The following is a 332,881-nucleotide window of genomic DNA, read 5'->3' as shown; positions in this document are numbered from 1 at the left end:
CTGCGGATGCGGTATGGGATGGACGGGGAGGAGCCGATGAGCCTCACCGGCATCGCCAAGTCATTGCGGATGAGCCGTGATCGAACCCGCCGTCTTGAGCGGGAGGGCTTGGAAATGCTGCGAGGGCTGGATGGCCAACTCGAGGCTTACGTGGCGGCTTAGAAGAATTCGTCGAAGTTGTCGAAGTCGACCGCTTTGAAATTGCCGCTTTCCACCTGCCGCATCAGCCCCTCCAGCTGAACCCAGAGGGCTCCGCCGGTCAACAGCGATAGAAGCAAGGCAATCAGGTAGGCAGCACCGGATGCAAAGCCGAACACCTGCAGTGAACCTCCGATGAAGAGGGTGATCCCGATCAGGGTTCCGGCATAGCTCATGGTGGTCTCCGCCGTGCCGAGTGGAAGCAGGGCCAGGCGATCCTGTTTCCACCCGTTCAACCGGTCCTGCACCAGTTGGGCGAAGGTGAGGCCGCAGAGCACGCCGATGGCCAGGCCCAGACCTGCCACGAGGTAGGGGGGCTGGCTGAGGGGCGCATACTCCAGCAGGATTTCGTCGGCGTTCAGGTCGCCGAAAGCCCCCGTAAGCAGATCCAGGCTCGCCTGCTGGGCATCAAGAGGCGCGATGTCCGGTTGAAGTGCCATGGCGGGCCTATCTCCCTGAGCAGGGTTGCTGGAAGCGCTGACCTTAGGGGACTCAGGCGACAGCGAGTGGATTCAAGCTCTGCAGCACACCACCTGCCACGCGCCGAGGGCTGAAGGTGCGACGGATGAGGCCCAGCAGTGCACGCAAATCGCTTGTGCTGAGCCGGTCATCACGAATCAGCGTTAGCAGCAGGCGACGCCGAAGGTCGGATCCGTCTTGGCTGAGCAGGAGGCGCAGCCCCGCCCCTGCCACCGGCAGCAGCTCCAGGCCGGCTCCACCCCCTTCGTCCCCGACAACGTTGAGGAGGCTTTCGAGGCGTTCGATACGGAGTCGGCCTTCGGCATCGAAGATCACCTCCAGAAGTTTTTCGCGCATCTCGCGGGTGTCACCGGCCAGAAGGCGTTTGGCCACGTAGGGGTAGGCGACAGCAATGATCCGGAATTCAGGATCGAGCCGCAGCGCTAATCCCTCCTGGCTCACAACCGCGCGGATAATCAGGGCAAAGCGAGCGGGCACCCGGAAGGGGTAATCAAACATCAGCTCTGAGAAGCGATCCGTGATCGCTTTGAAGTTGAAGGAGCCGACCTCCTCTCCAAGACTGCCCCCCAGCACTTCTTCAAGGGCAGGAATGATCGGGGTTAGATCAGCGGTCGGGGCCAAGAAACCAAGGGTTTGAAAATCCTTGGCCAGGGCTGAAAAGTCACGATTGATCAGGTGAACCACCGCTCCGGTGAGCGTGAGCCGATCGGCATCGCTGATCGAATCCATCATTCCGAAGTCCACATAGGCCACATGGCCCAGATCGCCACTGCGACCACTGAGGGCAAAGAGATTGCCTGGATGGGGGTCGGCATGGAAATAGCCGAACTCCAGGAGTTGCTGCAGGCCGCTGATCACGCCCGTGCGAATCAGCGCCGTGGGGTCGAGTCTTTGGGCTTTCAGTTCCTGGCGGTCCCGCAGTTTCGTCCCATGAATCCAGCTGGTGGTGAGCACGCGTCGACTGGAGAGCAGGCGTTCCACCTTGGGAATCGTGACGGCAGGGTTATCAGCGAACAGAGCCGCAAAGCGTTCGGCGTTGTTCGCCTCAAGGCCGTAATCGATCTCCTCGAACAGACTGCGGCCGAATTCATCGATGATTTCTCCCAGACCGAACCCGAGATTGAGCGGCAGGAACGGTGCGCTCAGGACCCCGAGGGTGCGAATCAGGACCATGTCCCGGCGCAGGATGAAGGGCAGATTTGGGCGCTGCACCTTGACCGCCACCCAGTGCTGGCCGTGAAGCCTGGCTCTGTACACCTGCCCGAGGCTGGCTGCCGCCACCGGGGCTTCGGGGAAATCGGCAAAGAGCTGTTCAACAGGGGAGCCAAGATCCGCTTCGATCGTGGCTAGAGCAATGGCATGGGGGAAGGCGGGAAGATCGTCTTGCAGTCGTGTTAGCTCGTCCAGCCAGTCGCGCCGGATCAGGTCCGGTCGCGTCGAGAGCGCTTGCCCCACCTTGATGAAGCAGGGCCCGAGGTCCGCGAGGGTGCGCAACAGGCTTCGGGCGAGGTTGCGCTGCACCTCGGGGTCGTTGCTGCTGCCTCGAATCAGGAGCTTGAGTCCAAGACTCAACAGGGCCCAGAGGATTTGGATCAACCGCGGAATCGAAAGCCAGGGGCGCAACAGCAGCCAGCGAGCATCGCGGCTCGGGTCATAGCGGAGTGTGTCTTCCTCACTCCTTGATGCACTGGTTGCGGCCATCACGAGCTCTCCCTGGCGCAAATCTAGAGAGATGGTCCTGGCGGATGATGAAGGGTGGGGAGACCCGGGTGTTTTGGAAGCTCGATGGCCACGCTGTTGTCCCAACTGCTGCCAGCCCGTTTCCCTCAACAAGGGCGGTTGGATGCCTTGCATCTCCCGGCCCACGGTCGCGGATCTGCTCTGCCAGGGGATCTACGACGGTTGCTGGGCGGACGACCGGGGAGTTGGGATCTTCCTGAACTGCCAATGATTGGTGGACCGCTTGAAGCGGAGGGGGCGGTCGCTGAGAGCCAGAGGGAAGCAGCAGCAGCCGTGGGGGCTGATCATTGCTGGTATGGCGTGAATGGGGCGACGGGGCTGCTTCAGGCAGCCCTTCTGGCGATCGCAACGCCTGGTAGCTCCGTGCTGATGCCCCGCAATGTGCACCGCAGCTTGATTCAGGCCTGCGCGTTGGGGGGAATCACCCCGCTGCTTTTTGATCTGCCTTTCCTCCCCGACCGCGGTCATGTCGCAGCCCTTGAGGGGCCCTGGCTTGCCAGGGTTCTGCAAGAGCTGGATCGTCAGAAGCAGCGACCGGTGGCGGCCGTACTCGTGCAGCCGACGTATCACGGTTACGCCGCAGATCCTCTGGCCCTGGTGGCACCGCTTCAGGCTCGAGGACTCCCCGTTTTGGTGGATGAAGCCCACGGTGCCCATCTGCTTCCGGGGGTGGACCCCGATCAGCCCCGATCGGCCCTGGCAGCAGGGGCCGATCTGGTGGTGCATTCTCTGCATAAATCCGCCGCTGGTTTGGGCCAGACCGCTGTGCTTTGGGCGCAAGGCACGGCCGTGGATTCGGACGCCATTGCTCGTTCGCTGGGGTGGTTGCAAACCACAAGCCCCAGTGCGCTGCTTCTGGCCTCCTGTGAAGCAACCCTGGGCGAATGGCGCAGCGTGCGGGGCCGTCGCTGGCTTAACCGCAGGTTTGACCAAGCCAGAGCCCTGGCCGTTCAGCTCCGCGACAGTGGTCTGCCTTTGCTCGAGACTCAGGACCCCTTGCGTTTGATCTGGCATACGGCTGCCGCTGGCATCAATGGTCTGGACGCTGATCCCTGGTTGATGGAGCGCGGTCTGATCGCTGAGCTTCCGGAACCTGGATGTCTGACCTTCTGCCTGGGGCTGGCCCGCCACCCCGGACTTGCACGCCGCATGCAGCGCCTCTGGCGAGAGCTCTGCCGGCACCAAGGTGGGACAAGTCCCGCTGAGGTGTTCTCCGCGCCACCGCTGCCCTTGCTCGGAGCTCCTGATCTGGATGTTCGGGCTGCATGGTGTGGTCCCAAGCGATCTGTTCCGTTGGCGCAGGCTGCGGGGGCGATCGCCGCCCAGTTGATCTGCCCCTACCCCCCGGGCATTCCCCTGGTGATTCCAGGGGAGCGACTCGACTCCTTGCGGGTGCAGTGGCTGCTCGAGCAGGCTGCCCTCTGGCCCGATCAGATCGACGGTATGGTGAAGATTGTGGCTTGAGTGCCGCTGATGCAGCGACGTCATGGTTGAGGCCATCCGGGGCAGGATGGCAAGCGCGTCCGGCCTTGTCTCCCGGCAGCGCTTCAGCAGTGGTTGTCTTGCGGGGGTCTTCGGTCTTCTAGTCGTCGGCTTAGGTGGCTGGTGGTTCACCCTGGCGCTTGGGGTGATCGTGCATCTGGGGTTGCTGGAGTTCTTCCGCATGGCCCAGTTCACCGGGATTCGTCCAGCCACCAAAACCACATTGGTGGCCTGCCAGCTCATGCTGATCAGCACCCAGTGGGGCGTTGAAGGCGGATTGCCTTCGCACCTTGCCGCGGCTGTTCTTCCCCTCTCTGGTGCAGCGATCTGCGGCTGGTTGTTGCTTCAACCCGTGACCGGATCGATCGCCGATATCGCGGCTTCGATTTTCGGCCTGTTTTATCTGGGCTTTCTGCCCAGCCATTGGATCAGGCTGCGCAACCTCTCCGATGTTTCCCTTGCGCCGGGCCTTTCGGATCTTCCCGCCTGGTGTGGTGGTTGGATCAGCAGCGGCCTGGTGATCACGTTGATGGCCTGTCTGATGATCGTGGCGAGTGACATCGGCTCGCTCTTGATCGGGCGCCGCTTCGGTCGCATGCCCCTGTCGCCGATTTCACCGCGCAAGACCGTGGAGGGTGCCATCGGTGGGCTCGTGGCCGCTGTTCTGATGGGGATTGCCTTCGCACTGCTGTTGCGATGGCCCCTGGCTCCCTGGCTAGGCGGGGGGCTGGGTGCCTTGGTGGCCTTGTTCGCCCTGGTAGGGGATCTGACCGAATCGATGATGAAGCGGGATGCGGGCCTTAAAGACTCCGGTGATGCCCTGCCTGGCCATGGCGGCATCCTTGATCGCATCGACAGCTATCTGTTCACCCCCGCGGTGGTCTTCTATGCCGTCACGTTGGTCTTGCCGGTGCTGCAGTAATCTTCAGGACATCACTACCCTCTCAAGGCTGCACTGTGGCTTCACCAAGGAGGTGGAGTTGGCCTGCCTGGAGTCGGGCTTCCTTAATCCGGATGCCTGGGTCCATGGGCAGATGGACAGCCTCATCGGCATCCAGATGTTCAATGCGTAGGGTGCCGGCATCCGCCTGGAGTCGGAACTGACGACGAATCGAGTCGCCGGCATTGATGACTGGTGCCTCCAGCAAAAGAATGTCGTTGTTCACAGTCAGGCTCCCCAGGGTGGGCAGTCCGAGGAGTTGTTCGGCCAGCCAGTCACCGAGCCATCGCCAGCGATCGCTGAGCAGGGCTCGGTTGAGATCCGTGCCCTGCAGGGTGACGCCACCAGTGAGTGAAAAGGCTTGCTGAAGCTGGAGGACCTGTTGCGGGAATCCAGGCCGCAGGTTGACCTTCAACGCTCCGCTACGCAATTCAGCGTGCTGAATCGGCAGTCCCTGAAAACTTACCCGCCTGGCCTTCAGGTCAACCGCATCCAGCCGGCCGCGTAGTAGCTGTAAGGCTGATCCGTGCAGATTGAGCTTCAGCTCGCCGACCTCGTCACATTGACTGCGGATCCAGAGCCCCAGGCCATTGGCCAGCAGCTGAAGGATCGGACCGGAGCTGGCACTGCTCTCACTCATCGATGGACCTCCATGGATCTCCATCGCTCGGCCACGAGTTCAGCTTGATCGAGATGGGGCAGATGTCCACAAGCGTCAACCTCCTCAAGCCGTGAACCCAACAGCGTCAGAGCAGCTCGTTTTTGCGGCGCTCTCAGGATCCGATCCTGGCGTCCCCAGAGCACGTGGAGGGGTTGAGGGGGAAGGGGCTCACCGCAGCCCGCGAACCCTCCACTACGGGCAAAGGCTGCGAGGGTCTTGGCCCAGCCGGGCACCTGAAGGTGGAGGGAGGCGATTTGCACCTCCGGATTCCCCACGCTGGTGTCGGGCTCTGCAAAAGCCTGCCGGCATAACCCTTTGCGGACACCGGGGCGCCCGAGAAACCACACCCCTAGTTGATCCAAGACCGGAGGAAGGGGCATCGGTCGGCCATCGAGACCTGCTGGGGCAAGCAACAGCAAGTTGTTGATCCGCTGCTGATGACGACGGGCCAGTTCCAGGGCGACGGACCCACCCATGGAGGCGCCAATCACCCCAATCGGCTCGTTGGCCGGAAGTTGGTCCAGCAGATGGCTCAGATGCTCCATGACGGCATGGGGGCCGACGCTGGCTTCGGGATGGCGTGGGCAGAACCCGAAGCCATAAAGATCCGGGATCAGCAGAGTGTGATCTCTGCTCAGCAACGGGGCCAGTCGACGGAATTCCAGGTGTGAGCTGTCAAAGCCATGCAGCATCAGCACCAGTGGTCCCTGGCCTTGGCGCACCACTGGGTAGCGATCCGCTACTGGGCCATCAAGAGGCAGCCATTGCACCGATGCGATGAGCTCGCGGGCCTGAGGATCGAGCAGGGTGGGTGCGGTCTTCTCCAGCAGCTGCTGGTTGTTCAAGCCTTTTGCTCCTTCGGTTGTTTCTGGCCACTGCTGATCCCACTGTCGGTGCTGATCAGGGCTTCAAGCAGATCGGTTTCAGTGACTGCGAAGGGCAGGTGATGGAGATCCGATCCGGGGCGGCAGGCGAAACGGCTGGCGCTCCGAAGCTCGTGAAGACCGGCCTTGGCCAGGCCGAGGTCCGTCAGGGTGACTGGCACCCCCATGGACTGGAGAATGGGGAAGAGCTGACGGCGAGCCTGGGCTGCTAACTTGCTGCCTCCCAAGCGTTCCTCAAGGCGCAGCTGCACCAGAATCCCAAATCCCACCTTCTCGCCGTGAAGGGCGTCATGGCAGGCCGGCAGCTGGGTGAGTCCGTTATGGACGGCGTGGGCAGCCACGGTTCGGCATTGAGCTCCACCCAAACCACCAATCACCCCTGCCGTCAGTCCGCAAGCTTCAGCCACCCTGACCCAGGCTTCACTCTGAGGATCGGTCAGAGCGGTTCCGGCATCGATCAGGAGCTGGTCGCGCAGCACTCGAGCCATTTGCACGGCCTGCTGAATCACTCCGTCGTTGCTGGCGCCGCTACTCACCGAAGCCTCATACCACTTGGCGAGAGCATCGGCGATTCCGCTAGCCAGGGTGCGGGCTGGTGCTTGGCGCACCAGGTTGTGATCGAAGATCAATAGATCCGGACAGTGCTTGAGGGCGACGTCTCCTTCAAAGGCACCGCTGGGTGAGTAAAGGTTGGAGAGTGCAGTCCAACCGGCGCAGGTGGCAGCGCTTAGGGGCACGGTGATGCAGGCGAGGCCTAGGCGATTAGCCAGCAGTTTTCCGGCATCGAGCACCTTGCCGCCGCCGGCAGCGATCAATCCATCGCAGGCGTGATCACGAAGCTCCTGCTCGAGACGCTGCAGGTCGCGTTCACAGCAATCGAATTCCAGGCTGAGCTCGTGAGGGGAGAGCCCCGAGCGGTTCAGATCATCGTTGAGTTGCGCACGAAGCGAGCTCGTGGCGGAGCTTCGTCCAAGCAGGGCCGGTCGGTGACAGAGGGATGCAATGTGTGGAAGGGCCTGCAACCAGGCCCCCTCACCCCTCATCACCCTTGCTGGGGCGATCGCATGGCTGGCGTAAGCCGCCGATGCAGCGGGTTCAACCATGTCCGTTGTCAGAGTCCAGCGCTGGCGAGCTCAGGCGTGACTGGGGCACTGCTGTTGACGTGCCTCACCACCACCTGTTTCTTCTCGTCCACATCCACCTCAACGGCATCACCGTCCTTGATCCGACCTGAGAGCACTTCTTCGGCAAGGCTGTCTTCGAGCAGTCGCATCACGGCACGACGCAGGGGACGAGCTCCATAAGCGGGGTTGTAACCCTCTTCCACGAGACGTTCCTTGAAGGCGTCGGAGACCGTGAGGGTGATGCCTTTCTCGCCGATGCGTGAGAAGACCTCTCGCAGCATGATCTCGGCGATCTCCGTCACCTCATCGCGGTTGAGCTGACGGAACACGATGATTTCGTCGAGGCGGTTGAGAAATTCAGGACGGAAATACTGCTTCAGCTCTTCGTTGACGAGGGAGCGGATGCGGTTGTACTGGTTCTCTTCGGCGTTCTCTCCAGAGAATTCAAAGCCGAGGCCACCGCCGCCCTTCTCGATCACTTTCGAACCGATGTTCGAGGTCATGATCACCAGGGTGTTCTTGAAGTCGACGGTGCGACCTTTGGAGTCGGTCAGTCGGCCGTCTTCAAGAAGCTGCAACAGCAGGTTGAACACATCGGGATGCGCTTTCTCGATTTCGTCAAAGAGAACGACGGTGTAGGGACGGCGACGCACGGCCTCAGTGAGTTGCCCACCCTCGTTGAAGCCCACGTAGCCCGGGGGAGAACCGATCAGCTTGCTGACCGTGTGCCGCTCCATAAATTCGGACATGTCGAGCCGGATCATGGCTTCTTCGCTGCCGAAGAAGTAGGTGGCCAGAGCTTTGGTCAGCTCGGTTTTACCCACCCCTGTCGGGCCGGAGAAGATGAAGCTTGCAATGGGGCGATTGGGGTTTTTGAGACCAACGCGAGCCCGTCGGATCGCTTTGGATACGGCCTTGACGGCTTCGTCTTGACCGATCAAGCGCTGGTGGAGGGTGTCCTCCATGTTCAACAGTTTCACCGATTCGCTCTCGGTGAGTTTCTGCACCGGAACGCCTGTCCAAGAGGCAACGATCTGGGCGATGTCCTCCTCGTTCACCACCGGGGTGGTCAGTTCACCACCTTCAGATTTTGTCTCGCTGGTGACCTCTCCCGATGCACCCTCGGCCACAGCTGTTGCGGCTGGAGATCCAGCCTCGGCTGTTTGGCCTTCAGCGTCAGGCGAGTCGATGCTGTCGGTGTTGCTGTCGGAGCGGCTGCTCTGAAGCAGGGTGCGGATCTGTTCGCGCAGCTCCACTTCCTTGTCGCGCAGCTCACCGGCGCGCGTGAAATCCTGATCGCGAACAGCATCTTCCTTTTCTTTCTGAACCTGGCGCAGCTCCTTGTCCACCTCCTTGGCAGCGGGTGGCAGCTTGGAATTGAGGAGGCGCACCCGGCTGCCGGCCTCGTCGATCAGATCGATGGCCTTGTCAGGAAGGAAGCGATCCGAGATGTAGCGATCGCCGAGGGTTGCGGCCGCTTCAAGGGCTTCATCCGTGATCTTGAGGCGGTGGTGTTGCTCGTAGCGCTCTCGCAGACCGCGCAGGATTTCGATCGTTTCGGCAATCGACGGCTCACCCACCGTGACGGGCTGGAAGCGCCGTTCCAGAGCGGCATCGCGTTCGATGTGCTTTCGGTACTCGTCGAGGGTTGTAGCACCGATGCATTGCAGCTCACCACGGGCGAGGGCCGGCTTGAGGATGTTGGCAGCGTCGATCGCGCCCTCGGCTGCACCTGCACCAATCAAGGTGTGCACCTCGTCGATCACCAGGATCACGTTCCCGGCCGCCTTGATCTCCTCCATGATTTTTTTCAGCCGTTCCTCGAACTCACCGCGATATTTGGTGCCGGCGACGAGCAGGCCAATATCGAGAGTCAGAACACGCTTCTCTTCGAGGATGTCAGGAATGTCACCCTGATGAATGCGTTGGGCGAGACCTTCGGCAATCGCGGTTTTGCCCACACCAGGTTCACCAATGAGCACCGGATTGTTTTTGGTGCGCCGGCCGAGGATCTGGATCACCCGTTCGATTTCGTTCTGACGACCGACGACGGGATCCAGCTTGGCTTCACTGGCGAGCTGGGTGAGGTTGCTACCGAATTCATCGAGGGTCGGTGTCTTGGTCGACCCCTTGCTGCCCCCACTTCCGCTGCCGGCCCCTACTTCAGCGGTCTCGCCGAGCATGCGGATCACCTGGGTGCGGACCTTGGCCAGATCAACACCGAGGTTTTCGAGCACGCGCGCAGCGACACCTTCACCTTCTCGGATCAGGCCGAGCAGGAGGTGTTCGGTGCCGATGTAGTTGTGTCCCAGTTGTCTGGCTTCCTCGAGCGAAAGCTCCAGGACGCGCTTGGCTCGGGGGGTGAAGGGAATCTCGACGGCAACGAAGCCAGAGCCTCGTCCGATGATTTTTTCGACTTCAACCCGGGCGTCCTTGAGGTTGACGCCCATCGACTTCAAAACCTTGGCGGCCACGCCTGTTCCCTCGCCGATCAGGCCGAGAAGAATTTGCTCAGTGCCCACGAAGTTGTGACCCAGGCGGCGAGCCTCTTCCTGGGCCAGCATGATCACCTTGATGGCCTTCTCGGTAAACCGCTCAAACATCGTCCAGGCCGGATGCAGATACAGCTAACTTATCAGGGCCGGAGCATTGCTGTGAGCGGATTGCCGTACCGGCAACTTCCCAGCGCCAGTGGGGTGTGAGCCTGGATGAAGTTGTTAACCAAATCCGTAAAATTGCGATCGTTTTTGATGCAAATGCCCGTTATCTCACTGCGATGCTTCTGCCTGCACCCCTGAATTGCCAGGCACGGTCAAGTCAATTTTCGCCACTGAATCAGAGCATCACGTCCGTCGCTGTAGTAGTTGCGACGACAGCCGGCAGTCTCGAAGCCGCAGTTGGAATACAGGGCCAGTGCCGCAGCATTGCAACTGGCGACCTCCAGAGTGGCGTGACGTGCGCCGTCATCGGCGGCGCGCCGCAGTAGCGCTTCAAGGAGCACCCGGCCGAAACCGCAACGCCGTCGCTCTGGAGCGACGGCCACTGCCGTGATGTGCAACTCATCCACCACCATCCAGCCACAGGCGAGGGCCACCAAGCGCGGTCCGTCAAAAAGACCGAGGCAGATCCGTTGCGCTTCCGAGAGCTCGTGGGTCCATTGCTGCAGGGTCCAGAGTCCGCCCAGGGCAGCTTCGTCTAAATCCCGACAAGCTTTGGCATCCCCCGCGCCGAGGGTGGTCACGGTCGTTTGGCTCTCCATCGTGACGTCAGCACCGGGCGCCCCGCTTCCTACATTGCCCGCTTCAGGCACTGCTGACCTGCTTTATGCCATACCCCTTCGAGTCGGGCTGTGATCCCCAGAGTCCTAACCGGAACCTCGCGCCTCTCAGTGCGGGTCTTGATCAGCAGGGTCGCCTTGAGGTCGGTGGCTGCCGGCTCAGCGACCTGGCAGAGCGTTATGGCACTCCTCTTTATGTCTTGGATGAAGCCACAGTGCGTGCCGCCTGTCGGGCCTATCGAGAGGCCCTGAGCGAGCACTATCCAGGTGACTCCCTCGCTGTTTACGCCTCGAAGGCCAACAGTTCCCTTGCGATGACGGCTCTGGTGGCCTCAGAGGGCCTTGGGCTTGATGCGGTCTCAGCCGGTGAGCTGCTGACTGCCCTGCAAGGTGGGATGCCCGCGGAGCGCATCGTTCTGCATGGCAACAACAAATCCGATGAGGAGCTGCTGTTGGCCTACCGCAGCGGTGTCACCATCGTGGCTGACAACCAGCATGACCTTGACCGCTTGGCTGAGCTGGTCCCCTCCGGCGGAGAACCGGCGCGGCTGATGCTTCGGTTTACGCCAGGCATTGAATGCCACACCCACGAATACATCCGCACGGGCCACCTCGACAGCAAATTCGGTTTTGATCCCGATCAGCTCGAGCCGGTTCTTCAAGGCCTTCGTCACTGTCCATGGGCTCGGGTGACCGGACTGCATGCCCACATCGGATCGCAGATCTTTGAGCTCAATCCCCATCGCGACCTGGCGTCCGTCATGGCGGATGCCCTCAAGCTGGCAAGAGATTTAGGCCATCCGGTGGAGGACCTCAACGTCGGAGGTGGCCTCGGGATCCGTTACGTCGCCTCCGATGATCCCCCGTCGATTGCCGCCTGGGTTGAAGTGGTGGCGACGGCCGTTGCCGCCGCATGTCACGACCGAGGGCTTGCCCTTCCGCGTCTTCTTTGTGAACCCGGTCGATCGCTGGTGGCATCCGCAGGGGTGACGCTCTATCGCCTGGGTTCCCGCAAGGAGGTGCCTGGTCTGCGGACCTACCTCTCGGTGGACGGAGGCATGAGCGACAACCCGAGGCCGATCACTTACCAGTCGCTCTACACGGCCTGTCTGGCGGACAAGCCTCTGGCGGCAGGGGAGGAAACGGTCACCCTGGCGGGCAAGCACTGCGAGTCGGGTGATGTTCTTCTCAAAGACCTGTCGCTTCCCCTGAGCGTCAGTGGTGATGTTCTCGTTGTCCTGGCCACCGGGGCCTACAACGCGTCGATGAGTTCCAACTACAACCGCATTCCCAGACCAGCAGCCGTGTTGGTTCATGACGGGGATGCCGACTTGATTCAGCGACGGGAGCGGCCTGAGGATCTGCTCCGCTACGACGATTTACCCGCTCGACTGGCCCGGTAGGCTGAGGTCTGATCGGGAGGCTGATGTGAACGTGTCGGGGGTGTTTCATCCACGCCTTCTTCTCGACGTTCTCTTCGCCTCATCCATCGGTTTTCTGCTCTTTTCCAGGGTCAATGAGCAGCGAACGCTTTGGTTGCTGAGGGGCTATCTCTTCTTGGTGGCTCTGGCCTGGTTTGTCCAGCGTTTCGCCAACCTTCCCCTCACGTCCAAGCTGGTCGACGCCCTTGTTCTGGCCTGTTCACTCTCGCTCGCCATCCTCTGGCAGGGCGAACTCAGGCGCTTGATGGAGCTTCTCGGTACGGGTCGCCTGGCCGTCCTGGTCGGTAATCCCCAGGCCAAGCAGCGAGCCACTGCCAGCACGGTGGCTCAGCTCACCGATGCCTCTGGACGGCTGTCCCAGAGCCGTCGAGGTGCCCTGATCGTGGTGGACCTTGGCAGTGATCTGAGGCCGGAGGATTTTCTCAATCCTGGTGTGCCGATCGATGCACAGCTCAGTAGCGAGCTGTTGCTCAATCTGTTCGCTTCGGATACGCCATTGCACGATGGTGCCGTGCTGGTGAAGGGCAGCCGCATCCTCGCGGCTGGAGTGATCCTCCCCCTCTCCCGCCAGGGGATCAGCCGCTATGGAACACGCCACCTGGCTGCCCTGGGGATCACGGAACGCTTTGACCGCTGCATTTGTGTCGTTGTTTCCGAGGAGACCGGCACCCTGTCCTTGGCCAATCAGGGACGTCTGGAGCGTCCGATCACCAGCAGCCGCCTCCAGGACCTCTTAACCGAATTGATGGGGGTGCCATCGGGGCCATCATCAGCCAAGTCGGCGAGCCTTGGCTCAGGGCGTAGCGTGTCAATCGGCACTCAGGATCCGCTTTCGTGAGCCAACGCTTGGCCGCCAGCTCTGACGATTCGAAGCTCAGGTCCCTTCCTGCTGACCTCGATCCTGCGCGTCTGCCCGCCCATATTGCCGTGATCATGGATGGCAACGGCCGTTGGGCTCAGGCCCGAGGTCTGCCGCGCGTGATGGGACATCGCGCCGGTGTCGAGGCCCTCAAAACCACCTTGCGCCTCTGCAGCGATTGGGGCGTCAGGGCGTTGACCGCCTACGCCTTCTCCACTGAGAACTGGTCGAGGCCCGGGGATGAGGTGAATTTTCTGATGGCCTTGTTTGAGCGGGTGCTCCAGAGGGAACTTCAGGCCCTCGAGGCCGAGCAAGTGCGGATTCGTTTTCTTGGCGATCTTCAGGCGCTTCCTGATCGGCTGCAGACTCTCATTCAGGAGGCCACGTCCCGCACCGCGGAGAACAGTGGCATTCACTTCAATGTCTGCACCAATTACGGAGGACGCCGGGAGCTGGTTCAGGCCGCCCGCAAGTTGGCTGCCCAGGCGCTACGCGGTGAGATCAGTCCGGATGAGATCGACGAAAACCGCTTGGCTTCCGAACTGTTCACCGCTGGGGAGCAGGATCCCGATTTGCTGATTCGCACTAGTGGTGAACGGCGCATCAGCAACTTTCTGCTTTGGCAGCTGGCCTATGCCGAGATTCACGTGACCGATGTGTTCTGGCCTGATTTCGACCAGCTGGCCCTGTTGGAAGCCCTTCGTGATTTTCAGAGCCGAAGCCGTCGTTTCGGTGGACTGGATGGCCTGACGGATCCCGGCACTCTGGGATCCTGAAGATCAGATCAGAGATGGCGTTGATGAATGAGCCCACAACTCCTCGCCATGACTGGAGCGTCGAGGAGATTCAGGCACTTCTGGATCAGCCACTGATGGATCTGCTCTGGCAGGCCCAGGCTGTCCATCGCTCCGCCAATCCCGGTTATCAGGTCCAGCTGGCTTCCCTTCTGAGTGTGAAAACCGGGGGCTGCGAAGAGGACTGTGCCTACTGTCCTCAGTCCATGCATCACAGCAGTGATGTCACGGGCCAGCCTGAGCTGGATGTGGAGCCTGTGCTGGAGAGGGCGCGTGCTGCCAAGGCGGCAGGGGCCGATCGCTTTTGTATGGGCTGGGCCTGGCGGGAAATCCGCGAGGGTGCCCCCTTCGAAGCGATGCTTTCGATGGTGCGCGGCGTGCGTGAACTGGGCCTTGAAGCCTGCGTCACCGCCGGCATGCTCACAGATCATCAGGCTGAACGCCTCGCCGAGGCGGGGTTGACGGCCTACAACCACAACTTGGACACCAGTCCCGAGCATTACGACCAGATCATCACCACGCGCAGCTACCAGGAACGGCTTGAGACCCTCCAGCGGGTGCGCAGGGCTGGGGTGACCCTGTGCTGTGGAGGCATCATCGGCATGGGTGAAAGCCAGCGCGATCGCGCCTCCATGCTTCAGGTGCTGGCTGGGATGAATCCACATCCCGAGAGTGTTCCAATCAACGCGCTGGTGGCGGTGGAAGGCACGCCGCTGGAAGAGCGGGAGCCGGTCGATCCGCTTGAGCTTGTGCGGATGGTGGCGACAGCACGCATCCTGATGCCCCAGAGCCGTGTCCGCCTCAGTGCTGGACGGGAGCAGATGAATCGTGAAGCTCAGATTCTTTGTCTCCTGGCAGGGGCTGATTCGATCTTCTATGGCGAGACTCTGCTCACCACCTCCAATCCTCAGGTGGAGGCAGACCGTTCATTGCTGGCCGCGGCTGGAGTCCAGGTCAGCTGGCAGGAGCTGGCGGCCTGATGGCGCCGTCGCTTCTGGTGGCCGCCTTCTATTCCTTCACGCCTCTGCCTGAGGCAGAGCGTGAGTGTCTGCTCGAGGAGCTTCCCCGGTTGGCCGCGAAGGGGGACGTGCTCGGCTCGGTGCTGATCGCCACGGAAGGGGTGAATGGCACCATCAGTGGTCCTGAGCAGGGAGTGGAGAGCCTGCTGCAGGTCCTGCGTCAGACGTTGACGCTTGAAGATCAACCCTATGCGCGTTTGGATGTGAAGCGCAGCTGGAGTGATAGCCAGGTCTTCCGTCGTTTTCGTGCCCGTCGCAAAAAGGAAATCGTCACGCTGGGATGTCCTGAAGTGGACCCCCGCCGCAGTGTGGGTGTCTATGTGGAGCCTGAGGATTGGAATGCTCTGATTGATGATCCCGAAACACTGGTGATCGACACCCGTAATCACTACGAAGTGGCCATCGGCAGCTTCGAGGGGGCGATCGATCCGGGTACAGAGAGCTTTCGGGACTTCCCCGACTGGGTGGAACGGGAACTACGACCCCGCACTGAGGCGCAGGTTCCCAAGCGCATTGCCATGTTTTGTACCGGTGGAATTCGTTGCGAGAAAGCGAGTGGATACCTGCAGCAACAGGGGTTCGGAACTGTGCATCATCTGCGCGGCGGCATTCTCAATTACCTCGAAAAGGTTCCGGAGGCCCAGAGTCGTTGGCGTGGTGAATGCTTTGTGTTCGATCAGAGGGTGGCCCTGAACCATCGGCTCGAGCCGGGTGTGCATCGTCTCTGCCATGCCTGTGGGCTGCCGCTGACCCCTGCCCAGCGGGCGTTGGAGACCTATGTGCCGGGAGTGCAGTGCCTGCATTGTGTTGATCGCTTCAGCGATGCCGATCGGGCTCGCTTCTCCGAACGCCAGCGCCAGATTCGTCAGCGCCAAGAGCGTGACCAACAGCAAACAGCGCGATGAGCGATCTCCCGATCCTCTACAGCTTCCGACGTTGTCCTTATGCGATGCGGGCTCGCTGGGCCTTGCTGGAGGCGGGGTTGCTGGTCTCCTGGCGTGAGGTTGAACTCAAGGCCAAGCCCTCAGCAATGCTCGTGGCCTCTGCCAAGGGCACGGTTCCCGTGCTGGTGCTTGCCGATGGCACTGTGCTCGAACAGAGCCTGGATCTGATGCGTTGGGCTCTGGAACAGTCGGATCCGCGCAATCTGCTGCGGGTTGGTGATCGAAGTGCCCAAGAGCAGATTGCGGCCCTCCTCGCCTGCAACGACGGTCCCTTCAAGCACCATCTCGATCGATACAAGTACGCCGACCGGTATCCCGGTGAGCGGCAGCAGGATCATCACCAGGCCGGCCTCACCATCCTGTGCCGTTGGAGTGATCAGGTTGCGCAGGGTGGCTGGTTGCTCGATCACCGACCGTCCCTTGCCGATGGGGCGCTTTGGCCCTTCGTGCGGCAGTGGCGCATTGCCGATCCTGATCGCTTCGATGCCGAGCCCGCCCTGGCGCCATTACGGGACTGGCTGAAGCGATTGGTGCAGGCCCCTGCGTTCGAACGGCTGATGCAACGGGCCGATCCCTGGAGCCCAGGAGGCTTGCAGCCCCGATTCCCTGCTGATGCCATCCCTGTGCCGGGCGATCAACCTCTGTTTCATCTCGCCTTGTTGGAGGACTGGACCGCAGCCCAGGCCTGCGGCGCTTACCGCATCTCCACCCGGGGACTCACGTTGGAGGAGGTTGGGTTCATCCATTGTTCCTGGCGTGAACAGCTGGCCAGCACCTATCGGCGTTATTACGCGGACGCGGAGGCTGTGCTGCTGCTGGAAATCGATCCGGCTCTCGTGAAGGCTCCCCTGCGGGCTGATGCGATCGTGACCGGTGAGCTGTTTCCTCATCTCTATGGCCCCCTGCCCTGTTCAGCCGTGAAGCGGGTGAAACCGGTGGAGCAGGGGACTGATCTCTGACCCCGTCGCTGTTGTGATGAACCGATGCTGAATCAGTTGGAGCTTGAGTCCCGTCAAAGGGACCTGCTGCTGCGTTTGCAGGTGCGACGTCCCCTGGGCTTGTGGAGTCTGCGGCTGGTGGTGGCCAGGCCCTTAGGGGAGCAGCGACTTCAGCTGTTCGGTGAACTGAAGGGGTGGGCCTATGGGGCGTCTTCGGGTCTTCAGCTCGACACGATGCGGGTGAGTCCTGATGCCCCTGTGGGCACCGGGGATCTGATCTGGGCTGCCGTCATGGCCTGGGCCCTTGAGACCACCCCCTGTCGTCGGGCACGTCTGCTGGCGATCCGAGATGACGAGCGACAACATCGACGCTTGGTGCGTTATTTCCAGAGCCGCGGATTTCGTACGGCCCGAGAGTTGAATGCAGCGGCCTGGGATCTGCCGTTGCGCATGGTCTGGGGTGGTGCCGGCGCTCTGATGGTGGGTGACTGCGAGGAGGTGCAGAGGCGAGCGATCCGTCGTTGGCGTCAGTCGGCGGCGTGATAACTGCTGCGCACGAGTGGGCCACTGCGAACCTGGCGAAACCCCATCGCCTTGGCGATCACGGCCAGCTCTTCGAACTCTGATGGTTGCCAATAACGCTCCACTGGCATGTGGGCCAGGGATGGTCGCAAATACTGCCCGAGGGTCAGTCGCTGACAGTCGACGCTGCGCAGATCCTCCAGAGTTGCGATGACTTCCGCGCGGCGTTCCCCCAGGCCGAGCATCAGACCGCTTTTGGTTGGAATCTCAGGTGCTTGCTCGCGGGCCGCGGCAAGGAGACCCAGCGAGCGGGTGTACGTGGCTCCCCGCCGAACCTCGCCTTGAAGTCGCTCCACCGTTTCCAGGTTGTGGTTGAAACAGACCGGTGATGCAGCCAGAACGGTGTGCAGTCGCTCACGCTGGGCTCTCAGCCCCTCCTCTTCGTTCCGGTGGCCTCCCCAGAAATCGGGAGTGAGGACCTCGATGGCGATCAGAGGGTTGCGCTGACGGATCGCAGCCATGGTTGCCGTGAACAGGCTGGCACCGTGATCGTTGAGATCGTCGCGGGCGACGGCTGTGAGCACCACGTAGCGCAGCCCCATCTGATCGACCGCATCCGCGACCCGTTCGGCTTCGCCGGCATCGACCGGCATGGGGGCACGCCCCTTCTCCACCTGACAGAAGGCACAGCTGCGGGTGCAGATCGCCCCACCCAGCAGAAAGGTGGCCGTACCAGCTGCGTAGCACTCGGCACGGTTCGGGCAACGCCCCTCCTCGCAGATCGTGTGCAGTGCTCCCTGCTTCACTACACCCTGTACCGCTTCCAGGGCGCTGGCATTGCCCACTGGCCGTCGCAGCCATTGGGGGAGCCGCTGCTGGGGCCGAATGCTGCTGTAACGGCTGGTTTTGCTCACACCACTTCTCGACGGCCTTCCAGAGCCCGGCTGAGGGTCACATCATCGGCGTATTCCAGTTCGCTCCCAACCGGCAGGCCGTAGGCGATGCGGCTGACCAGGGTGAAGGGTCGTAGTAAGCGGGCCAGATAGAGGCTTGTGGTGTCCCCCTCCACGCTTGGTGTGAGGGCGAGGATGACCTCGCGAATCGCTTCGTTTTCCACCCGCTGCACCAGGCTGCTCACCTGAAGCATCTCCGGCCCGATCCCGTCCATGGGTGAGATCAAGCCGCCCAACACGTGATAGCGACCCGCGTATTCCCGGGTGCGCTCCAGGGCGAGCAGGTCTCGAGAGTCGGCGACGACGCAGAGGAGACCTGTGCTGCGTTCTGGGTTGCGGCAGATTTCGCAGCTTGTGTCGGCGCTGAGATGAAAGCAGGTCTGGCACTGGCCGACCTGGCTCCGGGCCGCCAGCAGGGCTTCGGCAAAGCTTTGAATCTGCTCCTCCGGTTGGCGGAGCAGATGCAGGGCCAGGCGCTGGGCGGTGCGGGGACCGATCCCGGGCAGCCGCTCGAACTGATCGATCAACCGGGCCAGCGGTCGGGTAAAGCCGCTCAGGGGTCTGCCGCGAGTGCCAGGAATCTAGGCACGCTGCCCAGAGGCAGAATGTCTCTAGCTGAGCTGTTCCCGTTGTGCGCTTGAACTTGTCCATGCCCTGGCGTGCCCTCCTGGCGGTTCTCTGTGCACTGACGCTGACCGCTTGTTCTGGATCCACCGCTGGTCTGAATTCCTTTCAGAGCCCAGATGGTCGTTATGCCTTTCTCTATCCCACGGGCTGGACGCGGGTCTCAGTGAGCAACGGACCCCAGGTGGTCTTTCACGACCTCATTAACAGCGATGAGACTGTCAGCCTGGTGGTGTCGGAAGTGGATGGAGACGACAATCTCTCGCAGTTGGGCAGCGCCGTGGCCGTCGGAGAGCGTCTGCGTCGGGATGTGATTGCACCAGAGGGAAGTGGCCGTGAAGCTGATCTGGTGGAGGCTCGGGAACGGGACGCCTCCGGCCGCACCTTTTACGACCTCGAGTTCGCGGTTCACCTCGCTGATCGGGATCGTCACGAACTCGCCACCGTTGTGGTGGATCGTGGCCGGCTTTACACCCTGGCTACCAGTACCAACGAAGAACGCTGGCCCAAGGTTCAGAACCTGTTTGAACGGGTGATCAGCTCCTTCACGTTGCTGATCTGAATCCACTCGAGGCCCTTGTCAGTAACTGTCCTCTGAAGCACGGTCCCACCCTTTGAATGCCGCCAAGCTGGAAGGCATGACAAGCACTTCACGGGTCGAGCGTTTAAGGGGCCGTTGGAACGGCCTGACAGACCACGAGCAGGTGGGAGCTTCCTTGCTGGCTGTCGGTGGTCTCTTCTCTGCCTGGCTGGTCTTCTGGCCTGTCCCCACGCAAGTCAAGGGACAGGGAGTTCTGATCTATCCAGATAACGCCGGTGTGCTGAATGCCCGTGCGAGCGGCCAAGTGTTGAATGTCAATGTTCAAGTTGGTGACAAGGTGCGTCAGGGTCAGGTGTTGATGACCCTTTACCTGCCGGTTCTGGAGCGTCAGCTCGAGCAGCAGCGAGGCAACCTCGCTCAGCTGATGCGACAGAACAGGGAGCTCAATCAGCGCGATGCCTTGAGGATCGGAACGGCTCGCACTGCTCTCGACACCACCCTGGCCAAACTCGCTGATGATCAGATTCGACTGCGTCAGTTGCAGACCACCTATGGCAGCAAGGTGGAGAACCTCAATTGGCTTGCTAAGCGCGCCGTTGTCGCTCCGCTCTCCTCTGCGGTGGTGTCTGCCGAACAGGGGCTCACCAGCACCAGCGTGCAGCTCGATGACATCAAGATCCAGCGCAAAGAGGCGGTCACCGGTTTCCAGCAGATCAAGCTGACGATCGAAACCGAACAGTTGAATCGCAATTACCAGATCGACGATCTCAAGCGTCAGATCAAGGTGACTGAGGCTCAGATCGCCTACGACGGCACGATTACGGCAGAGCGCACCGGAACTGTGCTCGATCTTCAAGTGATTCCCGGACAGACCATCAAGGCCAAAGATCGTCTGGGCACGATCGGTCGCTCCTCAACCCCTGCCCAAGCTCAGAAAAAAGATGGTGGCGGTCTGATCGCTGTCGCCTACTTTCCCCCCGCCGATGCCCGCAGGTTGCCACTCGGTCTGCCGGTGGAGGTGGTTCCCCTCTGGAACCAGCGCGGTCGCTTTGGTGGCATTGAGGGCAAGGTGCGCAGCGTGCTCACCCTGCCAGCGACTCCTGAAGACATCACCACCACGGTGGGCAACTCCCAACTGGCCGAAGCGCTGGTGAAAGAGGGGCCGGTGATGCGCGCTGAGATCAGTCTCGATCGTGACCCCCGCGCTGATGACGGCTATCGCTGGACGCTCTCCCAGGGCAGTGGTGTGTTTCCAATCCGTGATGGCTTGACCGTCGAAACCTTTGCCTACGTGGAATGGCGCTCACCGATCACCTACATCCTGCCCGGCGTGCGCTCTCTCACCGGTGGCTATCGCTCACTGCGCATTGACAGACTCTGGGATCTGCCCTTCCTCCGGCAACCCGGCACCCCTCGCTGATCATCTGATGTCCCTTCGCCCGCTGCTTCGCCAGGAACTGCCCTGGTTGATTGCTGAAATCGTTCTTCTGATCGTGTTGATGAATGCCAATCCGCCGGAGCTTTGGTTCTGGCTTGTGGTGTTTCTTGTGGTGTTCGGCTACCGGATCGAGCGCTGGTGGTCTTCAAGGACGCTGTGAGGTGTCGAGGGTCAGTTGCGTCGGCACCGCCAGGTTGGGATCGCTCGGCATTGGCAGCAGCTCGCGCAGGAGGCGGGCGTAGGTGGTGTTCACGTCCACGGTGGCGAACAGACGCCGCACCAGAGCGTTCACCAATCGCTCCTGGGTGACGGAAAGGTCCACTTCGTTGGCCAGGCCGGTCTGGTAGCGAAGCTTGGTGTCGCGGAAGGCCTCCTTGCTGGCCCCCACTCCCCGGCGAGTGGACACAAGTTTGGCCAGGCTGGCTTCGTGGTTCAGGAAGGCCTGCTCCAAGCGCAGACGAATGGTGTTGCGGGTGTTCGCATACCGTTGGGCCTCCGCTTGTTCTCGAAGGGCGAGAGCCCTCATGCTGTTGCTGGTCGTGCCTGCATCGAAGATCAACCAGTTGAAGGCGAGTCCAACGGACCACTCATAGCCGCTGACTTGTTCGAGGGGCAGGAAGGTGGCACCACAGCAGCCTCCGCCGATGACTGTGAAATTGAACAGTCGTTCCACGGATCCGAGACCGCCGGCGGCGGCGAATAGGCTCAGCTTCGGTAGCAGCTGTGCGGCTGCGGCGTCCTGGCGGAGGGCGAGGGCCCGCCGGGTCGCGAGAATCGCCTCCAGTTCTGGGTTGTTGTCGTAAGCCGCCAGCAGGGTTTGCTCCAGATTCATGGGCCAGGCAGGTTGAAGGCTGATCGGATCAGCAGCGCTGGGGGTCACTGATGCGGGCAGGTTCAGCACACTCCAGAGACGACGGCGGGCGACGGCCCGGTCTGCCATGGCCTGAATCAGATCCTCCTGATCAGCGGATAACACGGCACTGCGGCGGAGAAGATCCACGCGGGGCACCAGGCCTGCCCGTTTGAGATCGAGAACGTCTTCAAGCACCACCAGATCGGTGCGCACCACGGCATCGCGGATCCGCACCAGCTGCTCACTGCGTTGGAGGTCGTAGTAGGCCTCACTCACCGCCAGTTGCAGGGCCCGCAGGTCATTGGCGTAGGTCTTCTCCTGCTGCTCGAGCACGGCCTGGGCTGCCCGCACTCTTGGGGTGCGGGCGAAGTCGATCACCGCGTAGTCGAGTTGCAGCCCTGCGTCGGCGGAGACGCCGTTGGCAACAGCACCGAGTCCGCCACCGGCCGGTACGTAAAAGGGGCCTGGGGAATCGCCGCTCACCGTTGAGCCGTTTTCGGTGAGGGCGACATTTGGTAATTGGCCCTGGGCGTTGAACGACGGTCCGAACCCGTAGCTGTTGTTGCCGTAGGGCGAGTAGGTGGTGGTGCCGCTCTGGAAACCCTCGACGTTGGCGAAGACGCTGATCGTTGGCCAGTAACTGCCGGCCGCGGCAGCCACGGTGGCGGCCTGGGCCGCGATCTGATCCCGTTGCAGCTGAAGGTTGGGGTTGTTGCGAAAGGCGATCGCAATCGCCTCCTTCAGGCTCACCGCCTTGATTGGATTGCTTTTGGCTTCGCCCTTGGGAAGGCCCAAAGGCGGATCGGGCAAAGCATCGCCTGGAGTGAGCGGGCCAGAGGCCGGCGCATTGGCATCGAGCAGATTTGCGGGAAGCTTCGGCGCCTCAAGGTCATCACTGCTCTGCAGGGAAGGGGCGGGACCCAGCATGGAATCCAGGTCCTCCATCTGGCGGTTGAGCTGATTCCAGCTCCGCTCCAGTTGGCGCGTGCTGCCGCCGGTGTTCAGAGCTGGCACCGCATCTGCCCGTGGCTGCACCGGTTGGGCAACGGCCGGGGTCGCAGCCGAGATCAGAGCCAGGCATGGCAGCAGCCCGAAGGGACGGAAGGAAGACTGCAGCACAGGTCCTGTGCGGGTCGGCGCGGGGGGCTCGACTCTGGCGATCTTGGACCTGCTCATCGCTTCTCAAGGACAGGTTTCAATCCGGCCAGCCCAGGGATGGCGTCTTTCGTGACCATGGCCATATGTCCGAGCAAGGACGCGCGCAGGACGATCTGACGCAGGCGTTGCTCACTCACCAACCCCTCGCTGCTAGCTGTGGCGTGCTCCAGGACGGTCCGCAGTTGATGGACATCGCCAAGTTGGGTGTTCATTGCGTTCTGCAGAGCTCTGATCGGTAGCTCAAGGCGGTCGATCAGCGACGGGCGCCGCAGCTCCTCCGAAAGCTGGCTCAACATTGCGATCTGATTGTCGAGAACTCGTGCCTCCTGTTCGTGCAGCTCTCGCACGGCGCGGGGGGACTGCACAGGGGCTGGAAGTCCACGGAAGCCATCGTGAACGCTGACGAGTTGTGAGGCGAACAGGTCCAGCTGGCTCCAGAGCTGATGAAGCGGATGATTATCCGGGTTGCCGCCCAACTCCACTTGTGCTGCCTGGAGTTGCTGACGCAGGCCATTCAGTTGATTGAGCATCAGGGTGCGGCGCGAACGTCGCTCCTCGATGGGTAAGCGCCGCGGGTGGTCTTGCCTGAGCACATCGGCATCGAGGCACAATTCACTTGAGAAGGTGTCGAACAGGTCGGCGAATTGCCGATGCAACGCTGGGATGGCGCGACTGGGCCAGACCCAGCGTGCGGCCCAGAGCGACACCACGATCCCCAAAGCCGTCCAGCCGAGTCGGAGTGCCCCCCAGCTGCTCTCCACATCGTTGTGAACCAGCCAACCCATCACGATGATGTTGCCGCCGACCTTGTAGCCCACCTTGAGTCCAAGAGCTCCGCCCAGGAGTCGTGTGGTGCCTAAGGCCAGTCCTAGGCCAAGGGCGAGTGGGAGCTCGAGGCAGCGGGAGAAGATCAGAAGCAGCAAGACCCCCATGAGGGAGCCCATCAGGCGTTGAATGCCCAGCTTCATGGAGCTGCCATAGCTGCCGCTGAGCACGGCGGCCGTGGTCATCGGCAGGTAGTAACCAAATGGGATCGGGCTGAGTAGGCCAAATCCGGCGCTCAAGCCTGTGACCAGGGCGAGTCGTAGATCGGATCGCAGCAGCCAGGGTTGTTGCTTCACTGGTCGAGCGGCGTTGCTCATGACGTCACCACCGCATTGAGCGTTTGTTGGCTCTTGATTAGACGACGGAAGCGTGTGACCTCTTCCTCTAGGGCAATGCGTTGTGGAAGTGATGGCAGTGCGCTGCTATCGGCGATGGTCAGGCGCTGCCAGCGGATCGGGCTGCTCAGGTCGAGGTGGCTTCCCAGTTCTCGCAGCACCACCGTGCCTTCCTCGAGGTGTAGGCGTTCCAGCAGCCTTTCCACCAGGAGCCAACGCACCTGCTGGCAGCGCCAGAGGCTCATGCGCTGGCGCCAGCGTTGGCGACGTAGGCGCAGAACCTGGCGTGCACCAAGGCTTTCTTCAACATTGATCAGCCGCTGCAGTTCCAGCAGCATGGTTGTGATGGAGTCCGGCTTGATTGCGTCTGGTTTCGGTCCATGTCCCTGCAGGGCTGCGCTGTGCAGCTGGAGACGCCGCAGCAGGATGGCTCTGAGCTGGTCATCCAGCTCCTGCATGCGGGCGATGCGGTTCTTAGGCCAGAACAGTCGGCCCATCAGTAGGGCCACCGCGATGCCAACCACAGTGTCAACGCTGCGGTTGAACACGTACTGCCAGTTCAGGAGCGAGTAGCCGGGAATCGCCAGAAACATCAGGGTGATGGTGCAGGCGGTGCCCAGGCCGCTGGTCCAGCCCAGTCGCCTCAGCAGGGGAATGGTGATCAACAGACTCACCAGGATGCCGATCCAGCCCGACAGGATTGTGTGAACAACAAACGTCACCAGTCCACCGGCCATCGTGCCGAGGATGCGACCTCTTGCGGCCCGCAGGCTGTTGTCGTCCTGGTCGTCGACCACAAAGATCACGGCGATCAGGGGATACCAGAGAAAGGTGATCCGCTGAAAATGCTGGGCGATCGCGCAGGTGATCAGCACACTCAGTCCAAGTCGCAGGCTCTGTCGCAGCAGATTGCCGTTCACGCCAAGGAAGCTGATCGCTGCCATTGTGCGGGGAACCCGTCGCTCCGGCCCGTGTTTCCGTCTGATTTGCTAACGACCACAGAGCTGGATCTCGATGTGCTCTGGCGGATGGGTCTGTCGGTGGTGTGCGGAGTTGCCGTTGGTTTCAACCGTTCCCATTCTGGGCAGCACCACCCCCACCGCATGCGTGTGCATGTGCTGGTGGGGTTAAGTGCCTGTCTACTGGTGCTGGCCGCCGGTGCTGGAGCTGACAGCCGCAGTCGAGCCATTCAGGGGGTCGCCACCGGAGTCGGTTTCCTCGGGGCTGGTGAAATTCTCCAAGAGCCAAGCTCGCGCAAACGCGGAGAACCTGCCCAGGTGAGAGGTCTAACCAGCGCCGCTTCGATCTGGTTTACCGCCGCCCTTGGAGTGACCGTGGCCACCTCGCGTCCTTCAGTTGCTGCAATCGCCTTGATTCTCGCGTTGGTCGTGCTCACCTTTGCAGGCCGCAACGGACGTGATCAGAACAACACGCGATAGCGCCAGCTGCTGGCTTCGCTGGCTTCTGCTCCCCCCTTCTTTTTGCTGGGCCATTCGGTGTTGAGATAGCTGATGCCATCGCGATCGAAGGGGGTGGCTTTCAACCGTTCGGTTTCGAGGTTGGTGGTGCCCATGGCGGTGATCAGGCCACCAAGTTCCATGGGACCGAGATCGGTCTTCAGATTGCGACCGGCCGCGGTGATCAGTGCGGGTAAACGCACCAGATTCTCAGGTCGCTTCAGAGAGGCAAACAGACTTCTGAGCACCATCTGCTGCCGCTTCAGTCGACCAAAATCACCTTCCCCGTCCTGGCGCCAGCGCAGGAAGCCCTCGAGATCCCTGCCCTTGAGCAGCTGAGGCCCTGGTTGGAGATCAATGAACAGACCTTGAGAGCGGTCTTGGTAGTAGAGACGTTTGGGCACATCCACCATCACGCCCCCTACAAGGTCGCCCATGGTGCGGATGCCTTCCAGGTTCACAAGGATGTGATGTTGGATCGGGCGGCTCATCAGCCTGCTGAGTTCCTGCTGCACAGCTTCCGGCCCTCCTCGTGCATACAGGGCGTTCACTTTCATCGGCCCGAAGCTTCTCGAGTCGATATAGCTATCGCGGGGAATCTGGGTGATCTTGGTTTCGCCATTCTCGACTCGAATGGTGAAGATCGCATCGGTGTTGCCGCCACCGGCATCCATGCCGAGCACCACAACTTCCCGGTCTCCGAATCCTGTCCAAGCGGAGAAGGGATTGCTAAGGGGGAGGATCGAGCCCCCTTTCTCGATGTCATGAGGGGTGAGTGATCGGCTCAGTGGCACCGAAATCAAGAGACCTCCCCCAAGCCCAATCGCCATGGCGATCAATAACGATCGTGGCTGGCTGGGATGAGGGAGAGGGCTGGTCATTGGCAGATCTTAGGGCGCTCTTTGCGTTCTCTTAAGGATTGCCGCTGCCCTCGTGGGGTGAAGCAATCAGAGCAGCGGCTCGCTGATGACCAGCGTGGAACACTTGAGTTGGCGGATCAGGCTGCTGGTGCGGTCGCTCGCGGGGATCGGCAGTCCGGCGACGCGACGACGCTGGGAGCGCAGGATCACAAGGTCGTGGTGCCGACTTGAACGCTGGATGGTCTGTTCAATTCCTGGGCCAGGGACAAGATCAATGCGAATCCGCTCTCCCGACTCACCTGGAGGCTGCCAGCGACGGAGCTCGCGCTCAATCCATTGGCGATCGTGGCGGCTAAAGCGAGGGTCAACGATGTGCAGGAGTGTGATCACTCCAGAGCTCCCTTCGGCGCTCGCCAGCAGGCGTTGAGCGAGTTCGAACTGCTCCCGTGCGCTGGCGGAGAGGTCTTTGATCGGCACCAGGATCCGTTGAAGATCATCGACGCCTTGCCCGGCCAGATTCACAACCACCACAGGGCAGTGAGCGGTGCGGCAGACGCCATCGACCAGATCGCCGAATAACCAGTTGCGGAGCTTGTCGGGTTGGCCTGTGCCGATCAGAAGGAGATCCGCTCCCTGTTCCAAGGCACTTCTGCTCATGCCACCGGCGATGTCTTCGTCAAGCCTCAGCAGGCAGCGAGTGGGCACCTTCAGGTCCTCTCCGATCGAGGCGGCCTCGTTCAGGCGATCTCTGGCGGCAGCAACAGCCCGATTGAGGCTTCCGCGTGCCTCCTCCAGGCTCGGGCAAACCAGAGCCATCGGCAGAAGCTGGCCCGGAGCGCTTGAGCCCCCATTCAGAAGACGGGACGCCATGCTCAGGAGCCCATATTCGGTGGCGGGATTCGCCACGGGAACCACGATTTTCAAGGGGCGGCTGACCACTGGCAGCGCGAAATCGGCCGCTTCTGGATTCGATCGGTTCCGCTCGTCTGACCTGTTGGTTGATGATGTTTTGACGCTGTCTTCGGGTTCAACCAGCTGGGTGACCGAGCGGGCTGTCAAGGCCGGCCCAAGAGATGCCGTGACGACCATCATGGCGAGAACGCCATTGAGAACTGACGCATTCAGAAGGCCTGCCTCATAGCCAACGAAAGCCGCAGCAAGAGTGGCGGCGACCTGTGGCATGGCTAAAGACCACATCATGACCATCTGGTTGCCGTTGTAGCCAAAGCCTCGACCGGCAATGACGCTGACGAGGCCCTTGCAGACAATCACCCCAACCACCATGAGAGCCGTTAATTCAATGCTGCTAAAACTGCTTCGCAGGCTGTTGAAATCAATTAGTAATCCAAGGTGAATGAAGAAGATCGGGATGAATAAAGCCCCGCCAACAAAAATGACTTGTTGTTTTGCCTTTCCTTCTGGAAGGACAGAGTTGATGGCAAGGCCGGCAAGGAATGCGCCTGCAATCTTTTCGACTCCAGCGAGCTCGGCGCCAAGGGAAGCAATGAAAAGGGTGAGCAGGACGGCGAGAAATATTCTGTTTTCGTCGTTGATGCTCTGTTTGAAAATTTTGCCTCCGATCGTTCGGATGCTGAAGACGACGATGACCGCAAAGAGGCTGACGCTGGCAATCAGTGAGGCGAGGTTTGTTGCTGAGAATGAACCCTTGCCAAGTCCCATCGCGATTGCCAGGACTAATAGAGATGCGATGTCAGTGAGGATTGTACTTCCAATGCTGACAATGACTGACTCATCGCGCTGTGCGCCATAGCTGCGGATGATTGGGTAGCCTAGGGGGGTATGAGTGGCAATTAAGGTTCCTATTAAAATGGAAGGAACCATCGGAAAGTTGAATAGAAGGCCAATGGAAATCCCTGTGGCCATGCCAAATAGGAAGTGGAGAACTCCCAATGTTAATGAGCGACTTTTAACTCGATTGAACTCGTCAAGGTCAATCTCTAGCCCGACAATGAAGAGGAGGTAGATGGCGCCAATGTCGGAAAAGAGGGTGACCGTTTCGCCATTGGGCTGCAGCCAATTCAGGGCATTGGGCCCCACAAGCATCCCGGCAATCAGGAGGCCGACCAGATCAGGCAGGCCTGTTTTCCGGAAGATCGGTGGCACAAGCATGGCGATCGCCACCAGCAGGGCAAAGATGCCGAGGGGGTGATGCGTCAGATGGGCGATTGATGCGCCCGATGGCGCTGCTGCAGCGAGCAAGGCGTTCATCAGAGACGGAGAGCTTCCTCGGGTCGCAGGCCTGCCTGGACGCGCCAGAGATCGGCATAGGCACCGCCTCTCTGCAGCAGGTCCTCATGGTTTCCCTGCTGAGCGATGCGTCCATGGTCCATCACCACGATCCGATCCGCATGCCGCACGGTGCTGAGGCGGTGAGCAATCACCAGTGTGGTGCGGTTGGCGGTGATCTGCATCAGTGACCGCTGGATCGCCGCTTCCGTTTCGTTATCGACAGCAGCGGTGGCTTCATCGAGCACAAGGATTGGAGCGTCCTTCAAAATCGCCCGCGCGAGTGCGATGCGTTGGCGTTGGCCTCCGGAGAGGCGTTGACCTCGCTCCCCGACCACTGTGTCGTATCCCTGGGGTAGGGCTTGGATGAAGTGATGCGCTTCTGCTAGTTCGGCAGCCTGTTGCACCTGGGCTTGGCTCGCTCCTTCGGCGCCGTAGGCGATGTTCGCGGCCACGCTGCCGTGAAAGAGATACACGTCTTGGCTGACGAGAGCGATGCATCGTCGTAGGTCGCCAAGATTCAGTCTGTCGATCGGTTCGCCGTCAAGAAGAATGTGGCCGCTGTTCAGTGGGTAGAGGCGAAGTAGCAGTTTCACCAGGGTGCTTTTGCCCGAACCGGTGGCACCCACGATGCCGATCGTCTGCCCTGCAGCGATGGAGAGGGAAAAGTCATCCAGCAGGGTGGGGCGATCCTGGTAGTGAAACCCCACGCGCTCGAAGTCCACGCGCCCTTCAATCGTTCGCTTGTCGAGTCGCTGTTGACCTCCAGTGATGCGAACCGGTGTATCGATCAGATCCAGCACCCGTTGCGTTGAGGCCATGGAGCGCTGATAGTCGTCCAAGGTGCGGCCGAGGGTGGTCAGAGGCCAGAGCAATCGCTGTGTGATGAACACCAGGAAGCTGTAGGTGCCGACGGCGATCTCCCCTTTCCAGGCCTGTAGGCCTCCGATCAGCAGGATGGCCAGGAAGGCAAAGAGAATTGCAAATCGAATCAGGGGGATGAAGGCGGCGGACAGACGGATGGCGCGGCCGTTGCTGCGGCGGTAGGCGTCACTGTCTTCTCGGAGCTGCTCGAGCTCCCAGGATTCGGTGGTGAAACTCTTGATCGTAAGCATGCCACCGAGGTTGTTGGCGAGACGAGAGGCCATGGCACCGGCCCTTTCGCGCACATCGCGGTAGCGGGGGGCGAGACGGTTTTGAAAACGCAGCGAGCCCCAGAGGATGACTGGGATGGGGAGGTACGCGAACAGGGCGACTCCTGGGGCCATCCAGGCCATGGCTCCACCGACCAACACCACGGTGGTGATCAGTTGAAGGATCTCATTGGCCCCATGATCGAGGAAGCGCTCCAGTTGGTTGATGTCATCGCCAAGAACGGTGAGCAGGCGGCCACTGCTATCTCCTTCAAAGAAGGCCATCTCCAACCTCTGGAGATGGTCGTAGGCCTCCAGGCGCAGGGTGTGTTGTGTGCTCTGCGCGAGATTCCGCCAGAGAACGCCGTAGAGATACTCAAACAGGGATTCGGCACTCCACACCAGGAAGGAGAGGCCGGCCAGCACCCAGAGTTGGCTGGGCACCGTGACCGCACCCAGGCGTGCCAGCCAAGACGTCTGCTGCTGCACGACCACATCCACCGCGAGGCCGATCAGCACCGGTGGGGCCAGATCAAAGAACTTGTTCAGAAGGGAACAGGCTGTGGCCGCCAGCACAAGCCGGCGATGGGGGGCCAGGTGAGCCAGCAGTCGCTGGAGTGGCGCAGCGGTTGAGAGCATGGATCTATTCAAGGCCAGCGACCTCGGCGGCTTGTGCAAGCCTGATGGGATTGCGTGGTGAGTCCAGGCGTGCGTGAAATCTCGACACCCGCTGATTGCTTGCGCTCCTTGATAGAGGAACGTGCCTGTTTGTTGATGCCCTGTTGTTTCGACGCACTCTCTGCGCGTTTAGTGGAGCGGGCAGGGTTCCCGCTCACGTTCATGAGTGGGTTTTCTGTTTCGGCAGCACGGGCCGGATTGGCAGATGCGGGTTTGCTGTCCGTGGCGGAGATGTTGGATCAGGGCCGCTCGATCTGCGATGCGGTTCGTATCCCTGTGATCGGTGATGGGGACACCGGCCACGGCAATGCAGCGAATGTGCAGCGGACCATGCACCAGTTCGCCAGGGCCGGTTTTGCAGGGATCATGCTCGAGGACCAGCTGGCGCCAAAGCGCTGTGGGCACACCGGTGTCAAGGAGGTCGTGGGGCGTGAGGAAGCCCTCATGCGCATTCGCTCGGCGGTGGCGGCTCGCGCTGATGGTGCTGACCTGGTGATTGTGGCGCGCACGGATGCCCGCTCAGCCTTAGCGGCAGGCCACGGCGATCGCGCGGCGCTGGATGAGGCTCTCTGGCGTTTAAAGGCCTTTGCCGAACTCGGTGCTGATGTGCTGTTTCTTGAGGCCCCCCGCTCAGAAGCGGAGCTGCGACGGTTCTGTGAAGAGGTGCCGGGGTGGCGTATGGCCAACATGCTGGAGGGAGGCCTCACCCCTTTGCTTCCGCCAGCTGTTCTGGGAGAGATTGGCATTCATCTCGCCGCCTATCCCCTCACCTTGTTGGCCTGTGCGGCAGCTGCCATGAAGGAGGCTCTGGAGGACTTGGCGGTGGGACGCACACCCGAACGGATGATGGATTTTTCGGCCCTGCGCGAGCTGGTGGGCTTCGATGACTACGACGCCCTGCTAGGCGAGTCGACCAATCTCTGACAGGGCGATGCCGGTCAATGTGCTTAATCTGAACAGTGCAAGTTGTTCTGGCTGGGTTAGACCAAAAGAGTCACCACCAGGAGGTGTTCATGACAAGAACCCGAGACTTTCACCGCTTCCAACGCTGGACGGCGAAGCTGCGCCGTCGCAGCTTGAGGAATGTGTTACCTGAACCTCGCGAGGGCGAGCTTCATCTACTCCATTCTGTGAACGACCTGCGTTGTCGGGAATGGCAGCTCGATCAGCTGCACGACTTGATTGAGCTCGATCAACGCGAAGAAGCGGCCTGCTAAGGCATTGGCTTCAAAAGCGAAAGCCCTGGAGCCTGCCGTTTGAGCAGGGCTCCAGGGCATTTTTGTTGAACTCAGCCGCTTGTGTGCGGAGGAGCTTGGCTGATCACCAACGGTTGCCGCCGCCGTAACCACCTTCGCCGCCGCCGCCGCCGCCGCCGTAACCGCCACGACCGCCGCCGCCGCCGCCGCCGCGGTTGCCGCCGCCGTAACCGCCGCGACCGCCGCCGCCGCCTTCACGGGGGGTGGCTTTGTTGACGCGGATCATGCGACCCATCCACTCCACGTTCTGGAGATCGTCGATCGCTTTCTGTTCGTCGCTGTCGTTGTTCATCTCAACGAAGGCGAAACCGCGCTTGCGGCCGGTTTCGCGGTCGAGAGGAAGGCTGGCGCTCTTCACTTCGCCGTATTGGCCGAAGAGGTCTAGCAGATCCTCCTGTTCCGCTTGGAAGGAGAGATTGCCGATGTAGATGGTCATTCCTGTGGGGACCGATGGACGTTTTGATCAGTGAAGCCGTGGTCCGAAAAGGAAAGTCCTTGATGCTGAAGCCGTGGAGCTGAAGCCTGGGGGAGCGAGCCGATCAGAGCCGAACGCTGAAGCTGATGCCTCTCCAAGCTACAGGGGCGCCTGCAGCTTCTTCACAGGATCGTGAAGGGAAGTGGAAAAGTGGAGCGATTCCACGCCCAATGCCCCATTGTCAGAAGACCCTGACAGGAGGGAGTGGTGGGAGTGTCTTCGATTCGTGCCCTTGACTGGACCCCTGAGGGGGAATTGTCGACGGTGGACCGACTTGATCTCCTCGTGACTCTCCTGGAGACCAGCATCCCGGAGGTCAGTTATGAGCTCGTTTGTGCGGTCGAGGCTTTGGCTTTGCGCGAGCGTGAGGTGTCCGTTCAGGTCACGGTTTCCTGATCAGAGGGCGTCCTGGGCGACGCCCTGATGCCGATCAGAACTTGTAGCGCTCGGCGGCCTTCTGCTTGCAAATGTCCTGGGCGCTTTGGATAGAAGCCCCTGCGTTCACTTGCTCAAGGAAGCAATTGCAAGTGAAGGTGCCCATGCCGGCAGGAGGTGTCTTTCCGGCATGGCTCATGGCGGCATTGAATCCCGCCAGACAAAGGCGGTTGATCGTGCTCTCATCTCCAGCCGCATGCCCGTTGGAGGGCATCAGGGCTGAGCAGCCAAGGCCCATGGCCGTGGTGAGCAGAAGGGTACGAACCAAAACCATGGCCAGTGTTCAGGCGTTCGGGCGAATCTGAAGCTCCCTGTTCATCACTTTGAGGCGCTTCAGGGAATTAAACACATCCTGAGGCATTCCTTTCGGCAGGTCCACCAAGCTGTGGGATTCGAAAATCTGAATCCGTCCGATCATGCGGCCCTGCAGACCGGACTCATTCGCGATTGCACCCACAAGGTTGCCGGGTTTCACGCGATCGCGGTGACCCACTTCAACCCGATAGCGCTCCATGTTGTCTTCAGGGGGACGCGCAGGACGATCCTGGCGACGGCGATCTCCGTAACGGTCACCACCATGGCGTTCACCGCCGCGCTCATCGCGTGAACGTTGGCGGTTGGCAGTTTGCAGCCAGCCCTCATCCCCCTGCACCAGAAGGGGTTGATCGCCGAGGGCCATGGTGAGCGCTGCCAGTGCCAACTGGGAGGGTTCAAGATTGAGTTCTTGCCCCACCCGCTGCAGCAGTTCCTGGAGCAGAGGACCTTCGTCAGCTTGGCGCTCGCTTCCCTCTCCAGTGGCTGCATGGCTCAGCCGTTGCCGGAGCTTGTCGAGTCGCGCCTGGTTGATTTCGGCGTTGCTGGGAATCTGCATCGGCTCGATCGGCTGACCTGTGGCCCGCTCGAGGTTGTTCACGAAGCGCCGCTCCCTCGGCGTCACGAACAAGATGGCCTCACCACTGCGTCCCGCACGACCGGTGCGCCCGATCCGGTGCACGTAGGCCTCGCTGTCGAAGGGCATGTCGTAGTTAATGACCAGTCCGATCCGATCCACATCCAGGCCTCGGGCTGCCACGTCGGTGGCCACCAGGATGTTCACGGTTCCCTTGCGCAGCCGTTCGACTGTGCGCTCCCTTTGGTTCTGGGGGACATCACCGTTGAGGACGGCAACGTCGTGGCCGGCAGCCTCAAGCGCCTCCGACACCGTCAGAGTGATCGCTTTGGTTCGAGCGAAGATGATGACACCTTCCCCGGTCACGGCTTCGAGCACCCGATTGAGCGCTTCGAGCTTGTGGTTGTTCTGGAGCGTGATCCCTCGCTGACGGATCCGACGCGCTTCCTGATCTTTGGTTTTGATCGTGATCTCGGCTGGTTCACGCAGATAGCGCTTCGAGAGCCTGCGGATCTCGGCTGGCATCGTGGCGGAAAAGAGCACCACCTGACGCTCTTCTGGCAATTGGTCGAGGATCCACTCGACGTCGTCAATGAATCCCATCCGCAGCATTTCGTCGGCTTCATCGAGCACCAAGCTGCGCAAGTTGCTGGTGTCGAGGGTGCCCTGGCGCATGTGATCCATCACCCGACCAGGGGTTCCAACCACGACATCCACACCCCGTTTGAGGGCATTGATCTGAGAACGGAAATCGGAGCCTCCGTAGATCGCCAGCACGTGGAGTCGGGGATGGCCGGCGGCGTAGGCCTTGAAGGAGTCGGCCACCTGCATCGCCAGCTCACGGGTCGGAGCGAGGACCAGTGCCTGGGGTCTGGGCCCTTCGGCCTGCAGGCGCTCGAGGATGGGAAGGGCGAAGGCGGCGGTTTTGCCCGTACCGGTTTGGGCCTGCCCCACGAGGTCGCGTCCGAGCATCAGCTCGGGGAAGGCGGCTCGCTGGATGGGAGAGGGCTCCTTGTACCCCTTCGATTCCAGGGTCTGGAGTAGCGCCTCGCTGAAGCCAAAGCCTGCGAACCCTGAGGCAGGGCTCTGCTCTGGAACGGTGTCAATCACCCCTGCGTCAATCACCGTGGTGAAGATCGCGTCCTCCTGGCCCTCAGCTTTCTGAACCCCATCGGCGGGCGACATCGTGGTGGCACTGAGATCCACCGAGCACGACGAATCAACGTCGTGCGAAACAGTATTGGTCATGTCTGGAAGGCGTTGGCCTGATTGATCCTTCAAATCAGGCTTGCAACGTCCAATCGGTCGAAACCGTGCTGTATTGCTTGCCCTTTCTTCAAAGGCTTGATCTTCAACTTATCACCCTGCCGAAATCATCTTCCAGGCGCTCAATATCGGTTTCCTCAAGGTGGGTTCCGTGCTGAACCTCGATGATCAGCAGATCTCCTTCACCGCCTCGGGCTCGGTGGATGGCTCCGCAGGGGATGTGCAGGGTGGATCCAGGGGTTGCCTGATGCCAGTGTCCATCGCAGAAGAGCTCGCCCTCACCACTCACGACCGTCCAGTTTTCGCTTCGGTGTTGATGCCGCTGAAGGCTCAGCCGCTGGCCGTTGCGGATCAGTAGACGCTTGAGCTTGTAACCGGGGCCTTCGAGCAGATCCTCGTACCAACCCCAGGGGCGCTCCACCCGTTGTTTTGCAAGGGATTCAGGGGGTAACCCCATCAAAGCGCTGCCTCCGATGACGACTCCAGCTTGGCTGGATCTGTCGCCGTCAGCAGGAGTAGCTGTTGACGGGCTCTGGTGATGGCGGTGTAAAGCAGGGCGCACTCCTGCTGGGGGCGTTCCTGATCCCGAAGTGCTCCTGGCCAGAGCAGCAGGACGTGATCCGCCTCGCTGCCCTGGGCCTTGTGCACGGTCAGGGCCAGGGCCGGTTCCAGTGCTTTCAGTCGTGCGGGGTGCAGCAGCCGTGGACTTGCGGTCCCCGTGGCATCGATGCATCGGAAGAGCACGCGCCGCTGAGGCCCTGCCCCGATCGTGAGCCCCCGATCACCATTGGCAAGCCCAAGCTCTGGTTGGTTGGCGGCACAGAGCACCGGAACCCCTGGGGGCCAGGCCTCGACACCTCCTTCGGGGAGCAGGGTCCGATGCACCATGTCGACCCCCCAGGCGCCCACCCTGCGCGGGCAGAGCACCTGCAGTCGGTCCAGCTCAGCGAGGGCCTGATCGGCGGCGGCTGCATCCAGGATGTCGTCCATGGGCTCTGTCGGTCCGGGGGGGAGAGCAGCCACGGCGTTTTGAAGCGTGTTCAGGTGGTCTCGCAGGGCCTTGGTCACCGCAGGGGGGATGGCGCGTCGATCCCCCTGTTGCCAATGCAGATTCTCGCTAGACCCTGAGGCCGCAGTGCTGGGTCGGCAAGCGCGCCAGAAGGCTTCGATCCCCTGATCCCGCAACACGCCGCTGAGTCGGGCCAGAGCGCCTCGATTGCGATACACCCGATGCAGCTCGATTGCTGCAGATCCAAATCGTTGCCGTTGCGCTTCCTCCTGGAGGTGCTGCCAGACGGCACCGGCGCCAATCGGTGGCAGTTGGGCCGCATCGCCCACCAGCACCAGTTGCGCCGTTTCGGGCAAGGCCTCAAGCAGCGCAGTGGCCAGGTTGAGATCCACCATCGACATCTCATCGACAACCAGCAGGTCGAGGGGGAGTGGTCGGCGTTGATGACGCCCGAAGCCCCGGGACCCTGCCTCCAGCCAGCGATGCAGGGTGGCGCAGGGAAGGGCCGCCAGGGCCGGTTGCAGGGACTGCGGCAGACACTCTCGGCCGTTGCGGATGGCGTCTTGGAGCCGACCGGCTGCTTTGCCTGTGGGTGCAGCAAGCCCGATGCGCAGCTCGGGCCGGTCGCTGACGACCTGAGCCAGCATCCGGACCACAGTGCTGGTTTTTCCGGTGCCTGGGCCACCGCTGAGCAGCACCAGCCGGTGCTGTCGGATCGCCGCGACCGCCGCCAGCTGCTCTGGGTTCAGCCCTTGGATCCAGGGAGACTGCTCCAGCGTCGGCTGCTTCAGCGTCGGCTGTGTCGCTGGATCGGTCTCGTGGATGTCGGGCGAGGCAGCAACCCGCTCGAGAAGACGCAGCACGAGAGTCTCCATCCCCTCATGCCAGCGCCGAAAGGCCAGCTTGGATTCATGGAGCACCAGAGGGCTTCGGGGTCCGTTGAGCCATCCGCTCTGGTGCAAAGGCCGATGCTGCTCCGGCTGCAGAGGTAGCCAGGTGATCCCTTGGGCCAGCGCCGCGGTCAGATCCACCAGGATTCGATCCAGCATCGGGTCGTCTTGATCGGGGGGGAGGGAGCGGCGCAGGAGTTCGATCAAGCCGCGACTCACCGGGGCGGACCAGTCCCTTGGAAGGGAGTTGGCGTCTCTCATGGGATCACTCCCTCCAGTTGTTGATTGAGGTGCAGGATCCTCTCGACTGGTGCCTGTTCCACCAGAACCCCAGGAGTGAACTCGGGTGCTGTTGGAGCACTCAGCTGTTCTTGCTCCGGCACACCGCGCAAAAAGACATAGACGTAGCCACCCAGATTGCGCTGCGGGTCGTAGCCCGGCAATCGCCATTCCAGAAAACGATGGAGGGCCACCATGTAGAGATGGGCCTGAAGTGGGTAGTGGTGCTTGACCATCTCCTCCAGGAGTGCCTCTCGCTGGTAGTGGCATGGGCCACAGGCGAGCACCTGGCCATCGCTGTCCCGTTCTCCCAACCAGTTGCTTTTCCAGTCGGCGACCCACCAGCGGGAGGTCTGGGGATTGTTCGTGTCGGAGAACATCAAGTCGATGGATCCCGTGAGGAAGCCTCGGCTGTGGATGGACAGGCTCGCGACGCGGTCGGCATAGCTCCCCGAGAAGCTGTGCTCGGGTTGGATCCGAAAGCTGGCCGCCAGGGCGTTGGCTTGGATGGCGCGACCCCGATGGGCAATGGGCAGATCGAAGCTGAGCTCGTGGCGCCGGCGATCGGCAGCGATCTGTTCGAGGCGCAGGGCACCGAGCGGGCCGCCGAGGGGCACCTTCAGCAGTCGGGCCAGGCCCTGCTGCACGCTCGCTTGCAGATCAGCCTCCAGGCCGGCCCGGCGCAGTTCCTGGGCAATCACCTCGGCGCTGCCGGGATCTGCCGCCGCCGTTGCAAAGTTCACCCTTTCGAGAATGCGATGCAGGCAGTCGCCGGCCGCCGGACCGCGTGGAAATCCACTCAGGGGACCCATGCGACTGGCCGGATCCTCAGGCACTCTCTCGTTCTGAATTGTGTCGTGATCAACCGTGTCGCTTGAGGGGCTTCCAGGGGGGGCATCGGCGGGGCTGATGGGATCACGATCGCGTCCCTCCTCCAGGGTGCGGGGATCATCGGTTCTGGCAGCGGCATGGTCACCTCCCCCGCTGCTGCTCCAGGCTGAATAACTGCTCCGGCCCCAGATCCTGTCCAGCGATCGCTCGGGAATTGGACCCAGTTGCAGAGCAACCGGTTCAACGGAGCGTCGCCAGACCTTGACGGGAGCCTCGGGGTCAAGGAGCTGGCGGCTGATTCCGCCTGGCTCGGTCGCCAGCCAGCGCTTCAGAGGGTTGTGTTCATGGCCGACGGCCTGGGCGTCGATGAGGATCAGCTGACGAACGGCGCGAGTCATTGCCACATAGGCAAGACGTTCGGTTTCGGCGCCGATCTCAGCGTCTTCTTCCTCAGCGGCTCTTCGGCCGCAGCCCCAGTGGCGGTTGATGGCCACGATCCAGCCATCGCTCCGGCGCCAGAGCGGCCCCTCGGCTTCCTGGGGCATCTGCCAGAGGTAAGGGCAGATCACCACTGGATATTCCAGGCCCTTGCTGCGGTGCACCGTGACAACGGCGACAGCGTCTTCGGCGTGGTCGCTGTGGGGTTGCCGTTCGTCGGATGGGCTTGGTTCCGGTTGGAGACGCTGTCGTCGCAACCAGTCGGCGGCACTGGAGGCATCCAATCCCAGGCGGTGAATCGTGTCTTGGACAAGGCGTGCGCATTGCTGGAGGTCTCCGAGAAATCGGCCCCGCTCCGTCAGTGCTGCCATGGTTTCCCCCGCCAAGATCTGGGACAGGCAGCCCAGCAAACCAAGGGTGGGCAAGGCATCGGCGAGATTTCGCACCTGCTGGGCGAGTTGATCGAGACCCCCGTCTGCTTCTGCGCTGGCAAGCTTGTGGGCAGACCACTGGAGAAGGGCTGAGCAGGCCAGCAGTCGCAGCGTGCCGTCATTGGCAGGACTGGCCAGGCTGTCGAGCAATCGCTGCAGCGCTTCTGCTGCTGCACTGTTGAACACGTCGCCGCGGCTGACCAGCCGACTCGGCAGGCCTATGGCTGCTAGCTGGGCGCGGATCGCTTCGGCCTGTCGGTGCCGACTGACGAGAACGCAGAGATCGGCAGGACTGAGCTCCGCGTGGCGATGCATGAGCTCACTGCTCACACCAGCCACCAGCCTGGGCAATAGATCCTCCAGGGCGGTTTTGCTGGCGATGGAGGTTTCCCCTGATTCCGGCAGGTTCAACACCTGGAGCGGTTCAGGGCCGTCGGGACCCGCGAGCGGCTGGGCAGAACTCTTGGCATCCAGGGCTGGAACCTCCAACCGCGATTGCTCCAGACCGGTTGCCATGAGCTGGTTGAGTCCCAGCATCAGAGGAGGTGTTGTCCGGTAGTTGTCGAGCAGGGCATCGATCCGGTCAGCCTGTTGGCGGGCCTCCCGATAGGTGTTCAGGTCACCGCCGCGAAATCGATAGATCGCCTGCTTTGGATCGCCGACCATCAGAAGCAGATGCGACGCACCGGTTGCGAAAGCAGTGCGCAGTAATCGCCATTGCAGAGGATCGGTGTCTTGAAATTCGTCGATCAGGGCCACCCGGTAGCGGCGACGAAGTTCGCTGATCCACCGCTGCTGTTGTTCTTCGCTCTGGCTTGCTGGATCGAGGGCGTCGAGCAGTCCGGAGAAGCCAATCACTCCCCGGCGGTTGCGCCGCTCTTTCAGGGCGGCCGCACCACTGATCAACGCATGGCGCCAAACCTGTTCGCTGGGGCCATCCCAGAGGGCGGCGATCGCCTCCATGGTCTGCGGACAGGGCAAGCGGGGCTGCGCCTCTCCGCAGGCTCGGGCCACGCGAGAGAAGGTGCCGGGATGGAAGTAGCCCCCGAGTAAGGGCTGTTTTCGCACGTAGCCGTAGCGTATTCGTGTTGTTTGCGTGTCATCAGGTTGTCCTGCCGGTGTTGCAAGTCCGGCTTGTCTTATCCAGTCGCTCAGAGTGCTTGCTCGTTGCGTTCGCGGTTTGGGGCTGTAGGGGGTGGTGCGATTGCTGCTGCAGCCTCGGCTGCGCCAATCGGCAGCTGCTGCGCAAAGCGCCGTTTCCAGCTCGTCGCCGTTCTCCTGCCACTGCTTCTGGGCGCTCAGCCAGCGCTGCGCGATCCATGCTTCGAACTGCTCCTTGAGGGGGGCGTTGGGATCGGGTGGATCGTTGCCCGGATCAATGCGCACCCCGCTATCTCCATCGAGGCGCCGCAGGGCTTCGCTGAGGGTCTCCGGGGAGAGCTGCGCCATCTGCAACCCCTTCACATCCTCTGGATCCAGCGACAGCACCTGTTGCTGCCAGTAGTCATGGGCCACCTCATGGCAGAGGTCGGCGTTGTCGCTCTCCAGATCGGGATCCATAACGGCACCGCTCTGCAGGGACAAACGCCGGAGCGTGCGGTGACAGAAGCCATGGATGGTGGTGATGTCAGCTTTCTCCAGGCCGTCGAGGGCGGTGAGAAGGCAACTGGCGATCTCCCGCCGCCGGTTGCCATCGGCTCCGTGGCGTTCCAGCCAGGCGCGCAGCACCGGATCAGCGTCGCTCGGGACCTGGTCATTTTCGATCTGAGTGAGCCCCTGTAGGGCAAGATCCAGTCGCCGCCCGATGCGATCCTGCAGCTCTGCAGCTGCCGCATCGGTGAAGGTCACCACCAGCAACTGCTCGATGCGCAGATTCCGCTCCGTGATCAGGCGCAACACCAGATGCGCCAGAGCGAAAGTCTTGCCCGTGCCAGCGCTGGCCTCAAGGAGTCGAACGCCTCCATCCAGGGGGTAGTCGTTGTGCTCAAAACGTCTCACGCTTTCAGGGCCTCCCCCATCGGCAAGTAGAGGCAGGAGAAGGCCCGCTCGAATCCGGGAGCATTAAGGAGCTCGCGGCTCTCACAGCCATCGCCGAAGCAGGCACGCATCTCCGCCCGCTCCCGTTCGGGCCAACCCTGGAAGTCACCCTGCCAGCTCTTGTGGAAGGCCTGGTCAGCGGCCTCCTGGCCTTTCTGCCATTGACGCAGGCGTGCCAGGCCGCTCGCTGGAGGCACTGGCCAGCACTGTTTCAAGCCTCTGTGGGCTGCAGCGTGCAAGGCAGCGAGATGATGCTCAGCCAGCTCTGGCTCGATCGGTTGCCAGTGCAGAAGCACCTCAAACTGATCGCCCTTGCCCTGGCGATCTGAACGACCGATCACAGCGGTTTCGCATTCGTACCCTTCCAGCTGGGCTTCAAGGTGGCGAAGCCAGCCCAGCAGCGCTGAGCGGGCTTGCAGCTTGCCGGCCTGTGGCAGCAGCTGACAGCACCCTGTCAGAAGTCGACCGCTGCGCAGCTGTGGCGTCCCGAAGCTCAGCAGACAGCGCTGAAGACCTTGCCAGCGCTGTTCCAGTCGTTCCTGCTCCAACGAAGCCGCTGCCGCAGGCGGCAGGATTCCTCTGCCAGCACAACGACTGAGCCAGTCCCCCTGCGTTGCCTCCTGCCAAGGCAGAGCGTTTGGTTGCTTCAGGGTTTGGAGCGCTTCCTCCAGCTGTTGTTGAAGCAGCCCCTGACGCTGGCGTTCCCCCAGGTCGAGGGCTTCAAGATCCTCGATGGGCTCCAGCCATTCCCCTGGCCTGAGCCCTTGTTGCTCCAGCCAGCAGCGCTGCGGGGCCAGAAGCCAGCGTTCCAGTTGCTCGGTCTCTAGTCGAGTCCCCTCGGAGCTGTCCTGTTCATGGCTGTGGGCCGGACCGCTGTCTGCAAGGCCGCCCGGCCACTGCAGCGGCATGGCCAGGGCATGGCCTCTCCTGCCGGCTTCTCTCTCTCCTCCACGGTCAAGCTCCCTTCGGGCAGCGAGCAGTCGTTGGTCGCAGCTAGGCAGAGCGCCCGTTGACTGCGTTTGGAAATTACCAGGGTCTAGCGGATTGGCCGGAGGCTGCAGCAGCACCTGGGCCATCGCGTTCTCGCCGAGTTGTTCCCTCAGGAGGGTGAGCCACTGCTGGACCGGGGCTGCTGGTGGAAGCGGTTCTCCGCTGCGCTCATCACGGGCATTCCAGCTGAGCATCAGATGCTGGCGCGACGACAGCAGGGCCTCCAGCAGCACATAGCGATCCTGATCGCTGCTGGAGGGATCACCCAGCCGCCGGATCTGCTCCAGCAAATGGAATCCTGGGCGCTCGTTCTGGCGGGGGAAGCTGCCCGCATCCAGTCCCATCAGCACCACGACCCGGTGGGGGATCGCGCGCATCGGTTCCAGCGCACTGATGGTGAGGGCTCCGCTGCGATGGCCGAAACGACCGCTGTCGTTGGAGAGGGCTTCCTGTAAAACGGCTCGCACCACTGCGGCATCCAGCAGCAGGGGACAGTCGAGGCTGCGCTCTCGCCAGAGCTCAAGAGCATCCAGAATCGCCTGGCGCTCCCAACCCCATCGGCCACCGTCAGCGAATAGCTCCTCCAGCAGAGACGTCAGGGTGGTGATCCAGCTGCTGCAGTGTCGTGGGGAACGCAAGCGGTCGATCCAGCGGGCCAGCTTGTCCAGAAGCGTCCACCAGCGGCCGACCTCATCCGCGGTCAGTTCATCGCTAAAGGGAGCGGCGTCGGCGAGGACCCAGCCCTCCTGGTCGGGCAGCATCAGACCCAGTAACCAGCGATCGAGGCACCAGCGCAGGCTGTGGCTTGGGTCGCCGTGACGCTCCCGTTCATCCAGCCCCCAGCGGAATCCAGTGCGTTGCAGACAGCGGTGCATGGCATCCAGCTCGTCTGCCGTCAGTCCCTGCAGCTCCTGCAGGGCAGGGTTGGCGAGCAACTGTTCCAGTCCTGTGGCTGTGAACCGATCGGCTGCCAGGGCCAGGAGGCTTAGAAACCCCTGCATCAGGCCTGGTGCTTCCTGTTGGCTGCGGTCGGTTAGCCGCCAAGGCACCAGCACGCCCGTGGCATCAGCATCGTTGAAGGCTGATGCCAGAAGGGGAGCGAAACGGTCGATCTGGGGCGTCATCACCAGCACGTCCCTGGGTTGAAGGGTCGGGTCAGCAGCCAGCCATTGCAGGATCTGATCCCGCACCAACTGCACCTCCCGCCAGCGACCGGGACTGGCGAGGAAACGTAGGGAGTGGTCGTTCGTCTCGAGAGTGAGCGACGGTGTGCTGCCTTCCACCAGCTGCTGCTGCACCTGGGCGAGCAGGCTCGGGGTTTGTTGTTGGTCCCTGGCCATGCTGACCGGTGCCGCGAACAGGTCCCTCTGTTCCCATGCTCCGAGCTGGCACTCTCCGCTGCCTTCGAGAAGCAGCTGGAATTCAGCGCCCATCCGCCCAAGCATGGCTTCAAGTCGAGGTGACTCCAACAGCCAGGAGCCATCCAGTGGGGTCTGCCAGCGTTCGCCCAGACGACGTCGTCGCTGTTCGGAGCGCTCCCATAGGTCTGGACAGGGGGTGAGCAGAAACATCTGCACATCGATGCAGCCCGAGAGGGCCTGGAGCAGCTCCACTTGGATCGGGGCCATGCTGCTTAGTCCGAACAGCCGCAGACAGCGGGGAAGGGGCAGCACGGGGGACTCGCCGGCGCGCAGCCGCTTCACGGCCTCCATGACCTGCAGCCCAAAGGGCGCCGTCGGCAGCTTGTCGGCGAGCAAGCGGGCCAGTTCGGGTTGCCAGCGCAGCGACTCAGCGAGTGCACTGCTGGCATCGGAGTCGTGGGCGAGCCAGCGTCCGAGCTCATCGGCGCGGTACAGCGCGTAATCATCGATGGCATCGGCGAGGCTGCGGGCCAACAGCCAGTGATCGCGGTTGAGTTGACCTCGCTCGCAGGGATGGAGCTCCATCCATTGGCGCAGGGGAGCAGCGGCTGGTTGCTGGAGCAGGTCGGGGAGCACCTCCAGCACTGGCCAGACGAGCCGCTCGGCCCGCCAGGGATCCTCGCCGACCTTGGGGTCACCATCTGTGCCATCGCAGCCCGCGCCCTCACCGAGAACGGCTCGCACCAGTTCACGAAGCCTGGCGCCTGGGAACGGAAAGCGCACCAGGGCACTGATCCCGTTGACAACGGCCAACTGTTCCCCCAGCCAACGGCTGGTGGGCCAGGTGTTGACGACCACTTCGACTTCTTCGAAGGGCGAGGGGGGATCAAGGCGCAGCTGTTCCGCCAGCAGCTGCGCCAGCCATTCCGCTCTGTTGCTTCTGAAGATGGTCAGCAAGAGGTGGACTCAATGAGTTCCTGCTGGTGCTGGGGTGCAGGTATCGGGAGTGCTGTTTGACCCATCACCTGCACCACGGCATCGGTTTCAGGGCAGAAGGCCGAGAGTCGTCCCCCATAGACGGCGCCGGTGTCGATCATCACGATGTGTTGGCGACGCTCCACGCTGGGCCTAGGGGTGTGACCCACCACCACACGGCCGAAGCGGCCGTCGTAGGTCTCCCAGAAGGGTTCGCGGATGCGTAGATCAGGGCGTCCTTGAGGGTCAAAGCCTGCATGGGTCGCGATCCAGCCTTTGCCTCGATAGTGGTCTGGCAGGGTCTGGAGACGCTGCAGCCACTGGCGGGTGAGGCCATCGCCGAGCTGGCGGTAGGTGTCGATCCTCAGCAGGCTCTGGTGTGCGTCTGATGACCGTTGCTGAAGGGCTTCGATCAGGTTCTGCTCGTGGTTGCCCCGCAACCAGGTGGCTCGACCGTTGCAGACCAGCTCCCAGACGAGATGGAGAGTGTCTGCGATTCCAGGGCCGCGGTTAATCACGTCGCCGCAGAGCACCAGATGGTCCCGGGTTGGGAGCACGGCCAGCAGCTGGATCAGCGAGGCATGACAGCCGTGCACATCACCGATCACCCAGTGACGCTCCGCTGATGCCACCTCGTTTGCGCTCCATCACATCGCTCTGCATCGGATTCTGACGGAGCCCCCCTCCCCTGTCATCGACCCTGTCTACGGTGTTGCATCGCTCAAAGGGGGGTGGTCTGTGGACCCACGTTCATTGCCGGTGCCTCGGAGGGTTGCGTTGCTGGTTCAGGCTCTCAACGGTGCCCCTCGCACCAATGAGGCCCTGGCCAAGGCTGCCGATGGGGAGGAGATGCTCGATGTGCTGGTGGGTGCGTCCGACAAGCTGGGCCTGGGGCTCACCCGCGAGCATCTGCGCAATACACCGCCGATTAGGGATTGGGTGTGGTGGCACAAGAAGCAGGCACCCTTCACGATCGGTAGCTGAGGGTGCGCTGCTGCCTGTGCTCTGCTGAGGTGGCGATCAACAGGCTTTGGATCGAGCCTGCTTCGATGAAGGAATCACCAGGGAAATTCCTTGGCGGTCGCCCCCTCCGGACAGGGATCAGAGGCCCGACCTCCCGGCAGATCCTCGTCGCCAATGATGTCGTTCAGATACGCCGCGCAGAGTTGTTCTGGGGTGAGGGACTCCACCCAGTTCTCCCAGCCGCCCCCCGTGTCAGCACGGACGGTGAAGACCGTCGACGCGCTCAGCACAGCGAGCAAGGTGCCGCTGCCAAAACGAAACCGGTGGGACCTTGTCATCGCTCCAGACCGATGGCTGTCTTCAGCATGATCACGGTTGTGGGCAGATGCTGGAGCTGCCCACAGATGCTGCAGCCGTGGCTTTAGACCGCTGTTCCGGCGCAGCTGGCGAGGGCATCGGGAATCGACGCGCTCGGAGCTTCGAAGCGGCCCTCGGCCACAAACTCCAGACGCAGCTTCATGAAGGTGATGAAGCTGGCATCGGTGGAGACCACGGCAGCCGATGGGCTGGGTACCTGTGCTGCGAGTTCCGCCAGCTCGGGAGCGCTGAGGAATGCCGGTTGACGGATCAGCCAGAAGTCGATCTCTCGGCCCTGCTCGGCGTAATGACGGCGTCGCTCACTCAGCACTTCCTCCAGAGGTTCCTCCTCGGTCAGGAAGCGTTCACTGGCGGCGACGAAGTGATAGGTGGTCATGGCTGAAGGCTTCCAAAGAGCGGCTCACGGCGGGGATTCTGGACCAGCCGCTTCATCTCCCTGACGGCGGCCTCGAGGCCAACCACAAGAGATCGCGCCACGATCGTATGGCCGATGTTCAACTCTTCCATGCCCTCGATGGCTGCCACGGGCTCCACGTTTTGATAGGTGAGTCCGTGGCCTGCATTCACCCTGAGTCCAAGGTTGCGGGCATGGGCTGTTGCTTCCGTCAGTCGAGCTAATTCAGCCGGCTGTGCGCTCCAGCTCGCTTCCGCGTAGGTGCCGGTGTGGAGCTCAACCCAGCGTGCCCCGCAGCCGATGCTCGCCTCCAGTTGCTCAGGATCAGGGTCCACGAACAGGCTCACGGGGATTCCGACGGTCTGCAGCCTCTCCACCACGCCTTTGAGGCTGATGAGCTGTGCCCTCACATCCAGGCCTCCCTCCGTGGTGACTTCCTCCCTGCGTTCGGGCACGAGGGTGACCATGTCAGGGCGGATCCTTCTTGCGATCTGTTCCATCTCGGCCGTGGCGGCCATTTCCAGATTCAGACGGCTGCGAACGGTTTGGCGGAGCAGCTCCAGGTCTCGGTCTTGGATATGACGACGATCTTCGCGGAGATGCACGGTGATTCCATCGGCACCGCCGAGTTCCGCAAGCATCGCCATCGGCACCGGATCGGGTTCGACCGTGCGTCGTGCCTGGCGCACGTTGGCGATGTGATCGATGTTGACGCCGAGGCTGGCCACGTCCGTTGCTTCCTGGGCTTAAAACCCTAACGAGGTGTCAGGGCGTCACTGGCCGCAGAACCAACTGCCCAGCCTTCTTTGGAAATACAGGGGCCGGACCCTAAGTTCCCAGACAGTCCAAGACCACCGGGGCGCGGTGACCTCAAGCCTGGCGACACGCGAAAGTGCCCTTGGTTCGGGAGTTAATCCCTTTTGGGCTCCCCTGGCGATGGTGCTCACCCAGGATCTCGCTCTGCGCAGTTATTTCCGCGAGCGACTCGTGCTTGGGGAACACAATTTGCCCCTGGAGGGTCCGGTCCTGCTGGCGCCGACCCATCGGGCCCGCTGGGATGCCCTGATGCTGCCGATGGCAGCCGGTCGACGGATTACAAGCCGCGACTGTCGCTTCATGGTGACCCGCACGGAAATGGACGGCGTGCAGGGGTGGTTTCTCCATCGCCTCGGTTGCTTTGCTGTGGACCAGGGACGCCCGTCGCTGACCACCCTGCGCTTTGCGATCGATCTGCTGGCTGCTGGGCAGCAAGTGGTGGTGTTCCCAGAAGGTCGTATTAATCGCAGTGATGAGCCGATCCGCCTTCAGCAGGGGCTGGCCCGCTTGGCCCTGCTCGCGCGCCGACAGGGAGTTCCGGTGCGCGTGCTGCCTGTTGGCCTCGCCTACAGCGAAGCGAGGCCGCGCTTCTGCGGACGTGCAGCAATCTGTTTCGGCGAAGCGATGGCCGTGGAGGGAAGTGGCCGTGAGGCGGTGCGCTCCTTCAATGCCGATCTGGCCTTGCGGATGCAATCAGCTGAACAAGCGGCCAGGGAGGCAGTGGGTCGCCCCCTCCACTCCCCCTAAAGTCCGGCCACTGTTCCGGTCTGATCATGCGTTCCCGCCTCTCGCTGACCGCCCTGGCTCTGGTGGCTGGTCTGTCTCTTTCTCCCGCGGCCAGCCTCGCGCAGACCAGCGAGGACAGCCAGGCCTCAAAGGTGCTGGCGTCCGGTGGTGCCGGTTTCAACGTGGCCGCTGTTCAGTCTTTGATCAACCGTGGTGATGCGGCGGTCGCCGCCGGCAATCTGGCCGAGGCTCGCAAGGACTATGACAATGCCCGTGCAGCAGCCAAGCAACTCCTGGCGTTCTACCGGGATCTGAGTGGTGCGTTCCGAGGTCTGGATGCTCGGATTCCCCGCGAAATGGACGCCAAGGGTCGTGCAGCACTGGGTCTGCTGGCTGAGGCCAATCTCAGGTTGGCGGCCCTCTTCCGTCGTCAGAATCAACCCGAGGTTGCCGTTCCTGTGCTCGTGGAGGTGGTGCGGTTGATGACCCCCTCCCAGGCCCAAGGTCAAAAGGCCTATCAGAGCCTGGTGGAATTGGGGTTTGTCGAGACGCCCTTCGCCGCTGCCAAAACCGCTCCCGGCAGCTGAGCCTGACCGCTCGTCTCCCTGATCTGTCAGCATCAGTCTCCAGCTGAAGCACCCGGTGATGGTTCAACCCGATGCGGTGGCCGCGGCAATACGCCGTGCCCTTCCTGACGCCCATGTGGATGTGGAAGACCTCACCGGCGGTGGCGACCACCTTCAGGTGCGGGTGATCTCCTCTGGTTTCGCTGGTCTCAACCGGATCCGTCAGCATCAGCTCGTCTATAAAGCGCTGCGAGACGAGCTCGCCAGTGAGGCGATCCATGCCCTGGCACTCACCACGTCAACACCCGACTGAGTCCTCTTTCGCTCCCTTCGCTTTCTTTCGCCGCTCTCTTTTGCCATGGATGCTCAGACCCAGGCCCGAATCGAGGCCTTGATTCAATCCAGCCCGATCTTCGTGTTCATGAAGGGCACCAAGCTGATGCCCCAGTGCGGCTTCTCCAACAACGTGGTGCAGATCCTGCATGCTCTGGGCATGCCCTTCGAAACCTTCGATGTGCTCTCTGACATGGAGATCCGCCAGGGCATCAAGGAATTTTCCGAATGGCCCACCATCCCGCAGGTGTATGTGAAGGGGGAATTCATGGGCGGATCCGACATCCTGATCGAGATGTACAACTCCGGCGAGCTCAAGGAGAAACTGGAGGTGGCTCTCGCCTCCTAGTGCTGAGGCTGTCGGTAGAGGGCACTCACGTCCCCATCGGGGCCGATGAAGCTGGATGGGTCCAAGATCCAGCGATCCACTAAGGCCTCTAATCGGGCTTGATCCCTCGGTTCGAGAGCACCTGTGCGCCGTAGGGCATGCAGATACCCATCGGCATAGAGCCTGAGTTCCGAGGGGCTGTGGTAGCGAAGTGTCAGTTCCTGGCAGGCGTCACACAGCGACTGGAAGTGTCGAATCGCCTCCGGATGCTGCAGGGATGTCATGACCTGTGAGGACGGCAGCCTCTGTTACCAGCGTGCCTTGGAATTGGCCTTAGCGTAAGCAGGCAATCAAGAGCCATGTGACCTCCTCTTCCCGCGACCTTCTGCAGAACGGTAGTCCTCAGGTGACCACTGTTGCAGTGCCCCATCAAAGCGGCGGGGGTCCGAAGGAGCCGTCCAGGGTTCTGGTGGTCGAACCACACCCCACCCTGCGCACCGTGCTGGTGCAGCGCCTGCGTCAGGACGGCCACCTCACGGCTGCCGTGTCCAACGCTGCTGAGGCTCTGGAGGTCTGCCAGGACCAGTCCCCTGATCTCTTGATCAGTGCTGAAATCCTGGATCACAGCTCCGCCCTGCGCCTAGGCCAGCAGTTGCGTTGCCCCGTGATTGTGCTTACGGCCCGCAGCGGAGCCGAGCCAGTGGTGGGTCTCCTTGATGAAGGGGCTGACGATGTGCTGCGCAAGCCCTTTGGCCTGGAGGAACTGGCGGCTCGCTGTCGCACCCTGCTGCGACGGGGAGGCACCGGCCTGCAGGAGCGCGTCACCGTCGGTCCCCTTGAGGTGCATCTGCTGCTAAGGCAGGTGACTCTGAGGGAACAGCCCGTTGAGCTCAGTCCAAGGGAGTTCGCTCTGCTCTGCGCTCTGCTCATGCCGCCTGGCATGGTGCGTAGCCGTCAGGATCTGTTGCGGATGGCTTGGCCACCCTTCAGCGGCGGGCCCCGCTCCGTTGATACACAGGTGCTAACGCTGCGCCGCAAGCTCGAGCAGGCTGGCCTCGGCGAAGGGGGTGGGATTACCACCGTTCGGCAGCAGGGCTATCGCTTCAGCCTGGAACACCTGCCGGCAGCGTGATCCATCCCTGTTGCAAGCCAAGGCCCAGGGCCACCTCACCCGCAAGCATCAGCGACGCCAGGACGGCTAGCAACTGATAGGTCCAAGGCGGGGTCAGCCGGCCGATTCCTTGCGTGTTGAGTCCACTGCACGCTTGAAAGACGGCAAGAAAGCGATCGAAATCAGCAATGCGCTGGGGAAGCAGATAGTGGCTCTGCTGTTTTGTGCTGACGTAAAACACCGTTCCTCCCTGACTGGTGCCCATCGGCACGAGGGCACGAATCTCAGGCCAGCTGAGCTGCCAACCGCGGCGAATCAACCAGCGACACCAGAGGGGGTGGCCCACCTGGATCCCCTGGGGGCTCAAGCGAACCTCTTCGCTGAGCATGGCCAAGATCAGCCCGAGGCCCATGGGGGCAGCGAACAGCAGCACGACACGAAGCCCCGGTGGTGCGAGCAGGGGCAGCGGTAGGACCAAGGCCAGATAGACACTGATCAGGGTGCCCCGGATCAGGGGGGAGATCCGGAAACACTGCTCAGCACCGCTCCATCCAGTGGCAACCACCTCAGCGATCCTCTGGCGATCCGGGCAGGGGTTCAATCAGTTCGCTGGGCTGATAGCGGCCCTGGAAGACCTCGGCCTCGCGCCCTTTCCAGAACTCACCGAGTCGCATCAGGTCGGCATGGGCCTCTTGGATGCTGCGCATGTAAGCCTCAGGACTCATGCCCTCGCGAGCTTCTTTGAGCTTCGCTAGTCGCAGCATCTGCAGCATCCATGGCTTGCTCAGCTCGCCGCGGGACTCCATATAGCGGGCGAGCTCAGCGGCCGAGGGCTGGGGGGTAGTTGCCATCTCACAGGTCAAGCAATCGAGAGACCCTAAGCAGCGGATGCAGGGAATTGCGCGGGAAGGCTCCAGCTGTTGAGCCCGAGATCAGCACCGATTCGATGGCTGCAGGCAAAGCCGCTGAAAGCAACGGCGTTCAGCCCCTGACCAGGGAAACAGGAATCGCCAACGCAATAGAGACCGGGGAGGCCGGTGCGGTTGAAGGGCATGGGCAGCAGACCAGGCAAGCGCATGGCCGGGATTGGTCCGTAGCTGCCACCCATCCGACCAAGAAAGCGTCGATGGGTGCGGGGGGTGCCCACGTCCTTCTGTTCGATCGCTGCGCTCAGTCCTGGCAGCAACGCTTCGAGTCGTTCGATCAGCCGATCGGCGTCTGCCTGCTTTTTGCTGGCGTATTGCGTCGGATTTAGTCCTCGCCAATGACGGATATCGCTCATCGTGAAGGTGTGCACGATGTGACGTCCCTGAGGGGCGAGAGAGGGATCCAGCAGCGTGGGGATCGACACGAAGATCACGCCCTGTTCGGCCTCCATCGCGCACCAGTCCTCCAGCAGCAGATGGTGGCAGTGCAGGCCCTGGGGGATGACATCGGCCCTGACGCCGAGATGCAGCGACAGGAAGGAGCTGGAGGGCTGGTAGCGGCGGCGCCAAGTGGATTCCGCGGCCGGGGTATGAGCGTCATCGACCAGTGTGTTGGCGGGTGATCCCTCTCCAGCGAAGGTGTCCCAGCGGGTGGCATTGCTGACGATGCGGCGGGCGCGCAGCTCCTCCCCATCAGCGAGCCTTACACCGACGGCACGGCCGTTTTCGATCAGCACCTTGGTGACCCTGGCCCGGTAGCGGATCTCTCCACCGTGCGCTTTCAGGCCCTCCACGAGCTTCTCGGCGATGACACCCACCCCCCCTTTGGGATAGTTGATGCCGCCGGCATGTCGATCGGAGAAGACCATGCCGGCATTGATCATTGGCGTGCGATCCGCCGGCATCACCGACCAGCAGAAGCACTCCATATCGATCAGGCGCAGCAGATCCTGATCCTTGATGTGGCGCCTGGCCACATCACCCACGTTGAAGGGCAGCCATCGGGCCAGGCCGAGGCAGGCCAGGGGGGCCTTGAAGAACACCTTCGTGAGGTAGGACGGATCCTCAAGCGAGAGCAGAGGCATCGCATCAAGGCAGTTGAAGACCTGCCAGCAGGTGTCATAGAAGGCCTTGATTCCCTTTGCTTCATGGGGGAAGCGGGCACTCATGCGTTCGATGAAGCCGCTGTAGTCGCGGTCGACCTCCATGCTGAGGCCGCCGGGAAGGTGGTACTGGAGTTGCACCGGGTCGGGAATCGTCTCGCAGGTCTGGCCAACGTCAGCCAAGGCCCGAGTGAGCAGGTTGGTGTAGCCCTTCTGCCCAAAGCCGAAAATCATCGAGGCGCCCACATCGAAGGTGTAGCCGCCGCGTTGGAAGCTGCCTCCGGAACCTCCAGGGATCAGGTAGCGCTCCAATACCAGCGTCTTCGCACCCTTGACCGCCAACTGGGAGGCGGTGACAAGACCGCCGATGCCGGACCCGATCACAATCACATCCCAGGCGGGCACATCCCAGGCGGGGTTGGTCACGCTCATCCCTTCATCAGCCTGGAACCCTAGGCGGCCCCTGGGGACGGGAAAGGGGATGTGGCTGTCAGGATCACCTCCGAACGCACCGGTCTGCCCATCAGCTGATGGCAGCGTTCTTCGATGCGATGGCGAATCACGTCGATGGCCGCCCCATCCATGGGTTGGCTGGGATTGAGATACACGAGCACGAAGGCGGTGCGACCCACTTGCATCACGGTGAGATCGAGAAGCCAGCAGGAGAGTCCAGCCAGCAGGTCTTCGATGGCCGCTCGTGTTGTTCGGATCGTGTCACTCTCCGCAGAAGCACCAGCGGCTTGACCAAGGGCGGTGAGAAAGGCCCGCACCGGTTCCCCCAGCACCACAGCGCTCACCACCAGCACCAACAGGGAATCGGTGATCGGCATTAGCCCGGCTAGAGCAGTGCCCTGAAGCAGTGGGGCGATCAGCAGGGCCAGGCCCGTCAGACCACTCATCAGCCCATCGATCCGGGCCGCCTTGGCTTCGGTGAGCAGAAGCTGTGACTGCTGCCCCGTGCGCTGCCAATCGTGCTGATGGCGCCAGGCGAGTCCCCAGCAGATCACCACCATGGTGATGGCATAGAAGGCCACGGGGCCAAGGCTGACAGGAGCAATGCTGCGGCCCTTGGCGTAGTCGATCACCGTGCCGAGGCCAGCGGCAGCGGCGAAGCTGAGGACACCAATCAGCACCAGCGAACGAAACAGCACATACAGGGCTTCCTGGCCGTCATAGCCGTAGGGGTAGGCCCGGTCGGGAGGGCGCACAACGTTGCGGCTGATGCGGGCCGCGACAAGACCCGAACCCACCATCACGGCGGAGTAGAGGCCATCGAGCAGTAGGGCATAGGAGCCAGACAGCACGTGAACCCAGAGCCCGGCAATAGCCATGACGGCGCTCGCTCCCACCCCGATCTGGAGGGATCGCTGCTCGATCAGGCGATGCTGGCGGGTGGCGTGGTCAGCAGCCATTCGTTCGAACCCTCTGCTGAGTTGGTAGCAGTGGGTTTCAGATGGCGGGCGAGATCATCAAGGGCCCGATCCCGGTAGGCGCCGTAGCGGGCACGCTTGTCGCGAATACGGGTGGGCAGCTCCGGTAGCAGGCCGAAGTTGGGCGGCATGGGCTGAAACTTGCCGGAGGGGGCCTCGCTAATGAAATGGGTCAGGGCGCCGATCATGCAGGTGGGTGGTAGGTCAAGGGGAGCGTGGCCCTTGGCCAGTCGGGCTGCATTGGTGCCGGCCAACCAACCTCCGGCCACTGCTGCGGCATAGCCCTCGGTGCCAGTGATCTGGCCAGCGGCGAGCAGGCTGGGCCGCCGACGGAACTGGAGGGTGGGATCCAGCAGTTTCGGTGCTTCAAGGAAGGTGTTGCGGTGCATCACCCCAAAGCGCACGAATTCAGCGTTCTCCAGCCCCGGAATCAGGCGCAGCACTCGCTTTTGTTCGCCCCATTTGAGGTTGGTCTGAAAGCCCACCAGATTCCAGAGGCGCCCGTCCTTGTCTTCCTGGCGCAGCTGCACCACGGCATAGGCGCGCTTGGCACGCCGTACGTCGCGGTCGTTCACATCTCCCCAGCGCGGGTCCCAGAGCCCGATCGGCTTGAGCGGGCCGTAACGCATCGTGTCTTCACCCCGGCGGGCGAGCTCCTCGATCGGCAAGCAGCCTTCGAAGAATGTGGCACTGTCTTTTTCGAAGTCTTTGAGCTCGGCCTGTTCGGCCTGCAGCAGCGCCTCCCGGAAGGCGTGATACTGCTCCTGATCCATCGGGCAGTTGATGTAATCCGCATCGCCCTTGTCGTAACGACTGGCGCGGAAGGCCCGGTTCATGTCGATGCTGTCGCCATCCACGATCGGACTAGCGGCATCAAAAAAGTGGCAGTCCTCCAGGCCTGTGAAGGCCCGTAACTCCTCCGCCAGTGCTTCGCTGGTGAGTGGTCCGGTGGCCAGCACCGTGATTTGCTCAGGATCGGGAAGGCGGGTCTGCTCCTGGCGGCGGATCGTGACCAGAGGATGTTGATCCAGGCATTCGGTGAGGGCCGCGCTGTAGCGCCCACGATCCACCGCCAGAGCCCCTCCGGCTGGGACGGCATGGGCATCGGCCGTTTGGATGACGAGGGAGCCCAGCCGTCTGAGTTCTTCCTGGAGCAGACCTGCTGCGCGGTCGCTGCTGAGCGCTCCGAAACTGTTGCTGCAAACGAGTTCAGCAAATTCGGCGCTGTGGTGGGCGGGCGACCGGCGCACCGGTCTCATTTCGATCAGGGTGACGGGAACACCTGCCTGGGCGACCTGCCAGGCCGCTTCGGTGCCCGCCAACCCGGCACCAATCACAACAACGGAGGGTTCCGTGCTCAAGATGGTTGGGATCGAAGACGATCTCCAACCCTATCGATCCTTCGGGTGGCTCAGGCGCGGCTGCGCTTGATCATCAGCTGGAGCTGGCCTACGGCTGCACGGCCGATATTGAACCCAGCCCAGCCAAGAGCCAGAAGGATGGGGGAGGCCACGAGGACGAGCCGGAGGTCCATGGTTCCAGTCGGATTGTGCTGCCGATCTTAAGGACCGCAGGGGTGCAGCTTCGTGAACTCTGCTCAGTCCGTTTGGTTTTGCAGCAATTGAGACCAGCGCTCGGCCAGGTTGGCGTAGTGCAGCGCATGCTCTCGTTGCTCTCGCACGCTGCTCTCGCTCTGCTCTCGTTTGGCCTGGGCTGGAACTCCTGCCACCAGGGTGCGGGCCGGCACATCTTTGGTGACCACAGCACCAGCGGCAACGAGGGCGCCCTCTCCGACGGTGACGCCGTTGAGAACAATGGCTCCGATGCCGATCAGGCAGCCGTCCTCAAGGGTGGCGCCATGCACAACAGCGCGATGGCCGACGGTGACATCTGCGCCGATGTGCACCGGAGCACCTGGATCGCCATGAAGCACGGCACCGTCCTGCACATTGCTGCGCGGTCCGATCCGGATCGCGGCCATGTCACCCCTGGCCACAGCCGTAGGCCACAGGCTTGCACCGGCGGCCATCTCCACATCGCCCATCAGCACGGCGCTCGCTGCCACCCAGGCCTGCGGATCGATGCGAGGTGTACCCCAGTCGGGAATGGTCTCGGTCGCTGTCATGGCATGCCAGTCGTTGCCACCAGTCTCCTGGCAGACCAAGTGATAATGTCCATGGGTGCCAGATCGGCATGCCCAAGCGGGCGGGTCGCTAGCTCAGCGGTAGAGCACTCGGCTTTTAACCGATTGGTCCTGAGTTCGAATCTCAGGCGACCCATCACGACTCCATCATTCCTTTCGGAGCCAGTTGCCCGATTGGGTCTTGGTGGTCAGAGTTTTCCTGTTCCATCAGGATGAGGTCGGCAGCCACAGTTAATTGCCTGCAAACGCATCAGATCCCACTCGGCCTCAGGTCGCTGTCGTCGATGACGATCCTCGCCTGCGCGATCTTTTGGTTGAGGAGCTGGAGGATCTAGGGGTTCACTCCATCACCTGTGTTGATGGAGTTGAGCTGCTGAGGTCTCTGCCGCAGGAGCGGATTGATCTTATCCTGCTTGATTTGATGATGCCCGGCATGGACGGACTCGCCTGCTTGGCCGCACTGCGGGACTTGCAGTATGGAGCGCCTGTCGTCGTTGTCACGGCCCTTAGTGATCCTCAGAAGCGAGAGCAAGCCATGAACGCAGGTGCAGACGACTATGTGCTTAAGCCGGATCTCTTCGCTGTTCTCCCGGAACTGCTGAAGCGCCATCTCCCTGCGATGGTTTAGGCAAGCGCAGCACCACAACCATGCCGGACTGCTGCAGGCCATCGAGGTTGTGGTTGGGCCTGCAGACCACGTCTCCTCCCATCCCCTCCATCAGGCTGCGCACCAGGGATAGTCCGAGGCCGGCCCCCTCGCCGCGCCTGGCATCACGATGCTCTTCGAGGCGCGTGAAACGTTCGAATATGGAGCTGTGATCCGTGGCCTTGCGCATCCCTGGCCCCCAGTCGGTGAATTGAATCTCGATGTGCTCGGGCCCTGCTGATGCCGTGATCTGAACGGGTGATTCGCTGTTGCTGAACCTCAGACTGTTTTGCAACAGATGGCTGAGCACTTGCCCGAGGGCATTGGGATCGAAGACCAGTTCGGGGACATCGCTGTTGAAATTGAGACTGATGCGCGCACGGTCGGCTGCGGGCAATCCCTGCATCCAGCTCTCTAGGGCATTGCGCAGGGAGATGGCTTTAAAGCGCCAGGGGAACTGATCGGTGTCGAGTTCGGAGAGCACCAGCAGCTTGTCGAGTAAGTCGCCCATGCGCTGCGCTTCTTCGCGGGCCTGCTGAAGCCGTTGCTCTTGTTTGCCTGGCAGCCTCGCTTTGCGGGCGATCTGGTGGAGTGATCCCGACAGGATGGCCAGTGGGGTGCGTAGTTCATGGGCCAGCCGGTTGACGAAGCGACGTTGCTCCAACAGAGCGGTTTCGAGCGGCCCCAGATCGCGAATGATGAGCAGCACGAAGGAACCACGTAGGCCCTGGATTGCAGTCCAGCGAAGCAGCTGGGGTGCTGATGAAGGCCCGCCACAGCTGAGTCTGTAACGGCGTTCGCCGTCCCCAAGACCCATCAGCTGCAGGGGGTGGGTGGGAGCCTCTGGCAGGACGATCTGACCATCCAACTGCTCGAGCACCACCAGCTCAGCGAAGGGCTTCCCCGTGAGCAATGGGGTGAACCCTCTTCCCCAGAGGTCAGCGGCTTTCTGATTGGCCCAGCGGATCCTGCGCTCACCATCGAGAATCAACATTGCTTCGGCGGCGGCATCAAAGGCCACTTGAAGCAGACCGAGAGACTCCCTTAGTTGCTCGATCAGAGCGTTGGCAGCTGGTTGCTCAGCAGGCATGCGGCCCCTCCAGGGGCCGGAGGGTGGCAGCGAAGCTCCAGCCGCTTGCCGCGTCCTTTTCGGCCACGATGTAGTGCTCGCTGCGGATGGTTTGGCCATCGCTACAGATGGTGGCCAGTTCCAGGGGGTGATTCACCAGCTTGGATTGCTCCGTGAGTTTGAAGCGAGCAAAGCCGCTGTGGTGCTGTTCGCGGAACGAGACGGGCAGGATCGCGCCAATGGACTGACCGATCAGGGACTGATCCCAGCCGTAGACCTCGATGAAGCGTGTGTTGAACTCAACCACCAATCCTTCGGCATCTGTGCGCACAAACGGGAGGTCGTGCTTCGTTCTGAGGGCTTCCACGGCACCGGGAGTCCAGGTTTCGCCCATCGCTGCAGCAGCTTTGTTTCAGGCTAGGCAGCTCTGCGCTCTTGAACATGGGCGCCTGACTTGTGCTCCCAGGCCCGAGGCCGCCCGCTAAGCTCCCAGCACCGGGGTATAGCGCAGTTTGGTAGCGCGCCTGCTTTGGGAGCAGGATGCCGGGGGTTCAAATCCCTCTACCCCGATCCATTCACGAGCCAGCGACCGGTGGCGGCCAGCAGCAGCATCAGACCTGTGGCTGCAATCCAGGCCGTTCGATTGTTGCTCAGCATCCTGCGCAGGATGACGGCACTCCAGACGGCGCCGATCGTCACAGACATGCTCTGACAGAAGGCGATGACATGGGGGTCTGCTTGCCAATGGGGCAAGCTCCACGCCCCTTCCCCCAGCAGTGGGGATGCACTCACTGGCAACACGAGGCCTGCCTCCTCCATCCCTAGGGGAAGGTGGTTGGCGAGGAGAAGGCTCCAGAACAAAGGGAGCATGCCGTAGATGGTGCGCTCCAGGCGGGCCTGACTGAAGAACGGGCGTGCGCAGAGAACGAATAGAGAAGGGATCGCTAGGGCGAGGGTCGCGATCGAAAGCCGAGGCAGCAGTGGTCCGCTGCTCAGACTTGCTGGCGCCAGGGTGGACCAGCCCAGCAGCAGCTGCCAATGGGTCAGGCAAACGCTCCCGGCCAGAACCAGCAGCAGAGACGGTTCTCCGTTCGGGATCGTCATGGTGCGCTGCAGGTCGGCCGCCGGTGGCCGGATCGCAAGGCGTACGGAGCGGTGCGGGCAGGCCTGGGCACAGGTGAGGCAGAGCACACAGTTGCGGTTGTCGCGCAGGTGCGCTGGATGGGTCCCCAGCGGGCAACCGTCTGTGATCAGTCCTTCCCCATCGGCGGGGCCGCCTTTGAAGCAGGCGTAACTGCTGCAGTTCCCGCTGCAGATGCCTGCCTGGGCCCGCAGCTCCAGGATCGATAGCTTGGCGAAGAGACCATTCATGCCACCGATCGGGCAGAGGTAGCGGCACCAGAACCGCTTCTCGAAACGCAGTGAGTAGACCACGGCTCCCGCGGTGATCAGCAGCAGTAAACAACTGCTGAGCCAGGCTGTATTCGGCAGGTTGCCCACCGCTTCCCAGATGAGGATCAGGGCAAAGCCAGCACTTAACCAGCGGGATGCCCAACCGTCATGCTCCCCTCGGGGCCATGGGGCTGGCCGCCAGCCGATCCATCGGCTCAGCCGCTGACTGATCTCTCCCCAGACCATGAAGGGGCAGAAGGAACACCAGAGCCGCCCCACCAAGGGGAAGCCGATCAGGATGAGAGGCCACCACCAGGCCCAGAACAGATTCAGGGCTCCGTTGTGGGCCCGATCCTGAGGGCCTAGCCAAAGCCAGAGGTTCACCAGCGCAAACAACCAGCTCACCAGCCCGAACAGCAAGGCGTTCCAAAGCCTTGGCGAGCGCATCCACTCCCTCAGTCGTGGCTTCCAGCGCCAGACATCGAAGCGGGCGTATTGCTGGCGCGGTGACGTCCAGAACACATCCTCCGGCAACAATTTCGCAGCTTGTCCCGGGCTCTGGTCATTGTGATGCGTCTCCTGATGGCGCACCTGCTGGATGGCCCGGTCGATCAAGGCATTCAGTTCGCGCAGGTTGTTGGGGAACTCATGGGTCTGCAGCTGCTTCACCACTCCTTCTGGCACTTCCGGAACTTGCTGCCAGCCGAGGCTGCGGCTCTTTTGCCGCACCTCATAACGCAACCATTCCCCGAGGTCCTGGCGCCTGACCCGCAAGGGTGGAACGCGAATCAGCGTGCAGCAGCCTTCGAACTCAGCGAGGCTCGTTTCGGCGGTCAAGAACAGGCGACCTTCAAATCGATGCTTGGGGGCCGTGGCACCTAGAGGAGGCCATTCACCGGTGCGGGCCAGGTTGAGCAAGGCCTGCCTGGCCGGTTCCGGCACCTGATCGAGATTGTCGACCAGCAGAGAGCCATCAGCCAACAGCTGCAACAGGGGCGGCTCTTCAGCGTGGGAAGCGGAACCGAAGAGGTCCGCCCCATCCGAGCGCATTCGTGAGCCGTCGATCCGCAGCATCAGGCTATGGCGATTAACAGAGCCGAAATGAATCAAGGCCGCCAGATTGTCTTTCTCCAGCCCTGGTTCGCCGTACAGAAGCACCGCATGACGGTCCCGATCTGAGGCTGCCGAGCGCACGGCATCCCGTAGTTGCTTGGCCTGTCGACTGCTGCCCACGACTCCTCGTCGGGGCCGCGCCACCAGATGGGGGGCGAGACGCTGCAGGGTGGCGTTCTCAACCCGATCAGGAGACATCGCTGCGGGGAGCTCTGACTCCATTCTGATGTGGGCTCATACCAAGAATCTTGGTCTCTTCAGATCAGCCGCGAGCCGCTGGCCTGACGCCGTTGATTCGGATCCAACACTGCGGCGATCGTGCGGATCAGCCACCGTCCATCCGTGGTCACGCGCACGGTGACAAGGCCATCGGCACCCTGGCTCAGGCAGACCAATCCATCGCACTCCAAACGCTTGAAATCAGCCAGTTCCTGCTCAAAATCGGTCGGCGGCAGCTGCACTTCAAACCGACACATCACCTCGCGGATCAATTCCCGGCGTTGCAGCACCCGCGGATCGGTCACCACCAGACCCCGTTCTACGGGCAACTGGCCATGGGCCAGAGCGGCGCCATAGGCCTTGAGATCCCGTTCGTTCTGGCTGAACAGATGGCGGAACTGGCTGATCGCGCTCGGCCCGATCCCGATCAGATCAAGCTCACCGCCTGTGGTGTAGCCCTGAAAATTGCGATGCAGCCGGCCCTCCCGGGTGGCCTCCGCCAGACCATCGTCATGCAGCGCGTAATGGTCCATGCCGATCGCGTCGTAGCCGTTGGCGCAGAGAAGCTGATTGGCGTCCTCCAGCATGCTCAGCCGTTGCCGCTGACTGGGGAGATCCTCTGCTTGAATCTTGAGCTGCATCGGCAACTGCTCGGGCAGGTAGGCAAAGGAAAAGAGAGAGATCCGATCAGGACGCAGCTCCTGCACCAGCTCCAGCGTGCGTCGGAAGCGTTCCGGGGTCTGGAGGGGCAGACCACAGATCAGATCCACATTCACACTCTCGAAGCCGGCTTCCCGTAGCCAGTGCATCGCGTGGCGCAACTGGGTGTCCGGCACCACCCGGTTGACGGCCTTCTGCACATCGGGATCGGCATCCTGGATGCCAAAACTGATGCGGTTGAACCCCAGCTCCCGCAGCTGGCAGGCTGCATCGCGGCTGAGACCTTCCGGGTTGACCTCAATCGAGGCTTCCAGGTCGTCGTCAAAATCGAAATGGCGACGGATCAGCTCCCAGAGCTGGGCCGTTTCCTCGCGATTCAGATAGTTCGGGGTGCCGCCGCCCCAATGCATCTGCACCAGTCGCCGGCGTTGGGGCATGGCCTCGGCGATCAGCTCCAGTTCCTGTGCCAACGCGGTGAGATAGGGCTCCACCACCTTGGAGCCGAGCTGGGTGGTGATTCGGTTGCAGCCGCAGTACCAGCAGGCATGGCGACAGAAGGGCACATGCACGTACAGCGACAGGGGCGCGTCGGTGACTTCCGCCAGCTGTTGCCGCAACTGGAGGTCGCCCACATCGGTACGAAACGCTGCGGCGGTGGGGTAGCTGGTGTAACGGGGCACCGGCCGATCGTGTTTGAGCAGCAACTCGAGGGCTCGGCTTGTCTGGGGCGTTGCTGTCATGGCGATGGCTGGGTGTTGGATGTGGAGGTGCTTTGGGGTGATCAGTCGAGCTGGGCCAGTTCCGCCAGCGCATGGCCCTCTGCCCGGTGTCGCGCAACCTGCCTGGCACCGTGCAGAAGCTCACCAGCCTCTGCTTGAGCGAGGGGAGGGTGCCCGCCTGAGCCTCTGTGGTCGGGGCCGCCGATCCGTGGCTATGGATCAGGGTGGTCGCCTCCACCGGCATGCCCCGCTCGTCCATCCTGGTGATGCTGCTAGCCCTGGGCATGGCGCCCGTGGTCGCCCAGCCGGGCCGCGGTCTGCCGCTCAGCGCAGGCCAGTCGATCCTGGAAGCGGATGCGGTGCTGGTGTCCTCAGGATGGCGTCCGCATCCGATCGGTCCAACCTTGCCCCTGGATCAGGAGCGGGCCGGGGTGCCTCTCACCAGCCTGTCAGCCTGCTCCGGAACCGGGGTGGGATTCTGCCGGTTTGATTACCGCCGCAACGGCCGCCAACTGTCGGTGGTCACGATCCCTGCCCCTGCCCCTGCCCCTGCTCGTGTCGAGCGTGGTCGGGCCATCGGTGGTGTTGTGGAGCGCTGGTGGGTCGAGACGGTCGGGCCTTAATTCGTTCAGAGCTCCCGAGCTCAGCTGATTGTTCCGGTGAGCCGGATGGTCCCCCAAAGGTCAAACACGCAGAACACGATGCCGATCACGATGAGATCCCAGGCACGGTGACGGACCGCCCAAGGGGCTAGAAACAGTTCGGCAATGCCATGCAGAGCGGTTCCAATCGCCACGTGCTCCAAAACCAGCAGGCCATGGGCCAGCAGGAATAGAGCACTGGCCAGGCAGCGCATCACCACTTGCCAGGATCCGGCCAAAGCCTTCAGCAAACCATTCAGGAGGATGGGGCACCCTACCCCCAGCGCAACAGGGTTGTCCCCACGCTTCCGTCTTCCCTGATGTCCAGCAAGCGCCCCCCGGGGTGTTCCGGTCGATTTAGGGGGCAGGGTTGTACGGCCTGGAATGACGCCAGGGTTGATGGACAGCCCAGCAGCATCACATCCTGACGCCCTGGCAAAACACCTTGCCAGTGTTGATGGATGTGGCCGAACACCACAGCGCGCAGGTCCGTCGCCGTCTGAAGCATGGCGATCAGCGAGGCGGCATCTTTCAGGCCGATGGCATCCATCCCTGGATCTCCGATCGCCACGGGGGGATGGTGTAGGGCCACCAGCAGCGGTCGTCCCGCCTGGCTGGGGTCAGTCAGCCGTTTCTGAATCCAGGTGAGCTGCGCGGTTCCCAAGGCACCGGCGCAGGCTCCGGCCTGATGGCTGGAGAGAAGCAGCACCCTTGCGTTGCCAACCAGCAGCTCGGCGGGCGCCACCGCCGCAGTTCGGCCAAGAGCGGCTCGCAACAGAGCTGGATGATCATGGTTACCTGGCAGCAGCGCTACCGCCACGGTGTCTGGTCGCCGTTCCAGGGAGTCGCGCAGTTTCTGGTATCCGCCCCAGCTTTCGTCCTGGCAGAGGTCACCGCTCACCAGCAGCAGATCAGGGTGACGGGTCAGGCCCTCCTCCAGCGCTTGATGCCAAAGCCGCAGAGCTGGCTTGCCGCGCACCAGCGCAGAAGCCCGGTTCACCAGATGGGGATCACTCAGCTGCAGCAGGCGCACGATGAAAGCCTGATCGGCACCACCATTGTCGCCTCCTCTCATTAGTGGTTACTGTTGAGAAGGACGACGGAAACCGATGTCAGCAGGACCGCCGTCGACGCGGGTTAAGGAGCCGTTGGAGCGTGGGCTTCACGAGGACGGTCGGCGTCTCACCCCCCAGCGTCGGCGAGTGCTCAATCTGTTTGAGCGGATCGGTTCCGGCTCCCATCTCAGTGCGGAGGATGTGCATCAGCACTTGCTGGAAGCGGAAGCCAGGGTGTCCCTCGCCACGATTTACCGCACCCTCAGGCTTCTGGTGGAGATGGGATTTCTGCAGGAGCTGGAGCTCACGGAAGGTGGACGTCGCTTTGAGCTTTGCTCTGGTGACCATCGCGATCACCATCATCTGGTCTGTATCCGCTGCGGACGCACCGAGGAGTTTGAAAGCACTCCTGTGATCGAAGCTGGCCGCGAGGCAGCTCAAAGCCATGGCTTCGAGTTGATCGAATCGAGCCTCAATGTGCGTGCGATTTGCCCGGATTGTCGCTGACGGCCTCTCCATGGTTTAGGCAGGGCATCCAGTAGTCACCCATCCGATGGCTCCCTGAACAGCCGAGTTTCAGGGCTTGCTGTTCGGCCTCTTCGCGGGTCGGATAGGCGAGCAGGGTGTCTGGTTCGCTGGCGGTGGCGGCTCCAGAAGGGCTGTGTTGATGCGAGGCGCCCTGATGGGCGTGATGGCTTCCTGTGCCGCCGCCCAGATGCATGAGGCCCATGCCCTGGGGACCTGCGGTCCAGACCCCCATGGTGTTAACGCCCACCGCCAGAAGACCCATGCCCACCACCGCACAGTTGATGACCCCCATGGCCACGACACCGATGGACACCACGCCCATGGGCACGACGCCAATGCAGATCACACCCATCGGCACGATGCCGATGGAGATGGTGCCGAGGGGGGCGACGCCGAAGGCAATCCGCTTCGGTTTGCTGCCGCAATGGGCCGGAGCCTGATCTTGCATGCTCAAGTCTGGTGGTCGGTTCATGCTCTCAGCTCAGGGACCCGCCGCAACTGGAACCATGACCAGCGGTGCAGCCGAAGCAGTGATCCGCGACGTGAATCTCCATGCCGATCAGCTGATTGGTCTGATCCAATAAATCCTCCAGATGGCGGATCGGTCCCTTGATCGAAAGCCCAAGCTGCTGGTTGAAATCACAGTCAAAGAGTTCACCCGTCCAGTTGACGCTGATCAGTCCTCGGCACATCACGGCCTCCAGGTTCTCGTGGCGATGGGCGAGCTGAAGCGTCTTTTGGTAAGTCTCCAGCTCGCCGCGATGGGCGAGGTCGCGGGCGAATCGCTCGATCGGCATGTTGGTGATGGTGAGCAAGCGGTTGAAACGCAGGCCGTACCTGTCTGCAAGGGCCCGCTGATAGTGCTCTTGCAGCTGCCCCTGGGGTGGTGGCAGCGACGCTCCTGCCGGGTTGTAAACCAAATCCAAGGGCAAGGAGCCGTCAGGGTTGCCATAGCCGAGGGCATTCAGGCGCCGTAGAGCTTGGATGCTGCGCTCGAACACTCCGTCACCCCTCTGGCTGTCGACTCGCTCCGCCTCCGTACAAGGCAGCGAGGCCACAACATGCACGTTTTGAGCTGCCAGGAACTCCGCGAGATCCTCCTGACCTTCCTCCTGAAGGATGGTCAGATTGCAGCGATCGATCACCGCAATTCCCAAGGATCGTGTCCGCTCCACCAGAGAGCGAAAGCGTGGATGGAGTTCGGGTGCCCCACCCGTGAGATCAAGGGTTTTGATTGGCAGCCGTTCCAGCAAGTTGGGGATGATCTCGATCAGATGATCCGCCATCATTTCGGTCCTCCAAGGACCGGCATTCACATGACAGTGGCTGCAGCTTTGGTTGCAGCGGTAGCCCATGTTCACCTGCAACGTGTGCAGTTGGTTCCGATGCAGCGCGGGGAAGCTCGTGGTTCGGGTCGTTGAGGCCAGGGCGTGCAATCCAGTGGGGACCATTCTGGATTGTGAACACTCCAGGGTGTGAATGACAGACAGACAGAGAGGCCCGACCATTGGGCCGGGCCTCAGGTTCAATGGCTGCTTTGGCAGTGGATCTTTGTGATCGCGAACCGAATGGATTGAACGTGCAGGCTCGATCGACTCTGCACAAAATGATTCAATTGTTGTGCGGAGTCGCTGGCGCAGGGCCCTGGGGCCATGACGTTTCAGCAATGAAATCTTTGCGACCCTGGGGCACCTGGCACGGTGCATAGGGAGGTCACTAAGCCCTGTTTTACGAGGGGCTTCACTGACTTAAAGACTTCTGAAATTCGAACGAGACTGTTGGAGCAGGGTCCGAAAACGTCAACCAACTCCTTGTTGCTGGCGGGGTGGAGTGTCTTCCGACATGGAGCCTCCGAATCAGTGATCTAACTGTTGTTCAGGTTTTTAGGGGTTGCAAGCGCAAGTGAGCCAATGTGATCAATTCTTGATGTTGCTTCAAGTCTCTTCATTGCCGTTACAGCGTGTGCTTGGAGCTTTGAAGCGCAGCCCCAGGCAGCTATGCCCCAGTTCATGGCGATGCCACAGCACCTGAACGGCGCGGGAGTCTCCGAAATGCCCCTGGGCATCCTCCAGGCTCAGGTGTCCCTGCTGGCTGGGCAGCGTGCCGATGTCTCCATCCAGGATCACGCAGGCGCCGTCCTCGCTCAGGGCGCTGAGTTCTCCCTGGATGCAATCCCAACTGTGGGCCTGGGTACCGATCTCCAGGCAGAGACAGGCATGCCTGGGAGTCAACAGGCGTTGAAGTGTGTCGGCCATGGCCCCACCTCTCGGCTGTCATCAGTCTCTGATCCATCACAGCCACCGGAGCGTTCGTTTCGGTGAGGGTTTGGTGAAAGTTGGCTGTCCATCCCTGCGATCCGGTGAGGATGTTTGTCGAGATGTGGGCCATGTCGTGAGGGCCTTGCCACTGGTTGTGCTCGGTGCAATCTCCGGGTTGCTTGGCAGTGGATTCGCCCTGATCCACCCTGATCTCCTGCTCCAGCCTCCTCAGGGTGAGATCGATCCGATTGCCTGGCTGGTTCCAGAGCAGCCCCCGCAGCCACCGCCCCTCGATCAGATCGCGAGCTATCAGCCCGATCAGGCGCTGCTGCTCGATCGAGCTGACGGCAGTGCTGTCACCGTGGGCTACAGCAGCATGATCCTTGATCCACGCTGGGTGGATCTTGAATTTTTCGGCGGCTGGCAGCGGGAGCTGGAGGCCAATGACGACTCTGCAGCCTTGCTGTTCTTCACGGGCCCAACCTTTGAGAAGGGGCACCAGAATGAGCCGCTTGGGATCGCCTTGCACGGTGATCTCAAGCTTCGCAATGGCCTCTGGCGCGCCGGAAACCGTGCCGCCGCCGCAGGTCGGGCCTACGTGGCGGTTTCCGAATCAGGGGAGCTGGTGTTTGGCTACGGCGATCTCACCTCGGAACGCCAGGCGCGTTACCGCTGGTTCATCGGTGGCCTGCATGCCTTCGATCACACCGTCAGTCATCCACCAGAGAGCTATCGCGGCGTGTACGGCGCCATGAAGCTCGCCGATGTGCGCATCGTCTACGGCTTGCGGGCCGATGGTCGGCTGGAGGTAATCGAAACCGCTGACGGCGTTCATTTCGATGATCTACGCCTACTGGTTAAGGCCCTGGGCTTCCAGGCGGCCTATCTGCCGGATCATGCCTCCAAGTCGCGCCTGATCGTTCCGGGTCGACGTCTCTGGAGCGAGGAGCAGGCGGTATGGGTGAGCGGAGGGAAACCTTCGATCACCGCTCTGCCCTTCATGTTGCGTGTCCTGCCCCGCTCCGGGCCTGTGTGAGTGCCTTGAACCAGGCCACATAGGCCTGCGGTCCATCGGGAATGCAGACATCCATGTGAAGAGGATCTTCAGGGTCACTGATGCCCTTCAGCGACCCATCAGCGAGGGATGGCCGGTCGACCTCGCCGCCGCTGCTGTCCACCAGGACCACCCGGTTGGCTTTGTCGTAGCGGTCGCCGATCTCCTGGAGCAAGGTCAGAAAGCCCCTGTCGCTGCCGCCCCTCAGCCAACCAGTCCCGGAAGGACAGGGGGTTGAGGTGACCGTGTCCCCGACTCCCACCAGATGGGGCATTTGATCCGGGCTGATGCGCTCATGGCAGAGGCTCAACAGGGCTTCATGGTCGTGGGGGGCGGTGCGCACGTTGAAGTCATCGCCCAGGGGAGCGCTGCCGGTGCGGGCGGCGATGTGACGGTTAATCAGCACCAGCAGCCCCGCCTCTTTGATGGCGCCGCGCAGCATGAACTGGATGTCTGTGCTGCCCACATCGTTGGGTTCCGCCGGTTTCAGTCGCTCTTGCCCCTGGGGATCTCGCCCCAGATTGGGGGCCACATGCAGGAAGAAGGAGTCAGCGAGTCCCTGAGCGTCGGCTGCGGCCATCAGTGCATCCATCAGGGACGCGAGCATCGTCTGCAGCTCTCGCTGCCGGGTCACATCACCGGGAACTCTCGCGAACAGGCTGTTGAGGTTGATGGTCGGTGACACCTGAGTGTCGAGAATCGCCCGTTGGATCTCCTGCTGGAGCTCCCCAGCCGCCAGCTCCGGCATCAGTGCCGGCAGCCGCTCGGTTAGGAGCCTCTCCATGCGCTGCGGAACCTCCGCCAGAAACGCCATCTCTTCATCGCTGACCCCAGGGTGGCTGAGGCGGCCATAGCGGTCCTGGAGCTGCACTCCTCCAGCTGCGAGGCCAGGGAGGTAGAGACCATCGCGTCCTGGCCGAACACGATCGCCGAGGGCCTGCTCCACCAATCGGTTCACGCCACGACGTCCTTCATGTTCTCCATTGGTGAGCACAGCGAAACAGCCGTGCATCTGCGCCACACACTCCACGTAACCGCGATCCATCCTCCGGGTGAGTGGATCTTTCACGAGATCCATGCAGACGCCATCGAGGTCTTGCACGATCAGGAGGTCAGAGCTGGCGGCCAGCTCAGCGCTCAAGCAGTCAAGGCTGATTGGTGTCATCGATTCAGCGCGCTCCGATGGCGATCTGATAGGCGGGGCGTTCGCGAACCCGCTCGATCATCGTCTGAATCACGGGGTATGGGCTCAGGTCAATGTCCGGGAAGAAGATCGGCAGATAAGCCAGGTAGGCCTGCACAGCACAGTCCGCTGCTCCCCAGCTTTGGCCCACGAGTGGATGGCCTGGATCGAGTTGGCGGTTCAGCTCACCCATGAGGCGTGGGAACTCCCGCTCCCGGTTGCTGGGCACGAACAGGGCGATGGCCAGGGTTGCGTTGGCGAACAGCAGCCATTGGCTGGTGAGAGCCCGTTCCGCCGCGGAGTGAATGTCGCTGCTGTGCTGTTCTGCAAGATGCAGCAGGATCGCGCCGCTCTCAAACAGTTTCAGGGGCTGTCCATCCGGACCCTGGAGGCTGTCATCTTCCAGAGCAGGAAGCTTTCCGAACGGGTTGATCGTCAGAAAATCCGCCTGGCGGTGTTCCTGGGCCTGGAGATCGAGCTCCACCAGGTTGTAGGGGATGCCCTTCTCCTCCATGTACCAGCGCGGCATCGAGGCGCGGGTGCGTTGACCGCCGTAAAGGGTGAGCGCCATGGAAACGCGTGTTTAGGGTGTCGGGGGATCATGGCCCCGAGGCCTCGCGCGCTGCCAGCAGCATGGATACGGCCCTGAAGAGCAACACCTTCTTTCCCCGCAACCTCGATGCTGAGCCGATCAGGCGGCGCATCCTGGAGCTCGAGTCCGGCCGCGTCGGTTTCTACAGCGTGGGGCTGTATCCAGCCTCTCTCGCCTACAACTGCGCGATGCAGCAGGACGAGACCCCCAATCTCCTGCTGGCACCAAGGCCTGGCCGTGATCTGTTCGGTGCCTTCCCCCCAGCGGCCCTTGAGGGCATGGATCCCGCGCATGTCGACGCCGTCGAGCGCATGGCGAGCCATTTCAGCGAAGGTCAACGCCTGACCAACACCCTGGCCGACCTCCTTCAGCGCTGTGAACTGGTGGTGCTCAGCGCCAACAGCAACCATGTGGAGGAGGATCTGGCTGAAGCCTGTCGTCTGCGAGAAGAGCTGGGTCGGGAGCAGGTGGTGCTGGCCTGCCTGGCCGGCTCCTTCAGCCATGACCACATCGCCAATGAGTCCTATGTGCTTTGTGAGAAGGTTCCGAATCTCGCGTTCTTCTCTGGCTTTCATCGCCATGGGGCCCTGCGCAATCCCCTCGACAGCTTCACGGCGAACTTCTGCCATCCCAATGCACTCACGGCCCTGCTCGGTGCCCGCATGCTTGACCGGCTTTCACCCAATATTCAGGTCTCTCCAGGCGTCCACAACATCGAAGGCCAATACATCAAGGCGGCCAAGAACATGTCGTCGGTCTTCGCCGGGTTCGGTTACAGCTTTCACCAGGACAACCCCGGTGTCTTGCCGACGTTGCTGACCTTATTGCTCGATCAGTGCCTTGATCAGGCCGCCACCGTGTCGATGGCGCGCCGGGATCGCCAGCGGCTTTACAACCGTCAGCCCTTTCCGCTCACGGAACTCGGCTACGGCGTGCAGAGGATCGAAGCTGCTTTGGTGCGAGGTGGTGATATGGAAAAGGTGCGCGATCACACCTTCGCCCAGCTCACGGCCATGGTGGCAGATGTGCGCGGCAGCATGATGCTTCCGGTCTCAGGAAAACCCACACGCAACTTTCAGGCCGGTCAGGTTCTGGCGGAAAGGATGCGCAGTGAACAGCGCTGTCCCGCCTCGATGGAAGAGCTGGAGGGATGGTGCGAGCAGGCCGGTTTACGCAAGGGAGGGCTTGAGGGGCTCAAGGCTTTGCGTTTCTGGCCTCAGATCGCCCGCAAGTACGCCATTCCCGTGCATGACGCCTCGATGTTGAATTTGCTCTACATGGCGATCTACGGCAACAGCTCGACCAAGGAAGTGGCCTTCTCGGTGATGACCGACAGCCGCGAACTGTCGAACTACTGCCAGGAGTCCGTGCGTCCAACCCACAGTCGTCGCTATGCGGAGGCCCTTCAGAACCTCGCGCAACCTGAGGCCATGGATTTGATGGTGAACGCGGTGATTGCCGACAACGCCCGTCGCCTGATCCGCGACGACGCAGTTCTGGACGATCTGGAAGCCACTGGTGAACCCCCCGCCTACCTGAAGGCGATGAACGTGATCGAAAACGCTCTCTGATTGTTCAGCTGCTGGGCAGGAGCCGTTCAGTTGTCAGTCAGTTCCACCACCGCATCGGCGATGGGGCGATAGGCATCGGGGTCACAGCTCATCACGATCACTTGCAAGCCCCGCTCGACGGCCTCCCGCAGCATGGTGAGCACAGCCTGCAAGCGATCGGGGTCGCTGTTGGTGAAGGCGTCATCGAACAGCACCGGAAGGCAGCCGTCGTGGCCATGACGCAACACATCGGCAATCGCCAGCCGCATGGCGGCATTCAGCTGTTCTTTCATGCCTCCGCTGAGATCCTCAAAGGCAAAGGCAAGGCCGTCTCGCTCCAGCCCAAGGGCTTCGAGCCCCTGTTTCGGGTCGTAGCCAAGTTGAACACCATCGGCTCCCCGCCTGCCCTCTGGAGGCTGCGTCTGGCTGAGCAGCGGGGTGAGGAAGTGGTTAATGCTCAGGCGTAAGGGTTCCGTGTAGCGGCTCGAGAGATCGCTTCGGGCCTGTTGGAACAAGCTCAGCAGGTGGCGGTGGGCCTCCACGCGCTGGCGTTCCTGTTGCTCCCTAGCTGTGCACTGGTCGAGCCGGGTGCGTGCTTCTTCCTCGGCGCCATAGGGATCCGCAAGGCTGAGGGCTTCGCAGCGCTCCTGAAGAGCACCTCGATGGGCGCTCAGCTCCTGCAGGCGCTTGCGCAGCAGGCTGTCCTCGTCCTCCAGTTCCTTTCCGTCCAAGCCTTGCTCCTGCTCGAGGGGGATGAGGCGCTGCCGCAGGGCCTGTTCCTGCGCACGCAGGGCTTCCAAGGCTTGATCCAGAGTCGCGAGTTCGCCACTCTGTTCCACCACTGCGGCGCGCTGCCGACGGCGTGCGTCGGATGCTGCCTCCAGGCGCTCCCGGCGCAGCCGATGCTGTTGCAACTCCTGATCGCTTCTGCGCAGTTCATGTTCTTGCTGTCGGCTTTGCTCCCTTGCCAGACGCAAACTGTCTTGCATCTTCCGGTAGGTAATTCGACATTGCTCCAATGCCTCGCGCAGTGCCGCTTGTGCATGTGTTGGAGAGGTGGTGGTCGCTGACGGCTTCTCCTCCTGCGATGCCATTAGCTCCTCGAGGGCTTCCAGACGGTCTTGCAGGGTGGCGATCGCCTGAGCTGGATCCTGCTGATCCTTCGCTCCTTGGCGTTGAAGCTGTTCCCCAAGGAACCGACACTCAGCCTCGAGTTTGGTGCGTCGACGCCATTGCTGCTCAGCCTCAGCCAGGCTGCTCACCCCCAGGGCTTCAAGCCTTTGTGCCTGTCGCCGTTCTAAGGCGGTCCGCTCCTCCACCAGGACCTTGAGATCGCTCCCTCCCCCGGGGATGACTTCCAGTTCCACCGCCTCGCCGACTTGGAGCCTGAAGGCTTCGCTCAACAGCCGTTCCTCTCCGGTTTCAAGGGGACTGCCATCGATCCGAATGCTCTCCTGCGCCCGCAGCAGTTTCACCCGGGTGGCCATCGTCTCCTGACGGATGCGGAGGTGTTCAAGTTGCTTCTCTTGCGCCTGAAGGGCTTTGAGTTGCTCTTCGCTCAGGCTGATGGTCTGCTTCAACTGCTCCTGCAGGGCCTGGAGCTGGTTTTGGAGGGATGATCGCGTGCGTTGCTTGCTCTCCAACTCCTCCAATTGCGCCGTCAGGTCCTGCCGCTCCTCCTGGCGACGCAACGACTGGCCCCGTTGTTCAAGGGTCTGGCGTTGCAGCTCGAGCTGCTCGAGCTCCACTTGCTTCTGTTCGTGCTCGTGGTGTTTCTGCTTCAACGCGCTTTCCATAGGCTCCAGGCCTGCGTCGAGCTGCTGGCGTTCCAGGGCTTGCTGTTGTTCCTCCGCATCGCATTGCACCAAGGCGGCGCGATTGCGTTCCAGCCGTTCCCGTTTCAAGGTCAGCGGTTCAATGGCCTGCTGCAGGGAGCGTCGCTGCTCGAGGCGCTCGCGGCTTCGCTGCAGAGCTGGAAGCTGTTCTCGTTCAAGCGTCTTCATGTCCCCGACGATTCGATCCAGCTCCTCGCTGCTGTCTTCGAAGTTCTGTCGTTGACGCCGCGCCTCCTCCAGGGTGGTTCGCGCTGCGCTCAGGTCCTGCTGGCATTGCCAGAGCAGGCTGTTTTGGCGCACGCCTCGGGTGCTGAGGCTGCTTTGAACAAGAAGCTCCAGTTCGTCATGGATGCGTTGATCCAGCGGAGATTGCAGCGCTCCTTCCGCCCGTGCCTCCAGCTGTTCAATCAGGGCATCGAGGGCATAGTGCTCCGGGCCGCGGCCGAGCAGGTCTTGACCGGCGTCTCCCTGCATCACCCAGAGGTGGGCCCAGCGGCTCGGCAGGATCCGGTTGGCCTGGCGACTGCCGAGGATCTCGTCAACGCCGAGCAGCGTTGCCAGGGTCTCCTCTGCTTCGCTGCCCAACAGGGCTGGCTGACCATCGGCCCGCAGTCGCACGCTGCCACTGCTGCCACTGAAGCGTTTCTGAACAGTCCAGCTCTGACCTCTTGCCTCAAAGCCGATCTCCACTAAGGGATGGCCGGCGTGGAGACGCGAGCACAGGGTTTGTACCGCCGCTCCCGTCGCGCTAGCCCGCAGGAACAGACCCCGGTGCATGGCGGTGACCAGGGAGCTCTTCCCACTCTCGTTGGCGCCGCTGATCAAGGTGAGACCTGGGGCAAAGCTGAGTTCCAGATGGCGATGACGGCGCACGCATTCCAGGCGGCAATGGGTCACGCGCATGGGGCCTCCTTCTGAGCCCTTGGCTTCTCACCGCTCTCCCGTTCGCAGAGACGATGCAGTTCACACAGGGCTGTCTCCAGCAGCGTGACCTGCTCGGGATCGTTGCTTCTCTCCAGCTCTCCCAGTAACTGCAGCGCCACAGCACTGAGCAAGGGACCGTCTCGGCGATCCGTCAGCTCACTCAACTCCCCTGCTTGCGGCCTTCGATGGATGCCTTCCCCGCGGAGACGAAGGTGCAGCAACGATGGCTCCAACTGCTCGAGGCGCTGCGTGAAGGCCTGATGGTCAGCGAGGCTCAGCTGACCATCAAGTTCGAGCCGGATCAGATCCTTGCCCACCCGGCGGCCCACTTGCTGATCCAACCAGTGCTCCAGTTGCTCCAGGTCGGTGTTGGAGTTGATCTGCATCTTGAGGCCATGCCATTGGATGCCGGCGGTTCCCAGAGTCGTGACCTGGGGTGGCCTCTGCCGCTTCAGGTCCACTTGCAAGATCTGTCCGCGTTGCTCAGCGCTCGAGCGTGAAAAGCGATCGGGTTCGGGGGTGCCGCTGTACCAGCAGCGCTCGCTCACCTGATGGAGAGCATGCCAATCGCCCAGGGCGATGTAGTCGATCTCCCGCTCAATCCCGGGGCCGAGCCGGAGACGGTTGCTCTCTGCCCTGCCGCCACCTCCGGCTTCAAGGTCGTCATCGCCACCGTTGAAGCCTTGCACTGAGCCATGGGCTAGAACCACACGACTGGAGTCCGCAGGAAGGCTGCTCCAGTCGAGGGCATCGAGCCATGCGGTGGGGCTTTCGCCTTCGTGCTGACGCAGCAGTGGGCAGGGCAGGACCACCAGCTCCGGAAGCTTGATAGGGCGGCGCTCCAGCAGAAGCTGTAGCCCGGGGCAGCGTTGCTGCATCTCCCGTTGCACGTCGGTTCGGCGCCAAATGCCACCAGCTCCCCCATGGTCATGGTTGCCGGGAATCACCAGCACCGGGCAGGGGATGGAGGCCATCACCTCCAGCACCTCCATCACCGTGGCTGTGGGGACGGCAGGGGAATCGAAGAGATCTCCTGCTACCAGCAGCGCATCAGCGTTCTGCCTCTGGGCGTGCTCCGCGATCCGGCTGATCGATTCGATCCGCGCCTGTTGCAATCGAACCCGCTTCTGTTGGTCTTCCACCCAGCGGAACGGCTTGCCGATCTGCCAGTCGGCCGTATGCAACAGACGGGGCAAGGCAAGCGGTGAGCGGACGTGGCCCCATGCTGCCTGAGGTTCTGACCACTCGCCCCTGGTGTGGCGATCGAATCGCGCCATTCTCCGGATTGAGACGCATGCGATCACCCATGGCTGAAGGGGCTCTTCATCACGAATCGTCCCTGCAGCAAATCGCCGGGCAGTTTCACCCACCTGAGCGGATCGCTGGGATTCAGTCGCTTGGCAGCGGCAATGTCAATGACACGTTTCTGGTTCGGCTGGATGGAGAGGGTGATCCTCCGGCTTTCGTGATGCAGCGCTTGAACACGACTGTGTTTGCCAGGCCGGAACTGGTGATGGGCAACTTGCTCACCCTGGGTCGTCATGTGCAGCGCCGTTTGGCCTCCCCACCACCGGAGCTCGCAGGTCGGCGCTGGGAGGTGCCCCGCGTGCTCGCTGCCCGCGGGGAGGCGGGCCATTGGGTGGAACACGAAGGCCAGTTCTGGCGATCGATCAGCTACATCGGAGCTGCGACCACCACGGATGTGATTCGTGATGCCAGCCATGCCCGTGAGATTGGCTACGGCCTGGGGATGTTCCACCACCTGATCAGTGATCTACCGGCGGGGGAGCTGGCCGACACCCTCGAAGGGTTCCATGTCACGCCGGCGTATCTTTCTCGTTACGATGCCGTGCTGTCTGGCCGCTCGGTCGATGGGGCGTCCGAGCCCAGGCTGCAGCAGGCTCTCGAGCATGTGGAGCGCCGGCGTGTTGGGGTGGATGTGTTGGAGGCCGCCTGTGCTCGAGGCGAGCTTCAGCGTCGTCCCATCCACGGTGACCCGAAGATCAACAACGTCATGATCGATGAGAGCAATGGCCAGGCCGTTGGCTTGATCGACCTCGATACGGTCAAGCCTGGCCTGATCCATTACGACATCGGTGATTGTCTGCGCTCCTGTTGCAATGCCGCCGGAGAGGAAACCCTCGACCTCGCCTCCGTGCGCTTTGATCTCTCGCTGTGTCGTTCCATCCTCGATGGCTATCTCGCCATCGGGCGCTCTTTTTTGACGGATGCCGATCTGCGTTATCTCCCCGATTGCATCCGCTTGATTCCCTTCGAGCTGGGTCTCCGCTTCCTGACGGATCATCTCGAGGGCGACATTTATTTCCGTACGGAGCGGCCTGAGCACAACCTCGACCGTGCGCTTGTGCAGTTCGCCCTCACTGAGTCGATCGAAAGCCAGTGGGACGCGATTTCAGATCTGGTCCAGACATCGATCAGCGCCTGTTCTGTCCGCTCCTGACATGGCCCGCCATTCCGTGATGGTGCGTCAGGTGTGCTCCTTGCATCCCTTTGCATCAGAGCTGAGTCCGACCCTCTCCATCCGTGTCGAGTTTGTCTGGAGAGAGTCCGGCCAGCTGGAGCTCAGCTTTGGTCTTCGCCCGTTGCTGCCCAGTGGAGATCTGGAAGAGCTCTTGTTACCCCCGCTCCAACCGACCCCTCAACGTCTGGATGATCTCTGGCAGCACACTTGTTTTGAGGCTTTTCTCGGTTTACCCGGAAGCCCTTGCTACTGGGAGCTCAATGTCTCCCCCTCCGGCGACTGGAACCTTTACGCCTTTGATGGCTACCGGGTGCGACGGGAGCCTGTTGATGTGCCGTTGGCTGTCGAACACCCCCCCTTGCTCACCCTCCAGCGCGGCCTCCGCGATCTTCGCGGCGATATCCAGCTTCCGCTGCACCCCTGGTGGCCTCCAGGAGTGCAGCCCGAGCTCGGTCTTGCCATGGTGGTGGAGGAACGGGATGGTCGCTTGAGCACCTGGGCCCTTCGCCATCCAGCGGAGCAGGCCGATTTCCACGACCGTCGCGCCTTTCTGTCGTTCTGATCGCTGCCCTCAACCGGATGGCCCGTGCCCGTTCACGTCGTTGGTGCTGGCCCCTGCTGGCGGCGCTGCTGATACCGGCGGTCATCGTCAGTCAGCGCAGCGGAGGTGGGGAATCCCAGGCCTCAAGGGTTGCGCCTGCCTCCCTGCCGGTGCTGCCCACCCACCCCGCTCTTCCCCGCAGTGCGGACGGTCGCCACTATCCCTTGATCCCGCAGGATCCCAGCGCGCTGGCGTCGTTGCTGGAGGCTCTTGAGGCTGCGATCCGGGCGCCGGCGACACCGGATTCAGCCCTGCCGCGACTCGCCCATCAGCAGCAGGTGATCTATCGGGTGCTCTCCCGCGATCCCGCAAGGGCTCGACAGGTCCGGCAAGCCCTGTCACCCTCCTGGCAATGGTTGTTTGATCAGCACGTCGCGGCCCGCCGGGAATTTCTGGCCATGCATCGGGGGCCGGCTGGTTCGACGCTGCCCGCATGGCGCATTCAGGCACCGGCCCCGGCTGAGCGCCTGCTCGAGGCGTACCGCAGTGCCTCGGCCAAGACCGGGATTCCCTGGGAGGTTCTAGCGGCGGTGAATCTGGTCGAAACCGGTATGGGTCGGATCGATGGGGTTTCGGTCGCCAATGCCCAGGGACCTATGCAGTTTTTGCCCAGCACGTGGGCGGAGCCAGGCATCGGTCGTGGCGGCAACATTCGTGATCCCTGGGATGCGATCCATGCCGCTGCTCGCTACCTCGTGCGTCGGGGGGGACTCAGCGATATCCGCCGCGGGCTCTGGGGGTACAACAACAGCCATCACTACGGAGAGGCTGTTCAGCGCTACGCCGCGGTTTTGAAGGCTGATCCGGCTGCCTACCGGGGCCTCTACCACTGGGAGATTCACTACGCATCGGCTGGAGGGGATCTCTGGTTGCCCGTGGGCTATGCCCAGGCAAAACCGATTCATGTACGGGACTATTTGCGTCGCCAGCCCTTCAGCAGCCCACCAACTACGCTGCGACCAACTGAGAACAATCCTGCGCGTGGCCAAGGAACTGACGCATCGGGGCGATGAGCTCAAGTCGCTTGGCTGGTCAGCCGAGGACGTGGCCCGTTATGCCGAACTGTGGGAGTACCGCCAGCGCTGGGGGGCGATGAACCTCGAACGGGAGGACCGACTCTTCCTTCGCAAGGCAGAAGCTGCTCTCCCGGCCATCCTCAGCGGCAAGGCAGCAGCCCGCAAAGGGCTTCGTGACAAGGCCTATGTGCGTTGGCTTCAATTTCATCTCGATGCCATGCAGGCAGCAGAGGCAGAGTTCGGTTTGCCTGATGGTGCCCAGGGTGCCTGGCCGATGTTGCTCGAGGAGGAGCTGCGCCTACTCGACTACTACCAACCCGTTCTCGGCCTTCCCGACACCCTGAAAGCCAAGGGTTTCGATCCCGTTCGCGAGGAGCTGGCTGACATGGCCACCGCTCTTGCCGCCTCATCGGGTGAGATGCGCCAGTACGACTTCATGGCCGCCCTTGAGGCCCTGAAGGCCAAGGAGTCGACTCGCTTCCGACCTCTGCGTGACCTGGCAGGAGCTCAGCCTTATCCCGTGCTCCACGCCGATGCGCTGGTCAGCTTCCGGGATCAGGTCCGGGCTCGACTCACGCCGCTCCTTCGGGAGACCTTGCCGTCTTTGGCTAACAGCGAGAAACCTGAACCGCCTGCCGATTGGAGTCGGGACCCTGGTGCCGGAAGCTAGAACAGGGATTCATTGCTCGACTGGCCGTGGCTTCGCATCGCTTCGAGACCCTGCAGCTGCATGCCGGACAGGCTCCTGATCCGGCGACCAATGCCCGGGCGGTGCCGATTTACCAGACCAGTTCCTACGTGTTCAATGACGCTGAGCACGGTGCCAACCTGTTTGGCCTCAAGGAGTTCGGAAACATTTACACCCGTCTGATGAATCCGACGACGGATGTGTTTGAGAAGCGTGTGGCTGCCCTCGAAGGAGGTGTGGCCGCCCTTGCCACAGCGTCTGGTCAGTCCGCTCAGTTCCTGGCGATCACCAACTGCATGCAGGCTGGTGACAATTTTGTCTCCACCTCGTTCCTCTACGGCGGCACCTACAACCAGTTCAAGGTGCAGTTCCCTCGCCTCGGCATTCAGGTCAAATTCGCTGAGGGTGACGACGTCGCCAGTTTTGCCGCCCAGATCGATGCCAACACCAAGGCGATCTATGTGGAGGCGATGGGGAATCCCCGCTTCAACATTCCTGATTTCGCCGGCTTGTCTGCCCTGGCTAAGGAGCGTGGCATTCCTCTGATTGTTGACAACACCCTGGGTGCCTGTGGGGCGTTGCTACGACCGATTGAACACGGTGCCGATGTGGTCGTGGAAAGCGCCACCAAGTGGATCGGTGGCCATGGCACCAGCCTCGGTGGTGTGATCGTGGATGCCGGCAGCTTTGACTGGGGCAACGGCCGTTTCCCGCTCATGAGTGAGCCCAGTGCCGCTTATCACGGACTGGTCCACTGGGATGCCTTCGGCTTCGGTAGCGAGATCTGCAAAATGCTGGGTGTTCCCGCTGACCGCAACATCGCCTTTGCCCTGCGGGCAAGGCTTGAAGGGCTGCGTGACTGGGGCCCGGCGGTGAGCCCCTTCAACAGCTTCTTGCTGTTACAGGGCCTCGAGACCTTGAGCCTGCGTGTCGAGCGTCATGCGGAGAATGCGATGGCCCTGGCGTCCTGGTTGCAGGACCATCCCCGGGTGGCATCCGTCAGCTATCCCGGACTGGTCGGCGATCCCTATCACGCCAGAGCGAAGCAGTACCTCACCGGCCGGGGGATGGGCTGCATGCTGATGTTCTCCCTGAAGGGTGGGTTTGATGATGCGGTTCGCTTCATCAATGGTCTTCAGCTCGCTAGCCATCTCGCCAATGTCGGTGATGCCAAAACCCTTGTCATTCATCCAGCTTCCACCACCCACCAGCAGCTTTCGGAGGAGGAGCAGGCCTCCGCAGGCGTGACCCCCACGATGGTTCGCGTTTCGGTGGGATTGGAGCACATCGATGACATCAAGGCCGATTTCGATCAGGCCCTGGCATTGCTTTCCTGAACTGCGACCTCAAGGCGTGACCCCATGGCACTGATTCTTCCGCGCAGCTATCACAAGATCGCCGCGGTCGAACGCAACGGCATTTCCTGGATCGAGCCCGAGCTTGCCGAGCGTCAGGACATCCGGCCCCTGAGGATCGGCATTCTCAACATCATGCCCCTGGGAAAGCAGTACGAATTCAACCTGCTCCATCCCCTCGGGCTATCCCCTCTGCAGATCGAACCGATCTGGATCCGACTCACCAGTCATTCCTATAAAACCTGGGACCATCACCACCTCGATCAGCTCTACGTGAGCTGGGAGGAGGCCACCGCTCAGGCGCCCCTCGATGGCCTGATCATCACCGGTGCTCCGGTGGAGCATCTTCCTTTCGAGCAGGTCACCTATTGGCCAGAACTTGTGGATCTGATCGAGGAAGCCCGTCGCAGTTGCGCCAGCACCCTTGGGCTTTGTTGGGCCGGATTTGCCTTGGCGTATCTGGCTGGAGTTGACAAGATTCCGTTTGAAAAGAAGCTGTTTGGGGTGTATCCCATGCGCAGCTTGGTGCCGGGCCATGCCCTGATGGGAACCCAGGATGATCGCTTCTTCTGCCCCCAGAGTCGCCATGCTGGACTGGCGGATTCGACGATGGAGGCCGCTCAGCGTCAGGGCAGGCTGCGCTTGCTCGCCCATGGCGAAGACGTCGGCTACACCATCTTCGAGACGACCGATCAGCGTCAGCTGATGCACTTGGGGCATCCCGAATACAACACGTCCAGGATCCTGGGGGAGATGGAGAGAGACCGGGCTCGCGGTGATGTGCCGCCTCCCGAGAACTTTGATGCTGATCACCCCCAGACCCTCTGGCGCTCCCATCGCAATCTGCTGTTTCAGCAGTGGGTCTGGTTCTGTTATCAGCGCGTCAGTCTGGCGGGCTGATGGGCTGCGCTTTTTCGCTGTAAAACACCGTGCAGCGATAGCGATCGCTTTCGCGCACCTGGATGGTGGTGCATTGGGTGTCGGTCACAGTGCTGCCTTGCGGCACCTGTTGCTGGGCCCGTTCGGTGGCATCCTGGGCATCCCAGACCGACTCGGCGGTGATGCTTCCCGCCACGAGGGCTGAAGGGGCAAGAAGGAGAAGGAGCAGAACACCAGCGCTCTTGCCAATCACCTGGTTCATCACGGATGCGCTGGTCTCGATCGCACGCTCGCTGGAAGGGCCCCGATTGAGCTCCCGTTCGAGTGCTTCCACACGCTTTTCCCTGACGCAGTGGCGACATCCGCCTGTGGTCTGGAGATGTTTTTCAGGTGTGATGCAGATCTGCTGCACAGGGTGTTTGCGGCAGAGAATCTTGATCGGGCTTTTGTAGCTGCGGTAGTGAATACCTGAATAATCGAACCGGTCTCCGAAGCGCTGAAGCGCCCGTTCAAGGAATTCCTCTTCGGAGATTCGTGCCGCCATTTTCGAAATTTATCGGCCATCGCAGGCTTTTTCTTGGCCAGCTTTATTGCTTGTTACTCAGATGCATCGCCTGCAACAGGCTCCCCAAGGAGCTTGGATCTGAGCACCGGCAGCAGATTGGATGGCCGATCCCCCTCTCGGAAGACAACACTCTGCGCCTGTTCCTGTGAATCCAGAGGCTCGATCCACTGTTTCTGTCGCTCACGGACAGAGCAATCGGCCTCGGATGGGTCGCGACCAAGGGCCTGGCGCTGTTGGATCCGGGTCGACGCCGTGGCATCACTGCATTGGCAGTGCAGGATCACCATGGCGCGGTCCATCCGTTTCGCCAAAAGGCGCATCCACTCCCTCTCCCTGCGTCGCAGGAAGGTGGCATCCACGATCACATCAAAACCACTGCTCAGCAGCGACTCCACCAGCTCTGGGAGCCGTTGCTCGAACAGCCATGCTGTGACCTCAGCGCTGTAGGGGTCAGGATCCGTGCGCCAGCCGACCTGCAACGGCAGTCGCCCGAAGGCCCTGGCGCGTTCGAGATCCGAGCGAACCCGCAGGGCCGGCAGCGCTCCCACCAGGAAGCGGCTGAGGGTGGATTTGCCACTGCCGCTCAGCCCATGCATCAACACCAGCCCTCCCTTCGCTGGTTGTTCCATCTGGGCAGCCCGCTCGATGTAGTCGCTCACTCTTCCCATCAACGTTGCATTGGGTTGTTGGCCCTGGCGCACGGCCGTGACCTTCGCCCGCACCATGGCCCGGTAGGCGAAATACCAGCGCCAGAGGTCCATGGCTCTGTAGTCACCACTGCACTCCAGCCAGCGGTTGAGGAGGATGGCGCCGGCTCCCGATTGCTGCTGCACCTGGAGATCCATCACCAGAAAAGCGATCTCACTGATTGGGTCGATCCATCGCAGCCCTGGGTTGAAGTCAATGGCGTCAAAGACCTCGAGCTTGCCGTCGGCTCGGCGGTGGATATTGCCGCAATGCAGATCGCCGTGGCACTCACGGATGGCTCCCGCTTCGAGCCGTTGTTGGAACCGTGGGGAGAGTCGTTTGCTTTCCTGCTCAGTCCAGGTGCGGTGCCTGGCGAGGGCGGCGTGGATCGGCCCCTTGGGTGTTCGTTGATCCAGCACCAGCAGATTGGCCTGGACTGGTTCGATCACTGCTGACGCTGTGCCGAGAGGGCCTGTCGAGGCCGCACGGGCTGCCTGATGGTGGAACTGGGCGAGGCTGTCGGCCAGTTCCTCGAAGCAGCTGTCCGGTAATGGTTCGTCGAGGCAGTTGCTCAGCAGAGATCTGGAGGGGAATTGGTGCATGCGCACCGTCGCTTCCAGCAGATCTTGTTGGTTCCGTCGTGCTTGGTCGGGGTCGCAGGCAAGGATCCGGGCCGACTCCGCTGGGCCGACCACGGAGTCCACGGCGGCGTAAAGATCTGGGGCCAGCCGCTGATTCAGGCGTAGCTCCTCTCGGCAGTAATGCAGGCGTTGCTCAAAGGTGGCGGCCTGCACAAAGCCGAGATCGATCGGCTTTTTGATTTTGTAGGCCCACATGCCAGTCAGCAGCACCCAGGAGATATGAGTCTCCACCAGCTGCACTGATTCCACCGGATGGGGGTAGGCCTCTGGACGCAATAGGGCCTTGATCAGAGGCGGCTGCCCATCTGGGGTTTGCGCATCGGGGGAGTCAGCCAGCATGGGGGGCGTCCAGCGCCGATTCCATGATGCTCGAGCCTTGGCATCTGCACCGCCGTTGGATGGAGGCAGAGGCCTGCAGGCACTGGATGGGTCGATTACAAGAGCAGTTGCTCTGGGAGCAGCCTGTGGTTCAGGTGTATGGGCGTCGCCATCCCGTGCCCAGGCTGACGGTGTTCCTGGCAGACCAGCAGGTCTCCTATCGGTACAGCGGAGTTCTCCATCGCGGTGGGGGCTGGCCCGATTGGTTTCAACCTTTGCTGGAGAAGGTCAATGCTGCCGGCGGCACTGCCTTCAACGGCTGTCTGCTCAATCTGTATCGCCACGGTGATGACCGCATGGGCTGGCACGCCGATGATGAGCCTGAGATCGATGGCGCCCATCCGATCGCATCGCTCTCCTTCGGGGCATCCCGTACGTTTCAGTTTCGCCATCGCCTCTCCAAGGAGCGCCGTGACCTCGAACTTGCTGATGGCGATCTGCTGGTGATGGCCCCTGGCTGTCAGCAGCAGTGGTTGCATGCTGTGCCGGTGCGGCGGCGGGTGCAGGAGGTTCGGATCAATCTCACCTTCAGGGTGTTCCGAACCACTGCAGCAGCCACCACCAGAGAGGGACGCTGATCAGCGCCAGCAGAGTGCTGCGCAGCACCAACAAGGCTGCGGTGTCGTGTTCACGCTGCACGGTCTCCGCCATCAGCAGCACGGAGATTGCCGTGGGGGCAGCTGCCTGCAACACCAGCGCATCCCGACTGCTGCTGGCCAAGGGCAACAGGCGTGTGACCAGCAGCATCAGCAGGGGATAGAACGCCAATTTGGCGATTAGCGAGACGCCCAGACCTGCTCTGGAGGCTGTGGCCTCGCCCCTCGGCTCGATCGCTCCGAGGCGCATGCCCACGACGGTAAGGGCCAGCACAATCACCACCCTGGATGGAAACCACAGCAGCGCAGCGATGTCCGCTCGCCAGGGGGTTAGCTGAACCATCAGAGCACCCAGCAGCCCACGACTGGCAGGGCTTTCACTGATGTGGCGAAGCAATGAGACCAGGGTTTCAGTCCGTCCCTGCCCCTGCCCCTGCGTCCTCGCAAGCCAGAGGGGGCCCAGTCCCCACGCCAGCAAGGTGGCACCGAAGTCGTAGCCGATGCTCACTGGAAGGGCTTCCTCCGGTAGCAGGGCTAGGGCAACGGGAATCCCGAAATAGGCGGTGTTGCCGACGCAGCTGCCCAGTTGCAGGGTCGGTGTGCTGAGCCCCAGGGCCTGGCAGCGATGCTGCTGCGTGATGGTGAGCATCAGCAGGATGCCGAAGACGGCGATCGCGGCGTAGCCGAGCACAGCCCAGTTCAGTCCGCTGCGAAGCAGGAGTCCCATCAGACTGATCGGCACTCCGAAACGCACCAGTGGCAAGGCAAGGGGCCTTGTCCAGCTCGGCCGCCGACGGCCGATCAGATAGCCGAGTCCCAGCGTGGGTAATAGTTCGGCGAAGAGGCGAAGCATCCGCGATCAGCCGAACAGTGGGTGATTCGATCTTGACCCACGGCCCCTGTGACAGACTTCAGATTGTCTACAGGTTGACCGATGCGTGCTGCTGGCCCCGTCTGCTCGATCCCTCGCCACTGGGAGCGGTTGGCGCTCAGTCTCAGTGACCGACGGGATCAGCTGCTCGAGCGCTTGGCTCAGCAAGTGGAGGCCCTTCCTGCTGACAATGAGAGTTGGCTGAGCACCGAACGGGAGCTGATGGCTGCTGAGAGCGCCCTGAGGCGTTTGCAGGCCATTTAGTTCTGCATTTGGCTGAGGAAGCGGCGACTGCGTTCCTCGCGGGCATGGTTGAAAAAGGAGGACGCATCATTGAGTTCCACCACCCGCCCGCGGTCCATGAAGAGAACGCGGTCGGCCACGTCCCTGGCGAATCCGAGTTCGTGGGTGACCACCACCATGGTCATGCCCTCAGATGCCAGGGCTCGCATGGCATCCAGTACTTCCTTGACTCGCTCGGGATCCAGGGCGCTAGTGGGTTCATCGAAGAGCATCACCTCCGGTTTCAGCGCCAGGGCACGGGCGATCGCCGCCCGCTGCTGCTGACCGCCACTGAGCTGGGCAGGGAATTTGTCTGCCTGCTCCGCAATCCCCATCTGCGACAGCAGGCTTCTGGCCTGTTGTTCTGCTTCCGGCCTGGCCATCCCCTGAACCCGGATCGGCGCCAGGGTGATGTTGTTGAGGATCGAGAGATGGGGGAAGAGGTTGAATTGCTGAAACACCATGCCCACCCGCTTGCGGATCCTGCGGATCTGCCGCTCATCACCCTCAGCATCCAGGGGGATTCCGAGCACATTCAGAGTCCCCGAATCGATCGACTCGAGACCGTTGAAGGTGCGAATCAGGCTGCTCTTGCCGGATCCTGAAGGCCCCATCACCACCAGCACCTCGCCCAGCTTCACCTCCAAGGAGACGTGATCAAGAGCCAGGGGCCCGTTCCCATAGCGTTTGCAGAGGTCTCTGGCCTGGATGGCTGTGGTCATGGCTCTATCGACTGGTCTCAAGGCGGCTGGCGAGTAGGGCCATGGCGGTTCCGACCAGCCAGTACACCACGCCAAGCCAGAGGTAGACCTCGAGGTGGCGACCAATGAAGTCGGGATTCGCGAGCAAACTGCGGCTGATCCCAAGCAGTTCCACCAATCCGAGTAAGGCCATGAGGCTGGTGTTCTGCAGCAGGCCGATGGCTTGGTTGGTCAGAGCCGGCAGCGAGATCCTCAGCGCCTGAGGGAGCACGACCCAGCGCAGGCTTTGGATCGTGCTGAGTCCAAGAGCGGCGGCGGCTTCACGCTGGGTGCGGGGGATGGCTTGCAGGCCCCCGCGAATGTCTTCCGCTACGTAAGCGGCAGCAAAGAGACCAAAAGCGACCACGGCCCGGAGCACGCGGTTGATCTCCAGATTCATCGGCAGAAACAGTGGGATCAGCAGTTGCCCAAAGAAGAGCACGGCGATCAGGGGGACGGCACGCATCAGGTCGACGTAGAGGCGACTGCTGTGATGCAGCACGGGCCAGGGGCTATTGCGTCCGAGCGCGAGCAGGATGCCTAGGGGCAGTGCCAGAAAGCCACTGGCTCCCGTCAGCAGCAGGGTCAGGGCCAGCCCTCCCCAAGCACGGGAGGGAACGGCGGGTAGGCCCATCCCCCCTCCGAGCAGGGTGATGCCGAAGGGAAGCATGGCCAGCCATAGCCAAGGGAGGAGCAGCCTGAATACACCCCTGCACTGTGGGCTGCGTTTCACGGGCAGCAAAAGCGTGCAGAGGGTCAGGAGCAGCAACAGCAGCAGCCACAGGATCGGTCTCCAGCGTTGGTCCGCTGGATAGGTGCCGCTGGCGAACAGAGGCAGGTTGCTGCTGACGACAGACCAATCCGCTGCTGTTAACACCCATGCACCGGTGCTCCAGAGGATCCAGGCGATCAAGATCAGGATCGCCAGGGTGAGGAGCGCATCGAACGGATGGCGGCGCAGGTAGCGGATCAGGCGACCCGATCGCCCCATCAGGCTTGCTCGCTCGGTGGTATGGGGGCTTGGAAGTGGTTCAGGGCCGAGAGGAACAGGCCAACACCAAACAGGGTGCCGAGGGCCCAGAGGCTGTCGGAGGGCCACTCGAGCACAAGCAGCAGGCCAAGAATGGCTGTCACGACCCCGTCGAGCACAGTCAGCCCTGCCGCTGGGCCCGCTGTCGTGGCTCCGGCCGCCAATTCCATCACCCCTTCGACAAGAAGCAGCACGCCCACGAACAGCGTCAGGCTGATTTCACTATCGATCGGATCGATCAGGACCCAAAGGGCGGCGCCGCAGTACAGCAGCCCGGTGAGCACTCGGAACAGCCGAGCTTGGCCACCAGCTTCGCTCCCAAGCCGGAGGAATTGTCCAATCCCGGCGGCGAAAGCAATTCCGCCGAGCCCGATGGTGAGCAGCGTGCCGGAGGCGAAGGGCAGAAGCACGGCAGCGACCGCAGCGACGACCAGCAACACACCAGCGATGCGACGTTGGGACCCCATGACCGTCGAGGGAAGAACGCCGGAAGCTTAACGGTGGCGAAGCGGTTGCATCACAAGGCGATTGAGAAGTTGCATGCCGCCATTGATCAGAAGGTTGAGAAGGAGAAAGCTGAGCAAAAGGAGCAGGAACCCCTCGATTGCCCGCCCTGTCTGGGTGATGGACGTGTCACTCACGGCATAAAGATCGGCATAGCCAACGGCGATCGCCAGGGTGCTGTTCTTGGCCAAATTCAGATACTGGCTGCTTAGTCCTGGAAGGATGGCGGGCAGGGCCTGTGGCAGCACAATCCGTCTCAGGCCAATGCCTTCAGGCACGCCCAGACTGCGAAAAGCCTCCCATTGCCCACGGGGAACGGCATCGAGACCACCGCGCACCACTTCGGCGATAGATGCGCCGCTGAAGACGGCCAGCCCGACCAGAACCGCACAGAACTCCACACTGAGGGGGACTCCCAGCAGGCTGATTCCCTGGTTGGAGAGTCGAAACAGGAGCGGCAGAGGACTCATGGAGTCCGGATTGGAGGGGAGGGCAAGAAAAGCGACGAAATACCAGAACAGCAGCTGAAGGAGTAAGGGGATCTGCCGAATCAAGCCCACATACAGCGCTGCCAGGCCCCTGAGCAGGTGGTTGGAGCTGCGCCTTGCCGCTCCAGCGCTCACGCCGATCAGGGTGGCAGCCACCAGGCCTGCGCCAATCACCTTCAGGCTGTTCAGCCAGCCCATCAGTAGGGCCCAGGCATAACTGTCGGATGGGCTGAAGGGCAGAGGATGTTCGGCCAGAGCGAAGCCGGCTGGACGGGTGAGCCAGCTGAAGCTGAGCCCCAGGCCAGTGCGAATCAGGTTGACGGTGAGGTTGTTCACCAAAACGCCCAGCAGCGTGAGAGCTGCAAGCAGCACCACAGCCTGTAACCACCAGTGGAGAGGCCGTTTCATTGGAAAGGGGGAGCGATCATCACGCCACCGTCTGCGGCAAGCCGATTGGGACCGCGGGGGATCGGCACCTGGCTGTTGTCTCCGAGATGGCGGCTGTAGATCTCGCCATAGTTGCCTGTGCGTTCGATCACCTTCACAACGAAATCATCGGGTAGTCCAAGTTTTTCGCCCAGGCCTCCGTCCACTCCGAGAAACCGCCGTAGTCCGGTGAGCTCAGGTCTGCGTTTGGCCTCCTCGAGACGATTCAGCACATTCGCCTGGGTGATGCCTAGCTCCTCAGCTGTGATCAGCGCGTACACAACCCAGCGCATCGCATCGGCGAGCCGCTGGTCTCCGCCAACAGACGCTGGGGCCAGAGGCTCCTTGCTGAGCACATCGTCGAGGATGCGATGGCTTTGGGGATCGGCAAAGCCGGAGCGAGCAGCAGCGAGTTGGGATCGATCAGAGGTCATGGCGCTGCAGCGGTCCTGCAGGTATCCCGCCACGACTTGGTTCAGATCCTGGTATTTGATTGGCTTGTAGCTGATTCCTCGTGCTTCGAAGGCGTCATTGAGGTTCTGTTCGGTTGTCGTACCCGAACCAACACAGATCGCTTGGTTAGCGAGATCGTCGAGCCGATTGATGCCACTGCTGGCTTTCACCATCAGTCCTTGTCCATCGTGGAAAACCACCGGTGCAAAGCTCAGGCCATTACCTCCGGCAGCATCGCGGCTCAAGTTGAAGGTCGTATTGCGTGAGAGCAGGTCGATTTCTCCGGTGCGCAGGGCCGTAAAGCGTTCGGGGGCGGTCAGAGGGCGAAACTCAACGCGTTGAACACCTGGTTCATTCGCTTCGCTTGGGATGAAGGCAGCGGCAAACGCGCGACACAGATCCACATCCAGACCGGAATAGCTGCCATCGGCCTTCAGAAAGCTGAAGCCGGGGATCTTGCCGCTCACGCCGCAGCGCAGGGAGCCTCGCTGTCGGATCAGATCGAGTCGGGAGGCGCCCCCTTCGCCGAGGGTGGCGCAGGCACTCACCGACATCAACAAGGCGAGCAGGCCGATGCGCTTGCGAGTGGGCATGGCGCGGCAGGCTCAAGATCCGAAAAGTGTCTCAGATCGATTGGACTCGTGGTCAGCTCAGGCCAGTCTCCCTAGCGTCAACACTTGATCGCGACAACCGCGGATGGGGAATTGCCGTTGGTTGCTTGGTTTGTTCACAGCCGTACAGGTGGGTTCCTTCTCATTGCCCGTGCTGGCCTGGGACGAGGGTGCACGCGGCCTTTACAACAACAAGATGGCCCTCCTTCAGGTGCTGAAGGACGGAGCCGCGCAGCGTGCCGCCGACAGTGGTGACGTGGAAACCCTCTGTCTGTTGCTGAGCATCGGCAATGACGTGACCGAACGTTATCTCGCGCGCCAGCCCAAGGACGCCCAGATTCGTGATCGATTGAAGACGATGCGCAGAGACTTGGGACGCTGCCTCAGCTTGATGCAGCGATCCCGTTGAACGGATCCGGGCGCCACGATGGGTGCAGTTGAGAGACCGCCATGGATTCTGATCTCACCCTTCCGCTGTTGGGCGGTGGATTACTGATTTTGATGATCGTGGCGGGCACGGTGGCCGTTTTGTTGAAGCCCTCCGATACCCCCGAACCGCCTCAGAAGCGCTGATGCGTGAGCTGAGGTCAGCCTCACAACCCTGGCAAGAGTTGGTGGCGATCATGCTGCTCCTTGAGGCGACGCAAGCCGGGTAGCCAGTCGCCGAAAGCAGCCTCTAACTCCCAGCCATGCCAGGGCAGATGGTCATGGAGCTGGGCGAGGTGAACTCCAGGGCAATGGGGCTGGAGCTGATTACGCAGTTGCATCAGCCAGGCCAGGCTGCGTTGCCGCGCCGCTGGATCCCCGACGGGCCAGGCGGCGGTGATCCACGGTTTCCAGAGCGCCTGTCGATGAACGAAGGATGTTGCGGCTGAGGGCACCCGGGCGGTCGCCCCCCCCAGCTGCTGGCTCGCCAGGGCACAGCCTGGATCGGGTCGTTGCGCCATCACCTCCCGCGCCGCGTTGATCAGGGCCGGGGTGGCCATCCCCCAGGCTGGCGCTAGCAGGCCGAGCACCTCCGTAGACACTGGGCCTCCCCGGTGTGGAGAGCGGATCAACGATCCAAATCGCGGCAAGACATCGATCCCATCAATTTGCTCGACCAGGGCGCCAGGGAGGCGAGCGAGATGGGGCAGGCACGCAGCCCAGGCCTGAACCGACGCCTCATCAGCCTCGATTGCCACCAGCAGAATTTCGATCTGTTCCGCCCAGAACCACTGCAAACTGAGGCCATCCGGCCAGTCCTCCGCCCGCTGAATCCACTCGGCCAACGTCTCGGGCGACACCAGAGCACGGGCGATGTGAAGGGGCTGGCGCGGCGTTGTGCTCAGTTCGATCGCGCTCACCACCGCCAGAAATGGTGCCGCTCCGAGCAGACCACGCCAGGCGTCTGAGGCATGGCCATCAGCACTAGTGCTCTGTTCTGCCGTGAGCGATAACGGCGTGCCGTCACCCCACACCCCCTCCAGAGCCAGGATCCGATCAATCGCTAGACCCTGATTGCGGCTGAGTGGACTGATGCCTCCAGTGAGCAGGTAGCCGGCTCCGGGCAGACCCGAAAGACCGGTGGGGAGACTGCGTCCCGCTGGTGACAGATGCCCTTGCAGCTCGGCCATCGTCACTCCGGCGCCGACGCGCACCCTGCAGCCGTCGTCGCTGAGCTGCAACTCTCGGCAATGGGTCCTGAGATCGAGGCTCCACAGGGTTGGATCACTGGAACGGCTCGAGGTGCCGCCGCTGCGCACCAGCACGGGGGTCGGTCCGCTCCAGTCGCGCAGGCAACTGGAGAGATCACCGGGACGGGGCTGAATGTCTGGCAATGGCGTTGTGGCGGCAGGGAAAACGAGTCAGAGCGGTGTTAGCGGCGGTTTCGAGGCGTTTGATCAAGCTGACGCTGCTAAATTAAATCGATAGCGATCAGTCCTCTTTAACGCTGCACGAGCAGTCCAGTTCTGATCGTTTCGAGCCTGTGGATCGGTCTTCACGATGCAGTTGTTGCTTGATTGATCAACCACTGCTGTTGCGTACTGCTCATACGTTCCTCCCAATCGTCATTGAGTAAACGTGCCAAAAAGTTTGTCGTTGATTCCAAACAGCCAAGCCATTCCTAAGGAATGCCTCGCGGGCCTCGTGGTGGCCCTTGGCATCATTCCCGAGGCGATCGCTTTCTCGATCGTGGCCGGCGTGGATCCCCAGGTTGGCTTGTTCGGCTCGATCTGCATCCTCATCGTTGTTGCTCTGCTCGGCGGCAGACCAGCCATGGTGTCAGCCTGCACCGCCGGTGTGGCTCTATTGATGGGCGGCCTGATGCAGTCCCATGGGCTCCCCTATCTGCTGGCCGCCACGATCTTGGCTGGTGTGTTTCAGATTCTCTGGGGGTACCTGCGTCTGGCCCAGCAGATGCGTTTCGTCCCCCGGGCCGTCACCGTGGGCTTTGTGAATGCCATCGGCGTGCTGATCTTTTTGGCACAGTTGCCCCAACTCGGCATCGGCCGCGATGGCGGCGAAACCATTCCCAGCCTGGCAGCCACAGGACAGAGCATTAGTTGGCCATGGGTCTGGGGATTGGTGGCTCTGGGCTTGCTGATCATCTATGGGCTGCCCCGGTTCACCAAACTGGTGCCCTCCACGCTGGTGGCCATCTTGGTGATCAGCGGCCTGGCGGAATGGCTGCAGTTGCCCATTCCCCGCGTGGGTGACCTGGGCCAGCTTCCGAGCAGCCTTCCACTCTTCCAGATCCCAGAGGTGTTCAGCTCCTGGGCTACCTGGGGGATCATCCTGCCGACCGCCTTGGCCATTTCATTTGTTGGTCTTCTGCAGTCGTTCCTCACGGCCAATGTGGTGGAAGACATGCTGGATCAAGAGGCCGACTACGAAGCCGAAGCAAGGGCCCAGGGCTTCGCGAATATCACCGCTGGTCTGTTCGGGGGCATGGCCGGCGCTGGCATGATCGGCCAGTCGGTGATCAACCTGAACTCCGGTGGCCGTTACCGCCTCTCAACCCTCACGGCTGGTGTGGGGCTCTTGATCTTGGTGATCTCACTGAGCAGCTGGCTGGCCCGCATTCCGATGGCGGCGCTAGTGAGCGTGATGATCATGGTGTCGATCAGCACGGTGAATTGGGATTCGTTTCTCAAGGTCAAAGTCGTGCCCAAGAGCGACACCTCCGTGATGCTTCTCACCCTGGTGTTGGCATTGATGACTCGCAATTTGGCCATCGCAGTGGTGGTTGGGGTTGCACTCGCTGGCATTCTCTTCAGCCGCAAAGTGGCCAAGGTGATCTCCGTTTCCGCCACCCAACTTACCGACGATCATCTCTATGTCACGGTGCAGGGGCAGCTCTTCTTTGTGAGCACGGTTTATTTCCTGGCAGGCTTCAAGAAGCACGTCCATCCAGCCCGCGTCACGATTGACATGGCCCAGGCTCATGTGTGGGATCAGACTGGCATGCGCGCCCTTGACCAAGTGATCCGCAAGCTGCAACAAGGCGGCTCCAATGTCGAGTTGATCAATCTCAATCAAGAGAGTCTTGATTTGTTTGATCGCATCAGCGAAACCCCTGCTTTTGTTATCGGCGCTCGATGCGATTTACCGGAGGCTGTCAGCTCGACTGCGCCCTAGGCCAGCTCGAATCAGGCATTGGCTTTCTCGGCCCTCCGAGAACCCAGGTGATAGGCAGGAGCCAGGCCGGTGGGGCCGCGACGTCCTGGGGAGGGCTTCAACTCTAGCGATGGCGTTATGGCGATAGGGTCAGATCAGGCACTTTCCCGCTGTGATCCCATCTTTATCGGAACTGAAGGCCAAGGGCTATGGGGTCTTGATCTGCGGCCATGGCAGCCGCAACAAACTGGCCGTTGAGGAATTTGCCCAGCTGGCCGAGGGCTTGCGCTCGAAGCTCTCGGGGATTCCGGTGGAGCATGGCTATCTCGAATTCGCTAAACCGATCCTGCGCGATTCCCTCGATCGCTTGCGGGAGCAGGGTGTGCAACGGGTGCTCGCCGTGCCGGCGATGCTCTTCGCTGCGGGTCATGCCAAGAACGATATTCCGTCGGTGCTGAACACCTACAGCGCTGAAACCGGCCTCCCGATCGATTACGGGCGAGAACTTGGGGTGGATCGGCTCATGATTGCAGCGGCTGGGGCCAGGATCCGTGAAGCCCTAGATCAGGCCAGCCCCTTTCCACTCTCCGACACCCTCTTGGTGGTGGTTGGTCGTGGCTCCTCCGATCCTGATGCCAACTCCAATGTGGCCAAGGTGACGCGCATGTTGGTGGAGGGTTTTGGCTTCGGCTGGGGTGAAACGGTCTACTCCGGCGTCACATTCCCCTTGGTGGAACCTGGTCTCCGACATGGGGTGCGACTCGGTTTCCGGCGGATCGTCGTCTTTCCTTATTTTCTGTTTTCAGGGGTGTTGGTGAGTCGCATTCGCCAGCACACGGATCTCGTGGCTGCGGACCATCCGGAAACGGAGTTCCTCACCGCCTCTTATCTGGGGGACCATCCACTCGTGCTGGACACCTTCCTGGAGCGGGTCGCCGAGGTGCTCGGTGGCGAGGCTGTAATGAACTGCTCCCTGTGCAAATACCGCGCCCAGGTGCTTGGTTTTGAGGATGAGGTGGGGCTTGCTCAAGCGAGTCACCATCACCACGTGGAGGGGCTAACCGATGGCTGCGACCTCTGTGAGCGTGAGTGCACCGGTGCCTGTCAGCCCGACGGTGTGCCGCTTCCGCTGGGCAGCTCAGCCAGCTCCCACGACCACAGCCATGGGTATGACCACAGCCATGGGCATGACCACAGCCACGACCATGGTCATCACCCCTACCCCCACGCGGAGCACCCTCTTGGCCCCAAAACCCTGCGCTCCGGGCCGTCCAAGTATGAAGCGAATGATGCGGAAACCTGAAGCAAACACCATCAAATGTGTCGGCTCAACCTTCTCAGTCTCGAGTGGGTCCCCTGAGACTCTCGGCGATAAGAAGGGCTTATCTTTCCTCCTCAGGACTCTTTTTGGGGTCGTTTTCCACAGCGTTGATTCCGTTTTCCACTGGCCCTCCTGCTTGTTTCCAGTCACAACCTCTCCGTTGTGGGTTCTGGGTTTTGTGGCAACTGTCGCTTGACATTGCGTCTCCTGCGCCTAGGGCGGGGGCTTTTCGTTGGCAGGGCTCTAGGCGAACCCTGTTGCCGCAATGAGACTCGCTTGAGATTCGCGTGGGTTGTTAGGGAGTGTGACCTTTTGACTGGGTCCTCTGTTTTGTGGCTTCCTAGGTGGGAAATCAAACCGACGCCAGAGGCGCTGCATGGATAGGAATCATCTGGAACGCTGCGTAGAGGCAGGCGTTTCCGGAGAGGGCTCGGCCCCAGCGAGCTACGTCAGCATGGAGGCGGAAATTCCTGAAGTTCTCTACCGGGGGATGAAGGAGTTCATCGGAGCCCACCCCAATTGGGACCAATACAGAGTGATGAGCTCTGCTCTGGCTCATTTCCTGTTCCAGAACGGATGTGAGGACCGTGCTGTCGCAGAGCGATACCTCGACGATCTGTTCAGTCGTTCCCAGCCCTGACGGCTGCGAGGCAGGCCCGTCTGGTAATCGCCAACATGGTCAGCGTTGGGCTCTGCCAGGCGGAGCTCGTCCAGCAGGCGCCATCCACCACCAGCACATTCGGGCAGCGCCAGAGGCGGTTCCAGCGATCCACTACACCCTCCTCTTCTGTGGCGGCCATCGCTGCGCCTCCGACTTCGTGGATGTAGTACCCGGGTGGTGCAGCTCCGGCTCCAAGAGCCGCTGACCGGCGCAGCAGAGGCTCAATCAGTGGAGCCTTCACCAGGTCGGTGAGGGGCAGCATGCGTCCACCGGCAGCGCTGATCGCTTCTTCCATGCTTTGGTGCATGTGTTCAACCATGGCTTGTTCGTTCGCTCGCCAGTGGCAGTCGATCGTCACGGTGGGGGAACCCCAGCGGTCCGGGGGACCAGTGAGTGTGACTTGATTTCTTGGATCCGGTAGGACCTCTCCGTGGCCGATCAGGAAGCCCAGCCGATGCCCTGGAATCCGCTTCAGCAGCGCTGGAGGATCGAATCGATTGATGGCACCCCAGAGTCCATAGCCTCTGAGCACCCTTTGGCGACCTCTCTGGGCTAACTCCTGTCCGAAGGGAATGAAAAAGCTGCCCGCGCCTGAAAGGGCCTCTGTGCTTCCCGACTTGCCCGGTCCACAGCTCGGCATGGCGAAGAATCGACAGGTGGAGACGTGGTCCATGAGGCGCTGGCCCAGCCGGCCAGATGGATCCACAAATCCATCGCTGCTCTGTTGCTCTTCCGACTGCAGCAGAAGACGAACGGTTTGAATCGTTGAGGCGCAGAGCACGATCAGCTTGGCTTCCAGCCTGCGGCGGCTGCCATCGCTCCGATTCACGCAGATCACTGCTTCGGCTCGGTCGCGACTGCGGTTGAGTTCGAGCCGTTCCACTCGCTCCCCGCAGAGCAGTTCGACCCGTCCGCTGGCTAGTGCCTCCTTGAGGCTGCTGCCAGGGCTACTGGATCGAGGCCAGGCCCCATCCCGTTGGCGGTGATGGGGGCCGAAGCCGCGCGATGGCATCCACGGATAGCCAAGCTCTTTCTGCACGCAGGAGGCGAACTGCTGCTCCTCAGCGGTGGAGGGCAGGGGTTCGGTTGCCCAGCCATCGGGGACTTGGCTCAGGCCATTGCGGGCCCCGTGAACGCCCAGTCGTCGCTCGAGCTCGGTGTAGTGCTCCTCGAGATCCTCGTGCTGGATCGGCCAGTCGATCCCCGCGCCATCCCGTTGGCTGGCCTTGAAATCAGCATTGGAGAGCCTCAGCGTGATCCCCCCCCACGTCAGGCTCCGCCCTCCCATCTGGTCACCTCGGGTCCAAAGAAATGGTCGATCGGGTGGATGGCTGTAAGGGTTGTCCTGTTCGTCGATGAACAGATCAGGGTTGTGTTTCCAGTAGCCCGGATGCTGGCTCTGGCGACGATGTCGACCGCTGCTAAGCCCGGTCAATCGGCGCAGCATGTTCTGAGGTTCTGATCCCAGCGCCTGATTGGCATCCAGTGAAGGCCCCGCCTCGATCACGAGAACTCTTAGGCCTGCTTCCGCAAGGGTGAGGGCCGCAACGCCGCCGGTGGCTCCAGAGCCAACCACGATTGCCTCCCAAGGGCGAAGCTCCACCTCAGATCTGGTTAGTCCTTGTCTAGTTCTACTCTCCTGCCAAGGAATGCTCCTTTTGGCTGTCAATCCTTACAAGCGGAGTGTTGCGCTTCAGCAAGAGCGAAACCGTTGCTGACCAATAAAAAAGGGGCCTTGTTGGCCCCAGTGACCATCAATGTTCTTGATGGTTTTAATAATGTGGTGGCGGGGGGGAGATTTGAACTCCCGACCTTCGGGTTATGAGCCCGACGAGCTACCAGACTGCTCTACCCCGCGTCGACTTGTTCATCATACAACTTGGTGTTGAAGGACACTGGTACAGCAGGATCTCTTCAGCCTTCTTGAAAGCGCAGGGAACCCTCTACCTCGAGCTGAACCCCTGGGCTAATGATCAGGACCTGCTCCTCGAGCTCTTCAAGCCCCGTTGGTGTCAGCCAGTCCAGCTGCCTGAGCAAATGCAGTGCCACAGCCTGTTTGGCGCGACGGCTGCCGTCTTCAACCTTGATCGCCACTCCAAGCCCCTCACCCATCCGGCTCAGGCATTGAACGCCTTCTGCCCCTCCCTTGCTCAGCACCTGGCTGTGGGACCGGCGCATCAATTCGGTATCAAATCGACCTTCGCCTGCCACGAGGTCAGGATGGGCCAACATCGCCCTGGAAATCTGTTCGAGCTCCGTTCGGGTGGAGGCGCCGAGGTGGGCGTAGAGCAAGGCCATCTGGGCGAGTTGCAGGCGCAGTGTTGGCGCTCCACAGTCGTCCCGTGCTGCCACCATCTCCGCTGAGGGTAGGCCCAGCAGTTCAGCCACCCGCCGATGGATCTCCACCTGGATTGGGTGGTCACCCTGGAGATAGCTCTCCGTTGGCCAGCCCATCTTCCGGCAGGTGGCGAGGAAGGCAGCGTGTTTACCGGAACAGTTGTGCTCTAGAGGGCTGCTTGCGCCCTCCGGCACTGGACATTGCAGCTGGTTTGCATCCAGTTCCGCATTCCAAAGCAGTCGGAAGGCCTCACGGGCATGGTTGGGAGTGCCGGCATGGGACGCGCAGCTGATCGCCAGACCCCGCTCCCCGCAGTTGAATTGTTCGGCTGCACCGCTGCTGAGCAGTGGCATGGCCTGAAAGGGTTTGAGCGCTGAACGAATAAAGGTCTCGTAATCAGCGCGACCTGCCCGCATCAGAATGCGGCCGCGATGGTCGCAGACCACAGCATGAACCCGATGGATCGACTCGAGGCTGCCGCCCCGCTTGAGGTGCGCCTCAAGCGGGGATGGGCCACTGCTGGAGAGGCCGCCACTGCCAAATGCTGCTGGTAAGGCCATGGCCGACGGCACGGAATGCTTCAGAGAGCCTGGCAGAGACTGGCTCCAAAGAGCAGAAGCCCTGTGATCCAGGCCATGGAGCGGGCCAGGCGTCCGAGGATCGGTCGGACTTCGTGTCTGGCCATCAAGAGGTCTCGTTCTCTCCAGGCCAGCGGCTTCTCCCAGACCTGACCGTCATACCAACCAGACTCCTCATATTCGACCTGCTCAGCGAGCAAGCGTTTGTGCACGTAGCTCCAGCCAAGCCACTGGCGCATTAGCAGCAGCATTGGAAGCACGAGGGCAGCCACGCTTCCGGCGGCAATCAACCGTGGCAGATCATTCCTGAGCGTCCAGCTCCCACTGGCGACAAGGAGGGTGAAAGGAACGCAGAGGAACCAGCTGATCAGCAGAGCACGGCCAAGTCCACGAGCTTCTTCGGTTGGCCAGGTGAAGAACCAAGACCTGGTGAGTTGCTGAAACTCCTCTTGGGGACGTTGTTCTGGAGGAACGGGACAGGCGCTGGTGCTGGCCATCGGTGGATTTCGGTAGGCCTGGATCGAAGGTCGAGGATCAGCTGTCCTGATCCGAACCAGACGCTACGAAGCTTCGCCGTTCGCCGTGACCCCAGAAGGCTTCGAGGTCGTAATAGCCCCGCTCTCCGGGTTGGAGGATGTGCACGATCAGCTCGCCGTAGTCGAGCAAGGCCCAGCGCCCCTCATTGATCCCCTCCTTGCGGAGAGGGAGGCGACCGGCCTCAAGCTCAAGGCGGTCTTCGACGGAACGAGCGATTGCTCGCACTTGCACATCGCTCTGCCCACCAGCGATCACCAGCCAGTCGGCCAAGCTCGAGACTTCATCCACCCGAATCATCTCGATGTCGGTGGCTTTGCGGTCATCACAGGCATCCGCCGCAAGTTCCGCCAGCTGGTGACTGTCTAGAGCCGCCACTGCGGAATTGGCTTCATCCATAAACGTTCTCGCTGCTAACGGATTGACGTGAACCCTGTTGCTGGGCCATTTCAGCCCTTGCCTTCCCTGCACTCTTGCGCAGAGCCTCAAGCCGATCTTCGTAGAAACTGCGCTTCTTCTTCTTGCGGGTCTGCTCGATCAGATCTTTCAGGGCTCCTCCCAGGCTTTTGTAAGCATTGGGAACGCTGTATCCAAAACGGCAAGCAAGGTCGATCGCCCGCTCGTCAGCGGCGATGGCATCGCGCAAACGCTTCTCAGCATTGTTCTTGAGGTACAGGCGGTAGCCGGCGAAGCCGGAGAGACCAAGGGCCATCAGCAAGAGAAGCCCGTCCTGAACCCACAACTCTCCAATGGCGCCCCCAAGGCCAATGGCGAGGGCCGCCATCTCCCAGCCATCCCTGGGAATCGTGTCGTTCTGTACACGCCCCACCTCGTGCCAGAAGAGCAGGTTGCGGTGATCGAGAGCCAAGTTGTCCCAGGCTTCGAGATCCACCTGGATCTCCACTTCATCCCGGCCAATCTCTTCCAGCGTGATCAGTGGAGGTTCTACGGCTGCTGCCGCCTCCACGAACACCCAGCTCTGCATCTCCGGGGGCAGCAGCCCCTTCAGGCGCTGGAGCTCGCTCATGATCTCAATTCTGCTTCCAGATCCATTCACGCTAGCGACTTGACCCCTTAGTCAGTCCCCGCTGTGACGAGGATCCCTCCGAAGAGGGGCGACAGCATGGGAGGCTTAACAGGTTTGCCTATCTCTAGAGGCCCATGCCCCGGCGGTCTGATCTGCGTCGCATTCTGCTGCTGGGTTCAGGTCCGATCGTGATCGGTCAGGCCTGCGAGTTTGATTACTCCGGCACCCAGGCCTGCAAGGCCCTGCGGGCCGATGGATTTGAGGTTGTTCTGGTCAATTCCAACCCCGCCTCGATCATGACCGATCCGGACATGGCGGATCGGACCTATGTCGAACCTCTGACGCCTGAGGTGGTGACGCGGGTGATCGAACGAGAGCGACCAGATGCCCTCTTGCCAACGATGGGCGGTCAGACCGCCCTCAACTTGGCTGTGGCCTTGGCTGAGAACGGAACCCTGGAGCGTTTTGGGGTTGAACTGATCGGTGCAGATCTGCAGGCGATTCGCAAGGCCGAGGATCGTCAGCTCTTCAAGCAGGCCATGGAGCGGATCGGCGTCAAGGTCTGCCCCTCAGGCATCGCTTCAAGCCTCGAGGAAGCGGATGCTGTGGGCGCAGCAATCGGCAGTTATCCACGGATTATTCGACCAGCCTTCACTCTGGGGGGCAGTGGTGGCGGCATTGCCTACAACCCAGAGGAATACGCGGCGATTTGCAAAAGCGGCCTTGAGGCTAGCCCTGTGTCGCAAATTCTGATTGAGCAGTCTCTTCTCGGCTGGAAGGAATTTGAGCTCGAGGTCATGCGGGATCTGGCAGACAACGTTGTGATTGTCTGCAGCATCGAAAATCTGGATCCGATGGGTGTGCATACCGGTGACTCGATCACCGTGGCGCCGGCTCAAACCCTGACCGATCGGGAGTATCAGCGGCTGAGGGATCAGTCGATCGCGATTATTCGAGAGATCGGTGTTGCCACCGGCGGTAGCAACATCCAATTCGCCATCAACCCCGCCGATGGCGACGTTGTGGTGATTGAAATGAATCCTCGCGTGAGCCGTTCTTCGGCTCTCGCCAGTAAAGCCACCGGGTTCCCGATCGCCAAGATCGCTGCTCGTTTGGCGGTGGGATACACCCTCGACGAAATCCTCAACGACATCACCGGTAAGACGCCGGCTTGTTTTGAGCCGACGATCGATTACGTCGTGACCAAAATTCCACGGTTTGCTTTTGAGAAATTCCGTGGTTCCCCTGCGGTGCTCACCACGGCGATGAAATCCGTGGGTGAAGCCATGGCCATCGGTCGCTGTTTCGAGGAATCGTTCCAGAAGGCGTTGCGGTCTCTTGAAACGGGGCTTGCAGGTTGGGGCTGTGATCGTTCAGAGCCGTCCTTCACGTCCGCTGAACTGGAACGCAGCCTGCGCACCCCTTCCCCAGATCGGATCTTGGCTGTGAGGTCAGCGATGGTTGCCGGTCGCTCGGATGAGGAGATCCATCAGCTCAGCAAAATCGATCCCTGGTTCTTGGCCAAGCTGCGCAGGTTGATCGAAGCCGAACAACGACTTCTTCAGGGCCGCAGCCTCGATCAGATCAGTGCAGAGTCGCTCCTGGAGCTCAAGCAGCTTGGCTATTCCGATCGTCAGATTGGTTTCGCTACCAGCAGCAAAGAACTCGAGGTGCGAAGTCGGCGGGAATCCCTCGGGGTGGTTCCTGTGTTCAAAACGGTGGACACCTGCGCGGCCGAATTTGCTTCCACGACTCCGTATCACTATTCGACCTACGAGCGGCCGGTCCAGAGGCTCTCAGCCGATGGCGCCCTTGAGCTTTTATCTCCGGCATCTGAGGTGCTGCCCGAGCAACGACGCAAGGTGATGATTCTTGGCGGTGGGCCCAATCGGATTGGGCAGGGAATTGAATTCGATTACTGCTGTTGCCACGCCTCCTTTGCTGCCCAGGAGCGTGGCTTTGCCACGGTGATGGTGAACAGCAATCCAGAGACGGTCTCCACCGATTACGACAGCAGTGATCGTCTCTATTTCGAACCGCTCACCCTCGAAGATGTGCTCAATGTCATTGAGGCAGAGCGGCCAGAAGGCGTGATTGTTCAGTTTGGTGGGCAGACCCCTCTCAAGCTGGCCCTGCCGTTGCTCGATTGGCTGGATAGTCCTCGGGGCAGAACGATCGGTACCCGGATTCTCGGCACCTCACCAGCCTCGATCGATCGAGCTGAAGACCGGGAACAGTTCGAGGCGATTTTGCGTCAGCTGGAGATTCGTCAACCTCGCAATGGCCTCGCCCGCAGTGAGGAAGAGGCACGCCGTGTCGCAGCATCCGTTGGTTACCCCGTTGTGGTCCGCCCTTCTTATGTGCTGGGTGGGCGCGCGATGGAGGTGGTCTTTGATGAGTCGGAGCTCGATCGCTACATGGTTGAGGCCGTGCAGGTGGAGCCCGAGCACCCTGTACTCATCGATCAATACCTTGAAAACGCGATCGAGGTGGATGTTGATGCCCTCTGTGATTCCAGCGGACATGTTGTGATTGGAGGACTGATGGAGCACATCGAGCCGGCGGGAATTCACTCCGGTGATTCCGCCTGCTGCTTGCCCTCTGTCTCGCTCGGGGCTGAGGCTCTCACTGTCATTCGTCAATGGACCGAGGCGCTTGCTCTCGCCCTTCAAGTGCAGGGACTGATCAATCTGCAGTTCGCCGTCCAGCGTGATGGCAACGGTGAGGAGGTGGTTTACATCATTGAGGCCAATCCAAGGGCATCGCGCACGGTGCCTTTTGTGGCCAAGGCCACTGGTCAGCCTCTGGCCAGGATCGCCACCCGCCTGATGACTGGAGAAACCCTCGCGGATGTTGGCTTAGTGGAGGAGCCCAAGCCGCCTCTCCAAGCGGTGAAGGAGGCTGTACTGCCTTTCCGTCGTTTCCCTGGCGCCGATTCCCTTCTGGGTCCTGAGATGCGCTCCACCGGCGAGGTGATGGGCTCCGCTGGCGGCTTTGGGATGGCCTATGCCAAGGCGGAACTGGCTGCCGGTGATGGGCTCCCAACGGCAGGCACCGTGTTCCTCTCGACCCATGACCGGGATAAACAGGCCCTGGTTCCCGTCGCTGCACGATTAATTGAACTGGGCTTTCAGCTCACTGCAACGGCCGGCACCGCCAAGGTGCTGAACGCCGCAGGCTTGCAGGTCACCCCTGTGCTGAAAGTGCATGAAGGTCGTCCCAACATCGAAGACCGGATTCGCTCCGCCGGCGTTCAGCTGGTGATTAACACCCCCATTGGTCGGCAGGCGGCCCATGACGACCGCTACATCCGTCGAGCAGCGCTCGATTACAGCGTGCCAACCGTCACCACCCTGGCCGGAGCGCGGGCAGCGGTGGAGGGGATCGCCGCCCTTCAGCAGCAACAGCTGGAGATCCATGCCCTTCAGGACGTGCATGCTGGCGCGACTGGCCGTTAGGGTCAACTTCAGCGAAGACGTTCACCGTGACAATGGCCACCACCTCCTTTCCGGCCCAGGGTTCTGACTGCCGCGACGCCTTCCGTGCTGCCTACGAGAATCGCTACACATGGGATCCAGGTTTCCCCGGTTACGAGGGGCGCTGTGTCTGGATCCAGGCAGAGCGCACAGTAGAGGGCTCCTTCAAGGTTGGTGCTGACTTAAAGGCCGCTGTTGAAGGGGTGGATGATCCTGAGGTGGCGAAGGCAATCAACTCCCAGCTTTGGGAGGTGGCGATTCATCGGGTGCGGCGCAGTTTTGATCAGGTGCATGGAGAGAACACCTTCACCGCGGGCGACAACAGTTCCGAAGGGCTGGAAGTGATCGTCGGTGGCAAGAACAGTGGAGATCGCTATCGCATTCGTGATCGCGTCGTGACCATGGTCCATCGCCACATTCACGGAACCGTGGTGACGATTCACACTGGTTCTATCACCGAAACCGGTTCTGGTTATCTCAGTCACACCTACACCAGTGCCTATGCCGATCCCGCCACCGGTGCAGCGAGGGGAGGCCTGAGCCGTTTCACCGACACCTTTGCCACCCTTCCGGGTTCTGGACTCTGGGTTCTCCATGAGCGGGTCGTGGCTGTGGAGGCCCATGGCGAGACTCCCGCCTCCGAGCAGACCTTCCGCTTCCTGGATTGCCAGGCTCTTCAGGCTGCTTGATTGCTCTTCGGGATTTCTTCGCTTGAATCGACAGATCGTCCGATCACAGCAGGACCAGTCGCAGCATGGAGTTTCTGAACACGCTGAACGGATGGGTCTGGGGGCCAATCACCCTGGGACTCATCGGGTTCACCGGCCTCTATCTGATGGTGGGGTTGCGTTTCATGCCCCTGCGCCGCATTGGGTTTGCTGTGCGGGCGATGGTCGATTCGATCCGAAACACCGAGGGTGAAGGGGATGTGAGTGCGTTTCAGGGCCTGATGACGGCTCTAGCAGCCACAATTGGCACCGGAAATGTGGCTGGTGTTGCCACAGCCATTGGTGTGGGTGGTCCGGGTGCTGTGTTTTGGATGTGGCTTGTGGCCCTCCTGGGTACGGCCACGAAATACGGCGAGTCACTTTTGGCTGTGCATTTCAGGGAAACCGATGCGCTCGGAGAGCATGTCGGTGGGCCGATGTATGCGATCCGTCACGGGCTGGGGCGCCACTGGGGCTGGCTGGCCACCGCCTTCGCTGTCTTCGGAACCCTCGCCGGCTTCGGGATCGGTAATGGGGTTCAGGCCCATGAGCTGGCCAATGCTCTGGATGACTACGGCATCCCTGCCCTGGCTACCGGGGTGGTGATGGCCGTGATCACCTTCGCCGTGATCATTGGCGGTATTGAGCGTATTGGCCGGGTGGCGGCTGTGGTGGTGCCGTTCATGGCTGTGCTCTATGTGCTCGGTTCCCTGGTGATCTTGCTCGGCCATCTGGCCGAGATTCCCGCTGCCCTGGGGCTGATTCTTCGTGATGCCTTCACCGGCGAGGCTGCGGCTGGAGGTGTGGTCGGGGTGGTGATTCAAAAGGGCATCGCCCGAGGTGTTTTCTCCAACGAGGCGGGGTTGGGTACAGCTCCGATCGCCCAGGCCGCTGCTCGGCCAGGTGATCCGGTTCTTCAGGGAGCGGTGGCGATGCTTGGCACGGTGATTGACACCTTGATCATCTGCACGATGACGGCCTTGGTCATCGTGATCAGTGGTGCCTATGGCGAAGGGTTGGCTGGTGTTGATATGACCAAGGCCGCCTTTGCCTGGGGGATCCCCGCTGGAGATCATCTCGTGGCGATCGCCACCATGCTGTTCACGGCCACGACGATCCTGGGTTGGGGGTATTACAGCGAACGTTGCTTGGAATTCTTAGTTGGAGTGGGTGCTCCCCTGCGGATCTTCCGCTTCGTTTGGGTTGCCGTTGTGGTGATTGGTGCCGTGGCCAGCTTTGAGACCGTGTGGACCGTCGCCGACATCCTCAACGGTTTGATGGCCCTTCCCAATTTGGTGGCGTTGTTGCTGCTGTCGCCGGTGGTCTTCCGACTCACCGGCGAGTATCGATTCAGTTCTCGTCAGGAAGCGGAGTGACGCTCTTGAGGCGTTCATTCAGTTGCATGGCCATCGACTGACGACCCACGGCCAAGACCTTCAGTGTGTCTTCGTGCATGCGCAGCTGGGCATCGGCCACCTGCATGCCACGGACGAGTTCCTTGAGCTCATCGGGAAGGGCATTGAGGTCGTAGCGCTTGCCCTCAAAGGTGAGCACGGGGTTTTGGTTGTCTCCAGTGGAGCTAGTCATTGTGAGGTTCTCGTCAGTCCTGAGGTTGATCCTTGGATCGCGCAGACTTTAAGGGCTCTGGCCCAGTCAGGCGTTCTGCAGATCGCGGATGAACTGGCGTTCACAGAGCTCCCTGTAACGGCCACCCCTCTGCATCAGGGAGTCATGGCTTCCCTGTTCAGTGATCCGACCCCGTTCCAGCACGACGATCGAATCGGCCTCTTGCACGGTGGCCAGTCGGTGGGCGATCACCAGAACGGTGCGTCCGTTCATCGCCTGTTTCAGGCCGACCTGCACGGCAGCCTCGGCCTCGGCATCCAGGGCGCTAGTGGCTTCGTCCAACAGGAGGACGGCCGGATTGCCAAGAACGGCTCGAGCGATGGCCACCCGCTGCAGCTGGCCGCCGGAGATGTTGGTGCCTCGCTCCTCGAGTCGGGTGTTGTAACCGTCAGGTAGCCGGATGATGAACTCGTGGGCGTTGGCCAGGGTGGCGGCTTCGATCAGTTGCTCCTGGCTCGCCTCCCGGCCGAATCGGATCGCTTCGGCAATCGTTCCAGAGAAGACGCTGCTGCGCTGAGGAACCAAGGCCACCTGTTGACGCAGCTCCCTCGCCCGCACTTTGGATAAGTCCTTGCCATCAAGAAGCAGTTGCCCTTGTTGAGCTGTGTTGAAACGCAGCAGCAGCGAAAACAGCGTGCTCTTGCCAGCTCCGGAAGGGCCCACGAGTGCAACGATCTGCCCGGCCTCGATCCTGAGGCTCAGATCATCAAGAACTGGTTGACCGGGCGTGTAGGCAAAAGAGATCCGATCCAGGGTTAGCTGGCCGCTGGGGCGTCCGAGCTCAAGCGCGGGAGTTGGATCCGGCGCTTCGGATGGCTCTCGCTCGATCGCACGTAAGCGACGCAACGACGCTTGACCCTGCTGAAATTCGTTGTAGTTCGTGGTCAGGTGGGCAATCGGATCGATCAGCACGATCAGGCCTGTGAGATAGCTGCTCAAGCCCTCACTGTTGAGATCTCCCTTGCTGATCCTTGCTGCAGCAAGCACGAGCACTGTGGCGATGCCGAGGACTTCGATGATCCCGACAACGGGATGCTGAAGGGCCACCAAGCGGTAAGTGGTGTAGCGGGCCCGGCGGTGCTGATCGATCTCCTGCTCGAACCGTGCCTGGAGCCAGGGTTCGGCTGCAAAGGCACGCACCAGTGGGAGTCCTTCGATCGCTTCTCCGAGCAGGCCTGCGAGCTCGCTGACTTTCTTCTGGCTTCGTTCAGTTGCAGCCATCACTCGCGCACCAAACAGGCTGATCAGCCAGGCGATCAATGGGGCAAGCAGGACGATGGCCATCGTGAGCTTCCAGTCAAGCCAGAGCATGTAGCCGAGCACGGCGACGAGCTGCAGGGCGCTGGGGATGGTGTCGTGGAGAGTCTTGTAGATGACCTCACTGACCCGATCGGCATCTTCGGTGAGTCGGTAGGTGAGATCCCCAGCAGAGAGTTTTTCGAGGGCACCCAGTTCCACCCGTTGCAGCCTCTGAAACAGGTCGCTGCGTAGAGACTGGCTCACCTGGAGAGCCGGTCCGGCCAGAAGAGAGTCCTGCAGGAACTGGGCCAGTTTTTGGACGAGGAAGACCACCAGCACCACGCCCAGCACGGGAAGCACCACGTCAAGCTGGCCCGAGCCAAGAGCGGGGATCAATCGGCCTACCAGGTTCATCAGCAGGGGCCAGCTGCCGACGAACACCGCCATGCTCAGGAGCCCCAGGATCAGCCGGCGCAGGTGGGGACGCAGCAGGGGGAGCAACCTGCGGAATCCGGCTTCAGAGGGTGTCAGCATCGCGCCACACTATCAATGGTGATCCGTTGCGTTCGATGCTGATGAGGCTGGATCAATTCCTCAAATGGCAGGGCTGGGTTGGGACTGGAGGTGAGGCCAAGCTGCGGATTCAGGCTGGTGATGTGTCGGTGAATGGCGCCATTGAGACCCGGCGCGGCCGTCAGCTGCAGCCTGGTGATCGCATCAGAATGGGCGCCGATGAGGCCACGATGGAACCACAGCAGCAGGTCGGGCCGTAAGTTGTCTGCTGCTGAGCTGCAGAGGACGCAAGCGTGCGCAAACCGGTGATCGCTGGCAACTGGAAGATGCACATGACCTGTGCCCAGGCCAGGGACTGGCTGGCAGCGTTTTTGCCCTTGATCAGTGACACCCCGGATGACCGCCATTTGGTGGTGGCGCCACCGTTCACAGCGATCTCCACGCTCTCAGACCTCAGCAGGGACTCGAAGCTAGAACTCTCCAGTCAGAACGTTCACTGGGAGGGCGAAGGGGCTTTTACAGGTGAGATCTCACCCAGCATGCTTCAGGAGCATGGGGTGACCTATGCCATCGTCGGCCACAGCGAGCCACGCAAATACTTCAGTGAGAGCGATGAACAGATCAACCATCGCGCCCGCTCGGCGCAGTCCCATGGCCTGATCCCCATTGTTTGTGTGGGTGAAAGTGACGAGCAACGCACTCGGGGCGAAGCCGAGCGCGTGATTCGCAGGCAGGTGGAGCAGGGGTTGGAGGGGTTGGATCCCGCGAAGCTGGTTGTTGCTTACGAGCCGATCTGGGCCATCGGTACCGGCAAGACTTGTGAAGCCAGTGAGGCGAACCGAATCTGTGGCCTCATCAGAAGCTGGGTGGGATCCCCCGATCTGATCATTCAGTACGGCGGCTCTGTGAAGCCGTCGAACATCGATCAGCTGATGGCGATGAGCGATATCGACGGTGTGTTGGTGGGTGGTGCCTCCCTTGATCCTGAGAGCTTCGGCCGCATCGCCAATTACCAGAGCACCTGAGCTGATCATGCGCTGGCCTGATGGCTGGGGGCGGCGGCCGGCTGTGATGGGCGTGTTAAACATCACGCCAGATTCTTTTAGTGATGGAGGCCGTTATTTCGACCCCTCAGCGGCTCTCTCCCAGGGGCAAGCGATGGTCAAGGCAGGGGCTGATCTTTTGGATCTTGGTGCTCAGAGCACCCGTCCCGGAGCTGAAGAGGTTGGAGCCAGTGTCGAGATCGCAAGGCTGATCCCCGTGCTCAAAGCCCTGCGTGACCGCTGCCCCGAGCTGATCCTTTCGGTGGACACGTTCTTAGCACCTGTAGCTGAGGCGGCCCTTGCCGCCGGTGCCGACTGGATCAATGACATCAGCGGTGGGCGTCGTGATCCCGGGATGTTGCCTCTGATCGCTTCCACCGGCTGCCCTTTTGTGTTGATGCATTCCCGCGGCGACAGCCAGACCATGGATGCGTTGACGGACTACGGAGTTGAGGGTGTGGTGCAGGGTGTGATCAGAGAGCTTCAGATTGATACGGAGCGGGCGCTTGCAGCAGGGGTGACACAGGGTCAATTGCTCTGGGATCCGGGCCTTGGCTTCGCGAAGACCACGGAGCAAAACCTTGAGCTCATCAGGCACCTTGAGCGACTCACTGACCAGGGGATCCCCGTCTTGCTCGGACCATCTCGCAAGCGCTTCATCGGGGCTGTCCTTGACGAACCCAGGCCTAGAGCTCGCCTATGGGGTACGGCTGCAGTGTGTTCTCGGGCTGTGTCGGCCGGTGTGGCGGTGCTGAGGGTCCATGATGTTGGCCCGATCCGCCAGATTGCGGACATGTCCGCTGCCATCAGGCCGGTCAAAGAACACCATGTCACCACTCCTAACCCTTCTCTTTGATGGCGGCTGCCCGCTCTGCGTGCGTGAGGTCAATTTTCTGCGACGACGCGATCGCAAAGAATTGATCCGTTTCGTGGATATCGACAGTCCTGATTACGAGCCATCGCTGTGGGGTGGAATCACCTACCGCCAGGCGATGAGCAGGATTCATGCGATCGAAGCCGATGGAACGGTTCTGAAGGACGTGGCGGTGTTTCGCAGCGCCTACCGTTTGATCGGCCTTGGCTGGTTGTATGCCCCAACCAATTGGCCCGTGTTAGGCCCAATCGTGGATGGAGTGTATGGGCTGTGGGCATCCCAGCGACTGAAACTCACAGGCAGACCCGATCTCGATAACCTGTGTGGTTGCCGAGACCGGGATCAGCGCCAGACCCATTAAAGGGGTGACTTTTCACCTCCAGGAGGATCCGAGCAAGAGTTGATCAATCGCCGACGTTGACGCCTTCGATACGATCTTCCACTTCCTGATAAAGCTCCTGAAGTTGCTGGATATTTTCATCGGATGTTTCCCAATAACCACGCCCGTTCACTTCCAGCAGTGTGCCGACAATCCGACGGAAGCTGTGAGGATTCAGTTCCATCAGCCGCTTGCGCATCTCCGGATCGTTGATGAAGGTCTCGTTGGCTTCCTCATACACGAAATTATCCACCTGGCCTGACGTGGCACTCCAACCCAGGGTGAAGTTAAGGCGTTTGGCCACCTCACGCACACCCTCGTAACCTGAATTAAGCATGCCCTCGTACCATTTGGGATTCAGAAGCTTCGTGCGTGAGTCCAAGCGGATGGTTTCACTGAGTGAGCGAACCTGGGCATTGGCTGTGGTGGTGTCAGCGATGTAGCTCGTGGGAGCCTTGCCGTCGTCCCGGAGACCCTTGATGAGATTGGTGGGGTCGCTATCGAAATAGTGGCTGACATCCGTAAGGGAGATTTCAGCGGAATCAAGGTTCTGGAATGTCACATCAGCGGTCTTCATGACCGATTCAAAAACCTCGCGTTTTTGATTCATCTCACCGGGATTGTCGGCATTGAATGCGAAGGTCTTACGGGAGAGGTACATTTCTTGTAATTCTCCTTCTTCCTCCCAGGTGCTGTTCTCAACAGCCAGGTTCACGTTAGAGCTGTAGCTGCCGCTGGCATTGGAGAACACCCGGCAGGCCGCATCACGAAGGCTTGTGCCTTCCTTCTCAGCCTGCTCGAGAGCGTGTTTCCGAACAAAGTTGTGTTCGAGAGGCTCCTCGGCTTCTGCCGCCATCTTCACGCCCTGATCAATCAGTGCCATTTGGTTGATGAACAGGTCGCGGAAAACACCCGAGCAATTCACCACGACGTCAATACGAGGTCGGCCCAACTCTTCAAGGGGAATCAGTTCGAGCTTGTTCACCCGTCCAAGGGAATCGGGCACAGGACGCACACCAATAAACCAGAGGATTTGGGCCAGGGATTCGCCGTAAGTCTTGATGTTGTCAGTTCCCCAGAGCACGCAGGCAATCGTTTCAGGCCAGGCACCCTGTTCCTGTTTTTGACGTTCAATCAGCTTGTCGACAACGCCCTTGGCGGCTGCCACGGCAGCTCTGGTGGGGATCGCCTGGGGATCAAGGGCATGGATGTTTTTGCCGCTGGGCAACACACCGGGGTTGCGAATCGGATCGCCGCCAGGTCCTGGCAGGACGTATTCCCCATCCAGAGCTCGAAGCAAGCTCTGCATTTCCATGTCAGCGCAGACCTGCTCGAGACAGAACCGCAGGTAGGCAAACAGTTTGTCTAGTGCGACTGAATCAACGCTTGTGAAACCAGCACTGCAGCAGGCTCGGAGCCAAGGCGTTGGCAGTTTGAAGCCGAAACGGGTCAGAAGATCCAGAAGCCAACCAAAATTGCCGCGCAGGTTCACGCGTCCATCCAGGCCGGTCAGGGACCGCACCATCGCACCAACCGCCGCTCGGGATGTTTCGGTAATGGTGCGGTTCAGCTCAACGTCAGCAAGGACGCCATCGTCGTTGCCTTTGTAGATATCTTCAATTTTGCGACCGAGTGCTTCGGCGAGTAGGCCGGGAAGTGAGCGGATCTCTTCCTCTTCACGTTCAAGTGCAGCGATATTCACAAGTGTTGCTATCGCTTCTTCGGCCGTCGGTGGCTTGCCGATCGTGTGCAGTCCGCAGGGGAGCAGACGGCTTTCGATCTCCATCAGTTGGCGGTAGACCGCGCCGACTACGGCATCCCTGGCCTCCAGGTCAAGACCTGCCGCATCCTCTCCAGGAAGCTGAACGTCTTTGTCAAGGTTGCACTGACGGGCGGTTTCAACGATTGCGTTGACGATCTGAACGCCACGGCCGCCTTCACGGAGCTGTTGGTAGGAGCCAACGAGTTCACCGAGCTCCTTGAGTCCCTTGTAGAGCCCAGCATTTTCTGCCGGTGGGGTGAGGTAGCTGATTGTGGAGGCGTACCCCCTACGCTTGGCAATCGTTGCCTCCGAAGGATTGTTTGCGGCGTAGTAATAGAGATTGGGAAGTGCGCCGATCAGGGAATCCGGGTAGCAGCTTTCGCTCATACCCATCTGCTTTCCTGGCATGAACTCAAGGGAGCCATGGGTGCCGAAGTGGAGCACAGCATCGGCTTTCCACACCTTCTCCAGATAGGTGTAATAGGCGGCAAAGCCGTGATGAGGGCTTGCACTGCGTGAGTAAAGAAGCCGCATTGGATCGCCTTCGTAGCCAAAGGTGGGCTGAACGCCGACGAACACGTTGCCGAAATGGCGGCCATAGATCAGAAGGTTCTGACCATCGCTGTTCAGGTTGCCGGGTGGCTTTCCCCAGTTCTCTTCCAGTCGCTCGGAGTAAGGGGTTAGACGCTCGTACTCCTCAACGCTCATCCTGTGGGCAATAGAGAGTTCGGGTGCACCCTGCAGGGCCTCGGGATCATTAATGACAGCCTCCATCAAGCTCTTCGAGTCACGGGGCAGGTTCTGCACGTCGTAACCCTTTGCCTTCATCTCCTCGAGAACCCGGTGGATCGAGCTGAAAACATCGAGATAGGCCGCTGTTCCGACATTGCCTTTGTCGGGGGGGAAACTGAAGACCGTGATGGCAAGTTTTTTGTCCTTGCGTGGCTTGATCCGCAGGGATGACCAGCGGATCGCTCGCTCGGCGATGGCATCAACGCGATCCTGAAGGGTGTGCGCTTTACCGGTGGCATCGTCACGACCGGAGAGCACGATGGGTTCAATCGCTCCGTCGAGCTCGGGAATCGCGATCTGCAAGGCCACCTGCACGGGGTGCAAGCCGAGGTCGCTGTCTTCCCATTCCTGTGTTGTCTGGAACACGAGGGGGAGCGCCACCATGTAGGGGCGATTCAGCCGCTTGAGGGAATCAATGGCTTTCGGGTGATCCTGACGGGCAGGACCGCCGACGAGAGCAAAACCGGTGAGTGATACGACGCCGTCAACCAAAGGCTGATCGGGATTCAATGGGTCGTAAAAGAAGGAGTTGACCGGCCTGGAAAAGTCGAGACCACCGCAGAAGATGGGAATCACCCTGGCTCCACGGAACTCCAACTCCTGAACGACAGCCACGTAGTGGGCATCGTCGCCGGTCACGATGTGACTCCGCTGGAGCACCAGGCCAATCACAGGTCCCTGACGGGCCGCGTCGCTGAGATCGCTGCGGCTGCTGTTCCAGTTCAGGTATTCCTTGAGGTCCTCGAACATCGAAGGAGCGAGGGGATGCCAGATGCCCAGGTCGGGGAACACCTCCGGGTCAGCGAACTCCAACTCCGGACGTTGCTCACCTGTTGCCGGGGGGAAGACATATTTGTCAGCCAGCATCAACAGGAAGTTGCGCAGATTGTCAGGTGTGCCACCCAACCAATACTGAAAGCTGAGCATGAAGCTGCGGGCGTCCTGCGCTTTCTCCACAGGCAGGTACTTGAGCACCGTCGGCAGGGTGTTCAGCAGCTTGAGCATGGCGTCTTGGAAGCCAGCTCCGCCTGACTCCTTCCGCTTCTTCATGAAGCCGGCGATCGCACTCTTGCTTTGGCCGAGCTGGGCCATGGAGAAGCTGCCGAGCTTGTTGAGACGCATCACCTCCGGCATGGAAGGGAAGACAACAGCGGCCTTGAGACGGTCTCGATGGGGAGCCACGGCGTCCACCACCTTTTGAGCTAAGTCTTCGATAAAGATCAAAGAGGCGATGAAGACATCGGCCTCGGCCACATCGGCCTGGAAATCGGCGTAGTTCTGCGGATCGCGCAGCTCTTCAATCAGGTACCCGCTCAGCTGGAGGCCCAGTGGACCGTTCTGGGCATTAAGGCTTTGGGCCGCCTGGGTTAGGGCGTTTTGGTACTGGGGCTCGAGCACCACGTACACCGCTTTCATCACCGCCTGGTGATTGTTGTTGTCAGCAGGAGCAATCCGGCGATCGCTGGAGCGGACCTGCGTGAACATCGGCGTGGTTTGAGCAATGTGAAGAAGCCTACGGGCGTTGGTGTCCCTGCTGCGAGGGTTGAAGCTCGGGTGTTACACAGACGCGCCGCCCCATAGGCTCTGGCCAGAGAACCCCCACGCCATGGCAACCCCGACAGCAAGCCCGATTCCTGTGGTGGTGGTGGGCGCCCTTGGGCGCATGGGTGCCGAGGTTGTGAAAGCGGTTCTGGCTTCAGACGATTGCAGGGTTGCTGGGGCCGTGGACACCACGCCCGGCAAGGAGGGGGTCGATCTCGGCAGCGAACTCGGGCTCGGTGCTCTGGATGTGGCCGTCACCTCAGATTTCGAAGGCTGTTTATGCGCCGTTAGCCAGGAGGTGCGTCAGCTAGGCCAAGGCCAGGGCGCTGTGATGGTGGATTTCACCCACCCTTCGGTGGTTTACGAGCACACCAGGGCTGCGATCGCCTATGGAGTGCATCCTGTGATCGGAACAACCGGTCTCTCACCTGAGCAGTTGCAAGACCTCCAGATTTTTTCGGAGAAAGCCTCTGTAGGCGGAGCGGTGATCCCCAATTTCTCGGTGGGCATGGTGCTGTTGCAACAGGCAGCTGCTGCAGCGGCGCGCTTCTATAACCATGCGGAACTCACGGAACTCCATCACAACCGCAAGGCGGATGCCCCTAGCGGGACGTGCATCAAAACCGCTGAGTTGATGGAGGAGCTAGGCAAGAGTTTCAACCCTGAGGAGGTTGAGGAACACGAATCGCTTGCAGGAAGCAGGGGGGGGCGGCGTCCTAGTGGTCTGCGCCTTCATTCCCTGCGTCTTCCTGGGCTCGTTGCCCATCAGGAAGTCATGTTCGGAGCTCCTGGGGAGACCTACACGCTCCGCCACGACACCATGGATCGGTCTGCCTACATGCCAGGTGTTCTGCTCACTGTTCGCCGGGTGCGTCAGCTCAACGCCCTGGTCTATGGCCTCGAGCGCATTCTCTGATCAAGCCTCCGACAAGCAGCGAAGCGCACCATGCTGATCCCCCTTCGACCTGGCGAACTGCAACGGCTGATCCCGGCTATTGCCACCGGCAATCAGTTTTCTGCCGCTCTCGGGAATCCACGCAAGATCCTGCAACGGGTGCTGATTTCCACCATCGGTGGCGTGATCACCCTGCTGATCAGCCAAAGTCTCTCGTTCAATCGCTGGGGATCCATTTGGCTGATCCTTGGCGTTGCACTTCTGCTCTACGTCCTCTGGGGACCAATACTTGAGGCTGGTCAACGCAACGCCACACTGCGCCGTTATCCCGCGGCAGCCATTTTTGAGGGGCAAGTGGCGGAGGCTTACACCCGCGAAAGAGTGGAGAGTCAGCGGGAGCAAGCGGATCAGAACGGCCGCTTGGAGCTTGTCGAGCAACGACGAACCTGGATGGTTCTGGAGCTTGCCGATGAGGACGGGTATCTGGGCCGGTTGAGCTTCCCAATGGAGAAAAAACACGGGGTGATTCGTGCCGGGCTGCCGCTGCGTTGCCTCGTGCTCAGCGATCGCAAAGACTTCTCCCGGGTTGCCGCCTTCAGTGATGCCTGGTTGCCCGGCCTGAAGCTCTGGGTCGGCGAGTACCCCTACCTTTTGCGACCGGCTTTCGAGGAGCTTTGCCAGCGCCGTTTGGCGCGCGGGCGCAAAATTTCTTAATAAGGGGTTACAGTGCGTAAAGAAACAGGAGAAAACATGGTTCAGTCCAATCCTTCTACGGCCCCTGCGATCCGTGGTGCCACCGTCACCACCGAAGACGGCGGTCGTCTGAATGCCTTTGCGACAGAGCCCCGCATGGAAGTTGTTGCTCCTGAGAGCGGTTGGGGCTTCCACGACCGTGCAGAAAAGCTGAACGGGCGGATGGCAATGCTTGGATTCATCGCTCTTCTGGCCACTGAGTTCGCCCTTGGCGGCGAAGCATTCACCCACGGTCTGCTTGGTCTCGGCTGATCCCCGCCGCGTTTCAATCGCTGGAGCCGGTCCGACCGGCTCTCTGCTTGCCCTTGGCTTGGCTCAGCTTGGCTTTCAGGTCATCCTTCAAGATCCTCAGCGCGTCGAGGAACTGATTGCTCGAAGTCGGGCCTACGCCCTGACCCACTCATCGCGTCGTTTGCTCAACGAGCTTGGTCTTTGGGACGCCTTTGGCATCAATCTCATCCCCTTCCGTTCGCTTGACCTTCAAGATCGTGAACTGAAAGCACGGGTTGTCTTCACCCCGGAAGACCTCGCCGGTGGGAATCGCTTGGTTCCGGCGATTGGCTGGATCCTTGATCACCGGCCTCTGATGGAGCTGCTCCTGGATCGATTGGCCTCCCATCCCTCCGTGCAGTTGCAGCTTGGCGCTGCGCCGGCTCCACACACCCCACAGGGACGCTTCGATCTGGCGATTGCTTGTGACGGTCCAGCGTCACCCCATCGGGGATTTTGGAAGCTGCCTTTTTGGTCTTGGACTTATCAACAGGGTTGTCTCACGTTCAAGGTGCGGCTGCGCAACCATCAAGCCCAAACCGCATACGAGCTGTTCCGTTGTGAGGGTCCTTTTGCTGTTCTTCCCCTCGGTCACAATGCGTTTCAAATCGTTTGGAGCGCTCCCCTCGAGTGTTGCCGTGAGCGTGCCGCTCTCTCCCCTGACCAGTTGCTCGAGGAGCTATTCGGAGTGCTTCCGGAGGGGCTGGAGCTGGAGGCTTTCCTCGACCAGCCCAGGGCTTTCCCCCTGCAGCTGAGCCTCGCCCCCCGCCTTGCACGGGGAGGATTGCTGTTGGTCGGGGAGTCGGGGCATCGCTGTCATCCCGTCGGAGGCCAGGGTCTCAATGTGTGTTGGCGTGATGTGGCGGAGTTGCTTCGACTCCTGAAGCATCCCGCTTCCAGCCGACTCAGTGGATCTGCCATCGGTCGCCGCTATGCCCGCAGACGCCTTCCTGATCTGATCCTCGTCGGCCTGGCAACGGATTTGCTGGTGCGTCTGTTTTCCAACCGCAACCCTCTGCTGTTGCTTCTGCGCCGTCTGGGTCTGTCCTCCATGGAGCGCTTCGGCGTGCTGCGACAGCTTTCGCTTGCTGCGATGACCGACGGACCGTTGGCATGGCGTCGCTGACATCCAGCCGTTGACGGTCAGACTGGATCCATGGTGTTCAGCAGCTCACCCCAGCCCAGGCCCCCAGTGACGCTCCTGAAGTTTCTCCAGGAGAAGCTGGGTCTTAGCGACAATGCTCTCCAGCTTGGCCTTCGTCAGGCTGAGCTAGAGCAAGCTCCCCTGCCGATCGTTCTTTGGAGCTTCGGGCTTCTCAGCCTTGCTCAGTATCAGGATGTTCTTGATTGGCAGCAGAACGAGCAGAACGAGCAGAACTGATCAGCTGTAAACAACCAGCGATTCCACCGGGGTCTGTTCCGGAAGCCGCCGCCGACCCTCCAGGGCTGCCAGCTCAACAACAAACCCGCAACCAACCAATTGCCCGCCCGCTTGGGACACGAGCGAGGCGGTGGCGCTCGCGGTTCCACCGGTTGCCAGGAGGTCGTCAACAATCAGTACGCGAGCGCCATCGCGCAAGGCCTCGGCGTGCATTTCCAGTCGATCACTCCCGTATTCCAGGGAATAATCGATCGCGATCACCTCGCCCGGCAGCTTTCCAGGCTTACGCACGGGGACGAAGCCGATGCGTTGGTCGGTGGCCAGAGCAGTGCCAACAATGAATCCCCGGGATTCAATCCCCACGATGAGATCAGGCTGCACTTGTTCGCAGACCGTCCCGAGTCGACGCATGACCTCAGCCCATCCCTCGGGATCTCGAAGCAAGGGGCTGATGTCGCGGAACAGGATTCCCGGTTTGGGGAAATCGGGAATGTCCCGGATGTACTGGCGAAGATCCAAGGAAGGGTGACGCAGAGGCCTCAGCCCTGTCATCATCGCAGCCATGACCGACGCCACTGCTGAACTGGGCCGACGCGGATTCGAGCGTCTCGACCTGTTGCTCCTCACTGTTGAAGCTCTCGATCTCAATGGAGGGGAGGCCATGGTCTGGGCGACCCAGCAACTTGGCTTCTCTGCTCTGTTCCCCAATCGGGTGGAGCTGTGGAAGCGGCGCTGCCATAACCCCCTGAGGCGTTCCACCCGTCGAGGCTCCGTGACGTCGAAGGAAACGGATGCACTGATCCAGTTGCTCTGTGCCATGGCGGATCGCCTCTATCCCCTGCTGCATCAACTGCTCTCCCGTCAGGAGCCCGAAGAGCTCACGTCCCAGCGATGGGCGCTGCTCGATCAGCGACTGCGTGCTCTGGTCGCCGAACGCATGAACCCTCGGCGTGGAGCGGTGCAACGGCTTCTGGATCTCGAGCAATCCGCGCCACTGCAGCGTCAGCTGGTGCGTTCCCTGGCTCTTTGCTCTGGAGCCGGCGGTGTGGACCGAATGCGGGCCAGCCTTCTCGACCCCACCCCCTGAAGCCATGATCAAGCTCTCCTACCGCTACGACCAAACCGCGGCCCGTCTCGAGGTCGAGGGGCTTCCTGACTTCTCTGCTGATCAGGGCAACGGAGTGATCGGCATCCTCTCGGCCTGGCGATTGCAGGTCGTTGGAGCCCCTGAACTCGAAGGCAAGCGGGATCACCTTGAAGCCCTTCTTGCCGTGGTGCTTCCTTATGCACGCCATCAGCTCTCTGGAGTGGCGCGTCGTTTTGGTGCCGATGACGCCCCTGTGAGCATCGCTCCAGTGGAAGCAGGCCACCTGCTGGAGCTTCGAAGCAGTCAGCCTGGGGTCGAACCGCTCAGCATCCGATTGGATGACGCCGAGCTTGCTGATCTCGTGCGTTGTCTTGATGCCATGCGCCTGGATCCCCGCGTACAGCTGGCCTGGCCACCGCTTCCGCAGCGGCCGTTGCAGCGCCGTGAACTTGCCGAACGGATCCCCCTGCATCGGCGTCTCGGTGCTCCTGTTCTTGGTGGCTCCGCCCTTGTCGTGGCCGCTGTTCTGGCGATGTGGGTGCCAACTCAACCGCCATCCCAACCACCGAGCGCTGAGGAAGCGGTCCGAGGAGCGTTGACGAACTCTCCTTGAGCAAGAGAATTGAGTGTGAATGGCCTTGGAGCATGGGAGCCAGCTGGTCGGATCTGAGGCGTCGTGTGGCTCGCATCGGTGCAGCCCTTGATGTGGTTGTACGCAGCGATCCCGAGGTCTGCGGGTTGAGTGGTTCCGGTTATCACCTGACGCTTCACCACAGCGGCTATGGCGACTGCACAGTCGGTGATCTCACCTTGATCGATTGTCCTAACGAACTCGTGCTGTTGGAATTCGAGCGTTGGATGCGCGGTGCCGGGCACCCGCTGGTGTTATGAATCGGCCCAGGTTGCGTTCAATCGCTGGAAAGCCAAAGCCGCGCAGGGTGTTCTCTTCGCGGCGGTCCAGGCCCAGCATTCCTGCCTGGCGCCAAGCCCTTGAAGGGGTTCTGCTTGTGATGCTCGGTGTGGGGTTGCTGGCCTTCCTCAGTTGGTTGCCCCAGAAGATTGATGCGCTGGTGGTGGTGAGTGAAGCCATTGCCGACCTGATTCGTGGACTGGCGCAATTGCTTGAGGCCCTGTTGGGGATTGCTGCTGTGATTCTTTTGGCCTTGCTCCTCGTCGCTGCGCTGGTGGCTCTGCTGGGTGGAGTCGTACGCCTGACTCGTGCCTGTTGGCGATCGTTTTCAAGTTCATCTGGCTCCGGTCGTGTCATGGCCCGCCCTGGCTCGGAACCCAGTCCCCGATCTCGCTCCGCTCAGCGATAAGGCCTTGGTGCCAGAGCTTTCTGAAGTGTCCAGAGCTCAGCCAGGGTCAAAGCTCCATCCTGGTTGAGATCAACGCTCTCGAAATTGCGCGCCAACCAGGGGAGTTGGCGTACTTCCCCTCGATCCAACCGGCCATCGCCATTGCGGTCTGCTTGCTGGAATCGTTTTTGCAGGCGAAAACCGCTTGGCTGGTTGGATGGAACGCGCAGGTCCTCGAGCAGCAGGAAGCCTCTGGAGTCCTGACGGAGCACCCGCTGCTCCAGATAGGGCTGTCCCTGGACTTCCGATCGATCCAGGCGACCGTCGCGATTGAGGTCCATCCGGACGAAGAGTGCTTCCATGCGCCGGCCATAGGCATTCACCTCATCGGGATTCGCTAGGGCTGCTCCGGCATGAATCACCAGCGCTGTCGTTGCTGCAGAGGCCAGAACCCTGACGATCGCGGTCGCTGACGGTTGCTTCATGAGCGCAGGCTATGAAGGAATGCAGTGTCGTTCATGTCTGTTCTGCAACCGTTGACGTCTGAGCTGTGACAGGGTCCGATTGTTGCGGACAGATGGCGGCCCGATCCATACGATCAGATCCGACCTGCACGGCGCTTTTCATGACACGTACCTCGATGATCTGGGTCGTGGATGATGATCCGGAACTCCGTCAGATGGTGGGCACCTACCTGATTGATCAGGGTTACGACGTGCGCTGTCTCAGCGATGTGAAGCAGTTCGAGGCCCGGCTTGAATTTCAGCGTCCGGACCTGGTGGTTCTCGACCTGATGATGCCTGGTGATGATGGCCTGACGGCACTCCGGCGCTTGCGCGACGCTGATGATGATCTGCCGGTGGTGATGCTCACGGCCCGAGGGGAGGGGGTGGATCGGATCATCGGTCTGGAGCAGGGTGCCGATGACTACCTGGCCAAGCCTTTCCTTCCTAGGGAGCTGTCGGCCAGGATCGAAGCCGTGTTGCGTCGCCGGATGGCCATGCCCGCGGGAACCCCCTTGGCCGAGGGTGGGGCCGTGCGTTTTGGCGATAACGAACTCGACTTAGCTGCCCGTACCCTCGTGCGTGAGGGAACCCCCACTGTGATCACCAGCGGTGAATTCAGCCTGCTGGCGGCATTCGTGCAACATCCCCATCGCCCGCTCTCCCGCGACCGTCTGATCGAGCTGGCTCGTGGTCCTGGGTGTGAAACCGATACCCGCAGCATGGACGTGCAGGTCTCCAGGGTTCGCAAGTTGGTGGAACCGGATCCCAGCCGTCCGCGCTACATCCAAACGGTTTGGGGGTACGGCTACGTTTTTGTGCCGGATGGAACACCCAGATCACGATGAGGATTGGTGGTGGCTGGAGTCAGTCCGTCCGTTCGTTGCTCGGCTGGTCGGGTGTGGCCATCGGCTGCTGGGGGCTTTGCCTGTTGGCCTTGCAGGCACTCTTTGGTCGCCAGATCGAGGGTCTGCAAAGCGTGCAGCTGGGTCGGGAACTGGCCCTGAATGTGCGGCTCACCGAGCTGGCCCTTGAGCGCTACCCCCCTCATCTGGTTAGCGAACTGACCGGTTTGGATCTGGCCGTGCGCTTTCGCCCTCCTGTGGAGGGTTCAGCGTCTCCTTTTCTGCAGCGCCAGGCCAAGGTCTTGCAGCATCAGCTCTGTCAGCGCCTTGCCCATTGCCCGATGGTGGAAGCATCGGGCCGCAGCCGGGTGGTGTGGATTGAGTTGATCTCTCCGTTGGAGCCTGTGTGGCTACGCGTCCCGTTGCGTTCGCCGATGGCCTGGCCGCCGGAGCCGACGTTGCTCGGTTCTTCACTTGTGGCGGCAGCGGTGATCACCGGGGCTCTGTTTTTGCTTTTGGAGGTGGAGCAACCGCTCCGTAGGCTTGAGAAGGTACTCAGCCGCGTTGGTGAGGGAGAAGATCCTGAAGCGGTTCCAGCCCGAGGAGCCCCCGAGGTGAAGCGTCTGACCCATCGCTTTAACGCCATGGTGCAGCGCCTTGCGGCCACCCGTCAGGAGAGGGCAACGATGCTTGCAGGCATCGCCCACGATCTACGTGCGCCAATCACCCGACTGCAGTTCCGGCTCTCGCTTCCCTCCCTCTCGGTGGCTGAGCGCGATCGCTGTGCCAACGACCTTGAAGCGCTTGAGCGGATTACTGAACAGTTTCTGCTGTTTGCTGGGGGAGGCGATGGAGAGGAGGCGATCGAGCTGCCTCTGGATCAGCTCCTGGCAGAGGTGTCCAGCAGTCATTCTTCAGACCAATTGCATCTGGATCTGGAACCGATGCAAATCCTCGTTCGTCCAGTCGCGATCTCCCGCGCGGTGGCCAACCTCATTGACAATGCGTTCAGCTATGGCTCTCCACCGGTGCTGTTGCGGTTGCGTCGTCGACCGGATGGATGCTCCATTGAGGTCTGGGATCAAGGCAATGGCATGCCAGCTGACCAGTGGGACCGAGCGTTGCAACCCTTTCAACGTTTGGATGAATCCAGAGGTCGGCAGGGCCATTGCGGCCTTGGTCTGGCGATCGTGGCCCATGTGGTCCAGCTCCATGGCGGCACCCTTTCAAGGCTTCCAGCTGACATGAATGGGGAAGACTGCGACTCTGTGGGCGGTCGATTCGGGCTTCGGCTTTTGCTGCCCTTTCCACTGAAAGGTTGAGAAAAGCTTGACCCTGCACTTGCTGTCGACGCTCACAGTGCACCAATGGAGCAGGAGCTCTCCGCACCATGGGTCACAAGGACAAACACGACAAATATCACAAACAAGGCGATCACAAGGGGAAGAAGTCGAAACAACACCCCTCCGAAGCGAAGCTGCCGGACCCAGTGATTGCGGCCCTCGATGGCAGTGAACGCGACATCGACCATCCTTCCGAACTGCTGGATGACCTGCTTGAGGGACGAAACCACAACGGTGATCGCCTGAACAAGAAGCTTTACGAGGCCGAGCTGATCAGGTTGCAGACCGATTTGGTGCGCATGCAGTACTGGATCAAAGCCACCGGTTACCGCATGATCGTGCTCTTCGAGGGGCGTGATGCAGCCGGGAAAGGCGGCACGATCAAACGGCTGACAGAACCGATGAACCCCAGGGGTTGTCGTGTGGTGGCCCTCGGCACTCCTTCGGATCAGCAGAAAACCCAGTGGTATTTCCAGCGCTATGTGGAGCACTTTCCCAGCGCCGGCGAGATCGTGGTGTTCGACCGCAGCTGGTACAACCGCGCCGGGGTGGAGCGGGTGATGGGCTTCTGCAGCGAGGAGCAGGTCGATCAGTTCATGGAGGCCTGTCCGCAGTTCGAGCGAATGTTGGTACGCAGCGGCATTCTTCTACTGAAATATTGGTTTTCTGTCAGTGATAAAGAACAGGAAGCCCGCTTTCAGTCGCGTATCGATGATCCCACGCGTCGTTGGAAGCTGAGCCCGATGGATCTTGAGGCGCGCAACCGTTGGGTGGATTTCTCCCGGGCCAAGGACGCGATGTTTGCCCACACCAACATCCCGGAGGCCCCTTGGTTCACCGTGGAAGCCGATGACAAACGGCGGGCACGGCTGAATTGTCTCCGACATGTGCTCAGCAAGGTTCCTTGGGAGGACATGACTCCACCTGGCATCGATCTACCGCCACGGCCTGAGCAGGGCGACTACATCCGGCCGCCCATCAACGAACAGTTTTTCGTGCCGAATGCCTACCCCTACGCATGATCATGTTGTGTTGAGCTGATCAGCCGTGCAGCTGGGCGAACCAGAACCCGGCCAGCTGCCAGGAACTCCAAAGAAAGATCGCCAAAAACAGCCAGTTCAGCCAGGCAGGGCGTTGGTCGTTACTGAACACCAATCAGCATCGCGAAGGGAAACGCCGGCACCGCCGGCACGCTTCAGATCATGCATCCCCTCAAGCTGTCTGTACACCGCCTTCAGTTGACGCTGGATGTGGTCGGTGTGGGGCATGGCGCTGAGGGTGCCGAGGGCTTCCTCGAGATGCTGTTTCGCATCGATGAGCAGGCGGCAGTCTGGGCTTCCTGGTTCGTAGGGCATGGCGGTTCTCTTGATCCAACCATTCACTCAGCCAGCGATGGCCGATGCTGTGCGATTGCACACCGTTGGCGGTAACGATTGGATCAGGGCGCCAGGCGATCGGGCGCAGCGATCTGCTCCCGTTGGTCCCAAGGCCGCATGATCCCCCCGGGAACATTCCATACCCCTAGCCGTTGCGCCTCCGCCTCCCTCTGCCAGCGGGTGTAAGGCAGATCATCGCAGCGGCCCAGAAAGCCGTCATAGGCAAAAACTTGCCCTTCGCGCAGCAAAGGTTCGACCAGATCCCTGTCCCCGCGTTTCAGGGTTCCCACCAAGCGTCCATCAACGTCGCGTGCCCTCAGCTGAAATTGCCACTGGCTGCCAATGGTGGCCTCTTTGGCCAACGCCTCTTTGGCGGCCTTCGCCCAAGGCTGTTGTTGGAGACGTGGTGCCTGAATGCAGCTCAATCGCAGGGTGCGTCCCTGGCCATTGATCTCCACAAGCAGTTCCTGGCCGTTGTTCACGGCCAGGATTGCAATTGTTGTGCTCGGAGTGGAGACGGGAGCCCGAGGATCAGCCCAAACAGCCTGAGCAGTTTCCACCACGAGGACGGACAGCAGTAGCGCTAGGGGTTGACCTCGATTCACCTGTCTCTTGATCAACGCATAAACAGCATCTCTCGGTAGGAGGGCAGAGGCCAGCGATCGTCATCACTAAGGCTTTCAAGGCTGTCGACTGCTTCGCGCAGTTGCAGCAAGCGGGGAAGGATGACAGCGGCGCAATGGTTCATCGATGCAGCTGTGTCGCTGTGATGCAGCTGTTGCAATTCACCTTCGAGGGCGTCGGTCTGTTCGTCCATGCGCTTCTGCAGAGCCGCCATCCTTTGGAGGTTGCCTCGATCCGGTTGAAGGTCGAGGGAGAGCTGCTGCTGAAGGCTGCGCGCCATGCAGCTGATCTGCTTCTGGACCGCAGGACTGATCTGGGTTCGCACCATCGATAACGCCACCCGCGCTTCCACCTCAATCGCCAGCACATACTGTTCGCCGTAGACCTCGTAACGACTCTCCAGTTCCACAGGATTGATCACCCCTTGGCGTTGGAAGAGATCACGCACGTCGTCGCGACGCAGCACGGGAAGGGCCTCAGCGGTGTTCTTCAGGTTCTCTAGTCCGCGCTGTTCAGTTGCTTCCCGATGCCAGGCATCGGAGTAGCCGTCACCTCCGAAGATGGCGACCCCATGAAGATCTACCACTTGCTTCAGAACGCCGGCTGAGGCCTGCTCCAGGGTCTGGCCTGCTGCCATTTCGGACTCGAGTCGATCGCTGATCCACTCCAGGGAATCGGCTAGCACAGTGTTCATCGCCACAAGAGGCCCTGCCACCGATTGGCCGGAGCCCACGGCCCTGAATTCAAAGCGGTTTCCTGTAAAGGCAAAGGGGGAGGTGCGGTTGCGGTCACCAGCGTCCTTGGGAAATTCCGGGAGGGTATCGACGCCCAGCTGCATGAGGCCGCCGCTGCTGCTGGCGGTCACCTCTCCACGCTGAATCTGCTGAAACACCTGCTCCAGCTGTTGGCCGAGATACACCGAGATGATGGCTGGAGGGGCTTCGTTCGCTCCAAGACGATGGTCATTACCGGCGGTAGCGACCACGGCTCTCAATAAGGCTCCATAGCGGTGGACGCCACGGATCACTGCGGCGCAGAAGAGCAGGAACTGAAGATTGTCGTGGGGGGTATGGCCGGGATCGAGCAGGTTGCCCTGGGTGCTGTTGCCCACGGACCAGTTCACGTGCTTCCCAGAGCCGTTGATGCCGGCAAAGGGTTTTTCGTGCAGCAGGCAGGTGAAGCCATGCCGTTTTGCTGTGCTTTTCAGCACGGTCATGATCAACTGCTGGTGATCTGTGGCCACGTTCGCGGCCTCATGCACCGGTGCGATCTCGAATTGGCCTGGTGCCACTTCGTTGTGCCTGGTCTTGGCAGGGATCCCGAGTCGGTAGAGCTGGTGTTCAACGTCCTGCATGAACACCTGAACCCGTTCAGGGATGGCCCCGAAGTAGTGATCATCGAACTGCTGACCTTTCGGTGACGCTGCACCGAACAGGGTGCGCCCCGCCAGCTGCAGATCAGGACGCAGGGTGGCGAACTGGCTGTCCACCAGGAAATACTCCTGTTCAGCCCCGCAGGAGCTGTTTACTGCTGCCACGTCTTGATTGCCAAGCAGTCGGAGCAGGCGTTGGGCCTGCCGATTCATGGCGGCGTTCGAGCGTAGGAGTGGTGTCTTCTTGTCGAGCGCTTCCCCTGTCCAGCTCACGAACACTGTGGGGATGCAGAGGGTCACACCGTTGGGTGTTCGCATCAAGTACGCCGGGCTGGTGATGTCCCAGGCCGTGTAGCCACGAGCTTCGAAAGTGGAACGGATCCCTCCGTTGGGGAAGGAGCTTCCGTCGGGCTCCCCCTGCACCAGAAGCTTGCCGGAAAACTCATGAATGGCTTCTCCGTCGCCCTGCGGACTGATGAAGCCGTCGTGCTTCTCGGCTGTGGAGTTGGTGAGGGGATAGAAAACGTGGGCGTAGTAGTGGGCACCTCGGGCTAAAGCCCAGTCCTTCATGGCCTGAGCTACAACATCGGCCACATCCAGATCGAGCTTCCCTCCATCGCGGATCACGCGGCGTACGGCCTTGTAAGCCTCCTTTGGAAGGGCATTCTTCATGCGTTGCAGCGTGAAGACATCGCTTGCCCAGATCGATTCCAGCGGCGGTGTCGGCTCGCAGGTCATCGGTTCACGCTGCTGAATGGCCTGAAGGGCGGCCAGCCGGGCGGGATGGGGCATAGGGGCCAACGACCCGCCGAGGCGGGGACGACGATCAATCCTTCAAATTAAGCGGCCGCTTTCTCCACGGCAGCCGGAGCCGGTAATCGCAAGCTGCTCAGCCAAGAGAGGAGCACCAGCAACGAGGAGCACCAAAGGCAGGCCTGCATCCCTGAGGATGGCGTCCCGCCAATCAGAAACACAGCACCTGAAAGCAGGGTTCCCACGAGGCGGCCCGCTGCATTGGCCATGTAATAGAAGCCCACATTGAGGCTCACACTCTCGGTATCGGTGTAGGCGAGCACCATGTAGGAGTGGATGGAGGAGTTCATCGCGAACACCACTCCGAAGGCTGCAAGTCCGCCAATGATGGCAGTGCTGACATCCACTTCTCTCCAGAGAGCCACAGCGATCAGGGCGGGAATGGCTGTGAGCACGCCACTCCAGAACTGGACGGCGCCGACCCCTGGGCTGCGGGTCTGACCCCAGAGACGCCGGAGGCCAGGCGCCGTGCCCTGCACGATTCCATAGCCGATCACCCAAAGACCAAGGAAGCCACCGATTTCCCAGAATCCCCAGCCAAGGGACGCTTCGAGAAAGACTGGCAGGGCGACGACGAACCAGACATCGCGGGCTCCGAATAAGAAGAACCGAGCCAGCGAGAGGATGTTGATTCCCTCAGATTTTGAGAAAAGAGAGGAGAAGGCTGGTTTGGCCTTCATCTTGCCAATCTCTCCTGGTAACACCAAGGTCAGCAGGAACGCCAAGGCGAGGCCCGCTGCCATCAGGCCAACCGCGTTGTTGAACCCGAAGACAGTCAGCAGAACGCCGCCGAGAAAAAATCCCACCCCCTTGAGGGCATTTTTGGATCCCGTGAGGATGGCCACCCATTGGAAGAGTTGGTTCTCCCCTCGCTGCGCGTCATCAGGGGTTTCAGGTACCACGGTCTTGATGGCACTTTTGGCACTCATCTTGTTGAGGTCCTTGGCGATACCGCTGATCGCCTGCGCCACCATCACGTAGCCCACGCTGAGTAGTTTGGGCCAGCTGGCAGACACAGGAACCAGCATCAACAGCGCAAGGATTTGTAGGAGTGTTCCTCCCCAGAGGGTGAGCCTCAGGCCGTAGCGCGCACCGATCCAGCCTCCATAGAGATTGGTGAGCACTCCGAAGAATTCATAGAAGAGGAAGAGAAAGGCAATCTCCAGCGTGGAGTAACCGAGGCCGTGGAAGTGGAACACCACAAGCATGCGTAGGGCGCCATCGGTGAGTGTGAAGGCCCAGTAGTTGGCCGTCACAATCCCGTATTGCTGCAGGGCAGAGAGCTTCATGGTTGATCAGTGCTGCTGCTCCATGGCCACCACATGGCAGACGAGGTCAGCCATACGGCTGCTATAGCCCCATTCGTTGTCATACCAGGCGAACACCTTGAGTTGGTTGCCGTCGACCACCATCGTTGAAGGTGCATCGATGATCGAACTGCGGCTGTCGTTCGTGTAATCGCACGAGACGAGAGGGCGCTCCTCGTAGCCGAGAATTCCCCGAAGTGTTCCTTCCGCAGCATCCTTGAAGGCTGCATTGACTTCGTCAACGCTGACATCGCGTTTCAGTTCGAAGACGGCGTCGGTCAGGGAGCCATTGAGCAGAGGCACGCGAACCGCATGGCCATTGAGCTTGCCTTGCAGCTCAGGAAAGATCATGGCTATCGCCTTTGCCGATCCAGTGGTGGTTGGGATCAGCGATGTCAATCCGGAGCGGGCTCGACGCCAATCGCTTTTGAAGGCATCAATTGGCACCTGCGTGTTGGTGATGTCGTGGATCGTGGTGATCATTCCGTGCTCGATCCCGAACTGTTCGTGCACCACTTTCACGACCGGGGCAAGGCAGTTGGTGGTGCATGAGGCGGCGGTCACCAGTTTGTGGCGGGCCGGTTCGTAGAGCTGATGGTTGATCCCATAGACAACGTTCAGGGCCTCAGCTCCGGCGATGACTCCCTTGACGGGACAGGCGACCACAACGCGTTTGAGACCAAGAGTCTCGAAGTAGGGATTCAGGGTTTCGGGTGTTTTGATCTTGCCGCTGGCCTCCAGGACCATCTCCACCCCACGTTCCTGCCAGGGCACGGCTGTGATCTCTTTCTGCTGTGACCAGGTCAGTGTCTGGCCCTCAACGCTGAAACCGTCAGGTTCTGCCTTGATCCCCCGATCCCAGCGCCCATGGACCGAATCGAATTCAAGCAGATGCGCTGCGGTTGGTGCGTCACCGGCAGGGTCATTGATATGCACCAGTTCAATGCCCGGGCGACCCCACAGGGCACGGAAGACCAGACGTCCGATCCGTCCGAAGCCGTTGATTCCGATCCGCATGCTGGTGGAGGCGAGGGCAGCGCCGTTAGCTTAAATCAAAAAGAGTTGATGAATCAACCTTGGTTGATTGGTCGTTGATGGCCCCTCCTCCTGTTCGGGGCTCGATAGGTTTGGACCACGATTGGTTCTCGGATATTGGCTGTGATGTCGCCTGCGCTGGAGCATCCTTCATCTTTGGGCTCCGATCAGGCCCGTGGTCTCCTCAAGGCCCTGGCTGATCCCCTGCGCTTGAAAATCATCGAGGCGCTTTCCGGCGGAGAGCGATGTGTGTGTGATCTCACCGCAGAACTTGCCCTCTCTCAGTCACGCCTCTCCTTCCATCTGAAGGTGCTCCGGGAGTGCGGTCTGCTTGAGGACCGCCAGGAGGGTCGCTGGGTGTACTACAGCCTCAGGCCAGACCGGATCAACGCCCTACGGGCCTGGCTCGCATTGCTGGAGCAGAACTGCCAGACACCTGCTCGCCAGTGCTGCGACTGAAAACGGCTGATGCAGGATTCGAGGCTGTATTTCCCGGCTACTGAGCGCAACCGCGAGCCGATTGCCAGCACCCTGGATGCATGGTTGCCGATCGAGGGGGCTGTCCTCGAGCTGGCCAGCGGAAGTGGGGAGCATGCGGTCTGTTTTCAGACCCGCTTTCCTGGCCTTCGTTGGCAGGCGAGTGATCCCGACCCCCTGCATCTCGAGAGCATCAGGGCCTGGAGGGCCCATGCCGATCTCCAATCCTCGATGCCGGAGCCGCTTCGACTCGATGTGCGCCAGTGGCCCTGGCCGCTTCCAGCGGACGTCGCACTGGATCTCCAGGCGGTGGTGGTGATCAACCTTTTGCACATTGCTCCCTGGGACTGTGCGATGGCGCTCCTGACGGGCGCGTCTCGCTTGCTGCCGGTGGGAGGGGCGTTGATTGTTTATGGCCCCTTCCGCCGTCATGGCGCGCACACCAGCGACAGCAACGCAGCTTTTGATCGGTCCCTGCGGGAGAGGAATCCACTCTGGGGAGTTCGTGATCTAGAGGCTGTGGAGCAACTCGCGGGCGACTCTGGTTTCGCCCTGGAGGAGGTGCGCTCCCTTCCTGCCAACAATCTTTGCCTGTTGCTGAGACTCTGAAGCTCGCTGTCGCAACAGCCTGTTTCGTTGGATCGCTTGCGTTGAGGCAGGCGTGCCAGCTCACGCTTTCTTGCGCCGTTGTTAGATCATCATTTCGTGCTTGAGTCACCCAGGAGTAGCTGTGGAGTAACTCAGCAGTTGCTCATAGGTTGCTTTCGGGTTACTTTTGTGTCGTTGGCTCTCCTCGCATGAAGGCTGTCCTTCGGGAAAACCAGGTGAAGCTCACGGTCTCCGTGCCTCCCAGCCTCCATGTCTTGTTGCGCAGTTGGGCGCAATGCGAGGGCAGGGAACTCACCAGTGTCGTGCTGCAGTGCGTCGAGCTCTCGATCCGCCAGCTCAAAAGCAACGGAGCCATTCCCACTGGGGCGATTCGTAGTTACGAGTTGGCCTGCGAGGAGCGGCTTGCCGCAGGTGGGGGGATCAGCGCATGAACGCGAGTGCCCTGTCAGTGATGGAAGAGGCCCTGCGCGCTCCTGTGATGGATGCGGTGATCGCTGTCACCGAGCGCTACCAATATCTCGAGGAGAACCGTGGTGCAAGGGTCTACACCGCCTATCGCGAAGTCGATCACGTGCTTCAGGTCGGTTTTTCGCTTGATTTCAATAGCCAGTTGCGGGCTGATCTCGAGGGTCGTGGATTTACGGTTCTCTCTGAGCGGGAGGGAACGCAGCGGGAGCATCGACTGCTGTTGCTCACCCTCGGTGAAATCGGATTCTGCGCCACATACAGCAAGGATTACTTCACCGCGTCCCGTGGGCTCATTCGCCATCTCCGCAATTTGGGCTGGCCCCTGGGGTCTTTGTCGTCATTGCTCAGAACCCCTCGGTGTGACAAGGATTCGCCCGCGATCTGAACCCCTCTAGCCTTGGAGCGGTTGTACTCCTGTGCTGTGCGTCATCGCTTCTTGCTTTTGCTGATGCTCTGCTTCAGCGCCCTTTCGGGTATCGCCAGAGCTCAGGACAATGCCTTGAACTGCGAGGCGTTCAGCTCAGGCTTCACCACTCCTGAAGGGTGTCTGGATGGCAGTCAACCGAGCTCAGGACCCACGTCTGGAGACCAGTGGCAGGTGGATGATGATGCGGGGCTTTGGCCCGATGAGGGGTTTGGCCCAGGTTTCCTTCTCTATTGATCCGGTGATCCCAATCTTCTGCTTAGGTGATCCCATGCTTCATGCTGCTGGGATGAAACGGAGAGGGTGGGATTCGAACCCACGGAGGCTCGCACCTCGCTGGTTTTCAAGACCAGAGCCATAAACCACTCGACCACCTCTCCAGGTGCCTGCTCGCGCTCGCAAGCAGGCCGTTATTTTAAGCGTCGGCCCCGAGGAGCTCAGTCCTTGGGCTTCGCCAGCGGCAGCAGGCATTTGTCGGAATCGCAGCCAGCCGGGCCAGCTTCACTGAGCTCGCCACTGTCATAGCGCTGCAGAGCTTCAAAGAAGTCGCTGGAAACTCGACGCTCGATCACCTCGGCCTGCATCCGTTCGTAGGTCGCCGCATCGATCGGCTCGAAGGGCAGTCGAGGGAAGGTGGCATTGGCATCGAAGCGGGCGAGCAGTGCCGCAGAGATGTAGCCATCTCCTGCTTGGATCGTTTGGTGGAGGGCGTCAGTGAGAGGTTCGATCTCATGCTCACGGAATTCGATCGTCGCCGAAGTGTTGTGGGCGGTGTAGTGGGTTTGCACCTGCATGTAGAAGTCAAACTGGGCCATGGCCGAGAAGGCGTTGATGTCAACGGCATCGGCTCCAGGCAGATTGGCCCAGCTCACTTCCGTAGGGATCTCCACCAGCCATTCGGTGCAACGTGGATCAAAGGGATCATCGAGAAGTCGACCTTGCTCGTCCTTGTCGGATTGAGATGGCACGACGGTGTAGCCGTAATCCATGCAGGCCATCGCCACAGGGTCGTTTTTCCGGAAGGTAATCCGGCGAATGAAACGTTGGGCTTTGGGTGGATGCCAGCCAGGTGCTGCCCCGGTGAGCAGGCTCTTGGTGCCTGCGGGTTGCACGGTGGTGCAACGGTTCGGCCGGCGTAGGCCATGACGGTCGCAGTAGTCCCACACCGTTTCGTTGACGATGGCTTTCCAACGACTCAGGAATGACGCCTCCTGTTGCTTGAAGGCTTGGCCTTCTTCGGTGTCCGGGCGACCAGCTTCCCACCAGGTCAGCCAGGGGGTGCCGAAGGCGTGAACGAAGAAATCAAACAGGCCGGTGAAGCTCACGCCGACAATTGGATCCCAGGCACGGCTCTGGCGATACCGCTCAACCTCGAAGCGATGATTGAGCAGGCAGGCCACCGACAGTGCTGCGGCGCGGAACGCATCACGCTGACCTTCATCGTCGCTTGGATCGATCTGATTCAGATGGATTTCGGCGAGATTGCAGTGGAAGTCGGCGCCAAGAATTTCACCACAAGGGTTGAGGCCGTAGCGACCCAGTCGATGCTCCAGTTCATCGGCAGCGATCGGACCATGGTTGTGGCTTAACCAGCGACCGGCTTCTTCGCGCCCTTGGTCGCAGTACACCTCGATGAATTCCTTGCGCAGTTCTGGAGTGCTCAGCAGATCTGCATTGGATCGGGCAATCGCTTCAGGCGCGAATTGAATGGCTCCCTCACCACTGTGGAATTGCTTGGTCACAGCCTCCAGCAGCACCTCACGACTGGGACGGGTGTGATAGACGCGGGTGTGGTTGGCCATGCGCAGGGCATCACGCTCGGGGTCGATGCGCCAGTTGCCGTCAGCGTCCTGTTGCCAAAGATTGTCTTTAGCGCCCGCCGCAGCAAGGTCGTTAGCCGCGAACTGACGCATGCCCGCGCTGCGACGGATGTTGCCAGCCACGATGGTCACCGCTGCCTCATCAATCAGCAGGCAACATTCCACTGACGTGAGTCTGCGACCGACGGCTTTGCCAAGCAGCCTGGCCACCCGTGCATAAAGGTCTTTGAGTTTGACGGGATTGGCCATCCCTCCAAACCCTTTCAGCGTTTCACCGACAGGACGAACATCGGAGAGATCAACGTCGACCTGAACTGTGCGACCAGCAAAGCGTTCATCACTGCTCAGTTCGAGCAAAAGCTGATAGCTATCCACCCAGCCTCGGCGGGTGTCACCGACCTTGATGGTGACGTGGTCGCCATTGATGGTGTGACTGGTGTGCTCCTGGCGCTCACCTGCGGGGGTCAGACCGATATCGCTGACCGAGAGCACCTCGATCGGATTGCGCACCACCGGCAGGCGATCAATCAGATGAGGTTCGATGATGGCGCCGGTTCCGCAGCCCATCATCGCCAGGTCCATCATCAGACCGAAGGCTTCCCAATCCACCAAATTGGTGGACGTGCAGTTGTAGGCACCCGAGAAGTTGTCCGGTTGTTCGATCCAGGGGGTCCCCCCGATCCATAGCCAGCGACCGGAGGGCAACGCCTTCTTCTCGGCTTGCATGCGCGCCAGGAGCTCGACTTCCTCCTGGGTGAGATGACCAAGTTTTGCGAGCCCGCCGAGGTTGCGTACCCCCACTTCACTCCAGCTCTCGCGACCAGCAGGCGTACGACGGCTGTAGGTCCGATAAAAGACAGGGTTGGCCGCCGGCGCTGTGGATGGGAAACCACCGCTGAGTTTGGTCACGACTTCGCCAATGGCATCAGTGCTGTTGGAGCTTGTGGGATCCAGTCGACTGGGGGTGAGGGTCACAGGTATGGAGCGGGCGTCCACGCACACTAACGCCACTGATGGGGGCAGCAAGTGGTGAAAGGCACCACAGGCGGTGCTGCTGCTCCGGTCGCTGTTGCTGCCTTCGCTGTTGCCGTTGTCGCTGTCAGCATGAGGTCATCCGTGTTCGGAAGCTACTGCTGCTGCGTATGCGTCTCAGGTTTTCTCGGCTCATGGCTGGAGCTCTCATCGGAGTTCTGCTTGTGAGCCTCCAGGCGCTCCTGCCTGTTCAGGCTGTGACCTCCCCACGGTCTGCTTTTCCTGCTGCGCAGGCAGCCAACTCTCGAGGCGTGATCTCCATCCAGGACCAACCCTTCTATGGGGATCTGGAGCAGGCGGCCAGTTCCTGGTCGGATGTCGTGCTGGATCAGGTGGTGGGTGATAGCCCAAGGGCCACGTTGCTCAATTTTTATGCGGTGATGGCTGAAGTGGGGCATCGGGCTGACCGGCTCGGGCGGATTGAGGCCCTGCGGGATGCGTCGGTGTCCCCTGCGCAACGTCAAGAGCAGATCGCAGATACCGAATTGCTGTTTCAGCTGGCGGTGAAGTCGCTTGATGCCAGCGCATTCCCTGAGAGTGTGCGAACGGATATGGCTGATGAGGCGGCGATTCAGTTAAAGCATGTTCTCGATTACGTCTTTACTCACAGTCAGAGATTGATTGATATCCCTGATGTTGAGGGTATGAGGCGGTTGAATGACAAACGCACCAATCCTGTTGAGTCTTGGCGCATCCCCGGAACAGCGATCTCTTTGACATCTGAGCTAGATAATGATCCTGATCAACAGGACTTTTTCTTTTCCGAGGAGACGGTCGCTTCGATATCAGAAATGTATCAGGAGGTGAAGGGGTTTTCTGTTGTTGATCAACCCTTTGCGACTCCGTATTTTTATCAAGACTTTATCTACACGCCTGGTTACCTGGTGCCGCCGGCCTGGTATCTCTCCTTGCCAAGAAGCATTAGAGATCTGATTGAAGTTCCGATCAGTGATCAAACTTTGTTTCAGATCGTGTGCGCGTTGCTCGCCATTGTTTTCTACCTGGCAGTGCTGGGTTGGCTTGCCCGTTTCATGCTCTTGACGTACCGGGATTCACTTGCTGATGAGACTCCGACGCATCTCTGGCATCGCGATCGTTTGGCCTGGAGGCGCGTGCTACTTGTGTTGCCGATCCTCCCCCTTACAAGATTAACGGAGGTGTTCATTGACGATGTTGTTAATTTCACGGGGCTTCCCCTTGTTGTTATCACCTATGCCCTTTATGTGATCTGGTACCTGAGTGCGGGTGTCTTTGTCTTCTTTGTATTTGAGGCACTTGGTCGTAGCAGTGCGGAATGGTTGGCCAGGATTCGTGGTCGCCGCTCGCCGTTACAGCTGCAAAGAATCAGCAATTTCGTGATGCCCCTTTGTCGGGCTCTCGGAGCTCTCGTCGCCATTGTGTTGATCTATCGATTATTGCTTCTCTTGGGACTCCCTGCCAGCACAGTTCTTGCATTCTCTGCAGTACCAGGTCTGGCGATTGGTCTTGGCGCCTCCAAGTTGCTCAGTAATTTGTTTGCTGGTCTTTCGATTCAAACTGATCGCCCCCTGCGGGTGGGTGAGTTCTGTCGAGTGGGGGACAATCTTGGTTTCGTTTCGCGGATTGGTTTGCGTTCCCTAGAGCTGGAGACCTTGGAAAGTCGCGTCACGATTCCCAACTCAGTTGTTGATGAAGCGACGATCATCAACTTCTCTCGACGTGGCTTGCAAAGTGATCGCCCACCGATGCAGGGCCTTGAGGTGCGTCTTGACCTTCAAGGGGAGTGGTCTCCCTTCCAGCTGGAGGAGGTTTTACATCAGGCAAGGCGAACGCTTCTGAGTTGGAGTGTGCTCAAGGAACCGCTCATGAGCCTCGAGCGAACGCCGGACTCTCCACCACAGTTGGTGGTCTTCGCCATGGTGGAGCTCCATGGCTGGCCTGCTTATCTCGACATTCGTGAGCGGCTTCTGATCCATCTCGAGGAGGTGATCGAACGGGCTCAGTTGTCGGAAATTGCCCTAGGGATTGCCTACGGAACCCCTGCGGAACAACTGGCCCGCCTGCCCTCGTTGGTGGCCAGCGTGGTGGCTGAGGATTCGCAGTTGCAGTTCAAGGCCTTCCGCCTGGAGCGCATTGCTGCCTTCAGCTACGACCACGTGCTCGAATTCAGCTCCAGTCATGAGGATCATGATCACTTCGAGGACAGCCTTCATGACCTCAATCGTCGGCTCATCAGCGCCCTTGAGGACGTGGGGGTTGAGATTCCCTTCCCTACCCAGACCCTGCAGGTGCACCGCTCGTGATGCAGCGCACACCCGAGCCTCAATTGATGGAGGAATGCCAGCAGGTTGAGGCCTACGCCGCTGCTGATTTCAATCGCAGTGATCTTCAGGTAGTTCGTGGGATTGAACGGCTTTGCCAGGCCCATCAGTGGCAGCCCCAAGCTGGCGATTGTGTGCTCGACCTTGGCTGCGGCCCAGGCAACATTTCAGAGCGACTGGCGCGGCTCTGGCCCCAGTGTCATGTGATCGGCATCGATGGATCCGACCCGATGCTGGAGATTGCACGGCGACGCCAGGTCGCAGCAGGTGAGGGTGTTGCTTCAAGGCTGAGCTACGAGGCGCTTTGTATCGGTTCGTTGGCTCGCGGTGAGGAGAGGCCCAAGGCTCTCGAGGGCCGTTCAGGAGCAGCACTGATCGTGAGTAACAGCCTCTTGCATCACCTCCATGATCCCGGTCAGCTTTGGCGTCTGCATCAACGGCTCGCTCGGCCAGGTTGTCTTGTGTTGCATCGCGATTTGCGTCGTCCGCCAAGCCCTGAACGCGCTCTGGCCCTTCGTGAAAAGCATCTCGGCGCGGCCCCTTCGGTGCTGCGTCACGACTATCTGGCGTCCCTTCACGCTGCCTTCACCCCTAGTGAAGTGTTGGAGCAGCTCCGTGCAGCAGAGCTGCAATGCCTAGAAGTTGTGGAGCTGGAGGATCGTTATCTCGAGATCCGTGGTGCCTTGCCTTCGATCGGTTCTGGTGTTGTCAGCGATGGACCCTTTAGCTGGCAGGCTGTCTCGAGAACGTCAGCGCTATGACACGGGTTCCCGCCACCGACTCCCATGACGGCGCCAGGGAGGAGCTGGCTTTGGCGGTGGATCGCCGCCGCAACTTTGCGATCATCTCCCACCCCGACGCCGGCAAGACAACCCTCACAGAGAAGCTTCTGCTTTACGGGGGCGCCATTCAGCAGGCTGGTGCTGTCAAAGCCAGGGGTGAGCAGCGAAAGGTCACCTCCGACTGGATGGAACTCGAGAAACAGCGGGGGATTTCGATCACATCAACCGTTTTGCAGTTCGATTACGGCCTCAACACGATCAACCTGCTCGATACTCCCGGCCACCAGGATTTTTCAGAAGACACCTATCGGACCCTGGCCGCAGCAGACAACGCGGTGATGCTGGAGGACGCAGCCAAAGGGCTTGAACCGCAAACCCGCAAACTCTTTGAGGTCTGCCGCATGCGCCAGATCCCGATCTTCACGTTCATCAACAAGATGGATCGTCCTGGTCGGGAGCCTCTTGCCCTGCTCGATGAGATCGAGGCTGAGCTCGGGCTCACCCCTTGGGCGGTGAATTGGCCGATCGGCAGTGGTGAGCAGTTCCGCGGCGTGATCGACCGTCGTAGCAAGGAGGTGGTGCTGTTCAGTCGTGCTGAACGCGGTCGCCAGTCGGAAGAGCGTCATCTGCACCTGGATGATCCGGAGCTTCAGCAACTGGTGGAATCCGATCTGCTGGAGCAGGCCGTAGAGGAATTGGAATTGCTCGAGGCGGCTGGGGCCGATCTCGATTTTGAGCTGGTCCACGCAGGCGAACTCACGCCTGTGTTCTTCGGCTCAGCCATGACCAATTTCGGGGTCAGACCCTTTCTGGATGCCTTCCTTGAGATGGCTCAGAAGCCCACGGCACGGAGTGGAAGCGAGGGACTCGTTGATCCCCTCCGGCCTGAATTCAGTGGTTTCGTGTTCAAGCTGCAGGCCAACATGGACCCCCGGCATCGCGACCGTGTCGCTTTTGTGCGAGTTTGCAGCGGCCGTTTTGAGAAGGACATGACCGTGCGCCATGCACGGACGGGTAAGACGATTCGTCTGTCTCGACCCCAGAAGTTGTTCGGTCAGGACCGTGAAGTAGTCGATGATGCCTACCCAGGCGATGTGATCGGCCTCAATAACCCAGGCATGTTTGCGATCGGTGACACGCTTTACACCGGTGCCAAGGTGGAATTCGAGGGCATTCCCTGCTTCAGTCCGGAAATCTTCAGCTGGTTGCGGAACCCCAATCCTTCAGCATTCAAAAATTTCCGCAAGGGAGTCAATGAGCTCCGCGAGGAGGGGGCGGTGCAGATTCTCTATGACACCGATCAGAGCAAGCGCGACCCGATCCTGGCGGCCGTCGGTCAACTGCAGCTTGAGGTGGTGCAACACCGCCTTGAGAATGAGTACGGCGTGGAGACGCGTCTTGAACCCATGGGCTTTCAAGTGGCCCGCTGGGTGAGTGGAGGATGGCCGGCCCTTGAACGGGTTGGTCGCATCTTCAATTGCAAAACGGTTCAGGATGCCTGGTCAAGGCCTGTGTTGCTGTTCAAGAACACTTGGAATCTCAATCAGCTCCACGAGGAGCATCCTGAGCTCGAACTCAGCGCTGTCGCTCCTGTGGTGAGTGGTGTGGAACCGATCAGCCTCTGAGTCGCTGCTCGCGACTGCTCAAAAGGCTCGCCAGAATCCACTCTTCCTCTAGTCCGCCACTGTGGACAGCATCTGGCTGCAACGCCCAGGCCCAGATGGGGGCGTTGATTATGTGTGCTTTCGTCGCCCGCAGCAGGGACGCGTCGAAATGCTGGAGGGACATCACCTGCCCCCCCAACTCCCCTTGCTCAAACGCCGAACCTGGATCGGGTCGGACCAATTGAGTGTGTGCCGGAAGGTCTTCGAACAGGACCATGGCTATCGCCATAGCCCTCCTTTGTTTTGATGTGCTCCTTTGTGAAAGCGTCGGCTTCGCTGCTGCCTCGATACGCTCATCGAAGCGATGTCTAAGCCCATGGCCTCCGGGATTGATTCCGGTTCCGATCCCGCCTCGCCGGACCCCTTCTCCCGGCTGAAGATCACGAGGGACGCCGGTTTTGAAGCGGTGCAGCAGGCCAGGGAGCAAGCACTGGTTCAAGCCGGCGAGGATTTGCAGGAGCGGGCCAAGGTTGAAGCCGCTTACGACGCCGTGCTGATGGAACGCCTGCGCGAGCGCCAGTCCGGTCGTGTCAGTTCGGCGGCTGCGAGTGCCTCCCAACGGGAACAACAACTCGAGACGGTCAGCAGCTCTGAGCCAAGAGGGCCAGGGCTCTTGCTGTCTCGCATTCGTCAGCTTTCGCTCCCCACCCCCGCTGCGGCTCCCCAGACCTGGTTGCCGACGCTTTCCCTGGTGGAAGGTCAGGGTTTGTGGGTACGACTTGGTCTGGCGGGCGCGGGGCTGGTGCTGGTGCTGCTCAGCCCCACCAGTGTCGAGCTCGTCCTTGCCCTGGGCACGATCGGCATGTTTCTCAGCCAGATCCGCCGCGGCCGTCGTCCCTTGGCCTCGGTCGGCTGGAGTGTGTTGTTCCTAACGCTTGGTGTCCTGGCTGGCGGGCTGGTTGCGGCACTCCTCGCTGGTTCGGCCACCTCCCTGCCCTTGAGTGTGGATCAATGGCAGTCGCTGCCCGCCCTCTTGGTGCTGGCACTCGGTGCCCTGTTGCTGGGCTAGGCCGTCAGCCGGTTGGTTGCAACTCAGCGATCAAGTCCTGCAATTCAGACGCATTGACCTGGTAGACCGCATTGCAGAAATGGCAGGTGAGTTCAGCGCCGCCGTCCTCCTGCAGCATGCTGCTGAGTTCATCGGCTCCAAGCATTTTCAGCGCTCCGAGGCTGCGGGGACGGCTGCAAGGACAGTGAAAGTAAATGGCTTGGCTTGGTTCGCCTGCAGGAATCGGTTGCGGATCTAGATCGGGGAAGACGTCATGCAGCAGATCCTCCAGGTTGTTGCGGCAGGCTGAGAGTCGATCGCTGAAGTCGCTGATCTCTCGGCAGCGCTCTTCTAGCAGTGCCACCAGAGCAGGTTCTTCAGCCGCCTTCGGCAAGATCTGGACGAGCAGCGCACCGCTGCACTGAAGCCCGTCACGGTTGATCCGTTCGCCCACAAACACAGCGGAGGGTGTTTGTTCGGAATGGAGCAGATAAGAGGCCACGTCTTCTCCAATCCCTCCTCTCACCAGTTCGACGGTGCTGCTGAAGGGCTCACCCTTGCCTTCGTCGCGCACCACATGCAGATAGCCAGTGCCTGCGGCTGCGGCGAAATCAAAGCTGTAATGCCCTTGCGTATCCGCAACAGGATCCAGCTCAAGAGTTGGCTCTCCCACGTATCCGCGCACAGTTCCGTCCCGACCCGCATCCACCATCAGGCCCTTGATGGGCCCATCGGAGCCCAGGCGCAGATTGACGCGTCCATGGGCCACTTTCATGGAGCTGGCCAGTAACAATCCGGCCCCCATGGCCCGCCCCAGCATCACGGTGGTTAGGTAGGAGAGCCCATGGCGCTTGGCTGCTATTTGGGTGGTCTCGGTGGTGGTCACCGCCACCAGCCGAATGCCACCGCCAGCCGCAGTGGCCCGGACAAGGCGATCGCTCATGGCTAGGACTCGGCTGGGGCTAATGGTGACAGAGTGCGCAGCTTCCCTTCTTGCAGGCGGCAATGGGGACATTGCCAAGGGGCAAAGAGAGCAGGCTCGTGGGTGACCACCACCATCACCCGTTCGCGGGAGAGCTCCAGCAGCAACTCGAGCACGTCTGTCCGTACCGACCAGTCCAGGCCCGCCGTTGGTTCGTCGAGCAGAAGCACCTCAGGCTGGCGTAGCAACTGCACAGCCAGCGCCAGTCGTCTTTGTTGGCCTCCGCTGAGGCGCTCGGGTGCCTGTCGCCCATCGATCCCTCGGAGCCCCACCTGGTCCAGTACACGGTTCTGTTCGTCGCTGCTCAGGCGCCGATGGCCGAGTTTGAGCTCCTGGGAGACGTTGAGGCCTAGAAAGTGCCGTTCGGGGAACTGGAACAACACTCCGGTGATCCATCGCCGTTGGCGAGCGGTCAGCGGCTCTCCCTGCCAGCAAATCGCACCCCGTTGCGGATTGCTCAGGCCGCTGATCACCTCCAGCAAGGTTGTTTTACCGCTCCCGCTTGCCCCTGAAATCAGCAGCGGTTGCCCTCGGCTCGCCTGCAGGTTGATCCCGTTCAGGATCGGCTTCTCCGCTGTGGCCGGCTGAACGTGCACGTCAATCAGTTTCAACATGAAGACGGGCGGCCTGTCCTGGATGTGATTCTCGCCACAGCTTGGTCGATCGCTTGCATGGCGGCGATGATGGTGTGATCACACCACCGCCATGAACGTCCGATTCCGAGAGGTCGATCCCTTCAATTGTTGGCTGTGGTTGCGCTTCGCTGATGTGCCCAGTCAGGGGGAACGCAGTTACGTCGATGGGATTTTTGACAGTTGGTATGTGCTCGGAAGGCTGGGCGGTTTCAATGCCGAGACTCTTCAGGCCCATGAGGAGGGGGATGAGCTGAGCTGGATGGCCTACGACAACGATGAGGCGTCCTCAGCATTGCCGGCCCTGATGCACAACATGGGGCAGATGGAATATCACCAGGAATGGGCCCGTTGCTGGGTGGATCTGGGGACGAGTGATGCGTTCGGCCTCGATGTGCTGATCAATGCTCTGCGGCAGCTCGATAGTGATGTGGTGCAACTGGAGGAGTTGCTGATTGGTGGTGAAAATGAGGATTGGCCTGTGGAAGAGCATCCCGATAGCGTCTTCCCTTCTTTCAACTGATCCATTGTCTTGGCGGAACTGCGTCGACTGCTGATCGCTCCTGAACGGTTGATTCCCGATCGGGCGCTGCAGCTCAGCAGTTCCGAAGCGCACTATCTCCGTCGGGTGTTACGGCTCAGGCCCGGAGACCCCATTGCCTTGGTCGATGGACAGGGCTCCCTGTGGCAAGCCTCACTCCTGGATGGTGGACAGCTTCAACTCAGTAGCGGTCCCTCCCTGCAAATGTCGCCTGTTTCTCCACGACTCGGACTCGCCGTGGTGGGTGTCCGTCGCGGCATGGATGACCTGATGCGGATGGCCACCGAGTTGGGAGTGGACCAGATCCAACCACTGCGCTCCCAGTGGCGCACGCTGCAGGCGGAGGATCGGCCGGACCGGTGGCAGGTGATTCTTCAGGAGGCGGTGGAGCAGAGCGAGCGACTTTGGAGCCCGAAGCTGGCCCCTTGTCTGGATGTGAACAAGTGGTGGGCTGCTCAGGCACCGGGTTCGGCACTCGCCCTCCCGACAACCCGTCAGGACGGGCTCGTTGACTTACACGACTGGCTGCTTCAGCTGCCTGCTGCAAGCGACGACGGGGCACCTCGTGAAGTCTGGGTGGCCATCGGCCCCGAGGCGGGTTGGAGCGCTGCTGAGGAGGAGGAGGCGATCAGACAGGGATGGACCCCCGTCAGTATCGGCGAGACGATTTTGAGAACCTCGACTGCTGCCATTGCGGCGGCCACTCTGATGACCGCCTGGCGTCGCCAGCCAAGTCCAGGCCTATAGGTCCTTAGCTCTTGAACAGCGAGGCAGCCATTGACTTGAAGCCGCGAAGGTTGGCTCCGGGGCGACGACGCTGGGGCCTGAGGCCATTGCCAGGCTGAAGAGCATCCGGGGCGTAAGTGGCCACGGTCATGGGCGGCCGGGCCGCAGCGGATGCTGCGAGTTCGGCAGCGATGGCTTCGGCGGTGGTGAGGGAGGGACCCTTGGACTCCGTGGAGTCAGTCGCCTCGGTTGGACCGGGTGTTGCGGTGGCCTTGGCCTTGGCAACATCGGGTTTGCTTGGTTCCGCTTTGACGGGTGCAACCGTCACGGTTTTCACTGGCGCAACGGTGACCGACTGCTTGACGGCCTTCTGTTCCGAGTTGGCGTCCGCGCCCTCCAGATCAAGGAAAAAGCTTTTGTTGTTGAACACCATGCCAAGCAACGGACAGTGACGTGTGTCGATTATCTGTCGGCCGGTGGCCCTGACGGTCGATCCTTAGGGCAGTGCAACACAGATCGATGCCTCTGCCGAGTTCCGATGGCACCTCCTGGCTGCTGGCTCTGGTGATCAACGGGCTGTTGATCGCCATGGCCCAGCGCCTGCCCTTGCTCACTCGATCCGGATGGGCTCATGCCGCTGCCTTAGGAACAATTTTGTGGGGATGCCTGGGCTGGCGCGGTTGGCTGGCGGTTGTCGCCTATCTAGCCCTGGGTTCCCTGGTCACCAAACTTGGGTTTGCCCGCAAGCAGGCCGCCGGCCTTGCGGAGGCCCGTGGTGGTCGGAGGGGACCCGCCAATGTCTGGGGTTCGGCATCCACAGGCGCTCTGCTCGCCCTGATGGTTGGAGCCGGCGTCCAACCCTTTGGCCTTCTGCTGGTGGGGTTCTCGGCCAGCTTCTGTGCCAAGTTGGCGGACACCTTCGGCAGCGAAATCGGTAAACGCTGGGGGCGCACCACGGTGTTGATCACCACCTGGAGGTTGGTTCCCGCTGGTACGGAGGGGGCGATCAGCCTGGAAGGGACCGCTGCCAGCGTTGTGGGTAGCGCTCTGATGAGCCTGATTCTGTTGTTGCTGGGTCTGATCGATGGCTGGCCGCTCACGGTTCTGGTGAGCGGCATCGGTGTCCTCGCCACCCTGCTGGAAAGCGTGATGGGTGCCCTGTTTCAGCAGCGCCTGCCGTGGCTCAGCAATGAGCTGGTCAATGCCATTCAGACCGCTGTAGCCGCTTTGTTGGCGATCGGTGCGGCTTCCATGCTGTCGCTGGTGCCTTGAGCCATGGTCTTGAGCTGCTCGAGGGTCTTTTTCAGCACCCGAGACAGCATGGAAGGATGAACTCCTTCGCTCGCTGCCAGGGTCCTAAGGGGACGGCCCTCCAGGTAATAGGCGAGTAGCCAGCGGCGCTGGACTGGTGCGAAGGTCTTCAGGGCCTCACCGAGCCAGTCCAACGCTGGGTCTGGTTGTTCCAAATCAATGGCTGCGAGTCGATCGAGCCTGCTGACCCGTTCAGATTCATCGTGATCGCAGTTCTGAGCTGGACCATCGAGACTGAGCACCGGTTGCTGCCAGGCCGCTTCAACGGCTTGGCGCCAGCGGTCCGGTGTCACGTTGAGGCGTCGGGCCAGCGTTTGGTCATCCAGTAAGCAGCCATTGGTGTTTAGTGAGTCTTCCTGGATCCGTTGGCCCTTGGCGTGGAGATCGCGGAGCCGCCAAGGGATGCGGAGTGTCGCCTGACGATCGCGCCTGAAGTGCAGGACCTGACCGTGGGCGCGGCTCATGGCATAACTGCTGATTTTTAGCCCTCGGCTGCTGTCGAAACCATCGACAGCGGCGATCAGTCCAAGCGTTGCCTCCTGGAGTAACTCATCGCGTTCGCCGCCGCCGCGTCTCCATTGGTGGGCACTGGCGTGATGGGCCAGCCCCAGATGTTCCAGAACGGTGGCGTTGCGCCGGCCAATCGAAGCAGGCAATTGGCGCCTTAGCTCATGGCGTTGGCGACGGGCTAGTCGTAGGGCCTGGGCGGTTGCGTTGGTTGCAGAGTCTTGGTCGATGGTTTGCATGACGGTCGTCAGGGCTCCAGTGGGGGGCTGCTGACACCCTCATCGCCTTGCCCTTGGGAAACCTCATCCTTTGGGGTGATGTTTTTGCGCCCTGGATTGATGTCAGGCCAGGGTCGGTGTGAGTTGCCCCTGCTCCATCAGCCCCGCCCATCGCAGCAAAGCGGGCCAGTGTTTCACCCGCTGATGCAGCCAGTGATGGCCCTCGGCGTTCAGGTGGATGCCATCAGGTTCGATCCATCGCAGCCAATCCGGCTCCGCAAGCATGGCCTGATGCAGAGCCAGGAAGGGCACGTCTGCCTCCAGGCAGGCCTCCTCCAGGGCCGCCTCATACAAGGCCACGGAGTCGTTGCCATACCAGAGACAGTCGGCGAACGGCATCACGCCCTCATCGACTGCGGTGAGTCCAAGAACGAGCACTTGGGTGCTGGATGCCATGCCATTGAGCAGTTGACCGCAGCCGAAGCGGAAGGCCTCAAGGGAGAGTTGGGGGCGTCCGTTGGCTCGCCCCACCCTGGCGGTGTCATTCAGGCCGACGGAGAGCAACAGTCCCTCGGGCTGTTGACGTCGGAGCTCGCCGCGGACAGTCCATTCCCGCTGCCAACGCTCCGCCACTTTCTCAAGACCATCACCGCGCACCCCTAGGGCATAGATCACCGGTGCGGATGGGGTTTGCATCCAGTCGCGACGCAGTCGCTCACACCAACCTCCACCTTCCCGATCTCCCCAGCCGTAGACACCGCTATCGCCGATGACCGTCAATTGACGGGGTCGTTGCTCCATCCCTGCTGTGTCAGGCCCGATCAGCTTTGCAGCCAACGCTGCCGTTGGCGGTCGCTGAGGGCTTCTCCCGTCAGAGTGAGGAGGGAGAAGGCGCCGATCAGCAGCCAGACCGCTGCCCAGTGGAAGGAACTCAGCGCTTCAATGAGCGCCCAGCCGAGCCCTGTTCCGCCGACCAGCCCTACCACGATGGTTTCGCGCAGGATGACATCTGCGCGATAGGCGCCGTAGGCGAGATACGCGCGACTTTGCGGGGCTAGCTGGCCATAGAGCCAGCTGCTTGCGCTGTCTGCTCCTGCCACTGTCATGGCTTGATGGCGCCGGTGATCCTGTTGATCGAGCCCCTCCCGGAGCAAACGGCCAAGCACTCCAGCGTTTTGGAGGCCGAGCGCGAGAGCCGCCAGGGCAAGGCTGGGTTGGTTCGCCAGCAGCAGCATGAGCAGCGTCAGGGGAGGGGGAAGCAAGCGCAGGGCACTCCAGATCAAACTCTGCACTTGGGGTGCGGCGCCCCTGTTCCAAAGAAGTTCGACGAGAGCTGGCAGTCCGATGGCCAGTCCGGCGGCGAGCAGGGTGAGCCTGAGGGTATCGACGATCAAGCTTCCCCAGGCCAGCTCCGTGCTGGCTTGCAGAAGTTGGTCCCTATCGGGTAGTGGCGGCCATTGCCATGCGAGCGCAGCTCCATCGTCGGGAAAGAGTTGCTGCATCCACAGACCCCCGACGACTGCGCTGATCAGCAACAGGCACAGAAGGAGCAGTTGACGGCGTTCGGCTGCGCCGAACCTCTCCTTCGGTCGAGTCCGCCAGAACCGCAGTCCCTGTTCGAGAGCAACGCTGCACACGATCAGCAGCCAAAGGCCACTCCAAAATTCATGGAAGCGAAGGGATTGAAGGCTGAGCTGGAGCTCTGTGCCAAGGCCCCCCAGGCCGAACACCCCGAGCAGCGTGGCACTGCGCAAGGCGCACTCCAGGCGGTAGCCGCCATAGCTCAGCAGGCTTGGTGTCATCGCGGGCGCGAGGGCCGTGATCATCGCGGCGTCCGCCTGAGCGCCGGTTTGGAGTTGGGCGATCAGAGAGCTGCGGTCGAGGCTGTCCAACTGGTCGCGCCAAACTCTTGCCACCAGGGCGCTGTAGGGAATCGCGATGGCGAGCACAGCCACCCATGGGTGGAGTCCGAAGATCTGCAGGAGCAGCAGACCCCAGATCAGTTCATGGATGGAGCGGGGCAGGGCGAGAACACTGCGCAGGATCTGGGCGGGCCAGAGGGGGGCGCCACGACTGAGCCAGAACACATCAGCGCTGAGTAGAGCCAGTAGAGCTCCGCTGAGACCGCTAAGGCCCCAAGCTGCAAGCGCTGTGGCCAACGTCACCTGCAAGGCGCGAACCATCGCCTTCAGGACCACTGGATCCAGGCTTGGCTGCAAGGCTCCCAACAGGCAGTCCAGCCAAATCTGCAGTCCACCGCTGTGGATGGCCGGCAGCACCACGACAAGCACAGGAATCAGCGCGAGCGCAGGAAGCAGGCAGAGCAGCGGCGGCGCTGGACGCAATCGGATCATGAGCTGTAGAGGGCGTCCAGCTGGCCGGACTGCAAGTCCGATGGCCTGAGGTCGAGCACCAGTTGACCTTTGCGTAGACCGATGACCCGATCGAAACGATGAATCAGATCTGGGCGATGAAGGCTGATCAGCACGGTTTCCGCGCTGGTCTGCCGTAGGAGCCGCGTCAGCAGTTCATCGATCAAGGCTGGGTCGAGGCTGGCCAAGGGTTCGTCGGCAAGCAGAACTTCAGGTTGTTGGCGCAGAAGTCGTGCAATCGCTACCCGTTGGCGTTGGCCGCCAGACAGTCGTGTGACTGGAGTCTGTAGAACGTCTGCCGGCAGGCCGGCCGCCTCCAGCACGCGTCGGCAGTGATTCGTTTCGAGGGGGATCAGAAGATTGAGCAGCGCCCAGCCCAAGGAGCGCTGCCCAAGGGCACCGGCGTTGATGTTCTGTTGGACATTCAGTTCTTCCACGAGACGCAGGTCCTGCCAGAGCGTTCCAATCGCTCGCCGCTGGCGTCGCCGCCGTGGTGGCAATCCTGTCCAGAGCACCTGTCCTTCATCAGCGTTCAGGCTTCCATTGATGACTGCAATCAGTGTGCTTTTCCCCGAGCCGCTCGCTCCAAGGAGCGCGACCCGCTCGCCGGGCTGGAGGGTGAGAGAGACCCCCCTTAAGCGCGGCGCCTCTCTCCCCTTTACACCGACGGAACGAAGTTCCAGCGTGATACTCACCGAATCTTGCCCAATTGACGGCCTACTTTTTCAATAGACTCGTATTGTGATTCCTTGGCTGGAATAAAGGAGTCTGCAGCGAATAGCTCGAGAATGGTTCGACCATTTTCGCTCTGTTTATTGATGTTAAGCAGAGCTCTCTGTAGTCGGTTTGTGAAACCTTTTCCGAGGCGCTGATCGAGGCCGGGGCGCACCACCCAGTGGTAGTCAACGTAGGTAGGGGTCTGCCAGATCACTCGCACCTTCTTGGTGTCGACTCGCCCTTCTTTTAAGGCGCTGTCCCAAACCTGCGAATTGAGGGCGCCAGCCTGGTAGGCACCACTCTGGACAAGGGCAATGGTGGCATCGTGGCTTTTGCTAAATCCAGCCCGTCCACCAGCAAACTGGCTAGGGCTGACCCTTGCTTGTTGCAGAAAGTACTGGGGCATCAGGCGCCCTGACGTGGAGCTTTCGGAGCCGAATGTGAAGCGTTTCCCACGTAATTCGGTGAGTTGCTTTTGACTTTTAATTGGTTTGAGCCCGCTGGCCGTGTTGGCGATGAAGACGCTGCGGAACTTGGCATCGATATCCCGTTGCGCCAACACTCGGGCACCGGGAGTCTGCAGACGTGCCTGTACGCCTGTTAGGCCTCCAAACCAGACCAGATCAAGGCTTCCGCTGCGAAACGCACTCACGGATGCGGGGTAGTTGCTCACCGGCACGTAGCGAACAGGGACTTTGAGCTCATTGCTCAATTGAGTGGCCAGAACGCTGTAGAGGCGATTCAGTTTTTCGGGGTTCTGATCGGGGATGGCCCCGATGCGCAGCAGTTGCTGCGCCATGGTCGGAAGGGCCGTCGTCATCAGGCCGATCAAAAGGCCTAGGACAACAACGGCCCTTTGTTCTCGTGCTGGCATGGGATCAGAGGAATCTGGGATGGGGTGATTAGTCCCTCAGTCGATCCAGCAGTCGCTCGAGTCGCTGAAGGCCATCGCTGATCGTCTCATGCGAGACCGCGCAAGACAGGCGAATGCAGCGCCCATCACCAAAGGCCTCCCCGGGGATCAGGGCCAGCCCTTCCTCGTCTAAAGCCAATCGACAGAATTCCATGGAATCCACCACTCCCTCCGGAAGCTGGGGGAAGGCATAAAAAGCGCCGCGGGGCGCTACCAGGGTCAAACCCTCGATGGCCTGGAGCCCTGAGGAGAGCAATTGCCGCCGGCTGCTGTAGGTCGAGGCCATGGCTCGGACGCAGTCGCGGGATCCCTCCAGGGCCGCCAGGGCTCCTCGTTGCGCGAAGCTGCATACGTTGCTTGTGCTCTGACTCTGAAGTGCCGCCGCGGCTTTGATCACGTCGCTGCGACCAGCGAGGTATCCCAGCCGCCAGCCGGTCATGGCCCATCCTTTGGCAAAGCCGTTGACGATGAACGTGCGCTCGGCAAGATCCGGCGCCACCGCAGCAAGGCTGTGATGGCTCTCACCGTCCTCGAGCAGCGCTTCATAAATTTCGTCACTCATCACCAGTAGGTCGGGATGGCGGCGGAGAAACTCGGCCAGGGCTTCCAGTTCCGTTCGCTCCATCACGCGTCCCGTTGGATTGCCAGGGGTGTTGAGCACCAGAAGGCGACTGCGCGGTGTAATCGCCGCCTCCAATGCCTGAAGGTCCAGGCGAAAACCGGTTTCGGCACTGGAACCAACAATCCGTGGTTCAGCCCCTGCTAGGCGAGCGATTTCCGGGTAGCTCAGCCAGTAGGGCCCCGGGATCAGGACCTGATCCCCAGGGTTGAGCAGCACCTGGAACAGGTTGTAGATCGCTTGTTTTCCTCCGTTGGTGACCAGCACATTGGCGGGCTCACTGGGTACCCCGTTTTCGTTGCTGAGTTTTTGAGCGATGGCCTCCCGAAGCAGGGGATCCCCCGCTGCTGGTCCATAGCGGGTCAAACCGTCCTTCAGCGCTTGAATCGCAGCCTCAACGATGAAGGTGGGCGTGTCGAAATCTGGCTCGCCAGCGCTGAGACTGCAGATGTCCCGGCCCGCTTCCTGCAGTTCTTTGGCCCTGGCACTGATCGCCAGTGTCAGCGAGGGTTGCAGGGCTACGGCCCGTTGAGACAAAACTGACGGGCGTGACATCAACGCGGCACTCCCCCACCGGGTGCGCTGGAAAAATCCATCCTGCCTGATCTGGTGTTCCAGACAACCTTTTTTTATGACGTCAGGTTCAGCGAGCTCTCATCCATCGCTCAGTTGGGTTCTGGCTTCCAAAGAGCCGAAGGCCCTAGCGGCGTTTTATGCCTCCCTGTTTCAGACCGCCCATCGCCCCGGTCTTGCCGCGACCCATTGGTTGGTGGATCTGCCCGATGGAGGGCTGCTTCAGATCTATCGACCCTCTAGACAACGATCGAGCCCGGTCCCCGGACAGGCGTTGGCTCCCTGCCTTCAGCGCACTGAGGTGAGCCCTCATCAGGCTTTTGCTGCCCTACAGCGATGGATTGCTGACGCCTGTCAGCTCGGTGCATCCATCCGAGAGGACCCTCGCCTGGAATCCTTTGGGGCGGAATGCTGGCTGGAGGATCCTGAAGGCCATGGGGTGTTGTTGCTCGTGCGTACCCCCTGAGTCGCCGCGGTCCATAGGATCGCGTCGGCAGCAGGGTGTGCGTTGGCCTGGGGATCCGCAAAAGCCACCGATCGGATCGAATTGGCTGCCGCAGCCCTTGCCCATGCCTGCAGCTCTTGCACAGCTTGTGAGCTCTCCGGTAGCCGCAACAGGGTGGTGGTCAGTCGTGGCGCATCCACGGCCTCGTTGATGTTGATCGGTGAAGCTCCTGGAGCAACGGAGGATCAGCAAGGACGCCCCTTTGTTGGACGTTCTGGACGATTGCTCGATCAGCTCCTCATCGAAGCTGGCTTGGATCCAGAGCGGGATCTCTATGTGTGCAATGCGCTCAAATGTCGCCCGCCAGGTAACCGCAAGCCAAAGCGTGGCGAACTGGAGGCCTGTCGACCTTGGCTTGAGCAACAGATCACTCTGGTGAATCCCTCCGTGGTCTGCCTGTTGGGGGCCACTGCTCTCGCTGCGGTCCTCGACCTGCGCGATCCGATCAGTGGACTGAGGGGGCGATGGATTGAACGGGATGGTCGGCGATGGATGCCTCTGTTTCATCCCTCCTATCTCCTGCGGAATCCCTCCCGTGATCCTGGAGGGCCATTCGCGCTCACGCTGTCTGATCTGCGTCAGGTCAGGGCTCGGCTGTGTCAGGGTGATGCCGCTTCCGGCGCTCCGCTCCCTTGACCGCCACGACCGTGACTCCCATCAACGACCAATCACGTCGTTACGACACTCAGATTCATCGGCGGGTGACACGCACCGTCATGGTGGGTGATGTACCGATTGGCAGCGACCACCCTGTCGTGGTGCAGTCGATGATCAATGAGGACACCCTCGACATCGAGGCAGCTGTGGCCGGCATCCGACGCCTGGCAGACGCGGGATGCGAGATCGTGCGTGTGACCACTCCTTCCATGGCCCATGCCAAGGCCATGGCTGAGATCCGTGCTGCACTGCGTGGTCAGGGCTGCACCGTTCCGTTGGTGGCTGATGTTCACCACAACGGCATTCGGATCGCCCTTGAGGTGGTCAAGCATGTGGATAAGGTTCGCATTAATCCAGGCCTGTTTGTTTTCGATAAGCCCGACCCCAGTCGGCAGGAATTCACTCAGGAAGAGTTTGAGGCGATTGGTGAACGGATCAAGGACTCCTTCGCTCCGCTTGTTGAAGCTCTGAAGGCCGAGAACAAGGCGCTGCGTATCGGAGTGAACCATGGCTCACTCGCTGAGCGGATGCTCTTCACCTATGGCGATACACCGAGGGGGATGGTGGAGTCTGCGATGGAATTTGTGCGCCTCTGTGATGCGCTTGATTTTCACAACATCGTGATTTCCATGAAGGCTTCGCGGGCGCCTGTGATGCTTGCTGCCTATCGACTGATGGCCGATACCCTCGATGCCGAAGGCTTCAACTATCCCCTTCATCTGGGAGTGACGGAAGCCGGCGATGGCGACTACGGGCGTGTCAAGAGCACAGCAGGAATCGCCACGCTGCTGGCTGAGGGCTTAGGCGACACGATCCGTGTGTCGCTCACTGAGGCGCCTGAGAAGGAGATCCCTGTGTGCTTCTCAATCCTTCAGGCCCTTGGTTTGCGCAAGACCATGGTCGAGTACGTGGCCTGCCCGAGCTGCGGTCGCACTTTGTTTAATCTTGAAGAGGTTCTCCATCAGGTTCGGTCGGCGACCTCCCATCTCACGGGATTGGATATCGCTGTGATGGGCTGCATCGTCAACGGACCTGGTGAGATGGCCGATGCTGACTACGGTTATGTGGGTAAGACCCCTGGCGTGATCTCCCTGTATCGAGGACGCGAGGAGATCCGCAAGGTGCCGGAATCCGAAGGGGTGCAGGCACTGATTCAGTTGATTAAAGACGATGGCCGGTGGGTGGAACCGGCCTGAAGTCGTTAGGGTGAAGGATTAGTCCTGACGGGACGTCATGCCCTCCTTGCTCAAGCCTCCATCAGCTCCTTCGCGGCGTAGCACCTGGCTGGTTTTGCTTGGCGCTGGGGGCTTGTCTGCTGCTGTGGCGATGGCAGCACCTGGGCTGGGTCTCCCCAGCAGTGGCTCCTCTTCGATCACCGATAGCCCCAAGGAAGTGATCGATCAGGTTTGGCAGATCGTCTATCGCGATTACCTTGACTCCACGGGCAAATACGATTCAGAACGTTGGCAGTCTCTGCGGCGTGAGCTGCTCGCCAAGCCCTATGCGGGCACGGCTGAATCATATGAGGCGATTCGGGGCATGTTGGCAAGCCTTGATGATCCCTACACGCGCTTCCTTGATCCGAAAGAATTCAAGGAGATGCAGATCGATACCTCTGGTGAATTGACTGGTGTAGGTATTCAAATCTCCCTGGATAAAGAATCAAAAGAGATCGTTGTTGTCTCACCGATCGAAGGGACTCCGGCTTCGAAGGCAGGGGTGCAGCCCAAGGACGTGATCGTTTCCATCGATGGCAAATCCACCAAGGGGATGACCACCGAAGACGCGGTGAAGCTCATCCGCGGTAAAGAGGGCAGCGAGGTTGTGCTGGGTTTACGTCGCAAGGGCCAGGTGGTGCAGGTGCCGCTGGTACGCGCTCGAATTGAGATCCACTCAGTCAACAGTCAGCTCAACACTGCTCCCAACGGCAAAAAGATCGGTTACATCCGCCTGAAACAGTTCAATGCCAATGCCGCCAAGGAGATGCGGGCTGCTATCCGCAAACTCGAAGCGGAGGGTGCTGAGGGATACGTGCTGGATCTGCGCAGCAACCCCGGTGGGCTTCTCGAGGCCAGCGTCGACATCGCCCGTCAGTGGATCGATGAAGGCACGATCGTGAGTACGAAGACGCGAGAAGGCATTCAGGACGTGCGCCGCGCGACCGGCAGTGCTCTGACCCAACGTCCGGTGGTTGTGATCGTGAATGAGGGCTCCGCCAGCGCTAGCGAAATTCTCTCCGGCGCCCTTCAAGACAATCAGCGGGCTCAGTTGGTCGGCAACAAGACGTTCGGCAAAGGTCTCGTTCAATCCGTTCGCGGATTGGCCGATGGGTCGGGGATGACGGTCACGATTGCTAAATACCTAACCCCGAAGGGGACTGACATTCACAAAAACGGGATCAAACCCGATGTGTCGGTGCAGATGAGCGAAGAGGAGATCAAATCCCTCAAGCTCGAGGATCTCGGTACCGCCAAGGACAGCCAGTACCACGTCGCTGAGACAACGCTCATCAAAGCTTTGGCTAGTCCGAACAACGGCCGTGCCTACCAACCCAATTCCGCCAATCTCAAATCCGCGCTGCCTGCTCAGCCCTAGAGCGACAGCCTGACATCGCTCCCACCACTACTAGGGGGCTGGCAGATGTCCACCAGGGCCTATCAGGCAACCGGTTGCATCAAGCCGCCACCGGGATTGGAATCGTCGTCGTCGTTCTGGGTGTCGTTCTGCCAGAGGGCATAGACGCCGAGAGCAGCAGCGCCAATGAGGCTTCCGAAGAGGCCCATGGATCCTGCATTGCTGATCGGATCGATGAACTCACCCACGACAACCCCTCGAATTCCTCTGACTGTAACGAAGAATTGCGCAATGTGTCGGACTCTTCTCATTTTTAAGGGCCTCAGCGCTCGAGGCGGACGCAGGACGCGTCAGACCGAGAGGACCGCCTCATTACGCGCCCTCTTTTGAGCCTCACGCTGCTCAGCGTTGAGGCCCTCAGCATCGGGGATCTGAGCAGCCATTGGCTCGAGCCAGCCTTTGAGCTCTTCGAGTTGCTTCTCCATCGACAAGACACCCAGGCCACGGGCGAGCACCTTGGCGGTGGTCCCACTGCCCGCCTGGTAGACCAACCGACCATGAAGATGTTGGGGCAAGCCTTGGCGGAGCAGGCGGAAGGCGGGTTCCTCCATTGGTGTTTCCAAAGCGATATTCGGCTTCTCCGCTCGAATGCGCGAGAACCCGCAGCGCTTGGCCAGTAATTTCAGCTCCATCAGTTGCAGGAGTGACTGCACCGGCCCAGGGAGGGCGCCGTAGCGATCGGCCCATCCGGCGGCCAGCTCCACAAGGCTTGCGGAGTTGGCGCATTCGGCGGCCGCTCGGTACGCCCCCATCTTCTCGTCGGCATCGGTGATCCAGTCGGCCGGGATGAAGGCGGTCACCTGGAGGTCCACCTGGGTGTCGTCCACAGCAGGAATGTCCTGGCCTTGAATCTCCGCCAATGATTCCTGCAACATCTCCATGTAGAGATCGAAGCCGATTGCTTCCATTTGGCCGCTCTGCTCCACGCCGAGCAAATTGCCCACGCCTCTGATTTCCATATCGCGCATGGCTAGTTGATAGCCACTGCCAAGTTGAGCAAACTCCTGGATCGCCCGTAAGCGTTGGCGTGCTGCATCGCTGAGGGATGCATCGCCGGGATAGAAAAGCCAGGCGTGGGCCTGAATGCCGCTGCGCCCCACTCGACCACGGAGCTGATAAAGCTGCGCCAGGCCGAACCGATGGGCGTCCTCGATCAGGATGGTGTTGACCCGAGGAATATCAAGGCCGCTCTCCACGATCGTGGTGCAAAGCATCACGTCGGCTTCGCCACCGTTGAAGGCCACCATGGCGCTCTCCAGTTCGCCTTCGGCCATCTGACCATGGGCCACCAGCAGCTTCAGGCCAGGGAGCATCTGGCGCAGCTGCCCGGCTACCTCGTCGATGCCCTCCACGCGCGGCACCACGTAGAACACCTGACCACCCCGATCCAGCTCCTGGCGGATCGCACTGCGGACTGCCTCCTCATCGAGGGCCGCCAGGTGCGTCTTGATCGGGCGTCGTAGCGGGGGCGGAGTGGTGATCAGGCTCATTTCCCGAACGCCGGAGAGGCTCATGTACAGCGTTCGTGGAATCGGGGTCGCCGACAGGGTGAGGACATCGACGTCCTTGCGTAGCGCTTTGATTTTTTCCTTCTGGTTGACTCCGAACCGCTGTTCCTCATCCACGACCAGCAGGCCGAGTTTGTCAAATGCTGTGCTCTTGCTGAGCAATTGATGGGTCCCGACCACGGCGTCGATCGTGCCCTTCTGAAGGCCTTCGAGGATGGCTTTGCGCTCTCCAGCGGTTCGGAACCGGTTGAGAAGAGCCACCTTGATTGGATAGGGCGCGAACCGTTCCGACAAGGTGCGCCAGTGCTGCTGCGCCAGCACGGTGGTGGGCGCCAGCATCGCCACCTGCTTGCCTGCAGTGATGGCTTTGAAAATGGCCCGAATCGCCACCTCGGTCTTCCCGAAGCCCACATCCCCGCACACCAACCGATCCATCGGTTGTGGTTTCTCCATGTCGCGTTTCACATCAGCCGTGGCCTTGAGCTGATCAGGAGTGGGCTCGTAGGGGAAGGAGTCCTCGAGCTCTTCTTGCCAGGGGCCATCACCAGGGAAGGCGAATCCAGGAGCTTGATGGCGTTCCGCGTAGAGCTTCACAAGGTCGAGCGCCACTTTGCGAACGGCCTTGCTGGCGCGCTCCTTGGCCTTCACCCACGCGGAACCGCCCATCTTGCTGAGCTGCGGCGGCGCGTCACTGTTGGCGCGATAGCGGCCAAGACTGCCGAGCTGGTCGGCAGCCACCCGCAGGATGCCATCGGCGTACTGCACCACGAGGTAGTCACGCACCTCGCCGCTGATCGCAAGTTTCTCAAGCTTCTGGAAGCGACCGATGCCGTGGTTTCGATGCACCACGAAGTCGCCGGGACGCATCTTGTTGGGATCCACGGTGCGACTGGCGGCCTTGCGGCGGCGACGCACATAGCCGTTGCTGCCAAGGTTGTGCTGGCCGAAGAACTCCCGGTCGGTGATCAACACCACCCGCCATGCGGGCAGTTGCAGTCCTTCGAGGTCCGCGGTGCCCTTGGTCTTGAGGGCGACAGGTGTCCCCTGTTCGATCAGGCGTTCGATGGCTGGGGCATCCGCTGCGTTGGGCACGAAGCGGCTGATGCAGTCGTGCTCTTCCAGCAAAGCGACGGCACGGCTTGGTTGTGCTGAGAGCAGCCAGATGGCCTGCTTCTCGGCCTGGTATGTCTTCAGAAGTTCGCCGAGTTTGCCGAATTGGTTCGGGTAGGCCGGCACCGGACGACTGGTCAGATCAAAGGCATTGGCGTGGTCGTCTTGCTCTTGAAGTTCCGCCAGGTCGAAACCGTTGAAGTCCTCTGCCAGTTCAAGCGCTGCTTCGATCGATCGGTGCAGGGCGGGGACCGCGGGTTGGAGCTCGGCGTAGTGCTCTTCGACATGCTCGAGCCACTGTTGGCCATGGGCACGCCCGTGGCGGCGCTCATCAATGGCGATGCAGCAGCCCTTCGGTAGGTAATCGAGCAGCGATGCAGGTTCGTTCCAGGCCAGCCCCATCAGTCGGCGCATCCCTTCTGGGGTTCCGCCTTCGAGTAATTCGTTGAGCCCCTGTTCGCTCAGCAACGCCTCCAACCCGTCGGGCATCTGCTCGCGCAACTGTTCGGCGATCAGTGGGCTGAAGCCCGTGGGGGTGAGGCGCAGGCTGTCGATTGCATCCAGCGAGCGCTGACTGGCTGGGTCGAACTCCCGCAGCTTGTCGAGTTCGTCACCGAAGAACTCGAGGCGCACAGGAAGTTCGCTGCTGACAGGGAAGATGTCGACAATGTCGCCCCTTCGACTCCAGGTGCCTTCCTGATCGATGCTGGAGACACGCTCGTAACCCAGCTGGCTCAAGCAGGTGGCTAGCTCTTCAAGATCAACCGTGTCACCTTTGCGCAGGTTCCGGCAGCGGGCGGCTAGGGCCTCAGGAGGCGGCAGGTGGGGCTGAAGGCAGCGTTCGGTGGCAACGATCGCCAGATCCTTGCGTGTTTCAGCGTTTTGCAGCTCGCTGAGCACCTGTAGCTGCCCCCAGGTGATTTCGGTGGTGGGATCGAATGGCTCATAGGGAGATCCTTCGCTGGTTGGATACAGCTGGGTGCTGTCCCAGCCCATGAGTTCCAGCAACGCCGTCCAGCGCCCCGCTTCCTCAAGGGTGGGGACCACCACCAGCAGTGGCTGGTCGCCTCGTTTCGCAAGAGCCGTTGTGACCAGAGCGCGGGCGGCACGGTTGCCACCGCGCAACAGCAATCGATCGTCCCGCCCGCATCGCTCCAGCAATTCACCGGTTAGCCCTGAGCTCTGCAGTAGACGCACCAGGGAGCTGAGGGGCATGGCGAGGCGTCAATCGGCAACGCATGATTGTCGCAATCGGCTGCCTGCGGCCGTGAACACGAGCGATACGGAGAGCTTTGATGCCCCGCTTCCGTTGCCCAGAATGCTGTTGCGGGCCGGCCATTGTCCTTCGCCCACCCCGGGGAGCGACTCCGATCTGTTCCCGTTGCGGCACGGTGCTGGAGCGGCAACCGGTGGTGCGGCCGATTCCACTGCTGGTGCTTCTTGCGGTGGGGTCTGCCCTGGTGGCCCTGTCGATTCCAGGCCTGTTCAGCCCTCCACCACCGCCTCGGACACCGGCACCCGTTCGCTCGGTTTGAGATGAAGCAACTGCTCTTCAAGCAGCATGTTGAACTGCAACAGCTGCTCATCACTGAGCTGCTGTCTGGAGCTGGCCTGGAGCTGCCCCTGGAGGAATTCACGAGCCTGCTGAGGGCTCCAATTCAGTGCGGCGAGCATGGCGTCCCCCTGCTGGATCAGATCACTCCGGCGCAGGGGCACGGGTGCCTGCTCGCCGCTGATTCCTGGTTCAAGGCTCCGTAGGCGGTTCAGGAAGGCCACCAGGTCGCTGTAGCGGGTGAGCCGATGGCGGCTGCCATGGCCGAAAGCACGTTCGAGATAGCGGCGTTCCTGTTCACGATCCCAGCCGATGCGTTGCAGCTCAAGGTCGATCGCCGTCAGTTCATCGCTCCAGTCATCCGGATCGGTGGGGGCTTCGCTGGGTGGAGTCGGTTGCGGTTCAACGTCGCGCTGTCTCTCTCCAGCCGTTGACGCCTCCGTTGAATCGGGTGTGGTCTCTTGTTCTGGAGGCGACTGAACGGTTGGTGTTGCCTTGACGGGTGCCGGGGCACTGGTTCGCTGGGGCCTCAGGCGTGCCTGGAGCCGTTGCAGGGCACGATCCTCTGCCTCCTCGGCCGTCCTGCCTTCGCCTAAGGCGCTGGCGTGCAGCCCCTCTGCTCCGAGCCATTCCACCTCCACCACGCAGCGGCTGGTGTCGATGTGGCAAAGACGGGCCCGGGTGTTCATTCCACTGCATGGCGCTGCCCATTTCTAGGCTGATCCCTATGGATTCAGCAGCACTGCACTCGCTCACCCCCTGGTTGGATGGGGTCGATCGTTGGGGCGAACTCTTACCGCTCTTGCCGGTGCTGGTGTCGCTTGAGTTGATTCTCTCGGCAGACAACGCCATCGCTCTAGCAGCGATTGCAAGGCAGCAACGGGATCCGCTGCGCGAGGGGAGGGCCCTCAACCTCGGCATCGCGATCGCCTTCCTGCTGCGCATCGCCCTGATCCTGATGGCCGGTTGGGTGCTTCGCTTTCAACCCCTGCAGTGGCTGGCCGGTGGCTATCTCCTCTGGTTGTTCTTCAGCCATCTGTTCTCTCGTTCCCAGGTGTCCTCCAGCGCCTCTGGAGAGCTTGAAACCGCGGATTCCACCCCCTTCCTGCGCACGGTGATGGCCCTTGCCTTGACGGATCTTGCCTTTTCCATCGACAGCGTCGCCGCAGCGGTGGCGATTAGTGATCAGTTACTCCTTGTGATCTGTGGTGCACTGATTGGTGTCATCGCTCTTCGTTTGACAGCCGGTTTGTTTGTGCGCTGGTTGGAGCTCTATCCACGCCTCGAAACCGCTGGGTACAGCGCTGTGGGCTTTGTCGGCCTGAAGTTGATCGTGGCCCTGATTCTTCCTGGGCTGGTGGTGCCGGAATGGTTCACGCTGGTGACCGTCGCTGCTCTGGTGCTCTGGGGTTTCTCCTCTCGTTCTCTCCCTTTGCTGGAGGAGCCTTGAATCGATGCTTGTGGAATTGAGGCAGGCCGGCTCCGAACAGCCGATCGATCGCATTGAGCTTGAAGACCCGCCTCATCCAGGGCGTTGGTTTCTCCACGGCGAGCGAAGCTTCTTGGTGCTTCAGCGCCGTCACCGCTACACGCTGCGCTCCGGTCGCTATCAGCTCTCTAGCCTGGTGCTCCTGGTGACGGCTCAGCAGCGCCCCCACGATGCTCGGCCTTGGCGTCATGGCTGGGTGATCGGGGACCCCTCCTGTGCCCTCAATGCCCTCAGTCCTTTGATCCGTTGTGCTGTCTTACCGGAGGGTCCCTGTGAGCAGTGCCTGCATCGTGTGGAGCGCTGATCCGCTGTGGTGCTGTCCTCCAATCCAATCTCAAACCGCCGAGATGGGAACTGGTTCGAGGCGCGACTGGTGTCAGGTCATGGCGTGGCGTCTGGACGTTCCCCTGATTCGCCCTATCCGATGGGGACGATTGCGATGCAGCAACCCCTATTCGCGTCCTTGGGACTCGATCTCTCCGACTGTTGGCCAGGCACTCTGAATCTTTGTTTTCATCCGTTGGAAATCGGTTTGGAGGCTCCAGACCACACGTTTGTGAATCTCCATTGGACCGATCGACATCCCCCCGAGACGTTTTCCTTCTGGCGAATCGCGCTGCGATCGGATCGAGGGCGGGAGTGTCCCGCTTGGATCTACAGACCCCATCCCGAGACCAAGCAACGTCACTGGCAGCCACCCACGCTGGTGGAAGTTCTGGCACCGCCCATTGACCATCTCTCCCCAGGAGATTCCCTATGGCTTCATGATCCTCAGGATCGGCTGGTCTTGATCGATGGGGTTCGTCTTCGGGCGCGGCTTCTGGAAGCTCTGAAGTTTCGTGTGCTGGCAGCGGAAGATCGCTTTTTCGAGGCCGATTCAACGGTTCAACGACGGCGTTGGTTGGCGACAGTCCACCCAGAAGCTCTGGCGCTCAGTGATGCTGATCTCGAGCGGGTCTGGTACCAGGCCCGCAGTCTTTATGGATCGCATTGAGGGTGCTGCAAGCTCCTAGGGTGACGGATCTGACGGATTCGACCATCACGGCAGCCACCACACCTGACAGCCAGACCGCCACCGCCTTTGAAGCATTGGGTCTGAGCCAACCCCTGCTGCGAGCGCTCAAGGAGAAGGGGTACTCGACACCATCGCCGGTGCAAGCCCAGGCGATTCCTGCGGTGATCGGTGGTCGCGATGTGATGGCGGCAGCGCAAACAGGCACCGGTAAGACCGCGGGCTTCACCTTGCCCGTGCTTGAACGCCTCAGTCATGGAGCTCGGGCCGGCCGTCGTCAGATCCGCGCTCTCGTGCTGACCCCCACCCGCGAACTGGCCGCCCAGGTCCTCGAGAACGTTCGTCTGTACAGCCGTCACTTGCCCTTGCGCAGTGATGTGGTGTTCGGGGGGGTGAAGATCAATCCTCAGATTCAGCGCCTGGCCCAGGGTGTGGATGTGCTGATTGCCACGCCAGGTCGCCTGCTCGACCTTCATCAGCAGGGGGCTGTTCGGTTCGACCAGGTGGAATGTCTCGTGCTCGATGAAGCCGATCGGATGCTCGATATGGGCTTCATTCACGACATCCGGCGTGTGATTTCCAAGCTTCCTGAGCGCCGTCAGACCTTGTTGTTCTCGGCGACCTTCAGTCCTCCGATCCGCAAACTCGCTACGGGTCTGCTGCACCAGCCGGTTCAGATCCAGGTCACGCCCGCCAATCAGACGGCTCGTTCCGTGGAGCAGGTGGTGCATCCCTGTGACATGGGCCGCAAGGCTGAATTGCTAAGTCATCTGATTCAGACCAATGACTGGCAACAAGTGCTGGTGTTTTCACGCACCAAACACGGTGCCAACCGGGTGGCTGAACGACTGAGTCATGAGGGGCTCATGGCAGCGGCGATTCACGGCAACAAGAGCCAGGGTGCCCGTACCCGAGCCCTGCAGGGCTTCAAGGACGGCACGGTGCGTGTCCTGGTGGCTACCGATATCGCCGCCAGGGGCATTGATATTCAGCAACTCCCCCATGTGGTGAATCTCGACCTTCCCAATGTGGCTGAGGATTACGTGCATCGGATCGGCCGCACGGGCCGGGCTGGCGAACGTGGCCATGCAATCTCCTTGGTTTCTGCTGAAGAGGCCCTTCTGCTGAGGGCCATCGAACGCTTGACCGGCGAGTCTCTCTCCAGGGTCGAGGTGCCTGGCTTCGAGCCCACCGTGCTGAGTGCTCCCCCGTTGGACCTCAGTGGAGGTCGAGGCCGTCGGCCCAGGTCATCGATGTCCAATGGCCGGGCTTCTCGAGGGCCTCGAGCTGGAACAGGAGGCCGCGCCCGTCGGGGATAAGAGGCACGTATAAGTCTCTGAATCGTAACGAAACCGTGCCTTTAAGTCGGTCCGTTTCCCAGTTTTTGTCCGGCTGATGCCTGCAGTTGTTGCAGCAAGGCCTGGCCGCTGCTCCGGCCCTTCCCTTCCAGTTGGGCTTCTCGAATCAGCAGCGGGCAGCCGCTGCTGCTGACGACAAGACCAAGATTGGGGCAACAGGCCAGCACCGTGCCGGGCTCCTGCTCTCCTGTGGGCCAACGACCCACCAGGGCCCGGGCTTGATCCGATAACTGGTCTTTGAGGCGATCGATCAGCGGTTCTGTGGACAGCAGTTTCAGTCGCTGCCCCTGCCAGCGGGTCACGGCGTTGGGATAAAGCCCCATCACCCGCCTATGGATGGCTAAGGCTGATGTTGTCCAGTCGATCTGTGCATCCTCTTTGTTGAGCATGCGTGCGTAGGTCATGCCCATCTCGCCCTGGACCTGAACTCCAAGCCGTAGCCATCGCTCTGATTCGCTGCCTGGGCCAGCGGCCTCAATCTTGGGTAAGGCTTCCACAATCAGCTCCGCCGTCAGTCGGCTGAGCCGATCAGCCAGTCGCTCGGCGTTGTCCAGAATTCCTATGGCACAGCGTCGCTCTAGCAGCACAGGGCCTGTGTCCAGGCCTTCTTCCATGGCCATCACACCCACGCCGGTTTCCAGATCGCCCTCGATCAGGCTCCACTGAATCGGTCCTGCCCCACGCCAGCGGGGCAGGAGGGAACCATGGCCGTTCCAGCAGCCCAGGGGCGGCTGCTGCAGGATCGCAGGGGGAAGAATCTGACCGAAGGCCACCACCACATAGACATCAGCGCCGAGGGCTGCCAGCTGCTGCTGGCATTCCAGGTCGTTGCGGATGCGTTCCGGCGTGTACACCGGCAGCTTCAGCGCCTGGGCCCTTGCCTTTACCGGTGAAGGCATCAGCTGTTTGCCACGACCACGACGACGATCCGGTTGGCTCACGACGCCAACGACGGTGTGACCTGCATCCACCAGCGCATCAAGGGTGGGCACGGCGTAGTTCGGCGTGCCCCAGTAGAGGATCTTCACCGCTTGAGTCCCCTTAAGCCTCGCCGGTGATGGCCAGTCCGTCGACCCAAACATGTGGGCAGACACCCTGGTGGGTCACGATCGCTTCCTCCAGATGCACGATGCCCTGCAGCACGTCTCTGAAGTCTCCGGCGACGGTGGCCGCCTCGACGGAGATGCGTTCTCCCCCTCGAACGAGCCAACCGTCGAAGGGCAGTGAGAACGCTCCCTGACTGGCCTTGACCCCAGCGTGGAGAGCACTGAGGCTTTCGATTAAGACGAAGGTCTCGTTGCTCTGGGCGTGATGCAGATGCGTGGTTCCACTGCTGGTGCCCTCACTGGTCCCCACCTCAAACCAGTCCGGGCCAACCGAGACCTTGGCACCCAACCCGGCATGGCCAGTCGGCTCAACGCCGAAATGACGCGCCGTTGCCTCGGAATGCAGGAAATTCACCAGTGCACCGTCCTGAATCAGGCAGAGCTTGCGTGTGGGTGTTCCCTCCCCATCGAAAGGGGCTGCTCCGATGTGATCAGGATGCAGCCCGTTGTCGTGAAGGGTGAAAAAAGGAACGGCGACTTGATCCCCGATTGAGTTCTCACGGCTCAGGCTCACACCATCAAGCACTGCGCGGGCATTCACCATGCTGCTGAAGGCTCCGAGCAGGTCCAGAAATGCCTCCGGTGTGAAGCACACCAGATACCGACCCGTGTCGATCGGTTGGTAACCGAGATGGCTGATGGTGCGTTCTGCGGCTTCGTTGATACAGCCCTGCACATCCAGCTGATCACTACCGAGCGCCAGTCGGACAGCTCCGCCGCTACGGGGCTTGCGGCCGGTTTCCTCCGCCCTTGCATAGAGGTAAAGACTCGCCTGGCTACGCTGCATCTGCCGCAGGGCACCATCGCTGTTCAGATAGATCCGCTCACTGCAGCCCTCGCTGAGTCCGTTGTAAGGAACGGTCTCGATGGCTGCGTGGCGTTCAAGTAACTGATGCTCGGCGTCCTTGAGCGTGTTCAGAAGGGTCTGAATCCCTTGGGCTGGTTGCAAGGGGCGGTGGAGCTCCGGCGTTGGGGCTTTGGCCAGGGGTGAAAACGCTGGGATGTCCTCACTGTTGCCGTAGTCACTAGCTCGGCGTGCTCCCTGGAGTGCCCGCTCCAGTCCAGAGGCAGAGAGGTCGGTGCTGCTGGTTATGCCCACCAGCCCCTTGTCGTTCCAGACACGCACGGTGATCGAGCTGCGTTGGGACGCCTTCATCTGTTTGGCTTCTCCGCGATCCACCTGAACCGAAGCGCTGGTGCTCCGGCTCGCCCCGAGGTCCCACTGGCGGATTCCCTCTCGCTGGGCAAAGGACTGAAGGTGGTCGCGCAGGGCGGCGGTATCGATGGCGTTGCTCATGATCAGCGGCCTCCCACGGTGATCGAATCCACCTTGATGTGGGGCTGCCCCACCGTGACAAAAACGCTTCCACTCACTGAGCCGCAGAAGCCAGCAGCCAGATCCAGGTCGTCTGCACACATGGAGATCCTTGGCATCACCTCTTTCGCTTCACCGATCAAGGTGGCCCCCTTCACGGGCCTGCCAAGGGTTCCATTTTCGATCAGGTAGCCCTCCTCCACTGAGAAGTTGAATTGGCCGGTGGGGCCGACACTCCCGCCTCCCATGGATTTGCAATAAAGCCCTTTGTCGGTCGAGCTGATCAGCTCTTCCGGGCTGTGCGGGCCTGCCGCGATGTAGGTGTTGCGCATGCGACTGGCGGCTGCAAAACCGTGGTTCTGGCGTCGTCCGCTACCGGTGCGGGGATGACCAGTTCGCAATTCTCCGGCGCGATCACTCAGGAACCTTTGCAGCACACCGTTTTCGATCAGAACCGTGCGCTGAGATTCCATCCCTTCATCGTCCATCGCAATGGAACCAAACGCGCCTTGGCTCAGGCCTTCATCAATGGCGGTAACAGCCGGATGGGCGATGGTTTCCCCGATTCGATCCGCGAACGGTGTGGTGCCTCTCTCCACCTGAGTGGTCTCCAGTAGGTGCCCGCAGGCTTCATGGAAGATCACCCCACCGAAACGGTTGGCGAGCACCACGGGCATTTGTCCGCCATCCACGTAGTCGGCTCGCAGCATGGTTGAAGCGCTCTGGCAGACATCAGCTGCTGATGCCTCAAGATCCCAGCTCTGGAGATCATCGGGACGATCGGTTGATCCGTAGCGGCGTCCGATGCTGGCGCGGTGATCACCGTCAGCCGCCAACACACTGAGGCCAGAGGATTGATGAAGACGAATATCTCTGGCGAACGTTCCATCGCTGGCTGCCACGAGCACCTCCTGCCAGTCACGGGCGTAACTGCCGCGGCGGACCTCTAGGTGCTGGCCAAGGCGCTGCAGAACCGCCGTGCCATCGAGGAGTCTTTGCGTACAGAGATCAAGGTCTGGTGCGCGTCCTAACCAGTCGGTCTTGCCGACGGAGAAATCGCGGAACTCTCCGAGACCGCTGAAGTTGGAGAGGTGGGCTTTCGATGCTGAGCTGAGATCCAAGCCGAGCATGGCCAGGGCCTGCTCGAGTGCCTTGAGGAGACCCGACTCACTGAGGTCATTGGTGCTGACGAACCCATCGCGGTCTCCGCGAAACACGCGCAGACCGGCACCCATCGAGAAGGCAGGGCTCACGCTGGTGATTCGGTCCTGTTCCGCAAGCAGGTTGAGGTGGTCGGTGGTTTCGAGAAACACCTCCACGAGGTCAGCTCCCGCTCGCCGGCCAAGACCGAGGAGTTGTTCCAGTTTGTCTCGCCAGGGAGTCAGTGTGGGGTCCAAGCCAGTTGCCTGAACATGAGCGGGATGGGAAGCGACCAAGCCCCTCGTCTGCATCAGCTTTCAATTATGGGGAAGCGGAAAGGTCGTGGTGACCCCGATTCCCCTAGAACGCCGACTGATCTCAGCGAACGGCCGGCTGGAGCGCCTTGCTGCGCACGGGTTTCATCAGGAAGAGCGTGGCCATCTCGAGACCGTTGCCCACCCAGTAAGGAAGCTTGCGGATCAGCTTGATCGGGGCTGGAGCTTGACTCTCGTCGGCAGCGCTCAGGGCAGCGTTGTTTTGCACCAATCGCTCCAGGCCTTCCCAGAAGCGGGGATTCTTGACATCAAGAACCACTGGGAACACCCGCGCCGAAGTCTCATTGGTCTTGTCAATCACCACCCGGTCGTAGTCGCGCGCATCAAGACCAAGGGCCTCATAAAACTCCTTACGGGCAACGTCGCGCACGTACATCGTCGCGAAGACGGCCAGTAGGAAGAAGCGGCACCACAGCCTGGCGGTCAAGCCACGCACGGTGTCGGGCTGGGCCTTCATCAGGGCGTCGAAGAAATCGCCATGACGGTTTTCGTCCTGGCACCAATTCTCGAAGAAGTTGAAGATCGGGAAAATCTTGCTGTCTGGATTCTGTTCCAGGTGGCGGAAGATCGTGATGTAACGCCAGTAGCCAATCTTCTCGGACAGATAAGTGGCGTAAAAGATGAACTTCGGTTTGAAGAACGTGTATTTCTTGTTGGCAGTCAGGAAGCCGAGGTCGAGCTGTAAGCCGAAATCGCTCATCGCCTTGTTCAAGAAGCCAGCATGGCGGGCTTCGTCGCGGGCCATGTGCGCGAAGCACTCGGCGAGCAATGGGTTGCGGTTCTTGATGCGACGGCTGAGTTCCTTGTAGAGCAGGAATCCAGAAAATTCAGAGGTGCAGCTCTGCTCCAGAAACTCAACGAAGACTTCGCGAGTTTGTGGATCGAGTTTGTCGGCTGCGCCGTCAAATTCGCCATTGCGAACGAAATGATGGCGGTTGTAATCCTTGCGGAATTCCTCGCAGATCGCCTCGAGCTCCGCCTCATTAGGGCGGAGGTCCATGGCGGCCATGGCCTCGAAATCCGTGGTGTAAAAGCGTGGCGTGAGGATCGTGTCCTTCACGGGGTCCTTCACGGCAACGGACGAGCCGGCGTTGGCCGCAGCTTCCGTTACGGCGGTGGGAGGCACCATCGGATCTCAGTCTTGGTGAGATCCATCGTAGGTGTCGCCGCCCTGCCTCCGATGGTTGATGTAACGGCTCAGTTGCCTCCCAGCCACTTCTGTCCGTTGAGGCGCTGCAGAAGGCGTGAGAGCAGCAGCGGGAGGCTCATGCGCTTTTCATCAATCAGAAACGACTCCAGGAGGCTGGGTTCGGTGCCCGGGTCAGCCAGGGCAATGGTTTTGCCGGCATTGATCGAATCGTCGTTGAAGCAGAGCCAGAAGCGCCGTCCCGGCGGCAGGCTCCCCGTCACCATCCAACACTCACCACCCACAACAGGCCGTTCACCCTGGACGAGTTCCAGGCTTTCGGGCGTGATGCCATGGCTCTGGAGGCCCTTCAGCAAGCCCGGGATCAAATCGTCCTGAATGAAGCTCGTGAAGGGCTTGTCTTCCAGCTTCGGGGGTTTGGCCGGCTTGTCCTTTTTGGCGGCAGCGGACTGATCCGCCTGAGCCGGACTAGTTCCGTCAGCTTGGTTCTCCAGGGCTTTGTCTGCCTGAGGTGTTTCGCTCACGGGTCCGTTATCGCTGGCGGAACTGTAATCAGTGCAAGGCGGCCCTCACCAGTCATCGTTGACCTGGCTCGACCAGTCGTCGTGTCCCGTGCCCATGGAGCTGGCAGTTGTAGCGGCTGCTTTTGCAGCAGTGGTCGCAGCAGCCGGTGCAGCCGTTGGTCCACGCTGTTCCCCTCGTTTGATCACCCGATAGGGCACGGCAACGGTGGGTGCTGGGTCGCGCACATCCCGTTCAGGCCAGACCTGAGGGGAGTCATTGGATGGGTTGGGCTCACGGGACCTGTGCTCGGCATCGACGTCGCCGGAACCGCGACGATTTGGCTCTGGCCAGGGAGCCCAGGGTTCTCTTGAAAACGGTTCTCGACGCACATGGCGTTGCAGGGGTCTCTGCTGAGTGCTGAGCAATAAGGCGCCAGCGCCGCTCAAGAGGGCGCCCCCCGCCGCCGCGATTGCGATCCAGGCGCCCAGGGGCAGCACCGGCGATCGCCAGGTCAGGAGGCGCAGGGAGCTGCTTTGGCGCCCGTTCAGGCTGGCAACAAGAGCCAGTGCCACCAACGGTGTCAGAGACGGAACCAGGAGGAGTCTCTGCAGTGGTGTCATCGCTGATCCCCTGTCCAGCGCTGGATTGGTGCGAGATCTTCATCCAAACCGTCAAAGAGGCGAACGACCAGAAAATCGACCATGTCGTCGAGGGTTCTTGGCTGGGTGTACCAGGCGGGGATCGGAGGGGCAATCCGTGCACCAGCTTCCGCAAGGTTGGTGAGGTTGCGCAGATGAATCAGATTCCATGGCATCTCCCTTGGCGCAATCACGAGGGGACGGCCTTCCTTCAAGTGCACATCGGCGCAGCGCTCGACCAGGTCCGTGGCCACACCCGCGGCAATGCGCCCGACGGTGCCCATGCTGCAGGGCACGATCACCATGCCCCGTGTGCGGTAGCTGCCGCTAGCGATGTTCGCTGCCTGGTCATTGAATCGGTGGCATTGAAGGGCCCCGCTCTGGCAGTCAAGACGATCGCGCCAGAACTGTTGTTGCTGTTCGGGATCGAGTGGGACGCTTTCACCCCGCTCCGCTTTCCACACCTCATGGGCACCACGACTGAGAACGAGATGAACGCTTCGCCCCCGTTGCAGCAACAGTTGCAGCGCCCTTTCCGCAAGCGGTTGGGCTGATGCCCCTGTCACCGCGAGCACGTAGGGGTGATCAGCGCTTTGCTGGGTGCTCGGGGCTGAGGTGGCTGGCATGCTCGCTGTCCTCAGTGCTCATTCACTAAGACGGGAATCGACGCTTCCTGCTCGGATCCAGGGGCTGTGGAGACGACCTCCGCCGCGTCATCGGCACGCGCCACGACCTCGAGATCAATCTGGTTGCGCAGCACATCCACTTTCATGATTTTCACCGTCACGGCATCCCCGAGTTGATAGCGGCGCCGATTGCGACGACCGACGAGTCGGTTCTGCCTGGAGCGGTACTCGTACCAGTCATCGTTGAGTGAACTGACATGGACCAGTCCCTCGATCATCGAGGGTGGCAGCTCCACAAAGAATCCGTAGCTCTGCACGCCGCTGATCACTCCGAGCTGCTCCTGGCCCACCATCGGTTCACAGTGCCGCGCCTGCACCATCGCGACGACATCCCGGCGCAATTCAGCCACCTGACGATGCCTGGCATTCAACTTTTGCAGCAGTCGCTGGGGCGCTAGCTCAGAAATTTTTTGGCTCTGAGATTGGCTGAAGAGTGGCCACTCGATCCTGCTACCGCAGCCGCGTTCGCCAAGGACAACCTTGTCTTTCTGTCGGACGCTCGGCCGGTCCTTACCCTCCAGCAGCAGCGCTGAAAGCAACTGCTGATTGATGAGATCAGCGGCGTGCAAGGTGGGGCAGCACCAGGGTGCCGTTCGTCTGGGTGTAGAGCTCGACCTATCGGTCTCAGCACTGGCGGTCACCTCACTGTCGTCATTGGCTCCTCCTTCCCCAGGTTCTGCCGTGGCGTCGATCGCGAGGAGCGGTGCGGGAAGAGCCTGGCAGAGCTGACGGTCGAGCACACGTCGCTGGGGGCTGGATGCAATGGCCTGGGCCAGCTCCACGGGAGATGGTGTTCCGTCCTCCTCCAGTTCCAGAGGAAGCTCCAGGGCCACGGCCGCTTTGGCAACATCCGTGAGTGCTGAGGCCTCCGCTTCCGGGGCCATCAGCTCCAGCGCTTTCACCTGGAGATCCTGGCTGTGCTGTGACCAGGTGTGATCGGCGGCCATGACGAGAACGGCCAGAATCGACTGAGGATCTTGTTCGTTCAGAGGGCTGATCCATTGCTGACGATCTGCATCGGGCCATGAACGGCCCAGGTCTCCCAGGCTTTCAAGCTCAGGTGCCGCGAGGTCCAGCTCCAGCACTCCATTGCGGATGGCTTCAGCCTGCAGGCTGCGAGCGCAGAACAGGAGTGTTTCCAGCTGACCGATCTGGTCTTTGATCGGTTTGAGGGCTGCTGGCACGGTTCTGGCCTTTGGCTTTCGGGCGCCGAGAGCCTCGAGATGCGCTGGGGTTATCTCGGCGACGGGCCGGATCCGGCTGAGGCAGAACAGCCAGTCACGCACATCACCCTCAGCATTGATGTCGAGCCGGAGAGTGATGGCATCCTGCTCTTCTCCGACGGTGAAACGGCAGGCCTCGTCGAGGGGCCGGTTGAGCAGAGGTTGCCAAATCTCTCCAAGGCAGAGGGCTTCCCCCCGCTCCTTGATCCAGGCATCAAGAGCCTGTCCGGGTGCGAGACGTTCGGCCACGGTGGGCGCATGGACCCACAGGCGGCTTCCTCCCTCGTGGGGCTCGACGTGAACCGCAGGGAGTGCCGGGGCCCCTTCGCCGCTCCAGCTCCGCAGAAGAAGACTGGATTGATCGCAGAGCTGTTGGCGTTTTTTGGCGTTGGGAGTCTTGAGACTGGATCGAGGTGCTTCCGGTCTCTCATGCAGGTTCGCCTTGGTCAGCAGGAGCTCCCGATCACCTGCGGCTCCTGCATCCAGTGGTAACGGCCGCGCCACATGACCTCGGGCTGCAAATTGCGCCACTGGGTAGCGATCAACCTTCACTTCCACCAGGGAGCCGCTGTGCTCTCCCGCTTCAGCGAGTTCAATCGTGGCCAGAAGCCTGTCATCAAGCGGCAGCGCAACAACCCTGTTCTCCTGCTGGTCGAGATGGGCGAGAAGACTTGTGGTTTGGCGCTCGAGAATGCACTGGACCCCGCCCTCCGGTGAGCGACGACGCCCACCCTCGCGGGTGACTTTCACCAGCACCCGATCGCCATTCCAGGCGTGATTGAGCTGGTGGTCGCGGATATAGATGTCTTCACCACCGTCATCACGGATGGCAAAGCAAAAGCCTTTGCTGCTGCATCGCAGCCGGGCCTCGATCATGTCCGGATTGTCGGTCCGCTGGATCGAGCCTTCCTTAGGACAGGTGATCACACCAAGTTTTTTAAGCCCCTGAATGGCGAGTTGCAGGGTGTCTTTTTCCGAACGGTTGCTCAGTCGGAAGATCTTTTCGAGTGTTTCGGATTCAACTGAACCGGAAACAGGGACCTGGTCGAGCAGATCAGCGACCGTGAACTTCATCGTGGAGAGTGGGCTGGCCGGCCTTCAGGACCGGGAGAACGATCACCCTGGAACGTTCAAGGACGAATCTCCCAAGGGGAGTTCTCCAAGAGTGGTGCAGCGTTGTCCGGGTGAAATCAGAGTTTAGGCGAAGCCCCATCCTCGACGTCCTGGGCTAGGTCAGCCCCTTCTTGGCCGCCTGGAAAACCGCCAAGGAGGGGCCATAGAAGCCGAAGACCGATCACGAGGAAACCCAGGGATGCCAACAGCTGAAGCAGATCAGCCGGTATGAGATTGGCCATTGACCCACCGGCGATGGCGCCGATGAGACTGGCCACGACAAGGGCTGAGGACGAGCCGAGAAACACCGCCAACGGCCTGTTGGATGTTCCACTGATCGCAACGGTTGCTAACTGCGTCTTGTCCCCAAGCTCCGCCAAAAACACGGTCACGAAGGTGGAGATCAGGAGCGTGAGATCCATGGTTGATCAGTTGTTCGCGTTTTGAAGCATCGATTGAAGGGCCTGGACCCCCAGCCAGAGTCCGAGACCCACCATCAACAGGCCCGCCATCTGCTCGAGTCGCTCAGGTGGAAGCACCTGCGAGAGCCAGCGACCGACCAAAACTCCCACCAGGCTCGAGCAGATCAGTGCGATAGCCGCGCCGAGGAACACCAGCCAGGGCTGGCCCGATTGGGCAGAGAGAAGCAAAGTCGCCAATTGGGTTTTGTCACCAAGCTCCGCCAGAAACACCGTGGTGAAGGTGCTGAGCAGCACGGCGGTGAAGCTCATGGAGCCGCTGGACTCCTCAGCTCGCTGGAGTTCAGCCATTCGATCGCCGCAGACTGCGATTGAACTTACGTAGTTCGCGGCTGTTGCCGCCATGCTCTGAGCGGATTTGTTGGCGGCAGCAGGCGATCGCGAAGTCATTCGCTTCTTCGGCCGCTAGGTCAAACAAGCCCGCAAGATTACTGACACGGCAAAAATCTGGACGCTCGTCATAAATCCTGCAGCTCCTTGCACCGGTGTCGTAGTGCTTGCACCAACCATCGGGGCCGGCCATCTCCAGATACAACGCTCGCTGCGCTTCTGATAAGGCCGCTAGGGCCTCCGGACGATCATCAGGAGACAGCCGGCAGCAGGCACCGCAGAACCGGATACAGGTCCAGGTGTCTTGGCGCTTCGACATCAGCAGCTGCTGTGACAAGCCATCACAGTGACAGGCCCTCTAGAACAGCGAAAGGGCAAAGGCCCCGTAGCCTGGTGAGACGATTGCTCCGGTTCACCGCGCCGACCCCATGGGACTCGATTTTCACCTGATCGCCAATTTCGCTGCCCTGGCTCTGATCACCCTGGCGGGTCCGGCGGTGATCTTCATCCTTTTCTATCGCCGCGGCGCTCTCTGAAGCTCCCCCAAGGCGTGGTACACAGGCTTTCGGGCGATCAGCCGTCCGACATAGGCGGCGATCACCGCTGCCATCACCACCCCAGCGAACAATTGCTGATCGCCTGTCAATCTCCAGGCGAAAACGATTGAAACCAGCGGCAGTTGGGTCGCTCCGGAAAGCCCTGCGGCCATTCCCAGGGCAATTCCCAGATGTTGGCTCATGCCCAACACGGCACACACGGTGTAACCCAGCATCGCTCCGAAGGTGAGTGAGGGGTCGATCAGTCCTCCAGGGACTCCAGGTGCCAGGGCGATCATCGGCGCCACCACACGGGTCACGGTGATCCACAGACTGGTGACACCGGCGATCAGATCCCCTCCTTGAGGGTCGAAGCTGGGCATGCCTTCATGAATCAGCTGGCGAATCAGGGCTTCCCCATCGGCAGTGCTGGTGCCAAAGCTCAGGAGCCCTAATCCAGTCAGGCCCAAGCCAAGGGCCAGGCCAATCCTGACCGGCTGTCGGCGCACTACGCCCATCAGCCGTCCTGTGGACCATACGAGGCCTCGGTTGAACAAGCCACCCACGAGTCCGCCGACAATGCCGATCGGCAGGGCCATCATCAGTTGTTCCGCCTCTGGCGTCATCACATTGATCACGCCTAGCCCGAAGATCGGTTGCCCCCCGAAATGGCTAAACCCCGCGGCCGCAACGGAAATGACCAGAGCGGGCCAAATCGTCACGATGGCGTAATCGGCGGTGAGTTCCTCGAGCATGAACACCGCCCCCAGCAAGGGAGTGTTGAAGCCTCCGGCTAATCCGGCTCCTCCACCGATCGCCACCATCTGTCGTTCGGTGAGGCTTGGAAGCCAGCCACCAAGACGACGGTGGAGCGCCCTGGCAACAGCCGCCCCGAACTGCACCACAGGGCCTTCTCGGCCCAGGGGGAACATGGCCACGGTGGCAATCGACCAGAGCAATCCTCTCTCCACCGTGCCCGCTGCTGCCATCGCTCGCGGCAGCTTGGATGGGTCTTCAAGACCATTCATGGTGGAGGGGATGCCAGAGCCAGCACCGTCTCGCCATGGCCCCCGCTGCAGCAGTAGAAGCGCTGGCATGACGGGGATCGGCAACAAGACGATCAGGAGCCCCAGGGGTGTCCAGGACTCGAAATGGGTGGGGAGCTGGTTGTAGAGGAGCTGCTGCAGTCGATCGATCCAGTTGAGGGGCAGGCAGGCAAGGCCGATCAGAGTGCCAACAAGGATCAGCCCAACAAAGTGCCGAATCAGGGAGGGCAGGGCCGAGGCTCCCGAATCGATCAGACCTGGAAAGAGCCCTTCGCTTCTGCGGGTATCAAGACTCATGGGTGAAGACCGAGGCCGATGGCGGCGTCCTGAAGCAGGCCTGCAACGTAGGCGTGGCTGGAGCGAATGTCGTCGCTTTCCAACACGCCGTTGTCAAGACAGTTGACCTTGAGGCAGTCACCGGCCTGATTGACCAGCTCCATGCCACGATCCCCATGGCGCCGACAGGTGTAGAGCTGATTCCCTCGCTGCAGCACCATGCTGCTGAAGTGCTCTCTTAAGGCCACGACCTCGAGTTGAAGGCGTTCTTCCCCCTGCCAGCGATTCAGCGAGAGGCGGAAGATGACATCCACCCGTCGAGGAATCGGCTGCTGGGGGTCCCAGCGCCAGGCGATCGCCTCGCGGCATGAATCCCCTTGTTGCAGGCTCAAGCGCTTATGGCCTCCCCTGAGCGTCTGCTCTCGGGTGACTTCACAATCTCTTGCCCAGAACAGTGGCGCTGGATGGCCGACCCCAAAGGGCTCCAAGGTCTGAAGCTCCTGCCAGAAGGCTCTGGTAATTCCCTCGAGTGGCAGCAGTGCTTCAGGGAGGATCCTTCGCGCACTTCCCTGGCTGTCCAGCCATTCCGCGGCAAGCCCATTGAGTTGTTCATGCAAGACGTGCACATGCTCGGCGCGAACGCTGAACCCAGCCGCTGCTGGATGGCCTCCGAACCGTTCCAGGTGATTGGCGCATTGCTGCAAGGCTCGATCGACCGCAAACCCCTCCGGGGAGCGCACTGAAGCGCGTAGAAGCCCTTCTCCATCGCCAGCAAGTAAAGCGACGGGTCGTCGATAACGCTCCATCAACCTGGAAGCCACGATGCCGATGACCCCGTGATGCCAGTGGCCCTGGGCGAGCAAGACAAAGGGGGGGAGTCCCTGGGTATCGGCTTCGAGCAAGGCCAGCGCCTCCGCCTCGATCGCGTCACATAGCTCTCGCCGTTGTCGATTCAGAGCATCACAGCGGCGAGCAAGCTCGACGCCTGCGTCACGATCGTCCTCGGTGAGTAGCTCCACCACGAGGCGTGGATCTCCAAGCCTGCCGACCGCATTGATCCTTGGTGCGAGCTGAAAGCCAATGTCGTCGGCGCGGAGGGGGCGTTCTTCCAGGCCGGAGAGTTGCTGCAGAGCGCGAAGGCCGATGCAGCTGCTGCGATGCAGATGGCCAAGCCCTTCGCGGAGCCAGGTGCGATTCGCACCTGTCAGCGGCGCCATGTCGGCAATGGTGCCAATACAGAAGAGATCTCGGGCGGCGCCGATCGCATCCGGTTGACCCAGCGATTCGGCAAGGGTTCGCGCGAGCACGTAGGCGAGGCCCACCCCCGCAAGCCCCCGATAGGGCGAGTCCTCAGGAGTGGTCGAGGGGTGGATTAATGCCAGGGCTTGAGGGGCTTCAACCGGCAGGGTGTGATGGTCCGTGAGGATCACGTCCATGCCGAGCTTCTCTGCAAGCGAGAGCGCTTCCTGGGCGGAAACACCGTTATCGACGGTCACCAGCAGTCGGATGCCCTGCGCATGCAAGCCAGACACCATGCCTGCATTCAAGCCATAACCATCGTCCATCCGGCTGGGGATCGCTGGTTGTGGCTTGGCTCCGAGGGAGGACAGCGCTCTGATCAGCAAGGCTGTGCTGGTCATGCCGTCGGCGTCATAGTCCCCACAGATCGCCAGGGATTCACCCCTTAGGCAGGCCTGAGTCAGCCGCGCCACTGCTGCCTCCAGCTGGGGGAAGTGCTGGGTGGTGGAAGGCAGCGCGGGGGCATTGAGCAGATCCTGCGCTGAATTGAGATCGTGACCTCGACGAACTAACACCGCCCGAAGGGCCAGTGGCAGCGGTAACCCGTTCAATGGATCTCTCCCACAGGGCGGCGGGAGCTGCCAAGCCGATGGACTGGAGGGGGGGGGCACGGCTGCAGCGTTCGGATGAGTGCATTGTGCGCTGTGGTTCAAGCTGGTTTGCAGCGGTGGCTGTCTTGTGGTGTTGGCTCTGGAAGCCGTCTTCTGGGATGTGGATGGAACCCTGGCAGACACAGAGATGGATGGTCATCGGCCAGCCTTCAATGCAGCGTTTGCGGAAGAGGGACTGCCCTGGATCTGGGATGTGCCGCTCTACGAACAGCTGCTGCTCATCGCGGGTGGACGTCAGCGCATGGCGGCCTATGCCGATCAATTGGGGACCCCTCTGGCCAATGCCCAGCTCGATCGATTGCGGGCTCTGAAGCAAAAGCACTATCGGCAACGTTGTCAGGAGGGGGCGATCGCTCTCCGTCCTGGAGTTGAGCGCTTGATCGAAGCCTTTTCAGAGGCTGGATGTAGCCAGTGGATTGTTACCAGCAGCGGCCGATCGTCCGTTGAGTCCCTCCTGATTGGCCTTTTTGGAGCCAGCCGACATCCCTTCAATGGCTTGATCACCGCCGACGATGTGCGATCAGCGAAACCTGATCCAGAGCCTTATCTCAAGGCGCTGACGATCAGCGGCTGCAATCCCTCATCCGTGTTGGCGATCGAGGATTCGCAGGCCGGTCTCGAAGCGGCGACAGCGGCAGGTCTCCCTTGTCTGCTGACCCCTTCGCCCTGGGAGCATGAGTTGCTTGCTCGTCTTGACGAGGAGGTTCCTCCCGCCGCCGCAGCGCTGCTGCACCTTGGTGAACCAGACCTTCCGGCCCGGCAATTGTCAGGTCCCCCTTGTCCTGGAGGGGTTGTCACGCTGGAGTACGTGAACGGTCTTGTGCAGAGCAGTCGTTGATGCTTCGGCAGCGCACCCGCTACGCCCAGCTTGAGGAACGTCTCGGATCCCAGCTCAGCATGAGTTTGGTGGGGCCCTGGAGACGACGGAGCCTTGGTTTGCTTTGCCTGTTAATCGGCTTTTTTTTAGGCAGCAACCTCACCACCTACTACCTCCAGAAGATTGGTCAGCGGCCCTTGGTGGTCCTGGTGTTGGTTCTGGTGCTTGAGCTTCTGGTGCGTCTGCGCAGTCGTGTGCAGGCCAATCCCTGGCCATTGTCCTGGATCGCTCTCGACAGCCTGCGTCTTGGCGTGGTTTATGCCGTGGTGCTGGAGGCTTACAAACTTGGTTCTTGAGCCCTCGCCCTGTTCAGATCCTCTCTCCGTGCCAGGCCTGGAGCCGGTGCTGAACAGCCTGGGGATCAGCGATAGCCGCGCTTGGCGCACGCGCTGGGCAGATGTCGGCGGCTCCTCTTTGGCCCTTGAGGCCTGGGGACACCCAGTGACGGATGCCTTTGTCTGGACTGTGGGGTTTCCGTTACTGACAGCGCTTGAGGGGGCTGCGGACCATCCTCAGCGTCAGTTGTTCGGCCTGAGCGGTCTACCGGGCTGCGGAAAAAGCACATTGACCCGCTGGATTGCTGCTGCAGCGAAGGTGATCGATCTTCCAATTGTGGTGATCTCTCTGGATGATTTCTATTACCCACGCGAGGAGCTTGATCGGGTCATGGCTGGCAATCCCTGGCGCGTGCCCCGTGCTTTACCGGGAAGCCATGATCTGTCTCTTCTTCAGCGGGCGGTGGATTCATGGCGAACGAGCGGTCTCCTGCGTGCGCCCTGCTTTGAAAAATCGTTGAGACATGGCAAGGGTGATCGCAGCGGCTGGCGCGAACAGCGCGGTCAGGTTTGCCTTCTGGAGGGATGGTTCGTCGGCGTTCGCCCCAGCAGCCAGCTGGGTGACGACCCCCTACTGACTACCGCCGAACGGGACTACCAACCTCTTGTTCAGAAGCATTTGGCTCGCTATGTCCCTTTTTGGGAGTCACTCGATGGCCTTTGGCATCTACGGGCCTCAAACGTGGAGGCCACCCGCCTCTGGAAACGTCAGCAGGAAGAGACCATGCACCGGCGCACCGGTGTCCAACTGCCCGCTCCTGCGCTCAACAGCTTTGTTCGCATGATCGAAACAGCAATGCCCCAGGCGTCGTACCAACACCTGGAGCATGCCAACGTCGTCGTGCACCTCAACGACACCCGTGAGGTACTCGAACTGACTCGTGCCTGAAATCAGGCTTCGCTATCGCTCTCGTCCACGGGATAGACAAATCCCTGTGCGCGGCCGCTGAGCACGGACTTGCCGATGGACAGGGCTCGCTGGGCCGCTGTGGCGGCTTTCGCTTTCCAAACGGCGTGACGCTGATTGCGCTTGCTCTTTGAGGTCTTTTTCTTGGGTACGGCCATCGCCGGCGATTTCTGCCAAACAGCGATCTTCCCCTGCCGAGAGTCCCTCCGTCAAATCGCTAGGCTTCCGCCAATGCAGCGTTGCCGTGAGTTCAGGTCAATCGGACCCCGCACAGCGTGTTGATCCACTGGCACGTTTCAAGCCGGAGCCCCCACCCTCCTACAGCGAGCTTCTCCAGCAGATCAAGGCTGGTGATGTTGAAGAGCTTCAGCTCGTGCCGGCCCGGCGAGAGGTCATCGTTCGCTACGACGACGGACGTCAGGCCACGGTGGCGGTTTTTGCCAATGTCCAACAGGTCTTGCGAACTGCCGAGTCGGCGGGAGTTCCCTTAACGGTTAAAGACATCCGCGGTGAGCAGGCCCTGGCAGGGCTGGCGGGCAACCTCGCCTTAATTGCTTTGGTGGTGATTGGCCTCTCCCTCCTGTTGCGTCGTTCCGCTCAGGTGGCGAACCGCGCCATGGGGTTTGGGAGGAGTCAGGCGCGAGTGCGCTCCCAGGATGACGTGGTGGTGCGTTTCGAGGACGTCGCTGGCATTCAGGAGGCGAAGGAGGAGCTGCAGGAGGTGGTCACCTTTTTGCGTCAGCCCGAAAGCTTCATTCGACTCGGAGCGACTATTCCCCGTGGTGTGCTGCTTGTAGGCCCCCCCGGAACTGGAAAGACGCTGCTCGCCAAGGCAATCGCCGGTGAGGCCGGGGTTCCCTTCTTCTCAATGGCTGCGTCGGAATTCGTCGAATTGTTTGTCGGTGTTGGTGCCAGTCGTGTTCGCGATCTCTTCCGCAAGGCGAAGGAGAAAGCCCCCTGCATCGTGTTCATCGATGAGATTGATGCGGTGGGTCGTCAACGCGGAGCTGGAATCGGTGGCGGTAACGACGAGCGCGAGCAAACCCTCAACCAGCTGCTCACAGAAATGGATGGATTCGCTGACAACTCCGGCGTCATCCTTCTCGCCGCTACGAATCGTGCTGATGTCCTCGATTCAGCCCTGATGCGTCCAGGCCGGTTTGATCGACGCATTCATGTCGACCTTCCTGATCGCAGGGGGCGTGAAGCCATCCTTTCGGTTCATGCACGGACCCGCCCCTTGGCAGAGGATGTCTGCCTTCAGGATTGGGCCCGTCGCACCCCCGGATTCTCCGGAGCCGACCTGGCCAACTTGCTCAACGAAGCGGCCATTTTGACGGCTCGTCAGCAGCAAACCTCGATCGGGCAAGCGCAGATCGAGTCGGCATTGGAGCGCATCACCATGGGGCTCACAGCAGCTCCGCTGCAGGACAGCGCCAAGAAGCGTTTGATTGCGTATCACGAGATTGGCCACGCCCTCGTGGCTGCCTTGACCCCCCATGCCGACAGGGTCGACAAGGTGACGTTGCTTCCTCGCAGCGGCGGTGTGGGTGGATTCACACGCTTCTGGCCTGATGACGAACGTCTCGATTCCGGTCTCATCAGCAGGGCCTCTCTGGAGGCACGTCTTGTGGTGGCTCTCGGTGGTCGTGCTGCAGAGACCGTCGTGTTCGGTGCAGGCGAGGTGACCCAAGGAGCAAGTGGAGATTTGCAGATGGTCAGCCAGCTGGCTCGGGAAATGGTCACGCGGTTTGGTTTCTCGGAGCTGGGACCGGTGGCCTACGAGGGTGCCGGGAATGAGGTTTTCCTTGGCAGGGATCTGATTCATTCGCGTCCTGCCTATGGCGAACGCACGGGGCGCGAAATCGACTTTCAGGTGCGTCGCCTGGCGACGAACGCTTTGCGCCAGGCGGTGGCTTTGTTGGAAAGCCGCAGGGATGTGATGGATCGTCTGGTTGAAGCTCTGATTGATGAGGAGACGCTTCACACCGATCGATTCCTTGCCTTGGCGGGGATCGACGATTCAGCCATCGCCACTAGCGTGGTGTAGTTGATCAACCGGGCCCGGTGCCGACTGCCCGAGGGGTGAAAGTGTTCAAGCGGGGCCAGGCATTTCGCCTTCTAGTGCCTCTTCTTTTGGTCAGTTGCCTGACCTGGTTTCTCTTGCGCCTCCAGGTGGAGTGGGCGTGGTTTTCCCAGTTTCAGTTCGAGCAGGTCCTCGCCCTGCGTTGGGGTCTGCAGGCTGCGGGGTTCAGTCTGGCGGCCGTGGTTGCAGGGGCCACCGTCCTCTGGCGGCGCTGGTGGCTTAAGTCAGCAAACGTGCCGGGCCCACCCGTGTTGTGGCCCCTACGTGGTCGCGCTTTTGGGCTCGTACTCGTCGCAAGCCTCCTCCTGGTCGCGGCTGTGCTCAGCGTGTTGTTCAGGCTGGCCTGGCTGGCCTGGATCGATCCTTTTTCACTGAGCCAGTGGTGGAGTGTGTCTCCGTCGTCCGGCTGGTCTCTCAGCCTGCCCATCGGGGTGGCCGCTCTGACCTTGGTGCTCGGTGTGCTGCTGGGCAGTTGGGGGCTCCTGGCTCAAGTTGTGGGTGCTGCGATGGGCTGTTGGATCGTTGGAAGAGCCTGGGGACTGTGGGCTCTGGCGTGGACGATCCCAGACGTTGGCATTCGCGAACCTCTGCTTGGTTCTGACGTGAGCTTCGGTCTGGGGCGATTTTCCGCCTTGGCACTGGCGATTGAACTGCTGCTCTTTCAGCTCCTGCTCACCCTCGGCACCGCGGTCTGGGCGCGTCTGACCCGTGCCCCAGGCCTCACGGATTGGTCCTTCCCTGGCTTGACAGGTCTTGAAAGGCAGCGATTGCGTCCACTTCTTGCCATTCTCTGCCTCTTGGTTGCCTCTCTGCTTTGGCTCTCAAGGCACCAGCTGCTCTGGTCACAGGACGGAGTTGTTGCTGGTGCTGGCTGGCTTGATGTTCATGTTGTGCTGCCCCTGCGTCAGCTGGCAGCTCTCGCCTTCGCCCTGTTGGGCCTGTTGGTGATTCCTTATCCCGCGGTCGTTCGTCGACGTCGTCGGCTTCGCCTGTTCATGGCAGCGATTGCTGCATCGGCCTTGCTTGCTGAGCTGTTTCTTGCACCTGCCATCCAGTGGCTGGTGGTCAAACCACGGGAACTGCGCCTGGAATCCCCTTACTTGAAGCGATCGATTGCGGCGACCCGTCGTGCTTTTCAGCTCGATGCAATCGTCAGCCGTGACATCAACCCTTCACCCCGTCTCCAGCCTGATGATCTGGTCGAAGGTGCCAGTACGCTCCGCAATATTCGCCTCTGGGACAGTCAGCCCTTGCTGGCCACCAATCGCCAGTTGCAACAACTACGCGTTTACTACCGCTTCTCCAATGCTGCGGTTGATCGCTACCAGTTGCACACCGACAAGGAGAAGCGACAACAGGTGATCATCGCGGCACGGGAGCTTGACCAGGCGTCGCTTCCTGATCGTTCGCGCACCTGGTTAAATCGTCACTTTGTATTCACGCACGGCTTTGGCTTCACCCTCAGTCCAGTGAATACCAAGGCCCCAGATGGTCTTCCCGAATATTTCATCAGTGATCTCGGTGCTACGGCCCGTATTCGCGGTAATGCTGCTCTGAATATCACTGCTGAAGAGGTGGAAAAGCATGTGCCGATTGGCCGCGCTGCTCTCTACTTCGGCATGCTGCCCTCTCCCTATGCCGTTGCGCCAACAAAGGTTGAAGAATTTGACTTTCCAGAAGGCGATCGCAATCTTTACAACCATTACTCAGGTTTAGCCGGTGTCCCCCTCTCCAATGGAATTCAACGTTTAGCTGCCGCTGTTTACCTCCAGGAGCCAAGGCTTCTCAACACCGGTTCTCTTGACCGTGATTCCAAGCTTCTGCTCCGTCGCGACGTCAAGGAACGAGTTCGCACTTTGGCTCCATTCCTGCATTTTTATGGTGATCCCTATCTCGTTTCTGTTCCTATTCCAGAAACTGCTGCGGGGTATGACGTGCAACAGCATCAATACTGGATTGTTGATGGCTTTACGACTTCTAATACCTACGCCTATGCCTCAGGTCTCCCGGATGGCCGATCACTTCGCTACGCAAGAAATTCCGTCAAAGCAGTTGTTGATGCCTACAACGGCACGGTTCATTTGTATGTGAGCGAGCCGGATGATCCGATCATTCTTGGTTGGCAGCGCTTGTTTCCACAACTTTTCAGCCCTCTCGCTGAGATGCCAAAGGTGCTCCGTCAACACCTCATGGTTTCACCCAGCATGTTTGCATTGCAGGTGCAGCAGCTTCTCCGATATCACGTTACTGACCCTCGCATTTTTTACAGCGGTGATGACGTTTGGCAGGTTCCACTTGAGCTCTACGGGAAAGATCAGATCCCTGTTGCTCCTTATCACATTACTGCCCAATTGCGGACCAATCAGTCGTCGGAGTTTCTTCTCCTGCAACCCCTGACTCCCTTAGCCCGGCCCAACCTGTCGGCCTGGTTGGCCGCCCGGAATGACGATGATCACTATGGAGAACTGGTTCTTCTGCGCTTCCCCACCGATATTCCGATCTTTGGTCCAGAGCAGATTCAAGCTTTGATTAATCAGAACCCCACAATCAGTCAACAGTTTGGTCTTTGGGATCGAGCCGGATCTGAGGTTGTCCAGGGAAATCTACTGGTTGTTCCTTTGGGCAATGCCCTGCTGTATGTCGAACCTGTGTATTTACGAGCTAGGAGGGGTGGTTTGCCCACGCTTACGCGTGTTGTAGTGAGTGATGGCAGTCGTGTTGCGATGGCTCCAAATTTGCTGGCGGGCGTTCAGGCCTTGCTCAAGGGAGAGTTTGATGGGACATTTGTTGATGATCTTTCTGGCCAAGAAAAAAGCCGCCCTTGAAGGCGGCTTGAATCGTTGAACGAAGCTTTCTTTCAGTCGAAGTGCTCAGTTCACGGCTGCGAAGAACTCCTTAGAACCCACGGGATCGGGCTTCATGGTCTTTTCGCCAGGAGTCCAGTTGGCGGGGCAGACCTCGTCGGGGTGGGACTGCACGTACTGGAAGGCCTGAAGAACACGCAGGGTTTCATCAACATTGCGACCCACGGGCAGGTTGTTGATGGTGGCGTGCATGATCACACCTTCGGGATCGATGATGAACAGGCCGCGCAGAGCTACACCGGCTTCTTCGTCGAGAACGGTGTAGGCCGTGGAAATCTCCTTCTTGAGATCGGCAACGAGGGGATAGGCGATGTCGCCAAGGCCGCCCTGGTTGCGTGGGGTTTGAATCCAAGCGAGGTGGCTGAACTGGCTGTCAACGGAGACGCCCAGCACTTCAGTGTTCTTGCTGGAGAAATCGGCGTAGCGATCGCTGAAGGCTGTGATTTCAGTCGGGCAGACGAAGGTGAAGTCCAGGGGATAGAAGAACAGCACCACATACTTGCCGCGGTACTGGGAGAGGCTGATCTCTTTGAACTCCTGGTCCACTACAGCGGTGGCTGTGAAATCAGGGGCCTGTTGGCCCACGCGCAGGCAACCGTTAGCGGTCATGATGAAGGGGCGATGGTTGAGCAGCGGAAGCGTGACGGCTAAGGCAAAGTCGAAACGACTTCCAGTTGCTTTCGTCAATTTATCACGACTGGCCTGCCACTTGTCGTGATCTGGTGTACGTCGTCGGTTTGGCAGGTCTACAGTCAAGCAATGATTCAACGCTCCATGGCCTGGGATCAGGCACTTCTGCGCAAATTCAGCAGCACCGGGCACTTTCGACTGCTCAACCAGGTGCGTAGTGAGCTGAAGGCTCAGCCGCTCAATCGCGACCCCGAGACCAGGGAGCTCACGCTTCAGGCCCGTCCGTTGAGGGGGCAGCCTGTTCGTGCTCAACGTCGTCCCAATGCCCTGGAGTCTTCGGATTCAGAGCCCCTCTTGCCCTCCCGCCAGGCCGAAGCCCCAAGTTCATTTCGAGAACGTCTCAACGCCATCGACATGCGTTGAGACTGCAAACGGAGCCGGGATTGTCACACGAATGGCTCGGGGGAGACTTGAACTCCCGACCTTGGGGTTATGAATCCCACGCTCTAACCAGCTGAGCTACCGAGCCGTGTCAGCCGATACTTTAAACGATCACTGGATGCGCTCAGGCGCGACGAGACGGTAGGAACGCCATGGGATCTGAGGCCGCTCCCCCGGGTTGGCGAATCTCAAAATGCAGGTGAGGGCCGGTGCTCCTCCCAGTGCTTCCCATCAGCGAGATGGTGGCGCCCTGAGGAATGACTTGCCCCTTGCGCACGATTAAACGGCTGTTGTGGGCGTAGCGCGTGGATGTGCCATCTCCATGGGAGAGCTCAACGAGGTAGCCGTAGCCACTGCTCCATCCTGAAAACACCACGACACCGTCCTTGGCAGCCTGAATCGGAGTGCCCACATTGTTAGCGATATCGATTCCTTTGTGCATGCGGCCCCAGCGCCATCCATAACCGGATGTGAAGACTCCTTTGGTGGGCCATATAAAGGACTGCTTGCCCATGGGCTTGCGGGTGCCATCCGGAAATCCAGGAAGTTCCGGCCAGCTCGCACCACCGGAAACACTGGGACGGATCGCTAACAGCTGGCGAGGTGCTGCTTCTGCCACGCGAATCTGTGATCCAACGACAAGACGCGCCAGGTCGAGACCAGGATTGAGTTTGCGTAGTTCGGTGGTCGTCAGCCCATGTTTTCGAGCGATCGAGGCAAACGATTCACCATCACGGACTTTGATCTCAGCCACCGGGGCAGGCGGGGCGGTGAGTGGAGCCGTACGTCGTACGGAAAAGCGATCAAGGGCGGTGCTGTTGTTGAGCTGAGCTTCTACACGGGTCGGGAGCATCAGCCACTGCCTAAGACCGAATGAGCTGTCGATCCCTTTTTCATTCAGCTCTGCAAGGGTTTGGGCAGGCAGCCCGAGTTCAGCGGCAAGGGCCTCGAGGCGGATCTCGGATTTGGTCTGGATCCAAAAGTGGCTTTGAACTGCCGGCAGAGCTGCAAGCAGGAGCTGTTGGTCCGAACTGGCACGATCACCATCAGCGAAGCCAGGCTGATGACCCAGAGCCACAAGGCCGATCACCGGAAGCGCTGAAGCTGTGGTGAGAACCAGCAGGGGCTTCATACAGAACGCAAGCAAGGACACCCCCGGAGAAGCCGCCACGACCCGGAGTCCGGCTGAAGGTAACGGCTGGAACAGTCCTCGGCAAGGGTGCGTGGATCAGCCTGTGAATCACCACAGCCCCAGCTGAAGTCCAGCGTGAAAGCCCACAAGTGCTGCAGCGACTGAAAGGTTGAGGCTTCTCACCTGTTCGCCACCCGGCATTGGAATCGTGCAGATTTCATGACATTGATCTCGGACAGCCCCGGGCAGCCCGGAATCCTCGCGACCGAACAGCAGGATGTCTCCCCTTTGGAAATGCATCTCAGGCAAGGTCCTGCCGCCGTGGCGACTACAACCAATCAAGCGGTGTCCATCCTTGGGTAGCGAGCTCAGGAATGCAGCGAGATTCGGGTGGGTGCTGAGTTGCACGTGGGGCCAGTAATCAAGCCCTGCACGCTTGAGGTATCGATCCTCCAGGCTGAAGCCGAGCGGTTCGATCAAGGCGAGCGGGAGCTGCAAGGCCGCACAGGTGCGGGCGATATTGCCGGTATTCGGTGGAATCTGGGGTTCAAATAGGGCCACTTGCAATGGGTGCTTAGGTTCGGCGCCGTTCATGGAACCTTCACCCCAAAGCGGTGGAGATCCAAGGCACGCCCTTGCACCACGAGCCAGCTTTGCCTGGATTGACGCTCCAGCTCCTGGGCAAGCCAGCCAAGACGATCCCGGAACAAGCCTCCTGCCGCAGTGGCAGGAACCACTCCCCAACCGGTCTCCTCAATGACGATCACCACGGGGCGACTGCGCTGCTGCAGGCTGTTGCACAGCGACTGACAAAGGGCGGTCCATTCGCGATCGGTTGACTCAAGGTTTGAGGCGACAAATCCACCCAGGGAGTCGATGAGGAGCGACTGTTCTGGGTCGGTCTGATTGAGGGTTGACGCAAGATCAGCGCCGCACTCGACCAGCCTCCAGTGCTCTGGTCTGCGTTGCCGGTGAATGTTGATCCGTTGTTGCCAGGCGTGATCGTCGGGTCTGCTTTCGGATGTGGCGAGATAGGTCACCGATGGTTCCTGGCTGATCAGGTGTTCCGCCCAGCGACTTTTCCCGCCCCGAGATGGCCCGCTGACCAGCACAAGCTGATTCGGTTCAGCCACCACCATTCATTCCCCGCAGGGTCGCCACAGAGGAGGGACTGACGCGGTTGAGGTAGCGGAAAATCCAATATTTAAAGATGGTCGCAAGAATCACAGGGAAGGTGGCGATAAAGAGGAGGATGAAATTATCTCGTGCTGGGAATCCGAAATGATTGGCAATTCCATCGAGTAACACTGTCCATCCTTCGGGGCTGTGAAATCCGACGAAAATATCTGTGAACAGGATGATTGCAAACGCTTTGGCTGAGTCGCTGAGGCCATAGACGGCTTCATCAAAGAAACCTCGCAGAACTCTGAGCTCTTCTCTGCTCACGACGCAAACGACGACGAATGCGATCAGAGCAGCTAGATCAGATAGAACATTCTTAACGGCATGGGTGCTCTCGGAATCGGCTTCGTCCTTTAGTTCCTCGGCTTTGACTGCAAGCGCCTGTTGCAAGTCTTCCTGGCTTGGAACTGCTTTGCCTCGTAACAGTGCATCAAACTCAATCTCTGCTTTGTAAACTCTCAGTTTCTCAACGGCTTGCTCCTCAAGTTGGGGTTTTGGATAGCTGAGAAAAGGCAAGTCTGGGGCATAACGGTCCACCATCGGGCTAATGATGTAGGTCCGACTGACCTGTTGAATCAGCAAAGGCACCAGGATCAGTAACAACAGCACCTTGAGGGAGATCAGCGTCGAATCCCTCCTTCGGCGGAATCCGGCCACCAGCGTGGCTTCAGCGGTGGGATCCAGTTGACGCCTTACGGTGTCCACCACGCCGAGTAATGACCTCGGCAGCGGATCGGGAGCCCGACTCATCGTTGGAGCTGAAGCCGTGCGCCTGGGGGTATACCGGTTCACAACACTTTCAATCAGCTGAAGCTGGCGCAGTTCTTGCATGTCCAGCTGGCCTCTCTGTGATTCGAGGCTGTCGAGCGTTGTGCGACAGACATTCAGAGCTGCCTTGAACTTTCGCAGGATGGTTGCCTGCACCGAGCGTGGTACGGAGAGCTCAAGCTCAGTTCGTATGGGGCGATCACCGTAGTACTCCAGTTCAAGGCTCTGGATCAGCAGGGCTGCCTCGTAGCCCCTGTCCAGATCACTATTGAGGTCGCGGGCATTGGCCTGACCGAATGTGCTGATCCAGTTGCGCATCGCCATGGTTTGCGTTGTTCAGCGAGAGAAAACCCACCAGGTGGCCATCGGCACGATGGTTCCCACCACCAGCAAGACAATCACCCAAGTGAAGGCATTGCTTTCTTCGGTTTCTTCCTTCGTCGGAATGTTGGTCGGCAGAGTTGTCCGTTCCACTTCAACCGGTGGGCCTGGGTCTTCCCCACCGTTGAGGACCACGTCAAGCCGTTCGATGCCATCCAGACTGGCTTGCCGATAGCGGTCACCATCCCGCAGCGGCTGACTCATGGTGGTGCGTCCGGTGCTACGCAGCAGCTCCGCAGGAAGCCTGCTGGAGAGTGCAGAGTCCGCCACCACAGCGGCCTGTTTGTTCTGGGCTTCGATCAACATCAGCAGAAGAGGGGCGTCGCCTGCTGTGCCACTCCAGCGTTCGAGTAGCTGCTCACCGAAGGAGTTCAGGGTGAGACCGTAGTCAAGGCGACGCACAGTGATCAGACGGGCATCGAGACGCTGTTGATCGAGCTCTTGGAGCCTGGCATTCAGCTCTGTTCGGCTCGATCGGCTCAACACCTCTGCTCCGTCAAGGACCGGATCTGAGGGGCGGACCGATGGGAAATCAACGGGTGCAACAGCCAGGGCCGTCGGGACGAGCAGCCACAAGGACAGGCAGGTAGCCGAAAGAACGGCTAGGAGCTTCGAGATCCTCAGCATGCGTTGGTGCCAGATGGGGGCAGTCTGCCGTTAGGAGAGCAGGCTGTCGCGATTCAGGGCCATGATCGCCTCAACAATGCCATTGGCGCGCGAATCGGGTAAGACCACTTTGCGGGTCAGGGTCTCGAGAAAGGCGGTTTCTGCAGGATCGACAGAGCGGTCGGCATGGACCAATTGCGTGGCTAGGGCCAGGGCGGTTTCCTGTTGCACCAGATTCAATTGGGGCAACGCCTGATCGACAAGCTGCTCGAGGCCTTGTTCGCGCAACACAGCCAAAAGCCCGTCAAAGAGGGCAGCCATCTCGGATTCGCTGTTGTTTTTGTAAGGCGTTCGATGTTCAAGATGGCGTCGCAGGGCGTGGGCCTCGTCTCTTCCCAGCACACCGTCACAAGCCACAGCTCCTAGAGCGACGGCAGCAAACGCTTCGGCCTCGGTCATTACCGCTGGTGTGATCTGCCCCATTTGAGCAAGAGTGCAGCGATCTGACAGCAGCCACGACACCACCCATGCCACCAGCCGCCCGAATCAGCCTTTCTGCCGGTCTGTTGGTGCTTCTGATGGCTGCTGTTAATGCAACGACTGCTCCGTCCATTCAGCCGAGCCTTGAGCGGGCTGAAGTGTTGGCTGGATTGGCAGGTGTAGGTCTCATGCTTGTGGCGGTCCTCTGGACCAGAGCAGTGCCTAAAGCTCCTGAGGCAGTCGCCCTTCAAGGGGATCAGTCCTTCCGGCTTGTGGATGGGCTGCCGGATCCCGTTCGCCTGGAGTTGGCCTGGGGGAGCCAACTCTTCCTCACTGCCACATCAGCAGCCACGATTCTTGTCTACTGGGATGGGAAGGTGCTGATGAGACGTGGATTGATCTGCAGCACTCCGTTTAAGCCAGGCACGATCTGTGATCGTTCCACGGAGCAGGGCCAGTTGATTTCTCTGGTGAAAACTGCCTTGTACCCAGGGCGCACGGAATTCGATTCTGTGCTTCCCGATCTACCGGCTGTGATGGTTCAGCCTCTGGAAGCCAGAGGCTGGGTGGTGCTTGGAGGCTGGTCGGAGCGCTGCTTCAGCCGTTCCGATGAGCGTTGGTTCAGTGGATGGTGTGAGCGGCTCAGAACGACACTGGTGCAGGTTGACGAGTCTTCTTTGTTGACCGAGAGCGACCCTCATCCAGGCTGAGTTCTGAACGGACTTTGTCTCCCGGTGCAGAGAAGATAACGGTGCCTTTCCGACCCACTTTGCCTCTGAGCACCTGGCTGCGGGTGACTTGGTTGTTGCTCTTTCTGCGGAGCACAACGTTTCCTTTGGCCAGAACAGCATCGTTGCTCCAGTTCCATTCACAGCGGTCGGCTTTGAGTTGCTCGCCGGGTTGCTGAAGTCTGCAGTCCTGACTGACCTTCACCGTGCTTTTTTTCAGGTCGACAAGGAAACCACGGCCTTCGATATTGGATCGCTCGAGGCGACCATCGAAGGGGTGTTCGCTGCTCAGGGTCTCTTTCTTGAAGTTCCATCGGGTTGTGAGGGCGTTCAAAAGGCCTTTGCGTTGAGGAAACTGCACCCGCACTGGTTCGATCAGATCGACCAATCCCTCCTTGGTATTGCCCGACAATCGGCTGGCTTGTAGTTGTTGAAGAGTGTCTTGCTTCTCGCGTCGCTGGCCAAGAACAGGACCCTGGGCTTGCAGTGCACCATCACCGAGATTCCAGATCGCTTTTTGGGTGCGGAGCACGCTGTTGGGATTGACGCCGGGCTTCCTCGCCTGCCCCCACTGTTCGAGCTGCACGACACCCATGAGGGTGAGATCTTGGCTGTCTTGTTGTAGCTGAGCACTGCTGGCACGGAGTCGATTGCTTTGGTCATCGGCCTGGGGGCGCTGGTCGATCACCAGCAGGGAGCGCCCGGGGGTCCAGCGGAGGCGATCTCCACGGATCAACACCTTTTGGCCCGTGAGTTGTTGAAGTTGCACATCCCCTTCCAGCAGGACCTCTTGGCCATCGTTGAAGACAACTGCGTTCTGAGCTTTGATCGTGAAGGTCGGTTTGTTCTTGTTGTAAAGCAAGCCTGAGGGATTTCGGGCTCGCACAAGTCGTCGACTGAATTCGTAGCGAGCTTCCGGACTGTTCAGGTCCCAGTCCCTTGAACCATCTGCTTTTTTCTGCCGCAGTTCCAGCGAACGGAATACAAACGGAGGCGCGGCAGGAGCTGCGCTGTCATCGGTGGATTCACAGCCGCACAGCAGCACAGAGATCAGAACGATCCCTCCAGCCAGCCGAAGACCCGGTGTTGGGTTCATCAGAGTGGACCGTCCAGTTCGAGTCGGGCCATGACCGGTTGCGGTTCAGGGAGAGCGGATCCGCAGCGCAGCTTGCCCCAGATCAGCTCGCTCTTCCAGCGTGTTGGAGGGGCATCGAAGCCCAGTTGGGCAAGGATCCTGGTGCTGAGGTCTGGAACGAGGGGGGAGAGGAGCAGGCCGACGAGCCGAGTGCACTCGAGAACGGCATACAGATCGGCCCCCACGATGGTTTCCTGCCCTGGTTGTTTCATTCGACTCCAGGGAGCCTGTTCATTCAGGAAGCCATTCGCGCTGATGGCCAATCCGAGAATGGCTTCGCACGCTTCCTGAAAGCGAAGCTCAGGCATGGATTGATGCACGGTCTGCATCACCGTCTCCGCTTGGGCTTTCAGGGGATGGTCCGCGAGGGCCTCCGGTTCGATCGGTGGTACGGCATCGCTGAACCACTTGCGCGCCATTGATGCGGTGCGATTCAGCAGATTACCGATCGTGTTGGCGAGATCGTTATTCACCAAGTCACTGAAACGCTGTTGCTGGAAATCTCCGTCTTCACCGAATTGAATGTCGCGAAGTAGGTACCAACGCACGGCATCATGACCGCAGCGTTCCAGCAGCACATCGGGATCCAGCACGTTTCCCAGTGACTTGCCCATCTTCTGGCCTTCACGCGTCAGAAAACCGTGGCCGAACACGCGTTTGGGAACCGGCAGGCCCGCCGACATCAGCATGGCCGGCCAATACACGGCGTGAAAGCGAAGAATGTCCTTGCCGATCACTTGAACGTCTGCAGGCCAACCCACGCTCTCCAGACGTTCCAGGTCAATGGCACCACCATCGTCGAGCAGGGCGGTGAGGTAACCAAGCAGAGCGTCAAACCACACGTAGAACGTGTGCCCCTCATGCCCGGGGACCGGTAGTCCCCAGGAGACATTGACTCTTGAGATTGAAAAGTCGCGAAGGCCTCCCGCCACGAAATTCTGAATTTCTTTGCGGCGGCTGGCTGGTGCGATGAACTCCGGCTGCTGAATCAGCTTTTCGATCCTCTCCTGGAAATTGGAGAGGCAGAAAAAGAGATTTTCTTCATCGCGCCATTCCAGTGGCTTCTGATGGGTTGGACAGCAGGGGGCCTTGGCGTTGGCAGGTTCGTCCTTGAATTCTTCGCAACCCACGCAATACCAACCGGTCTGGCGGCCGCTACGGATATCCCCGGAAGCCTCACAACGAGCGAAAAATGCTTGTACCAGGGGGCGATGACGTTCTGCCGTCGTGCGCACAAAGCGATCGTTACTGATCCCCCACTGCCGCCAGGCCTCCTGGTAGCGGGCCGTGATTCGATCACAGTGGTCCTGGGGCGCGATTCCCTGTTCGCTCGCCGTTCGCTGAATCTTTTGGCCATGCTCGTCAACGCCGGTGATGAAGATCACCTCTTGACCTTCCAGGCGCTGATAACGGGCTAGAGCATCACAGGCAATCGTCGTGTAAGTGCTGCCGAGATGGGGCTTGTCGTTGACGTAATAAAGCGGAGTTGTGAGGCTGTAGGTCATCGCTTCGGCGGTCACTCCTGGCCTCAGGCTTGGCGTTGGATCCTAACGACCGCTCCTCGCCGCATCCTTTGCGAAGGTTCTCCCCATGGCCTCTCCTCAGCAGCTTGATCCCTCCCTCCAGGTCTGGCTCGCGGCCCTGCACCAACTGGCCCTGGCTGATGGTGATTTCGACGCCGAAGAACGGCGCATGCTCGCCGAGCACCTCTCGCAAACCCTCCCGGAATCGGAACTCGACTGGGAGGCGATGGGGCCGGTGCACGATGCTGATTTGGCGAGGCTTCTCGCGGCAGATCCCACCGTGGCGGAACAGTTCCTGCGCACCGCCGTGGTGGTAGCCCTTGCCGATGGCCATCTCAGCCGCGCAGAACTTGATCTGCTGCAGCACTGGGCCGAGTTGCTGGGCTGTGATCAGGCACCGCTGGCGGGCCTGCAACCCTGCATCGACCCTCTCAGTGATGACGACTGGCATCCTTTGGAACCGCTCAAGCACTGGCTTGATGAACTCGATCCTTCCGATCCGCGGGTGGCGGGATTCATCGTCAATCTGATCCCCTCTCAGTGCCCGTTTGAAGGCGACATCGTCCTATTCGGCCACAAGCTGGTGCACATCCCGCCGATGTGCAAACTGAATCCTCTTTACGACCAACTCGTGGGACTTCGCTTCCGCTGCCTCGGCCATCTTTCGCAAGAACAGCAGTTGCGAATCTGCCGCAAGGATTCCGCCCAGGCATGAGCGCCTCCCTCGATACGGTCGACGTGCTCGTGTGGGGGGGCGGCACCGGTGGTGCGGCCGCTGCCATCCAGTCCGCTCGTGGCGGTGCCTCCACGCTTCTGCTGACACCAGGCAGTTGGCTCGGGGGAATGGTGAGTGCTGCTGGGGTGTGCTGCCCCGATGGCAATGAGCTCACCCCCTGGCAGACGGGCCTCTGGGGTGCCTTCCTGCGAGAGCTGGAGCGGCGCGAGCCAGAGGGGCTCGATCACAACTGGGTGAGCTGTTTCGGCTACCGGCCCACCACCGCCGAGCAGATCCTCCAGGACTGGGTGGCGGCCGAGTCCAAGCTGCTCTGGTGGCCCCGTTGCCGCTTGCTGGAGGTCCAACGCCAGCACTCCTTGATCACGGCAGTGCGCGTTGATGTCGACGGAGAGCAACGCCGGGTGGGCTGTCAGGTGGTGATCGATGGCAGCGATCGGGGGGATCTGCTCCCCTTGGCGGAGGCGCCTTTCCGCTTTGGCTGGGAGGCGCAGGAGCAGTGGGGTGAGCCGAGTGCCCCAGGCCGCCAACGGCTAGCAACGGAGCCTTTTTTCCAAGAGCACCCGGTGCAATCCCCCACCTGGGTGGTGATGGGCCAGTTGCAGAGCGCACACCTGCAGGCGGATCCAGGCCGCGGGATTGACCCCGCCGCTTGCCCTCAGCTACCAGCACCGTTTGAAAGCGCCTGTGAAGCCTTCGGCCTGGAGCGCACCCTCACCTATGGGCGCCTGCCTGGTGGCTTGGTCATGCTCAACTGGCCGCTCCACGGCAACGATTGGCACGGGGGCCTGGATCGGGCCTTTGGCGGAGATCCACTGCAGGAAGAGGAGCTCTATGCCGAAATGCAGGCCCACAGTCTGCGTTTTGCCGAAGCCCTGAAGGAAGCGAGCGGCGGCTGGCTACAGCTTGGCCACGCCTTCCCTGCAAACTCCGGCAGCCCGACCCCCTGGTTGGCGGCCATGCCCTACTGGCGTGAGGGACGGCGGATGGTGGGGCGGGTCACGGTGATCGAGCAGGATCTGCTGCCGCTTGATGAAGGGCCCTCGTGCGCTCCCTTGCCGCGTGATGCAGTCGGTGCCCTGCAGTCCATCGCTGTTGGCAATTACGCCAATGACCATCACTATCCCGGTCCGGATTGGCCGTTGGCCCCCAAAAGTTGTCGCTGGGGCGGCCGCTGGACGGGAACACCGTTCTGCATTCCTTACGGTGCGCTGGTCAGTGCCGAGATCGACAATCTGCTGGCGGCTGACAAGGCGATCAGCACCAGCCACATGGCCAATGGTGCCACTCGCCTGCAGCCCCTTGTTCTCAATGTGGGCCAGGCGGCAGGCGCTGCTGCGGCGCTGTCTGTCGCTTCGTTGCTCCCACCGGTTGAGTTGTCTGTCCGTCAGCTCCAGACGGTGTTGATTGATGATCCAGTGGCTCCTTCGGCAGTTGTCCCCCTATGGACGACTCCGTGGCATCACCCCCATTGGCGCGAACGGCAGGAACAGGCCCTCGCTGAGGACTGTGATTGGTCTCGGGGAGGCCAGGATCACCTCGATGCGCTTCCTCTGTCTCTTCCTCCATCGAGCCCCCAGGAGTGTGTTTGGGCTGGACTTTTCAGCCGCGATGGCAGGGGGTGCATGACGTTGACGACCGATGATGGGCAGATCTGGCCGCTCATCACGCTTGAGCCTGGGATGCACCATTGGCTGGCAAGCCTGCAGACCCCCATGGCGCTTAAGCTGATCGGTCGCCCTAATCCCTGGGGGCCCTGGCTGTGCATCTCTCGGCGAGTCAACTAGAAGCCACTAGCTTCAGTTGATCGCGCAGGGAATCCACCTGCTGAACCCGCAGCAGCAATCGTTCACCGGGCTCGGCGTTCGCAGGGCATTCCGCAGCTAGGTCCATGGCCAGCTCCTCAATTCGCACCAGGCCGAGCCGATCCTGGGGGCGGAGCCAGCGCAGAAAATCGGCATGCCACTGCTCGCTGTTGTGAGCTTCAAACCACACCTGTTGCCAGTGACGCTGATCTTCCCGGGAGATCGCGATCCCCTCACGCACTGCACCATCGAAGCTGTTGAGCAGCTCCTGCAGCGCATCTGGATTCAGGGGTACCTCGCCGCTCAGTTGGGCCTCAATTTGACGTTGCACCACCAGATCTCCGTAGCGGCGGATGGGTGATGTGGCTTGGGCATAGGCGGATAAACCCAGGCTGAAGTGGGGCGCTGCTGAGGTGCCCATCAGACCGCGACTGAGGCAGCGCTTGATTGCCGCAAAGCGCACCGCCCCGTCGGGAAGCTCATCCAGTTGTGCAGGTGAAGGAAGATCCGCCGGCAACTGACTGCGGAAGGGCAAGGCCAAGTCGTGCTCAACGCCAAAACGAGCCGCCACCGCCCCGGCCAGGATCATGGCCTCAGCCACCATCAGCCGTGATGGACTTGGTTCGGTGATTTCAACGCTCGGTTGCTCGTCGTTGCGACAGCGGATCCTGCCCTCCGGCAGGTCCATTAACAGCGCTCCATGACGGACCCGCCATAGGCGGCGTCGCTCGAGCAAGTCGTTCAACTCCGCCAGATCGGCCTCTTCGGGCGGGGCAAAGTCGATCAACTCATCGGCATCCTCATAACTGAGCCGATAGCGCGGGGTCACCCAGCTCCGTTCGATGCCGTAGGCCTCGATTTCACCGCTATCGTCCAGCTCCACCCAGGTGCTCCAAGCGGCATTGCGCTGCCCGGCCAGCAAGCTGAACGGACCGGTGGAGAGGATTTCAGGGAACATCGGCAGGATGCCCCTGGCCAAATAAAGGCTGCTGCCCCGTCGTCGTGCCTCCAGATCCAGGGGGGAATCAGCTGCCACCAAGCGTCCGGGATCGGCTACATGGATCCAGATCCGAAGCCTGCCATCGGATCTGCGCTCCAGCGCTAGGCCGTCGTCGATATCGCGCGTGTCGTCATCGTCGATCGTGACGCAGCGCTGCTGGGTGAGATCAAGGCGTTCAGCATCGCCAGGCAGTTGCTGAGCGTGCTTGATCAGCAGGTGTTGAGCTTCTTCTTGAAGCGTTTGGCTGAATCCCTGACACCAGCTCGTGCCGTCCATACTCATGAGCTGATGGCGGTCCCACTGGCCAAGTGCCGCCAGTAGGTGGCGCAGGTCACCACGATCTTCACCAAGCCGTAGGCGTCGGAGCGATCCCTGTAGGTCTGGATCCAGTGAGTCCAGGCTGCGTTTGCCGGAGGCAAGGTCTTTGATCGCCGCGATCCAGTTTTGATGCGTGGGATCGAGTGTTGCCAATTCAACGGGTTGAGCGAGTTTCAGCAGCTGTCTCCAGCGTTCCTCTCTCCGCTCGATCAGCTTTTGATGCTGTCGCTCACGCCGTCTCATCCGCACATCGCTGAGACTGCGGGCGACCACTCCCTCCTTTTTGAGGCGGAACAGGTCTTGATCCGATTGCAGAGCAAGCCAGCAAGCTGCGCGCTGAGCGGGGCCGTCTTCGGTGCACACCAACCCCGTGAATTCATTCAGCTCAAGCGTCTCGCCGGATTCGTGAAGCAAGACCCATGTTTCGCCCCATGCGCGACGCATGGGACTGTGGAAGGCCAGGTTTTGCTCGTCAAGTTGCCAAGGAGAAACCCCCAACCTTGGCGGTGCTGATGCTCCGCTAGGCAGGGGGTGAAGGATCTGAATCTGACGGGCTGGAACAAGCTGCTCCTTACCGCCAAATCCAACAGCAAGACGTACTTTGCTGCCCTGAATGGATTGAACAACCGCCAACTGAGCTGATTTCTGGTCAGAAATTCCGACCAGATCCCCCTGTTGGCAGGCAGGAACAGCCAGGGATCAACCCTCTGGATTCACAAAAGGCAGGAGCGCCACGATGCGGGCACGCTTCACGGCATTCGTGAGGTCTCGCTGTTGCTTGGCGGTGAGGCCAGTGAGACGACGGGGAAGGATCTTGCCGCGCTCAGTGATGAACTTCTTGAGCAGATCCACATCTTTGTAATCGATGGGATCGCCGGGCTTGATCGGAGAAAGACGCTTCTTGAAGAAGGAGCTGGACATGAATCAGGAACGGTGGTGAACGGTGAAGACCTGCAGGGTCACTTGATCTCCTTGTGGGGAGTCGACTTGTTGCAGTGGGGACAGAACTTCTTGATCTCCAGCCGTTCGGTGGTGTTCCGGCGATTCTTCTCGGTGGTGTAGCGGGACACACCGGGAGAGCGCTTGGCGGGATTGGACCGGCATTCGGTGCACTCGAGAGTGATCACGATCCGGACGCCCTTGTTCTTGGCCATAAAGGACGTTGCGCCGCAGTTGCGAAGCGAAGTGACAAACAACAAGCTTACAGGTCGGACTGTCCTCCTCCTCTGAGCACTCCTGGTGGTTGTGCTTCGTAGGATCACTCACCGTTCCGGTCGTGACGATGCGGGTTTCACTTTCCTGGCTACAGGATTTGGTGCAGGTGAATGAACCCGCCGATGCTCTTGCAGAGCGTCTGTCCATGGCGGGGTTTGAGGTCGAGGAGATTGAGGACCTCACCCGTTTGGCCCAAGGGGTTGTGGTTGGCCATGTCCTTGAGAAGGACTGCCATCCCAATGCGGACAAACTGAGTGTCTGCAAGGTCGATGTCGGTGCAGGGGAACCCCTGCAGATCGTTTGTGGTGCCAGCAATGTGCGTGCTGGGATTCACGTGCCGGTGGCCACAATCGGCGCCGTCTTGCCAGCCGTGAATCTGACCATCAAGGCGGGTGAGCTGCGCGGTGTCTCCAGTCAGGGCATGATCTGTTCGCTCACGGAGCTAGGCCAGCCCAGCACTGTGGATGGCATTGCCATTCTCGAGGATCTGGTCGCGGAGATCCCCTCGCCTGGCACGCCTGTGGCGCCCCTTTTGGGCCTCGATGATGTGGTGCTTGAGCTGGCGATTACGGCCAACCGCCCGGATGGACTTTCGATGGCTGGAATCGCCCGGGAGGTTGCAGCACTCACTGGATCCAAACTCAGCCTCCCTCCACTGCCACCCCCTGCGCAGACCGAGGGGCTCGCTGTCGATCCGGCCAGCACCGCCGCGATGCATCGCGGTGGTGTCTACGCCCTGACCCCAATTGAGGGCATCAAGGCTGGAGCGCCGTCACCGGCTTGGTTGCAACAGCGCCTTCAGAGGGCAGGCATGAACAGTGTGAATGCGGTGGTTGACCTCACCAACCTCGTGATGCTTGAGCAGGGGCAGCCCCTGCATGCCTTTGATGCCGATGCCCTTGAACGGCTCAGCGGACAAGCGGTTGAGACCAGCGACTTCGGGCTTCGCCAAGCTCGCGATCAAGAAGTTTTTCAAGGGCTGGATGGCCGGGAATTGACCCTGGATTCCAGAGCTCAGGTGGTGACCTGTCACGACATTCCCGTTGCCCTCGCTGGTGTGCTGGGTAGTGAGGCCAGTTCGGTCACGGACTCCACGACCAGGATTTGGCTGGAATCCGCGATGTTCTCCGCAGCGTCTGTCCGCAATACGGCCAGAAGTGTGGGGCTGCGAACGGAATCATCCAGCCGTTTTGAGAAGGGCCTTCCTCGTGAGGTCACCCTGCTTGCAGCCCAAAGGGCTTGTACGTTGATCCAGCAGGAACTCGGGGGCAGTTCCGGTTCTACAAGGATGTGCGCTGCATCCCACCAAGAGCCAGAGCCTCTTGCCTTGCGCCGCGATGCCCTGCATCAGTTGCTCGGGCCGATTGAAGGACCCGATGGTCCCGAGGACCTTGAGGATGACGCCATCGAACGCTGTCTCACCGCCCTCGGTTGTGACCTTGTTGTATCCGACGATGGTTGGACGGTGACGGTCCCTCCGTCCCGTCGTTGTGACCTGCTCCGAGAGGTCGATCTCATCGAGGAGGTGGCCCGCCTGGTGGGCTTCGATCGGTTCTGTTCTCATCTGCCTGATCCTCTGCGCCCTGGAGGACTCAGTCCGCTCCAGACCGCGGAGCGGCGGTTGCGTCAGTTGCTGTCTGCTTCCGGATTGCAGGAGGTGACCACCCTGTCGCTGACGGGTCCCTCAGACCAGGATGTGCGAATCCCTATCAGCAACCCCCTTCTGGCGGAGACCAGTCACCTCCGTTCCAGCCTCTGGGAGGAGCATCTACGCATCTGTCAGCGCAACCTCCAGGCGTCACAACCTGGCTGCTGGCTCTTCGAGATCGGCCATGTGTTCTCGGCCGATGGAGATGCTGGCATCGTCCAGGAGTCGAGACTTGGTGCCGTGATCTGTGCGGAGAGGCGACTCGAGCGGTGGTCTAGCAGTGGCAAATCCATTCCCCTTAGCTACTACCAGGCCCGTGGTTTGTTCAGCCCTCTCTTCGAGAGCTTCCACCTTGATGTGCAGGATCGCCCCTTCAGAGACGACGAGCGTCTCCATCCCGGACGCAGTACCCAATTAGTCCTGGAAGGACGTCCGTTGGGTTCGTTCGGTCAACTTCACCCCTTGCTTTGCGAGCGCTACGACCTTCCGGAGGCCACCTATCTTCTCGATCTCGATCTGTCGCGCTTGCTCGAAGCTGCGACGCGGAGCAATCGCTGGATTCCAGCCTTCAAGCCTTATCCAACCGTTCCAGCCATGGAACGAGATCTGGCTGTTGTGGTCAGGCGTGACCAACGGTCGGGCGATCTGATTCAGGCGATCCGTAAGGCTGGAAAGCCATTGCTGGAAAGCGTTGAGCTGATCGATCGCTTCGAGGGTGGTCAGCTCTCTGCAGATCAATGCAGTCAGGCTTACCGAATTCGTTATCGCGGTAAGGATGCAACCCTCACCGATGAACAGTTACAACCTGTTCACGACAAGGTGAGGCAAGCGCTGGTGAAGCAATTCGGAGCAGAGCTCAGGAGCTGATCCGCTTCAACAGTGCAAGGCATTCGAGATGCGTGGTCTGTGGAAAGAAATCCACTGGCTGGAGCCGCTCCATCTTGTAGGGGCCTTCAGGTCCCGCCAGCAACGCCAGATCACGAGCAAGGGTCGCAGGGTCACAGCTGAGATAGGCCATCCAGGCAGGTGGATCGGCCACAATCGTTTCAACAACAGCTGGATCCAGACCCTTGCGAGGTGGATCCACAACGAGCACCTCGTGGCTTGGCAGGGCTTCGGCCAGCAGCTGTTTGACATCTCCAGCCTTGAAACGGGCGTTCACTAACCCGTTGGCCTTGGCGTTATGGATGGCCTGCTCGATCGAGGCCTTGTGGAGCTCTAGGCCAAGCACGTCCATGCCCGCGGCTGCTAACGGGAGTGCGATCGTGCCGATGCCGCAGTAGGCATCGATGACCCGGGCTGATGGCGCGACCTGTTGAAGCCACTGGCGCAACACCATCACGATCCGTTCGGCCTGCAGGGTGTTCACCTGGAAAAACGTGGTGGTAGCCAGGGTGAGGTTGAGATCACAAAAGCGTTCCCGAATCGTTGGCTGACCAGCCAGGGTGCGGGTTTCATCTCCCAGCACGCGATTGCTTCGCAGCGGTTGCCGATTGAGCGTCACGCCCTTGATCTCCGGCCATCGCTCCATCCATTGGGCAGCCAGTCGTTCCACACCCGGGAGCTCCCATGTGCTGCTGATCAAGGTCAACAGCACCTCCCGCGATTGCGTTCCGATCCTCAAGCCCAGGTGGCGAAGACCATCTCCCTGATGAAGATCGGCATCGGCCACCCAACCGGTTTGATCGAGATCCTTCTTGATTGGGTCGAGCAAACAATCCAGTCCTGGATCAAGCACTGGGCAACGATTCAGATTCACCAGACGGTGACTGCCGCGCCTGTAGTACCCCATGCGCAACTGCCCTTCCGCATCCCGTTGAAGCGGGATCAGGGCGCGGTTGCGGTAGCCGAGTGGTTGGGCCTCCAGAGCCAGCAGTTCCTCGACTGGCGAGTTGATGCCACCAATCCGCTGGAGGGTCTGGATCAGACGGTCCCGTTTCCAATGGGCCTGCTTCTCATCGTCGAGATGTTGGAGCGTGCATCCCCCACAGCGGTCTGCATGAATGCACGGAGCCTGTCTGGATCCCTCTGCTGGAAGCAACGTCTCAATTCGACGTCCACGCCACTGGGATCGGCGACGCTGTTGCAGTTGCACCCGGGACACTTCCCCAGGCAACAGGTCGGGTACGACAATCACCCAGCCTTGCCAGCGAGCGATGCCCTCGCCCTGGAGCGTCAGATCCTCACCCTTGAGGGTGATGGTGAGGCCCGGTTCCGGTCGGGGGTCCATCTCGGCCATTGCAAAGGCGTTACACCCGGGCCGATCAGCGCAGCTGCTCGGCCGGAGAGCACTAAACTCATGCTCAGCATGCCAGCTGCCATGAGCGTTGTTCGGGATCTGATCCTGCAGGCCGATGACGATCTCCGTTATCCCACCAGTGGCGAATTGCGTTCCATTGTCGATTTCCTCGGCCAGGGAGCAACTCGTCTTGCTGTGGTTCGGATCCTGACGGACAACGAGAAGAAAATCGTCGATGAGTCAGCTCGACTGCTGTTTAACCGCAAGCCTGAATACGTTGCCCCCGGTGGCAATGCCTACGGTCAAAAGCAACGAGCCCAGTGCCTTCGTGACTACAGCTGGTACCTGCGACTCGTCACCTATGGCGTGCTTGCTGGCAGCACGGAGATGATCCAAAACATTGGTCTCGTCGGTGCCCGTGAGATGTACAACAGTCTTGGGGTTCCGATGCCCGGCATGGTTGAGGCCATGAAGGCCATGCGGGAGGCGTCGCTCGGCCTCCTTTCCGAAGATCAACAATCCTTGGCTTCCCCCTACTTTGATTTTCTGATCCAGGGGATGCAGACCACGACCTGAACTTGATTTCATCTGAAGAGCCGGTGCCTTGCCACCGGTTTTTTTGTGAGCCATGGGTCTTGCGTGTCTCTCCTGAGACTTTTGATAAGTCCCATTGTTATTCCCTTCTGTGACGTCAGAGACTTTCTCTGCTGGGCTGTGGGCTGATGCTGCGATGGGTTGTGGGTGTTCTTCTGCGTATCTGCATCTACAGCAGTAACGCCATGGCTGAAACGACTGCAAATACTGAGCTATTTGCGTTGGCCAAATCTTCTGGACACGCACGAGACGGACTTGGACAGAATTTGACTGCACTATTGGGCGTGGCCTGGGTGTCAACATTGCTTTGTTGCACTTTTGCCGCGAGGGGCTTGCCTGGAGAACTGAGTACAGACTTCTTGCGCGCAGAATGATGGAAAAAATAAATGTTGATCATCAAGCCGTTAGGGGTGGGACGTTGAGATGCCTCGATGGCCCCAGGGTGCTAACCATGTTGAACCGACTGTCTTAGATGAGATTGGCTCTTGGACCTGGCATGAGTCTCGCTTGATTGCCGTGAATACTTGGCTATCTCAGGTACGACACTTGATAGGACTTGTGACGAGTCTCAAGCTGAACTAATTGGACTACTTCTGTCGATAGAGTTCGCGCAGCATCTGGTAGGCCTCATTAAGGCGGCGCATGGCATCGGTGCTGCCACCAGCGTCTGGGTGAGTCTCCATGGCTCTCTGCTTGTAGGCATCTCTGATCGCCCGCAAGGTCAAGGACGCACCTGCCTGGGTTGGTAGTCCCAAGAGTTTCAGGGCTCCATGCACGGTCATGGTGGACTGCAAGGCCTCAAAAGACGTGGTGCGATGGCTGCGTTTGAAGCGATTCACAAACCGACGAATCAATGTCGGCATTCGATGAATCAGATCCGTGGTGGCAAAGGGGTCCTCCAGGACTCCTGCTACCACCATCACCTGGCCGAAGGAGGGGCTTGCGTTCACCCAACCTTCACATCGTTGATCAATCTGTCGTGCCGCTTGAGACCAGGTGAAGGTGCGCCCTTCACTTCCTTCGGCACTCGGCCAGATGTCACGGGCTAACCAGAGCATGGCAGCCTCGAGAACCGTCGGGCCCGGCGTTTGACCGTAGAGATTGAGCCAGTGTTGCAGTGCTTCCTCAGCACAGGCCTGAAGATCCCCAGGGCCGATGGCTGGCAGCAGCAGCGTTTCTTCAGAGCGTTCAGTCTCTTGGGTCCTCTGCTGAAGGCTGTTGCGTAATTGCTTGGTGCTTCGACGAACGAATCCAGGTAGATCAATTCCAGGTTTCTCGTCTCGACTGAAACCGGAGTGTGAAAAGCCTGCAAACGAAGGGTCCTGACCAGGAGGAGCCTGGAGTCCGACACCCTTCTCACTAATCAAGACCAGTGCACAGTCATCGCGATAGGGGGGCGAGTGTTCACTGTCGTTTGGCTCCTTCGTGGCGACACGAACTGGTTCGTCGTGCACCTCCGTTTCTGTTTGGTCTGGGTCACCTGGTAAGAGCTCTTCAAGGAGGCGACTTAGGCAGTCACCACGGGCCCGTAAGCCCCATTCTTCCTTGAGGGAATCGACCCAACGAACAAGATGATCTGGCAGCTCAACGCTGATGCGACGCTTCCCGTCAACTTCAGGTCCCGTCACTCAGCCGACAACGCACGACGTAAGACTATCGGCCCTGTAGGCGCCTGAGCCATTCCTGTTGGGCTCGGATTGCATCTCGATAGCGCTGCTCGAGACTTTGATTCACCCTTTGAGGGAGGATCATGGCCGGAGGCATCGGATTCAGGCCGCTACGGGGAGCGACAAGGACCGGCGGGGGAGGCAGCGGGGTACTTGGAAATGTCTGCCGAGGGCGTGCTGGTTTGCTGGCTGGCGTCGGATTGTTCGGTTTGGGACCGGCTTTGTCCTGCTCTTTTGTCTTGGCGGTCTTGGCGTCCTGAGCGGTTGGAGCATTCAGGGCAGGGGGAGCCTGGGTTGGACTGACGGATCGCCGGCGTGCAGCTTCGGCCTGACGGGCTGCCTCCAGGGATTCTTCACGACGTCGCAGGATGGCGAGCTGCTGGATGGGAACAACACTCAGCAGATGTCCTGGGGTTGCATCCGCTGGATAAACGAGACTGACCCGAACGGGATTCAGTTCGCCGCCTTTCAGATTGAGCTTGGCAATGGGAAGGCTCTGACCCGACTTGAGACCGACATGCACTTCCTGGTAACCCTCTGCGCTCTTGATGCCGATTGATCCTCGAAAGGCGGTGAATGGCGGACGTCCTGAGGCCACAGGGTGGCTGAATACGAGGTCGTAGGGACCTTCGCCGGAGAGGTTGAGATCAATATCAAAGCGCACTCCATAGGTCCCCACATTGTTCACTGCGGAGTCAACCATCCGGGTACTGAGAGCATTCACCTGGATCTCGCGGGTTCCAAAGTGATGCTTATGCGTACTTGTGAGTGGCACATGCAACGGCCCCTGGGCTAAATCATGACGAATCAAAGCTTTGTATTCATCCCCAAGCGCTACGCCAGCGACCCTTGAAAAGACTTTCCCGCTTTTGATTTCAGCAATCCTGTTGAGATAGATACGCCCAGGTGCGAGCATTCCGCGATCGAGGACAGCTATTAACTGTTGCTCATTATCTGTTTCCTCTGCTGCAACAACTGCCATTTGAAAGGGGCCATCACTCGATCCGCGCAGAAGGCCATTGGCAATCCCTCGTGCTGGTAGAACCGTGCTAACAATCACACGCCTGGATCGTGGTGGGATGACAAGCTCCCGAGGCAATCGTCTGTCCAGTTCTCCTCGCAACATTTGCACAGCTGTTGCATCACCAGGGCCTGTATTCCAAGGCCTGGGTCCTAGAGGCTTCACGCCCATCAGCTTGTTGGGGTGGTATGGCGCTTCGAAGCTGTTTTTGACTGATCCTTTGCTGAATCGAAGAGTGACTGGCTGGTCCCCGGGGTTAATCGCAATCGCGGCAATGGTTAGAAGGCCACGCTGGCGTCGTCCACCTAACTTACTTGCATCCCCAGGATAGTATTTGTGATGCATATGAACACCAAACTCTCCATTGAATGTGTAAGTCGCATTCTTTAAAGGTTGGTTTGTTTCAATAGCAATAGCTGAGCCTGGTGCCGTGTTCACCAGTATTCCCGGACCCTCAACAATTTCTGGTTGGTTGGAGTGCAGCACCGGCACGTCGTTGAAGCGGCCGTTGAGCGGTTTTGCCTGCTGGCCAGCCATCAGCGGCACGTAGGCTCGCGCGGGGGCGACCAGGGCTATGTCAGCAGTCGCAATGGAGACGCCCGCCAAGACCAGTAGTGGGATTCGCTGAGACAACCGAGACGGTTCCGGAGGGCGTTGGGCGGGTCTGCAGCCTGCGCAAACCACGCAAGCCCCAAACTTAATCACGCCGCCCATTTCAGCCAAGCCCACCCCCATCAAGCCTGTGGTTTCGCCAACATGGTGGCGATTGAGCCCGTGGTTATGTTCCCTGCCTTTTGCTCCCAGGCCTGTAGTGGTGACTGGCGTCGTCAGCATCAGACGCGCAAGCTGGAGATGCTGCGCTTCTGGCGTGATGGGCTTGAGCGCCAGCTTGCAGCTCTCAACGCCTCCATCCACACACTCCAAACTCAGATCGAACGCGACCGGAACGAGGCTGGCGATCCCAGCTGACTCCGTTCAGGCCATCCCTAGGTCTGAGCAGCGGCATGACAGTCGCTCCAATCCCCGTTTGACGCGTCTGTGAATGGTCATCGCACTCACGCCGAGGGTGCGAGCGGTTTGTCGCAAACTGCGTCCTTGCAAGATCACTGCCTGAATGCAGGTTTGCTCATCCTTGGGTAGACGCTTCAGCTCGCTGATCAGTTGCTCGTAGCGCTCCCAGCGTCCCAGTGAGTGCATCGCTGACTCCTTCTCATCGATGGCGTGCTGGGCGTTGCTTTCATCAAGGCTGACCCAGCGTGTTGGATGGGGCAACCCGCTCAATCCCATGGTCGTTGCGCTCTCCCATGGCTTATCAACACCGTTGCTCTGCCCCCCGGAAGTTTGATCCTGAATTGATCTTGGCAGCCTTACCAATCCATGGCTGTCACGCAGGTAATGCAGGATGGCTCCTCGGATGTGAGGTCTTGCATAGGCACTAAATGGAACACCTCGAGATTCGCTGTAGAGGTTTGCTGCGCGGATCAGTCCGAGTCGCCCGACCTGGATGAGGTCATCCATGTCGACGTTGGTTCTCAGGACGTAATACCGTGCCAGGGGCAAGACGAGGTCGAGATGCTGTTGCACCCGTCGATTTCGCTTGCATTGTTGCTGTTTCATCGGTTTGGAATCGGTCTGCGCCGCGTTGATCAGCGGCCCTTGTTTCAGCGATTCACACCGCGATAGTCCCTGACAACCGTGGAACCACTGCTTTAGGCAACAACAGCCTTAAGCAATAACAGCCTTAAGCAATAACAGCCTTAAGCAATAACAGCCTTGAGCAGTTCCTCAGGTCCATGCCTCTCCAGCCACGCCACGTCAGACTCAGCGGTCGCCAGTAGATATCCGGCAAAGCCCAGACCATTGATGCTGAAGCCTCTGGCTTTCTCTCGATTGCGCAGAATCACCGCCATCCAGGTTGGTGAGAGCAGCAGGTTGTAGGGGTGTCGTGGTGCCGCCTCCTTGGTTGGATCACCAAGACCCAGGTCGACGACCAGATCTGTGTAGAGCCTGTAGAGATCCTGGTCATTGCTGTCCCGAGCTCGAACCCCACAGGAGTGTTCGAGCGCTCCAAGCTGCGCAGCGCCCTCCTGGGCATCGGCTTGATGGCTCAACCGTGTCTCAAACCAGGTTGCTCTTGGACAGATTGCTGTGAGCTTGTTTCTTGGCAGCAGCTGAAGATGCCGATGGGGTTGGCTGGCTCCTGCCAGCGGGCCACTGTTGAAGAACCACAACCCTGTCGTGTCTTGATCAACACTCTGCACGGCTTGCCAGTCCTCTTCGTTCAGCCAACCCGTTTGCGCCGCCCACTGCCGTGTGATCAACAACATGTGACCCCGTTGCACGGGATACTTGTTGAGAATCAACATGTGACCCCGGCCAACGCCTTCGACTTCCAGGTCTGGATCCCATGGCCTGAATGGATTGGGTTTCGGTCCGGCTGGTTGCAGATGGCGGGGCAGGTGGCTTTGAAGACGCCGGCATTCGAACTGAGAGGCCCAGGATCCCAGGCTCACGATCTCCGTCTTCAGTGGTTTGAGTGCACCGCACTGCTCGGCTTCATCACTGCGTTCAAGAGCCGCTTTCCAAAGTCGTTGCTCAGCCATCAGCCTTGAGTCGAGCGATTGATGCTCCCTGGTAGAAGCGGCCAAGAATCTCATTGAAGGCCAGACCCTGTTGCGCGAGCTCCTGGGCACCGTGCTGGCTCATGCTCGCCCCGAGGTGGCCATGGGCTTCCGCGCTGATCTCACTCGTGGATGCATACAGGCTCTCCACGAGTCCTCCTCGGTAACTCAACACCATTCCACGGGTGGCATCGGTGGCTGATCGTGTCGCCTCTGATTCACTGCTCAATCCTGAAAAGGCCTGCCAGCGGGTTGTGTCTCCAAGGTTGTAGATCGAGCTGGCGGGTCGCACCAAATGCACCAGGGCGTAGGAACGCGCTGCAACGGCCTGCGCTTTGAGGGCTTCCTTCTTCCAGTGGGATGGCATCTCTGCGCCCACCACGGAGGCAACGTATCGCTCCAGATCCAGCATGTTCACGGCCAGCCAACCTGCACCCTGCCGATGCAGCGTGATTCGACCGGTGTAGGCCTTTCCATTCACCTGAATGGTGCTGCCAGGATCCGTTTGGCAGAACCAAGGCTGACGATGGCTATCACCGCGCAGCATGCTATGCAGAACGGTTGATGAGAGGAGCTGGCCGGATGTGGTCAGACAGCTTGCACCTTGTGCAATCACAACGCTCTGGACTGGATATTGGCTGAGCAATGCCACACGAAGGGCTGGATTGAGGGAGCTGGAGGCTGGTGGGACCCGGGGTACGGGGTAGCCCCTCCCCACCGTTTTTGCTGCCTTAGCCACCGTTGCTTGATTGGCGCTCGCCTGTGATGGGCTTTCCCCCTGAAGCAGCGCATCCAAGAGTGGCTCCTGGTCCCTGTCAGCTCCAAGATCAGCAGGCGCTGCCAGCTGGTCAACAAGCCGCCAACCTATGCCTGCGCTGCTGATCAGCAGGATGAACAGGGCGAACCTGTGCCCGTGGCGTGGCATGAATCCATCACGGAAGCACAGCCATCCTCGCTGACCAAATAATCATCGTCATGTCCCTCAGTCGTTGGAACGGTTTGGCCCTGATCGTGGGGGCAGGCGGAATTGGTCGTGCCCTGGCCTCTCAGTTGCGTGAGCGTGCACCGGGTTTGCATGTGGTTCTGTGCGGTCGCCAGCAGGGCCCTGGGGTCGCCTGGGAGCTCGATCTAGAGCAGCAGGACTCCCGCTGCGACTTAGCCCCGCGGATCGCTTCCTCTGGGCTTCCTCTGCGCCTGGTGATCAATGCTTCGGGTTGGCTCCATGATCAACACCATCAACCTGAAAAGCGACTGCAGCAGGTTGATGCCGATGCCTTGCTGAAAAGTTTCTCGATCAATGCGATGGCTCCGCTCCTCCTAGCCAAGGCCGTGGAGCCATGTTTGCTGCGCGATCACCCCTTTCACTTCGCCAGCCTCAGTGCCAGGGTCGGCAGCATTACCGATAACCGCAGTGGTGGTTGGTATGCCTATCGAGGTGCCAAGGCCGCGCAGAACATGTATCTGCGCTCATTGAGCCTTGAATGGGCTCGACGTTTCCCTTCGGCCTGCGTCACCCTCCTTCACCCTGGGACCACAGACACAGCTCTCTCCAGACCATTTCAAACCTTTGTAGCTGCCGATCGACTCTTCAGCCCCGAGCGGGCAGCTGTCCAGCTTCTCGATGTTCTCTCCCAGCAGACGCCTGAACAAAGTGGTGCCTTCCTCGCCTGGGATGGTCAGTCGATTCCCTGGTGAGCGTGTCCCTTGAGGACCTCCAGTGGGATCAGGTCCAGGGTGCTGCGTTCGGTGGCCGCCAAGCGCACCAGCGGTGCCATTCCGTCTTCATAGGCCTGCCGCCAGCGTTGAGCACACACGCACCAGTGGTCCCCCGGGCGTAGTCCTGGAAAGCCAAAGGCCGTCACAGGGGTCGACAGATCATTCCCCTGAGCCTTGCTGTAGCTGAGAAAGGCTTCGGTCATGACGCAGCAGACGCTGTGCTGCCCCAGGTCAGAGCTCTCGGTGCGGCAATGGCCATCGCGAAACCAACCTGTCATCGGTTCACAACCACAAATCTCCAAGGGTTGCCCCAGAACGTTGAGATCTTCCGTGCTGGACTGGTTTTTCACGGTTGATGTGGGTGGATTCCGGCCTGGAGTCTGCCGAATGAATGGCACATTGCGCGACAAGGTGGTTGACGGATCCCGGGGGCGAGGCGTTAAAGGTCAATCAGTTATGCCCCCTCGATGGACTGGGAGTTCACTGAAGACGCGGCCTTCATGGCCCTTTGCGACGCCTTTCGCGAGAGCGGCGAGAGTTCCGCTATTGAGTTCCTGGCCAATGGTGAAGGGGCATTCCATTTCCAGGAGCTCTCTCAGAATGCCGCTGGCGAGGGGCTCGATCTCAGCGATTCCGATGATCTGGAGGCTTTTCAGCAGGAAGTGATCGACACCATGGAATCGCTCTGCCAGGACTGAGAGGGCCTGGCACGCTCAACCAACTCAGCCGTAGAAGAAGCTGATTTCCTTCTCCTTGAGTCCGTCCCAGCCAGCTTCGATCAATCGTTGGTTGAGGGTCTCTTGGTCGAAATGCTTGGCACCTGTTCTCACCACGCGATTGCGCATTGATTTGCGGACACCACTCCGCTTCCTTTGCCCTTCCTTCTCCATGACATCGCGGTAGAGGTTGAGCATGGCTTCCGGTAGCGGCGTGCCGTCGAGATCGATCCCCGCATCAATGGCGCGGTCGATGGCATCAGGTCCACTGAGATCCATGGAAGGGAAGCGAGAAAACGAGCCCAGTCTGGATTGTTAGCCGGGAACGGCGAGAGAAGGCGTCAGGCGCTGAAATATCGGGCTTTGCTGTGGAGAGCCACCAAGGCCGTGGTGCTCTGCTCCGGGTGGAGTTGCTCGGAGTCATCCATCTGCAAACCAATGCGGTCTGCTCCGAGCCATTCCAGTTGTTGACGCGAATCGCCGACCGTCGGACATGCCGGATATCCAAAGGAGTAGCGGCTGCCTCGATAGCGCTGGGCCAGCACCTCACGGATTGGCATCCCATCCGGATCCTGGAAGCCACACTCGCGACGGATCCGTGCATGGGTCCACTCAGCGAGGGCCTCAGCCATCTGCACCGACAATCCATGGAAGAACAGATAGTCGCTGTAGGCATCGTTCTTGAAGAGCTGTTGGCTGAATCGGCTGGCTTCTTCTCCCATCGTCACCGCTTGCATGGGAAGCACATCGCTGGGACGTCCGCCTTCCAGGTCCCTAAAGAAATCGGCGATGCAATAGCGGTTGCCGCTGCGTTGACGTGGGAGATCGAAGCGACCGAGTGTTGTCGAACCGTCTTCGGCAAAAACAATCAAGCTGTTGCCGTCACGACCACAGGGGAAATAGCCATAGGCCACTGCCGGTTGCAAGAGATGTTCCTCGCGGATCCGATTCAACCAGTTCTGAAGAATCGGTTCTGCTGTTTCCTCAAGTTGCGCCTCATAGTCCTCCCGGCTTTGCTCTTTGGTTTTGCGCATCTGCCATTGGCCAGCGAATAAGGCCTGACGATCGAGATAGGCGATCACTTGCTCGAGTGGGATATCAGGCTCCCCTTGAAGCAGATGTGAGCCCAGGAACGGGGGCTTGTTGGCGGTCTCAGCAGGCACGGCATCCGAACGCTCAGTGCTGAGGGGTTGTGGATCAGGCGATGCACCGACGGTCATGGCGGGTTGGGCCGACGCGTCCGCCTCACCATCAATGGCTTCACGGTCGTCGGAGAATCCATTGGCCGCCAGGCCAACGCCCTCGGGTATTCCATTCAGGAATCCCTGATGATCATCCCAGGAGCCTTCGCTGCGTGCACTGACAAAGGCATCCATAAACCGTAAGTCGGTGAATGCGTCACGGCCATAAACCACCTTTCCTTTGTAAACCTCACTGCAGTCTTTGTTGACAAAGCGTGGGGTCAGAGCTGCGCCACCAAGAATTACTGGAACGCTGATACCAGCCTCGTTGAAAGCTTCAAGGTTGTCTTTCATGAATGCTGTTGATTTAACCAGCAACCCACTCATGGCAATACAATCAGCCTGATGTTCCTGCTGAGCAGCAATGATGGCTCCTACATCTTGCTTGATCCCTAGATTAATTACTTCATAGCCATTGTTAGTGAGGATAATGTCGACAAGATTCTTGCCAATATCATGCACGTCCCCCTTCACAGTTGCGATCAAGAACTTCGCCTTGGCTGAGCGCTTGCCATCCGTTTTCTCCATGTGCGGCTCCAGGTAGGCGACAGCCGCTTTCATGGTTTCTGCGGATTGGAGCACAAAGGGCAATTGCATTTGCCCAGAACCAAACAGATCGCCCACGACCTTCATGCCATCCAGCAGGTAGGTGTTCACGATTTCAAGGGGTGCGTACTGTTGCAGTCCTAGGTTGAGAGCCTCCTCGAGGCCGATGCGCTCACCATCGATGATGTGCTGCTTAAGGCGCTCTTCAATGGGAAGGTCTGTCAGGGAGGGGCCCGATTGACGTGCCTCCTTCGCGCTGACACCCTCAAATAAAGTGGTGAGTTCAGTGAGGGGGTCGTAGCTACAGACGCCACCTTCGAACCGTCGTCGATCAAGAATCAGGTCACGGCAGACCAGTTGATGCTCCTCGCTGATCTTGATCAGAGGCAAGATCTTTGCTGGAGAAACGATTGCAGCATCCATTCCTGCCTCACAACAGTCATGAAGGAAGACTGAGTTGAGACTGATTCGTGCTGCGGGCGAGAGACCGAAGCTCACATTGGAGACTCCCAGCAGCACATGAACGCCTGGCAGTTCTGAACGAATGCGACGGATCGCTTCAATAGTTTCGAGGCCATTGCGGCGATCTTCTTCGATGCCCGTGGAAATTGGCAGCGCTAACGGGTCATAGAAAATTTCCCGAGCTGGAATTCCATACTCAACGGCATCTCGATAGGCGCGTTTGGCAATGGCCACCTTCTTGTCTGCTGATCGTGCCATCCCTTCTTCGTCAATCGTGCCAATCACGACGGCAGCGCCATAACGACGGGCTAGTTCGAGAACCTTGAAAAACCGTTCATTTCCATCCTCATAGTTTGTCGAGTTGAGAATGCACTTGCCGCCAGCAACTTTCAAACCCGCTTCCATCTTTTGCCACTCAGTTGAGTCGAGCATTAACGGGAGGTTGATGTTGGTGACAACGCGTGAGACCAGCTCGTGCATATCACGTTCGCCATCACGCCCCACGTAGTCAACATTCACATCGAGGATGTGAGCATTTTCCTTGACTTGTCCCCTGGCAACAGCGACCAGGCCATCCCAGTCTTCTGCATTCAGAAGTTCCCTTACCTTCTTGGAGCCACTTGCATTCAAGCGTTCTCCGATGATCAGAAAAGAATTGTCTTGGTGATAGGTGGTGGCTCCATAGATCGAGGCTGCAGCCGGTTCATAGCTCAACTGGATGCGCTCCATGGCGCTATGACGCGATGGACGCTCAGCAGCCTTGAGATCTTCAGCAAGCTCAGCAAGCGCTTGGATATGTGCTGGCGTTGTGCCACAACAACCACCAATCACTTGCACACCAAGATCTTCGACGAAGTGCATCAGCTGCATCTTCAGCTCCATGGGTTGCAGCCGGTAGTGCGCGACCCCCCCCACATTCTCTGGTAAGCCGGCATTGGGGATGCAGCTCACCACAAAGGGGGACTGCTCCGCCAGGTAGCGGATGTGTTCTTTCATCTGCTCCGGTCCTGTGGCGCAATTCAGGCCAAGGATGTCGATCGGAAATGGTTCAAGGATTGCAACAACAGCGGCAATATCCGATCCCACGAGCATGGTGCCCGTGGTCTCCATCGTCACCGACACCATCAGTGGCCGCCGTTCACCGGCCTTTTCGAAGGCCGCTTCTATGCCTTGGAGAGCGGCCTTGATCTGCAGCACGTCTTGACATGTCTCGACGATGTACAGATCAACACCCCCGGCCAGCAATCCTTCCGCCTGCTCCTGGTAAGCCGAACGCAAGGTGTCGAACTCGATATGACCCAGCGTTGGGAGCTTGGTGGTTGGCCCCATCGATCCAGCAACAAACCTTGGCTTAGCTTCCGTGCTGTACTCATCAGCGACAGCTCGGGCTAGTTCGGCAGCCCGTTGATTGAGCAGGAAGGCCTGATCCTCGAGTCCGTATTCAGCAAGGACCACGGATGCAGCTCCGAAGCTGTCGGTCTCGATGACGTCACAACCCGCTTCAAGAAACTGACGGTGCACCGCCTGAACCGCATCTGGTCTCGTGATCACGAGGTTCTCGTTGCAGCCTTCAAGTTCTGCGCCGCCGAAATCCTCTGCAGTCAGGTTCAACTGTTGCAGGGAGGTGCCTGTGGCACCGTCAAACACGAGCACCGGCCGATCAGGGGAATGCAACCGGGTCAGAAAGCGGCTCGCAGCTGTCGTCGGCGCCACCGTGTCTGCCTGCATTCCCCGTTTGCGTTGCTTTAGGCATCCTATGAAGCCCACCTTGAACGCTGGAGCTGGCGACAACCCCGCAGCTGAGTCAGTCGCCGAGTTCGATGCGGGTCACCCAGTGATCAAACTCCCGGTCACGCCCCTCTGTAATGGCGACGAGTCGTTCTCGCAGGGCCTCCATGACCGGACGATCACTCTGGAGAACCGTTGATTCCAACTGACGAATGGGGGTGATCTTCGCTGCTGTGCCAGTGAGAAACACCTCATCAGCGATGAACAGTTCCGTTTTGTCGACTGGCCGTTCCAGGACCTCCAGGCCCATGGATTTCGCCAGTTCGATCACGCTGGCGCGGGTGATGCCTTCGAGGATGTCTTGGTCGACGCCCGGCGTAATCAGCTGGCCATCGCGGACGATGAACAGGTTCATGCCGCTGGCCTCGCTGATTTTTCCTCGGCTGTTCAAGAGCAGGGCTTCATCAAATCCACTCTTGACGGCCTCTGTCTTGGCCAGAGAGCTGGTGATGTAGGCACCACTGATTTTTCCGCGAAGGGGCAGGGAGCGATCCTCCTGTCTGGTCCAGCTGCTGATCCTGCAGCTCACACCCTCGGGCGCCAGATAGTCACCAAGCTCGAGGCCATAGATCAGGAAATCCGTTTCGATGTTGTGCAGCCTTGGCGCAATCCCTAAATCACTGGTGTAAACGAAGGGCCGCAGGTAGATGGGAGTGGTGGGCCGGTTCGCCTTCAGCATCGCCGTCAGAGCCTCCATCACCGTCTCCTCACTCAGATCGGCGAGAAGCAGCCGGGCACTTTGACTCAGCCTGCGGGCATGCCGATCCGCCCGGAACAGCAGGACTTGATTGGGATTGGCAGGATCAGGAATGGCACGCATGCCACCGAATGCACCGGTGCCGTAGTGCAGCGCGTGGGTGGCGATCGATACCTTCGCTTCCTCAAAAGGGATGCAGCGGCCTTGAAACCAGGCGTACGGCAGGAACTGGTGCATGGCTGGATCGGGCCGACCGCAAAATCTTCTCACTCTCGCCGACTCCCTCCCAGGCAGAGAATGGCTGCATGCATCGTTTGAGCCACCTTCCTGGATCCGATCAGGACGACGGTGTCGTTCTGGTGGAGCAACCCAGCGCCCCTGTGCTTTGGCTCACGAGCGCCCAGACCGATCTCTCCACCCTCGCTGCGGTCCTTGAAAGGCCTGATCGCAATACCTGGCGGGGGCGCATCCGTGCTCTTTCCCTGGACGCACTCCAGCATCCCGCCCAGATTGACCATTACTTGGCCACAACAGGGGCTGCCGCCAAGCTGATTGTCGTTCGTCTCCTAGGCGGACGTGGCCATTGGTCCTACGGACTGGAACAACTGGATCGTTGGAGGAAGTCCGAAGCGGGTCGCACGATCCTGATCTTGGCTGGTACGCCTGATCAGGATCGTGCCCTGCATTCCCTGGGCTGTTATTCAGAACCACTCAGCGATCGATTAGCCAGCCTCTTGCGTGAAGGTGGGTTGGAGAATCAGGCCCTGTTTCTCGGTGTGCTTGATGCTCTTCTGAACAACCATCACCCGGATCCGGCGACGATTCAGCCGCGTGTAATGGAGGATCCTTCGCCCTGGCGTTGGAAGGATCAGCCTGGCCCAAGGGTTGGAATCATCCTCTACCGAGCACTCGCCCGGGCCGGAGACACTGCTGTTGCCGAAGCCCTCCTGGCCGCCCTTGAAAACAAGGGTTTGGTCCCTCGTGCTCTTTGGGTGAGCAGCCTCCGTGATCCCGCCGTTCAACAGGGAACGCTGCACTTACTCCAACAGCAGAAGGTGCACGTGGTGATTACCACCACGGCCTTCGCCTCCGTTCAGTTCGTGGAGGCGGGTCTTGGCTGCCCATTGTTTGACCACTTGGACTGTCCCGTTCTTCAGCTGCTCAGCAGTGGTCGGTCTCGCGACTCCTGGGGCGCATCATCGCGAGGTCTTGACCCCCTTGATCTCTCTCTCCAGGTGGTACTCCCCGAGCTGGATGGAAGGATCACCACACGAGTGGGTGGATTCCGTGAGCTGACCAAGGCCCATGGAGATCTGGCGACGGCCATCCATGCCCTAAAGCCTGATCCAGAGGGGATTGACTGGGTCGTTCGTCATGCCTCAGCGTGGATCAAGCTCCGGCAAACCGAACCCAGGAAGCGGCGCTTGGCGTTGATCATGGCCAACTACCCGATCCGTAACGGACGGTTAGCCAATGGGGTTGGCTTGGACACCCCTGCGAGCCTTCACAACGCCTTGCAGTGGCTTCAAGAGTCTGGGTATGACCTTGGCCGTGATCCCTTGCCAGCGACCCCAGAGGCCCTCATGGCTTCAGTCCTGGCCGGTCGAACCAATGACCCTGAAAGTCAGCATCTGCCTTCACTGGATCATCTGTCTCTAGAGGACTACCAGCGGTGGTGGCAGAGCCTTCCCGCCGACGCCCAGGAACCCATTCTCAAGCGTTGGGGGGATCCCGAGCAAGCAGAGGATTTGGAGACCCTTTGCGACGGCCGCAAAGGATTTGCCGTCCATGGTCTTCGCTTTGGAGGTTTGACCCTTCTCGTACAACCCAGTCGCGGCTATGACGCTGATCAACTCAGTGATCTCCACTCCCCGGATCTACCTCCTCCCCATCGTTATCTCGCCCAGTACCTCTGGCTTCGTGTCGTCCACGGGACCCAGATGATGGTGCACATGGGCAAACACGGAAGTGCCGAGTGGCTTCCGGGAAAAAGTGTTGGATTGAGTCGTCGATGTGGCCCGTCCCTGGCGCTAGGGCCCGTCCCGCATGTGTATCCCTTCATTGTGAACGATCCCGGCGAGGGATCTCAGGCCAAACGTCGTGGCCACGCCGTCATCCTTGATCACCTCACACCGCCGCTCGGTCGTGCTGGCAGTCATGGAGAACTGGAACGTTTGGAACGGTTGCTCGATGAAGCCGTCGAAGCCCGTGAGTTGAATGCCAGCCGTTGTCGTCAACTTGACCGGCAGTTGTGGAAGCTGCTCATGGAGTTGAACTGGCCTGGGTTGCCCCAACTGGCTGCTGAAGGCGAAGCCACTCCAGAGGATTTTTTTACAGCCTCTGAGTGGATGGCTTGTTTAGAGCAGGCTGAAACCTATTTATGTGAGCTCAAGGAATCTCAAATTCGGACAGGTCTCCATCGTTTGGGCATGCCTCCCAGTGGGGGGGCGATGACCGAATTGGTGATGGCGACAGCTCGATGCCCAGGTCCTGATCGACTTGGATTGACCCAGGCAATCGCCAGATTGCTTGGGTTCCGTTGCGATCCTTGGTGTGATGAGGATGGTCTTCCCCTGGCTGAATCGGATCGACGCCTGCTTCATGAACTTGGTGTCCCCCAGGGTCGCAGGGTCTCCGATGTTGTCGCTTGGTTGGAGGATCAAGCGCTTCGGTTGATCCGGCGCGATTTGATCCTCAATCGTGGCTCGACCTCGACGGCTGGGGACGACATTGAGCTGCATCCAGTGCTGCTGTCTTGGGTGACTGAGGGAACGGATCCAGCGTTGCAACACCTCCATTCCAGCTTGATTCCAGCCTTTCTTGCCTGTGCTGAACGAGAGCGCTCAGGTTTCCTGCATGCGCTGGCTGGTGGTCGGCTAGCGAGTGGTCCCTCGGGCGCCCCGACGCGAGGACGGCCTGACGTTCTCCCGACGGGCCGCAACTTTTATTCGGTCGATCTTCGTGGTCTTCCAACCGAGGCCGCCTGGGATCTCGGCAGACGCAGTGCTGAACAGTTGCTTGAGCTTTACCTGCTTGAACATGGGGAACCTCTTCGCCATTTGGCTCTGTCCGTCTGGGGCACCGCGACCATGCGCAACGGTGGCGAGGATATTGCTCAGATGCTCGCTCTGATGGGGGTTCGTCCGGTCTGGGATGGGCCGATGCGGCGCATGGTTGACCTCGAACTGATCCCTCTTTCTCTGCTTGATCGTCCTCGCGTGGATGTGACCCTGCGGATTTCAGGCCTCTTCAGGGATGCATTTCCGCAGCTCGTGCTTTGGGTGAACAGAGCGTTGCAACTGGTTGCTCAATGCAACGAGGAGCAGGCGTGGAACCCCTTAGCTGATTCGACAAGACACGCAGGGCCACAACACAGGATCTTCGGTTCCGCCCCTGGCGCTTATGGCGCTGGCCTTCAGGCATTGATCGATTCAGGGCAATGGGAGAACCAGAGCGATCTTGCGGAGGCTTATCTGACCTGGAGTCGTTGGCGATATGACGGCTCCGCGGAGCCCATTGAGGACCGTGAGGCCCTTGAGTCCAGCCTCAAAAATGTTCAGGTTGTCTTGCATAACCAGGACAACCGAGAACACGACCTTCTCGATTCAGATGATTACTACCAATTTCATGGCGGTCTTGCTGCTGCTGTCACCAGCGTGAAGGGTCAGAGCGCTGAGGTCTGGTTTTCAGATCATTCCCGCCGGGAGCGACTGCGACAGCACCCCCTTTCACGGGAGATCGACAAAGTGGTGCGCTCGCGACTTTTGAACCCACGCTGGATCGAAGGCATGCGCAGTCATGGCTACAAAGGCGCTTTTGAAATGGCAGCCAGCTTGGATTATTTATTTGCCTATGACGCCAGCACAGGCCTTGTGCCGGCTTGGTGTTACAGCTCTGTTCAGGACAGCTGGTTGGATGAGCAGGCGAATGCTGAATTTCTCAAGCGCCACAACCCCTGGGCCCTCCGCGACATGGCCGAGAGGCTGTTGGAAGCCGCAAATCGCGGCTTATGGGACTGTTCCGATCAGGCCAGGCTGGAGCGCTTGCGCGACATCGTTCTCAACGCTGATGGATGCATTGAGACCGGTGGATTCAGACCGACGGGTGATCGTTGATCAGCTGTTCAGATCTCGGACCATTGCCCGGAAGGGATCGATGGAACCTGGTGCTGAACTCTGCGATTTGGATGAGGAGCTGGTCGTCTCCTCTTGCTTGAGCTCGGTTTTGCGAGCAACGGGTGCCGCATCGGGCGCAGCAGGGCTGTTGACCCCCGTCAACGCACTGCCCTTCAGGCGCTGACTGAGTTCCTGCTGCGTCATTGTTTCAGCGAAGGTTTTCTTCACTGGTTTGGGAACCCCCTGGGTGACCGACACTTTGTCGTCCTGTGCGACCACACCACCTAGACCCTCGGTCTTGGTATCCACCTTCAGGGCCATCGCGTCCACCTCGGTGACGAGCTCCTTGTTGCCAGGGCTGTCTGCGGTGCCAGGGAAGGTGCGGCGGATGGTCTTGGCTTCCCGCATGTAGTTCAGATCTCCCAGTGAACTGGAGGAATCGCTGTCGAGAAAGAAGCTCTCATCCTTCTTTGCTGGCTTCGCCTGGGAGGTCTCGCTGTTCGTGCCAGCGGAGCGGGGGTTCAGCAGACGATCGAAGAAACCCATGCCTGGAGTCAGGTAGTCGTCTGAACTTAGCGACCTCTGAGGTCTTCTCCGTGGGTATCGGTTCCACACGTACGCAAAAGGCCAAGGTTCTTCAACTGTTGATCGATCCGGTCGCATATCAATGGGGTGGCTGACCACGTGGGTTGCATGTCGTAGTCGTACCAGGCCTCCCCACCATCGAAACCGAGTTCGGCAGCGGCATCAATCAGTTCGTTGAACCCGAGCCGATATCTGGCGGGATGGGCCAGAACCGACAGCCCACCTGCCTCATGGATGGCTTTGCGAACCGTCTCAGCACGCAAACTCTCTCCCACGGCGGCATCCCCTTGGCTGTAAGCCTTCAAGGCGGTGTGGCCAGGTTCGAAGCCCAGGGCGAGCACATGCACGAGGCAGCCTTGAAGAACGCAACTGATTTCCATGCCACTCCAAAGGGTGGGAACGCTGCGGCCCTGATCCTGTTCTGCCTTGAGCCAGTCCTGCATTGGTTGAAAGGCCGCGACACTGTGGTGATCGGTCACTGCAAGGTGTTCCAGCTGCCTCTCGCGGGCCTGGCCAATCAGCGTGATGGGATCCAGGCTTCCATCGCTGCAGATCGTGTGGCAGTGAAAGTTGAGGGCCCCTGGGCAGCTTTCCGGACCCACGGTTTCCAGGACGGAATGAAGGGGATGACGATCAGAGGGCATCGGCTTGTCCTGTGGAGGCTTCAGCGCGCAAGCGGCGCCAGCGGGCATAGAACTGGATGGATGCCGCCATGAACACAACAAGGGCCACCATGAACCAGGTGGCTGCAGCTGTTGGGAACTGGTTCTTGAAGACAACCAGCATCACCACGATGACGAGGAGAAGCGTTGGTAATTCGTTGAGAGCACGAAGCTGACGTCCGTTCCATCGGCACTCTCCTGTTTGCAGCTGACCCATCAGGCGGTAGCAGAACCAGTGATAGGCCAGCAGTGCTGCCACAAACCCAAGCTTGGCGTGCATCCAACCTTGTTGTAACCAACTGGGCTGCACAAGCAGCAGTCCCACGGCCATCGTCACCGCTACGAGCATGCCAGGGGTGGTGATGATGTTCGCCAGCCGTCGTTCCATCAAGGCGTACTGCCCCTGGAAGGCATCGCGCAACTCAGGTGCTAGCTCTTGGGCTTCGACGTGATAGATGAACAGGCGAACAAGGTAGAAGAGGCCTGCAAACCAAACGACCACACCCACGATGTGGAGGGTCTTAAACCAGAGATAGGCCTCGGGAGAAAACGTCATCACAGACGGTGCGTTGCGCTGACCATAGGCAGTGTTCAGGTAAGCCCGTCAAGAAAATCGCTCGCCCATTGCCGGTGCTTTGCGAGTGTTTCAGCGGGCATCCGGTCCAAATTCTTCGTCATCATGGCCAGTCTTGGTTGGGCGCGGAAAAACTTTTCGTGCTTTGCGATAAAACTCCAAAAAAGCCCATCCCAGCTCTTGCACCAATCACCGCGCCGGTAATCCGACATTTTTAAAACGTAGTTAGAACCTGAGATGTAGGGCTTGGTGGTGAAGATCCCACCATCTCCAAACTGACTCATGCCATGCACATTTGGCACCATCACCCAGTCGTAGGCATCCACAAATAGTTCCATAAACCACGTGCAGACACGACGGGGGTGAAACCCACAGAGGAGCATCACATTGCCCAGAAGCATGAGTCTCTCGATGTGATGGCAGTAACCACTCGACAAAGCACGATGAATCGCATTGTCCACCGGTGGTAAGCCCGTCGAGCCTGTGTAGAAGGCCTTGGGAAGTGGTTGGTCTTCGCACCCCCAAAAATTGCCGTTTCGCATCACGATGCCATGGCGTCGGTACATGACGGCCATGAATTCCCGCCAACCAATGAGCTGACGAATGAATCCCTCGAGAGAATTCAGGGGAATATCACCTTCAGAAGCCCGTTCCAGAATGCGATTCAGAACCTGCTGGGGGGTTAGCAGGCCGACATTCAACATGGGTGTCAAAACGCTGTGCCAAAGCACCCTGTGCTGTGTGCTGATGGCGTCCTCATAGGTCCCAAAGAATTGGAAACGCTGCTCGACAAATTGAATCAACCAGGCCTCGGCCGCGGCGTGTGTCACTGGATAGGCGAAGGATTTTCCGGAGCCGATCAGGGGGAGTGCCTCGGTCTCTAGCCCGGGCCGAGCCTGCTCAACCCAGATGTCGTCTGGCTGGGTCGGAGGCTCTGGGACCTCGATGCCCTTGGGCAGTTTTTTGCGGTTGTCAGCATCAAGACTCCAGCGCCCACCGCAGGGGGAGCCGTCAGGCTCTAAGAGCAGGTTCAATCGCTTTCTCTGCATGGCGTAGAACGCAGCCATGAGGGGACGGCGACCGCGACCGAAGAACTCCTCCACCACCGTTGAGGGAGTCAGCAACATCGGGGTGGGCAGGAGCTCCAGCCTGCAGGCGAAACGACTGGCAAAGCTGGTCAGCCTCCTCTCCAGCAGGTCATCGACGGGATCAACGCAGTGGAAGCTGCGGTATCCGGCGTCGTAGAGCTGTTGCAGATGCGCTGTTGTATCAGTGGCCTCATCGTGCCTCTGAACCCTTACGGAAAAACCACGCTGCTGAAGCGCATCGGCGAAGGCCTGCATCGAGGCGCGATGCAAGATCAACTTCTGTCGGTGCAGCTGTTGTGGCCAAGCTGGATCGGTTCCAAACAACAGCGGGTCTTCAATCAGAACCACTTCCCTTCCAGGCTCCAGAGCGGGGTGCTCTTCAAAGAGCTGATGGGGAAAGATCAGTGTCAGCTCCATGGTCAGGCCTCTTCACCAGCCAAGCGGCAGGCACGCCTCCCTAAAGCCAGGGCGAAGCCACGATCCACGAGCCCTGCACGGGGACTCAACACACTGGCCTTGCAATCCATCACCACTTTTTCCCGGTGACCCTGTTGATCATTCAGTCGAAGAACCAGTTGCCAGTGGTTCTTCGCGCTGCGGCTGATGTTGTCTGCGCAAATGGGTCCGGTACAGAGGCCCGGCGCCGCCGTCGCGGCGGAAACGATCAGCAGATTCAAGAGGCAGAGCAGTAGGGCCAGCAGTTTTTTCATCCAGTCGCGTTGTCTTCGCGCTCACTCTGCTCTGCCGATGCTTCGGGGTGAAAGAAGCCATAGATCTGTTCCGCTAGGGAGCGCCCAACCCCCGGGGCCTCCATGAGCCTCTCCACAGGAGCGAGTTGAATCGCATCAATGGAATGGAAATGGGAGAGAAGGTCTCGAACCCTTCTCGGGCCTAGCCCTGGGATATCAGACAGCCTGGAACGCTTCATCCGTTCGCCCCGCTGCTGTCGATGGAAACTGACGGCAAAGCGGTGTGCCTCATCCCGCAAACGCCTCAGTAGGGCCACACCCAACTGGTCCGGATCCGTGTCGAGCGGGTCGCGCTCGCCCGGCAGGAACACCTCCTCCCGTTGTTTTGCCAGGGAACAGACGGTCAGATCCTCATCCAAATTGAGCTCCCTCAGGGCCTCCATCACGGCAGAAAGCTGACCCTTGCCGCCGTCGATCATCACCACATCAGGCCAATCATTGAGGCCATCGGTCTGGAGAGCGCTGCCTCCCCGGTGACGGAGGGCACCAAGATCTGCTCCCTCTGCCTTCGCCCTGGCCCATCGCCGGAATCTGCGGCGGATCACCTCGGCCATCGACATGAAATCGTCGCTGTGGCCAGCGCGCACGCTGCTGCTGCGGATCTTGTATTTGCGGTAGTGCTGTTTGGCGGGTAATCCATCGATGAACACCACCTGAGAGGCCACGGCATCACTCCCTTGGATATGACTGATGTCGTACCCCTCAATCCGTCTGGGTGGTCTGGGGAGCTCGAGCAATTGGGCGAGATCCTCCGTGGCGAGGGCCTGTTGCTCCTGGCCCTGTTGGGCGCGCAGCAATTCAAATTCGGCATTGCGTTGCACAAGTTCGATTAAATCCGCCTTCTGACGACGCAGCGGTGCATGGACTTGTACCTTCCGCTCCCGTTGTTCCCCAAGCCACTCCTCAACCAGAGTCTGTTGGGGCAAGGGATGTTGCACCAGGACTTCTGGGGGAATCTCCACCGCATCCACCTGGCTGTAGTGCTCTTCGATGACGCGTTGGAGAATCAGACCTGGTTCGAGCGCCTGCGCATCGGCTGTGAAGCCCAGTCGACCCACCAGTTTTCCAGCTCGCATCTGGAAGAGCTGCACAGCAGCGACCCGTTGATCACAGGCCAGTGCAAGCACATCCCGACTGATGGAGGAATCGGGCAGGCTCATCTTCTGGTCAGCGGTCAGCTGATCCAAGCCCTGCAGCTGATCACGGATCCTCGCTGCCGATTCAAAATCCAGCCGTTCCGCATATTTCTCCATCTGTTCACTGAGGAGCATCTGCAGTTCGTCGCTACGCCCCTGGAACACCATCGCCACCTTTCTCAGGGTCCGGTGATAGTCCTCGGAGCTGATCTTTTCTTGGCACACACCTGGGCAGCGGCCAATGGCGTGGTTCAAGCAGGTGCGGTCGGCATACAGCGGTCTGGGGCGCTGGCGCAACGGAAACACCCGTTTCACAAGGAACAGGGTGCGTCGCAGCAGACCCACATCCACGTAGGGGCCATAGAAGCGATCCAGAGGACTGCGAAAACGACGGCGGCGCGTGATGAAAATCCGCGGATAGGCCTCACTCCAGGTGATGCATAAGTAGGGATACTTCTTGTCGTCTTTCAGCAACACATTGAAGTGAGGCTGATGGTTCTTGATCAAATTTGACTCAAGAGCGAGAGCTTCGGCTTCGCTGTCGGTCACGATGAATTCGATCTCACAGACCTGCCTTGTCATCAGCCGAATGCGTGGCGACAGGTCATGGCGACTGCGGAAATAGCTGCGCACACGGCTGCGCAGACTTTTTGATTTGCCGACGTAGAGGATGCGGTCGTCCTGATCGCGCATCAGATAGCAACCGGGCTCCGCAGGGATATCCTTCAGGCGCTGTTCCAGTCGGTCAGGCTGCGTGAGTAACGGCGTTCGCAGCGTTGGTGGGCTCAAGGTCGATCCGCCTCTGCATTGCCTGGATTGAACACCAGTCTCGCGGCCTCTGCATAGGATCCGACTGGTCTTGATGCCCAGCATGCGTGCCCTCTACCCAGGCAGTTTTGACCCACTGACGCTTGGTCACCTCGACCTGATCGAGCGCGGTAGCCAGCTATTCGGAGAGGTGGTGGTTGCCGTGCTTCAAAACCCGGGGAAGACCCCTGCCTTTCCTCTGGAGCAGAGGCTCGCTCAGATCCAGACCGCGACCCATCACCTCTCGGGCATTCAGGTGATCAGCTTCGATGGCCTCACCGTGCGCTGTGCGCTCGACACCGGGAGCGACGTGATCCTCCGAGGTCTCCGCGCCATGAGTGACTTCGAATACGAACTTCAGATTGCCCATACCAACCGCTCGCTCGAACCCGATCTCGAGACCGTCTTCCTCGCCACCACAGCCCACCACAGCTTTCTCAGCAGCTCAGTGGTCAAGGAGGTGGCCCGGTTCGGTGGGCAGGTCGATCACATGGTTCCCCCCGTGGTGGCGGATGATCTGCGCAGGCTCTTTAATCAGTCTTTCCGCCAGCGTCCGTGATGAGCGAGATCCGGTTCCCCGTACTCGACCAGCTCGACCAGCTCGAGGAGATCGTGCTGGAAGGGAGTCGTATTCCCTTCAGTGGTGGTCGGCTCGTGAATGAGCAGGACGCCATCGAACTTCTCGATGCCATTCGTGAAACGCTTCCGGGACAGATCAATCAGGCTGATGAGTTGATCCAGCGACGTGACACGTTCATCACCACCGCTCGGCAGCAGGCGGATGAAATCGTCCAGAAAGCAGCTCAACAGCGTGATCAGATGGTCAATGCTGCCTCGATTCGTCAGGAGGCAGAACGGCAGGTGAACGAGCTGCGGGACCAGGCCCGGCAGCAGTGTGAACAACTTCTTCAGGCCACCCGCCAGCAGGCGGCTCAAATGGAGCACGAGATGCAGGCGAAGCATGCGCAGCTTGAGCAGCAGTTCTCCAGCCGGCGCCAGCAGCTTGAACAGGAAGCCCTGCAACGCCGACAACAGCTTGATCAGGAGGCGATCGAATTAAAGCGCCAGCTCACTGACCAGCATGAACGCAGTCGCCAGCAATCCCTTCAAGAGCTGGAACAGATCCGCATGGAGGGAATCCGGATCCAGAAAGAAGCGCAGAGCGAGGCAGAACGCCTCCATCAGGATGCGCTGACCTACCGGCAGCAGACTCAACAACAGTGTGAAGCCCTGATCCAGAGGAGTCGTCAGGAGGCGGCTTCCGTTCAGGACGGTGCCAACCGTTATGCGGAACAGACTCTCGGCGAACTTGAAACTCGACTCAAGGAGATGGCACAAGTGGTCTTGGGCGGTCGCCAGGAACTGGTGAAGATTCAGACCCTTCGTTCTGAACCAAGTCCTACCCGGTCCTCTGCTCCCCAGGACTCAGGGGAGGCTGTGCCAATTTCCAGAGCCCGTCGAGCCGCATCTCGTCTCAGGTCGATGCGGAACACCGGCTGAATTGCTGCGCAGCTTTGAGCACGGTTCCGATCGTCTCGTTCGGAGCCCAGGAACCGTTCGAGATCAGACTCACGAAACGGAGTCCCTCACTGGTCTCCAGAATGCCGCTCACCGAGCGAACCCCGCGGAGCGTGCCTGTTTTAGCCCAGAGCTTTCCGTCCAAACTGCTGCCCCGGAAGTAGTTCCTTAATGTTCCTCGCCTACCGGCGATGGCCATGGAGGCCTGGTAATAGGGGCCTAGGGGGTGTTGATGCATCCTTAGGAGCAGAGCCGCAAGGGTCTGACTGCTCACTCGGTTCAAACGCGACAACCCGCTGCCATCCGCGATCCGCAGCCCTGTGGTGGGCAGATGCTGGCTTCGCATCCACAGCTGGGCCCGCTCAGAGGCACGCGTCACGTCCCACTGGTCGGAGGCTTCCCGCAGCAGCACTTCGGCGGTGAAATTGTGGCTCTCGGTGTTCGCAAGGCTCAGCAGGGAATGCATCGGTGCGGAGACCTCCTCATGGAGCACCAAGAGGTCATCGGCAGCAGACTGTTGTTCGAGCGAGCCTTGCGGGGGGTGCACCACCTTGAGGGCTACCCGCCCACCCTGCCGTTGCACTTCTTTTGTGAACAGGCTTTGGAACCGTCCAGCCGGGTTTTGAACAGCCATGCCGAGAGCATTGCTCGTCAAGGCCAGTCGGGTCACGGGGGCCCCATAAGCCTCCATCCGATCGGCCTGGGGCCAGTCACGGGGCCACCAACGTTGGGGCGGTTCCTCGCGAAGCATCAGCTGGATAGAGCCCGATGCTTGGCGACGACTCCCACCCTGGCCTAGGGCTGCCATCGCCAAACGCTGAAGTCCAGCGATGCCTAGATCTGGATCCCCTTCTCCCTCCAGTTCCAGGACCCCGTCAGGGCGTTGCAATAAACGGGTTCTCAGGCGGAAATCTGGACCGAGCTGGTCGAGGGCATAGGCCGTGGTGATCAATTTCTGATTGGATGCCGGAATCAGCGCTGCAGCACCGTTGACTGCGGCAAGAACGGAGCCCTGTTCATTCAGGATCGTGATGCTCCAGGCCTTTTTTTCAGGGCCAAGAGCCCCATCAACAGCGTTTTGAAGAGGAAGGCAACGCTCCCCGTCACGCAGGCTTGGCCAACCCAGTGGTTGCAGAGGTGACGGAGGGGCGAGCAACTCAGGCTCGGCTGCCCGACCGGGGGCGGGTAGCACGACAGCCAATACCAGTGCAGATAAAGACAGAAGCCTTGTCACTGGATCTCGACCCCACTGACCGTGCCGTTGACCCGATATTGGGGACCCTCCAGTTCCACGGGAGTTCCGATCTTGAGGTTGGTTCCTGCCATCACCACACCGGAACCTGAGACCGTCGCCTCCCCATCCAGGATGAAACGGGCATCGAGCGTGCCCTGAATGCTCCGGTTGGGATCGACCGCGGTCAGCACGAGACCATCGGGGGTGAGGGTGACCAGCTTGCGCGTGATGTCTTGCACTTGCACCAAGCGGACGGATCCGTGGGGCTGGTTGCGAATCACGATGCTGGTTCGGCCTGCCTGCAAGGCGTCCCTGACAAGGCGGTCAGGATCGGCGGCAGGGACTCCTCGCACGTCCACGCTGATCTGAACGGGTTTCACTGACCCTGTCGCTCGAGCGACGGTGTTGCTCAGTTTCGGGCTCCACAGCACGCCAGCCAAAGCGGCAATGCCGAGTAGGGCAGCTAAACCGTCAACAGCGTTCACACCCTTGATGCGTTGGTTGAGAGCCATCACGCGAGATCCTGAACCGCCACGATACGGAGCCCTCCAAGGGTCTACAAGGAGCCCTCAGCGACTTAGGTCATTGAGAAAACGGTCCATCGCCCCCATCTGCCTGTTCAGCTCGGAACCGGTGCCGGCAAGGGCCTCATCGATCTGCTCGGGATCCGGTCGTCGTTCGTAGTCCATCACGAATCGGTAGCCGTCGGGGTCGGCCCTGAACAGAGACCATGGTTGGGGCCACTGATGAAGGAGAGCGGCTCCGTCCAACGGCTGAACCCAGTAAGCCACCTCCCAGGTCGCCACAAAACCTTGGCGTCTCGATCGAGCCACGCTGCCGATGCCAACTGCAGCATCTTCAAGACGGCCGTTGAGCATGGCCACTTGGCCAGTCCAGTCCGCGCAGGCCTGCTCCAGTTCCTCGTAATCGCTGGGTTGAGGTGCCACAGCGAGGAGCAAATCGTCTTGACGCTCCAATAAGCGCCCACGGCAGAGGTCCTGAAGGGAACAACAGGATGTCGCCAGCTCTGGGTCATCCCTCTGGGCAAGAGCTGCCGATCCAGCATCCGGGAATGCCAGCACTGGATTTTGACCAGTCTCCTGAAGCTGGCGAGCCAGCCTCAGAGCGACAGGGAGAACCCGTAGCCCCTCGAAGCGCATGCTCACCATCCAGCGGCGCGACTTGCGATCGCTCAACGCCTCGATCAGGGACTCCCTCGCCTGCTCTTCAGCCTGCTTCAGGTCGGCGGGAAGGGTTCTGGTCACGGCAGAGTTCCATGGCAAGGCCGGAGGGTACTGCCAATCCTGACCTTCAACGCCGCTGCAGCCGATCAAGGGAGCGCGAAAGACGTTCTTGTACCAAGGGAAGTTCGCTCGGATTGTTCCAAGGGCCAAGGCTGATCCTGATGCCTGACTTACTGGCCTCGGCATTCAGTCCGATGGCTCTAAGCACAGCACTGCCCCCGTCGTGGCCAGACGCACAGGCACTACCACTGCTGATGGCAACACCCTGTTGGGCCATCTCGCGGACGAGAGCTCGACCAGAGAGGGCACGACCTGCATCGTCAGACGCCAGAAGCGAAATGTGATGGGGCAAACGCTGATCTCTGGATCCGGAGAGGCGTAGTCGAGGATCTTCAAGCAGGCTGGCTAGCAGCTCATCACGGAGATGACGGGTGCTGGGCGAGGTGTGCAACGACGTCCAGGCAGGCAGTTTGGAGATCGCCAGCGTGAGCCCCGCGATCAGGGCCACTGGTTGTGTGCCCGAACGCAATCCCTGTTCCTGACCTCCGCCTCCCAGCCAAGGAACCATGGACTCACGTGGATGGGAACGAGTCAGCAGGAAGCCAACCCCCTTGGGCCCGCCACATTTATGGGAGGACGCGCTCAGTAAATCAGCGGGCAAACTGGACCAATCAGGCCGGCCCTGGCTCACCACCTGCGTGGCATCCACGTGAAAGGTGATGCCTCGCCGTCGACATTCCGCGCCGACGACTTCCACGGGTTGCAGGCTGCCGATCTCACTTTGACCCCAAATGAGCGACACCATCTCGGTTGGTGCATCCAGGAGGGAATCAAGCTGCCCCAGATCGATCTGGCCCTGCGGGTCTACAGGCCACTCGACCACCTCCCATCCTTGAATGGCCAGTCGTTGAGCTGCCGCCATCGTGGCTGGGTGCTCAACAGACGACACCACCAGGCGCCTTGGGGCACGGTCGACCGTTCGACCAAGCAAAGCAAGGTGAATGGATTCTGTTGCTCCGGAAGTGAAGACCAGATCGTTCGCCTCCGCCCGCAAACTGCTGGCGAGCTGCACACGGGATCGCTCCAACCATTCAGCAGCCTTCAGACCATGGCCATGCAGGCTCGATGGGTTCCCCCAGGCGCTGCGCTGAACCTCAGCGATCCTATCGATCACCTCTGGATCGGTGGGGCTCGTCGCACAGGCGTCGAAATACAAGGCCCTGTCGCTGTCAGCCACTGGTCTCGCGGTCCACGCGAGCGCGTGTGCGTTGTTCGAGGCTGTCGCCGGCGAGGGTGATCATTGTGTCGAGCGACATCGTCTCGAGGAGTGCCTGCACCTGACGTTGGGCTTCAGCGCGCAGACAGTGATCCGGTTTCTGACAAGTCTCCTGACAGGCCGTTGCGCAGTTGAACTCAGCCTCGATGCTTGAAGGTGTGTCGTTGTCTGCTCGGTGGTTTGCTGCTTGGGGTTCAGGGGTCAATGCAGCCACCGGTGTGGGAACCAATTCAGGAACCAAGACTCCGTCAAAGACCGCTTCGGCTGGTCCGGTCATGAAGATGGAGCCTCTGCGATCAGGCCAACTGATCAGCAGTGGGCCTCCAGGAAGGTTCACCTGCGCGGAATGGTCCGCAAGTCCAAGGAGATGAGCGCAGACCAGGGTGGCGCAGGCGCCTGTTCCACAGGCAAGGGTTGGCCCTGCCCCGCGTTCCCAAACTCGGATTTCAAGGGACTGTGGACCATGCACCTGAAGAAAGTGCACATTCGTTTTGGCCGGGAAGGCGTCATGGACCTCAAGGGCAGCACCCCAGGTCTCAAACGGAATGGTTTTGAGGTCTTCAACAGGTACGACGACATGCGGATTCCCCATGCCGGCCGCCGCAACGCTCAGGGTGACCCCCGCAACGTCCAACTCCCCCTGCGGCAAACCAGCTGACCCAACCGGGAGCGATGTCGGGACTTCATCTGGAATGAGAAACGGAAGCCCCATATCCACTTTGATCTGACCGTCAGCTTGGAGTTCGGGAACGATCATTCCGGCGGCTGTCTCGATGCGCCAGCGCTCACCGCTCTGACTGCCATCGCTGTCAGCCAGAAACCTTGCCAGACATCGAATGCCATTGCCGCACATCTCCGCTTCACTGCCGTCGGCATTGAAGATGCGCATGCGGAGGTCCCCATCAGTCTCCGGCGGCAGCGCCAGGATGATCCCGTCGGCACCGATTCCAAAGCGGCGATCACAGATCCGACGGATCCAAGCTGCATCAGGGTTGCGGATGCTTGCATCCAGCTGTCCGGCTCGCCCTTCCAGGACAACAAAATCGTTGCCAAGACCCTGATACTTGCTGAACTGGAGCATGGTGTTACGCGGCGCCGGTAGATGGAGACCACCTGTTTCGACCCCAGTCTGCCGGGCGTTCGTCTGTTGCAGACCTGGTTGAGAGAGCAACGGGCTTTGCGACTCGAACTTCTCAACGGTGCCAGTCACGAAGGAGTGCTGGCTTGGCAAGATCCTGAATTCCTTGCCCTCACTCGCTCTGATGCCGATCAACCTCTGTTGATCTCTAGACGGGCGATTGCTGTGATCCGTTGTCTCGGTTGAGCTGATCGTTTGTTTCCCAGCATGGGAGAGCAGCTATGTCACGATCGCAACCAGGTGAGCCCTGCCCGTGAGCGCCGTACCCCCATCGACGTCTGCTTCGACGTCTTCCAGTGATCATCGCTACGACCCCCTCACTCTGGAGGACCGTTGGCAGCAGCGCTGGAAGGACTGCCAGCAGGACCGCACAGCTGAACCACAGCCGGGGCAACGACCTTTTTATGCGCTCTCGATGTTCCCGTATCCATCGGGCTCCCTGCATATGGGACACGTGCGCAACTATGTGATCACGGATGTGATTGCTCGCACGCAGCGCATGCGAGGGGATGCTGTGCTACACCCGATGGGCTGGGATGCCTTTGGACTGCCAGCTGAGAATGCCGCGATTGAACGGGGTGTGGATCCAGCGGTATGGACGGACCGCAACATTGCCCAAATGAGGACCCAACTCGACAGGCTTGGCCTATCGATTGATTGGGATCGCGAACTCGCCACCTGCCACGACGATTACTACCGCTGGACCCAGTGGCTCTTCCTGGAGTTACACGCTGGCGGCTTGGCCTACCAGAAAGAAGCGATCGTCAATTGGGACCCTGTCGATCAGACCGTTCTTGCGAACGAGCAGGTGGATGCCGATGGCAAGTCCTGGCGTTCCGGTGCCCTCGTTGAAAAGCGCAACCTGCGTCAGTGGTTCCTGCGGATCACGGATTATGCCGATGCTCTGCTGGATGATTTGGATCTGCTCCAGGGGTGGCCGGAGCGGGTCCGCACCATGCAGGCGAACTGGATCGGGCGCTCGAAGGGAGCCGACATTGACTTCCAGGTGTGCGCCGCTGACGGAAGCCCCTCTGACCAGCACATCACTGTCTTCACCACCAGGCCGGACACGTTGTTTGGAGCGAGTTACGTCGTTCTTGCCCCAGAGCATCCCCTCGTTGATCAGCTCGTCAGCACGACCCAAGTCACAGCCGTGGCGGCCTTTCGAGATCTGATGGCGACCCTCTCCCAGGAGGAGCGAACCGCAGATCATCAACCCAAGCGCGGGATTCCGATCGGCGCTGAGGTGATCAATCCAGTGAATGGGAAGACCATTCCGGTTTGGATTGCCGACTACGTGCTTGCCGATTACGGCACCGGGGCCGTCATGGGTGTGCCGGCTCATGACCAAAGGGATTTCCTGTTTGCCCGACGCCATGAACTGCCCTTCCACCGGGTCGTACAGATCCCAGGCGTGGAATCTCAAACACTCGATGGCGAGGCATGGACAGAGCCGGGTGTTCTGGTCAATTCAGGGCGCTTCGATGGTCTCGCCTCTGAGGATGCGAAAACAGCGATCACCCTGCATGGCGAACGTGAAGGCTGGGCCCGGACCAAGGTTCAGTATCGACTGAGGGATTGGTTGATCTCCCGGCAGCGGTATTGGGGCTGTCCGATTCCGATCATTCACTGCGACAGTTGCGGCGCTGTTCCCGTACCCAAGGAACAACTCCCAGTTGAGCTTCCCCATGGAATTGACCTTTCAGGGAAAGGGGGCTCACCACTGGCTCAGCTCTCCTCCTGGCTGACAGTGGCGTGTCCTTGCTGTGGCCAACCGGCGCGGAGAGAAACTGACACGATGGATACTTTTATGTGTTCATCCTGGTATTTCCTTCGTTTTACTGATCCCCATAATCAAGAACGGCCTTTTTCAGCAACAAACGTCAATCAATGGCTTCCTGTTAATCAATATGTCGGCGGGATTGAGCACGCCATTCTCCACTTGCTGTATGCCCGGTTCTTCACTAAGGCATTGCATGACCGTGGATTACTTGGCACCCGTGAACCCTTTGAACGTCTGTTGACTCAGGGAATGGTGCAAGGGGTCACCTATCGCAATCCTCGGACCGGTCGTTATGTGGCACCTGAGGATGTCGCCGATGAACAGGATCCCCGTGATCCAGAGGACGGTGGTGCTCTCGAGGTCCTTTTCGAGAAGATGTCGAAGTCGAAGTACAACGGCGTCGATCCAGCTGCCGTCATTGATCGCTATGGCGCCGATACGGCACGGATGTTCATTCTCTTCAAAGCTCCACCCGAGAAGGATCTGGAATGGGATGATGCTGATGTTGAAGGTCAGTTTCGTTTCCTGCAGCGTCTCTGGCGCTTGGTTGATACAGGCGTCAATTTGAACGTTCAGGTTCAAGACAACTGTGGCAACTTCCCGGATGCTCTGATCACCGATCTCGATCGCGAGATCCGTCGGGCTTTGCATACAGCCATTGCTGCTGTTGATGAGGATCTCAGTGGCGATTATCAGTTCAACACAGCGATATCTGAACTCATGAAGTTGTCCAATGCTCTCTCAGGGCAACTCGAGGCGATCAGTCCGGAAGTGCGTGTCGAAGCCCTTTCAGGGCTCGTGCGTCTTCTCGCTCCATTTGCGCCTCACTTGGCTGAGGAGTTCTGGTCACGACTCGGCGGCGCCATCAGCGTGCATCAGCAACCATGGCCGGTGCATGATCCTTCGGCTTTGGTGCAAGAGAGCATCGAGCTGGTGATTCAGGTGAAGGGCAAAGTGCGTGGAAGCCTTCGGGTGCCGGCAGATGCAGATCAAGCCATGTTGGAACAGCTCGCCCTCAACAGTGATGTGGCTACGAAATGGCTGGAGGGCCAGCCTCCCAGGCGCGTGATTGTCGTGCCGGGGAAGCTGGTCAACCTTGTGCCCTGACAATCAGCTCTTGGCAAAACGCAAGGAAGCCGGCTGATCCCAGCTTCCTTGCGCCACGTAGCCACGGCTATTGGCACACAGGTGGCGAAGGATCCAGAACACGGATTCCATTGACCCCTCGCCGATTGCCTGTTGAACGTCTGAAACCGAACGACTCACGCCATCAGCGAGAAGAGCTTCAACTTGACCCTGAAGATTGAGGATCGCAGCGGCTGCTTTCTTGCCGGCTTCCACTCCGGGCTGGTGATAAGCATTGATGTTGACAAGTTCGCCGTACAAGCCAACTGCGCGCTCAAACAGTGCAATCAGGGCACCAAGGCGACGGGCATCGAAGTCCTTCATCGAGATGCTGATACTTTGGCGTCCACCCTCCATCAGGGCAGATCTAGTTCCCTGGAGAAAACCGTCGAGGAAATCGCCAGGGCGCTCCCCGTTGATTTCGGGAATATCAGCAGCGTCGCTGAGCTGCTCGATGAAGGTCACAAAGAAATTGTCTACGCCGTCTCGTAGTTGCTGGACGTAAGCGTGCTGATCGGTCGAGCCTTTGTTGCCGTAAACGGCGATGCCCTGATGGACGACATTGCCGTCGCGATCAAGACGCTTGCCAAGAGATTCCATGACCAGCTGCTGCAGATAGCGGCTGAAGACCTCGAGACGGTCGCGATAGGGCAACACCACCATGTCGCGTTTGCCTTTGCCTTCGCCTGCTTTAAACCAGGCTGCAGCCATCAAAGCCGCGGGATTGCGTCGTAGATCCGTCAGACGTGTGGCCTGATCCATCTGGGCAGCCCCGGCCAGGAATTGCCTGATGTCTGTACCGATCAGAGCACCAGGAACCAGACCAACCGCACTGGTGATGCTGGTGCGACCACCCACCCAGTCGAACATGTCAAAGCGCTTGAGCCAGCCCTCCTGCACCGCCTGCTGATCGAGATGACTGTTCTTCATCGTGATTGCAACGGCCTGTTGGCTCCAGTTGCCGCCCATGGACTCAAGACGATGACGGGCCTGCTCCATGCCCAGGTGCGGCTCTGGGGTTCCGCCTGATTTGCTGACTGTGATCACAAGCGTGGTGCGGAGCTTGTCACCAAGCGATGCGAGCACACGACTCATGCCATTGGGGTCGACATTGTCGAAGAAATGAAAGGGAAGCCCCACTCCCTGGTTCTGGAGTGCCCGAATCATCAGCAAGGGCCCGAGTCCACTGCCGCCAATTCCGATCCACAGCACATCCGTGAAGGGTTGACCAGTGGGGGCCTGAATGGTCCCGGTCAGGACCGCCTGACCAAAGGCCTCAATGGAATCAATCTCAGCACTGATATGGTCACGCACCTGTGGCGTGGGAGCCAACTCAGGCTGTCTCAGCCAGTAATGACCGACCTGCCGTTGTTCGTCGGCGTTGGCAATGGCACCGCCCTCCAACGCCTCCATGGCACGAAAGGCCCGGTCGAACCCGGGGGTCATCTCTTCAAGATCACCATGGTTGAGATGCATACGACTGATATCCAGCCACATCCCCAGGTCATCGTGGAACCAGAGCAAATCACAGAACCGCTGCCATTGAATCTGGCTGTCACTCGCGCAGAAATCTGGAAAGCTCATCTCGGGTCGGAGCAGATCGCCTACCCGCAGAACCTATCCAGGATCCAGCGGTCTGCCCATCAAATGCGACACCCCAGCTAGCGTCTATAGGGATTCGTTCATCAACCATCAGTGCGCTTGAGGCCTCAGCTCAGTCTCCTGCTACCTGTGACGGGGGTTCTGCTTTCGTTGGCTGCTCTGTTGGGCGTGAGGGAGCCCGTGTCGATTGACAGGGTGATTGCAGAACGAAGCACCCCTGCCGCAGCGACTGATCAGCCTCGGGAGCCTTACGGGCAACCCACTGATTTTTCTGCTGAAGAACTGGCGTTTTTGCAGCGTCGCTTTGGCGTGCATGGCCCCCAGACCCCGCTTGCACAGTTGTTCACTCGCGGCGTGGACCAACTGGAGCCCCTACGTCTCAACACACTTCAGCGTCTCCAAGAGTTGAAGCCAGTCATCCTGCTCGAGGCCAATCGGCAGCATGTCAATCCCATGCTGATCGCTGGAATCCTGTATGACGAGATCCAGCATTCCAAGCCCGGAGAGGATCTTCCATTCGTAGCCCATTCAGGTTTGTTCTCCACCCTGGGCCCTGCACAGCTGGGTCTCTCCGAACTGATGCATCAGGGTCGCCTCCCAAGCAACCCCACCGATGCTCAAGTTGCCAAGGCAAGGGAAACGCTGCTTGATCCAGCCTCGAATGTGCAGTTACTGGTTGGAAAGATGGCACGACTGAAAGCTGAGCTTGGCTTTGCCGAAGAGCGCATGTTGATGGCCAGCCGCTCTGCCATCGACGCCAAGGCCATTGCCACCTTGGCCTACCTTCACAACGGCAAGTTGGATTACCCCGCCCGTATTCTCCGCTACATGCAGGATCCAGCTCTGCACGGGCTGATTTTCTCCACTCAACGTGCACCCGAGAGTGGGTTGATCTGATCAGGAGCTGCAGAGAAGCCCGAGTGCTGCAAGTCGCTTCTGCAATTCTGACCAATCAAAGCTGCGAGGATCTGATCGCTCCCCGCCAAGATCAACATGTTCATGGGTGGTGACTGCTGCAGGAGAAAACCCGTAGTTTTGGATCCATTCATCCAGTACCAGCGCGAGAGCGTCGTATTGGGCTGCTGTGTAACCGCTGTGCTTCGATCCGTTATTTTGACCATCCTCGGGTGTTTCAAGGCTCAGGTGTAGGGCGAAATTGTTCACCGATCCCTTGAATTTTGGATTGGTTGCTGCCCATTCACCGAGAAATGCTGAATAACCAGCCCCGAAGGCCCGATCAATAGGGCTCACCAAATCCACAATCTGTCCGTTAAGTCCAATCAACGTGTGATAGCTCACTTGGTCTTCGTCTCGTGGGTGATGGGTTTGGAAGGTATTAATGGCTGATTTCATTGAAAAGACCGTCTCATGCAGGATCACAACCCTGGGGCTTGGATCCAGGGGACGTTTCCATGGATCCCGTCGGTAGCGCTTCCCATAATTGCTTTTGTCGATGGCAATCGACTGGCGGAGTGAGGCAAGACGCGCCTTTTTGTTCTTCAGGCGTTTCTGAATGGCCTGATCGATTCCACTGCATTGCCGAGCCAAGGGCGATGTCCAGGCGAGGGCGCGGGGGGCTTCCGGAGGTGATTCCTTCGGCAGTGTCTCAGAAGCATCTTGAGTCGAGTGCCCCACTTCATCCAATAACTCAAGAAGAGACGCGCGTCCCTTAGCCCTGTCAGTGTCGGAGCGCCCTGCACTGAGCAGGAGAAAACTGACCGCACAGACCATCGATCCTGCAGCGACGAGGGCCAGCAGGCGACCGGAGGTGCGTGCACCGGATTGAACCAGCTTGCGCAGTGGGCCTAAAGGATCCGAAACCATGCGTCTCGAAGAGCGCTCGCCTGCGGTGATGCCCCAGGATCACAGCTCAATTCCCAGTGGTCCAGGGATGGTGGGGCCTGTTGAAGGTGCGTCTCAGCCATGCGGCCCCGTCGAGCAAAGTGCACGACAGCATCATCTGGTCCTGCCCAAAGGATTTGCCAATCCTCCTGGCTGCGAATCCGATGCCCATGAAGGGCGATGAGCTCATCTCCTGGAATCAGACCCGCCCTGGCTCCTGGACCATGTTGTGCCACCCTCTCAATCAGAAGTAGTCCACGCTCCTCTCGAAGCACCAGACCGCTTTCAGCTCGATCTGCCAGCACCTGGTTCAGCTTCAACCCCACTCTGGAGACGCAGTCTTCAATCGGGATGGATGCGCAGTGGTCGAGCCAAACAGGGAGCGCTTGGGCCAACTCTGCATCATATTGTTCGACCGCTTTCAACAGATCGTTACGGCCATAACCTCGTCCATGGCGACCAAAGCGATCCCAGAGCTGTCTCAACAGCGAGGCCAGTGATGCTCCGCTGTCCCGCAACATGACGTCCAAACAGAACGCCATCGCAGTGCCAAGGACGTAGTAACTGATCTGGCTGTCGGCACCGGCTGGAGTCCTTTTGTACAGGCGAACCCATGCTTCACGGGAACTGTCGGCAAGGCTCTGGATACCGACACCAGGACTGATCAGAACAGTGGAGAGATCACGACCTAGATCCTTGAGGTACTGCTCCTGATTGCTACAACCCGCTAACAAGGGCAGGCCAAGGTCGAAGTAACTTGTCACCCCCTCGGCAAACCAGAGGCAGTCCGAAACCACAGGCGCGCCGTAGTCATACGGGATGTAGTCACGGGGTCTTAACCGCCGCACATTCCATTGATGCAGATACTCATGTCCGATCAACTGGAGCAGCTTGATGTATCCGTCTTCTCCTGCTAGTGACTTCCAGGAATAGTGAAGGACAGCGGCGTGATCATGTTCAAGCCCTCCATAGCCCTGATCCAACATCAACAGAACCAGTTGATAGCGATTAGCGCTTGGCGGTGACGTTTGCATTAGACGGCAGGTCGCCTCACAAACGGCGCGGATGTCGCGAAGAAAATCCGGTGGCCAGCCCTGGGGTGGTGCTCCAAACAGAATCAGTTCGTGCTGACAACCCATGACCTCAAAGGGCTGGGATTCGAAACACCCCGCATGGACAGGACTATCAACAAGGGCATCAAAATCGACGCTGTGGAAAATGCCTTGGTCGTGGGGAAGAGGAACGGCTGCTTGCCAGCCCGCTGGCAAAACCAGCTCCAGATGATGGGGTGACCATCGAAAGCCATCCACCAACATCACAACGGCTGAAAGACAGAGGCTGGCGAACTGTGGCTCGAGACAGCAGGTTCTGACCGTGAGTTGTCGGGCTTCCAGTTGATAACGAACTTCAACGTCTTGATCTGGTTGTAAATCCGCTCTCCAGCAGGACGGTGACGTGCGACGGAGCGGCACAGATTTCCCCTGCTGCTTGCAGGAGAGTGAATGGAGGTGTTGAACCGGATCACGGACCGTGTAGGAGCCTGGTGTCCACACCGGCAGTTGCCATCGGGTCGTGGCCTGGGCTGGTGTCCAGGTCATGGACACAGTGATCGTCTGACTTGAAGCTTCCGTTAGGTCCAGACGAACCCTGACGGCAGACAAATCGCTCGTCATCAAATCAACGGGAGACCGCGAAGTCCTGGGGTGCTTCCACGGTGTAGCCCTGGTCCTGCAAGCCTGGAATGGTGGTCATGGCCTGATGCAATGCATAGCGGCGGATGATTTGACTCAGCAGTTGTTGATAGAAAGGCTGGGCAGCGACATGGCCCAGGTCGGTCACCAAGTCGAGACACTGCTGTCCTGGAAGCTGTCGCCAACCCAAGCGGATTGAACCTTTGCTTGCCAGGACCTCAACGGGAATCTGGCCCGAGCCAAGGGTGCAAAGGGAGGTCCGACGCTTGACCTTGTATCCCTGTTCTTGAAGCACAACCTGCAAGCACTCAGGATCGTCCAGGGCGGTGGGCAGGATGGAGAGATGGGACATGAGCCGAATGCCCGCTTTTCAAAACCCTAGCCAGCAGAAGACGAACGGGGAATCCTCTTGTGCGTTTCTGTCGCCGCCTGCCACCCACTGGCCACAATTTGACCCCCCCCTGCGGTTGGGGGTCATGGCGTCTGGCAGGGGAAGCAACCTGGAGGCTCTCGTGCAGGCCTGTCGCGACGGTCGTGTGGATGGCAAGGTCGAGCTCCTCGTGGTCAATAAGGCCGACTGTGGTGCTCGAACGCGAGCGGAACGCTTAGGGCTTCAATCCCTGGTTCTTGACCATCGTGAGTACCTAACCAGAGAGGCACTCGATCATGCCCTGGTGTCCTGTTTTCGGGATGCTGGGGTCGAAGCCATCGTGATGGCGGGATGGATGCGGATTGTGACTGACGTGCTGATCAACGCCTTCCCAAGGCGATTGATCAATTTGCACCCGTCACTTCTCCCCAGCTTTCGAGGGGTTGATGCGATTGGCCAGGCCCTCGAGGCCGGAGTGAAGATCACTGGCTGCAGCGCCCACTGGGTGGCACCGGAGGTCGATTCAGGCCCCGTGATTGCCCAGGCAGCTGTGCCGATCTTCCCAACTGATGACAAGGATTCACTGGCGAAGAGAATCAGGCGCGAGGAGCACCGTTTGTTGCCATGGGCCGTCGCTCTCGCTGCTCAGCAGTGGCGAGCTCAGGGATAGAAGGGATCCAGAGGTAATCCTGTGGTTGGAGGGAAACCAGCCATCAAGTTCAGACACTGGACGCCTTGGCCAGCCTGCCCCTTGATCAGATTGTCGATGGCGCCCATCAGAACAATCCGACCCGTACGGTGATCCACCTGGACCGAGAGCAGAGCCCGGTTGGTGTGCTTGACCCACTTGGTGGCTGGATAAGTGCCGACGGGGAGCACCCTGACCAACGGGTGATGTCGATAAAAGGCCTCCAACACCGTGGTGCAGTCATCTGCGGTGAGTCCCGGGTCGCGAAGACGCCCGTACACAGTGGCCAGCAGTCCACGAACCATTGGCACAAGGTGTGGCGTGAACTGAAGCTGAATTTCGTTACCGGCCGCTTGCGTCGCTAACTGTTCAATCTCTGAGGTGTGTCGATGACCGATCACCCCATAGGGACAGATGGATTCAGAGGCTTCGGCTAAGAGGAGATGTTCCTTGGCCGCTCGTCCTCCTCCGGATGTTCCTGTCTTGGCGTCGATGATCAAGCCTTCAGTTTCGATCAGTCCCTGCTTCAGAAACGGCAGTAACGGAAGCAGGCTTGCCGTGGGGAAACAGCCAGGAGCAGCCACAAGGCGGGCGTCAGCGATGGCAGGCCCATTCCATTCAGGGAGGCCATACACCGCTTCTTCGCAGAGCTGATGGTCCTCACGGTGGCGTTGGGATGCTTCGTGGACGTAGACCTGCGACCACTGGTCCAGAGAGCGGTATCGGTAATCGGCAGAGAGATCAACGACCCTGACACCACGCTTCAAAAGGGCTGGCACCAGATCACTGGCCAACCCGTTCGGAAGACTCAGCAAGGCGAAGTCAGCACGGTCGGCGATGCGATCTGGATCGGGTGCCTCAATTTCAGGGTCATCCTGAAGGGGGAGGAAGGGACAGACCTCACTCCATCGCTTTCCAGCGCTCCGCTCACCCCCCAGCAAGGAGACCTTCAGACCTGGGTGGCCTTGAAGCAATCGAAGAGTTTGCAGGCCGCCATACCCGGAGGCACCGATCACAGCGACCGTGGCCGACGTCATGCCAGGCCGTCCCGGAGGAATGTTGTCCATTAACCGCTCTCTCTTCGGCAGTCAGTCTTCGCCAGATCGTACCGGTGTCGATAATGAGTGGAGATTTATGTCACAGGCCCGCTGAGCACCTCACACGCAACTGAAGACCTGTCATCCATCCGATTTGACAGCATTCCCGATGCACTGGCGGCAATTCGCAACGGAGAGTGTGTTGTCGTCGTCGACGACGAACGCCGGGAGAACGAAGGTGACTTGATCTGTGCGGCCCAGTTCGCCTCCCCCGATCAGATCAACTTCATGGCGACCCACGCCCGGGGTCTGATTTGTCTCTCCATGGAAGGCGAACGCCTGGACGCCCTTGACCTGCCCCTGATGGTTGATCGCAATACCGATGCCAACCAGACCGCCTTCACAGTGAGTATTGATGCTGGTCCTGAGCACGGAGTCTCAACCGGCATCTCCGCAGAGGACCGCTCACGCACCATCCAGGTGGCCTTACGAGCGGATGCCCGCCCTGCCGATCTGCGCCGACCAGGGCACATCTTTCCCCTGCGTGCCCGCCAAGGAGGCGTGCTCAAACGAGCGGGCCATACCGAAGCAGCTGTGGACCTGGCCAAGCTCTCAGGCCTGAATCCGGCCGGTGTGATCTGCGAGATCCAGAACCCCGATGGCTCGATGGCGCGGCTTCCGGAATTGCGTGCCTACGCCACCCAGTGGAATCTGCGATTGATCAGTATCGCCGACCTCATCCGCTATCGACTGGACAACGAGCGTTTCGTGGTTCGACAGGCCCATGCCGTCATGCCCAGCTTGTTTGGGTCCTTTCAGGCGATTGGGTATCAAAACCAACTCGATGGCAGTGAGCATGTGGCGATCATCAAGGGTGATCCCGAGCACCTGAATGAACCAGTTCTCGTCAGGATGCATTCCGAGTGCCTGACAGGTGACGCCTTTGGTTCGCTCCGCTGTGATTGTCGCCCCCAACTCGAAGCTGCCTTGCGAAGCATCGAAGCCGAAGGCGAAGGCGTCGTGGTCTATCTGCGACAGGAAGGCCGAGGCATTGGCCTTATCAACAAACTCAAGGCCTACAGCCTGCAGGATGGTGGCCTCGACACCGTTGAAGCCAATGAGAAACTCGGCTTTCCTGCCGACTTACGCAACTATGGAGTTGGTGCGCAAATTCTCAGCGATCTAGGGATCCACAGGCTTCGTCTCCTCACCAACAACCCCCGCAAAATTGCTGGACTCGGTGGTTATGGACTTGAGGTTGTTGACCGAGTGCCTCTGGTGATCAGCCCCGGTGATCACAATGCTGAGTACCTCGCAGTCAAGCGAGACAAACTTGGGCACTGGATCAATGAGATCGCCACGGTGGTCAGCTGGGATGGGGATTCCGATGGAGCTTCGCTGATTGATGTGAAAGCCGATGCGGATGCCTTGGCCCAGCGCCATGGCTTTGCGCTTCTGCCTGTGAGCGCTCCGAGGCTCCTGGCGCTCTGGGAGCGTCCGCAGTTGACCTGGCGACTTGCCGAGCTCTCTGAGGGTGATCCCCCAGATCAATCGCAGCGTGCAGTCCGTCTCAAAGGGTTGCTTTCGGGCCTGGCCCTCTGGCCACACACCCGACGCATCGGGCTCTACAGCACTGGAGGAGCCGAGCAACTGGATCACCCGTCCCAACGGCTCGATCGCAGGGAAGGCTCTTTAGTGGAACTTCGCCAAGGCAAGGTGTTGGAGCAGCTCGAGCAGGCTGAGCCCTTGCTGCTCCAGTGGACCTAATTCAGGCGATCTGAATTCAGGCCTGCTGAACCGTCACTTTTTCAATGCGGGATCCGTTGCGGAGGGCCAGAACGACCTCCAGATCACCTGTTTGACCGAAAACAGTGTGAACACCATCCAGATGGGGCTGAGCTTCATGGACGATGAAGAACTGGCTTCCCCCGGTGTTGCGGCCGGCATGAGCCATCGACAGGGCACCAGCTACATGCTTGCGGCTGTTGATTTCACAGTTGATCGTGTAGCCGGGCCCCCCGGTACCGGGCATACCCTTGGCTCCTTCCCGTGAATTAGGGCATCCGCCCTGGGCCATGAATCCATCGATCACGCGATGGAAGGCCAAACCGTCATAAAAGCCATCGTTGGCCAGCTTGACGAAATTGGCCACCGTGTTTGGGGCGTCCGCATCGAACAACTCCAGCCTGATCTGGCCGGCGTCCGTCTCCATCAGAACAGTCGTCAAGGGGCTGATCGCAAAGTTGAATCGTACGCAGGCGATGATGGAACCCGGCTTGGTCATCAACCAGACATGAGCGCTTCAGCACACCCAGCTCCCTTAGAAAACGCCCGGGTGGGGGTGATCGGCGGCAGTGGTCTCTATGCCATCGATGGCCTCTCTGAGGTCAAGGAAGTTCAGATCGATACACCGTTTGGTACCCCCTCCGATCAGTTTCGCCTGGGTCGGCTTAATGGCGTGGATGTGGTGTTTCTTGCGCGGCATGGTCGCCAGCACCACCTATTGCCCAGCGAAGTGCCCTATCGCGCCAATGTTTGGGCGCTGCGCTCCTTGGGGGTGCGTTGGCTGGTGTCCGTCTCAGCTGTTGGTTCCCTACGGGAGCACCTCCGCCCTCGCGACATGGTGGTGCCCTCTCAATTCATCGATCGCACGATGCAACGTCCCCAATCCTTCTTTGGCGATGGCTGTGTGGCCCATGTGAGTCTTGCTGAACCCTTCTGCCAGCGACTGAGTGAATGTCTGGCCAGGGCAGCGGAGGCACAGATGCCCGCGGGGCACCATTTGCATCGTGGTGGCACCTACCTCTGCATGGAGGGGCCTGCATTTTCAACTCGAGCTGAAAGTGAGCTCTACAGGAGCTGGGGGTGTGATGTCATCGGGATGACCAACCACACGGAAGCTCGCCTTGCTCGCGAGGCCGAGATCGCCTACGCGTCACTGAGCATGGTCACCGATTTTGATTGCTGGCACAACGATCACGATGCCGTTTCGGTGGAAATGGTGGTGGGCAACCTTCGTGCCAACGCCATGGCGACAGGACCCATTCTTCAACAGCTGATGGAATCGCTGCGCGAGTCCTTCCCCGAATCAGTTGCCCATACGGCACTCAAGGATGCGTTGATGACGGCACCGCAGGCTGTCCCTCAAGAAACGCGTCGGAAACTGGATCTGTTGACGGCTCCTTACTGGGGCTCCCTGGGTGAAAGCTAAGCCCATGGAGCCACGGATTAAAGGCTGACCCCGCATCGATCGAGCGCTGCACGAAGTTGATGGTGATGAGCCTCCAAGCAGTTGGCTGCCTCCTTTGTTGATAAACCGGAGGCCGCCATCAGCAGTGCCAGCTTCACGGAGCCCCCACTCTGCTGCAGAAGCTCTTCTGCTTCAGTTCTGGAGACGCCGGCAAGATCTCGGAGCATCCTGAGGGCACGGTCCACCAACTTGCTGTTGCTGGCGGCTACATCCACCATCCTGTTCCCGTAGACCTTTCCCAACTTCACCATCACACCGGTCGACAGGATGTTGAGGGCCATCTTCGTAGCCGTACCCGCCTTCAATCGGGTGGAGCCCGTCAACAATTCCGGCCCAGTCAGCAGACGGATGTCGATGGCACAGGGCATCGGGGCTTGATCGCTGGGGACGCACGCGATGGCGATCGTGAGCGCTCCAAGCGATTGTGCCCAGTCGAGTGCACCCAACACGTAGGGGGTGGTTCCGCCTGCGGCAATGCCGACGAGACAGTCAGCGGCCTTGAAATCCCTTGATTGAAGGTCGTCTATCCCTGCCTGCCGGAGATCTTCCAGCCCTTCAGAGCTGCGCAACAGTGCAGGTGATCCACCAGCCAGAACTCCTTGAACCAGTTCCGGGGGGCTGCAGAAGGTGGGAGGACACTCAGCGGCATCCAAAACCCCAAGCCTGCCGGAGGTTCCCGCTCCGATATAGAAGAGCCGCCCCCCCCCTTGGAGCCGCAAGGCGATTTGATCAACAGCATCTGTGAGTGGCTGGCTTGCCGCAGCAACGGCCTTCTGAGGGCGTCGATCCTCATTCACAAACAGCTCAACAAGCTCAGCAGTGCTGAGTCGATCGAGATCAGTGCTTCTTTGATTCGCCTGTTCCGTCATGAGATGACCGCGATCCTCCGAAGGGGTGATCGAGTCTCGACGGGATCTGGATTCAGTCATGACCGCTCACAACAAGTTCTCGAGGCGACGACGAAACTCCTCGAGTTCGTCGGTCTGTTCGACCGGTTGGCTGCTTTGACCTCCTGCTTCATCCTCCCAACCGCTGACATCCCTGTTTGCCGAGGGTGGGGCCAGCAAAAGCCGTTCTTCGTCTGTCGTGGGCACAAAGCCACTTTCAACGAGCCGGGCCTCATAACCAGCCTGACGGCAGAAGATCTCGATTTCTTCGCGATCAATCGCCTCAATGTTCGGCACAGGAAAGTCTTGAGCCTCAAGAAGCCCGGCGTAGCGCTCGGCATCATCGCGATTCTCAAACATGAGCACCACGGTTGACCCGGCGAGCTCAAGCGAATGAATCCCCTCACTGTCTCCCCCGGCGTCGTAGAGGAGCACGTGCACAAGCATGGTCTGAAGTCGAGCTTCGGCAGTCTCTCACTGCCATGGGGCCAACAGTCAGTCTTCTGGGTCTAGAGCCAGTTCCTGCAGCCGCCGATACAGCGCTCTCTCCGCCTCGCTGAGGCTGGAGGGAATCACGACAACGATCTCCACAAGTTGATCGCCGCGCCGTTCATTCAGACTGAGTCCACGTCCCCGCAATCGCAGCAATCGCCCACTGGACGAGCCTGGGGGAACTTGCAGGGTCACCGGACCACTGAGGGTGGGAATGTCAACGGCGCAGCCAAGGGCTGCATCGGCGGGCAGCAGTTCCAGTCGGTAGAGAACCCGCAGACCATCCACCCGCAACCCTTCCTCTGTCTGCACACGGAGTTGCAGGAAATGATCGGCACCGCCGCCAGCCACCCCTGCCAGCCGCAGTCGCCAGCCATCACCCGCTAGGGGTGGGGTCTGCACCTCGACAACGGTTCCATCGGAAAGTTCGAGCTCAACAGCTGTACCTTGCAATGCTTGATCAGGCGTGAGATCGACCGTGGTTTCGAGATCTTCAGTCGCCTGAACAGGAGGCGGAGGTGGGGGCTCAGCAGTTGCTGGCCATGACCCTCGAGGGTGTTCACTGGCGTCATCGTGCGCATCCCTTGGCGTACGCTCCCTGGCCGGTTCGGGGACTCCAAGCACCACAGCCAGGTAGTCCTGAAAATCTGGGAACCCTTCTGCGAAAGGGTCATCTGAGAGCGTTGAAGGTTGCTGACCTGATTCCCAGGACCTGCGTTTCGAGGGGTCACTGAGAACCGCGTAGGCCTCGTTGACCAGCTTGAAACGTTCCTCGGCTTTGGGGTCATTGCCATTGAGATCGGGATGCCAACGCCGTGCTTCACGGCGGAAGGCACGCTTGAGCGAAACCCCATCGCTGCCAGGGGGCAGTCCCAGCAACGACCAGTAGTCGGTGTCAGCGGTACGGGTCATCGTCCCAGGGATCCAAACCTTGACGACCTGATCCGTAGCGATCGCCGGGACGCCTGCGTGGAGAAGCCCAGGGGTCATCGTCCCAATCGTCATCAGCGAATAATTCGTCCTTCAGGGAACCAAGGGTGTTACGAATTCCTTGAAGCGGACTGGCGTCCTGACGCCGTTCAGCTGCGAGCCTTCGGTTCAGTCCGAACAGCGCCTCCTGAAGTGCACTCACACTGAGTTCAAGCTCCTGCAGGTCCTCCTGCTCGAGGGTGTCCTGTACATCGCGCATGGCCATCTCAACAGCACGCTGCTGGCGTTCTGCTCCGTAGGGGCCAAGCTCCAGTGCTGCGTCGCGCAAACGTCGCTCCGCCTGTGCCACCAGGGTCATGGCCCGGTTACGGCGTTCGATCGACGCACGGCGTCGACGGTCCTCATCAGCGCGCTCTTCGGCTTCGGCGAGCAGAGCTTTCAGCTCATCCTCATTCAAGGCAGAACCACCCTGAATCGTGACCGATTGCTTACGCCCCGTTGTGCGATCGGTGGCACTCACCTGGAGGATGCCATTGGCGTCGATATCAAAAGCCACCTGAATCTGAGGTACGCCACGTGGTGCCGGTGGGATTCCAGACAGTCGGAACCTCCCTAATGATTTGTTATCGGCAGCCATCTGGCGCTCCCCTTGCCAAACGTGGATTTCAACCGAGGATTGATTGGCTTCTGATGTGCTGAAGACATCGGACTGGCGAACCGGGATTGGGGTATTCCGTGGGATCAACACCTTCATCAAGCCACCCACCGTCTCAAGTCCAAGGGAGAGAGGTGTGACGTCATTCAGCAGTAGGTCACGTAACTCACCGGTGAGGATGCCGGCCTGAACAGCCGCACCGATGGACACAACCTCGTCGGGATTAACCGATTGGCAAGGGTCATGAGGGATCAGGGTTCTGACCAGCTGTTGCACCATCGGCATACGGGTACTCCCTCCCACAAGAACGACGTCATCAATATCCTCCGCAGACCACCCTGAATCCCTCAGAGCACCTTGGACCGGTGTCAACAGGCGATCCAAGAGATCCGGGCAAAGCCCTTCAAAGGTTGAACGCTCGAGATTGGTTTCGATGTGAAGAGGACCATCTGCACCCGTGGCGATAAAGGGAAGAGAGATCGGGGTTGTGGTGACTCCGGAGAGCTCCTGCTTGGCTTTTTCCGCAGCTTCAGTCAATCGCTGAAGGGCTTGACGGTCCCTGCGCAGATCGATGCCATGAGCCCGCTGGAACTCCTCTGCCAGCCAATCGACGATGCGTTGATCAAAGTCGTTTCCTCCCAGCTGCGTATCGCCGTTGGTGGCCTTCACATCAAAAACACCATTCGCCACCCGCAGCAGTGAGACATCAAAAGTGCCTCCACCGAGGTCAAACACCAGGACACGCCTTACAGCGCTGCGATCAAACCCGTAAGCCAGGGCCGCTGCAGTCGGCTCATTGAGAATGCGCTCGACCTGCAAGCCTGCAAGGCGTCCTGCATCGCGGGTGGCTTGCCGCTGGGCATCGTTGAAATAGGCCGGAACAGTGATCACCGCTGCTTCGATCGCCTCACCCAGGTAGGTCGAGGCGTCATCCACAAGCTTGCGCAGGATGTTGGCCACCAACTCCTCAGGGGCGTACTCGCGTTCCGTCAGCGGACAGGCAATGCGCACGTTCCCCTGCTCATTCGCCCGAACTGTGTAAGGGACCGTCAGGCTGGAATCGTCGAGCTCATCCCAGGCTCGACCGACAAATCGCTTCAAGTTTGAAAACGTGTTGCGGGGATTCAGGACCAACTGCCGCCGGGCCGCCTGGCCAACAAGCAGCTCTGCATCCTTCGTGAACCCCACGACCGAAGGGGTGGTCCTGGTGCCCTCGGCGTTGGCAATCACCTGAGGGCGGCCTGCCTCGAGCACGGCCACGACGGAATTGGTGGTCCCTAGGTCAATCCCGACGATCCGGCCCATATCCACCTGTTGGTCGAGCCCACGCTACCGACTGCAACCCCCCTGCCCAAGCAGGGATGGACGGGATGTTGCCCGCCCTTTAAAGCGACCTTAGTGATCAAGCCCCCTCTGCACCGTTACGTTTCAGTTGTCTGTTGCAGCAGAGAATGACCTCTGACCCAAGGGAGCAATACCTCCTGAGGCGTCGTCCAGCTTCTGAGAAGCTTGTTGACGTCAGTTTCAAGAACCTTGCCATCGTCCTTGCCTCGATGGTGGCCGTCGTTCTGTTCGCCATCCTCATCGTCGTCTTCTGGGGGTCCCTCGAGTCGATGGGCCGCTACGGCTGGAAGTTCCTGGTCACATCGGACTGGAACCCAGTGGATGATCAGTACGGTGCCTTCACCGCCATCTATGGAACGATCGTTACATCGCTGCTGTCCCTGGCGATTGCTGTTCCCCTTGGGGTCGGAACGGCCATCTTCATTACCGAAAACATCATTCCGCTGAAGATCCGCGAGGTCATCGGCGTCATGGTGGAGTTGTTGGCAGCCATCCCTTCAGTGGTGCTGGGTCTCTGGGCGATCTTCGTGTTGGAGCCTTTTCTTCGCCCTTTCCTCACCTGGTTGAACACCGCGTTTGGCTGGATTCCGATCTTCAGCTCTGCTCCGTTGGGCCCCGGCATGGCCCCGGCGATCCTCATTCTTGTCGTGATGATTCTTCCAATCATCACAGCCATTGCCAGAGATTCTCTCAATCAGGTGCCTGCAAAGCTTCGACAGGCTGCCTACGGAGTTGGCACAACACGATGGGGCGCCATTTTTAACGTGATGTTGCCTGCTGCCGTGTCTGGAATCGTTGGCGGAGTGATGTTGGCGTTAGGTCGCGCCATGGGAGAAACCATGGCCGTCACCATGATCATCGGCAATTCCAATAACTTCAGCTGGTCGCTGCTCGCGCCTGGAAACACCATTGCTGCCATGCTTGCCAACCAATTCGGCGAGGCCGATGGCAGCCAGGTGTCTTCCTTGATGTATGCCGCATTCGTTTTGATCATTCTGACCCTTGCGGTCAACATCTTCGCCCAATGGTTGGTGAAGCGTCTCAGCCTTAAGTACTGATTCCCACCATGACCTTATCCACTCCTACTCGTGCAGTCCCCGATCTGAGCTATCGGCCTGGACTTCGCCGCAATATTCAAAGTCGCTTTCTCACGCTTCTCGCGGGACTTTTTGCTGGTATTGCCGTCCTGCCTCTTGTGCTGGTGCTGGGCTATGTGTTGATCAGGGGCGGCGGAAAATTGAGTTTCGCTCTCTTTACAGAGCTTCCGCCACCACCTGGCCTTGAAGGCGGCGGTATTGCCAACGCAATCATCGGAACGATCATCGTGGCGATCATCGCTGGGCTGATCGCCATCCCTGTCGGCGTGGGTGGTGGCATCTTCCTTGCCGAATATTCCAAAGGTGGTTCCTTTGCTCAGTTCATTCGTTTCGGTACCAACGTCTTATCCGGAGTTCCCTCAATTATTGCCGGTGTTTTCATTTATGGGGTGATCGTCTCGACCAGGATTCTCTTTGGCAATTCCTACAGCGCTCTCGCTGGTGGCCTTGCACTCTCAATCCTGATGCTGCCAACAGTCATTAAAACCACCGATGAAGGCCTGAAACTAGTTTCAGATGATCTTCGACGTGGAGCACTAGGAGTTGGCGCCTCCAAATTCGTCACAGTCGTGCGGATCACTCTTCCGACGGCCTTCACTCCGATTGCAACGGGAGTGGTTCTATCCATCGCCCGTGCAGCCGGTGAAACAGCACCTCTGATTTTCACGGCGCTGTTCTCGCCGTTTTGGCCTGAAGGGATTTTCAATCCGATTGCAAGCTTGTCAGTTCTGATCTACAACTTTGCGATCATGCCCTACGAAGCTCAAAACGAGCTGGCCTGGGCAGCATCATTCGTGCTCGTTGTGTTCATCCTTGCGATGAATCTGTTGGCACGTTGGCTTGGGCGCTTCGCTTCAAAGTGAGCGTTTAGAAGGCCCGTCCATTTTCAATCCTGACACCTCTTTAACTTTTGAGTCATGACACTCTCCACTCCTACCAACAGTCAACAGGTGTCAGAAGATACCTGTATTTCTCTTCAAAACGTAACGATCAGCTACGGGAGCTATGAAGCTGTCCGCAATGTCTATTGCGAGATACCCCGCGGCAAAGTTACCGCCTTTATTGGCCCTTCAGGCTGCGGCAAGTCAACCGTTCTGCGAGCCTTGAATCGCATGAACGATCTCATTGAGGGGTGTTCTCTAAAAGGCCGCGTCGTCTTTGATGGAGCTGACCTCTATGAGCCCTCCGTGGATCCCGTTGAGGTCCGACGTCGGATCGGCATGGTGTTCCAGCAACCCAATCCTTTCCCGAAGAGTATTTACGAAAACATCGCTTTCGGTGCTCGCATCAACGGCTACACCGGCGACATGGACGAACTTGTTGAGCGTTCCCTTCGTCAAGCAGCTGTCTGGGACGAATGCAAAGACAAATTAAATCAAAGTGGTTACTCCCTCTCTGGTGGTCAGCAGCAAAGGCTCTGCATTGCCCGCACCATTGCCATTCAGCCTGAAGTCATCTTGATGGATGAACCCTGTTCGGCACTCGATCCCATCTCTACCTTGAAGATCGAAGAGACGATGCACGAGCTCAAGAAAAGCTTCACCATCGTGATTGTCACGCACAACATGCAGCAGGCCGTACGAGTGAGCGACATGACGGCCTTCTACAACGCTGAAGCTCAGGAAGGCGGTTCAGGGAAAGTGGGCTATTTGGTGGAATTCAACGAAACCGAGAAAATCTTCAACGCACCAACCCAGCAGGCCACTCAGGACTACGTGTCGGGTCGCTTCGGCTGACCCACCGGATGGATTGGGTGTCATTCAGCCTGGCCCCCGGGTAACCCGGGGTTTTTTGTACAAAAAAACCGGCCCGAGGGCCGGTTTTTGAAGCGGAGAGGGAGGGATTCGAACCCTCGATAGAGTTGCCCCTATACAGCATTTCCAGTGCTGCGCCTTCGACCACTCGGCCACCTCTCCAGCGGCTAGGTGGGGCAAGTGAGAATGTAGCAGGGCGTTCAGTCGACACCGGCGATGCAACGGAAACACAGGATCACCATCCACTGGCGACAAGAGCAGCGCACAATCAGCCATGACGTGCCTGAGGGCGAGTACATCCTCGAAAGCTTCGAGGCGCAGGGGGATCCACTGCCTTTCTCCTGCCGAAATGGTTGTTGCACGTCCTGCGCAGTCCGTGTCATCAGCGGTTCACTGGATCAACGGGAGGCCATGGGCCTGTCTCGTGAGCTGCGTAGTAGCGGCTACGGATTACTTTGCGTGGCCAGGGCCACGGCCGATCTGGAAGCAGAGACCCAGGATGAAGATGAGGTCTATGAACTGCAGTTCGGAAGGCACTTTGGCCAAGGACGCGTACGACCAGGACTGCCACTCGACGAGGATTGATGATGGACACCACCAACCCTGCAGCCGTATTGGACGAGGCTGGGCTCAACCGTGAAGCAATCGAGGAGCTCCACCGACTTGCTCGCCGGGCAGCCGACGCTGGTGGGACCGTTCTTCAATCGCACTACGGAAACCTTTCCGATATTCGTTGCAAGGGGAGAGTCGGTGACTTAGTCACCGCCGCGGATCTCGAGGCAGAAGAGGTGGTAATCAGACTTCTGAGGTCTGAAACCCCCCAGGTAGGAATTCTCGCTGAGGAATCAGGAAGCCGTGGACCACAAGAGGGGCTGCAATGGGTCATTGACCCCTTGGATGGCACCACCAATTTCGCGCACGGCTATCCGCTGTTTGCGACCTCAGTGGGCCTTTGCTGGAAGGGAACGCCCCTGCTCGGCGCAATCTCTATTCCCTACCTCCACCAGACTTACCACTGTTGTCCAGGGCTGGGAGCTTTCTGCAATGACAAGCCGATTGGTGTAAGCCGTTGCGAGAGTCTTGAGGATTCCCTGCTCGTTACGGGCTTCGCCTACGACCGCCACAACCGCCTAGACAACAACTACGCCGAGTTTTGTTGGATGTCCCATCGAACACGAGGGGTCAGGCGTGGTGGCGCCGCAGCAGTGGACCTAGCATTCGTCGCTGCAGGTCTTCTCGATGGGTACTGGGAGCGAGGACTCGCTCCCTGGGATCTTGCTGCGGGAGTGGCCTTGGTACGCCTTGCCGGTGGTCTGGTCAGCGGTTATCGGAACGAGCCATTTGACTTGCACTCCGGGCACGTTATTGCGGCTGGCCAGTCCATCCACACTCTGCTCACCGATGAGCTGAGCAAGGTCAGCCCGTTGGATGGGGCAGGTTATGGAGCTCCTGAAATCGGGTCCATGGGATTCTGATAGGGATGTCACTGCCCTTTGGATGGCCCTTCAACCTGCCACGGGTGCTCGCGATCTGAATCCACAGCAGGTGGAGCACAACCACTGGCTCCGTGAACGGCTCGCCAGCGTTTATCGCCTGTGGGGCTACGAGGAGGTTTCCCCCCCTCGCGTGGAACGTATTGACACCCTCAAGGCTGGAGGGGGAATCGCCAGCCAAGAGATCGTCCGCTTGGTCGCCGACGAGCCTCTCGGCTTACGACCTGAAATGACCGCGTCCATTGCCAGAGCAGCAAGCACTCGCTTTTCTCAACGGACGCGGCCGCTCCGCCTCTGGGCCTCAGGCACTGTGTTTGAGAGTCGGCAGGCTGATGAGGGGCGCCAGTGCATTGAGGAAAAGCTGCATAGCGGCGTGGAATTGTTTGGAGCACCATCTCCCCATGGGGAACTCGAGCTGCTTTCACTCTTGATGGCCGCTACGGAGAGCCTTGGTTTGAAACCAAGGCATCAGGCCCGGCTCTTAGTTGGCCATGCCGCGCTAATGGATCTGATTCTGTCCCCGTTTAAAGGCGAAGAACGCGACAAGGTGAAAGCAGCTTTGACAGGACTGGATCGCCTTGAACTGGAACGGTTAGGTCTCGAACCACAGGCTCATGAGCGTCTGTTAAGACAGCTCGATCTCAGGGGGGAACCATCAATGGTCCTGGAGGAGGAGCGTCGATGCTTTGGTCCTCAACCAGTGCTCAACGATCTGGAAAGGATGTTTAAACACCTTTCTCCTCTTGCGCAGAAAGGAGGTATTGATCTCCAATTGGATCCCAGCTTCCAACCGCATTACGGGCTCTACGACGGCTTGGTCTTCCAGTTGGTCTGCCAGGGGCACGCCGCACCCGTCGTGATTGCAAGGGGTGGTCGTTACGACACCCTTGTGGCGCGCTTTGATTCCGAAAGGAAGAAAGCCAGTGGACTCGGCTTTAGCTTCTGTCTCGATGATATCCGTGATCTACCCAGTGATGCTCAAGCTGCTCATCAATCATTGACACAGGTTCTAATCGCTTACTCAGACACGACAAGTCTTGAGGACGCTCTTGAAGTTCAGAGGGACTTGCATCGGGAGGGTATCAGCGCTGAGGTCATGCTGAGTCCTCTAGTGAGCCGTGAAGCTGCTGAACAGGTCTGTCAGGAGCGTTGCTGCAGCGAACTCAGGTGGCTGACTCACTAGAATTACCTCTGCTCGGTAAAACGCATGGCTCATACGATCGTCACTGATGTCTGCGAGGGCATTGCAGATTGCGTTGATGCCTGCCCTGTCGCCTGCATACAACCCGGCAAGGGGCGCAACCGTAAAGGCACAGAGTTTTACTGGATTGATTTTGACACCTGCATTGATTGCGGAATCTGCCTTCAGGTGTGTCCAGTGGAGGGTGCGATTCTTGCCGAGGAACGAGCCGACCTTCAGAAGCGCCCATAGGACGTACGGAAACCTCGCCAACCACAGGCTTGAACCGCGTGACTCGCAGGTAATACCATAGGCGAGTTCGCCATTAAATGTGATGCTGGAACAAGGCCAAATCCAGATCCACACTGAAAATATATTTCCAATCATCAAAAAGGCTGTCTATTCCGGCCATGAAGTATTTCTCAGAGAACTCGTAAGCAATGCTGCCGATGCCATCAACAAGCGGAGGATGGCTTCGATGGCAGGTGATTGCAGCGAGGGCCCAGACGGACTGATAAAGCTGACAATTAGCCGAGAGAAGAAAGCAATCACTTTTAGTGATAACGGAATTGGCATGACTGCCGATGAAGTCAAGCGTTATATCAATCAGGTAGCCTTTTCAAGCGCTGAAGATTTTCTTGAAAAATACAAGCAAGAACAAGATGCGATTATTGGCCACTTTGGCTTGGGCTTCTATTCGAGCTTCATGGTTGCACGTGAAGTAGAATTGGTCACCAAGTCAGCACGACCTGATAGCCAAGCGGTTCGCTGGACCTGTGACGGTTCACCAAGTTTCACGTTGTCAGAGGCGGAGCGAAGCGAACCTGGAACCGACGTCATCCTCCATTTGCTAGAGGACGAGCTTGAGTATCTAGAACCAGCAAGACTTCGTACACTCATCCAGCAGTATTGCGATTTCATGCCAGTCGCAGTAGAACTGGAAGGAGAATCGATTAACAAGCAGAAGGCACCATGGCGTCAGAGCCCTAGAGAACTTAATGACGAAGATTACATCGATTTATATCGTTACCTTTATCCTTTCCAGGGCGACCCTTTGCTTTGGGTGCACCTCAACACCGATTACCCATACTCACTTCAGGGCATTCTCTATTTCCCAAAAATCAGTGGTCGAGCCGACTGGGAGAAAGGGGAGATTAAGCTCTATTGCAACCAAGTGTTTGTCAGCGATTCAATCAAGGAAATTGTCCCTCGATATCTGTTACCACTTAGGGGTGTCATTGATTCCCCCGATATCCCATTAAATGTAAGCCGGAGTGCTCTTCAAACAGATCGGAGAGTTCGATCCATTGGCAATTTCGTCGCCAAGAAAATTGCTGACCGACTGAAGGCACTGATGAAGGATGATCCCAGTAGGTACGCACAGGCATGGGATTCACTCGCTCCCTTCATCAAGATCGGAGCAATGGAGGATGAAAAATTTGCGGAACAGGTTGAATCGATTGTCATCTTTGGCACCAGCCGTCATCAAAACCCTGAGGTTAGTGACACCGTCATGCAATCGGAGTCCGGTCGAGAGCTCACGACACTGGAGGCTTACTGCTCTCGACAAAAAGAAGGAATGGAATCAAAACGCATCCTCTATTGCGGTGATGAAATTGCCCAATCAGCTGCCCTTAATCTCTGGACTGAGCAGGGGGCTGAGGTCCTGTATGCGGATAGCATTATCGACAGCCAGTTCATCCCATGGCTTGAGGCAAGGCATCAAGAGTTGAAGTTCCAGCGGGTGGACTCAGAGCTCGACGATTCACTTCGTGACGAATCGAAGGAACTTGCCGATCAAGATGGAGAAACACAAAGTGAGTCATTGAGAGCGTTAATGAAGGAAGCGCTGTCAAATGACAAAGTCACCATTCAAGTGCAGGGTCTCAGGGGTGGTCTGGATGCACCTGCCGCCTTGATTTTGCTCCCTGAGCAGATGCGCAGGCTGAACGACATCGGGGCGCTCATGGACCAACGCCTTCCAGGTTTGCCAGAGCACCACGTGCTTGTGGTCAATCGCAATCACCCCTTGGTGAAAGGCCTGCAAAACCTGGAGGCGGGGGCTGTGCTGACCTCGTCCACCGCGGAATCTCCAAGCAAGGTCCTTGCAAGGGATCTGGCCACATACCTCTACGACATGGCGAAGCTCAGCGTCGGAGGCCTCGATCCTCAGGACCTCCACGGTCTTCAACGACGGAGCACGAAACTGTTGGCAGCACTGATGGAGAGGGGGGGCTGAGCCCCTGCTTTGCTAAAATTCTGGTTTGGTCCTAACGGACCGCAGATCAATAGAGGATTCGACCATGTCTCGGGTGTGCCAACTCACCGGAACACGCGCCAACAACGGCATGGCGGTGAGCCACTCTCACATCCGCACCAAGAAACTGCAGCAGGCCAATCTGCAGCAGCGTCGTCTTTGGTGGGCGGAAGGCAAGCGCTGGGTCAACCTGCGGATCACGACACGCGCTCTTAAAACGATTCAGAAGAAAGGCCTTGGCGCTTATGCCAAGTCACTTGGTATTGATCTCAGCAAGATCTGATTGCTCCTAGGGTCAATCAGTCAGGCCCAGATCCAATGAACTTTAACCGTCGTCAGCTCCTCCGACTACTACTTGTCGGTGGAGCTTTTTTTTGCCGTGGAAGGTCTGCTCAAGCCCTTGGTGGCACAATGCCTGCCATTGGCAGCATTGTGCCAATGTTTGACTTGGAAGGAACCGACCGTACCAATCCTGATCAAAAACGTTGGTCTCTGGATGACTTTCAGGGACGCTGGCTCGTTCTCTACTTTTATCCGAGAGATTTCACATCAGGATGCACGATTGAGGCTCATGGGTTTCAAAGTCTTGTCAACGAATTTCACGAGGCGGGGGCCAGCATCGTTGCCATCAGTGCGGATAATTTGAAGGAGCATGAATCCTTCTGCACAAGTGAAGGCCTTGACTTTCCCTTATTGTCAGATCCAGACGGAGCTGTGAGCCGACTCTATGGGTCATGGATGCCGCCATACTCGATGCGCCATACTTTCCTCATCGACCCAGAAGGAGTGCTCTCGGAGAGCTGGACAGGCGTAAGCCCCGTCGGACACGCACGTGAGGTGCTCAGAACACTTCAGGCCGCATGCCAAGACAATCGACAAGTTTGACAAGCAGAGCAAATTAGGGAATTGTAGAAGTAGGTCTACATAGGCTGCCCTCTCAAGGACAGCCTCGGAGTTTGATTATCATGGCGAGCAAAAAGGGCACAAGTTCGTTCATCCTGCTGTATCACCGAACTCCCTTCGATGCGGTTGTTGATTCAAAAGGAAGAATTCAATGGGCGGAGCAAAAAAGTCCTAACGGCATAATACCTACACTGAGAAATTTATTTCTGAGCAATCTCGATGGAACTTGGATTGCTTGGAGAGAAGTAAATGAGGAAAATGATGATTCGGTCGAACGAACGTTGATGTCAAACCCAGCACCGTTTGTGCTCAAGAGAATCCCTCTAAATAGTAAACAAATCAATAGCTTTTATCACGTTACCTCTAAGGAGTCTTTTTGGCCAATCCTTCATACGTTCCCCACTTACTTTGATGTCAACAATGCTGACTGGGGAATTTTTGAAACTGTGAATCAACGATTTGCCAATGCGGCCTGCGAAGAGGCGGCTGAAGGTGCAATTGTCTGGGTTCACGACTACAACCTTTGGCTGGCTCCTGGAATGATTCGAGAGCTACGTCCAGATCTGAAAATTGCATTTTTTCATCACACTCCTTTTCCAAGTAATGACGTCTTCTCTATCTTGCCTTGGCGAGACCAAATTCTCAAAAGTCTTTTATGTTGCGATGTTGTAGGGTTCCACATACCGAGATATACAGAAAATTTTGCAAGTGCAGCAAGTTGCCTCATTGGTGCCATGAAAGGACCAAAAGTACCTGTGGGTACAAGATTTCTTGAATCAGGAACGGCCTTGAGCGAACCATCTGAAACGCAGGTGCTAGAATATAACAGTCGCACAATTAGATTATTATCTTCACCAGTAGGAACATCGCCAGATTTAATTCAGGAGCTTGTTCACGAAGAAGAGATCGAGAAATTATCACAGCAAATTGAAGAAGATACACGCAAGGGTAGAAAGCTAATTTTGTCAGCTAGCCGAGTTGATTATACAAAAGGGAATGAAGAACTCCTGCTAGCATTTGAACGATTACTTGAGCGTCGACCAGAACTTCATGGACGGGTCGTTTTGATGCTGGCGTGTGTTTCAGCAGCAAGCGGCATGAAAATCTATGAGGACACGCAGAGATCAATTGAAGAGATGGCAGGGAGAATCAATGGTCGCTTTAGCTTGATCGATTGGGTGCCAGTAAGATTCTCTACAAGAAGAATACCTTATAGAGAGATGATTGCTTGGTTTACTCGGTCAGACATATGCTGGATCACTCCATTACGAGATGGTCTTAATCTCGTGGCAAAAGAATATGCAGCTGCAAGAAAAGGGAAAGATGGCGTTCTTGTCCTGTCAGAGTTTACTGGGGCATCTGTAGTACTCGATGGTGCTGTACTAACCAATCCTTATTCACATCGAAAAATGGATGAAGCTATTGACATAGCCCTATCCATGTCACCAGAAGAGCAGATCATGAGGATGGAAAAAATGACGTCTGCGGTGGAAAGCTTTACGGTTTCAGACTGGGCAGATGAACAGCTTGGAGCCATGAACGAAGTAAATCAATGAGGTTCATGCAACTGCGTCGCACCATCACGACGCTGCTGATTGTCTTGGTCGTCGTAATGACATGGTTTGGTCTAAAGACTGCGCTTGCGAACCAGACAGTGGATGTGAAGGTACTAATGCCGGCTCCATTCGCTGATGCGACGAAACCCCTTGTGGATCAGTTTAACCAAGAGCATAAGGGACATATCCGTCTCTCCGTGGTCAAAGGACCACTTGAGACAGAGGCAATCTCCGACCTTGCTATCAGCAGTTTGTTGTTGGGAAATCCACCATTCGATGCCTTATTAATGGATGTGACATGGGTCCCAAAATATGCCAAGGCTGGATGGTTGCTGCCATTGGATCAGTGGTTTGAAAAAGCGGAGTTTGACCAGCTGGCCAAAGGTGTACAACCAGGTAATGAATTCGAAGGTCGAATTGTCCGCTGGCCATTTGTCGCAAGTATGGGGCTTCTCTATTGGAGAACTGACCTTATGGATACACCACCACGAACACCAGATGAGTTAGTCAAAATCAGTAAGCAATTACAAGCAGAGCAAAGGGTGCCGTGGGGGTACGTCTGGCAAGGACGTCAATATGAAGGATTGAGCTGTGTCTTTCTGGAAATGATTCATGGCTTTGGAGGGATTTGGTATGCCCCATCCACAGCAACGATTGGACTGGATCAAGAACCAGGTCTGGCTGCAGCCAATTGGTTGACCAACCTGATCCAAGACGGCATTAGCCCACAAGCTGTCGCCAATTTTGCAGAGGCAGAAACGCTACAGAGTTTCAAGATGGGTGAAACAGCATTCATGAGGAACTGGCCGTACGCATGGGCTGAACTACAGAAGGAAGATAGTTCCGTGAGGGGGAAGGTGGCAGTGACGACGATGGTCGCGACAAGTGAAGAAAATTCTGCAGCCACTCTAGGAAGCTGGGGATTCTCGATTTTGAATGGTACAAAGCATGCGGATGAAACAGCAGCAGCCATTCGCTTTCTAACATCACAGTCAGCACAGCGAACCTTAGCCATGTCTCATGGCTATACCCCCACATCCACCGAACTGTTTAATGATCCCGAGTTATTGACTATTAATCCAATACTCCCTGAGTTATCAATTGCACTAAATCATGCAATTGCACGTCCAGAGACTCCTCTCTACGCACAGATAAGCGATGCTTTGCAGCGCAACCTGAACAGCTCCTTAACCGGTGAATCGCCCTCAAATTACAGCATGCAGGAGACAGAAAAATCAACCAAATATATTATTAAATCAGCAGGAGGGCGCACATGATTTTCTTTTTATTGCCAGCATTTATTGTCCTATTACTAGTTTATGGAGCTCCTATGCTCCATTATTTATGGATGAGTTTTTATGCCAACTCTGTACTAACTGGCATGATGCCTGAATTTAATGGTGGTGCTAATTGGCTGCGTATCGTATCAGATGGTCGTTTCTGGCAGGACGCTATACAAACAGGTCGATTTGCCATTGTCTCGGTCGGTGTTGAATTCATATTGGCGGTTGCAATTGCAATTTTGCTCGATCAGCGTTGGCGAGGTCGAGGCACGGTTCGTGCAGTGACGCTGATCCCCTGGGCATTGCCAACCACTGTGATGGCGCTTGGCTGGCGTTGGATCTTTAACTCACCGTATGGACCATTAAATCAGCTGACCGATCTTGTTGGAATTGAACCTCTGAATATCCTTTCCAATCCTTCGATTAGCTGGATCGCAACAGTGATTGGAGATGTCTGGAAAACAACTCCCTTCATGGCCTTGATCTTGCTAGCAGGATTGCAGTCTATTCCAAAGGATCTCTATGAAGTCTTTAAGTTAGAAGGAGGAGGCAATTGGTTGTGTCTACGCGACGTCACATTGCCGCTATTGCAACCGTATATAGCAATAGCTTTGGTTTTTAGATTAGCGCAGGCATTTGGGGTTTTTGATCTGATTCAAGTGATGACTGGTGGTGGCCCTGCAAGCAGTACGGAGAGCCTTTCATTATATGCCTATTTAAATGCCATGCGTTTCCTGGACTTTGGATACAGTGCCACACTTGTGGTAGCTAGTTTCGTCCTCCTTACATTAGTTTGCGCCATTGTCTGGATGATCGCTGGCCAATGGCAACAGATCAGTCAAAAATTCGGTAGATCATGAATCGATTCAGAAGTCTGTGGATCGCATTACTCTTAACCTGGTCTCTTGGACCACTGCTATGGCAGCTTTACACATCGTTCAGCAGTGACCAAGCATTATTAGAGCCATTGACTAGCCTAGATCATCGATGGACACTAACGCATTACCGATCTATTTTAAATGGCGATCCACCATTCATGAAATACTTAGTCAACAGTCTGATTGTCTCAGTATTCAGCACACTACTCACAATATTTTTGGCATTTCCGGCAGCTTACGCCATCAATAGAATAGGAAAGAATATAGCTCGTACCTTGTCAGCTGGACTTGTCCTTGTTGCACTATTCCCATTTGTACTTTTATTTTTGGCGCTTCTTGATTTTGCGAGAACATTCAATCTTGGTAATCATCTGCTGGCCTTATGTTTGCCTTACGCAGCGCTATCACAACCATTGGCCATCCTGATTCTTGCCGCAGCGATACGTGATCTTCCGAGTGAACTTGAAGACGCGGCAAGACTTGAAGGCTTTACCTTGTGGCAGCGTGTACGTTGGATTCTTCTTCCACTTTTGGGCCCAGCAATTACAAGCACCGGCATTTTGGTGTTTCTGTTCTGTTGGAACGAATATCCAATTGCACTAACCTGGATTAGTGATTCAGATCTCTTGACTTTACCTGTAGCGATTGCACGTATTGCCGGTTCATCTGTGTACTCAGTCCCCTATGGTGCCTATGCTGCAGCAACAGTACTTGCAGCCATACCCCTAATGATTCTTGTCATCATCTTCCAGAAATCAATTGTCAATGGTTTGACTTCAGGTGCCGTAAAATCATGACCCTAAGCTTAACTAACGTCAGCTTCAAGATTGGTGATCAAGAAATCATTCGTGATTTAAGTTTTACTGTTAAGCCAGGGGAATGCCTAGCACTTGTTGGCCCCAGTGGTTGCGGCAAAAGTACTACACTTCGATTAATTGCTGGTCTAGAACGACCAACATCAGGTTCGATTTACCTAGGTGAAGATAATGTCACGGATATTGCTCCAGACAAGAGACGAGTTGGCATGGTATTTCAGAGTTATGCGCTATACCCACACTTATCAGTGGCAGGCAATCTGGAATTGGGATTACGGATCAGAGGGATTGCAAAATCAGTTCGTATTCGAATGGTACAGGAGGTTATGCAAAGGGTTCAACTGAGTGATCGAGCATCCTTACGTCCGGCTCAACTCTCGGGGGGACAGCGACAACGCGTTGCTTTGGCTCGCGCTCTTCTTCGTGATCCTAAGGTTTATTTACTCGATGAACCGATGAGTAATCTTGACGCACAGCTGCGCGAAGAACTACGGCCTGAACTTAAGCATTTGATCTTGAAAGAGCAAAAACCAGTGGTTTATGTAACGCATGATCAACACGAAGCCATGGCTATGGCAGATCATATCGCAGTTCTTAGAGATGGACGGCTTGAGCAACTGGCATCACCGACAATGCTTTATCAGAAACCTGAAAGTCTTTTTGTTGCTCGTTTTATTGGTCGACCACAAATCAATTTGATCCCCAAGGGTGATGGAACAACGATCGGTATACGTCCGGAATGTCTTCGGCTTGATTCTGTTGGGCTTCCCTGTCGGCTTATAGAAAGGGAATGGCTTGGTTCACATCAGCTCTGGCTGCTCGACTCACAACATGGACATCTCCGCATTACACTTCCAGCCGACACTGTGCCAAAAGAGACGCTTCATGTGAGCTGGAATACATATGAGCAACATTGTTTCAATACTGATACTGGCAAACGACGTAGCTAGTTTTAGCTTGACGATGGTTTCACCATGCAAGCACCAGTTAGCGAACCTCTGGTGATCTGCGGGATGGGTTCTCTGGGCCAGTTGTGCCTCGAGAGGCTCCGTCCATTTGATGTTGATCTGATCTGTGTTGATTGCAAACCTCCAGCCTGGAGATCAGAGGAGTTAAAGGCCCAATATGAGGATCAGATGATCCTCGGGGATATGCGCCTGTCTTCAACGCTCAAGCGTGCACAGGTTGGCCGTGCTCGAAGCGTGCTTTTACTGAGTTCAGACAGCACGATCAACCTCGAGGCAGCTCTACATGTCAGGATTCTGAACACAAAGGCAATCATCGTTGTCCGATCTTCGAGCCAACAGGAATCCCTGAATGACCTTCTTGCAGCCAGAATTCCAAATCTGAGAGTTGTCGATCCACTCATGCTCAGTGCAAGTGCAATTGCCCAGTCACTGAGACCTGAGCAAGTTCCAGCTACATTTACACTTTTTAATCAACGAATCACACTTCAGCAACAAGATACACCTATCGATACTTCGTCCAAGTACTTATCACGATTATTAAAGCTGGGCATTTGTACGGATGAAGACCCGAATGATCAACTAGTACTTAGTCTCAACCATCTATCAAAAGCTTATGGCCGAGGCAAGGCCACGAGATCAGCGCGGCAGATAGTCCGAAGATTATCGGTCGTGATTCTCGACTGTTGCCGATATTTAGACTATAGAATCAGGAATCTTCAATCATGGGACCTATTATTCATAACCGCTCTTATACTTTTTATTTCAGGAATACCTTTTTTTTCCAATGGTCATAGCATTCAATCCGGATTTTTGATCACCCTTTCACTGTTAAAAGGAGAGCTTGTCGATCCAGTCAATGTATTGATTGACCATACTGGCCAAGGTATAACTTCCTTGTCACCATTTGCACTTATTTTCGCTGTAACTTATGCCATTTTAGGTACAATTCTAACTGGTGCAATTGTCGCCCTTATTCTCGATCAGTTGCTAAGTAGAAGACTGGGTCTCAGGGTGCGCCGTCGACTCAGCACTGGTTCGAGAAGTGTGATCTTGCTTGATGGAGGATCGCTTGCTGACTTGGTGAGTTCACAGCTTACAGCTGCGGGTATCGAGGTGCTAAGACTTTCCAGCCATGATGATATCCCAAATCTGTCGACTAGCCAGCTTCAACGATGGACTCGTCATACTCAATTTGTTGGTGCAGGATTGCTCTCATCAGACCTTCTGAAGAATTTACGTCTAGCCCTCGAATGGCAAATTGTTTTCGCCTCCACCAGGCTTGCAATTATTACGAAGGATCTTGATACTGGAGAGAGCCTTGAAGAGCTGCTGGGGGGCATCAACTTCATTTCTACACTTGATCTTGCAGCTGACGCATTTGTTGCTACTGCTTTTGGAGAACAAGTAGAGGAGGTAAGGCGAATTAATGGGCGCACAGTTTTGCTCGTTAAGTATCGAATTGACGAACATGATACGTTAGTTGGTTCAACCATTTCGCGTGTTCAAGAGGGGTTCGGAGTAACAGCTCTCGCATTACGTCGAAGCCATGAACGGCAAGCCAAGATCTTTCCTTCACTTGAATCAAGGCTCATTCAAGATTCTGAGCTATTCGTTCTAGCTGATCTGCGGGGGCTGCGTCGCATTGAACGTAATCAATGCGATCCACCTCGCTGGCGACTGAAGTATCAGGTTCAGTGTAGATCTGCTCAAAGTTTCGATACGCAGCAGGTCTTGGCACGTCATCTGGGAATGGCACCAGGTCAATTCGCCTCATCAATGGATGGATTCTGGCATTACACCCCTACGATTGATCGTGACTTAGCAAAGCAACTTCAACATGAACTACAGCGAATGGCTGTGCGCACAGAGCTTATCGAGACAAAGGGTTGACCCTGTGTTGCTCGCAACATCAGATCGAACCTCAATCGACTGAAATGGAATCAAGCGGATGACCAACTTGATCTGGATACTCTGGAATGCGCGGTCTGATGTCCTGCTCTGCATCATGCTGCAGACAACCTTCCTGCTTGGAGGTGTTCTTATCCGATCAGTCAGTACATCTTATGGATTGCAAACCCATGCTGCCCCGATTCTCCACGTACAGACTCATGATCGTTGATTGATCTCATGACTGAACAATCTTCAAGAAGTAGTGGCTATCTCGACAGTATTCCTGAACCGATTCCCCTCAGTGAACGGCCAGGTGAGTGGCCAACTCAGTTATTTGTCCATGGTGGTCGGGCTCCAGTGAGCTGCCGTGTTTTGTTGATTGAACAGGAAACAACCCAATGGATTAACGTTAATGATAGTGACGTCCTACAGCAGCTTAAAAACCTGAACGAACCCCTATGGATTCAGATTCGTGGATTGGCAGATCCAGAATTAATCAAATCCTACCTCGATGTTTTAGAAATTGAACAAAAATTTTGGCCATTGTTGCTAACAGCTCCGCAACAAGCACGAATTGATTCATTTCCCTCAGCCGTTCTAGGAGTTCTCCATCAGTTCTCTTTGGCCTCCAACCCCTCACATCTTATTAGTGAGCAGTTTACGATTCTTTTAGCCCACGGTTTTCTGATAACAATTCAGGAGAATCCGTTGCTAGAGTTCCGTGAGCTAGAGCACTGGATTCACTCTCTTAAGTCAACAGAAGATTATCTTGATCTTGACAATTTATTCCATTATTTAATTGACGAGATCCTGGACACGCATTTACCGATGCTTGAAAGCGTACGATCTTATCTTGATGAATTGGAGGAAGCCGCATTATTGAGACCAAAGCCCTCGGTTCTTAAGCGTGCATTCACACTGAAACGAAATCTTCGCAGGGCAAGAAGACAGTTGTGGCCCTTAAGAGATCATTTAATCTATCTGCTACGTAAAAGTCATCGACTGCTTGGACCTGGTGCTCGACAAGGCCTCCATGACATGGCTGACCATGTCAATATTTTGCTAGAGATCGGCGATCGAATTCTCCATCAGGCCGACGCCGTTAATGATGCTTATATGGCAAGCACTGGCAATCGCATGAATCAAATCATGAAGACATTGACAATTGTCAGCACAATATTCGCTCCATTAACGTTCATCGCTGGAATCTATGGCATGAATTTTGAAAATATGCCAGAGTTGAAATGGTCTTTTGGATATGCATACTCCCTTATTTTGATGAGTGGTATTGCTGCTTTCCAAGCTTATTTCCTTTGGCGCCGGGGATGGTTCCAAGACTGGACAGGCGGCCCTGACAGTCGATCTGATCGATAACGTCTACTTAACCCCAGTTCTTCATGGCGAGGTCAGAATAAGATTGACACACGTGGCAGTAATGGCCATCAACTCGAGAACTATCCCGCTCACTCTACTCAGCGGCTGCTCGTTCGCTCTTTGTATCTCTGCTTGGCCTTCCTCCGCGTCAGAGGTCATCGCGATTAAAGGGTCTAGCACCGTGTATCCAATTACGGCCCGTGCTATTAATCAATTTAAGCAAACTTCTCAGGGTCGCTCCGTTCAGTTTTCTCTGAAGGAAACAGGTTCATCAGCTGGATTTCGTGAGTTCTGTAATGGCAAGATACCAGTAGCCAATGCATCTCGACCAATCTCCAAGAAAGAGATTAATGCCTGCACGTCAAACAATATTCGGTTTATCGAGCTACCAATTGCTTTCGACGCAATTACCATAGCTGTCAACAAAAACAATAATTGGGTCAGCTCAATCACCACGAAAGAGCTCCAACGTCTTTGGAATAAGAAGGCATCTGGATCTGTGACCCGCTGGAATCAAGTCAATCACGACTTTCCTGACCGACCCATCAAGCTCTGTGGACCAGGAAAGGACTCAGGCACTTATGATATTTTCAATAAGGCCATTAATGGTTCATTAAAAAACTCTCGTTCGGACTACACCGCTAGCGAGAACGATAATGTGCTTGTGGATTGCGTTATCAATAATCAGAATGCGCTTGCTTATTTTGGATTTGGCTACTTTAAGAAAAATAGTCTAAAGCTGAAGGCTTTGAGAGTTGTCAACCCCAAGGGGAATCCTGTGGCCCCTTCAATTGCAAATGTACAAAAGGAGCTTTATCAACCTCTGTCGCGCCCTCTCTTTTTGTATGTTAACGATCGAATGCTCAACAACGACAAGAATCTCAGAAACTTTGTAGCCTTTTATCTTCGCTTTGCTGAGTCACTCGTGAAGGAAGCGAACTACATCCCTCTGCCCTCGCGAACTTATCGTCTTGTCGAATCAAAGCTGTATCGACACATTCTAGGGAGTTCTTTTTCTGGGACAATTCCCGTTGGCCTGACTATTGGTCAAGTGCTTGAGCAAAGCTTTGATCAACACAAAAAATCTGCTTATCGTTAATTTGTCCCAATACCATGTTTATGCAATTGGCTCCTCTGACAATTGGTGAGTTTAGCCACTCTTTAATCCAAGAGCAGTTGCATCGCATTGTATCTCTTCAAGTTAATGTAATCGAAGATCGTGATGTCGAGCCGTTGCACCAGCTTCGCGTCAGCTTAAGGAGACTTCGTTGTGTTCTCTTGCAATTTGAGCCTTTTCTTGACCTGCCGAGTGGTGTCACAGAGCGAAGAGTTTCTCGCCTATGTTCATCACTAGGACTCACCAGAGACCTTGATGTTCTCCAGGAGCTTGTTTCCGGTTCATTTTCAACGATGCTTGGTGTTAAAACTGATGATGAGCTTGATGCCCTGAAGAAGGCTATTGGTCGTGAGCGTAAACGAGCTGCCACCGATATGAAACAGTTTTTACGAAGTTCTACCTATCTTAAATTTATCTCACGTCTTCAGGGCTGGATTCGCAAACCCAAATACCGGCATTCCGCATCTCAGCCTATTGACAACTGGGTCGACGAATTGATTACCCCTTATCTATCTGCCCTATGGTTGCATCCTGGCTGGTATCTCGATCCGATCAACGACTCGGTCGAGCTCCATTCATTACGAAGTAAGATTAGGCGTACTCGCTATATGCTTGATAATATTAAGTCTCGATGCAGATCAGACTTGGATATTCATCTTCGTCAATTCAGAAGACTGCAAGAACTTCTTGGACAGCTTCATGATCTCCATGTTTTTGATCAGTTGATTAATGAAGCAAGAATTAGAATCTCTGACAAGCAAAGGAAACACGTCCTTCACGCTAGCCATCAACAACAAGAGAAGATTGTCAGCCTTTGGACTGTCCATAGTCGGCGTCTCTTGAGATTATCGACGCGACGCGTACTCAGTCGACGCATTTCAGTTCATCCAACATAAGATCTGCATGAACGCGTGACCTCGACTGAATATTCAGGATTTTCGAAGGATCTGCTGGCCGGTCAAGTTGTTCTAACCATGCCAGTAAACATTGATCAACAGTTAGTTGATTTCCGAGATCAAGGCAAGATGCCGTTACCATTGATGCCGCTGCCTTGACTTTGGGATCATAGCTAAGGGCCGAGCAAGGTGCTCCGGCCAATTGTGCCAAAATCAGAGCATGTAGACGCATTGGAATCACTAATCTTGCCTTCGAAAAAACATCCAAGGCCTGATCGATTGTTTGGCATGTTGAATAAGTTGAAGCATCTTTCAAAGGCTTCGTGAAGGCATCCAGTGTCTGAAGTTTTTCTGGAAGCAGACGATCTTGTTCTGCATGAAATGCCAACCAATGAATATTCACTCCTGACCGACTTTGCAGTCGACTCAAAGCTGTGATTAAGACAGTCCATCCTTGATCATCGAGGCGTTTTGTCGGCCTCCAACAAACGACAACATCCCCTCCCCCTATCCATTGCCGCCCTGGGTGGCACCAAACAGGATCTGGACCCCAGACCATTGGAACCGATCGTTGCCAGCGACAAGCCTGTTGATAGGACACCAGATCTCGCCAGCTGATTGCTGTGGTCAAAGGTAAAACCATTTGAACCAGCCATCGGCTAACGACTCGGTTCAGGGGGCCTAATCCTTGGCCCCAAAGCAGCACCTTCGTGTTGCACACGCGGCTGATCACGATCAGCGTCAGGTAGTAGAGGAGGCTACGGAAGCTCGTGCTGTCCTGGAGGAGGCTTCCTCCCCCGAGGATCAACACATCACTCGTCGCAACCGCTTTGAGAACGGAGCGAAGGGAACGACGTTGAACCGTCTTGCTACGAGGCACCAGTTCTGAAACGAGCCTTTGGTCGTAGGCCGTGATCAGCAGTCGACAGCTTGTAGGAATCTGACACACAAGGACCTGAAGTAAGGCGTCATCGCCGAGATTGTGCTCCCCGTAGTAGCCGCATAGCAGAACGCGCCTTGCGCCTTTGCCGGCTGTCGCCATGGCGGATGTTCGGAACCCAGCCATTATCGGCTCTCGATAGGTTCTAGGTTGAGTTTGTGTCGCGCTCCTTATGCACGCTCTCTCCCTCGGAACCTGGTGGATCCACTGGACCTCGGTTCTGGAGTGGATCCTTGCGATTGTCTTGCTCCATCGCCTTGCTCGTCTTGAGACGGCACCGCGCCTGAATGGCCTTGCGCTCGCCATGACTCCTGCGTTAGTGAGTGCGATGGCGGCCTGTAGCTGGCATCTCACCGACAACAGCGAGCTCTTTCGTCCACTGGTGCTGCTTCAGGCCCTCTTCACCCTGGTAGGCAATTGCTGCATGGCGTTAGCGGCCTGGAATCTGCAAAGAACGAGCCGTGCCTGATTCCCTGTTGCGCCTGACGACTCTGGATCCGGCTCCTCTCTTTGCTGCGTCCCTGATTCCTTATCTGCTCTTCCTGTGGTTCGCGGGACGAACGCCCCTGATTCCGAAACTCAGCAGGCTCGGCTTTCAGCTCACCATTCTTTTTGTACTGGTCACCATCCTTGCCGCACTCTGGGCTTTGATTCGGTTCGATTCAGAACTGGTGCAGATTGACTGGCTGCACGGTGGCGCCGAGGCCTTTCTGACCTTGAGCAATGGACTGATCCTGGCCGGCCTCCTCCAACGCCATGCTGATCTCAAGAGAACTCCCAGCGGTGAATAACTCTTACGAGGTCGAGACGGATCCCCTCGAAAAGCGGAGGATGAAGCGTCGCATCACGATCTGCATGATCACTTCGCTTCTGGCCATTGCTCCCGCCACGGTTTCCTGGACGCCGAAGGTGGCCCTCGTGATGGTGGTGTGCAATGTCATCGCCATTGGCATCGGCAAGGCCACCATCAAATACCCGAGTGAGGGGGCCAAACTCCCCAACCCAGCGTTCTTCGGCGGCATGGGTCACGCTGCTCTTCTGGCAACCACAAGCCTTGGGCACATCATTGGCATCGGCGCCATTCAGGGGCTTGCTGCCCGTGGCGTGCTCTGAACAGCTGTCACCATCTCTGAAACTCTGAAGACCGGTCTGCCAAGACCGGTCTTTTTTTTACCCCTGCACAAGCGCCGTCGGTGTCCGGTCAAGGGATGACGCAGAAACGAGATTTGGGAAATGCTCGGTAATGCGATCGGCCATCTGCTGTGGAGTGAGCCCAAGAGCTTCAAAACTCTGTTGTGGTGTGGCGTGATCAACAAGGCAATCCGGAATCCCAAGTCTGTAGAGAGGGATCAAAATTCCACTGTCGTTGAGCGATTCCAGTACGGCAGCCCCAAAACCGCCTGCCAGTGCCCCTTCCTCCATGGTGACGACACGGCCAATCCGCTGCGCCAGTGGATGGATGAGTTGCTCATCCAGAGGGCGAAGGAAGCGTGCATTGATGACAGTGGCCTCAGTTCCTCTCGTTGCTAGAAGATCTGCCGTCGCTATTGCCCTGCTCACCATTGAGCCGTAGGCCACGATCAAGAGGTCATCACCTTGACGAAGTACCTCACCGCAACCGATGGCGAGGGGCTCCCAGCCCTCTTCCATCAAGGGGACGCCTTCACCCGGGCCCCGTGGGATCCGTAAGGCGGTTGGTCCGTCATGTTGCAGACAGGTGACGAGCATGCGTTGAAGCTCCGCCTCATCACAGGGGGCCATCACTGTGAAGTTGGGAATGGCCCGGAAGTAACTGATGTCGTATTGACCCTGATGGGTTGGCCCATCAGCACCGACGATGCCAGCGCGATCCAGCACAAAAGTGACGGGGAGCTTCTGAATGCCCACATCGTGAATGAGCTGGTCGTAGGCCCTTTGAAGGAACGTGCTGTAGATCGCCACCACAGGCCTGAGTCCTTCGCAAGCCATGCCGGCTGCGAGGGTGACGGCATGCTGTTCAGCGATGCCGACGTCGATGTACTGCTCAGGAATCGCCTTCTGAAGGAGATCCAAACCTGTACCGGTGGCCATCGCAGCCGTGATTCCAACGACCCGACCGTTCTGCTCACAGAGTTTGACGAGGGTCTGACCGAAAACCTTGCTGTAGCTGGGGGGCTTGGGTGTTTTGCTGGGACGTGCCTTCCCAGTGGACAGATCAAAAGCGGACTGTGCGTGATAGCCGACCTGATCGGCCTCCGCATAGGGATAGCCCTTGCCCTTTGTCGTGATCACATGGACCAGGACAGGACCACCAACACGGTGTGCCGCCTGGAACGTGCGCGTCATCTCGGCCATGTCATGGCCATCAATGGGCCCCATGTAAGTGAAGCCGAGCTCCTCAAAAACAGCCCCAACCTTTGGTACGGCCAGTCGCCGCATACTGCCTTTCAGGCGATTCAGCTCGGCCGGCAATTCTCCGCCCATGAAGGGGAGATGTTTCATGCTCTCCTCAACGGAACCAGAGAGGAATTGCATGGGCGGGCTCAGGCGCATGCGGTTGAGGTAACTGGAGAGAGCCCCAACCGGTGGTGAAATCGACATGTCGTTGTCATTCAGCACCACCAAGAAGGGGGTCTGCGGAAGATGTCCGGCATGGTTGATCGCTTCAAGGGCCATGCCCCCTGTCAGCGCTCCATCGCCAATCACCGCGACGCATTTGAAGCTTTCTCCGCGACGATCCCTCGCGATTGCCATGCCGAGGGCAGCAGAGATCGAGGTGCTGGCGTGTCCAGCACCAAAGTGGTCGAAGTTGCTTTCGCAACGTTTCAGGTAACCGGCCACTCCACCCTGCTGACGAAGGGTATGGAAGTCGACGTAGCGACCCGTGATCAATTTGTGGGGATAGGCCTGATGGCCTACATCCCAGACCACCCGATCGTGATCAAGGTCGAGGGTTTGGTACAGGGCCAGGGTGAGCTCAACAACCCCAAGACCCGGGCCCAGGTGACCACCGCTATTGGATACAACCTCAAGATGCCGCTCTCGAATCTGCCTTGCCACATCCTCAAGCTCAGCCGTGGACAGGCCATGCAGCTGATTCGGATGGGTCAATTGGCTCAGTTGCATGCCCGTCCCGCGGCCGATTGATGCAATCTACGGTTCCTCTTGCGGATGCGGCGGTTGCGAGACTGGAGGAATGGATCACTATCTCCCCCGCATCCTGCGAGCCCGTGTCTATGACGTGGCCCGAGAAACCCCTCTGGAACCAGCAGCCAATCTGAGCCAGAGACTGGGGAACAGCATCTGGCTGAAGCGAGAGGACCTCCAACCAGTCTTTTCGTTCAAGTTGCGGGGTGCTTACAACCGCATGGTCCAACTTGATCAGGACGAGCTGGAGCGTGGTGTCATTGCCTCAAGCGCTGGCAACCATGCCCAGGGAGTGGCCCTAAGCGCCCAAACCCTGGGCTGCAGGGCCGTCATCGTGATGCCGGTGACCACTCCAGATGTGAAGGTGCAAGCCGTGCGACGGCGCGGTGCGGAGGTCGTGCTGCACGGCGAGACCTATGACGAGGCCTATGCCGAAGCCCTAAGACGCAGTGAGGCCGAAGGGCTCTGCTTCATCCATCCATTTGATGACCCTGACGTGATTGCTGGTCAGGGCACGATTGGGATGGAAATCCTCCGGCAGCTGACCTCGCCCCCCGATGTGATCTACGTCGCCGTTGGAGGTGGTGGCCTTATCGCGGGGATCGCTGCCTATGTCAAGAGTCTTTGGCCAGGGGTGGAGATCATTGGAGTCGAACCCCATGACGCGGCTGCTATGACGCTGTCCCTGGAGTCTGGAGAACGGATCCGTCTTCCTCAAGTGGGGCTGTTTGCCGATGGTGTCGCTGTGAGGGAAGTCGGAGAGCACACGTTTGCAATCGCGCAGCAATGCGTCGACGCCATGGTGACCGTCAGCACGGATGAAATTTGTGCGGCGATCAAGGACGTCTTTGAGGACACGCGATCCATCCTTGAGCCGGCAGGAGCCCTGGCCATCGCAGGAATGAAATCCGATGTCGCTCGACGGGGTCTCAAGGATCGGCGTCTTGTCGCGGTGGCTTGTGGGGCGAACATGAATTTCGACCGATTGCGCTTCGTTGCCGAACGCGCCGAACTCGGTGAAGAGAGGGAGGCCATGCTGGCCGTTCAAATTCCCGAGCAAGCCGGAAGTCTCCGCAATCTCTGCGAATTGCTCGCATCACGAAGCCTCACGGAGTTCAGCTACCGGATGGGAGATGGCTCGCAGGCTCAGATCTTCATGGGCGTTCAGGTCCGAGACCAGGCTGATCGCGACGATCTGATCAACCACCTGCTGCGTCACGGGTACGGATGTCAAGACCTCAGTGACGATGAACTGGCGAAGGTCCATCTGCGTCACATGGTTGGCGGACGATTGCCCGTCAAAGCTCTTCAGGAATCAGGTCGGAATTGCAGCGAGTTGCTCTACCGCTTTGAGTTTCCAGAGCGCCCAGGCGCTCTGATGCGCTTTGTCAGCGCCTTGCATCCCGAGTGGACGATCAGCATCTTTCACTACAGAAACCACGGGGCTGACGTTGGCCGGATCGTTGTCGGCGTGCTGGTTCCAGAGAACGATCGAGACGATTGGAACCACTTCCTTCGGGATCTTGGGTATCCAAGCTGGGAAGAAACCGGAAACCCTGCTTACCGCCTGTTCCTCGGGCCCCGGCAAGACCCTGGCTGATCAGATTTGAGGGGGTACCTTGGGCTGTGGTCCAAAGGGGTGCCCGGATGGCCGATCTGCTTGAGATCTCTCTCCCCGCCAAGCTTGAGGCCATCCTCTACCTGAAGGGGCGGCCCGTGGGCCTCGCGGAGCTGGCCAAGCATGCAGAAGCAACAGAACGTCAGGTGCAGGAGGCGATGCTCACACTGATCGCTGCCTACGCCCAGCGGGACACAGCGCTTGAAATCACGAGCCATGGCGGCCGATACGGCCTGCAACTCAGGACGGGACTCGGAGAACTCGTGCGCGACATGTTGCCTGTTGACCTCTCCACCGCGACTCTGAGAACGCTGGCCACCATTGCGCTCAAAAAGCGCATCCTCCAGTCGGAACTCGTCGAGCTGCGAGGCTCAGGCGCCTACGACCACATCAAGGAACTGCTTCAGCAGAACTTTGTTGAGCGACAACGTCACAGCGAAGGACGTTCGTATTGGTTAAGCCTGACCGAAAAATTCCACCGCACGTTCTCCGTGCTGCCCACCACAGGCCCAATCGCCGCCGAGACCGACGAGGCTGCATAGAGTCTGTGCAGACCGGCTTCCCTCGATGGCTTACGACATCATTTCCAGCCTCCTGCAGATTCTTGCCCAAACACTGCAGATCTATTCGTTGGTGTTGATCGTGAGGGTGTTGCTGAGCTGGTTCCCAAATTTGGACTGGGGCAATCCCGTGCTGAGCACGGTCAGCTCCATCACCGATCCTTATCTGAATGCCTTCCGCGGCTTGATCCCACCCCTCGGAGGACTGGATCTCTCCGCGATCATCGCCTTCATCGCCCTGAGCCTCATGGAACAGCTGCTCACTTCGGCAAGCTTCGCGTTTGCAGGTGCCGTCAGTTTTTAACGTCGATCGCCACTGCCTCCGAGCATTCCGCGCTGGGCTCGGCTGGAGAGCTTCTCAAGGTTCGCGGCAGCCACTGATTCAAGGCTGAGGTCCAGCTCCGAGGCCAGCTGTGCGACATACCAGAGCACATCTCCGAGCTCAAGCTTGAGATCCTCTCGAATTTGCTCGTCAAAGCAGCCATCGGCATCTCTCAGCACCTTCTTGACCTTGTCAGCGACTTCTCCGGCTTCTCCTGCAAGTCCCAAGGTCGGATAGATCGGGTTTTGACCGACATCCGGATAGCGGGCGGTTGTTCTCGCAGCCTGCTGATAGCCATTCAGATCCATGGTCAAAGCGCCGGAAAAGAGTCCTCTGAATCCCTTTTGTAGGGGGGAGGTCAAGTCTGGAGGGTAGATTCCGCGATGTTTCCGGCCCCCTTTGATGGCCCAGATCGATCTGAATCGCCGTACCAAGATCGTGGCCACCATCGGGCCCGCCACCGAGTCGCCTGAGCGGATCCGTGAGCTGATTCAGGCTGGCGCAACCACCTTCCGCCTGAATTTCTCCCACGGAGACCACAGCGAGCATGCTGTGCGGATTGCCACCATCCGTCAGGTGGCCAGTGAATTGGGACTGCACATCGGCATCCTTCAGGATCTGCAGGGGCCCAAAATTCGATTGGGTCGCTTTGCCGACGGTCCGATCACCCTCGCCAAGGGAGACAGCTTCGCCCTGACCTCGCGCTCTGTGAGCTGTGACCAGTCGATCGCGACCGTCACCTACGACAAGCTTGCCGAGGAAGTCACCAGCGGCAGTCGCATTCTTCTCGACGACGGGCGTGTCGAGATGAAGGTCGAGCGCGTGGACCTCGACAATCAAACCCTGCACTGTCAGGTGACCGTTGGGGGAGTTCTCTCCAATAACAAAGGGGTGAACTTTCCAGATGTTCAGTTGTCAGTTCGGGCTCTGACCGACAAAGACCGCACCGACTTGGCATTCGGACTCCAGCAGGGGGTCGACTGGGTGGCCCTCAGCTTCGTGCGTAATCCCTCCGACATGCTGGAGATTCGCGAACTGATCCGCCAGCAAGGTCACAGCACCCCTGTTGTCGCGAAGATCGAAAAGTTTGAAGCGATCGATCAGATCGATTCAATCCTGCCCCTCTGTGATGGGGTCATGGTTGCCAGGGGAGACCTCGGGGTTGAGATGCCCGCTGAAGAGGTCCCTCTTCTCCAGAAAGAGCTGATCCAGAAGGCCAACAGCCTTGGAATCCCCATCATCACGGCCACCCAGATGCTGGACTCCATGGCAGCCAGTCCAAGGCCCACTCGCGCGGAGGTGAGCGATGTGGCCAACGCCATCCTTGATGGCACCGATGCGGTCATGCTCTCCAATGAAACCGCCGTCGGTGACTATCCGGTTGAAGCTGTTGAAACGATGGCAACGATCGCGAGGCGGATCGAGAGGGACTATCCCCAGCGCCGGATCGAAAGCCATCTGCCCAGCACCATTCCGAATGCGATTAGCAGCGCAGTGAGCACCATCGCCAGCCAGCTCAATGCAGCGGCAATCCTGCCCCTCACAAAGAGTGGCGCGACAGCTCACAACGTCAGCAAATTCAGGCCTGCAGCGCCAATTCTTGCCATCACCAGTGAAGTGACGGTGGCTCGGAAGCTGCAACTGGTCTGGGGGGTCACTCCACTGCTGATCGCGCAGCAAAACAGCACCTCTGGAACCTTCACCACCGCGATGGGCGCAGCACAGGACCTTGGACTCCTGAAGGAGGGAGACCTGGTGGTTCAGACCGCTGGAACCCTCGCAGGCGTTGCTGGATCCACCGATCTCGTCAAGGTCGGCATCGTGAGTGCCGTGCTCGGTCGCGGCACAGGGGTGGGGCAAGGGACGGTCAGTGGCCGGGTCAGGCTCGTCCAATGTCCTGGTGACGCCTGCAAAATCGAAAAAGGCGAGATCCTTGTGGTGCGTGACACCAGTGCCGACGATCTGGATGCCATCCGAGAGGCTGCTGCAGTGATCACCGAGGAACCGGTTGAATCGGCCCATGCGGCTGTGATCGCCCAACGTCTCGGCACTCCCCTGATCGCCGGCGTTGCCAACGCGACACGCCACTTACTCGAGGGCGAAGTGGTGACACTTCAGATCCGCGACGGATTGGTGCACCGCGGCACTAGCGTCAACACCGCAATCTGAGGCACAGATGGCCCCCAAGCTGCCCATCGGTGAAACGGTGGGCATGGCCCTCAAGACGCTGAGGGCCAATCGCCTGCGCAGCCTTCTGACGATGCTCGGCATCATCATTGGCAATGCGTCTGTGATCAGCTTGGTGGGCGTGGGCCGCGGAGCCCAGAACCTGGCTGAAGACCAACTGAGCAACCTTGGTGCGAACGTGCTGTTCGTCGTTCCTGGCAACAACGACACCCGCCGTCAGGGAGTTGCCTTCCCACGCACCCTCGTGCTTGAGGATGCCGAAGCCATTGCCAGCCAGGTGCCCAGCGTCTTGCGGGTGGCCCCCCAGATCACCAGCAGTGAGGTGATCCAAAGTGGGCCCCGTAGTGCCACCAGCTCCATCTCCGGGGTGACCCCCGAGTTTCTTGCAGTGCGCAGCTTTGAAGTGGCTCGCGGAAGGTTTCTCAGTGAGCAAGACGAGAAGGGGGCGCGCAGTGTCGCTGTGATCGGTCCTGATCTCAAGGACAAACTGTTCCCGACCGGGCAGGCAATCGGTCGCAGCCTCCGGATTCGCAACCAGAGCTTTGAAGTCATCGGGGTGATGGCCCCCAAAGGCGCTGTGTTTGGCAGCAATCAAGACGAAAACGCTTACATCCCCCTGACGACGATGGTGAGTCGCCTGACTGGAAGGGATCCCACCTACGGCGTCAGCCTCAGCTTCATCAGCGTGGAGGCTCGGGATGAAGCGAGCACCGGCCCTGCGAAATTCCAGATCACCAACCTGCTGCGTCAGAGGCATCGCATCCTGCGGGAGGACGATTTCGCGGTGCGTTCTCAGAAAGACGCGCTCACAATCGTGAGCACCATCACCGGGGGCCTCACGCTGATGTTGGGTGCCATTGGGGGGGTGTCCCTGCTGGTGGGTGGCATCGGCATCATGAACATCATGTTGGTCTCCGTCAGTGAGCGCACTGAGGAAATCGGGCTTCGGAAGGCCCTTGGAGCCCGAAGTTCCGATGTGTTGGTGCAGTTTCTGGTGGAGTCCCTCGTTCTGGCCAGCCTTGGCGGTCTCATCGGTACGGCAGTCGGCCTCGGGAGCGTTGCTGCAGTTGCAGCGATCACCCCACTTCCGGCGAGCATTGGCGCAGGCACGGTGCTGCTGACGGTGTCACTCTCCGGATCAATCGGACTGTTCTTTGGAGTGGTTCCAGCCCGACGTGCAGCACGTTTAGACCCAATCGTGGCCTTACGCAGCCTTTGAATCCAGCACTCAAGCAACCAGGACTCTTAAAGTCTCCTGACTGAGATTCTTTTCATGAATCAGCGTTGGCGCCAGATTGCTCTCTGGGTTCTCCCCGTCGTTGTCGCCCTTGTGCTGGCGTGGCAGGTAATCGGAACTGGCGGTCTCCAGGCGCTGCGTCCCGGTGGTCCGACTGAAGCTCCTCGCAATACGGCTGTCGCTCGCATGAGCTATGGCCGTTTTCTCGATTATGTGGAATCGGGGCGAGTGACAGCGGTCGACATCTACGACGGTGGTCGCAATGCGGTGGTTGAAGCCGTGGACCCGGATCTGGACAATCGCGTACAACGCCTGCGAGTGGACCTCCCCGGCTTGGCTCCAGAGCTCATCAACACCCTGAAGCAAGAAGGCATCAGCTTCGACATTCACCCCCCCCGCTCAGCGCCACCAGCCCTTGGGATTCTTGGCAATCTCCTGTTCCCATTGCTTCTGATCGGCTCTCTCATCTTCTTGGCTCGCCGATCCAACGGCATGCCCGGCGGCCCAGGTCAGGCGATGCAGTTCGGCAAAACGAAGGCCCGTTTCGCTATGGAGGCTGAGACGGGTGTGAAATTCGACGATGTGGCCGGCGTTGCCGAGGCCAAGCAAGACCTTCAGGAAGTGGTCACTTTCCTGAAACAACCAGAACGCTTCACCTCCGTTGGAGCACAAATCCCTAAAGGCGTCTTGCTCGTCGGCCCACCCGGTACCGGCAAGACCCTTTTGGCGAAGGCCATCGCTGGTGAAGCAGGAGTTCCGTTCTTCTCCCTGTCCGGATCCGAATTCGTCGAAATGTTTGTGGGTGTCGGCGCCAGCCGAGTGCGTGATCTCTTCAAACGTGCCAAGGAAAACAGCCCCTGTTTGATCTTTATCGATGAAATCGATGCGGTGGGTCGTCAGCGTGGAGCTGGTATCGGTGGTGGAAACGATGAGCGAGAGCAGACCCTCAACCAGTTGCTGACCGAGATGGACGGCTTCGAGGGCAACAGCGGCATCATCATTATCGCCGCCACAAACCGTCCTGACGTCCTCGATTCCGCCTTGATGCGCCCCGGCCGCTTTGACCGTCAGGTCACTGTGGATGCACCAGACATCAAGGGACGCCTTTCAATCCTTGAGGTTCACTCTCGCAACAAGAAACTCGATAGCGATCTCTCGCTCGACAGCATTGCCCGGCGTACGCCTGGTTTCACGGGTGCTGACCTGGCCAATCTCCTTAACGAAGCGGCGATCCTCACAGCCCGCAGACGCAAGGACGCCATCGGCCTGGCCGAAATCGATGATGCCGTCGATCGGATCATCGCTGGGATGGAGGGTCAGCCCCTCACCGATGGACGAAGCAAGCGTCTGATTGCCTACCACGAAGTGGGGCATGCTCTCGTGGGAACGCTGATCAAAGACCACGACCCTGTTCAGAAGGTGACCTTGATCCCCCGGGGACAAGCTCAAGGCCTGACCTGGTTCTCTCCTGACGAGGAACAGATGCTGGTGTCGAGGGCGCAACTGAAGGCAAGGATCATGGGCGCTTTGGGTGGCCGTGCCGCCGAGGATGTGGTCTTCGGCCATGAAGAAGTCACGACCGGTGCCGGTGGTGACATTCAACAGGTGGCTTCCATGGCCCGGCAGATGGTGACCCGCTTTGGCATGAGTGATCTCGGTCCCATGTCGCTTGAGGGCGGCAGCCAGGAGGTGTTCCTCGGCCGCGATCTCATGACCCGCAGTGATGTCTCTGATGCGATCTCCAAACAGATCGACGAGCAAGTGCGTGCCATGGTGAAACGTCTCTACGAGGAGACGGTCAGCTTGGTGAGCTCCCATCGATCCCTGATGGATCAATTGGTCGAACGTCTGATCGAACTCGAGACCATGGACGGCGATGAGTTCCGCACTTTGGTATCAGAGACAACCACCATCCCTGAGAAGGAGCGCTTTTCACCAGTCCTTAACCCCTGAGGCTCGCCCGAGTCCTCTTTCGCCACTAGCTTGAAGGAGATAATCTGTTGATTGGATGAACGACGAGGGAATACGCTCTCCTTTGGAGAGCCACTCAAGCTTTCGAGGTGACAATTGGTCACCTGAGCGCCTTGTCTTCCATCAGAATCTTGAGCAATTTGCCGAACGGGTTGGCTTAATCGTTGGCCTTCAGGCCAACGGCAAGATCGACCAAGAAACTGCTTTTGATGAGATCAAGGCTCTTTGGGGCGAACTAAAAGAGAGCAAAAAAGGGCTGATCAAATAATCAGCCCCTTTTGATTCTTCAGACAGGATGAACCGGTCTGCGATCAATCACTGAATCAATGAGACCGTAGGTAACGGCTTCTTGGGGCGACATAAAGAAATCCCTGTCGGTGTCAACTTGAATCTTGTCCAGGGGTTGTCCGCTGCGTTCGGAGAGTTCCCGGTTGAGTTTGTCTTTGAGAAAGAGAATCTCATCCGCCTGGATTCTGATGTCACTGGCCTGACCACGAGCACCGCCGAGAGGCTGGTGAATCATGATGCGGGAATGCTGCAGACTGCTGCGTTTGCCCTTCGTGCCTGCGCAGAGAAGAAACGCACCCATGCTGGCGGCCAGACCAACGCAGACGGTGTGCACGTCGGGTTTGATGTGCTGCATCGTGTCAAAGATGCCAAGCCCGTCATAGACGGAACCACCAGGGGAATTGATATAGAGATAGATGTCCTTTTCTGGGTCCTCAGCTTCCAGAAACAGCAGCTGAGCCACGATTCGATTGGCCGACTCACTGGTCACTGCCTCACCGAGAAAGATGATTCGCTCACGCAGTAATCGAGAGTAAATATCAAAAGCCCTTTCACCCCGGCCCGACTCTTCAATCACGATCGGGATCATGCTGCTCATCCTTCAAGTGCACCGATCCTAACGGCGGCTTCAGCAACGCTATGGTCGTGCCACATCATTTGTGCCGAGCATTGGCCGAGCATCTGACGATCGCTGACAGCAAGCGGGCGTTCCACGCTGCATTCCCCCATGTGATCCCTCCCCTCTATCGGCGCACTGCCGATGAGCTGCTGGTGGAGCTGCATCTGCTCAGCCATCAAAAGCATTTTCAGGTCGATGCCTTCTTCGCAGTCGGCCTGCGCCAGGTGTTCGAGGCGTTCACCAGGGGATACCGCCCAGACGGTCAACTCGCTGACCTGTTCAAGGCCCTTTGCTCAAGCACCGGTTTTGATGCCGAAGCGATCCAACGGCTCGCATCCGAAAGTCAAGCGGCTGTCGCAGGTCACTCTCTGGAGGATGTCCGCGCATGGTTAGAAACAAAGGGAGAAGGGGCACCAGCACCGCTCGCTGAGGGGCTGCGTCGTGCATCAGGAAGCAGCTTTCACTATTCGCGACTCATGGCCGTGGGTGTGTTCAGCCTTCTGAGTGCAGCACAGGGTGAATCATCAGCTGACCCCGAACTGCTTCGAAAGCTGGCTCACGAAGTCAGTGGTGCGATTGGGCTGTCGCAAGAGAGGGTGGACAAGGACCTCAGCCTCTACACCAGCAATCTCGAAAGGATGGCCCAGGCTGTAGAGCTGATGGAAGAAACACTGCTGGCCGAGCGACGTAAACGCGAGCGTCAAGAGCGGGATACAGCCAACAAGGAGCCCAAGGACTGAGACAGACCCTTCCTCCAGGACAGTGCCAAGGATTTCAAGGCTGCTCCCCAAGCTGTAGTTCGCCTTGGCACGCAAACCAATCAGCGTCAGCAAGATCACGGCTGAATGGCCGCAGCCTCGTCACCAAGCTGCTGGCCAGGGTGAGAGCGGGGGGCCAACGGCCAGCCAGCAGCTGCTTGCTTCTCAGCAGTGATGGTCGTGCTTGGACAACCAGTTCGACGGCCTTGTCGTCGGCCATGACGAGGGATGCCGGCGCAAGCGCTGGTTGGGTGGCCACACCAAGACTGAATTGCCCTTGCTTGTTCAACCAACGCCAGCCACCAACGACAGCCCCGTCTCGTAACGGATCACGGAACAGCATCCCGGGCCCCGGGAGGGTTGATGCGTTGAGCCCTCGATCCAGCAGGCGTGTTCGGATGGCTGCCAAGCTCTCGCCCCAGCGGGCTTGACCTCCCGCAAGGCGGGTCTGGATCAAGAGCGCCGCTTGAAATGGGCCCCCTCCAAGCGAGCGCAATTGGAGCTCAAAGGGTTGTGTCGCGAGAATCCTGCGCAGATCAGACTTGAGCTTGAAGTCTGCTTCCAGTGGTTCCTGGATGATCCTGCGTGAGAGGAGAGCACCCAGCAGATCACCCAAGGCGCGACCACGGATGGTCAGCAGCTCATTCGAGGCGATTGGATCTTGGCCCTCCGTTGCCGGCAATGGCTGGGCCACGCCTGCGGGTGCCGCTTCCAATGGCCTTCGGCCAACGATTCCCTGCCAGGACAGCGTGGATCCGTTCAACTCAAGATTGAGACAGCCATAGCGAGCCACCTGAAGCAAAGGGGCCAATGGTCCACTCAGCGATGCCAGACCATCAGGAGACCAGGCAACACCAGGATCCGTGGCCAACCGATCCAGGCACATCGAAGCCAAACCTCCGGGTACCGCCCGGGCTGGCGACGCCTGGAGCCGTTGCTGAATCTGTTGCCGATGCAGCGGGTCAGCACCCGCGAGCAAAAGTCCATCCAAGCTGGTGAGTGTCAGCCCCTCACGCTCATTCGCTGGCAATAAGCGAGCTGGAATCACGAGATAGGGCTGACCATCTGCTGCCCAGACCTGCCACCAAAGCCCCGAACCCTGCTTTTTCCAGAGCGATTCAGAGCGACGTAAACCAAATCTCTGGGCCCAGATGGAGGGCACTGGCCTTGAGGGATTCCCACGAAATGCCTGGACCAACTGCATGGATCCCAACAATCGGGCCATGCCACGCCGCTGGGACAGGGGCTGATCAGCACTGGTGCCGGAGAGCAGGATTCCGGCAGCTCCGGCGAAGCCGATCAGCATCAATGCTCCACCGGTGATGGGATGACGAACGAGGAGGTCCCTCAGCTTTTGCCAGACGCGGTTCGCCGCCTTCCTCGGTCGCGCCATTCGATTGTGGAGAGGTAGATGACTGACCCTGTGACGAAGACCAGCAGGAGAGCAGCCGTTAGGGCTAAAGCCTGGCCTAGCCCTGGATTGCTCACAACTTCAGACACCTCAGAAGTTGATGGAGCCGTCGCCGTTGCGGCCCCAGACAACCATGGCAATGGAGAAACTGAACATCGCGGCCAGGGAAGCCCAGGCGAAGGTGAACAGCATCGGGATCAGGCGAGTGCACTGAGTTTAACTAGCCTGCTGACCGATCCTGTCCACGACGTGCAAGTTGTCTCATGAACGTCACATCGCCTGGAACGACCAGCATCCTGGAGCGATTGAGCAGGGAAGCGCCCTACCCAAACGCCAGGGTGATTGTGCTCGACGATGACGTGAACACCTTTCAGCACGTTGTGGACTGCCTTTGCCGAATCATTCCTGGGATGGGAAGTGATCGGGCCTGGACGCTGGCTCACCGCATCGACAGCAGTGGATCTGCCGAGGTGTGGAGTGGCCCCTTGGAGCAGGCTGAGCTCTATCACCAACAGCTAACCGCAGAAGGATTGACGATGGCACCAATCGAAAGACTCTGAGGTGTTTGTGATGTCGCCAGCATTTAGAAAGGGTTTCAAGATTTTCATCATCGTCTTGATGTTTATCTTGACGGTCATTCTTCTCCAGCGCCATGGGCTTGAGCCGCTACAGGAAGCTGTTAAAGAGATGGGCTTCTGGGCTCCATTGGGTCTCTTTCTTTTACGTGGTATTAGCATCATTCTTCCAGCTTTACCAAGTTCCATTTATTCGCTCCTAGCCGGTTCACTACTTGGCTTTAAAGCTGGCTATCTAACCATTGTATTGTCAGACCTCGTTTTCTGCAGTGCAGCATTCTTTATGGCCCGCCACTGGGGAAGGGGACCAGTGAGCCGACTTGTTGGCCACAAGGCAATGCAAAGAATTGATGGCTTTAGCAAGAACCAGTTAGAGGGGAATTTCTTCCTAATGACAGGCTTACTGATGACGGGCCTTTTTGATTTCCTCAGTTACGCCATAGGAATCAGCCGCACCCATTGGCTGATCTTCGCTCCAGCTCTTGTCATCAGTGTGTTGGTGAGTGACTCAATCCTGGTTGCCGTCGGTGCAGGCGTGACCCAAGGGGCTGGTGTGATGCTGTTTCTCGCCCTGTTAGCCATGTTTGCTCTTGCCGTGCTCACAGGACTGATCAAAAAGCGGTCGGCGACTTGTGGCAATCCTTAGGCACGGGATGGACCGAGCGAGAGGCGACAGTGGCAGGCTCATCGGTCAGCCTTGAAGAATCAACAGCCTTGAAGAATCAACAGCCCTATCAGGCCGCGGGTTGTCGTGTGGAGCGCGTCAACCTCAACAAGACCGTGGTACGCAGCCGTGACGTTTCAGCGTCAAGGACGTAACGCATGACCCGTCCCGGTGAGAAGGCAAGCCCTCGAACCTCAAGCCCGTGAAGCTCGGTCGTCAGCACACGCACTTCCGCACCGAAACGCTTGCCCAGCGGTCCGGTCACCTGATCACGAAGAGCATCCACTGACTTGAGCATCAGGCAGAAACGGTTGTCTTCCTTTGTCGTAGCCAATCTCGCTAATTTCGACCAGTCGCTGAGCCGCAGCCCCGTTGGGACGTCTGGTTATCACCCACAGCACCTACGTGGAGGGCTTGATTCCCTGGCTTCAGGCGCTGGCCTCAGACCCTGAGATCCAGACCATCACGCCAGCCGTGATCAGTCGTGTGCGAGGACGCTCTCCAGACCTGCAGCTCAGGCTCTCCACCGCCATGCGCGGTGGCCACAAACTGGTCGCGCGCCGGGGAAGCAGTGCCCAGGAGGTGTTCATCGTCACCGGGCTGAGTCGTGACGAGCTGAGCCGACGCATCGCCAACAGCAGGCCGACCTGACCCTGGCGATCGACCGAGCAGCAAAGGGGTGGACCGCCATGCCGTGCGAGCCCCAGTGATCGACCTGGAAGAACCAGAAGGGGTCACAAAGTGGGGATTCGTTTCCGGCTCCAGGGCCGGTCTACGTCTCCTTCACGACAGTCACCCCAAGTCGATAGAGAGTCAGATCAGAGCACTAGAAAAGGCCGTCACCAACATCGCAGTCCGATATCAATTTAAGGGCAGCGGCCAGATCGAGCGGATGACCTTGAGCCAATCAGCGGCCTCACGGGAGCGCTGGTCGACACCGTCAGACTCGAGGAGAACGGTCACGTGACCGAGCTTGCGCCCTGGACTCTCATCGTTTTTGCCATACCAGTGAAGATGAGCACCTGAGAGCTGTTGCAACCGCTGCAAACGGTCCTCAAGAGGAGCCACCTGCTCCGCTTGAAGACCCAGCAGGTTGACCATGAGTGCCCCTGGACAAATCAGCTCAGGATCAGGGACAGGAAGATCGGCCGTGATGCAGAGCTGCTGGTCAAATTGACTGCTGCTGCAGGCCTCAATCGAGAAGTGACCAGAATTATGGGTACGGGGCGCAATCTCGTTGACCAACAGACCGGCCGGGCCATAAAAGAATTCCAGGGCCATCACGCCCACATAACTGAGCTTGGTGAGCAGGGAGGCCGCCATGTTGTAAGCGGTGGCTTCCACGAGCTGCTCAACGGGAGCGGGTGCCAGAACCCAGTCACAGACTTGATGGGATTGGTGGGTTTCCACCAAAGGAAGACTGCGCACACGACCGAAACGATCACGGCTCACGATGAGGGCGAGCTCCTGCTCGTAGTTGATCCAGCTCTCCAACAACCAACCGGCAGGATCCACAGACCGCAGTAAGTGCGCCAATGCATCGATGGAGTCAAGAACCCTGGTTCCCTTGCCGTCGTATCCACCACGGGCAGCCTTAGCCATCACTGGAAACGTCCATCCCTTCGGCAGAGATGGGGCACCTGGATCAATCGAGCGAAGCGGAACCCAAGCGGGTCCTGGAATCGACAACGTATCCAGCAATTCCCTTTGCTCAATTTTGTCGACAAGGGGAGCAAGGCTGGCGAGGGAAGGACGGAAACTCACACCCTGGCGTTCGAGCGGTTGGAGTGCATCCAAGGCAATCCACTCGTTTTCAAAGGTGACCGCAACGCATCCCTCCACCAATCCACGGGTGGCGTCCGGATCTAGAGCATCCGCTTGCACCAGCCGACTGGCACCAGCAGCAGCGGGATCCTGAACCGATGCTGTTTGTACAGCAACCGTCACTGACCGCTTTGCAGCAGCCTCCACCAGCATCTGAGCCAGTTGACCACCACCGATCACCCCGATGGAGGCCCCGGATCCACCGCCGTTGCTGCTGTTCATCGGTGGCATTGCGGGCTCCTCAGAAGGATGCCATCCCAGCTGTCGACCTGCCGCAGAAACGATGATCAGATCAAGCCGCGATCACCGGCAGCCAGCCAGCGGATGGCTGTAAGAAGCATGACAAGCAGGAAGAGAGCGAGGCCAACGGTGCAGGCGTAGCTGATTTCCAGTTCCGCGAAGGCTTGGTCATAGACGTAGTACACCAGAGTCTTGGTGGATTCCGCCGGCCCGCCCTGGGTCATGAGAAACACCTCCTCAAACACCTTCGTTGCTGCGATCGCAGAAATCACAGAGACCAGAGTCACGTAGGGCCTCAGAAGCGGCAGGGTGATGTCGACATGGCGTCGCCAGCCCTCACTTCCATCGAGGGCTGCCGCCTCGTAGAGCTCCGCTGGAATGCCTTGAAGTCCTGCCAGAAAGATGACCATGTAATAACCAAGGCCCTTCCAGAGGGTGACCAGCATCACGGAAGGGAGCGCCAGCAAGGGGTTCGTCAGGAACCCGATCGGTTCGAAACCAACACCGGCCAGTGCAGACAACCAGCCGTTGATCAGACCGTTCTCGGCATAGAGCCATCGAAAGGCAATGGCGGCCACAACAATCGACACCAGGACCGGGGTGTAGAAGGCAGCTCGCAGCCAGTGCATGCCTGGGAGACTGCGATTCACTAGCACCGCCAAGCCAAGCGATCCGATCACCACCGGCGGCACAATACCGACGAGATACAGCAGCGTGGTGCCCAGAACCCGATAAAACATGGGATCGACACTGAGCCTTCTCAGATTCGCGAATCCGACGAAGCGCAGCGGTTCACTCACATCCAGGCCCGTCTGCGTGAAGCTCATCACGAGAGCCATCAGGGCTGGCACCAACACCGAAAGTGCCAGCAACCCAAGGGCTGGAAGTAAAAAACCCCAGGCTGCAACAGAGTCGCGAGCACGGGCGCGATCGGGTCCGATCACCATCAAGCCTGCTGAAGCTTGTGCGGAGCGTAGGCGGATTCCTCCAGCTGAACGGCAGAGTGGGCAGTGAACAAGCGCAGAACCTTTTGATCGCGGTGGACAGTTCGGCTCGCATTCCGGTCGCGTTGGAACGCAACCCCTATGAGATTTTGATCGAGCGCCACGGCCTCAACAGGCTTGGCGATGAACTGCTTCGCTCTGGGCTGAAGACCGGCCGAAAGATCCTCATCGTGAGCAACCGCGATGTGGCTGGTCCCTATGGGGAGCAGTGCATCGACGCTCTGAGATCAGCGGGCTTTGACCCATCGCTTTTGGTCATCGAAGCCGGAGAGGAGCGCAAGAACCTGGCCACCATTCAGCAGATCTATGACGAAGCCTTTCGACTCCGGCTCGAGCGAGGCTCGCTGTTCGTAGCCCTCGGCGGTGGGGTTGTGGGTGACATGACTGGATTCGCTGCCGCCACCTGGCTGCGGGGTCTAGCGGTCGTTCAGGTTCCGACTACCTTGCTGGCGATGGTGGACGCGGCGATTGGAGGCAAAACCGGAGTCAATCACCCGGGTGGCAAAAATCTGATCGGAGCTTTTCACCAGCCGAAGCTCGTGCTGATCGATCCCTCCACCCTGGCCAGCCTTCCAGAACGGGAATTCCGCGCTGGCATGGCCGAAGTGATCAAGTACGGCGTGATCGGAGATGCGGATCTTTTTGCGCAACTCGAGCAGGGAAGGGAGCTGAGCAGCGTCGAGGTCATGGATCCATCCCTGCTGCAGACAACACTCGAGCGATCAGCCCAGGCCAAGGCCAGGGTGGTTGCTGCCGACGAACGGGAGGGGGGTCTGCGCGCCATCCTCAACTACGGACATACGTTTGGTCATGTGGTCGAAAACCTGACGGGCTACGGGACCTGGCTTCATGGTGAAGCCGTGGCCATCGGCATGGTTGCCGCTGGTGAACTGGCTGTTCAACGCAATCTCTGGAGCCGCGAAGACTGTGATCGACAACGACGTCTGATCGCGCAGGCGGGTCTACCCACCGCATGGCCAAGCCTGAATCCGGCAGCCGTCCTTGACACCCTCACAGGCGACAAAAAAGTTCAGGACGGAAAGGTTCGTTTTGTGCTTCCTAAGGCCCTCGGCTCGGTGACCATCGTCAACGACGTTGAGCAGAGTGAGATTCTGGATTGCCTGTCTACGCTCACTGAGGAAGCGGCTCACTGAGGAAGCGGCTGTTGAACGTTGCTCCCCGGTCGGCCCCCTGGGAAGAGCGTTCAAACGCGATCCAACGAAACTCCCCCAACCCAGCAGGATCCACCAGCCTGAGCAGGGCTTCTCGACGCTGCAGAGCCTGGGCAAGTTGCGATGAGGGCATGTGCTGAAGAGCCTGGAGCCGTTGCGCTAGCCCCAGAGAGAGCAAGGCCTCGCCCTGTCGGCAAGCGCCGTGACTGAGCCATCCCTCCTCCTCCGCCATGGCGATCAGGGGCTCAAGGCAGAGGTGCGCTGTCAGATCACTCTGCCCCGCATCACGCAACAACTCCTGATGACACTGCTGCTGGCGGTAGGCCAGCAAGGTTCCATCCCGGCGTGAAGGGCTGTAATAACGCGTCGCTTCCAGTGCGTAATCCACCACCAACAAGACCCCTGACTCCAGTGCCGTGGCCACCTGATGCAACCAAGGCCTTACCCCTGGGTGCCATTCACTACACCAGCCCTCGGAGGTTCCATCTGGAGGAATCTGCAGGTCACAACGTGATGTCGCCCACGCCAAGTCATCGGCAAGTTGCTGATCGAGCGGGAGTGAAACCCAGGCGATCTCAGGCTCAAGGTTGATGGTCTGAGGTGATGAACGCTCTGGGAGCAAATGCACCCCAAGCTTCTTCAGCGTTCCTTGCTCAAAAACCAGGCGCTCAACGGCGAACGCATCGAGCAGTTCGTGGGCGATCACGACCCCGACCACCGGTGATGCCATCAGATCCTCAAGTCGGCTCCAACGCACAGGGATGGCATCAGTCACAGCAGCAAGGCGTTCCCGCTGTCGTTGCTGCATGCCGGGATTGCTCTCCACGAGCACAAACTCGAGCTGATCACGACACTCAGGACAATGCTCCAGAAGAAATGAAAGAAGGTCGTGGGCCAGGTGGCCCTCCCCTGGTCCCATCTCCACAAGGCTGAGCCGATTGGAAGGGTGATGGCCCCTCAGTTGCTCAAGCCAATCCAGCACCTGAATGCCCAGTAACTCTGCAAAGTCGGATCCAAGAGAGGGGGAGGTGGCAAAGTCCCCATGAGGACCAATCCTTAAGGCACCGCTCCCATAGGCGCCATGCACACGGTGGTGCAGGGCGAGGTCCATGAAGCGGCAAAAACTGATGCAGCCGCCCTCCTGTGCAATCGCCCGGGCCAACCAGGGCGGGCACGGCACACCGGAACGATCCATTCGAGAGAATGCTGCAACTGCATCATGGCCATGGGAGCACAACGCGGAATCAAAACCCTCCTGGCCGTTGCGTTCGCGCTGCTGCTGACCTTCGGAGCCCGACCAGCACTGGCCAGCGACAACCCTGAGCTTCTGCCCGACCATGCCACCCCGGTGATCGATCTAGCCCGGGCATTCAGTGAGCGCCAGAAGGGTGACCTGGAGGAATCGCTCGACACCTTTGAAACACGCAGTGGCTGGAAGCTGAGGGTGCTGACCCAGTACGAGCGCACACCAGGTCTGGCCGTCAAGGAGTTCTGGGGGCTCGATGAACGCAGCTTGCTGCTGGTAGCCGATCCCCGCGGCGGCAACCTTCTCAATTTCAACGTGGGGGATGCCTTTTTTGCCCTCATGCCACGCACCTGGTGGGTGGAGCTGCAAACCCGTTACGGCAACCAGTATTACGTGCGCGACCACGGGGAGGATGGAGCGATCCTGGCCGCCCTCGATGCCGTGGAGGTCTGCCTCGACAGGGGTGGATGCCAGGTGGTTCCAGGATTGCCTCAAGAACAGTGGCTCTGGACCCTCTCGACGGCCATTCTCGGTGGCCTGATCGCTGGTTTCGCTGCCTACCCCAGAAAACATGGGGAGGTGATCTCCTGGTCGTGGCTCCTTCTACTGTCACCTCTCTGGGTGATGTTGTTCGGGGTGTTTGGAATCGCCCCAGTGGTCACCCGCACGAGCGAGATCCTTCCTCTGCTTCGCAATGGGCTGGGCTTTGTCGGAGCCGCAGTCCTGGCCTATCTGATTGCAGGGGCCACGGTTGGCAAGGATCGCCAAGGGGCTGAGGAATCGTGACGCGGCAACAGACTGAGCAGTCTGTCGAGACGTCAGAAACCACAGAGGATGGTGGGGCCAGTGCAGACAGGCCGTTTCGGGCCTGAATCCTGTTCGGTCTGGGGATTGGACTGACTGCTGAGCAATTCGCGGCGCTGATCCCGCACCTGGCGGAGTTGGGCCAGTGTGATGCGGTAAAACCCCTGAAGTTGCGAAAAACGCTTCACAGGCTGACCGTAGTAGCTCGACCCACGCAAGGTCGGGAACGAGGCCCATTCCGGTGCAAGCAGAGCGGCGAGCCGTGGAGTCATCACACCAGCGTCGGTCAAGGGAAGAGCCTTACGCCGTTGAATCAGGAAGAGGGCGCCTTGGTCCTGGGCTTCAGGGCCGAAACCCTGCACACCAATACTGCGCTTCACCAACTCCCAGGTGAAAGGCATGAACTGATAAGCACCTGCTGCGGCACTCGCGTAGCGGGAGGAATAAATGACCCGATTGGGATGGCGATCGAGAGAGGCCATCAGGCCACCACCAAACATCACGCGATAGCCGAGGTCATGACCGCCCTTCCAGGTGCCCTCCGCAAAACGAATGGTGTTGAGCAAGGCCCTGCGCTCCGGGGTGATCACGTAAGGAAGAGCAGAGTGTCCGGACTCCTCAGGGAGCGTGACGGACAAGGAACGAGCCGAGGGTTCGATCGAGGGGAGGGCGACGGTGGATGCCCTGGCTGGACTGAAAGAAACCCCAATGGGCATACTTGCAACGACCGCTGCAACGACACGACAGGCGGACGAAACAAGGGAGGCCATAAAAAGCGTTCGGAGGTCAAAAATGCAACAGCGAACGCGGAGCAAATCAGAAGCGGATGAAATGCAGCGCTGTATCAAATGAAACGAATCGCCGATACAGAGTGAAGAAAATCGGAAAAAATTCTTCAGACAGCGGAACTTTGTCGAAACAACTGACCCCGACCAAGCGATCAAGTGCCAGTCACAATATTGTCTACACAGTAAATTTTCGAATCAATCGCCAAGACAATGATTCAAATCCCTGGCCAGGATTGAAGACTCAGCAGATAGGAAAAGCCAAAAAAATTTGGATCAGCAATCCTGATCGTCACCTCCACAGCAATCAAGGATCGCCTTCGCCGCAACTGCTGCACCATCATTGGCAAGGGGACCGTCCTTGGCCGGATGCAGCGGTTGGTCCAATTGCCAATCACCCGTTTCCAGCTGGTGGCGACTCAGAATCAAATGCCGACCATGACGTTGAAGGCCGTCCATCAAAGCTGTGGCCTCAGCAAAGCCGCTACGCGTCACCACATGCAGACCCACATCACTCGAGAGGGCCTCGCAGAAACTGCTGTAGCCGGGTTTGCCCAGATGCCGCTCACAGTGGGGAAGAAGATCCAGGGGGCGAACACCCTCCGGTAAGAGCAACACATTCGAGCAAGCAGCAAGTCGTACCCGTTCAGAGGCAAGCGCCGGCTCGCTGAGCACAAATCGATGGGATGACCAGCCGCGAAGCAAGCGGTCATCAAGAGCAAAGCCCAAACCACCGAAGCCGACGAAGACACGAGGCCTCGCATCGGTGGACAAAGCCTGCTCGAAGGACCTAGGAAGCGGCCTCGGTTGGCTCGCTGTCAGCCCGATGGAGATTTCTCGCAACCCCCAAGGCATCGCCAGCGAAAACGGACAACGCAAAAGCAAATCACCCCTGGAGTAGGCCTCTGCTGCAGCCTGCGCGTAATCGCTGAAAGCGCCGCCGAGAGGGGCATAAATCTCATCCCATCCGAAATTCGCCATCCAGACCAGCGGAGCCCTGAGGCGTCCCGCGAGGGAGGCTGCCGCTGGTGGCACATCCCCGACAATCAGCACCGGCGAAGACTGAGCTGCGAGCCAGGCCGCTTCAGCGGCAATCTGATCAGGTAGTTCCTTGTGGAGTTCAGCAAGAGCGGCCAGTGTCGCCTCGGGGTCCGTGCCGAGGGCATCGGACTGCACCATGCCCACATCCCATCGACAGCGTCGCAACTCCACTGGCAGGCCTCGAAAGACAAGGCCCAGAAACCTGGGATCCACTGCCGTACTGACCACCAGCCTTGATCCAGGAGAAAGACGGTGGAGCTCCGCAAGTACGGACGCGTGACGAGCAGCATGACCAAATCCATGGCTGCTCAGGCAGGAGTAGATCAGCACCCAACCACCTCGGGAGCCTTGCGGTGCCAAAGGGTCTCTTCGAACACCAGGGTGCCGTCCTCTCCATACCAACGGTGGCTGGCATGGCAGAGCTCACATCCGCTGAACTCCACCCAGGACCAATGGGTGAGTGAACGGCCATCAGCATCAACGCCCCGCCGCGGGACACAGGCCGCATTGAGATAGGCCGTGCCCAGCCGATCCTGAAGGAAGGTGCAACGTTCACCCTGGCCTCCTTTCAGGCGATGATGCATATGACCAAACACCACGAGGGGGACCTCGCGTCTCTGTCGGATCCGGTCAAGAGCCAGAGCCAAGTCTTGATCTCCCCAGTCGATCGCCGGGCGTTTCCAGTCCCGGCCACAGGGACTGGCCGCATCGGACCCCAGGCCCGAGGGACCCGCGTGGGCGAGAACCACGAGGGGACGATCCTGAGGAGCCTGCTCGGAGGCCTGCACAATTAATTGAGCAGAGTCTTCCAGCTCGATCGGACCGTAGGTGGCGGCCATGGCGCGGGAGAGGTGAAATCCACCCCCGGCGCTACCTGGCCGCGCACCAAGAACGGATAGGGCTGGTGCCGACCAATTGCGCAAACTCCAGGCGCAGTGACGATCCCCCAGCACCTTGACCTGGCGCTGAAACAACTCGCCGGTGGCATCTTTGCCCCGATCGTGATTACCAAGAATTACCGCAGTAGGGATTGGCAAAGCGGCAATCGCTTTGACCAAACGCAGATCCCCATCACTGAGGTCCCCCACAAACAGAACGGCATCCGGCTGAAGCTGGTTGAGAAGTCGGGCGTCAAGATCGTTCCACTGGCCATGCAGATCTCCGGCGATGGCCAGACGCAGCCTGCGAGGACCAGACGTCTGCACGGGCTGCGATGCAGGCTCTAGCGATGGAGACGCTTGCAATGCAGAGAGTGGTGATGCCTAGGCTGTTGCCATCCTGCCTCAGATGGTCCTGATGACCGCTGTCACCGCCAACTCGAAGGCCCCAACAGCGGTACCGGTTGACCTTGCTGCTGCGATCCAGGATCTGAAGCGGAAACGTAATGCCGTCATCCTGGCGCACTACTACCAGGAACCTGAGATTCAGGACATCGCCGACTTCATTGGTGATTCCCTCGAGCTTTCACGCAAAGCCGCTGGCACCGATGCTGATGTGATCGTCTTCTGCGGCGTCCATTTCATGGCGGAAACCGCGAAGATCCTCAGCCCCCAGAAAACTGTTCTCCTGCCAGATCTGGACGCCGGCTGCTCCCTTGCCGATGACTGTCCGGCCGATGCATTTGCTGACTTCCGCGCCCGCCATCCCGACCACATTGTGGTCAGTTACATCAATTGCACCGCGGCTGTCAAAGCACAAAGCGACCTGATTTGCACAAGCAGCAATGCCGTCGATCTCGTCAGGCAGCTTCCTGCCGATCGGCCGATTCTCTTTGCGCCTGATCGCAATCTCGGTCGCTGGGTGCAGAAACAGAGCGGCAGGGAACTCACGCTCTGGCCAGGGCGCTGCATTGTGCACGAAACCTTCAGCGAAGAAGCGGTGCTCAGGCTTCAAATTGAACACCCAGCTGCCGAGGTGATCGCCCATCCTGAATGCCTCGAACCGCTGTTGGATCTTGCTGATTTCATCGGTTCCACCAGCAAACTGCTCCATCACGCAGAGAGCAGCAGCGCCGAAAGCTTCATCGTTCTCACTGAACCGGGCATCCTCCACCAGATGCAACAACGCATTCCCGGGAAAACCTTCCTAGCTGTGCCAGGTCTGGATGGCTGCAGCTGCAATGCCTGCCCTTACATGCGACTGAACACCCTGGACAAGCTCTGGCGCTGCCTGTCCGTCGGTGCCCCAGAAATCGAAATGGATGAGGATCTTCGGCTGCGTGCCCTGCAGCCGATACAACGGATGCTGGAGATGAGCCTCTGATTGAACGCACTCCTGAAGGGCTCTACTGCCACGCGGCAGAAGCCTGGATCGATCCGATTCGACCTGTACGCCGGGCTCTGATTACCCACGCCCATGCCGACCATGCCAGGGCTGGGTGCGGTGAGTATTTCGCCGTCAACGCCAGTGAGGCGATCCTGCGCGAACGGCTTGGGAGTGGAATCAGGCTGAACACAGTCAGTTACAGGGAACAACGGCGTATCGGGACAGTTCTGGTGTCGTTTCACAGCGCAGGACACGTGCTTGGAAGTGCCCAGATCCGTCTTGAGCATGAGCGATGTGTCTGGGTGGTAAGCGGTGATTACAAACGCTGCACAGACCCCAGCTGCGAGCCCTTTGAATCCGTGCCCTGCGATGTCTTGATCACTGAGGCAACGTTTGGTCTTCCGATCTACAGGTGGCGAAGTGGCGAGCAGGTGGCGCATGAGATCCGCACCTGGTGGATGGGGGAGCGATTGAGACCTTCACTCCTGTTCTGCTACGCCTTTGGAAAAGCCCAACGGGTGCTGGCGGAACTGAAAGCCATTGGTGTCGACGATGAGGTGCTGCTCCACGGAGCGGTGGAAACGGTGACTCGCCATTACAGGGATGCAGGCATTCCCATGACGGCCAGCCGTCCTCTGAGCGATCTTCCCCGAAATGCAAGCCTGGAGGGTCGCCTCATCCTTGCTCCCCCTTCCGCCCATCGATCCGCTTGGATGCGCCGCTTCAAAACACCGCAGACAGCCTTCGCATCTGGCTGGATGGCGGTGCGCGGAGCACGCCGCCGCCGGGGCTATGAACGAGGCTTCGTCCTCAGTGACCACGCTGACTGGCCTGGTCTCGTTCAAACCGTGAAGGAAAGCGGTGCCCGTCGAGTCTTTGTGACCCATGGTCAAAGCGATGTGCTGGCGCGTTACCTACGAGAGGTCGAGGGACTGGACGCTGAACCGATCGAAGCGCTGCCTGCAGGAAGGATGCGTAGCGCCGACGAGGGCAACTGACCTAGCGTCAATCGGTTGCAGACTCCTGCCATGTCGCGTCTCCTCCTGGTCTGTCTGGCCACCAGCCTCGCCATCGCTCCAGCCCGGGCGGCTGAAATTGAGGAGATCTCGATCGAGCGCATCCAAACGGTGATCTTCCCTGCCGATGGAGCCGAGGCCGCCGCCGCGATTTGCAACGGCCTGGCCGATGGAGTGTTGACCCGTGACGGAATCGGCGTGGATCTCGCCCGCCTTCAGAACGCCCTCGCCACCAGCGGTAACCCGGATCAAGTGAACCGCTACATCAACGGTTTCAACCAAACAGCACAGGCACGCCAGGGCTGCAACATCAGAATCAGCGATCCGCAAAACACTGACCTCTATCAGTGGCAGTACTGATCGGTGCAGGCGTTCGCGGACCTCATCGATGACCTGGACGCCACCAATGGCTCAGGACAGAAGGTCCAACGCATCGCCGCTTATCTCCAGGAACAACCTCTTGAAGATTCCGCCTGGACACTGCTTCTTCTGATCGGTCAACGCCGCAGGCGTTTGATCACAGGCCGCCGCCTGCGGGATGTGCTTCAGAAGGAGAGCGGCATGCCGTCCTGGCTCTTCGCTGCCTGCCACAGCCAAGTTGGCGATTCAGCTGAAACCGTCAGCCTTCTCTGGCCACAGCTTGCAGCGGAGCTGCCACGGGACTCCCGACCGCTGGGGCCAGACCTGGAGACACTCATCCTCCAGATGCAACACGAGCCCCACCTTCACTGGTGGATGGAGACTCTGCTCCCAACCATCGCAGCCCTTGACGAGACCCTTCAGGCGCAGGCTCTCATCAAGGTGTGGCACCAACTCACGCCCGAGCGACACCTGCTGTTGAACAAACTGCTCACCGGCGGCTTCCGGATCGGCGTGGCCAGGGGATTGGTGGTCAAGGCGATCGCTCGGGGGTTTGACCTCGAGGAAACGGTGGTCCTCGAACGATTAATGGGTCCCATGGAAGCCACGGTGCCATGGTTTCAGCAACTGACGGCTCCGGTGGTTGACGCTCCCAGCGATCGTGGTGCCGTCCCCTATCCGTTTTTCCTGGCCAGCCCTGCGCAGGTCGACACCCTGCAGACAACCCCTCCCCGGGACTGGTGGGTGGAACACAAGTGGGATGGCATCCGCGGACAGCTGATTCGGCGACTGTCTGGGGTCTACTTATGGAGCCGAGGGGAGGAACTGATCAACGATCAGTTCCCGGAGCTGGTGACCATGGCCGAATCCCTCCCAGCCGGAACGGTGCTGGATGGAGAAGTGATCTGCTGGCGAATGAAGGCCAAGACACCGATGCCCTTTAGTGCCCTTCAACGCCGACTTGGACGCAAACAGGTCGGACGGACCCTGCAAGACGAATGCCCAGCCAGCTTTATCGCCTATGACTTGATCGAATCCCTGGGGGAAGACCTGCGGGCGCGGCCACTCCACGAACGACTGGCCCAACTCTGGGCACTTCGTGGCCTGAGCGGCGAAGACGCATGGCGCCTGCGCTGGAGTGAAGGAAAGGCTTTGCGTGACTGGGAGGATCTCCATGATCTTCGACAGAACGCCGTTGCAGCTGGGGCGGAAGGCGTGATGCTGAAACATCGAGAATCGCCTTACCTCAGCGGGCGCAAACGGGGGCATTGGTGGAAATTCAAGCGTGACCCCATGACGCTCGATGCTGTGCTGATCTACGCCCAGGCGGGGAGCGGCAGGCGCGCCAATCTCTTCACTGACTACACCTTTGCGCTTTGGCAACGCAATGCTGACGGGGAGGAATCCCATCAACTCGTGACCTTCGCCAAGGCCTACTCAGGCTTGGATGATCAAGAGATCCTTGAATTGGACCGCTGGATCCGACGCCATACCCGCGACCGGTTTGGGCCCGCAAGAGCGGTTGAACCTGAACTGGTTTTTGAAATTGGCTTTGAAGGAATTCAACGATCCAAACGTCACAAGTGTGGTCTTGCCGTTCGTTTCCCGCGCATCCTGCGTTGGCGAAGGGATCGCCCCGCAAACAGCGCCGACACGATCAACCGGGCCGAGGAACTACTGGCTCTTCAACCGCAAGCTGAAGCACAAGCGTGAACGGGCGGTCGCACGATCGAGAGCTACTCGCCCCCGTTGAGGAGTGGTTTGAACGCCATGGATGGACACCACTTCCTTTTCAATGGCAGACCTGGCAAGCCCACCTGAGGGGCCGCAGTGGATTAATTCAGGTTCCGACTGGCTCTGGCAAGACCTATGCCGCCGTGATGGCGCCCATTGCCAAGGCGCTTGCCCAATCCGTCCCGAGGCGTGGGGTGCGTCTGCTCTACATCACACCCCTGAGGGCCCTGAGCCGAGACCTCGCCCAGGCGCTTCTGGAACCGATCGAGGCCATGGGATGGCCCTTGAGGGTTGGCATCCGCAATGGCGATACCCCCAGTGCCGAACGCAGTCGACAACTCAAGTCGCCACCAGACATTTTGATCACCACGCCGGAATCCCTGTGCGTTCTCATGGCTGGGCGTCATGCAACGGAGCTCTTCCAGCCACTTGAGACGGTGATCCTGGATGAATGGCATGAACTGATCGGAAGCAAACGGGGAACGCAGGCAGAGCTCGCCCTCAGCTGGCTCCGCCTGCAGCGGCCCCAACTGCAGACGTGGGCCATCAGCGCCACGATCGGCAATCTCGAGGAAGCGGCACGCCATGCCCTTGGTGAAGGATCCGATCCATGCCTGATCACTGGAGCCCCAGAGCGGCCCCTTGAGATCCGCAGCATCGTTCCCGACAGCCTGGATGGGTTTCCATGGGGCGGCCATCTTGGACTGCGCCGCTACGAGGACCTGGTGGCCACCTTGAGCCCGACCACCAGCACCCTGCTGTTCACCAACACCCGCAACCAGGCGGAGCGCTGGTTTCAGTGCCTGCGCTTCGCCTGCCCCGAGATGGAAGGACTGCTGGCCCTGCATCACAGCGCAGTGGACCGTCAGGAACGGGAGGCGATCGAGGCCGGTGTGAAAGCCGGATCGCTGCGCTGGGTGGTGTGCACAAGCTCGCTCGATCTGGGGGTGGATTTCCAGCCGGTGGAGCGGGTGGTGCAGATCGGTTCCCCGAAGAACCTGGCCCGTCTCCTGCAACGGGCCGGCCGCTCCGCCCATTGCCCCGGAGGCACGTCACAGATGTGGTTCATGCCCACCAATGCCTTGGAACTGCTGGAACTGAGCGCCGTGCGACGAGGCCTGAGCCAGGGCCTCGTGGAAGAGCGACATCCACCGAATGAAGCCCTGGATGTGCTTCTGCAACACCTCACCACGCTGGCCTGCGGACCAGGGTTCACCCCTGAGGCAACCCTGGAGTCGATCCGCAGGACCTCGAGTTACCGCAACCTGAGCGATGCAACCTGGCAATGGTGCCTGCGCTTTCTCGAACAGGGTGGCGATTGTCTTGGTGCCTACCCCCGCTACAGGAAGCTGGAGCGCGCGGACGACGGCCGGTTCGTCATTCGCGATAACACCATCGCCCGACTCCACCGTCTCAACATCGGCACGATCACCTCAGCACCAGCCATCCGCGTGCGCTTTGTTCGAGGAGCGGTGCTGGGGCATGTGGAGGAGACCTTCATCAGCCAGCTGAGGCCAAAGGATGTGTTCTTTTTCGCGGGCCGTCAGCTGGAGTTTGTGCGGCTTCGTGAGATGACGGCTTATGTCAAAGCCAGCACCCGCAAAAGCACAGCCGTACCCGCATGGGCCGGAGGGCAAATGGCTCTGTCCGATCTGCTGACCCATCATCTGCGCGAGGAGGTGGCTCGTGCGGCTCGCGGCGATCTCGACACCTCGGAACTGCAAGCCCTGGCCCCCGTGTTCGAGCGTCAGAAGGATCTCTCCACACTGCCGGCAAACAACCAGTTCTTGATCGAGACCTGCCGCACCAGAGAGGGAACCCATCTCTACGCGTACCCCTTTGAGGGGCGTTTCGTGCATGAGGGGCTCGGGTTTCTCTGGTCCACTCGACTGACACGTCTCCATCGCGGAACGATCACGGTGTCGGTGAACGACTACGGGTTTGAACTCCTGGCGCCTCGCAGCTATCCAATGGCCGATCTGCTGGAGGAACACCTCAACGCGTTACTCGCCGATGATCACCTGGAGGAGGATCTTGAACAGGCGCTCAACCTGTCCGAACTATGCCGCCGCCGCTTCCGAAGCATCGCGCAGGTGGCAGGGCTGCTGGTGCAGGGATACCCGGGTCAAAACAAAAGTGCCGGCCAACTGCAGATCAGCGGCTCGCTCCTCTGGGAGGTGTTCTCAAAACATGAACCAGGCAATCTTCTTCTGAAGCAGGCGCAACAGGAGGTTCTGCAGGAGCAGCTTGAATTACAACGTCTACGCAGCGCCCTGAAACGGCTCCAGGCGGGAGAGGTTCTCCTTAGCGCCACCGCAAGACCAGGTCCTCTCGCCTTTCCACTGCTGGTGGAGCGCTTGAACAATCGGATGACCAATGAGTCAGTGATGGAACGGGTGCAGCGCATGGTCGCCGAAGCACAGCGCCTTGAAGGCGATTAGCGTCCGAGCGACTGCAGAAACCCAACAGCGATGTTGTCCGCCTGGAGAGTGTTTGCGGAATTCCTGCTTTTGGGCTGCACCTCCTTCGGCGGGCCCGTGGCCCATCTCGGTTATTTCAGAGAACGCTTTGTGATGCGGCGGCACTGGCTATCCGATGAGGCCTATGCCGAATTAGTTGCCATCTGTCAGTTTCTGCCAGGCCCTGCCAGCTCTCAGGTGGGCATTGGCCTTGGCCTGATGCGAGCAGGATGGCTCGGTGGCATCGCAGCGTGGATCGGATTCACGCTGCCCTCGGCGGTCCTTTTGCTGATCGCTTCTGCATTGCTCAGCCTCAATCCCGCCTGGCTCGATGGTGGCTGGGTTCAGGGCTTGAAGGTTGCTGCCGTCGCAGTGGTGACCCAGGCGGTACTGGGAATGCAAAAGCGGCTGGCACCTGACCGCCCGCGCCTCACTCTGACGGCGGTCAGCGCCATTCTGGTGCTGGTGGTGCCGTTGGCCTCTGTGCAGGTTCTGGCTCTGCTACTCGGCGCCGTGGTGGGAGTGCTGTGCTTTCGCGCTCCTGATCAGAACGCCCAAGTGCTCACTGGCCTCCAGGTTCCTGTGCGGCGATCGGTTGCCATCGGCCTGCTCGGCCTGTTAGCGCTGCTCCTGGCCTTTCTCCCATGGTTCTCTGCCAGCACCAGACCGGTGGCTGTTCAACAATTGAGCGCCATGCTCCAAGCCGGTTCCCTCGTCTTTGGTGGGGGCCATGTTGTGTTGCCACTCCTTGAGCAATCCCTGGTCCCCCCAGACTGGATCAGCCTTGATCGGTTTCTTGCTGGCTACGGAGCCGCCCAGGCGGTCCCCGGACCAATGTTCAGCCTTGCAGCCTTTTTAGGCTTTGACCTCCGGGGTGGTCTGCAAGGAATCACAGGTTCGATCCTGGCCTTAATCGCCCTGTTTCTTCCTGCTTTTCTGTTGATCGGCGGAGTGCTGCCTTTCTGGTCTGATCTCGGTCAACGTCGAGTGATGCGCCGCGCCTTGATGGGGGTGAACGCCGCTGTGGTGGGCATCCTGCTCGCCGCTCTTTATCAGCCCGTCTGGAGAGTTGGCATCCGCAACAGTGCTGACTTCAGCCTGGCTCTCTTGGCTGTGCTCCTCCTGATGGCCTGGCGTCAGCCGGCCTGGAGGGTGGTGGTGTTTTGCGGGTTGATCGGGGGACTGGTGTTGCCGCGATGAGCCCATCAGCCGTCAGCTTGTTTCTGGTGGTGCTAGGGGGACGCACCCCCGATTGCCACGTTGAACTGCACGATGTGCGCTGGGTGGTGGGCCCCAACATTGAAACCACAATCCCCGAGCTCAGACGGCAATGGTGGGGAAGCCTGAAGGGGCTACACATCGACAGCTACACCTCCATTGACTCTGTCGATGGCTATGCCGTATCGCTCGAATCAAACGCGGCTCCTGCGCTCGAGGGCAACACCACAAACCAACGGCTCTGGTTTATCAATCTGGGTGGCTATCAGCGCCATTCCCTGCAGGAATGGCACCACTTCGGTCTTGTGGTGGCGACAACCGCCCAGGCAGCCAAGGCGCGAGCCAGGACTCTCTGGCTACAAGACCATGTGCAGGTGCATAAGGATGACCTCCATAGCCTTGACACAGTCGGTGGCATCGATGACTGCCTGCCCATTGAAACGATTTCAGGTTGGCGAATTGTTCTGACTCCCGAGCCCCATCGGCAAAACCATGACCTGCGACCCGAGTGGTTTGGGTATTGGCGGATCGACGGACGCCAGCCCCAATCGAGGCCTCCAGCGTCCTGAAGTCATCGGCAAGCGGCCGACCACCAGGACGTGATGCGATCAGGAGAGCCATACCAGGATGATCCAAACAAGCCACCATGGGCCGTGGCTTCTAACAACACGGGTCTTGCATTGAGCAACAGAGCCGATTGCACAGGCACAAGGCCATCACCCCGCACCTGAGGGTCACCGCTGATGCTCCGATAGCTGCCGCGGGCACTGCGACGACTGAAAGCCGAGGCCAACGGCCCATTCAGATCCAGCTCACCGGCAACTGCCACGTAGTCAACCGCAGGGTCATGGCAACCCGGGAAGCGTCGATCAACCATGGCTCTCAAGGGTGTGGCCCTCTCGGCCTGGTGGGGGCTGCCGAGGGTGATCAGGCGGTTGCAGCGCTCGGCACCGGCATAAACACGACCAGCAAAGGGCTCATGACTCAGATAAAGGCGAAGCATCACCCCTCCGGAGCTATGCCCCACGAGGGTGACCTTTCCAGAGGGTGAACGGCTCTGCAACTCCTTCACAAGACCATCCACCCGATCGAGCAAACAACGCCAACCAAGAGACCAGCTCGTGAGCAACCAGTCGAATCGGCTAGCGGGAGTGATCGCCACGGCCAAACCTTGCTCGTTCATGAGCCAGTCAGCCATCGGATGATAGGCCGTGTCACTGATGAGAAACCCACCGAGAATCACGACGGGTTGTCGGGGATCCACCACGGACATCACCACGAGAAACAACGGTCCCAGCCATCATCAAAGGAGATCACCCCGAAGCCCATGGTTCAGGAACGGGTCGCGGACTACCCAAGACCACCACGACTGGAACCCAGCAGTGATCTTGTGCTTGTGAAGGTGGCTGGTGAAGTGCTGTATGAGGGCACGGGGACCTGGCGGGTTCTCGAAACCTTCCACCCGCCCACCTATTACCTGCCACCTGAGGGGATCAAGCAATCGCTGTTGCATCCTGCTGTTGGGCGCAGCTTCTGTGAATGGAAAGGTGTGGCGGAGTACTTCGACATTGTTGCCGGAGGACGCAGGATCCATCGCGCCGTCTGGCGTTACCCAACGCCAACGGCGGACTTCAAAGCCATCCAAGGGTGGTTCGCGTTGTATCCAGCACTGATGGATGGCTGTTGGCTGAATGGAGAGCCTGTCATTCCCCAGCCAGGAGGTTTCTACGGCGGTTGGATCAGTTCTGCCGTGGTTGGCCCTTTCAAGGGGGATCCAGCCCATCCTGAATTGATCTGAGCCTGCGGTGCCAAGCTGATGCCCTCTTCCACTGATTCAGCCCGCGCTCGGCTCGTGGAGTTGTTGATGAATCAGCCGCAGGATCCGGTCATCAGCGCGCTTCTGGATCAGGTCGAAGCGAAAAGCACAGTGGATCTCTTCAAGGCAGGAGAGGCATTGGCGGGAGTCTGGGAGCTGCGTTGGAGCAGCGCAACACAGCCGTGGCTGAAAAAGGCCCCATGGCTGGAGAACCTGCAGGTGATCGATCCGAAGCGAGGGAGAGGGATGAATCTGCTGCGTCTCGGTGGCCCCATGGCTGATCTGGCCGCCATTGCCGTCCAAGCTGACCTGAGGATCGAAAGCAAGACACGGGTCTCCGTTCGTTTCCGCAGGGGGGGCTGGCTCGGCCCCTCCCTCATCAGTGGTTGGAGGCCAACACTGATGGCGGCAATCCAACAAAGCTTTCCGGCCTGGCTTGAGATCACCTGGCTCGACGAGCGGTTGCGGGTCTGTCGCGGTAACGCAGGCACTCGCTTCGCCCTCCTGCGTCGTGAGGACCTAAGCGCCGATGCGCTGATGGGAGAACGGCCATGACCGTGGTAGCCCTGGCCATGCTCCAGCAGCAAGGCTCCTGGCTCTTGCAGCTCCGCGATGACATCAGCGGAATCGTGGCCCCCGGATGCTGGGGATTGTTCGGTGGTCACCTGGAGCCGGGGGAATCGCCCGAGCAGGGACTACGCAGGGAATTAATCGAGGAGATCGGCTGGTGTCCGCTAACCCTGAACCCTTGGTTCCAGCACCAGACCCCCCAGCGCCTCCTGCATGCCTTCCATGGCGATCTGGATGTTCCACTCTCGGAGCTCACGCTCCTGGAAGGGCAGGATCTGGCCTTGGCGCGACCAGAAGAGATCCACCAAGGCGCGGTTTGGAGCCCGCGACTCCGTGAATGCAGACCTCTAGCACCATCGCTTCAGCTGATCAGCCTCAGGCTGAAAGAGCTCTCTGGCGAATGATTCAGACGCCAATGATTCAGAAGCCATTGAGAAACAGAACCATCCCGATCACAACCAGGATCAAGACAAGCCACCATCCCCAACGCCTAACCCAACGGCTGGATGAGAAGCGTTCCTGACGAAAGGCTGCCCGTCCCTGACCGACAGGGCATCCACAGCGAGCGCAAACCAGGCGGCCGGCCAGGGAACGGTCCGCACGGAAGGACCTGCACCCGCATTGCCTGCAGCGGCAGCTGATCCCCATCACGACACAGCAGCAACCTGGAGAATGGCGAAATGGGCCCTCATTCGACAAGTCCCGACCGCCATCGCTGGCTGTCTCTCAACGCTGTGGAGGCATGGATCCAAGACAAGCGCGTGTTCAAGGATCTGAGCCTGGAGCTCTGGAGTGGTGAGCCCACGGTCGTGCTGGGCCCGAATGGTTCTGGAAAAAGTTCGCTGGTGAGGCTGATCAGTCGGGCGTTGTATCCGGTCGTCCGCCCGGGTTCTCATCTGAGGATCTTCGGGAAGGAGACGCTCAATCTCTGGGAGCTTCGCCGCCAACTCGGGATCGTGAACAGCGATCTGGACAGTCGCATCCACCCGTCGACCCAGGGCAGGGAGCTGCTGTTATCGGCATTCTTCGGCGCAGTCAGACTCGGAAGGGAGCAGATCCCTACGCCCCTGCAGAACCAACGGGTTGAGCTGTTGCTGAAGGAGATGGATCTCGATGCACAGGCGCGACAGCCCTACGGCTCACTCTCCGATGGCCAAAAACGGCGGTTGCAGATCGCGCGAGCGCTCGTCCATGAGCCGGAGGTTCTGGTTCTCGATGAACCCATGAACACCCTCGACCTCAAAGCGCGACACAGCCTTCAGAAGACTCTGCGCAAGCTTTGCAGGCAGGGAATCACCCTGGTGATGGTCACCCACAGCATTGAAAGCATCATTCCCGAGATCGAGAGGGTGATCGGTCTCCGCGATGGTCAGGTCGTGATGGACGACACACCGAAACGGGCACTCACTGATCAGGCCTTGTCTGAGCTCTTCGACACACCGCTGCAGGTGGTTGAAGCCAATGGTTACCGACAAGTGTTGCCAGGCTGAGCATGCTTGGCAGCAGTCGTGATCGTGCTGTGCTCGTTCAGATCGTTCCGGCCCTTGCCTTGATCGGTGGCGGTCTTCTCGGAAGCCGCTTTCACCCCCAGCAGCGACTGCGCGGGATCATCGCTCACCTGGTGGGCGGACTGGTGCTAGGCACCGCTGCAGCCGATCTGATGCCCGCAGCAAGCCGCAGCGGCCATCTCCTCGCTCTCGCGGTTGGCTTCTGCCTTGGCTTCTCTCTGTTGCTGGTGATCAATGCGGTGCTCACCGAACCGAAAGCAGCCCAGGCAGCTCAGCAACCCAGGCCTCTGTTGATCCTGCTGCTTCCCTTTCTGGTGGACAGCCTCATCGATGGATTGGTGGTGGGAATCAGCAGCGATGCCACAGATCACGGGTGGATCATCCCGCTAGCGGTGGCCCTGGAGATGGGTTTCACGGCGGTAGGAGTTGGAACCCTGCTTGGACGCGGAGCTGGGCGTTGGCGCAGCGCGCTCGGGGGAGCTCTGATGGCTGCGCTGTATCTCGTGGGCTTAGGAATGAGCGGATTCCTTGCCAACTGGCTCAAGGGCCCAGCGCTCACGGGGCTCCTCGCCTTCGGAACCGCCGCCCTGATCTACCTGGTGATTGAGGAGGTGATGAAGGAAGCCCACGCCGATGGAGAGGACGATTCTGGGGTCGTCAACCTCGCCTTCTTCGTCGGTCTGCTGGTGGTCTGGCTGCTCGACGCTGCACAGCTGTCATAACCTCGCTGCGTGACGCAGCTCCCGCCATGAACAGTAACGCCAGGATTGATGCGCTGGAACTGATGCTCACTGATTTGCGCACCCGCAACGAACCGATCCGGCACAAAGCGGCCTTCCGAGGCTGTCAGCCTGAGTTCCAAGCCCTAGTGAGCCAGTTAATCGAGCAACTGGAAAACGAATTGCTCGAGCAGAAGCGTCGGGCACGGGGCGAGAAACTGACCTAAGGGCTCTCAGCCCGTCTGTAGGCCGCAGGCACAAGCACCAGAAAGAGGAACCACCAGATGGTGATGCCCATCACGGCGAGGGCCGTCAGCCAGATGCGCCCGAAGAGAAACCAGCTCGCGGCAATCACGACAACTCCCGTCAGCAAGATCGACCAGGGCTGACACCACCATGGCTTGGCAAGCCAAAGCGAAGGACTGGTGGACTCCGAGTGATCGGAATTGCTCACCGCAGCGCGTGGAGCTCAGATCGCTCATGCATGGCGGCAAGAGCGTCGTAACCGCCAACCAGTGCTCCGTCGACAAAGACCTGAGGGAAGGTGTTCATGCCGCTGCGCCCATGCCAGTGGGCAAAAGCCTGATCATCATCAACTCGAAAGACCTGATGGGGAACGTCGGCACTGCTCAACAAGCGGAGCGCGCGCGTGCACCAAGGACAGCCAGGTAATACAGCGATCTCGACACGAGCGTCATTGGCCTGCGGCGACATCGCAGGAATAGCCGGCTGGAGAGATGACGGCTCAAGGACGCCAAGAAGCAACTGGGCACCTTTAAGGATCAACGTGCCGTGCTCAAGATGCCCACCCCAAACCTGGCAAGCACCATCGGAAAGGCTCAGGTGCAGGTGCACACCATCAGCCCCGAAGGTTCCGTTGAGCGTGATGATCTCCAGATCTCCCTCAAGCACGGTCGGGGAGGCCTGACCTGGGCATTGAAAGGCTGCTCTGGAGAGGTTGCCCACCACCCCGAGAACAAACCCTGAGAGATTCTGCGCTCGCGCTAACTCCTCGAGAGCTCCCCTGAGATCCTGACCAGGAACTAACGACAGGGGCAGCGCGCGCATCACCTCAACCTGAAAACGGCCCCACAGTAACGCGGGCTGCATCGCAGGGAAAAACGGCAAGGATGAGGCATAATTGTTACTAAAACGTGTCAAAACCGTGTCAATCCTTCAATCCCTTCTGCATGAGCTGCAACACAAGCTGCAAACCGAGCAACCATCGATGAGTGCCGGGGACGTCGCTGACGCCGCGGAATCAGAACGACTGAACGTCACCCTTCCCGGCGGTGTGATGGCCCGTCTCAAGCAGCATGCTCTCAGCGAAGGACGCAGCTGCAGCAGCCTGGCCTCCTATCTGATCGAAGATGGCCTACGGCGGCATCTACCCCTGGACTGACAGGCCCAGCGGATGCCTGGCACTCAGGACTGAGGCGCAGGCTGGAGAATTCGATCTTCAATCGCCTTAATCCTGCCGCTGCGCACCATGTCGACAATCTCGACATCCAGCGGTACACGCAAGGCACTGCCATCAGGGAAGGCGAAGCCATAGGTCTGGGCTGCGAGGGCGAAGGGTGCCAATTTGAAATCGCTATCACCTTGCTTCTGCAGGAAATACTGCAAGGCCGGGCGATCGAACATCACAGCCTTGACCCGGCCCGCCTTCAACAGGCCGATCGCCGCATTCAGATCGCTTGTCGACGTTGCCTTGGCCCCGTAGATCTGAGCCCAAATCGAGCTGGTCGTTCCCCGAACGACTGCCACGGACTGACCGGTCAAATCATCGGGCTGCTGGATTCGTCCTGGCGACTGCTGGGACAGCGAGAGGGTGAAGGCTGAAGCCAGCCCCGCGGTCACAGACGAAAGAGCCAACAAAGACAGAAGCATCCAAACCCCGGCGACCGTGCGTCCCGTACGGCTCAAAGGGGCCCGATCGCCATAACCCACGGTTGTCAAAGTCACGAGAGCAAACCACATCCCATTGCCAACGCCGTGAAGGTAATGACGAGGAAACTGCTCGTAGTTGCGACGCCGCTCCGCCAGCCAGATCAGATTCCCCACAAAAAACAGCAGAAGCATCAACACCCCCAGAGAGGACAGAGCTGCCCAGCCGAAGAAGGGCGCAAGCCTCCTGAGCCAAGGTGCCGAACCCGTTGGCACCAGCAATCCGAGATGACCGTGGAAATAGGGCTGACTGAAATTAAGCCCCTCCATCGCGAGGCGATCAGGAGTGATGCTGATCGGACCGATGGCGAGATCAACCTCCCGGTTGAGCAGCGCCTGCAGATTGGCGTCTGTATTAGGGAGTGGCACCAGCACGAAGGGCTGATTGAGACGGGTGGCCACCTCTTGCCACACCTCCACGCTGATCCCTGTCTGAACGGTTGGCCCGCCCATCACGAAGGGAGGGCTGCCGCTCACACCGACCCGAATGGGCTTTTTCACCTCCTCAACGGCGCCGACTGGCTCGAGCCAAAGGATCGATCCGACCAACGCCAGAACGATTGGCCGGACTGGGAACCATCGCTTCACCACAGCTGCTGCACGCAACAGCCCATGGGTACCACGCCAACAACCGCCACGGCGACAATACACTTGCACTACTCGCGAGTGGTGGTGAATGGAGCGCAGAGCAGAGCCGATCTTTCTGCGGATCCGCCCAGGCGACCATGTGGCCGTCAGGGGGTTACACCCTTCAAGCCCCGCGTCGGACTGGTGGATCGGTGCCGTGCTGCATTGCGATGGCGGAGCCCGTGGACCACAACCGTCCCTTTGTCAGGTTGCCTGCATCGACACCGGCATCATTCACACCGTGAATGCTGATCAAATCGTCGATCGCCTCAGGCCTGGTCCAGGCGACGCACAATCCAGGCCATCGCCGCCAGGGAACCTGCGAGAGCAAGCAGAAGCGCGAGGGTCATGATCGATCAGAGCGGGAAGGGCAGGTTAAGAGTGGCAGGCTCACCCGCGCCTGCGTTCCCTAGGAGAAGCCAATCGGCCACTTCCATCCTTAGGGCGTAGGCGCATTCAAAGCGCTGTTGCTGTTCCAGAACGTTGAGACGATGCTCCAGAAAGCGCAGGATTTCAGGCTCTGGCTGGTGCAGACGATCTGGGAACGCCACAATGCAACCGCTCAGGTGGCGTCAGCCTGATGCATGGACACGACACTTGAATGCAGTCGAGATCACACCGACGGATGAGCCCTTGACCCATGCTCCAGCAACCAAAGGAGCAGGACAACCCTGGCATTGGGGATCCGAAGACCTGGTGCTGTTGCCCCAGAGGGCTCTCTGGCGCCCCAAAAGCCGCCAGCTGATGGTGGCCGATCTTCACCTCGGCAAAGCCGAGGTGTTTCAAGCTCACGGCATTCCGATCCCGAGCGACGGAGACCGGTGCAACCTCAATAGGCTCAAACAGTTATGCCAAGTCCTGCAGCCTGAAGAACTGCTGATCCTCGGAGATCTCATCCACGGGCGACAGGGGCTGACCGACAAGCTCATGGAGAGTTTGCAGTTACTACCACGAGAGTGCAGCTGCAAACTGACGCTGATCGGTGGCAATCATGACCGTGACGCCCCCTGCCCTGGAGTTCCCAGGCAGCCCAGCCAAAGGGTCGGCCAGCTTTGGCTGAGCCATGAACCCGAGTCGCCTCCGGACCCACGCCAAACGCCTCTTCTCAATGTCTGCGGCCACGTGCACCCCGTGGCATCGCTTCGCTCCGGCAATGATCGACTCCGCCTTCCTTGCTTTGCCTATGACCCTGTGAGCGAGCGATTGCTGATTCCTGCGTTCGGGGAGTTGACGGGAGGGCATGATTGCGGCCAGCGTTACCGCAAATGGCTGGTGGCTGAGAACGCCATCGTTCCTTGGCTCGATCCGTCTCCCCACCACCAAACCAGAAGACTGGCCCCGTGACACACGGATCCTCGGTCACCAAGAGGCCTGCCGGCGCAACCAAACGGCAGCGTCGCTCGACGCCGAAGCGACGAGCACGTCGCGGGTTGCGAAAACGCTGGATCGTGCTGGGACTGCCGATCATGGGCTTCGCAGCTCTACTCGCTCTGGCACCTCCGAGTCCGGAGCGTGAACAGCAGCCGTCGGGGGGAAAACAACGCCTGCAAGGAGCCGAGGCCGGCAGTTTCCGTTACCTGCCCGATGACGAGGTGTACGCCCTCGATTTCGATCCCAGAAAGGTGCGGGTCGGACTCTTGGAGGGGTGGGACCGGGAGCAAGATGCCTATCAAGACACTGCAGCATTGGCTTATGTGTCAGGTCCCATGTACGAACGACATGTGGACAATGGTGGGCAGGAGATCACTGTTCCCCTGGGAGACCTCAAGCTGGGTCAAAGGATCTGGAAGGGCAGGAACCGTACGGCGTCACAGCAACGAGCCTTCATCGGCATCGGTCATGACGGCAGTGTCGACTTCGGCTATGGCGAACTGAGCAATGAACGGGAACGGCGCTACGACACCTTCATCGGTGGTCTCCATAGTGTTTACAACGATCTGAAAGACCCGCCCGCCAGTTACAAAGGGGCTTACAGCATCAGCATGGGGCAGCGCATCCGCTACTACCTGCCCAGGATTCGAATGGTCTTCGGACTTCGCGAAGACGGGCGGATGGAAATGCTGATGAGCAAGGACGGCCTCACCCTCGAGCAAACGAGAGATCTGGCCCGTCGGCGGGGCCTGGTGGCCGCCTACATGCCTGACCATGCCTCCAAAAGTCGCCTCATCATTCCAGGGGTCAAGGGTTTTACAGAGGAGGACGCCAACTGGATCAGCGGAGGGGCCACCAGCTTTGTGCATGTTCCCTATCTGCTCCGGTTGAGTGAACGACGCTTTGTCTTGGAGGGGAACCTGATGGCCAACCTCAGCAGCCGCGTGGGGATGGCCGCCCACTGCGACGGCCCCATCGACTGCGCCCAGTGGATCGGAAGCCGTCTGATCGACCGTGCATTGGCAGGCCTGAACCGGGTCATGGAACAGGGGGTAGAACCAGTGGCCAGGATGATCTGGAGTCCAAAACAACCAACGAAACCAGGACGCAGCGGAGACTCCGGCAGCAAAACTGCAATCCGCGAGCGCTCACCGCTGCCGGAACCACCGATTACGGCCGATCCGCTGGTGCTCCAGGAACTTGATCCAGACTCCAGATCGTCCGAAACGATTGATCCTGTCTTGCCAGGGCCCAATCAGGACGGACTCGACCGTCTGACCCTGCCGCCGGATCTCCCCCCCCCGATCGTCGTGCGGGAGGAGTCTCGGCCGTCCAGTGCGATGCAAGAGAAGCAAAGTGGAACCGTCAATCAGGATGCACTGGTCGGTGCACCCCCACCGCCGGTGTTGCCACCACCGCTGCCCTGAGTCAAGGCAGCGGCAGCAAGGCCTGACTCAAACCTGGCTCGAGGCCAGGGCTCGCACCACATCACCGCGGGTGATCACACCGATGGGTTGCTGATCGGCATCCACCACATAGAGACGCTGGGTGCTGCGCTCGTGCAGAAGCGATGCAGCCCGAGGCAGCGCAAGCTCAGCGTTGCAGGAGTGATGATCCCGCCGCATCAGATCTTTGACCGTAGTGCCAAGCACCTGATGGACCTGCCTATCCCAGTTCAGGGGGTTCCGGAGGTAGATGACGCTGTCAAGGAGCATCACGTAAGGACCGGCATCCACGCCGCTTTCACGCACCATCAGATCCTGTTCGGTCAGTTCACCGATCAGCTGACCCTGGTCATTCACCACCGGCAGACCACTGATGTGGTGATCACTGAGCAAAGCCACGGCCTCTTGAAGAGGGGTCTCCGGAGTGACCTTCAGCACCGGCGTGGTCATCACATCACGAACCGACTGCTGGAGCACCATGGAACACATGCGAGTGAAGGCATTCTGAGCCTTGAAGAACCCATGGCGCACCTGGGCTGACCGCCTCACCCTGCTTCGGGCGCTGGTAGGCCTGCCGCTGATCATGTCTCTGGCGACCGGATGGTCGGCCGTGGCATGGATCCTGCTTCTTCTGGGAGGCCTCAGCGATGCACTGGATGGCTGGTTGGCTCGCCGAGGTGGAGGGGGAAACAGTTGGGGCGCCCGCCTGGACCCCTTAGCCGACAAGCTCCTGATTTGTGCCCCTTTGGTCTGGCTCGCCAGTGAACAGCGCCTTCCCCTCTGGGCGCTGTGGCTTCTCTTGGCCCGGGAGCTGCTGATCTCCGGATGGCGACGAGATGCCATGGACGGTGCTCCCGCCTCGAGTTCAGGGAAAGCCAAAACGATCTTGCAGTTCCTCAGCCTGCTGCTGCTGCTCTGGCCTAGATCCTGGGGATCGGACGCAGCTGTCGATGGGCTCCATCAACTGGGCTGGTGGCTCTTCTGGCCGTCGTTGTTCATGGCCCTGCTATCCGCCGCCAGCTACCTCAGGCCGCTCCAATCAACTGAAGGTCAGCGCTGAGATCTGGAGCATCCCCCGGGTCGAGGCTGAACTCCCGGTTGAAACTGTCCTGAAAAGCCTTCAGGGCATCAAATCGCGGGGTCCAGGCCAGTTCACGCTCCACTCGGCTGATATCGGTCAGGAAATGGCCGATCCTGAGCGGGAAGGCCTTCCGCGCCTTGGGATCAAGTCCGCTCGGGTCGAAGCGACGCACGTCAACGGACTGAGGATCCCGTCCCGCTGCGATCGCAGCAGCTGCCACAAGCCCATTGAACGTGATGCCACGGCGGCAGGAGCAGTTATAGATGCGATTGGCGGAGGCATCGACCGCCAGCGAACGGGCCATGGCCTCAGCCAAGTCCTCCACATGACCCACCTGGGTGATCGTGGTGCCATCCCCCGGGATGGGGACGGGCAGGTCATGACAAATCCGGGCGAAAAACCAACGCTCAATCGGGTTGTAATTGCCAGGACCGACGATGTAAGTGGGACGGAAACTCGTGAACGGAATTCCCTCCTTGAGCAGCCAAGCTTCGGTGTCAGCTTTACCGGCGTGGCGGCTTGCCGGATCCACTGGGCAGTCTTCATCAAGGGGCCACTGTTCGCTGGATGCATAAACACCAGCTGAACTCACATAAAGGAATCGGTGGCTCGGAGCACCGGTCACAGACAGGACAGAACGGCTGTCGTCCAGGGTGCGGCCGGAACTATCGATGATTACGTCGAAGCTTCGGCCCTGAAGTTGCTCTAAATCCAACAGCTGGCTGCGATCCCCACGCACGTGTTCAATCCCAGCTGGCAGGGACTGCTTGCCTCGCGTAAAGAGCGTGAGTGCATGCCCTTGAGCCTGGAGCGACGCCACCAGCGGTTTACCCACAAATCGGGTCCCACCCATGACAAGGATCTTCATCCGAACAGCTCAGTTGGCAGCCATTGAAGCGCGGTTGGGGGGTCGCTGATCAGCCACGCTGCAGGATGGGGCTCTGCAATCCATCTCTCAACCCATGGAGATCATTCCCGCCATCGATCTGCTGGGTGGAGCTTGCGTACGCCTGCATCAAGGTGACTACGAACAGGTCACCCAGTTCAACGACGATCCGGTGGCCCAGGCACTGAGCTGGCAGACACAGGGGGCCAGCCGCCTGCACCTCGTCGATCTTGACGGCGCCAAAAGTGGGAAACCCGTCAATGACGAAAGCGTGCAGGCCATCACGCAGGCCCTCTCGATTCCCGTCCAGCTCGGTGGAGGCGTTCGTTCGGTTGATCGGGCTGAACAGTTGCTGGCCTGCGGACTTGATCGCGTGATCCTTGGCACCGCAGCGCTCGAAAATCCTGGGCTGGTGACCGAGCTGGCATCGCGTCACCCTGGCCGGATCGTGGTCGGCATCGATGCGCGGGAAGGCAAGGTAGCCACTCGAGGCTGGATTGAAAACAGCAATGTTGAGGCCACGACCCTGGCCTCAGAACTCAGCGTTGAAGGCATTGCCGCGATCATCAGCACCGACATCGCGACGGACGGCACCCTTGAAGGGCCGAATCTTGACGCCTTACGTGCCATGGCCCAGGCCAGCCAGGTGCCGGTGATCGCGTCGGGAGGCGTCGGATGCATGGCCGACCTTCTGGCTCTACTGGCGCTGGAACCCCTTGGAGTGCAGGGGGTGATCGTTGGACGCGCCCTCTACGACGGTCGCGTGGATTTGAGCGAAGCGATCGCTGCCCTGGGAGAGAACCGTCTTCAGGACCCTCCAAACCTCGACATCCTCAACGGCTGAGCCACCTCGGGTTGCCTGGGACCTTAAGGTGAAGTCATTCCCGATACGCCTGTGAGCGGAGTCAATCCCTCCACAGACCCAGTCCCCCAGACCGGGGTGCAGGAAGCCTTTGAACGCTGCCGTCAACTCGGCATGCGTCTTAGCAGGCAGAGACGCATGGTGCTCGATCTGCTCTGGAGTGAGGCCAACCATCTCAGTGCAAGAGACATCTTCGAGAAGCTCAATGCCCGTGGTCGAAACATCGGCCACACCTCCGTTTACCAAAACCTCGAGGCCCTGCAAAGCGCGGGAGTGATCGAGTGCCTCGACAGGGCTAATGGGCGGCTCTACGGGTATCGCAGTGATCCCCATAGTCACCTCACCTGTCTGGAGACGGGGCGAATTGAAGATCTCGACATCGAGCTGCCCGACGCACTGCTCCGCGCGATCGAATCGAGAACTGGCTACAGGATCGAGTCGTACACCCTGCAACTCAACGGTCGCCCGACGGGCTCCGCATCCTGAACAATCCCCTCCCAGCCACTGGAGCCAAGGCTCCGCACTCGTTACCTTGACGGAACAGTGACGGTCCAGGTCCCCAGCCTTGAGCAGCAAGAACGTCGAAGTCCTCCTGCTCGCGCCGGATCTCCTCGGTGAGTCCCTGGCCCTTCAGCTGTCGATGGAGGCCGACACCTGCGCCGTTCGACTCCGGCCTGAGCAGCTCAACCAACACCCCGGCCTGGTGATCTGGTCGGTGGACGAACAGATCGGATTCGGGGCCCTGCGTAGGGAGCTTTTGCAGCTCAATGAACGCTGGCAACCAGCTCCTGTGCTGCTCTTGCTCCCCGCTCAACTGAACCTGAGCGAAGACGAGCTGCTTCAACTCGACTGCCCCGGATTACTTCAAGACCCGGATCTATCAAGCCTTCGCGAAGCTATCACCACCCTGCGCGAGGGGGGACGGGTGTTGCGTCTTCGCCAGAGTGCAGGCCCACAACCAAGCGCATCAACCCCTGCGGCAACGCTGGGCCTGGGGCAATGGCTCTTAGTCAGCGGTCTGCAGCAGATCAGCCATGACCTGCAGGTGATCGAAAGCCTGCTCAATCCCCCTCCAGAGCATCTTCTGCTGCGACTGCTGCTGGAAGGGCGCTGCCGTGAATTGCGCAGTGCCAGAAACCTCTTGCTCTGGCTGTGGGGGCCCCTGCAGGTCGGGTTGATGGACGCCGTCCCCCTGGGTCAACAGAGCAGAACGATCCTCGAGGAAGGCGGGGACTCGCATCATCAGGCGAGCACAGCGATCACCCTGCGTGAACGCAATGCCATAGCGGTCTGGACAGCGATCCAGGAGCGGCTCCAGGGAGCGGTCAACGCAGGGTTGGGCAACGGCACCGGCAGCCTGTTGGCGATGGAGGGACTGAACCCAGAACGGCGCCGCGATCTTCTTTTGGCACTCCTGCAGCAACTCGACCAGGTCATGGCACGGCTCCGGCGCGAGGAGATGGAGCCAGAGGGTCTTCCCGGTACGGCACTGACCGACAGCTGGCACGCTCTCCAGCCTCAGCTGCGCAAACAGGCCCTCCAATCCATGACCGGTAGCTATGTGCGCTTACCGCAGGGCGACTCCCTCCAGCCCGTGACGGAGTCATTGCTGACCCATGCGGATTTGCAGCAGGCCGATGAAGAACTACCCGATCCACGACGGATGCTGGATCCACTCGTTCTTGACCAGCCGGTGCTCGTGGATGGTCAACTCCTGCCAGCCCACCACCCCCGCGCCTTGCTCCAACTCGAGACTCTTGTCAGCAACTGGTTGGTGCGAACGGCTGAGTTGATCAGCGGAGAGTTGATTAGCGCCTGCGCTGAATGGCCTGAACTGCGGCGTTATCTCCTGAACCAGCATCTGATCTCCACCCGTGAACTGGAGCGACTCCGCAACCAGCTCAACCATCAGAACCGCTGGCAACTCTGGATCCAGCGGCCGATCCGCCTCTATGAGAGCCGTCGTCTGCTTTACCGACTACGGGCCGGTCGAATCGAACCGCTGATCCTTGTGGAACCCCGCGACAGCGAACTGAAGCAGTTGGGCTGGTGGCAGCAACAGGTCGCACTGATTCTCGAAGCAAGGGATGCCATTGCTCCTCAGATGCAGGCTTTGGTGCGCACCCTTGGAGACCTCATGGTGGTGCTGCTCACCCAGGTGGTCGGTCGGGCCATCGGCTTGATCGGTCGAGGGATTGCTCAGGGGATGGGACGGAGCCTGAACCAGCGGCCTGCGGGCCGCGGCTGAGATCAACAGGCAGAATGCCCAGCTATCACGGCTGGGCGATGGCACGAGTACTCAAGGCAATGCTGGGACTGGTGCTGTCTCTGCTCTTGTTGGTTCCGACTGCATCCGCAGCGCGCGATGACGATGCCTATGACGGCAACATCTTCGCCCTCTACGCAGGCAATGGCTCCCTGGTCCCTCCCGTCAGCACCCTCGCCGAATCCCAGGCAGCCGGGCGAACCAGCGTCCTCATCTTCTACCTGGATGACAGCCGCACGAGCAAAGCCTTCGCTCCAGCCGTCTCAGAACTGCAACGGCTATGGGGGCGGAGCATCGACCTGATGCCTCTGACCACTGATGCCCTGCAAGACCGCATGGATCGGGGCGGCAGCGATCCTGCCCACTACTGGCACGGTCGCATCCCCCAAGTGGTGGTGATCAACGGCGAGGGACGTCTGCTGCTGGATGAAGAGGGTCAAGTGCCCCTCGAGGCCATCAATCTCGCGATCAGTGAGGCCACTGGTCTTCCCGCTCCTGAGGGGGTGAGCACCACCCTCAGTTTCAATGAGCTCAACACTGAAGTGCTGACCCGCTGATCCGAGCGATGAAACCGCCTACGCTGCGCGGCTGATCGTCCGGTCGATGCACCGGTGATGGCATGGCCACCCTGCTCATCGTGCTGCTCGTCCTCGGTGTGGCCGTGGCCTGGCTTGAGGCGCGGCACCGCCTGAGACCAGCCTCGCCACTGCAACTGAGTGCCAATGACTGGCACGTGGAGCCTCAAGAGCAAGGTGGGCTGAAGGTGACGGGCTCCTTCTCGATTCACAACCCCCACCAACGCATGGAGGTGATGGTTCCCGAGTTCGACGTGAAGCCCGTGCTGATTGGACAGTGTGATCTCACCTCAATGAAGGTGAGCACCAGCATTCGGCCCCAACATCCCGACGAAGAAGCCCGGGACGATGGCTACTGGGCCGCTTACATCGTGAAGGGAAGAAAAACCACCACGGTGAAGGTGGCGATCAGCATCGCTGACACTGAGGGCACTGCGGTGCTCGAGAGCGTCGACACCCTGTGGGCCGACGTGCACTGGGTCAACTACGGACCGTTTGGTCGTCTTCAACGACGCCAGGGTGTGGTCTTTCCCTTGCGGCGTCCTTCTATCCCGACCCGCGATCAGGCAAAAATCAGGCCTGGCGACCAGTGCGAAGTGCTGCCGATCCGCACCCACCTGCTCGGGCCACTGGATGACACCGTTGACGTGCTTCGCACCTATGCCGGGCATCTCGTGCAGCCCGGTGATGTGCTCACCATCGGTGAAACGCCCGTGGCGGTGATGCAGGGCCGCTATCAGCATCCCTCCATGGTGGATCCAAGCTGGCTGAGCAGACTCCTCTGCAGAGCGTTTCATCCCACCAGCAGCCTGGCTACTGCCTGTGGTCTCCAAACCCTCATGGATCAGGTCGGTCCAACCCGGGTCCTGCTGGCCTGGGTTCTTGGCCTTGCCATGAAATTAGTCGGAAGCCCAGGTGGCTTCTATCGACTGGCTGGAGAGCAGGCTCGGCTGATCGACGACATCACCGGCACCACTCCTCCCTACGACCAGACGATTGTCTTGGGTCCGCAGGAGCCCCAAGCCCTCTGTGAGGCAGCAGCCGCAGCACTCGGCGTCGACGTGGCCATCGTTGATGTCAACGACCTCGGTCGCGTCAAGGTGCTCGCGAGCAGCCGTGGCTGCGACCACGCCCTGCTGCACCGGGCTCTGAAACCAAATCCAGCGGGAAATGCCAACGAGCGAACCCCACTTGTGCTGGTCCGCCCAGCCTGAAGAAGTTCCCGGGCTGCCCGACGGGCAGAGACGGGCGATACATTGAGCTCATCCCTGCTGAGCAACGTGGTGGAGGGAGCCGACTGCACCCTTCAGGTAGAGCCGCTTCACGCGGCCCACCTTCCCCGGCTTCAGGCCGGCGAATCGAGTGCTTTGCTTCCCAGACTTCAGACCCTTCTCCTTCAAGGGCTGATCGCTAGAGCAGAAAGCCTTTTTCCGGTGCTGCCTTGGATACGCCAGCCCAGGGCGCTTGTCGCTCTGGAGGCCGACCAACTGCGGGCTCTCGTGGAATTGCGTCCCCACAATCGACAGGGCACCTGCTGGCGACTGGCCCTAGACGACATCAGTACGCCATCGCAGCACAGTCGCGCTCAGGTGCTCAGCACCCTGCTCAAGGAATCCCTCCTCGGAGCGCACCCGCGATCCCGCAGTTGGGTGATTCGCTGCCCATCCCAGGATCGCGACCAGATTGAGGTCCTACGGGAACTCGGCTTTCAACCCCTTCGACGAACGCGACTTTGGAGCCGCGCTTCTACGCCATCGCCGATGCCGACTGAGCTTGGAGACGGATGTCTCTGGTCTCCCCTCAACCGTCGCAGTGCTCCGCTCCTCTGGCCCCTTGAGCAGGCTTCCGCATCAAGCCATCAACGACAGATCGTGGACCGACGCTGCAACGATCTTCTCGACCAGTGCGGTGCCGGCAGCGGGGTGTTGCTGGGCAAAGGCGACAACGGTCCAATCGCCCTCGCCGGACTCCTGCGAATCGATCGAGGACCCGATGGTGCCCGGTGTGAACTGGTCCGGGACCTGGCCTGGGATGAGCGACTCAATCGGGCATTGCCAGCGGTCCTGGATCGACTGCAACGGGAACAACCTGACCTGAAACTGCTTTGCAATGAGGAGGATCGTCCCTTAAACGTCTTGCTGGAAAGAGCGGGATGGAACTCCATTGGCGAGGAGCTACTGCTCGGCAGAAGTCTCTGGCGGCGGCAAATCCAACCACGTCAACGTCCAAACAGCCTCCCACTGGAAAGCGTGCTGGGACGTCTCCAGCCCCAACGTCCTCCGCTGCCGACCCCGAGCCTGGGGCGTCGCTGACCATCACGTGGCAAGCCTGAAGCCTCGCCCCCGTTCCGTTCTCAGTTTGGACGTCGGTCGACGCAGAATTGGTTTGGCCGGCTGCGACCCCCTCGGGATTGCGGTCAGACCGTTGCAGGCCCTGAGGCGTCAACGCTTTGGCGACGACCTCGAGCAGATCCGCAGGCTCTGCCACGAGCGCCGGGTGGAAGGTCTGGTGGTGGGCTTGCCGCTGGATGCAGAGGGAAGACTCACCGACCAAGCGGTCCATAGCCAGCGCTACGGAATCAGGCTGGCGAGGGCGCTCATGCTGCCCCTGGCCTGGGTGAACGAACACAGCAGCAGCTGGGCTGCCGGCGAGCGCTTCGGACTCCACGGCGACCGCAGCGGTCGCCTCGATAGTGCTGCCGCCGCCTTGCTACTGGAGCAATGGCTGAACGATGGTCCCGAGCCAGAACCGGTCGCAACGGCGGACCCGGCCTCTGGCAGTGTCAGCGGCGATGAAGGATCCTGGTAGAACACATCAGCGCAGTCATGAGCAGCAGCGGAGCCGGTAACGGCGGCGAAGTGCCCACCGTCCTTGTCAGGGACAAGGGGAGCAGGGATCTGCTCTGCTTCCTGGAACAACTGATCCCCCTCGATGGGATCGACTACGCCCTGCTCACACCTGTCGATACCCCGGTGTGTCTGTTTCGCCTCAAGGACGGCGACGAACCCGAGCTGATCGACGCCATCAGTGACAGCGAACCGATCCTTTCTGTGGCTGACGTGGTTCTACAGGAACACGACCTGACGCTTGTGCGATCCGCCGTGACACTCACAGTCAGCGGTGAGCTGGACGAACCCGACCCTGATGAGCTGGAAGAAGACGGTGAAGAGGAAGACGATTCGGAAACCTATGAGCTGCTGGTTAGTTTCCTGGTCGAAGAACAGGAATATGGCCTTTACATCCCCCTCGATCCCTTCTTCGTTGTGGCCCGCATGAACGACGGTGCCGCAGAACTCGTCGAGGGCGAGGAGTTTGATCGCATCCAGCCGCGCATTGAAGCGGAACTTGAGGAGCGGGAGCTCAGCAACTGATGCCGATGAGCCATCACTGGCTTCAACCCGACTGGGACCCTGGCCTGACACTGGCCCAGCTCCCCCTGAAACCGCTCCTGTCGCAGGGCATTACCGCCATGCTTTTGGATGTGGATCGCACACTCCTGCCTGGCCACGAGGTCGTGCTTCCTCCCGCCGTCATCAGCTGGGTCCACCAGGCGCGGCAGCATCTCACCCTGCATTTGTTCAGCAACAACCCCTCCCGCCAACGGATCGGTGCAGTGGCCGCCCAGTTGGAGCTTGGCTTCACCAGCGGTGCCGCCAAACCCAGACGGGCCGCCCTTCGCCGGGTGCTGAAGGATCTACAAGTGAGCCCGGAGCAGCTGGCCATCGTTGGTGACCGCCTGTTCACCGATGTTCTGGCCGGCAATCGTCTTGGCCTGTTTACCGTGCTGGTTCGACCGCTCCGAGCCGACGGAACCCCCTGCCGCCACGACAGGGTGCAACGGGTTGAACGGCAGCTCGCCCGCTGGATGGGGGCTGGGCGTCCATGACCCTGCGGGTGGTGAAGGTGGGCACCAGCCTGCTCAGAGGTCAGGAACAGGTTTCAACGGAGACGATGATCGGGCGCCTCGCCGACGCCCTGGCGGCAAGCTTGGAGAAAGGCGATCGCGCCGTTCTGGTGAGCAGTGGTGCAGTCGGGCTCGGCTGCCGCCGTCTTGGCCACAATTCGCGACCGGAGAGCGTGGTGGCTCTTCAAGCAGCGGCAGCAGTGGGCCAGGGCCATCTGATGGGGCTCTACGAAGCCGCCATGGCTCGCCACAGCAAAACCGTGGCCCAGGTGCTGCTGACCCGCTCAGATCTCGCGGATCGGCGCAGCTATCGCAATGCCTCGGCAACGCTGCATCAATTACTCGATTGGGGCGTTCTGCCGATCGTGAACGAAAACGACACCGTCTCGTCAGCGGAACTGCGCTTCGGCGACAACGACACACTGTCTGCACTGGTGGCTGCGGCTGTGGAAGCCGATGAGCTGATCCTGCTGACGGATGTGAACCACCTCTACTCAGCCGATCCGCGGATTGACGCCAGTGCCCATCCGATCACGGATGTGCATCACCCCTCCGAACTGGCTCAACTCGAAGAAGGTGCCGGTGACGGCGGCCGTTGGGGCACCGGTGGCATGACCACGAAATTGGCAGCGGCCAGAATCGCGACGGCCAGCGGAATCACAGTGCACCTGGCGGATGGGAGGGAAGCCAGCGTGCTGCAGGACCTGCTGCAGGGAGGCCGAGGCGGAACCGTGTTCCACCCCCATCCGGAGCCCCTCGGACAGCGCAAACGTTGGCTGGCCCATGCTCTTCAACCTCAGGGTTCACTCCACCTCGATCACGGCGCCTGTGAGGCGCTTCTGCATCGGGGTGCCTCCTTACTGCAGGTGGGAATCGCAGCGATCGACGGGCGCTTCGACAGCGGAGATGCCGTTCGCCTGCTTGGCCCGGACGGGACCGAGTTGGGTCGAGGTCTGAGCTCCCTAAGCAGTGAGGTCCTCCAGAAAGCCTTGGAGATCGGAAGCAACGACCGAGTTGAGAGCGACAACCGGCTCGATGGTGGCTCGCCCCTGGTTGTTCACCGTGACGCGCTCGTGCTCAGCACGCCTACGATCCGGCCGGCGGAGCTCTAACGCATGCATTTCAGTCAGTTGGTTGCCGCGCTGCAGCAAGGCGAAGCCGGCCTGCTTCGCCACGGCCTCGGGAGCGATCCCCGGCTCAGTTCAGCGGCGTCGCTGGAGAAAGCCAAGGCAGACCAGATGAGCTTCCTCGAAAAGGGCAATGCGCTCGAGCAAGCCCTCGAAGCAAGCCAGGCTGGTGCCCTGCTGCTTCCCGATCAAGACGAGTTAGTGCAACGAGCTGAAGCTCGGGGAACCGCCTGGGCAGTGTTCAAAGATCCCCGCCTGGCCTTTGCAGAGGCCCTGGAACTTTTGCATCCACGACCACGGCCCCTCGCGGGAGTGCATCCCTCAGCGGTGATCGGTGAACGGGTCAGCCTTGGTGCTGGCGTCTCCATCGGGGCAAGGGTCTGCATCAGTGACGGAAGCAGGATCGGAAACCACAGCGTGATCCACCCGGGGGTGGTGATCTACGACGACGTGGAAGTCGGAGACCATTGCGAACTCCACGCCAACGCAGTGCTGCATCCAGGCTCAAGGCTTGGGTCCCGATGCGTGGTGCACTCCAATGCTGTGGTGGGTTCTGAGGGTTTCGGTTTCGTTCCGACTGCCAACGGTTGGCGCAAGATGCCGCAGACCGGTCAGGTGGTGCTCGAGGACGGCGTTGAAGTGGGGTGTGGCAGCACGATCGATCGCCCCTCGGTGGGGGAGACCCGCATTGGTGCTGGCACCAAAATCGACAACCTGGTGCAGATCGGCCACGGCGTCGAAACGGGCCGGGGCTGTGCCCTCGCCTCCCAGGTCGGCATCGCTGGCGGAGCCCGGCTTGGGAATGGGGTCATCCTTGCCGGCCAGGTCGGTGTGGCCAACAGGGCTGTCATCGGTGACCGGGCCATTGCCAGCTCCAAGAGCGGCATCCATGGCGAGGTGGCTGCCGGTGAGGTGGTGAGCGGCTATCCGGCGATTCCCAATCGCCTTTGGCTTCGGTGCTCCGCCGCCTTCGGCAAGCTGCCGGAGATGGCCAAACAACTCAGAGAGCTGAGGAAAGACCTGGATGCTCTGATCAAGTCGGAGCGTTCGCCTCAGTAACCTCGCTGGCTTCGGCCCTCATCCCTGAAGCCCATGCGCCAGCATCGCGTCGTTCTGCTGCCGGGTGACGGCATCGGACCCGAAATCACTGCTGTGGCCCGCACGCTGCTTGAGGCCGTGGCCTCTCGTCACGACTTCACCATCAGCTTTGAGGAGCAGCCAATCGGCGGTGCAGCGATCGATGCCACCGGGGAGCCACTCCCGGAAAGCACGCTCACCGCCTGTCGAGGGGCAGATGCCGTGCTTCTGGCTGCAATCGGTAGCCCCCGCTTTGACAGCCTGCCGCGACAACAGCGACCGGAAAGCGGTCTGCTCGCGCTGCGGTCCGGCATGGAACTGTTTGCCAACCTGCGTCCGGTCAAAATCGTTCCGGCTTTGATCGATGCCAGCACTCTGCGGCCGGAGGTGATCGAAGGGGTTGACCTGATGGTGGTGCGAGAACTCACCGGAGGCATTTACTTCGGCCAGCCGAAGGGGCGAGTTAGCGCTGATGGGGAGGAGCGCGGTTTCAACACCATGACCTACTCCAGCGGCGAGGTGGACAGAATTGCCAAGGTGGCCTTTGAGCTCGCTGTTCAGCGCCGTGGTCAGCTTTGTTCTGTGGACAAGGCCAATGTGCTGGACGTGAGTCAGCTCTGGCGCGATCGCGTGGAGGCGATGGCATCGAGCTACCCAGCGGTGGAGGTGAGCCACATGTATGTGGACAACGCTGCGATGCAACTGGTGCGGGCCCCACGTCAATTTGATGTGGTGCTCACCGGCAATCTCTTCGGCGACATTTTGAGCGACGAAGCCGCCATGCTCACCGGTTCCATCGGCATGCTGCCCTCCGCATCCCTTGGCAGTGAAGGCCCTGGACTGTTCGAACCTGTGCATGGCTCCGCGCCGGATATCGCAGGTCAGGACAAAGCCAACCCAATGGCGATGGTGCTATCGGCGGCCATGATGCTGCGCACCGGCCTCGGGGAGGAGTCGGCCGCCAGTGCCCTGGAACAAGCCGTGGATGGAGTCTTGGCAGGGGGCTACCGGACCGGAGATCTGATGGCAGAGGGCTGCACCATGCTCGGCTGTCGTGCCATGGGCGAGCAATTGCTCAACCACCTCTCCACCTGAGGAGGACCATGGGGGCCATTGCCGGTCCCGGCACTGCGTCGACCGGGATCGGCACTTGACCTGCCAAACTCTTCGGGCCTGCTCTGCCTGCGTCGATGTCGAAGCGTCACCCCGTTGTCGCCGTTACGGGTTCCTCCGGTGCCGGAACCAGCACCGTGAAAAGGGCCTTCGAACACATCTTTGCCAGGGAGAACATCACCCCTGCCGTTGTGGAGGGTGACAGCTACCACCGCTTCGAGCGGATGGCGATGAAGGAAGCCATGGCAGAAGCACTGGCCAAGGGTGAGAACTTCTCCCACTTCGGTCCAGAGGCCAACCTCTTCGACAAGCTTGAGGAACTCTTCCGCGTTTACGGCGAAAGCGGTGGCGGCCAGAAGCGTTACTACCTGCACAGCCCTGAAGAGGCCGCTGAGCACAACGCCCGTTTAGGCACCGATCTTGGCCCCGGCCAGTTCACCCCCTGGGAAAACATCCCCAGCGGCACTGACCTGCTCTTCTACGAGGGTCTGCATGGTGGTGTGCAGGGCGATGGCTACGACGTGGCTGCCCTTGCCGACCTGCTGGTGGGCGTGGTGCCCATCACCAACCTCGAATGGATTCAGAAAATCCACCGTGACAACGCTGAGCGTGGCTATTCCGCCGAAGCGATCGTCGATACGATCCTGCGCCGGATGCCCGACTACATCAATCACATCTGTCCCCAGTTCAGCCGCACCGACATCAACTTCCAGCGGGTGCCGACCGTTGACACCTCCAATCCTTTCATCTGCCGCAATATCCCAACGCCGGATGAGAGCTTCGTGATCATTCACTTCCGTAAAGGAGCACGTGAAAAGTGGGGAATTGACTTCCCTTACCTGCTGAGCATGATCCACGATTCATTCATGTCCAGCCCTACCAGCATCGTTGTCAATGGCGGCAAGATGGGTTTTGCCATGGAGCTGATCCTCACCCCGATCATTCATCGCATGATTGAGGAGAAGCAGAAGCTCTCCTGATCTTTTTCCAAAGGAAGATCTATCGTGGGTTCATCTGAGTAATCAGGTGGGCCCATTTCCGTTTCATCCCCATCGTTCGTGATCCATGGAGCCGGCAATGGTGCCGGTAACTCACCGCGTTGGGATCGGGTCAACAGTCAGGAGCTCATCGCCCGGGCTCGTCGGATCTATTTCCGCTATCTCAGCGAGGCGACGCGTACGCAGGAACCCAGTGGCGTTGTGGTCTGTCAGAAGAGCGGCGAGGGTCGGGTGGTTTTTGAGATGCCCACACTGCTGCCAGAGGAAGAATTCCTCTCCACAGCGCTGCTTCGCAACCGGTCCCGTCGCTCCATGGCTCGCTGATGGCTGCTGTCGTGGTGGTGCCCCTGGCCCTCCTGGGAGCCTGCATCGGCAGTTTTCTCAACGTGGTGGCATGGAGGCTCCCACGACACGAATCAGTGGTCCACCCGGGGAGCCATTGCCCGAGTTGTGGTCATTCCGTGCGTTGGCATGACAACCTGCCGGTGCTTGGGTGGCTTTGGCTGGCCGGTCGTTGCCGAGACTGTGGCTGGAAAATTCCGACCCGTTATCCGCTGGTTGAAGCCCTGAGCAGTGGCCTCTGGGTCAGCGCCGCGTGGGCACGAGGATTGCCCGTCGATCATTCCCTATTAAGAGCCGAAGCCGCGACAGGGCTCTCCCTGGTGGCCGGAGTGGTGCTGGTGAGCCTCCTGCTGGTGTTGCTGCTGATCGATTGCGACCACCTCTGGCTGCCCGAACCCCTCTGCCGTGCCGGAGTCTTGCTGGGGCTGATTGTGATGCTGAGCGCTCCATCTCAGCTGCTGCCCCATCTGCTGGCCGCCGCCGCTGCCCTCCTGGGGATGGAAGCCCTCAGCGCCCTTGGAGAGACAATCCTCGGCCAGCCGGCTCTCGGACTTGGCGATGCGAAACTCGCGGCCTTGGGAGGTGCCTGGCTGGGACCGGCCGGGATCGCAGCGGCCATGGCCCTTGCCGTCTGCAGCGGAGCGATCATTGGTTTGATGGGCCGACTCAGCGGAAGACTGGGGCCACGACAGCCCTTCCCCTTCGGTCCGTTCATCGCCCTGGGCATCTGGTTGGTGTGGCTCACAGGCCCGATCTGGTGGTGGCAGAACTGGATCAGGCTGATTGGAGTGGCCTGATTGGCTTTAAATAGTCATCAGAAGGAAGACTTGCGTGTCGCTGTTCGACTGGTTTGCCGATCGCCGAAAAGGTCAGCCCGTGGTCAAGCTGACCCAGGAGCCTGAAGAGGGAGATGGTCTCTGGAGCAAGTGCCCGGAGTGTTCCCAGGTGGTCTACCGCAAGGATCTACTCGCCAATGCGAGTGTCTGCAGCAATTGCGGGCATCACAACCGGATTGACAGTGCTGAGCGGATTGCAGTCATCGCTGATCCAGGCAGTTTCGTGCCCCTGGACGGAGACCTGGAGCCAACCGACCCGCTCGGCTTCAAAGATCGCCGTGCCTATGCCGACCGTCTACGAGAGATGCAGGCAAAAACCGGATTGCGGGATGCCGTGATCACCGGCCTGTGTCGTGTGGAGAATCATCCGTTAGCCCTGGCGGTGATGGATTTCCGCTTTATGGGGGGCTCCATGGGCTCCGTGGTCGGCGAAAAAATCACCCGATTGGTGGAGAGAGCCACGGAACAGCAACTACCTCTCCTGATTGTGTGTGCCTCCGGCGGCGCGCGCATGCAGGAAGGCATGCTGAGCCTGATGCAGATGGCGAAAATCTCCGGGGCTCTGGAGCGTCACCGTGAGCAGGGTCTCCTCTACATGCCGCTGCTCACGCACCCCACAACGGGTGGAGTCACAGCCAGCTTCGCCATGCTCGGCGACCTCATCCTTGCGGAACCGAAAGCGCTGATCGGTTTCGCCGGTCGCCGGGTGATCGAACAAACCCTGCGCGAAAAGCTCCCTGACAATTTCCAGACGGCTGAATATCTGCAGGAGCACGGATTCGTCGACACGATCGTTCCGCGCACCCAGCTGAAGAGCACACTCGTGCGGCTGCTTCGACTCCACGGAAGCCATCCCGTCGAAGCGGTCGGGTAATGGGCCGTCGACTTGCCCGCGGACTGCTTCTCGGCATCCTGATCCTGTTGACAGGGCTTGCGCAGCCCTATGCGGCCATAGCCGGCCCCGTGGACTGGCGAGAGGTCCCTCCAACCGCCGAAGGCCGGCAATGGTGGGATGCCGGAAGCGTGCGCCGCACTCGCGAAGGAACCCTGTCTGTGCTCAGTCGCTTTACGCCGGAAACCGACCCTGAAGCGCGCCCCCTGGGGAGCCTCTACGTGATGCAGATTGATTGCGATCAGAAGCTCTATCGAGACCAGCAGGTCAATGGACTTCCCCGCTGGGGGGCTCAGTGGGAAGCTGCCGGTCAGGATGCATTGATCAGCAGCGTGATCGATGCGGTTTGCAGCGCTGACCTCGCCTGAACAGTCCCCATGCAAAGCAGATCCAACCGTCCCATCGGTGTCGCCATCGCCGGTCTTGGTTTCGGTGAAATCGTCCACCTGAAAGCCCTTGAGGCTTTTCAGGAACTCAAGCCCGTCGCCCTCTGGCATCCTCGAGCGGATCGGCTCAACCAAGCGACGGCAACCACTGGACTGAAGGGTTATCAAGACTGGGATGGCCTGCTGGCCGATCCCGCCGTTGAGGCGATCGTGATTGCCACCCCGCCGGAACCGAGGGTTGATCTTGCCCGACGCGCCCTCGAGGCGGGCAAACATCTGTTGCTGGAAAAACCGGTTGGGCTGTGCGCTGAGCAGGTGGCAGATCTGCAGCGACTCGCTATGGCCCAACGCCTCAGTGTGGCCGTCGATTTCGAATACAGAGCCGTCCCTTTGTTCATGCAGGCAGCTCGTCTGCTGGCCCAGGGCGCGATCGGAACCCCCTGGCTGGTGAAGCTCGACTGGCTGATGAGCAGCAGGGCGAATCCAGAGCGGCCGTGGAATTGGTATTCCAGCCGCCGCCAGGGGGGTGGGGTGATCGGAGCCCTCGGCACCCATGCCTTCGACATGCTGGCCTGGATGGTCGGGCCGATCGAAAACCTGCATGCTCTCCATCACACCGCCATTCGCGAACGCCCCAACTCCGATGGCCAGATGACCCCTGTCGATGCAGAGGATGTGGCCCTCATCCAGGCCCAGCTGCAGCGGCACGATGGCTCAGGCCTTGTTCCAGCCCAGGTGAGCTTGGCCTCCGTGGCACGGAATGGCCGTGGTTGTTGGCTGGAGATCCATGGCTCACAAGGAAGCTTGAAGCTGGGGAGCGATAACCAGAAGGACTATGTGCATGGTTTCGGTCTCTGGATTGCGCAGGGCCATGAGGAACCCCGGAGTCTCCAGGCCGATGCCGACCTGCTCTTTCCGACCACCTGGAGCGATGGACGCATCGCTCCTGTGGCGCGATTGCAGCAATGGTGGGCCCAAAGCATTCTCAGCGGACAGCCGATGGTGCCTGGACTGACCGAAGGCCTCCTGAGTCAACTGGCCTGCGACCGCTGCCAGGAATCCCATGAAGGATGGAGCTTGCCAACACGGAATCCTGAGGGGCAGATCCGGTAGATTCCCCCCCATTCGTCACTACGACGTTTCACCACCGAGGACTTCACCATGGCGCTCGTTCCGCTTCGGCTTCTTCTTGATCACGCCGCCGAAAACGGCTACGGCATCCCTGCCTTCAACGTGAACAATTTGGAGCAGGTCCAGTCGATCATGGAAGCGGCCCACGAGACCGATTCCCCGGTGATCCTGCAGGCCTCCCGCGGCGCTCGCACCTATGCCGGTGAGAACTTCCTGCGCCACCTAATCCTGGCCGCCGTTGAAACCTATCCGGACATTCCGGTGGTGATGCACCAGGACCACGGCAACAGCCCTGCCACCTGCTACGGAGCTGCCGCCAACGGCTTCACCTCCGTGATGATGGATGGTTCCCTGGAGGCGGATGCCAAGACTCCCGCTAGCTACGACTACAACGTGGCTGTGACCAAGGAAGTGGTGGACGTGGCCCACGCCATCGGCGTGAGCGTTGAAGGTGAGCTGGGTTGCCTCGGTTCCCTGGAAACCGGCAAGGGTGAAGCCGAGGACGGCCATGGTTTCGAGGGTGAACTCTCCAAGGATCAGCTCCTCACCGATCCCGCAGAAGCCGCTGACTTCGTGGCCAAGACGAAGGTTGATGCCCTGGCGATTGCCATCGGCACCAGCCACGGCGCCTACAAGTTCACCCGCAAGCCCACCGGTGAAGTGCTGGCCATCAGCCGCATTGCTGAAATCCACAAGGCCATCCCCAACACCCACCTGGTGATGCATGGCTCCTCCTCCGTTCCCCAGGAATGGCTGGAGATGATCAACAAGTACGGCGGTCAGATCCCTGAGACCTACGGCGTGCCTGTTGAGGAGATCCAGGAAGGGATCCGCAATGGTGTGCGCAAGGTCAACATCGACACCGATAACCGACTGGCCTTCACCGCCGCTGTTCGCGAAGCCGCTGCCGCGGATCCCGCCAACTTCGACCCCCGTCACTTCAACAAGCCGGCTCGCAAATACATGAAGCAGGTCTGCCTTGACCGCTATCAGCAGTTCTGGGCTGCCGGTAACGCCAGCAAGATCAAGCAGCGCGACATCAACTACTACGCCGGTCTGTACGCCAAGGGCGAACTGGACCCCAAGACTGCAGTTGCAGCCTGATCATCACGATCGAAAGATCAATGAAGGGGGGGGCGAAAGGCCCCCCTTTTTTTGTGGCGTGGTTGACGTTCCTTGTTGAACCCGGCTCGCTTAGGGAATCGTGACCGTCAGATCCATCCGATTGTTCTGGCGTCGGCTCTGGGGTTCGATGACCAGCTCATGGGGGTCGGCGACCACCGCGATCGAGTGCTGCCCGGGGGGGAGCGGCCAGGGCAGGCTGTAGCTCTCGCTGGCTCCGGCATCCATCCAGGGAATCTGGAGATAGCGGTGATCACTGAAGCGGTCGTTGACGACCACAGCCACCCCCACATCGCTCACATCAAGGGCACCCGCATTGGTGACGCTGAAGTGGATCTGGCCCTCTGCATAGCTGAGTTGGTTGATGGCGAGATCACTGCAGAGCGATTCAATCGTCTGCAGCGGGTAGAGCACCAGCTGTTCGATGCTCCCGAGGCGGGTGTTGGGGTGATCGTGTAGAACATGCCCCCCATAGGCCAGATCGGTGCTGCAGCCGTGCAGATGCAGATGATCGCTGGCTTTGGGCACGGTGACGAGCCCCCGTTCCGGCTCACGATCGAAGAACCCACAGCAATCCCATTGCATCGACTTGCCGAGATAACGGATGGGACCGTCGGGTTGCTCAGGTGGGAGCGGCGCCAGACGGTAGTGCTGGAGCCTGTCGTAGATGCTCATTTCAGCTTGGCTGCCGTCGTCTGATTCACTCGAGAACCCTTGGTTGCGGCGTTGTTGCCCCATGCAGAGTTTCGAAGCGACGGTGATCACCAGCTCGTCCCAGTGGGCCAGCAGTCGGATGCCGTAAATGGGTGCCTCTTCCAGGGCCCCGCGCTGGCGTTCCTGTTTGATCGCTGTGCTGATCACCTCTTGGATCGGCCGATGCTTCATCTGTTGAAGCGGGCCCAGCTCCACAGGGCGACGCAGGGCCGTCACATCTCCCGTGAAGCAGACGTAAGGGAAATGTCCGCTGCCGTCGCCCGGTTGCAGCCGGATGATGCTCCCGTTGTGGGCGATGCAGCGCCAGATGTCCGAGTTCCCGGAGGCGTTGCGAAGAAAGGTGAGTTCTCCGTTCTCCAGGCTGGAGGTGGTCCCCAGCCCCAGCACGTCGCCCTGAAGGGGAATCCGTTCCAGGGGCAGATGCTCCCGAACATCGCCCTGGATCAGATCAGACACCGTGTTCGCGATGGTGAGGTCGGCCACGACTTAGAGCTGCTGTCACCATCGCTAGCGGCAAAGCCCGCGAAGCACCAGCGTTGCCTTCGCAGATCAGGGAATCAGGCTGAGACGGCCGCGCTGGCCATCCAGCTGTGCCTGAGCTCCCAGAGGCAAGGCTTGGTTGGGGCGACCATGGCCCAGCGGCAGATTCAGCACCAAGGGAATGCCCAGATCGCCCAGGCGTTCCTCAAGGATCTCTTCCATCGTGAAATCACCGGGAAGGATGTCGTCTTCAGCCCAGCTGAAGCGACCGCAGGCCACCCCTGCCAAGTGCTGCAGTAGGCCTGCGCTGCGCCACTGGGTCAGCATTCGGTCCACTCGGTAGGGCGCTTCGCCGACGTCTTCCAGCACCAAGATGGCCCCCTTCAGGGAAGGAAGCCAGGGAGTACCAATCAGGTGGGTCGCCACTGTGAGATTGGTCACCACAAGCGGACCCTGCGCCAAACCGGCACGAACGGCCCGCCCAGACAGAGGAGCCACCGGACGACCACTGAGCAGTGAAACAGTGCGCTGCCACTGGTCATCAGGACCACCAGTGGAGCCATGGATCGCCCCGAACGATCCCGACGCCCACTGCGCGAGCAACAGAGAGCTGGTATCGGAAAAACCAAGGGTCCAGAGGGACCGACGGGGAAAACGGAAACCAGCTTCAAGCACCCGGGCAGCCCCCCAGCCCCCCCCCACCACAATCAGCCCATCGAGGGTCGGGTCTGCCCAGGCCTCTTCCAATTCAGCGACGCGCTGACCATCAGTCCCGGAAAACCACTGCCACTGTCGCCAGATCGTGTCGGGAAGCTCCAAGATCCAGCCCTCCGCAGCACAACGTTGGCGAAGCTGCGTGAAATCCGTATCCGGGGATATCCAGGTGCCTGGGTTCACCGCCCGCAACCGTGAGCCGCGCCGCAAAGGGGGTGGCAGAGACAGGGCTGAGCCTTGAGCCCTTGGGGACGCGGCCTGGGAGAAGCCAGGCAGCAGAGCCCCCATCAAACTGAGGAAACCGCTGGTTAGAACATGGCGACGCCCAATCCCCATCACGATTCAGGCGAAGCCCATCACCCGATCAAGGCCTTCAGCAACGCGCGCCCGTCAACACCGCCAGTGACGGGATCGCAGGCCCGTTCGGGATGGGGCATCAGACCCAAAACATTGCCCTTGGCATTGGTGATACCAGCAATATTGTCCACAGACCCGTTGGGATTGGCGACGTAGCGCAGAGCGATCGCATCGTCATCCTGGAGCTGCTTCAAGGTCTCGTCGCTGCATTGATAGCGCCCCTCTCCATGGGCGATCGGGAGCGTGATCTGACCACCAGCCACCTGATCAGACAACCAAGGAGTGCGGGAACTGGCCACCTGAAGGGCGGCGTCCTCGCAGATGAAGTGCAAGTTCCGATTACGGGTCAACGCACCAGGCAACAAACCGAGTTCGGTGAGAACCTGAAAGCCATTGCAAATGCCCAACACACGACCGCCGGCGGCGGCGAAGTCCACCAGGGACTGCAGCACCGGAGCAAAGCGAGCAATCGCCCCGCATCGAAGGTAGTCGCCGTAGCTGAATCCCCCTGGAAGCACCACAGCGTCCAGTCCGCTCAGGTCCCGTTCCTCATGCCAGAGCAAACGGGTGGGCAGGCCTAAGCATCCCTCCGTCGCCCAGCGCACGTCCCGGTCGCAATTGGAGCCGGGAAAAATCACCACACCAATGCTCATGACTCCTGCAGCTCCAGGCTCCAGTTCTCGATCACAGGATTGGCCAGGAGGCGATCACTGAGGAGCTCCAGACGTCGACGCGCTTCCGCTTCATCAGGAGCCTCAAGCTCAAGCTCCACCGCTTTCCCAATCCTGAGACGGGTCACGCCGTCGACCCCGAGACGAGCCGCGGCGGCTCGCGTGGCCTCTCCGGCCGGATCGAGGACCGAAGGTCGCAGATTCACCAAAACGCGGGCTTGATAACGCGGCACGAGCTCCGGGCGGGGATTGTTAAATCTTGACAGGCCGAGGCACCCATCCCGGAAGGCTCTGGGCACGTTGAAGAAAGGGTCGATGCCATGGTGTGCCACAGCTGCTCTCAGCCAAACGGGCCGTTGCATTGGGCCTAAAGGGATTCCTGGTCGCGGGGCTGATGGCCGTGGTCACGGTCGCTGGCATTCCCATGGGGGCCAGGGCCGCCAAACCTGCACCGATGCGGATCGACTTGGAATGCAACCGCAACGGCGGAGGCTGGCAGACCTGTCAGATGCGGGTGGTCCGGATCGGCGAAGAGTGGTGGCTTGACCTTCCCGATCGCCAACTGCATTTTCGACATGACGGCAGCGGTCGGATGCGCCTGAGGGATTCCAGCAAGACAGGCTGGCAGCCCGTCGAAGCCCGTTGGGTGGCAGAACGAACCCTTTGCTGGGATGGGATCTGTGCCCGTGGGAATCTGCCCCTGGATTGATCGGAGAGCCAGCCATGGCCCAAAACGAGCGAAACTTGCAAGGGGCTTGGAAGGGCTGGAACCTCAGCTGGGACAGCCTGTTGAAGAACAGCCAGGGGGAATGGTGGCTCATGGCACAGCTCCTGCTGATCCTGGGGCTACTGCTGCTTCCAAGCTGGCCCCACCAGGCTGCATGGGAGAGCAGCACGGGGGCCTGGTCGCGGGCCGCACTGGGAGGCGGAATGCTGATGAGCGGACTGGTGATGGCGCTTCAGTCGTTGCTGAGCCTCGGAGCCAGCCTTTCGCCACTACCGGAACCGAAGCAAGGGGCAACTCTGATCACAACAGGGGCCTACCAGCGCTGTCGCCATCCTCTCTATCAAGCACTCCTCCTGAGTGCCGCGGGAGTGGTGATCTTGCGATGGAGTCCCCTACACCTGCTCCTGCTTGTGCTGCTGGCGGCTGTTCTGGCGGGGAAGGCACGACGGGAGGAGCGGAGTCTGATCGCCCTGCATCCTGACTACGGGACCTATCGCAGCCATACGGCAGCGATTCTCAACGGACTGCCAGGACTCGACTGGCGAGACCCCTAAGACCCAGGGTCGGACAAGGAACTGGCTTTTCCTCTCTGGAGTGATAAAAACAATCCGTAGTTTCGGCATCCCCTGCTGCCTCGGCGATGCTGCTGCAACGGATCCAAGCTCCGCTGATCCTGCTCATGGGCTGCGCGCTCGTCGCACCGCAGGTCAGCGCTGCCGAAATGGACAGCCTTCAGGACAACCAGGTCCTGGGCATGGGACGCCTGAACAGAGCAGATCCAAGCCGAGCGGACTGGGCAACGAAGTCAACGACTGCTCCCAGCAGCCCAGACCAATGGCTGGCCTTCCTCCAGGAGCGAAAAGAGTCCGTGCTGGTTTTAGAGCGCACCGACCGCTCGCTTCGGTCCACCGGTGACCCAATCTGGGACCTGCGTCTGGAAATCCCAGGACAACCTCCACACCACTATCCAGCCGTCAGCGGGCGTGCCAATCGCCAACAGGCGAATCGCGATCAAATGGGCAGTCGTGCTCCGCTACCGCGTGGCCATTACACCCTCGGAGCCGTGGAACCACTAGCCGCCGGGGCCTATCCGGAACTCGGACCCATCTGGATCAGCATCGAACCCAGCTTCAGCACCGGGCGAAGGGTGCTGGGAATCCATCAGGATCCGAGCGCTGGCCGAAATTCCCAGAGCGGAACCCTCGGATGCATTGGCCTGATCCATCGCAAGGACATCCTTGAACTCTCCGAGCTGATTCGACGCACGGGTACCCGACAGCTGGTGGTTCGAGACTGATCGAAAGCGCCCGGTGCCCCGTGGCCATCACACCTGAAGCTCAGCACTGAGCAGCTCAGCTGCCTCGGGCTCGAAACCGATCAACACCAGATCCACCCCGGCACCGGAGGGCGGTCTCCAAGCCTGTGAGGGGGCAGCTTCAAACCAGCTGTCGATCCTTGGGCCGACCATCTGGATCTGCAGGGGGAGATTCTTACCCGGCAACCAGATCCTTCCCTTGAGGCGAACAACCCGATGCTTGCGAACAAAGGACGGTAACCGCTGTTCTAGATCGTCCCTCGAGACCTGACCCTCGAATCGGACCGTGCCACTGACCACCTCCACGTGGCTGTGATCGTGATGGTCATGGTCGTGATCGTGGTCGTGATCGTGGTCGTGGTCGTGGTCATGACCGTGGGTCTGACTGTGGGAATCGTGCCCAAGGTCATCCGAGCCTTCCAGACGTGCTCCGAGCACGAGGGCCGGGTCAACCTCGCCGCGCTGCATCGCCATCAAAGCCGTACCCGGACGTACCCGCTGGCCGAGTTCGGCTTGGAGCTCGTCAAGTCGGGAGGCCTCAAGGCGATCGGCTCGACTGATCAGCACCTGATCAGCCGCCTGGAGCTGATCATTGAACAACTCCTCGATCGAACTCAAGTGGTCGAGGCTGGGATCCTCCTCGCGCTGACGTTCCAGAGCCTCCGGATCCCCAACGGGACTACCAGCCGCAAGAGCCTCGCCGTCGACCACCGTGACCACACCGTTCACGACCACGCGGGAACGGACTTCTGGCCAAGCCAGCGCCTGTAGCAGAGGTCTTGGCAAGGCAAGACCACTGGTTTCCACGACGATCCCATCCAGGCTCTCGGATCGGGCCAGTAAGAGCTCCATCGTCGGCAGGAAATCGTCCTGCACCGTGCAGCAGAGACAACCGTTATTGAGCTCGACCAAACGACCTGCCAGCTCATCCTCCGGACAGAAACCGCAGCTGCGAATGAGATCACCATCGAGGCCGACGGTGCCGAACTCGTTCACCATCACCGCGAGCCGCTGACCACTGTGGGAGAGCAGATGACGCAAAAGAGTGGTCTTTCCCGCACCGAGAAAGCCTGTGATCACTGTGACCGGTAAGCGCGCCATCAGCGGCAACCCAAGCTGTCACGGGTGCTGACACCCGTGCGTTCATTCACACCGCTCGCCCTAGAGCAGAGGGCCTTGAGCTGGGGAAGGTCAATCACAGCATCTGTGAAATCGGCACCTTCAATCCGAGCATCAGTGAAGCGGCTCTGCATGAGCATGGCGTTCGTCAAGACCGCATTGGAGAGATCAGCGGCATCGAAACGGCTCGCAAAAGCAACCACATCGGACAAATCAGCCCCCTGAAGATCAGCCCCCTGA

Annotated in this window: 345 protein-coding genes, 6 tRNA genes, 1 other RNA gene and 1 pseudogene (1 of these 353 running past the window's edge); 181 read left to right on the top strand and 172 right to left on the bottom strand. The window is 59.7% G+C overall.

Features of this window, described 5'->3' with window-relative positions; genetic code table 11:
* Nucleotides 1-162, top strand: a 162-nt coding sequence (locus CWE16_RS06760) for a sigma factor-like helix-turn-helix DNA-binding protein (RefSeq protein ID WP_269088339.1), incomplete at its 5' end; no start/stop codon positions are given.
* On the opposite strand, the gene CWE16_RS06755 is transcribed toward CWE16_RS06760, so the two are convergent.
* Together CWE16_RS06755 and CWE16_RS06750 are read right to left on the bottom strand one after the other, a co-directional pair.
* Complete coding sequence (locus CWE16_RS06755) at nucleotides 159-638, bottom strand: hypothetical protein (protein ID WP_131593998.1); 480 nt, start codon at nucleotides 636-638, stop codon at nucleotides 159-161. The genes CWE16_RS06760 and CWE16_RS06755 overlap by 4 nt on opposite strands.
* A 52-nt stretch (nucleotides 639-690) precedes the next feature.
* A complete protein-coding gene (locus tag CWE16_RS06750; protein WP_131593996.1) occupies nucleotides 691-2,379 on the bottom strand; it encodes an ABC1 kinase family protein in 1,689 nt (562 codons plus the stop codon).
* An 84-nt stretch (nucleotides 2,380-2,463) separates the two neighbouring features.
* Here CWE16_RS06750 and CWE16_RS06745 point away from each other — a divergent pair, with 84 nt between their 5' ends.
* Both CWE16_RS06745 and CWE16_RS06740 read left to right on the top strand, forming a co-directional pair.
* Complete coding sequence (locus tag CWE16_RS06745) at nucleotides 2,464-3,882, top strand: lysine decarboxylase (RefSeq protein WP_131593994.1); 1,419 nt, start codon at nucleotides 2,464-2,466, stop codon at nucleotides 3,880-3,882.
* Between the two features lie 46 nt (nucleotides 3,883-3,928).
* Nucleotides 3,929-4,822 (top strand): phosphatidate cytidylyltransferase, encoded by an 894-nt coding sequence (locus tag CWE16_RS06740; RefSeq protein ID WP_236629616.1) that lies wholly within the window; start codon nucleotides 3,929-3,931, stop codon nucleotides 4,820-4,822.
* Between the two features lie 22 nt (nucleotides 4,823-4,844).
* Here CWE16_RS06740 and CWE16_RS06735 read toward each other — a convergent pair whose 3' ends face one another.
* The 5 genes from CWE16_RS06735 to rimI form a co-directional block, all read right to left on the bottom strand.
* The gene (locus CWE16_RS06735) at nucleotides 4,845-5,480 is read right to left on the bottom strand and encodes an LmeA family phospholipid-binding protein (protein WP_131593990.1); all 636 of its coding nucleotides are present in this window, start codon (nucleotides 5,478-5,480) and stop codon (nucleotides 4,845-4,847) included.
* Nucleotides 5,477-6,346 carry an alpha/beta fold hydrolase gene (locus CWE16_RS06730; protein WP_131593988.1) on the bottom strand — a complete coding sequence of 290 codons (870 nt, stop codon included), beginning with the start codon at nucleotides 6,344-6,346 and terminating at the stop codon, nucleotides 5,477-5,479. Before CWE16_RS06730 ends, CWE16_RS06735 begins: the two co-directional genes overlap by 4 nt.
* A complete protein-coding gene (locus CWE16_RS06725; protein WP_131593986.1) occupies nucleotides 6,343-7,488 on the bottom strand; it encodes an iron-containing alcohol dehydrogenase family protein in 1,146 nt (381 codons plus the stop codon). Before CWE16_RS06725 ends, CWE16_RS06730 begins: the two co-directional genes overlap by 4 nt.
* 8 nt (nucleotides 7,489-7,496) lie before the next feature.
* Entirely contained in the window at nucleotides 7,497-10,112 is a 2,616-nt protein-coding gene (locus tag CWE16_RS06720) for an ATP-dependent Clp protease ATP-binding subunit (protein ID WP_131593984.1), read from the bottom strand.
* Between the two features lie 209 nt (nucleotides 10,113-10,321).
* Complete coding sequence (gene rimI / locus CWE16_RS06715) at nucleotides 10,322-10,768, bottom strand: ribosomal protein S18-alanine N-acetyltransferase (RefSeq protein ID WP_131593982.1); 447 nt, start codon at nucleotides 10,766-10,768, stop codon at nucleotides 10,322-10,324.
* A 65-nt stretch (nucleotides 10,769-10,833) separates the two neighbouring features.
* Here rimI and lysA point away from each other — a divergent pair, with 65 nt between their 5' ends.
* Genes lysA through CWE16_RS06680 form a run of 7 tightly spaced genes read left to right on the top strand, consistent with a single transcriptional unit; the run spans nucleotide 10,834 to nucleotide 17,325 of the window.
* The gene (gene lysA / locus CWE16_RS06710) at nucleotides 10,834-12,189 is read left to right on the top strand and encodes a diaminopimelate decarboxylase (RefSeq protein ID WP_131593980.1); all 1,356 of its coding nucleotides are present in this window, start codon (nucleotides 10,834-10,836) and stop codon (nucleotides 12,187-12,189) included.
* Nucleotides 12,190-12,214: 25 nt separating this feature from the next.
* Nucleotides 12,215-13,066, top strand: a complete 852-nt coding sequence (gene cdaA, locus CWE16_RS06705) for a diadenylate cyclase CdaA (protein ID WP_131593978.1) — start codon at nucleotides 12,215-12,217, stop codon at nucleotides 13,064-13,066.
* Complete coding sequence (locus CWE16_RS06700) at nucleotides 13,063-13,863, top strand: isoprenyl transferase (RefSeq protein ID WP_131593976.1); 801 nt, start codon at nucleotides 13,063-13,065, stop codon at nucleotides 13,861-13,863. Before cdaA ends, CWE16_RS06700 begins: the two co-directional genes overlap by 4 nt.
* Nucleotides 13,864-13,886: 23 nt before the next feature.
* Nucleotides 13,887-14,861, top strand: a complete 975-nt coding sequence (gene bioB / locus CWE16_RS06695) for a biotin synthase BioB (protein WP_131457495.1) — start codon at nucleotides 13,887-13,889, stop codon at nucleotides 14,859-14,861.
* Nucleotides 14,861-15,805, top strand: a complete 945-nt coding sequence (gene trhO / locus CWE16_RS06690; protein ID WP_131593974.1) for an oxygen-dependent tRNA uridine(34) hydroxylase TrhO — start codon at nucleotides 14,861-14,863, stop codon at nucleotides 15,803-15,805. Before bioB ends, trhO begins: the two co-directional genes overlap by 1 nt.
* Nucleotides 15,802-16,803, top strand: coding sequence for a DUF952 domain-containing protein (locus CWE16_RS06685; RefSeq protein WP_131593972.1), 1,002 nt, complete (start codon nucleotides 15,802-15,804; stop codon nucleotides 16,801-16,803). The genes trhO and CWE16_RS06685 overlap by 4 nt, the downstream gene beginning before the upstream one ends.
* A gap of 24 nt (nucleotides 16,804-16,827) precedes the next feature.
* Nucleotides 16,828-17,325 (top strand): hypothetical protein, encoded by a 498-nt coding sequence (locus CWE16_RS06680; RefSeq protein WP_131593970.1) that lies wholly within the window; start codon nucleotides 16,828-16,830, stop codon nucleotides 17,323-17,325.
* Here CWE16_RS06680 and lipA read toward each other — a convergent pair.
* Complete coding sequence (gene lipA / locus CWE16_RS06675; RefSeq protein ID WP_131593968.1) at nucleotides 17,310-18,218, bottom strand: lipoyl synthase; 909 nt, start codon at nucleotides 18,216-18,218, stop codon at nucleotides 17,310-17,312. The genes CWE16_RS06680 and lipA overlap by 16 nt on opposite strands.
* A complete protein-coding gene (recR, locus tag CWE16_RS06670; protein ID WP_185190957.1) occupies nucleotides 18,215-18,793 on the bottom strand; it encodes a recombination mediator RecR in 579 nt (192 codons plus the stop codon). The genes lipA and recR overlap by 4 nt, the downstream gene beginning before the upstream one ends.
* A gap of 113 nt (nucleotides 18,794-18,906) precedes the next feature.
* Here recR and psbP point away from each other — a divergent pair, with 113 nt between their 5' ends.
* From psbP to CWE16_RS12120, 3 genes are all read left to right on the top strand, one after another.
* The gene (gene psbP, locus CWE16_RS06665; RefSeq protein WP_131593964.1) at nucleotides 18,907-19,443 is read left to right on the top strand and encodes a photosystem II reaction center PsbP; all 537 of its coding nucleotides are present in this window, start codon (nucleotides 18,907-18,909) and stop codon (nucleotides 19,441-19,443) included.
* 76 nt (nucleotides 19,444-19,519) lie between these two features.
* A complete protein-coding gene (locus CWE16_RS06660) occupies nucleotides 19,520-20,842 on the top strand; it encodes an NHLP bacteriocin system secretion protein (RefSeq protein ID WP_131593962.1) in 1,323 nt (440 codons plus the stop codon).
* A gap of 7 nt (nucleotides 20,843-20,849) precedes the next feature.
* The gene (locus CWE16_RS12120; RefSeq protein WP_164498765.1) at nucleotides 20,850-21,020 is read left to right on the top strand and encodes a hypothetical protein; all 171 of its coding nucleotides are present in this window, start codon (nucleotides 20,850-20,852) and stop codon (nucleotides 21,018-21,020) included.
* Here the strand turns inward: CWE16_RS12120 and CWE16_RS06655 are convergent.
* From CWE16_RS06655 to CWE16_RS06645, 3 genes are read right to left on the bottom strand one after another with little or no spacing between them, the layout of a single operon-like run.
* Nucleotides 21,006-22,889: a TolC family protein gene (locus CWE16_RS06655; RefSeq protein WP_131593960.1), complete on the bottom strand. Its 1,884-nt coding sequence runs from the start codon at nucleotides 22,887-22,889 to the stop codon at nucleotides 21,006-21,008. The two genes, CWE16_RS12120 and CWE16_RS06655, sit on opposite strands and share 15 nt — an antisense overlap.
* Nucleotides 22,886-24,013 carry an FUSC family protein gene (locus CWE16_RS06650; protein ID WP_131593958.1) on the bottom strand — a complete coding sequence of 376 codons (1,128 nt, stop codon included), beginning with the start codon at nucleotides 24,011-24,013 and terminating at the stop codon, nucleotides 22,886-22,888. Before CWE16_RS06650 ends, CWE16_RS06655 begins: the two co-directional genes overlap by 4 nt.
* Nucleotides 24,010-24,975, bottom strand: coding sequence for an FUSC family protein (locus tag CWE16_RS06645; RefSeq protein ID WP_131593956.1), 966 nt, complete (start codon nucleotides 24,973-24,975; stop codon nucleotides 24,010-24,012). The genes CWE16_RS06650 and CWE16_RS06645 overlap by 4 nt, the downstream gene beginning before the upstream one ends.
* Before the next feature lie 42 nt (nucleotides 24,976-25,017).
* On the opposite strand from CWE16_RS06645, the gene CWE16_RS06640 reads away from it, so the two are divergent.
* On the top strand, nucleotides 25,018-25,470 hold the full coding sequence (locus CWE16_RS06640) for an MgtC/SapB family protein (protein WP_236629614.1): 453 nt from the start codon (nucleotides 25,018-25,020) through the stop codon (nucleotides 25,468-25,470).
* Here CWE16_RS06640 and CWE16_RS06635 read toward each other — a convergent pair.
* From CWE16_RS06635 to CWE16_RS06625, 3 genes are all read right to left on the bottom strand, one after another.
* The gene (locus CWE16_RS06635; RefSeq protein ID WP_131593954.1) at nucleotides 25,452-26,369 is read right to left on the bottom strand and encodes an LCP family protein; all 918 of its coding nucleotides are present in this window, start codon (nucleotides 26,367-26,369) and stop codon (nucleotides 25,452-25,454) included. The two genes, CWE16_RS06640 and CWE16_RS06635, sit on opposite strands and share 19 nt — an antisense overlap.
* A 66-nt stretch (nucleotides 26,370-26,435) precedes the next feature.
* Nucleotides 26,436-28,577, bottom strand: a complete 2,142-nt coding sequence (locus CWE16_RS06630; protein WP_131593952.1) for a cation:proton antiporter domain-containing protein — start codon at nucleotides 28,575-28,577, stop codon at nucleotides 26,436-26,438.
* Nucleotides 28,577-30,367 carry an ABC transporter ATP-binding protein gene (locus CWE16_RS06625; protein WP_131593950.1) on the bottom strand — a complete coding sequence of 597 codons (1,791 nt, stop codon included), beginning with the start codon at nucleotides 30,365-30,367 and terminating at the stop codon, nucleotides 28,577-28,579. The genes CWE16_RS06630 and CWE16_RS06625 overlap by 1 nt, the downstream gene beginning before the upstream one ends.
* A gap of 54 nt (nucleotides 30,368-30,421) precedes the next feature.
* Here CWE16_RS06625 and CWE16_RS06620 point away from each other — a divergent pair, with 54 nt between their 5' ends.
* Complete coding sequence (locus CWE16_RS06620; protein WP_330848539.1) at nucleotides 30,422-31,330, top strand: isocitrate lyase/PEP mutase family protein; 909 nt, start codon at nucleotides 30,422-30,424, stop codon at nucleotides 31,328-31,330.
* Nucleotides 31,331-31,419: 89 nt separating this feature from the next.
* Nucleotides 31,420-31,623: a hypothetical protein gene (locus tag CWE16_RS06615; RefSeq protein ID WP_131593948.1), complete on the top strand. Its 204-nt coding sequence runs from the start codon at nucleotides 31,420-31,422 to the stop codon at nucleotides 31,621-31,623.
* A 103-nt stretch (nucleotides 31,624-31,726) separates the two neighbouring features.
* On the opposite strand, the gene CWE16_RS06610 is transcribed toward CWE16_RS06615, so the two are convergent.
* The gene (locus tag CWE16_RS06610) at nucleotides 31,727-32,098 is read right to left on the bottom strand and encodes an RNA recognition motif domain-containing protein (protein ID WP_131593946.1); all 372 of its coding nucleotides are present in this window, start codon (nucleotides 32,096-32,098) and stop codon (nucleotides 31,727-31,729) included.
* Between the two features lie 252 nt (nucleotides 32,099-32,350).
* On the opposite strand from CWE16_RS06610, the gene CWE16_RS06605 reads away from it, so the two are divergent.
* A complete protein-coding gene (locus CWE16_RS06605; RefSeq protein ID WP_131593944.1) occupies nucleotides 32,351-32,533 on the top strand; it encodes a hypothetical protein in 183 nt (60 codons plus the stop codon).
* Nucleotides 32,534-32,567: 34 nt separating this feature from the next.
* Here the strand turns inward: CWE16_RS06605 and CWE16_RS06600 are convergent, their stop codons facing one another.
* The 7 genes from CWE16_RS06600 to CWE16_RS06570 all read right to left on the bottom strand — a co-directional run bounded on the left by CWE16_RS06600 (nucleotide 32,568) and on the right by CWE16_RS06570 (nucleotide 44,600).
* The gene (locus tag CWE16_RS06600) at nucleotides 32,568-32,846 is read right to left on the bottom strand and encodes a hypothetical protein (protein ID WP_131593942.1); all 279 of its coding nucleotides are present in this window, start codon (nucleotides 32,844-32,846) and stop codon (nucleotides 32,568-32,570) included.
* Nucleotides 32,847-32,855: 9 nt separating this feature from the next.
* Nucleotides 32,856-34,709, bottom strand: a complete 1,854-nt coding sequence (locus tag CWE16_RS06595; RefSeq protein WP_131593940.1) for a DEAD/DEAH box helicase — start codon at nucleotides 34,707-34,709, stop codon at nucleotides 32,856-32,858.
* A 103-nt stretch (nucleotides 34,710-34,812) separates the two neighbouring features.
* Entirely contained in the window at nucleotides 34,813-35,184 is a 372-nt protein-coding gene (locus CWE16_RS06590; RefSeq protein ID WP_131593938.1) for a phosphomannose isomerase type II C-terminal cupin domain, read from the bottom strand.
* Nucleotides 35,184-36,887 carry an AAA family ATPase gene (locus CWE16_RS06585; RefSeq protein ID WP_131593936.1) on the bottom strand — a complete coding sequence of 568 codons (1,704 nt, stop codon included), beginning with the start codon at nucleotides 36,885-36,887 and terminating at the stop codon, nucleotides 35,184-35,186. The genes CWE16_RS06590 and CWE16_RS06585 overlap by 1 nt, the downstream gene beginning before the upstream one ends.
* On the bottom strand, nucleotides 36,884-40,603 hold the full coding sequence (locus tag CWE16_RS06580; protein ID WP_131593934.1) for a UvrD-helicase domain-containing protein: 3,720 nt from the start codon (nucleotides 40,601-40,603) through the stop codon (nucleotides 36,884-36,886). The genes CWE16_RS06585 and CWE16_RS06580 overlap by 4 nt, the downstream gene beginning before the upstream one ends.
* Nucleotides 40,600-43,950: an exodeoxyribonuclease V subunit gamma gene (locus tag CWE16_RS06575; RefSeq protein WP_131593932.1), complete on the bottom strand. Its 3,351-nt coding sequence runs from the start codon at nucleotides 43,948-43,950 to the stop codon at nucleotides 40,600-40,602. The genes CWE16_RS06580 and CWE16_RS06575 overlap by 4 nt, the downstream gene beginning before the upstream one ends.
* On the bottom strand, nucleotides 43,944-44,600 hold the full coding sequence (locus CWE16_RS06570) for a metallophosphoesterase (protein WP_131593930.1): 657 nt from the start codon (nucleotides 44,598-44,600) through the stop codon (nucleotides 43,944-43,946). The genes CWE16_RS06575 and CWE16_RS06570 overlap by 7 nt, the downstream gene beginning before the upstream one ends.
* Nucleotides 44,601-44,745: 145 nt before the next feature.
* Between CWE16_RS06570 and CWE16_RS06565 the strand changes: the two genes are divergently transcribed.
* The gene (locus CWE16_RS06565; protein WP_236629613.1) at nucleotides 44,746-44,952 is read left to right on the top strand and encodes a hypothetical protein; all 207 of its coding nucleotides are present in this window, start codon (nucleotides 44,746-44,748) and stop codon (nucleotides 44,950-44,952) included.
* A gap of 74 nt (nucleotides 44,953-45,026) precedes the next feature.
* Here the strand turns inward: CWE16_RS06565 and CWE16_RS06560 are convergent, their stop codons facing one another.
* The 3 genes from CWE16_RS06560 to CWE16_RS06550 all read right to left on the bottom strand — a co-directional run bounded on the left by CWE16_RS06560 (nucleotide 45,027) and on the right by CWE16_RS06550 (nucleotide 46,431).
* On the bottom strand, nucleotides 45,027-45,269 hold the full coding sequence (locus CWE16_RS06560; protein ID WP_131593926.1) for a hypothetical protein: 243 nt from the start codon (nucleotides 45,267-45,269) through the stop codon (nucleotides 45,027-45,029).
* An 83-nt stretch (nucleotides 45,270-45,352) separates the two neighbouring features.
* A complete protein-coding gene (locus tag CWE16_RS06555) occupies nucleotides 45,353-45,685 on the bottom strand; it encodes an MgPME-cyclase complex family protein (protein ID WP_131593924.1) in 333 nt (110 codons plus the stop codon).
* Nucleotides 45,682-46,431: a pyridoxine 5'-phosphate synthase gene (locus tag CWE16_RS06550; RefSeq protein ID WP_131593922.1), complete on the bottom strand. Its 750-nt coding sequence runs from the start codon at nucleotides 46,429-46,431 to the stop codon at nucleotides 45,682-45,684. Before CWE16_RS06550 ends, CWE16_RS06555 begins: the two co-directional genes overlap by 4 nt.
* Nucleotides 46,432-46,567: 136 nt before the next feature.
* Here CWE16_RS06550 and CWE16_RS06545 point away from each other — a divergent pair, with 136 nt between their 5' ends.
* From CWE16_RS06545 to grxD, 4 genes are read left to right on the top strand one after another with little or no spacing between them, the layout of a single operon-like run.
* The gene (locus CWE16_RS06545; RefSeq protein ID WP_201737967.1) at nucleotides 46,568-47,266 is read left to right on the top strand and encodes a lysophospholipid acyltransferase family protein; all 699 of its coding nucleotides are present in this window, start codon (nucleotides 46,568-46,570) and stop codon (nucleotides 47,264-47,266) included.
* 26 nt (nucleotides 47,267-47,292) lie between these two features.
* Nucleotides 47,293-47,832, top strand: coding sequence for a hypothetical protein (locus tag CWE16_RS06540; RefSeq protein ID WP_131593920.1), 540 nt, complete (start codon nucleotides 47,293-47,295; stop codon nucleotides 47,830-47,832).
* A 58-nt stretch (nucleotides 47,833-47,890) separates the two neighbouring features.
* The gene (locus CWE16_RS06535; RefSeq protein ID WP_131457218.1) at nucleotides 47,891-48,124 is read left to right on the top strand and encodes a BolA family protein; all 234 of its coding nucleotides are present in this window, start codon (nucleotides 47,891-47,893) and stop codon (nucleotides 48,122-48,124) included.
* 45 nt (nucleotides 48,125-48,169) lie between these two features.
* Nucleotides 48,170-48,493 carry a Grx4 family monothiol glutaredoxin gene (gene grxD, locus CWE16_RS06530; RefSeq protein WP_131457220.1) on the top strand — a complete coding sequence of 108 codons (324 nt, stop codon included), beginning with the start codon at nucleotides 48,170-48,172 and terminating at the stop codon, nucleotides 48,491-48,493.
* On the opposite strand, the gene CWE16_RS06525 is transcribed toward grxD, so the two are convergent.
* The gene (locus CWE16_RS06525; RefSeq protein WP_131457222.1) at nucleotides 48,490-48,756 is read right to left on the bottom strand and encodes a DUF6761 family protein; all 267 of its coding nucleotides are present in this window, start codon (nucleotides 48,754-48,756) and stop codon (nucleotides 48,490-48,492) included. The two genes, grxD and CWE16_RS06525, sit on opposite strands and share 4 nt — an antisense overlap.
* 77 nt (nucleotides 48,757-48,833) lie before the next feature.
* Between CWE16_RS06525 and CWE16_RS06520 the strand changes: the two genes are divergently transcribed.
* Nucleotides 48,834-49,604, top strand: a complete 771-nt coding sequence (locus CWE16_RS06520) for a response regulator transcription factor (protein ID WP_443081609.1) — start codon at nucleotides 48,834-48,836, stop codon at nucleotides 49,602-49,604.
* Here CWE16_RS06520 and CWE16_RS06515 read toward each other — a convergent pair.
* The 7 genes from CWE16_RS06515 to CWE16_RS06485 form a co-directional block, all read right to left on the bottom strand.
* Nucleotides 49,576-50,148: a hypothetical protein gene (locus tag CWE16_RS06515; RefSeq protein WP_131593918.1), complete on the bottom strand. Its 573-nt coding sequence runs from the start codon at nucleotides 50,146-50,148 to the stop codon at nucleotides 49,576-49,578. The genes CWE16_RS06520 and CWE16_RS06515 overlap by 29 nt on opposite strands.
* Nucleotide 50,149: 1 nt before the next feature.
* Nucleotides 50,150-50,434, bottom strand: a complete 285-nt coding sequence (locus CWE16_RS06510; RefSeq protein WP_131593916.1) for a hypothetical protein — start codon at nucleotides 50,432-50,434, stop codon at nucleotides 50,150-50,152.
* Nucleotides 50,435-50,460: 26 nt separating this feature from the next.
* Nucleotides 50,461-52,044: a carotenoid isomerase gene (crtH, locus tag CWE16_RS06505; protein WP_131593914.1), complete on the bottom strand. Its 1,584-nt coding sequence runs from the start codon at nucleotides 52,042-52,044 to the stop codon at nucleotides 50,461-50,463.
* Nucleotides 52,045-52,064: 20 nt separating this feature from the next.
* Entirely contained in the window at nucleotides 52,065-53,024 is a 960-nt protein-coding gene (locus tag CWE16_RS06500) for a cation transporter (protein WP_131593912.1), read from the bottom strand.
* A complete protein-coding gene (gene trmFO, locus CWE16_RS06495; protein WP_236629612.1) occupies nucleotides 52,988-54,403 on the bottom strand; it encodes an FADH(2)-oxidizing methylenetetrahydrofolate--tRNA-(uracil(54)-C(5))-methyltransferase TrmFO in 1,416 nt (471 codons plus the stop codon). Before trmFO ends, CWE16_RS06500 begins: the two co-directional genes overlap by 37 nt.
* Nucleotides 54,404-54,453: 50 nt before the next feature.
* A complete protein-coding gene (locus CWE16_RS06490) occupies nucleotides 54,454-54,576 on the bottom strand; it encodes a photosystem II protein Y (protein WP_011933287.1) in 123 nt (40 codons plus the stop codon).
* Nucleotides 54,577-54,639: 63 nt separating this feature from the next.
* On the bottom strand, nucleotides 54,640-55,167 hold the full coding sequence (locus CWE16_RS06485; RefSeq protein ID WP_131593910.1) for a gamma carbonic anhydrase family protein: 528 nt from the start codon (nucleotides 55,165-55,167) through the stop codon (nucleotides 54,640-54,642).
* Nucleotides 55,168-55,249: 82 nt separating this feature from the next.
* Here CWE16_RS06485 and CWE16_RS06480 point away from each other — a divergent pair.
* Together CWE16_RS06480 and CWE16_RS06475 are read left to right on the top strand one after the other, a co-directional pair.
* Nucleotides 55,250-55,321: transfer RNA gene (locus tag CWE16_RS06480), tRNA-Lys, on the top strand.
* 99 nt (nucleotides 55,322-55,420) lie between these two features.
* Nucleotides 55,421-55,813 (top strand): response regulator transcription factor, encoded by a 393-nt coding sequence (locus CWE16_RS06475; protein WP_131593908.1) that lies wholly within the window; start codon nucleotides 55,421-55,423, stop codon nucleotides 55,811-55,813.
* On the opposite strand, the gene CWE16_RS06470 is transcribed toward CWE16_RS06475, so the two are convergent.
* Nucleotides 55,749-56,921, bottom strand: a complete 1,173-nt coding sequence (locus tag CWE16_RS06470) for a sensor histidine kinase (protein ID WP_161567573.1) — start codon at nucleotides 56,919-56,921, stop codon at nucleotides 55,749-55,751. The genes CWE16_RS06475 and CWE16_RS06470 overlap by 65 nt on opposite strands.
* Nucleotides 56,911-57,294: a PAS domain-containing protein gene (locus CWE16_RS06465; RefSeq protein WP_131593904.1), complete on the bottom strand. Its 384-nt coding sequence runs from the start codon at nucleotides 57,292-57,294 to the stop codon at nucleotides 56,911-56,913. Before CWE16_RS06465 ends, CWE16_RS06470 begins: the two co-directional genes overlap by 11 nt.
* Nucleotides 57,295-57,396: 102 nt before the next feature.
* Between CWE16_RS06465 and CWE16_RS06460 the strand changes: the two genes are divergently transcribed.
* Nucleotides 57,397-57,470, top strand: a tRNA-Pro gene (locus tag CWE16_RS06460).
* On the opposite strand, the gene CWE16_RS06455 is transcribed toward CWE16_RS06460, so the two are convergent.
* Together CWE16_RS06455 and hemN are read right to left on the bottom strand one after the other, a co-directional pair.
* The gene (locus CWE16_RS06455) at nucleotides 57,462-59,603 is read right to left on the bottom strand and encodes a 4Fe-4S binding protein (protein ID WP_131593902.1); all 2,142 of its coding nucleotides are present in this window, start codon (nucleotides 59,601-59,603) and stop codon (nucleotides 57,462-57,464) included. The genes CWE16_RS06460 and CWE16_RS06455 overlap by 9 nt on opposite strands.
* 59 nt (nucleotides 59,604-59,662) lie before the next feature.
* Nucleotides 59,663-61,024, bottom strand: a complete 1,362-nt coding sequence (gene hemN, locus CWE16_RS06450) for an oxygen-independent coproporphyrinogen III oxidase (protein ID WP_131593900.1) — start codon at nucleotides 61,022-61,024, stop codon at nucleotides 59,663-59,665.
* Nucleotides 61,025-61,245: 221 nt separating this feature from the next.
* Here hemN and CWE16_RS06445 point away from each other — a divergent pair, with 221 nt between their 5' ends.
* Nucleotides 61,246-61,626 carry a hypothetical protein gene (locus CWE16_RS06445; RefSeq protein ID WP_131593898.1) on the top strand — a complete coding sequence of 127 codons (381 nt, stop codon included), beginning with the start codon at nucleotides 61,246-61,248 and terminating at the stop codon, nucleotides 61,624-61,626.
* A gap of 20 nt (nucleotides 61,627-61,646) precedes the next feature.
* Here the strand turns inward: CWE16_RS06445 and CWE16_RS06440 are convergent, their stop codons facing one another.
* Together CWE16_RS06440 and CWE16_RS06435 are read right to left on the bottom strand one after the other, a co-directional pair.
* Nucleotides 61,647-61,883, bottom strand: a complete 237-nt coding sequence (locus CWE16_RS06440; protein ID WP_131457268.1) for a hypothetical protein — start codon at nucleotides 61,881-61,883, stop codon at nucleotides 61,647-61,649.
* A 35-nt stretch (nucleotides 61,884-61,918) separates the two neighbouring features.
* Nucleotides 61,919-62,719, bottom strand: coding sequence for a metallophosphoesterase (locus CWE16_RS06435; RefSeq protein WP_236629611.1), 801 nt, complete (start codon nucleotides 62,717-62,719; stop codon nucleotides 61,919-61,921).
* Nucleotides 62,720-62,753: 34 nt separating this feature from the next.
* Between CWE16_RS06435 and CWE16_RS06430 the strand changes: the two genes are divergently transcribed.
* Nucleotides 62,754-63,206 (top strand): Fur family transcriptional regulator, encoded by a 453-nt coding sequence (locus CWE16_RS06430; RefSeq protein WP_131593896.1) that lies wholly within the window; start codon nucleotides 62,754-62,756, stop codon nucleotides 63,204-63,206.
* Here the strand turns inward: CWE16_RS06430 and CWE16_RS06425 are convergent.
* The 3 genes from CWE16_RS06425 to CWE16_RS06415 form a co-directional block, all read right to left on the bottom strand.
* Complete coding sequence (locus CWE16_RS06425; RefSeq protein ID WP_131593894.1) at nucleotides 63,172-63,675, bottom strand: hypothetical protein; 504 nt, start codon at nucleotides 63,673-63,675, stop codon at nucleotides 63,172-63,174. The two genes, CWE16_RS06430 and CWE16_RS06425, sit on opposite strands and share 35 nt — an antisense overlap.
* A 28-nt stretch (nucleotides 63,676-63,703) precedes the next feature.
* Complete coding sequence (gene arsS, locus CWE16_RS06420; RefSeq protein WP_131593893.1) at nucleotides 63,704-64,678, bottom strand: arsenosugar biosynthesis radical SAM (seleno)protein ArsS; 975 nt, start codon at nucleotides 64,676-64,678, stop codon at nucleotides 63,704-63,706.
* Nucleotides 64,679-65,161: 483 nt separating this feature from the next.
* The gene (locus CWE16_RS06415) at nucleotides 65,162-65,482 is read right to left on the bottom strand and encodes a hypothetical protein (protein ID WP_131593891.1); all 321 of its coding nucleotides are present in this window, start codon (nucleotides 65,480-65,482) and stop codon (nucleotides 65,162-65,164) included.
* On the opposite strand from CWE16_RS06415, the gene CWE16_RS06410 reads away from it, so the two are divergent.
* Complete coding sequence (locus tag CWE16_RS06410; protein ID WP_236629610.1) at nucleotides 65,481-66,521, top strand: hypothetical protein; 1,041 nt, start codon at nucleotides 65,481-65,483, stop codon at nucleotides 66,519-66,521. The genes CWE16_RS06415 and CWE16_RS06410 overlap by 2 nt on opposite strands.
* Here the strand turns inward: CWE16_RS06410 and stpA are convergent.
* Nucleotides 66,484-67,704: a glucosylglycerol 3-phosphatase gene (stpA, locus tag CWE16_RS06405; protein ID WP_131593889.1), complete on the bottom strand. Its 1,221-nt coding sequence runs from the start codon at nucleotides 67,702-67,704 to the stop codon at nucleotides 66,484-66,486. The genes CWE16_RS06410 and stpA overlap by 38 nt on opposite strands.
* Nucleotides 67,705-67,708: 4 nt before the next feature.
* Entirely contained in the window at nucleotides 67,709-68,293 is a 585-nt protein-coding gene (locus tag CWE16_RS06400) for a glutathione S-transferase family protein (protein ID WP_131593887.1), read from the bottom strand.
* A gap of 62 nt (nucleotides 68,294-68,355) precedes the next feature.
* Between CWE16_RS06400 and CWE16_RS06395 the strand changes: the two genes are divergently transcribed.
* Complete coding sequence (locus tag CWE16_RS06395) at nucleotides 68,356-69,885, top strand: hypothetical protein (RefSeq protein WP_131593885.1); 1,530 nt, start codon at nucleotides 68,356-68,358, stop codon at nucleotides 69,883-69,885.
* 26 nt (nucleotides 69,886-69,911) lie between these two features.
* Here CWE16_RS06395 and CWE16_RS06390 read toward each other — a convergent pair whose 3' ends face one another.
* A complete protein-coding gene (locus CWE16_RS06390; RefSeq protein WP_131593883.1) occupies nucleotides 69,912-72,602 on the bottom strand; it encodes an AAA family ATPase in 2,691 nt (896 codons plus the stop codon).
* Nucleotides 72,593-73,819, bottom strand: coding sequence for a metallophosphoesterase (locus CWE16_RS06385; protein WP_131593881.1), 1,227 nt, complete (start codon nucleotides 73,817-73,819; stop codon nucleotides 72,593-72,595). The genes CWE16_RS06390 and CWE16_RS06385 overlap by 10 nt, the downstream gene beginning before the upstream one ends.
* A 110-nt stretch (nucleotides 73,820-73,929) precedes the next feature.
* Between CWE16_RS06385 and CWE16_RS06380 the strand changes: the two genes are divergently transcribed.
* Genes CWE16_RS06380 through CWE16_RS06355 form a run of 6 tightly spaced genes read left to right on the top strand, consistent with a single transcriptional unit; the run spans nucleotide 73,930 to nucleotide 79,665 of the window.
* Entirely contained in the window at nucleotides 73,930-75,084 is a 1,155-nt protein-coding gene (locus CWE16_RS06380) for a phosphotransferase enzyme family protein (RefSeq protein WP_131594144.1), read from the top strand.
* A gap of 1 nt (nucleotide 75,085) precedes the next feature.
* The gene (locus CWE16_RS06375) at nucleotides 75,086-75,667 is read left to right on the top strand and encodes a DOMON-like domain-containing protein (protein WP_131593879.1); all 582 of its coding nucleotides are present in this window, start codon (nucleotides 75,086-75,088) and stop codon (nucleotides 75,665-75,667) included.
* 17 nt (nucleotides 75,668-75,684) lie between these two features.
* On the top strand, nucleotides 75,685-76,719 hold the full coding sequence (locus CWE16_RS06370) for a lytic transglycosylase domain-containing protein (protein ID WP_131593877.1): 1,035 nt from the start codon (nucleotides 75,685-75,687) through the stop codon (nucleotides 76,717-76,719).
* Nucleotides 76,688-77,392, top strand: a complete 705-nt coding sequence (locus CWE16_RS06365; protein ID WP_131593875.1) for a hypothetical protein — start codon at nucleotides 76,688-76,690, stop codon at nucleotides 77,390-77,392. Before CWE16_RS06370 ends, CWE16_RS06365 begins: the two co-directional genes overlap by 32 nt.
* 26 nt (nucleotides 77,393-77,418) lie before the next feature.
* Nucleotides 77,419-78,747, top strand: a complete 1,329-nt coding sequence (locus CWE16_RS06360) for an O-acetylhomoserine aminocarboxypropyltransferase/cysteine synthase family protein (RefSeq protein ID WP_131594142.1) — start codon at nucleotides 77,419-77,421, stop codon at nucleotides 78,745-78,747.
* A gap of 24 nt (nucleotides 78,748-78,771) precedes the next feature.
* Nucleotides 78,772-79,665, top strand: coding sequence for a homoserine O-succinyltransferase (locus CWE16_RS06355; RefSeq protein ID WP_131593873.1), 894 nt, complete (start codon nucleotides 78,772-78,774; stop codon nucleotides 79,663-79,665).
* Between the two features lie 265 nt (nucleotides 79,666-79,930).
* Here CWE16_RS06355 and CWE16_RS06350 read toward each other — a convergent pair.
* Nucleotides 79,931-80,188, bottom strand: a pseudogene (locus tag CWE16_RS06350) (hypothetical protein); the annotation flags it as partial.
* A 53-nt stretch (nucleotides 80,189-80,241) separates the two neighbouring features.
* On the bottom strand, nucleotides 80,242-81,876 hold the full coding sequence (locus CWE16_RS06345; RefSeq protein WP_131593871.1) for a bifunctional aminoglycoside phosphotransferase/ATP-binding protein: 1,635 nt from the start codon (nucleotides 81,874-81,876) through the stop codon (nucleotides 80,242-80,244).
* Nucleotides 81,877-81,899: 23 nt separating this feature from the next.
* Between CWE16_RS06345 and CWE16_RS06340 the strand changes: the two genes are divergently transcribed.
* Complete coding sequence (locus tag CWE16_RS06340; RefSeq protein WP_131593869.1) at nucleotides 81,900-82,493, top strand: alpha-ketoglutarate-dependent dioxygenase AlkB family protein; 594 nt, start codon at nucleotides 81,900-81,902, stop codon at nucleotides 82,491-82,493.
* Here CWE16_RS06340 and CWE16_RS06335 read toward each other — a convergent pair.
* Nucleotides 82,444-83,364, bottom strand: a complete 921-nt coding sequence (locus CWE16_RS06335; RefSeq protein WP_131593867.1) for an AEC family transporter — start codon at nucleotides 83,362-83,364, stop codon at nucleotides 82,444-82,446. The two genes, CWE16_RS06340 and CWE16_RS06335, sit on opposite strands and share 50 nt — an antisense overlap.
* Before the next feature lie 81 nt (nucleotides 83,365-83,445).
* Here CWE16_RS06335 and CWE16_RS06330 point away from each other — a divergent pair, with 81 nt between their 5' ends.
* A complete protein-coding gene (locus CWE16_RS06330) occupies nucleotides 83,446-83,646 on the top strand; it encodes a hypothetical protein (RefSeq protein ID WP_131457305.1) in 201 nt (66 codons plus the stop codon).
* Here CWE16_RS06330 and CWE16_RS06325 read toward each other — a convergent pair.
* Genes CWE16_RS06325 through CWE16_RS06305 form a run of 5 tightly spaced genes read right to left on the bottom strand, consistent with a single transcriptional unit; the run spans nucleotide 83,643 to nucleotide 87,898 of the window.
* Entirely contained in the window at nucleotides 83,643-84,386 is a 744-nt protein-coding gene (locus CWE16_RS06325) for an amino acid ABC transporter ATP-binding protein (RefSeq protein ID WP_131593865.1), read from the bottom strand. The genes CWE16_RS06330 and CWE16_RS06325 overlap by 4 nt on opposite strands.
* Nucleotides 84,387-84,390: 4 nt before the next feature.
* Complete coding sequence (locus tag CWE16_RS06320; RefSeq protein WP_131593863.1) at nucleotides 84,391-85,395, bottom strand: amino acid ABC transporter permease; 1,005 nt, start codon at nucleotides 85,393-85,395, stop codon at nucleotides 84,391-84,393.
* The gene (locus CWE16_RS06315) at nucleotides 85,395-85,901 is read right to left on the bottom strand and encodes an HdeD family acid-resistance protein (protein ID WP_131593861.1); all 507 of its coding nucleotides are present in this window, start codon (nucleotides 85,899-85,901) and stop codon (nucleotides 85,395-85,397) included. Before CWE16_RS06315 ends, CWE16_RS06320 begins: the two co-directional genes overlap by 1 nt.
* A gap of 27 nt (nucleotides 85,902-85,928) precedes the next feature.
* The gene (locus CWE16_RS06310) at nucleotides 85,929-86,834 is read right to left on the bottom strand and encodes an ABC transporter permease subunit (RefSeq protein WP_131593859.1); all 906 of its coding nucleotides are present in this window, start codon (nucleotides 86,832-86,834) and stop codon (nucleotides 85,929-85,931) included.
* Nucleotides 86,831-87,898, bottom strand: a complete 1,068-nt coding sequence (locus CWE16_RS06305) for an amino acid ABC transporter substrate-binding protein (RefSeq protein ID WP_131593857.1) — start codon at nucleotides 87,896-87,898, stop codon at nucleotides 86,831-86,833. The genes CWE16_RS06310 and CWE16_RS06305 overlap by 4 nt, the downstream gene beginning before the upstream one ends.
* Before the next feature lie 103 nt (nucleotides 87,899-88,001).
* On the opposite strand from CWE16_RS06305, the gene CWE16_RS06300 reads away from it, so the two are divergent.
* Nucleotides 88,002-88,325 carry a hypothetical protein gene (locus CWE16_RS06300; RefSeq protein ID WP_131593855.1) on the top strand — a complete coding sequence of 108 codons (324 nt, stop codon included), beginning with the start codon at nucleotides 88,002-88,004 and terminating at the stop codon, nucleotides 88,323-88,325.
* Between the two features lie 41 nt (nucleotides 88,326-88,366).
* A complete protein-coding gene (locus CWE16_RS12360; RefSeq protein ID WP_269088336.1) occupies nucleotides 88,367-88,489 on the top strand; it encodes a hypothetical protein in 123 nt (40 codons plus the stop codon).
* A gap of 20 nt (nucleotides 88,490-88,509) precedes the next feature.
* On the opposite strand, the gene CWE16_RS06295 is transcribed toward CWE16_RS12360, so the two are convergent.
* Nucleotides 88,510-89,736, bottom strand: a complete 1,227-nt coding sequence (locus CWE16_RS06295) for an FAD-binding protein (protein WP_131593853.1) — start codon at nucleotides 89,734-89,736, stop codon at nucleotides 88,510-88,512.
* Between the two features lie 244 nt (nucleotides 89,737-89,980).
* Here CWE16_RS06295 and CWE16_RS06290 point away from each other — a divergent pair, with 244 nt between their 5' ends.
* From CWE16_RS06290 to CWE16_RS06280, 3 genes are all read left to right on the top strand, one after another.
* Nucleotides 89,981-91,537, top strand: coding sequence for a SulP family inorganic anion transporter (locus CWE16_RS06290; protein ID WP_131593851.1), 1,557 nt, complete (start codon nucleotides 89,981-89,983; stop codon nucleotides 91,535-91,537).
* A gap of 151 nt (nucleotides 91,538-91,688) precedes the next feature.
* The gene (locus CWE16_RS06285) at nucleotides 91,689-92,819 is read left to right on the top strand and encodes a sirohydrochlorin chelatase (RefSeq protein ID WP_131593849.1); all 1,131 of its coding nucleotides are present in this window, start codon (nucleotides 91,689-91,691) and stop codon (nucleotides 92,817-92,819) included.
* A gap of 394 nt (nucleotides 92,820-93,213) precedes the next feature.
* A complete protein-coding gene (locus tag CWE16_RS06280; protein ID WP_131593847.1) occupies nucleotides 93,214-93,477 on the top strand; it encodes a DUF2811 domain-containing protein in 264 nt (87 codons plus the stop codon).
* On the opposite strand, the gene CWE16_RS06275 is transcribed toward CWE16_RS06280, so the two are convergent.
* From CWE16_RS06275 to CWE16_RS06250, 6 genes are all read right to left on the bottom strand, one after another.
* Nucleotides 93,458-95,101: a GMC oxidoreductase gene (locus CWE16_RS06275; RefSeq protein ID WP_131593845.1), complete on the bottom strand. Its 1,644-nt coding sequence runs from the start codon at nucleotides 95,099-95,101 to the stop codon at nucleotides 93,458-93,460. The genes CWE16_RS06280 and CWE16_RS06275 overlap by 20 nt on opposite strands.
* Before the next feature lie 178 nt (nucleotides 95,102-95,279).
* Nucleotides 95,280-95,356 (bottom strand) — tRNA-Met (locus CWE16_RS06270).
* Between the two features lie 56 nt (nucleotides 95,357-95,412).
* A complete protein-coding gene (locus CWE16_RS06265; protein WP_131593843.1) occupies nucleotides 95,413-96,396 on the bottom strand; it encodes an asparaginase in 984 nt (327 codons plus the stop codon).
* A 20-nt stretch (nucleotides 96,397-96,416) separates the two neighbouring features.
* Nucleotides 96,417-96,911, bottom strand: coding sequence for a CGLD27 family protein (locus tag CWE16_RS06260; RefSeq protein WP_131593841.1), 495 nt, complete (start codon nucleotides 96,909-96,911; stop codon nucleotides 96,417-96,419).
* Between the two features lie 37 nt (nucleotides 96,912-96,948).
* Nucleotides 96,949-97,347, bottom strand: a complete 399-nt coding sequence (gene rsfS / locus CWE16_RS06255) for a ribosome silencing factor (RefSeq protein ID WP_131593839.1) — start codon at nucleotides 97,345-97,347, stop codon at nucleotides 96,949-96,951.
* Nucleotides 97,340-97,975, bottom strand: a complete 636-nt coding sequence (locus CWE16_RS06250) for a DUF3318 domain-containing protein (protein ID WP_131457332.1) — start codon at nucleotides 97,973-97,975, stop codon at nucleotides 97,340-97,342. Before CWE16_RS06250 ends, rsfS begins: the two co-directional genes overlap by 8 nt.
* Before the next feature lie 134 nt (nucleotides 97,976-98,109).
* Here CWE16_RS06250 and carB point away from each other — a divergent pair, with 134 nt between their 5' ends.
* From carB to CWE16_RS06235, 3 genes are all read left to right on the top strand, one after another.
* Nucleotides 98,110-101,433: a carbamoyl-phosphate synthase large subunit gene (gene carB, locus CWE16_RS06245; protein WP_131593837.1), complete on the top strand. Its 3,324-nt coding sequence runs from the start codon at nucleotides 98,110-98,112 to the stop codon at nucleotides 101,431-101,433.
* 32 nt (nucleotides 101,434-101,465) lie between these two features.
* A complete protein-coding gene (locus CWE16_RS06240; RefSeq protein ID WP_131593835.1) occupies nucleotides 101,466-102,140 on the top strand; it encodes a DUF3386 domain-containing protein in 675 nt (224 codons plus the stop codon).
* Between the two features lie 65 nt (nucleotides 102,141-102,205).
* Nucleotides 102,206-103,534, top strand: coding sequence for an alanine/glycine:cation symporter family protein (locus tag CWE16_RS06235; RefSeq protein WP_131593833.1), 1,329 nt, complete (start codon nucleotides 102,206-102,208; stop codon nucleotides 103,532-103,534).
* On the opposite strand, the gene CWE16_RS06230 is transcribed toward CWE16_RS06235, so the two are convergent.
* Nucleotides 103,509-103,745 (bottom strand): DUF6447 family protein, encoded by a 237-nt coding sequence (locus CWE16_RS06230; RefSeq protein WP_131593831.1) that lies wholly within the window; start codon nucleotides 103,743-103,745, stop codon nucleotides 103,509-103,511. The two genes, CWE16_RS06235 and CWE16_RS06230, sit on opposite strands and share 26 nt — an antisense overlap.
* Nucleotides 103,746-103,811: 66 nt before the next feature.
* Entirely contained in the window at nucleotides 103,812-105,557 is a 1,746-nt protein-coding gene (locus CWE16_RS06225; protein WP_131593829.1) for an ABC transporter ATP-binding protein, read from the bottom strand.
* A gap of 41 nt (nucleotides 105,558-105,598) precedes the next feature.
* Between CWE16_RS06225 and CWE16_RS06220 the strand changes: the two genes are divergently transcribed.
* The 4 genes from CWE16_RS06220 to CWE16_RS06205 are packed head-to-tail and all read left to right on the top strand — an operon-like array spanning nucleotide 105,599 to nucleotide 107,814.
* Nucleotides 105,599-105,796 (top strand): RNA-binding S4 domain-containing protein, encoded by a 198-nt coding sequence (locus tag CWE16_RS06220; RefSeq protein WP_131457523.1) that lies wholly within the window; start codon nucleotides 105,599-105,601, stop codon nucleotides 105,794-105,796.
* A gap of 33 nt (nucleotides 105,797-105,829) precedes the next feature.
* The gene (gene tpiA / locus CWE16_RS06215; RefSeq protein ID WP_131593827.1) at nucleotides 105,830-106,561 is read left to right on the top strand and encodes a triose-phosphate isomerase; all 732 of its coding nucleotides are present in this window, start codon (nucleotides 105,830-105,832) and stop codon (nucleotides 106,559-106,561) included.
* A gap of 7 nt (nucleotides 106,562-106,568) precedes the next feature.
* On the top strand, nucleotides 106,569-107,435 hold the full coding sequence (gene folP / locus CWE16_RS06210) for a dihydropteroate synthase (RefSeq protein ID WP_131593825.1): 867 nt from the start codon (nucleotides 106,569-106,571) through the stop codon (nucleotides 107,433-107,435).
* Nucleotides 107,407-107,814, top strand: coding sequence for a thiol-disulfide oxidoreductase DCC family protein (locus CWE16_RS06205; RefSeq protein ID WP_131593823.1), 408 nt, complete (start codon nucleotides 107,407-107,409; stop codon nucleotides 107,812-107,814). Before folP ends, CWE16_RS06205 begins: the two co-directional genes overlap by 29 nt.
* Before the next feature lie 43 nt (nucleotides 107,815-107,857).
* On the opposite strand, the gene CWE16_RS06200 is transcribed toward CWE16_RS06205, so the two are convergent.
* Entirely contained in the window at nucleotides 107,858-111,871 is a 4,014-nt protein-coding gene (locus CWE16_RS06200) for a magnesium chelatase subunit H (RefSeq protein ID WP_131593821.1), read from the bottom strand.
* Nucleotides 111,872-111,992: 121 nt separating this feature from the next.
* On the opposite strand from CWE16_RS06200, the gene dapB reads away from it, so the two are divergent.
* The 5 genes from dapB to CWE16_RS06175 are packed head-to-tail and all read left to right on the top strand — an operon-like array spanning nucleotide 111,993 to nucleotide 115,227.
* Complete coding sequence (gene dapB, locus CWE16_RS06195) at nucleotides 111,993-112,844, top strand: 4-hydroxy-tetrahydrodipicolinate reductase (RefSeq protein ID WP_131593819.1); 852 nt, start codon at nucleotides 111,993-111,995, stop codon at nucleotides 112,842-112,844.
* 30 nt (nucleotides 112,845-112,874) lie between these two features.
* On the top strand, nucleotides 112,875-113,537 hold the full coding sequence (locus CWE16_RS06190) for a hypothetical protein (RefSeq protein ID WP_131457352.1): 663 nt from the start codon (nucleotides 112,875-112,877) through the stop codon (nucleotides 113,535-113,537).
* A 36-nt stretch (nucleotides 113,538-113,573) separates the two neighbouring features.
* The gene (locus CWE16_RS06185) at nucleotides 113,574-113,828 is read left to right on the top strand and encodes a high light inducible protein (protein WP_131457354.1); all 255 of its coding nucleotides are present in this window, start codon (nucleotides 113,574-113,576) and stop codon (nucleotides 113,826-113,828) included.
* Complete coding sequence (locus CWE16_RS06180; protein ID WP_236629609.1) at nucleotides 113,785-114,972, top strand: FAD-dependent monooxygenase; 1,188 nt, start codon at nucleotides 113,785-113,787, stop codon at nucleotides 114,970-114,972. The genes CWE16_RS06185 and CWE16_RS06180 overlap by 44 nt, the downstream gene beginning before the upstream one ends.
* Before the next feature lie 30 nt (nucleotides 114,973-115,002).
* Nucleotides 115,003-115,227 (top strand): DUF2949 domain-containing protein, encoded by a 225-nt coding sequence (locus tag CWE16_RS06175; protein WP_131593815.1) that lies wholly within the window; start codon nucleotides 115,003-115,005, stop codon nucleotides 115,225-115,227.
* Here CWE16_RS06175 and CWE16_RS06170 read toward each other — a convergent pair whose 3' ends face one another.
* Nucleotides 115,228-115,746, bottom strand: a complete 519-nt coding sequence (locus CWE16_RS06170) for an adenine phosphoribosyltransferase (protein WP_164498768.1) — start codon at nucleotides 115,744-115,746, stop codon at nucleotides 115,228-115,230.
* 43 nt (nucleotides 115,747-115,789) lie between these two features.
* Here CWE16_RS06170 and CWE16_RS06165 point away from each other — a divergent pair, with 43 nt between their 5' ends.
* From CWE16_RS06165 to CWE16_RS06150, 4 genes are read left to right on the top strand one after another with little or no spacing between them, the layout of a single operon-like run.
* The gene (locus CWE16_RS06165) at nucleotides 115,790-116,314 is read left to right on the top strand and encodes a DUF3038 domain-containing protein (protein WP_131593813.1); all 525 of its coding nucleotides are present in this window, start codon (nucleotides 115,790-115,792) and stop codon (nucleotides 116,312-116,314) included.
* A gap of 4 nt (nucleotides 116,315-116,318) precedes the next feature.
* Nucleotides 116,319-116,927 carry a DUF4335 domain-containing protein gene (locus tag CWE16_RS06160; RefSeq protein ID WP_131593812.1) on the top strand — a complete coding sequence of 203 codons (609 nt, stop codon included), beginning with the start codon at nucleotides 116,319-116,321 and terminating at the stop codon, nucleotides 116,925-116,927.
* Nucleotides 116,928-116,959: 32 nt separating this feature from the next.
* The gene (locus CWE16_RS06155; RefSeq protein ID WP_131457366.1) at nucleotides 116,960-117,205 is read left to right on the top strand and encodes a hypothetical protein; all 246 of its coding nucleotides are present in this window, start codon (nucleotides 116,960-116,962) and stop codon (nucleotides 117,203-117,205) included.
* Nucleotides 117,206-117,252: 47 nt separating this feature from the next.
* Nucleotides 117,253-117,633, top strand: a complete 381-nt coding sequence (locus CWE16_RS06150) for a hypothetical protein (RefSeq protein ID WP_330848538.1) — start codon at nucleotides 117,253-117,255, stop codon at nucleotides 117,631-117,633.
* On the opposite strand, the gene CWE16_RS06145 is transcribed toward CWE16_RS06150, so the two are convergent.
* Nucleotides 117,624-118,097, bottom strand: coding sequence for an EF-hand domain-containing protein (locus tag CWE16_RS06145; RefSeq protein ID WP_131593810.1), 474 nt, complete (start codon nucleotides 118,095-118,097; stop codon nucleotides 117,624-117,626). The genes CWE16_RS06150 and CWE16_RS06145 overlap by 10 nt on opposite strands.
* A gap of 140 nt (nucleotides 118,098-118,237) precedes the next feature.
* Between CWE16_RS06145 and CWE16_RS06140 the strand changes: the two genes are divergently transcribed.
* From CWE16_RS06140 to ppk2, 3 genes are all read left to right on the top strand, one after another.
* On the top strand, nucleotides 118,238-118,963 hold the full coding sequence (locus CWE16_RS06140) for a response regulator (RefSeq protein WP_185189519.1): 726 nt from the start codon (nucleotides 118,238-118,240) through the stop codon (nucleotides 118,961-118,963).
* Entirely contained in the window at nucleotides 118,960-120,282 is a 1,323-nt protein-coding gene (locus CWE16_RS06135; RefSeq protein WP_131593808.1) for an ATP-binding protein, read from the top strand. The genes CWE16_RS06140 and CWE16_RS06135 overlap by 4 nt, the downstream gene beginning before the upstream one ends.
* Nucleotides 120,283-120,350: 68 nt before the next feature.
* Nucleotides 120,351-121,325 (top strand): polyphosphate kinase 2, encoded by a 975-nt coding sequence (gene ppk2 / locus CWE16_RS06130; RefSeq protein WP_236629607.1) that lies wholly within the window; start codon nucleotides 120,351-120,353, stop codon nucleotides 121,323-121,325.
* A gap of 96 nt (nucleotides 121,326-121,421) precedes the next feature.
* Here ppk2 and CWE16_RS06125 read toward each other — a convergent pair whose 3' ends face one another.
* From CWE16_RS06125 to CWE16_RS06105, 5 genes are all read right to left on the bottom strand, one after another.
* Nucleotides 121,422-121,658: a hypothetical protein gene (locus CWE16_RS06125; RefSeq protein WP_131593806.1), complete on the bottom strand. Its 237-nt coding sequence runs from the start codon at nucleotides 121,656-121,658 to the stop codon at nucleotides 121,422-121,424.
* 83 nt (nucleotides 121,659-121,741) lie between these two features.
* Nucleotides 121,742-122,284 (bottom strand): thermonuclease family protein, encoded by a 543-nt coding sequence (locus CWE16_RS06120; protein ID WP_236629606.1) that lies wholly within the window; start codon nucleotides 122,282-122,284, stop codon nucleotides 121,742-121,744.
* An 11-nt stretch (nucleotides 122,285-122,295) separates the two neighbouring features.
* A complete protein-coding gene (locus CWE16_RS06115) occupies nucleotides 122,296-124,467 on the bottom strand; it encodes a glutamine synthetase III family protein (protein ID WP_131593804.1) in 2,172 nt (723 codons plus the stop codon).
* A gap of 47 nt (nucleotides 124,468-124,514) precedes the next feature.
* Entirely contained in the window at nucleotides 124,515-125,777 is a 1,263-nt protein-coding gene (gene arsJ, locus CWE16_RS06110; RefSeq protein WP_131457374.1) for an organoarsenical effux MFS transporter ArsJ, read from the bottom strand.
* 6 nt (nucleotides 125,778-125,783) lie between these two features.
* Nucleotides 125,784-126,812 carry an ArsJ-associated glyceraldehyde-3-phosphate dehydrogenase gene (locus CWE16_RS06105; RefSeq protein WP_131593802.1) on the bottom strand — a complete coding sequence of 343 codons (1,029 nt, stop codon included), beginning with the start codon at nucleotides 126,810-126,812 and terminating at the stop codon, nucleotides 125,784-125,786.
* A 144-nt stretch (nucleotides 126,813-126,956) separates the two neighbouring features.
* On the opposite strand from CWE16_RS06105, the gene CWE16_RS06100 reads away from it, so the two are divergent.
* The 5 genes from CWE16_RS06100 to CWE16_RS06080 all read left to right on the top strand — a co-directional run bounded on the left by CWE16_RS06100 (nucleotide 126,957) and on the right by CWE16_RS06080 (nucleotide 129,045).
* Nucleotides 126,957-127,289: an ArsR/SmtB family transcription factor gene (locus CWE16_RS06100; protein WP_131593800.1), complete on the top strand. Its 333-nt coding sequence runs from the start codon at nucleotides 126,957-126,959 to the stop codon at nucleotides 127,287-127,289.
* 9 nt (nucleotides 127,290-127,298) lie between these two features.
* Nucleotides 127,299-127,916: a DUF938 domain-containing protein gene (locus CWE16_RS06095; RefSeq protein ID WP_131593798.1), complete on the top strand. Its 618-nt coding sequence runs from the start codon at nucleotides 127,299-127,301 to the stop codon at nucleotides 127,914-127,916.
* A gap of 188 nt (nucleotides 127,917-128,104) precedes the next feature.
* Nucleotides 128,105-128,347, top strand: coding sequence for a hypothetical protein (locus CWE16_RS06090; protein ID WP_131593796.1), 243 nt, complete (start codon nucleotides 128,105-128,107; stop codon nucleotides 128,345-128,347).
* Nucleotides 128,344-128,769: a hypothetical protein gene (locus tag CWE16_RS06085; protein ID WP_131593794.1), complete on the top strand. Its 426-nt coding sequence runs from the start codon at nucleotides 128,344-128,346 to the stop codon at nucleotides 128,767-128,769. The genes CWE16_RS06090 and CWE16_RS06085 overlap by 4 nt, the downstream gene beginning before the upstream one ends.
* 12 nt (nucleotides 128,770-128,781) lie before the next feature.
* Entirely contained in the window at nucleotides 128,782-129,045 is a 264-nt protein-coding gene (locus CWE16_RS06080) for a hypothetical protein (protein ID WP_236629605.1), read from the top strand.
* A 58-nt stretch (nucleotides 129,046-129,103) separates the two neighbouring features.
* Here CWE16_RS06080 and CWE16_RS06075 read toward each other — a convergent pair.
* Both CWE16_RS06075 and nrdJ read right to left on the bottom strand, forming a co-directional pair.
* Nucleotides 129,104-129,188, bottom strand: a tRNA-Ser gene (locus CWE16_RS06075).
* A gap of 57 nt (nucleotides 129,189-129,245) precedes the next feature.
* Nucleotides 129,246-131,603 carry a ribonucleoside-triphosphate reductase, adenosylcobalamin-dependent gene (nrdJ, locus tag CWE16_RS06070; protein WP_443081610.1) on the bottom strand — a complete coding sequence of 786 codons (2,358 nt, stop codon included), beginning with the start codon at nucleotides 131,601-131,603 and terminating at the stop codon, nucleotides 129,246-129,248.
* A 191-nt stretch (nucleotides 131,604-131,794) separates the two neighbouring features.
* On the opposite strand from nrdJ, the gene CWE16_RS06065 reads away from it, so the two are divergent.
* From CWE16_RS06065 to CWE16_RS06045, 4 genes are all read left to right on the top strand, one after another.
* A complete protein-coding gene (locus CWE16_RS06065) occupies nucleotides 131,795-133,942 on the top strand; it encodes a mechanosensitive ion channel family protein (protein WP_236629604.1) in 2,148 nt (715 codons plus the stop codon).
* On the top strand, nucleotides 133,942-134,721 hold the full coding sequence (locus CWE16_RS06060) for a class I SAM-dependent methyltransferase (RefSeq protein WP_131593790.1): 780 nt from the start codon (nucleotides 133,942-133,944) through the stop codon (nucleotides 134,719-134,721). The genes CWE16_RS06065 and CWE16_RS06060 overlap by 1 nt, the downstream gene beginning before the upstream one ends.
* Nucleotides 134,718-136,367: a peptide chain release factor 3 gene (locus CWE16_RS06055; RefSeq protein ID WP_131593788.1), complete on the top strand. Its 1,650-nt coding sequence runs from the start codon at nucleotides 134,718-134,720 to the stop codon at nucleotides 136,365-136,367. Before CWE16_RS06060 ends, CWE16_RS06055 begins: the two co-directional genes overlap by 4 nt.
* Nucleotides 136,368-136,722: 355 nt before the next feature.
* Complete coding sequence (locus CWE16_RS06045; RefSeq protein WP_131593786.1) at nucleotides 136,723-137,415, top strand: CPP1-like family protein; 693 nt, start codon at nucleotides 136,723-136,725, stop codon at nucleotides 137,413-137,415.
* A 4-nt stretch (nucleotides 137,416-137,419) separates the two neighbouring features.
* On the opposite strand, the gene hslO is transcribed toward CWE16_RS06045, so the two are convergent.
* Both hslO and CWE16_RS06035 read right to left on the bottom strand, forming a co-directional pair.
* Complete coding sequence (hslO, locus tag CWE16_RS06040) at nucleotides 137,420-138,337, bottom strand: Hsp33 family molecular chaperone HslO (protein WP_131593784.1); 918 nt, start codon at nucleotides 138,335-138,337, stop codon at nucleotides 137,420-137,422.
* A 2-nt stretch (nucleotides 138,338-138,339) separates the two neighbouring features.
* Nucleotides 138,340-138,990 carry an ABC transporter ATP-binding protein gene (locus tag CWE16_RS06035; RefSeq protein WP_131593782.1) on the bottom strand — a complete coding sequence of 217 codons (651 nt, stop codon included), beginning with the start codon at nucleotides 138,988-138,990 and terminating at the stop codon, nucleotides 138,340-138,342.
* Nucleotides 138,991-139,081: 91 nt separating this feature from the next.
* Here CWE16_RS06035 and CWE16_RS06030 point away from each other — a divergent pair, with 91 nt between their 5' ends.
* Nucleotides 139,082-139,531: a DUF3531 family protein gene (locus CWE16_RS06030; RefSeq protein ID WP_131593780.1), complete on the top strand. Its 450-nt coding sequence runs from the start codon at nucleotides 139,082-139,084 to the stop codon at nucleotides 139,529-139,531.
* Between the two features lie 9 nt (nucleotides 139,532-139,540).
* Complete coding sequence (locus CWE16_RS06025) at nucleotides 139,541-140,296, top strand: 16S rRNA (uracil(1498)-N(3))-methyltransferase (RefSeq protein WP_131593778.1); 756 nt, start codon at nucleotides 139,541-139,543, stop codon at nucleotides 140,294-140,296.
* 4 nt (nucleotides 140,297-140,300) lie between these two features.
* On the opposite strand, the gene CWE16_RS06020 is transcribed toward CWE16_RS06025, so the two are convergent.
* Nucleotides 140,301-140,708: a hypothetical protein gene (locus CWE16_RS06020; RefSeq protein WP_131593776.1), complete on the bottom strand. Its 408-nt coding sequence runs from the start codon at nucleotides 140,706-140,708 to the stop codon at nucleotides 140,301-140,303.
* An 86-nt stretch (nucleotides 140,709-140,794) separates the two neighbouring features.
* Between CWE16_RS06020 and CWE16_RS06015 the strand changes: the two genes are divergently transcribed.
* Complete coding sequence (locus CWE16_RS06015) at nucleotides 140,795-141,547, top strand: DUF92 domain-containing protein (RefSeq protein WP_131593774.1); 753 nt, start codon at nucleotides 140,795-140,797, stop codon at nucleotides 141,545-141,547.
* Here the strand turns inward: CWE16_RS06015 and CWE16_RS06010 are convergent.
* The 6 genes from CWE16_RS06010 to CWE16_RS05985 form a co-directional block, all read right to left on the bottom strand.
* Nucleotides 141,484-142,332 (bottom strand): sigma-70 family RNA polymerase sigma factor, encoded by an 849-nt coding sequence (locus CWE16_RS06010; RefSeq protein WP_131593773.1) that lies wholly within the window; start codon nucleotides 142,330-142,332, stop codon nucleotides 141,484-141,486. The two genes, CWE16_RS06015 and CWE16_RS06010, sit on opposite strands and share 64 nt — an antisense overlap.
* 102 nt (nucleotides 142,333-142,434) lie before the next feature.
* Entirely contained in the window at nucleotides 142,435-143,112 is a 678-nt protein-coding gene (locus CWE16_RS06005; protein WP_131593771.1) for a GDSL-type esterase/lipase family protein, read from the bottom strand.
* A gap of 20 nt (nucleotides 143,113-143,132) precedes the next feature.
* Nucleotides 143,133-144,665, bottom strand: a complete 1,533-nt coding sequence (locus CWE16_RS06000) for a phosphonate ABC transporter (protein WP_131593769.1) — start codon at nucleotides 144,663-144,665, stop codon at nucleotides 143,133-143,135.
* Nucleotides 144,662-145,378, bottom strand: a complete 717-nt coding sequence (locus CWE16_RS05995) for a phosphonate ABC transporter ATP-binding protein (protein ID WP_131593767.1) — start codon at nucleotides 145,376-145,378, stop codon at nucleotides 144,662-144,664. The genes CWE16_RS06000 and CWE16_RS05995 overlap by 4 nt, the downstream gene beginning before the upstream one ends.
* On the bottom strand, nucleotides 145,375-146,274 hold the full coding sequence (locus CWE16_RS05990) for a putative selenate ABC transporter substrate-binding protein (RefSeq protein WP_131593765.1): 900 nt from the start codon (nucleotides 146,272-146,274) through the stop codon (nucleotides 145,375-145,377). The genes CWE16_RS05995 and CWE16_RS05990 overlap by 4 nt, the downstream gene beginning before the upstream one ends.
* A 28-nt stretch (nucleotides 146,275-146,302) precedes the next feature.
* On the bottom strand, nucleotides 146,303-147,487 hold the full coding sequence (locus CWE16_RS05985; protein ID WP_131593763.1) for a pyridoxal phosphate-dependent aminotransferase: 1,185 nt from the start codon (nucleotides 147,485-147,487) through the stop codon (nucleotides 146,303-146,305).
* Between the two features lie 76 nt (nucleotides 147,488-147,563).
* Here CWE16_RS05985 and CWE16_RS05980 point away from each other — a divergent pair, with 76 nt between their 5' ends.
* The 4 genes from CWE16_RS05980 to CWE16_RS05965 all read left to right on the top strand — a co-directional run bounded on the left by CWE16_RS05980 (nucleotide 147,564) and on the right by CWE16_RS05965 (nucleotide 151,262).
* A complete protein-coding gene (locus tag CWE16_RS05980) occupies nucleotides 147,564-147,971 on the top strand; it encodes a VOC family protein (RefSeq protein WP_131593761.1) in 408 nt (135 codons plus the stop codon).
* A 75-nt stretch (nucleotides 147,972-148,046) separates the two neighbouring features.
* Nucleotides 148,047-148,646, top strand: a complete 600-nt coding sequence (locus CWE16_RS05975) for a uracil-DNA glycosylase (protein ID WP_370523111.1) — start codon at nucleotides 148,047-148,049, stop codon at nucleotides 148,644-148,646.
* 20 nt (nucleotides 148,647-148,666) lie between these two features.
* Nucleotides 148,667-149,863, top strand: a complete 1,197-nt coding sequence (gene ispG, locus CWE16_RS05970) for a (E)-4-hydroxy-3-methylbut-2-enyl-diphosphate synthase (RefSeq protein WP_131594129.1) — start codon at nucleotides 148,667-148,669, stop codon at nucleotides 149,861-149,863.
* A gap of 37 nt (nucleotides 149,864-149,900) precedes the next feature.
* Nucleotides 149,901-151,262, top strand: coding sequence for a S41 family peptidase (locus CWE16_RS05965; protein WP_131593760.1), 1,362 nt, complete (start codon nucleotides 149,901-149,903; stop codon nucleotides 151,260-151,262).
* Between the two features lie 62 nt (nucleotides 151,263-151,324).
* On the opposite strand, the gene CWE16_RS12115 is transcribed toward CWE16_RS05965, so the two are convergent.
* The 3 genes from CWE16_RS12115 to CWE16_RS05950 form a co-directional block, all read right to left on the bottom strand.
* Entirely contained in the window at nucleotides 151,325-151,489 is a 165-nt protein-coding gene (locus CWE16_RS12115) for a hypothetical protein (protein WP_164498766.1), read from the bottom strand.
* Nucleotides 151,490-151,591: 102 nt separating this feature from the next.
* Nucleotides 151,592-155,134 (bottom strand): transcription-repair coupling factor, encoded by a 3,543-nt coding sequence (mfd, locus tag CWE16_RS05960; RefSeq protein ID WP_131593758.1) that lies wholly within the window; start codon nucleotides 155,132-155,134, stop codon nucleotides 151,592-151,594.
* A 270-nt stretch (nucleotides 155,135-155,404) separates the two neighbouring features.
* Nucleotides 155,405-156,160: a hypothetical protein gene (locus tag CWE16_RS05950; RefSeq protein ID WP_131593754.1), complete on the bottom strand. Its 756-nt coding sequence runs from the start codon at nucleotides 156,158-156,160 to the stop codon at nucleotides 155,405-155,407.
* Nucleotides 156,161-156,198: 38 nt separating this feature from the next.
* Between CWE16_RS05950 and CWE16_RS05945 the strand changes: the two genes are divergently transcribed.
* The 4 genes from CWE16_RS05945 (at nucleotide 156,199) to CWE16_RS05930 (ending at nucleotide 159,291) form a co-directional block, all read left to right on the top strand.
* Nucleotides 156,199-156,921, top strand: a complete 723-nt coding sequence (locus CWE16_RS05945) for a TerC family protein (RefSeq protein WP_131593752.1) — start codon at nucleotides 156,199-156,201, stop codon at nucleotides 156,919-156,921.
* Nucleotides 156,922-156,925: 4 nt separating this feature from the next.
* Nucleotides 156,926-157,264 carry a DUF6464 family protein gene (locus CWE16_RS05940; RefSeq protein WP_131593750.1) on the top strand — a complete coding sequence of 113 codons (339 nt, stop codon included), beginning with the start codon at nucleotides 156,926-156,928 and terminating at the stop codon, nucleotides 157,262-157,264.
* Between the two features lie 84 nt (nucleotides 157,265-157,348).
* On the top strand, nucleotides 157,349-157,954 hold the full coding sequence (locus tag CWE16_RS05935; RefSeq protein WP_236629603.1) for a hypothetical protein: 606 nt from the start codon (nucleotides 157,349-157,351) through the stop codon (nucleotides 157,952-157,954).
* Between the two features lie 113 nt (nucleotides 157,955-158,067).
* Nucleotides 158,068-159,291, top strand: coding sequence for a DEAD/DEAH box helicase (locus tag CWE16_RS05930; protein WP_131594125.1), 1,224 nt, complete (start codon nucleotides 158,068-158,070; stop codon nucleotides 159,289-159,291).
* 41 nt (nucleotides 159,292-159,332) lie between these two features.
* On the opposite strand, the gene fmt is transcribed toward CWE16_RS05930, so the two are convergent.
* The 11 genes from fmt to CWE16_RS05875 form a co-directional block, all read right to left on the bottom strand.
* Entirely contained in the window at nucleotides 159,333-160,358 is a 1,026-nt protein-coding gene (fmt, locus tag CWE16_RS05925; protein ID WP_131593748.1) for a methionyl-tRNA formyltransferase, read from the bottom strand.
* A gap of 13 nt (nucleotides 160,359-160,371) precedes the next feature.
* The gene (locus tag CWE16_RS05920; protein WP_131593746.1) at nucleotides 160,372-161,733 is read right to left on the bottom strand and encodes a TldD/PmbA family protein; all 1,362 of its coding nucleotides are present in this window, start codon (nucleotides 161,731-161,733) and stop codon (nucleotides 160,372-160,374) included.
* Nucleotides 161,734-161,735: 2 nt separating this feature from the next.
* Nucleotides 161,736-163,202: a TldD/PmbA family protein gene (locus CWE16_RS05915; RefSeq protein ID WP_131593744.1), complete on the bottom strand. Its 1,467-nt coding sequence runs from the start codon at nucleotides 163,200-163,202 to the stop codon at nucleotides 161,736-161,738.
* A gap of 67 nt (nucleotides 163,203-163,269) precedes the next feature.
* Nucleotides 163,270-164,355, bottom strand: coding sequence for a magnesium-protoporphyrin IX monomethyl ester (oxidative) cyclase (gene acsF, locus CWE16_RS05910; protein WP_131593742.1), 1,086 nt, complete (start codon nucleotides 164,353-164,355; stop codon nucleotides 163,270-163,272).
* Between the two features lie 68 nt (nucleotides 164,356-164,423).
* On the bottom strand, nucleotides 164,424-164,897 hold the full coding sequence (locus CWE16_RS05905; RefSeq protein ID WP_443081608.1) for a DUF2996 domain-containing protein: 474 nt from the start codon (nucleotides 164,895-164,897) through the stop codon (nucleotides 164,424-164,426).
* Nucleotides 164,898-164,942: 45 nt separating this feature from the next.
* Nucleotides 164,943-165,497: a hypothetical protein gene (locus tag CWE16_RS05900; protein ID WP_161567572.1), complete on the bottom strand. Its 555-nt coding sequence runs from the start codon at nucleotides 165,495-165,497 to the stop codon at nucleotides 164,943-164,945.
* Complete coding sequence (locus CWE16_RS05895) at nucleotides 165,494-166,141, bottom strand: flavin prenyltransferase UbiX (protein ID WP_131593738.1); 648 nt, start codon at nucleotides 166,139-166,141, stop codon at nucleotides 165,494-165,496. Before CWE16_RS05895 ends, CWE16_RS05900 begins: the two co-directional genes overlap by 4 nt.
* Nucleotides 166,142-166,152: 11 nt before the next feature.
* Nucleotides 166,153-168,498 (bottom strand): RNB domain-containing ribonuclease, encoded by a 2,346-nt coding sequence (locus CWE16_RS05890; protein ID WP_131593736.1) that lies wholly within the window; start codon nucleotides 168,496-168,498, stop codon nucleotides 166,153-166,155.
* 116 nt (nucleotides 168,499-168,614) lie between these two features.
* The gene (locus CWE16_RS05885; RefSeq protein ID WP_131593734.1) at nucleotides 168,615-168,959 is read right to left on the bottom strand and encodes a TMEM165/GDT1 family protein; all 345 of its coding nucleotides are present in this window, start codon (nucleotides 168,957-168,959) and stop codon (nucleotides 168,615-168,617) included.
* Nucleotides 168,960-168,965: 6 nt separating this feature from the next.
* Nucleotides 168,966-169,307 carry a TMEM165/GDT1 family protein gene (locus tag CWE16_RS05880; RefSeq protein ID WP_236629602.1) on the bottom strand — a complete coding sequence of 114 codons (342 nt, stop codon included), beginning with the start codon at nucleotides 169,305-169,307 and terminating at the stop codon, nucleotides 168,966-168,968.
* Nucleotides 169,300-169,665 carry a YkgJ family cysteine cluster protein gene (locus CWE16_RS05875; protein ID WP_131593732.1) on the bottom strand — a complete coding sequence of 122 codons (366 nt, stop codon included), beginning with the start codon at nucleotides 169,663-169,665 and terminating at the stop codon, nucleotides 169,300-169,302. Before CWE16_RS05875 ends, CWE16_RS05880 begins: the two co-directional genes overlap by 8 nt.
* Nucleotides 169,666-169,774: 109 nt before the next feature.
* On the opposite strand from CWE16_RS05875, the gene psb30 reads away from it, so the two are divergent.
* Complete coding sequence (gene psb30, locus CWE16_RS05870; protein ID WP_074159310.1) at nucleotides 169,775-169,882, top strand: photosystem II reaction center protein Ycf12/Psb30; 108 nt, start codon at nucleotides 169,775-169,777, stop codon at nucleotides 169,880-169,882.
* Here the strand turns inward: psb30 and CWE16_RS05865 are convergent.
* Together CWE16_RS05865 and recJ are read right to left on the bottom strand one after the other, a co-directional pair.
* Nucleotides 169,861-171,225 carry a chloride channel protein gene (locus CWE16_RS05865; protein WP_131593730.1) on the bottom strand — a complete coding sequence of 455 codons (1,365 nt, stop codon included), beginning with the start codon at nucleotides 171,223-171,225 and terminating at the stop codon, nucleotides 169,861-169,863. The two genes, psb30 and CWE16_RS05865, sit on opposite strands and share 22 nt — an antisense overlap.
* A complete protein-coding gene (gene recJ / locus CWE16_RS05860) occupies nucleotides 171,222-173,114 on the bottom strand; it encodes a single-stranded-DNA-specific exonuclease RecJ (protein WP_131593728.1) in 1,893 nt (630 codons plus the stop codon). Before recJ ends, CWE16_RS05865 begins: the two co-directional genes overlap by 4 nt.
* A 19-nt stretch (nucleotides 173,115-173,133) precedes the next feature.
* Between recJ and CWE16_RS05855 the strand changes: the two genes are divergently transcribed.
* The 3 genes from CWE16_RS05855 to CWE16_RS05845 are packed head-to-tail and all read left to right on the top strand — an operon-like array spanning nucleotide 173,134 to nucleotide 175,215.
* Entirely contained in the window at nucleotides 173,134-173,952 is an 819-nt protein-coding gene (locus CWE16_RS05855) for an HAD-IA family hydrolase (protein WP_269088335.1), read from the top strand.
* Entirely contained in the window at nucleotides 173,952-174,287 is a 336-nt protein-coding gene (locus CWE16_RS05850; protein WP_131593726.1) for a DUF565 domain-containing protein, read from the top strand. Before CWE16_RS05855 ends, CWE16_RS05850 begins: the two co-directional genes overlap by 1 nt.
* Nucleotides 174,277-175,215 carry a hypothetical protein gene (locus tag CWE16_RS05845; protein WP_131593724.1) on the top strand — a complete coding sequence of 313 codons (939 nt, stop codon included), beginning with the start codon at nucleotides 174,277-174,279 and terminating at the stop codon, nucleotides 175,213-175,215. The genes CWE16_RS05850 and CWE16_RS05845 overlap by 11 nt, the downstream gene beginning before the upstream one ends.
* A 2-nt stretch (nucleotides 175,216-175,217) precedes the next feature.
* Here CWE16_RS05845 and rpmF read toward each other — a convergent pair whose 3' ends face one another.
* Entirely contained in the window at nucleotides 175,218-175,391 is a 174-nt protein-coding gene (gene rpmF / locus CWE16_RS05840) for a 50S ribosomal protein L32 (RefSeq protein WP_131457455.1), read from the bottom strand.
* A gap of 86 nt (nucleotides 175,392-175,477) precedes the next feature.
* Between rpmF and ftsH (CWE16_RS05835) the strand changes: the two genes are divergently transcribed.
* Together ftsH (CWE16_RS05835) and CWE16_RS05830 are read left to right on the top strand one after the other, a co-directional pair.
* Nucleotides 175,478-177,283 carry an ATP-dependent zinc metalloprotease FtsH gene (gene ftsH, locus CWE16_RS05835; protein ID WP_131593722.1) on the top strand — a complete coding sequence of 602 codons (1,806 nt, stop codon included), beginning with the start codon at nucleotides 175,478-175,480 and terminating at the stop codon, nucleotides 177,281-177,283.
* A 17-nt stretch (nucleotides 177,284-177,300) separates the two neighbouring features.
* Complete coding sequence (locus tag CWE16_RS05830; RefSeq protein ID WP_443081607.1) at nucleotides 177,301-180,144, top strand: UPF0182 family protein; 2,844 nt, start codon at nucleotides 177,301-177,303, stop codon at nucleotides 180,142-180,144.
* A 45-nt stretch (nucleotides 180,145-180,189) separates the two neighbouring features.
* Here the strand turns inward: CWE16_RS05830 and CWE16_RS05825 are convergent, their stop codons facing one another.
* Nucleotides 180,190-180,792 (bottom strand): peroxiredoxin, encoded by a 603-nt coding sequence (locus CWE16_RS05825; protein ID WP_131594115.1) that lies wholly within the window; start codon nucleotides 180,790-180,792, stop codon nucleotides 180,190-180,192.
* A gap of 150 nt (nucleotides 180,793-180,942) precedes the next feature.
* Here CWE16_RS05825 and CWE16_RS05820 point away from each other — a divergent pair, with 150 nt between their 5' ends.
* Nucleotides 180,943-181,236, top strand: a complete 294-nt coding sequence (locus tag CWE16_RS05820; RefSeq protein ID WP_131593720.1) for a hypothetical protein — start codon at nucleotides 180,943-180,945, stop codon at nucleotides 181,234-181,236.
* 32 nt (nucleotides 181,237-181,268) lie between these two features.
* Here CWE16_RS05820 and CWE16_RS05815 read toward each other — a convergent pair.
* The 7 genes from CWE16_RS05815 to CWE16_RS05785 all read right to left on the bottom strand — a co-directional run bounded on the left by CWE16_RS05815 (nucleotide 181,269) and on the right by CWE16_RS05785 (nucleotide 185,806).
* A tRNA-Met gene (locus CWE16_RS05815) sits at nucleotides 181,269-181,342 on the bottom strand.
* 36 nt (nucleotides 181,343-181,378) lie between these two features.
* Nucleotides 181,379-182,425 carry a peptidoglycan DD-metalloendopeptidase family protein gene (locus CWE16_RS05810; RefSeq protein ID WP_330848537.1) on the bottom strand — a complete coding sequence of 349 codons (1,047 nt, stop codon included), beginning with the start codon at nucleotides 182,423-182,425 and terminating at the stop codon, nucleotides 181,379-181,381.
* Nucleotides 182,426-182,494: 69 nt separating this feature from the next.
* On the bottom strand, nucleotides 182,495-182,980 hold the full coding sequence (locus tag CWE16_RS05805; RefSeq protein ID WP_131593716.1) for a tRNA (cytidine(34)-2'-O)-methyltransferase: 486 nt from the start codon (nucleotides 182,978-182,980) through the stop codon (nucleotides 182,495-182,497).
* The gene (gene cobU, locus CWE16_RS05800; protein ID WP_131593714.1) at nucleotides 182,977-183,525 is read right to left on the bottom strand and encodes a bifunctional adenosylcobinamide kinase/adenosylcobinamide-phosphate guanylyltransferase; all 549 of its coding nucleotides are present in this window, start codon (nucleotides 183,523-183,525) and stop codon (nucleotides 182,977-182,979) included. Before cobU ends, CWE16_RS05805 begins: the two co-directional genes overlap by 4 nt.
* Nucleotides 183,512-184,660: a proton extrusion protein PcxA gene (gene pxcA, locus CWE16_RS05795; RefSeq protein WP_131593712.1), complete on the bottom strand. Its 1,149-nt coding sequence runs from the start codon at nucleotides 184,658-184,660 to the stop codon at nucleotides 183,512-183,514. Before pxcA ends, cobU begins: the two co-directional genes overlap by 14 nt.
* Nucleotides 184,661-184,672: 12 nt before the next feature.
* Nucleotides 184,673-185,344 carry a photosystem II repair protein Psb32 gene (gene psb32, locus CWE16_RS05790; RefSeq protein ID WP_131593710.1) on the bottom strand — a complete coding sequence of 224 codons (672 nt, stop codon included), beginning with the start codon at nucleotides 185,342-185,344 and terminating at the stop codon, nucleotides 184,673-184,675.
* A gap of 30 nt (nucleotides 185,345-185,374) precedes the next feature.
* Nucleotides 185,375-185,806, bottom strand: coding sequence for a tellurite resistance TerB family protein (locus tag CWE16_RS05785; RefSeq protein ID WP_236629601.1), 432 nt, complete (start codon nucleotides 185,804-185,806; stop codon nucleotides 185,375-185,377).
* Between the two features lie 44 nt (nucleotides 185,807-185,850).
* On the opposite strand from CWE16_RS05785, the gene CWE16_RS05780 reads away from it, so the two are divergent.
* On the top strand, nucleotides 185,851-186,513 hold the full coding sequence (locus CWE16_RS05780) for a cofactor assembly of complex C subunit B (RefSeq protein ID WP_131593708.1): 663 nt from the start codon (nucleotides 185,851-185,853) through the stop codon (nucleotides 186,511-186,513).
* On the opposite strand, the gene lptC is transcribed toward CWE16_RS05780, so the two are convergent.
* The gene (lptC, locus tag CWE16_RS05775; protein ID WP_131593707.1) at nucleotides 186,446-187,627 is read right to left on the bottom strand and encodes an LPS export ABC transporter periplasmic protein LptC; all 1,182 of its coding nucleotides are present in this window, start codon (nucleotides 187,625-187,627) and stop codon (nucleotides 186,446-186,448) included. The genes CWE16_RS05780 and lptC overlap by 68 nt on opposite strands.
* On the bottom strand, nucleotides 187,627-189,171 hold the full coding sequence (metG, locus tag CWE16_RS05770; protein ID WP_131594111.1) for a methionine--tRNA ligase: 1,545 nt from the start codon (nucleotides 189,169-189,171) through the stop codon (nucleotides 187,627-187,629). Before metG ends, lptC begins: the two co-directional genes overlap by 1 nt.
* Nucleotides 189,172-189,256: 85 nt before the next feature.
* Here metG and CWE16_RS05765 point away from each other — a divergent pair, with 85 nt between their 5' ends.
* Nucleotides 189,257-189,904, top strand: coding sequence for a Mo-dependent nitrogenase C-terminal domain-containing protein (locus CWE16_RS05765; RefSeq protein ID WP_131593705.1), 648 nt, complete (start codon nucleotides 189,257-189,259; stop codon nucleotides 189,902-189,904).
* On the top strand, nucleotides 189,901-191,709 hold the full coding sequence (locus CWE16_RS05760; RefSeq protein ID WP_131593703.1) for an FAD-dependent oxidoreductase: 1,809 nt from the start codon (nucleotides 189,901-189,903) through the stop codon (nucleotides 191,707-191,709). Before CWE16_RS05765 ends, CWE16_RS05760 begins: the two co-directional genes overlap by 4 nt.
* On the opposite strand, the gene CWE16_RS05755 is transcribed toward CWE16_RS05760, so the two are convergent.
* The 3 genes from CWE16_RS05755 to rpmG form a co-directional block, all read right to left on the bottom strand.
* Nucleotides 191,702-193,489: a ribonuclease catalytic domain-containing protein gene (locus tag CWE16_RS05755; protein WP_236629600.1), complete on the bottom strand. Its 1,788-nt coding sequence runs from the start codon at nucleotides 193,487-193,489 to the stop codon at nucleotides 191,702-191,704. The two genes, CWE16_RS05760 and CWE16_RS05755, sit on opposite strands and share 8 nt — an antisense overlap.
* A gap of 255 nt (nucleotides 193,490-193,744) precedes the next feature.
* Nucleotides 193,745-193,966 carry a 30S ribosomal protein S18 gene (gene rpsR, locus CWE16_RS05750; RefSeq protein ID WP_006041316.1) on the bottom strand — a complete coding sequence of 74 codons (222 nt, stop codon included), beginning with the start codon at nucleotides 193,964-193,966 and terminating at the stop codon, nucleotides 193,745-193,747.
* Between the two features lie 38 nt (nucleotides 193,967-194,004).
* Entirely contained in the window at nucleotides 194,005-194,199 is a 195-nt protein-coding gene (gene rpmG, locus CWE16_RS05745) for a 50S ribosomal protein L33 (protein ID WP_007102505.1), read from the bottom strand.
* Between the two features lie 128 nt (nucleotides 194,200-194,327).
* On the opposite strand from rpmG, the gene pheT reads away from it, so the two are divergent.
* On the top strand, nucleotides 194,328-196,775 hold the full coding sequence (gene pheT, locus CWE16_RS05740; RefSeq protein WP_131593701.1) for a phenylalanine--tRNA ligase subunit beta: 2,448 nt from the start codon (nucleotides 194,328-194,330) through the stop codon (nucleotides 196,773-196,775).
* On the opposite strand, the gene rlmD is transcribed toward pheT, so the two are convergent.
* Nucleotides 196,765-198,147, bottom strand: coding sequence for a 23S rRNA (uracil(1939)-C(5))-methyltransferase RlmD (gene rlmD, locus CWE16_RS05735; RefSeq protein WP_131593699.1), 1,383 nt, complete (start codon nucleotides 198,145-198,147; stop codon nucleotides 196,765-196,767). The genes pheT and rlmD overlap by 11 nt on opposite strands.
* 81 nt (nucleotides 198,148-198,228) lie before the next feature.
* Between rlmD and CWE16_RS05730 the strand changes: the two genes are divergently transcribed.
* Entirely contained in the window at nucleotides 198,229-198,723 is a 495-nt protein-coding gene (locus CWE16_RS05730; protein ID WP_131593697.1) for an allophycocyanin subunit alpha-B, read from the top strand.
* A gap of 605 nt (nucleotides 198,724-199,328) precedes the next feature.
* On the opposite strand, the gene CWE16_RS05725 is transcribed toward CWE16_RS05730, so the two are convergent.
* Both CWE16_RS05725 and CWE16_RS05720 read right to left on the bottom strand, forming a co-directional pair.
* Complete coding sequence (locus CWE16_RS05725) at nucleotides 199,329-200,369, bottom strand: molecular chaperone DnaJ (RefSeq protein WP_131593695.1); 1,041 nt, start codon at nucleotides 200,367-200,369, stop codon at nucleotides 199,329-199,331.
* Between the two features lie 25 nt (nucleotides 200,370-200,394).
* Nucleotides 200,395-201,966, bottom strand: a complete 1,572-nt coding sequence (locus CWE16_RS05720) for a DUF3370 domain-containing protein (RefSeq protein WP_236629627.1) — start codon at nucleotides 201,964-201,966, stop codon at nucleotides 200,395-200,397.
* A gap of 243 nt (nucleotides 201,967-202,209) precedes the next feature.
* Between CWE16_RS05720 and CWE16_RS05715 the strand changes: the two genes are divergently transcribed.
* Nucleotides 202,210-202,398, top strand: coding sequence for a hypothetical protein (locus CWE16_RS05715; RefSeq protein WP_131594107.1), 189 nt, complete (start codon nucleotides 202,210-202,212; stop codon nucleotides 202,396-202,398).
* A 6-nt stretch (nucleotides 202,399-202,404) separates the two neighbouring features.
* Here the strand turns inward: CWE16_RS05715 and CWE16_RS05710 are convergent, their stop codons facing one another.
* The 3 genes from CWE16_RS05710 to CWE16_RS12250 all read right to left on the bottom strand — a co-directional run bounded on the left by CWE16_RS05710 (nucleotide 202,405) and on the right by CWE16_RS12250 (nucleotide 204,597).
* Nucleotides 202,405-203,046 (bottom strand): sigma-70 family RNA polymerase sigma factor, encoded by a 642-nt coding sequence (locus CWE16_RS05710; protein ID WP_131593690.1) that lies wholly within the window; start codon nucleotides 203,044-203,046, stop codon nucleotides 202,405-202,407.
* 140 nt (nucleotides 203,047-203,186) lie between these two features.
* Entirely contained in the window at nucleotides 203,187-204,032 is an 846-nt protein-coding gene (locus tag CWE16_RS05705; protein WP_131593688.1) for an ATP adenylyltransferase, read from the bottom strand.
* Nucleotides 204,025-204,597 carry a SpoIID/LytB domain-containing protein gene (locus CWE16_RS12250; protein ID WP_236629599.1) on the bottom strand — a complete coding sequence of 191 codons (573 nt, stop codon included), beginning with the start codon at nucleotides 204,595-204,597 and terminating at the stop codon, nucleotides 204,025-204,027. Before CWE16_RS12250 ends, CWE16_RS05705 begins: the two co-directional genes overlap by 8 nt.
* 428 nt (nucleotides 204,598-205,025) lie before the next feature.
* On the opposite strand from CWE16_RS12250, the gene CWE16_RS05695 reads away from it, so the two are divergent.
* Nucleotides 205,026-205,745, top strand: coding sequence for an SDR family NAD(P)-dependent oxidoreductase (locus CWE16_RS05695; RefSeq protein ID WP_131593684.1), 720 nt, complete (start codon nucleotides 205,026-205,028; stop codon nucleotides 205,743-205,745).
* Here the strand turns inward: CWE16_RS05695 and CWE16_RS05690 are convergent.
* Nucleotides 205,727-206,044, bottom strand: coding sequence for a DUF2237 family protein (locus tag CWE16_RS05690; RefSeq protein WP_131594105.1), 318 nt, complete (start codon nucleotides 206,042-206,044; stop codon nucleotides 205,727-205,729). The genes CWE16_RS05695 and CWE16_RS05690 overlap by 19 nt on opposite strands.
* Before the next feature lie 189 nt (nucleotides 206,045-206,233).
* Here CWE16_RS05690 and CWE16_RS05685 point away from each other — a divergent pair, with 189 nt between their 5' ends.
* Nucleotides 206,234-206,464 (top strand): hypothetical protein, encoded by a 231-nt coding sequence (locus tag CWE16_RS05685; RefSeq protein ID WP_131455275.1) that lies wholly within the window; start codon nucleotides 206,234-206,236, stop codon nucleotides 206,462-206,464.
* A 24-nt stretch (nucleotides 206,465-206,488) separates the two neighbouring features.
* Here the strand turns inward: CWE16_RS05685 and CWE16_RS05680 are convergent, their stop codons facing one another.
* The 3 genes from CWE16_RS05680 to CWE16_RS05670 all read right to left on the bottom strand — a co-directional run bounded on the left by CWE16_RS05680 (nucleotide 206,489) and on the right by CWE16_RS05670 (nucleotide 211,453).
* The gene (locus CWE16_RS05680; RefSeq protein ID WP_131593682.1) at nucleotides 206,489-206,761 is read right to left on the bottom strand and encodes a small RNA NsiR4-regulated ssr1528 family protein; all 273 of its coding nucleotides are present in this window, start codon (nucleotides 206,759-206,761) and stop codon (nucleotides 206,489-206,491) included.
* A gap of 62 nt (nucleotides 206,762-206,823) precedes the next feature.
* On the bottom strand, nucleotides 206,824-210,459 hold the full coding sequence (gene metH, locus CWE16_RS05675; RefSeq protein ID WP_131593680.1) for a methionine synthase: 3,636 nt from the start codon (nucleotides 210,457-210,459) through the stop codon (nucleotides 206,824-206,826).
* A 76-nt stretch (nucleotides 210,460-210,535) separates the two neighbouring features.
* The gene (locus CWE16_RS05670) at nucleotides 210,536-211,453 is read right to left on the bottom strand and encodes a branched-chain amino acid transaminase (protein ID WP_131593678.1); all 918 of its coding nucleotides are present in this window, start codon (nucleotides 211,451-211,453) and stop codon (nucleotides 210,536-210,538) included.
* 68 nt (nucleotides 211,454-211,521) lie between these two features.
* Between CWE16_RS05670 and cobN the strand changes: the two genes are divergently transcribed.
* Nucleotides 211,522-215,331 carry a cobaltochelatase subunit CobN gene (gene cobN / locus CWE16_RS05665; protein ID WP_131593676.1) on the top strand — a complete coding sequence of 1,270 codons (3,810 nt, stop codon included), beginning with the start codon at nucleotides 211,522-211,524 and terminating at the stop codon, nucleotides 215,329-215,331.
* On the opposite strand, the gene CWE16_RS05660 is transcribed toward cobN, so the two are convergent.
* The 6 genes from CWE16_RS05660 to uvrC are packed head-to-tail and all read right to left on the bottom strand — an operon-like array spanning nucleotide 215,332 to nucleotide 220,899.
* The gene (locus CWE16_RS05660; RefSeq protein ID WP_131593674.1) at nucleotides 215,332-215,877 is read right to left on the bottom strand and encodes a hypothetical protein; all 546 of its coding nucleotides are present in this window, start codon (nucleotides 215,875-215,877) and stop codon (nucleotides 215,332-215,334) included.
* A gap of 26 nt (nucleotides 215,878-215,903) precedes the next feature.
* Nucleotides 215,904-216,560: a PHP domain-containing protein gene (locus CWE16_RS05655; protein ID WP_131593672.1), complete on the bottom strand. Its 657-nt coding sequence runs from the start codon at nucleotides 216,558-216,560 to the stop codon at nucleotides 215,904-215,906.
* Nucleotides 216,550-217,134, bottom strand: coding sequence for a protoporphyrinogen oxidase HemJ (gene hemJ / locus CWE16_RS05650; RefSeq protein WP_131593670.1), 585 nt, complete (start codon nucleotides 217,132-217,134; stop codon nucleotides 216,550-216,552). The genes CWE16_RS05655 and hemJ overlap by 11 nt, the downstream gene beginning before the upstream one ends.
* Nucleotides 217,135-217,169: 35 nt before the next feature.
* Nucleotides 217,170-218,657, bottom strand: coding sequence for a cryptochrome/photolyase family protein (locus CWE16_RS05645; protein WP_131593668.1), 1,488 nt, complete (start codon nucleotides 218,655-218,657; stop codon nucleotides 217,170-217,172).
* Between the two features lie 2 nt (nucleotides 218,658-218,659).
* Nucleotides 218,660-218,950, bottom strand: coding sequence for a hypothetical protein (locus tag CWE16_RS05640; RefSeq protein WP_131593666.1), 291 nt, complete (start codon nucleotides 218,948-218,950; stop codon nucleotides 218,660-218,662).
* Nucleotides 218,947-220,899: an excinuclease ABC subunit UvrC gene (gene uvrC / locus CWE16_RS05635; RefSeq protein WP_131594102.1), complete on the bottom strand. Its 1,953-nt coding sequence runs from the start codon at nucleotides 220,897-220,899 to the stop codon at nucleotides 218,947-218,949. Before uvrC ends, CWE16_RS05640 begins: the two co-directional genes overlap by 4 nt.
* 97 nt (nucleotides 220,900-220,996) lie before the next feature.
* Here uvrC and coaD point away from each other — a divergent pair, with 97 nt between their 5' ends.
* Nucleotides 220,997-221,491 carry a pantetheine-phosphate adenylyltransferase gene (gene coaD, locus CWE16_RS05630; RefSeq protein WP_131594104.1) on the top strand — a complete coding sequence of 165 codons (495 nt, stop codon included), beginning with the start codon at nucleotides 220,997-220,999 and terminating at the stop codon, nucleotides 221,489-221,491.
* Nucleotides 221,491-222,432: a hypothetical protein gene (locus tag CWE16_RS05625; RefSeq protein WP_131593664.1), complete on the top strand. Its 942-nt coding sequence runs from the start codon at nucleotides 221,491-221,493 to the stop codon at nucleotides 222,430-222,432. Before coaD ends, CWE16_RS05625 begins: the two co-directional genes overlap by 1 nt.
* On the opposite strand, the gene dacB is transcribed toward CWE16_RS05625, so the two are convergent.
* The 5 genes from dacB to dapF are packed head-to-tail and all read right to left on the bottom strand — an operon-like array spanning nucleotide 222,407 to nucleotide 227,285.
* The gene (gene dacB, locus CWE16_RS05620) at nucleotides 222,407-223,642 is read right to left on the bottom strand and encodes a D-alanyl-D-alanine carboxypeptidase/D-alanyl-D-alanine endopeptidase (protein WP_236629598.1); all 1,236 of its coding nucleotides are present in this window, start codon (nucleotides 223,640-223,642) and stop codon (nucleotides 222,407-222,409) included. The genes CWE16_RS05625 and dacB overlap by 26 nt on opposite strands.
* Before the next feature lie 38 nt (nucleotides 223,643-223,680).
* Complete coding sequence (locus CWE16_RS05615; protein WP_131593660.1) at nucleotides 223,681-224,196, bottom strand: DUF4330 domain-containing protein; 516 nt, start codon at nucleotides 224,194-224,196, stop codon at nucleotides 223,681-223,683.
* A 57-nt stretch (nucleotides 224,197-224,253) separates the two neighbouring features.
* On the bottom strand, nucleotides 224,254-224,949 hold the full coding sequence (locus CWE16_RS05610; RefSeq protein WP_236629597.1) for a DUF1995 family protein: 696 nt from the start codon (nucleotides 224,947-224,949) through the stop codon (nucleotides 224,254-224,256).
* A gap of 46 nt (nucleotides 224,950-224,995) precedes the next feature.
* Complete coding sequence (locus CWE16_RS05605; protein ID WP_131593656.1) at nucleotides 224,996-226,165, bottom strand: cysteine desulfurase family protein; 1,170 nt, start codon at nucleotides 226,163-226,165, stop codon at nucleotides 224,996-224,998.
* Complete coding sequence (dapF, locus tag CWE16_RS05600; protein ID WP_131593654.1) at nucleotides 226,158-227,285, bottom strand: diaminopimelate epimerase; 1,128 nt, start codon at nucleotides 227,283-227,285, stop codon at nucleotides 226,158-226,160. The genes CWE16_RS05605 and dapF overlap by 8 nt, the downstream gene beginning before the upstream one ends.
* A gap of 21 nt (nucleotides 227,286-227,306) precedes the next feature.
* Between dapF and CWE16_RS05595 the strand changes: the two genes are divergently transcribed.
* Both CWE16_RS05595 and leuS read left to right on the top strand, forming a co-directional pair.
* Nucleotides 227,307-227,528, top strand: coding sequence for an Hfq-related RNA-binding protein (locus tag CWE16_RS05595; protein ID WP_131455290.1), 222 nt, complete (start codon nucleotides 227,307-227,309; stop codon nucleotides 227,526-227,528).
* A gap of 67 nt (nucleotides 227,529-227,595) precedes the next feature.
* Nucleotides 227,596-230,232 (top strand): leucine--tRNA ligase, encoded by a 2,637-nt coding sequence (gene leuS, locus CWE16_RS05590; RefSeq protein ID WP_131593652.1) that lies wholly within the window; start codon nucleotides 227,596-227,598, stop codon nucleotides 230,230-230,232.
* A gap of 3 nt (nucleotides 230,233-230,235) precedes the next feature.
* Here the strand turns inward: leuS and CWE16_RS05585 are convergent, their stop codons facing one another.
* Entirely contained in the window at nucleotides 230,236-231,834 is a 1,599-nt protein-coding gene (locus tag CWE16_RS05585) for a glucose-6-phosphate isomerase (RefSeq protein WP_131593650.1), read from the bottom strand.
* A gap of 216 nt (nucleotides 231,835-232,050) precedes the next feature.
* Between CWE16_RS05585 and CWE16_RS05580 the strand changes: the two genes are divergently transcribed.
* On the top strand, nucleotides 232,051-232,749 hold the full coding sequence (locus tag CWE16_RS05580) for a helicase DnaB (protein WP_236629626.1): 699 nt from the start codon (nucleotides 232,051-232,053) through the stop codon (nucleotides 232,747-232,749).
* Here CWE16_RS05580 and CWE16_RS05575 read toward each other — a convergent pair whose 3' ends face one another.
* Genes CWE16_RS05575 through CWE16_RS05565 form a run of 3 tightly spaced genes read right to left on the bottom strand, consistent with a single transcriptional unit; the run spans nucleotide 232,750 to nucleotide 235,737 of the window.
* On the bottom strand, nucleotides 232,750-233,676 hold the full coding sequence (locus tag CWE16_RS05575; protein ID WP_131593648.1) for an N-acetylmuramoyl-L-alanine amidase: 927 nt from the start codon (nucleotides 233,674-233,676) through the stop codon (nucleotides 232,750-232,752).
* Nucleotides 233,658-235,367 carry a M61 family metallopeptidase gene (locus CWE16_RS05570; RefSeq protein ID WP_131593646.1) on the bottom strand — a complete coding sequence of 570 codons (1,710 nt, stop codon included), beginning with the start codon at nucleotides 235,365-235,367 and terminating at the stop codon, nucleotides 233,658-233,660. Before CWE16_RS05570 ends, CWE16_RS05575 begins: the two co-directional genes overlap by 19 nt.
* A 4-nt stretch (nucleotides 235,368-235,371) precedes the next feature.
* Nucleotides 235,372-235,737, bottom strand: a complete 366-nt coding sequence (locus tag CWE16_RS05565) for a DUF1257 domain-containing protein (RefSeq protein WP_131593644.1) — start codon at nucleotides 235,735-235,737, stop codon at nucleotides 235,372-235,374.
* Between the two features lie 124 nt (nucleotides 235,738-235,861).
* On the opposite strand from CWE16_RS05565, the gene purN reads away from it, so the two are divergent.
* Nucleotides 235,862-236,425 carry a phosphoribosylglycinamide formyltransferase gene (gene purN, locus CWE16_RS05560; protein WP_236629595.1) on the top strand — a complete coding sequence of 188 codons (564 nt, stop codon included), beginning with the start codon at nucleotides 235,862-235,864 and terminating at the stop codon, nucleotides 236,423-236,425.
* Here purN and argC read toward each other — a convergent pair.
* The gene (gene argC, locus CWE16_RS05555) at nucleotides 236,416-237,480 is read right to left on the bottom strand and encodes an N-acetyl-gamma-glutamyl-phosphate reductase (protein ID WP_131594098.1); all 1,065 of its coding nucleotides are present in this window, start codon (nucleotides 237,478-237,480) and stop codon (nucleotides 236,416-236,418) included. The two genes, purN and argC, sit on opposite strands and share 10 nt — an antisense overlap.
* Nucleotides 237,481-237,627: 147 nt before the next feature.
* Here argC and ribBA point away from each other — a divergent pair, with 147 nt between their 5' ends.
* Nucleotides 237,628-239,247, top strand: coding sequence for a bifunctional 3,4-dihydroxy-2-butanone-4-phosphate synthase/GTP cyclohydrolase II (ribBA, locus tag CWE16_RS05550; protein ID WP_201737971.1), 1,620 nt, complete (start codon nucleotides 237,628-237,630; stop codon nucleotides 239,245-239,247).
* Between the two features lie 16 nt (nucleotides 239,248-239,263).
* Here the strand turns inward: ribBA and CWE16_RS05545 are convergent, their stop codons facing one another.
* Nucleotides 239,264-239,692: a peptidylprolyl isomerase gene (locus CWE16_RS05545; RefSeq protein ID WP_131455570.1), complete on the bottom strand. Its 429-nt coding sequence runs from the start codon at nucleotides 239,690-239,692 to the stop codon at nucleotides 239,264-239,266.
* Nucleotides 239,693-239,773: 81 nt separating this feature from the next.
* Here CWE16_RS05545 and mtnP point away from each other — a divergent pair, with 81 nt between their 5' ends.
* Nucleotides 239,774-240,691 (top strand): S-methyl-5'-thioadenosine phosphorylase, encoded by a 918-nt coding sequence (mtnP, locus tag CWE16_RS05540; protein ID WP_131593638.1) that lies wholly within the window; start codon nucleotides 239,774-239,776, stop codon nucleotides 240,689-240,691.
* Nucleotides 240,692-240,708: 17 nt separating this feature from the next.
* Here mtnP and murQ read toward each other — a convergent pair whose 3' ends face one another.
* Genes murQ through dnaK form a run of 4 tightly spaced genes read right to left on the bottom strand, consistent with a single transcriptional unit; the run spans nucleotide 240,709 to nucleotide 244,999 of the window.
* Complete coding sequence (gene murQ, locus CWE16_RS05535) at nucleotides 240,709-241,659, bottom strand: N-acetylmuramic acid 6-phosphate etherase (RefSeq protein ID WP_236629594.1); 951 nt, start codon at nucleotides 241,657-241,659, stop codon at nucleotides 240,709-240,711.
* A 6-nt stretch (nucleotides 241,660-241,665) separates the two neighbouring features.
* A complete protein-coding gene (locus tag CWE16_RS05530) occupies nucleotides 241,666-242,064 on the bottom strand; it encodes a DUF3110 domain-containing protein (protein ID WP_131593636.1) in 399 nt (132 codons plus the stop codon).
* Nucleotides 242,065-242,112: 48 nt separating this feature from the next.
* Entirely contained in the window at nucleotides 242,113-243,021 is a 909-nt protein-coding gene (locus CWE16_RS05525; protein WP_131593634.1) for a DnaJ C-terminal domain-containing protein, read from the bottom strand.
* A complete protein-coding gene (gene dnaK / locus CWE16_RS05520; RefSeq protein WP_131593632.1) occupies nucleotides 243,005-244,999 on the bottom strand; it encodes a molecular chaperone DnaK in 1,995 nt (664 codons plus the stop codon). The genes CWE16_RS05525 and dnaK overlap by 17 nt, the downstream gene beginning before the upstream one ends.
* 146 nt (nucleotides 245,000-245,145) lie before the next feature.
* On the opposite strand from dnaK, the gene pstC reads away from it, so the two are divergent.
* Genes pstC through pstB form a run of 3 tightly spaced genes read left to right on the top strand, consistent with a single transcriptional unit; the run spans nucleotide 245,146 to nucleotide 247,871 of the window.
* Entirely contained in the window at nucleotides 245,146-246,096 is a 951-nt protein-coding gene (gene pstC / locus CWE16_RS05515; RefSeq protein WP_131593630.1) for a phosphate ABC transporter permease subunit PstC, read from the top strand.
* 8 nt (nucleotides 246,097-246,104) lie between these two features.
* Entirely contained in the window at nucleotides 246,105-246,998 is an 894-nt protein-coding gene (pstA, locus tag CWE16_RS05510; protein ID WP_131593628.1) for a phosphate ABC transporter permease PstA, read from the top strand.
* 54 nt (nucleotides 246,999-247,052) lie between these two features.
* Nucleotides 247,053-247,871, top strand: a complete 819-nt coding sequence (gene pstB / locus CWE16_RS05505; protein ID WP_131593626.1) for a phosphate ABC transporter ATP-binding protein PstB — start codon at nucleotides 247,053-247,055, stop codon at nucleotides 247,869-247,871.
* A 93-nt stretch (nucleotides 247,872-247,964) separates the two neighbouring features.
* Here pstB and CWE16_RS05500 read toward each other — a convergent pair.
* A tRNA-Ser gene (locus CWE16_RS05500) sits at nucleotides 247,965-248,051 on the bottom strand.
* Between the two features lie 54 nt (nucleotides 248,052-248,105).
* Here CWE16_RS05500 and CWE16_RS05495 point away from each other — a divergent pair.
* The 16 genes from CWE16_RS05495 (at nucleotide 248,106) to CWE16_RS05420 (ending at nucleotide 264,499) form a co-directional block, all read left to right on the top strand.
* The gene (locus CWE16_RS05495) at nucleotides 248,106-248,474 is read left to right on the top strand and encodes a 2Fe-2S iron-sulfur cluster-binding protein (RefSeq protein WP_131593624.1); all 369 of its coding nucleotides are present in this window, start codon (nucleotides 248,106-248,108) and stop codon (nucleotides 248,472-248,474) included.
* 2 nt (nucleotides 248,475-248,476) lie between these two features.
* Complete coding sequence (locus CWE16_RS05490; RefSeq protein ID WP_131593622.1) at nucleotides 248,477-249,364, top strand: inositol monophosphatase family protein; 888 nt, start codon at nucleotides 248,477-248,479, stop codon at nucleotides 249,362-249,364.
* A 22-nt stretch (nucleotides 249,365-249,386) separates the two neighbouring features.
* A complete protein-coding gene (locus CWE16_RS05485; RefSeq protein WP_131593620.1) occupies nucleotides 249,387-250,565 on the top strand; it encodes an ATP phosphoribosyltransferase regulatory subunit in 1,179 nt (392 codons plus the stop codon).
* Between the two features lie 24 nt (nucleotides 250,566-250,589).
* Complete coding sequence (locus tag CWE16_RS05480) at nucleotides 250,590-250,814, top strand: indolepyruvate ferredoxin oxidoreductase subunit alpha (protein ID WP_131455309.1); 225 nt, start codon at nucleotides 250,590-250,592, stop codon at nucleotides 250,812-250,814.
* 82 nt (nucleotides 250,815-250,896) lie between these two features.
* Nucleotides 250,897-252,801: a molecular chaperone HtpG gene (gene htpG, locus CWE16_RS05475; protein ID WP_131593618.1), complete on the top strand. Its 1,905-nt coding sequence runs from the start codon at nucleotides 250,897-250,899 to the stop codon at nucleotides 252,799-252,801.
* Between the two features lie 64 nt (nucleotides 252,802-252,865).
* Nucleotides 252,866-253,102, top strand: a complete 237-nt coding sequence (gene rpmB / locus CWE16_RS05470) for a 50S ribosomal protein L28 (protein ID WP_131455311.1) — start codon at nucleotides 252,866-252,868, stop codon at nucleotides 253,100-253,102.
* 35 nt (nucleotides 253,103-253,137) lie between these two features.
* Entirely contained in the window at nucleotides 253,138-253,704 is a 567-nt protein-coding gene (locus CWE16_RS05465; protein ID WP_131593616.1) for a peroxiredoxin, read from the top strand.
* 80 nt (nucleotides 253,705-253,784) lie between these two features.
* Complete coding sequence (gene ggpS / locus CWE16_RS05460; protein ID WP_131593614.1) at nucleotides 253,785-255,278, top strand: glucosylglycerol-phosphate synthase; 1,494 nt, start codon at nucleotides 253,785-253,787, stop codon at nucleotides 255,276-255,278.
* 5 nt (nucleotides 255,279-255,283) lie between these two features.
* Nucleotides 255,284-256,555 carry an ABC transporter substrate-binding protein gene (locus tag CWE16_RS05455; RefSeq protein WP_131593611.1) on the top strand — a complete coding sequence of 424 codons (1,272 nt, stop codon included), beginning with the start codon at nucleotides 255,284-255,286 and terminating at the stop codon, nucleotides 256,553-256,555.
* Nucleotides 256,552-257,421 carry a carbohydrate ABC transporter permease gene (locus CWE16_RS05450; protein WP_131593609.1) on the top strand — a complete coding sequence of 290 codons (870 nt, stop codon included), beginning with the start codon at nucleotides 256,552-256,554 and terminating at the stop codon, nucleotides 257,419-257,421. The genes CWE16_RS05455 and CWE16_RS05450 overlap by 4 nt, the downstream gene beginning before the upstream one ends.
* Complete coding sequence (locus CWE16_RS05445; RefSeq protein ID WP_131593607.1) at nucleotides 257,418-258,236, top strand: carbohydrate ABC transporter permease; 819 nt, start codon at nucleotides 257,418-257,420, stop codon at nucleotides 258,234-258,236. Before CWE16_RS05450 ends, CWE16_RS05445 begins: the two co-directional genes overlap by 4 nt.
* Nucleotides 258,233-259,204 (top strand): ABC transporter ATP-binding protein, encoded by a 972-nt coding sequence (locus tag CWE16_RS05440; protein WP_131593605.1) that lies wholly within the window; start codon nucleotides 258,233-258,235, stop codon nucleotides 259,202-259,204. The genes CWE16_RS05445 and CWE16_RS05440 overlap by 4 nt, the downstream gene beginning before the upstream one ends.
* A 63-nt stretch (nucleotides 259,205-259,267) precedes the next feature.
* Nucleotides 259,268-261,112, top strand: a complete 1,845-nt coding sequence (locus CWE16_RS05435) for an NAD-binding protein (RefSeq protein ID WP_161567571.1) — start codon at nucleotides 259,268-259,270, stop codon at nucleotides 261,110-261,112.
* Nucleotides 261,113-261,349: 237 nt separating this feature from the next.
* A complete protein-coding gene (gene corA / locus CWE16_RS05430) occupies nucleotides 261,350-262,486 on the top strand; it encodes a magnesium/cobalt transporter CorA (RefSeq protein ID WP_131593602.1) in 1,137 nt (378 codons plus the stop codon).
* A complete protein-coding gene (locus CWE16_RS05425; RefSeq protein ID WP_236629593.1) occupies nucleotides 262,401-263,585 on the top strand; it encodes a PstS family phosphate ABC transporter substrate-binding protein in 1,185 nt (394 codons plus the stop codon). Before corA ends, CWE16_RS05425 begins: the two co-directional genes overlap by 86 nt.
* A 14-nt stretch (nucleotides 263,586-263,599) precedes the next feature.
* The gene (locus CWE16_RS05420) at nucleotides 263,600-264,499 is read left to right on the top strand and encodes a CHAD domain-containing protein (RefSeq protein ID WP_131593598.1); all 900 of its coding nucleotides are present in this window, start codon (nucleotides 263,600-263,602) and stop codon (nucleotides 264,497-264,499) included.
* Here the strand turns inward: CWE16_RS05420 and csaB are convergent.
* Nucleotides 264,468-265,541 (bottom strand): polysaccharide pyruvyl transferase CsaB, encoded by a 1,074-nt coding sequence (gene csaB, locus CWE16_RS05415; protein WP_131593596.1) that lies wholly within the window; start codon nucleotides 265,539-265,541, stop codon nucleotides 264,468-264,470. The two genes, CWE16_RS05420 and csaB, sit on opposite strands and share 32 nt — an antisense overlap.
* Nucleotides 265,542-265,611: 70 nt before the next feature.
* On the opposite strand from csaB, the gene CWE16_RS05410 reads away from it, so the two are divergent.
* The 3 genes from CWE16_RS05410 to psaK all read left to right on the top strand — a co-directional run bounded on the left by CWE16_RS05410 (nucleotide 265,612) and on the right by psaK (nucleotide 266,552).
* On the top strand, nucleotides 265,612-265,908 hold the full coding sequence (locus tag CWE16_RS05410; RefSeq protein WP_131593594.1) for a DUF2499 domain-containing protein: 297 nt from the start codon (nucleotides 265,612-265,614) through the stop codon (nucleotides 265,906-265,908).
* Entirely contained in the window at nucleotides 265,901-266,230 is a 330-nt protein-coding gene (locus tag CWE16_RS05405) for a DUF3593 domain-containing protein (RefSeq protein WP_236629592.1), read from the top strand. Before CWE16_RS05410 ends, CWE16_RS05405 begins: the two co-directional genes overlap by 8 nt.
* Nucleotides 266,231-266,294: 64 nt before the next feature.
* Nucleotides 266,295-266,552 carry a photosystem I reaction center subunit PsaK gene (gene psaK, locus CWE16_RS05400; RefSeq protein ID WP_131455322.1) on the top strand — a complete coding sequence of 86 codons (258 nt, stop codon included), beginning with the start codon at nucleotides 266,295-266,297 and terminating at the stop codon, nucleotides 266,550-266,552.
* A 57-nt stretch (nucleotides 266,553-266,609) separates the two neighbouring features.
* Here psaK and dxs read toward each other — a convergent pair whose 3' ends face one another.
* Nucleotides 266,610-268,544: a 1-deoxy-D-xylulose-5-phosphate synthase gene (gene dxs / locus CWE16_RS05395; protein ID WP_131593592.1), complete on the bottom strand. Its 1,935-nt coding sequence runs from the start codon at nucleotides 268,542-268,544 to the stop codon at nucleotides 266,610-266,612.
* A 70-nt stretch (nucleotides 268,545-268,614) separates the two neighbouring features.
* Here dxs and ilvA point away from each other — a divergent pair, with 70 nt between their 5' ends.
* Genes ilvA through CWE16_RS05380 form a run of 3 tightly spaced genes read left to right on the top strand, consistent with a single transcriptional unit; the run spans nucleotide 268,615 to nucleotide 271,047 of the window.
* A complete protein-coding gene (gene ilvA, locus CWE16_RS05390; RefSeq protein ID WP_131593590.1) occupies nucleotides 268,615-270,165 on the top strand; it encodes a threonine ammonia-lyase, biosynthetic in 1,551 nt (516 codons plus the stop codon).
* Nucleotides 270,166-270,212: 47 nt separating this feature from the next.
* Nucleotides 270,213-270,725, top strand: coding sequence for an SMC-Scp complex subunit ScpB (gene scpB / locus CWE16_RS05385; protein ID WP_131593588.1), 513 nt, complete (start codon nucleotides 270,213-270,215; stop codon nucleotides 270,723-270,725).
* A 25-nt stretch (nucleotides 270,726-270,750) separates the two neighbouring features.
* Nucleotides 270,751-271,047, top strand: coding sequence for a YggT family protein (locus CWE16_RS05380; protein WP_131455326.1), 297 nt, complete (start codon nucleotides 270,751-270,753; stop codon nucleotides 271,045-271,047).
* On the opposite strand, the gene CWE16_RS05375 is transcribed toward CWE16_RS05380, so the two are convergent.
* On the bottom strand, nucleotides 271,044-271,373 hold the full coding sequence (locus CWE16_RS05375; RefSeq protein WP_131594092.1) for a nucleoside triphosphate pyrophosphohydrolase family protein: 330 nt from the start codon (nucleotides 271,371-271,373) through the stop codon (nucleotides 271,044-271,046). The genes CWE16_RS05380 and CWE16_RS05375 overlap by 4 nt on opposite strands.
* A gap of 94 nt (nucleotides 271,374-271,467) precedes the next feature.
* Here CWE16_RS05375 and pyk point away from each other — a divergent pair, with 94 nt between their 5' ends.
* Genes pyk through CWE16_RS05355 form a run of 4 tightly spaced genes read left to right on the top strand, consistent with a single transcriptional unit; the run spans nucleotide 271,468 to nucleotide 276,728 of the window.
* The gene (pyk, locus tag CWE16_RS05370; RefSeq protein WP_131593586.1) at nucleotides 271,468-273,234 is read left to right on the top strand and encodes a pyruvate kinase; all 1,767 of its coding nucleotides are present in this window, start codon (nucleotides 271,468-271,470) and stop codon (nucleotides 273,232-273,234) included.
* Nucleotides 273,235-273,241: 7 nt separating this feature from the next.
* Nucleotides 273,242-274,471, top strand: a complete 1,230-nt coding sequence (locus CWE16_RS05365) for an ABC transporter permease (protein ID WP_131593584.1) — start codon at nucleotides 273,242-273,244, stop codon at nucleotides 274,469-274,471.
* A 54-nt stretch (nucleotides 274,472-274,525) separates the two neighbouring features.
* Entirely contained in the window at nucleotides 274,526-276,442 is a 1,917-nt protein-coding gene (ftsH, locus tag CWE16_RS05360; protein ID WP_131593582.1) for an ATP-dependent zinc metalloprotease FtsH, read from the top strand.
* Nucleotides 276,443-276,497: 55 nt separating this feature from the next.
* Nucleotides 276,498-276,728, top strand: a complete 231-nt coding sequence (locus CWE16_RS05355; RefSeq protein ID WP_131593580.1) for a DUF7219 family protein — start codon at nucleotides 276,498-276,500, stop codon at nucleotides 276,726-276,728.
* A gap of 18 nt (nucleotides 276,729-276,746) precedes the next feature.
* On the opposite strand, the gene clpP is transcribed toward CWE16_RS05355, so the two are convergent.
* Nucleotides 276,747-277,337: an ATP-dependent Clp endopeptidase proteolytic subunit ClpP gene (gene clpP, locus CWE16_RS05350; RefSeq protein ID WP_131455576.1), complete on the bottom strand. Its 591-nt coding sequence runs from the start codon at nucleotides 277,335-277,337 to the stop codon at nucleotides 276,747-276,749.
* An 80-nt stretch (nucleotides 277,338-277,417) separates the two neighbouring features.
* Between clpP and psb29 the strand changes: the two genes are divergently transcribed.
* Nucleotides 277,418-278,107 carry a photosystem II biogenesis protein Psp29 gene (gene psb29, locus CWE16_RS05345; RefSeq protein ID WP_131593578.1) on the top strand — a complete coding sequence of 230 codons (690 nt, stop codon included), beginning with the start codon at nucleotides 277,418-277,420 and terminating at the stop codon, nucleotides 278,105-278,107.
* A 34-nt stretch (nucleotides 278,108-278,141) separates the two neighbouring features.
* On the opposite strand, the gene CWE16_RS05340 is transcribed toward psb29, so the two are convergent.
* Together CWE16_RS05340 and petN are read right to left on the bottom strand one after the other, a co-directional pair.
* Nucleotides 278,142-279,518, bottom strand: a complete 1,377-nt coding sequence (locus CWE16_RS05340; protein ID WP_153188430.1) for a hypothetical protein — start codon at nucleotides 279,516-279,518, stop codon at nucleotides 278,142-278,144.
* A 108-nt stretch (nucleotides 279,519-279,626) separates the two neighbouring features.
* Nucleotides 279,627-279,728 carry a cytochrome b6-f complex subunit PetN gene (gene petN, locus CWE16_RS05335; protein WP_131455333.1) on the bottom strand — a complete coding sequence of 34 codons (102 nt, stop codon included), beginning with the start codon at nucleotides 279,726-279,728 and terminating at the stop codon, nucleotides 279,627-279,629.
* A 71-nt stretch (nucleotides 279,729-279,799) separates the two neighbouring features.
* Between petN and clpS the strand changes: the two genes are divergently transcribed.
* Together clpS and CWE16_RS05325 are read left to right on the top strand one after the other, a co-directional pair.
* On the top strand, nucleotides 279,800-280,096 hold the full coding sequence (gene clpS, locus CWE16_RS05330) for an ATP-dependent Clp protease adapter ClpS (protein ID WP_131593574.1): 297 nt from the start codon (nucleotides 279,800-279,802) through the stop codon (nucleotides 280,094-280,096).
* A 10-nt stretch (nucleotides 280,097-280,106) separates the two neighbouring features.
* On the top strand, nucleotides 280,107-280,757 hold the full coding sequence (locus CWE16_RS05325; protein ID WP_131593572.1) for a TVP38/TMEM64 family protein: 651 nt from the start codon (nucleotides 280,107-280,109) through the stop codon (nucleotides 280,755-280,757).
* A gap of 88 nt (nucleotides 280,758-280,845) precedes the next feature.
* Here CWE16_RS05325 and CWE16_RS05320 read toward each other — a convergent pair whose 3' ends face one another.
* Nucleotides 280,846-281,073: a hypothetical protein gene (locus CWE16_RS05320; RefSeq protein ID WP_131455335.1), complete on the bottom strand. Its 228-nt coding sequence runs from the start codon at nucleotides 281,071-281,073 to the stop codon at nucleotides 280,846-280,848.
* Nucleotides 281,074-281,147: 74 nt separating this feature from the next.
* Here CWE16_RS05320 and CWE16_RS05315 point away from each other — a divergent pair, with 74 nt between their 5' ends.
* Nucleotides 281,148-281,426, top strand: a complete 279-nt coding sequence (locus CWE16_RS05315) for a DUF2103 domain-containing protein (protein ID WP_131593570.1) — start codon at nucleotides 281,148-281,150, stop codon at nucleotides 281,424-281,426.
* A 26-nt stretch (nucleotides 281,427-281,452) separates the two neighbouring features.
* On the opposite strand, the gene ssrS is transcribed toward CWE16_RS05315, so the two are convergent.
* From ssrS to CWE16_RS05300, 3 genes are all read right to left on the bottom strand, one after another.
* A non-coding RNA gene (ssrS, locus tag CWE16_RS05310) (6S RNA) lies at nucleotides 281,453-281,635 on the bottom strand.
* A gap of 1 nt (nucleotide 281,636) precedes the next feature.
* A complete protein-coding gene (locus CWE16_RS05305; RefSeq protein WP_131594090.1) occupies nucleotides 281,637-282,821 on the bottom strand; it encodes a 5-(carboxyamino)imidazole ribonucleotide synthase in 1,185 nt (394 codons plus the stop codon).
* Nucleotides 282,822-282,886: 65 nt separating this feature from the next.
* Entirely contained in the window at nucleotides 282,887-283,786 is a 900-nt protein-coding gene (locus tag CWE16_RS05300; protein WP_131593568.1) for a carbohydrate ABC transporter permease, read from the bottom strand.
* An 83-nt stretch (nucleotides 283,787-283,869) separates the two neighbouring features.
* Between CWE16_RS05300 and aroB the strand changes: the two genes are divergently transcribed.
* Nucleotides 283,870-284,997, top strand: coding sequence for a 3-dehydroquinate synthase (aroB, locus tag CWE16_RS05295; protein WP_131594088.1), 1,128 nt, complete (start codon nucleotides 283,870-283,872; stop codon nucleotides 284,995-284,997).
* On the opposite strand, the gene CWE16_RS05290 is transcribed toward aroB, so the two are convergent.
* Complete coding sequence (locus tag CWE16_RS05290) at nucleotides 284,975-286,210, bottom strand: class I SAM-dependent methyltransferase (protein ID WP_131593566.1); 1,236 nt, start codon at nucleotides 286,208-286,210, stop codon at nucleotides 284,975-284,977. The genes aroB and CWE16_RS05290 overlap by 23 nt on opposite strands.
* Before the next feature lie 30 nt (nucleotides 286,211-286,240).
* Between CWE16_RS05290 and CWE16_RS05285 the strand changes: the two genes are divergently transcribed.
* A complete protein-coding gene (locus CWE16_RS05285) occupies nucleotides 286,241-287,047 on the top strand; it encodes a TPM domain-containing protein (protein ID WP_131593564.1) in 807 nt (268 codons plus the stop codon).
* A 32-nt stretch (nucleotides 287,048-287,079) separates the two neighbouring features.
* Here CWE16_RS05285 and CWE16_RS05280 read toward each other — a convergent pair whose 3' ends face one another.
* The 3 genes from CWE16_RS05280 to CWE16_RS05270 form a co-directional block, all read right to left on the bottom strand.
* Nucleotides 287,080-287,835 (bottom strand): glycoside hydrolase family 24 protein, encoded by a 756-nt coding sequence (locus CWE16_RS05280; RefSeq protein ID WP_131593562.1) that lies wholly within the window; start codon nucleotides 287,833-287,835, stop codon nucleotides 287,080-287,082.
* 291 nt (nucleotides 287,836-288,126) lie between these two features.
* Nucleotides 288,127-289,221, bottom strand: coding sequence for a hypothetical protein (locus CWE16_RS05275; protein WP_131593560.1), 1,095 nt, complete (start codon nucleotides 289,219-289,221; stop codon nucleotides 288,127-288,129).
* Nucleotides 289,215-290,096, bottom strand: coding sequence for a TIGR04168 family protein (locus tag CWE16_RS05270; RefSeq protein ID WP_236629591.1), 882 nt, complete (start codon nucleotides 290,094-290,096; stop codon nucleotides 289,215-289,217). The genes CWE16_RS05275 and CWE16_RS05270 overlap by 7 nt, the downstream gene beginning before the upstream one ends.
* Before the next feature lie 82 nt (nucleotides 290,097-290,178).
* Here CWE16_RS05270 and nadA point away from each other — a divergent pair, with 82 nt between their 5' ends.
* From nadA to CWE16_RS05235, 7 genes are read left to right on the top strand one after another with little or no spacing between them, the layout of a single operon-like run.
* Nucleotides 290,179-291,153 (top strand): quinolinate synthase NadA, encoded by a 975-nt coding sequence (nadA, locus tag CWE16_RS05265; RefSeq protein ID WP_131593558.1) that lies wholly within the window; start codon nucleotides 290,179-290,181, stop codon nucleotides 291,151-291,153.
* Nucleotides 291,150-292,154 (top strand): ligase-associated DNA damage response exonuclease, encoded by a 1,005-nt coding sequence (locus CWE16_RS05260; RefSeq protein WP_131593556.1) that lies wholly within the window; start codon nucleotides 291,150-291,152, stop codon nucleotides 292,152-292,154. The genes nadA and CWE16_RS05260 overlap by 4 nt, the downstream gene beginning before the upstream one ends.
* A gap of 30 nt (nucleotides 292,155-292,184) precedes the next feature.
* Nucleotides 292,185-292,532 carry a DNA ligase gene (locus CWE16_RS05255; protein ID WP_131593554.1) on the top strand — a complete coding sequence of 116 codons (348 nt, stop codon included), beginning with the start codon at nucleotides 292,185-292,187 and terminating at the stop codon, nucleotides 292,530-292,532.
* Nucleotides 292,533-292,535: 3 nt separating this feature from the next.
* Nucleotides 292,536-294,245: an ATP-dependent DNA ligase gene (locus tag CWE16_RS05250; protein ID WP_131593552.1), complete on the top strand. Its 1,710-nt coding sequence runs from the start codon at nucleotides 292,536-292,538 to the stop codon at nucleotides 294,243-294,245.
* Nucleotides 294,242-296,707, top strand: a complete 2,466-nt coding sequence (locus CWE16_RS05245) for a ligase-associated DNA damage response DEXH box helicase (RefSeq protein ID WP_131593551.1) — start codon at nucleotides 294,242-294,244, stop codon at nucleotides 296,705-296,707. Before CWE16_RS05250 ends, CWE16_RS05245 begins: the two co-directional genes overlap by 4 nt.
* Nucleotides 296,708-296,737: 30 nt before the next feature.
* Nucleotides 296,738-297,925 carry a chromate efflux transporter gene (gene chrA, locus CWE16_RS05240; protein ID WP_131593549.1) on the top strand — a complete coding sequence of 396 codons (1,188 nt, stop codon included), beginning with the start codon at nucleotides 296,738-296,740 and terminating at the stop codon, nucleotides 297,923-297,925.
* Nucleotides 297,922-298,512 (top strand): DUF1543 domain-containing protein, encoded by a 591-nt coding sequence (locus CWE16_RS05235; protein ID WP_131593547.1) that lies wholly within the window; start codon nucleotides 297,922-297,924, stop codon nucleotides 298,510-298,512. Before chrA ends, CWE16_RS05235 begins: the two co-directional genes overlap by 4 nt.
* Nucleotides 298,513-298,514: 2 nt before the next feature.
* Here the strand turns inward: CWE16_RS05235 and CWE16_RS05230 are convergent, their stop codons facing one another.
* Entirely contained in the window at nucleotides 298,515-299,216 is a 702-nt protein-coding gene (locus CWE16_RS05230) for a lipase family alpha/beta hydrolase (protein ID WP_131594084.1), read from the bottom strand.
* A gap of 54 nt (nucleotides 299,217-299,270) precedes the next feature.
* On the opposite strand from CWE16_RS05230, the gene CWE16_RS05225 reads away from it, so the two are divergent.
* The 6 genes from CWE16_RS05225 (at nucleotide 299,271) to CWE16_RS05195 (ending at nucleotide 302,783) form a co-directional block, all read left to right on the top strand.
* Nucleotides 299,271-299,741: a DUF427 domain-containing protein gene (locus CWE16_RS05225; protein WP_131593545.1), complete on the top strand. Its 471-nt coding sequence runs from the start codon at nucleotides 299,271-299,273 to the stop codon at nucleotides 299,739-299,741.
* A gap of 18 nt (nucleotides 299,742-299,759) precedes the next feature.
* Nucleotides 299,760-300,314 (top strand): PAP/fibrillin family protein, encoded by a 555-nt coding sequence (locus CWE16_RS05220; RefSeq protein ID WP_131593542.1) that lies wholly within the window; start codon nucleotides 299,760-299,762, stop codon nucleotides 300,312-300,314.
* Entirely contained in the window at nucleotides 300,311-300,733 is a 423-nt protein-coding gene (locus CWE16_RS05215) for an NUDIX hydrolase (RefSeq protein WP_131593540.1), read from the top strand. The genes CWE16_RS05220 and CWE16_RS05215 overlap by 4 nt, the downstream gene beginning before the upstream one ends.
* 276 nt (nucleotides 300,734-301,009) lie before the next feature.
* On the top strand, nucleotides 301,010-301,819 hold the full coding sequence (locus CWE16_RS05205) for an ABC transporter ATP-binding protein (RefSeq protein ID WP_131593536.1): 810 nt from the start codon (nucleotides 301,010-301,012) through the stop codon (nucleotides 301,817-301,819).
* Between the two features lie 2 nt (nucleotides 301,820-301,821).
* Entirely contained in the window at nucleotides 301,822-302,559 is a 738-nt protein-coding gene (locus CWE16_RS05200) for a hypothetical protein (RefSeq protein ID WP_236629589.1), read from the top strand.
* 26 nt (nucleotides 302,560-302,585) lie between these two features.
* The gene (locus CWE16_RS05195) at nucleotides 302,586-302,783 is read left to right on the top strand and encodes a hypothetical protein (RefSeq protein ID WP_131593534.1); all 198 of its coding nucleotides are present in this window, start codon (nucleotides 302,586-302,588) and stop codon (nucleotides 302,781-302,783) included.
* On the opposite strand, the gene CWE16_RS05190 is transcribed toward CWE16_RS05195, so the two are convergent.
* On the bottom strand, nucleotides 302,780-303,010 hold the full coding sequence (locus tag CWE16_RS05190) for a DUF6737 family protein (RefSeq protein WP_131593532.1): 231 nt from the start codon (nucleotides 303,008-303,010) through the stop codon (nucleotides 302,780-302,782). The two genes, CWE16_RS05195 and CWE16_RS05190, sit on opposite strands and share 4 nt — an antisense overlap.
* Complete coding sequence (locus CWE16_RS05185; RefSeq protein WP_131593530.1) at nucleotides 303,007-303,624, bottom strand: PCC domain-containing protein; 618 nt, start codon at nucleotides 303,622-303,624, stop codon at nucleotides 303,007-303,009. The genes CWE16_RS05190 and CWE16_RS05185 overlap by 4 nt, the downstream gene beginning before the upstream one ends.
* Nucleotides 303,625-303,721: 97 nt before the next feature.
* Between CWE16_RS05185 and CWE16_RS05180 the strand changes: the two genes are divergently transcribed.
* Entirely contained in the window at nucleotides 303,722-303,958 is a 237-nt protein-coding gene (locus tag CWE16_RS05180) for a ribbon-helix-helix domain-containing protein (protein WP_131455357.1), read from the top strand.
* Nucleotides 303,959-303,981: 23 nt separating this feature from the next.
* On the opposite strand, the gene CWE16_RS05175 is transcribed toward CWE16_RS05180, so the two are convergent.
* The gene (locus CWE16_RS05175) at nucleotides 303,982-305,004 is read right to left on the bottom strand and encodes a transporter substrate-binding domain-containing protein (protein WP_236629588.1); all 1,023 of its coding nucleotides are present in this window, start codon (nucleotides 305,002-305,004) and stop codon (nucleotides 303,982-303,984) included.
* A gap of 175 nt (nucleotides 305,005-305,179) precedes the next feature.
* Here CWE16_RS05175 and CWE16_RS05170 point away from each other — a divergent pair, with 175 nt between their 5' ends.
* Complete coding sequence (locus CWE16_RS05170; protein ID WP_131455358.1) at nucleotides 305,180-305,482, top strand: DUF3104 domain-containing protein; 303 nt, start codon at nucleotides 305,180-305,182, stop codon at nucleotides 305,480-305,482.
* 4 nt (nucleotides 305,483-305,486) lie between these two features.
* Here the strand turns inward: CWE16_RS05170 and CWE16_RS05165 are convergent, their stop codons facing one another.
* A complete protein-coding gene (locus CWE16_RS05165) occupies nucleotides 305,487-305,681 on the bottom strand; it encodes a hypothetical protein (RefSeq protein ID WP_131593528.1) in 195 nt (64 codons plus the stop codon).
* An 82-nt stretch (nucleotides 305,682-305,763) separates the two neighbouring features.
* On the opposite strand from CWE16_RS05165, the gene pdeM reads away from it, so the two are divergent.
* Nucleotides 305,764-306,474 (top strand): ligase-associated DNA damage response endonuclease PdeM, encoded by a 711-nt coding sequence (gene pdeM / locus CWE16_RS05160; RefSeq protein ID WP_236629587.1) that lies wholly within the window; start codon nucleotides 305,764-305,766, stop codon nucleotides 306,472-306,474.
* A gap of 122 nt (nucleotides 306,475-306,596) precedes the next feature.
* A complete protein-coding gene (locus tag CWE16_RS05155) occupies nucleotides 306,597-307,928 on the top strand; it encodes a hypothetical protein (protein ID WP_131594077.1) in 1,332 nt (443 codons plus the stop codon).
* Between the two features lie 27 nt (nucleotides 307,929-307,955).
* Here the strand turns inward: CWE16_RS05155 and CWE16_RS05150 are convergent, their stop codons facing one another.
* Complete coding sequence (locus tag CWE16_RS05150) at nucleotides 307,956-308,426, bottom strand: CBS domain-containing protein (protein WP_131593524.1); 471 nt, start codon at nucleotides 308,424-308,426, stop codon at nucleotides 307,956-307,958.
* A 31-nt stretch (nucleotides 308,427-308,457) separates the two neighbouring features.
* Between CWE16_RS05150 and CWE16_RS05145 the strand changes: the two genes are divergently transcribed.
* Entirely contained in the window at nucleotides 308,458-309,006 is a 549-nt protein-coding gene (locus CWE16_RS05145; RefSeq protein ID WP_131593522.1) for a CDP-alcohol phosphatidyltransferase family protein, read from the top strand.
* Here the strand turns inward: CWE16_RS05145 and CWE16_RS05140 are convergent.
* Entirely contained in the window at nucleotides 308,972-309,895 is a 924-nt protein-coding gene (locus tag CWE16_RS05140; protein WP_131593520.1) for an NAD-dependent epimerase/dehydratase family protein, read from the bottom strand. The genes CWE16_RS05145 and CWE16_RS05140 overlap by 35 nt on opposite strands.
* A 94-nt stretch (nucleotides 309,896-309,989) precedes the next feature.
* Between CWE16_RS05140 and hisA the strand changes: the two genes are divergently transcribed.
* From hisA to fba, 19 genes are all read left to right on the top strand, one after another.
* The gene (hisA, locus tag CWE16_RS05135; RefSeq protein ID WP_131593518.1) at nucleotides 309,990-310,757 is read left to right on the top strand and encodes a 1-(5-phosphoribosyl)-5-[(5-phosphoribosylamino)methylideneamino]imidazole-4-carboxamide isomerase; all 768 of its coding nucleotides are present in this window, start codon (nucleotides 309,990-309,992) and stop codon (nucleotides 310,755-310,757) included.
* Nucleotides 310,758-310,889: 132 nt separating this feature from the next.
* Nucleotides 310,890-311,261 (top strand): Fur family transcriptional regulator, encoded by a 372-nt coding sequence (locus tag CWE16_RS05130; RefSeq protein WP_236629625.1) that lies wholly within the window; start codon nucleotides 310,890-310,892, stop codon nucleotides 311,259-311,261.
* 79 nt (nucleotides 311,262-311,340) lie between these two features.
* A complete protein-coding gene (locus CWE16_RS05125) occupies nucleotides 311,341-313,023 on the top strand; it encodes a DUF3685 domain-containing protein (protein ID WP_236629586.1) in 1,683 nt (560 codons plus the stop codon).
* A gap of 38 nt (nucleotides 313,024-313,061) precedes the next feature.
* Complete coding sequence (locus tag CWE16_RS05120; RefSeq protein WP_131593516.1) at nucleotides 313,062-313,598, top strand: thylakoid membrane photosystem I accumulation factor; 537 nt, start codon at nucleotides 313,062-313,064, stop codon at nucleotides 313,596-313,598.
* A gap of 62 nt (nucleotides 313,599-313,660) precedes the next feature.
* The gene (locus CWE16_RS05115; RefSeq protein WP_131593514.1) at nucleotides 313,661-314,830 is read left to right on the top strand and encodes a F420-0:Gamma-glutamyl ligase; all 1,170 of its coding nucleotides are present in this window, start codon (nucleotides 313,661-313,663) and stop codon (nucleotides 314,828-314,830) included.
* Nucleotides 314,831-314,872: 42 nt separating this feature from the next.
* Complete coding sequence (locus tag CWE16_RS05110) at nucleotides 314,873-315,928, top strand: hypothetical protein (RefSeq protein WP_131593512.1); 1,056 nt, start codon at nucleotides 314,873-314,875, stop codon at nucleotides 315,926-315,928.
* A 16-nt stretch (nucleotides 315,929-315,944) separates the two neighbouring features.
* Nucleotides 315,945-316,424 (top strand): Holliday junction resolvase RuvX, encoded by a 480-nt coding sequence (ruvX, locus tag CWE16_RS05105; protein WP_131594071.1) that lies wholly within the window; start codon nucleotides 315,945-315,947, stop codon nucleotides 316,422-316,424.
* Nucleotides 316,425-316,441: 17 nt separating this feature from the next.
* Nucleotides 316,442-316,987, top strand: a complete 546-nt coding sequence (locus CWE16_RS05100) for a DUF3727 domain-containing protein (RefSeq protein WP_131593510.1) — start codon at nucleotides 316,442-316,444, stop codon at nucleotides 316,985-316,987.
* Nucleotides 316,988-316,992: 5 nt separating this feature from the next.
* Nucleotides 316,993-317,502: a YqeG family HAD IIIA-type phosphatase gene (locus CWE16_RS05095; RefSeq protein ID WP_131593508.1), complete on the top strand. Its 510-nt coding sequence runs from the start codon at nucleotides 316,993-316,995 to the stop codon at nucleotides 317,500-317,502.
* On the top strand, nucleotides 317,499-318,632 hold the full coding sequence (proB, locus tag CWE16_RS05090; RefSeq protein WP_131593506.1) for a glutamate 5-kinase: 1,134 nt from the start codon (nucleotides 317,499-317,501) through the stop codon (nucleotides 318,630-318,632). The genes CWE16_RS05095 and proB overlap by 4 nt, the downstream gene beginning before the upstream one ends.
* A gap of 3 nt (nucleotides 318,633-318,635) precedes the next feature.
* Nucleotides 318,636-319,706: a UDP-3-O-(3-hydroxymyristoyl)glucosamine N-acyltransferase gene (gene lpxD / locus CWE16_RS05085; RefSeq protein ID WP_131593504.1), complete on the top strand. Its 1,071-nt coding sequence runs from the start codon at nucleotides 318,636-318,638 to the stop codon at nucleotides 319,704-319,706.
* A 33-nt stretch (nucleotides 319,707-319,739) separates the two neighbouring features.
* Nucleotides 319,740-320,819: a 3-isopropylmalate dehydrogenase gene (gene leuB / locus CWE16_RS05080; protein ID WP_131593502.1), complete on the top strand. Its 1,080-nt coding sequence runs from the start codon at nucleotides 319,740-319,742 to the stop codon at nucleotides 320,817-320,819.
* A 95-nt stretch (nucleotides 320,820-320,914) separates the two neighbouring features.
* A complete protein-coding gene (locus CWE16_RS05075) occupies nucleotides 320,915-321,817 on the top strand; it encodes a phosphoribulokinase (RefSeq protein ID WP_131593500.1) in 903 nt (300 codons plus the stop codon).
* A gap of 78 nt (nucleotides 321,818-321,895) precedes the next feature.
* A complete protein-coding gene (locus CWE16_RS05070; RefSeq protein ID WP_236629585.1) occupies nucleotides 321,896-322,159 on the top strand; it encodes a hypothetical protein in 264 nt (87 codons plus the stop codon).
* On the top strand, nucleotides 322,159-322,974 hold the full coding sequence (locus CWE16_RS05065; protein WP_131593496.1) for a prepilin peptidase: 816 nt from the start codon (nucleotides 322,159-322,161) through the stop codon (nucleotides 322,972-322,974). Before CWE16_RS05070 ends, CWE16_RS05065 begins: the two co-directional genes overlap by 1 nt.
* A 34-nt stretch (nucleotides 322,975-323,008) precedes the next feature.
* Entirely contained in the window at nucleotides 323,009-323,887 is an 879-nt protein-coding gene (gene accD, locus CWE16_RS05060) for an acetyl-CoA carboxylase, carboxyltransferase subunit beta (protein WP_131593494.1), read from the top strand.
* Nucleotides 323,887-324,273, top strand: a complete 387-nt coding sequence (locus tag CWE16_RS05055; protein ID WP_236629584.1) for a hypothetical protein — start codon at nucleotides 323,887-323,889, stop codon at nucleotides 324,271-324,273. The genes accD and CWE16_RS05055 overlap by 1 nt, the downstream gene beginning before the upstream one ends.
* Before the next feature lie 9 nt (nucleotides 324,274-324,282).
* Complete coding sequence (locus tag CWE16_RS05050) at nucleotides 324,283-325,404, top strand: Gfo/Idh/MocA family protein (RefSeq protein ID WP_131593492.1); 1,122 nt, start codon at nucleotides 324,283-324,285, stop codon at nucleotides 325,402-325,404.
* 48 nt (nucleotides 325,405-325,452) lie between these two features.
* Entirely contained in the window at nucleotides 325,453-326,526 is a 1,074-nt protein-coding gene (fba, locus tag CWE16_RS05045) for a class II fructose-bisphosphate aldolase (protein WP_131455378.1), read from the top strand.
* A 90-nt stretch (nucleotides 326,527-326,616) separates the two neighbouring features.
* Here fba and CWE16_RS05040 read toward each other — a convergent pair whose 3' ends face one another.
* From CWE16_RS05040 to purS, 4 genes are all read right to left on the bottom strand, one after another.
* Nucleotides 326,617-327,741, bottom strand: coding sequence for a CARDB domain-containing protein (locus tag CWE16_RS05040; protein ID WP_131593490.1), 1,125 nt, complete (start codon nucleotides 327,739-327,741; stop codon nucleotides 326,617-326,619).
* Between the two features lie 66 nt (nucleotides 327,742-327,807).
* Nucleotides 327,808-328,740, bottom strand: coding sequence for a S66 peptidase family protein (locus tag CWE16_RS05035; RefSeq protein WP_236629583.1), 933 nt, complete (start codon nucleotides 328,738-328,740; stop codon nucleotides 327,808-327,810).
* Between the two features lie 68 nt (nucleotides 328,741-328,808).
* The gene (gene purQ, locus CWE16_RS05030) at nucleotides 328,809-329,462 is read right to left on the bottom strand and encodes a phosphoribosylformylglycinamidine synthase subunit PurQ (protein WP_131593486.1); all 654 of its coding nucleotides are present in this window, start codon (nucleotides 329,460-329,462) and stop codon (nucleotides 328,809-328,811) included.
* On the bottom strand, nucleotides 329,459-329,713 hold the full coding sequence (gene purS, locus CWE16_RS05025) for a phosphoribosylformylglycinamidine synthase subunit PurS (RefSeq protein WP_131455382.1): 255 nt from the start codon (nucleotides 329,711-329,713) through the stop codon (nucleotides 329,459-329,461). Before purS ends, purQ begins: the two co-directional genes overlap by 4 nt.
* A gap of 92 nt (nucleotides 329,714-329,805) precedes the next feature.
* Between purS and CWE16_RS05020 the strand changes: the two genes are divergently transcribed.
* The 3 genes from CWE16_RS05020 to CWE16_RS05010 all read left to right on the top strand — a co-directional run bounded on the left by CWE16_RS05020 (nucleotide 329,806) and on the right by CWE16_RS05010 (nucleotide 331,504).
* Complete coding sequence (locus CWE16_RS05020; protein WP_236629582.1) at nucleotides 329,806-330,189, top strand: hypothetical protein; 384 nt, start codon at nucleotides 329,806-329,808, stop codon at nucleotides 330,187-330,189.
* A 14-nt stretch (nucleotides 330,190-330,203) separates the two neighbouring features.
* The gene (locus CWE16_RS05015) at nucleotides 330,204-330,761 is read left to right on the top strand and encodes a methyltransferase family protein (RefSeq protein WP_131593484.1); all 558 of its coding nucleotides are present in this window, start codon (nucleotides 330,204-330,206) and stop codon (nucleotides 330,759-330,761) included.
* 86 nt (nucleotides 330,762-330,847) lie between these two features.
* Nucleotides 330,848-331,504, top strand: coding sequence for a L,D-transpeptidase (locus CWE16_RS05010; RefSeq protein ID WP_131593481.1), 657 nt, complete (start codon nucleotides 330,848-330,850; stop codon nucleotides 331,502-331,504).
* 27 nt (nucleotides 331,505-331,531) lie between these two features.
* On the opposite strand, the gene cobW is transcribed toward CWE16_RS05010, so the two are convergent.
* Nucleotides 331,532-332,626, bottom strand: a complete 1,095-nt coding sequence (gene cobW / locus CWE16_RS05005) for a cobalamin biosynthesis protein CobW (protein ID WP_236629624.1) — start codon at nucleotides 332,624-332,626, stop codon at nucleotides 331,532-331,534.
* A protein-coding gene (locus CWE16_RS05000; RefSeq protein WP_131593477.1) for a pentapeptide repeat-containing protein crosses the window boundary here: on the bottom strand, nucleotides 332,623-332,881 show its 3' end. It continues 272 nt past the right edge of the window; only the last 259 of its 531 coding nucleotides appear in the window; the start codon falls outside the window, past its right edge; its stop codon occupies nucleotides 332,623-332,625. Before CWE16_RS05000 ends, cobW begins: the two co-directional genes overlap by 4 nt.

The organism is Synechococcus sp. BS55D (assembly GCF_004332415.1).
GTDB lineage: Bacteria > Cyanobacteriota > Cyanobacteriia > PCC-6307 > Cyanobiaceae > Synechococcus_C.
Note: the sequence above shows the minus strand (reverse complement) of the source record. Positions and strands in the feature narration are given on the sequence as shown.

Bases quoted from the DNA above. Each gene is read 5' to 3' on its own strand.
- CWE16_RS06755 (WP_131593998.1), bottom strand. From the start codon at position 638: ATGGCACTTCAACCGGACATCGCGCCTCTTGATGCCCAGCAGGCGAGC.
- CWE16_RS06750 (WP_131593996.1), bottom strand. From the start codon at position 2,379: ATGGCCGCAACCAGTGCATCAAGGAGTGAGGAAGACACACTCCGCTAT.
- CWE16_RS06745 (WP_131593994.1), top strand. From the start codon at position 2,464: ATGGCCACGCTGTTGTCCCAACTGCTGCCAGCCCGTTTCCCTCAACAA.
- CWE16_RS06740 (WP_236629616.1), top strand. From the start codon at position 3,929: ATGGCAAGCGCGTCCGGCCTTGTCTCCCGGCAGCGCTTCAGCAGTGGT.
- CWE16_RS06735 (WP_131593990.1), bottom strand. From the start codon at position 5,480: ATGAGTGAGAGCAGTGCCAGCTCCGGTCCGATCCTTCAGCTGCTGGCC.
- CWE16_RS06725 (WP_131593986.1), bottom strand. From the start codon at position 7,488: ATGGTTGAACCCGCTGCATCGGCGGCTTACGCCAGCCATGCGATCGCC.
- CWE16_RS06720 (WP_131593984.1), bottom strand. From the start codon at position 10,112: ATGTTTGAGCGGTTTACCGAGAAGGCCATCAAGGTGATCATGCTGGCC.
- rimI (WP_131593982.1), bottom strand. From the start codon at position 10,768: ATGGAGAGCCAAACGACCGTGACCACCCTCGGCGCGGGGGATGCCAAA.
- lysA (WP_131593980.1), top strand. From the start codon at position 10,834: ATGCCATACCCCTTCGAGTCGGGCTGTGATCCCCAGAGTCCTAACCGG.
- bioB (WP_131457495.1), top strand. From the start codon at position 13,887: ATGAATGAGCCCACAACTCCTCGCCATGACTGGAGCGTCGAGGAGATT.
- trhO (WP_131593974.1), top strand. From the start codon at position 14,861: ATGGCGCCGTCGCTTCTGGTGGCCGCCTTCTATTCCTTCACGCCTCTG.
- CWE16_RS06685 (WP_131593972.1), top strand. From the start codon at position 15,802: ATGAGCGATCTCCCGATCCTCTACAGCTTCCGACGTTGTCCTTATGCG.
- CWE16_RS06680 (WP_131593970.1), top strand. From the start codon at position 16,828: ATGCTGAATCAGTTGGAGCTTGAGTCCCGTCAAAGGGACCTGCTGCTG.
- psbP (WP_131593964.1), top strand. From the start codon at position 18,907: ATGCCCTGGCGTGCCCTCCTGGCGGTTCTCTGTGCACTGACGCTGACC.
- CWE16_RS06660 (WP_131593962.1), top strand. From the start codon at position 19,520: ATGACAAGCACTTCACGGGTCGAGCGTTTAAGGGGCCGTTGGAACGGC.
- CWE16_RS12120 (WP_164498765.1), top strand. From the start codon at position 20,850: ATGTCCCTTCGCCCGCTGCTTCGCCAGGAACTGCCCTGGTTGATTGCT.
- CWE16_RS06655 (WP_131593960.1), bottom strand. From the start codon at position 22,889: ATGAGCAGGTCCAAGATCGCCAGAGTCGAGCCCCCCGCGCCGACCCGC.
- CWE16_RS06650 (WP_131593958.1), bottom strand. From the start codon at position 24,013: ATGAGCAACGCCGCTCGACCAGTGAAGCAACAACCCTGGCTGCTGCGA.
- CWE16_RS06645 (WP_131593956.1), bottom strand. From the start codon at position 24,975: ATGGCAGCGATCAGCTTCCTTGGCGTGAACGGCAATCTGCTGCGACAG.
- CWE16_RS06635 (WP_131593954.1), bottom strand. From the start codon at position 26,369: ATGACCAGCCCTCTCCCTCATCCCAGCCAGCCACGATCGTTATTGATC.
- CWE16_RS06630 (WP_131593952.1), bottom strand. From the start codon at position 28,577: ATGAACGCCTTGCTCGCTGCAGCAGCGCCATCGGGCGCATCAATCGCC.
- CWE16_RS06625 (WP_131593950.1), bottom strand. From the start codon at position 30,367: ATGCTCTCAACCGCTGCGCCACTCCAGCGACTGCTGGCTCACCTGGCC.
- CWE16_RS06615 (WP_131593948.1), top strand. From the start codon at position 31,420: ATGACAAGAACCCGAGACTTTCACCGCTTCCAACGCTGGACGGCGAAG.
- CWE16_RS06610 (WP_131593946.1), bottom strand. From the start codon at position 32,098: ATGACCATCTACATCGGCAATCTCTCCTTCCAAGCGGAACAGGAGGAT.
- CWE16_RS06600 (WP_131593942.1), bottom strand. From the start codon at position 32,846: ATGGTTTTGGTTCGTACCCTTCTGCTCACCACGGCCATGGGCCTTGGC.
- CWE16_RS06595 (WP_131593940.1), bottom strand. From the start codon at position 34,709: ATGACCAATACTGTTTCGCACGACGTTGATTCGTCGTGCTCGGTGGAT.
- CWE16_RS06590 (WP_131593938.1), bottom strand. From the start codon at position 35,184: ATGGGGTTACCCCCTGAATCCCTTGCAAAACAACGGGTGGAGCGCCCC.
- CWE16_RS06585 (WP_131593936.1), bottom strand. From the start codon at position 36,887: ATGAGAGACGCCAACTCCCTTCCAAGGGACTGGTCCGCCCCGGTGAGT.
- CWE16_RS06560 (WP_131593926.1), bottom strand. From the start codon at position 45,269: ATGACAAGGTCCCACCGGTTTCGTTTTGGCAGCGGCACCTTGCTCGCT.
- CWE16_RS06555 (WP_131593924.1), bottom strand. From the start codon at position 45,685: ATGACCACCTATCACTTCGTCGCCGCCAGTGAACGCTTCCTGACCGAG.
- CWE16_RS06540 (WP_131593920.1), top strand. From the start codon at position 47,293: ATGCGTTCCCGCCTCTCGCTGACCGCCCTGGCTCTGGTGGCTGGTCTG.
- CWE16_RS06535 (WP_131457218.1), top strand. From the start codon at position 47,891: ATGGTTCAACCCGATGCGGTGGCCGCGGCAATACGCCGTGCCCTTCCT.
- grxD (WP_131457220.1), top strand. From the start codon at position 48,170: ATGGATGCTCAGACCCAGGCCCGAATCGAGGCCTTGATTCAATCCAGC.
- CWE16_RS06525 (WP_131457222.1), bottom strand. From the start codon at position 48,756: ATGACATCCCTGCAGCATCCGGAGGCGATTCGACACTTCCAGTCGCTG.
- CWE16_RS06510 (WP_131593916.1), bottom strand. From the start codon at position 50,434: ATGGCAACTACCCCCCAGCCCTCGGCCGCTGAGCTCGCCCGCTATATG.
- crtH (WP_131593914.1), bottom strand. From the start codon at position 52,044: ATGAGCGTGACCAACCCCGCCTGGGATGTGCCCGCCTGGGATGTGATT.
- CWE16_RS06500 (WP_131593912.1), bottom strand. From the start codon at position 53,024: ATGGCTGCTGACCACGCCACCCGCCAGCATCGCCTGATCGAGCAGCGA.
- CWE16_RS06490 (WP_011933287.1), bottom strand. From the start codon at position 54,576: ATGGACCTCCGGCTCGTCCTCGTGGCCTCCCCCATCCTTCTGGCTCTT.
- CWE16_RS06485 (WP_131593910.1), bottom strand. From the start codon at position 55,167: ATGACAGCGACCGAGACCATTCCCGACTGGGGTACACCTCGCATCGAT.
- CWE16_RS06470 (WP_161567573.1), bottom strand. From the start codon at position 56,921: ATGCCTGCTGAGCAACCAGCTGCCAACGCTCTGATCGAGCAACTAAGG.
- CWE16_RS06465 (WP_131593904.1), bottom strand. From the start codon at position 57,294: ATGGGCGAAACCTGGACTCCCGGTGCCGTGGAAGCCCTCAGAACGAAG.
- CWE16_RS06455 (WP_131593902.1), bottom strand. From the start codon at position 59,603: ATGTCTCCTGATCGGGTTGAGAACGCCACCCTGCAGCGTCTCGCCCCC.
- hemN (WP_131593900.1), bottom strand. From the start codon at position 61,024: ATGACAGCAACGCCCCAGACAAGCCGAGCCCTCGAGTTGCTGCTCAAA.
- CWE16_RS06445 (WP_131593898.1), top strand. From the start codon at position 61,246: ATGCCCCGCTCGTCCATCCTGGTGATGCTGCTAGCCCTGGGCATGGCG.
- CWE16_RS06435 (WP_236629611.1), bottom strand. From the start codon at position 62,719: ATGAGAGGAGGCGACAATGGTGGTGCCGATCAGGCTTTCATCGTGCGC.
- CWE16_RS06430 (WP_131593896.1), top strand. From the start codon at position 62,754: ATGTCAGCAGGACCGCCGTCGACGCGGGTTAAGGAGCCGTTGGAGCGT.
- CWE16_RS06425 (WP_131593894.1), bottom strand. From the start codon at position 63,675: ATGCAAGATCAGGCTCCGGCCCATTGCGGCAGCAAACCGAAGCGGATT.
- arsS (WP_131593893.1), bottom strand. From the start codon at position 64,678: ATGGTCCCCACTGGATTGCACGCCCTGGCCTCAACGACCCGAACCACG.
- CWE16_RS06410 (WP_236629610.1), top strand. From the start codon at position 65,481: ATGGCCCCACCTCTCGGCTGTCATCAGTCTCTGATCCATCACAGCCAC.
- CWE16_RS06415 (WP_131593891.1), bottom strand. From the start codon at position 65,482: ATGGCCGACACACTTCAACGCCTGTTGACTCCCAGGCATGCCTGTCTC.
- stpA (WP_131593889.1), bottom strand. From the start codon at position 67,704: ATGACACCAATCAGCCTTGACTGCTTGAGCGCTGAGCTGGCCGCCAGC.
- CWE16_RS06400 (WP_131593887.1), bottom strand. From the start codon at position 68,293: ATGGCGCTCACCCTTTACGGCGGTCAACGCACCCGCGCCTCGATGCCG.
- CWE16_RS06395 (WP_131593885.1), top strand. From the start codon at position 68,356: ATGGATACGGCCCTGAAGAGCAACACCTTCTTTCCCCGCAACCTCGAT.
- CWE16_RS06390 (WP_131593883.1), bottom strand. From the start codon at position 72,602: ATGCGCGTGACCCATTGCCGCCTGGAATGCGTGCGCCGTCATCGCCAT.
- CWE16_RS06380 (WP_131594144.1), top strand. From the start codon at position 73,930: ATGGCTGAAGGGGCTCTTCATCACGAATCGTCCCTGCAGCAAATCGCC.
- CWE16_RS06375 (WP_131593879.1), top strand. From the start codon at position 75,086: ATGGCCCGCCATTCCGTGATGGTGCGTCAGGTGTGCTCCTTGCATCCC.
- CWE16_RS06370 (WP_131593877.1), top strand. From the start codon at position 75,685: ATGGCCCGTGCCCGTTCACGTCGTTGGTGCTGGCCCCTGCTGGCGGCG.
- CWE16_RS06355 (WP_131593873.1), top strand. From the start codon at position 78,772: ATGGCACTGATTCTTCCGCGCAGCTATCACAAGATCGCCGCGGTCGAA.
- CWE16_RS06345 (WP_131593871.1), bottom strand. From the start codon at position 81,876: ATGCTGGCTGACTCCCCCGATGCGCAAACCCCAGATGGGCAGCCGCCT.
- CWE16_RS06340 (WP_131593869.1), top strand. From the start codon at position 81,900: ATGATGCTCGAGCCTTGGCATCTGCACCGCCGTTGGATGGAGGCAGAG.
- CWE16_RS06335 (WP_131593867.1), bottom strand. From the start codon at position 83,364: ATGCTTCGCCTCTTCGCCGAACTATTACCCACGCTGGGACTCGGCTAT.
- CWE16_RS06330 (WP_131457305.1), top strand. From the start codon at position 83,446: ATGCGTGCTGCTGGCCCCGTCTGCTCGATCCCTCGCCACTGGGAGCGG.
- CWE16_RS06325 (WP_131593865.1), bottom strand. From the start codon at position 84,386: ATGACCACAGCCATCCAGGCCAGAGACCTCTGCAAACGCTATGGGAAC.
- CWE16_RS06320 (WP_131593863.1), bottom strand. From the start codon at position 85,395: ATGGGGCGATCGGGTCGCCTGATCCGCTACCTGCGCCGCCATCCGTTC.
- CWE16_RS06315 (WP_131593861.1), bottom strand. From the start codon at position 85,901: ATGGGGTCCCAACGTCGCATCGCTGGTGTGTTGCTGGTCGTCGCTGCG.
- CWE16_RS06310 (WP_131593859.1), bottom strand. From the start codon at position 86,834: ATGAAACGGCCTCTCCACTGGTGGTTACAGGCTGTGGTGCTGCTTGCA.
- CWE16_RS06305 (WP_131593857.1), bottom strand. From the start codon at position 87,898: ATGCCCACTCGCAAGCGCATCGGCCTGCTCGCCTTGTTGATGTCGGTG.
- CWE16_RS06300 (WP_131593855.1), top strand. From the start codon at position 88,002: ATGGGGAATTGCCGTTGGTTGCTTGGTTTGTTCACAGCCGTACAGGTG.
- CWE16_RS12360 (WP_269088336.1), top strand. From the start codon at position 88,367: ATGGATTCTGATCTCACCCTTCCGCTGTTGGGCGGTGGATTACTGATT.
- CWE16_RS06280 (WP_131593847.1), top strand. From the start codon at position 93,214: ATGGATAGGAATCATCTGGAACGCTGCGTAGAGGCAGGCGTTTCCGGA.
- CWE16_RS06265 (WP_131593843.1), bottom strand. From the start codon at position 96,396: ATGGCCTTACCAGCAGCATTTGGCAGTGGCGGCCTCTCCAGCAGTGGC.
- CWE16_RS06260 (WP_131593841.1), bottom strand. From the start codon at position 96,911: ATGGCCAGCACCAGCGCCTGTCCCGTTCCTCCAGAACAACGTCCCCAA.
- rsfS (WP_131593839.1), bottom strand. From the start codon at position 97,347: ATGGATGAAGCCAATTCCGCAGTGGCGGCTCTAGACAGTCACCAGCTG.
- CWE16_RS06250 (WP_131457332.1), bottom strand. From the start codon at position 97,975: ATGAGCGAGCTCCAGCGCCTGAAGGGGCTGCTGCCCCCGGAGATGCAG.
- carB (WP_131593837.1), top strand. From the start codon at position 98,110: ATGCCCCGGCGGTCTGATCTGCGTCGCATTCTGCTGCTGGGTTCAGGT.
- CWE16_RS06240 (WP_131593835.1), top strand. From the start codon at position 101,466: ATGGCCACCACCTCCTTTCCGGCCCAGGGTTCTGACTGCCGCGACGCC.
- CWE16_RS06235 (WP_131593833.1), top strand. From the start codon at position 102,206: ATGGAGTTTCTGAACACGCTGAACGGATGGGTCTGGGGGCCAATCACC.
- CWE16_RS06230 (WP_131593831.1), bottom strand. From the start codon at position 103,745: ATGACTAGCTCCACTGGAGACAACCAAAACCCCGTGCTCACCTTTGAG.
- CWE16_RS06225 (WP_131593829.1), bottom strand. From the start codon at position 105,557: ATGCTGACACCCTCTGAAGCCGGATTCCGCAGGTTGCTCCCCCTGCTG.
- CWE16_RS06220 (WP_131457523.1), top strand. From the start codon at position 105,599: ATGAGGCTGGATCAATTCCTCAAATGGCAGGGCTGGGTTGGGACTGGA.
- folP (WP_131593825.1), top strand. From the start codon at position 106,569: ATGCGCTGGCCTGATGGCTGGGGGCGGCGGCCGGCTGTGATGGGCGTG.
- CWE16_RS06205 (WP_131593823.1), top strand. From the start codon at position 107,407: ATGTCACCACTCCTAACCCTTCTCTTTGATGGCGGCTGCCCGCTCTGC.
- CWE16_RS06200 (WP_131593821.1), bottom strand. From the start codon at position 111,871: ATGTTCACGCAGGTCCGCTCCAGCGATCGCCGGATTGCTCCTGCTGAC.
- dapB (WP_131593819.1), top strand. From the start codon at position 111,993: ATGGCAACCCCGACAGCAAGCCCGATTCCTGTGGTGGTGGTGGGCGCC.
- CWE16_RS06190 (WP_131457352.1), top strand. From the start codon at position 112,875: ATGCTGATCCCCCTTCGACCTGGCGAACTGCAACGGCTGATCCCGGCT.
- CWE16_RS06185 (WP_131457354.1), top strand. From the start codon at position 113,574: ATGGTTCAGTCCAATCCTTCTACGGCCCCTGCGATCCGTGGTGCCACC.
- CWE16_RS06175 (WP_131593815.1), top strand. From the start codon at position 115,003: ATGGTGTTCAGCAGCTCACCCCAGCCCAGGCCCCCAGTGACGCTCCTG.
- CWE16_RS06165 (WP_131593813.1), top strand. From the start codon at position 115,790: ATGACCGACGCCACTGCTGAACTGGGCCGACGCGGATTCGAGCGTCTC.
- CWE16_RS06160 (WP_131593812.1), top strand. From the start codon at position 116,319: ATGATCAAGCTCTCCTACCGCTACGACCAAACCGCGGCCCGTCTCGAG.
- CWE16_RS06155 (WP_131457366.1), top strand. From the start codon at position 116,960: ATGGGAGCCAGCTGGTCGGATCTGAGGCGTCGTGTGGCTCGCATCGGT.
- CWE16_RS06145 (WP_131593810.1), bottom strand. From the start codon at position 118,097: ATGAAGCAACCGTCAGCGACCGCGATCGTCAGGGTTCTGGCCTCTGCA.
- CWE16_RS06140 (WP_185189519.1), top strand. From the start codon at position 118,238: ATGACACGTACCTCGATGATCTGGGTCGTGGATGATGATCCGGAACTC.
- CWE16_RS06135 (WP_131593808.1), top strand. From the start codon at position 118,960: ATGAGGATTGGTGGTGGCTGGAGTCAGTCCGTCCGTTCGTTGCTCGGC.
- ppk2 (WP_236629607.1), top strand. From the start codon at position 120,351: ATGGGTCACAAGGACAAACACGACAAATATCACAAACAAGGCGATCAC.
- CWE16_RS06125 (WP_131593806.1), bottom strand. From the start codon at position 121,658: ATGCCCTACGAACCAGGAAGCCCAGACTGCCGCCTGCTCATCGATGCG.
- CWE16_RS06115 (WP_131593804.1), bottom strand. From the start codon at position 124,467: ATGCCCCATCCCGCCCGGCTGGCCGCCCTTCAGGCCATTCAGCAGCGT.
- arsJ (WP_131457374.1), bottom strand. From the start codon at position 125,777: ATGAAGCTCTCTGCCCTGCAGCAATACGGGATTGTGACGGCCAACTAC.
- CWE16_RS06105 (WP_131593802.1), bottom strand. From the start codon at position 126,812: ATGCGGATCGGAATCAACGGCTTCGGACGGATCGGACGTCTGGTCTTC.
- CWE16_RS06100 (WP_131593800.1), top strand. From the start codon at position 126,957: ATGTCGCCTGCGCTGGAGCATCCTTCATCTTTGGGCTCCGATCAGGCC.
- CWE16_RS06095 (WP_131593798.1), top strand. From the start codon at position 127,299: ATGCAGGATTCGAGGCTGTATTTCCCGGCTACTGAGCGCAACCGCGAG.
- CWE16_RS06090 (WP_131593796.1), top strand. From the start codon at position 128,105: ATGAAGGCTGTCCTTCGGGAAAACCAGGTGAAGCTCACGGTCTCCGTG.
- CWE16_RS06085 (WP_131593794.1), top strand. From the start codon at position 128,344: ATGAACGCGAGTGCCCTGTCAGTGATGGAAGAGGCCCTGCGCGCTCCT.
- CWE16_RS06065 (WP_236629604.1), top strand. From the start codon at position 131,795: ATGGCTGGAGCTCTCATCGGAGTTCTGCTTGTGAGCCTCCAGGCGCTC.
- CWE16_RS06060 (WP_131593790.1), top strand. From the start codon at position 133,942: ATGCAGCGCACACCCGAGCCTCAATTGATGGAGGAATGCCAGCAGGTT.
- CWE16_RS06055 (WP_131593788.1), top strand. From the start codon at position 134,718: ATGACACGGGTTCCCGCCACCGACTCCCATGACGGCGCCAGGGAGGAG.
- CWE16_RS06045 (WP_131593786.1), top strand. From the start codon at position 136,723: ATGGCCTCCGGGATTGATTCCGGTTCCGATCCCGCCTCGCCGGACCCC.
- hslO (WP_131593784.1), bottom strand. From the start codon at position 138,337: ATGAGCGATCGCCTTGTCCGGGCCACTGCGGCTGGCGGTGGCATTCGG.
- CWE16_RS06035 (WP_131593782.1), bottom strand. From the start codon at position 138,990: ATGTTGAAACTGATTGACGTGCACGTTCAGCCGGCCACAGCGGAGAAG.
- CWE16_RS06030 (WP_131593780.1), top strand. From the start codon at position 139,082: ATGAACGTCCGATTCCGAGAGGTCGATCCCTTCAATTGTTGGCTGTGG.
- CWE16_RS06020 (WP_131593776.1), bottom strand. From the start codon at position 140,708: ATGGTGTTCAACAACAAAAGCTTTTTCCTTGATCTGGAGGGCGCGGAC.
- CWE16_RS06015 (WP_131593774.1), top strand. From the start codon at position 140,795: ATGCCTCTGCCGAGTTCCGATGGCACCTCCTGGCTGCTGGCTCTGGTG.
- CWE16_RS06010 (WP_131593773.1), bottom strand. From the start codon at position 142,332: ATGCAAACCATCGACCAAGACTCTGCAACCAACGCAACCGCCCAGGCC.
- CWE16_RS06005 (WP_131593771.1), bottom strand. From the start codon at position 143,112: ATGGAGCAACGACCCCGTCAATTGACGGTCATCGGCGATAGCGGTGTC.
- CWE16_RS06000 (WP_131593769.1), bottom strand. From the start codon at position 144,665: ATGATCCGATTGCGTCCAGCGCCGCCGCTGCTCTGCCTGCTTCCTGCG.
- CWE16_RS05990 (WP_131593765.1), bottom strand. From the start codon at position 146,274: ATGCCAGCACGAGAACAAAGGGCCGTTGTTGTCCTAGGCCTTTTGATC.
- CWE16_RS05985 (WP_131593763.1), bottom strand. From the start codon at position 147,487: ATGTCACGCCCGTCAGTTTTGTCTCAACGGGCCGTAGCCCTGCAACCC.
- CWE16_RS05980 (WP_131593761.1), top strand. From the start codon at position 147,564: ATGACGTCAGGTTCAGCGAGCTCTCATCCATCGCTCAGTTGGGTTCTG.
- CWE16_RS05965 (WP_131593760.1), top strand. From the start codon at position 149,901: ATGCCCTCCTTGCTCAAGCCTCCATCAGCTCCTTCGCGGCGTAGCACC.
- mfd (WP_131593758.1), bottom strand. From the start codon at position 155,134: ATGCCCCTCAGCTCCCTGGTGCGTCTACTGCAGAGCTCAGGGCTAACC.
- CWE16_RS05950 (WP_131593754.1), bottom strand. From the start codon at position 156,160: ATGAACACCCGGGCCCGTCTTTGCCACATCGACACCAGCCGCTGCGTG.
- CWE16_RS05945 (WP_131593752.1), top strand. From the start codon at position 156,199: ATGGATTCAGCAGCACTGCACTCGCTCACCCCCTGGTTGGATGGGGTC.
- CWE16_RS05940 (WP_131593750.1), top strand. From the start codon at position 156,926: ATGCTTGTGGAATTGAGGCAGGCCGGCTCCGAACAGCCGATCGATCGC.
- CWE16_RS05920 (WP_131593746.1), bottom strand. From the start codon at position 161,733: ATGAGCAACGCCATCGATACCGCCGCCCTGCGCGACCACCTTCAGTCC.
- CWE16_RS05915 (WP_131593744.1), bottom strand. From the start codon at position 163,202: ATGCAGACGAGGGGCTTGGTCGCTTCCCATCCCGCTCATGTTCAGGCA.
- acsF (WP_131593742.1), bottom strand. From the start codon at position 164,355: ATGGTGCCTCCCACCGCCGTAACGGAAGCTGCGGCCAACGCCGGCTCG.
- CWE16_RS05900 (WP_161567572.1), bottom strand. From the start codon at position 165,497: ATGACACCACTGCAGAGACTCCTCCTGGTTCCGTCTCTGACACCGTTG.
- CWE16_RS05895 (WP_131593738.1), bottom strand. From the start codon at position 166,141: ATGCCAGCCACCTCAGCCCCGAGCACCCAGCAAAGCGCTGATCACCCC.
- CWE16_RS05890 (WP_131593736.1), bottom strand. From the start codon at position 168,498: ATGAAGTTCACGGTCGCTGATCTGCTCGACCAGGTCCCTGTTTCCGGT.
- CWE16_RS05885 (WP_131593734.1), bottom strand. From the start codon at position 168,959: ATGGATCTCACGCTCCTGATCTCCACCTTCGTGACCGTGTTTTTGGCG.
- CWE16_RS05880 (WP_236629602.1), bottom strand. From the start codon at position 169,307: ATGGCTGAACTCCAGCGAGCTGAGGAGTCCAGCGGCTCCATGAGCTTC.
- CWE16_RS05875 (WP_131593732.1), bottom strand. From the start codon at position 169,665: ATGTCGAAGCGCCAAGACACCTGGACCTGTATCCGGTTCTGCGGTGCC.
- psb30 (WP_074159310.1), top strand. From the start codon at position 169,775: ATGGGACTCGATTTTCACCTGATCGCCAATTTCGCTGCCCTGGCTCTG.
- CWE16_RS05865 (WP_131593730.1), bottom strand. From the start codon at position 171,225: ATGAGTCTTGATACCCGCAGAAGCGAAGGGCTCTTTCCAGGTCTGATC.
- CWE16_RS05850 (WP_131593726.1), top strand. From the start codon at position 173,952: ATGCTTCGGCAGCGCACCCGCTACGCCCAGCTTGAGGAACGTCTCGGA.
- rpmF (WP_131457455.1), bottom strand. From the start codon at position 175,391: ATGGCCGTACCCAAGAAAAAGACCTCAAAGAGCAAGCGCAATCAGCGT.
- CWE16_RS05825 (WP_131594115.1), bottom strand. From the start codon at position 180,792: ATGACCGCTAACGGTTGCCTGCGCGTGGGCCAACAGGCCCCTGATTTC.
- CWE16_RS05820 (WP_131593720.1), top strand. From the start codon at position 180,943: ATGATTCAACGCTCCATGGCCTGGGATCAGGCACTTCTGCGCAAATTC.
- CWE16_RS05805 (WP_131593716.1), bottom strand. From the start codon at position 182,980: ATGAACGGCGCCGAACCTAAGCACCCATTGCAAGTGGCCCTATTTGAA.
- cobU (WP_131593714.1), bottom strand. From the start codon at position 183,525: ATGGTGGTGGCTGAACCGAATCAGCTTGTGCTGGTCAGCGGGCCATCT.
- pxcA (WP_131593712.1), bottom strand. From the start codon at position 184,660: ATGGCGATGCGCAACTGGATCAGCACATTCGGTCAGGCCAATGCCCGC.
- psb32 (WP_131593710.1), bottom strand. From the start codon at position 185,344: ATGCTGAGGATCTCGAAGCTCCTAGCCGTTCTTTCGGCTACCTGCCTG.
- CWE16_RS05785 (WP_236629601.1), bottom strand. From the start codon at position 185,806: ATGGGGCAGATCACACCAGCGGTAATGACCGAGGCCGAAGCGTTTGCT.
- CWE16_RS05780 (WP_131593708.1), top strand. From the start codon at position 185,851: ATGCCACCAGCCGCCCGAATCAGCCTTTCTGCCGGTCTGTTGGTGCTT.
- lptC (WP_131593707.1), bottom strand. From the start codon at position 187,627: ATGAACCCAACACCGGGTCTTCGGCTGGCTGGAGGGATCGTTCTGATC.
- metG (WP_131594111.1), bottom strand. From the start codon at position 189,171: ATGACCTACAGCCTCACAACTCCGCTTTATTACGTCAACGACAAGCCC.
- CWE16_RS05765 (WP_131593705.1), top strand. From the start codon at position 189,257: ATGGCCTCTCCTCAGCAGCTTGATCCCTCCCTCCAGGTCTGGCTCGCG.
- CWE16_RS05760 (WP_131593703.1), top strand. From the start codon at position 189,901: ATGAGCGCCTCCCTCGATACGGTCGACGTGCTCGTGTGGGGGGGCGGC.
- CWE16_RS05755 (WP_236629600.1), bottom strand. From the start codon at position 193,489: ATGCGTCGCGCATGGGGCGAAACATGGGTCTTGCTTCACGAATCCGGC.
- rpsR (WP_006041316.1), bottom strand. From the start codon at position 193,966: ATGTCCAGCTCCTTCTTCAAGAAGCGTCTTTCTCCGATCAAGCCCGGC.
- rpmG (WP_007102505.1), bottom strand. From the start codon at position 194,199: ATGGCCAAGAACAAGGGCGTCCGGATCGTGATCACTCTCGAGTGCACC.
- pheT (WP_131593701.1), top strand. From the start codon at position 194,328: ATGCGGGTTTCACTTTCCTGGCTACAGGATTTGGTGCAGGTGAATGAA.
- rlmD (WP_131593699.1), bottom strand. From the start codon at position 198,147: ATGGCCGAGATGGACCCCCGACCGGAACCGGGCCTCACCATCACCCTC.
- CWE16_RS05730 (WP_131593697.1), top strand. From the start codon at position 198,229: ATGAGCGTTGTTCGGGATCTGATCCTGCAGGCCGATGACGATCTCCGT.
- CWE16_RS05720 (WP_236629627.1), bottom strand. From the start codon at position 201,966: ATGGCTGGCCAGCAGGCAAAACCGCTCAACGGCCGCTTCAACGACGTG.
- CWE16_RS05715 (WP_131594107.1), top strand. From the start codon at position 202,210: ATGTTCCCTGCCTTTTGCTCCCAGGCCTGTAGTGGTGACTGGCGTCGT.
- CWE16_RS05710 (WP_131593690.1), bottom strand. From the start codon at position 203,046: ATGAAACAGCAACAATGCAAGCGAAATCGACGGGTGCAACAGCATCTC.
- CWE16_RS05705 (WP_131593688.1), bottom strand. From the start codon at position 204,032: ATGGCTGAGCAACGACTTTGGAAAGCGGCTCTTGAACGCAGTGATGAA.
- CWE16_RS12250 (WP_236629599.1), bottom strand. From the start codon at position 204,597: ATGCTGCGCGGTGATAGCCATCGTCAGCCTTGGTTCTGCCAAACGGAT.
- CWE16_RS05695 (WP_131593684.1), top strand. From the start codon at position 205,026: ATGTCCCTCAGTCGTTGGAACGGTTTGGCCCTGATCGTGGGGGCAGGC.
- CWE16_RS05690 (WP_131594105.1), bottom strand. From the start codon at position 206,044: ATGACAGGTTGGTTTCGCGATGGCCATTGCCGCACCGAGAGCTCTGAC.
- CWE16_RS05685 (WP_131455275.1), top strand. From the start codon at position 206,234: ATGGACTGGGAGTTCACTGAAGACGCGGCCTTCATGGCCCTTTGCGAC.
- CWE16_RS05680 (WP_131593682.1), bottom strand. From the start codon at position 206,761: ATGGATCTCAGTGGACCTGATGCCATCGACCGCGCCATTGATGCGGGG.
- metH (WP_131593680.1), bottom strand. From the start codon at position 210,459: ATGCAGGCAGACACGGTGGCGCCGACGACAGCTGCGAGCCGCTTTCTG.
- CWE16_RS05670 (WP_131593678.1), bottom strand. From the start codon at position 211,453: ATGCACCAGTTCCTGCCGTACGCCTGGTTTCAAGGCCGCTGCATCCCT.
- cobN (WP_131593676.1), top strand. From the start codon at position 211,522: ATGCATCGTTTGAGCCACCTTCCTGGATCCGATCAGGACGACGGTGTC.
- CWE16_RS05660 (WP_131593674.1), bottom strand. From the start codon at position 215,877: ATGGGTTTCTTCGATCGTCTGCTGAACCCCCGCTCCGCTGGCACGAAC.
- CWE16_RS05655 (WP_131593672.1), bottom strand. From the start codon at position 216,560: ATGCCCTCTGATCGTCATCCCCTTCATTCCGTCCTGGAAACCGTGGGT.
- hemJ (WP_131593670.1), bottom strand. From the start codon at position 217,134: ATGACGTTTTCTCCCGAGGCCTATCTCTGGTTTAAGACCCTCCACATC.
- CWE16_RS05645 (WP_131593668.1), bottom strand. From the start codon at position 218,657: ATGGAGCTGACACTGATCTTTCCCCATCAGCTCTTTGAAGAGCACCCC.
- CWE16_RS05640 (WP_131593666.1), bottom strand. From the start codon at position 218,950: ATGAAAAAACTGCTGGCCCTACTGCTCTGCCTCTTGAATCTGCTGATC.
- coaD (WP_131594104.1), top strand. From the start codon at position 220,997: ATGCGTGCCCTCTACCCAGGCAGTTTTGACCCACTGACGCTTGGTCAC.
- CWE16_RS05625 (WP_131593664.1), top strand. From the start codon at position 221,491: ATGAGCGAGATCCGGTTCCCCGTACTCGACCAGCTCGACCAGCTCGAG.
- CWE16_RS05615 (WP_131593660.1), bottom strand. From the start codon at position 224,196: ATGGCTCTCAACCAACGCATCAAGGGTGTGAACGCTGTTGACGGTTTA.
- dapF (WP_131593654.1), bottom strand. From the start codon at position 227,285: ATGCTCCAGTTCAGCAAGTATCAGGGTCTTGGCAACGATTTTGTTGTC.
- CWE16_RS05595 (WP_131455290.1), top strand. From the start codon at position 227,307: ATGGAGACCACCTGTTTCGACCCCAGTCTGCCGGGCGTTCGTCTGTTG.
- CWE16_RS05585 (WP_131593650.1), bottom strand. From the start codon at position 231,834: ATGAGCTTTCCAGATTTCTGCGCGAGTGACAGCCAGATTCAATGGCAG.
- CWE16_RS05575 (WP_131593648.1), bottom strand. From the start codon at position 233,676: ATGGTTTCGGATCCTTTAGGCCCACTGCGCAAGCTGGTTCAATCCGGT.
- CWE16_RS05570 (WP_131593646.1), bottom strand. From the start codon at position 235,367: ATGACGAGCGATTTGTCTGCCGTCAGGGTTCGTCTGGACCTAACGGAA.
- CWE16_RS05565 (WP_131593644.1), bottom strand. From the start codon at position 235,737: ATGTCCCATCTCTCCATCCTGCCCACCGCCCTGGACGATCCTGAGTGC.
- purN (WP_236629595.1), top strand. From the start codon at position 235,862: ATGGCGTCTGGCAGGGGAAGCAACCTGGAGGCTCTCGTGCAGGCCTGT.
- argC (WP_131594098.1), bottom strand. From the start codon at position 237,480: ATGACGTCGGCCACGGTCGCTGTGATCGGTGCCTCCGGGTATGGCGGC.
- CWE16_RS05545 (WP_131455570.1), bottom strand. From the start codon at position 239,692: ATGGAGACGGACGCCGGCCAGATCAGGCTGGAGTTGTTCGATGCGGAC.
- mtnP (WP_131593638.1), top strand. From the start codon at position 239,774: ATGAGCGCTTCAGCACACCCAGCTCCCTTAGAAAACGCCCGGGTGGGG.
- murQ (WP_236629594.1), bottom strand. From the start codon at position 241,659: ATGACTGAATCCAGATCCCGTCGAGACTCGATCACCCCTTCGGAGGAT.
- CWE16_RS05530 (WP_131593636.1), bottom strand. From the start codon at position 242,064: ATGCTTGTGCACGTGCTCCTCTACGACGCCGGGGGAGACAGTGAGGGG.
- CWE16_RS05525 (WP_131593634.1), bottom strand. From the start codon at position 243,021: ATGACCCGTACCGCTGACACCGACTACTGGTCGTTGCTGGGACTGCCC.
- dnaK (WP_131593632.1), bottom strand. From the start codon at position 244,999: ATGGGCCGGATCGTCGGGATTGACCTAGGGACCACCAATTCCGTCGTG.
- pstC (WP_131593630.1), top strand. From the start codon at position 245,146: ATGACCTCTGACCCAAGGGAGCAATACCTCCTGAGGCGTCGTCCAGCT.
- pstA (WP_131593628.1), top strand. From the start codon at position 246,105: ATGACCTTATCCACTCCTACTCGTGCAGTCCCCGATCTGAGCTATCGG.
- pstB (WP_131593626.1), top strand. From the start codon at position 247,053: ATGACACTCTCCACTCCTACCAACAGTCAACAGGTGTCAGAAGATACC.
- CWE16_RS05495 (WP_131593624.1), top strand. From the start codon at position 248,106: ATGCAACGGAAACACAGGATCACCATCCACTGGCGACAAGAGCAGCGC.
- CWE16_RS05490 (WP_131593622.1), top strand. From the start codon at position 248,477: ATGGACACCACCAACCCTGCAGCCGTATTGGACGAGGCTGGGCTCAAC.
- CWE16_RS05485 (WP_131593620.1), top strand. From the start codon at position 249,387: ATGGCCCTTCAACCTGCCACGGGTGCTCGCGATCTGAATCCACAGCAG.
- CWE16_RS05480 (WP_131455309.1), top strand. From the start codon at position 250,590: ATGGCTCATACGATCGTCACTGATGTCTGCGAGGGCATTGCAGATTGC.
- htpG (WP_131593618.1), top strand. From the start codon at position 250,897: ATGCTGGAACAAGGCCAAATCCAGATCCACACTGAAAATATATTTCCA.
- rpmB (WP_131455311.1), top strand. From the start codon at position 252,866: ATGTCTCGGGTGTGCCAACTCACCGGAACACGCGCCAACAACGGCATG.
- CWE16_RS05465 (WP_131593616.1), top strand. From the start codon at position 253,138: ATGAACTTTAACCGTCGTCAGCTCCTCCGACTACTACTTGTCGGTGGA.
- ggpS (WP_131593614.1), top strand. From the start codon at position 253,785: ATGGCGAGCAAAAAGGGCACAAGTTCGTTCATCCTGCTGTATCACCGA.
- CWE16_RS05455 (WP_131593611.1), top strand. From the start codon at position 255,284: ATGCAACTGCGTCGCACCATCACGACGCTGCTGATTGTCTTGGTCGTC.
- CWE16_RS05450 (WP_131593609.1), top strand. From the start codon at position 256,552: ATGATTTTCTTTTTATTGCCAGCATTTATTGTCCTATTACTAGTTTAT.
- CWE16_RS05445 (WP_131593607.1), top strand. From the start codon at position 257,418: ATGAATCGATTCAGAAGTCTGTGGATCGCATTACTCTTAACCTGGTCT.
- CWE16_RS05440 (WP_131593605.1), top strand. From the start codon at position 258,233: ATGACCCTAAGCTTAACTAACGTCAGCTTCAAGATTGGTGATCAAGAA.
- CWE16_RS05435 (WP_161567571.1), top strand. From the start codon at position 259,268: ATGGGTTCTCTGGGCCAGTTGTGCCTCGAGAGGCTCCGTCCATTTGAT.
- corA (WP_131593602.1), top strand. From the start codon at position 261,350: ATGACTGAACAATCTTCAAGAAGTAGTGGCTATCTCGACAGTATTCCT.
- CWE16_RS05420 (WP_131593598.1), top strand. From the start codon at position 263,600: ATGTTTATGCAATTGGCTCCTCTGACAATTGGTGAGTTTAGCCACTCT.
- csaB (WP_131593596.1), bottom strand. From the start codon at position 265,541: ATGGCGACAGCCGGCAAAGGCGCAAGGCGCGTTCTGCTATGCGGCTAC.
- CWE16_RS05410 (WP_131593594.1), top strand. From the start codon at position 265,612: ATGCACGCTCTCTCCCTCGGAACCTGGTGGATCCACTGGACCTCGGTT.
- psaK (WP_131455322.1), top strand. From the start codon at position 266,295: ATGATCACTTCGCTTCTGGCCATTGCTCCCGCCACGGTTTCCTGGACG.
- dxs (WP_131593592.1), bottom strand. From the start codon at position 268,544: ATGCAACTGAGCCAATTGACCCATCCGAATCAGCTGCATGGCCTGTCC.
- ilvA (WP_131593590.1), top strand. From the start codon at position 268,615: ATGGATCACTATCTCCCCCGCATCCTGCGAGCCCGTGTCTATGACGTG.
- scpB (WP_131593588.1), top strand. From the start codon at position 270,213: ATGGCCGATCTGCTTGAGATCTCTCTCCCCGCCAAGCTTGAGGCCATC.
- CWE16_RS05380 (WP_131455326.1), top strand. From the start codon at position 270,751: ATGGCTTACGACATCATTTCCAGCCTCCTGCAGATTCTTGCCCAAACA.
- CWE16_RS05375 (WP_131594092.1), bottom strand. From the start codon at position 271,373: ATGGATCTGAATGGCTATCAGCAGGCTGCGAGAACAACCGCCCGCTAT.
- pyk (WP_131593586.1), top strand. From the start codon at position 271,468: ATGGCCCAGATCGATCTGAATCGCCGTACCAAGATCGTGGCCACCATC.
- CWE16_RS05365 (WP_131593584.1), top strand. From the start codon at position 273,242: ATGGCCCCCAAGCTGCCCATCGGTGAAACGGTGGGCATGGCCCTCAAG.
- ftsH (WP_131593582.1), top strand. From the start codon at position 274,526: ATGAATCAGCGTTGGCGCCAGATTGCTCTCTGGGTTCTCCCCGTCGTT.
- CWE16_RS05355 (WP_131593580.1), top strand. From the start codon at position 276,498: ATGAACGACGAGGGAATACGCTCTCCTTTGGAGAGCCACTCAAGCTTT.
- clpP (WP_131455576.1), bottom strand. From the start codon at position 277,337: ATGATCCCGATCGTGATTGAAGAGTCGGGCCGGGGTGAAAGGGCTTTT.
- CWE16_RS05340 (WP_153188430.1), bottom strand. From the start codon at position 279,518: ATGGCGCGACCGAGGAAGGCGGCGAACCGCGTCTGGCAAAAGCTGAGG.
- petN (WP_131455333.1), bottom strand. From the start codon at position 279,728: ATGCTGTTCACCTTCGCCTGGGCTTCCCTGGCCGCGATGTTCAGTTTC.
- clpS (WP_131593574.1), top strand. From the start codon at position 279,800: ATGAACGTCACATCGCCTGGAACGACCAGCATCCTGGAGCGATTGAGC.
- CWE16_RS05325 (WP_131593572.1), top strand. From the start codon at position 280,107: ATGTCGCCAGCATTTAGAAAGGGTTTCAAGATTTTCATCATCGTCTTG.
- CWE16_RS05320 (WP_131455335.1), bottom strand. From the start codon at position 281,073: ATGCTCAAGTCAGTGGATGCTCTTCGTGATCAGGTGACCGGACCGCTG.
- CWE16_RS05305 (WP_131594090.1), bottom strand. From the start codon at position 282,821: ATGAACAGCAGCAACGGCGGTGGATCCGGGGCCTCCATCGGGGTGATC.
- CWE16_RS05300 (WP_131593568.1), bottom strand. From the start codon at position 283,786: ATGGTGATCGGACCCGATCGCGCCCGTGCTCGCGACTCTGTTGCAGCC.
- CWE16_RS05290 (WP_131593566.1), bottom strand. From the start codon at position 286,210: ATGGATCGTTCCGGTGTGCCGTGCCCGCCCTGGTTGGCCCGGGCGATT.
- CWE16_RS05285 (WP_131593564.1), top strand. From the start codon at position 286,241: ATGGGAGCACAACGCGGAATCAAAACCCTCCTGGCCGTTGCGTTCGCG.
- CWE16_RS05280 (WP_131593562.1), bottom strand. From the start codon at position 287,835: ATGGCCTCCCTTGTTTCGTCCGCCTGTCGTGTCGTTGCAGCGGTCGTT.
- nadA (WP_131593558.1), top strand. From the start codon at position 290,179: ATGGTCCTGATGACCGCTGTCACCGCCAACTCGAAGGCCCCAACAGCG.
- CWE16_RS05255 (WP_131593554.1), top strand. From the start codon at position 292,185: ATGTCGCGTCTCCTCCTGGTCTGTCTGGCCACCAGCCTCGCCATCGCT.
- chrA (WP_131593549.1), top strand. From the start codon at position 296,738: ATGTTGTCCGCCTGGAGAGTGTTTGCGGAATTCCTGCTTTTGGGCTGC.
- CWE16_RS05235 (WP_131593547.1), top strand. From the start codon at position 297,922: ATGAGCCCATCAGCCGTCAGCTTGTTTCTGGTGGTGCTAGGGGGACGC.
- CWE16_RS05230 (WP_131594084.1), bottom strand. From the start codon at position 299,216: ATGTCCGTGGTGGATCCCCGACAACCCGTCGTGATTCTCGGTGGGTTT.
- CWE16_RS05225 (WP_131593545.1), top strand. From the start codon at position 299,271: ATGGTTCAGGAACGGGTCGCGGACTACCCAAGACCACCACGACTGGAA.
- CWE16_RS05220 (WP_131593542.1), top strand. From the start codon at position 299,760: ATGCCCTCTTCCACTGATTCAGCCCGCGCTCGGCTCGTGGAGTTGTTG.
- CWE16_RS05215 (WP_131593540.1), top strand. From the start codon at position 300,311: ATGACCGTGGTAGCCCTGGCCATGCTCCAGCAGCAAGGCTCCTGGCTC.
- CWE16_RS05205 (WP_131593536.1), top strand. From the start codon at position 301,010: ATGGGCCCTCATTCGACAAGTCCCGACCGCCATCGCTGGCTGTCTCTC.
- CWE16_RS05200 (WP_236629589.1), top strand. From the start codon at position 301,822: ATGCTTGGCAGCAGTCGTGATCGTGCTGTGCTCGTTCAGATCGTTCCG.
- CWE16_RS05195 (WP_131593534.1), top strand. From the start codon at position 302,586: ATGAACAGTAACGCCAGGATTGATGCGCTGGAACTGATGCTCACTGAT.
- CWE16_RS05185 (WP_131593530.1), bottom strand. From the start codon at position 303,624: ATGCGCGCGCTGCCCCTGTCGTTAGTTCCTGGTCAGGATCTCAGGGGA.
- CWE16_RS05170 (WP_131455358.1), top strand. From the start codon at position 305,180: ATGGAGCGCAGAGCAGAGCCGATCTTTCTGCGGATCCGCCCAGGCGAC.
- CWE16_RS05155 (WP_131594077.1), top strand. From the start codon at position 306,597: ATGGGCTTCGCAGCTCTACTCGCTCTGGCACCTCCGAGTCCGGAGCGT.
- CWE16_RS05150 (WP_131593524.1), bottom strand. From the start codon at position 308,426: ATGGTGCTCCAGCAGTCGGTTCGTGATGTGATGACCACGCCGGTGCTG.
- CWE16_RS05140 (WP_131593520.1), bottom strand. From the start codon at position 309,895: ATGAAGATCCTTGTCATGGGTGGGACCCGATTTGTGGGTAAACCGCTG.
- hisA (WP_131593518.1), top strand. From the start codon at position 309,990: ATGGAGATCATTCCCGCCATCGATCTGCTGGGTGGAGCTTGCGTACGC.
- CWE16_RS05130 (WP_236629625.1), top strand. From the start codon at position 310,890: ATGCGTCTTAGCAGGCAGAGACGCATGGTGCTCGATCTGCTCTGGAGT.
- CWE16_RS05120 (WP_131593516.1), top strand. From the start codon at position 313,062: ATGGCACGAGTACTCAAGGCAATGCTGGGACTGGTGCTGTCTCTGCTC.
- CWE16_RS05115 (WP_131593514.1), top strand. From the start codon at position 313,661: ATGGCCACCCTGCTCATCGTGCTGCTCGTCCTCGGTGTGGCCGTGGCC.
- CWE16_RS05100 (WP_131593510.1), top strand. From the start codon at position 316,442: ATGAGCAGCAGCGGAGCCGGTAACGGCGGCGAAGTGCCCACCGTCCTT.
- CWE16_RS05095 (WP_131593508.1), top strand. From the start codon at position 316,993: ATGAGCCATCACTGGCTTCAACCCGACTGGGACCCTGGCCTGACACTG.
- proB (WP_131593506.1), top strand. From the start codon at position 317,499: ATGACCCTGCGGGTGGTGAAGGTGGGCACCAGCCTGCTCAGAGGTCAG.
- lpxD (WP_131593504.1), top strand. From the start codon at position 318,636: ATGCATTTCAGTCAGTTGGTTGCCGCGCTGCAGCAAGGCGAAGCCGGC.
- leuB (WP_131593502.1), top strand. From the start codon at position 319,740: ATGCGCCAGCATCGCGTCGTTCTGCTGCCGGGTGACGGCATCGGACCC.
- CWE16_RS05075 (WP_131593500.1), top strand. From the start codon at position 320,915: ATGTCGAAGCGTCACCCCGTTGTCGCCGTTACGGGTTCCTCCGGTGCC.
- CWE16_RS05065 (WP_131593496.1), top strand. From the start codon at position 322,159: ATGGCTGCTGTCGTGGTGGTGCCCCTGGCCCTCCTGGGAGCCTGCATC.
- CWE16_RS05055 (WP_236629584.1), top strand. From the start codon at position 323,887: ATGGGCCGTCGACTTGCCCGCGGACTGCTTCTCGGCATCCTGATCCTG.
- CWE16_RS05050 (WP_131593492.1), top strand. From the start codon at position 324,283: ATGCAAAGCAGATCCAACCGTCCCATCGGTGTCGCCATCGCCGGTCTT.
- fba (WP_131455378.1), top strand. From the start codon at position 325,453: ATGGCGCTCGTTCCGCTTCGGCTTCTTCTTGATCACGCCGCCGAAAAC.
- CWE16_RS05035 (WP_236629583.1), bottom strand. From the start codon at position 328,740: ATGGGGGCTCTGCTGCCTGGCTTCTCCCAGGCCGCGTCCCCAAGGGCT.
- purQ (WP_131593486.1), bottom strand. From the start codon at position 329,462: ATGAGCATTGGTGTGGTGATTTTTCCCGGCTCCAATTGCGACCGGGAC.
- CWE16_RS05015 (WP_131593484.1), top strand. From the start codon at position 330,204: ATGGCCCAAAACGAGCGAAACTTGCAAGGGGCTTGGAAGGGCTGGAAC.
- CWE16_RS05010 (WP_131593481.1), top strand. From the start codon at position 330,848: ATGCTGCTGCAACGGATCCAAGCTCCGCTGATCCTGCTCATGGGCTGC.